Annotated in this window: 427 protein-coding genes, 7 tRNA genes, 11 pseudogenes, 2 riboswitches and 1 other annotated feature (1 of these 448 only partly in view); of the genes and pseudogenes, 298 read left to right on the plus strand and 147 right to left on the minus strand. The window is 53.6% G+C overall.

Going from position 1 to position 458,724, the window contains the following annotated elements:
* Positions 1-237 (plus strand): annotated as a pseudogene (locus CWM66_RS07900) (IS30 family transposase); the annotation flags it as partial.
* A gap of 118 nt (positions 238-355) precedes the next feature.
* Here the strand turns inward: CWM66_RS07900 and CWM66_RS07905 are convergent.
* Complete coding sequence (locus tag CWM66_RS07905; protein WP_146159925.1) at positions 356-868, minus strand: hypothetical protein; 513 nt, start codon at positions 866-868, stop codon at positions 356-358.
* A 615-nt stretch (positions 869-1,483) separates the two neighbouring features.
* Between CWM66_RS07905 and CWM66_RS07915 the strand changes: the two genes are divergently transcribed.
* Positions 1,484-2,938: a serine protease gene (locus CWM66_RS07915; RefSeq protein ID WP_107146474.1), complete on the plus strand. Its 1,455-nt coding sequence runs from the start codon at positions 1,484-1,486 to the stop codon at positions 2,936-2,938.
* A 275-nt stretch (positions 2,939-3,213) separates the two neighbouring features.
* Here the strand turns inward: CWM66_RS07915 and CWM66_RS07920 are convergent, their stop codons facing one another.
* The 3 genes from CWM66_RS07920 to CWM66_RS07930 form a co-directional block, all read right to left on the minus strand.
* Positions 3,214-4,401: an integrase arm-type DNA-binding domain-containing protein gene (locus tag CWM66_RS07920; RefSeq protein WP_107146475.1), complete on the minus strand. Its 1,188-nt coding sequence runs from the start codon at positions 4,399-4,401 to the stop codon at positions 3,214-3,216.
* Positions 4,402-4,577: 176 nt separating this feature from the next.
* Positions 4,578-4,652 (minus strand) — tRNA-Arg (locus CWM66_RS07925).
* Positions 4,653-4,727: 75 nt separating this feature from the next.
* Positions 4,728-5,654 carry a formate/nitrite transporter family protein gene (locus CWM66_RS07930; RefSeq protein ID WP_035889067.1) on the minus strand — a complete coding sequence of 309 codons (927 nt, stop codon included), beginning with the start codon at positions 5,652-5,654 and terminating at the stop codon, positions 4,728-4,730.
* 305 nt (positions 5,655-5,959) lie between these two features.
* On the opposite strand from CWM66_RS07930, the gene mlaA reads away from it, so the two are divergent.
* Positions 5,960-6,712 carry a phospholipid-binding lipoprotein MlaA gene (gene mlaA, locus CWM66_RS07935; RefSeq protein WP_007371029.1) on the plus strand — a complete coding sequence of 251 codons (753 nt, stop codon included), beginning with the start codon at positions 5,960-5,962 and terminating at the stop codon, positions 6,710-6,712.
* Between the two features lie 61 nt (positions 6,713-6,773).
* Here the strand turns inward: mlaA and fadL are convergent, their stop codons facing one another.
* Positions 6,774-8,135 carry a long-chain fatty acid transporter FadL gene (gene fadL / locus CWM66_RS07940; RefSeq protein WP_007371030.1) on the minus strand — a complete coding sequence of 454 codons (1,362 nt, stop codon included), beginning with the start codon at positions 8,133-8,135 and terminating at the stop codon, positions 6,774-6,776.
* 377 nt (positions 8,136-8,512) lie between these two features.
* Here fadL and CWM66_RS07950 point away from each other — a divergent pair, with 377 nt between their 5' ends.
* From CWM66_RS07950 to sixA, 4 genes are all read left to right on the plus strand, one after another.
* Positions 8,513-8,797: a YfcZ/YiiS family protein gene (locus CWM66_RS07950; RefSeq protein ID WP_007371032.1), complete on the plus strand. Its 285-nt coding sequence runs from the start codon at positions 8,513-8,515 to the stop codon at positions 8,795-8,797.
* A 160-nt stretch (positions 8,798-8,957) separates the two neighbouring features.
* On the plus strand, positions 8,958-10,265 hold the full coding sequence (gene fadI, locus CWM66_RS07955) for an acetyl-CoA C-acyltransferase FadI (protein ID WP_007371033.1): 1,308 nt from the start codon (positions 8,958-8,960) through the stop codon (positions 10,263-10,265).
* Positions 10,265-12,412: a fatty acid oxidation complex subunit alpha FadJ gene (fadJ, locus tag CWM66_RS07960; protein WP_107146476.1), complete on the plus strand. Its 2,148-nt coding sequence runs from the start codon at positions 10,265-10,267 to the stop codon at positions 12,410-12,412. Before fadI ends, fadJ begins: the two co-directional genes overlap by 1 nt.
* 210 nt (positions 12,413-12,622) lie before the next feature.
* The gene (sixA, locus tag CWM66_RS07965; RefSeq protein WP_035889074.1) at positions 12,623-13,108 is read left to right on the plus strand and encodes a phosphohistidine phosphatase SixA; all 486 of its coding nucleotides are present in this window, start codon (positions 12,623-12,625) and stop codon (positions 13,106-13,108) included.
* 58 nt (positions 13,109-13,166) lie between these two features.
* On the opposite strand, the gene smrB is transcribed toward sixA, so the two are convergent.
* Positions 13,167-13,718, minus strand: a complete 552-nt coding sequence (gene smrB / locus CWM66_RS07970; protein WP_007371037.1) for an endonuclease SmrB — start codon at positions 13,716-13,718, stop codon at positions 13,167-13,169.
* 165 nt (positions 13,719-13,883) lie between these two features.
* Between smrB and prmB the strand changes: the two genes are divergently transcribed.
* From prmB to CWM66_RS08000, 6 genes are read left to right on the plus strand one after another with little or no spacing between them, the layout of a single operon-like run.
* On the plus strand, positions 13,884-14,816 hold the full coding sequence (prmB, locus tag CWM66_RS07975) for a 50S ribosomal protein L3 N(5)-glutamine methyltransferase (protein WP_007371038.1): 933 nt from the start codon (positions 13,884-13,886) through the stop codon (positions 14,814-14,816).
* 37 nt (positions 14,817-14,853) lie between these two features.
* Positions 14,854-15,939 carry a chorismate synthase gene (aroC, locus tag CWM66_RS07980; RefSeq protein ID WP_007371039.1) on the plus strand — a complete coding sequence of 362 codons (1,086 nt, stop codon included), beginning with the start codon at positions 14,854-14,856 and terminating at the stop codon, positions 15,937-15,939.
* 3 nt (positions 15,940-15,942) lie between these two features.
* A complete protein-coding gene (gene mepA, locus CWM66_RS07985; protein WP_007371040.1) occupies positions 15,943-16,767 on the plus strand; it encodes a penicillin-insensitive murein endopeptidase in 825 nt (274 codons plus the stop codon).
* Positions 16,767-17,579, plus strand: coding sequence for a sulfite exporter TauE/SafE family protein (locus CWM66_RS07990; protein WP_007371041.1), 813 nt, complete (start codon positions 16,767-16,769; stop codon positions 17,577-17,579). The genes mepA and CWM66_RS07990 overlap by 1 nt, the downstream gene beginning before the upstream one ends.
* Positions 17,576-18,115, plus strand: a complete 540-nt coding sequence (locus CWM66_RS07995) for an elongation factor P hydroxylase (RefSeq protein WP_007371042.1) — start codon at positions 17,576-17,578, stop codon at positions 18,113-18,115. The genes CWM66_RS07990 and CWM66_RS07995 overlap by 4 nt, the downstream gene beginning before the upstream one ends.
* A 27-nt stretch (positions 18,116-18,142) precedes the next feature.
* Complete coding sequence (locus CWM66_RS08000) at positions 18,143-18,421, plus strand: YfcL family protein (protein WP_007371043.1); 279 nt, start codon at positions 18,143-18,145, stop codon at positions 18,419-18,421.
* Positions 18,422-18,529: 108 nt separating this feature from the next.
* Here the strand turns inward: CWM66_RS08000 and mnmC are convergent, their stop codons facing one another.
* Positions 18,530-20,530: a bifunctional tRNA (5-methylaminomethyl-2-thiouridine)(34)-methyltransferase MnmD/FAD-dependent 5-carboxymethylaminomethyl-2-thiouridine(34) oxidoreductase MnmC gene (gene mnmC, locus CWM66_RS08005; RefSeq protein ID WP_199200034.1), complete on the minus strand. Its 2,001-nt coding sequence runs from the start codon at positions 20,528-20,530 to the stop codon at positions 18,530-18,532.
* 155 nt (positions 20,531-20,685) lie between these two features.
* On the opposite strand from mnmC, the gene fabB reads away from it, so the two are divergent.
* From fabB to CWM66_RS08020, 3 genes are all read left to right on the plus strand, one after another.
* Positions 20,686-21,900, plus strand: a complete 1,215-nt coding sequence (fabB, locus tag CWM66_RS08010; RefSeq protein WP_007371045.1) for a beta-ketoacyl-ACP synthase I — start codon at positions 20,686-20,688, stop codon at positions 21,898-21,900.
* A gap of 211 nt (positions 21,901-22,111) precedes the next feature.
* Positions 22,112-23,293, plus strand: coding sequence for an MFS transporter (locus CWM66_RS08015; protein WP_007371046.1), 1,182 nt, complete (start codon positions 22,112-22,114; stop codon positions 23,291-23,293).
* A 111-nt stretch (positions 23,294-23,404) separates the two neighbouring features.
* Complete coding sequence (locus CWM66_RS08020; RefSeq protein WP_107146478.1) at positions 23,405-24,835, plus strand: 6-phospho-beta-glucosidase; 1,431 nt, start codon at positions 23,405-23,407, stop codon at positions 24,833-24,835.
* 33 nt (positions 24,836-24,868) lie between these two features.
* On the opposite strand, the gene flk is transcribed toward CWM66_RS08020, so the two are convergent.
* A complete protein-coding gene (gene flk, locus CWM66_RS08025; protein WP_071921112.1) occupies positions 24,869-25,876 on the minus strand; it encodes a flagella biosynthesis regulator Flk in 1,008 nt (335 codons plus the stop codon).
* Between the two features lie 113 nt (positions 25,877-25,989).
* Between flk and pdxB the strand changes: the two genes are divergently transcribed.
* From pdxB to hisP, 15 genes are all read left to right on the plus strand, one after another.
* Positions 25,990-27,126 (plus strand): 4-phosphoerythronate dehydrogenase PdxB, encoded by a 1,137-nt coding sequence (gene pdxB / locus CWM66_RS08030; RefSeq protein ID WP_072440088.1) that lies wholly within the window; start codon positions 25,990-25,992, stop codon positions 27,124-27,126.
* A gap of 65 nt (positions 27,127-27,191) precedes the next feature.
* On the plus strand, positions 27,192-28,205 hold the full coding sequence (locus CWM66_RS08035; protein WP_007371050.1) for an aspartate-semialdehyde dehydrogenase: 1,014 nt from the start codon (positions 27,192-27,194) through the stop codon (positions 28,203-28,205).
* Positions 28,205-29,017, plus strand: a complete 813-nt coding sequence (gene truA, locus CWM66_RS08040; protein WP_007371051.1) for a tRNA pseudouridine(38-40) synthase TruA — start codon at positions 28,205-28,207, stop codon at positions 29,015-29,017. Before CWM66_RS08035 ends, truA begins: the two co-directional genes overlap by 1 nt.
* A gap of 28 nt (positions 29,018-29,045) precedes the next feature.
* Complete coding sequence (locus CWM66_RS08045) at positions 29,046-29,705, plus strand: DedA family protein (RefSeq protein WP_107146479.1); 660 nt, start codon at positions 29,046-29,048, stop codon at positions 29,703-29,705.
* A gap of 103 nt (positions 29,706-29,808) precedes the next feature.
* Complete coding sequence (gene accD, locus CWM66_RS08050; RefSeq protein ID WP_071921111.1) at positions 29,809-30,723, plus strand: acetyl-CoA carboxylase, carboxyltransferase subunit beta; 915 nt, start codon at positions 29,809-29,811, stop codon at positions 30,721-30,723.
* A 70-nt stretch (positions 30,724-30,793) separates the two neighbouring features.
* Positions 30,794-32,062 (plus strand): bifunctional tetrahydrofolate synthase/dihydrofolate synthase, encoded by a 1,269-nt coding sequence (gene folC, locus CWM66_RS08055; RefSeq protein ID WP_072440070.1) that lies wholly within the window; start codon positions 30,794-30,796, stop codon positions 32,060-32,062.
* Positions 32,052-32,762: a cell division protein DedD gene (gene dedD, locus CWM66_RS08060; RefSeq protein WP_035889792.1), complete on the plus strand. Its 711-nt coding sequence runs from the start codon at positions 32,052-32,054 to the stop codon at positions 32,760-32,762. Before folC ends, dedD begins: the two co-directional genes overlap by 11 nt.
* Before the next feature lie 230 nt (positions 32,763-32,992).
* Positions 32,993-33,481: a colicin V production protein gene (gene cvpA, locus CWM66_RS08065; RefSeq protein ID WP_007371056.1), complete on the plus strand. Its 489-nt coding sequence runs from the start codon at positions 32,993-32,995 to the stop codon at positions 33,479-33,481.
* A 33-nt stretch (positions 33,482-33,514) separates the two neighbouring features.
* A complete protein-coding gene (gene purF / locus CWM66_RS08070) occupies positions 33,515-35,032 on the plus strand; it encodes an amidophosphoribosyltransferase (protein WP_007371057.1) in 1,518 nt (505 codons plus the stop codon).
* A gap of 93 nt (positions 35,033-35,125) precedes the next feature.
* The gene (locus CWM66_RS08075; protein ID WP_007371058.1) at positions 35,126-35,707 is read left to right on the plus strand and encodes a UbiX family flavin prenyltransferase; all 582 of its coding nucleotides are present in this window, start codon (positions 35,126-35,128) and stop codon (positions 35,705-35,707) included.
* 273 nt (positions 35,708-35,980) lie between these two features.
* Complete coding sequence (gene argT / locus CWM66_RS08080) at positions 35,981-36,763, plus strand: lysine/arginine/ornithine ABC transporter substrate-binding protein ArgT (RefSeq protein ID WP_007371059.1); 783 nt, start codon at positions 35,981-35,983, stop codon at positions 36,761-36,763.
* 264 nt (positions 36,764-37,027) lie between these two features.
* Complete coding sequence (hisJ, locus tag CWM66_RS08085; protein ID WP_071921109.1) at positions 37,028-37,810, plus strand: histidine ABC transporter substrate-binding protein HisJ; 783 nt, start codon at positions 37,028-37,030, stop codon at positions 37,808-37,810.
* An 85-nt stretch (positions 37,811-37,895) separates the two neighbouring features.
* Entirely contained in the window at positions 37,896-38,582 is a 687-nt protein-coding gene (locus CWM66_RS08090; RefSeq protein WP_007371061.1) for a histidine ABC transporter permease HisQ, read from the plus strand.
* Complete coding sequence (locus tag CWM66_RS08095) at positions 38,579-39,295, plus strand: ABC transporter permease (protein ID WP_007371062.1); 717 nt, start codon at positions 38,579-38,581, stop codon at positions 39,293-39,295. Before CWM66_RS08090 ends, CWM66_RS08095 begins: the two co-directional genes overlap by 4 nt.
* 7 nt (positions 39,296-39,302) lie before the next feature.
* On the plus strand, positions 39,303-40,076 hold the full coding sequence (gene hisP, locus CWM66_RS08100) for a histidine ABC transporter ATP-binding protein HisP (protein WP_007371063.1): 774 nt from the start codon (positions 39,303-39,305) through the stop codon (positions 40,074-40,076).
* Positions 40,077-40,105: 29 nt separating this feature from the next.
* On the opposite strand, the gene CWM66_RS08105 is transcribed toward hisP, so the two are convergent.
* From CWM66_RS08105 to yfcG, 3 genes are all read right to left on the minus strand, one after another.
* Positions 40,106-40,600: a GNAT family N-acetyltransferase gene (locus CWM66_RS08105; protein ID WP_107146480.1), complete on the minus strand. Its 495-nt coding sequence runs from the start codon at positions 40,598-40,600 to the stop codon at positions 40,106-40,108.
* A 68-nt stretch (positions 40,601-40,668) separates the two neighbouring features.
* Positions 40,669-41,565 (minus strand): TIGR01777 family oxidoreductase, encoded by an 897-nt coding sequence (locus tag CWM66_RS08110; RefSeq protein ID WP_007371065.1) that lies wholly within the window; start codon positions 41,563-41,565, stop codon positions 40,669-40,671.
* 113 nt (positions 41,566-41,678) lie between these two features.
* Positions 41,679-42,308: a GSH-dependent disulfide bond oxidoreductase gene (gene yfcG, locus CWM66_RS08115; protein ID WP_035889796.1), complete on the minus strand. Its 630-nt coding sequence runs from the start codon at positions 42,306-42,308 to the stop codon at positions 41,679-41,681.
* 135 nt (positions 42,309-42,443) lie between these two features.
* Here yfcG and yfcF point away from each other — a divergent pair, with 135 nt between their 5' ends.
* From yfcF to yfcD, 3 genes are read left to right on the plus strand one after another with little or no spacing between them, the layout of a single operon-like run.
* Positions 42,444-43,088, plus strand: coding sequence for a glutathione transferase (gene yfcF, locus CWM66_RS08120; RefSeq protein WP_007371067.1), 645 nt, complete (start codon positions 42,444-42,446; stop codon positions 43,086-43,088).
* Between the two features lie 55 nt (positions 43,089-43,143).
* Positions 43,144-43,695, plus strand: coding sequence for a phosphodiesterase (gene yfcE / locus CWM66_RS08125; protein ID WP_071921871.1), 552 nt, complete (start codon positions 43,144-43,146; stop codon positions 43,693-43,695).
* A gap of 54 nt (positions 43,696-43,749) precedes the next feature.
* On the plus strand, positions 43,750-44,295 hold the full coding sequence (gene yfcD, locus CWM66_RS08130) for an NUDIX hydrolase YfcD (protein WP_007371069.1): 546 nt from the start codon (positions 43,750-43,752) through the stop codon (positions 44,293-44,295).
* Here the strand turns inward: yfcD and CWM66_RS08135 are convergent.
* Positions 44,292-45,311 carry a LacI family DNA-binding transcriptional regulator gene (locus CWM66_RS08135; protein ID WP_007371070.1) on the minus strand — a complete coding sequence of 340 codons (1,020 nt, stop codon included), beginning with the start codon at positions 45,309-45,311 and terminating at the stop codon, positions 44,292-44,294. The genes yfcD and CWM66_RS08135 overlap by 4 nt on opposite strands.
* Positions 45,312-45,545: 234 nt before the next feature.
* On the opposite strand from CWM66_RS08135, the gene CWM66_RS08140 reads away from it, so the two are divergent.
* The 5 genes from CWM66_RS08140 to CWM66_RS08160 all read left to right on the plus strand — a co-directional run bounded on the left by CWM66_RS08140 (position 45,546) and on the right by CWM66_RS08160 (position 49,562).
* The gene (locus tag CWM66_RS08140) at positions 45,546-45,989 is read left to right on the plus strand and encodes a PTS sugar transporter subunit IIA (protein ID WP_007371071.1); all 444 of its coding nucleotides are present in this window, start codon (positions 45,546-45,548) and stop codon (positions 45,987-45,989) included.
* An 80-nt stretch (positions 45,990-46,069) separates the two neighbouring features.
* Positions 46,070-46,342, plus strand: coding sequence for a PTS sugar transporter subunit IIB (locus tag CWM66_RS08145; protein WP_007371072.1), 273 nt, complete (start codon positions 46,070-46,072; stop codon positions 46,340-46,342).
* Between the two features lie 52 nt (positions 46,343-46,394).
* The gene (locus CWM66_RS08150) at positions 46,395-47,786 is read left to right on the plus strand and encodes a PTS ascorbate transporter subunit IIC (protein WP_007371073.1); all 1,392 of its coding nucleotides are present in this window, start codon (positions 46,395-46,397) and stop codon (positions 47,784-47,786) included.
* Positions 47,783-48,616: a transketolase gene (locus CWM66_RS08155; RefSeq protein ID WP_107146482.1), complete on the plus strand. Its 834-nt coding sequence runs from the start codon at positions 47,783-47,785 to the stop codon at positions 48,614-48,616. Before CWM66_RS08150 ends, CWM66_RS08155 begins: the two co-directional genes overlap by 4 nt.
* Positions 48,609-49,562: a transketolase family protein gene (locus CWM66_RS08160; RefSeq protein ID WP_007371075.1), complete on the plus strand. Its 954-nt coding sequence runs from the start codon at positions 48,609-48,611 to the stop codon at positions 49,560-49,562. Before CWM66_RS08155 ends, CWM66_RS08160 begins: the two co-directional genes overlap by 8 nt.
* Before the next feature lie 67 nt (positions 49,563-49,629).
* On the opposite strand, the gene pta is transcribed toward CWM66_RS08160, so the two are convergent.
* Positions 49,630-51,771, minus strand: coding sequence for a phosphate acetyltransferase (gene pta / locus CWM66_RS08165; protein WP_007371076.1), 2,142 nt, complete (start codon positions 51,769-51,771; stop codon positions 49,630-49,632).
* Between the two features lie 78 nt (positions 51,772-51,849).
* The gene (gene ackA, locus CWM66_RS08170) at positions 51,850-53,052 is read right to left on the minus strand and encodes an acetate kinase (protein WP_007371077.1); all 1,203 of its coding nucleotides are present in this window, start codon (positions 53,050-53,052) and stop codon (positions 51,850-51,852) included.
* 337 nt (positions 53,053-53,389) lie between these two features.
* Here ackA and yfbV point away from each other — a divergent pair, with 337 nt between their 5' ends.
* The 4 genes from yfbV to CWM66_RS08190 all read left to right on the plus strand — a co-directional run bounded on the left by yfbV (position 53,390) and on the right by CWM66_RS08190 (position 57,090).
* Entirely contained in the window at positions 53,390-53,845 is a 456-nt protein-coding gene (gene yfbV / locus CWM66_RS08175; protein WP_035889798.1) for a terminus macrodomain insulation protein YfbV, read from the plus strand.
* A gap of 171 nt (positions 53,846-54,016) precedes the next feature.
* The gene (locus tag CWM66_RS08180; protein ID WP_043952895.1) at positions 54,017-54,511 is read left to right on the plus strand and encodes a YfbU family protein; all 495 of its coding nucleotides are present in this window, start codon (positions 54,017-54,019) and stop codon (positions 54,509-54,511) included.
* A gap of 10 nt (positions 54,512-54,521) precedes the next feature.
* The gene (locus CWM66_RS08185; RefSeq protein ID WP_107146483.1) at positions 54,522-55,181 is read left to right on the plus strand and encodes a sugar phosphatase; all 660 of its coding nucleotides are present in this window, start codon (positions 54,522-54,524) and stop codon (positions 55,179-55,181) included.
* Positions 55,182-55,257: 76 nt separating this feature from the next.
* Positions 55,258-57,090: an SLC13 family permease gene (locus CWM66_RS08190; RefSeq protein ID WP_007371082.1), complete on the plus strand. Its 1,833-nt coding sequence runs from the start codon at positions 55,258-55,260 to the stop codon at positions 57,088-57,090.
* 37 nt (positions 57,091-57,127) lie between these two features.
* Here the strand turns inward: CWM66_RS08190 and yfbR are convergent, their stop codons facing one another.
* Together yfbR and CWM66_RS08200 are read right to left on the minus strand one after the other, a co-directional pair.
* Positions 57,128-57,727 (minus strand): 5'-deoxynucleotidase, encoded by a 600-nt coding sequence (yfbR, locus tag CWM66_RS08195; RefSeq protein WP_007371083.1) that lies wholly within the window; start codon positions 57,725-57,727, stop codon positions 57,128-57,130.
* A gap of 80 nt (positions 57,728-57,807) precedes the next feature.
* The gene (locus CWM66_RS08200; protein WP_071921104.1) at positions 57,808-59,022 is read right to left on the minus strand and encodes a pyridoxal phosphate-dependent aminotransferase; all 1,215 of its coding nucleotides are present in this window, start codon (positions 59,020-59,022) and stop codon (positions 57,808-57,810) included.
* 951 nt (positions 59,023-59,973) lie between these two features.
* Between CWM66_RS08200 and lrhA the strand changes: the two genes are divergently transcribed.
* The 14 genes from lrhA (at position 59,974) to nuoN (ending at position 76,725) form a co-directional block, all read left to right on the plus strand.
* Complete coding sequence (gene lrhA, locus CWM66_RS08205; RefSeq protein WP_107146484.1) at positions 59,974-60,912, plus strand: transcriptional regulator LrhA; 939 nt, start codon at positions 59,974-59,976, stop codon at positions 60,910-60,912.
* Positions 60,913-61,535: 623 nt separating this feature from the next.
* Positions 61,536-61,979 (plus strand): NADH-quinone oxidoreductase subunit NuoA, encoded by a 444-nt coding sequence (nuoA, locus tag CWM66_RS08215; protein WP_035889801.1) that lies wholly within the window; start codon positions 61,536-61,538, stop codon positions 61,977-61,979.
* 15 nt (positions 61,980-61,994) lie between these two features.
* Positions 61,995-62,669: an NADH-quinone oxidoreductase subunit NuoB gene (gene nuoB, locus CWM66_RS08220; protein WP_007371088.1), complete on the plus strand. Its 675-nt coding sequence runs from the start codon at positions 61,995-61,997 to the stop codon at positions 62,667-62,669.
* An 89-nt stretch (positions 62,670-62,758) separates the two neighbouring features.
* Positions 62,759-64,561 (plus strand): NADH-quinone oxidoreductase subunit C/D, encoded by a 1,803-nt coding sequence (gene nuoC, locus CWM66_RS08225; protein WP_072439644.1) that lies wholly within the window; start codon positions 62,759-62,761, stop codon positions 64,559-64,561.
* Positions 64,562-64,563: 2 nt separating this feature from the next.
* A complete protein-coding gene (nuoE, locus tag CWM66_RS08230) occupies positions 64,564-65,064 on the plus strand; it encodes an NADH-quinone oxidoreductase subunit NuoE (RefSeq protein ID WP_007371090.1) in 501 nt (166 codons plus the stop codon).
* On the plus strand, positions 65,061-66,398 hold the full coding sequence (gene nuoF, locus CWM66_RS08235) for an NADH-quinone oxidoreductase subunit NuoF (RefSeq protein WP_107146485.1): 1,338 nt from the start codon (positions 65,061-65,063) through the stop codon (positions 66,396-66,398). Before nuoE ends, nuoF begins: the two co-directional genes overlap by 4 nt.
* Before the next feature lie 135 nt (positions 66,399-66,533).
* The gene (nuoG, locus tag CWM66_RS08240) at positions 66,534-69,260 is read left to right on the plus strand and encodes an NADH-quinone oxidoreductase subunit NuoG (RefSeq protein WP_007371092.1); all 2,727 of its coding nucleotides are present in this window, start codon (positions 66,534-66,536) and stop codon (positions 69,258-69,260) included.
* Entirely contained in the window at positions 69,257-70,234 is a 978-nt protein-coding gene (gene nuoH, locus CWM66_RS08245) for an NADH-quinone oxidoreductase subunit NuoH (protein WP_007371093.1), read from the plus strand. Before nuoG ends, nuoH begins: the two co-directional genes overlap by 4 nt.
* 14 nt (positions 70,235-70,248) lie before the next feature.
* Entirely contained in the window at positions 70,249-70,791 is a 543-nt protein-coding gene (nuoI, locus tag CWM66_RS08250; protein WP_035942165.1) for an NADH-quinone oxidoreductase subunit NuoI, read from the plus strand.
* Positions 70,792-70,802: 11 nt separating this feature from the next.
* Entirely contained in the window at positions 70,803-71,357 is a 555-nt protein-coding gene (gene nuoJ / locus CWM66_RS08255) for an NADH-quinone oxidoreductase subunit J (RefSeq protein WP_007371095.1), read from the plus strand.
* Positions 71,354-71,656 carry an NADH-quinone oxidoreductase subunit NuoK gene (gene nuoK, locus CWM66_RS08260; protein ID WP_002463445.1) on the plus strand — a complete coding sequence of 101 codons (303 nt, stop codon included), beginning with the start codon at positions 71,354-71,356 and terminating at the stop codon, positions 71,654-71,656. The genes nuoJ and nuoK overlap by 4 nt, the downstream gene beginning before the upstream one ends.
* On the plus strand, positions 71,653-73,494 hold the full coding sequence (nuoL, locus tag CWM66_RS08265) for an NADH-quinone oxidoreductase subunit L (RefSeq protein ID WP_035889803.1): 1,842 nt from the start codon (positions 71,653-71,655) through the stop codon (positions 73,492-73,494). Before nuoK ends, nuoL begins: the two co-directional genes overlap by 4 nt.
* 237 nt (positions 73,495-73,731) lie before the next feature.
* Complete coding sequence (gene nuoM, locus CWM66_RS08270) at positions 73,732-75,261, plus strand: NADH-quinone oxidoreductase subunit M (RefSeq protein ID WP_007371098.1); 1,530 nt, start codon at positions 73,732-73,734, stop codon at positions 75,259-75,261.
* Between the two features lie 6 nt (positions 75,262-75,267).
* On the plus strand, positions 75,268-76,725 hold the full coding sequence (nuoN, locus tag CWM66_RS08275; RefSeq protein ID WP_007371099.1) for an NADH-quinone oxidoreductase subunit NuoN: 1,458 nt from the start codon (positions 75,268-75,270) through the stop codon (positions 76,723-76,725).
* 66 nt (positions 76,726-76,791) lie between these two features.
* Here the strand turns inward: nuoN and CWM66_RS08280 are convergent, their stop codons facing one another.
* Together CWM66_RS08280 and rbn are read right to left on the minus strand one after the other, a co-directional pair.
* Entirely contained in the window at positions 76,792-77,817 is a 1,026-nt protein-coding gene (locus CWM66_RS08280) for a chemotaxis protein (protein WP_107146487.1), read from the minus strand.
* Between the two features lie 76 nt (positions 77,818-77,893).
* Positions 77,894-78,811 (minus strand): ribonuclease BN, encoded by a 918-nt coding sequence (gene rbn, locus CWM66_RS08285; RefSeq protein ID WP_107146488.1) that lies wholly within the window; start codon positions 78,809-78,811, stop codon positions 77,894-77,896.
* Positions 78,812-78,877: 66 nt separating this feature from the next.
* Here rbn and CWM66_RS08290 point away from each other — a divergent pair, with 66 nt between their 5' ends.
* The 8 genes from CWM66_RS08290 (at position 78,878) to menE (ending at position 86,797) form a co-directional block, all read left to right on the plus strand.
* Positions 78,878-79,339 carry a GNAT family N-acetyltransferase gene (locus tag CWM66_RS08290; protein WP_007371102.1) on the plus strand — a complete coding sequence of 154 codons (462 nt, stop codon included), beginning with the start codon at positions 78,878-78,880 and terminating at the stop codon, positions 79,337-79,339.
* Positions 79,340-79,392: 53 nt separating this feature from the next.
* A complete protein-coding gene (gene elaB, locus CWM66_RS08295; protein WP_007371103.1) occupies positions 79,393-79,698 on the plus strand; it encodes a stress response protein ElaB in 306 nt (101 codons plus the stop codon).
* Between the two features lie 87 nt (positions 79,699-79,785).
* Complete coding sequence (gene menF, locus CWM66_RS08300) at positions 79,786-81,084, plus strand: isochorismate synthase MenF (RefSeq protein ID WP_071921102.1); 1,299 nt, start codon at positions 79,786-79,788, stop codon at positions 81,082-81,084.
* Positions 81,085-81,155: 71 nt separating this feature from the next.
* Positions 81,156-82,826: a 2-succinyl-5-enolpyruvyl-6-hydroxy-3-cyclohexene-1-carboxylic-acid synthase gene (gene menD / locus CWM66_RS08305; protein WP_090396433.1), complete on the plus strand. Its 1,671-nt coding sequence runs from the start codon at positions 81,156-81,158 to the stop codon at positions 82,824-82,826.
* Positions 82,823-83,599 (plus strand): 2-succinyl-6-hydroxy-2,4-cyclohexadiene-1-carboxylate synthase, encoded by a 777-nt coding sequence (menH, locus tag CWM66_RS08310; RefSeq protein ID WP_107146489.1) that lies wholly within the window; start codon positions 82,823-82,825, stop codon positions 83,597-83,599. The genes menD and menH overlap by 4 nt, the downstream gene beginning before the upstream one ends.
* Entirely contained in the window at positions 83,596-84,453 is an 858-nt protein-coding gene (gene menB, locus CWM66_RS08315) for a 1,4-dihydroxy-2-naphthoyl-CoA synthase (protein ID WP_107146490.1), read from the plus strand. Before menH ends, menB begins: the two co-directional genes overlap by 4 nt.
* Entirely contained in the window at positions 84,453-85,418 is a 966-nt protein-coding gene (gene menC, locus CWM66_RS08320; RefSeq protein ID WP_090396442.1) for an o-succinylbenzoate synthase, read from the plus strand. The genes menB and menC overlap by 1 nt, the downstream gene beginning before the upstream one ends.
* Positions 85,415-86,797: an o-succinylbenzoate--CoA ligase gene (menE, locus tag CWM66_RS08325; protein WP_107146491.1), complete on the plus strand. Its 1,383-nt coding sequence runs from the start codon at positions 85,415-85,417 to the stop codon at positions 86,795-86,797. Before menC ends, menE begins: the two co-directional genes overlap by 4 nt.
* Positions 86,798-86,938: 141 nt before the next feature.
* Here the strand turns inward: menE and nudI are convergent, their stop codons facing one another.
* Positions 86,939-87,364 carry a nucleoside triphosphatase NudI gene (nudI, locus tag CWM66_RS08330; RefSeq protein WP_107146492.1) on the minus strand — a complete coding sequence of 142 codons (426 nt, stop codon included), beginning with the start codon at positions 87,362-87,364 and terminating at the stop codon, positions 86,939-86,941.
* Between the two features lie 170 nt (positions 87,365-87,534).
* On the opposite strand from nudI, the gene CWM66_RS08335 reads away from it, so the two are divergent.
* Both CWM66_RS08335 and CWM66_RS08340 read left to right on the plus strand, forming a co-directional pair.
* Complete coding sequence (locus CWM66_RS08335) at positions 87,535-88,077, plus strand: YfaZ family outer membrane protein (RefSeq protein ID WP_007371111.1); 543 nt, start codon at positions 87,535-87,537, stop codon at positions 88,075-88,077.
* A gap of 93 nt (positions 88,078-88,170) precedes the next feature.
* Positions 88,171-89,367 (plus strand): nicotinamide mononucleotide deamidase-related protein YfaY, encoded by a 1,197-nt coding sequence (locus tag CWM66_RS08340; protein WP_007371112.1) that lies wholly within the window; start codon positions 88,171-88,173, stop codon positions 89,365-89,367.
* Positions 89,368-89,395: 28 nt separating this feature from the next.
* Here the strand turns inward: CWM66_RS08340 and glpC are convergent, their stop codons facing one another.
* From glpC to glpA, 3 genes are read right to left on the minus strand one after another with little or no spacing between them, the layout of a single operon-like run.
* A complete protein-coding gene (gene glpC / locus CWM66_RS08345) occupies positions 89,396-90,586 on the minus strand; it encodes an anaerobic glycerol-3-phosphate dehydrogenase subunit GlpC (protein ID WP_071921098.1) in 1,191 nt (396 codons plus the stop codon).
* Positions 90,583-91,839: a glycerol-3-phosphate dehydrogenase subunit GlpB gene (glpB, locus tag CWM66_RS08350; RefSeq protein WP_007371114.1), complete on the minus strand. Its 1,257-nt coding sequence runs from the start codon at positions 91,837-91,839 to the stop codon at positions 90,583-90,585. Before glpB ends, glpC begins: the two co-directional genes overlap by 4 nt.
* On the minus strand, positions 91,829-93,451 hold the full coding sequence (gene glpA / locus CWM66_RS08355) for an anaerobic glycerol-3-phosphate dehydrogenase subunit A (protein WP_007371115.1): 1,623 nt from the start codon (positions 93,449-93,451) through the stop codon (positions 91,829-91,831). Before glpA ends, glpB begins: the two co-directional genes overlap by 11 nt.
* A 273-nt stretch (positions 93,452-93,724) precedes the next feature.
* Between glpA and glpT the strand changes: the two genes are divergently transcribed.
* Both glpT and glpQ read left to right on the plus strand, forming a co-directional pair.
* Positions 93,725-95,077: a glycerol-3-phosphate transporter gene (gene glpT / locus CWM66_RS08365; protein ID WP_035888801.1), complete on the plus strand. Its 1,353-nt coding sequence runs from the start codon at positions 93,725-93,727 to the stop codon at positions 95,075-95,077.
* A 12-nt stretch (positions 95,078-95,089) separates the two neighbouring features.
* Positions 95,090-96,160, plus strand: a complete 1,071-nt coding sequence (glpQ, locus tag CWM66_RS08370) for a glycerophosphodiester phosphodiesterase (protein ID WP_107146493.1) — start codon at positions 95,090-95,092, stop codon at positions 96,158-96,160.
* A gap of 63 nt (positions 96,161-96,223) precedes the next feature.
* Here glpQ and yfaE read toward each other — a convergent pair whose 3' ends face one another.
* From yfaE to ubiG, 4 genes are all read right to left on the minus strand, one after another.
* Positions 96,224-96,478 carry a class I ribonucleotide reductase maintenance protein YfaE gene (gene yfaE / locus CWM66_RS08375; RefSeq protein ID WP_007371119.1) on the minus strand — a complete coding sequence of 85 codons (255 nt, stop codon included), beginning with the start codon at positions 96,476-96,478 and terminating at the stop codon, positions 96,224-96,226.
* Positions 96,478-97,608: a class Ia ribonucleoside-diphosphate reductase subunit beta gene (nrdB, locus tag CWM66_RS08380; RefSeq protein ID WP_007371120.1), complete on the minus strand. Its 1,131-nt coding sequence runs from the start codon at positions 97,606-97,608 to the stop codon at positions 96,478-96,480. The genes yfaE and nrdB overlap by 1 nt, the downstream gene beginning before the upstream one ends.
* 50 nt (positions 97,609-97,658) lie before the next feature.
* Entirely contained in the window at positions 97,659-99,944 is a 2,286-nt protein-coding gene (nrdA, locus tag CWM66_RS08385; protein ID WP_035888806.1) for a class 1a ribonucleoside-diphosphate reductase subunit alpha, read from the minus strand.
* 342 nt (positions 99,945-100,286) lie between these two features.
* Positions 100,287-101,015, minus strand: coding sequence for a bifunctional 2-polyprenyl-6-hydroxyphenol methylase/3-demethylubiquinol 3-O-methyltransferase UbiG (gene ubiG, locus CWM66_RS08390; RefSeq protein WP_107146494.1), 729 nt, complete (start codon positions 101,013-101,015; stop codon positions 100,287-100,289).
* 158 nt (positions 101,016-101,173) lie between these two features.
* Between ubiG and gyrA the strand changes: the two genes are divergently transcribed.
* Together gyrA and rcsC are read left to right on the plus strand one after the other, a co-directional pair.
* On the plus strand, positions 101,174-103,810 hold the full coding sequence (gene gyrA, locus CWM66_RS08395; RefSeq protein WP_007371123.1) for a DNA topoisomerase (ATP-hydrolyzing) subunit A: 2,637 nt from the start codon (positions 101,174-101,176) through the stop codon (positions 103,808-103,810).
* Between the two features lie 115 nt (positions 103,811-103,925).
* Positions 103,926-106,772 carry a two-component system sensor histidine kinase RcsC gene (gene rcsC / locus CWM66_RS08400; protein ID WP_072439662.1) on the plus strand — a complete coding sequence of 949 codons (2,847 nt, stop codon included), beginning with the start codon at positions 103,926-103,928 and terminating at the stop codon, positions 106,770-106,772.
* Between the two features lie 35 nt (positions 106,773-106,807).
* Here rcsC and rcsB read toward each other — a convergent pair whose 3' ends face one another.
* Both rcsB and rcsD read right to left on the minus strand, forming a co-directional pair.
* Positions 106,808-107,458, minus strand: a complete 651-nt coding sequence (gene rcsB, locus CWM66_RS08405; protein WP_007371125.1) for a response regulator transcription factor RcsB — start codon at positions 107,456-107,458, stop codon at positions 106,808-106,810.
* Between the two features lie 16 nt (positions 107,459-107,474).
* Positions 107,475-110,144, minus strand: a complete 2,670-nt coding sequence (rcsD, locus tag CWM66_RS08410) for a phosphotransferase RcsD (protein ID WP_081120726.1) — start codon at positions 110,142-110,144, stop codon at positions 107,475-107,477.
* Positions 110,145-110,979: 835 nt separating this feature from the next.
* On the opposite strand from rcsD, the gene CWM66_RS08415 reads away from it, so the two are divergent.
* The 6 genes from CWM66_RS08415 to mgtE all read left to right on the plus strand — a co-directional run bounded on the left by CWM66_RS08415 (position 110,980) and on the right by mgtE (position 118,332).
* Positions 110,980-112,116: a porin OmpC gene (locus CWM66_RS08415; RefSeq protein ID WP_007371128.1), complete on the plus strand. Its 1,137-nt coding sequence runs from the start codon at positions 110,980-110,982 to the stop codon at positions 112,114-112,116.
* A gap of 93 nt (positions 112,117-112,209) precedes the next feature.
* Complete coding sequence (gene apbE, locus CWM66_RS08420; RefSeq protein ID WP_071921097.1) at positions 112,210-113,247, plus strand: FAD:protein FMN transferase ApbE; 1,038 nt, start codon at positions 112,210-112,212, stop codon at positions 113,245-113,247.
* A 72-nt stretch (positions 113,248-113,319) separates the two neighbouring features.
* Positions 113,320-114,381 (plus strand): bifunctional DNA-binding transcriptional regulator/O6-methylguanine-DNA methyltransferase Ada, encoded by a 1,062-nt coding sequence (gene ada / locus CWM66_RS08425; protein WP_007371130.1) that lies wholly within the window; start codon positions 113,320-113,322, stop codon positions 114,379-114,381.
* A complete protein-coding gene (gene alkB / locus CWM66_RS08430) occupies positions 114,381-115,031 on the plus strand; it encodes a DNA oxidative demethylase AlkB (protein WP_071921096.1) in 651 nt (216 codons plus the stop codon). Before ada ends, alkB begins: the two co-directional genes overlap by 1 nt.
* A gap of 74 nt (positions 115,032-115,105) precedes the next feature.
* Positions 115,106-116,749, plus strand: a complete 1,644-nt coding sequence (locus tag CWM66_RS08435) for a multidrug ABC transporter permease/ATP-binding protein (protein ID WP_072439664.1) — start codon at positions 115,106-115,108, stop codon at positions 116,747-116,749.
* Between the two features lie 146 nt (positions 116,750-116,895).
* Entirely contained in the window at positions 116,896-118,332 is a 1,437-nt protein-coding gene (gene mgtE / locus CWM66_RS08440) for a magnesium transporter (RefSeq protein ID WP_007371133.1), read from the plus strand.
* On the opposite strand, the gene CWM66_RS08445 is transcribed toward mgtE, so the two are convergent.
* Positions 118,295-119,530, minus strand: a complete 1,236-nt coding sequence (locus CWM66_RS08445; protein ID WP_107146495.1) for a SulP family inorganic anion transporter — start codon at positions 119,528-119,530, stop codon at positions 118,295-118,297. The two genes, mgtE and CWM66_RS08445, sit on opposite strands and share 38 nt — an antisense overlap.
* A 278-nt stretch (positions 119,531-119,808) precedes the next feature.
* Between CWM66_RS08445 and mqo the strand changes: the two genes are divergently transcribed.
* Positions 119,809-121,464, plus strand: coding sequence for a malate dehydrogenase (quinone) (mqo, locus tag CWM66_RS08450; protein WP_007371136.1), 1,656 nt, complete (start codon positions 119,809-119,811; stop codon positions 121,462-121,464).
* Between the two features lie 144 nt (positions 121,465-121,608).
* The gene (locus tag CWM66_RS08455) at positions 121,609-122,424 is read left to right on the plus strand and encodes a hypothetical protein (RefSeq protein WP_007371137.1); all 816 of its coding nucleotides are present in this window, start codon (positions 121,609-121,611) and stop codon (positions 122,422-122,424) included.
* 267 nt (positions 122,425-122,691) lie between these two features.
* Here CWM66_RS08455 and CWM66_RS08460 read toward each other — a convergent pair whose 3' ends face one another.
* The 12 genes and pseudogenes from CWM66_RS08460 to CWM66_RS08510 all read right to left on the minus strand — a co-directional run bounded on the left by CWM66_RS08460 (position 122,692) and on the right by CWM66_RS08510 (position 130,631).
* The gene (locus tag CWM66_RS08460) at positions 122,692-123,876 is read right to left on the minus strand and encodes a phage integrase Arm DNA-binding domain-containing protein (RefSeq protein WP_107146496.1); all 1,185 of its coding nucleotides are present in this window, start codon (positions 123,874-123,876) and stop codon (positions 122,692-122,694) included.
* A 1-nt stretch (position 123,877) separates the two neighbouring features.
* Positions 123,878-124,087 carry a hypothetical protein gene (locus CWM66_RS08465; protein ID WP_107146732.1) on the minus strand — a complete coding sequence of 70 codons (210 nt, stop codon included), beginning with the start codon at positions 124,085-124,087 and terminating at the stop codon, positions 123,878-123,880.
* Positions 124,088-124,117: 30 nt separating this feature from the next.
* The gene (locus CWM66_RS08470) at positions 124,118-124,387 is read right to left on the minus strand and encodes a hypothetical protein (RefSeq protein WP_107146497.1); all 270 of its coding nucleotides are present in this window, start codon (positions 124,385-124,387) and stop codon (positions 124,118-124,120) included.
* Positions 124,387-124,620, minus strand: a complete 234-nt coding sequence (locus tag CWM66_RS08475) for a hypothetical protein (protein ID WP_107146498.1) — start codon at positions 124,618-124,620, stop codon at positions 124,387-124,389. Before CWM66_RS08475 ends, CWM66_RS08470 begins: the two co-directional genes overlap by 1 nt.
* Positions 124,621-124,639: 19 nt before the next feature.
* Positions 124,640-124,924, minus strand: a pseudogene (locus tag CWM66_RS08480) (dATP/dGTP pyrophosphohydrolase domain-containing protein); the annotation flags it as partial.
* Positions 124,925-125,589: 665 nt separating this feature from the next.
* Positions 125,590-125,718 carry a hypothetical protein gene (locus CWM66_RS29425; RefSeq protein WP_255416460.1) on the minus strand — a complete coding sequence of 43 codons (129 nt, stop codon included), beginning with the start codon at positions 125,716-125,718 and terminating at the stop codon, positions 125,590-125,592.
* 2 nt (positions 125,719-125,720) lie between these two features.
* The gene (locus CWM66_RS29070) at positions 125,721-126,515 is read right to left on the minus strand and encodes a hypothetical protein (protein ID WP_107146499.1); all 795 of its coding nucleotides are present in this window, start codon (positions 126,513-126,515) and stop codon (positions 125,721-125,723) included.
* 201 nt (positions 126,516-126,716) lie between these two features.
* Positions 126,717-127,256 (minus strand): hypothetical protein, encoded by a 540-nt coding sequence (locus tag CWM66_RS08490; protein WP_199200035.1) that lies wholly within the window; start codon positions 127,254-127,256, stop codon positions 126,717-126,719.
* A gap of 68 nt (positions 127,257-127,324) precedes the next feature.
* Positions 127,325-127,867, minus strand: a complete 543-nt coding sequence (locus tag CWM66_RS08495) for a hypothetical protein (protein WP_107146500.1) — start codon at positions 127,865-127,867, stop codon at positions 127,325-127,327.
* A gap of 129 nt (positions 127,868-127,996) precedes the next feature.
* A complete protein-coding gene (locus CWM66_RS08500; RefSeq protein ID WP_107146501.1) occupies positions 127,997-128,821 on the minus strand; it encodes a YfdQ family protein in 825 nt (274 codons plus the stop codon).
* Between the two features lie 37 nt (positions 128,822-128,858).
* Positions 128,859-129,221 (minus strand): hypothetical protein, encoded by a 363-nt coding sequence (locus tag CWM66_RS08505; protein WP_107146502.1) that lies wholly within the window; start codon positions 129,219-129,221, stop codon positions 128,859-128,861.
* Between the two features lie 738 nt (positions 129,222-129,959).
* On the minus strand, positions 129,960-130,631 hold the full coding sequence (locus CWM66_RS08510) for a LexA family transcriptional regulator (RefSeq protein ID WP_233218374.1): 672 nt from the start codon (positions 130,629-130,631) through the stop codon (positions 129,960-129,962).
* A gap of 76 nt (positions 130,632-130,707) precedes the next feature.
* Here CWM66_RS08510 and CWM66_RS08515 point away from each other — a divergent pair, with 76 nt between their 5' ends.
* The 56 genes and pseudogenes from CWM66_RS08515 to CWM66_RS08780 all read left to right on the plus strand — a co-directional run bounded on the left by CWM66_RS08515 (position 130,708) and on the right by CWM66_RS08780 (position 167,170).
* On the plus strand, positions 130,708-130,905 hold the full coding sequence (locus CWM66_RS08515; protein WP_107146503.1) for a Cro/CI family transcriptional regulator: 198 nt from the start codon (positions 130,708-130,710) through the stop codon (positions 130,903-130,905).
* 25 nt (positions 130,906-130,930) lie between these two features.
* Positions 130,931-131,392: a YmfL family putative regulatory protein gene (locus CWM66_RS08520; protein WP_107146504.1), complete on the plus strand. Its 462-nt coding sequence runs from the start codon at positions 130,931-130,933 to the stop codon at positions 131,390-131,392.
* Between the two features lie 239 nt (positions 131,393-131,631).
* A complete protein-coding gene (locus tag CWM66_RS08525; RefSeq protein WP_107146505.1) occupies positions 131,632-131,811 on the plus strand; it encodes a DUF4222 domain-containing protein in 180 nt (59 codons plus the stop codon).
* Entirely contained in the window at positions 131,801-132,709 is a 909-nt protein-coding gene (locus tag CWM66_RS08530; protein ID WP_107146506.1) for a conserved phage C-terminal domain-containing protein, read from the plus strand. The genes CWM66_RS08525 and CWM66_RS08530 overlap by 11 nt, the downstream gene beginning before the upstream one ends.
* Positions 132,706-133,137 (plus strand): PerC family transcriptional regulator, encoded by a 432-nt coding sequence (locus tag CWM66_RS08535; protein ID WP_107146507.1) that lies wholly within the window; start codon positions 132,706-132,708, stop codon positions 133,135-133,137. The genes CWM66_RS08530 and CWM66_RS08535 overlap by 4 nt, the downstream gene beginning before the upstream one ends.
* Positions 133,134-134,000 carry a Dam family site-specific DNA-(adenine-N6)-methyltransferase gene (locus CWM66_RS08540; RefSeq protein WP_107146508.1) on the plus strand — a complete coding sequence of 289 codons (867 nt, stop codon included), beginning with the start codon at positions 133,134-133,136 and terminating at the stop codon, positions 133,998-134,000. The genes CWM66_RS08535 and CWM66_RS08540 overlap by 4 nt, the downstream gene beginning before the upstream one ends.
* Positions 134,001-134,009: 9 nt before the next feature.
* Positions 134,010-134,348: a LexA family transcriptional regulator gene (locus tag CWM66_RS08545; protein ID WP_107146509.1), complete on the plus strand. Its 339-nt coding sequence runs from the start codon at positions 134,010-134,012 to the stop codon at positions 134,346-134,348.
* Entirely contained in the window at positions 134,345-134,734 is a 390-nt protein-coding gene (locus CWM66_RS08550; RefSeq protein WP_107146510.1) for a RusA family crossover junction endodeoxyribonuclease, read from the plus strand. Before CWM66_RS08545 ends, CWM66_RS08550 begins: the two co-directional genes overlap by 4 nt.
* Before the next feature lie 11 nt (positions 134,735-134,745).
* Positions 134,746-135,447, plus strand: coding sequence for a phage antirepressor KilAC domain-containing protein (locus CWM66_RS08555; RefSeq protein WP_233218375.1), 702 nt, complete (start codon positions 134,746-134,748; stop codon positions 135,445-135,447).
* Positions 135,444-136,436, plus strand: a complete 993-nt coding sequence (locus tag CWM66_RS08560) for a DUF968 domain-containing protein (protein ID WP_107146511.1) — start codon at positions 135,444-135,446, stop codon at positions 136,434-136,436. The genes CWM66_RS08555 and CWM66_RS08560 overlap by 4 nt, the downstream gene beginning before the upstream one ends.
* A gap of 12 nt (positions 136,437-136,448) precedes the next feature.
* A pseudogene (locus tag CWM66_RS29495) lies at positions 136,449-136,815 on the plus strand (antitermination protein); the annotation flags it as partial.
* Positions 136,816-136,943: 128 nt separating this feature from the next.
* A pseudogene (locus CWM66_RS29500) lies at positions 136,944-137,258 on the plus strand (antitermination protein); the annotation flags it as partial.
* A 273-nt stretch (positions 137,259-137,531) separates the two neighbouring features.
* A complete protein-coding gene (locus tag CWM66_RS08570) occupies positions 137,532-138,368 on the plus strand; it encodes a TAXI family TRAP transporter solute-binding subunit (RefSeq protein WP_199200036.1) in 837 nt (278 codons plus the stop codon).
* Positions 138,368-138,517 (plus strand): hypothetical protein, encoded by a 150-nt coding sequence (locus CWM66_RS28885; RefSeq protein WP_158262939.1) that lies wholly within the window; start codon positions 138,368-138,370, stop codon positions 138,515-138,517. The genes CWM66_RS08570 and CWM66_RS28885 overlap by 1 nt, the downstream gene beginning before the upstream one ends.
* 108 nt (positions 138,518-138,625) lie before the next feature.
* Entirely contained in the window at positions 138,626-138,910 is a 285-nt protein-coding gene (locus tag CWM66_RS08575; protein WP_107146513.1) for a phage holin, read from the plus strand.
* A 2-nt stretch (positions 138,911-138,912) separates the two neighbouring features.
* Entirely contained in the window at positions 138,913-139,443 is a 531-nt protein-coding gene (locus tag CWM66_RS08580) for a lysozyme (RefSeq protein WP_107146514.1), read from the plus strand.
* Positions 139,440-139,973: a hypothetical protein gene (locus CWM66_RS08585; RefSeq protein ID WP_107146515.1), complete on the plus strand. Its 534-nt coding sequence runs from the start codon at positions 139,440-139,442 to the stop codon at positions 139,971-139,973. Before CWM66_RS08580 ends, CWM66_RS08585 begins: the two co-directional genes overlap by 4 nt.
* 2 nt (positions 139,974-139,975) lie before the next feature.
* Positions 139,976-140,200, plus strand: coding sequence for a hypothetical protein (locus tag CWM66_RS08590; protein ID WP_107146516.1), 225 nt, complete (start codon positions 139,976-139,978; stop codon positions 140,198-140,200).
* A 37-nt stretch (positions 140,201-140,237) separates the two neighbouring features.
* Positions 140,238-140,498, plus strand: coding sequence for a DUF1378 family protein (locus CWM66_RS08595; protein WP_107146517.1), 261 nt, complete (start codon positions 140,238-140,240; stop codon positions 140,496-140,498).
* 74 nt (positions 140,499-140,572) lie between these two features.
* Positions 140,573-141,073 (plus strand): prophage tail fiber N-terminal domain-containing protein, encoded by a 501-nt coding sequence (locus tag CWM66_RS08600; protein WP_107146518.1) that lies wholly within the window; start codon positions 140,573-140,575, stop codon positions 141,071-141,073.
* Positions 141,073-141,384, plus strand: coding sequence for a hypothetical protein (locus CWM66_RS08605; protein WP_107146519.1), 312 nt, complete (start codon positions 141,073-141,075; stop codon positions 141,382-141,384). The genes CWM66_RS08600 and CWM66_RS08605 overlap by 1 nt, the downstream gene beginning before the upstream one ends.
* A 2-nt stretch (positions 141,385-141,386) precedes the next feature.
* Positions 141,387-142,745: an SGNH/GDSL hydrolase family protein gene (locus tag CWM66_RS08610; protein ID WP_158262940.1), complete on the plus strand. Its 1,359-nt coding sequence runs from the start codon at positions 141,387-141,389 to the stop codon at positions 142,743-142,745.
* Positions 142,742-142,921, plus strand: coding sequence for a hypothetical protein (locus tag CWM66_RS08615; protein WP_107146521.1), 180 nt, complete (start codon positions 142,742-142,744; stop codon positions 142,919-142,921). The genes CWM66_RS08610 and CWM66_RS08615 overlap by 4 nt, the downstream gene beginning before the upstream one ends.
* 167 nt (positions 142,922-143,088) lie before the next feature.
* Complete coding sequence (locus CWM66_RS08620; RefSeq protein WP_107146737.1) at positions 143,089-143,370, plus strand: hypothetical protein; 282 nt, start codon at positions 143,089-143,091, stop codon at positions 143,368-143,370.
* 10 nt (positions 143,371-143,380) lie between these two features.
* Positions 143,381-143,611 carry a hypothetical protein gene (locus CWM66_RS08625; RefSeq protein ID WP_107146522.1) on the plus strand — a complete coding sequence of 77 codons (231 nt, stop codon included), beginning with the start codon at positions 143,381-143,383 and terminating at the stop codon, positions 143,609-143,611.
* A 116-nt stretch (positions 143,612-143,727) separates the two neighbouring features.
* A complete protein-coding gene (locus CWM66_RS08630) occupies positions 143,728-144,048 on the plus strand; it encodes a GrlR family regulatory protein (protein WP_107146523.1) in 321 nt (106 codons plus the stop codon).
* 74 nt (positions 144,049-144,122) lie between these two features.
* On the plus strand, positions 144,123-144,767 hold the full coding sequence (locus tag CWM66_RS08635; protein ID WP_107146524.1) for a hypothetical protein: 645 nt from the start codon (positions 144,123-144,125) through the stop codon (positions 144,765-144,767).
* A 237-nt stretch (positions 144,768-145,004) separates the two neighbouring features.
* Positions 145,005-145,568, plus strand: coding sequence for a hypothetical protein (locus CWM66_RS08640; RefSeq protein WP_107146525.1), 564 nt, complete (start codon positions 145,005-145,007; stop codon positions 145,566-145,568).
* Positions 145,510-147,633 (plus strand): phage terminase large subunit family protein, encoded by a 2,124-nt coding sequence (locus CWM66_RS08645; protein WP_107146526.1) that lies wholly within the window; start codon positions 145,510-145,512, stop codon positions 147,631-147,633. The genes CWM66_RS08640 and CWM66_RS08645 overlap by 59 nt, the downstream gene beginning before the upstream one ends.
* Positions 147,634-147,641: 8 nt before the next feature.
* Positions 147,642-147,905 carry a gpW family head-tail joining protein gene (gene gpW, locus CWM66_RS08650; protein ID WP_036102357.1) on the plus strand — a complete coding sequence of 88 codons (264 nt, stop codon included), beginning with the start codon at positions 147,642-147,644 and terminating at the stop codon, positions 147,903-147,905.
* Positions 147,905-149,542 carry a phage portal protein gene (locus tag CWM66_RS08655; RefSeq protein ID WP_107146527.1) on the plus strand — a complete coding sequence of 546 codons (1,638 nt, stop codon included), beginning with the start codon at positions 147,905-147,907 and terminating at the stop codon, positions 149,540-149,542. The genes gpW and CWM66_RS08655 overlap by 1 nt, the downstream gene beginning before the upstream one ends.
* A complete protein-coding gene (locus CWM66_RS08660) occupies positions 149,539-150,402 on the plus strand; it encodes a S49 family peptidase (RefSeq protein WP_107146528.1) in 864 nt (287 codons plus the stop codon). The genes CWM66_RS08655 and CWM66_RS08660 overlap by 4 nt, the downstream gene beginning before the upstream one ends.
* Before the next feature lies 1 nt (position 150,403).
* Positions 150,404-151,009 (plus strand): hypothetical protein, encoded by a 606-nt coding sequence (locus tag CWM66_RS28890; RefSeq protein ID WP_158262941.1) that lies wholly within the window; start codon positions 150,404-150,406, stop codon positions 151,007-151,009.
* A complete protein-coding gene (locus tag CWM66_RS08675; RefSeq protein ID WP_107146530.1) occupies positions 151,009-151,413 on the plus strand; it encodes a head decoration protein in 405 nt (134 codons plus the stop codon). The genes CWM66_RS28890 and CWM66_RS08675 overlap by 1 nt, the downstream gene beginning before the upstream one ends.
* A 104-nt stretch (positions 151,414-151,517) precedes the next feature.
* Positions 151,518-152,567 (plus strand): major capsid protein, encoded by a 1,050-nt coding sequence (locus CWM66_RS08680; RefSeq protein WP_107146531.1) that lies wholly within the window; start codon positions 151,518-151,520, stop codon positions 152,565-152,567.
* A 1-nt stretch (position 152,568) separates the two neighbouring features.
* The gene (locus tag CWM66_RS08685; protein ID WP_107146532.1) at positions 152,569-152,856 is read left to right on the plus strand and encodes a hypothetical protein; all 288 of its coding nucleotides are present in this window, start codon (positions 152,569-152,571) and stop codon (positions 152,854-152,856) included.
* Positions 152,857-152,859: 3 nt separating this feature from the next.
* Positions 152,860-153,213 (plus strand): hypothetical protein, encoded by a 354-nt coding sequence (locus tag CWM66_RS08690; RefSeq protein ID WP_107146533.1) that lies wholly within the window; start codon positions 152,860-152,862, stop codon positions 153,211-153,213.
* Entirely contained in the window at positions 153,210-153,755 is a 546-nt protein-coding gene (locus CWM66_RS08695) for an ATP-binding protein (protein WP_107146534.1), read from the plus strand. Before CWM66_RS08690 ends, CWM66_RS08695 begins: the two co-directional genes overlap by 4 nt.
* A 3-nt stretch (positions 153,756-153,758) precedes the next feature.
* Positions 153,759-153,965 carry a DUF2635 domain-containing protein gene (locus tag CWM66_RS08700; protein WP_107146535.1) on the plus strand — a complete coding sequence of 69 codons (207 nt, stop codon included), beginning with the start codon at positions 153,759-153,761 and terminating at the stop codon, positions 153,963-153,965.
* Positions 153,962-155,461, plus strand: coding sequence for a phage tail sheath subtilisin-like domain-containing protein (locus tag CWM66_RS08705; protein ID WP_107146536.1), 1,500 nt, complete (start codon positions 153,962-153,964; stop codon positions 155,459-155,461). Before CWM66_RS08700 ends, CWM66_RS08705 begins: the two co-directional genes overlap by 4 nt.
* Positions 155,462-155,463: 2 nt before the next feature.
* Positions 155,464-155,835, plus strand: coding sequence for a phage tail tube protein (locus CWM66_RS08710; RefSeq protein ID WP_107146537.1), 372 nt, complete (start codon positions 155,464-155,466; stop codon positions 155,833-155,835).
* Positions 155,836-155,837: 2 nt separating this feature from the next.
* Positions 155,838-156,149, plus strand: coding sequence for a phage tail assembly protein (locus tag CWM66_RS08715; protein ID WP_107146538.1), 312 nt, complete (start codon positions 155,838-155,840; stop codon positions 156,147-156,149).
* A gap of 111 nt (positions 156,150-156,260) precedes the next feature.
* On the plus strand, positions 156,261-158,072 hold the full coding sequence (locus tag CWM66_RS08725) for a hypothetical protein (protein WP_107146540.1): 1,812 nt from the start codon (positions 156,261-156,263) through the stop codon (positions 158,070-158,072).
* A gap of 46 nt (positions 158,073-158,118) precedes the next feature.
* A complete protein-coding gene (locus CWM66_RS08730) occupies positions 158,119-159,519 on the plus strand; it encodes a DNA circularization protein (protein ID WP_107146541.1) in 1,401 nt (466 codons plus the stop codon).
* On the plus strand, positions 159,516-160,586 hold the full coding sequence (locus CWM66_RS08735; protein ID WP_107146542.1) for a phage baseplate assembly protein: 1,071 nt from the start codon (positions 159,516-159,518) through the stop codon (positions 160,584-160,586). The genes CWM66_RS08730 and CWM66_RS08735 overlap by 4 nt, the downstream gene beginning before the upstream one ends.
* 7 nt (positions 160,587-160,593) lie before the next feature.
* Complete coding sequence (locus tag CWM66_RS08740) at positions 160,594-161,169, plus strand: phage baseplate assembly protein (protein WP_233218376.1); 576 nt, start codon at positions 160,594-160,596, stop codon at positions 161,167-161,169.
* Positions 161,162-161,614 (plus strand): phage GP46 family protein, encoded by a 453-nt coding sequence (locus tag CWM66_RS08745; RefSeq protein ID WP_107146543.1) that lies wholly within the window; start codon positions 161,162-161,164, stop codon positions 161,612-161,614. The genes CWM66_RS08740 and CWM66_RS08745 overlap by 8 nt, the downstream gene beginning before the upstream one ends.
* Entirely contained in the window at positions 161,604-162,746 is a 1,143-nt protein-coding gene (locus CWM66_RS08750; protein ID WP_107146544.1) for a baseplate J/gp47 family protein, read from the plus strand. The genes CWM66_RS08745 and CWM66_RS08750 overlap by 11 nt, the downstream gene beginning before the upstream one ends.
* The gene (locus CWM66_RS08755) at positions 162,743-163,336 is read left to right on the plus strand and encodes a YmfQ family protein (protein WP_107146545.1); all 594 of its coding nucleotides are present in this window, start codon (positions 162,743-162,745) and stop codon (positions 163,334-163,336) included. The genes CWM66_RS08750 and CWM66_RS08755 overlap by 4 nt, the downstream gene beginning before the upstream one ends.
* Positions 163,337-163,384: 48 nt before the next feature.
* A pseudogene (locus tag CWM66_RS29230) lies at positions 163,385-163,591 on the plus strand (hypothetical protein); the annotation flags it as partial.
* Positions 163,592-163,640: 49 nt separating this feature from the next.
* Entirely contained in the window at positions 163,641-163,787 is a 147-nt protein-coding gene (locus CWM66_RS29075; RefSeq protein ID WP_199200037.1) for a hypothetical protein, read from the plus strand.
* Positions 163,788-164,000: 213 nt separating this feature from the next.
* Positions 164,001-164,237 (plus strand): hypothetical protein, encoded by a 237-nt coding sequence (locus tag CWM66_RS28895; RefSeq protein ID WP_158262942.1) that lies wholly within the window; start codon positions 164,001-164,003, stop codon positions 164,235-164,237.
* A 22-nt stretch (positions 164,238-164,259) separates the two neighbouring features.
* Entirely contained in the window at positions 164,260-164,703 is a 444-nt protein-coding gene (locus tag CWM66_RS08765; protein WP_158262943.1) for a tail fiber assembly protein, read from the plus strand.
* Positions 164,704-164,778: 75 nt separating this feature from the next.
* On the plus strand, positions 164,779-166,341 hold the full coding sequence (locus CWM66_RS08770) for a phage tail protein (protein WP_233218377.1): 1,563 nt from the start codon (positions 164,779-164,781) through the stop codon (positions 166,339-166,341).
* Between the two features lie 203 nt (positions 166,342-166,544).
* Complete coding sequence (locus tag CWM66_RS08775) at positions 166,545-166,784, plus strand: DNA polymerase V (RefSeq protein WP_107146547.1); 240 nt, start codon at positions 166,545-166,547, stop codon at positions 166,782-166,784.
* Positions 166,785-166,786: 2 nt separating this feature from the next.
* On the plus strand, positions 166,787-167,170 hold the full coding sequence (locus tag CWM66_RS08780) for a S24 family peptidase (protein WP_107146548.1): 384 nt from the start codon (positions 166,787-166,789) through the stop codon (positions 167,168-167,170).
* Between the two features lie 101 nt (positions 167,171-167,271).
* On the opposite strand, the gene CWM66_RS08785 is transcribed toward CWM66_RS08780, so the two are convergent.
* The 3 genes from CWM66_RS08785 to CWM66_RS08795 form a co-directional block, all read right to left on the minus strand.
* Positions 167,272-167,348: transfer RNA gene (locus tag CWM66_RS08785), tRNA-Pro, on the minus strand.
* 76 nt (positions 167,349-167,424) lie between these two features.
* Entirely contained in the window at positions 167,425-169,185 is a 1,761-nt protein-coding gene (gene yejM, locus CWM66_RS08790; protein WP_007371138.1) for an LPS biosynthesis-modulating metalloenzyme YejM, read from the minus strand.
* An 18-nt stretch (positions 169,186-169,203) separates the two neighbouring features.
* The gene (locus CWM66_RS08795) at positions 169,204-169,431 is read right to left on the minus strand and encodes a YejL family protein (protein ID WP_007371139.1); all 228 of its coding nucleotides are present in this window, start codon (positions 169,429-169,431) and stop codon (positions 169,204-169,206) included.
* Between the two features lie 132 nt (positions 169,432-169,563).
* On the opposite strand from CWM66_RS08795, the gene yejK reads away from it, so the two are divergent.
* Positions 169,564-170,571, plus strand: a complete 1,008-nt coding sequence (gene yejK / locus CWM66_RS08800) for a nucleoid-associated protein YejK (RefSeq protein WP_007371140.1) — start codon at positions 169,564-169,566, stop codon at positions 170,569-170,571.
* 140 nt (positions 170,572-170,711) lie between these two features.
* Here yejK and rplY read toward each other — a convergent pair whose 3' ends face one another.
* Positions 170,712-170,996 carry a 50S ribosomal protein L25 gene (rplY, locus tag CWM66_RS08805; protein WP_007371141.1) on the minus strand — a complete coding sequence of 95 codons (285 nt, stop codon included), beginning with the start codon at positions 170,994-170,996 and terminating at the stop codon, positions 170,712-170,714.
* A 124-nt stretch (positions 170,997-171,120) separates the two neighbouring features.
* Positions 171,121-172,881 carry a DEAD/DEAH box helicase gene (locus CWM66_RS08810; RefSeq protein WP_107146549.1) on the minus strand — a complete coding sequence of 587 codons (1,761 nt, stop codon included), beginning with the start codon at positions 172,879-172,881 and terminating at the stop codon, positions 171,121-171,123.
* 148 nt (positions 172,882-173,029) lie between these two features.
* On the opposite strand from CWM66_RS08810, the gene rsuA reads away from it, so the two are divergent.
* The 3 genes from rsuA (at position 173,030) to CWM66_RS08830 (ending at position 175,629) form a co-directional block, all read left to right on the plus strand.
* Entirely contained in the window at positions 173,030-173,737 is a 708-nt protein-coding gene (gene rsuA / locus CWM66_RS08815) for a 16S rRNA pseudouridine(516) synthase RsuA (protein ID WP_007371143.1), read from the plus strand.
* 15 nt (positions 173,738-173,752) lie between these two features.
* Complete coding sequence (locus CWM66_RS08820) at positions 173,753-174,946, plus strand: Bcr/CflA family multidrug efflux MFS transporter (protein WP_035888835.1); 1,194 nt, start codon at positions 173,753-173,755, stop codon at positions 174,944-174,946.
* A gap of 338 nt (positions 174,947-175,284) precedes the next feature.
* Positions 175,285-175,629, plus strand: a complete 345-nt coding sequence (locus tag CWM66_RS08830) for a YejG family protein (RefSeq protein ID WP_007371145.1) — start codon at positions 175,285-175,287, stop codon at positions 175,627-175,629.
* Positions 175,630-175,632: 3 nt separating this feature from the next.
* On the opposite strand, the gene yejF is transcribed toward CWM66_RS08830, so the two are convergent.
* From yejF to CWM66_RS08875, 9 genes are all read right to left on the minus strand, one after another.
* Positions 175,633-177,222 carry a microcin C ABC transporter ATP-binding protein YejF gene (gene yejF, locus CWM66_RS08835; RefSeq protein WP_107146550.1) on the minus strand — a complete coding sequence of 530 codons (1,590 nt, stop codon included), beginning with the start codon at positions 177,220-177,222 and terminating at the stop codon, positions 175,633-175,635.
* Positions 177,223-177,224: 2 nt separating this feature from the next.
* On the minus strand, positions 177,225-178,250 hold the full coding sequence (locus tag CWM66_RS08840) for a microcin C ABC transporter permease (protein ID WP_107146551.1): 1,026 nt from the start codon (positions 178,248-178,250) through the stop codon (positions 177,225-177,227).
* Positions 178,250-179,350 carry a microcin C ABC transporter permease YejB gene (locus CWM66_RS08845; RefSeq protein WP_079517637.1) on the minus strand — a complete coding sequence of 367 codons (1,101 nt, stop codon included), beginning with the start codon at positions 179,348-179,350 and terminating at the stop codon, positions 178,250-178,252. Before CWM66_RS08845 ends, CWM66_RS08840 begins: the two co-directional genes overlap by 1 nt.
* 9 nt (positions 179,351-179,359) lie before the next feature.
* Positions 179,360-181,168, minus strand: a complete 1,809-nt coding sequence (locus CWM66_RS08850; protein WP_071921089.1) for an extracellular solute-binding protein — start codon at positions 181,166-181,168, stop codon at positions 179,360-179,362.
* A 95-nt stretch (positions 181,169-181,263) separates the two neighbouring features.
* Positions 181,264-182,820, minus strand: coding sequence for a cyclic di-GMP phosphodiesterase (locus tag CWM66_RS08855; RefSeq protein ID WP_107146552.1), 1,557 nt, complete (start codon positions 182,818-182,820; stop codon positions 181,264-181,266).
* Between the two features lie 160 nt (positions 182,821-182,980).
* Complete coding sequence (gene mepS, locus CWM66_RS08860) at positions 182,981-183,544, minus strand: bifunctional murein DD-endopeptidase/murein LD-carboxypeptidase (protein ID WP_007371151.1); 564 nt, start codon at positions 183,542-183,544, stop codon at positions 182,981-182,983.
* Between the two features lie 422 nt (positions 183,545-183,966).
* Complete coding sequence (locus CWM66_RS08865) at positions 183,967-184,668, minus strand: phosphatase PAP2 family protein (RefSeq protein WP_007371152.1); 702 nt, start codon at positions 184,666-184,668, stop codon at positions 183,967-183,969.
* Positions 184,669-184,702: 34 nt separating this feature from the next.
* Entirely contained in the window at positions 184,703-185,689 is a 987-nt protein-coding gene (locus CWM66_RS08870) for a GTP-binding protein (RefSeq protein WP_071921087.1), read from the minus strand.
* Between the two features lie 117 nt (positions 185,690-185,806).
* Positions 185,807-187,273, minus strand: a complete 1,467-nt coding sequence (locus tag CWM66_RS08875; protein WP_107146553.1) for a mannitol dehydrogenase family protein — start codon at positions 187,271-187,273, stop codon at positions 185,807-185,809.
* Between the two features lie 203 nt (positions 187,274-187,476).
* On the opposite strand from CWM66_RS08875, the gene uxuA reads away from it, so the two are divergent.
* Positions 187,477-188,667: a mannonate dehydratase gene (gene uxuA / locus CWM66_RS08880; RefSeq protein ID WP_007371155.1), complete on the plus strand. Its 1,191-nt coding sequence runs from the start codon at positions 187,477-187,479 to the stop codon at positions 188,665-188,667.
* An 82-nt stretch (positions 188,668-188,749) separates the two neighbouring features.
* Here the strand turns inward: uxuA and yeiP are convergent, their stop codons facing one another.
* On the minus strand, positions 188,750-189,322 hold the full coding sequence (yeiP, locus tag CWM66_RS08885) for an elongation factor P-like protein YeiP (protein WP_007371156.1): 573 nt from the start codon (positions 189,320-189,322) through the stop codon (positions 188,750-188,752).
* 163 nt (positions 189,323-189,485) lie between these two features.
* Here yeiP and CWM66_RS08890 point away from each other — a divergent pair, with 163 nt between their 5' ends.
* Entirely contained in the window at positions 189,486-189,740 is a 255-nt protein-coding gene (locus tag CWM66_RS08890) for a YkgJ family cysteine cluster protein (RefSeq protein ID WP_035888848.1), read from the plus strand.
* On the opposite strand, the gene setB is transcribed toward CWM66_RS08890, so the two are convergent.
* Positions 189,737-190,918, minus strand: coding sequence for a sugar efflux transporter SetB (gene setB / locus CWM66_RS08895; RefSeq protein WP_007371159.1), 1,182 nt, complete (start codon positions 190,916-190,918; stop codon positions 189,737-189,739). The two genes, CWM66_RS08890 and setB, sit on opposite strands and share 4 nt — an antisense overlap.
* Before the next feature lie 368 nt (positions 190,919-191,286).
* On the opposite strand from setB, the gene fruB reads away from it, so the two are divergent.
* The 3 genes from fruB to fruA are packed head-to-tail and all read left to right on the plus strand — an operon-like array spanning position 191,287 to position 195,067.
* Positions 191,287-192,417, plus strand: coding sequence for a fused PTS fructose transporter subunit IIA/HPr protein (fruB, locus tag CWM66_RS08900; protein ID WP_007371161.1), 1,131 nt, complete (start codon positions 191,287-191,289; stop codon positions 192,415-192,417).
* Positions 192,418-193,356 (plus strand): 1-phosphofructokinase, encoded by a 939-nt coding sequence (fruK, locus tag CWM66_RS08905; RefSeq protein WP_007371162.1) that lies wholly within the window; start codon positions 192,418-192,420, stop codon positions 193,354-193,356.
* Between the two features lie 16 nt (positions 193,357-193,372).
* The gene (gene fruA, locus CWM66_RS08910; RefSeq protein WP_007371163.1) at positions 193,373-195,067 is read left to right on the plus strand and encodes a PTS fructose transporter subunit IIBC; all 1,695 of its coding nucleotides are present in this window, start codon (positions 193,373-193,375) and stop codon (positions 195,065-195,067) included.
* A 119-nt stretch (positions 195,068-195,186) separates the two neighbouring features.
* Here fruA and nfo read toward each other — a convergent pair whose 3' ends face one another.
* Both nfo and CWM66_RS08920 read right to left on the minus strand, forming a co-directional pair.
* Positions 195,187-196,044 (minus strand): deoxyribonuclease IV, encoded by an 858-nt coding sequence (nfo, locus tag CWM66_RS08915; protein WP_007371164.1) that lies wholly within the window; start codon positions 196,042-196,044, stop codon positions 195,187-195,189.
* A 72-nt stretch (positions 196,045-196,116) separates the two neighbouring features.
* A complete protein-coding gene (locus CWM66_RS08920; protein ID WP_007371165.1) occupies positions 196,117-197,166 on the minus strand; it encodes a YeiH family putative sulfate export transporter in 1,050 nt (349 codons plus the stop codon).
* A gap of 101 nt (positions 197,167-197,267) precedes the next feature.
* Here CWM66_RS08920 and yieE point away from each other — a divergent pair, with 101 nt between their 5' ends.
* Positions 197,268-198,134 (plus strand): DNA-binding transcriptional regulator YeiE, encoded by an 867-nt coding sequence (gene yieE, locus CWM66_RS08925; RefSeq protein ID WP_007371166.1) that lies wholly within the window; start codon positions 197,268-197,270, stop codon positions 198,132-198,134.
* A 164-nt stretch (positions 198,135-198,298) separates the two neighbouring features.
* The gene (locus tag CWM66_RS08930) at positions 198,299-199,768 is read left to right on the plus strand and encodes an amino acid permease (protein ID WP_007371167.1); all 1,470 of its coding nucleotides are present in this window, start codon (positions 198,299-198,301) and stop codon (positions 199,766-199,768) included.
* A gap of 200 nt (positions 199,769-199,968) precedes the next feature.
* On the opposite strand, the gene fghA is transcribed toward CWM66_RS08930, so the two are convergent.
* Positions 199,969-200,805 (minus strand): S-formylglutathione hydrolase, encoded by an 837-nt coding sequence (fghA, locus tag CWM66_RS08935; RefSeq protein ID WP_007371168.1) that lies wholly within the window; start codon positions 200,803-200,805, stop codon positions 199,969-199,971.
* A gap of 146 nt (positions 200,806-200,951) precedes the next feature.
* Between fghA and CWM66_RS08940 the strand changes: the two genes are divergently transcribed.
* From CWM66_RS08940 to CWM66_RS08980, 9 genes are all read left to right on the plus strand, one after another.
* Positions 200,952-202,079: a YbfB/YjiJ family MFS transporter gene (locus tag CWM66_RS08940; RefSeq protein WP_007371169.1), complete on the plus strand. Its 1,128-nt coding sequence runs from the start codon at positions 200,952-200,954 to the stop codon at positions 202,077-202,079.
* A 125-nt stretch (positions 202,080-202,204) separates the two neighbouring features.
* The gene (folE, locus tag CWM66_RS08945) at positions 202,205-202,873 is read left to right on the plus strand and encodes a GTP cyclohydrolase I FolE (protein ID WP_007371170.1); all 669 of its coding nucleotides are present in this window, start codon (positions 202,205-202,207) and stop codon (positions 202,871-202,873) included.
* 17 nt (positions 202,874-202,890) lie between these two features.
* Positions 202,891-204,051, plus strand: coding sequence for a DUF418 domain-containing protein YeiB (gene yeiB, locus CWM66_RS08950; protein WP_107146554.1), 1,161 nt, complete (start codon positions 202,891-202,893; stop codon positions 204,049-204,051).
* 155 nt (positions 204,052-204,206) lie between these two features.
* On the plus strand, positions 204,207-205,232 hold the full coding sequence (galS, locus tag CWM66_RS08955) for an HTH-type transcriptional regulator GalS (RefSeq protein ID WP_007371172.1): 1,026 nt from the start codon (positions 204,207-204,209) through the stop codon (positions 205,230-205,232).
* Positions 205,233-205,528: 296 nt separating this feature from the next.
* Complete coding sequence (gene mglB / locus CWM66_RS08960) at positions 205,529-206,527, plus strand: galactose/glucose ABC transporter substrate-binding protein MglB (protein ID WP_007371173.1); 999 nt, start codon at positions 205,529-205,531, stop codon at positions 206,525-206,527.
* A gap of 84 nt (positions 206,528-206,611) precedes the next feature.
* On the plus strand, positions 206,612-208,132 hold the full coding sequence (gene mglA / locus CWM66_RS08965) for a galactose/methyl galactoside ABC transporter ATP-binding protein MglA (RefSeq protein ID WP_007371174.1): 1,521 nt from the start codon (positions 206,612-206,614) through the stop codon (positions 208,130-208,132).
* 15 nt (positions 208,133-208,147) lie between these two features.
* Positions 208,148-209,158 carry a galactose/methyl galactoside ABC transporter permease MglC gene (gene mglC / locus CWM66_RS08970; protein ID WP_007371175.1) on the plus strand — a complete coding sequence of 337 codons (1,011 nt, stop codon included), beginning with the start codon at positions 208,148-208,150 and terminating at the stop codon, positions 209,156-209,158.
* A 188-nt stretch (positions 209,159-209,346) separates the two neighbouring features.
* Positions 209,347-209,574 (plus strand): hypothetical protein, encoded by a 228-nt coding sequence (locus tag CWM66_RS08975; protein ID WP_007371177.1) that lies wholly within the window; start codon positions 209,347-209,349, stop codon positions 209,572-209,574.
* Between the two features lie 197 nt (positions 209,575-209,771).
* Positions 209,772-210,197, plus strand: a complete 426-nt coding sequence (locus tag CWM66_RS08980) for a hypothetical protein (RefSeq protein WP_007371178.1) — start codon at positions 209,772-209,774, stop codon at positions 210,195-210,197.
* Positions 210,198-210,203: 6 nt separating this feature from the next.
* Here the strand turns inward: CWM66_RS08980 and sanA are convergent, their stop codons facing one another.
* The 4 genes from sanA to CWM66_RS09000 all read right to left on the minus strand — a co-directional run bounded on the left by sanA (position 210,204) and on the right by CWM66_RS09000 (position 213,154).
* Positions 210,204-210,923 (minus strand): outer membrane permeability protein SanA, encoded by a 720-nt coding sequence (gene sanA, locus CWM66_RS08985; RefSeq protein ID WP_007371179.1) that lies wholly within the window; start codon positions 210,921-210,923, stop codon positions 210,204-210,206.
* Positions 210,924-211,048: 125 nt separating this feature from the next.
* Positions 211,049-211,933: a cytidine deaminase gene (cdd, locus tag CWM66_RS08990; RefSeq protein ID WP_072439682.1), complete on the minus strand. Its 885-nt coding sequence runs from the start codon at positions 211,931-211,933 to the stop codon at positions 211,049-211,051.
* A gap of 130 nt (positions 211,934-212,063) precedes the next feature.
* Positions 212,064-212,759 (minus strand): CidB/LrgB family autolysis modulator, encoded by a 696-nt coding sequence (locus tag CWM66_RS08995; RefSeq protein WP_007371181.1) that lies wholly within the window; start codon positions 212,757-212,759, stop codon positions 212,064-212,066.
* Positions 212,756-213,154 (minus strand): CidA/LrgA family protein, encoded by a 399-nt coding sequence (locus tag CWM66_RS09000; RefSeq protein WP_007371182.1) that lies wholly within the window; start codon positions 213,152-213,154, stop codon positions 212,756-212,758. The genes CWM66_RS08995 and CWM66_RS09000 overlap by 4 nt, the downstream gene beginning before the upstream one ends.
* 230 nt (positions 213,155-213,384) lie before the next feature.
* Here CWM66_RS09000 and dusC point away from each other — a divergent pair, with 230 nt between their 5' ends.
* The 6 genes from dusC to CWM66_RS09030 all read left to right on the plus strand — a co-directional run bounded on the left by dusC (position 213,385) and on the right by CWM66_RS09030 (position 221,224).
* Complete coding sequence (gene dusC / locus CWM66_RS09005; RefSeq protein WP_107146555.1) at positions 213,385-214,332, plus strand: tRNA dihydrouridine(16) synthase DusC; 948 nt, start codon at positions 213,385-213,387, stop codon at positions 214,330-214,332.
* A 320-nt stretch (positions 214,333-214,652) separates the two neighbouring features.
* Complete coding sequence (locus tag CWM66_RS09010) at positions 214,653-215,954, plus strand: OprD family outer membrane porin (protein ID WP_107146556.1); 1,302 nt, start codon at positions 214,653-214,655, stop codon at positions 215,952-215,954.
* 14 nt (positions 215,955-215,968) lie between these two features.
* Positions 215,969-216,841: a 5'/3'-nucleotidase SurE gene (surE, locus tag CWM66_RS09015; RefSeq protein WP_035888858.1), complete on the plus strand. Its 873-nt coding sequence runs from the start codon at positions 215,969-215,971 to the stop codon at positions 216,839-216,841.
* A gap of 158 nt (positions 216,842-216,999) precedes the next feature.
* Positions 217,000-217,833, plus strand: coding sequence for a transcriptional antiterminator BglG (gene bglG, locus CWM66_RS09020; protein ID WP_007371186.1), 834 nt, complete (start codon positions 217,000-217,002; stop codon positions 217,831-217,833).
* A 127-nt stretch (positions 217,834-217,960) separates the two neighbouring features.
* Positions 217,961-219,817 carry a PTS beta-glucoside transporter subunit IIABC gene (gene bglF, locus CWM66_RS09025; protein ID WP_107146557.1) on the plus strand — a complete coding sequence of 619 codons (1,857 nt, stop codon included), beginning with the start codon at positions 217,961-217,963 and terminating at the stop codon, positions 219,815-219,817.
* A 15-nt stretch (positions 219,818-219,832) separates the two neighbouring features.
* Positions 219,833-221,224, plus strand: coding sequence for a glycoside hydrolase family 1 protein (locus CWM66_RS09030; protein WP_107146558.1), 1,392 nt, complete (start codon positions 219,833-219,835; stop codon positions 221,222-221,224).
* A gap of 31 nt (positions 221,225-221,255) precedes the next feature.
* Here the strand turns inward: CWM66_RS09030 and CWM66_RS09035 are convergent, their stop codons facing one another.
* Complete coding sequence (locus CWM66_RS09035) at positions 221,256-222,170, minus strand: LysR substrate-binding domain-containing protein (RefSeq protein WP_081120728.1); 915 nt, start codon at positions 222,168-222,170, stop codon at positions 221,256-221,258.
* A 74-nt stretch (positions 222,171-222,244) separates the two neighbouring features.
* Here CWM66_RS09035 and CWM66_RS09040 point away from each other — a divergent pair, with 74 nt between their 5' ends.
* Together CWM66_RS09040 and CWM66_RS09045 are read left to right on the plus strand one after the other, a co-directional pair.
* Complete coding sequence (locus tag CWM66_RS09040) at positions 222,245-223,201, plus strand: MBL fold metallo-hydrolase (RefSeq protein WP_107146559.1); 957 nt, start codon at positions 222,245-222,247, stop codon at positions 223,199-223,201.
* A 245-nt stretch (positions 223,202-223,446) separates the two neighbouring features.
* Positions 223,447-224,220 (plus strand): SDR family oxidoreductase, encoded by a 774-nt coding sequence (locus tag CWM66_RS09045; RefSeq protein WP_369878874.1) that lies wholly within the window; start codon positions 223,447-223,449, stop codon positions 224,218-224,220.
* Here CWM66_RS09045 and CWM66_RS09050 read toward each other — a convergent pair.
* On the minus strand, positions 224,217-224,801 hold the full coding sequence (locus tag CWM66_RS09050) for a DedA family protein (protein WP_072439697.1): 585 nt from the start codon (positions 224,799-224,801) through the stop codon (positions 224,217-224,219). The two genes, CWM66_RS09045 and CWM66_RS09050, sit on opposite strands and share 4 nt — an antisense overlap.
* Before the next feature lie 169 nt (positions 224,802-224,970).
* On the opposite strand from CWM66_RS09050, the gene CWM66_RS09055 reads away from it, so the two are divergent.
* A complete protein-coding gene (locus CWM66_RS09055) occupies positions 224,971-225,558 on the plus strand; it encodes a Yip1 family protein (RefSeq protein WP_007371193.1) in 588 nt (195 codons plus the stop codon).
* Positions 225,559-225,727: 169 nt separating this feature from the next.
* Positions 225,728-226,675, plus strand: coding sequence for a D-alanyl-D-alanine endopeptidase (gene pbpG / locus CWM66_RS09060; protein ID WP_007371194.1), 948 nt, complete (start codon positions 225,728-225,730; stop codon positions 226,673-226,675).
* Here the strand turns inward: pbpG and CWM66_RS09065 are convergent, their stop codons facing one another.
* Positions 226,676-227,230: a GNAT family N-acetyltransferase gene (locus CWM66_RS09065; protein WP_035888864.1), complete on the minus strand. Its 555-nt coding sequence runs from the start codon at positions 227,228-227,230 to the stop codon at positions 226,676-226,678. It abuts the gene before it with no gap.
* Between the two features lie 102 nt (positions 227,231-227,332).
* The gene (gene dld, locus CWM66_RS09070; RefSeq protein ID WP_007371196.1) at positions 227,333-229,081 is read right to left on the minus strand and encodes a D-lactate dehydrogenase; all 1,749 of its coding nucleotides are present in this window, start codon (positions 229,079-229,081) and stop codon (positions 227,333-227,335) included.
* A 188-nt stretch (positions 229,082-229,269) separates the two neighbouring features.
* Between dld and bglX the strand changes: the two genes are divergently transcribed.
* The 5 genes from bglX to CWM66_RS09095 all read left to right on the plus strand — a co-directional run bounded on the left by bglX (position 229,270) and on the right by CWM66_RS09095 (position 235,458).
* The gene (bglX, locus tag CWM66_RS09075; protein WP_107146740.1) at positions 229,270-231,567 is read left to right on the plus strand and encodes a beta-glucosidase BglX; all 2,298 of its coding nucleotides are present in this window, start codon (positions 229,270-229,272) and stop codon (positions 231,565-231,567) included.
* Between the two features lie 149 nt (positions 231,568-231,716).
* Complete coding sequence (locus CWM66_RS09080; RefSeq protein ID WP_072439698.1) at positions 231,717-232,634, plus strand: ABC transporter substrate-binding protein; 918 nt, start codon at positions 231,717-231,719, stop codon at positions 232,632-232,634.
* An 8-nt stretch (positions 232,635-232,642) separates the two neighbouring features.
* Positions 232,643-233,797 carry an ABC transporter permease gene (locus CWM66_RS09085; RefSeq protein WP_035888868.1) on the plus strand — a complete coding sequence of 385 codons (1,155 nt, stop codon included), beginning with the start codon at positions 232,643-232,645 and terminating at the stop codon, positions 233,795-233,797.
* Positions 233,790-234,737, plus strand: coding sequence for an ABC transporter ATP-binding protein (locus CWM66_RS09090; protein WP_090396470.1), 948 nt, complete (start codon positions 233,790-233,792; stop codon positions 234,735-234,737). Before CWM66_RS09085 ends, CWM66_RS09090 begins: the two co-directional genes overlap by 8 nt.
* Positions 234,721-235,458, plus strand: coding sequence for an ABC transporter permease (locus CWM66_RS09095; RefSeq protein WP_007371201.1), 738 nt, complete (start codon positions 234,721-234,723; stop codon positions 235,456-235,458). Before CWM66_RS09090 ends, CWM66_RS09095 begins: the two co-directional genes overlap by 17 nt.
* On the opposite strand, the gene CWM66_RS09100 is transcribed toward CWM66_RS09095, so the two are convergent.
* Together CWM66_RS09100 and mlrA are read right to left on the minus strand one after the other, a co-directional pair.
* Positions 235,433-235,546 (minus strand): protein YohO, encoded by a 114-nt coding sequence (locus tag CWM66_RS09100; protein WP_007371202.1) that lies wholly within the window; start codon positions 235,544-235,546, stop codon positions 235,433-235,435. The genes CWM66_RS09095 and CWM66_RS09100 overlap by 26 nt on opposite strands.
* Positions 235,547-235,604: 58 nt before the next feature.
* Complete coding sequence (mlrA, locus tag CWM66_RS09105; RefSeq protein ID WP_035888870.1) at positions 235,605-236,336, minus strand: HTH-type transcriptional regulator MlrA; 732 nt, start codon at positions 236,334-236,336, stop codon at positions 235,605-235,607.
* 220 nt (positions 236,337-236,556) lie between these two features.
* Between mlrA and CWM66_RS09110 the strand changes: the two genes are divergently transcribed.
* The 3 genes from CWM66_RS09110 to CWM66_RS09120 are packed head-to-tail and all read left to right on the plus strand — an operon-like array spanning position 236,557 to position 239,487.
* Entirely contained in the window at positions 236,557-238,245 is a 1,689-nt protein-coding gene (locus CWM66_RS09110) for a sensor histidine kinase (RefSeq protein WP_007371204.1), read from the plus strand.
* A complete protein-coding gene (btsR, locus tag CWM66_RS09115; RefSeq protein ID WP_007371205.1) occupies positions 238,239-238,958 on the plus strand; it encodes a two-component system response regulator BtsR in 720 nt (239 codons plus the stop codon). The genes CWM66_RS09110 and btsR overlap by 7 nt, the downstream gene beginning before the upstream one ends.
* A gap of 52 nt (positions 238,959-239,010) precedes the next feature.
* Positions 239,011-239,487, plus strand: a complete 477-nt coding sequence (locus CWM66_RS09120; RefSeq protein WP_007371206.1) for a DUF1456 family protein — start codon at positions 239,011-239,013, stop codon at positions 239,485-239,487.
* Between the two features lie 127 nt (positions 239,488-239,614).
* Here CWM66_RS09120 and CWM66_RS09125 read toward each other — a convergent pair whose 3' ends face one another.
* Positions 239,615-240,070, minus strand: a complete 456-nt coding sequence (locus CWM66_RS09125) for a YehR family lipoprotein (RefSeq protein ID WP_007371207.1) — start codon at positions 240,068-240,070, stop codon at positions 239,615-239,617.
* 69 nt (positions 240,071-240,139) lie between these two features.
* Complete coding sequence (gene metG, locus CWM66_RS09130) at positions 240,140-242,173, minus strand: methionine--tRNA ligase (protein ID WP_107146560.1); 2,034 nt, start codon at positions 242,171-242,173, stop codon at positions 240,140-240,142.
* 272 nt (positions 242,174-242,445) lie between these two features.
* Between metG and apbC the strand changes: the two genes are divergently transcribed.
* Entirely contained in the window at positions 242,446-243,555 is a 1,110-nt protein-coding gene (apbC, locus tag CWM66_RS09135; protein WP_007371209.1) for an iron-sulfur cluster carrier protein ApbC, read from the plus strand.
* A gap of 115 nt (positions 243,556-243,670) precedes the next feature.
* Here apbC and CWM66_RS09140 read toward each other — a convergent pair whose 3' ends face one another.
* From CWM66_RS09140 to CWM66_RS09155, 4 genes are all read right to left on the minus strand, one after another.
* Entirely contained in the window at positions 243,671-244,096 is a 426-nt protein-coding gene (locus CWM66_RS09140; RefSeq protein ID WP_007371210.1) for a GNAT family N-acetyltransferase, read from the minus strand.
* A 10-nt stretch (positions 244,097-244,106) separates the two neighbouring features.
* On the minus strand, positions 244,107-244,442 hold the full coding sequence (locus tag CWM66_RS09145) for an RcnB family protein (protein WP_035888875.1): 336 nt from the start codon (positions 244,440-244,442) through the stop codon (positions 244,107-244,109).
* A 200-nt stretch (positions 244,443-244,642) separates the two neighbouring features.
* Positions 244,643-245,656, minus strand: a complete 1,014-nt coding sequence (locus tag CWM66_RS09150; protein WP_035888876.1) for a zinc-binding alcohol dehydrogenase family protein — start codon at positions 245,654-245,656, stop codon at positions 244,643-244,645.
* 251 nt (positions 245,657-245,907) lie between these two features.
* On the minus strand, positions 245,908-247,017 hold the full coding sequence (locus CWM66_RS09155; protein ID WP_035888878.1) for an ABC transporter ATP-binding protein: 1,110 nt from the start codon (positions 247,015-247,017) through the stop codon (positions 245,908-245,910).
* Positions 247,018-247,370: 353 nt separating this feature from the next.
* On the opposite strand from CWM66_RS09155, the gene CWM66_RS09160 reads away from it, so the two are divergent.
* From CWM66_RS09160 to CWM66_RS09185, 6 genes are all read left to right on the plus strand, one after another.
* Positions 247,371-248,606: an extracellular solute-binding protein gene (locus CWM66_RS09160; RefSeq protein ID WP_107146561.1), complete on the plus strand. Its 1,236-nt coding sequence runs from the start codon at positions 247,371-247,373 to the stop codon at positions 248,604-248,606.
* Positions 248,607-248,662: 56 nt separating this feature from the next.
* The gene (locus CWM66_RS09165) at positions 248,663-249,967 is read left to right on the plus strand and encodes a carbohydrate ABC transporter permease (protein ID WP_107146562.1); all 1,305 of its coding nucleotides are present in this window, start codon (positions 248,663-248,665) and stop codon (positions 249,965-249,967) included.
* Positions 249,968-249,977: 10 nt separating this feature from the next.
* Positions 249,978-250,829: a sugar ABC transporter permease gene (locus tag CWM66_RS09170; protein WP_007371217.1), complete on the plus strand. Its 852-nt coding sequence runs from the start codon at positions 249,978-249,980 to the stop codon at positions 250,827-250,829.
* A gap of 4 nt (positions 250,830-250,833) precedes the next feature.
* Positions 250,834-252,033: an arabinogalactan endo-beta-1,4-galactanase gene (locus tag CWM66_RS09175; protein ID WP_107146563.1), complete on the plus strand. Its 1,200-nt coding sequence runs from the start codon at positions 250,834-250,836 to the stop codon at positions 252,031-252,033.
* Between the two features lie 31 nt (positions 252,034-252,064).
* Positions 252,065-254,122: a beta-galactosidase gene (locus tag CWM66_RS09180; protein ID WP_007371219.1), complete on the plus strand. Its 2,058-nt coding sequence runs from the start codon at positions 252,065-252,067 to the stop codon at positions 254,120-254,122.
* A 66-nt stretch (positions 254,123-254,188) separates the two neighbouring features.
* Positions 254,189-254,509, plus strand: a complete 321-nt coding sequence (locus tag CWM66_RS09185) for a glucose PTS transporter subunit EIIB (protein ID WP_007371220.1) — start codon at positions 254,189-254,191, stop codon at positions 254,507-254,509.
* A 234-nt stretch (positions 254,510-254,743) separates the two neighbouring features.
* On the opposite strand, the gene CWM66_RS09190 is transcribed toward CWM66_RS09185, so the two are convergent.
* The gene (locus CWM66_RS09190; RefSeq protein ID WP_035888884.1) at positions 254,744-256,009 is read right to left on the minus strand and encodes a maltoporin; all 1,266 of its coding nucleotides are present in this window, start codon (positions 256,007-256,009) and stop codon (positions 254,744-254,746) included.
* Positions 256,010-256,277: 268 nt separating this feature from the next.
* Between CWM66_RS09190 and CWM66_RS09195 the strand changes: the two genes are divergently transcribed.
* Positions 256,278-257,351 (plus strand): LacI family DNA-binding transcriptional regulator, encoded by a 1,074-nt coding sequence (locus CWM66_RS09195; protein WP_007371222.1) that lies wholly within the window; start codon positions 256,278-256,280, stop codon positions 257,349-257,351.
* A gap of 54 nt (positions 257,352-257,405) precedes the next feature.
* Here CWM66_RS09195 and CWM66_RS09200 read toward each other — a convergent pair whose 3' ends face one another.
* Both CWM66_RS09200 and CWM66_RS09205 read right to left on the minus strand, forming a co-directional pair.
* Positions 257,406-258,239 carry an FkbM family methyltransferase gene (locus CWM66_RS09200; protein ID WP_107146741.1) on the minus strand — a complete coding sequence of 278 codons (834 nt, stop codon included), beginning with the start codon at positions 258,237-258,239 and terminating at the stop codon, positions 257,406-257,408.
* A gap of 34 nt (positions 258,240-258,273) precedes the next feature.
* Positions 258,274-259,257 carry a radical SAM/SPASM domain-containing protein gene (locus CWM66_RS09205; RefSeq protein ID WP_071921071.1) on the minus strand — a complete coding sequence of 328 codons (984 nt, stop codon included), beginning with the start codon at positions 259,255-259,257 and terminating at the stop codon, positions 258,274-258,276.
* Positions 259,258-259,826: 569 nt separating this feature from the next.
* On the opposite strand from CWM66_RS09205, the gene CWM66_RS09210 reads away from it, so the two are divergent.
* Positions 259,827-261,365: a methyl-accepting chemotaxis protein gene (locus CWM66_RS09210; RefSeq protein WP_107146564.1), complete on the plus strand. Its 1,539-nt coding sequence runs from the start codon at positions 259,827-259,829 to the stop codon at positions 261,363-261,365.
* 508 nt (positions 261,366-261,873) lie between these two features.
* Positions 261,874-261,963: pseudogene (locus CWM66_RS09215) on the plus strand (IS200/IS605 family transposase); the annotation flags it as partial.
* Positions 261,964-262,044: 81 nt separating this feature from the next.
* Here the strand turns inward: CWM66_RS09215 and CWM66_RS09220 are convergent.
* Both CWM66_RS09220 and CWM66_RS09225 read right to left on the minus strand, forming a co-directional pair.
* Complete coding sequence (locus CWM66_RS09220; protein ID WP_035888754.1) at positions 262,045-262,305, minus strand: hypothetical protein; 261 nt, start codon at positions 262,303-262,305, stop codon at positions 262,045-262,047.
* Positions 262,280-262,723: a DUF2778 domain-containing protein gene (locus CWM66_RS09225; protein ID WP_233218378.1), complete on the minus strand. Its 444-nt coding sequence runs from the start codon at positions 262,721-262,723 to the stop codon at positions 262,280-262,282. The genes CWM66_RS09220 and CWM66_RS09225 overlap by 26 nt, the downstream gene beginning before the upstream one ends.
* Before the next feature lie 282 nt (positions 262,724-263,005).
* Positions 263,006-263,102, plus strand: a riboswitch (TPP riboswitch).
* A 37-nt stretch (positions 263,103-263,139) separates the two neighbouring features.
* On the opposite strand from CWM66_RS09225, the gene thiM reads away from it, so the two are divergent.
* From thiM to fbaB, 3 genes are all read left to right on the plus strand, one after another.
* Positions 263,140-263,928: a hydroxyethylthiazole kinase gene (gene thiM, locus CWM66_RS09230; protein ID WP_107146566.1), complete on the plus strand. Its 789-nt coding sequence runs from the start codon at positions 263,140-263,142 to the stop codon at positions 263,926-263,928.
* Entirely contained in the window at positions 263,925-264,725 is an 801-nt protein-coding gene (gene thiD / locus CWM66_RS09235; protein WP_071921063.1) for a bifunctional hydroxymethylpyrimidine kinase/phosphomethylpyrimidine kinase, read from the plus strand. Before thiM ends, thiD begins: the two co-directional genes overlap by 4 nt.
* Positions 264,726-264,874: 149 nt before the next feature.
* Positions 264,875-265,927 carry a class I fructose-bisphosphate aldolase gene (fbaB, locus tag CWM66_RS09240; RefSeq protein ID WP_007371229.1) on the plus strand — a complete coding sequence of 351 codons (1,053 nt, stop codon included), beginning with the start codon at positions 264,875-264,877 and terminating at the stop codon, positions 265,925-265,927.
* 112 nt (positions 265,928-266,039) lie between these two features.
* Here fbaB and yegS read toward each other — a convergent pair whose 3' ends face one another.
* The 3 genes from yegS to CWM66_RS09255 all read right to left on the minus strand — a co-directional run bounded on the left by yegS (position 266,040) and on the right by CWM66_RS09255 (position 269,400).
* The gene (gene yegS, locus CWM66_RS09245) at positions 266,040-266,939 is read right to left on the minus strand and encodes a lipid kinase YegS (protein ID WP_007371230.1); all 900 of its coding nucleotides are present in this window, start codon (positions 266,937-266,939) and stop codon (positions 266,040-266,042) included.
* Positions 266,940-267,190: 251 nt separating this feature from the next.
* Positions 267,191-268,552, minus strand: coding sequence for a tRNA 5-hydroxyuridine modification protein YegQ (gene yegQ, locus CWM66_RS09250; protein WP_007371231.1), 1,362 nt, complete (start codon positions 268,550-268,552; stop codon positions 267,191-267,193).
* Between the two features lie 116 nt (positions 268,553-268,668).
* Positions 268,669-269,400 (minus strand): tetratricopeptide repeat protein, encoded by a 732-nt coding sequence (locus tag CWM66_RS09255; protein ID WP_172825173.1) that lies wholly within the window; start codon positions 269,398-269,400, stop codon positions 268,669-268,671.
* Between the two features lie 206 nt (positions 269,401-269,606).
* On the opposite strand from CWM66_RS09255, the gene CWM66_RS09265 reads away from it, so the two are divergent.
* Entirely contained in the window at positions 269,607-270,068 is a 462-nt protein-coding gene (locus CWM66_RS09265) for a helix-turn-helix domain-containing protein (RefSeq protein WP_007371233.1), read from the plus strand.
* A 29-nt stretch (positions 270,069-270,097) separates the two neighbouring features.
* Here the strand turns inward: CWM66_RS09265 and baeR are convergent, their stop codons facing one another.
* The 7 genes from baeR to yegD form a co-directional block, all read right to left on the minus strand.
* Positions 270,098-270,820 carry a two-component system response regulator BaeR gene (baeR, locus tag CWM66_RS09270; RefSeq protein WP_007371234.1) on the minus strand — a complete coding sequence of 241 codons (723 nt, stop codon included), beginning with the start codon at positions 270,818-270,820 and terminating at the stop codon, positions 270,098-270,100.
* The gene (baeS, locus tag CWM66_RS09275) at positions 270,817-272,394 is read right to left on the minus strand and encodes a two-component system sensor histidine kinase BaeS (RefSeq protein WP_035888745.1); all 1,578 of its coding nucleotides are present in this window, start codon (positions 272,392-272,394) and stop codon (positions 270,817-270,819) included. The genes baeR and baeS overlap by 4 nt, the downstream gene beginning before the upstream one ends.
* A complete protein-coding gene (locus CWM66_RS09280; protein WP_007371236.1) occupies positions 272,391-273,806 on the minus strand; it encodes an MFS transporter in 1,416 nt (471 codons plus the stop codon). The genes baeS and CWM66_RS09280 overlap by 4 nt, the downstream gene beginning before the upstream one ends.
* Positions 273,803-276,880, minus strand: coding sequence for a multidrug efflux RND transporter permease subunit MdtC (gene mdtC / locus CWM66_RS09285; RefSeq protein ID WP_107146567.1), 3,078 nt, complete (start codon positions 276,878-276,880; stop codon positions 273,803-273,805). The genes CWM66_RS09280 and mdtC overlap by 4 nt, the downstream gene beginning before the upstream one ends.
* Positions 276,881-280,003 carry an MdtB/MuxB family multidrug efflux RND transporter permease subunit gene (locus tag CWM66_RS09290; RefSeq protein WP_107146568.1) on the minus strand — a complete coding sequence of 1,041 codons (3,123 nt, stop codon included), beginning with the start codon at positions 280,001-280,003 and terminating at the stop codon, positions 276,881-276,883.
* Positions 280,003-281,235, minus strand: coding sequence for an MdtA/MuxA family multidrug efflux RND transporter periplasmic adaptor subunit (locus CWM66_RS09295; protein WP_035888742.1), 1,233 nt, complete (start codon positions 281,233-281,235; stop codon positions 280,003-280,005). Before CWM66_RS09295 ends, CWM66_RS09290 begins: the two co-directional genes overlap by 1 nt.
* A gap of 183 nt (positions 281,236-281,418) precedes the next feature.
* Positions 281,419-282,771 carry a molecular chaperone gene (gene yegD / locus CWM66_RS09300; protein WP_107146569.1) on the minus strand — a complete coding sequence of 451 codons (1,353 nt, stop codon included), beginning with the start codon at positions 282,769-282,771 and terminating at the stop codon, positions 281,419-281,421.
* Between the two features lie 131 nt (positions 282,772-282,902).
* On the opposite strand from yegD, the gene alkA reads away from it, so the two are divergent.
* Positions 282,903-283,745 (plus strand): DNA-3-methyladenine glycosylase 2, encoded by an 843-nt coding sequence (alkA, locus tag CWM66_RS09310; protein WP_107146570.1) that lies wholly within the window; start codon positions 282,903-282,905, stop codon positions 283,743-283,745.
* 52 nt (positions 283,746-283,797) lie between these two features.
* Here alkA and CWM66_RS09315 read toward each other — a convergent pair whose 3' ends face one another.
* The gene (locus tag CWM66_RS09315; protein WP_079517665.1) at positions 283,798-287,127 is read right to left on the minus strand and encodes a diguanylate cyclase; all 3,330 of its coding nucleotides are present in this window, start codon (positions 287,125-287,127) and stop codon (positions 283,798-283,800) included.
* Between the two features lie 353 nt (positions 287,128-287,480).
* On the opposite strand from CWM66_RS09315, the gene udk reads away from it, so the two are divergent.
* The 3 genes from udk (at position 287,481) to asmA (ending at position 290,656) form a co-directional block, all read left to right on the plus strand.
* Positions 287,481-288,122, plus strand: a complete 642-nt coding sequence (udk, locus tag CWM66_RS09320; RefSeq protein WP_007371245.1) for a uridine kinase — start codon at positions 287,481-287,483, stop codon at positions 288,120-288,122.
* A gap of 83 nt (positions 288,123-288,205) precedes the next feature.
* The gene (dcd, locus tag CWM66_RS09325; RefSeq protein WP_007371246.1) at positions 288,206-288,787 is read left to right on the plus strand and encodes a dCTP deaminase; all 582 of its coding nucleotides are present in this window, start codon (positions 288,206-288,208) and stop codon (positions 288,785-288,787) included.
* Between the two features lie 21 nt (positions 288,788-288,808).
* A complete protein-coding gene (gene asmA, locus CWM66_RS09330; protein WP_107146571.1) occupies positions 288,809-290,656 on the plus strand; it encodes an outer membrane assembly protein AsmA in 1,848 nt (615 codons plus the stop codon).
* A 42-nt stretch (positions 290,657-290,698) separates the two neighbouring features.
* On the opposite strand, the gene CWM66_RS09335 is transcribed toward asmA, so the two are convergent.
* On the minus strand, positions 290,699-291,283 hold the full coding sequence (locus CWM66_RS09335; RefSeq protein ID WP_007371248.1) for an NUDIX domain-containing protein: 585 nt from the start codon (positions 291,281-291,283) through the stop codon (positions 290,699-290,701).
* Positions 291,284-291,367: 84 nt separating this feature from the next.
* On the opposite strand from CWM66_RS09335, the gene CWM66_RS09340 reads away from it, so the two are divergent.
* On the plus strand, positions 291,368-292,123 hold the full coding sequence (locus CWM66_RS09340) for a DeoR/GlpR family DNA-binding transcription regulator (RefSeq protein ID WP_090396489.1): 756 nt from the start codon (positions 291,368-291,370) through the stop codon (positions 292,121-292,123).
* Between the two features lie 4 nt (positions 292,124-292,127).
* On the opposite strand, the gene CWM66_RS09345 is transcribed toward CWM66_RS09340, so the two are convergent.
* A complete protein-coding gene (locus CWM66_RS09345) occupies positions 292,128-293,711 on the minus strand; it encodes a TerC family protein (protein ID WP_107146572.1) in 1,584 nt (527 codons plus the stop codon).
* A gap of 689 nt (positions 293,712-294,400) precedes the next feature.
* On the opposite strand from CWM66_RS09345, the gene CWM66_RS09350 reads away from it, so the two are divergent.
* The 42 genes from CWM66_RS09350 to ugd all read left to right on the plus strand — a co-directional run bounded on the left by CWM66_RS09350 (position 294,401) and on the right by ugd (position 341,846).
* Positions 294,401-295,546 carry a polysaccharide export protein gene (locus CWM66_RS09350; protein ID WP_035888731.1) on the plus strand — a complete coding sequence of 382 codons (1,146 nt, stop codon included), beginning with the start codon at positions 294,401-294,403 and terminating at the stop codon, positions 295,544-295,546.
* A gap of 2 nt (positions 295,547-295,548) precedes the next feature.
* Positions 295,549-295,992 (plus strand): low molecular weight protein-tyrosine-phosphatase Wzb, encoded by a 444-nt coding sequence (gene wzb, locus CWM66_RS09355; protein ID WP_007371253.1) that lies wholly within the window; start codon positions 295,549-295,551, stop codon positions 295,990-295,992.
* Positions 295,993-295,994: 2 nt separating this feature from the next.
* The gene (gene wzc, locus CWM66_RS09360) at positions 295,995-298,163 is read left to right on the plus strand and encodes a tyrosine-protein kinase Wzc (RefSeq protein ID WP_007371254.1); all 2,169 of its coding nucleotides are present in this window, start codon (positions 295,995-295,997) and stop codon (positions 298,161-298,163) included.
* Between the two features lie 105 nt (positions 298,164-298,268).
* Positions 298,269-299,114 (plus strand): colanic acid biosynthesis glycosyltransferase WcaA, encoded by an 846-nt coding sequence (gene wcaA / locus CWM66_RS09365; protein WP_007371255.1) that lies wholly within the window; start codon positions 298,269-298,271, stop codon positions 299,112-299,114.
* Positions 299,114-299,605 carry a colanic acid biosynthesis acetyltransferase WcaB gene (gene wcaB / locus CWM66_RS09370; RefSeq protein WP_007371256.1) on the plus strand — a complete coding sequence of 164 codons (492 nt, stop codon included), beginning with the start codon at positions 299,114-299,116 and terminating at the stop codon, positions 299,603-299,605. Before wcaA ends, wcaB begins: the two co-directional genes overlap by 1 nt.
* Positions 299,602-300,819, plus strand: a complete 1,218-nt coding sequence (gene wcaC, locus CWM66_RS09375) for a colanic acid biosynthesis glycosyltransferase WcaC (RefSeq protein WP_007371257.1) — start codon at positions 299,602-299,604, stop codon at positions 300,817-300,819. Before wcaB ends, wcaC begins: the two co-directional genes overlap by 4 nt.
* Positions 300,794-302,014: a colanic acid polymerase WcaD gene (gene wcaD / locus CWM66_RS09380; protein ID WP_007371258.1), complete on the plus strand. Its 1,221-nt coding sequence runs from the start codon at positions 300,794-300,796 to the stop codon at positions 302,012-302,014. The genes wcaC and wcaD overlap by 26 nt, the downstream gene beginning before the upstream one ends.
* Before the next feature lie 13 nt (positions 302,015-302,027).
* Complete coding sequence (wcaE, locus tag CWM66_RS09385) at positions 302,028-302,774, plus strand: colanic acid biosynthesis glycosyltransferase WcaE (RefSeq protein WP_007371259.1); 747 nt, start codon at positions 302,028-302,030, stop codon at positions 302,772-302,774.
* A 22-nt stretch (positions 302,775-302,796) separates the two neighbouring features.
* On the plus strand, positions 302,797-303,351 hold the full coding sequence (gene wcaF, locus CWM66_RS09390) for a colanic acid biosynthesis acetyltransferase WcaF (protein WP_007371260.1): 555 nt from the start codon (positions 302,797-302,799) through the stop codon (positions 303,349-303,351).
* Positions 303,352-303,376: 25 nt separating this feature from the next.
* Positions 303,377-304,498: a GDP-mannose 4,6-dehydratase gene (gene gmd, locus CWM66_RS09395; protein ID WP_007371261.1), complete on the plus strand. Its 1,122-nt coding sequence runs from the start codon at positions 303,377-303,379 to the stop codon at positions 304,496-304,498.
* Between the two features lie 2 nt (positions 304,499-304,500).
* Entirely contained in the window at positions 304,501-305,466 is a 966-nt protein-coding gene (locus tag CWM66_RS09400; protein ID WP_007371262.1) for a GDP-L-fucose synthase, read from the plus strand.
* A gap of 2 nt (positions 305,467-305,468) precedes the next feature.
* Positions 305,469-305,942 carry a GDP-mannose mannosyl hydrolase gene (locus tag CWM66_RS09405; RefSeq protein WP_007371263.1) on the plus strand — a complete coding sequence of 158 codons (474 nt, stop codon included), beginning with the start codon at positions 305,469-305,471 and terminating at the stop codon, positions 305,940-305,942.
* Positions 305,939-307,246, plus strand: coding sequence for a colanic acid biosynthesis fucosyltransferase WcaI (gene wcaI, locus CWM66_RS09410; protein ID WP_007371264.1), 1,308 nt, complete (start codon positions 305,939-305,941; stop codon positions 307,244-307,246). The genes CWM66_RS09405 and wcaI overlap by 4 nt, the downstream gene beginning before the upstream one ends.
* The gene (gene cpsB / locus CWM66_RS09415; RefSeq protein WP_007371265.1) at positions 307,243-308,679 is read left to right on the plus strand and encodes a mannose-1-phosphate guanyltransferase; all 1,437 of its coding nucleotides are present in this window, start codon (positions 307,243-307,245) and stop codon (positions 308,677-308,679) included. The genes wcaI and cpsB overlap by 4 nt, the downstream gene beginning before the upstream one ends.
* 109 nt (positions 308,680-308,788) lie before the next feature.
* A complete protein-coding gene (cpsG, locus tag CWM66_RS09420; RefSeq protein WP_007371266.1) occupies positions 308,789-310,159 on the plus strand; it encodes a colanic acid biosynthesis phosphomannomutase CpsG in 1,371 nt (456 codons plus the stop codon).
* A gap of 58 nt (positions 310,160-310,217) precedes the next feature.
* Positions 310,218-311,612 carry an undecaprenyl-phosphate glucose phosphotransferase gene (wcaJ, locus tag CWM66_RS09425; protein ID WP_007371267.1) on the plus strand — a complete coding sequence of 465 codons (1,395 nt, stop codon included), beginning with the start codon at positions 310,218-310,220 and terminating at the stop codon, positions 311,610-311,612.
* A gap of 10 nt (positions 311,613-311,622) precedes the next feature.
* Positions 311,623-313,101, plus strand: a complete 1,479-nt coding sequence (gene wzxC / locus CWM66_RS09430) for a colanic acid undecaprenyl disphosphate flippase WzxC (RefSeq protein WP_007371268.1) — start codon at positions 311,623-311,625, stop codon at positions 313,099-313,101.
* 32 nt (positions 313,102-313,133) lie between these two features.
* Entirely contained in the window at positions 313,134-314,414 is a 1,281-nt protein-coding gene (wcaK, locus tag CWM66_RS09435; RefSeq protein WP_007371269.1) for a colanic acid biosynthesis pyruvyl transferase WcaK, read from the plus strand.
* A complete protein-coding gene (gene wcaL, locus CWM66_RS09440) occupies positions 314,411-315,631 on the plus strand; it encodes a colanic acid biosynthesis glycosyltransferase WcaL (protein WP_007371270.1) in 1,221 nt (406 codons plus the stop codon). Before wcaK ends, wcaL begins: the two co-directional genes overlap by 4 nt.
* An 11-nt stretch (positions 315,632-315,642) precedes the next feature.
* Complete coding sequence (gene wcaM / locus CWM66_RS09445) at positions 315,643-317,058, plus strand: colanic acid biosynthesis protein WcaM (RefSeq protein WP_007371271.1); 1,416 nt, start codon at positions 315,643-315,645, stop codon at positions 317,056-317,058.
* A gap of 186 nt (positions 317,059-317,244) precedes the next feature.
* A complete protein-coding gene (galF, locus tag CWM66_RS09450) occupies positions 317,245-318,138 on the plus strand; it encodes a GalU regulator GalF (protein ID WP_007371272.1) in 894 nt (297 codons plus the stop codon).
* Between the two features lie 399 nt (positions 318,139-318,537).
* Positions 318,538-319,620, plus strand: a complete 1,083-nt coding sequence (gene rfbB / locus CWM66_RS09455; RefSeq protein WP_071921053.1) for a dTDP-glucose 4,6-dehydratase — start codon at positions 318,538-318,540, stop codon at positions 319,618-319,620.
* A gap of 2 nt (positions 319,621-319,622) precedes the next feature.
* A complete protein-coding gene (rfbD, locus tag CWM66_RS09460) occupies positions 319,623-320,522 on the plus strand; it encodes a dTDP-4-dehydrorhamnose reductase (protein ID WP_079517671.1) in 900 nt (299 codons plus the stop codon).
* 48 nt (positions 320,523-320,570) lie between these two features.
* Positions 320,571-321,449, plus strand: coding sequence for a glucose-1-phosphate thymidylyltransferase RfbA (gene rfbA, locus CWM66_RS09465; RefSeq protein WP_007371275.1), 879 nt, complete (start codon positions 320,571-320,573; stop codon positions 321,447-321,449).
* Positions 321,450-321,451: 2 nt separating this feature from the next.
* Positions 321,452-322,000 (plus strand): dTDP-4-dehydrorhamnose 3,5-epimerase, encoded by a 549-nt coding sequence (gene rfbC / locus CWM66_RS09470; protein WP_007371276.1) that lies wholly within the window; start codon positions 321,452-321,454, stop codon positions 321,998-322,000.
* Positions 322,001-322,006: 6 nt separating this feature from the next.
* Positions 322,007-322,981 (plus strand): FAD-binding oxidoreductase, encoded by a 975-nt coding sequence (locus CWM66_RS09475; RefSeq protein ID WP_007371277.1) that lies wholly within the window; start codon positions 322,007-322,009, stop codon positions 322,979-322,981.
* 16 nt (positions 322,982-322,997) lie between these two features.
* A complete protein-coding gene (rfbF, locus tag CWM66_RS09480; protein WP_007371278.1) occupies positions 322,998-323,771 on the plus strand; it encodes a glucose-1-phosphate cytidylyltransferase in 774 nt (257 codons plus the stop codon).
* A gap of 3 nt (positions 323,772-323,774) precedes the next feature.
* The gene (rfbG, locus tag CWM66_RS09485; protein WP_071921051.1) at positions 323,775-324,854 is read left to right on the plus strand and encodes a CDP-glucose 4,6-dehydratase; all 1,080 of its coding nucleotides are present in this window, start codon (positions 323,775-323,777) and stop codon (positions 324,852-324,854) included.
* A gap of 21 nt (positions 324,855-324,875) precedes the next feature.
* Complete coding sequence (gene rfbH, locus CWM66_RS09490; protein WP_107146573.1) at positions 324,876-326,189, plus strand: lipopolysaccharide biosynthesis protein RfbH; 1,314 nt, start codon at positions 324,876-324,878, stop codon at positions 326,187-326,189.
* 21 nt (positions 326,190-326,210) lie between these two features.
* On the plus strand, positions 326,211-327,089 hold the full coding sequence (locus CWM66_RS09495; protein WP_107146574.1) for an NAD(P)-dependent oxidoreductase: 879 nt from the start codon (positions 326,211-326,213) through the stop codon (positions 327,087-327,089).
* Positions 327,086-328,471 (plus strand): hypothetical protein, encoded by a 1,386-nt coding sequence (locus tag CWM66_RS09500; protein WP_090396498.1) that lies wholly within the window; start codon positions 327,086-327,088, stop codon positions 328,469-328,471. Before CWM66_RS09495 ends, CWM66_RS09500 begins: the two co-directional genes overlap by 4 nt.
* On the plus strand, positions 328,428-329,384 hold the full coding sequence (locus CWM66_RS09505; RefSeq protein ID WP_007371283.1) for a glycosyltransferase family 2 protein: 957 nt from the start codon (positions 328,428-328,430) through the stop codon (positions 329,382-329,384). The genes CWM66_RS09500 and CWM66_RS09505 overlap by 44 nt, the downstream gene beginning before the upstream one ends.
* A gap of 57 nt (positions 329,385-329,441) precedes the next feature.
* Positions 329,442-330,038 carry a DapH/DapD/GlmU-related protein gene (locus CWM66_RS09510; RefSeq protein ID WP_007371284.1) on the plus strand — a complete coding sequence of 199 codons (597 nt, stop codon included), beginning with the start codon at positions 329,442-329,444 and terminating at the stop codon, positions 330,036-330,038.
* 8 nt (positions 330,039-330,046) lie between these two features.
* Positions 330,047-331,084, plus strand: a complete 1,038-nt coding sequence (locus CWM66_RS09515; protein ID WP_107146575.1) for a glycosyltransferase family 2 protein — start codon at positions 330,047-330,049, stop codon at positions 331,082-331,084.
* Between the two features lie 133 nt (positions 331,085-331,217).
* Positions 331,218-332,396 carry an O-antigen ligase gene (locus tag CWM66_RS09520; RefSeq protein ID WP_227136637.1) on the plus strand — a complete coding sequence of 393 codons (1,179 nt, stop codon included), beginning with the start codon at positions 331,218-331,220 and terminating at the stop codon, positions 332,394-332,396.
* Positions 332,374-333,363 carry a glycosyltransferase family 1 protein gene (locus CWM66_RS09525; protein WP_007371288.1) on the plus strand — a complete coding sequence of 330 codons (990 nt, stop codon included), beginning with the start codon at positions 332,374-332,376 and terminating at the stop codon, positions 333,361-333,363. Before CWM66_RS09520 ends, CWM66_RS09525 begins: the two co-directional genes overlap by 23 nt.
* Position 333,364: 1 nt before the next feature.
* On the plus strand, positions 333,365-334,522 hold the full coding sequence (locus tag CWM66_RS09530) for a glycosyltransferase family 4 protein (protein WP_007371289.1): 1,158 nt from the start codon (positions 333,365-333,367) through the stop codon (positions 334,520-334,522).
* 13 nt (positions 334,523-334,535) lie between these two features.
* Positions 334,536-335,960, plus strand: coding sequence for a mannose-1-phosphate guanylyltransferase/mannose-6-phosphate isomerase (locus CWM66_RS09535; protein ID WP_035888717.1), 1,425 nt, complete (start codon positions 334,536-334,538; stop codon positions 335,958-335,960).
* A 1-nt stretch (position 335,961) separates the two neighbouring features.
* The gene (locus tag CWM66_RS09540) at positions 335,962-337,389 is read left to right on the plus strand and encodes a phosphomannomutase (protein ID WP_107146576.1); all 1,428 of its coding nucleotides are present in this window, start codon (positions 335,962-335,964) and stop codon (positions 337,387-337,389) included.
* A 47-nt stretch (positions 337,390-337,436) separates the two neighbouring features.
* Positions 337,437-338,873 carry an undecaprenyl-phosphate galactose phosphotransferase gene (locus CWM66_RS09545; protein ID WP_035888715.1) on the plus strand — a complete coding sequence of 479 codons (1,437 nt, stop codon included), beginning with the start codon at positions 337,437-337,439 and terminating at the stop codon, positions 338,871-338,873.
* Between the two features lie 134 nt (positions 338,874-339,007).
* On the plus strand, positions 339,008-340,414 hold the full coding sequence (gndA, locus tag CWM66_RS09550) for an NADP-dependent phosphogluconate dehydrogenase (protein ID WP_107146577.1): 1,407 nt from the start codon (positions 339,008-339,010) through the stop codon (positions 340,412-340,414).
* A gap of 265 nt (positions 340,415-340,679) precedes the next feature.
* Positions 340,680-341,846: a UDP-glucose 6-dehydrogenase gene (ugd, locus tag CWM66_RS09555; protein ID WP_007371295.1), complete on the plus strand. Its 1,167-nt coding sequence runs from the start codon at positions 340,680-340,682 to the stop codon at positions 341,844-341,846.
* Positions 341,847-341,883: 37 nt separating this feature from the next.
* Here the strand turns inward: ugd and CWM66_RS09560 are convergent, their stop codons facing one another.
* The gene (locus CWM66_RS09560; RefSeq protein WP_007371296.1) at positions 341,884-342,888 is read right to left on the minus strand and encodes an NAD-dependent epimerase; all 1,005 of its coding nucleotides are present in this window, start codon (positions 342,886-342,888) and stop codon (positions 341,884-341,886) included.
* Between the two features lie 202 nt (positions 342,889-343,090).
* Here CWM66_RS09560 and wzzB point away from each other — a divergent pair, with 202 nt between their 5' ends.
* On the plus strand, positions 343,091-344,074 hold the full coding sequence (wzzB, locus tag CWM66_RS09565; protein WP_007371297.1) for an LPS O-antigen chain length determinant protein WzzB: 984 nt from the start codon (positions 343,091-343,093) through the stop codon (positions 344,072-344,074).
* 35 nt (positions 344,075-344,109) lie between these two features.
* Here wzzB and hisIE read toward each other — a convergent pair whose 3' ends face one another.
* The 9 genes from hisIE to hisL form a co-directional block, all read right to left on the minus strand.
* Positions 344,110-344,721 carry a bifunctional phosphoribosyl-AMP cyclohydrolase/phosphoribosyl-ATP diphosphatase HisIE gene (hisIE, locus tag CWM66_RS09570; RefSeq protein ID WP_007371298.1) on the minus strand — a complete coding sequence of 204 codons (612 nt, stop codon included), beginning with the start codon at positions 344,719-344,721 and terminating at the stop codon, positions 344,110-344,112.
* On the minus strand, positions 344,715-345,491 hold the full coding sequence (gene hisF / locus CWM66_RS09575; RefSeq protein WP_071921043.1) for an imidazole glycerol phosphate synthase subunit HisF: 777 nt from the start codon (positions 345,489-345,491) through the stop codon (positions 344,715-344,717). Before hisF ends, hisIE begins: the two co-directional genes overlap by 7 nt.
* Positions 345,473-346,210: a 1-(5-phosphoribosyl)-5-[(5-phosphoribosylamino)methylideneamino]imidazole-4-carboxamide isomerase gene (gene hisA, locus CWM66_RS09580; protein ID WP_071921042.1), complete on the minus strand. Its 738-nt coding sequence runs from the start codon at positions 346,208-346,210 to the stop codon at positions 345,473-345,475. The genes hisF and hisA overlap by 19 nt, the downstream gene beginning before the upstream one ends.
* Complete coding sequence (gene hisH / locus CWM66_RS09585) at positions 346,210-346,800, minus strand: imidazole glycerol phosphate synthase subunit HisH (RefSeq protein WP_007371301.1); 591 nt, start codon at positions 346,798-346,800, stop codon at positions 346,210-346,212. Before hisH ends, hisA begins: the two co-directional genes overlap by 1 nt.
* Positions 346,800-347,867, minus strand: a complete 1,068-nt coding sequence (hisB, locus tag CWM66_RS09590) for a bifunctional histidinol-phosphatase/imidazoleglycerol-phosphate dehydratase HisB (protein WP_079517688.1) — start codon at positions 347,865-347,867, stop codon at positions 346,800-346,802. The genes hisH and hisB overlap by 1 nt, the downstream gene beginning before the upstream one ends.
* Positions 347,864-348,925, minus strand: coding sequence for a histidinol-phosphate transaminase (gene hisC / locus CWM66_RS09595; RefSeq protein ID WP_072439759.1), 1,062 nt, complete (start codon positions 348,923-348,925; stop codon positions 347,864-347,866). The genes hisB and hisC overlap by 4 nt, the downstream gene beginning before the upstream one ends.
* A complete protein-coding gene (hisD, locus tag CWM66_RS09600) occupies positions 348,922-350,226 on the minus strand; it encodes a histidinol dehydrogenase (RefSeq protein WP_107146578.1) in 1,305 nt (434 codons plus the stop codon). Before hisD ends, hisC begins: the two co-directional genes overlap by 4 nt.
* Positions 350,227-350,230: 4 nt before the next feature.
* Positions 350,231-351,130 carry an ATP phosphoribosyltransferase gene (hisG, locus tag CWM66_RS09605; RefSeq protein ID WP_007371305.1) on the minus strand — a complete coding sequence of 300 codons (900 nt, stop codon included), beginning with the start codon at positions 351,128-351,130 and terminating at the stop codon, positions 350,231-350,233.
* Between the two features lie 34 nt (positions 351,131-351,164).
* Positions 351,165-351,287, minus strand: a sequence feature (His leader region).
* The gene (gene hisL, locus CWM66_RS09610) at positions 351,263-351,313 is read right to left on the minus strand and encodes a his operon leader peptide (protein WP_001364200.1); all 51 of its coding nucleotides are present in this window, start codon (positions 351,311-351,313) and stop codon (positions 351,263-351,265) included. Its footprint overlaps the feature before it by 25 nt.
* A 177-nt stretch (positions 351,314-351,490) precedes the next feature.
* On the opposite strand from hisL, the gene CWM66_RS09620 reads away from it, so the two are divergent.
* Positions 351,491-352,315 (plus strand): SDR family oxidoreductase, encoded by an 825-nt coding sequence (locus tag CWM66_RS09620; RefSeq protein WP_007371306.1) that lies wholly within the window; start codon positions 351,491-351,493, stop codon positions 352,313-352,315.
* 337 nt (positions 352,316-352,652) lie between these two features.
* The gene (locus CWM66_RS09625; protein ID WP_007371307.1) at positions 352,653-354,011 is read left to right on the plus strand and encodes an APC family permease; all 1,359 of its coding nucleotides are present in this window, start codon (positions 352,653-352,655) and stop codon (positions 354,009-354,011) included.
* 77 nt (positions 354,012-354,088) lie between these two features.
* On the opposite strand, the gene sbcB is transcribed toward CWM66_RS09625, so the two are convergent.
* Positions 354,089-355,513 (minus strand): exodeoxyribonuclease I, encoded by a 1,425-nt coding sequence (sbcB, locus tag CWM66_RS09630; RefSeq protein WP_079517690.1) that lies wholly within the window; start codon positions 355,511-355,513, stop codon positions 354,089-354,091.
* A gap of 210 nt (positions 355,514-355,723) precedes the next feature.
* Between sbcB and dacD the strand changes: the two genes are divergently transcribed.
* From dacD to CWM66_RS09650, 4 genes are all read left to right on the plus strand, one after another.
* Positions 355,724-356,884, plus strand: a complete 1,161-nt coding sequence (gene dacD / locus CWM66_RS09635; RefSeq protein WP_107146579.1) for a serine-type D-Ala-D-Ala carboxypeptidase DacD — start codon at positions 355,724-355,726, stop codon at positions 356,882-356,884.
* A 121-nt stretch (positions 356,885-357,005) separates the two neighbouring features.
* A complete protein-coding gene (gene sbmC / locus CWM66_RS09640) occupies positions 357,006-357,479 on the plus strand; it encodes a DNA gyrase inhibitor SbmC (protein ID WP_007371311.1) in 474 nt (157 codons plus the stop codon).
* 125 nt (positions 357,480-357,604) lie between these two features.
* Entirely contained in the window at positions 357,605-358,663 is a 1,059-nt protein-coding gene (locus CWM66_RS09645) for an FUSC family protein (protein WP_064565197.1), read from the plus strand.
* Between the two features lie 166 nt (positions 358,664-358,829).
* The gene (locus CWM66_RS09650; RefSeq protein ID WP_007371313.1) at positions 358,830-359,165 is read left to right on the plus strand and encodes a DUF496 family protein; all 336 of its coding nucleotides are present in this window, start codon (positions 358,830-358,832) and stop codon (positions 359,163-359,165) included.
* A 31-nt stretch (positions 359,166-359,196) separates the two neighbouring features.
* Here CWM66_RS09650 and CWM66_RS09655 read toward each other — a convergent pair whose 3' ends face one another.
* Positions 359,197-360,063: an L-threonine kinase gene (locus tag CWM66_RS09655; protein ID WP_107146580.1), complete on the minus strand. Its 867-nt coding sequence runs from the start codon at positions 360,061-360,063 to the stop codon at positions 359,197-359,199.
* 34 nt (positions 360,064-360,097) lie between these two features.
* Between CWM66_RS09655 and CWM66_RS29235 the strand changes: the two are divergent.
* From CWM66_RS29235 to cobT, 21 genes and pseudogenes are all read left to right on the plus strand, one after another.
* Positions 360,098-360,244 (plus strand): annotated as a pseudogene (locus tag CWM66_RS29235) (helix-turn-helix transcriptional regulator); the annotation flags it as partial.
* Between the two features lie 205 nt (positions 360,245-360,449).
* A riboswitch (cobalamin riboswitch) is annotated at positions 360,450-360,632 on the plus strand.
* Between the two features lie 99 nt (positions 360,633-360,731).
* Positions 360,732-362,111 (plus strand): cobyrinate a,c-diamide synthase, encoded by a 1,380-nt coding sequence (locus CWM66_RS09660; protein ID WP_007371315.1) that lies wholly within the window; start codon positions 360,732-360,734, stop codon positions 362,109-362,111.
* A complete protein-coding gene (cbiB, locus tag CWM66_RS09665) occupies positions 362,108-363,064 on the plus strand; it encodes an adenosylcobinamide-phosphate synthase CbiB (RefSeq protein WP_007371316.1) in 957 nt (318 codons plus the stop codon). Before CWM66_RS09660 ends, cbiB begins: the two co-directional genes overlap by 4 nt.
* 11 nt (positions 363,065-363,075) lie before the next feature.
* Positions 363,076-363,708 carry a cobalt-precorrin-8 methylmutase gene (locus CWM66_RS09670; protein WP_007371317.1) on the plus strand — a complete coding sequence of 211 codons (633 nt, stop codon included), beginning with the start codon at positions 363,076-363,078 and terminating at the stop codon, positions 363,706-363,708.
* Positions 363,705-364,841, plus strand: coding sequence for a cobalt-precorrin-5B (C(1))-methyltransferase CbiD (gene cbiD, locus CWM66_RS09675; protein WP_072439772.1), 1,137 nt, complete (start codon positions 363,705-363,707; stop codon positions 364,839-364,841). Before CWM66_RS09670 ends, cbiD begins: the two co-directional genes overlap by 4 nt.
* The gene (locus CWM66_RS09680) at positions 364,835-365,440 is read left to right on the plus strand and encodes a cobalt-precorrin-7 (C(5))-methyltransferase (RefSeq protein ID WP_007371319.1); all 606 of its coding nucleotides are present in this window, start codon (positions 364,835-364,837) and stop codon (positions 365,438-365,440) included. The genes cbiD and CWM66_RS09680 overlap by 7 nt, the downstream gene beginning before the upstream one ends.
* Positions 365,430-365,999, plus strand: coding sequence for a decarboxylating cobalt-precorrin-6B (C(15))-methyltransferase (locus tag CWM66_RS09685; RefSeq protein WP_107146581.1), 570 nt, complete (start codon positions 365,430-365,432; stop codon positions 365,997-365,999). Before CWM66_RS09680 ends, CWM66_RS09685 begins: the two co-directional genes overlap by 11 nt.
* Positions 365,992-366,765: a cobalt-precorrin-4 methyltransferase gene (locus CWM66_RS09690; RefSeq protein ID WP_035888698.1), complete on the plus strand. Its 774-nt coding sequence runs from the start codon at positions 365,992-365,994 to the stop codon at positions 366,763-366,765. The genes CWM66_RS09685 and CWM66_RS09690 overlap by 8 nt, the downstream gene beginning before the upstream one ends.
* A complete protein-coding gene (gene cbiG / locus CWM66_RS09695; protein ID WP_079517700.1) occupies positions 366,746-367,801 on the plus strand; it encodes a cobalt-precorrin 5A hydrolase in 1,056 nt (351 codons plus the stop codon). The genes CWM66_RS09690 and cbiG overlap by 20 nt, the downstream gene beginning before the upstream one ends.
* The gene (locus tag CWM66_RS09700; RefSeq protein WP_107146582.1) at positions 367,801-368,526 is read left to right on the plus strand and encodes a precorrin-3B C(17)-methyltransferase; all 726 of its coding nucleotides are present in this window, start codon (positions 367,801-367,803) and stop codon (positions 368,524-368,526) included. The genes cbiG and CWM66_RS09700 overlap by 1 nt, the downstream gene beginning before the upstream one ends.
* Complete coding sequence (locus CWM66_RS09705; RefSeq protein WP_369878885.1) at positions 368,526-369,308, plus strand: cobalt-precorrin-6A reductase; 783 nt, start codon at positions 368,526-368,528, stop codon at positions 369,306-369,308. Before CWM66_RS09700 ends, CWM66_RS09705 begins: the two co-directional genes overlap by 1 nt.
* Positions 369,309-369,318: 10 nt before the next feature.
* Entirely contained in the window at positions 369,319-370,113 is a 795-nt protein-coding gene (locus CWM66_RS09710) for a sirohydrochlorin cobaltochelatase (RefSeq protein WP_035888694.1), read from the plus strand.
* Positions 370,110-370,820 (plus strand): cobalt-factor II C(20)-methyltransferase, encoded by a 711-nt coding sequence (locus CWM66_RS09715; RefSeq protein WP_035888693.1) that lies wholly within the window; start codon positions 370,110-370,112, stop codon positions 370,818-370,820. Before CWM66_RS09710 ends, CWM66_RS09715 begins: the two co-directional genes overlap by 4 nt.
* Positions 370,817-371,551 carry a cobalt ECF transporter S component CbiM gene (gene cbiM, locus CWM66_RS09720; RefSeq protein WP_107146584.1) on the plus strand — a complete coding sequence of 245 codons (735 nt, stop codon included), beginning with the start codon at positions 370,817-370,819 and terminating at the stop codon, positions 371,549-371,551. The genes CWM66_RS09715 and cbiM overlap by 4 nt, the downstream gene beginning before the upstream one ends.
* A 1-nt stretch (position 371,552) precedes the next feature.
* Positions 371,553-371,834 carry an energy-coupling factor ABC transporter substrate-binding protein gene (locus CWM66_RS09725; protein WP_035888688.1) on the plus strand — a complete coding sequence of 94 codons (282 nt, stop codon included), beginning with the start codon at positions 371,553-371,555 and terminating at the stop codon, positions 371,832-371,834.
* Positions 371,818-372,498, plus strand: a complete 681-nt coding sequence (locus tag CWM66_RS09730; protein ID WP_071921864.1) for an energy-coupling factor ABC transporter transmembrane protein — start codon at positions 371,818-371,820, stop codon at positions 372,496-372,498. Before CWM66_RS09725 ends, CWM66_RS09730 begins: the two co-directional genes overlap by 17 nt.
* Positions 372,499-372,507: 9 nt before the next feature.
* Positions 372,508-373,323: an energy-coupling factor ABC transporter ATP-binding protein gene (locus CWM66_RS09735; RefSeq protein ID WP_107146585.1), complete on the plus strand. Its 816-nt coding sequence runs from the start codon at positions 372,508-372,510 to the stop codon at positions 373,321-373,323.
* Positions 373,320-374,843: a cobyric acid synthase gene (locus CWM66_RS09740; RefSeq protein ID WP_107146586.1), complete on the plus strand. Its 1,524-nt coding sequence runs from the start codon at positions 373,320-373,322 to the stop codon at positions 374,841-374,843. The genes CWM66_RS09735 and CWM66_RS09740 overlap by 4 nt, the downstream gene beginning before the upstream one ends.
* Positions 374,837-375,382, plus strand: coding sequence for a bifunctional adenosylcobinamide kinase/adenosylcobinamide-phosphate guanylyltransferase (gene cobU, locus CWM66_RS09745; protein WP_107146587.1), 546 nt, complete (start codon positions 374,837-374,839; stop codon positions 375,380-375,382). Before CWM66_RS09740 ends, cobU begins: the two co-directional genes overlap by 7 nt.
* Positions 375,379-376,116, plus strand: coding sequence for an adenosylcobinamide-GDP ribazoletransferase (gene cobS / locus CWM66_RS09750; protein ID WP_071921030.1), 738 nt, complete (start codon positions 375,379-375,381; stop codon positions 376,114-376,116). The genes cobU and cobS overlap by 4 nt, the downstream gene beginning before the upstream one ends.
* A gap of 27 nt (positions 376,117-376,143) precedes the next feature.
* Positions 376,144-377,202: a nicotinate-nucleotide--dimethylbenzimidazole phosphoribosyltransferase gene (cobT, locus tag CWM66_RS09755; protein ID WP_107146588.1), complete on the plus strand. Its 1,059-nt coding sequence runs from the start codon at positions 376,144-376,146 to the stop codon at positions 377,200-377,202.
* Between the two features lie 91 nt (positions 377,203-377,293).
* Here the strand turns inward: cobT and CWM66_RS09760 are convergent, their stop codons facing one another.
* Positions 377,294-377,605, minus strand: coding sequence for a helix-turn-helix transcriptional regulator (locus CWM66_RS09760; protein ID WP_007371335.1), 312 nt, complete (start codon positions 377,603-377,605; stop codon positions 377,294-377,296).
* 221 nt (positions 377,606-377,826) lie between these two features.
* Here CWM66_RS09760 and fusA point away from each other — a divergent pair, with 221 nt between their 5' ends.
* The 5 genes from fusA (at position 377,827) to CWM66_RS09785 (ending at position 386,030) form a co-directional block, all read left to right on the plus strand.
* Positions 377,827-379,929 carry an elongation factor G gene (gene fusA, locus CWM66_RS09765; protein WP_007371336.1) on the plus strand — a complete coding sequence of 701 codons (2,103 nt, stop codon included), beginning with the start codon at positions 377,827-377,829 and terminating at the stop codon, positions 379,927-379,929.
* Positions 379,930-380,112: 183 nt separating this feature from the next.
* On the plus strand, positions 380,113-381,057 hold the full coding sequence (ldtA, locus tag CWM66_RS09770) for a L,D-transpeptidase (protein ID WP_107146589.1): 945 nt from the start codon (positions 380,113-380,115) through the stop codon (positions 381,055-381,057).
* Positions 381,058-381,267: 210 nt separating this feature from the next.
* Positions 381,268-382,713 (plus strand): efflux transporter outer membrane subunit, encoded by a 1,446-nt coding sequence (locus CWM66_RS09775; RefSeq protein WP_107146590.1) that lies wholly within the window; start codon positions 381,268-381,270, stop codon positions 382,711-382,713.
* A 151-nt stretch (positions 382,714-382,864) separates the two neighbouring features.
* On the plus strand, positions 382,865-383,890 hold the full coding sequence (locus tag CWM66_RS09780) for an LLM class flavin-dependent oxidoreductase (protein ID WP_035888681.1): 1,026 nt from the start codon (positions 382,865-382,867) through the stop codon (positions 383,888-383,890).
* A gap of 517 nt (positions 383,891-384,407) precedes the next feature.
* Entirely contained in the window at positions 384,408-386,030 is a 1,623-nt protein-coding gene (locus tag CWM66_RS09785; protein ID WP_199200038.1) for a carbohydrate porin, read from the plus strand.
* Positions 386,031-386,250: 220 nt separating this feature from the next.
* Here the strand turns inward: CWM66_RS09785 and CWM66_RS09790 are convergent, their stop codons facing one another.
* Positions 386,251-387,153, minus strand: a complete 903-nt coding sequence (locus CWM66_RS09790) for a LysR family transcriptional regulator (RefSeq protein WP_107146591.1) — start codon at positions 387,151-387,153, stop codon at positions 386,251-386,253.
* Positions 387,154-387,243: 90 nt separating this feature from the next.
* Between CWM66_RS09790 and CWM66_RS09795 the strand changes: the two genes are divergently transcribed.
* Together CWM66_RS09795 and CWM66_RS09800 are read left to right on the plus strand one after the other, a co-directional pair.
* The gene (locus CWM66_RS09795) at positions 387,244-388,260 is read left to right on the plus strand and encodes an NADP-dependent oxidoreductase (RefSeq protein ID WP_107146592.1); all 1,017 of its coding nucleotides are present in this window, start codon (positions 387,244-387,246) and stop codon (positions 388,258-388,260) included.
* A gap of 58 nt (positions 388,261-388,318) precedes the next feature.
* A complete protein-coding gene (locus CWM66_RS09800; protein ID WP_090396559.1) occupies positions 388,319-388,621 on the plus strand; it encodes a putative quinol monooxygenase in 303 nt (100 codons plus the stop codon).
* Positions 388,622-388,693: 72 nt separating this feature from the next.
* Here the strand turns inward: CWM66_RS09800 and CWM66_RS09805 are convergent, their stop codons facing one another.
* Positions 388,694-389,488 (minus strand): helix-turn-helix transcriptional regulator, encoded by a 795-nt coding sequence (locus tag CWM66_RS09805; protein ID WP_007371347.1) that lies wholly within the window; start codon positions 389,486-389,488, stop codon positions 388,694-388,696.
* Between the two features lie 76 nt (positions 389,489-389,564).
* Here CWM66_RS09805 and CWM66_RS09810 point away from each other — a divergent pair, with 76 nt between their 5' ends.
* The 8 genes from CWM66_RS09810 (at position 389,565) to CWM66_RS09845 (ending at position 398,476) form a co-directional block, all read left to right on the plus strand.
* Positions 389,565-391,628, plus strand: coding sequence for an FUSC family protein (locus CWM66_RS09810; protein ID WP_107146593.1), 2,064 nt, complete (start codon positions 389,565-389,567; stop codon positions 391,626-391,628).
* On the plus strand, positions 391,618-391,836 hold the full coding sequence (locus CWM66_RS09815; protein WP_007371349.1) for a DUF1656 domain-containing protein: 219 nt from the start codon (positions 391,618-391,620) through the stop codon (positions 391,834-391,836). The genes CWM66_RS09810 and CWM66_RS09815 overlap by 11 nt, the downstream gene beginning before the upstream one ends.
* Positions 391,833-392,696, plus strand: a complete 864-nt coding sequence (locus CWM66_RS09820) for an HlyD family secretion protein (protein ID WP_007371350.1) — start codon at positions 391,833-391,835, stop codon at positions 392,694-392,696. The genes CWM66_RS09815 and CWM66_RS09820 overlap by 4 nt, the downstream gene beginning before the upstream one ends.
* A 40-nt stretch (positions 392,697-392,736) precedes the next feature.
* Positions 392,737-393,135 carry a helix-turn-helix domain-containing protein gene (locus tag CWM66_RS09825; protein WP_007371351.1) on the plus strand — a complete coding sequence of 133 codons (399 nt, stop codon included), beginning with the start codon at positions 392,737-392,739 and terminating at the stop codon, positions 393,133-393,135.
* Between the two features lie 335 nt (positions 393,136-393,470).
* Entirely contained in the window at positions 393,471-394,964 is a 1,494-nt protein-coding gene (locus CWM66_RS09830) for a cytosine permease (protein WP_007371353.1), read from the plus strand.
* Complete coding sequence (locus CWM66_RS09835) at positions 394,964-396,670, plus strand: nitrilase-related carbon-nitrogen hydrolase (RefSeq protein ID WP_072440366.1); 1,707 nt, start codon at positions 394,964-394,966, stop codon at positions 396,668-396,670. The genes CWM66_RS09830 and CWM66_RS09835 overlap by 1 nt, the downstream gene beginning before the upstream one ends.
* A 43-nt stretch (positions 396,671-396,713) precedes the next feature.
* On the plus strand, positions 396,714-397,871 hold the full coding sequence (locus CWM66_RS09840) for a transporter substrate-binding domain-containing protein (RefSeq protein ID WP_007371355.1): 1,158 nt from the start codon (positions 396,714-396,716) through the stop codon (positions 397,869-397,871).
* On the plus strand, positions 397,868-398,476 hold the full coding sequence (locus CWM66_RS09845) for an ANTAR domain-containing response regulator (protein WP_035888666.1): 609 nt from the start codon (positions 397,868-397,870) through the stop codon (positions 398,474-398,476). Before CWM66_RS09840 ends, CWM66_RS09845 begins: the two co-directional genes overlap by 4 nt.
* 78 nt (positions 398,477-398,554) lie before the next feature.
* Here CWM66_RS09845 and CWM66_RS09850 read toward each other — a convergent pair whose 3' ends face one another.
* Together CWM66_RS09850 and CWM66_RS09855 are read right to left on the minus strand one after the other, a co-directional pair.
* Positions 398,555-399,673, minus strand: coding sequence for a lysozyme inhibitor LprI family protein (locus CWM66_RS09850; protein ID WP_071921018.1), 1,119 nt, complete (start codon positions 399,671-399,673; stop codon positions 398,555-398,557).
* Between the two features lie 86 nt (positions 399,674-399,759).
* On the minus strand, positions 399,760-400,668 hold the full coding sequence (locus CWM66_RS09855; protein WP_007371358.1) for a LysR family transcriptional regulator: 909 nt from the start codon (positions 400,666-400,668) through the stop codon (positions 399,760-399,762).
* Positions 400,669-400,777: 109 nt separating this feature from the next.
* Here CWM66_RS09855 and CWM66_RS09860 point away from each other — a divergent pair, with 109 nt between their 5' ends.
* Positions 400,778-401,557 carry an alpha/beta fold hydrolase gene (locus CWM66_RS09860; RefSeq protein WP_072440349.1) on the plus strand — a complete coding sequence of 260 codons (780 nt, stop codon included), beginning with the start codon at positions 400,778-400,780 and terminating at the stop codon, positions 401,555-401,557.
* Between the two features lie 218 nt (positions 401,558-401,775).
* Here CWM66_RS09860 and CWM66_RS09865 read toward each other — a convergent pair whose 3' ends face one another.
* A complete protein-coding gene (locus CWM66_RS09865) occupies positions 401,776-402,108 on the minus strand; it encodes a gamma-glutamylcyclotransferase family protein (RefSeq protein WP_007371360.1) in 333 nt (110 codons plus the stop codon).
* 149 nt (positions 402,109-402,257) lie between these two features.
* A tRNA-Asn gene (locus CWM66_RS09870) sits at positions 402,258-402,333 on the minus strand.
* A gap of 5 nt (positions 402,334-402,338) precedes the next feature.
* On the opposite strand from CWM66_RS09870, the gene CWM66_RS29505 reads away from it, so the two are divergent.
* The 5 genes from CWM66_RS29505 (at position 402,339) to CWM66_RS29510 (ending at position 405,170) form a co-directional block, all read left to right on the plus strand.
* Positions 402,339-402,431 (plus strand): DUF5951 family protein, encoded by a 93-nt coding sequence (locus tag CWM66_RS29505; protein ID WP_222104920.1) that lies wholly within the window; start codon positions 402,339-402,341, stop codon positions 402,429-402,431.
* A 90-nt stretch (positions 402,432-402,521) separates the two neighbouring features.
* Positions 402,522-403,973, plus strand: a complete 1,452-nt coding sequence (locus CWM66_RS09875) for an EmmdR/YeeO family multidrug/toxin efflux MATE transporter (protein ID WP_233218388.1) — start codon at positions 402,522-402,524, stop codon at positions 403,971-403,973.
* Positions 403,974-404,054: 81 nt separating this feature from the next.
* A tRNA-Asn gene (locus CWM66_RS09880) sits at positions 404,055-404,130 on the plus strand.
* Between the two features lie 306 nt (positions 404,131-404,436).
* The gene (locus CWM66_RS09885; protein WP_051644088.1) at positions 404,437-404,862 is read left to right on the plus strand and encodes a hypothetical protein; all 426 of its coding nucleotides are present in this window, start codon (positions 404,437-404,439) and stop codon (positions 404,860-404,862) included.
* Between the two features lie 80 nt (positions 404,863-404,942).
* Positions 404,943-405,170: a transcriptional repressor gene (locus CWM66_RS29510; protein WP_227136855.1), complete on the plus strand. Its 228-nt coding sequence runs from the start codon at positions 404,943-404,945 to the stop codon at positions 405,168-405,170.
* Positions 405,171-405,264: 94 nt separating this feature from the next.
* Here the strand turns inward: CWM66_RS29510 and CWM66_RS09895 are convergent, their stop codons facing one another.
* A complete protein-coding gene (locus CWM66_RS09895; RefSeq protein WP_079517718.1) occupies positions 405,265-406,161 on the minus strand; it encodes a helix-turn-helix domain-containing protein in 897 nt (298 codons plus the stop codon).
* Between the two features lie 371 nt (positions 406,162-406,532).
* Here CWM66_RS09895 and CWM66_RS09900 point away from each other — a divergent pair, with 371 nt between their 5' ends.
* Positions 406,533-407,348 carry a helix-turn-helix domain-containing protein gene (locus CWM66_RS09900; protein ID WP_107146594.1) on the plus strand — a complete coding sequence of 272 codons (816 nt, stop codon included), beginning with the start codon at positions 406,533-406,535 and terminating at the stop codon, positions 407,346-407,348.
* Positions 407,349-407,380: 32 nt separating this feature from the next.
* Here the strand turns inward: CWM66_RS09900 and CWM66_RS09905 are convergent, their stop codons facing one another.
* The 5 genes from CWM66_RS09905 to CWM66_RS09925 form a co-directional block, all read right to left on the minus strand.
* Entirely contained in the window at positions 407,381-409,351 is a 1,971-nt protein-coding gene (locus CWM66_RS09905; RefSeq protein WP_071921015.1) for a TonB-dependent receptor domain-containing protein, read from the minus strand.
* Positions 409,352-409,815: 464 nt separating this feature from the next.
* Entirely contained in the window at positions 409,816-410,088 is a 273-nt protein-coding gene (locus CWM66_RS29515; RefSeq protein ID WP_369878875.1) for a hypothetical protein, read from the minus strand.
* A 101-nt stretch (positions 410,089-410,189) separates the two neighbouring features.
* Positions 410,190-411,644 carry a carotenoid oxygenase family protein gene (locus CWM66_RS09915; protein WP_233218379.1) on the minus strand — a complete coding sequence of 485 codons (1,455 nt, stop codon included), beginning with the start codon at positions 411,642-411,644 and terminating at the stop codon, positions 410,190-410,192.
* A gap of 119 nt (positions 411,645-411,763) precedes the next feature.
* Positions 411,764-413,236 carry an aldehyde dehydrogenase family protein gene (locus CWM66_RS09920; RefSeq protein ID WP_035942197.1) on the minus strand — a complete coding sequence of 491 codons (1,473 nt, stop codon included), beginning with the start codon at positions 413,234-413,236 and terminating at the stop codon, positions 411,764-411,766.
* Entirely contained in the window at positions 413,233-415,068 is a 1,836-nt protein-coding gene (locus CWM66_RS09925; RefSeq protein WP_107146596.1) for an FUSC family protein, read from the minus strand. Before CWM66_RS09925 ends, CWM66_RS09920 begins: the two co-directional genes overlap by 4 nt.
* Before the next feature lie 131 nt (positions 415,069-415,199).
* On the opposite strand from CWM66_RS09925, the gene CWM66_RS09930 reads away from it, so the two are divergent.
* The gene (locus CWM66_RS09930) at positions 415,200-415,820 is read left to right on the plus strand and encodes a TetR/AcrR family transcriptional regulator (protein WP_107146597.1); all 621 of its coding nucleotides are present in this window, start codon (positions 415,200-415,202) and stop codon (positions 415,818-415,820) included.
* A 155-nt stretch (positions 415,821-415,975) separates the two neighbouring features.
* Here CWM66_RS09930 and CWM66_RS09935 read toward each other — a convergent pair whose 3' ends face one another.
* The 5 genes and pseudogenes from CWM66_RS09935 to CWM66_RS09955 all read right to left on the minus strand — a co-directional run bounded on the left by CWM66_RS09935 (position 415,976) and on the right by CWM66_RS09955 (position 421,384).
* The gene (locus CWM66_RS09935) at positions 415,976-417,751 is read right to left on the minus strand and encodes an aminopeptidase P family protein (RefSeq protein ID WP_107146598.1); all 1,776 of its coding nucleotides are present in this window, start codon (positions 417,749-417,751) and stop codon (positions 415,976-415,978) included.
* A 16-nt stretch (positions 417,752-417,767) separates the two neighbouring features.
* Positions 417,768-419,222: an AMP nucleosidase gene (locus tag CWM66_RS09940; protein WP_035890079.1), complete on the minus strand. Its 1,455-nt coding sequence runs from the start codon at positions 419,220-419,222 to the stop codon at positions 417,768-417,770.
* A gap of 130 nt (positions 419,223-419,352) precedes the next feature.
* The gene (locus CWM66_RS09945; protein ID WP_107146599.1) at positions 419,353-420,330 is read right to left on the minus strand and encodes an MDR family oxidoreductase; all 978 of its coding nucleotides are present in this window, start codon (positions 420,328-420,330) and stop codon (positions 419,353-419,355) included.
* 30 nt (positions 420,331-420,360) lie between these two features.
* Positions 420,361-421,037, minus strand: a pseudogene (locus tag CWM66_RS09950) (TetR family transcriptional regulator C-terminal domain-containing protein).
* Positions 421,038-421,195: 158 nt separating this feature from the next.
* A complete protein-coding gene (locus CWM66_RS09955; protein ID WP_007371378.1) occupies positions 421,196-421,384 on the minus strand; it encodes a YjfB family protein in 189 nt (62 codons plus the stop codon).
* A 1,287-nt stretch (positions 421,385-422,671) separates the two neighbouring features.
* Between CWM66_RS09955 and CWM66_RS09960 the strand changes: the two genes are divergently transcribed.
* Entirely contained in the window at positions 422,672-423,496 is an 825-nt protein-coding gene (locus CWM66_RS09960) for a mannosyl-3-phosphoglycerate phosphatase-related protein (protein ID WP_107146600.1), read from the plus strand.
* On the plus strand, positions 423,493-424,713 hold the full coding sequence (locus CWM66_RS09965; protein WP_007371381.1) for a hypothetical protein: 1,221 nt from the start codon (positions 423,493-423,495) through the stop codon (positions 424,711-424,713). The genes CWM66_RS09960 and CWM66_RS09965 overlap by 4 nt, the downstream gene beginning before the upstream one ends.
* A gap of 249 nt (positions 424,714-424,962) precedes the next feature.
* On the opposite strand, the gene CWM66_RS09970 is transcribed toward CWM66_RS09965, so the two are convergent.
* From CWM66_RS09970 to CWM66_RS09995, 6 genes are read right to left on the minus strand one after another with little or no spacing between them, the layout of a single operon-like run.
* Complete coding sequence (locus CWM66_RS09970; protein WP_107146601.1) at positions 424,963-426,306, minus strand: cytosine permease; 1,344 nt, start codon at positions 426,304-426,306, stop codon at positions 424,963-424,965.
* A 58-nt stretch (positions 426,307-426,364) separates the two neighbouring features.
* Positions 426,365-427,345 carry a biotin-dependent carboxyltransferase family protein gene (locus tag CWM66_RS09975; protein WP_090396586.1) on the minus strand — a complete coding sequence of 327 codons (981 nt, stop codon included), beginning with the start codon at positions 427,343-427,345 and terminating at the stop codon, positions 426,365-426,367.
* Positions 427,326-428,216 carry an allophanate hydrolase subunit 1 gene (locus tag CWM66_RS09980; RefSeq protein ID WP_072440321.1) on the minus strand — a complete coding sequence of 297 codons (891 nt, stop codon included), beginning with the start codon at positions 428,214-428,216 and terminating at the stop codon, positions 427,326-427,328. The genes CWM66_RS09975 and CWM66_RS09980 overlap by 20 nt, the downstream gene beginning before the upstream one ends.
* On the minus strand, positions 428,206-429,606 hold the full coding sequence (locus CWM66_RS09985; protein WP_107146602.1) for an acetyl-CoA carboxylase biotin carboxylase subunit: 1,401 nt from the start codon (positions 429,604-429,606) through the stop codon (positions 428,206-428,208). The genes CWM66_RS09980 and CWM66_RS09985 overlap by 11 nt, the downstream gene beginning before the upstream one ends.
* A gap of 16 nt (positions 429,607-429,622) precedes the next feature.
* The gene (locus CWM66_RS09990) at positions 429,623-429,874 is read right to left on the minus strand and encodes an acetyl-CoA carboxylase (protein ID WP_064565354.1); all 252 of its coding nucleotides are present in this window, start codon (positions 429,872-429,874) and stop codon (positions 429,623-429,625) included.
* 29 nt (positions 429,875-429,903) lie between these two features.
* Positions 429,904-430,671 carry a 5-oxoprolinase subunit PxpA gene (locus tag CWM66_RS09995; RefSeq protein ID WP_199200039.1) on the minus strand — a complete coding sequence of 256 codons (768 nt, stop codon included), beginning with the start codon at positions 430,669-430,671 and terminating at the stop codon, positions 429,904-429,906.
* A gap of 141 nt (positions 430,672-430,812) precedes the next feature.
* On the opposite strand from CWM66_RS09995, the gene CWM66_RS10000 reads away from it, so the two are divergent.
* Positions 430,813-431,730 (plus strand): LysR family transcriptional regulator, encoded by a 918-nt coding sequence (locus CWM66_RS10000; protein WP_007371388.1) that lies wholly within the window; start codon positions 430,813-430,815, stop codon positions 431,728-431,730.
* 220 nt (positions 431,731-431,950) lie between these two features.
* Here the strand turns inward: CWM66_RS10000 and CWM66_RS29240 are convergent.
* Together CWM66_RS29240 and CWM66_RS10005 are read right to left on the minus strand one after the other, a co-directional pair.
* Positions 431,951-432,149, minus strand: a pseudogene (locus CWM66_RS29240) (Arm DNA-binding domain-containing protein); the annotation flags it as partial.
* A gap of 151 nt (positions 432,150-432,300) precedes the next feature.
* Positions 432,301-432,376, minus strand: a tRNA-Asn gene (locus CWM66_RS10005).
* A gap of 331 nt (positions 432,377-432,707) precedes the next feature.
* On the opposite strand from CWM66_RS10005, the gene nac reads away from it, so the two are divergent.
* Together nac and cbl are read left to right on the plus strand one after the other, a co-directional pair.
* Positions 432,708-433,625, plus strand: coding sequence for a nitrogen assimilation transcriptional regulator NAC (nac, locus tag CWM66_RS10010; protein WP_007371389.1), 918 nt, complete (start codon positions 432,708-432,710; stop codon positions 433,623-433,625).
* 101 nt (positions 433,626-433,726) lie between these two features.
* Complete coding sequence (gene cbl / locus CWM66_RS10015) at positions 433,727-434,677, plus strand: HTH-type transcriptional regulator Cbl (protein WP_007371390.1); 951 nt, start codon at positions 433,727-433,729, stop codon at positions 434,675-434,677.
* 40 nt (positions 434,678-434,717) lie between these two features.
* Here the strand turns inward: cbl and shiA are convergent, their stop codons facing one another.
* The 4 genes and pseudogenes from shiA to CWM66_RS10035 all read right to left on the minus strand — a co-directional run bounded on the left by shiA (position 434,718) and on the right by CWM66_RS10035 (position 437,520).
* Positions 434,718-436,043, minus strand: coding sequence for a shikimate transporter (gene shiA, locus CWM66_RS10020; protein ID WP_107146603.1), 1,326 nt, complete (start codon positions 436,041-436,043; stop codon positions 434,718-434,720).
* A gap of 64 nt (positions 436,044-436,107) precedes the next feature.
* Positions 436,108-436,359 carry a hypothetical protein gene (locus CWM66_RS10025; RefSeq protein WP_107146604.1) on the minus strand — a complete coding sequence of 84 codons (252 nt, stop codon included), beginning with the start codon at positions 436,357-436,359 and terminating at the stop codon, positions 436,108-436,110.
* Positions 436,360-436,460: 101 nt separating this feature from the next.
* Positions 436,461-436,608, minus strand: a pseudogene (locus CWM66_RS10030) (P-type DNA transfer ATPase VirB11); the annotation flags it as partial.
* 285 nt (positions 436,609-436,893) lie between these two features.
* Entirely contained in the window at positions 436,894-437,520 is a 627-nt protein-coding gene (locus tag CWM66_RS10035) for a TetR/AcrR family transcriptional regulator (RefSeq protein WP_007371396.1), read from the minus strand.
* Between the two features lie 55 nt (positions 437,521-437,575).
* On the opposite strand from CWM66_RS10035, the gene CWM66_RS10040 reads away from it, so the two are divergent.
* The 5 genes from CWM66_RS10040 (at position 437,576) to CWM66_RS10060 (ending at position 445,004) form a co-directional block, all read left to right on the plus strand.
* Complete coding sequence (locus tag CWM66_RS10040) at positions 437,576-438,733, plus strand: efflux RND transporter periplasmic adaptor subunit (RefSeq protein WP_007371397.1); 1,158 nt, start codon at positions 437,576-437,578, stop codon at positions 438,731-438,733.
* Between the two features lie 9 nt (positions 438,734-438,742).
* Complete coding sequence (locus CWM66_RS10045; protein ID WP_007371398.1) at positions 438,743-441,877, plus strand: efflux RND transporter permease subunit; 3,135 nt, start codon at positions 438,743-438,745, stop codon at positions 441,875-441,877.
* A 105-nt stretch (positions 441,878-441,982) separates the two neighbouring features.
* The gene (locus tag CWM66_RS10050; RefSeq protein WP_035890072.1) at positions 441,983-442,615 is read left to right on the plus strand and encodes a TetR family transcriptional regulator; all 633 of its coding nucleotides are present in this window, start codon (positions 441,983-441,985) and stop codon (positions 442,613-442,615) included.
* Positions 442,605-443,504, plus strand: a complete 900-nt coding sequence (locus CWM66_RS10055) for a helix-turn-helix domain-containing protein (protein WP_051644087.1) — start codon at positions 442,605-442,607, stop codon at positions 443,502-443,504. The genes CWM66_RS10050 and CWM66_RS10055 overlap by 11 nt, the downstream gene beginning before the upstream one ends.
* Positions 443,505-443,609: 105 nt before the next feature.
* Positions 443,610-445,004 (plus strand): efflux transporter outer membrane subunit, encoded by a 1,395-nt coding sequence (locus CWM66_RS10060; protein WP_007371401.1) that lies wholly within the window; start codon positions 443,610-443,612, stop codon positions 445,002-445,004.
* 1,032 nt (positions 445,005-446,036) lie between these two features.
* Here CWM66_RS10060 and CWM66_RS29245 read toward each other — a convergent pair.
* The 3 genes and pseudogenes from CWM66_RS29245 to mtfA all read right to left on the minus strand — a co-directional run.
* Positions 446,037-446,143: pseudogene (locus tag CWM66_RS29245) on the minus strand (DUF4102 domain-containing protein); the annotation flags it as partial.
* A 154-nt stretch (positions 446,144-446,297) separates the two neighbouring features.
* Positions 446,298-446,373: transfer RNA gene (locus CWM66_RS10065), tRNA-Asn, on the minus strand.
* 100 nt (positions 446,374-446,473) lie between these two features.
* Complete coding sequence (gene mtfA / locus CWM66_RS10070; RefSeq protein ID WP_007371403.1) at positions 446,474-447,271, minus strand: DgsA anti-repressor MtfA; 798 nt, start codon at positions 447,269-447,271, stop codon at positions 446,474-446,476.
* Positions 447,272-447,364: 93 nt separating this feature from the next.
* Between mtfA and CWM66_RS10075 the strand changes: the two genes are divergently transcribed.
* Together CWM66_RS10075 and CWM66_RS10080 are read left to right on the plus strand one after the other, a co-directional pair.
* A tRNA-Ser gene (locus CWM66_RS10075) sits at positions 447,365-447,454 on the plus strand.
* Positions 447,455-448,078: 624 nt separating this feature from the next.
* Complete coding sequence (locus CWM66_RS10080) at positions 448,079-448,690, plus strand: hypothetical protein (protein ID WP_035890070.1); 612 nt, start codon at positions 448,079-448,081, stop codon at positions 448,688-448,690.
* A 194-nt stretch (positions 448,691-448,884) separates the two neighbouring features.
* Here the strand turns inward: CWM66_RS10080 and fadK are convergent, their stop codons facing one another.
* From fadK to CWM66_RS10105, 5 genes are all read right to left on the minus strand, one after another.
* Positions 448,885-450,552 (minus strand): medium-chain fatty-acid--CoA ligase, encoded by a 1,668-nt coding sequence (gene fadK / locus CWM66_RS10085; protein WP_107146605.1) that lies wholly within the window; start codon positions 450,550-450,552, stop codon positions 448,885-448,887.
* Between the two features lie 70 nt (positions 450,553-450,622).
* Positions 450,623-450,916 carry a ferredoxin family protein gene (locus tag CWM66_RS10090; protein WP_007371457.1) on the minus strand — a complete coding sequence of 98 codons (294 nt, stop codon included), beginning with the start codon at positions 450,914-450,916 and terminating at the stop codon, positions 450,623-450,625.
* Positions 450,913-452,202, minus strand: a complete 1,290-nt coding sequence (locus CWM66_RS10095; protein ID WP_079517735.1) for an FAD-dependent oxidoreductase — start codon at positions 452,200-452,202, stop codon at positions 450,913-450,915. The genes CWM66_RS10090 and CWM66_RS10095 overlap by 4 nt, the downstream gene beginning before the upstream one ends.
* Before the next feature lie 41 nt (positions 452,203-452,243).
* Positions 452,244-453,191, minus strand: coding sequence for an electron transfer flavoprotein subunit alpha (locus tag CWM66_RS10100; RefSeq protein ID WP_007371459.1), 948 nt, complete (start codon positions 453,189-453,191; stop codon positions 452,244-452,246).
* Between the two features lie 20 nt (positions 453,192-453,211).
* The gene (locus tag CWM66_RS10105; RefSeq protein ID WP_107146606.1) at positions 453,212-453,976 is read right to left on the minus strand and encodes an electron transfer flavoprotein; all 765 of its coding nucleotides are present in this window, start codon (positions 453,974-453,976) and stop codon (positions 453,212-453,214) included.
* Between the two features lie 327 nt (positions 453,977-454,303).
* Here CWM66_RS10105 and CWM66_RS10110 point away from each other — a divergent pair, with 327 nt between their 5' ends.
* Positions 454,304-455,215 carry an AraC family transcriptional regulator gene (locus CWM66_RS10110; protein ID WP_035890059.1) on the plus strand — a complete coding sequence of 304 codons (912 nt, stop codon included), beginning with the start codon at positions 454,304-454,306 and terminating at the stop codon, positions 455,213-455,215.
* 42 nt (positions 455,216-455,257) lie between these two features.
* Here CWM66_RS10110 and CWM66_RS10115 read toward each other — a convergent pair whose 3' ends face one another.
* The 3 genes from CWM66_RS10115 to aroD all read right to left on the minus strand — a co-directional run.
* Positions 455,258-456,406, minus strand: coding sequence for an acyl-CoA dehydrogenase (locus tag CWM66_RS10115; protein WP_007371463.1), 1,149 nt, complete (start codon positions 456,404-456,406; stop codon positions 455,258-455,260).
* 13 nt (positions 456,407-456,419) lie between these two features.
* A complete protein-coding gene (locus tag CWM66_RS10120) occupies positions 456,420-458,015 on the minus strand; it encodes an acyl CoA:acetate/3-ketoacid CoA transferase (RefSeq protein ID WP_035890260.1) in 1,596 nt (531 codons plus the stop codon).
* Between the two features lie 163 nt (positions 458,016-458,178).
* Positions 458,179-458,724 carry the 3' portion of a type I 3-dehydroquinate dehydratase gene (gene aroD, locus CWM66_RS10125; protein WP_035890259.1) on the minus strand. The gene runs 213 nt beyond the window's last position, so the window shows 546 of its 759 coding nt (coding positions 214-759); its start codon lies beyond the right edge, outside the window; it ends in the stop codon at positions 458,179-458,181.

Consider the following 458,724-nt stretch of genomic DNA (forward strand, 5'->3'; position numbering starts at 1 on the left):
ACCCTCGTAGAACGTCATTCCCGTTTTGTTATGCTGGCCAAAGTCAGGGACAACAAGACCATAACGGTTATATCTGCACTCATCAGACAAGCCCGGGAATTACCTGCTGAGCTTTATAAAACATTAATATGGGACCGGGGTGCTGAAATGACCAGCCATACCCGGTTTACCGTAGCCACAGATATTCAGGTTTACTTCTGCGATCCTCAATCCCCCTGGCAACGCGGCTCAGAGGACAGAATTTGTCTACGGGCGTGGGGTCAGTCCATAAATGACTCCGGGGTGTCTGTTAAACCCGTGGCGATTCATATAGCGTTCCAATTCACTGCTCTAAAATTCACAAAGAAAAAATATTTTAGCAGCATGACATAAGCTCATTTAGAAGGTACATATGACGTTCAAGTTCTTCTGCCTCCTCAATAGAAATTGAGGTTTGCAGTCTTAGATTGTTAAATAGAAAGTCTGTATTGTGATTTGAAAGATAATGTGAAAGTGCAGTTTTAAACAAAGCAGAACACATCATATCAGTCTCACATTCAAATTTCTTTTTATCTTCAATGAGTGAGATAAAGGCAGACGAGTAGGCCTCTGTACAAATAACCCTTGTAATACTCAAAGCAGAAGGAATACAGTCCACACCAAATAATGACGATGCAACAAAGCCCCCATTTAGTGCTACAGTTCTATAAATTTCAAGGCACCCGAATGCATACAAATATATGGATAACAGTTCCCTGCGTCCAATAGATCGTGAGTCTAGGATTTCATTCACCATTCTAATCGCAGTTTCTGCAATTTCAATTTCTTTCTTTTCATATTTCACTGACATCTCTGCCATTGCTTTCAACATTAATTCCTTTTCGTTCATTCTTCTCACCCATTTATGCGGTACGTGACATGAGTGAACTGAGTACAAAAGTCGCCCAATCAGTCTTCATGTCCAGCAAAGGCACTAATCTGCTTAAAGGCATGTTCTGTAATTTTTTCAGGATGGTAACAAGGAGTAAAATTGTTAATACCGATCGAAAAAGGGAAACTGATCTGTTTTATCTATTGATAATGACGATCAATTTTTATATATTAATAGCTAATGACTATTGATAATTAAGCTACCGATCGGCTATGCAGATCAACCCATTCGCATTGGTGACCGACTGTCAGCATCTCTTGCCAATGCAGGCAGCTCTTCAGTAGGCCTCCTGCTAAAGTCAGCTGAGAACATGCCACTATGATTCCACCAGATCTGCAGGGAAGAAAAGAATGCTCTTAGCATGGCGGAACAGAACGAAAGCAGTATCATGGCAGTTGGAACTGGAGTCGGAGTAAAACAGGGCTGAAAGCGATATGCTGCTACGAGGTAACAAACGCTGGTCAATTGCAATACAAGTTTCCTTACGTGCATTTCGGCAGTAGGTTAATAATTTTCCTTCTTGCTCTATCAATTACTTAATTCAAATATTTATTGAGATAGATAGAATTATACATGAACGAACAGCATTCATTTATGGTGACTGAAGCCAATCCTTTATTGGCAGATTTGAAGTTGTCGTGGACTTCTATGGTTTTTAGTTCTGATGATGGAATTGGCTCCATGCGTTCCTTGCATGAAGCCGGTGATTCATTGGTTGCAGTTGCCTACTTAGATGATGACGGTCCATCATTTCTAGGAAGCGGTGTGATGGTTGCGCCGGGATTGCTGTTGACTGCTACCCATGTACTTGATGAACTACGGACTTCGGGAAAGTCTCCGATGTTCCTGACATTCTTACCTACAGGAGTAAGGGGGTGGCTTGCTAAAGAAAGCCGGAATTCAATGCGCGAGAGTAAGTTTGAGGAAGGTGAAGCAAATCCATCAGATTTAACCTTGGTAAGCTGCACACTAAATTCGGACGCATTGGTTGATTACCCGCTTAACCTTGGGATTTTAAGGGTTGGATTGCCACTCGTTGGCGAGCGTTTATGGGCATTTGGATTTAGGCATGGCCTTGTTGAAGATGGTGTGGCCTCCGTTAGTCCGATGGTCTCGTCTGGGCTAGTAACTGCCGCGTTTCCTCAAGGACGTGGTGAGCGAATGCCTGCGCCATGTATCGAGGTAGCAATGGACACTATGGGAGGGATGAGCGGAGGCCCGGTTGTTGACTCGGATGGGAACGTCATTGGTGTGGTGTCATCTTCATTTGATGGTGGGCCGTCTTACGTTACGCTTATTTGGGATGCTCTAAATTATCGAATTGGAGGGACAGTTCCAGCGCTAATGAAATATCAAGATGTGAGCCTTTTAACTGCAAAGGCTATGGGACTTTCAAGAATTAAAGGAAGTATCGAGCGGAAGCCTTGGGGGGATATCGTCTTCACGATGTCTGAAGATGAGATGGAATTCTTGAAAATATCCTCGGAACCATCGGCCATTACAATATCCAATAAATTTTTAAAAGGTGATCAATTAGAAGAATTCATTGATAAATGGGGCTACGATCTAGAACATGCAGTATCTGAAGCTGCAATTGAATATCTTGAAAGCGCATCTGACTCTCCTATTCAAGGATTTTTGGGGGCAATTGGAGTTTCTCTGGAATGTCTTAAAACTATCCAGAATTTTTCTGCTACCGACTTTGAAGGGGTTGAGGACCCGGAGGTATACTCAAGCGAGCAATTAAATGATGAAAATATCAAGCTCGGCTATTATTTTGAGCTACTGACCGTAGTGTGGGAGATCCAGGTCTTAGAAGAAGACTACCATGCTCACAAAATGGACTTCGATAGCCACTTTTATGATCAAGAGCTGAAAGATGGAATAGTACGTATGGAGACTTTTCAACGGTGCCTTTTTAAAGCTGATGTGATTTTCAACCCGCAAATAGAAGAATTTACTGATATAAAATTTGTTTGGATGGGTATTCGGATACCAAAAAAGAGATTGCAAAATAATGTTGAATGAATGATTGAATACCCGAATATCTCTGAGTCTAAGCGGGTTTTCAGCAAGCGGCTTTATTTTCTCAAAAGCTGATATGTGATGGCGGAGCAATGGTCTACAAATGTTTCCTGCAGAATATTAGCGGCAAGGAGCTAGTGACTGGCACTAAGCGGACAAGTCATTAGGTTTTACATTGACAATGAGCAGGGGTAGTTCTGAACTAAACCTGATCGAAAACCTGCGCTACATGCAAAAAAAAACGCCGCAACATGTTGCAGCGGCTTTTCATTTATACGCTAACTTGATTTTTTACTCTCGCAACCATCCACATAATCCCCATACCACTGCATCATCTCTTTCCTCCCTTCCAGATACTGCGCATGGTTATACGTTCCACGAATCGCATTCTTGTCCACATGAGCAAGCTGCGTTTCAATCCAGGCAGTATTGAATCCTTCCTCATGTAAGATTGTGCTCATGGTATGACGAAAACCATGTCCGGTCGCTCTCTTGTCGTATCCCACCCTTTTCAACACCATATTGATGCTGGCTTCACTCATCGGTTTGTTAACATCGTTTCGACCGGCAAAGATAAACTGGTAAGTTCCGGTCAATTGCTCCAGTTGCAGAAGTGCACCCAGTGATTGTGTCGAAAGGGGGACTATGTGAGGCCGCTTCATCTTCATTCTACTTTTCGGTATTTCCCAGATTTGGTTATCGAAGTCGATTTCACTCCATTCTGCCATACGTAGCTCGACGGTACGCAAGCCTGTAAGCATGAGCAGTCGGGTCGCCAGAAGTGTTATTAAACTGCCAGTGTATTGTGAAAGCTTGTGTAAAAACTCGGGCAACTCTGCAGCGGTAAGAAAGGGGTAATGTTGTTTCTCGTAACCCTGTAAAGCACTGCCGAGATCAGCTGCAGGGTTGTATTCGGCGCGGCCAGTAACAATGGCATATCGGAACACTTCGCTGCAACGTTGGCGCACTTTACTGGCAAGCTCCGGCGCTCCTCGTTTCTCCATACGCTGTAATACAGAGAGAAGCTCCAGTGGCTTTATCTCATTAACCGGCTGCGATCCAACAAAGGGAAAGACATTGTTTTTGAAAGCCCGGTTAACATAGTCAGCGTAGTTTTTTGACCAGCCCGAAACCTTCGCGTTGTACCACTCGAGAGCTATCGCTTCAAAAGTGTTCGTAACTGAAAGTTTTTGGGCAAGCAGTTCTGCTTTTTTAACTTCACCGGGATCTTTGTCATTCGCCAGTGTTTTTCTTGCTTCATCACGCTTAGTGCGAGCTTCCGCAAGTGAAATGTCAGGGTAGGTTCCAAATGAGAGCTTTTTCTCCTTTCCGGCAAATCTATACTTCATGCGCCAGTACTTTGAACCGTTAGTATTGACCATGAGATAGAGACCTCCGCCGTCAGCGAGCTTATAGGCTTTGTCTCTGGGCTTTGCAGTCTCGACCTGACGCGCATTCAGCGGCATTTTGGGGGCCTCATTTTTCATTGAACAGGATAAGCCCCCACATCGGCCCCCACACGTTTATTGATTCACGTTGAAATGGGTAGACATCTGTTGACATCGCGTAGCCGGAATGGAAGGTTTATCGCTTATTATAAGGGAGGTTTATTGAATTCGGTAGATGTCAGGAGAGGTGTATATGGTGTCCCCTGCAGGAATCGAACCTGCAATTAGCCCTTAGGAGGGGCTCGTTATATCCATTTAACTAAGGGGACAAGGCGGCAGGAGTATAACGTCATTTATCTGCTGCGTTAAGCGTGTTTGCCGCCAAGTGGTTAAACCGTCACCGTTTATGCTTTTTTTTCTGCACCTTCGTCGGCGCTTGCCTGTGCTTCTGCCCGGGCTTTTGCTTCAGCCTTGCGTTTGTTGATCATGTCGTTACGGATTTGCGCATGGCTGAGCAGGGCGAAAATAAAGGTACCGCCGCAGATATTTCCGGCGAGCGTTGGCAGGGCAAATGGCCAAATAAATTCGCTCCAGTGCACGGTACCGTTAAATACCAGATAAAAAATCTCTACCGCGCCGACCACAATGTGCGTGGTGTCTGCCAGCGCAATTAGCCACGTCATCAACACGATCACCACAATTTTCGCGGAGCCCGCAGACGGAAACATCCACACCATTGTCGCAATGATCCAGCCGGAAAGAATCGCATTAGAAAACATCTCCAGCGGCGTATTCTTCATCACATCCATGCCGATTTTGACAAAGGCATCGCGGGTCTCTTCGTCAAACACCGGCATATATTCAAACGCCCAGGCCGCAATAGCGGTACCGAGCAGATTTCCCAGCAGCACCACGCCCCATAACCGCACCATCAGGGCAAAATTTCCCCAGCCAGGGTTTTGCATCACCGGCAGCACGGCCGTTACGGTGTTTTCGGTAAAGAGTTGCTGGCGGGCCATGATGACAATAATGAAACCGAAGGTGTACCCCAGATTCTCCAACAGAAAACCGCCCGGAACGCCCTCCAGTTGCACATGGAAAATCCCTTTTGCCAGCAATGATGAACCCATCGACAGCCCGGCGGCGATAGCCGACCAGAATAGCGCCATGGCGTCTCTTTCCAGCTCTTTTTCACCATCCTGGCGAATATGTTCATGAATAGCCATGGCCCGGGAGGGGAGGCGCTCTTCATCAAGTTCGATTTTTTCGCCGCGCTTTTTTTCGTCGCTCTCAACCTCGATTTCATCGCTGTGTTTATCGATTTTCTCCATACTTACCTCGCTTCTGCTGCTCTGATGTCTAAAGCGTAGCGGTTTTACGCTGCTTTCCATGGCGGCATCGTCTTAAAGTGCCGGGAAAAGCAACAATGGCGATACGGCACAGGCAAAGTTTGTATAGAATTGTTAATGAGCCGTATAGATAATGTGGGCTATGCTGGTTTGAGTCTCGTTCACTGCGTGGACATCATAATATGCGCTGATACAATGCGTTGCATAACTTCGACGCAAACCCGGCGTCGCGTTCGCGTTATTATGGATGACCTTCAGCACTGGTCATTTTCTTCAGGGAGACACCTATGAAACACCGCCTGTCGGCGCTTGCGTTGGCAACCACTGTACTGGTCGGCTGCGCCAGTTCTCAGCAGACGCAGGGACGTTCGGACCCGCTGGAAGGGTTCAACCGGACTATGTACAACTTCAACTTCAACGTGCTGGATCCGTACGTTGTTCGTCCTGTGGCGGTAGCATGGCGTGATTATGTGCCACAACCTGCGCGCAATGGTCTGAGCAACTTCACCAGCAACCTTGAAGAGCCTGCACAGATGGTGAACTACTTCCTGCAGGGCGATCCCTATCAGGGCATGGTGCATTTTACGCGTTTTTTCCTGAACACCTTGCTGGGGATGGGCGGCTTTATGGACGTCGCCGGTATGTCGAACAGCAAATTGCAGCGTGAAGATCCGCACCGTTTCGGCAGTACGCTGGGGCACTATGGCATTGGTTACGGTCCGTATATGCAGTTACCGTTCTACGGCAGTTTCACACTGCGTGAAGATGGCGGCGATATGGCGGATACGCTCTATCCGGTGCTCTCGTGGCTGACATGGCCGCTTTCTGTCGGTAAATGGACCATTGAAGGTGTCGAATCCCGTGCGCAACTGCTCGATTCCGACGGCTTGCTGCGCCAGTCTTCCGATCCTTATATCCTTGTGCGGGAAGCCTATTTCCAGCGTCACGATTTTATCGCCAATGGCGGCAAGCTGAAGCCGCAGGAAAATCCGAACGCGCAGGCGATTCAGGGCGATTTAAAAGATATCGATTCGGAATAAATCCGGTCGCAGCCAATAAAAAAGGTGAGCCAGGCTCACCTTTTTTATTATTGACGCGTTATCAGAAGGCGTAGTTGAAGTTAGCGCCGTAGAGGAACGCGCGGCCTTCAGACTGGAACGTATACGGGCCTTCGGTGAACTTCACTTTCTGACCATGCATATAAGAGAAGCCAACATCGACGGAAGCATCCTTATTAAAGGCATAGGTCGCCCCCGTGCTCAGCCACAGACGGTCCTGATCAGGAATGGAGATCGTGCGTTTGTTAGCCGGAACCGGGCTGTCATCAAAGGCGATACCGGCGCGGAAGGTCCAGTTATCATCCATATAATAAGTGGTACCCAGCGCGATGCGATAGGCATCTTTAAAGCCTTCATCTTTATAGAACAGCGTTTGACCACTGTCACCGGTCGCTTTCAGCTCCTGGAACTGGCTCCAACTGGTATAGGTCAGACTGTAGTGAATGGCCCACTGTGGAGCTACGCGGTTATAACCCGAAACTTCCCACATCTCTGGCAGATGGAGCGACAGCGAGCCATTGGTGGTCGAGCCGCCAGTACCATACGGCAAGCCAAGACCCAGTGCTGTGTTGATCGGGTTAAGCGTTGTCGGCAGGCTGCTCTTATAATCGCCGTCGAAGTCGACCTTCACTTCGGAGCGGTAAGTTAAGGAGTAACGGTTGTTTTTATCCAGCTCGTAAAGGATACCGGCGTTCCAGCCAAAGCCCCATTCATCGCCTTTCAGATGCGCGATTTGCGTATCACGGCTGATACCGCCCGCCTGTGCGCCAATAGCGGCAGCCTGCTGGGCGCTAAGCTGGCCAGATTGCACCATGCCTGGCAGGCTGGCGCCGATGATCTGCGGCAGATCGCCAGCGTAACGCTCAACCTTCGCGCGAGCATAAACGGCGTCAAAACCCAGACCGAAGCTCCAGTGGGTATCCAGACGATACGCGCCGCTAAGGTTCAGGTTCAGTGTTTCGAGATCGGTTTTACCGCCCATCGACCCGGCTGCGTAGTCATTATTAAACTCTGTTGCCAGCCCAAAGTTGGAAGTCAGCGAAGCCCCCCAGCCGAACTGATCGTTAATCGGCGCGACAAAGTGCAGGTTTGGTATCCACGCTGTCGGCGCAATGTTTTTCTGGCTCGCATCATTACCAATCGCGGAACGGCCGGAGACATCGACATCCGGATCAACAAACACCGCGCCGCCGGAGAACGTCGGGCGGTCAAACATGGTAATCAATGCAGGGTTGCGGCTGACGTTACCTGCATCATCCGCAATTGCACCTTCACCGGAATAAGCACGGCCAAGACCAGAAGCCGAAAATTCATTGAGTTGAAAGCCTGCGGACCAGGCCTGGGTAGAGACAATTGCCACTGCGACTGCCAGAGCAGACTTGGTAAAACGGGTTTTCTGGCTCATGACCATAACCTCATTCGAAATCGATTTATTTTTATTCAAACTATGTTACGTGTTGTAACAGGAGCGCGAAGTGTAGGGTCTGTGTTACAGCAGAGAAATCAGACCAGTGGCGGAAGTATAGGTCCGACCAGAGGGAATGTTGCAAGTTTGTATATAAGTTTTTTCAATTGTGATCTTCGAAACGGGATCTGCGTGGCAAAATCGCCGGGGTTGGTAATCAGTCAATTGGGCGATTTTTGTTTTAGATCATTTTTAAGTGTGATTTCGGTCACTTATCCACTTTCGGAAGATTATCAACTGGAGACGCCATGAACGGCGGCGTAAAATATGTCCATCGTTTATCTGGCACCCAGGGTGCTAATTCAGAGGAATCAACAATGAGCAAATGCAGTGCTGATGAAACCCCGGTTTGCTGCTGTATGGATGTTGGCACCATTATGGACAACTCCGACTGCACCGCCTCTTACAGTCGTGTATTCACCAATCGTGCTGAAGCCGATGAAACGCTGGCCGCGCTGAGCGCAAGAGCCCGCAGCGTGGAATCCGAGCCTTGCCAAATTACCTCCACCTTCACCGAAGTGGCGGATGGCGTGCGTCTCGATATCGATTTTGTTTTCGCCTGCGAAGCGGAAACCCTGATTTTCCAGCTTGGCCTGCGTTAATCTTCTTGCCAACGCCTCCTTTCACGGAGGCGTTTTGCTAAGCATCTCTGTGCCTTAGCTCGCATTTTTCTCTCGCTCCCATTGGCTATATGTAAAAAAGTGGTTAAGACTGTTATCAGGTCAGACCACTTTAAGCATACGCTGTTAACAGGGGAGTGTTATGAAGGCATTACCGCTTGTCACCCGCCAGGGCGACCGCATTGCCATTGTCAGTGGGTTACGTACCCCGTTTGCCCGCCAGGCCACCGCTTTTCACGGCATTCCGGCGATCGATCTTGGCAAAATGGTGGTGGGAGAGATGCTGGCGCGCAGCGAAATTCCCCCCGAAGTGATTGAACAACTGGTGTTTGGCCAGGTCGTGCAGATGCCGGAAGCGCCTAATATTGCGCGCGAAATCGTGCTCGGCACCGGCATGAGCGTCCATACCGATGCTTACAGCGTCAGCCGCGCCTGCGCAACCAGTTTCCAGGCCGTGGCCAACGTCGCAGAAAGTCTGCTGGCGGGCACTATTCGCGCCGGTATTGCTGGCGGGGCGGATTCTTCCTCTGTTTTACCGATTGGCGTCAGTAAAAAGTTGGCGCGTGCGCTGGTGGATGCCAACAAAGCCCGCACTGTGGGGCAAAAACTGAAGCTTTTCTCCCGCTTGCGCTTGCGCGACCTGTTGCCGGTTCCTCCCGCCGTCGCGGAGTATTCCACCGGGCTGAGAATGGGCGATACAGCTGAGCAGATGGCGAAAACATACGGTATCAGCCGTGAACAGCAGGATGCGCTGGCCCACCGCTCACACCAGCTAGCCGCACAGGCCTGGGCTGAAGGCAAACTGCGTGATGAAGTGATGACCGCCTATGCGCCGCCGTTTCGCGATCCGGTTGAACAGGATAATAACGTTCGTCATAACTCCAGCCTGGCCGATTACGCGAAGCTGCGTCCCGCCTTCGATCGTCAGCATGGCACGGTGACGGCGGCGAACAGTACGCCGCTGACCGACGGAGCTGCGGCTGTAATTTTAATGACCGAATCCCGCGCCCGGGAACTGGGATTATCACCGCTGGGTTATTTGCGCAGCTACGCTTTCACCGCCATTGATGTGCAACAGGACATGCTGCTTGGCCCAGCCTGGGCAACGCCGCTGGCACTGGAAAGAGCCGGGTTGACGATGGCTGATCTGACGCTTCTCGATATGCACGAAGCCTTTGCCGCGCAAACCTTAACCAACCTGAAATTGATGGCCAGCGAGCGTTTTGCTCGTGAGGTACTTGGGCGCTCGCAGGCAACAGGTGAGGTGGATGACAGTAAGTTTAACGTGTTGGGCGGTTCCATCGCTTACGGTCATCCGTTTGCCGCCACCGGCGCGCGCATGATCACCCAAACGTTACACGAACTGCACCGCCGGGGAGGCGGTTTTGGTCTGGTCACTGCCTGTGCCGCGGGCGGTCTGGGCGCGGCAATGGTTCTGGAGGCTGAATAATGACAATGATGTCCGCATTTACCTTTAATGTGCGTCCCGACAATATCGCGGTCGTCACCATTGATGTGCCGAATGAAAAAATGAACACCCTGAAAGCGGAGTTTGCAGGTGAAGTGCGCGCCATGCTGAAACAGATCCGCGACAATAAGGCGCTGCGTGGCGTGGTGTTTATCTCGGCCAAGGCAGACAATTTCATCGCTGGCGCGGATATCAATATGATCGCCCGTTGCCAGACGGCAAAAGAGGCCGAGGATCTGGCTCGTCAGGGGCAGCAAGTGATGGCGGAGATCCATGCGCTGTCGATTCCGGTGGTTGCCGCAATTCATGGCGCTTGCCTGGGCGGCGGGCTGGAACTGGCACTGGCGTGCCATCGCCGGATTTGTACTGACGACGCGAAAACAATGCTGGGATTGCCTGAAGTTCAGTTAGGTCTGCTGCCCGGTTCCGGCGGGACACAGCGATTGCCGCGTCTGATTGGCGTCAGTACGGCGCTGGAAATGATCCTCACCGGAAAACAGCTTCGTCCGCGCCAGGCATTAAAAGTTGGTCTGGTGGACGATGTCGTACCGCAGTCAATTCTCCTTGAGGCCGCTGTTGATTTGGCCAAACAGGGGCGGCCGGTTGCCCGTCATCTGCCGGTTCGTGAACGGGTTCTGGCCGGGCCGCTTGGCCGCGCGTTGCTGTTCCGTATGGTGAGTAAGAAAACCGAACAAAAAACCCAGGGGAATTATCCTGCGGCCACGCGCATTTTATCCGTTATTGAAACCGGGTTGACGCAGGGGCGCAGCAGCGGTTACGACGCGGAAGCGCGCGCGTTTGGTCAACTGGCGATGACGCCGCAATCACAGGCGTTACGCCACCTGTTCTTCGCCAGTACCGGCGTTAAAAAAGATCCTGGCAGCGAGGTGCAGGCTGGCCCGTTGAACACGATCGGTGTGCTGGGCGGCGGATTAATGGGCGGCGGGATCGCTTTCGTCACGGCAAGCAAAGCAGGATTGCCGGTTCGCATAAAAGATATTAATGCGAAAGGGATCAACCACGCGCTGAAATACAGTTGGGAAGAGCTGGATAAAAAAGTGCGGCGCCGCTACCTGAAAGCGGGCGAGCGCGATAAGCAGTTGGCGAAAATATCCGGCACCCTGGATTTTAGCGGCTTTGCTCAGCGTGACCTGGTCATTGAGGCGGTGTTTGAAGATCTGGCGTTGAAACAGAAAATGGTGGCTGAAGTGGAAGCCCATTGTTCCGCTCATACTATTTTTGCCTCCAATACCTCTTCTTTACCGATCGGCGATATTGCAGCGCATGCCGCGCGACCAGAAAAGATCATCGGATTACATTTTTTCAGCCCGGTGGAAAAAATGCCATTGGTGGAGGTGATCCCACACGCCGGAACGGATGAGCAGACCATCGCTACCACGGTAAAGCTGGCGAAAAAACAGGGCAAAACGCCGATTGTGGTCGCGGATAAAGCCGGATTTTACGTGAACCGCATTCTTGCTCCCTATATTAATGAAGCCATCCGGCTGCTGAGTGAAGGCGAGCGCATCGAGGATATTGATCGCGCGCTGGTGAAATTTGGCTTCCCGGTCGGGCCGATCCAGTTACTGGATGAAGTGGGCATCGATACCGGTACAAAAATTATTCCGGTGCTGGAAAGCGCTTATGGTGAACGGTTTAGCGCCCCTGCAAGTATTGTGAGCGCAATTCTGAACGACGATCGCAAAGGGCGAAAAAATGGTCGTGGTTTCTATCTTTACCCTGCGAAAGGGCGTAAAAGCAAAAAGCAGCCCGATCCGGCGATTTATCCCCTGATTGGTGCCTCCGGCGGTGGGAGGTTATCGGCAGAGCAGATGGCGGAACGCTGTGTGCTGCTGATGCTGAACGAGGCGGTGCGTTGCTTTGATGAGCAGGTTATTCGCAGCGCGCGAGACGGCGATATTGGCGCCGTATTCGGCATCGGTTTTCCGCCGTTTTTAGGCGGGCCGTTCCACTATATAGCGACATCAGGAGCGGGCGACGTCGTGGCGAGGTTGCAGCGGCTGGAGGCGCAATACGGTGCGCGTTTTGCGCCTTGTGAACCGCTGTTGCGTATGGCGGAGCAGGGTGTAACTTTTTGGTCGGAAAAAGAAACTGAAGATGTGAATTAAGGTCTAAAAATTTAATTCTGTTATTCCTCATGGCGTTCGCGGTTATTTTGTAAACAGTGATTGACTATACTTACACCATTGAGGTAAAAAACAGCGTTTCATTCATGGAATGGATCAGGCACAATGCCCGGCCATCGATACTTTTCCGTCGTCGCGAAATGATTTCGCAGTGAAAGTGTTGATGATTCTGGTTAACAAAAGCGGTGCAATATGCAAGTTTTTATCATGCGTCACGGCGACGCTGCCCTCGATGCAGCCAGTGACTCGGTTCGTCCCTTAACCCCTTGTGGCTGTGACGAATCCCGTCAAATGGCAACATGGTTGAAAGGCCAAAAAGTGGATATTGAACGTGTTCTGATCAGCCCTTTTTTACGTGCTGAACAGACGCTGGAAAAGGTAGGGGAGTGTATGAACCTGCCTGACAACGTGGAGGTCCTGCCGGAACTGACGCCTTGCGGCGATATCGGCCTTGTCAGTGCCTATTTACAGGCGCTGGCGAATGAAGGAATCTCCTCTGTGCTGGTGATCTCTCACCTGCCGCTGGTGGGTTACCTGGTGTCCGAGCTTTGCCCGGGTGAAGCACCGCCGATGTTTACCACTTCCGCCATTGCCAGCGTTACGCTGGGTGAAGACGGTAAAGGGGTTTTTGACTGGCAAATGAGTCCCTGCAACCTGAAGATGCGAAAAGCCATCTGAATTCGCCGGACACTGAAAAACGCAGAGCCGCTTTATGCGGCTCTTGACGTTTCTGGCATCAGGGCAGCTCCGGCGGCTGCCACTCTTCCACTTCAATCAGCACCAGAATTGCTGCGTCGCCGCCATACTCTTTCGGCGCCTGGTGAAACGCCATCACATGCGGGTGCTGCGCCAGCCACAGCGGTGTCTGTTGCTTCAGAATGTGTTTACCGTGGCCGTGCATCACGCAGGCGCAGAACACATGTTCACGGCGACAGGCGGCGATCAGCGCGCCCAGTTCTTGCTTCGCCTGCTGCTGTGTTAAACCGTGCAGATCGAGAAACAACTCCGGCGAGTAGTCGCCCCGACGCATCTTTTTTAGCTCAAAATGGCTGACATCTTCACGCACATATTTGACCGGACCTTCGGTATTGAGCAGCGGCTGAAACTCGTCGGAAAAGTAGTGACTGTTGTCGGCTTGTTCCTGTAATAACCGTTTCACCGGAACTTCGCTGATTTTTTTCCGCGCCGGGCGATGTACCACGGTATCCTGCTTAAGCTGGCGCGTACCGGTCATCAGTTGCCGGAACAACACCTGTTCCTCCTCGCTAAGCGATGATTTCTTTTTCATTTGTGCGTCTCATCTTTTCTTTTCTTCAGTGTACCCGACTCACTGCGGCTCCGGCGAAGCAAAATGCATTTTTCCCTCTGGCAGGCGCGTGAGATGCTGATTTATCGCCGTCTTCATGGCAAACTAGCCGCCGAATTTAATGCGAGCATGTACCTGGGGGATACTATGGATAAAATTTTTGTCGATGAAGCAGTGAATGAGCTGCACACCATTCAGGACATGCTGCGCTGGGCGGTCAGCCGCTTCAGCGCCGCGAATATCTGGTACGGTCACGGCACGGATAACCCGTGGGACGAAGCGGTGCAACTGGTGTTGCCGACGCTCTATCTGCCGCTCGATATCCCGGAGGATATGCGCACCGCGCGTCTGACTTCCAGCGAGCGTCACCGCATTGTTGAGCGCGTGATCCGTCGCGTTAACGAGCGTATTCCGGTCGCTTACCTGACCAACAAAGCGTGGTTCTGCGGCCACGAATTTTATGTCGATGAGCGCGTGCTGGTGCCGCGTTCCCCGATTGGTGAGCTTATCAACAACCGCTTTGCCGGGCTGATTGATCAACAGCCGCAGCATATTCTGGATATGTGTACCGGCAGCGGCTGTATCGCTATTGCGACGGCGTACGCCTTCCCGGAAGCGGAAGTGGATGCGGTCGATATCTCCGCGGATGCGCTGGCGGTAACTGAGCACAATATTGAAGAGCACGGCCTGATTCACCACGTTACGCCGATCCGTTCCGACCTGTTCCGCGATCTGCCGAAAGTGCAGTACGACCTGATTGTCACCAACCCGCCGTACGTTGATGAAGAAGATATGTCCGATCTGCCATCGGAATACCGTCACGAGCCGGAGCTGGGCCTGGCATCGGGCAGCGACGGCCTGAAACTGACGCGCCGCATTCTGGCCTGCGCCCCGGATTACCTTGCTGACCACGGCATCCTGATTTGTGAAGTCGGCAACAGCATGGTACATCTGATGGAACAATATCCGGACGTTCCGTTCACCTGGCTGGAGTTTGATAATGGCGGGGACGGCGTCTTTATGCTGACCAAAGCGCAGCTGATTGCCGCTCGCGAACACTTCAGCATCTATAAAGATTAAAACGACGCTCAACACCAACAACGACAACGGAGCCGTTATGGCAGGTAACACAATTGGACAACTTTTCCGCGTAACCACGTTTGGTGAATCGCACGGCCTGGCGCTGGGTTGCATCGTTGACGGCGTACCTCCGGGTATTCCGCTGACCGAAGCCGATTTACAACACGATCTCGACAGACGACGCCCGGGAACATCGCGCTATACCACCCAACGCCGCGAACCGGATCAGGTGAAGATTCTGTCCGGCGTCTTTGAAGGCGTCACCACTGGTACCAGCATTGGTCTGCTGATCGAAAACACCGACCAGCGCTCGCAGGATTATGGCGCGATTAAAGATCTGTTCCGCCCGGGCCATGCGGATTACACCTACGAACAAAAATACGGTCTGCGCGACTATCGCGGTGGTGGTCGTTCTTCTGCGCGCGAAACCGCAATGCGCGTCGCCGCTGGCGCTATCGCCAAGAAATATCTGGCGCAGAAATTTGGCATTGTTATTCGCGGCTGCCTGACTCAGATGGGCGAGATCCCGCTGGAGATCAAAGACTGGGCGCAGGTTGAACAGAACCCGTTTTTCTGCCCGGATCCGGACAAAATCGAGGCGCTGGATGAACTGATGCGCGGCCTGAAAAAAGAGGGCGACTCCATCGGGGCGAAAGTGACCGTAGTGGCCGATGGCGTTCCGGCAGGTTTTGGCGAGCCGGTGTTTGACCGTCTTGATGCTGATATCGCGCACGCGCTGATGAGCATCAACGCGGTGAAAGGCGTGGAAATTGGCGATGGCTTTGAAGTCGTGAAGCTGCGCGGCAGCGAAAACCGCGACGAAATCACGCAGCAGGGTTTCCAGAGCAACCACGCGGGCGGCATTCTTGGCGGCATCAGCAGCGGGCAGCAAATTATTGCCAATATCGCGCTGAAACCCACGTCGAGCATTACCGTACCGGGTCGCACCATTAATCGTTTCGGCGAAGAAGTGGATATGGTAACCAAAGGCCGTCACGATCCGTGTGTCGGTATTCGCGCCGTGCCGATCGCCGAAGCGATGCTGGCGATCGTGCTGATGGATCACTTCCTGCGTCAGCGTGCGCAAAACGCTGATGTCACTACTGATATTCCACGCTGGTAAATAATGAAAAGAACGGCAATTGCGCTGTTTACTCTGCTGGTGTGCGCCGCCGCGACGGCGGCGACACCGTGGCAAAAACTGACGCATCCGGTCGCCGGTAGCCCGCAGTCCATTGGCGCGTTCGCTAATGGTTGTATCGTTGGTGCGCATGCGCTGCCGCTGCAATCGGACAACTATCAGGTGATGCGCACTGACCAGCGGCGTTACTTCGGTCATCCCGATCTGGTGCTGTTTATTCAGCGTCTGAGCAATCAGGTGCACAATCTGGGGCTGGGTACGGTGCTGGTGGGAGACATGGGGATGCCCGCAGGTGGACGTTTCAACGGCGGCCACGCCAGCCATCAATCCGGGCTGGATGTTGATATCTTCCTGCAACTACCGAAAACGCGCTGGAGCGCCGCGCAGTTGCTGAAACCACAGGCGCTGGATCTCGTCTCAAGCGATGGTAAGCAAGTCGTGCCCGCGCTGTGGAAGCCGGAAATCAGTAGCATGATCAAGCTGGCGGCACAAGATAACGACGTGACGCGCATTTTCGTTAACCCGGCAATCAAACAGCAGCTTTGCCTCGATGCCGGAACCGATCGCGACTGGCTGCGTAAAGTGCGTCCATGGTTCCAGCATCGTGCGCATATGCACGTGCGTTTGCGCTGTCCGGCTGATAGCCTGGAGTGCCAGGATCAACCTCTGCCGCCGCCTGGCGACGGTTGCGGCGCAGAACTGCAAAGCTGGTTTGAACCGGCGAAACCTGGCAGCACAATCCCTGAGAAAAAGACGCCGCCGCCATTGCCGCGGTCTTGTCAGGCTTTACTGGATGAACACGCACTCTGATGGAACTCTTTCAACAACTGTTTATGGTATCGCCGTTACTGCTGGTGGTGCTTTTTTTTGTCGCGTTGCTGGCCGGTTTTATTGACGCGCTGGCGGGCGGCGGCGGGCTGTTAACGGTGCCAGCGTTACTGGCGGCAGGTATGACGCCAGCCCAGGCGTTGGCAACGAATAAATTACAAGCCTGTGGCGGTTCGATTTCTGCGTCGCTGTACTTTATCCGTCGCAAAGTGGTGAATCTTGCCGATCAGAAACTCAATATCCTGATGACCTTTATCGGCTCAACCACCGGCGCGCTGCTGGTGCAGCATGTGCAATCGGATGTACTGCGCCAAATCCTGCCGATTCTGGTGATCTGTATCGGTCTCTACTTCCTGTTGATGCCGAAGCTGGGTGAGGAGGATCGTCAGCGTCGTTTGTACGGGCTGCCGTTTGCGCTGGTCTCCGGTGGCTGTGTCGGTTTTTACGACGGTTTCTTCGGCCCCGGCGCCGGTTCCTTTTACGCGCTGGCTTTTGTGACGCTCGCAGGGTACAACCTGGCGAAATCCACCGCGCATGCCAAAGTGCTGAATGCCACCTCGAATGTCGGCGGTCTGCTGCTGTTTATTATTGGCGGCAAAGTTGTGTGGGGCACGGGTTTCATCATGCTGGCCGGGCAGTTTCTCGGCGCGCGAATGGGCTCGCGTCTGGTGCTCAGCAAAGGGCAAAAACTCATTCGTCCGATGATTGTGATTGTCTCGGCGGTGATGAGTGCAAAACTTCTTTATGACAGTCACGGCCAGGAGATCCTCCATTTTCTGGGGGTGAACGTATGACACATCACTACCAACAATTGATTGATATTTTTGACGGCTGTTTTGCCGACGATTTTAATACCCGTCTGATTAAAGGCGACGACGAACCGATCTATCTTCCTGCTGATGCGGATGCGCCGTATAACCGCATTGTTTTTGCTCACGGTTTTTATGCCAGCGCGTTACATGAGATTTCGCACTGGTGCATCGCCGGTGCCGAGCGTCGCAAGCAGGTGGATTTTGGCTACTGGTATTGCCCTGATGGCCGCGATGCGGTAACGCAGGGGCAGTTCGAGGATGTTGAAGTAAAACCGCAGGCGTTTGACTGGTTGTTTTGCGTGGCGGCGGGTTTCCCGTTTAATGTCAGTTGCGACAATCTGGAAGGCGATGTCGAGCCGGATCGTATTGTGTTCCAGCGCCGCGTTCACGCGCAGGTGATGGCTTATCTGGAGCAGGGCATTCCCCCGCGCCCGGCGCGTTTTATCAAGGCATTACAGGATTATTATCAAACGCCGCCTTTAGCGGCAGAACAGTTCCCATGGCCGGAAGATCTTTGAAGCCATGTTGTCAAAAGAGGAAGAGAGATGATCGCGGAGTTTGAATCACGCATTCTGGCGTTAATCGATAATATGGTGGATCACGCCAGTGATGATGAGTTGTTTGCGGGCGGTTATCTGCGCGGCCACCTGACGCTGGCGGTGGCTGAACTGGAAGGCGAGGATAACTATTCGCCGGAAAATCTGTACCAGAAAGTCACCGGTAGCGTGGAAACTGCTATTCAGGCCGGAGAACTGTCGCCGCGCGATCAGGCGCTGGTGATGGGGATGTGGGAAAACCTATACCAGCAGGCGAAGTCGCATTAAGGGGCGTCGTAGTGCCGGGTAATGCTGACGCGTATCCGGCCAATATCCGTGCCTACAGGTTTGTAGGCCGGATAAAACAACGCCGCCATCCGGCGAATATTCCCACCTTCACTTCACCGCTCTGCCTTTCAATAACTTCCTGACCCACAAACGATTCGGATTGAGGGCTGCCAGCGTTTCGCCATCCAGCGGAATCGGCTCGTCACTCATCTGCGAAGCCAGAATCTCCGCCGCCAGCGGCGCGCTGCACAAACCGCGCGAACCGAGAGCGCCGAGCATAAATAAACCTTCGTAGATCGGCGCACTGACCGCTTCTTCCGGCCGTTCTGCCAGTTGGGCGTAAGCTGCCAGCGTGGCGTCAAAGTCGGCGACATTCCCGACCATCGGCAGATGATCCCGCGTTGCGCAGCGTACGCCGCAGCGCGCGTCGCCGTCGCTGACATCCACCTCTTTTGCCCAGGCCGCATACGGGAAACAGTCGATAAGCCGCTGGCGATTCTGCTGCTGATCCGCCTCGCTGTAACCTGCCTCCTGCTGCCCGCGATGATAGCTGGCGCCGATGCAGTGCTGCTGGTTATGCGGGTTCTGCGGCGTCAGATAACCGTCGTAGCACAGCACCTGGCGAAGCGCAGAGAGCATATTGCTGGTCGGAATATGGCTGACCTGACCGGCAACAGGATAGACGGGCAGTTTCTCTGTTTGCGAGAAATGATGAATGCGATGCCCGTTCGCCAGTACGACTGCTGCATGCGCCCGCTGGTTGCCATGGCGGAAATGAAGTTGCCAGCGCTGATCTTCACGGCTCAGGCGTTCAACATCATGTCCATAATGCACTTGCAGGCCTTGCTCGCAAGCCAGCTTAATCGCGGCGGTCGTTAACTGCGCCGGGCAGAGCCAGCCGCCGAGCGGGTAATTCACGCCGCCGCATTCCGTTTCCACGCCGGTTTCGGCTTTCACCGCCTGTGCATCAACCGCACGGGCAATCTCTGGCGGCAGATCCAGCGTCAACATTTGTGCGATTTTTTGTTGGCTTTTTTCATCCCAGCCAAGTTGTGTGACGCCGCACCACTGATGGTCAAACGTCACGGGTAACGCATCATACAGACGGCGGGCAAAGGTAAACGCCGCGGGGAAGAAGCGGGCCAGTGCCGGATCGTGAGTGCTGAGCAGCGGATAAAGCGCCCCCTGACGGTTGCCGGATGCGCCTTCGGCGGGCGCGTCGTCGGCGCAGTAAAGCGTCACCCGCCAGCCGCGTCGCAGCAAGGCCAGCGATAACAGCGCGCTGGCGACACCGCCGCCAATCAGCGCCACATCGCGTACCTCAGTGCCGCTGCGGACAAACCACGGCGTACGCGGCGCAGATGCGACGGTGTTTTCCATTACGCCGGTCAACATTTCGCGTTTGCGGCCAAAACCTTTGCTTTTGCGCATGGTAAAGCCCGCTTCCTGCAAACCACGACGGACAAAACCTGCCGAGGTAAAGGTCGCCAGCGTGCCGCCCGGCCTTGCCAGTCGAGCCATCGCGGCAAACAGGTTTGGCGTCCACATATCCGGGTTTTTCGCCGGGGCAAAGCCATCCAGGAACCAGGCGTCGACGCGCTGGTTTAAGGAATCATCAAGCGTATCGGTGAGTTGATTGATATCGCCAAACCATAAATCCAGCGTCACACGACCTTCATCGAGCAGCAGTCGGTGGCAGCCGCCAAAGGGCAGCGGCCACTGCGCCTGTAACTGTTCCGCCCATGGTGCCAGTTCCGGCCAGTGCGCGTGGGCTTTGCGCAGATCGTCCTGGGTGAGAGGAAATTTTTCAAAACTGATGAAATGTAATCTTTCCAGGGTAGCGTCAGGATTGGCTGCGCGAAAGGCCGCGAATGCCTGCCACAACGTGAGGAAATTCAGACCGGTGCCAAACCCGCTCTCCGCAACCACAAACAGCGGGCGCGGGTGTTCAGGAAAACGCTGTTCCAGTTGGTTGCCGCCGAGAAAAACATAACGCGTCTCTTCCAGTCCGTTATCATTAGAGAAATAGACGTCGTCGAAATCTCGGGAAACAGGTGTACCCTCAGCGTTGAATTCAAGGTTGGCAGATTGTATAGCGGTTTGTTTCACGTAAGTTACTCGTCCATCAGGCAGTGTCACGATCTTAACGAGGGACAAAGAAAGGCGCAAATTTCCACAGAAAATGTCTGATCGGACTTGTTCGGCGTACAAGTGTACGCTATCTTGCGACACGAAACTTAATTAGTGCGACTTAGGGGTATTGAATGAAACGTGCAGTGATTACTGGCCTGGGCATCGTTTCCAGCATTGGTAATAACCAGCAGGAAGTCCTGGCATCTCTGCGTGAAGGACGCTCAGGGATCACATTCTCTCAGGAATTTAAAGATTCCGGCATGCGCAGCCACGTATGGGGTAACGTTAAACTGGACACCACTGGTTTGATCGACCGTAAAGTGGTTCGTTTCATGAACGATGCCTCTATCTATTCCTATCTTTCCATGCAGCAGGCGATCGAAGACGCTGGCCTGAAAGACGAGGTTTACCAGAACAACCCGCGCGTGGGCCTGATTGCAGGTTCTGGCGGTTCTTCTAAATCTCAGGTTTTCGGCGCTGATGCGATGCGTAGCCCGCGTGGTCTGAAAGCTGTGGGTCCTTATGTGGTGACCAAAGCGATGGCATCTGCGGTGTCCGCTTGCCTCGCAACACCATTTAAAATCCACGGTGTTAACTACTCTATCAGTTCTGCTTGCGCTACTTCCGCGCACTGCATCGGTAACGCGGTAGAACAGATTCAACTGGGTAAACAGGACATCGTTTTTGCTGGCGGCGGCGAAGAACTGTGCTGGGAAATGGCTTGCGAATTTGACGCGATGGGCGCGCTGTCCACCAAGTACAACGAAACGCCAGAAAAAGCTTCCCGTACCTATGACAAACACCGTGACGGTTTCGTTATCGCGGGCGGCGGCGGTATGGTTGTTGTTGAAGAACTGGAACATGCACTGGCGCGTGGCGCGCACATCTATGCAGAGATCGTTGGCTACGGCGCGACCTCTGATGGTGCGGACATGGTAGCGCCGTCAGGCGAAGGCGCAGTGCGTTGCATGAAGATGGCAATGCAAGACGTTGATACACCGATCGACTACCTGAACTCCCACGGTACTTCCACGCCGGTTGGCGACGTGAAAGAACTGGGCGCTATTCGCGAAGTGTTCGGCGACAATAGCCCGGCTATCTCCGCAACCAAAGCGATGACCGGTCACTCTCTGGGCGCTGCGGGCGTACAGGAAGCGATCTACTCGCTGCTGATGCTGGAACACGGCTTTATCGCGCCGAGCATTAACGTGGAAGAGCTGGACGAGCAGGCTGCTGGCCTGAATATTGTGACAAAACCGATGGAAGCCTCGCTGACAACGGTCATGTCCAACAGCTTCGGTTTTGGCGGTACTAACGCCACGCTGGTGATGCGCAAACTGAAATAAGTTTGTCGGCAAGCAGAAAAAGAGAGCCACTGGCTCTCTTTTTTATGCATTGACAAGCTTCCGTTGCGGCAGGCAAACTCCTCGCCGCAACATTATCAACATGATAATGCGTAAGCGTTTAACGTTAACCAACGCACCTTAATCCTGGCACTCAGGTGGAGGGGGCGTGGTACTTCCAAATCCCGCCTTACTCTGCGTTATGGAGTAATGCATGTCTGTAGATGTTCAATCTGTTAAAACCTCGTCAGCGAATATGTCGCTGTTTCGTATCGCCTTTGCGGTGTTTCTGACCTATCTGACCGTTGGCCTGCCGCTACCGGTGATCCCGCTGTTTGTCCACAATGAGTTGGGCTACGGTAATACCATGGTGGGAATTGCCGTTGGTATTCAGTTTCTGGCTACCGTCTTAACACGCGGCTATGCCGGCCGTCTTGCCGATCAATATGGCGCGAAACGTTCGGTGATACAGGGCATGATCGCCTGTGCTCTGGCCGGAGCAGCATGGCTGCTGGCGGCGCTGTTGCCGGTTGCGCCCGCTGCCAAATTTGCGCTGCTGATTCTGGGGCGCCTGATCCTCGGTTTCGGTGAAAGCCAGCTTCTTACCGGCACGCTCACCTGGGGAATGGGGCTGGTTGGCCCCGCGCGTTCCGGCAAAGTGATGTCATGGAACGGAATGGCGATTTACGGTGCGCTGGCCGCCGGCGCGCCGCTTGGGTTGCTGGTCCACAGCCACTTTGGTTTCGCCGCCCTGGCAGCGATCACCACGGTATTGCCGCTACTGGCCTTCGCATTTAACGGCGGCGTGCCCAAAACGCCTGCGCATCCGGGCGATCGTCCTTCACTGTGGAGCGTGGTCGGGCTTATCTGGCAACCGGGGCTGGGGCTGGCGCTTCAGGGCGTTGGCTTTGCGGTGATCGGCACCTTTGTTTCGCTCTACTTTGCCAGCCAGGGCTGGTCAATGGCGGGTTTTACCCTGACGGCTTTCGGCGGCGCATTTGTGCTGATGCGCATTTTGTTTGGCTGGATGCCGGACCGTTTTGGTGGTGTGCGGGTGGCGATTGTTTCGCTGGTCATTGAAACCATTGGCCTGCTGCTGTTATGGCAGGCGCATGGCGCGTGGATGGCATTGCTGGGCGCGGCTCTGACCGGTAGTGGCTGCTCGCTTATCTTTCCGTCGCTGGGCGTTGAAGTCGTCAAGCGCGCGCCACCGCAGGTGCGTGGTACGGCGCTTGGCGGCTATGCGGCATTTCAGGATATCTCTTACGCGTTTAGCGGCCCGTTAACCGGGCTGCTGGCAACGTCTGCGGGATACCCGTCGGTTTTTCTCGCGGGAGCAATTGCCGCCATTACCGGTATTGTGATCACCCTGGTTGCCTTCGGCGCGCGGAAATGATCGCACTATAAAATCTCTTTGCAACCGGTTTCACAGAATGAGCCCGTGGTGATGTCATCTCACTGCGGGCTTGTTTATTCTTTTGCCATCACTACGCGAAAGGAGAAAACAATGGCTGGGTTTAAAGCGGATTTCTTATGGGGCGGCGCGGTGGCGGCGCATCAACTGGAAGGCGGATGGCAGGAAGGAGGCAAGGGGATCAGCGTTGCCGATGTCATGACCGCCGGGGCGCATGGTGTACCGCGTGAAATTACCGACGGCGTGCTGCCTGGCAAAAATTACCCTAACCATGAAGCCATCGATTTTTATCACCGTTATAAAGACGATATCAAACTGTTTGCCGAAATGGGGTTTAAATGTTTTCGCACCTCCATTGCCTGGACGCGTATTTTTCCTCAGGGTGATGAACTGGAGCCGAATGAAGCCGGGTTACAATTCTACGATGATCTTTTTGATGAATGCCTGAAATACAATATTGAACCCGTTATTACCCTTTCCCATTTCGAAATGCCTTATCACCTTGTCACCGAATATGGCGGCTGGCGTAATCGCAAACTGATCGAATTTTTTGTCCGTTTTGCCAGTGCCGTTTTCACCCGCTACCGCAGCAAGGTGAAATACTGGATGACCTTCAACGAAATTAACAACCAGGCCAACTATCACGAAGATTTTGCGCCCTTCACCAACTCTGGCGTGAAATATAAAGCGGGTGAAGATCGCGAAGTGATCATGTATCAGGCTGCCCACTATGAATTAGTAGCCAGCGCGCTGGCGGTGGAAGCCGGGCATAAAATTAACCCGGATTTTAAAATCGGCTGCATGATCGCCATGTGCCCGATTTATCCGCTCACCTGCGCGCCGGATGATATGATGATGTCGGTCGCTGCGATGCACCGGCGCTACTGGTTTACCGATGTTCACGTACGCGGTTATTACCCGCAGCATCTGCTCAATTATTTTGCTCGCCGCCAGTTCAAACTCGATATCACCGAAGAGGATTTGCAGATCCTGACGCGCGGACGCGTTGACTATATTGGCTTTAGTTATTACATGTCGTTTGTCACCAAAGCCCAGGAAAACAATCCGCACCTCGATTACGACGAGACGAAAAGCCTGGTGAAAAACCCGTACGTGAAAGCCTCCGACTGGGGCTGGCAAATAGATCCGGTTGGCCTGCGCTACTCTCTGAACTATTTCTACGATCTCTACCAGTTGCCGCTGTTTGTTGTGGAAAACGGTTTTGGGGCGATTGATCAGCCTGAAAGCGACGGCGTAGTGAACGATCAGTACCGCATTGAATATATGCACAACCATATCCGCGAAATGAAAAAAGCGGTGGTGGAAGATGGCGTCGATTTAATGGGTTATACGCCGTGGGGCTGTATTGATCTGGTCTCTGCGGGCACTGGCGAAATGAAAAAACGCTACGGCTTAATCTACGTTGATAAAGATAACGAGGGTAATGGCACGCTGGCGCGCAGCCGTAAAAAATCGTTCTGGTGGTATCAGGACGTTATCAAACACAACGGCGAGAATATTTGACGATAAATTCCCCTCCAGATGGAGGGGAATTTTTTAACTCACCAGCCAGAAAAGCGCTAATGCGATAAGCAGGGCGATAAAAAAGAATCCCGGGCGCGTGGAAATCGATTTTATTGTTTCGACAATGGGGGCGACAAACGGGCTGTAAATGGGCTGAATATCGCGAACCTCAAAGGTGCCCGTCGCACGTTCTGTGCGGCGTAAAAAGACATGATTAAGAATGTCCTGAACCTGCGCCGTCGTCAGGATCGTCTGCGGCGTGGCTTGCCATGTTTGCTGGGCATACTCGGTAATCGTGCGCATTTCCATATCATCCAGCGGCTGTTTCAGGGCGGTCTGGATAGTGTGCAGAGTGGGCGCGCTGTGCGTGCTTAACGTCTGGCGCGCCTGTAGCCATGTCATCAGCGGCGCGAAATGTTTCGCCGGGATCAGCTCACCGGTTTTGACGCCGGAAAGCTCCATCATTGACTGCCAGATCAATTTACCTGATTCGCCTGTTGCAGCCGCCAGTTTCGTGACCGCCTGGTTCAGCGAGTTGTGCTCGGCAGGCAGCAGCGGACGCTCAGTGGCCGGGCGTTGCTGCGGCTGTGGGATAGTGATCTGGTTATTCTGCAACATGGTCAGCACGGTTTTTAACTGCTGAGGCGTCAACTGGCTGAGCGCTGTCTGACCAAACTGCTGGCGAATAAAATCGCTCACCGCCTGGCGATTATTCCCCTGGCCTAACAGTTCCGTCAGTTGTGAAACCACCTGGCGGGTGGTGTGGTTCTGCGTTGCAGTTTCCACGCGCTGGTTGAGGTTCTGCTCAGCAGCCGGAAAGTGACGTGAGAGCAGCGGGGCGTCATTCTTCAGCCCTAAATCGTGTTTCATGCCAGCCCATACTTCCGCACTTTGCTGCTGCGTTAACGCGATCAAGCGAATAACCAGTCGCTCCAGCACGGTACGTTGCAGGGTGGATAAAGGCTGTTCGCCAGCATTATTCGCGGCTTGTGTCGGCTCTTGCCCGGGAGGGCGCGCGGGCGTCCCCTGAATGGGTTGCATCATGGATTTCCTCTCACTCTCGCATGGCGGTGGTCGGCATTGCAGGTATGCCTGGCGGCGAGATTATGGCACACTTGCGCGCTCAACTCCCGTTCTCAAACAGGTACTGTAGCGTGAAAATCCTTGTTGATGAAAATATGCCTTATGCCCGCGATCTTTTTAGCCGTCTGGGTGAAGTGAAAGCGGTTCCCGGTCGTCCAATCCCGCTTGCGGAACTGGCCGATGCTGATGCGTTAATGGTACGCTCCGTGACGAAAGTCAACGAGGCATTATTACAGGGGACGGGGATCAAATTTGTCGGTACGGCAACCGCGGGAACTGACCATGTTGATGAAGGGTATTTGCAGCAAGCGGGGATTGGCTTTTCCGCAGCGCCAGGCTGCAACGCCATTGCGGTCGTAGAGTATGTTTTCTCTTCGCTGTTAATGCTGGCAGAGCGCGAAGGTTTTGCTCTCAAAGATCGTACCGTCGGGATTGTCGGTGTGGGCAATGTGGGCGGGCGCTTACAGAAGCGCCTCGAAGCGCTGGGGATCCGCACGCTGCTATGCGATCCGCCGCGCGCCGATCGTGGTGATGACGGTGATTTCCGCTCGCTTGATGAGCTGGTGCGTGAAGCGGATGTGCTGACCTTCCATACGCCGCTGTTTAAAGACGGACCGTATAAAACGCTGCACCTGGCGGATGATGCTCTGCTGGCGCGTCTGAAGCCTGGCACTATTCTGATTAATGCCTGCCGGGGCCCGGTGGTGGATAATGCAGCGCTGCTGCAGCGTTTGCAGGCGGGACAGGCGCTACATGTGGTGCTGGACGTCTGGGAGCCGGAACCTGATCTCAACGTGGAGTTGCTGCAACGCATTGACATTGGCACCGCGCATATCGCTGGATATACCCTTGAAGGTAAAGCGCGCGGCACAACACAAGTATTTGAAGCTTATAGTGAATTCATCGGTAAACGTACACAAATAGCGCTCGATACGCTGCTGCCTGCGCCGGAATTTGGCCGCATAACACTGCACGGCCCTCTCGATCAGTCAACGCTAAAAAGGCTGGTTCATTTGGTGTATGATGTGCGCCGTGACGATGCGTTGCTGCGAAAAGTGGCAGGCACGCCGGGTGAATTTGATAAGTTACGTAAAAACTATCTTGAGCGTCGCGAATGGTCATCACTGTATGTGCAGTGCGATGATGCCAGTGCTGCCGCACTGTTGCAGCAACTGGGTTTTAACGCCACGCACACCCCGGCCCGTTAATGTCTTCTTAATGCTCCCTGCGGAAAAATGCCGCAGGGACGCTTTATTTCCTGGAGTAAATCACCATGTCTGAAGGCTGGAATATTGCCGTTCTTGGCGCAACTGGCGCTGTCGGAGAAGCCTTGCTTGAAACGCTGGAGGAACGTCAGTTCCCGGTAGGCGAATTGTACGCTCTGGCCAGAGAAGAGAGCGCGGGCGAAAACTTGCGCTTCGCGGGTAAAACCGTGCGCGTTGAAGACGTTGCCAGTTTTGACTGGACGCAGGCGCAACTGGCGTTTTTCGTCGCCGGTGCGCAGGCATCTGCGACCTGGATTGAAGAGGCCACCAACGCGGGTTGCCTGGTGATCGATACCAGCGGTCTGTTTGCGCTGGAGCCGGATGTGCCGCTGGTCATGCCGGACGTTAATCCCTTTGTGCTCGCGGATTACCGCAACCGCAATATTATTGCCGTGCCAGACAGCCTGACCAGTCAACTGCTGGCCAGTATTAAACCGCTGATCGATGAAGGCGGTTTTTCGCGCGTCGCTGTCACCAGCATGTTGTCTGTTTCACGCAGCGGTAAACAGGCGGTTGATGCGTTGGCAGGGCAGAGTGCCAAGTTGCTGAATGGCATCCCGATTGATGAAGATGACTATTTTGGCCGCCAGCTTGCGTTCAACATGCTGCCACTGCTGCCGGATAGCGAAGGTAGCGTGCGTGAAGAGCGGGTGATTATCGATCAGATGCGCAAAATTTTGCAGGATGACGGTCTGATGATCTCCGCGAACTGCGTACAGTCGCCGGTATTTTACGGCCATGCGCAAATGGTCAGTTTTGAAGCGCTGCGTCCGCTGGCTGCCGAAGAAGCGCGCGATGCGTTTGCCCGTTTCGACGAAATTGTGCTGTCTGAAGAAAATGAATTTCCTACCCAGGTGGGCGATGCTTCCGGTCAGACGCATCTTTCTGTGGGCTGCATCCGTAATGATTACGGCATGCCGGAGCAGATCCAGTTCTGGTCGGTGGCCGACAACGTTCGCTTCGGTGGCGCGCTGATGGCGGTTAAAACAGCCGAGAAACTGGTGCAGGAGTATCTGTACTGATGCAGGACGAAGTCAAAGCGCCAGTCTACAAAATTGCGCTGGGTATTGAGTATGACGGCAGCAAGTATTACGGCTGGCAGCGTCAGCAAGAAGTGCGCAGTGTGCAGGAGAAGCTGGAAAAAGCCCTCTCGCAGGTTGCCAATGAGCCAATTAATGTGTTCTGCGCCGGGAGAACTGACGCTGGTGTTCATGCGACAGGGCAGGTAGTGCATTTCGAAACGACTGCGCTGCGCAAAGATGCCGCCTGGACGTTAGGGGTAAATGCGAATTTGCCTGGTGACATCGCGGTGCGCTGGGTAAAAACTGTTGCCGATGATTTTCATGCTCGTTTCAGCGCTACGGCTCGCCGCTACCGCTACATTATTTACAACCATCGTTTACGGCCAGCGGTGTTAGGCCACGGTGTTACGCACTATCACCAGCCGCTGGATGCCGGGCGGATGCATCGCGCCGCGCAGTGCCTGCTAGGCGAAAATGATTTTACCTCGTTTCGCGCGGTGCAGTGCCAGTCGCGCACGCCGTGGCGCAATGTGATGCATATCAACGTCAGTCGCTATGGCAATTACATTGTGGTCGATATCAAAGCCAATGCCTTTGTACATCATATGGTCAGGAATATTGTCGGCAGCCTGATGGAAGTAGGCGCCCACAACCAGCCGGAGAGCTGGATAGCAGAGTTGCTGGCGGTCAAGGATCGCACGCTGGCGGCAGCAACGGCGAAAGCGGAAGGGCTATATCTGGTGGCGGTGGATTATCCAGCGCGCTTCGACCTTCCGGCTGCGCCAATGGGCCCGCTGTTCCTGGCGGACTAGTCGCAATTCATAAAAGGCATAAGTAAATATGGACTTAATACGCTTCCTTATTGATTTCATCCTGCATATCGATGTGCATCTGGCGGAGCTGGTGGCACAGTATGGCATCTGGGTTTATGCGATTCTGTTTGTGATCCTTTTTTGCGAAACCGGGCTGGTGGTCACGCCTTTCCTGCCGGGGGATTCGCTGCTGTTTGTCGCCGGTGCGCTGGCCTCTCTCGGCACGAACGATCTGAATGTACATCTGATGGTTGTACTGATGCTTATTGCCGCAATTGCCGGTGATGCGGTGAACTACACCATCGGACGACTCTTTGGCGATCGATTATTCAGTAATCCGGATTCAAAGATTTTCCGTCGCAGCTATCTTGATAAAACCCATCAGTTTTATGAACGGCATGGCGGCAAAACGATCATTCTGGCGCGCTTTGTACCGATTGTGCGGACATTTGCACCGTTTGTCGCCGGGATGGGGCATATGTCTTATCGCCACTTCGCCCTTTTCAACGTAGCGGGCGCGCTGTCATGGGTACTGCTGTTTACTTACGCCGGGTATTTCTTTGGCACCCTGCCGATGGTTCAGGAAAATCTTAAGCTGTTGATTGTGGCAATCATCGTGGTGTCTATACTTCCCGGTGTGATTGAGATTATTCGTCACCGACGCGCTGCGGCAAAGCAGATAAAATAAGGGCGCAATGGCGGTTCGACCACTTTTTTATCCCAAGTTGCGAACTGTTATGTTTTAATGTGCACCATTTATGGGCTACCAGGTTCATGTATAAAGGTTATCAATGAGCTGGATTGAAAGAATTAAGAGCAACATCACCCCCACCCGCAAGGCAAGTATCCCTGAAGGGGTGTGGACAAAATGCGATAGCTGCGGCCAGGTGCTGTACCGCGCCGAGCTGGAGCGTAACCTTGAGGTCTGCCCGAAATGCGATCACCACATGCGGATGTCAGCGCGTAATCGCCTGCATAGCCTGCTGGATGAAGGGTCGCTGGTAGAACTGGGTAGCGAGCTTGAGCCAAAAGATGTGCTCAAGTTCCGCGATTCAAAAAAATACAAAGACCGTCTGGCGACAGCCCAGAAAGAGACCGGCGAGAAAGACGCGCTGGTGGTAATGAAAGGCACGCTGCACGGTATGCCAGTTGTGGCAGCGGCATTTGAGTTCGCCTTTATGGGCGGCTCTATGGGTTCCGTTGTTGGCGCGCGTTTTGTGCGTGCCGTCGAGCAGGCGCTGGAAGACAACTGCCCGCTGATTTGCTTCTCCGCTTCCGGCGGCGCGCGTATGCAGGAAGCGCTGATGTCGCTGATGCAGATGGCGAAAACTTCCGCTGCGCTGGCGAAAATGCAGGAGCGCGGTCTGCCGTATATCTCCGTGCTGACCGATCCGACCATGGGCGGTGTTTCCGCAAGCTTTGCGATGCTGGGCGATCTGAACATCGCCGAACCGAAAGCGCTGATCGGCTTTGCCGGCCCGCGCGTTATCGAGCAGACCGTGCGTGAGAAACTGCCGCCGGGCTTCCAGCGCAGTGAGTTCCTGATCGAAAAAGGCGCGATTGACATGATTATCCGCCGTCCGGAATTGCGTTTGAAGCTGGCGCGTATTCTGGCGAAACTGATGAATCTACCGGCGCCGGATCCGGATGAATCGCATGTTGGCTCGGCGGCTCCGTCACCGGCCGGTCAGGAAGGCGAAGCCTGATAATACCGAAGGGCAGGGCCACCAGGCGCTGCCCTTTTGCTTTTCAAACCGTACATTATCAACGGGCATCATGGACATTAAACGCATTCCGCAAGCCACGTCGCCCCTGGCCGCGTGGCTTTCTTATCTGGAAAACCTGCACAGTAAAACCATCGATCTGGGTCTTGAGCGCGTAAGCCAGGTGGCGGCGCGCCTTGATGTGCTCCGCCCCGCACCGTTTGTCTTTACCGTCGCCGGAACCAATGGCAAAGGCACCACTTGCCGTACGCTGGAGTCGATTCTGCTGGCGGCGGGCTATCGGGTTGGCGTCTACAGTTCACCGCACCTGGTGCGCTATACCGAACGCGTACGCATCCAGGGCGAAGAGTTGGCTGAAAGCGAACATACCCGCTCTTTTGCAGAGATTGAAGCCGTTCGTGGCGATATTTCACTGAGCTATTTTGAGTATGGCACTTTGTCGGCGCTGTGGTTGTTTAAGCAGGCGCAACTCGACGTAGTGATCCTTGAAGTGGGGCTGGGCGGCCGCCTGGATGCCACTAATATGGTGGATGCGGATGTCGCTGTGGTCACCAGCATTGCGCTGGATCACACCGACTGGCTCGGCCCGGATCGTGAAAGCATTGGCCGCGAAAAAGCGGGCGTCTTCCGCGGTGGTAAACCGGCTGTGGTCGGCGAACCGGATATGCCGCAGTCTATTGCCGAGGTGGCGCAGGAGAAGGGGGCGCATCTGCTGCGCCGGGACGTTGACTGGGATTATGACGTTAACGCGCAGGGCTGGCGTTTTCGCGATGCTCAGGGCGAGCTTACCAATCTGCCGTTGCCGCAGGTACCGCAGCCAAATGCGGCAACCGCGCTGGCTGCGCTGCGCGCCAGTAAGCTTACGGTCAGCGAGCAGGCGATCCGCGACGGCATTGCCGGTGCTATTTTGCCGGGACGTTTCCAGATTGTCAGCGAGTCGCCGCGTCTGATCCTCGATGTTGCCCACAATCCTCACGCTGCTGGTTACCTTGCCAGCCGTCTTGCCACGTTACCGAAGAAGGGGCGCGTACTGGCGGTGATTGGCATGTTGCATGACAAAGACATCGCCGGGACGCTTGCCTGTCTGGAGCCGGTGGTCGATAGCTGGTATTGTGCCCCACTGGAAGGGCCGCGCGGTGCAACTGCAGAACAACTGCTGGAGCATCTGAATTCTGGCCGCGCGTGGCCGGATGTTGCGCAGGCCTGGCAGGCGGCGATGGCCGATGCCGACGCCAACGATACTGTTCTGGTGTGTGGATCGTTCCACACGGTGGCTCATGTCATGGAAGCGATGGACGCGGGGAGAACCGGTGGCAAGTAAGTTTCAGAACCGTTTGATGGGTACCATTGTGCTGGTTGCGCTCGGGGTGATTATTCTTCCCGGGCTGCTCGACGGGCAGAAAAAACATTATCAGGATGAGTTTGCCGCGATCCCGCTGGTGCCGAAACCTGGCGATCGCGATGAGCCGGACATGATGCCAGCTGCAACGCAGGCGCTTCCGGCGCAGCCGCCGGAAGGCGCAGCGGAAGAGGTGCGCGCTGGCGATGCAGAAGCACCGTCGCTGGATGCTTCAAGGCTGGCGGCGAACGGCGCTCCGCAACCGGAAGTCACCAGCACGCCGGTTGAACAACCGAAACCTAAACCGCAGCCAAAACCGCAGGCGCAGCAACAAACCGCGCCGCCCGTAACGCGTGATAAAGCCAGCGAGCAGCTTGCTGTGGCAAATGAAACGTCAGCGCCGCCTGCGAAAGCGCAGGACGACAAAACGGTGCCAACCGGTAAAGCATATGTGGTGCAGCTTGGCGCGCTGAAGAATGCGGATAAAGTGAATGAAATCGTTGGTAAATTACGTGGCGCAGGTTATCGCGTTTACACGTCGCCGACGACGCCGGTTCAGGGTAAAATCACTCGTATTCTGGTGGGGCCGGATGCGTCGCGCGATAAGCTGAAAGGCTCGCTGGAGGAGTTGAAACAGCTCTCCGGGCTGAGCGGCGTGGTGATGGGTTATACGCCGAACTAACGGCTGAAGAGAAAAAACGGCGCCACTTCTCATCCCTCTCTGCACGGCAAAGCGGGCAGGGATGAGGGGAAATAAAGCCCTGACTACAGGCAACCGGAACCGTGGCGTTGAATATTTTTTCAGCGCCATTTTTATTTCCGCGCGGGAAGGAAATCCCTACGCAAACGTTTTCTTTTTCTGTTAGAATGCGCCCCGAACTGGACGACAGGGCGTAAAATCGTGGGACACATATGGTCTGGATTGATTACGCCATCATTGCGGTGATTGGTTTTTCTTGTCTGGTAAGCCTGATCCGCGGCTTTGTTCGTGAAGCGTTATCGCTGGTGACATGGGGCTGTGCTTTCTTTGTCGCCAGTCATTACTACACTTATCTGTCTGTCTGGTTCACGGGCTTTGAAGACGAACTGGTGCGCAATGGGATAGCCATCGCAGTACTGTTCATCGCGACGCTGATTGTCGGTGCTATCGTTAACTATGTGATCGGTGCGCTGGTCGAGAAGACTGGCCTGTCGGGTACAGACAGAGTACTGGGGATCTGTTTTGGCGCGCTACGCGGCGTACTGATCGTCGCCGCCATTCTGTTCTTTCTCGATACCTTTACCGGGCTGTCGAAAAGTGAAGACTGGCAGAAGTCGCAGCTTATCCCACAATTCAGCTTCATCATCAGATGGTTCTTTGACTATCTGCAAAGTTCGTCGAGTTTCTTGCCCAGGGCATAGGCCCTGAGATGTGGCTTAACGAGGAAAAGACGTATGTGCGGTATTGTCGGTATCGCCGGTTTTATGCCGGTAAACCAGTCGATTTATGACGCGTTGTCGGTGCTTCAGCACCGTGGGCAGGATGCCGCAGGCATCATCACCATCGACGAAAACAACTGTTTCCGTCTGCGTAAGGCGAACGGTCTGGTGAATGATGTATTCGAGGCCCGCCATATGCAGCGCCTGCAAGGCAATATGGGGATTGGTCACGTACGTTATCCTACCGCTGGTAGTTCCAGCGCATCTGAAGCGCAGCCGTTTTACGTTAACTCCCCTTACGGCATCACGCTGGCGCACAACGGCAATCTGACCAATGCGCATGAGCTGCGTAAAAAGCTGTTCGAAGAGAAGCGCCGCCACATTAACACCACTTCTGATTCTGAAATCCTGCTCAATGTGTTTGCCAGCGAGCTGGATAACTTCCGCCACTATCCGCTGGAAGCGGATAACATTTTTGCCGCTATTGCCGGAACTAACCGCCAGATCCGCGGTGCTTATGCCTGCGTGGCGATGATTATCGGCCACGGTATGGTTGCTTTCCGCGATCCGAATGGCATCCGTCCGCTGGTGCTGGGTAAACGCGAAATCGGCGATGGCCGCACTGAATATATGGTGGCGTCTGAAAGCGTGGCGCTGGATACGCTGGGCTTCGAATTCCTGCGTGATGTCGCGCCGGGTGAAGCGGTGTATATCACCGAAAAAGGCCAGTTGTTCAGCCGTCAGTGTGCGGATAACCCGGTCAGCAACCCGTGCCTGTTCGAATACGTTTATTTCGCGCGCCCGGACTCCTTCATCGACAAAATTTCCGTCTACAGCGCCCGCGTCAATATGGGCACTAAGCTTGGCGAGAAAATCGCGCGCGAGTGGGAAGATCTGGATATCGACGTGGTCATTCCTATCCCGGAAACGTCCTGCGATATCGCGCTGGAAATTGCGCGTATCCTTGGTAAACCGTACCGCCAGGGCTTTGTGAAAAACCGCTATGTCGGTCGTACCTTTATCATGCCGGGCCAGCAACTGCGTCGTAAATCCGTACGGCGTAAGCTGAACGCAAACCGTGCCGAGTTCCGCGATAAAAACGTGCTGCTGGTGGATGACTCCATTGTGCGCGGCACCACTTCCGAGCAGATTATCGAGATGGCTCGCGAAGCCGGGGCGAAAAAAGTGTACCTCGTTTCTGCTGCGCCGGAGATTCGCTTCCCGAACGTTTACGGTATCGATATGCCGACGGCCAATGAGCTGATCGCTCACGGGCGCGAAGTGGATGAAATCCGCCAGATCATCGGCGCTGACGGCCTGATTTTCCAGGATCTCAACGATCTTATCGAGGCGGTACGCTCTGAAAACCCGGATATCCAGCAGTTTGAATGCTCGGTATTCAACGGTGTGTATGTCACCAGGGATGTTGATCAGCAGTACCTTGATTATCTCGACTCGCTGCGCAATGACGATGCCAAAGCGGTGCAGCGTCAGAACGAAGTGGAAAGCTTAGAGATGCATAACGAAGGTTAATCCTGCCGCGCCCCTCCATCGTGAGGGGCGCAATCTGTTGCAACGCCCTCTATAATCAGGCAAAGTTCGTCCGATAAAAAAGGGGCAACAATCATGAAACGACTCATTGTGGGGATCTCTGGTGCCAGTGGCGCAATTTACGGCGTTCGCCTGTTGCAGGTGCTACGCGACGTGGCAGAGGTTGAAACCCATCTGGTGATGAGTCAGGCGGCCCGCCAGACGCTGACGCTGGAAACTGATTTTTCTCTGCGCGATGTACAGGCGCTGGCGAATGTGGTGCACGATGCGCGCGATATCGCCGCCAGCATCTCGTCTGGTTCGTTTAAAACCGCAGGCATGGTAATTCTTCCTTGCTCGATCAAAACCCTCTCCGGCATTGTGCACAGCTACACCGACAGCCTGCTGACGCGGGCGGCAGATGTGGTGCTGAAAGAGCGCAGGCCGCTGGTGCTGTGCGTACGTGAAACGCCGCTGCACCTTGGGCATTTGCGTTTGATGACCCAGGCGGCGGAACTGGGCGCGGTAATTATGCCGCCGGTACCGGCGTTTTATCACCGCCCGCAAAGCCTGGATGCGGTGATTGATCAGACCGTTAACCGCGTTCTTGATCAGTTTGACATTGAGTTGCCGGAAGATCTGTTTACCCGCTGGCAAGGGAGCGATGCCGCAAAATAGTGCGCTGCTACCCGGCGTGCGCTTTTTTGGGGCAATTCTGCAAGCGCGATCATATCCTCAACATTTAATCCTCTTTTCCCCGTGCTAACACTCCGGTTCGTTCAGCAGACCTGCTATCTTTCATCATTAAGTAAGTTTGCAACGTTTTATTAACAAATTTAACGCGGTCTTTTTCCGGCTGCGGGAAACTGGCATAAGACGTGCAAGGTAACTGTCAGCAACACACAACACAACGTAATACAGAATAAAAAACAGAACACTTGAGGGTAATGTATGAAGAAGACGGTTCTCGCTCTGTCTTTACTGTTGGGCCTGTCAGCGACAGCCAGCGTTTATGCAGCGCTTCCCCACACGGTGCGCATCGGTACTGATGCAACCTATGCGCCGTTCTCATCGAAAGATGCGAAAGGGGACTTCGTGGGTTTTGATATCGATCTCGGCAACGAAATGTGCAAACGCATTCATGTGAAATGCACCTGGGTCGGCAGTGATTTTGATTCGCTGATCCCGTCGCTGAAAGCGAAAAAAATCGACGCCATCATCTCTTCTCTGTCGATTACGGAAAAACGTCAGCAGGAAATTGCATTCTCTGACAAACTCTACGCTGCCGATTCCCGCCTGATTGCCGCCAAAGGTTCATCGATTCAGCCGACGCTGGATTCGCTGAAAGGCAAGCACGTTGGCGTGCTGCAGGGTTCTACCCAGGAAGGCTATGCCAATGACAACTGGCGCACCAAGGGCATCGATGTGGTGGCCTACCAGAACCAGGATCTGATCTACTCTGACCTCGCTGCGGGTCGTCTGGATGCAGCATTCCAGGATGAGGTTGCTGCCAGCGAAGGCTTCCTGAAACAGCCTGCCGGGAAAGACTTCGCTTTTGCTGGCCCGTCAGTGAAAGATAAGAAATACTTCGGCGACGGCACCGGTATCGGTCTGCGCAAAGATGATACTGAGCTGAAAGCCGCGTTCGACAAAGCATTTGCCGAACTGCGTAAAGATGGTACCTACGACAAACTCGCCAAAAAGTACTTCGACTTTAACGTCTACGGCGATTAAGGCTGCATAACCCGGCTTATCCGGGATGAGGGAAATATGCACCACGTTAAATAACTGGCGTGGTGCATTTATACGGTAAATGTCTCGTTGTGGTGCACGCTATGCACCATGGTGGTGCATGAATGCATAGTTAAGCATTCATACTGCAAAAAAAGCCAGCGCTCGGGCATAATTTTTTGCCTTGCCGGGGCATATGATGGCACGATAACGGCACCGTATTGTTATGAGAATTCCCTTAGGAAAGACAGTCTGTTGAGGATAATGATGAAAAAACTGGTGCTCTCCCTTTCGCTGGTGCTTGCGTTTTCCAGCGTTTCTACTGTGTTCGCAGCCATTCCGCAAAAATTACGTATTGGTACCGATCCTACTTATGCGCCTTTCGAATCGAAGAATGCGCAGGGGGAATTGATCGGTTTTGACATCGATTTGGCGAAAGAACTGTGCAAACGCATCAAAACCCAGTGTGTGTTTATTGAGAACCCGCTGGATGCACTGATTCCCTCGCTGAAAGCGAAAAAAATCGATGCCATCATGTCATCACTCTCCATTACCGAAAAACGTCAGCAGGAAATCGATTTCACCGACAAGCTTTACGCGGCGGATTCCCGACTGGTGGTGGCGAAAAATTCTGACGTTCAGCCGGATCTGGACAAGCTGAAAGGTAAACGCATTGGCGTGTTGCAGGGCACCACGCAGGAAACTTACGGCAACGTAAACTGGGCGCCAAAAGGGGTGGAAATCGTCTCCTATCAGGGCCAGGACAACATCTACTCTGACCTGACTGCAGGCCGCATTGATGCCGCGTTCCAGGACGAAGTGGCGGCCAGCGAAGGTTTCCTGAAAACGCCGGTCGGTAAAGATTACAAATTTGGTGGTCCGTCCATCAAAGATGAGAAATTGTTTGGCGTCGGTACGGGCATGGGCGTGCGCAAAGGCGATACCGAACTGCGCGATGCGCTGAACAAAGCGTTTGCTGAAATGCGCGCGGACGGCACTTACGAAAAGCTGGCGAAGAAATACTTTGATTTTGATGTTTATGGTGGCTAATCCCACCCGTGCTTAACGTGCAGCCCCTCCCACACCGGGAGGGGAAGAGACACGGCAAAACACCACATACGACAGGACAGGCTGCATGCTGTACGGGTTTTCTCAAGTTATATTACACGGTGCGTTAGTCACCCTGGAGCTGGCCATCAGTTCGGTGGTGCTGGCGGTACTTATTGGTCTGGTAGGCGCAGGGGCGAAACTGTCGAAAAACCGGGCGTTGGCGCTGATCTTTGAAGGCTATACCACGCTCATTCGTGGTGTTCCGGATCTGGTGTTGATGCTGCTGATTTTTTACGGCCTGCAAATCGCCCTCAACAGCATCACGGATGCGCTGGGCATGGACCAACTGGATATAGATCCGATGGTCGCCGGTATTATTACCCTCGGTTTTATTTACGGCGCCTATTTTACGGAAACCTTCCGCGGCGCCTTTATGGCGGTACCGAAAGGGCATATTGAAGCGGCAACAGCGTTTGGTTTTACCGGTCGGCAAATCTTTCGCCGCATCCTGTTCCCGGCGATGATGCGTTACGCGCTGCCGGGTATTGGCAACAACTGGCAGGTGATCCTGAAAGCAACAGCACTGGTTTCGCTGTTGGGGCTGGAAGATGTGGTCAAAGCCACTCAGCTCGCCGGGAAAAGTACCTGGGAGCCCTTCTATTTTGCTATCGTCTGCGGGGTGATTTACCTCGTTTTTACAACGGTTTCCAATGGTGTGCTGCTTCTTCTCGAACGTCGCTACTCCGTGGGTGTGAAGAGGGCTGACCTGTGATCGAGATCATTCAGGAGTACTGGCAATCGCTGCTGTGGAGCGACGGTTATCGCCTGACGGGCGTGGCAATTACCCTGTGGCTGTTGATTTCATCGGTGGCGATGGGCGGCGTGCTGGCGGTGTTTCTGGCCATCGGACGTGTTTCCAGCAATAAATTTGTCTGCTTCCCGATTTGGTTATTCACCTACGTGTTTCGCGGTACGCCGCTCTATGTTCAACTGCTGGTGTTCTACTCCGGCATGTACACGCTGGAGATCGTCAAGGGCACCGAGCTGCTGAATGCCTTCTTCCGTAGCGGCCTGAACTGCACGGTGCTGGCGCTGACGCTCAATACCTGTGCCTATACCACTGAGATTTTCGCCGGTGCGATCCGTTCGGTGCCGCACGGCGAAATTGAGGCGGCGCGGGCCTATGGTTTCTCGTCGTTCAAAATGTACCGCAGCATTATCCTGCCGGCGGCGCTGCGCATTGCGCTGCCTGCGTACAGCAACGAAGTCATTTTGATGCTGCACTCAACGGCGCTGGCCTTTACCGCCACGGTGCCGGACCTGCTGAAAATTGCCCGTGATATCAACTCCGCAACTTACCAGCCGTTTACCGCGTTTGGTATTGCTGCGGTGCTGTATCTGATTATCTCTTATGTGCTGATTAGCTTATTCCGCAAGGCGGAAAAGCGCTGGTTGCAGCATATGAAACCTTCTTCGACGCACTGAGAACACGATGTCTGAGAATAAATTAAACGTTATCGATCTGCACAAACGCTACGGCGAACATGAAGTGCTGAAGGGCGTCTCGTTGCAGGCCAACGCGGGCGATGTGATTAGTATCATCGGTTCCTCCGGCTCCGGTAAAAGTACCTTTTTGCGCTGTATTAACTTCCTCGAAAAACCGAGCGAAGGCACCATCGTGGTTAACGGCCAGAATATCAATCTGGTCCGCGATAAAGATGGCCAGTTGCGCGTTGCGGATAAACACCAGTTGCGTCTGCTGCGTACGCGTCTGACGATGGTGTTTCAGCATTTCAACTTGTGGAGCCATATGACGGTGCTGGAGAACGTCATGGAAGCGCCGATTCAGGTGCTGGGCTTGAGCAAGCAGGAAGCCCGCGAACGCGCGGTGAAATATCTGGCGAAAGTCGGCATTGATGAGATGCAGCAGCAAAAGTACCCGGTGCATTTGTCCGGCGGTCAGCAGCAGCGTGTTTCCATTGCCCGCGCGCTGGCGATGGAGCCGGAAGTATTACTGTTTGATGAGCCGACTTCGGCGCTCGATCCTGAACTGGTGGGCGAAGTGCTGCGCATTATGCAGCAGCTGGCGGAAGAGGGGAAAACCATGGTGGTGGTAACGCATGAAATGGGCTTTGCCCGCCATGTTTCCACCCACGTTATTTTCCTGCACCAGGGCAAGATTGAAGAAGAGGGCGCGCCGGATGAGTTGTTCGGCAACCCGAAAAGCACGCGTTTGCAGCAGTTCCTCAAAGGTTCGCTGAAGTGATATAAGGCCGCCGTACAGGCGGCCTCAATCTATGCTTTTTCCCGCCGGTAAATCCAGTCGTCATGATATTCGCCGCGCAGCAGGTAGGCTTTTTCCAGCACCTGTACACGTTGAAAACCACTTTTTTCCAGCACCCTCACCGACCCCTGATTCTCTGCCAGCACCCAGGCGTTCAATGCCTGCACTTCGCTATCAAACGCGTATTCGCACAGCGCCTGTAGTGCTTCTGATGCAACGCCTTGCCCCTGCGCGGCGGGCACAATCGAGTAGCCGACATCGGCTTCCTGTGGATTGTGCTGGCTGATACGCAGACCGATATCGCCCACCGAAGTATGCTGGGCGTTGCGAATAATAAAGGCGTGGCGATCGGCAAGACGATCGTCGAACAGGGTGCGAATCTGTTCTTCAGAGGCGATCTCGCCCATATAGCGCATCACGCTGCCATTCCTGCGCAGATGCAGGAAAAATGGCCAGTCGGAGGGTTCAAACGGGGAGAGAGTCAAGCGGGAAGTGTACAACGTCATGCCAGCGCCCTTACGGTGGTAAAGCGTCTTAGCTTACCACTGCAAACGCGCTGGCGGAGCCACGAAAATTAAGAGGTAACCACATCCTCCAGCGCCTCTTCCAGATCGTACCAGCGGAAAGCGAAACCAGCGGCTTCGAGGCGTTTCGGCAATGCGCGCTGGCCGCCAAGCACCAGAACAGAGGATTCGCCCATCATCAGGCGCACGGCGAAAGCGGGCGCGCGCATAATGGTCGGGCGGTGCAGCACATGGCCGAGCGTGTGAGCAAACTGCTCGTTACGCACCGGGTAGGGCGAAACCATATTGAACGGCCCGCGCAGATCGTTATCCAGCAGCCAGAGAATGCCGTTCAGCATATCGTCGATATGGATCCACGCCAGATACTGACGGCCATTGCCAATTGGGCCGCCGAGTCCGAGACGGAACAGCGGCAGCAGCTTGCCGAGGATCCCGCCCTGCGGCGCGAACACCACGCCAGTACGCAGCAGACAAACGCGGGTGCGATCGCTTTGCGCTTCGCAGGCAATTTGCTCCCAGCGGGCGCAAAGTTTATGCGTGAACTCGTTGTGCGGCGGCTCCTCTTCGGTGACCACTACTTCACCGAGATCGCCGTAGTAGCCCGCCGCCGATCCGGAAATCAGCACGCGCGGCGGCGTGTCGCTGGCCTTAATTAAATCCGCCAGCTGTTGCGTTATCTGCCAGCGGCTGTTGCACAGACGCTGCTTCTGCTCTTCGCTCCAGCGTTTATCGGCGATCGGCTCGCCTGCCAGGTTGATCACCGCATCAAACTCATTGAGGTGAGTGTGATCGTTTAGCCCTTTCCACAGCGTCACGCGGGCATCAAGTAGCTGTTGCGCTTTGGCCGGGCTGCGCGTCACAACGGTAACGGCATGCCCAAGCTCCAGCAGCCGAGGGATGAGATGACGACCAATCAGGCCAGTCCCGCCGGTAATCAGTATCTTCATGTTTCCCTCCTTTGGTGATGTTCCATTTCAGCATAAGTGAGCGGCTCAAATCCGCGTGCGATACCGAACACATTTCACGGATTTTTTAATTATCAGAATAGGTTATCCGGCTTTTATACCTGCTGTGCTTTTTGCAAAGCCCGCTCGGTGGCCGGACGGGTACGGATGCGCTCATACCAGTTAAATACCGCGGGATAATCCTCAAGGTTCACGCGCTGACGCTGGTGGGCATGGATCCACGGCCAGGCGGCGATATCCGCAATGCTGTAATGCTCACCTGCCAGCCACGGCACCCGTTCCAGACGCTTATTCAATACCTGATACAGACGCTGGGTTTCGACCTGATAGCGTTCAATAGCATATGGCACTGGCTGTGGCGCAAAGTGGTTAAAGTGATGATTTTGCCCGAGCATCGGCCCCAAACCGGCAACCTGCCAGAAAAGCCACTGCAACGTGACATGGCGTTCACGCAATTCGCCGCTGAGCAATTTTCCCGTTTTTTCCGCCAGATAGAGCAGAATCGCACCCGATTCAAAGAGACTCAGCGGCGCGCCGCCATCGGCGGGCAGGTGATCGACAATGGCCGGGATTTTATTGTTCGGAGAGATAATCAGAAAATCCGGACGAAACTGGTCGCCTTTGCTGATATCGACGCGGATCAGGCGGTATTCCAGCCCGCTCTCTTCCAGAAATAGCGTTACTTTATGACCGTTTGGTGTGGGCGCGAAATAGAGGTCTATCATCAATACTCCAGATATAAGAATAATCGTTACTCTCAGAGTATAGGTGTTCCCTCTGGCTGCTGAGTTTTCATTAAGTGACAGCCTGGTCAGGACGTTATATTTTGAAGGAAAAACTCACCGTTAAACGAGGATGTTATGAACGAACCGGCTATCACGTTATGGTCCGATGCTAATTATTTCTCCCCGTATGTCCTGTCGGCCTATGTCGCGCTGCATGAAAAAGGTTTGCCTTTCTCGCTTAAAACCGTCGATCTGTCCAGCGGCGCTCAGCATATGCCTGGCTGGCCGGGTTACCATCTGACGTATCGCGTGCCTGTTCTGGCGATTGAGGGTTTCGAACTCAGCGAATCGACGGCGATAGCGGAATATCTCGAAGAGCGTTTCGCGCCGCCGGAATGGGAGCGTATCTACCCACACGATTTGCAAAAACGCGCCCGCGCCCGGCAAATCCAGGCCTGGCTGCGCAGCGATTTAATGCCCATCCGCGAAGAGCGCCCGACAGAGGTCGTTTTTGCTGGCGAGAAAAAAGCGCCGCTCAGCGCTGCCGGGCAGGAGAGTGCGGAAAAACTGTTTGCTATCGCCGGTGATTTGCTGGCGCACGGTAAGCCGAATCTGTTTGGCGAGTGGTGTATTGCGGATATCGATCTGGCATTGATGCTCAACCGACTGGTGATGAATGGCGATACGGTGCCGGAGCGGCTGGCGGAGTATGCTGCGTTCCAGTGGCAGCGCTCGTCCGTTCAGCGCTATGTTGCACTTTCCGCTAAGCGTGCAGGCTGATAAGCCCGCTGACTTCCGTTATCATGGGCTGTTTTCTTCCACATGAGGTGTAATGATGAAACTGATGTTTGCATCGGACATTCATGGGTCGTTGCCCGCGACGGAGCGCGTACTGGAACTGTTTGCCCAAAGCGATGCGCGCTGGCTGGTGATCCTCGGCGATGTGCTGAATCACGGGCCGCGCAACGCGCTGCCGCAGGGTTATGCACCGGCGCAGGTGGCGGAGCGGCTGAACGAGCAGGCCAACCGCATCATTGCCGTGCACGGCAACTGTGACAGCGAAGTGGATCAAATGTTGCTGCATTTCCCGATTACCGCGCCCTGGCAGCAAGTGCTGTTGGCAAAACGCCGCCTGTTTCTGACGCATGGACATCTGTTTGGCCCGGATGATGTACCGCCGCTGGCGGCAGGCGATGTGCTGGTTTATGGCCATACGCACATTCCGGTAGCGGAGCAGCGGGGCGACATTTTCCACTTCAACCCCGGCTCGGTGAGTATTCCCAAAGGTGGGTTTGCCGCCAGTTACGGCATGCTGGAAGAGGATGTGTTGCGCGTTATCGCACTTAATGATCAGCGGGTTATTGCGCAGGTCGCGATTAATCCGTAATTTACCTTTCAACCGAAACGCGCCAAAAGAGCGCCACAAAGAGAAGATTTCCCGATGGTGGAACAGAGTCATTTTGCAGGCATGGAGTGGGTGGACATTGTCAACGAAGACAATGAGGTGATCGCGCAATCAAGCCGGCAACAGATGCGGGCGCAGTGTTTGCGTCATCGCGCAACCTACATTGTGGTGCATGATGGGATGGGCAAAATTCTGGTGCAGCGCCGTACCGAAATCAAAGATTTTATGCCTGGTATGCTGGATGCCACCGCCGGTGGCGTGGTACAGGCCGGTGAAATTTTGCTGGATTCCGCACGCCGTGAAGCCGAAGAAGAACTGGGGATTGCCGGTGTTCCCTTCGCCGAACATGGCCAGTTCTACTTTGAAGATGAACATTGCCGCGTCTGGGGCGGTTTGTTCAGCTGCGTTTCCCACGGGCCTTTCGCTTTGCAGGAAGAAGAGGTGAGCGAGGTCTTCTGGATGACGCCGGAAGAGATTACCGCCCGCTGTGATGAATTCACCCCTGATTCCCTGAAAGCGCTTGCGTTGTGGATGAGCCGTAATGCCAGCAATGATGCGGAAAAAGCCCCGGAAGCCGACTAGCAGCTATCCCGCAGGCAAAACGTCGGTGCTATCGGCGTTTTGTTCTCCCAGGTTTCATCATTCAGGCGCGCCAGCAGCGCGCGTCCTGCTTCAATACCAATCTTGCGGTGCGGTACGGAAATGGTGGTCAACGGCGGCTGGCATACCCGGCTGACGTCGCTGTCGCCAAAGCCGACTATCGCTAAATCATCCGGTACCTTAATACGTCGTCTCTGGCATTCATACAGCGCGCCACAGGCCAGTTCATCCGAGACACACACCAGCGCATCCAGTTCCGGCCACGCCAGCAAAAACTCCGGCAGTTGTGCCGCACCCGTGGAGAAAACCGGCGGCGCGGCGGCGTTAATCACCCGGTTCGGCGACATATGGTGACGCAGCATTGCTTTGTACCAGCCCTGTAAATGCTGCTGGAAAATCCACTGCTCCTGGTTGGCGCACAGCAGGCCGATATTCTGGTAGCCGCGCTGCACCAGCATTTGTGTCAGCTCGAACATCGCAGCAACGTTATCGATCCCGATATTCATATCAATCGGATCGGCACGCACCGCGCCAATTTCCATCACCGGAATAGAGGCGTTTTTCAGCCAGTGGCGTACCATATCGCTATGTTCGACGCTGAGCAGAATGGCGGCGGCCAGATTGGACGCAAGCAGCGTTTCCAGTAATTTTTCTTCCTGCTCCAGCCGGTGCTGCGACTCGGCGAGCATGATCTGGTAACCGGCAGGCTGCAACACCTGCTGCAAACCGGCGAACATCTCCGAGCAGCCGGATTCGGCAAGGCTCGGCACCACCATCGCGATAGTCCAGGATGACGCCGAAGCCAGCGCGCTGGCCGCCAGATTGGGCATATACCCCAACTCCTGCACGGCAGCCTCTATCTTCTCACGCAATTTATCTGAAACCTGTTCCGGGGTACGTAACGCCCGCGAGACGGTCATGGTGCCAACGCCAGCGAGCTGCGCGACATCGGCAAGGGTGACTTTTCCTGTGCTCCGACGTTTTCGGGTAATTGCCATTCCGTTTCCTGACAGCCCTGATATCTCAGGTACTGAGTTATGAGTCATCTCAAGGCAGTATACGCCGGAAAGCCCTGCCTTTTCTGCGAATTCCCCTGCGTTTTCATATCTGATAGCGCTATCACATTTTTCGATCATTCCTGTTGGTAGCGCTATCTTTGCGACTATCATCACGGATAAGCGCCGCTGACTTGCATAAAGTTTGCCCATCTTATCCCTGATAAGGAGTGTGAAGTGTTAGACCAATGGCTTAACGACAAGACGATTCAGGTGCTTGATGGCGTAGAGAATTGGCCGCAGGCGCTGGAAATTTGTGCCAGACCGCTGCTCGCATCCGGCACGATTGCGCCGGATTATGTGACAGCCATTGTCGCCCAGCACCAGAAACTGGGGCCGTACTATGTGCTGGCGCCGGGGCTGGCAATGCCACATGCCAGGCCGGAAGAGGGGGCAAAAGGGTTAGGATTATCGTTGTTAAAATTGTCTCGCGGAGTTGATTTTGGCGCAGAGGATGCGGATCCGGTTGATACCATTATTATGTTGGCCGCGCCGGATAAACACAGCCATATTGAAATGATTGCCGCGCTGGCGGAACTATTTTCCAGCGATGAAGATATGGCGCAATTACATCGTGCAAACAGCCTGGAGGAAATTAAAAACATTATTCAGCGTTTCTGATTTTTTATTTTGTCACCAGTGATTACACATTGCCTGCTATGGGCGATGAGGTCGTACTCTACTCAAAAAAGGTAAATACAATGAAAATAATGGCAATTTGCGGATCCGGCCTGGGCAGTAGTTTTATGGTCGAAATGAATATTAAGAAAGTCCTCAAAAAATTGAATATCGAAGCTGAGGTCGAGCATTCCGACCTCTCTTCCGCCACGCCTGGTGCCGCCGATGTGTTTGTCATGGCAAAAGATATTGCCGCCAGCGCCAGCGTGCCGGAAAACCAGTTAGTTGTTCTCAGCAACATCATTGATATCAATGAACTGGAAGCGAAAATCAGCGCTTTCTTCGCCAACCGTTAACATCAACCGGATGCGCTGCACAATGGTGCGGCATGCATAAAGCGAGGTGGATATGTTTATCCTTGAAACGCTAAACTTTGTTGTTGATATATTGAAAGTCCCTTCTGTACTGGTGGGTTTAATTGCGCTGATTGGATTAGTGGCGCAGAAAAAATCCTTTTCCGATGTCGTGAAAGGGACAGTCAAAACGATTCTCGGTTTTATCGTATTGGGCGGCGGTGCGACAGTATTGGTCGGCTCGTTAAATCCGCTGGGTGGCATGTTTGAACATGCTTTTAATATTCAGGGGATCATTCCAAATAACGAGGCGATTGTTTCAATTGCGCTGGAGAAATATGGTGCATCAACGGCGCTGATCATGGCATTCGGCATGGTGGCGAATATTATTGTCGCGCGCTTTACGCGTCTGAAATACATTTTTCTGACCGGTCATCACACCTTTTATATGGCCTGCATGATTGGGGTGATCCTCACTGTCGCTGGTTTTGAAGGCGTTGGGCTGGTGTTTACCGGTTCGCTGATCCTCGGCCTGGTGATGGCGTTCTTCCCGGCGATTGCGCAGCGTTATATGAAACGGATCACCGGCAACGATGACATCGCGTTCGGCCATTTCGGTACGCTTGGCTACGTGTTGTCAGGCTGGATCGGCAGTAAATGCGGTAAGGGTTCACGCTCAACAGAAGAGATGAACCTGCCGAAAAACCTGAGCTTCCTGCGTGACAGCTCGATCTCCATTTCGCTGACGATGATCATTATTTACATGATCTTAGCTGTTTGCGCCGGGCGTGAGTACGTTGAGAGCCAACTCAGCGCCGGGCAGAACTTCCTCGTCTACGCGATTATTCAGGCCATCACTTTTGCTGCCGGCGTATTCATTATCCTGCAAGGCGTACGCCTGATTCTGGCGGAAATTGTTCCTGCCTTTACCGGCTTTTCCGAAAAACTGGTGCCTAATGCCAGACCGGCGCTGGATTGCCCGGTGGTTTATCCCTATGCGCCAAATGCGGTGCTGGTCGGCTTCCTGTTCAGTTTCCTCGGCGGGCTGGTGGGGCTATTCCTGCTCGGGCAGATGAAACTGGTGCTGATCCTGCCAGGCGTGGTGCCACACTTCTTTACCGGTGCGACGGCGGGTGTTTTTGGTAACGCTACCGGCGGACGACGCGGTGCGATGATCGGCGCGTTCGCCAACGGATTACTCATCACTTTCCTGCCCGTCTTGCTGTTGCCAGTGCTCGGCGCACTGGGCTTTGCCAATACCACCTTCTCGGACGCGGACTTTGGCTTTATCGGCATTGTGCTGGGCAATCTGGCGCGTTACCTGTCGCCGCTGGCAATTACCGGGCTGGTGGTGGCGCTGTTCGTCGCATTGGTCATCTGGAATCTGATGTCGAAGGGCAAACCTGCTGCCAATGACACAGAAGAAAAGAGTGGAGCGAAGTCATGAGCACGATTGCAGAAGTGAAACAGTTTGCGCGGGATATTCGCATAGCAACCCTGAAAGCATTGACGCACCTGGGCTTTGGACACTATGGCGGCAGCATGTCGGTGGTGGAAACGCTTGCCGTACTGTATGGCGACGTTATGCGAATTGATCCTGCCGATCCGGACTGGCCGGATCGCGACTACTTTGTGCTCTCGAAAGGCCACGCAGGCCCGGCGCTCTACAGCACGCTGGCGCTGAAAGGTTATTTCCCGCAGGAGATGCTGCAAACGCTCAATGAGAACGGCACCCGTCTGCCGAGTCATCCGGATCGATTAAAAACCCGCGGCGTGGATGCGACCACCGGATCGCTTGGCCAGGGCATTTCTATTGCCGGAGGGATGGCGCTGGGACATAAACTGGCGGGCAGGCCTAACCGTGTGTTTTGCATCGTTGGTGATGGCGAGTTGAATGAAGGGCAGTGCTGGGAAGCGTTCCAGTTTATTGCTCACCACAAGCTCAACAACCTGACGGTGTTTGTGGACTGGAATAAGCAGCAACTGGACGGCGAGCTGGATGAGATTATTTGCGCTTTCGATCTGGAGGGGAAATTCCGCGCCTTCGGTTTCGATGTCTGTACGGTGAAGGGCGATGACATCGCTGCACTTCTGGAAGTGGTGAAGCCGGTTCCGGCTGCCGATGCCCGGCCACGGCTGGTGATCCTCGACAGTATTAAAGGGCAGGGGGTGCCGTATCTCGAAAAGCTGAGCAACTCGCACCATTTACGCCTGACCGAAGAGATGAAACAGGCGCTTAACGAAACCATCGAACAACTGGAGGCGGCGCATGATTAAGGTGGCTGAAGTCGGCGGCAAAGACAGCATCGAGATGCGCAAAGTTTATGCCGGTTTTATCAGCGATCAGATTGCGGCGGGCAGCGACATTATCGCGCTGGAAGCCGATCTGATGAGTTCGATGGCAATGGATGGGGTGCAGAAAAAGTATCCGCAGCAGGTGATCAACTGCGGCATCATGGAGGCTAACGTCATTGGTACAGCAGCGGGGCTGTCGTTGACCGGGCGCAAACCCTTTGTGCATACCTTTACGGCGTTTGCCAGCCGCCGCTGTTTCGACCAGTTGTTTATGTCACTCGATTATCAGCGCAACAATGTCAAAGTCATCGCCTCCGATGCTGGTGTGACCGCCTGCCACAACGGCGGGACACACATGTCATTTGAGGATATGGGGATTGTGCGCGGTCTGGCTCATTCGGTGGTGCTGGAGGTGACGGATGCGGTGATGTTTGCCGATATCCTGAACCAACTTGCTCACCTGGAAGGGTTCTACTGGGTGCGCACCATTCGTAAACAGGCGCCAACCATTTATCAACCGGGTTCACATTTCACCATCGGCAAAGGCAATGTTCTGCGTGACGGTACAGATATTACGCTGATTGCCAACGGCATTATGGTGGCTGAAGCGCTGGCTGCGGCGCAGCAACTGGCGCAGGAAGGCGTGAGTGCGGCGGTAATCGATATGTTTACCTTAAAACCTATCGACCGCATGCTGGTGAAGAACTACGCCGAGAAGACCGGGCGGATTGTCACCTGCGAGAATCACAGCATTCATAACGGGCTGGGTTCGGCCGTGGCGGAAGTGTTAGTGGAAAGCTGTCCGGTGCCGATGCGGCGCGTGGGCGTGAAGGAGCGCTATGGTCAGGTGGGAACGCAGGATTTTCTGCAAAAAGAGTATGGGCTGACGGCGCAGGATATTGTGTCCGCCGCGCGGGAACTGCTGTAAATAAAAAAGGCGACCGGATGGTCGCCTTTTGATTTTTGCCGAATGGCGCTAACGCCATCCGACACAATTACTGCTGCTGAGACGCCTGAATGGCGGTCAGTGCGATGGTGTAAACGATATCGTCAACCAGCGCGCCACGGGACAGGTCGTTAACCGGTTTGCGCATACCCTGCAGCATCGGCCCGATGGAGATCAGGTCGGCAGAACGCTGTACCGCTTTGTAGGTGGTGTTACCGGTGTTCAGATCCGGGAAGATGAACACGGTAGCGCGACCGGCAACCGGAGAGTTCGGCGCTTTGGATTTCGCAACGTCAGCCATTACTGCGGCGTCGTACTGCAACGGACCATCGATAACCAGGTCAGGACGTTTTTCCTGCGCCAGACGGGTTGCTTCACGCACTTTCTCTACATCGCTGCCTGCACCGGAGTTACCGGTGGAGTAGGAGAGCATTGCCACACGCGGCTCAATACCGAAAGCGATAGCAGAATCAGCAGACTGAATCGCGATTTCAGCCAGTTGTTCAGCGGTCGGATCCGGGTTGATCGCGCAGTCGCCATAAACGTAAACCTGTTCCGGCAGCAGCATGAAGAACACGGAAGAAACCAGAGAGCTGCCCGGCGCGGTTTTGATCAACTGCAGCGGCGGACGAATGGTGTTTGCGGTGGTGTGAACAGCACCGGAAACCAGACCATCAACTTCATCCTGTTCCAGCATCAGTGTGCCGAGAACTACGTTATCTTCCAGCTGTTCGCGGGCAACGGCTTCGGTCATACCCTTGCTCTTACGCAGCTCAACCAGACGAGCAACGTAGCTTTCGCGAACCACTTCAGGGTCAACGATTTCGATACCAGTACCCAGTTCAACGCCCTGAGCCGCCGCAACGCGGTTGATCTCGTCCGGGTTACCCAGCAGGATACAAGTCGCGATGCCGCGTTCAGCACAAATCGCTGCGGCTTTAACTGTACGCGGCTCGTCACCTTCCGGCAGAACAACACGTTTGCCTGCTTTGCGCGCCAGCTCGGTAAGCTGGTAACGGAAGGCTGGCGGAGAAAGACGACGGCTGCGCTCGGAAGTCGCGGTCAGGGAATCAATCCACTGTGCGTTGATGTAGCTGGCAACGTATTCCTGAACATTTTCAACACGTTCGCTATCGTCAGCCGGAACTTCCAGGTTGAAGCTTTGCAGGCTCAGGGAGGTCTGCCAGGTGTTGGTGTTCACCATAAATACCGGCAGGCCAGTAGCAAATGCACGTTCACACAGTTTGCGAACGCTGGCTTCCATTTCGTAGCCGCCAGTCAGCAGCAGGGCACCGATTTCTACGCCGTTCATTGCGGCCAGGCAGGCAGCAACCAGCACGTCCGGACGATCTGCGGAAGTCACCAGCAGAGAACCCGGGCGGAAGTGTTCCAGCATGTGCGGAATGCTGCGCGCACAGAAAGTCACGGATTTCACGCGGCGGGTTTTGATATCGCCTTCGTTGACGATAGTTGCATTCAGGTGACGCGCCATATCGATTGCACGCGTGGCAATCAGATCAAAACTCCATGGAATCGCGCCGAGTACCGGCAGCGGGCTGGTTTCCTGCAGTTTTGTCGCATCAACATGCACGACTTTCGCTTTGGAAGAGTCATCAAAAATTTCTGACAGATCCGGGCGAGTACGGCCCTGATCGTCAACCGGTGCGTTTAGTTTGTTAACGATAACGCCGGTGATATTGGTATTTTTTGCGCCGCCGAAGCTGTTGCGGGTCAGTTCGATACGCTCTTTCAGCTGTTCCTGAGTATCAGTGCCCTGAGACATAACAAACACGATTTCTGCGTTCAGCGTTTTCGCGATTTCAAAGTTCAGCGAATCGGCAAACTGGTGTTTGCGGGTCGGCACCAGACCTTCTACCAGCACGACTTCAGCATCTTTGCTGCTTTCGTGGTAGCGCGCGATGATCTCTTCCATCAGCACGTCTTTCTGGTTGCTGGAGAGCAGCGACTCAACATGGCTCATTTTCAGCGGTTCAGCCGCTGGCAGGCCAGAAGTCGCACGCACGATGGTGGTGGTCTGGTCCGGAGCATCGCCGCCGGCGCGCGGCTGGGCGATCGGTTTAAAGACGCTCAGACGAACGCCTTTGCGTTCCATAGCACGGATAACGCCAAGGCTGACACTGGTCAGGCCGACGCTGGTTCCGGTAGGGATCAGCATAATAATACGGGACACGGTTAATCCTCTTTCGTTACCGTCATTGCAGACGGGTTACAAAACAGCACCGCCAGCGTTGGCTGGCGGTGTGGGTAATCAGGCAGTCAGGCGGCTCGCGTCTTGCGCGATAACCAGTTCTTCGTTGGTCGGGATAACAACGGCAGGACGGGTGCCTTCTTTGTTGATAAAGCCAGACTTGCCGAAACGGGCAGCCAGGTTACGTTCGTGGTCAACTTCAAAGCCCAGTACGCCCAGACGGCCCAGGGAGAGTTCACGTACCATTGCGGCATTTTCACCGATACCACCAGTGAAGACAACGGCGTCCAGACGGCCATCCATCAGCGCAGTGTAAGAACCGATGTATTTTGCCAGGCGGTGGCAGTAAACATCCATCGCACGTTTGGCGTCTTCTTTCTCTTTGTAGTTATCTTCTACATAACGGCAGTCGCTGGTGACTTCAGTCAGACCCAGCAGGCCGGACTCTTTGGTCAGCATTTTGTTGATCGCTTCAACACTCATGCCCAGGGTGTCATGCAGATGGAACACGATAGCCGGATCGATATCACCGGAACGGGTGCCCATTACCAGACCTTCCAGCGGGGTCAGACCCATGGAGGTATCAACACATTTACCGTTGCGAATGGCGGAAACAGAACCACCGTTGCCGAGGTGGCAAGTGATGATGTTCAGCTCTTCAACCGGTTTGTTCAGTACTTTGGCAGCTTCCTGAGTAACATAGAAGTGGCTGGTACCGTGCGCGCCGTAACGACGTACGCCGTGCTCTTTATACAGTTTGTACGGCAGAGCGTACAGGTAGGACTCTTCCGGCATCGTGGTGTGGAACGCGGTGTCGAAGACAGCAACGTTTTTGTCCTTCAGTTTCGGGAAGGATTTCAGCGCTTCAGCGATACCGATCAGGTGAGCCGGGTTATGCAGCGGTGCGAAAGAAGCTGCATCTTTGATGCCCTGAATAACAGATTCATCGATCACAACAGAGCTGGTGTATTTTTCGCCACCGTGCACGATACGGTGACCGATAGCAGTCAACTGTGCAGACAGTTCTGGTTTTTGTGCCAGAATAGTGTTAACGATAAAGTTCAGCGCTTCACTGTGAGCGGCACCTGCACCTAAAGCCGCTTCTTGTTTACCGCCATCGATTTTCCACTTGATGCGTGCTTCAGGGAGATGGAAACATTCGGCTAAACCAGAAAGGTATTCGTCACCGTTAGATGCATCGATGATGGCAAATTTCAGCGAGGAACTACCGCAGTTCAGAACCAGTACTAACTTACTCGACATGGAAGTACCTATTTATGATACGTGGCTAAAAAAGGTCAGTGAGTCGCACAGCGTAGCGCAGGTTGACGCTGACATTTATGATTAACATCATGCTGAATATATTTTTTGGCATGATGGAAGAATACATAAGATTTTAAGCTATTTTGCGCAAATTTCAGACAGTGGCATAATGAGCTTTAAATTTGACGATTTAACAATAGTCGTCTATAGGCCCTGGTCAGGCTGCCACAGGATACCTGATACCAGGTGGGATTGACAAAAAATTTTAACGTTGTCATCCGTAGTTGTTGTTTTGCACAAATTTTTTAATTTTTATATGTGAAGTTGAGGTAAGACCATGTCCACTTCTGAGAATCGACCCGTTAGTTTCTTCAGTTTGTTTCGTCGAGGTCAGCGCTATGCGAAGACCTGGCCCATGGAAAAACGCCTCGCTCCGGTGTTTGTTGAGAATCGCGTGATCCGCGCAACGCGTCACGCTATCCGCTTTATGCCGCCGCTGGCGGTCTTCACTCTGTGCTGGCAAATCGCGCTTGGCGGTCAGCTTGGCCCGGCAGTGGCAACCGCGCTGTTTGCCCTGAGCCTGCCAATGCAGGGGCTATGGTGGCTGGGTAAACGCTCCGTCACGCCGCTACCGCCTTCCATTTTGCACTGGTTTTATGAAGTGCGGGGCAAGCTCCAGGAAGCAGGGCAGGCGCTGGCGCCGTTCGAAGGCAAACCTGATTACCAGGCGCTGGCAGATACTCTTAAACGTGCTTTCAAGCAGCTGGATAAAACATTTCTTGATGATCTGTGACGCCATCAGGAATCGCAGTCTATATAAAAGAAGACATCTTTGCGGTGGCTTCTTTTTTTATTTTCATTTTGATCTGCGCAACACCCCCGGCAAATCAAGAAAGCCATCGTTTTCAGCATGTAAACTCGAAACATCTTATTTAAAGCGCCGATGAGCCACAGGAGTCGAAAGATGGAAATGACTAACGCCCAACGTCTGATCTTATCCAATCAGTATAAAATGATGACCATGATGGATCCGGCGAATGCAGAACGCTACCGCCGTTTACAGACCATTATTGAGCGTGGCTATGGTCTGCAAATGCGCGAGCTGGATCGCGAGTTCGGCGAGCTGAAAGAAGAAACCTGCCGCATTGTTATCGATATCATGGAGATGTATCACGCGCTCCATGTCTCCTGGACCAACCTGAAAGACGCCAACACCATCGATGAACGGCGCGTGACTTTCCTTGGCTTCGACGCGGCAACGGAAGCGCGTTACCTAGGCTATGTGCGTTTTATGGTGAATATTGAAGGCCGCTACACCCATTTCGATGCCGGTACGCACGGCTTTAATGCGCAAACGCCTATGTGGGAAAAATATCAGCGCATGCTGAGCGTATGGCACTCCTGCCCGCGCCAGTATCATCTGAGCAGCAACGAAATTAATCAGATTATCAACGCCTGAGGAGGTGAGTGTGCAGTGCAAAGGATTTCTGTTTGATCTGGATGGCACGTTGGTTAATTCTCTGCCCGTTGTTGAACGGGCATGGTGTAGCTGGGCTGACAGGTTTGGCATCGCGCATGATGAAGTGCTGAATTTCATCCATGGCAAACAGGCGATTACCTCGCTGCGTCACTTTATGCCGGGAAAATCGGAAGAGGATATTGCCGCCGAGTTTACCTGGCTGGAAGCCATCGAAGCGGCGGATACCGACGGGATCGCTCCGTTGCCCGGTGCTATCGCATTACTGCAGCACCTCGATTTGGCAGGGATTCCGTGGGCGATTGTTACTTCCGGTTCCGTGCCGGTTGCTCACGCCCGTCACCGCGCAGCCGGTCTGCCTGCGCCGGAAGTGTTTATCACCGCCGAGCAGGTTAAACATGGTAAACCTGCTCCGGATGCTTATCTGCTTGGCGCAGAGCGGCTGGGGCTGGCGCCACAGGATTGTGTGGTGGTTGAAGATGCCGCCGCGGGCGTTTTATCCGGGCTGGCGGCAGGATGCCACGTCATTGCGGTAAATGTTCCGGCCGATTCTCCCCGGCTTGATGAAGCCGATTTCGTACTTACCAGCCTCGAAGCGCTGAATGTTGCGAAGCAGTCAGACGGAACGGCGATTGTCACGCTGAATGCCTGAACCCATGATTTAACCCCACATTTGTGGGGTTTTTTTATGGCACTATTTCCCCTCCATCAACTGACAAGGATATGTTGTGAACGGTGAACTGATTTGGGTGCTGTGTCTGCTGGCTATTACCGTTGTGCTTTTCGCAACGGGGAAAGTACGCATGGATGCGGTGGCGCTGTTTGTGATTGTCGCCTTTGTCTTAAGTGGCATACTCACTCTGCCCGAGGCCTTTTCAGGTTTTAGCGATCCCAATGTGATCCTGATTGCCGCACTGTTTATTATCGGCGATGGCCTGGTGCGCACCGGCGTGGCAACGAATATGGGCGCCTGGCTGGTTGAGATGGCTGGCAGCAGCGAAGTGAAAATGTTGGTGCTGCTCATGTTTACCGTTGCCGGTCTGGGCGCGTTTATGAGTTCGACTGGTGTGGTGGCGATTTTTATACCGGTGGTCATGAGCGTTTCGCTACGCATGCAGATTTCGCCTTCGCGACTGATGATGCCGCTCAGTTTCGCCGGGCTTATCAGCGGCATGATGACGCTGGTGGCAACGCCGCCTAACCTGGTGGTGAACAGCGAACTGTTGCGAGAAGGCATGAAAGGATTTGGCTTTTTTAGCGTGACGCCGCTGGGCCTGGTGATTCTGCTGCTGGGGATCATCTATATGCTGCTGATGCGTTTTATGTTGAAAGGGGATGATGAGCAAGCGCAGCGTGACGGCTGGAAGCGTCGCTCGTTTCGTGAGTTGATTAAAGAGTACCGCCTTACCGGGCGCGCGCGCCGCCTTGCTATTCGTCCCGGTTCCCCTTTGATCGGCCAGCGCCTTGATGATTTGCGGCTTCGCGAACGTTATGGCGCGAATGTTATCGGCGTCGAACGCTGGAGGCGTTTTCGGCGGGTAATTGTCAACGTTAATGGTGTCTCCGAGTTTCGTGCCCGCGACGTTCTGCTGATTGACATGTCTGCTGCTGAAGTGAATTTGCGTGAATTCTGTGCCGAACAGTTGCTGGAACCCATGGTGCTACGTGGTGAATATTTTTCCGATCAAGCGCTGGATGTGGGGATGGCGGAAGTGTCGTTAATTCCGGATTCTGAACTGATAGGTAAGACGGTCCGCGAAATCGGTTTTCGTACCCGTTACGGCTTAAACGTGGTCGGCCTGAAGCGCAACGGCGAGGCGGTTGACGGTGTGATTACGGATATCACGCTGGAACTGGGCGATATTTTCCTGGTCGTCGGTAACTGGAAACTGATCCGTCAGTTGGGCTCTCACGGCCGCGATTTTGTGGTGCTCAATTTACCGGTTGAAGAGAGCGCTGCTTCGCCTGCCCATAGCCAGGCGCCGCATGCAATTTTTTGCCTGGTGCTGATGGTTGCCCTGATGCTCACCGATGAAATCCCCAACCCGATCGCTGCGATTATCGCTTGCATGTTAATGGGGAAATTCCGCTGTATTGATGCTGAAAGCGCCTATAAGGCCATTCATTGGCCGAGCATTATTCTGATCGTCGGGATGATGCCTTTTGCGCTGGCGCTGCAAAAAACCGGCGGCGTGGATCTGGTGGTTAAGGGGTTGATGGATATCGGCGGCGGTTACGGGCCGCACGTTATGCTGATCTGCCTGTTTATCATGTGTGCGGTCATCGGGCTGTTTATCTCGAACACCGCCACTGCGGTGCTGATGGCACCGATTGCGCTAGCGGCGGCAAAATCGATGGGCGTTTCGCCGTATCCGTTTGTCATGATGGTGGCAATGGCGGCATCAGCCGCATTTATGACGCCAGTTTCATCACCGGTCAATACGCTGGTGCTCGGGCCAGGCAATTACCAGTTTAGTGATTTTGTTAAGATCGGTGTGCCGTTTACGCTGCTGGTGATGGTGGTTTGTGCGGTGCTGATCCCGATACTGTTTCCGTTTTGACGCGTTTGCCGGGTGGCATTCACCCGGCAAAGAATACTTACAGCGGTGAGTCCTGGCTGATTTCATCCAGCGATAAATGGAAACTCGGCACAAAAACCTGCATGAAGTAATCCATTTCCGGGCTGCGCCGGGCATCAAGGGTTTTTTCGAGGCGAGATTTTGCCAGCCCGAATTCATTGTTGCCGGCGGAAAGCTCTTCCAGACATTTCAGATAGGCGCATAGTGCATCTGCCTGTTTCACGATCGCTTTTTCTTCCGCGCTATAGTGATGTTCATCAATCAGCGGCGCAAAAATATCCTGCAACTCTTCCGGTACCATTTCGACCAGCTTTTGCTGGGCAATCTTTTCAATCGCCTTATATTCCTGCGCAATTTGTGAATTGAAATACTTTACCGGGGTGGGCAGATCGCCGGTCAGAACTTCCGATGCGTCGTGGTACATAGCCAGTAACGCAATACGTTCGGCATTCAGTTGACCATTGAATTTACGGTTTTTTATCGCCGCCAGCGCATGGGCGACCATCGCCACTTGCAGGCTGTGCTCGGACACATTTTCGGTGCGTACGTTGCGCATCAGCGGCCAACGATTGATCAGTTTAAGGCGGGAAAGGTGGGCGAAGAAATGACTCTGACTCATAGTTAACCTTGTCTGTGACTGCGACCTGAGTCATTGTGCGCAGAGTGTGGGGGAAGATGCAAATCCTCCCCCGATGAAGATCACTGATGATAACCAGAGAGGAAACGGCCAAAACGACTGATCGCCATCTCCAGATCGTCTTCGCGCGGCAGCGTCACGATACGTACGTGATCCGGCCACGGCCAGTTGAATGCGGAACCCTGCACCAACAGCACTTTTTCCTGTAGCAGGAAGTCGAGCACCATCTTTTGATCGTCGTGAATATTAAAGCGTTTCGCGTCAATTTTCGGGAACATGTAGAGTGCGCCGCTGGGCTTCACGCAGGAAACCCCGGGGATTTCATTAATCAGTTCCCATGCACGGTTGCGCTGTTCATACAGACGACCGCCCGGCACAATAAATTCACTGATACTCTGGTAACCGCCGAGCGCAGTCTGAATTGCGTGCTGTGCCGGAACGTTGGCGCAAAGGCGCATCGAGGCCAGCATTTCCAGCCCTTCGATATAGCCTTTCGCGTGTTTTTTCGGCCCACTCAGCACCATCCAGCCCTGGCGGAAGCCTGCCACGCGGTAGGTTTTTGACAGACCATTAAAGGTAATAGTGAACAGATCCGGCGCCAGTGCGGCGATAGAGTGGTGCTCGGCCGCGTCGTAAAGAATTTTGTCGTAGATCTCATCGGCGAAGATGATCAGGTTGTTCTGACGCGCAATCTCAACCACCTCCATCAACAGTTCTTTTGAATAAACCGCACCGGTAGGGTTATTCGGGTTGATAATCACAATACCACGGGTGCGCGGTGTGATTTTGGCGCGAATATCGTCAAGATCCGGGAACCAGCCAGCAGATTCATCACACAGATAATGTACGGCTTTACCACCGGAAAGTGACACGGCCGCTGTCCACAGCGGGTAATCCGGGGCGGGAACCAGCATTTCGTCACCGCTGTTAAGCAGCGCCTGCATCGACTGAACGATCAGTTCAGAAACACCGTTACCAATATAGATATCTTCAACGGTGACTTCGCGCATACCGCGCGCCTGATAGTGCTGCATGATCGCTTTACGGGCTGAATAAAGCCCTTTGGAATCGCAATAGCCTTGCGCGCCTGGCAGGTTACGAATCACATCAACCAGAATTTCATCCGGCGCTTCGAAGCCGAATGGAGCAGGGTTGCCGATGTTAAGTTTAAGAACTTTATTGCCTTCTTCTTCCAGACGCTTTGCTTCTTTCAGAACCGGGCCACGGATGTCGTAACAGACATTATCTAATTTGCTGGATTTTTCGATGGAGGACATGAACCTTTGACCTTTTAGCTATGGGAGCCACTGCCTGCCGTGGAAGTGAGCACGGAACAATGTACTCCCACGCCCGCCAGTTTTGAAGGGTTAGCAGAAGAAGATTTCGCGGTAACTTTCTCATTGATTAACGTTTTTTTAACTGTTTTCTTTTATTTTTCCCTTGTTCTTAAACTGCCTTTACGCTAATTTTCAGTTTTAAATATCAAAAATACATAAGAAGTTGTAATTTATCGCTAATAAAAGGCCCTTGCTTAGTGCGGGTTTAAAAAAGAAGTACGCAAACCGACAGAGAATTCTTCGCAAAATCTGGATGATGGCAAGATGGAGTCATGCATTTTGTCAGAGGGGAATGTTTGCGCTGTAAACGCAATGTTAAGCATTATTAATAGTTAGAACGGTTGTCAATTAATAGCGAATTAATATTGAGAATGGGAACTATGTTCGTCTCTAATATTATAACCAGAGGTCGGACATCATGACAATTGCGGTTTAAGATTATTCGCAATAATGCTTATAAATATAAAGGTTTTAGGTTAAACTCGGAGGGCAAGAAATGGTGCTGATGTGAAAAAGCCATGCTTTAGTTAAGGACTATTTCTTGATTTTAGTTGGTTGTTATTATTCGCTTTTACTCCAGTCCGCTTATATAGCCTTATGGTATATGATACATATGCTATGTATAGCCAGTGATGTGCATAAACAGGTTCTTTTTTTAAAAGCATTCGCAAGGTTTATCACGGTTTATATATCCAGAAGGAATGGAGCATGCGAAATAAAGCCAATGGGTTCAGCTTGCATTAGACAGCGAACTATAAACACGAGAACTTACAGTCAGGCTTTGATGAGTCATGACGTTGCTGGATGCACTTTTTAAATGGAATTACTTAATCTTACGAGCACAGCATAAACCCGGGTCACTCTGCGCGAGCAACCCGTAAGTGAAAAAATATGATAAATGCAAATCGTCCGATACTGAATCTCGACCTCGATCTGCTGAGAACTTTCGTTGCGGTCGCTGATCTGAACACCTTTGCTGCGGCTGCTGCTGCGGTATGTCGCACCCAGTCTGCCGTAAGCCAGCAAATGCAGCGGCTGGAACAGTTAGTGGGAAAGGAACTTTTTGCCCGTCATGGGCGTAATAAACTTTTAACCGAGCACGGTATTCAATTACTGGGTTATGCGCGAAAGATCTTACGTTTCAATGATGAAGCTTGTACATCGCTGATGTTTAGCAACTTGCAGGGCGTATTAACTATTGGCGCTTCTGACGAATCAGCCGATACCATTTTGCCTTTCTTGCTTAATCGTATTAGCTCGGTATATCCGAAACTGGCGCTGGATGTGCGCGTGAAGCGCAACCCGTTATCCGACGATCGTCTTCAGGATCATGACCTCGATCTGGTGGTGACAACGCATCGCTACGGGCAGTTTGATTGCCTGACGTTACGTACATCCCCAACGCACTGGTACTGTTCGGCGGAATATGTCCTGCAGAAAGGTGAGGCTATCCCACTTGTGTTGCTGGATGAACCCAGTTCGTTTCGCGACATGGTGATTAATGCCCTCAATAGTGCCAATATTCCATGGCGCATGGCTTATGTGGCTTCAACGCTTTCGGCCGTGAAAGCGGCAGTGAAAGCCGGGCTTGGTGTCACCGCCCGCCCTGTTGAAATGATGAGTCCGGATTTGCGGGTATTAGGCCGCGCTGATGGCCTGCCGCTGTTGCCTGATACGGAATATCTGCTGGGCTATAATCCCAATAGCCAGAATGAACTGGCGCAGGTTATTTTTCAGGCGATGGAACATTACCAGAACCCGTGGCATTACGGGAATTCTGGGTCTGAAGAAGGTGGGGATCCGCTTATCGTTGAAGGGGATTTTGGCTAACATTTTGCGCCAAAACTGGTAACAAAATGTAAGTGCAAAAATGAACCGCTGGCAGTGAAATCGCTGCCACTGGTTCGTTTTATATCGGAACATTTCCCTGGTGAATTATTGACCCTCTAAATAATATTTCCTTTCAAGAAGTTAATACTCCTCACAGCAAAATATCCCTTTATCAACTATAGTCTTTCATGCCTTAAGCTCATGTTAAAAATCAAGCTGGATTGTTGCCGTTTTTTGCGATGAATTAACAAAAGCGTGTCTCAGATCAAGAAAATACTCCCAATGAGGGGGAGGAATCCGGACAAAATCCTGTCAAAATAAGCGGGTAATATTAGGAAAAGCTCACAACGGACACGATTCAACACCTGATTTTTTCGCGGGTATGTTTGAGGCCGATCAAGAAAACGGCACTAAATGTTAATGAATTGCTGCCGATGTAAACTAATGTGAGGAAACTTTTGTTAAAGTTGACAAAAGGTTATAGAAAGGAGTAAAACCCACATCGTTTAGCTGTTTTCGCCTTTTTTCACAGTTAATGTGTGGTTTTATTCCTCCCCGTGAATCGATGTGGCGTCATCTGCCAGCAAGAGCAGAGGTATTAACGCTACCTTTTGAGTTAAGCAATGCGTATGTCAACATCCACTGAAATCATCGCTCATCACTGGGCATTCGCTATCTTTCTTATTGTCGCCATAGGGCTTTGTTGCCTGATGCTGGTCGGCGGTCGTTTTTTAGGCGGCCGCGCACGCGCAAGGCACAAAAACGTTCCTTTCGAATCCGGTATCGATTCTGTCGGTTCCGCGCGCTTACGTCTCTCCGCCAAGTTCTACCTGGTGGCCATGTTCTTCGTCATCTTCGATGTGGAAGCGCTTTACCTCTATGCATGGTCAACCTCCATTCGCGAGAGTGGTTGGGTCGGTTTTGTCGAAGCTGCAATTTTTATTTTAGTGCTGTTAGCTGGTCTGGTTTATCTGGTGCGTATTGGCGCGCTGGATTGGACGCCCGTGCGTTCGCGCCGTGAGCATATCAACCCAGAGACTGGCAGCTACACTGATCGTCAACGCTAACCGCGAGGCAATAAGATGGATTATACGCTCACCCGCATAGATCCTAACGGTGAGAACGACCGTTACCCCCTGCAAAAACAGGAGATCGTAACCGACCCCCTGGAACAAGAAATCAACCGTAGCGTTTATATGGGTAAACTCGAAAATGCCCTGCACGATATGGTGAACTGGGGCCGTAAAAACTCAATTTGGCCATATAACTTTGGTCTGTCGTGCTGCTATGTAGAGATGGTGACCTCCTTTACGGCCGTTCACGACGTCGCGCGTTTTGGTGCGGAAGTACTGCGTGCTTCTCCTCGTCAGGCGGACCTGATGGTCGTCGCCGGTACTTGCTTTACCAAAATGGCGCCTGTCATTCAGCGTCTTTATGACCAGATGCTGGAACCAAAGTGGGTTATCTCAATGGGAGCCTGCGCGAACTCTGGTGGTATGTACGATATCTACTCCGTCGTGCAGGGCGTCGATAAATTTATCCCGGTGGATGTTTACATCCCTGGCTGTCCGCCGCGTCCTGAAGCGTACATGCAGGCGCTGATGTTGTTACAGGAATCGATTGGTAAAGAACGTCGTCCGCTCTCCTGGGTGGTTGGCGATCAGGGCGTTTACCGCGCCAATATGCAGTCGGAACGCGACCGTAAGCGTGGCGAACGCATTGCCGTTACCAATCTGCGTACGCCGGACGAGATTTAATGTGCGCCTGTGGGTAATGGAAAAAACTTCGCATTTCAATAATCCAATAACGCGAAGCCATACCCGACAGTCACCACGGACCCTTTGCAATGGTGAACAATATGACCGATTTAACCGCGCAAGAAGCCGCATGGCAGACTCGGGATCATCTGGATGATCCGGTCATTGGCGAATTGCGCAACCGTTTTGGGCCGGATGCCTTTACTGTTCAGGCGACCCGCACCGGGGTACCCGTAGTTTGGGTGAAGCGTGAGCAATTGCTGGAAGTTGGCGATTTCCTGAAGAAGCTGCCGAAACCTTACGTCATGCTGTTCGATCTGCACGGCATGGACGAGCGTCTACGTACACACCGCGCCGGTTTACCCGCCGCGGATTTTTCCGTTTTCTATCACCTGATTTCGATCGATCGTAACCGCGACATCATGCTCAAGGTGGCGCTTTCTGAAAACGATCTGAATGTGCCGACGTTTACCAAACTCTTCCCCAACGCCAACTGGTACGAGCGTGAAACGTGGGAAATGTTTGGCATTACCTTTAACGGTCATCCGCACCTGACGCGCATCATGATGCCGCAGACCTGGACGGGACATCCGCTGCGTAAAGATTACCCGGCGCGCGCCACCGAATTCGATCCGTTTGAGCTGACCAAAGCCAAGCAGGATTTAGAAATGGAAGCGCTGACCTTTAAGCCGGAAGACTGGGGTATGAAGCGCGGCACCGACAATGAGGACTTTATGTTCCTCAACCTCGGTCCGAACCACCCGTCTGCGCACGGTGCCTTCCGCATTATCCTGCAACTCGACGGCGAAGAGATTGTCGACTGCGTACCGGATATCGGTTACCACCACCGCGGCGCGGAAAAAATGGGCGAGCGTCAATCCTGGCACAGCTACATTCCTTATACCGACCGTATTGAGTACCTCGGTGGTTGCGTTAACGAAATGCCGTATGTGCTGGCGGTAGAGAAACTGGCGGGGATCACCGTACCGGATCGCGTCAACGTGATCCGCGTGATGCTCTCTGAACTGTTCCGCATCAACAGCCACCTGCTTTATATCTCCACCTTTATTCAGGACGTGGGCGCAATGACCCCGGTGTTCTTCGCCTTTACCGATCGGCAGAAAATCTACGATCTGGTGGAAGCGATCACTGGTTTCCGTATGCACCCGGCGTGGTTCCGTATTGGCGGCGTAGCGCACGATCTGCCGCGTGGCTGGGATCGTTTGCTGCGTGAATTCCTCGACTGGATGCCGAAACGTCTGGCCTCTTATGAGAAGGCGGCGCTGCGTAACACCATTCTGAAAGGTCGCTCGCAGGGTGTTGCCGCTTACGGCGCGAAAGAAGCGCTGGAGTGGGGCACTACCGGCGCGGGTCTGCGTGCTACCGGCATCAACTTTGACGTGCGTAAAGCGCGTCCATACTCCGGCTATGAAAACTTCGACTTTGAAATCCCGGTGGGCGGTGGCGTCAGCGACTGCTATACCCGCGTGATGCTGAAAGTGGAAGAGCTGCGCCAGAGCCTGCGTATTCTTGAGCAGTGTCTTAACAATATGCCGGAAGGCCCGTTCAAAGCGGATCATCCGCTGACGACGCCGCCACCGAAAGAGCGCACGCTGCAACATATCGAAACCCTGATTACTCACTTCCTGCAGGTTTCGTGGGGCCCGGTAATGCCGGCCAACGAATCCTTCCAGATGATTGAAGCAACCAAGGGTATTAACAGTTACTACCTGACCAGCGATGGCAGCACCATGAGCTACCGCACGCGCGTTCGCACACCGAGCTTTGCGCATTTGCAGCAAATCCCGTCGGCGATCCGCGGCAGCCTGGTATCCGACCTGATCGTCTATCTGGGTAGTATCGATTTTGTTATGTCAGATGTGGACCGCTAATTATGCACGAGAATCAACAACCACAAACCGAGGCTTTTGAGCTGAGTGCGGCAGAGCGTGAGGCAATTGAGCACGAAAAGCACCACTACGAAGACCCGCGTGCGGCGTCCATTGAAGCGCTGAAGATTGTTCAGAAGCAGCGTGGCTGGGTGCCGGACGGCGCGATTTACGCCATTGCTGATGTTCTGGGGATCCCGGCGAGCGATGTCGAAGGCGTGGCAACGTTCTACAGCCAGATCTTCCGTCAGCCAGTCGGCCGCCATGTGATCCGCTATTGCGACAGCGTGGTTTGCCATATCACCGGTTATCAGGGCATTCAGTCGGCGATTGAAAGCCACCTGAAGATCAAACCGGGCCAGACCACTTTCGACGGCCGCTTTACGCTGCTGCCGACCTGCTGTCTGGGCAACTGCGATAAAGGGCCGAACATGATGATCGATGAGGACACTCACGCGCATCTGACTCCGGAAGGCATCCCCGAACTGCTGGAGCGGTATAAATGAAAACAGTTATCCGTACTCCTGAAACACATCCGCTGACCTGGCGGCTGCGTGACGACAAGCAGCCGGTCTGGCTGGATGAATACCAGAGCAAAAATGGTTATGCCGGTGCGCGTAAAGCGCTCTGCGGTATGGCACCGGACGAAATCGTCAACGCGGTAAAAGATTCCGGCCTGAAAGGTCGTGGCGGCGCGGGCTTCTCCACCGGTCTGAAGTGGAGCCTGATGCCGAAAGACGAATCCATGAACATCCGTTACCTGCTGTGTAACGCCGATGAAATGGAGCCGGGCACCTACAAAGACCGCCTGTTGATGGAGCAGTTGCCGCACCTGCTGGTGGAAGGCATGCTGATTTCCGCCTTTGCGCTGAAAGCTTACCGTGGCTACATCTTCCTGCGTGGCGAATATATAGAAGCAGCGGTACATCTGCGTCGCGCCATTGCGGAAGCGACCGAAGCGGGCTTGCTGGGTAAAAATATCCTCGGCAGCGGCTTTGATTTCGAACTCTTTGTTCACACCGGGGCCGGGCGTTATATCTGCGGTGAAGAGACCGCGCTGATTAACTCGCTGGAAGGCCGCCGCGCGAACCCGCGCTCCAAGCCGCCGTTCCCGGCAAGCTCTGGCGTATGGGGTAAACCGACCTGCGTCAACAACGTCGAAACCCTGTGCAACGTGCCAGCTATTCTGGCTAACGGTGTTGAATGGTATCAGAACATTTCGACCAGCAAAGATGCCGGTACCAAGCTGATGGGCTTCTCCGGCCGCGTGAAAAATCCGGGCCTGTGGGAACTGCCGTTCGGTACGACCGCGCGTGAAATCCTCGAAGATTATGCTGGTGGTATGCGCGATGGCCTGAAATTCAAAGCCTGGCAGCCAGGCGGCGCAGGTACAGACTTCCTGACCGAAGCGCACCTTGATCTGCCAATGGAATTCGAAAGCATCGGGAAAGCGGGTAGCCGTCTGGGAACGGCGCTGGCGATGGCCGTCGATCATGAGATTGGCATGGTGCCGCTGGTGCGCAACCTGGAAGAGTTTTTCGCCCGTGAATCCTGCGGTTGGTGTACGCCATGCCGTGATGGTCTGCCGTGGAGCGTAAAAATTTTGCGCGCGCTGGAACGTGGTGAAGGCCAGCCAGGGGACATCGAGACACTTGAGCAACTGTGTCGACAACTTGGGCCGGGTAAAACCTTCTGCGCGCATGCACCGGGTGCGGTTGAACCCTTACAGAGCGCGATTAAATATTTCCGCGAAGAATTCGAAGCGGGCATTAAACAGCAATTCAGCAATACCCATGCGATTGGCGGTATACAGCCAAACTTGCTGAAAGCGCGCTGGTAATTGGGGTTACTCGCCTGGGCGAGGCCGGAAACAAATTTTGATTAATACCTGAGAAAGACCCGCAACTTTCGCGATGTAACAACGCTGCTACGGCGCGAAGGACAAAGGTTATTCAGGCCAACTGGAAGCATGCTAATGGCTACTATTCATGTAGACGGCAAAGAATACGAGGTAAATGGAGCAGATAACCTTCTTGAGGCTTGTCTCTCCTTAGGCCTTGATATTCCTTATTTTTGCTGGCATCCGGCGCTGGGGAGCGTGGGTGCGTGCCGCCAGTGTGCGGTGAAGCAATATCAAAACGCGGAAGACACGCGTGGCCGCCTGGTGATGTCCTGTATGACACCGGCATCCGACGGTACCTTTATTTCTATTGATGACGATGAAGCGAAGCAGTTCCGTGAAAGCGTAGTGGAGTGGTTAATGACCAACCACCCGCACGATTGCCCGGTCTGCGAAGAGGGCGGTAACTGCCACTTGCAGGATATGACCGTCATGACCGGCCACAGCTTCCGTCGCTATCGCTTTACCAAACGTACTCACCGTAATCAGGATCTTGGCCCGTTCATCTCACACGAAATGAACCGCTGTATCGCCTGCTATCGCTGCGTACGTTATTACAAAGACTACGCAGACGGCACGGATCTTGGCGTGTATGGCGCGCACGATAACGTCTACTTCGGCCGCCCGGAAGATGGCACGCTGGAAAGCGAGTTCTCCGGCAACCTGGTGGAAATCTGCCCAACCGGCGTCTTCACCGACAAAACGCACTCCGAGCGTTACAACCGTAAGTGGGATATGCAGTTTGCGCCGAGCATCTGCCAGCAGTGCTCGCTGGGTTGCAACACCAGCCCGGGTGAACGTTATGGCGAGCTGCGCCGCATCGAAAACCGTTACAACGGTACCGTTAACCACTACTTCCTTTGCGACCGTGGCCGTTTCGGTTATGGCTATGTCAACCTGAAAGACAGACCGCGTCAGCCGGTACAACGCCGTGGCGACGATCTGATCACTCTGAACGCCGAGCAAGCAATGCAGGGCGCGGCGGATATTCTGCGTCAGTCGAAGAAAGTAATTGGCATCGGTTCTCCGCGCGCCAGCGTGGAGAGCAACTTTGCCCTGCGCGCGCTTGTCGGTGCGGATAACTTCTACACTGGCATCGCCAAAGGCGAGCAGGAACGTCTGGAACTGGCGCTGAAAGTGCTGCGTGAAGGTGGTATCCGTACCCCGGCGCTGCGCGAAATCGAATCTTACGATGCGGTGCTGATCCTCGGCGAAGACATCACGCAGACAGGCGCGCGCGTTGCGCTGGCGGTGCGTCAGGCCGTGAAAGGCAAAGCCCGCGAAATGGCGGCGGCACAGAAAGTTGCCGACTGGCAGATTGCGGCGATCATGAACATTGGCCAGCGCGCCAAACATCCGCTGTTTGTTACCAACGTCGACAGTACTCGTCTGGACGATATCGCCGCGTGGACCTATTGCGCACCGGTTGAAGATCAGGCGCGTTTAGGTTTCGCCATCGCCCACGCGCTGGATGAGACGGCGCCAGCGGTTGACGGTCTGAGCAGCGATCTGAAAAACAAAATCGATGTGATTGTCCAGGCGCTGGCTGGCGCGAAGAAACCGCTGATTATCTCCGGGACGAACGCCGGTAGCGCGGAAGTGATTCAGGCGGCTGCCAACGTGGCAAAAGCGCTGAAAGGGCGCGGTGCCGATGTCGGCATCACCATGATTGCCCGTTCGGTGAACAGTATGGGCCTCGGCCTGATTGGCGGCGGCAGTCTTGATGATGCGCTGGCAGAACTGGAAGCGGGCCACGCTGATGCCGTTGTGGTGCTGGAAAATGACCTGCACCGCCATGCTTCTGCTGCACGCGTTGATGCCGCGCTGGCGAAAGCGCCGCTGGTGCTGGTAATTGATCATCAGCGTACGGCAATCATGGAGCAGGCTCATCTGGTGCTCTCCGCTGCCAGCTTTGCAGAAAGCGACGGTACGGTAATCAACAACGAAGGCCGCGCGCAGCGTTTCTTCCAGGTTTACGATCCGGCGTACTACGACAGCAAAACCATTATGCTGGAGAGCTGGCGCTGGCTGCATTCGCTGCACAGCACCGTTGAAAACCGCGAAGTGGACTGGACGCAGCTTGACCATGTGATTGACGCTGCCGTTGAAGCGTTGCCGCAACTGGCTGGCATTAAAGAGGCGGCGCCGGACGCCAGCTTCCGCATCCGCGGTCAGAAACTGGCCCGTGAACCGCATCGCTACAGTGGGCGTACCGCCATGCGCGCCAACATCAGCGTGCACGAACCGCGTCAGCCGCAGGATAAAGACACCATGTTCGCCTTCTCGATGGAAGGGAACAACCAGCCGTCCGCTCCGCGTTCGCAAATTCCGTTTGCGTGGGCGCCGGGCTGGAACTCCCCGCAGGCATGGAACAAATTCCAGGCTGAAGTGGGTGGTCACCTGCGCTACGGCGATCCGGGCGTTCGTCTGATTGAGGCCAGCGAAAGTGGGCTGGAATACTTCACTTCCATTCCGGGAACCTTCGAAGCGCAGGAGGGTAAATGGCGTATCGCGCCGTACTACCACCTGTTCGGCAGCGATGAAATGTCGCAGCGTTCTCCGGTATTCCAGAGCCGTATGCCGCAACCGTACATCAAGCTGAACCCGGCCGACGCTGCGAAGCTTGGTGTTAACGCGGGCGCGCATATCTCCTTCACCTGGGAAGGTCAGACCATCAGCCTGCCATTGCAGGTTTCCGAAGGTCTGGCAGCAGGGCAGGTTGGTCTGCCGATGGGGATGCCTGGCATCGCGCCGGTACTGGCCGGAGCACGTCTTGAAAATCTGCGGGAGGCGCAAGCATGAGCTGGTTAACACCGGATGTTATCGACATTCTGCTGAGCATCCTGAAAGCAGTGGTCATTCTGCTGGTGGTGGTCACCTGCGGTGCGTTCATGAGCTTTGGCGAACGTCGCCTGCTCGGTCTGTTCCAGAACCGTTACGGACCGAACCGCGTTGGCTGGGGTGGCTCACTCCAGCTGGTCGCGGACATGATCAAAATGTTCTTTAAAGAGGACTGGATCCCACGCTTTTCCGATCGCGTGATCTTCACCCTCGCGCCGATGATCGCCTTCACCTCGCTGCTGTTAGCGTTCGCCATTGTGCCGGTCAGCCCGAGCTGGGTCGTGGCGGATCTGAACATCGGCATCCTGTTCTTCTTAATGATGGCAGGGCTGGCGGTTTACGCGGTGCTGTTCGCGGGCTGGTCAAGTAACAACAAATACTCACTGCTCGGTGCGATGCGTGCTTCTGCGCAAACCCTGAGCTATGAAGTGTTCCTTGGGCTTTCCCTGATGGGCGTAGTGGCGCAGGCCGGTTCATTCAACATGACCGACATCGTCAACAACCAGGCGGGTTTGTGGAACGTCATTCCGCAGTTCTTCGGCTTTGTGACCTTCGCTATCGCTGGCGTGGCGGTGTGTCACCGTCACCCGTTTGACCAGCCGGAAGCCGAGCAGGAACTGGCGGATGGTTACCACATTGAATATTCCGGGATGAAATTCGGTCTGTTCTTCGTCGGCGAATATATCGGTATCGTCACCATTTCCGCGTTGATGGTCACGCTGTTCTTCGGGGGCTGGCAGGGGCCGTTGTTACCGCCTTTCATCTGGTTCGCGCTGAAAACCGCGTTCTTTATGATGATGTTCATTTTGATTCGCGCCGCACTGCCGCGTCCTCGTTATGATCAGGTGATGTCGTTCGGCTGGAAAATCTGTCTGCCGCTGACGCTACTCAACTTGCTGGGAACGGCGGCTGTCATTCTCTGGCAGGCGCAATAAGGGGTGAAAAGACCATGACTTTAAAAGAATTACTCGTGGGCTTCGGCACCCAGGTCCGTAGTATCTGGATGATTGGCCTGCATGCTTTCGCGAAACGCGAAACCCGTATGTACCCGGAAGAGCCGGTTTATCTGCCGCCGCGTTACCGTGGCCGTATTGTGCTGACGCGCGACCCGGACGGTTCCGAGCGTTGCGTTGCCTGTAACCTTTGTGCGGTAGCGTGCCCGGTAGGCTGTATCTCGCTACAAAAAGCGGAGATGCAGGACGGTCGCTGGTATCCGGAATTTTTCCGTATCAACTTCTCACGCTGCATTTTCTGCGGTCTGTGCGAAGAGGCGTGCCCGACAACGGCGATTCAGCTCACCCCGGATTTCGAAATGGGTGAATACAAACGTCAGGACCTGGTGTACGAAAAAGAGGATCTGCTGATCTCCGGTCCGGGCAAATACCCGGAATATAACTTCTACCGGATGGCAGGTATGGCAATCGACGGCAAAGATAAAGGTGAAGCGGAAAACGAAGCCAAACCTATCGACGTCAAGAGCCTGTTACCGTAAGGAGAGGGGCAATGGAGTTCGCTTTTTATATCTGTGGCCTGGTCGCCATCCTGACGACGGTACGCGTAATAACGCATACCAACCCGGTGCACGCTTTGCTGTATCTGATTGTGTCGCTGCTGGCCATTGCCGGGGTCTTCTTTTCACTCGGCGCTTACTTCGCCGGTGCGCTGGAGATCATCGTTTATGCCGGGGCCATCATGGTGCTGTTCGTGTTTGTGGTGATGATGCTGAACCTTGGCAATACCGTAGTCGAGCAGGAGCGCAACTGGCTGTCGCCGCAAATCTGGATCGGCCCGGCGCTGCTCTCTGCGGTGCTGCTGGTGGTGATGGTTTACGCCATTCTGGGCGTCAACGATCAGGGTATCGACGGGACGGCGATTAGCGCGAAAGCGGTCGGTATTACGCTGTTTGGTCCTTACGTTCTGGCCGTGGAGCTGGCCTCCATGCTGCTGCTGGCTGGCCTGGTTGTGGCCTTCCATCTGGGGCGCGAAGACAGGGCCGGTGAAGTGCTGAGCAATCGCACCGATGACCGCGCAAAAAGAAAAACGGAGGAGCAAGCATGATCCCCTTACAACATGGACTGATCCTCGCGGCGATTTTGTTTGTTTTGGGTCTGACCGGTCTGGTTATCCGCCGCAACCTGCTGTTTATGCTGATTGGGCTGGAAATCATGATTAACGCTGCTGCGCTGGCCTTCGTGGTTGCCGGCAGCTACTGGGGACAGACCGACGGGCAGGTGATGTATATCCTCGCCATTAGCCTCGCGGCTGCGGAAGCGAGTATTGGCCTGGCGTTGCTGCTGCAACTCCATCGTCGCCGCCAGAATCTGAATATCGATTCAGTAAGTGAGATGCGTGGATGAACATGCTCGCCTTAACCATTATTCTGCCTTTTATTGGCTTTGTCTTACTGGCCTTTTCCCGCGGGCGCTGGTCAGAGAATCTTTCTGCGACCGTTGGCGTTGGCTCGATTGGCCTTGCGGCGCTGGTGACCGCTTTTGTCGGCGTTGATTTCTTCAACAACGGTCAGCAGGCGTTTTCGCAACCGTTATGGACGTGGATGGCGGTCGGTGATTTCAACATCGGTTTCAACCTGGTGCTGGACGGCCTGTCGCTGACCATGCTTTCGGTCGTTACCGGCGTGGGTTTCCTGATTCACATGTTCGCGTCCTGGTATATGCGCGGAGAAGAGGGCTACTCCCGTTTCTTCGCCTACACCAACCTGTTTATCGCCAGTATGGTGGTACTGGTGCTGGCAGATAACCTGCTGCTGATGTACCTCGGCTGGGAAGGCGTGGGCCTGTGTTCCTATCTGCTGATCGGTTTCTACTACACCGATCCGAAGAATGGCGCAGCGGCGATGAAAGCGTTCGTGGTTACCCGTGTGGGTGACGTCTTCCTCGCTTTCGCGCTGTTCATCCTTTACAACGAACTGGGTACGCTGAACTTCCGCGAAATGGTTGAGCTGGCGCCGCAGCACTTCGCCAACGGCAATAACATGCTGATGTGGGCGACGCTGATGCTGCTGGGCGGTGCGGTCGGTAAATCCGCGCAACTGCCGTTGCAGACATGGCTGGCGGACGCGATGGCTGGCCCGACGCCGGTTTCTGCGCTGATCCACGCCGCCACCATGGTGACCGCCGGTGTTTACCTGATTGCCCGTACGCATGGGCTGTTCCTGATGACGCCGGAAGTGCTGCATCTGGTTGGTATCGTCGGTGCGGTAACGCTGCTGATGGCGGGTTTCGCCGCGCTGGTGCAGACGGATATCAAACGCGTACTTGCCTACTCAACCATGAGCCAGATTGGTTACATGTTCCTGGCGCTGGGTGTGCAGGCCTGGGACGCGGCGATTTTCCACCTGATGACGCATGCGTTCTTTAAAGCGCTGCTGTTCCTGTCGTCCGGTTCGGTGATCCTCGCCTGCCATCACGAGCAGAACATCTTCAAAATGGGTGGCCTGCGTAAGTCGATTCCGCTGGTCTATGCCTGCTTCCTGGTCGGTGGCGCGGCGCTGTCGGCGTTGCCATTGCTGACCGCAGGCTTCTTCAGTAAAGACGAAATCCTTGCCGGTGCGGTAGCAAACGGCCATGTCAATCTGATGATTGCCGGTCTGGTGGGCGCGTTTATGACATCGCTGTACACCTTCCGCCTGATTTTCATAGTCTTCCACGGGAAAGAACAGATTCACGCTCATGCAGGGAAGGGGATCACCCATCATCTGCCGCTGATTGTGCTGCTGGTACTTTCCACCTTTATTGGCGCGATGATTGTGCCACCGCTGAGAGGCGTTCTGCCAGAAACCACCGAGCTGGCGCACAGCAGTGTGGTCATGCTGGAAGTGGCGTCCGGTGCGGTTGCTGTCATCGGTATTCTGCTGGCGGCCTGGCTGTGGCTGGGTAAACGTACGCTGGTGCACTCGATCGCCAACAGCGCGACAGGTCGCTTCTTCGGGACCTGGTGGTTCAATGCCTGGGGCTTCGATGCGCTGTACGACCGCATCTTTGTGAAGCCGTATCTTGGCATTGCCTGGCTGCTGAAGAGCGATCCGCTGAATGCGCTAATGAACATTCCGGCGATCCTGTCGCGCTTTGCAGGCAAAGGGCTGCTGTTTAGCGAGAACGGGTATCTGCGCTGGTATGTCGCGTCGATGAGCATTGGCGCTGTCGTGGTGTTGGCGTTGCTGATGGTATTGCGCTGAGTTTGTGGGCCGGATGGCGCTGCGCTTATCCGGCTTACAAACTGAAAGAGAATTTTTAGAAAATTCGTTGAAAATCAGGTCCGAATGGACAGGCGTTATCGGCAAAGTCCGAGTGGACACCGCCTGCGCAGAGCAACCGGAGCGTACTAAAGTACGTGCGGATTGCGAGCACAGCCGGGGTTCGCGATGATGAGCAAGATAGCCTGAGGCGGACTTAAACAAGGAACAAATATCGCCATGTTATTACCCTGGCTAATACTGATTCCCTTTATCGGCGGCTTTCTCTGCTGGCAGACCGAACGCTTCGGCGTGAAGGTGCCGCGCTGGATAGCCCTGATCACCATGGGACTGACGCTGGCGCTTTCTCTGCAACTCTGGATGCAGGGCGGCTACTCTTTGACGCAATCCACCGGTCTGCCTGCCTGGCAGGAAGAGTTTAAACTGGCGTGGATCCCACGTTTCGGCATCAATATTCATCTGGCGATGGACGGTTTGTCGTTGCTGATGGTGGTGCTGACCGGTTTCCTCGGCGTGCTGGCGGTACTCTGCTCCTGGCGTGAAATCGAGAAATATCAGGGCTTCTTCCATCTCAACCTGATGTGGATTTTGGGCGGCGTTATCGGCGTGTTCCTTGCCATCGACATGTTCCTGTTCTTCTTCTTCTGGGAAATGATGCTGGTGCCGATGTACTTCCTGATTGCACTGTGGGGCCACAAAGCCTCCGACGGGAAGACGCGTATTACGGCTGCGACCAAGTTCTTCATCTATACCCAGGCCAGTGGTCTGGTGATGTTGATTGCCATCCTGGCGCTGGTAGTGGTGCACTATAACGCGACCGGCGTCTGGACATTCGACTATGAAGACCTGCTGAAAACGCCGATGTCTGACCACGTCGAATATCTGCTGATGCTTGGTTTCTTCATCGCCTTCGCGGTGAAAATGCCGGTGGTGCCGCTGCACGGTTGGTTACCGGATGCGCACTCGCAGGCACCGACAGCAGGTTCCGTTGACCTGGCGGGGATCCTGCTGAAAACCGCAGCCTACGGTTTGCTGCGCTTCTCGCTGCCGCTGTTCCCGAATGCTTCCGCAGAGTTTGCCCCCATCGCCATGTGGCTGGGCGTCATCGGTATTTTCTACGGTGCGTGGATGGCGTTCACCCAGACGGATATCAAACGCCTGATCGCTTACACCTCGGTGTCCCACATGGGCTTCGTGCTGATTGCTATCTACACCGGCAGCCAGCTGGCCTATCAGGGCGCGGTTATCCAGATGATTGCGCACGGTCTTTCTGCGGCGGGTCTGTTTATCCTGTGCGGTCAGTTGTACGAACGTCTGCATACCCGCGACATGCGTATGATGGGCGGGCTGTGGAGCAAGATTAAATGGTTGCCGGCGCTGTCGATGTTCTTCGCTGTCGCCACGTTGGGTATGCCGGGTACCGGTAACTTCGTCGGTGAATTCATGATCCTCTTCGGCAGCTACCAGGTTGTGCCGATGATCACGGTGATTTCTACCTTCGGTCTGGTTTTCGCATCGGTTTACTCACTGGCAATGCTGCATCGCGCCTACTTCGGTAAAGCGAAAAGCGAACTGGCCAGCAAGGAACTGCCGGGGCTGTCACTGCGCGAGCTGTTTATGATCCTGATCCTGGTTGTACTTCTGGTACTGCTTGGCTTCTATCCGCAGCCGATTCTGGATACCTCGCATGCCGCGATGGGTAATATCCAGCAGTGGTTTGTTAATTCTATTACTACTACAAGGCCGTAAATCGCCATGACAATTACTCCACAACACCTGATTGCGCTGCTGCCGCTGCTGATCGTCGGATTGACGGTGGTGGTTGTGATGCTCTCCATTGCGTGGCGACGCAACCATTTCCTCAATGCCACGCTGTCGGTCATCGGCCTGAACGTCGCGCTGCTCTCCCTGTGGTTTGTCGGGCAGGCGGGAGCAATGGATGTGACGCCGCTGATGCGCGTCGATGGTTACGCCATGCTCTACACCGGGCTGGTGCTACTGGCGAGCCTTGCCACCTGCACCTTCGCTTATCCGTGGCTGGAAGGGTATAACGACAACAAAGAAGAGTTTTATCTGCTGGTACTGATTGCCGCAATGGGCGGCATTCTGTTGGCTAACGCCAACCATATGGCGGCGTTGTTCCTTGGTATTGAACTGATCTCCCTGCCGCTGTTCGGGCTGGTGGGTTATGCCTTCCGCCAGAAACGTTCGCTGGAAGCCAGTATCAAGTACACCATTCTGTCTGCCGCAGCGTCTTCTTTCCTGCTGTTCGGTATCGCACTGGTGTATGCGCAAACCGGGAATCTGGCATTTGTTGCTATCGGTAAGAGCCTCGGTGAAGGCATGCTGCACGAGCCGCTGCTGCTGGCGGGTCTGGGCCTGATGATTGTCGGTCTCGGTTTCAAACTCTCACTGGTGCCGTTCCACCTGTGGACGCCGGACGTTTATCAGGGCGCGCCTGCGCCGGTCTCCACCTTCCTGGCGACCGCCAGCAAAATCGCCATCTTTGGCGTGCTGATGCGTTTGTTCCTCTATGCGCCGGTCAGCGACAGTGAAGCCGTTCGTGTGGTGCTGGGTCTTATCGCCTTTGTTTCCATTATCTTCGGTAACCTGATGGCGCTGAGCCAGACCAACATCAAACGTCTGCTCGGTTTCTCCTCCATCTCGCACCTCGGCTATTTGCTGGTGGCGCTGATTGCGTTGCAGAGCGGCCAGATGTCGATGGAAACCGTTGGTGTCTATCTGGCCGGTTACCTGTTCAGCAGCCTCGGCGCGTTTGGTGTGGTGAGTCTGATGTCCAGCCCGTATCGCGGCCCGGATGCAGAATCACTTTACTCCTATCGTGGTCTGTTCTGGCACCGTCCGATTCTCTCGGCGGTTCTGACGGTGATGATGCTGTCGCTGGCAGGTATTCCAATGACCTTAGGCTTTATCGGTAAGTTCTACATCCTTGCCGTTGGCGTCGAAGCGCACCTGTGGTGGTTGACGGGCGCTGTGGTGGTCGGTTCGGCGATTGGTTTGTATTACTACCTGCGCGTGGCGGTGAGCCTCTATCTGAGTGCGCCGCAGCAGCTGAACCGCGATGCGCCATCCGACTGGGCCTACAGCGCCGGCGGGATTGTGGTGCTGATCTCTGCGTTGCTGGTACTGCTGTTGGGTATTTACCCGCAGCCGCTGATCAGTATCGTACAGTTAGCGCTGCCGATGATGTAATGGCGTACAGCGCATAAAGAAAAACCGCCGGGCTGCAAACCCGGCGGTTTTTTTATGGCGCAGAAATTACTTCGCCAGTAACGGCTGTGAAGCAACCTGGTGGTGGCTAATCAGCGGGCCGCGTACGTTATTAGCGGCGCGGTCGAGCACTTCCTGAATCACTGATGAAAGCTCGTTGATTTCGAACTTCGCAACATAGCCATCGGCCTGCACTTTACGTACGTGATCTTCGTTTGCGCTACCGGAGAGTGACGAGTGGATCACCACTGGAATGTTTTTCAGGCGCGGATCGGTTTTGATCAGACGCGTCAAAGTAAATCCGTCCATTTCCGGCATTTCAAGATCGGTCAGTACCATGGCGATCTTATCGCTAACCGGTACACCTTCACTGTCGGCCTGCTGCGCCAGACGCTGGATTTTCTCCCATGCATCTTTGCCGGTGATATGCATGTCGGTCGGAATTTCCATCGCGTTGAGGCCTTTTTCCAGCATGGCGCGCGCCACTTTGGAGTCTTCCGCCACAATCGCCACCGAGCCCGGTTTCAGATGGAATTTCTTGTCCGGCACATGATCGCCATGAACGTCGTGATCCGCAGGCACAATGTCATACAGGATCTGCTCAACATCCAGCACCATCGCCAGATTGTTGGTGTCCTTATCGTCATCTAGGCAGGCAATACTGGTGATGTAACGACCGTTGATCGCTTTCTCCGCCGTATGCACTTGTTTCCAGTCCAGGCGAGTGATGTTATCTACCGACTCCACCGCAAAGGCCTGCACGCTACGGGCATATTCTGTGATCAACAAAATATTGAGGCCGGTCGTGGGCTTGCAGCCCGCCACCGCCGCCAGGTCAATCACCGGGATCACCTGGTCGCGGATATTGACCATCCCCAGTAAGGGCGGCTTCATTCCGGCAGGGCGAGTGAAGGTGGGCATCGGTACTATTTCGCGCAATTTAAACACGTTGATGCCAAACAGCTCTGATTTCGTGGAATCTAACGACTTGCCGAGACGAAACAGCAACAGCTCAAACCGGTTCGACAGAGTAAGATTCGCCCTGTCATCGATGTCTTTCTGGAAATTATCCATCATGCCCTCAATAGAAGATGCCTGCGTATATCTATTATCGGCATGCGGTGAAAAAAATAGAGTGCCTAAATTAAAATCAAATGTGAACCAACGCAAAATCCTCAGCCAGAGTTGTTTGCGCAAAGATCGCCTGGCATTCGGCCAGCAATGCCTGGCTACCTTTATCGTCATAGCGTGAACTGAGGTGAGTAATCACCAGCCTGCCTGCGCCCGCGTTCAGCGCCAGTTGCGCGGCCTGTCGCGTTGAACTGTGACCGCGGCTATTCGCTTTCTCCTCCATTGCGCTTTCCAGCGTGGCTTCATGCACCAGCAGATCCACACCGCGCGCCAGTTCAAGCGATGCAGGGCAGGGAGATGTATCGCCAAAAATCGCCAGCTTTTTACCTGGCTCTGCCGGGGCAAGGTAATCCGCACCGCACAGCGTGCGGCCATCTTCCAGCGTTACCGTTTCACCCGCTTTTAATTTCTGAAACAGCGGCCCTGGCGTTACGCCTGCGGCGATTAGCGCGGCCGCGTCCAGTGCGCCGGGCTTATCATGCTCTTCAATACGATAACCGTAGCACTCCACCGGGTGCGCCAGCGGGTAAGCCGTCACTTTGCGCAGACCGTCATCCACCACCAGCCCGGCTGTCACTTCATGGATGGTCAGCGGATAGTCGGTCCATGAACCGCTCAGCCTTAAAGTTGTTTCCACAAACTCGCGAATGCCTTGCGGGCCATAGATATCCAGTGGCTGAATATTCCCGGCCATCGAGCGGCTGCACAGCAACCCAGGCAAACCAAACAGGTGATCGCCATGCAGATGAGTGATAAAAATTTTGTCCAGCTTGCCTGGGTGGAACGCCGTACGCAGCATCTGGTGCTGCGTGCCTTCACCACAATCAAACAACCAAAGCCCTGCGCGGGTTGGGTGCTGTAAATTCAACAGCATCGCCGTTACGTTACGCGTGCGCGTCGGGACTCCGGCGGAGGTGCCCAGGAAAATCAGTTCCACAGTTTTGCTCTGCCCAAATCACAAAAAATTGAGTATAACGGGATGATAACAAATAAGGAGCAAGAGATGATCCGCTGGCAAGACCTGCACCATTCTGAACTCACCGTTGCTGAACTCTACGCTGCACTGAAGCTGCGCTGTGAAGTGTTTGTTGTCGAGCAAACCTGCCCTTATCTGGACGTGGATGGCGATGACCTGACAGGAGAAAACCGGCATATTCTTGGCTGGAAAGAGAATCAGCTGGTGGCGTATGCGAGGATTCTGAAAAGTGATGATGATCTGTCGCCCGTGGTGATTGGCCGGGTGATTGTCAGCGCTCAGGTCAGAGGGGAAAAACTGGGCTACCAGTTGATGGAGCGCGCCGTGAACTCCTGTGAGCAACATTGGCCGCAGCAGGCGCTGTACCTGGGTGCGCAGGCACATCTGCAATCTTTTTATGCGCACTTTGGCTTTCAGCCAGTGACGGATGTCTATGATGAAGATGGCATTGCGCACATCGGAATGGCGCGGGAGATCCACCAGGCGTAACCCGCAGTGTTTGTCTATAGTTAGCGGACAGGTGCATAACATGGAGACAAACGATGTCATATCACTCTTATGATTCAAATATTGATGACGACCTGACCCTGCTGAGCGAAACGCTGGAAGAAGTCCTCCGCTCCTCGGGCGACCCTGCAGACCAGAAGTACATCGAACTCAAAGCCCGCGCCGAGAAGGCGCTGCATGACGTGAAGAACCGCGTCAGCAGCGCGTCGGATACCTACTACTATCGGGCGAAAAAAGCGGTGTATCGCGCCGACGATTATGTTCATGAAAAACCGTGGCAGGGCATTGGCGCTGGTGCTGCTGTCGGTCTGGTGCTCGGCCTGCTACTGGCCCGCCGCTAACGCTTCACTTCCCCTCCCTGGAAGGGGGTACTGTTATTACGTTTAGTACCCCGTATACTATGTGGTTTTTAACAGGGAGGGGCTCGCGTGCTTTCCATTTCCTCTGCGCTTGGCGACCTGTATCGCCGCCTGACCGATCGTTTTCCCCGGTCGCCTGGTTTTTGCTTTTTTGATGCGCCTTTCCCGTTAAACGACGCTTTCGATCCGCTGGCATGGCTCGCCAGTCAGCCTGTCTGGCCGCAATTTTACTGGCAGCAGCGTAGCGGGGACGAGGAGACGGCCGCGCTTGGCGCGCTCTGCCACTTCTCGTCGTTACCTCTTGCCCAACAATTTTTACACGCCTTGCCAGAGGATGTTCGTATCTGGGGGCTGAATGCCTTTGATCCTTCGCAGGGATCGCTGTTTTTGCCACGCCTTGAGTGGCGTCGTGAAGGTGGCCGAGCGATGTTACGGCTTTACCTCTACAGCGAGACCTCACTGCATGACGACGCTGAGCGCGCAGCTGAGTTTTTGCAGGCACTTTCGCCTTTCACTCCACTTGCCAACCTGAAACAGCAGCCATGTCTTGCGCAGCGCCATTACCCGGAGCGTGAGGCCTGGAAAAGCTTGATTGCGCAGGCGTTGGGTACGCTGGAAAGCGCTGAGCTGGATAAAGTGGTGCTCGCCAGGGCGACCGATTACTCCTATGCAAATGCCGTGAATGCGGCTTCGCTGATGGCTGCCAGCCGCCGCGTTAATTACCACTGTTTCCACTTTATGATGGCCTTTGACGCGCAGAACGCCTTTTTAGGATCTTCGCCGGAGCGCCTGTGGCGGCGACGCGGTCATGCACTGCGTACCGAAGCGCTGGCCGGAACGGTGGCCGGTCATGATGACGATCTGCAGGCGCAGCGCCTGGCCGACTGGCTGATGGGCGACGATAAAAATCAGCGGGAAAATATGCTGGTGGTGGAAGATATCTGCCAGCGTTTGCAGCAGCAGACGGCGGCGCTCGATGTGCTGCCGCCGCAGATCGTCAGGCTGCGCAATGTTCAGCACCTCCGCCGTTGTATCTGGAGCGATTTACAAACGCCCGACGACGCATTATGCCTGCAACTGTTACAGCCGACAGCCGCCGTCGCCGGGTTACCGCGCCGTTCAGCGTGGGACTTTATTCAGCGCAACGAACCGTTCACCCGTGAATGGTATGCCGGATCGGCGGGATATTTATCCCGTCAGCAGAGTGAATTCTGCGTCGCGCTACGCTCAGCAAAAGTCAGTGGCAGTACCGTTCGGCTGTACGCCGGAGCTGGCATTGTGCCTGGCTCCGACGCCGAGCAAGAGTGGCAGGAAATCGACAATAAAGCGGCGGGCCTGCGATCTTTATTAGAACTTACGCACGCATAACCGATTCATATCAAAATTCGATTTTTTCTGATTATTTATACTGAACAGCAATATTGATACCGGACAAACTCATGTCAATCAGTTCATTTAACCGACGCTGGGCGACGGTGATCCTTGAGGCCCTTACCCGTCATGGCGTCAGGCATGTTTGTATTGCCCCCGGATCGCGTTCCACCCCCTTAACGCTGGCGGCAGCGGAAAATAGCGCTTTTATCCACCATACGCACTTTGATGAGCGGGGTTTAGGCCATCTTGCGCTGGGGCTGGCGAAAGCGAGCAAAGAGCCCGTCGCGGTTATCGTGACGTCCGGTACGGCGGTGGCAAATCTCTATCCCGCGCTGATCGAAGCCGGTCTGACCGGCGAAAAGCTGGTGCTGCTCACCGCCGATCGTCCGCCTGAGCTGATTGATTGTGGGGCAAACCAGGCTATCCGCCAGCCGGGGATGTTCGCCTCGCATCCCACTGAATCTCTCGCGTTGCCGCGCCCGTCGCAGGATATCCCGGCCCGCTGGCTGGTATCGGCTATTGATAACGTGCTCGGCTCGTTGCATGGCGGTGCGGTACACATTAACTGTCCGTTCGCTGAACCTCTGTATGGCGAAATGGATGAAAGCGGTCTTGCCTGGCAACTGGCACTGGGCGACTGGTGGCAGGATGATAAACCGTGGCTGCAAACACCGAACAAAGTTAGTAGCGAAAAGCAGCATGACTGGTTTTTCTGGCGGCAAAAACGCGGCGTTATTGTGGCCGGTCGCATGAGTGCGAGCGAAGGCAAGCTGCTGGCTGAATGGGCGAAAACGCTCGGTTGGCCATTAATGGGCGATGTTTTATCCCAGACCGGCCAGCCGTTGCCGTGCGCCGATCTGTGGCTCGGCAACAGCCGTGCGACAGAAGAATTGGCCCAGGCACAAATTGTGTTGCAGTTTGGCAGCAGCCTGACCGGTAAACGGCTACTCCAGTGGCAGGCAACCTGCGAACCGCAAGAATACTGGCTGATTGATAATCTACCGGGACGGCTGGATCCGGCGCACCATCGCGGACGTCGGCTGGTTTCGGACGTCGCCGGTTGGCTGGCGTTACATCCGGCGGAGCCGCGCGCGCCCTGGAGTGTGGAGCTACCGCAGCTCTCCGCGCAGGCGTGGGACAGGGTCGCGTCGCAGCGTGAAACCTTTGGCGAAGCGCAGCTTGCGCACCGCATTGCTGATTATTTACCGGAACAGGGGCAGCTTTTTCTCGGCAATAGCCTGGTGGTACGGCTGGTGGATGCGCTCGGGCAGATCCCGGCGGGTTATCCGGTCTTCAGCAACCGCGGCGCCAGCGGCATCGACGGTTTGATATCGACTTCAGCAGGCGTGCAGCGCGCCAGCGCCCGCCCGACGCTGGCAATGGTCGGCGATCTTTCTGCCCTCTACGATCTGAATGCGCTGGCGTTGCTGCGCCAGGTTTCTGCGCCTTTTGTCCTGCTGGTGGTGAATAACAACGGCGGGCAAATCTTTTCTCTGCTGCCGACGCCACCCGCCGAGCGCGAGCAGTTCTATCTGATGCCGCAGAACGTGCATTTTGACCATGCGGCAGCAATGTTCGGTCTTGATTACCATCGTCCGGAAAGCTGGGAGGCGCTGGAATTGGCGTTATCCGGCGCCTGGTGCAAACCGGGTGCTACGCTGATTGAACTGGTGGTCAACGACACGGATGGTGCGCAGACGTTGCAAACGCTGCTGGCGCAGGTGAGCCAGTTGTGACGCTACACGGGCGCGCTATCTCCGCCGACAGGCCGCAGCCGTGGCTGGTCTTTTTGCACGGTTTTTCCGGCGATAACCGCGAGTGGCAAGCGGTCAGTGAAACGCTGACTGCGTTCCCCCGGCTTTTGCTCGATCTGCCCGGGCATGGCGGTTCCGCCGACCTTTCTGTGGCCTCGTTCGATAAGATGGACGCACTACTGCGGGCAACGCTTATTCGTTACAACATACAAAACTACTGGCTGATAGGTTATTCGCTGGGCGGGCGGATTTCGATGTACCACGCTTGCCAGCATCCTGCCGGTTTATGCGGTGTTGTCATTGAAGGCGGGCACCCGGGGCTGACTGATGCAACCAGCCGCCGCGAACGTCTGGCATCGGACAGACAATGGGCGGCGCGTTTTCGTCAGCAGCCGCTTGAGGCCGTCTTTGATGCCTGGTACCGGCAGCCGGTTTTTGCCTCGCTCAGCGAGCCGCAGCGCGCGGCGCTGGTCGCATTGCGCAGCCAGAACAATGGCGCAATGCTTGCCGACATGCTGGAAGCAACCTCGCTGGCGCAGCAGCCCGATCTTCGTAGCACATTGCGGGCGCTTTCCATTCCTGTTCATTATTTATACGGTGAATACGACAGTAAGTTTCAGGCGCTGGCGACGCAAGTCACCGGTCACTGTCACGCCATTCCTGCCGCCGGGCACAACGCGCACCGGGAAAATCCCGCGGCCGTTGCTGACACCCTGGCGCGAATTCTGCGTCTTGAGATAAAGGACACACTATGATCTATCCAGATGAAGCCATGCTTTACGCGCCGGTTGAGTGGCGTGACTGTTCCGAAGGCTACACCGACATTCGTTACCAGAAGTCTGCCGACGGGATTGCCAAAATCACCATCAACCGTCCGCAGGTGCGCAATGCATTCCGTCCGCTGACGGTGAAAGAGATGATCCAGGCGCTGGCCGATGCGCGTTATGACGACAGCGTTGGCGTTATCATTCTGACCGGCGAAGGCGACAAAGCATTTTGCTCGGGCGGCGATCAGAAAGTGCGCGGTGATTACGGCGGCTACCAGGATGACTCCGGCGTGCACCATCTCAACGTGCTCGATTTCCAGCGCCAGATCCGCACCTGCCCGAAACCGGTAGTGGCGATGGTGGCTGGCTATTCCATTGGCGGCGGCCATGTGTTGCACATGATGTGCGATCTGACCATTGCGGCAGAGAACGCCATTTTCGGTCAGACTGGCCCGAAAGTCGGCTCCTTTGATGGCGGCTGGGGCGCGTCTTATATGGCGCGCATCGTCGGGCAGAAAAAAGCCCGCGAGATCTGGTTCCTCTGCCGTCAGTACGACGCACAACAGGCGCTGGATATGGGGCTGGTGAACACGGTGGTGCCGGTGGCGGATCTGGAGAAAGAGACCGTGCGCTGGTGCCGTGAAATGCTGCAAAACAGCCCGATGGCGCTGCGCTGCCTGAAAGCGGCGCTGAATGCTGACTGCGACGGCCAGGCGGGTCTGCAAGAGCTGGCGGGTAATGCCACCATGTTGTTCTACATGACCGAAGAGGGTCAGGAAGGGCGCAACGCCTTTAACCAGAAACGTCAGCCCGATTTCAGCAAATTCAAACGGAACCCATAATGCGACAGGCGCAACTTTACCGCTGGCAAATTCCGCTCGATGCGGGTGTCGTGCTGCGTGAGCGGCGCCTGAAAACCCGCGACGGCTTGTTTGTCCATTTACAGGCCGACGGGCGCGAAGGATGGGGAGAGATCTCCCCGCTGCCGGGCTTTAGCCATGAAACGCTGGACGAGGCGCAACAGGCGGCAATCAGCTGGTTGCGCGGCTGGCGTGAAGATAAAACATTATCGTTGCCCGAGCAGCCGTCAGTGGCATTTGGTCTGAGCTGCGCGCTGGCGGAACTGCACGGCGAGTTACCACAACAGGCGGACTATCGCGCCGCCATGCTATGCAGTGGCGATCCGGACGAGCTGTTTGCTGCGCTGGCTGCTTTGCCGGGTGAGAAAGTGGCGAAAGTGAAGGTCGGGTTATACGAAGCGGTGCGCGATGGCATGGTGGTTAACCTGCTGCTGGAGTCGATCCCCGATTTACGCCTGCGTCTGGACGCCAATCGCGCCTGGACACCGCTGAAAGCGCAGCAGTTTGCCAAATATGTAAACCCGGAATACCGCTCACGCATTGCCTTTCTCGAAGAGCCGTGCAAAACCCCCGCAGAGTCGCTGGCCTTTGCCCGCGAAAGCGGAATAACCATCGCCTGGGATGAAAGCCTGCGCGATGATGGCTTTCAGCTTACGCCGCAGCAAGGATTGGGCGCGGTAGTGATCAAACCCACGCTGACCGGCAGTTTGCAGCGGGTGCAGCAGCAGGTTGCGGCAGCAAAAGCGCTCGGGCTGACGGTGGTGATCAGTTCGTCTATTGAATCCAGTCTTGGCCTGATGCAGCTTGCGCGTATTGCCGCCTGGCTGACGCCTGGCACCATTCCCGGGCTGGATACTTTACAACTGATGCAGTGCCAGCTCCTGCGCCGCTGGCCAGAGAGCGATTTACCCTGTTTACAGACAGAGGTACTGGAACCACTACTATGACCTTTACGGACTGGCCCTGGCGGCACTGGCGGCAGGTACGTGGCGATCAGATTGCGGCCCGCCTTGAACAACAGACCCTGAACTGGCGTGAACTGTGCGCACGTATCGATGGGCTGGCCAGCGGTTTTGCGCGGCAGGGGGTGAACGCCGGTGATGGCGTTATGTTGCGGGCGCGTAATCATCCGGACACGCTGCTGGCGTGGCTGGCACTGTTGCAGTGTGGCGCGCGGGTGCTGCCGGTTAACCCGCAACTGCCCGCCGTGTTGCTGGATGCACTCTTACCGCAACTGACGTTGCGCTTCGCGTTGGATTTAGATACTGGCGGCGACTGGCCTGCTCTGGAGGCGCTGGCGCTTGATGAACTGGCTGGCGAGCATGCCGTGGTGTGGCACCCGCAGCGTCTGGCGTCGATGACCTTGACTTCCGGTTCCACCGGCCTGCCGAAAGCGGCCGTTCACACGTTTCATGCTCACCTCGCCAGCGCCGGGGGCGTGCTGGCGTTGATTCCCTATGCTGAGAATGATGACTGGCTGCTGTCGCTGCCGCTGTTTCACGTCTCCGGGCAGGGGATTTTGTGGCGCTGGCTGCTGGCCGGGGCGCGGATCGCCGTACAGCCTGCATTACCTTTGGCACAGGCGCTGGTCGGTTGCACGCATGCTTCGCTGGTGCCGACGCAGTTGTGGCGCTTACTCAACGACAACGCGTTGGTATCGTTGAAAGCGGTCCTGCTCGGCGGCGCAGCGATTCCGGTGGCGCTGACGCAGCAGGCGCATGAACGCGGTATTCGCTGTTTTTGCGGCTATGGTCTGACGGAGTTTGCCTCGACGGTATGCGCCAAAGAAGCCGACGGCGCGCCAGATGTCGGTTACGCCCTGCCCGGGCGCGAAGTGAAAATTGTTGATGAAGAGGTCTGGCTGCGGGCGGAGAGCATGGCGTCAGGGTACTGGCGCAACGGCGAGCTTCTGCCGCTGGTGAACAGTGAAGGCTGGTTTGCCACTCGCGATCGCGGGATGCTTCACGACGGTTGTCTCACTATCCGTGGCCGGCTGGATAATCTTTTCTTCAGCGGCGGGGAAGGGATTCAACCGGAAGAGGTGGAACGCGTGATCGCGCGTCATCCACAGGTTCAGCAGGTTATGGTTGTACCGGTTGATGATGCCGAGTTCGGCCAGCGCCCGGTGGCGGTGGTGGAGTGTGAAGGCAGCGTTGATGTGGCTGCGCTGTCAGCGTGGGTGAGCGATAAACTGGCTCGTTTTCAGCAGCCGCTGCGCTGGCTGGCGATGCCTGCTGAGCTGAAAAATGGCGGGATCAAAATCTCGCGGCACGCAGTGCTTCAGTGGGCGAATGCCGCCGTTAATGGCACGGTGCGATCAGCATAATCAACATTGCACAGTTTCTCAGGGACCAGGGCATACGGCAGGAAGTGTTACGTATTGCCGGGAAAGGGCTCAGGCCCGACGATGTGGTAAAACTGATCGGGCTTTCGGCTGACGTGGCTGAGCAGGCCAGCCATTGAGGGTTTACAGCAATCCTTTCAGGGTTAATGTCCTGCGGGTGGCGTCGTTGAGATCGTAACGGTGCAGGTCCGCAGGCATCACCCACGCAAAATCCTGAAACTCGTCATTGATGCTGACTTCACGGTTGGCGCTGATGCAGTCGAAGATCAGGTAAATCATGTAGATCGGCTCTTTCGTGCCGTCGGGGTAGGTTTTCATCCGCGTATCATCGCGAAAGGTCCACGGCGTTATCTGGCTTAATACCAGTTTATCGCCCAGCTCTTCGCGGATTTCTCTGCGCAGCGCTTCTTCGATCCGCTCGCCCGGTTCCACACCGCCGCCTGACAAAGCCCACTGGCCAGGAAAGACGCCACGGTCATCGGCCATTTTGCATAACAGGTACGCGCCATCATTTTGAATCAGCGGGCAGACAATTGTCCGTTGTCGCATTGGTCCCTCCTTGATGATGAGAAAAGTCTGCGCAACGTTATAGCACACTACTGCACAGAGAAAGTGCGCGGCTTAGCGCATCATCCCTTTTTTATTCATTATGCGAAAAGAAAAATAGGCATATAATCAGCAGCTTTGGGAAATTGGCTTGAAATGTGCGGATATCAAAAATGAAAAAAGTGGCTTTGTTAGGGTTAGCCAGTCTGCTGCTGGCATCTGCCGGCGCGCAGGCTGTGAGTTTGAATGGTCAGCTTGGTAAAGATTACAGCAACTTAGGTTTTGGGTTCGGCACTGAAACCAGCGGTATTGCCGTAACCGGCAACTGGGCGCACAGCGAAGATGATGGTGAAGTCGCCGGTCTGGGTCTGGGCTATAACCTTCCGCTGGGGCCGTTCCTGGCAACGGTCGGCGGTAAAGGCCTTTATATCAGCCCGGATTCCGGCAGCGATGGTTACGCCATCGCGGTCGGCGGCGGCCTGCAATGGAAAATCGCCAGCAGCTTCAGCCTGTTCGGCGAATATTACTACTCGCCGGATTCGCTCTCCAGCGGCGTGAAAGAGTATCAGGAAGCGAACGCCGGTGCGCGTTACACCATTATGCGCCCGCTGACCGTTGAAGCCGGTTATCGCTATATCGATATGACCGGTAAAGAAGGTCATCGTGATAACGCCGTGGCCGATGGCCCGTACGTCGGCGTAAGTGCCAGCTTCTGATTCCCCGGCGCGGCGTTCGTCCGCGCCAGTTTATTGCCTTTTTTACCCCGCACATGCGTTATAGTGTTTCAACCTCGATTGCTGGAGATAACAATGTTGAACGTGGAGATGCTGTCCACCGGCGATGAAGTGCTGCATGGTCAGATTGTAGATACCAACGCGGCATGGCTGGCGGACTTTTTCTTTAATCAGGGACTGCCGTTAACGCGCCGCAACACCGTCGGCGATAATCTCAATGATCTGGTTGCCATTCTGCGTGAACGCAGCGAACACGCGGATGTGCTGATTGTAAACGGCGGTCTTGGGCCAACCAGCGACGATCTGAGCGCTCTGGCGGCAGCGACAGCCAAAGGTGAAGGGCTGGTGTTGCACGAAGCCTGGCTGGCGCAAATGGAGCGTTTTTTCAGTGAACGTGGTCGCGTGATGGCGCCCAGCAACCGCAAACAGGCGGAAATCCCGGCCAGCGCGGAACTGGTCGATAACCCGGTCGGCACCGCGTGCGGCTTTGCCATACAGCTCAACCGCTGTCTGATGTTCTTTACCCCCGGCGTGCCGTCTGAGTTCAGGGTGATGGTCGAGCACGAAATCCTGCCGCGTCTGCGCGCGCGTTTTACGCTGCCGGAGCCGCCGATTTGTCTGCGTCTGACCACCTTTGGCCGCTCGGAAAGCGATCTGGCGCAAAGCCTGGCGCACCTCGAATTGCCTGAAGGCGTGGTGATGGGCTACCGCTCATCAATGCCGATTATTGAACTGAAACTGACCGGTCCGGCGGAGCATCGCGCGGCGATGGAAGCCGTATGGCCGCAAGTGAAACGTGTCGCCGGTGAGAGCCTGATTTTTGAAGGCACCGTCGGCTTACCGGCGCTGCTTGCCGCGCGGCTGCGCGAGCGTCAGCTCAGCCTGACCCTGAGCGAGCAGTTCACCGGTGGTCTGGTCGCACTGCAACTTTCCCGGGCCGGTGCGCCGCTGCTGGCCAGCGAAGTGTTGCCGTCGCAGGCGGAAGAACTGGCACAAAGCGCGCGCTGGACGACCGAACTGCGCAACCGGCATCTCGCCGGGCTGGCGCTGACCGTCACTGGCCTGGAAGAGGATCACCTCAACTTTGCGCTTGCCACGCCGGAAGGGACGCAGGCGCTGCGGGTGAAATTCAATACCAATCGCCATGGTCTGGTCGTGCGTCAGGAAGTGTGTGCGATGATGGCGCTCAATATCCTGCGCCGCTGGCTTGAAGGTAAAGATCTGGCCAGCGATCACGGCTGGATCAATGTTGTCGAAACTCTGTCGGTGTAATTCCGAAAGAAAGGGTAACGGCTTGCCGTTACCCTAATGCTTGCGCCAGCAGAGTGATGGGGTGTTCGCAGCGCTTGCTGGTGGACATCTCAATCTGCCACTTGCAGGTTTCGCAATCCGTCACCACCAGGTCGGCGCCGCTGGCCTCAATCTGGGCAAACAGCGGCGCGCCGATGGCCTGCGAAGTTGTGTAGTTCTCGCTTTTAAAACCGTACGTGCCAGCGATACCGCAGCAGCGGGAGTCCAGCACTGTCAGTTCCAGCCCCGGAATGCGTCGTAGCAGTTCCAGCGTGTAGTGCGTCCAGCCCATTTTTTCCAGATGACACGGGGTGTGATAGACCACCTTCAGCGGTGTCTCACGCAGCGTCAGCTTTTTCCCTTCATCCAGCATGCGCCAGATCCAGCGCGTCGCCAGATCGATGTGTGAGCGCACATGGCTGTTATCCACATCCAGCAGATGCGGATACTCATCGCGCAGGGTGAAAGCGCAGGTGGAAGAGGTGGCGATCACCGGTAAGCCTTGCTCGCCAACGGCTTGCGTCAGCGACTGCACATTGAATTGCGCCTGTTTTTTCGCTTTTGCGAAGAAGCCATTGGCAATCAGCGGCACGCCGCAACACTTCTCCCGCTGTAATAACTGCACGCCAATGCCCATGTCGTTCAGCAGACGGATCAGATCCTTGCCCAACTGTGGATGGTTGTAATTGACATAGCAGCCGTGAAAAAACGCTACCTGTTGAGGAAATGCCCGCTGTTGTGCGGCGATGCTACGATACCAGCGGCGAAACGTGCCGTGAGAGTATTTCGGCAGCGCGCGATGGTGATCAATTTTCAGCGTTTTATCAAGCAACTGGCGTACCGGCTTTAACGCCGTAGCGGTGTTGACGAGTGGAGCAACGGGCGTTGATAGCGAGCCCATCAAATCCGTATGACTGAGGATGACATTACGCAGCGAGAACGGTTTTGCCGCGTACTGGACGCGGGCGCGCTGAATAATGTCGCCAATCTTCACCCCGGAAGGGCAGGCGGTTTCACAGCGTTTACAGTTGGTGCAATACTTCAGCGCATCGTCATACAGCGCGGCATCTTTCAGACGCAGCCGTTCGCCATCGGGACCGGCCTGTTTCGGGCCGGGATAATTGGGGTTAACCCGGCTAACCGGGCATGCGGTGGTGCATGCGGTGCATTTAATGCAGCTTTCGAACTGCGTGCTGTTCATTGTTCGCCTCCTTGTGCAATGATCTGCTGCGCGGCATGCAGCGCCGTCACGGCGCAAACGCCGCCGCCGCATCCCTGAGCGACCGCATCGAACCCGCCCAGCACCGAACCAATAACATAAAGATTCTCCACGACAGCGCCCTGACACAGGCCGCGCAGTTGCGCGTCGGTCCGGACGCCAAATTGCTGCCACGGCTGGCTGTCAAACACATCGTCGCGATACCAGTCGCTGCGCTTGTCGCTCTGCATGACATCGAGATCGAAAACCGCCTCCCGCACGCGATCGCGCCCGGCGATCAGGCCATTGCTGAAGAAACTGCCGCTGGCCAGCACGACGTGGCGCGCACGCAGCGGAATGTCTTCATGCTTACGGGTCCAGAGCTGCGTGACATGGTTGTGGCTGATGTCGGCACGCAGCACGTCGTCGCCTGGCATCCAGCTCCCGCCTTGTTGAATAAAACGCTGCTGCAACAATAACTGCATGCGCATTCCCGGTACAGATGGCGGCAGCGTTGGCAGCAGGCGCAGCGGGCAGGCTAATTGTTTATTCAGTTGGGTAAAGACATGGTTGTCCGTCAGGCCGAAGCAGGCGGGCAGCCAGAGCATTCCGTATTGCTGGCTGAGCGGAAGCAGTGCGTTATACAGTTCGCTATAGTGCTCCGGTGCATCCAGCAGGCGGGCAATATTCACCGCGCGGAACTCGCTGGGGTTATCGCGCAGCCTGTCCAGAGCTGGCAGTTCAATCTCTTCGGCATGGGCATCGATGCCGCGTTTACGCAGCGCGCTTGCGGCCAGTTGCGGCTGAAAATCAAGAAACCCACTAATGCCGACCACCGCAGTTCGCTGTTGCGCCTCTGTTTTGCGCGGTACTTCCTGCGGGCTAAGCCAGGCGCGGCGAAACGTGCCCAGCGGCGTCACGCGGTGATGCGGTGTATCAATCTCCCCCTGTAACGCCAGCTTACAGTCGGCGAGCAGGGTTTGCGCCTGCTGCGCGTAGTGACGCACCGCTTTCGCGCCCAGCAGCGCGTAAGGATGCGCGCCGTAGTGTTGCTCAAGCACAGCAATGGCGCTGTCGATGTCGGTAACCGGTTGCCCGTCCGGAAGAAAGGAGAGCAGATCCAGCGAACCGGAAGAGAAACTCAGCGCGCTCTGGCCCCGGCTGATAATCGCGCAGCGCTGCCCGCTTTCGCTCAGGCGAATTCCGCACAACAGTCCTGCCAGACCGCCGCCGATGATGACCGTGTCAAATCTCATCTTCTGCCTCCTTTTCCAGACCACATAATCCCTGGTAAACCCAACGAGTGAACTCGCTTTCGCGCAGGGCATCGCCCCAGGCCACCGGCTTCACGCCTTTCCAGCGTTCATTAAGGAAATCACGCAACTGGCTGAGCGACTCGGTTTCGCTGGTAACATGCAGACGGTTTAACAGCCCGGCGGCGCGACAGGCGCATAATTCCCCCTGGCAGGTGCCCATGCCGACGCGCGTGCGGCGGCGCAAATCGAGCAGCGAATGGACATTCAGGTTTTCCACCGCGTACTGCACTTCGCCCGCCGTCACGGCTTCACATTCGCAGACCAGGCTGCGGTTGTGGCGATCGCTGCCAAGCCAGTTGGGTGTGCGATCGCCGTGACGATAAACCGCAGAACCGCGCAGCGGCGTTGGCAGTGAGATGATTTTTTTCAGTGTTTGCTCGGTTGACTCCCGGGAACCAGGCAGCGGAGTGGAAGCGGTGGTGCAGGCCGCGCCGTGGTTCAGTTTTTGGCAGACCGCATCCGTTGCCCATTCGGCCATCAAACGGTAGGTCATCAGTTTGCCGCCGGTAATGGTGATAAACCCTTCCAGCCCGTCGCGCTGCGCGTGATCCAGCAGCACAATGCCCCGGCTGACATTGCGGCCGCTCGGATCGTCATCGCTGGCTACCAGCGGACGAACGCCCGCATAGGCGCGCAGAATACGCGTTTGCGCCATTACCGGTGCCAGTTTTTCCCCTTCCCGCAGCAGGATATCCACCTCTTCCGGCGTCACGCGGACGTTATCGATATCGGCGTAATCAATGTGCGTGGAGGTGGTGCCGATCAGTGAAATGGTGTCGCCAGGCACCAGAATATCGGCATCGGCAGGTTTGCGGCAGCGGTTAATAACCCGCTGATTGATTCGGTGATCGAGGATTAACAGCGCGCCTTTGGCCGGGAACATGCGAATGCGCAGATCGGCATATTCCGCGATGCGCTGGCCCCAGATCCCGGCAGCGTTCACCACCACTGGCGCGTAAAGTTGCAGATTTTCGCCGCTGGCAGGATGCCAGAGATTCACGCCGCTCACGCGATCGCCATGGCGAATCAACCCGCACACTTCGTGGCCGGTAAGGATTTTTGCTCCGTGCTCACGCGCATCCAGCATATTGCTGGCGGTCAGGCGGAAAGGATCCACTGTCCCATCCGGCACCCGCACAGCGCCGAGCAGCGTCGGGTTAACGCTCGGTTCTAACCGCAGCGCTTCTTGCGGCGAAATCGCCTGTGCCGGAATACCTGCCTGCCGGCAGCAATTGATAAACTGGCTTTGATAGACCAAATCATCTTCCGGCAACGTAATGAACAGACCATCGGTGGGTTCAACGCAGTGACGGGCAATGCGTTTGAGGATTTGGTTCTCTGCAATGCATTCGCGCGCAGATTCGTTATCAGTGACCGCATAGCGCGCCCCGCTGTGCAGCAGGCCGTGGTTGCGGCCAGTTGCGCCGGTGGCGATGTCGTGACGTTCGATCAGCACCGCGCGCAGTCCGCGCAGAGCGCAGTCACGGGCTATCCCGGCACCGGTGGCTCCGCCGCCAATAATAATCACATCGTAATCAGGAGAGTTATGCATCTTCGCGTCCCTGTGGCCGACTTTCAGATGCAACCATTTAGCCACACTATGAGTGTGGTTTGTTTGATATCGCGCATATTCGAGCAAATAACGAAAGTCGAACGCGCTTTCATGCGTGAAATTAGACTCTTGTCATATTTCTGTAACATTTATTGCGACAACCCGTTCTCTCTACGTAAAACTTTCTCTACAATCCGCCGCGAATAACTTTCGTAATGTTCGTTTTCACTCATTCTTGCCCGAAATGAGTCTTACCGCGCCACGGAGGCCGCTATGTTGAGTATTTTTAAACCTGCCCCCCATCTTTCGCGTCTGCCGGACGCGCAAATCGACCCGCTTTATCGGCGGCTGCGCTGGCAAATTTTCCTCGGCATTTTTTTTGGTTACGCTGCCTATTATCTGGTGCGTAAAAACTTTGCCTTGGCCATGCCGTACCTCGTTGAACAGGGGTTCTCCCGTGGCGATCTGGGGTTTGCGCTTTCAGGTATCTCGATTGCCTACGGCTTTTCGAAATTCATCATGGGCTCGGTATCGGATCGTTCGAATCCGCGCGTGTTTCTGCCCGCCGGGCTGATTCTTGCTGCTGCCGTGATGCTGTTTATGGGCTTTGTGCCCTGGGCCACCTCCAGCATTATGATCATGTTTGTACTGCTCTTTTTATGCGGTTGGTTCCAGGGGATGGGCTGGCCGCCGTGTGGACGTACGATGGTGCACTGGTGGTCGCAGAAGGAGCGCGGCGGCGTTGTTTCTGTGTGGAACTGCGCGCATAACGTTGGCGGCGGTATTCCGCCACTGCTGTTTTTGTTAGGGATGGCCTGGTTTAACGACTGGCATGCAGCGCTGTATATGCCAGCCTTTGGCGCGATTCTGGTGGCGATTATCGCCTTTGCTCTGATGCGTGATACGCCGCAATCCTGCGGTTTGCCGCCGATCGAAGAGTACAAAAACGACTACCCGGATGATTACAGTGACAAGCACGAAGAAGAGCTGTCGGCGAAGCAGATTTTTATGCAGTACATCCTGCCGAACAAGCTGTTGTGGTACATCGCCGTGGCTAACGTGTTCGTATATCTGCTGCGTTACGGCATTCTCGACTGGTCGCCAACTTACCTGAAAGAAGTGAAGCACTTCGCGCTGGATAAATCCTCGTGGGCCTATTTTTTGTATGAGTACGCGGGTATTCCCGGCACGCTGCTCTGCGGCTGGATGTCGGACAAAGTGTTCCGTGGCAATCGCGGCGCGACCGGCGTGTTCTTTATGACGCTGGTGACAATCGCGACTATTGTTTACTGGCTGAACCCGGCGGGCAATCCGACGGTAGATATGGTCTGTATGATCGTCATTGGCTTCCTGATTTATGGCCCGGTGATGCTGATTGGTCTGCATGCACTGGAGCTGGCACCGAAAAAAGCGGCAGGTACGGCAGCCGGGTTTACCGGATTGTTTGGCTACCTCGGCGGTTCTGTCGCCGCCAGTGCCATTGTCGGTTATACCGTTGATTTCTTCGGCTGGGATGGCGGTTTTATGGTGATGATCGGCGGCAGCATTCTCGCCGTTTTGTTGCTGATTATCGTGATGCTGGGCGAAAAACGTCACCATGCTGAGATGCTGGCGCGCCGTCAGTAAAAGGGAGTGCAGATGAAAACCACCTTTACCCGTATCACAACCGGCCTGTTACTAGCCGGTTTATTTGCCAGCCAGGCGCTGGCGGCGGAGAAAATCGTGATTGCCCATCGCGGTGCAAGCGGCTATCTGCCGGAGCACACATTACCGGCAAAAGCGATGGCTTATGCGCAGGGCGCCGATTATCTCGAGCAGGATCTGGTGATGACCAAAGACGACCAGTTGGTTGTCCTGCACGATCACTATCTGGATCGCGTGACCGATGCGGCGGAGCGTTTTCCGCAGCGCGCCCGTAAAGATGGCCGCTTTTACGCCATCGACTTTACGCTGGACGAAATTCGTTCGCTGAAGTTTACCGAAGGCTTTGATGTGGAAAACGGCAAGAAAGTGCAGCTCTTTCCGGGGCGCTTTCCGATGGGCAAATCGGAATTCCGCATTCATACCTTTGCCGAAGAGATTGAGTTTGTGCAGGGGTTGAACCACTCCACGGGCAAAAATATCGGTATCTACCCGGAAATCAAAGCGCCGTGGTTCCATCATCAGGAAGGCAAGGACATTGCCGCGAAGACGCTGGAAGTGCTGAAAAAGTACGGTTACACCAGCAAAAAAGACAAAGTCTACCTGCAATGTTTTGATGCCGACGAGCTAAAGCGCATTAAACATGAGCTGGAGCCGAAGATGGGGATGGATCTCAATCTGGTGCAACTGATTGCCTACACCAAATGGCATGAAACTCAGCAAAAACAACCGGATGGTAAATGGGTGAATTACAACTATGACTGGATGCTGCAACCCGGCGCGATGCAGCAGATTGCGCAGTATGCTGACGGGATTGGCCCGGATTACCATATGCTGGTGGCCGACGGTTCCACGCCGGGCAACGTGAAGCTAACGCAGATGGTCAAAGAGGCGCATGAACACCATTTGCAGGTGCATCCGTTTACCGTGCGGGCCGATCAGCTTCCGCCGTATGCCAGTGATGTCAATCAGCTGTATGAGGTGCTGTACCGGCAGGCGGATGTCGATGGCTTGTTTACCGACTTCCCGGATAAAGCAGTGCAGTTTTTAAAAGATAAGCGGCAGTAGGGAAAGCTGTTTCGCCAGATGGTGCTGAAGCTGTCAACAAAAAAGGGCCGTATGGCCCTTTTTTTACATCTCAATCTCAATATCGCCTTTCGCCCGGCAGCAGCAGGGCAAAATTTCCCCTTCGTTAACGAAGGCCAGCGGCTCGGCAATCCAGTCAACCTGGCCTGCTACCAGACGACAACGGCAGGAACCGCAGTAGCCTGCGCGGCACTGGTACTCCACTTCCACCTGCTGTGACTCCAGCGCCACCAGCAGGGAAGGGTGCTCATCCCGGCACAGCACCTCGGTGCCGGAAAGGCGCAGCGTTACGCGACTCATCAGAGCTGGAAGCTGCTCAGATCGTCGGTATCGACTTCAGAATCGATCTGACCGACCAGGTAGGAACTGACTTCCACTTCCTGCGGCGCCACCTGCACGTTATCGGAAACCAGCCAGGTGTTGATCCACGGAATTGGGTTTGAACGCGTCTGGAACGGCAGATCGAGGCCAACCGCCTGCATGCGGATGTTGGTGATGTATTCGACGTACTGGCAGAGAATGTCTTTGTTCAGGCCGATCATTGAACCGCCCTGGAACAAATATTCCGCCCACTCTTTCTCCTGCAAAGCCGCCTGCACGAACAGGTCATAGGATGCCTGTTTGCACTCTTCGGCAATCTCTGCCATTTCCGGATCGTCAGCGCCAGAGCGCAGCAGGTTCAGCATATGCTGAGTGCCGGTCAGGTGCAGCGCTTCATCGCGGGCAATCAGGCGGATGATTTTGGCGTTGCCTTCCATCAGTTCGCGCTCGGCAAAGGCAAAGGAGCAGGCGAAGCTGACATAGAAGCGAATCGCTTCCAGCGCATTAACGCTCATCAGGCACAGGTAGAGTTTCTTTTTCAGCTCGCGCAGGTTCACGGTAACGGTTTTGCCGTTCACGGTGTGTGTGCCTTCGCCCAGCAGATGCCAGTAGCTGGTCGTCTCAATCAGGTCATCATAGAAATGCGAGATGCCTTCCGCACGTTTGAGGATCTGCTCGTTGGTGACGATATCGTCAAACACCACCGCTGGATCGTTAACGATGTTGCGGATGATGTGGGTGTAAGAGCGCGAGTGGATGGTTTCGGAAAACGCCCACGTCTCGACCCAGGTCTCCAGTTCCGGAATGGAGATCAGCGGCAGCAGTGCGACGTTCGGGCTGCGGCCCTGGATGGAATCCAGCAGCGTCTGGTATTTCAGGTTGCTGATAAAAATATGTTTTTCGTGTTCCGGCAGCGCCTGGAAATCGATACGGTCGCGGGAAACATCAACTTCTTCCGGACGCCAGAAGAAGGAGAGTTGTTTTTCAATCAGCTTTTCAAAGATGTCATATTTTTGCTGATCGTAGCGCGCCACGTTAACCGGCTGGCCAAAGAACATCGGCTCCAGTAGCTGATTGTTTTTCGTCTGTGAAAAAGTGGTGTAAGCCATGAAAGTGTCCTGTCTTGCGAAAGAAAAGGGCGGGTTTCCCCGCCCCTTCGTTAGATCTTACATGCGCCGCTTTCGCAGCCATCGTCCTGGATGGAAGGTACCAGGTCATCCTGGGCATCTTCCGCTCCATCGCGGGTGTTTTGATAGTACAGCGTTTTCACGCCAAATTTGTACGCGGTGAGCAAGTCTTTCAGTAATTGTTGCATCGGCACTTTGCCCGACGGGAAACGGCTCGGATCGTAGTTGGTGTTAGCAGAAATCGACTGATCGATAAACTTCTGCATAATGCCGACCAGTTGCAGGTAGCCGTCATTGTTTGGCATTTCCCACAGCAGCTCGTAAGCGGTGCTCAGTTTTTCGTAGTCCGGCACCACCTGGCGCAGAATACCATCTTTCGACGCTTTGATGCTCACGTGGCCGCGCGGCGGTTCGATACCGTTGGTGGCGTTGGAGATCTGCGATGACGTTTCAGACGGCATCAGCGCGGAGAGCGTGGAGTTACGCAGGCCGTGCGTTTTGATGGATTCGCGCAGTGCTTCCCAGTCGTAATGCAGCGGCTCGTTGGTAATACCGTCGAGATCTTTCTTGTAGGTGTCGATCGGCAAAATGCCCTGCGAATAGGTGGTTTCATTGAACCACGGGCATGCACCTTGCTCTTTCGCCAGCTCGTTAGACGCTTTCAGCAGCCAGTACTGAATGGCTTCGAAGGTCTGATGCGTCAGGTTATTGGCGCTGCCGTCGGAGTAACGCTTGCCGTTCTTCGCCAGCCAGTAAGCAAAGTTGATCACGCCGATACCCAGCGTACGGCGGCCCATGGCGCCACGTTTTGCCGCCGGGATTGGGTAATCCTGGTAATCCAGCAGCGCGTCGAGAGCACGTACCGCAAGCGTTGCCAGCTCTTCCAGTTCGTCAAGGTTTTTGATGGCGCCGAGGTTGAAAGCAGACAGCGTACAGAGTGCGATTTCACCGCTGTCGTCATTAACGTCATCCAGCGGCTTGGTCGGCAGCGCGATTTCCAGGCACAGGTTGGACTGACGTACCGGTGCGACCTGCGGGTCGAACGGGCTGTGCGTGTTGCAGTGGTCGACGTTCTGGATGTAGATACGGCCCGTTGAAGCACGTTCCTGCATCATCAGTGAGAACAGCTCAACCGCTTTGATGCGCTGCTTACGGATGCTGTCGTCTTTCTCATATTGGGTGTACAGACGCTCGAACTCGTCCTGATCGGCGAAGAACGCGTCATACAAACCCGGGACGTCGGACGGGCTGAACAGGGTGATCTCTTCACCTTTCAGCAGACGGGTGTACATCAGTTTGTTGATCTGTACGCCGTAGTCCATGTGACGCACGCGGTTACCTTCCACGCCGCGGTTGTTTTTCAGTACCAGCAGGCTTTCTACTTCCAGGTGCCACATCGGGTAGAACAGGGTGGCCGCACCACCGCGTACGCCGCCCTGCGAGCAGGATTTCACCGCCGTCTGGAAATGTTTGTAGAACGGAATACAGCCAGTGTGGAACGCTTCACCACCACGGATCGGGCTGCCCAGCGCACGGATGCGGCCGGCGTTGATGCCGATACCGGCACGCTGGGAAACGTATTTCACAATCGCGCTGGAAGTGGCGTTGATGGAATCCAGGCTGTCGCCGCACTCAATCAGTACGCAGGAGCTGAACTGACGCGTCGGAGTACGCACGCCGGACATGATCGGCGTCGGCAGCGAAATTTTGAACGTGGATACCGCATCATAGAAACGCTTCACGTAGTCCAGACGCGTTTCACGTGGGTAGTTCGAGAACAGGCAGGCAGCAACCAGAATATAGAGGAACTGCGCGCTCTCGTAGATTTCGCCGGTCACGCGGTTCTGTACCAGGTATTTCCCTTCCAGCTGCTTCACGGCGGCATAGGAGAAGTTCATATCACGCCAGTGATCGATAAAACCGTCCATCTGCTTGAACTCTTCTTCCGTGTAGTCTTCCAGCAGATGATGATCGTATTTACCCAGTTCGATCATTTTTTTCACGTGGTCGTACAGCGCTGGCGGTTCAAACTGACCGTAAGCTTTTTTACGCAGGTGGAAAATCGCCAGGCGCGCGGCCAGGTACTGGTAGTCCGGCGCATCGCGGGAGATTAAATCCGCGGCGGCCTTGATGATGGTCTCATGGATGTCGGAGGTTTTGATCCCGTCGTAAAACTGAATATGTGAACGCAGTTCAACCTGAGAGATAGAGACGTTACTCAGCCCCTCTGCCGCCCAATCCAGCACTCGATGGATTTTGTCGAGATTGATGCGCTCAGTGCCACCATCACGTTTTGTCACCAGCAGACTCTGATTCATGTGATTACCTGTCCGTGAAATAAAAGTATCCCCCAATTATCCACAGTTCGTCGCTGTGACTAACTCTGTGGATAAATACTATATGTAGGGGGTTTGCGATAAGGAAAACGCTATATGGTGATTATTCTAGTAAGGATTCTTTTCAGTACAAGAGTTGATTTTGAGGTTAAATTGAGGTTGCGAAAGCGTAATAAACGCTAAGTCCTCATGCTGTAAGGCCTGGCGGGGATGTCAACATTTTGCAAAAAAAAATGAATTTTTGATCGAGTGCTGATTTCTTCATCGGGAAAGGCAAATGCGCAGCTTGATACTGCGCAACATTTATAACTTTAACTAATGACCTTAGTTGTTTTTTGCCGTTGTGTGTAACATGTAATTAACATCAACGCCCGGCCCTAAGGTAAATTTATTCAGCAGCGGATTATAATGCAGCCCGGTGATATGACATTCCTGAAGCACCGTCTCATCGATCCAGGTTAATAATTCAGCAGGTTTAATGAATTTCTTCACGTCGTGCGTGCCTTTCGGCACCATGCGCAGCACATATTCTGCGCCGACGACAGCCATCAGCCAGGATTTGCCATTGCGGTTAATTGTCGAGAAGAAGACGTGACCGCCCGGTTTAACCAGCTGCGCACACGCTTTTACCACCGATTGCGGATCGGGGACGTGCTCCAGCATCTCCATACAGGTCACCACGTCGTACTGCTGCGCGTGTTTCGCGGCATGTTCTTCGACGGTTTCCTGAACATAATCGACCTGCACGCCGGATTCCAGCGCATGCAGACGCGCGACCTGCAACGGTTCAAAGCCCATATCCAGACCGGTCACCGTTGCGCCTTCCTGCGCCATGCTTTCCGCCAGGATGCCGCCGCCGCAGCCAACATCGAGCACCTTTTTACCGAACAGACCGCCAGCATGTTCGCTAATGTAGCCCAGACGCAGCGGGTTAATACGGTGCAGGGGCTTAAACTCACCCTCTTTATCCCACCAGCGTGAAGCGACAGCTTCGAATTTGGCGATTTCAGCGTGGTCAACATTCTGAGCGGCCAGTGTTTTTTCGGCATTCATGGGCGCATTTACTCCTCTCTCAATAAGACGTGTGAGTATATCAGGCCGACGGGATGAATAAACCTTTGCGCGGGAGTTATAGATTTACCTGTCTCACAGCGGTTGTGTTATAATTTGCGACCTTTGAATCCGGGATACAGTAGAGGGATAGCGGTTAGATGAGCGACCTTGCGAGAGAAATTACACCGGTTAACATCGAGGAAGAGCTGAAAAGCTCCTATCTGGACTATGCGATGTCGGTCATTGTTGGCCGTGCGCTGCCGGATGTCCGAGATGGCCTGAAACCGGTTCACCGTCGCGTACTTTACGCCATGAACGTATTGGGCAATGACTGGAATAAAGCCTACAAAAAATCTGCCCGTGTCGTTGGTGACGTAATCGGTAAGTACCATCCCCATGGTGATTCCGCGGTGTATGACACCATTGTCCGTATGGCGCAGCCGTTCTCGCTGCGTTACATGCTGGTTGATGGTCAGGGCAACTTCGGTTCCATCGATGGCGACTCCGCGGCGGCGATGCGTTATACGGAAATTCGCCTGGCGAAGATCGCCCATGAATTGATGGCCGATCTGGAAAAAGAGACGGTTGACTACGTCGATAACTACGACGGCACCGAAAGAATCCCAGATGTAATGCCCACCAAGATCCCGAACCTGCTGGTGAACGGCTCTTCCGGGATTGCGGTCGGTATGGCAACCAACATTCCGCCACACAACCTGACGGAAGTGATCAACGGTTGCCTGGCCTATATCGACAATGAAGACATCAGCGTTGAAGGGCTGATGGAGTACATTCCGGGGCCGGATTTTCCGACTGCCGCCATCATTAACGGTCGCCGTGGGATTGAAGAAGCCTACCGCACCGGTCGTGGCAAGATCTACATTCGCGCCCGCGCAGAGGTAGAAACCGATGCGAAAAACGGCCGTGAAACCATTATCGTGCATGAAATTCCGTATCAGGTGAACAAAGCGCGCCTGATCGAGAAGATTGCCGAACTGGTGAAAGACAAACGCGTTGAAGGCATCAGCGCGCTGCGCGACGAGTCTGATAAAGACGGTATGCGCATCGTCATCGAAGTGAAACGCGATGCTGTGGGCGAAGTGGTGCTGAACAACCTCTACTCCCAGACGCAATTGCAGGTCTCCTTCGGTATCAACATGGTGGCGTTGCACCATGGTCAGCCGAAGATCATGACGCTGAAAGAGATTCTGGCCGCGTTCGTGCGTCACCGCCGTGAAGTGGTGACCCGTCGTACCATTTTCGAACTGCGTAAAGCCCGTGACCGTGCGCATATCCTTGAAGCGCTGGCCGTGGCGCTGGCGAATATCGATCCGATCATCGAACTGATCCGTCGTGCGCCGACCCCGGCCGAAGCGAAAGCGGGCCTGATCGCGCAGCCGTGGGATCTGGGCAATGTCTCCTCGATGCTGGAACGTGCGGGCGATGACGCAGCACGTCCGGAGTGGCTGGAGCCGGAGTTCGGTATCCGTGACGGTAAGTACTACCTGACCGAGCAACAGGCACAGGCGATTCTGGATCTGCGTTTGCAGAAACTGACGGGCCTTGAGCATGAAAAACTGCTCGATGAATACAAAGAGCTGCTGGAGCAGATCGCTGAACTGCTGCACATCCTCGGCAGCGCTGAGCGCCTGATGGAAGTGATTCGCGAAGAGCTCGAACTGATTCGCGAACAGTTCGGTGATGAGCGCCGTACCGAAATTACCGCGAACACCGCCGATATCAATATCGAAGACCTGATCAATCAGGAAGACGTTGTGGTTACGCTGTCGCATCAGGGCTATGTGAAGTATCAGCCGCTGACCGACTACGAAGCCCAGCGCCGTGGTGGTAAAGGTAAATCGGCTGCGCGTATTAAAGAAGAAGACTTTATCGACCGCCTGCTGGTGGCCAACACCCACGATACGATCCTCTGCTTCTCCAGCCGTGGCCGTCTCTACTGGATGAAGGTTTACCAGCTGCCGGAAGCGAGCCGTGGCGCGCGTGGTCGTCCGATCGTCAACCTGTTGCCGCTGGAGCAGGACGAACGTATCACGGCGATCCTGCCGGTACGTGAATACGAAGAGGGCGTTAACGTCTTTATGGCGACTGCCAGCGGTACCGTGAAGAAAACCGCGCTTACCGAATTCAGCCGTCCGCGTTCTGCCGGGATCATTGCCGTTAACCTGAACGAAGGCGACGAACTGATTGGCGTCGATCTGACTTCCGGGAACGACGAAGTGATGTTGTTCTCTGCTGCCGGTAAAGTGGTGCGCTTTAAAGAGGGTGCGGTGCGCGCGATGGGTCGTACGGCGACCGGTGTACGCGGCATCAAGCTGGCGGAAAAAGACAGCGTGGTATCGCTGATTGTTCCGCGCGGCGAAGGCGCCATCCTGACGGTCACGCAGAACGGTTACGGTAAACGTACTGCTGAAACCGAGTACCCGACCAAATCTCGTGGTACACAGGGCGTTATCTCCATCAAGGTCACCGAGCGTAATGGCTCCGTGGTCGGCGCGGTGCAGGTCGATGATTGCGACCAGATCATGATGATCACTGATGCCGGTACGCTGGTGCGTACACGCGTGTCGGAAATCAGCGTGGTGGGCCGTAACACCCAGGGTGTGATCCTCATCCGTACCGCGGAAGATGAAAACGTTGTGGGTCTGCAACGTGTCGCCGAACCGGTGGATGACGAAGAGCTGGACTCCATCGATGGCAGTGTGGCGGAAGGCGATGACGACATCGCGCCGGAAGTTGACACTGACGACGATACGGCGGATGACGCCGACGAGTAATGCGTCACAGAGGGCCGGTTTTCCGGCCCTTTTTCATTGCCATTGCGGCATTCGCGATTTATCGCTACCTTAACGACACTCTTTTTTAACTTCCTTGTGGCGGAGTTTCCCCAGGTTGAAATACCTCGTCTCTTTTCGCAGTACCCTGAAAGTTTCCCGCTATTTATTCAGAGCGCTGGCGCTATTGCTGTGGCTGTTAATTGCTTTTTTTTCAGTGTTTTACATCGTCAATGCGTTGCACGACAAAGAGTCAGAGATTCGTCAGGAATTCAACCTCAGTTCCGATCAGGCGCAGCGTTATATTCAGCGCACTTCGGATGTGATGAAAGAGCTGAAGTACATTGCCGAAAACCGTCTGACGGCGGAAAACGGCATCCTTACCTCGCGCAGTCGCGATGATAAAACCGACGTGCCGGCGTTTTTACCGCTGTTCCCCGATTCTGACTGCTCTGCAATGAGTAGTTCATGGCGTGGTTCGCTGGAGTCGCTGGCGTGGTTTATGCGCTACTGGCGTGACAATTTCTCAGCCGCCTACGATCTCAACCGCGTATTTCTGATTGGCAGTGACAATCTGTGTATGGCGGATTTCGGCCTGCGCGACCTGCCGGTCGAGCGTGACGATACCTTAAAAAGCTTGCATGAGCGGATTGTGAAATACCGCAATGCGCCGCAGGATGAGCGCAGCAATAACCTCTACTGGATGAGCCAGGGGCCGCGCCCTGGAATTGGTTACTTTTACGCGCTGACGCCGGTTTATCTTGGTAATCGTCTTCAGGCGTTGCTGGGCACCGAACAGTCAATCCGCATGGAGAATTTCTTTACGCCGGGCAGCCTGCCGATGGGCGTCACCATTCTGGATGAAAGCGGGCACTCGCTGATTTCGCTGACCGGCCAGGACAGCGGCATTGTTGCCGATCCGCGCTGGATGCAGGAACGTTCGTGGTTCGGTTATACCTCTGGTTTCCGCGAGCTGATCCTGAAAAAGAGCTTACCACCATCCTCATTAAGCGTGGTCTATTCCGTTCCTGTCGATATGGTACTGGAACGTATCCGCATGCTGATCCTCAATGCCGTGCTCCTGAACGTGCTGGTTGGCGTGGCGCTGTTTACCCTGGCGCGCATGTATGAGCGGCGCATCTTTATTCCCGCGGAAAATGATGCGCAGCGGCTGGAAGAGCATGAGCAGTTCAACCGTAAAATCGTCGCTTCTGCGCCGGTGGGGATCTGTATTCTGCGCACCCAGGACGGGACGAATATTCTCAGTAACGAACTGGCGCATAATTACCTGAACATGCTTACGCATGAAGATCGGCAGCGGCTGACGCAGATCATCTGCGGCCAGCAGGTCAATTTTGTTGATGTGTTGACCAGCAACAACACTAATCTGCAAATCAGCTTTGTTCATTCGCGCTATCGCAATGAAAACGTGGCGATTTGTGTGCTGGTGGATGTCTCCGCGCGCGTCAAAATGGAAGAGTCGTTACAGGAAATGGCGCAGGCGGCAGAACAGGCCAGCCAGTCGAAATCGATGTTCCTGGCGACCGTCAGCCATGAACTGCGCACGCCGCTGTATGGCATTATCGGTAACCTCGATCTGCTGCAGACCAAAGAGCTGCCGAAGGGTGTTGACCGCCTGGTGACGGCGATGAATAACTCTTCCAGCCTGCTGCTGAAAATTATCAGCGATATTCTCGACTTCTCGAAAATTGAGTCTGAGCAGTTAAAAATCGAGCCGCGGGAGTTTTCCCCGCGCGAGGTGATGAGCCATATCACCGCCAACTATCTGCCGCTGGTGGTGCGTAAACAACTGGGGCTCTACTGTTTTATCGAGCCTGATGTGCCCGTGGTTCTCAACGGCGATCCAATGCGTTTGCAACAGGTGATCTCAAACCTGCTGAGCAATGCGATTAAGTTCACCGACATCGGTTGCATTGTGCTGCATGTACAGCGTGATGCGGATTATCTCAGCATACGCGTGCGCGATACCGGTGTGGGGATCCCCGGTAAAGAAGTGGTGCGGCTGTTTGATCCTTTCTTCCAGGTCGGAACCGGGGTGCAGCGTAATTTCCAGGGCACAGGCCTGGGGCTGGCGATTTGCGAGAAGCTGATTAGCATGATGGATGGCGATATCGCGGTGGATACCGAACCGGGTATGGGCAGCCAGTTCACTATTCGTATTCCGCTTTACAATGCGGTCGCGCCGGAGCGCGCTGATGTCGATGGGCTGGCGGAGACCTGCTGCTGGTTGGCGGTGCGTAACGCCTCACTATCGGCCTATTTGCAGAGCTTGCTGAACTGGAATGGCATCCATACGAAGCAGTACGACGGGCGAGAACTCGGCCTTCAGGATACGTTGATTACCGATGATGATCTGGAACATCCTTCGGGCGCGCGGGCGGTGATTGTTTTCTGCCGTCGCCATATCGGTATTCCAGTTGAACGTGCGCCGGGCGAATGGTTACACAGCGTCGCCGCGCCGCACGATTTGCTGGCGTTGCTGGGACGCATTTACCGCGTACAGGTGGTGGAACCGCAGGCGACCGCGACGCAGGCCATAGAGGACAATGAGGTATCGCGCAACGACGATATGATGATCCTGGTGGTTGACGATCATCCGATTAACCGGCGATTACTTGCCGATCAGCTGGGATCGCTGGGCTATCAATGCAAAACAGCCAACGATGGGGTGGATGCATTGAACGTGCTAAGCAAGAACCACATTGATATTGTGCTCAGCGACGTCAACATGCCGAATATGGACGGTTATCGTCTGACGCAGCGGATTCGCCAGTTGGGCCTGACGTTGCCGGTGATTGGCGTAACGGCTAACGCGCTGGCGGAAGAGAAACAGCGCTGCCTTGAATCCGGTATGGATAGCTGCCTGTCGAAACCGGTGACGCTGGATGTGCTGAAGCAAACACTGGCCGCTTATGTCGCGCGGGTCAGAAACAGCAGGGGATAAAAAGGAACCCCGGCGAAAGCCGGGGTTGTGTGGGATTACTCTTTTTCTGTCTGGGTCAGCGTGACCGAGGAGAGGTAGTTCAGCAGGGCAATGTCGTTATCGACGCCCAGTTTCATCATCGCAGATTTCTTCTGGCTACTGATGGTCTTGATACTGCGATTCAGCTTTTTAGCGATTTCCGTTACCAGGAAACCTTCTGCAAACAGACGCAGTACTTCGCTCTCTTTCGGTGACAGGCGTTTGTCGCCATAGCCGCCAGCGCTGATTTTTTCCAGCAGGCGAGAAACGCTTTCTGGGGTAAATTTCTTACCTTTCTGCAGCGCGGCCAGTGCCTTCGGCAGGTCGGTCGGCGCGCCTTGTTTCAGTACGATACCTTCGATATCCAGATCCAGCACCGCACTCAGAATTGCCGGGTTATTGTTCATGGTAAGAACAATAATCGACAGCGCAGGGAAATGGCGTTTAATGTATTTGATCAGCGTAATACCATCGCCGTATTTATCGCCCGGCATTGACAGGTCGGTGATCAGAACATTTGCCTCGAGTTTCGGCAGATTATTAATGAGCGCTGTAGAGTCTTCAAATTCACCGACTACGTTAACCCATTCGATTTGTTCCAGTGACTTGCGAATACCGAACAGTACAATCGGATGGTCATCGGCAATAATTACGTTCATATTGTTCATGTATTAGGCTACCTTGCTACAGCAAGCTCTTGACGTAAGCGTCAATGTCGCTGATGTAATTTTCTATGCCTGGAGCATCGCTCTCACGAATTAATTGCTCCAGCGTTTCGCACAACTGCTTACCAGGTACCAGATTTAGCATAGCAAACACACCTTTCAGGCGGTGTGCTGTCTGCGCCAGCGCAGCGAAATCGCGTAACGCTGATTCAGTATACAACCTCTTAACATCATCGGGTACTGTGTCAACAAACAGTGCATAATAGCCGCTGGCATGGAGTTCCGCGTTTTCATCGCCTCCCAATGGCGATTCCGGTACATCTTCCTGCGCCAGTTGCTCTTCTATAAGCTGCAATATTGCTCCCTGCATTGCATTGCTCATATTAAAGTTAACGCGCAATTGGCCTGGGCCAATTTTCCGCACACCGGCCTCATCATCGCTTAAAAGCAAGCCTGAGGCTGTAAGATTAGACGGATTATCTGTCAAAAAGAGATCATATTCTTGACTTGAAAGACGTTCATCCGGGGAAATACAGCTTGCACCCCAATTTTCCAACTGGCGAACTACGATATTGCGGATTTCATTCGAGGTGATGTCAATCATCGCGACAACATCATCGAGCAATTTCTCTTCGCTTTCAACCTGCGGTGAGCGGGCCGCCATTCTAACATGCAAAGAGTAGCGGGTGCCCAGATCTTCCCTGGCCTTAATATTCAAATGCCCACCGAGCTTTCTGGCTAACTGATCGCACAGCCAGAAGGTGAGGGCGTTTGCTTTTCCGTACTGATCGCTCTGTGTATCGTTAAGGAACGGGAAGTGCAGATTGTCAATTTCACTGGTATTTACGCCTGTGCCAGTGTCAAGAATACGGAAGGTCAGGCGATCTTCTGCCGATTCATCCATATTCACTTCAAGGGTGATTTTACCCATTTGCGTGGTCGTCACCGCGTACTGGATCAAAAGCAGTAGGATTCGGCGTAACGCATCGCGATCGCCGTGGCGCTCCTCGTTAGCCGGCAGCGGGTTGTTGATCAACAATTGCAGGCCCTTACGCTTGATCACTGGCAGAACTTCCGGCACCACTTCATCAATCAGATCCTGAATCGAGAACACGGAAGGCGAACCTTTCCAGCTATCGCTTTCCAGCATATTTGCCAGCTGAATTTCATCCACCAGTTGTACCAGCCTGTCGGCGTGATCGGCGACGTGATTGCCCTCTTTGTTTTCAAGGGCGGCCGCTTCAGCAGCGAGAGCCTTTACCGGCTGTTTCAGCGAGTCAGCCAGATTATTCATAAAGGCGGCGCGACCCTGCTGGTTCTTCTCATACAGACGCTGCGCTTGCTTTAGCTTCTTGTTGACCAGCACTTCGCGGTCCTGGTCGCGAATAATAAAGATCTGCGTACGTGAAGCCACCTGGCTGCGGAACTGGCGGATTTCATACAGCTCATTATTTATGGTGGCCTGGATGACGCCCTGGTGTTGATCCGCCATGGCGGTGATATTTTGCAGATTCAGGTGCGGCAGCAGATGGTCGGCTATTTTGTTGCTCAGCACCGTGCGGTTAGCTTCCTGATCGTGTACCAGCAAGCCAAGCGGCAGTAATGAGACAATCTCTTCGTTGAAAGCTCGTAGCACGCGCAGCTCGTTGTTTGCTCCCGGCGCCGCCAGGCTATCCGTCTTACGGCCCGGTTGCTGACGGAAGGTGGTGTAGCCAAATAGCGCCAGCGCCAGCAGCCCAATATTCAGCAACAGCGGTAAAAGAATGTTTTGCAGGGTGTCGAGCAGCAGCGTACCGAAAGGAACCTGCCACACCAGACGCAGCCCGGTGCCGTTCAATGCAGAAGCAATCTCAATACGCGAGCTATTAAAGTTGACGGTCACATTATCTGTGGTCTCTTTATCCTGCCCGCGTGTGGTATTTTGCGTGCTATCAGGGTCGAGGCGGAAGCTGTCCAGTGACATGCCCGGCGGGATCAGATCGTTAATCGGCAAGTCAAACGCAACCACCGTCGCCAGGTGACCCGGCTGGTTAAAGGTGGTGCGCAGCGTAAAATAGTGGCCATTTTGCCAGGCCAGACGGCGCAGGGAGGAAAAACTTTCGCGCTCATCGAGGGCGTTAGCCTGCTGCAACATTTCTGCGCGTCGGGAATCGACGATATTGCTGATGGTGGAATCTTTAAAACCCGAGGTCAGATCTTTTAGAGGCAACGTTGAAACCAGGATCATGCTGTTATCCTGGCCGTTCAGATAGTACATCGACCATGGAACGGTTTCTGCGCCCCACAGTGTATCGAGATACGTTGAGATGCGCTGTGTCATCTCCAGCGTGGAGCTGTCGTGCGAACCAAAAATCAGCGCTTCTGTCTTGCGGCGCGGTTTTTCGAGGTAATAGACATCCTGTTTCAGACGCGTTTCCTGTAAACCTTCGCTCGGTGTGGTCGCCGGAGCCGCAGCGATATTGTCGTAGATCTGCCAGGTAGCATACCGCCAGGTGTCGATACGCTTATGGATGGCATGCGTAACATCGACGATTTGATAGCTTTTATCTTTCAGCCAGGCGTTGACCGCGCTCTGGATCATCACCCCCATCGTTACCAGCAGGACAATAATCAATAAGAGGAAGAAACGGGTAATGTTGCCCGGTATCAGGGAAAATTTGCCAGGAATCATTGTGTCAGATTGACTCATTCTTGTGTGTAACCCGTTATGACAACACTGCAGGTGACGCTCAGCATCCGCTGAAACAATGTTGCTGCCATGCCGTAACTACCGCCTGTCGTGCGCGGACTACAAATAGATGTGTTGCAGAGCAGTGTACAGCAGGCAGTATATCGGTTAATGAGTGAATTTCCAGACTCTCTTTTCAGCCATTATCCGCAGAATGTGGCTTTTTGTCTCTCATTTAAACGAAGCGGCAAAAATGTACAAAACGTGGAGATTGTACAAATATTTCTCAGTGCTGAATAAGAAGAACGCAATAAATAACAAGAAATTAATTAAATTCCTAAGTCAATAAGATAAATCTGGCACGTTTGTTGATTAATTAATAGTCGTTACAAATAGTTATTATATGTAGATTATTATTCAAGTTAAGTAAAGAAAGGTAAAAAAAAACCGAATGCAGGGCATTCGGTCATAAGAGGGGTAAACAGACATTCAGATTCGAATGACGGTAATAAATAAAGTTAATGATGATAGCGTGTTGTATTTTAGTGACGATTAGAGATTTCGTTTTTGCATTCAGTGCTATCATTTATTTTTATTTATGTGATTGTTTTTTATGGTGTTTTTAATTTTATTTGATTATTTGTGCGATATCAATTAGCTATTCGTGCTATAAAAAGTTCCCTGGATTTTACAAATTGTAACATCTATCATTAAATATGAAACATCTTCAAAGTTTTCGTATCATATTCCCGATGGATTATTTTCCTATTTTAAGCACAATGAATTTGCCAGCTGATTAGAGGGTTAGTCAGCAAGCAGTGGCAAATAAAAATGCATATAACAGAGGGTTAATAAAATGAAAGTTAAAGTACTGTCCCTTCTGGTACCAGCTCTGCTGGTAGCAGGCGCAGCAAATGCGGCTGAAGTTTATAACAAAGATGGCAACAAATTAGATCTGTACGGCAAAGTAGATGGTCTGCACTATTTCTCTGACGACAAAGGTTCTGATGGCGATCAGACATACGTGCGTTTCGGCTTCAAAGGCGAAACTCAGGTAAACGATCAGGTTACTGGCTACGGCCAGTGGGAATATAACGTTCAGGCTAACGACACTGAATCTGCAAGCGATCAGGCATGGACTCGTGTGGCTTTCGCCGGTATCCGCGTGACTGATGCAGGCTCTTTCGACTACGGTCGTAACTACGGCGTAATTTACGATGTAACGTCCTGGACCGACGTTCTGCCGGAATTCGGCGGCGACACTTACGGTTCAGATAACTTCATGCAACAACGTGCAAACGGCCTTGCCACCTACCGTAACACCGACTTCTTCGGTCTGGTTGATGGCCTGAACTTTGCTCTGCAGTATCAGGGTAAAAACGGCAGCGTCAGCGGTGAAAACGACACAGGTCGTAGCACGCTGAAACAGAATGGCGATGGCTACGGTGCATCTCTGACCTACGATCTGGGCGCAGGCTTCAGCGTCGGTGGTGCAATGTCTTCTTCTCGTCGTACTGCTGACCAGAACGTGACTACCAATGCTGCTTTGTTCGGTGAAGGCGACCGCGCTGAAGTGTACAGCGGCGGTCTGAAATACGATGCCAACAATATTTACCTGGCGGCACAGTACTCTCAGACCTATAACGCAACTCGTTTCGGTAACTCTCAGAGCACCAGCGATATCTACGGTTTTGCTAACAAAGCACAGAACTTCGAAGTGGTTGCTCAGTACCAGTTCGACTTCGGTCTGCGTCCGTCCATCGCTTACCTGCAATCTAAAGGTAAGGACATCACCAACAACACCGGTACCGTTAACTACGGCGATCAGGATATCCTGAAATACATCGATGTTGGCGCGACCTACTACTTCAACAAAAACATGTCCACCTATGTTGATTACAAAATCAACCTGCTGGACGACAACGACTTTACCCGTTCTGCCGGTATCTCTACCGACAACATCGTTGCACTGGGCCTGGTTTACCAGTTCTAAGTTCGCCACAACGATTGCTAAGGCGCCGCAAGGCGCCTTTTTTATTGTCCGGTTTTTGATGTACGCTTGCCGCCAGCAAGGAGATAACAAGCAATGACAATGACTATTTTCCGCAGCTTCGTGGCCGCCTCGCTGCTGTTATTGGCTGGCTGCGATCGCAGCGAACAGGCGCAACCAACCGTGCTGGAAGGCAAAACAATGGGGACTTTCTGGCGCGTTAGTCTGGTGGATATTGATGCGCAGCGCGCTCAGGCGCTACAGCAAAAAATTCAGGCTCAGCTGGATGCTGACGATCGTTTAATGTCAACGTGGAAGAGCGATTCTGCGCTAATGCGCTTTAATCACGCGACCAGTACCGCGCCCTGGCCGGTCAGCGCCGCAATGGCGGATATTGTGACCATCGCTTTGCGGGTCGGGGAAAAAACGGACGGTGCAATGGATATTACCGTTGGGCCGCTGGTGAATCTGTGGGGATTTGGTCCGGATAAACAACCGATAGTCAGCCCAACGCAGGCGCAAATTGATGCGGCAAAAGCCCGTACCGGCTTGCAGCATCTGACGGTGATTAACCGCGCGGGGGAACAATTCCTGCAAAAAGATCTGCCGGATCTGTTCGTCGATTTATCGACAGTCGGTGAAGGCTATGCGGCGGATCATCTGGCGCGGCTTATGGAGCATGAAGGGATTGCCCGCTATCTGGTTTCCGTCGGCGGCGCGCTTGCCAGCCGGGGCATGAATGCGCAGGGCCAGCCGTGGCGGGTAGCGATTCAGAAACCGACCGATCGTGAAAATGTCGCGCAAGCCGTGGTCGATATTAACGGTCATGGGATCAGCACCTCCGGAAGTTATCGCAACTATTACGAGCTGGATGGCAAACGTATTTCGCATATTATCGATCCGCGCACCGGGCGTCCCATCGATCACCGCCTGGTTTCGGTCACTGTGATTGCACCTACGGCGCTGGAAGCGGATGCGTGGGACACCGGCTTAATGGTACTGGGTACCGATAAAGCCAAAAAAGTGGTGACGCGAGAAGGGTTGGCGGTATTTATGATCATGAAAGAGGGTGACGGTTTTAGCACCTGGATGTCGCCGCAATTTTCTTCCTTCCTGGTCAGCGAAAAAAATTAAAACGCAAGATTGCGGGTGTCGGGTTCTTCGCGAGCGTGCACAGTGGGGCTAAGCTTAAATAAGGAGCCTGACATGAACGAGACGACTTTACTTGATGAACAGCGCTGGCAGGCGGTGCTGGCGCGCAACCCACAGGCGGATGGTCAGTTTGTTTTTGCGGTGCTGACCACCGGTATCTTCTGCCGCCCGTCTTGTCGCGCGCGCCACGCCCTGCGCCAGAATGTGCGTTTCTTCCCGGATGCCGATAGCGCTGTTGCCGCGGGTTTTCGCCCATGCAAACGTTGCCAGCCCGATAAAGCGCATCCGCAACAGCAGCGGCTGGATAAAGTGGCCACCGCTTGTCGATTGCTGGAGCAGGATACGCCTGTCACCCTCGATCAACTGGCAACTGAGGTGGGCATCAGTCCGTACCATTTTCATCGCCTGTTTAAATCGGTGACCGGGATGACACCGAAAGCCTGGCAGCAAGCCTTCCGCGCCCGGCGTCTGCGCAACACGCTGGCAGAGAGCGACACGGTGACCGATGCCGTGCTGGCGGCGGGGTTCCCCGACAGTAGCAGCTACTATCGCCAGGCGGATGCCGCGCTGGGAATGACGGCGCGTCAGTTTCGCCGTGGCGGTGACGATGCTGATATTCGTTACGCCCTGAGTGACTGTGCGCTGGGGCGCTGTCTGGTGGCGGAAAGTGAACGGGGCATCTGTGCCATTTTACTGGCCGACAGTGATGAACAACTGTTGGCAGAACTGCATACGATTTTTCCTCATGCCCGAAACGTGCAGGGCGATGAGGCGATGCTTGAACGCGTCGCGCAGGTGATCCGCCGTCTTGATCGTGCGGATGCGCCATTTACATTGCCGCTGGATTTGCGCGGCACGGCTTTCCAGCTCCAGGTATGGCAGGCGCTGCGCGAACTCCCTGCTGGCACAACGATCAGCTATCAGCGCCTTGCGCAGCAAATAGGCAAACCCGGTGCGGTGAGGGCGGTGGCCAGCGCCTGCGCAGCGAATAAGCTGGCGATTGTTATCCCTTGTCATCGTGTGGTACGTGGCGATGGCGCGCTCTCCGGTTATCGCTGGGGAATCGCACGCAAAGCGCAACTACTGCAACGGGAAGCGAAAAAAGAGGAGAGTTAATGCTCGATTTGTTTGCCGATGAAGAACCCTGGCAGGAGCCGCTGGCGCCCGGCGCGGTGGTGCTGCGCCGTTTTGCGCTGCCGCATGTGGAAGCGCTGATGCGCGGCATTGCGCAAGTGGTTGGCCAGTCGCCGCTGCGCCATATGGTCACGCCGGGCGGGTATACCATGTCCGTGGCGATGACCAATTGCGGCAGGCTTGGCTGGACGACTAATCAGCACGGTTATCTCTACGCGCCTGTCGATCCGCAAACGGCGCAGCCGTGGCCGGAAATGCCGGCGGCGTTCACGGCGCTATGTCATAAAGCCAGCATTGCGGCGGGTTACCTTGAGTTTCGCCCGGATGCCTGCCTGATCAACCGTTACGCGGCTGGTGCGAAGTTATCGCTGCATCAGGATAAGGACGAACCTGATTTGCGCGCGCCGATTGTCTCTGTCTCGCTGGGCTTACCGGCTATTTTCCAGTTTGGTGGGCTGAAGCGTAACGATCCGCTGCAACGATTGATGCTGGAACATGGCGATATTGTGGTGTGGGGCGGTGAATCGCGGCTCTTTTATCATGGCATCGCGCCGCTTAAAGCGGGTTATCACCCGGTGACTGGCGAGTGTCGTTACAACCTGACGTTCCGCCAGGCTGGCAACAGCGAATAAAAATAAGAATTATTCTTGATGTAAAACAGTGTCCGTTTAAACTGCTGGCTGTTTTTGTTGACCGGGCCGTTGTTATGGAACTCCTTCTTCTTGTCTGGCGGCAGTACCGCTGGCCATTCGTAACGGTACTGGCGCTTACCCTTGCCAGCGCCGCATTGGGTATCGGGCTGATCGCTTTTATTAACCAGCGTCTGATCGAAACCGTCGATATATCATTGGCCGTGCTACCGGAATTTCTCGGCTTGCTGCTGCTGTTAATGGCGGTGACACTCGGCTCGCAACTGGCGCTGACCACGCTCGGCCACCATTTCGTTTACCGTCTGCGTAGTGAATTTATCAAACGGATCCTCGATACGCCGGTGGAGCGCATTGAACAACTGGGCAGCGCGTCGCTACTGGCCGGGTTGACCAGCGATGTGCGCAACATCACCATCGCTTTTGTGCGCCTGCCGGAACTGGTGCAGGGCATTATCCTGACTATAGGTTCGTGCATTTATCTGGCCATGCTATCCGGCAAAATGCTGGTGATCACTGCACTGTGGATGGCGCTGACCATCTGGGGCGGCTTTATTCTGGTTTCCCGCGTGTATAAACATATGGCGACGCTGCGCGAGACGGAAGACAAGCTCTATAACGATTTCCAGACGGTGCTGGAAGGGCGCAAAGAGCTGAATCTGAATCGGGAACGCGCCGAACATATTTTCGAGAAGATGTACCTGCCGGATGCGCGCGAGTACCGCCACCATATTATTCGTGCCGACACTTTCCATCTCAGCGCCGTCAACTGGTCGAACATTATGATGCTCGGCGCGATTGGCCTCGTGTTCTGGATGGCAAATAGTCTGGGCTGGGCGGATACCAACGTTGCGGCAACCTATTCGCTGACGCTGCTATTTTTACGTACGCCGTTGTTGTCGGCGGTCGGCGCATTGCCGACACTGTTGAGCGCCCAGGTTGCTTTCAACAAACTGAAGCATTTTGCTCTGGCGCCGTATCAGCCAGCATTTCCGCGTCCGCAGGCTTTCCCCGGCTGGAAAACGCTGGAGCTGCGCAACGTGACCTTTAAATATCAGGAGAATGATTTCTCTGTCGGCCCGATCAACATGACGCTGAACCGGGGCGAACTGGTGTTTCTGATTGGGGGCAACGGCAGCGGTAAATCAACGCTGGCGATGCTGCTGACCGGGCTGTATCAGCCAGTTTCCGGCGAGATCCTGCTGGATGGTAAACCGATGGCGCAGGATCGCCCGGAAGATTATCGCAAACTGTTCTCGGCGGTGTTTACCGATGTCTGGTTGTTTGACGATCTGCTCGGGCCGGAAGGTAAACCGGCGGATCCGGCGCTGGTCGATAAGTGGCTGGATCAGTTGAAGATGGCGCATAAACTGGAACTGAACAACGGCAAGATCCTCAATCTGAAGCTCTCGAAAGGGCAGAAAAAGCGCGTGGCGCTGCTGCTGGCGCTGGCGGAAGAGCGCGATATTTTGTTGCTTGACGAATGGGCGGCCGATCAGGATCCCCATTTCCGCCGCGACTTCTACCAGGTGTTGCTGCCGCTGATGCAACAGATGGGGAAAACCATTTTTGCCATCAGCCACGACGATCACTATTTTACCCACGCCGACCGCCTGCTGGAGATGCGCAATGGTCGGTTGACTGAGCTGGTCGGTGAAGAGCGCGCGCAAGCTTCCCGCGACGCCGTCTCCCGCACTGCCTGAGCAATGCGCCCCCTTCGAGCGAAGGGGGCATTCGCTCCTTTTTTCACCAAACGCCCCCGCTGTTTATTATTTTTTACAAAAGCTGCCGCTATGCTTAAGTCTATTCGGCCCCGGCTTCAGGGCGCTTTGCATTCAGGGAACGGCTAATGTCATTGAGCAAAAAAAACAGCGTCAAACTGCGCGACGAGGAGCGTGCGCGCCTGATTTGGTTACTGATCACCCATAAACCGCTTACCGCCTCACTGCTCGGACAACTCACCCTCGCCGAACAAGTGGATAGCGCTGCGCTGGAGCGGGATCTGGCAGAGGTTAACGCGCTGGTCTCCCACTTGCCGCCTCCGGATCTCGCCGATACGCTGGAGGCCTTGCCGGTGGATGAACGCCACGCATTATGGCGGCTGGTGAGCGATGATAAACGCGGTAAAGTGCTGCTTGAGGCATCGGAAAATGTCTGGGATGACCTGATTGATGAGATGAGCGACCGCGCGCTGCTCGATGCACTGCAAACGCTGGATATCGACGACCAAATCTGGCTGGTGCAGCATCTGCCGCGTAACCTGACCGGCCGCTTAATGGCGACATTACCGCGCGCAGAGCGTAACCGCATGCGGGAAGTGATGCGCTACGGCAAAAACTGTGTCGGCGCGATCATGGAGTTCGAGGTGATCACCGTGCGCTCTGAAGTAACGCTGGCGGCGGTTCAGCGCTATCTGCGACGACTCGGCAAAATGCCGGACAACACCGACAAACTGTTTGTTATCGGCCGTGATAACCGGTTGATGGGGGAACTGGCGTTGCAAACCATTTTGCTCAATGCCGCCGGGAGGCGGGTCAGCGAAGTGATGGATGCGGATCCGGTGGCCTTTTCTCCGGAAGAGGACGCGGAAAAAGTGGCGCGTACTTTCGAGCGTGACAACCTGCTTAGCGCGGCAGTGGTCGATGATAACGGAATGTTGATGGGCCGTCTGACCATCGATGAGATCGTCAATGTGGTCTATGAAGAGACTGATAACGATTTGCGCCAGATGGGCGGTCTGAGCGCCGAAGAAGACGTGTTTGCCCCGGTAAGCAAAGCGGTGAAAACCCGCTGGGCGTGGCTGGCTATCAACTTGTGTACGGCATTTATCGCCTCGCGCGTGATCGACGGTTTTGAACACACCATTTCGCAACTGGTGGCGCTGGCGTCGCTGATGCCGATTGTCGCCGGGATTGGCGGCAACACCGGCAACCAAACCATTACCATGATTGTGCGCGCGCTGGCGTTACAAAACATTCAGCCGGGCAACTTTGCTTTCCTGATTATGCGTGAACTTGGCGTCGCGTTGATTAACGGTCTGGTGTGGGGCGGCATTATGGGCTGCATCACATGGTGGCTGTACGACGATGCGGCGCTGGGCGGCGTCATGACGCTGGCGATGGTGCTGAACTTATTGATGGCGGCGTTGATGGGAGTGTTGATCCCGATGATCATGACCCGGCTGGGGCGCGACCCGGCGGTTGGCTCCAGCGTGATGATCACCGCGATCACGGATACCGGTGGCTTCTTTATTTTTCTTGGGCTGGCGACGCTGTTTTTGCTGTAACGTTTGCTGACTTACGCCACTTTGGCGGCGTGAGCGCCAGCGTGACCAGCCCGCCCAGCACACCAATCGCCAGGTTACCGGTACTGACGGTAGCGACCACCGTGACCAGCATCACCACCGTTTCCATGACCGGCGCCTGCCTGAGCGTTGCCGGTTGCAGGCTGCCCCAGTTAAAGGTTTTAAAGGCAACGATGGCCATAATACCCGCCAGCACAACCATCGGAATTTTCGCCATCACGCTGCTGAGTGCTGTCACCAGCAGCAACAGCACCAGCGCGGCGGCCAGCGTTGAGATGCGCGTGCGGCCTTTGCCCATCTCCACATTCACAATGGTCTGACCGATCATCGCACAGCCAGCGATCCCACCATAGAACCCCGCCAGAATATTGGCGATGCCAAGCCCGGCGCTCTCGCGGCCTTTGTGCGAAGGCGTATGGGTTAAATCGTCCACCAGTTTGGCGGTCAGCAGGGATTCCATCAAACCAACAAAGGCGATACTCAGCGCGCAGGGCCAGACGATATTCAATGTCTGCCAGTTGAGCGGAACCAGAAATGAGCTTATCCCCGGTAATCCGCCCTGCATTGGGCCTTCATCGCCCACGGTCGGCAGAATCTGCCCGCTGAAGAGAGTAAACGCGGTGAGTAACACAATGGCAACCAGCGGCGCAGGGATGCTTTTTACCCAGCGCGGCAGCCACAGTACAATCAGCAGCGTCAGTACGAAAAGCCCCACAATCAGCGGGTCTTTGCTCCAGAAATGGGGGATTTGTGCAAAGAAGATCAGAATGCCAAGTGCGTTGACGAAACCGGTCATCACCGCATGAGGAATAAAGCGCATCAGTCGCGCCATACCGCTCAGACCGAAGAGAATTTGAATCACCCCCGCCAGTAAAACCGCCGGGAGGATGTATTCCATACCGTGTTGGTTAACCATAGGACTGATAACCAGAGCGACTGACCCCGCTGCCGCCGTCACCATCGCCGGGCGTCCGCCCAAAAAAGACATGCTGAGGCACAGTACGACCGAGGCAATCAGGCTCACTTTCGGGTCGACACCGGCAATCACCGAGAAAGAGATCACTTCCGGGATCAGCGCCAGCGCAGTGATCACGCCAGCCAGACATTCACGGGTCAATAATGACGGGGAACGCAGGACATCAACGCTACGGTTTGCCGGGGAGTGTAATTTTTCAGTCATAAGGTTCGCAGGTCGGTGTGGCGTTCAACAACAGGCGCGCAAACAGCATCGGTGCGTTTGGCAAAGCGCAAAATAATAGCAGATTTTAACCGCGGCGGGTCAACAATAAGTGTTAAATCTAATCTGGAAAATAAACTTATTAGTAACATTTATACAATGAATATTTAATGTTTAAACATTATTTAAATCTCACTTCTTAAGTGCTACGTTAGGAGGGTTAACTACTTTACCCTCAATAAATGCGAATAAAACAGCACTAAAAGTAAGGCATTAATACCATGAAAAGAATGACTGCCAGGCTGTTTTCGATGGCTGTCGGGCTAAATGCTGTCTCAAAGGCAGCGAAAGCGTCCGCATCGAAAGAGCAGGAAACAGATGTGCTTTTAATCGGTGGTGGGATCATGAGTGCCACATTGGGTACCTGGCTTCAGGATCTCGAACCCGACTGGTCGATTACGATGGTGGAACGGCTGGATGCCCTGGCAGAGGAGAGCTCGAACGGCTGGAACAACGCCGGTACGGGCCATGCTGCTTTAATGGAGCTGAACTACACCCCGCGCGCGGCTGACGGCACGGTCAGCATTAAAAAAGCGATTGAAATCAACGAAGCGTTCCGTATTTCTCGCCAGTTCTGGGCGCATCAGGTCAAAACCGGTGTGCTGCGCGAACCGCGCTCATTTATTAACACCGTACCGCATATGAGCCTTGTCTGGGGCGATGACAATGTGAACTTCCTGCGTGCCCGTTACAAAGCGTTGCAGCAGTGTTCGCTGTTCCGCGGTATGCGCTATTCCGAAGATCCCGAGCAGATCAAACAGTGGGCGCCGCTGGTGATGGAAGGGCGTGATGCGAAGCAAAAAATCGCCGCTACCCGCACCGAGATTGGTACTGACGTTAACTTCGGTGAACTGACGCGCCAGATGATTGGCTCATTGCAGAAAAAAGAGAACTTCTCTTTGCAGCTGAGCACGGAGGTTCGCAGCCTCAAACGCAATGCCGATAACAGCTGGAGCGTGACGCTCAGCAACCTGAAAGGTGGCGGCGAGCGCGTGGTAAAAGCGAAGTTTATCTTTATTGGCGCGGGCGGCGCGGCGCTGAAATTGTTGCAGGAATCCGGTATTCCGGAAGCGGCAGACTATGCCGGTTTCCCGGTTGGCGGCCAGTTCCTGGTGGCGGAGAACCCGGATGTGGTCAACCACCATCTGGCAAAAGTCTATGGTCAGGCGACCGTTGGCGCACCGCCGATGTCGGTTCCGCATATTGATACCCGCATTATTGATGGTAAACGTGTGCTGTTGTTCGGACCGTTCGCGACCTTCTCAACACGTTTCCTTAAAAACGGTTCGCTGTGGGATCTGCTGCGTTCGACCAACTCATCCAATATTTTACCGATGCTGACGGTGGGAATGACCAACTTCAGCCTGGTAAAATATCTGGTCAGCCAGGTACTGCAAAACGAAGATGACCGCTTCGACGCACTGCGGGAATACTACCCGCTGGCGATGAAAGAGGACTGGCGTCTGTGGCAGGCGGGTCAGCGTGTACAGATCATCAAACGTGAAGCCGGGAAGGGCGGCGTACTGCGCCTCGGCACCGAAGTGGTGAGCGATAAAGAAGGTACTATTGCTGCGCTTCTGGGCGCCTCGCCGGGGGCATCTACCGCGGCGCCGATTATGCTTGAGCTGATGGAGAAAGTGTTTACTGAACGCTTTGCTTCCGCAGCCTGGCAAGCGAAGCTGAAAGAGATCATCCCCTCTTTTGGTACGCAACTTAACGGCAATATTGAAGCTGCCGATGCAGAGCTGCGCTACACCAGCGAGATCCTTGGGTTGAAATGCGACGAGTCTCTGGTAGCAGATGCCACACCACCGGTGCAGAAGCCAACGACCCAGCCGCACAATGATGGCGAAACGGTTGCGGATATCGCGTTGTAATTGCCTTTCCGAAAAAATAAAACCGTAACGGATGCGTTGCGGTTTTTTTTTACCTGTTAGTTGATGGATATCCGATATTTGGCAAGCCTGCACTTTTAGATACAATGAGTTACGGTAATGTGCGGCCTGTAACAGGGAAACAGGATGACGGAAAAAATAAAAAAGATGATCGGTAGCGCACTGAATAATTCCAGCGCGTATGAGGCTGCGCAGGCGCTTAGAACGGCCGCCGCTGCGATGCAAAAAGAAGGGCTCAATCCCAAAGCGTTTCTGGTCCGTAAGGAGGAGGCACAGCACGGTGCCGAGTTGGCAGCGCTCAGAGCGGAATATGCGGCGCTGCAACGTTCATTTGATGATGAGCGGCGCAGGGTTTTACATCTTGAAAATGCTTTAGCTGCCGCCAGAGGTAACCCTGCCGATTTGCGCGAAGCAAAAGAACTGGCAATCAAGTGGCACCGTACTTCACAGGAACAAGATGAAAAGTTGGGTATTCTGCGCGGCTGGATTAAAAAGCTGTTCGTATTCAGTATTGTCCTGGGCGTTGGCGGTTATGTTACGGGTGGTGCTGTGGCTAATCATTCGTCCTCTGATTATGTGGACTCACTGCGATCGCAGATGAACACGAAAGATAAGCAGATCGGAGCCCTGCAAAACCAGTTACAGACGGCATCTGTAAAGCCCGGCAATAAGCGTAAAGCGGAATTGCTGCCAAAGTCTGCCACTTCGCGAAATGGGGTCTACACCTTAAAAGCAGATTGCATTAATGCCCGAGGTAACAAATTTAGCCCTGCATGGACGGTGAATACCAACACATATGAAGTGGATGAATCGACAAAAATGTTAGCGGATGGCTATTCACTCTCTTTGTCTGATAAAGCCATTCCGGCTAACGGACAGCGGTTTAAACTGAGTTATCCGGGCGGTAGCGTGATCAACTGTACCGTGGTCGATGCCAGGTAAGCGTGTTTGTCTGACGCCGCGTATTACCTTCAGTAAATTACAGGCATAAAAAAAACCAACCGCATGGGTTGGTTTTTTTGGAGAATTTTGGTCGGCACGAGAGGATTTGAACCTCCGACCCCTGACACCCCATGACAACGAGGTATAGCTCATTAAACCCTTGTAGTGCCTAGCTTTTTTCTGCGTTTGTATGGATATACAAACAGTGCATTTTTTACAAAATCCGCTCTATATACTTCAATAACTTAACCCCCGGTTTTACCTTCGCTAAGAGGCCGTTTTTATTTCACCGTGCGGCACGTAAACCCAGTCGATATGGTTCTCGGTGTATATCTTCGTTGACTTAGCATCGCTGTGCGCCATGCGGCCCTGCGGATCAATCCCCTGCTTATTGAACAGAAAGGCTGAAAGAGCCCTGATCTCGTGAAAAGTAGGCCGCTGTTCCTCCGGCAGCGCAGCGGCAACACCAACTTGATCACGCAATGCAGAGAACGATCGGCTGAGATAGTCCGGTGCAACCTGTGTTGGATGGCGTACTTCTTTGCTGGTAGGGTTGCTGCGCTTTAAAGGCAGTCGGTGGACAACATAGGGACTGGCCACATTATCCCGGCTTCCCTCGATGATATCTTTCAGCACCGTGCCGATAGGGATCGCAACATGCGAAGCCTCTTTATGCTGTACCTTCTGGCGATGGATGTAGAGCGTGCCAAAGATGTTATCTTTTGGTTCAGCGAACCATACGCAGCCGCACACGCCTTCACCAGGCTGTTTGATTGAATACCGGATCCGCGAAACCTCCAGGCGCGCATGCGTTGTTTGCAGGGCGAGATCCATCGCAGTCTGTAACCACCGCGGCGCGGACTGGTGAATTTTAAGGTAATCCTTAAGCGACAGACGGCGGCGTACCTTCGATTCAACCCGGCGCATTTTTTTACGTTCTGCCGGGTTATCCATCATTAACGATTCATCTACCGCATAGCTGAATAATTTTTTTAAGAAGCTGACTTTTCTATTTTGAACATTGGCCGATGCCTCAGAATGATATTTCCTGATATAGCCATTAACATGCTCAAGCTCAATATCACAGGCATAAATGTCGCTGAAATATTCTTTCACTCGCTCAATATCATTAAGCCAAACCGAATGAGTTTCGCGGCCCGGCTTTTCATCGTTTATAGCGCGATCCAGTAACTGCTGCGCATATTCAGCGAAAGGGCGAGCTTCTCCATTTATCCCGCCGGATTCCCTGACCAGGCTTTCAATTGATGGCACCGACTCCGGCCGGAGTCGGTTGTTATATTCTCTGGCGATCGCTATAGCCATAACGCGATCTGTGCCGAGGTGCTTTCTCTTTCCAGTGATCAGGGTGAAGCGATATTGCCCGGAAGATTTTTCAAAATAGAGGTGATCCGGAAGGTTCCGGTTTTCCCTTTTACGAGGTCTGGCGGCCATGTTAATCCTCTTGCATTAACGTGCGAACGCGCTCACTGATCATCGAATCAACGCCCCATTGTTCGGAAGAACACACCCAGACCATTCCGTCCACGACACGTCCCTTCAACAGGCCATTTTCAACCCAGCGTTTGATCGTTCTGTTATCTGGTACCGAACCGGCAACAAACTCACGTTTGCCCCACTGGCTCGCTTTCATCAACTTGGCCACGGTCATATCTCCACTACCGGCTGCAACCGGCTAACTGACTTTATACGCGCAAGACGAGCAGCCATCGCGGGCGCCGTCGTTGCATTTGACACAAATCTTTGGTTCGCTGGTGGCCGTAGCCAACTGCTTAATGATTCTGGCGGGCACCAGTACCGGCATCGCTATGCGCTGATGCCTGGCCTGATACAGTTCTTCAGCCAGTTCCAGCAGTCTGGCTTTACAGTCCATAGCTTCGGCGCGCCACCAGTTCAGATCCTCGCGCATCCGGCGCTGGCGCCTCTGTTTGAGTTTGCTGGGCATCAGTCGTCATCCTCGTCCCAATCATCATCGTCATCATCCCGGGTAAACGATAGTAGGGGGTTTGTGGCCGCCAGCATTTCACTCGCGGCGCCACGCCGCTGAAGCCTGCGCAGTGCTTCGTAAAGCTCGAACGCTTCCGTACGTTCATTGCCGATATCAAGAGAACATGCAAAGCGGTGCGCAGCGGTGACGAGGGCTTCTAACTGGTTATGGATATCCTGGATAGTTTCCACCTCACATCTCCTGCTCAGGCTTGATATGCAGGCGCGGTTCGCCGTCTTTCGGCTCCGGCCACTGGCGTGCCATGTTCACTTTCAGCTTCTCTTCCATCGCCGCAGTAATTTCATCGTCGGTGATACCGGCACGGCGCTGAGCATCCCAAAGCAGGAATTGCATATCAGCCCACTCGCTTAAATCATCCGGCGCTTCAGCGGCTTCGATCGCTTCTTTTGCCAGGTGTTTCAGCGGGCCTATCGGGCCGACATTGCCGAAGGTTACATGTGACCACCTTGCGTGCGCACGCCTTACAGCTTCGCGAGGACTTACATAACCGACAGTGGTATCAGACTGATGCTCAGGCGCTGCCGGGGCTGCGGCGAGCAACCGCTCAATTTCTTCATGAGCGTCATAGCACTTGATAGCGCTGTAACATCCACGGCTGCCATCGTTATCGAGCAGGCGATTTACTGCCTCGATGAGGCCGCCTGGAATATTTTCAGGAATATTTTGTTGTCGGTTTTGTTGTTCAGGCGCAGCCGGGGTAATCACAGTGCAAAGCGTTTTGCAAATCGCCGCCCTGAGTTGCTGACTGCCCTGATATTTCACTGCGGTATCACGCAGATGGTTAACGAGTTCGCGGAAAACATGAGGCGGCAACGTGTTAGCCGCCGTTACAGGTTCGGCTTGCATGGCGGCGCGCTTGACTGGGAAATATTGGCTGCTATATGCCTTACCCATATCCGGCTTGACGCTTCCGCACAGGAATAATGGATCGCGGCTATCGCCATTTTCATCGCGAACCCAGCCAACAATTTCATCAGGCACAGCCACCGGCTCGCTGTCCAATGCCGTCATAGCAAATTTCAGTGCAGCAAGGGTATTATCGCCTTCCTCACCCAGACCGAACGGAATTTCGTCGCGAGCTTCTTCCCAGTGAGCGATGGTTTTCTCAAGCAACTCCAGGCTGATCGTTTGTGTTGTGGTCATAATTTACCCTCCAGAGCTTTTATCCATCCGGTGAACTGTTGCTTTTTATCTGAACCGGGAAGTGGGCGAGTTGCGTACCACCTTTCAAAAGCCGGGCGCTCTTTCTTTGTCAGTTTGTCAGACATACCTACTCCCCCACTTCCAGTTTGATGCCAGCGGCGGCGAGTGCATCAATAACTTGTTGCTTATCGAGCACTGCCACTTCTCGACAGTAATCGTCATTATCGAATTCGGTGTACATCGTTTTAGGCAGCTTCACGCTCACCGTGCGCTTGCTTACCAGCACACTACGCAGAAGTTCGAGCAACGCCTCTTGTGTGAAAGTCACGTCAGGTTCAAGGTGGCCACTGAGAATCAGAGACGTGGTAACGTATGTCTCAAAATCTGCGGTTGTATCAATGTAGGCTTCCAGGTCCGCCACACGCTGATTGAGCAATTTGATAGCGCGAGTGCCATCATCCAGTTGATCACGCAGAACCCAATCCCCCATAGCAATAAGCTCTTCATTGGTTGCTGGGGTTTCTACCGGGAGATAGGCAAACAACAGGCGACGCTTAACAAGGTCAGTAAGGCGTTCATCGTTGCTTTCGCTGAGCACATCAAGCAAACCTTCTGCATACGCGGCATTAATGCAGCCTGCTGCATTCTCAACACTATTTTTTAGCGTGCCATTTTCTGACAAAAGTTCCGCCACACGCTGCCGCAGGCTGGCATTCTCCGCCTTGTCTGCGGTGCGCTCTGCCAGCAGGGAGATAAGCGTATCAGCTATAGCAACCTCATCCGGGAAACGCTTCTTCCAGTCTTCGTTGATAATTTTGCAGCTTACCGGGTTCATGCTGAAACGCTCTGTCATGAACTCGGAAAGTTGTTTAAGATACGCCAGTTGTTTTTCCTTCAGCGCCAGATCGTCGTTGTTAGTCATGCTGTGCTCCTTCTCCTGCGTTGCCTTTCAGTAAGTCAATTCCGGCTTTCGTTGGAATCCACCCGCGTGTAGCGAATGAGTAGTTAACAAAACCACGGCGTGATAGAGCATTACCGGTCGCATTAGTTGGGCTGCGTGGCGTATGTCTTCCGGAAACTGCGGATTCAAGAAATTGGCGCTGCGCATAAGTTAGTTGGCCGCTCATGATTGCACCCCCTTCACCTGCACGGACTGGCGGAGATGGGCGGCGAAATCCTGCAATACAAACTTCACAGCACCAGTTGAAGCCACCGTATCAACGCTCAAAGCCTCCTTAATTGCCATCTCCACCCCTTCGGCGCGCAGGGCTGCGATTGCTGCGTCGGTGGCGGGGGCGCGCTGGCGCAGTTTTTCCAACGCCTCTTCTTGAGTGAGGAATCCATTACCGCCGTCATTGCTGGTCATGTTGCTGTCGAACCAGGCCTGTAAACCGGCAGGTGTCATATCGTCAGGCATTTCGATAAACGCCTCATCGGTCGTACCTTCCAGCCAGTCGCGGGCGCTGCGGATATCACCCTGAGAAAGGCAGAGCAGCGCAGCCTGTGAGCCCATCATGGTTTTATGCATCATCCACGACGTATTCAATTCACGGGCCGCGCCGTGCAGATTAAAGTCGCTTTCTGCTGCAAGTTTCTGTACCTGCTCGCGCGATTCACGGATCACGGCATACTGCACATCAAGGCGATCAGCCATATCTGACATTAACTTCGCTGCTGCTGGTGGCAGGGTAGGCGCTGTAACGCGGGCCTCAGCGATTAATTCTTTGGCGTTCATGCGCATTTGCGGATCTCCATCAGTTCGTTAAAGCGGTTCATGAACAGGGCATAGGCCTGTCCCGGGCGAAGCGGACAAATATCGATGACGTCTGACGCCGGGATTCCGTCGAGCACTGACCAGCGTGTACCGTCGTCGATTTCCAGATCGCGGCGTTCGGTGGCCAGCATGATGAGGTCTGCACGCTTGACTGCTGGTGAATGCTCACGAGGCAGCCCGTACTTAGCGCGGATCAGGTCATCTACCATTTGTTCCATACGGCGATAGTCATGAAGGAGCGCTTTAAGCGGCGCGGGCAGGTCCTGCACATAGGCTTCGGCCGCGTCGTGCATCAGGGCTTCAAAAGCGAATTCAGCGGGAACCAGTTGACTGCACAGAACCGAGTGCTGAGCCACGCTGTAGAACTCTGGCAGTTGACCGCAATACCGGCAGATATTGGAGAGAGAAGTCGCAATATCTTCGATATCAATGACGTCAACGGTGGCGGTCAGATAGTCAAATTTCTTGCCGCTGTAGGTCTGAATAAAGGTTTCTTTCATTGCGTTGCATCTCCTTTGCGCGCTGCAACGCGCGATTTTTGGATGCACGAATCCCTCGCCAGGTGGCGATAATTAAATTGATTTCGCTTCCAGAAATGCCCCGCACCGGGGGCATTTGCAGCAGAGAAATTAAGCGCTGAATGTGCCGATAAATGTTTCCACGCCGCTATCTTTAAATTTTTCGACGAGCAGATCGCGGAATTCGGCGGCCATTTCTTCTTCGTAGGTTTCGAGTTGCGTGATACGAAGAACCAGCACCGGGCTGTCGCTGGCAAGAATGCTCATGCGAAGATTGATGCGGTACTCGGCAAGCCCTTCATAAGGGATGCACTTAAATTCGAACGCCACCGGCATAATGTCTTTGCTCTTGGCTTCGACACTCTCCATAACAGAGCGCTTGCCGCTGAAGTCCTGATCTTCATATTCAGCGCTGCGGATCGCGTCGATCGTGATTTTGCGAACAGCGGCAGCGGCGCGCTTGGCTTCGATAACCTGTCCATCAGCGTCAAAGCCAGTGACATATTCCGACCAGTCTTCCAGCCACTCGGCCAGTTGCTTCTGGCTGTTGCGATCGCCGTTAATTTTCAGCAGCGCGGTATAAGGTGAGGTGCGTTTCAGTGCCAGAACAGCTTTGTTATCTGCATGACCGGGATTTTCCAGCGTTCCCAGGTTGAATACGGATACCGCCGCCATGTTGTCGGCATTGATAAAACAGCGGGTGCCTTCAGCAGCGTAGGCGCTGGAGTAACGGACAAAATCATCAATACTCTGGGTTTCCATTTTCCCGCGGAACCGAAAACGGCTGGCGTAAAGCCTTTCCAGACTTTCCACGCCGACATCTTTCGGCAGGGCGACCGCCGGGCAGTCAGCTAAATCAATTTGTTCTTTTGCTAACTGGCTCAGAACCATATCGCGGATCTGAGTGATGGCGGTTGAATCGACTTGTTGAGACATGGTTTTTCCTTGCGTAAATGGTTAATGACGGGGCCGGTTAGCGCTGGGCCTCGTTTGGCTGACCCTTAAGGGTGAACAGTTGCCCCTGGTCTTCCTGCAATACGGTGAGCTTCCCGCCGCGGTTGACGTACATCGGGGTTTTGGTGGTGTCCTCTTCGGAGGACTTGCCGCGCGGCGTTGGCTTCACGAATGCCAGCTTGTGAACGATCTCAACGCGCTTTTCTTCCATTGAGTTGCTGAGGCGGGATAAGTCAAAGGTCAGGGTGACTTTCCCTTTGTTGCCATTGTTCAGCACGCCCAGGGCAACTTCATTCAATGCTGCTGCCACTTTGTTTTCGAACACGCCGCCGTCGAGTTCCCCGAAGAAGTCGGGGATATTGGTCAAACGCTCATTATCCATCGGTCTTACCCTCTTAATGGCGGCAGACACCGCCGGTTAGTATCTCCACACAACACAGGAGAGCACCTGCGGTCTCAGGCCGCCCGACGGGATTGGGGAATGAGCCGTCCCGGCGGTGATGCTCTCTTGTGTTGCGTAAAAAATTGCGGCGCCCTCACGGGAGAGATCAGACGCCGCCAAAGTATTACCAGTTGGCATTATTGGTTTGCTGTAGCGCCAGGCGCTTATCTTCTGGTTGCCGTCGAAGCGGCTGCAATTCACCACAACTGGAAGCGCACTCCCGTTTATTCACACCTGCCATCCACAACCGATGAGAAGGAGTGCGCTTTCATGTTGTGTGCCGGGCTTCCACCGGCCCCCATCTGTTTTTTAAGCCACTCAGATATCGTCTGGGCTGCGCCGTCTCTTCAGGCTGTCATCCGGGTTGAACTCGCCCGGAACGAGATTGAAGGATTAAAGCTCCCTACGGCTTTACTCGTCTCTTCCGAGATGTCACACCGAATCGCCACGATGGTGAGTCGCTTTGTGCATGCCTGGCTTGCACATTCCGGCTACCCGCTTGGGTCAGGGATACTGTCAAGGAAACCCACCGGACCGCTGCGACGCATGTGCCATACGACGTGATTTAGAGTTTAATTATTCAAACTAAAATGTCAATGCAGTTGTTCGTAAAATTAAACAAATTTTGTTTGGACATAAAAAAACCAGCCGTAGCTGGTTGTTTTATAGGTTTATTTATTATGGGAGATTCATCTCAAGCCGAACACATACACCTACTATCTCGCATGAACCATCAATGGGGATGGGTCTATATGCCGGATTCAATGGCATCAGATACATATTAGGGCCATCGACAACTAATTTTTTAATTGTTGACTCGCTTGAGCCGTTAAGGCGGGCAACCACAATTTTTCCGCTGGCTGGTTCAATATCTGGATCAACTATTACCAGTGATCCGTCAGGAAGAGATAAGCCAGCACCTGGGGGACTTGACATCGAGTCGCCAGTTACTCGTAATGAAAATGCATAAGGAGATACCTTTGCAGTTGTTTCGATCCATTCGGTCACTTCGTCTAAATTTCCCTCGACCATTTCTTTCCAATGACCAGCCTGAACTGATGACAATAGAGGGACACGCCGCCGGATATCTGGGCCGGGATGCGAATTTCCACTGGATTCCTCGACTAGTCCACCTTCCGTCAGCCAGCGTTCAGTCACGCCAAGAACATCTGCCAGCTTACTTAAATATTTAGCAGACGGTTCTGTCCCACCGTTAACCCATTGGCTAACAGTGCCTCTTGAAGCGCCCGTTGCTTTGATTAAGTTGCTGCTCCGCAATTTCAACGCCTTAAGGCGCTGGCTGATACGGTCACTCATATTTTCATTTTTCATGTTTAAAAATTTAAACATTCTCGTGTTTAATTTCTTGACTATTTTTTGTTTGAAACATTAAACTTCATGAGTGGAATTAAACCCTGGAGGAGAGATGTTTAAACAAAAACTAATTAATCATTTCGGTACAGCTACAGCTGCTGCTAAGGCGCTTGGTGTATCGAAATCAACGGTCAGCCTATGGAAGGAAAGTGTTCCTTGGAAATACGCCTTGCTGGCTGAAAAGCTGACCAACGGTGCCATTAAGTATGATCCGGCGGCATATCAGAAGCCTAACGAAACGGCTGCTTAATCGTAACTACCAAAGGAAAAACAACATGGTAGAGCAAAGTTTAAAAGCGGTGGTTAAGGCGATGTGTAAAGCCTATCCCGGCGGGCGTGAAGCGATGGCAGGTGCGCTGGGCATGACGGCCACACAGTTCAATAACAACCTCTATGAGAAAAACGGTTGCCGTTTTTTCGAAGTAACAGAGCTGGAGGCGATGGAGGACTTATCAAACACCTCATTCCTGGCCGACTACTTCGCGAAGCGCCGCGGTTGTCTGCTGGTGGAAGTTCCGACGTATGAAGACCTTGATCGCGTTGACCTCTTCAGCAGGGCTATGCGTACCGCCGCTGCGCGCGGGCAAGTGGATCAGATTATTCAACAGGCTCTGGAAGATGGGGTGATTGAACATCATGAAGCGGAAGAAATCCTTGAGCATCACCGTCGTCACATGGCTGCGCGTGAAGAAGAAGTCACGGCAATCATCGCGTTATTCAGTCGCAAAAAGAAGTGACGCCAGCGAGTTGCAGCCCCTGGCGTCGTGGCGTGTCGATCGTAGTGGAGATACCAACGCATGAACAGTTTAACAACACAATACCGCAGGTCGCAACTGGTAGTGCTTCCTGTCACCGGCGGTAAATGCCCGGTTCGTTTTGTGTATGGGGTAAGAGTACAGGGGGCGATTGAGCCTGTCAGCTACCCGTTTGCCGAGTGGGTTGTAGGTGATTTCAACAGCCAGGCGGAGAAGAACGAATGCGCGAACTTAACCGCAGATTCCGGGACCAGTATGGCATCCCCGTCCGCGTCATCCGCTGGGAGCCAGAAACGCAGCGCGTTATCTATCTGCGTGAAGGCTACCCGCATGAGTGCTTCAGCCCGCTTGAGCAGTTCCAGCGTAAATTCAGAGAAATAGAGGGCGATCATGAGCAGTAAATTACATGGGCTGGTATGGGAATGTGACATCCAGCCGATATCACGGAAGGCAGTGATCGCCCGTCTGGCTGATTTCAGCAGTGACGAGGGATACAGCTGGCCATCTGTTGACACAATTCGCCGTCAGGTTGGTGCAAAGAGCAAAAATACTGTTGCAGCAGCGATCAAGGAACTGGAGAAGGATGGCTGGCTTACGGTTGTTCCACGTAAATCCGGTGGTCGTGATATTTCCAACGGATACCAGCTCAACGTTGAAAAAATAGAGGCGGCGGCTGATGAGTCACGTCAGTCAGTCAAACAGGCCAGGACGAAAGTTAACTCAAAATTTAACCCCTCAAATATTGACCCCTCAGATTCTGACCACTCAAAAACTGAGGGGTCAAAAAAAGTTAAATTAAGGGGTCAAAATTTGGAGGGGGAGGGGTCAACGGTTGACCCCGATCCGTTATTAGATCCAACTACTGATCCGTCAAATAAAAAACCTTCTTGTCAGGTTGCTGCGCAACCCGACCCGGCAGTGGTGATAACCGATCAGGCTAAACGTGTTTTAACTCACCTGAACCAGAAGACTGGATCACGCTATCAGGTAGGCAAAACCTCGATGGAGCATATCCGGGCACGGCTGGGGGAAGGCTTCTCGACTGAAGACCTGATCCTGGTTGTGGACTACGCCACAGCGAAGTGGGGGCAGGATCTGCAGATGGCTGAATACCTTCGCCCGACAACGCTTTTCCTGCCGACAAAATTACCCGGCTATCTCCAGGGCGCAACCAAATGGACCGAGGCTGGCCGTCCGGAACGTATTAACGGTCGCTGGGTAAACATCGGCACCGGGCCGGGCGCAAGTTTTCAGAATGTTGATTACTCGCTGCCAGAAAACGCGGGGTTCCGGTCATGAGCGCTTTTTCAGAAGTCCTTGAATATATCCGCGCAAATGGCGAATGCACCTCCATCGAAGTCTGTTGCGGCCTGAACCATCTTGATATCCGGACCGTGCAGCGAGCGCTGGAGAGACTGGTAACCATCGGGCAACTGAAGCGTAAGCCTTATGGTCGCATGTTCCTGTATTTCACTGACGCCGAGATGACGCCAGGCGAAACTGGCCGCCCGGTAGCGCTGGCACAACAAGCGCTTGATCTGGAGGCCAGGGGGTTAATGCGCCGCGCCGCGACAGTATGGCTCGAAGCCTTCGACTGCGCGCAAACGCCGCAGGCCAGAGCCTGCTACGCACAGCGCCGGGCAAAATGTCTTTCCGGTATGACGCGTGGCGTCGCTGACGGTGCCGGAAGCCGCTGGGATGAAACTTCTGCCGGAGGTGCGTTATGAGTGAAACCATTATTGCCTTGCCACAATCATCTGAGCAATCCGCGGCGCGCGCCTGGCAAAGACCGATGCTTAAATGGGCTGGCGGGAAATATTCCCTGCTGCCTCAACTGGATCGCATCATCCCTGCCGGTAAGCGCCTCATAGAGCCATTCGTCGGCGGCGGTTCGGTGTTCCTCAACTCCGATAAGCATGCCTCCTTCCTGCTGGCGGACGTTAACAGCGACCTGATCAACCTCTATCAGATGCTTGCCGTTGTGCCTGAACTGGTTACTGAGCTGGCGCAGCGGATGTTTTCCGAGATGAACAGCGAAGAGGATTTTTACTCTGTGCGCCTGGAGTTCAACACGCAACTGCTGACCGGCCCGCAGCGCGCCGCCGCATTCCTGTACCTCAACCGCCACTGCTTCAACGGCCTGATCCGCTATAACCGCGATGGCCTGTTTAATGTCGGCTTCGGCAAATACCGCGCGCCGTACTTCCCGGCAGAAGAGATAAAAGCGTTTGCCAGCATGGCGCACAACTGCGTATTCATGAACGCGGGTTTTCGTCGCACGCTGGCGCTGGCCGGTGATGGCGATGTCGTTTACTGCGATCCGCCCTATGAGCCGCTGCCGGGGAAAGATGGTTTTACAAACTATGCCGCTGGCGGCTTCACGTGGGATGACCAGATCGCACTGGCGGAATGCTGCGTGGCGGCGCACCAGCGCGGCGCCAGAGTGGTGATCACCAACTCATCAGCGCCAAGGGTAATCGATTTGCACGAGCAGCACAGATTCACGCTGCACCATGTAAGCGCCCGCCGGTCGATATCCAGCAAAGGCAGCACGCGCGAAACCGCTGCTGACATCGTGGCAACTCTCTGAGGGGGAATCGTGGAAGAACGTAAACCACTGACTGATCGCCAGCAACAGGTTCTGAATGCGCTGGTGGATTTTCACAATATGCACGGTTACCCGCCGACATATACCGAGCTTGCGGCGCTGATTGGCGCCGCCTCTGGAAATTCAGTTTTTGAACACCTTCGCGCCCTGAAGAAAAAGGGCTACATCACGATCGCCAGCGGAAAGGCGCGCGGGATTAAGGTGCTTGGGGTTAACGATACGCTGGCGCTTGATGAAGCCGCTGAAGTGATCCGGGCGCTGCTGGCGGGGGAAGAAAGCTCGACTGATCTGGCTCTTGAATGGCTGAAACGCAGAGGGTCCGTGGCATGAAGCTGATTTTACCTTTTCCGCCCAGCGTCAATACCTACTGGCGCGCCCCGAATAAGGGGCCGCTTAAAGGTCGCCATCTCATCAGCGTCGCCGGGCGTAAGTTCAAAAGCGCCGTTTGCGCGGCAATCTTCGATCAGTTGCGCTGTCTGCCTAAACCTTCAACCCAACTCGCAGCGGTAGAAATCACCCTTTACCCGCCGGACGCGCGCCCCCGTGATATCGACAATTACAACAAAGCGCTATTTGACGCCCTGACACATGCCGGAGTGTGGGAGGACGACAGGCAGGTTAAGCGCATGCTGGTGGAATGGGGGCCAGTAGTGAAGGGCGGTAGGGTGGAAATCACGATCACTAAGTATGAACCAACAGCGGTTGCAGCCGCTTAAAGGAGATACGCATGCAGCAGTTAATCAACGTTAAAAACGACCCGGGATTCCCGGCGATGAGCAGCCTTGAGATAGCCGGATTGTGCGACAAACGTCACGATCACGTTTGCCGTGACATTAAAGTGATGCTGGAACAGCTTGATATTCAATCTCCCCAGATTTGGGGAGATTACCGGGATGATAAAGGGCGCAGTTACCCGATGTTTCATCTGCCAAAAGATTTGTGCCTGACGCTGGTTTCAGGTTACAGCGTTGTTTTGCGTAAGCGAATTATTGATCGCTGGATTGAACTGGAGAGCCAACAAGCTATGCCGGTGCCAACGTCATTGCCTGAAGCGCTGCGCCTCGCTGCCGATCTGGCTGAACAGCAGCAACAGCTTAAGCAGGAACTGGCCGCCGCAGCGCCGAAGGTTGAATTTGTTGATCGCTACTGCTCGGCGAATGGTTCCATGTCGTTCCGTCAGGTAGCAAAACTGCTTAACGCCAAAGAGCCTGAATTTCGTATGTTCCTCATCGATCGCGGGATAATGTACCGCCTCGGCGGCGCGCTTACGCCACACCACCAGCACATCGAGGCGAAGCGCTTTGAGGTGAAGACCGGCACCACCAATACCTCTAATTACGCTTTCAGCCAGGCGCGCTTTACGGCGAAGGGCGTTCAATGGATCGGCGGTCTCTGGACAGCTTACAAAGCTCAGGGGGATGCCGAGTGAGGGCGCTTTTGAATCCGATCGTAGTGCCAGATCTTGGCCTGGTAATTTTCCGGCCTGGTGCCAGCCTGCTGGTGCATTTCCGCCGCGGGCGCATGCTGCTGGAGAACGAGCCGGAGCGGCTGGCGGGCATGCCGTCCGGCGTACTGCCACCAGCAGAGCAACCGCTGTCCGAAGATCCTGCGCTGGTTGGCGTATTTTATAACGAAGCGGTGCTGGTCCGCGCTGGCGGCCTTAACGGTCTGGAAAGCTGGCTCCGCGACGGTAGCGGCTGCCAGTGGCCGCATGAGTCCTGGCATGACGAGAACATGACCATACTGCGCCATGCGCCGGGCGCGATCCGGTTGTGCTGGCACTGCGATAACCTGCTTCGCGAGCAAAGCAGCGAGCCACTGGCGACCATCGCCAGAGCGAACGCCGCTACCTACATCCTGCGCGCCGCGCGACACGAACTCGGTTTTGATGAGGCCCACACGCTGACGCTGCCGGAGTTCTGCTGGTGGCTGGCGCGCGAAGGCCTGGCCGATGTACTGCCTGATAGCGCCGCCCGGCGTGTGCTGCGCCTGCCAGCACCGGAGATAAAGCACGTTTACCGCGAATCAGAACTGGTACCGGGTTTGCCGTCACCCCGCGAGATTGTGCAGGAAGCCGCAAAGCAGGTGCTGGCGCTACGCATCGATCCGGAGACGCCGGAATCATTCATGCTGCGCCCGAAGCGCCGCCGCTGGGTAAACGAGAAGTACACCCGCTGGGTTAAAGCGCAGCAATGTATGTGCTGCAACAACCCGGCAGACGACCCCCACCACCTGATCGGCCACGGTTTCGGGGGGATGGGTACCAAAGCGCATGACCTGTTTGTGATCCCGCTTTGCAGAGCGCATCACGACGAGTTGCACGCTGACACCGTGGCATTTGAAGAAAGATATGGCAGCCAGCTTGTGCTGGTATTTCGGGTATTAGATCGCGCGCTGGCCATCGGCGTGCTGGCGTAAAGTGGAGACGCTATGAACCTTGAATCATTACCAAAATTCTATTCACCTAAGTCACCTAAGTTAAACGACGAGACACCCGCTACCGGCGGATCCGCGCTGACGATTACCGATGTGATGGCGGCGCAGGGTATGGTGCAGTCAAAAGCACCGCTCGGCTTTAACCTGTTCCTGGCGAAGATGGGAATTCAGGATCCGGCCCCGGCGCTTGACGGGCTGATGAACTATGCGCTGGCGCTAAAAAATCCGGTGCTGATGAAGCTCAGTGAGAAAGCGCGCCTCGAAATACTGCCGGTGCTGGTGCAGTTCGCTTACGCCGACTATTCACGATCTGCCGCCAGCAAGGGACGTTGCCCTCATTGCGCCGGGACCGGTTTTGTTGACGCAGAAACCACAACAAAAAAAGTGCAGTACCCGGATGGCAAGCCACCCAAGTGGGCAGCCACAACCAAAGGTATCTGCCCGTCGTACTGGGAAGAATGGACAGAGGTAACCAGCACCGAAAAGGTTAAATGTACTCATTGTGGTGGCAAAGGTGAGATCAGTACAGCGTGCCGCGGCTGCAAAGGTAAGGGCACGGTACTTGATGAGAAACGCACAAAGCTGATCGGCGCGCCGACATATAAGACTTGCGGTCGCTGTAATGGCAATCGCTACAGCCGCGTACCGACAACACTCGCCCGCGCCCTGGTGGAAAGAGTGATCCCGGATCTGACCAGTTACCAGTGGTATAGCGGTTATGCCGACGTGATCAGCCTGCTGGTCACCAAGTGCTGGCAGGAAGAGGCATTTGCTGAAACGCAATTGCGTAAGGTCACACGTTAGCTACAAACTTCTGAATTATCGCGGCACGATGCTTGCAATATTCGAAAAAAGTGGTTAGGATTTTTCCAACGATGGGCGTTGTATGTCTACCGTTACCACCAATATTTCAAAACCTCGCTTCGGCGGGGTTTTTTCATATGTAGTCCTCAATATCCCGCGTCTGTGCCGACGCATACATCAAACCGCAGAGCCTTTACAGAGGTGAGCCACAGGGAGTTTTGACTCTCTGCGTACTCTCCCTGGGCACTGGCTCACCCCTTAAAGGAAAGTCACATGAAAAAGCTATTCACCGCTATTGCGGCGGTTCTCCTGTGCGCAAGTTTCAGCGCCGTATCAGCAGATATCACCATCACCACCGGGCAGCAGGGACTGACGTATAACGCTGTGTATGGGGTGAATCTTGCCAGCGCGCTAAGCGAATACGGCTACAAATCAACGGTCATCCCGAGCAAAGGCTCGCTGGACAACCTTGATAAAGTCGCCAGCGGCGAAGCGCAGATCGGCTTCACTCAGGCGGACGCGTTCCAGTTCTGGCGCAGCCGCCACGGCAATGAAGCGCAGAAAGTGGACATCATCGGCGAGCTGGCTGATGAATGCGTGTTTGTCGCCGTTAAAGATGGCGGCAAGATCAGCAGCGAAAGCGATCTGAAAGAAGGCATAAAAATCGCGGTGGGTGAGCCTGCCAGCGGCTCTTATGCGTCCTGGCAGTATTTGCAATCGCTCGAAAAGGACTACGCGAAGGTTGAGACCTACGCAAAAGGCGGCGTGCGTTCGCTGGCAAAGGTGACTACCGGGGAATATGACGCGTTTCTGTGGGTATCAGCGCCGGATCGGTCGAACAAGTTTCTGGAGGCAGTCAACCAGAAGGGCAGCGGCCTGACGATGATCAGCATGAACGGCTGGCATGTGGATGACAAACTGCCAAACGGCAAGCCGGTCTATGAACTGAAAAAAGCGGTCACAGAATCCGGCTGGCTCAGCGATTCAAAGGTGAAAGTGCCGTGCACTAAAACGCTGGTGGTCGCCAACACTGAAGCCGGTGATGACATGCTGGAAACCGCTTCAACCGTTCTGCTGAAAAATATCAGCCGTGTGCTGGGCAGCAAATAATGAAGCGCATCGGCGTGTGTTTGCTGTTTGCGCTGGTACTTATCGCCGCCTGGCGGATCACCGGTGTGCTGATGGATCTCACCCTGCTGGTGATCTTTATCATCCTGCTGGTATCCGGTCGGTGTTTCCCCCGTAAAACAAAAAAATAACATTGTGCAAAAGGCATCTGCAGGTGCCTTTGACACAGTGATCTTTTCGCCTCCAGTTGGAGGTATTTATTCCATCACACAGCACCCGCATACAGCGAGGTGAGAGAGATGCACAGAATCATGCCTGAGAAAATTATCACTGGAGCCTCTTACTGCACCTCAGGCGGCCTGATTTGTACCGGCCTGACTGGCGTCTATAACTGGTTTCACGGACTGGACTGGAATTTTATTGCGATCGTCAGTGGTGTGTTGTTTGGTGCTGCGACCTATTTCACGAGCCTTTATTTTCAAAGGCGAATGCAAAAGTCATACGACGAGGCTTTGAAAACGTATAGCGAAGCCTTGCAGGCTGGCTTTATCACACCTCCACCCACTCCGCCAAAAGAGAAATAATTATGGCCGCCGCAAAATCGAAACTCAGCGCTGCGGTGCTGGGACTGATCCTTGCTGGCGCATCCGCCCCGGCAATCCTCGATCAGTTTCTGACTGAGAAAGAGGGCAACAGCCTCACAGCCTATAAAGACGGTGCTGGCATCTGGACAATTTGCCGTGGCGCCACGCGGGTGGACGGTAAGCTGGTAACTCAGGGTATGAAGCTGACGCAGGCCAAATGCGATCAGGTGAATGCTAAAGAGCGAGATGCGGCGCTGGCGTGGGTTGCCAGAAACATTCACGTTCCGCTTACGGAACCGCAAAAGGCCGGGATCGCCTCTTTCTGCCCGTACAACATCGGGCCGGGAAAATGCTTTCCTTCCACCTTCTACAGCCGGATCAATGCTGGCGACCGTAAAGGCGCCTGCGAAGCTATTCGCTGGTGGATTAAAGACGGCGGAAAAGATTGCCGCATTCGCTCGAACGGCTGTTACGGGCAGGTATCACGCCGCGATCAGGAAAGTGCGCTGGCGTGCTGGGGGATAGATCAGTGAGTGCCGAAACGCGCGCCAGCGTCCTCGTATTTATCATTCTGCTGGTGGCCGGTCTTTGCCTGTTCTTAGGTTATCGCTACGAGAGCAACAGCAGCCGTGCCGATACAGCAGAGGCTAACGTTCTCGTTCAGGCCAAAGTCATACAGATGCAGGCCGACCAGCAGCAGGCATTTAACAGCATCGCCAGCGCCACCGCGAACACGAATACCAGTGTTGATGCAAAAGCAGAGGAAACCGTCATTGAATACCGAACAATCCTCCGTCGCGAGAAAACTTGCGATCTGCCTGTTCCTGCTGACATCGCTGACGGGCTGCTCGACTACACGTACCGTCTACGTGCCAGCGCAATGCACACCACTTCAGGCGGGACTGACACAGCAGGTGCTGGTGCCACTGCCACCGGACAACTGACTTATTGCCAGGCCGTTCTGTGGATACAGCCACTGCTGGCAGCGATAGAGAAAGCAAACAACCAACTGGCCGCCATCCGGCAGGCTGAAAATCTGCGGCAAACCCCAACCAAGGAATAACCATGACCGTTCGCGCCAAGTTCCGCTGTCATTTCATTCAGAAGGCTGACGACAATTCTCATTGCACAGTCCACATGAGTCCTGTCACCAACGATACGCCAGAAAATAAAACCTGGTCGAAATACACGCCGGGCGGCTTGCTACAGATGCACATTTCCAACCCTGACGCGTTTAATCAGTTTGAACAGGGTAAAGAGTACTTCATCGATATCCAGGCGGCTGAATAATCCGGCAGGCTGAACAACTCAGGCAGGTAAAAACAAAATGACATTCACAGAAAGTTTGATGCTGTACTTTTCCACCGCCGTATCGGCGTTACTGCTGATCGCTGGTGGCTGGGTAAAAATCCGCGACTGGTTTAAAGCGCATGCCGAGGCGAAAGCGCAGGAAGCCGAAGCAGCGGCGAAAGCAGCAGAAGATAAGATTGAAGCAGCCGTTCAAGAGCGCCTGAAAAAACTCCAGGCAGAAGCAGCACAAGCGCCGGATTCTACGGCAACGAGCACATCCGGTCCGGTCGCGGCGTAGGCATTACAAAAGCCCTTCACTGAGGGGCTTTGATACTGACTGAGTTATTTTTTCCAGACCATAAGCAGGCCAGCATGACAATTTTATCAGGCATTTTCAGGCGCCCTGACGGGGTTGCAGTTGCTGGCGTATTGATACGCTTCACTTTGAAGGGAAACACCACAAGCTCATTTATCCGGCGGCAGGTCGATATTACAACCGAACAGGATGGCGCATACTCCGTTGAATTATCCACCGGAAGCTATACCGTAGAGACTATTGATAAGTCTGTTCGCGTTTATCTTGGGACGATATTTATTTTTTCAGATTCTGCAAACGGCACGCTGAATGAATTTTTATTAGCGTCTGGTGCCGCAGAATTTAACCCTGTTGTTGATTTGGTGCAGAGCGCACTTGCTGAGATGGTCGCATTGCAGCAGACACCGGCAAAATCGGCGGCGGTCTATGCGGATATTCCTCCTGATGCTTCCGGCTGGTATCTCGTTGCCAGCGATGAGACGAAGGGCGGCGCTCCCGTGGTTTATCTCTTTGCTGGTGGTAAGCGCTACTGGTTTGCAATGGTGGAGGATGCTTGATGAGCACGATTTTCCCTGTTCAAAATACGCCAGCGCCTGTACCTGCAAACAGCCAGGAAGACCACTCAGGTAATACTGTCGCGGCAACCAGCGTTCAGATAATGGCTGCAAAACAGGACGCCCTTAAGTACCGCATCCAGAACCTGTCTACAACGGTTAATCTCTGGATCAACGACATGGGCGGAACAGCAGCGCCTTACACGCCTGGCTGCTACATGCTGCCGCCAATGGCGTATTACGAATGGTCAGGCACGCTGGCTGTCTCTGTTTATGCGGATTCTGTCATCCCGTTCAGCGCTTCGAGGTACTGATTATGCCGATGACTATTCCGGCCACATCAGCGGCAGCGCGCGGTTCATCGGTGAGCAGAGAACTTGCTGACTGGCTTTCTCAGTTGCGCCGTAACCAGCGGCTGGACTTCAGCCCCGTACCGGTGATGAGTTCACCGCCGGTGTATACGCTGACAAAAGGCACCGGCCTGTCCGCCGTAGGTATTTCCTCAGGTGGCACCGGCTACACCGTCGGCAATGTTCTGACTGTGGTCGGTGGAACATCTGCCGCAGCAGCCTCGATCACTGTGGTTTCCGTGTCTTCCGAGGGTGCGATTACAGCGGCAGCGGTTGGCAAGCCTGGCGTATACACAGCCACTCCCGCAAACCCGGCATCGGTTACAGGCGGCTCCGGCACTGGTGCCACGTTCAACCTTACCTGGAATGCTGGCGTCGCATCTTCAATCTACAATGGCGCGACCTGGTCACGCAGCGGGGCATGGTTTAGCTATCTTGGCAGCAATATTGCTAACTTACCTGATGCATCCGGCTATATGGGGAACGGCAACGGTAACGGCACGCAGTGTGCGATCAGTTTTTGCAGTGATGCCCCAGCCCTTGATTTCAGGCTCATTGGATTTAACTGCCAGTACGATCTGTATGTTGACGGGCAGAGAATTTCATCAGCAGCGGTAACGACTGACACATCAGGCGCGCCTTACATTTACACGATTGACTGGGGCGGCGTGGTTAAAACCCGTACCTATACACTTCGTGGCGTGAATACCGCGTTCGGCGGCGTGATTGTCGGGCAGAGTTACACTCTGTGGGCACCCACGCGCTGGCGGCCAACAGTCTGGCAGCTTGGCGATTCGTACACATTTGGCACGATGGCTTCGCAGTCAAGTTTCAATGATTTCCGTATCATCTGTGACACGCTTGGCTTTGACGGGCTCGCTGATGGTGTTGGTGGCAGTGGCTGGGTATCAACCGGCTCTGTTCAGCCGCAGCAGCGCATTATGTCCAAGCTGTGGACGTTAACCCGTAAACCTGAATATGTTTTTCTGTCCCTCGGGTACAACGACTGGGCCACGACAAACTTCACTCTGCTCCAGACGAACTTCACCGAGTCGGTGGCGCTCATTCGCCAGTTTTGTCCGATGGCTAAAATCATCGTCATGGGCCCGGCCACGCCGATTGGCTCAAACGCTCAGCTTAACGCCATCCGCAGTGCAATCATGGCGCTGTGCTCAACGCTCGGGCTTCCTTTTATTGATGTGTCTGACTGGGTAAACGCCAGGAATAAGACGCTCTACACCGCCTACGACAATGTTCACCCGAACGATGCCGGTTACGCTTTCCGCGCCGCGCGGTTCAGTCAGGCGCTATTGGGGGTTTTATGAAAACGAGCGAACTGCAGGAAGGGCAGCAGGTTGTCATCACGCTTGATAAAGATAACGGGCCATGCCCGTTTACCGTACTGACGGTGGAAGAGTCCGGCGGCCACTACCGGGCATCGGTTCAGAACGATCTCTACGGCATCGTATGGATTGATGACAATATCGGGGCTATCGAATAATAAAAGGAGGGACAATGTTCTATTACATCTGGAATGGTTTTCTTCTCATTATCTGCATCGCCCTCCCGATTATTTTAATGGCTGCTTCAAATGGTGCTCTGCCAACATCCTTGTCCTGTCGGGAAATGCGTTCCCGATATGGAACACCTAATAAAAAGGTTCAAACAATGAATGAAGCAAAACCACAAGACGGCAGCACCGTTAAGGGCTACCGCACTTTAACTCCTGGCGATATTGAGCGCATGAACCGCCTGAAGGGTGTAAGCCGCCATTTTTGTAGCCTTCTCGATACCGAGCGCGAAGGGGTAAGTGCTGAGCTTTCCGAGACTGGCAACCACTCCGTGGAGGCGCAAGAGGCATCACGCTGCCTGTCCATCGCTCGTACCAAGATGCAGGAAGCCTGCATGTGGACATGCCGCGCTGTTGCCCGCCCTGACGCTGACTGCTGAGGACTTCATAATGCAGGTGAAACATCTAAGTGAGGCATATAGCATTTCGAAGCAGGTTGCTGAATTGCAGCGTGCACGGAGCATTATTGCTGGTGGTACAGGTCTTGGCATAACTATCCAGTCAACCTATCAGGATGATACTTTCATCGAGAATATCCGCCCATATGTCATTGATGAGCTTGATCGCCGCATAGCGGAAAAAAATGAACTGCTCGAATCGTTGGGCGTTTCCCTTGAATAGCAGGCATTACAGCAGGCATTCACTGAGTGCCTGTGATAATGATCTGTATGTTTTATGTGCTAACAAAATAGGTATATAATCTGAAAGCCATAAGGCCAAACAATCAAGGACGCAAAATGAACAACGGCATTTATTATGTTGTATTCAGCAGCAATCAGAATGATGTTGGGCAAGGAACAGTAGTTGTCAAAGACAATTCAGTAAATGGTGGCGATTTTGGATTTACTTATCAAGGACATGTGAACGGAAATAGATTGGATTTGCACGTCTTCCAACATAACCCTCAGGCGGTGAATGTTTTTCAAGGGGTTAACGACTACACCATTGAATTAAGTGTTCAACAAAACGCCAATGGTTATGCTCTCGAAGGTGCTGTGAGGGGTATCCCGCAAGCTCATTTAAGAGTACAGGCTAAGTTCATTGGTGACTTAGTCTAGTAATATAAGAGTTGAAACAAGCCGCCTCCGGGCGGTTTTTTATTGCGCCCAGCATGAAGTCAACGGGTGGGTATATGGCAGACCTGAACGATCTTTCCGCACAATTACGCCAGCTTCAAAAGCAAATTCCATTTGCTATGGCTCAGGCATTAACAAAAGTTGCGCGCCAGATAGAGGCAGCAGAACGCACAGCGCTCCAGCGGCATCTTGATAATCCGACACCATTCACTGTCAAATCCGTTGGGTCGCAGGGCGCGCGCAAGGATAACCTGCGTGCAAAAGTGTTTGTCCGTGATACCGCTGCTGCTTACCTGGAGCCGTTCGAATTCGGCGGCCAGCATAAGCTGAACGGTCAGGCGTTGCTTAACCCCAAGAACATCAAACTGAATAAGTTTGGCAACCTGCCGCGTACCAAAATGGCTCAGCTCAAAGCCAAGCCCGATGTGTTCATTGGTACGGTTGGGGATGTCAATGCTGTATGGCAGCGACGAAAGCCAAAGAAAAGCAAAAAAGCGGTAAAGCGTGCGAAGCGGTCACCGAACGGCACGCGTCGCGATCGCCAGAAAATGCCAGCACCGAAGCTGCTCATTCGTTTTGGTAATGCTTTGCCGGTAACCCCGACGCTGGGATATATGGACCGCGCTGAAAAGATGGCGGCTGCGCTCATGCCTGCGGCCCTGAGTCGGGCGATCAGCGAGGCATTGAGCAGCGCGCGGTGACCCTGCACCATTTTGGGTCCTTCCTGAGGCCCTTCTATTGCACGGGCATTGCGCGCCGCGTTGTTTTCCTAGCTACAGGTTTCGGATTTGTGTCCCATGTCCCACCTGTGATGATCGCCACGAACGCCGCACCAGTGCTGATTATTCCTGTTTATTCCGGTGGGACATTTAGGTGGGACATTGCAAAAATGTCCCAGGTGAATGTCCCACCCCTGAAAATGTCCCAGGTGATGTCCCATGACCACGATGAACCAGAGCCAGTACGCACAGCATTCCGGCGTTGATCGCAAAACCATTGGACGCTGGATCAAAGCGGGCAGGTTCATTGTGATGGACGGTGACCTGATTGATGTCGAAGCCAGCGATGCAGCACTCAAAAAAAATCGCGACGGAAAGGATCCCCGAGTCTCGAACGCGAAGAAAAACAAAGTGCCGGTCATCGGAGAAGATGGCGGGGACGACATTGATAAAATCGTACAGCAGATAATGATCACGGAAGGTGCCAATCTTCCGAGAGAAGAAGCGGCGCGGATACGTGAGAACTATCTTGCGTTGCTCACAAAACTAGAGTTTCAGCAAAAAGATGGTCAGCTTATTGAAATGACTGTCGCCGAGGAGGTTCTTTTCAACGCCTTTCGCCAACAGCGTGATGCCTGGCTTAACTGGCCGTCCAGGGTGGCTCCGCTCATGGCTGCTGATCTGGATGTACCGGCGGACAGGATGACAGAGGTGCTGATTGAACATGTCCACAAACATATCTCAGTCCTCGGAGAGCCAGAGTTTAAGCCAGCAGAAGATTGATCGCCTGCAACTGAGTGCGCGGAAAGGCTGGACGCCACCACCCAGGATCAGCGTGCCGCAATGGGCCGATGATTACCGCAAACTGGCAAAAGAGGCGGGAAGCACCTCGGGGAACTGGGAAACATCTACTGTTGAGATCGCCAGGGGGCCGATGCTGGCGGCGACTGAATCCGGTGTTCACATCATCACGGTGATGTGCTGCACCCAGTTAATGAAAACCGCATTGCTGGAAAACCTCTTCGGGTATTTCGCGCATCTCGATCCGTGTCCGATATTGCTGCTGCAACCGAAAGAGGAAGCGGCAGAGCAGTTTTCAAAAGAGCGTATCAGCCCGCTGGTGCGCGTAACGCCCGTTCTGCGCAACATCATTGGCGACTCAAAACAGAAAAGCTCCAAGGAAACCATTCTTTATAAATCCTTCACTGGCGGATTTCTTGCGCTGGCAGGTGCCGGTAGTCCGGACAACCTTGCGCGGCGGCCAATTCGAATTCTGCTGGCGGATGAGGTGGACAAATACCCGATAACGCGCGAGGGCGATCCTATTGCGCTGGCAGAAGAACGAACGGCAACGTTTGGTCTGACCTGGTTATCTGTCCGCGCCTGCTCACCGACGGTGGAAGATGAAAGCCGGATTGCGGACAGCTACGCCGACTCTGATCAGCGCCGGGCATCCGTGGTGTGTCCGCACTGCGGGCACCGGCAGTTCCTGGATTTTTTTAAACACGTTCAGTGGCCAAAAGAGGGTGATAAGCACCTCACCAAATCAGCCATGATCCACTGCGAGTGTTGCGGGGCTGGCTGGTCAGAAGGACAGCGGCTGCGCGCGTTACATACCATCCGCTGGCATCAGACAAAGGCGTTTGAATGTTGCGGAGAGCGGCATTCCCCGCTGATGGATTATGACAACGCCTGGCGGGCAGAGGATGAGGGCAGTGTTGATACCGTCTGGCGCTGGTCCGAATCTGATCGGCATGCCGTTTACCGGGCCATCTGCCCGGTCTGCGGTCGCGAAGCCGTTGAAAATACCCATGCCGGTTATCAGGCATCAAAGCTGTTCAGCCCGTGGCAGAAAGATAAACCATCCGACATCGCGGAGAAGTACATCAAAGCGAAGGGGGATCCGGACAAGGAACAGGCCTGGTGGAACACCCAGATGGGGCTGCCTCACCGGCCAAACCACGGCAAGCAGCTTCCTGTCGATATCTTACTGGCGCGCCGTGAAGTCTTTCCTGCGCCGGTGCATGACAGGGTGGCTGTGCTCACCGCCGGGATTGATACCCAGGACGATCGTTTCGAAATCGAGGTGATTGGCTGGGGGAAAAACGAAGAATCCTGGTCGGTGGCGCACGATGTTATTTACGGGGATCTGGAGACCGATGAACCGTGGAAACGGCTTGACGCGTATCTGAAACAGGTCTGGCGCCGGAACGATGGCAGGGGACTCACCATCATGGCGGCCTGTCATGACTCCGGTGGTCACCATACCCAGAAAGTTTACGAGTTCGCGAAAGAACGCCTTGCCCGTCGCATCTGGGCCGTAAAGGGGGAATCTGCCCAGGGCGGCAAACGTAATCCTGTCTGGCCGACCAAACGACCCTCATCAAAAAGCAAGGCGCAGTACCGGCCAATCATCATCGGCGTCAACGCCGCCAAGGATGTTGTGCGCGGCAGATTGCATCTTGAACCACCCAAACAGGATGAACCAGCGCCGGGATATATGCATTTCCCTGACGATCGTGATGTTGGCTATTTCAACCAGCTTCTCGCGGAGCGTCTCGTCTACAAGGTCGTTGCCGGGCAGCGGTTCAGTGTGTGGGAACAGATCCCAGGCCGCGCGAATGAGGCGCTGGACTGCCGGGTCTATGGATATGCCGCGCTGTGCGGACTCATGCACATGGGTCTGAAACTTAACGTCCGTGCCGCCAATCTCGAAGCGAACCCGGACAGATTGCAGCCACCTCCGGCTGCACCTGAAGAAAAAATCAGCTACGAGCTTCCTGGTGTTGTCATTGAGGAAACAACGACGCCGAAGCGGAAAAGACTGTCAAACCTCCTGCCGAAATAAGGATCACCATGTTTAACCGGAACACCAGTTTACTTGCGGGCGCGATGACGGATGAGCAACTCAGGGATGCGCTGGCGAAAGCCCAGCAGGCGTATATCGATTTAACGACCGGCAGCCGCGGTGTTTCGTTTTCCTACTCACAGGGAGACGGCACCCGCTCGGTCTCTTATCAGCAAAGTTCCCTTGCCGACCTGCTGGCGCTGATACAGTTGCTCCAGGCGCAGCTTGGCATTGTGGCCCGTCCGAGAAAACCTGTGAGGTTCAGATTCTGATGAACAAAGTGCAAATTCTCGGGCCGGACGGGACACCTTTCCGGCAGAGCCGCCCCTCCATGCTCACCAGTGGTGGCCGTGTTCCGTATGACGCCGCCGATTCGTTCAGCGATCAGCTGGCAAACTGGCAGCCTGCGTTGTGGTCGCCTGACAACGAAATCAATATTTACCGGGATCGCATCGTTGCCCGCGCGCGCGACCTGGTGCGCAACGATGGCTGGGCCAGCGGCGCAGTAACCCGCCTGCTCGATAATGCCGTCGGGGCCAATTTTCGCCCGATCATGAAGCCCGATTATCGCGTGCTCAGAATGATGACCGGGAAAAAAACCTTCGATTCAACCTGGGCGGAAGAATACGGCAAGGCGCTGGAGGCGCACTGGCGAACCTGGGCTTATGACACGGGGCGTTATTGCGATGTGGAGCGCAAGCTCACTGTTCCGCAGATGTTGCGCCTGGCGTTTCGCCACAAGCTCATCGATGGCGATGCTTTGCTGGTGTTGCAGTACCGCACCGACAGGCTTGGACGCGGCCGGGGCAGATATGCCACTACCGTACAGGTGGTTGATCCTGACAGGCTCAGTAACCCGCAGCAGAATTTTGACCTGCCGAATATTCGTGGTGGCGTTGAGATTGACGCTGACGGCGCGCCGATCGCCTATCACATCCGCGAGGCCCATATTGGTGACTGGTGGAGTGGTGCAAAAACGCTGACGTGGCGCCGTATTCCGCGCGAAACCGCCTGGGGTCGCCCACACGTTGTGCATGATTTTGACCATGAACGTGGTGCGCAACACAGGGGAAACGGCATTCTGACGCCTGTGGTTCAGCGCCTGAAAATGCTGGTCAAATATGACCAGAGCGAGCTGGAAGCGGCGATCCTTAATGCCATTTTCGCCGCCTATATCGAGTCGCCTTACGACTCTGAAATGGTGCAGGCTGCCATGGGGGAAAGCTTCGATGACAGCAGCCTGGGGGCCTACCAGGACGGGCGCATAGAATTTCACAATGATCGGCGGCTGACACTTCAGAACGGTGCCCGTATGCCCATTCTGTACCCCGGTGAAAAAATTACGACGGTCAATGCCGCGCGCCCTTACAGCAATTTTGAAGTGTTTGAATCTGCGGTCCTGCGTAATTTCTCATCTGGAACCGGGTTATCGCCACAGCAGGTGACGCAGGACTGGTCTGATGTTAACTACAGTTCCGCACGTTCTTCCCTGCTTGAAGCCTGGAAAACACTGACGCGTCGCCGTGATGATTTTTCCATGGGGACGGCGCAGCCGGTGCTTACCGCTTTCGTTGAAGAGGTTCACGATAACGAAGATCTGCCGCTGCCTGCTGGCGCACCTGATTTCGTTGATGCGCGTGCAGCCTACTCCCGCGCCCGCTGGATGGGGCCGGGTCGAGGGTGGGTGGATCCGGTTGCAGAGAAAAAAGGGGCCATTCTTGGTCTGGATGCCGGGCTTTCCACGCTTGAAATTGAGGTCGGGGAAAACGTCGGGGAAGACTGGGAAGAAGTCCTTGATCAGCGCCAGCGCGAAATCGAATCATGCCTCAAACGTGGGCTTCCACTCCCAAGCTGGGCGCAGGCGGACAAGTTCGCCAGCCAGACAATTACTGATCCGGAGGAAAAATGAATCTGCCGTATTTAGCGCAGCGGCTGTTTAACACGCCGCTGGCCATCCATCCCAAAAAGGCCGAAGTCGTGATGGCAGCGCTGGCCGACCGGCTGGGCATCACCCGGATTGAGTCAAATTTTGTGATGGAGGATGACGACGGCTACGACTGGAGCAGCCAGCGGGAAACCCGTTCTGATCCCGGTTATGACAATGTCTCAGGGGTGGCCGTTATCACCATTCAGGGGACGCTGGTGCAGAAACTGGGGAGCCTGCGACCGTACAGCGGCATGACGGGCTATAACGGGATCCGCCAGGCGTTTTTAACCGCGTTAAATGATCCTGAAGTGGAAGCCATCTGCCTGGATATCGATTCGCCCGGCGGAGAGGTGGCCGGGTGTTTTGATCTGGTGGATGTGATTTACAACTCCCGCGGGAAGAAACCCATTCACGCCATTCTCACGGAAAGCGCCTATTCCGCGGCGTATGCCATTGCGAGCGCCGCCGACTGTATTTGCGTTCCGCGAACCGGTGGGGTGGGTTCGGTTGGGGTGATCACGATGCACGTTGACTGGTCACAACAGATTAAAAATGCCGGTGTGGCTGTCACGATCATCACGTTCGGTGACCGTAAAGCCGAGTCTAATCCCTATCAGCCGCTGTCAGATACCGCGTTTGCCGCTATTCAGCACGATATCAATGCGATGGGGGAATTATTTGTCAGTACGGTCGCCCGCAACCGGGGGATGAAAGAAAAGGTGGTGCGTGACACCGAAGCGGCCTGCTTTATGGCTGCGGATGGCGTCGCGCTGGGGCTGGCAGATATGGTCATGACGCCTGATGCGGCGTTTCGAAATTTACTGAAATTAACAGGAGCCTGATATGGCTAAAAATAAACCGTTTAATTTTGCTCACTTCTTTGGCGGCCCGCGCGCGGCTGAAGAGGATGAGGAAAAATCCAGAAAAGCCGGTAAGGCAAAAGGTCGTGCCGAAGACGACGATCGCAAGGACGACGCTGAAGACGACGATGATGACATTGATGCCGAAGACGACGATCGCAAGGACGACGCCGAAGACGACGATGACGACGTTGATGCCGAAGACGATGACGACACTGATCCGGAAGACGACGACGGCGATAATCGCAAAGACGACAAAGCCAGCCGCCAGGCGCGTCAGGCTGAGCGCCGTCGTTGCGCCCGTATTTTCGCCAGCAAATATGCCGTAAGCAATGTCTCTTTGGCCGCATCGCTGGCATTCAATACCGGCATGAGTTCCGCCGCTGCCGTTGATGTGCTGCGGAGCAATCGCCCTCAACAGCCGCAGGGCAACGGTCGCCGTTCTCTTGATGAGCGCATGCAGGATGCCGAACAGGTCCGCCTGGGCAAAGATGGCACTCAGAAAACCGGCAGTAACGCAGGCCTGGCAACACAGATGATGGGCCTTTATGACAGTGCAACCGGCCGTGGTGCCGCAGGGGGTAAATAATGGATCAGTTTGGAACAAACCCGTTTGTGCCGGGCATGAACAGTTCGTTGTTCGTGCCGGATCAGCTTATCGCCGGCACACTTCAGTTAGTGACTGACAGCGTGACAATTACCGGCGGCCCGTACAAGCGTGGAACCGTCCTGGGGGCGATCACCGCCAGTGGTAAATATACGCATTGTGTTAAAACGGCGACCGATGGCAGCCAAACACCAGTAGCCATTCTGGTGGATGACGTTGACGCATCAACATCTGACCAGACCGGCGGCGTGTATCTGATGGGCGAATTCAACCAGAATTACGTTACCATCGATAATTCCTGGACGATCGCACAAATGAAAGTGGCCTTACGTCCTCTGGCTATTTTCCTGCGTGGCAGTATCCCGGCCCCCGTGGCCACCTCCTGATTTTTCCACACTGACTCACCGCTTACCTTTTGCCGCATGCGGCAGGGCTGCGCTCATTTTAAATCTATGCCGGTGTGATAACCGGCATCATCAAGAGATCGCATATGAATAACATTTTCGATACCAGCGTGCTGGTACAGGTGGTTCCTAACCTGAAACTCAGCCAGAACTGGTTGCTGGACCGCTTTTTCCCCAACGTAGTGACCTACGAAACGGAAGAAGTTGCGATTGATGTGGATGTGGGTGTCCGCCGTATGGCGCCATTCGTGTCTCCGCTGGTGGAAGGTAAACTGGTTGAATCACGCAAATACCAGACCAATACCTTCAAACCGGCTTACATCAAAGATAAGCGTGCGCCTGATCTTCGTAAACCCATTCGCCGCCAGATTGGTGAACGTATTGGTGGCGAATATACCGCTGCCGAACGCGAGATGCTGAATCTCCAGTTCGAGATGGCGGACCAGATCGACATGATTAACCGCCGACTGGAATGGATGGCAGCCAGCGCACTGGTATCGGGTACGGTCACTGTTTCCGGTGAAGGGTATGAAACCAAGGTGGTGGATTTTGGTCGATCTGCAGATCTGACTATTACCCTCAGTGGGTCTGATAAATGGCCGTTGACGGTTGCCACTGGTGCTACCAACACTCAGCCATCTGATGACATTGAAGTCTGGCAAACGCAGTTTCTGAAAGAATCCGGTGCAGTTCCGACAGATCTGGTATTCACCAATTCGGCCTGGCGTGCATTCCGGCTGGATACCACGATCAAGGACAACGCCATCACCTTTCCGGCCCTGAGTCCGTTTGGCAACCAGATCAATGCTGGCGCGCAAATTCAGAAAGGTGCCGTCTATAAGGGGCGCTGGGGTAACTTTGACCTCTGGCTGTATAACGACTGGGCAGTTGACCCCGCTGATGGCGTTGAAAAGCCGCTGATCCCGGATGGTGCCGTTCTCATGAGCTGTGCAGATTTGATGGGGACGCGCGCCTTTGGCGTCATTCTCGATCCTGCATTCAATTACGGCCCTCTCGCTTTCGCTCCTAAAACCTGGGTGAAAGAAGATCCGGCCCAGCGCTTACTGATGATGCAGTCTGCGCCGCTGGTTATCCCGAGCCGGGTAAACGCTTCTCTCTGCGCAACGGTGGTGTGACATGGCAAAACAAGTTAATGAAGATTTGAATGCTGGTGGTGAAGGTAATGAGGATCTGAACGCCGCTGGCGAAAACAGTCAACCTGATGCGGAAATGGAAACGGAATACGTGGTGCTAAAAGGCAACCATGTTCGTCATGACGGTGAAATTTATCGTGAAAACATGACTATTCCGGTAACAGGTGCGGATGCTGCGCGGCTGCTCAAAGCCGGTGTTATCGGTGATATTGAGCAGCTTCGCCAGCGCGTACTCTCCGCCCAGCCTTCGGTCAGTGTGACATCGGAGTAAGGTATGGGCGTTAACTGGGATGAGCACCTTCTTGCTCCCCTGCATCATGTTTTCGGCGATGAACATGAATACCGGCCAAAAAATGGAACCCCGTTCCCTGTGAACGGGGTTTTTGATCGCGGCTACGTTCAGGCGTCTGAAAACCTTGATGGCAGTGCGGAAATCAACACCACAAATCCGGTGCTCGGTGTGCGTGATGCTGAGTTTTCCGGGCATTCCATGCCGGTACAGGGGGATCGCGTGCTTATTCAGATTGTCGGCGGCGTGGCGGTGAATCAGCTCTTTAATATTGCTGATGTACAGCCGGACAGCCACGGCGGCATGAAACTGGTTCTGAAGATAGTGAAGGCAAAATGAATGCAGCCCATGTTCGCCAGCTGGTGGTGGATGCGCTGAAGGGAAAGACCAGCGCCGGAGAAAATGTGTTTTCCCCCCGCGACTTTCCCACTAACCGCGATTTATACCCGTGCCTGCTGGTGCAGACTCCTTTTGATAACAAACATTCGCAGGGGCGTAATACCCCTGCTTTTACCACTATAACCACGGTTCGTATTTCCGGCCGCCTTCAGGAATATGACGGTGAAACTGCTGACGATGGCGCGCTGGAAGCCGAACTGGCGCTTGAAGCCCTGCGCGAGCAAATCGATCGGGCTGTCGTTAACAGTTATGAACTGACACGGGTTATTCAGCAGTTCCGCGAAATCCGTTCAACCATCAATGTCGGTGCCGGTGGAGAAGCGCACCTCGGCCAGCTTCTTTATGAAATCGACATCGAATATTACCAGGGGCCAGAGGATTTTTATCCGGTTGAATCCGTGCCGCTTGAGGGCATCGATATTCGGGTTCAGATGCCCGACGGCACACCCGTGCCCGGCGCAAATATTAACCTTCAGGAGTAACCCATGTTTGTAAAACCGAAAGACGGGCTCAGCGTTCGCGATCCCGTCAAGGGCTCCCCTTTGCCCGCAGAGGGCACGGAAGTCCCGGACACTATTTTCTGGCGCCGCCGGGTGCGTGATGGTGATGTTTCCATCACTGAAAAACCTGTAACCACCTCTGTGGTCACGGCAAAGTCAACGACAGCTAAAAATGAGGGAGACACAGAATGACAGTCCCGTTTGCACGTGTACCCAATAACCTGCGCGCCCCTTTGTTTTACGTCGAGTTTGATAATTCAATGGCAAACACGGCGACCGCGACGCAGCGGACGTTACTTATCGGCGGCATGTTGTCCGCCGGTACGGCGACCGCAGGCATTCCTGAGCGTGTGTCATCGCCCAATACCGTCGGCGAACTGGCCGGGAAGGGCAGCCTCCTGCATGCCATGATGACGGGGTATCAGGCCAATGACTCAGCCGCCGAAATCTGGATCCTGCCGCTGGAGGAAGATTCCGGGTCAATGGTTGCGGCGCATGGCACGATTAAAGTTGCCAGCGCGCCAACGGATACCGGGGTTATTTCGCTCTATATTGCAGGCATTCGTGTTCAGTTGACCGTTGTGGCGACAGACACGGTCGCAGGCATTGCCACTTCGCTGGCGGCGGCGATCAATGCCAAAACATCGCTGCCCGTTACTGCCACAGCGGCGACCGACACCATTACGCTGCTGGCGAAAAACCTTGGTTCACAGGGCAACAGCATTGATATCCGCCTGAATTTTGAAGGCACTCCGGGTGGTGAAGCCACTCCGGCTGGTCTCGTTCTGACGATCACCCCGATGGCCGGTGGTGCCGGTGCGCCGGATATTACCGGTGCGCTGGCTAACCTTCAGGACCGGGCGTTTGACTTCATCGTCAGCGCCTACGATGACACCACCTCCCTTGATGCACTGAAAGCGTTTCTGTCCGACAGCGGCGGTCGCTGGTCATGGGAGAAGCAACTCTATGGACACACGTTTACCACAACAACCGGCACCTATGCGACGCTGGGGACGAAGGGGGAATCGCGTAATAACCAGCATGAAACCATGATGGGCGTGAACAAGTCGCCTTCTCCCCCGTGGGTCTGGTCGGCAGGTTACACCGGCGCGGCAGCCGTCAGCCTGCGTAATGATCCAGGTCGCCCCCTGCAAAGCCTGGCGATTTCCGGTGTGCTGGCTCCGGCGCTGGAAGACCGGTTTGAACTTACTGAGCGTAATAATCTGCTGTACAGCGGTATTTCAACGTTCACGGTGGATGACGATGGTACGGTCCGCATTGAAAACCTGATCACCACGTATCAGAAAAACAGCTATGGCGACGAGGACGACAGCTATCTGCAGGTTGAAACGCTGTTTACTCTGGTTTTCGTGGTTCGTTTCCTGCGCACACAGGTAACCAGCCGTTTTGGTCGTATGAAACTGGCCGCCAACGGTACGCGGTTTGCGCCGGGCGCCGCGATCGTCACGCCCAATATCATCCGCGCGGATCAGATTGCCCAGTACCAGACGCTGGAGTACCAGGGTTACGTCCAGGATTCGGCCGGGTTTGCCGCCGGGCTTATCGTGGAACAAAACGCCAGTAACCCGAACCGCGTCGATGTCCTGTGGACCGGGACACTCATCAATCAGTTGCGCATCTTCGCGCTGCTTAACCAGTTCCGCCTCCAGGCGAGCACAGGAGCATAACCATGGCCGGAGATACTTCAAACCGCCTTGCCGGGACAGCCTATGTCACTGTCGATGGGGTGACAATTATGGTTGTCGGACAATTTAAATACAGCCCATCGAAGGTCAATCGTTCCTCTCTGACGGGCATGGATGGTCCGCATGGATATAAAGAAAAACCCGTTGTCGGATATATATCGTGTCAGGTCCGTGACAGCGGTGGAACGTCGGTTTCCGGCTTTAACGGGCAGACTAACGTCAACGTGGTGGCGGAACTGGCCAACGGCAAGACGATCATTGGCAGGTCACTCTGGACGGTCAATGTCCAGGAAGTTGAAAGCGAAGAAGCAACCTTTGATGTGCGCTGGGAAGGCGCAGATGTGACGGAGAGCTGATCATGGCCGAGATTGAACGACTTAAAGAAATCCCCCTGGATGTTCCCTTCGAAGACACTGTTCAGAATATTCGTTATGAATCGCTGACGTTGCGGGCGCCCACGCTTTTCCAGGCTGAACAGTTCTACGAAAAGCAGGCGGCAAAATCCTCTCTTGCCGCCATGCGCTTACTGATCGCGCTGACTTCCGGCGGCATTCCTGAAACTGTGTTGCAAAGAATGGATTTTATTGATTACCGGAAGTGCGAGGACTATCTCCTGGGTTTTTTGACCTGGAGATCCTCACCCTCTGGCAAGAACGAGCCGCAGACATAACGGCTTATTTTGGCTGGTCAGATGAACGGGCGTGGGGGATGACGCTCGATCGTCTGATGTGGTGGGTGAATCAGGCGAAGCGTATTAACCAGATAAGACGGAAACCTGCTGATGAGTAACGCGTTTGATTTTGAACTGACTGCCGGGGATAAGGCCACAGCGACCATCATCCGTATTGATGAAGCGCTAAAGAAGCTGAATCCTCAGATTGAGCAAACCCGGCAGGGGCTCAAATTCGGCGGCCAGGAATCCGATGATAAGCTGGATGGGCTGACCAGCCGCCTGTCGAACATGTCCCGCGCCGCGCGGGACAATGTTCAGTTTATTGGCGATATAGTTCCCCCGCTGAAAATGGTAGGGGAGCTTGGTCTTAAATTTGGTGGCACGGCAGGCCGGTTTGGGCTGGCCGGTGCTGCCGCCTATGGCCTGGCGAAAGGCGGTATGGCCGCCGCCGATGCGCTGAAGCAGGCAGCACGCAGTGCCTACGATCTGGATATTTCCGCTAAAAATGCCGGGATGCGCGTCGATGATTTTTCACGCCTTTCCGGTGCCATGCAGATACTCGGCGCTGACAGCCAGGCGGCACATGCGTCGGTTGAGGGACTGTTTAAAACCTTCAACGATGCCGCCGCCGGGAATAACTCGGGTGTGCTGGCGGTCATGTCCCAGATTGGTGCGCAGATCGTTAAAAACAAAAATGGCACCGTTGATGTACTGAAAACCATCGAGTCCATCGCCCGAATTTTTCCCGGTTTGCGTCCGGAGATGCAAAAAACCGTGGCGGATGCGCTGGGGCTTACCCCTGAAACACTGTCACTGATGCGGGAAGGAAACCGCCTGAAAGAGCTGCTGGCCAAATCCGATAAATTTGGCCTGACCGTTGATCCGGCTATCAATAACCAGCTTACCGAACTCAACCAGACCATTAATGAGCTGGGCGCCGCCTGGGACGGTCTGAAAAATCGTACCAGCCAGAAAATTTCCGGCGCTGTTTTGTCGGACGGATCAGTAAAAGACGGTCTGGAAGGGGTTGAAGATATCCTGACAAACGGGCTCGACAGTATCTCCCTGTCACATTTTCTCGGCGCCACGCGGGGTAAAGAAGCCGATCAGTTGCGCTGGGGCTATAACAACCCTGAGTTTTATAAGTCGCTGGGGACGATGGATAAGGTTGGTCTCGATTTCGGGGTGATGACCGACGGGTTCCGCCAGCGTTATAACGAATGGATGCGGCCGGTTAATGCGGCAGAGCAATTACAGTCGGATCTCAATGGGGCTTTAATGCCGGTTCCCGGCGTTTCAACGGTTCCTTACGGTCAGCAGCCCAATAATGCCCGTGGGCTGCGCAACCACAATCCCGGTAACGTCCGCGCCGCACCGAATGCAGTCGGGAATGACGGCAGTTTTCCGCAGTTTGGCTCAGACGCCGATGGCCTGGCGGCAATGGCTCGCCAGCTTATGCTGTATGGCGACCGCGGGAATAATTCCATCAGCGGCATTCTTCATACCTACGCGCCAACCAAAGAAAATATCACCAGCGCTTACATTGATGATGTTTCAAGAGCGACGGGGTATCAGGCTCAGGATCGCGTGAACCTTCATGATCCCGCCGTACTGCGAAATCTGATGTCGGCAATGATTAAGCATGAAAACGGGACGCAGCCATTTAGTCGTGATCAGCTTGATGCGGGTGTCAGTAGCGCTATTTTTGATGACCGCTGGAGTGGGCTCAGGGACAGCAACATCCTCGCGCAACAGCGCAGCGCTGGTGCTGGTGGGGATATCAGCCAGGCCATTAAAACGGCCTTTGACGATAACCCGCTGAAACTGGATGTGACCATTACAAACGACCAGACGGGCGCGCGTAAAAGTGCAACGGTCAATAATGGCGGTCGCGTTGTTTTCCCCATGAATACTAACTGACTTCATGCCCACCTTTTCTGGCGGGTTTTTTCTTTCCGGAGAACCGATGGCAATTGTTACCGACGCACTTTCATCGCTGCTGGGTATGGATTCGGGTTCCTCCCCCTGGTATCAGTCCCTGCGGCAGGCCAGTTTTCGCGGCGTTTCTTTCGCGGTACTTGCCGGGGAAACAAGCCACGGCAGGCGTGTGGCTGTGCATGAATATCCTTACCGTGATACCGCATGGATTGAAGATATGGGCCGCGGTGTCCGTAAAATCACCGTTCGTGGCTTTATCATCCAGGACAGTGTGGTCTACGGCGGCGGTGATGTTATTCAGCAGCGCCTGGCGTTAATCGCCGCCTGCGAAACAAAAGATGCCGGTACGCTAATTCACCCCACGCTCGGGGAAATGACGGTATCCATTCCTGAAAATGGCCTTCGCATCGGCGAAAGCCTGAACAGCGGCAGATCCTTCGAGTTTACCCTGACCTGTATCGAGTCCGGGCTGAAGGTGTTTGCCGTCACGACAACGGCAGCCGCCGTAACGGGGGTGAAAACAAACTATCTGAAGCTGGCCAGCACAACCGTCCTCAGTGCCATAGCCAGAATAAAAAGCGAAATCCGGGGCGTCACCCAGGGCATTAAAACCATCAAAAACACGATCGCTTTCTGGACGAATACTGTTGAAAGTACCATCAGCGAGGTGACCAATATCGGCAACACGCTGAAATCGACATTCGGCAATACCCGCTATGGCCGCTACAGCCAGGGATCAACAGGGGGGGCATCGGGAGCAAACGGGCAAACTGACTCGGATGACACCAGTGATCCCGCTGCGCTTGTAAAACAGACTATGGCCCAGGCGATTACGGATCGGAAGAACATTTCTGATGGCGTTTCTTCCCTTAATAATTCAGCCACCATCGATGAGTTTGTGCAGCGTGTCAGTGATGTGGTCGGCTCAGTTCTGGACGCCACCGGCGGCGTAAATGAGCGCCTGCGCGCGCTGGAAACGCTGGCAAACTCGCTGAGCACGCAATACCAGCAGGCCAGTGCGGATCAGGCTGTCGCCGACAGCGTAAACACGGTCATTCTGGTGCTGTGTTCCGGCGCGATGGTGGCTGCGGCGGTTTCTGCCAGTCCGGGCAGCCGCGATGAGGCCGACGCACTCACAGAGCGAGTCTCTGCTCAGCTTGATCTGGCGCTGGTGAAAGCGGCGGATCGTGGTGATGATGACATTTATCAGGCGCTGCTCGATCTGCGTGAGTCGTTTATCACGACAATGGGCACCACATCCCAGGGGCTTGTTGACCTGGTTGAATTCAGTTCCGGGGCGTCCCTTCCTGCACTCACGCTGGCTAACCGCCTGTATCAGGATGCCGGGCGCGCCGGTGAATTGATCGCCGCCACATCTGTTCCGCATCCTGCCTTTATGCCCACAAAAATGAAGGTGCTTCGTAAATGACGGATGAAGTGACGCTGGAAGTTAACGGAAAAATCATTTCCGGGTGGGACTCAGTCCGCGTCACGCGGGGAATTGAGCGTTTCCCCTCCGACTTTGATCTCGGGCTGATGGACTATTACCCGGCAAGCGGCGAAAAGCAGCTCGTAAAAGAGGGAAATACCTGTGATGTAAAAATTGGCGGCGACCTGGTGATAACCGGGTATGTGGACGACTGGTCGCCTTCCATAAACCGGGCAAGGCATGAGGTACGGGCGACAGGAAGAGGGAAGTGCGAGGATCTTGTTGACTGCTCAGCAGAGTGGCCGAACAACGTTATCAGCAACTGCACCGTGATGGACATCGCCACGCGCCTGGCGTCGTTTTACGGGATTAAAGTGAATTGCGATGTCGGCGATCTTCAGACGGTTCCGCAGTTCACGATTAACTGGGGAGAGTCGCCGCAGGAGATCATTGATCGGGTCTGCCGCTGGGCGGCGCTTCTTTATTACGACAAACCGGACGGCAGCCTGTTGCTTACCCGTGTCGGGACGAAGAAAGCCGCGAGCGGGGTGGCAGAGGGGGTTAACGTTGAGGATGCGTATTACCGCAAATCAATGGCCGACCGTTTCTCCGATTATGTCGGTGTTTCTCTCGGTGTGTCTCCCATCTCCGGCTGGGCGCCCGGCTCGGCGTATGATTCGGTCACGCTGGCGACGGCGCGCGATCCTGACGCGGCGAGTATGCGTTACCGCAAACGCATTATTCTGGTCGAATCCACCATGCTGGCGAAAGACCGGGCGCAAAACTGTATCGACTGGGAGATGAACCGGCGCTACGGGAGGTCGCAGCAACTGAATGTCACCATCGACAGCTGGCGCGACAGCGCCGGGAAGTTGTGGGAGCCTAACACCCTGATCCCGGTAAACCTCCCGACACTGCAACTGGAAAACACGGAATTGCTTATCGCTGAGGTGACATTTTTACGGGATGAGCGCGGTACCCATGCCCAGCTTTCACTGATGCCGCCTGCGGCGTTCTCCGTCCAGCCCTATGAGTTTTACCAGGTCATTCCGGGGCTTAACCAGTGAGGAAGACATGGCAAATTTAATGACGCGCATTGCGAATATGTTCGGCATCGGCCGGGTGACCGGGCAGGATGATGCCGGTGCAGCGCAGCAAATTCAGTACCAGACACCGCTGGAAGTCGCCAGCGCGCATCGCCTGCTCGATTTTGGTTTTTCTTCCGGCCTGCCTGTCGGCAGCGATGTGGTGATCGCCTTTGTCGGCGGTGATCGCTCAAGCCCGGTGGTTATTGCCTCCGGCCATCAGGGTTATCGCCATACCGGGTTAAATCCCGGCGAAACGGTCGTCTATAACCAGTGGGCGCTGTCGATACTGCTCACCGAAGACGGAATAACCATTGAGGCGGCCGGGCAGGATGTGACGATTAATAACGCCAGAAACCTGACCGCAACAGCAACCGAAACGGCTAAATTTATCACCCCGAAACTCCTGTGTACCGGGGACATCATCGATAACTGCGACACCAATTCCGTCACCCTTAAACAGTTGCGTGATGCCTATAACCAGCATGATCACGACGTTAAAGAAGTGCAGTCGGGAAGCAGTACTGTCACGTCGGAAAAAACCGGGAGCCCTGTTGATGGCTGATATTAAAAGTCTCTGGAATGTCGATGATCTGCATGCGGACTGGCTGGCAAACCCCGGCGCGCTTGCCAGCGGCGACGATTTTCAGACCGCCGTCATCATCAGTCTGTTCACCGATCGTGTGGCCCGTGCTGATGATCCGTATGAAGATAACGACCGCCGCGGCTGGTGGGGGGATTCGACAGAAGACAGCCAACTGGGATCCCGTCTGTGGTTAATCCGGCGTGAAAAGCTCACCCGCGAGGTGGCATTGCGTAGCGAGGAATATGCGCGTGAAGCCCTGAAATGGCTCGTCGATGACGGTGTGGTAATACAGATTGAACCAGTTGCCCGGATTGTTTACCCGAACCGCCTCAATCTTTTTATCCGCTACCTGATCCCGCAAAACAACGCGTGGGAAACATTACAATTTTACTGGGTGTGGGAGTCACAGATAAATGCCGTTTAAACGAGCCACATTATCGGAACTGCGTGATCAGAACCGCGCCTTTATGCAGTCTGAGCTGGAAGCTGTCGGCCAGTTACTGCGTTTTTCCAACCTGAAGGTGCTGGCCGACATGGATGCCGGTATGGCGCATCTGCACTATGCTTATCTGGATTACATCGCAAAACAGTCCACGCCATTCAATGCAACGGATGAAAATCTGGCGGGCTGGATGGCGATGAAAAGCGTTTACCGTAAACCGGCCAGCGCCGCGCAGTCGCCTTCTGCGCAGGCGAAAGGAACGGCTGGTGCCACCCTGTCCGCCGGTACTGTTCTCAACCGATCAGACGGCTATCAGTACACAACGGATACCGAACTGATCATCGCCTCAACAGGCTATGGCACAGCCTCAGTAACGGCGGTGCTCCCGGACATCAGCGATGATGTGACGGGTGGCGGGGCCAGTGGAAATGCCGACGCCGGAACCATTCTCACCCTCGATTCAAACGCGCCGGGAATCGAAAACCAGGTAACCCTGCTGGTGGCCGCGACCGGCGGCGCAGATATCGAAGACGAAGAGGATTTTCGCAGCAGAGGGTTGCTGGCATTTCAGAATCCCCCGCAGGGTGGCAGCGATGCGGATTATAAATCCTGGGCGCTGGCAGTTTCCGGCGTCACGCGCGCATGGGTAAAGCGCCGCCTTAACGGTGCGGGCACTGTTGGCGTGTACATCATGTGCGACAACAACAGCAACGGTGGTTTTCCTGTGGGTACAGATGGTGTTTCTCAGCTTGAGGACTGGGGCGCGGTAAAAGCCACCGGCGATCAGCTTGCGGTCGCCGATTACATCTACCCCCGCCAGACCGACACGGCGATCGTTTTCGTCTGTTCGCCGATCCAGAAGACCATCAATCTGGTCATCGCAGGATTGAACGATGCAGACAGTACCACCGTCGCAGCCATCAAAACAGCGCTGACAGATTTGTTTTTTGATGCTGCTCAGCCGGACGGTACAGGGATTGTGTACCTGTCTGATATCAATCTGGCGATCGGCAGTGTCAGCGGAACGACGGGCTATATTCTCAATTCGCCGTCGGCAAATATCACCTTTAACGTTGGTGAAATCCCGGTTCTGGGTACAGTGAGCTTTGTATGAGCCTTTTTTCTGTTGAGAATTACACCTCAGCACTTCAGGCGCTTATGCCGCCGGGCAGAGCGTGGCCCCGTGTCTCCTCTTCTGTACAGGCGGCCGTATTGCGCGCGCTGGCCAGTTCATTCCAGCGCTCAGATAATGATGCTCAGCGCCTGATTGCCGGGGCATTTCCTCCAACGGCAACGATCATGTTATCGGAGTGGGAGAGCTCGCTGGGCCTGCCCGATGACTGTGCCATCAGTGAAATCGGTGGTATCAGCGACAGGCAGCGTGCTGTCGTATCAAAGCTTATCAGCACCGGCGGCCTGAACCGCGCTTATTACATACAGGTCGCCGCCGCACTGGGCTACACGATCACCATCACGCAGTTCCGCCCGGCGATGGCGGGGATGTCTGTCTGTGGTGATGCCCTGAATGGTGATGAGTGGCCGTTTACCTGGCGAATAAATGCACCAGAAACGACAATCAACTATGCCGTCGCGGGTGGTGCCTATTGTGGTGATCCGCTTGCCTCCTGGGGTAATAAACAGCTTGAGTGTTCAATCAGCAAAATAGCCCCATCGCATCTGAATATTCTTTTCAGTTATTTGTAATAAAACCCTTATTTCACTCCTTATCGCTTAATAAAGTGAGGATCATCTATGCTCCGAATCGGGCAAGTAGAGGTAACCGCAACCTCTGACGGTAAGTATACCGATGGCAGTGTTGCAGCGGGCGTTGCGGCAACACGATTGCGCGCCGCTGCATTTAATGCCATACAGGAAGAACTGGCATATTTAGTTGAGTCGGCCGGACTCATTCTTAACGTTAATGATAATACTCAAGTCCTTCAGGCTTTATATAAGCTGAGAGGATTTAAGAGGATTATTTCGTCAACCAGCTTCATAGTTCCTCCTGATGTCTACACCCTCTTTTTCTCTGGCTGTGCAGGTGGTGGTGGTGGCGGAGCTGGTGGTGGTGGTGCTAGCGCAAGCAGTACATTCGGTACAGGTGGTGGCGGTGGCGGGGCAGGACAGTCGATCATTCGGCAGCCATACGCCGTGACACCAGGTCAGGTTATTCCCATTACGATAGGCACTGGCGGTACGGGTGGTATTGCTGTTTCTGGTGGTAATGGTGGTAACGGAACAGGTGGTGGTAATACGGTTATTGGCAGCCTTATTACACTCATAGGCGCAGGAAACATACAAGCGGCAGTCGGTGGAACGGTCAGCACGACCTCAACCGGAGGGGCCGCTGGCAGCTCTGGTTATCCATATGGTGGCTGGGGCTGCGACGGAAATGCCACCGCTGGTATTGCTATGGGCGGGATGGGAGCATCCTGCCCGTTCGGTGGTGGTGGTATTCCGGGGCGCACTGGTACAGGAAATGGCGTTCCCGGTGCAGATGGGTATGGTTACGGTAGTGGCGGCGGCGGTGGTGGTGGTCATTATTCATCTGCGCCCGGCACTTTTTCTGGTGGTAATGGTGGCAACGGCATGCCTGGCATCGTGATTATTGAATGGTGATATCTCTTATGAGCAAATTTGCACTGATTAAAGGCGGCCTTGTCGTGAATATGGTCGAATGGGACGGATCTGGAGACCTGTTCTCTGATTTTGAAACAATGGAAGTTACCAGCAATGACGCGGTAAAAATTGGAGATGCAGTCCTTCAGGGGAAATTATATTCAAAGCCATGTGATGGGTATGAATATATCTTTGAAAACCTGTCGTGGTCATTGACTGATGCGGGGCAAAAAGCCAAAGCTGAACAGGATCTTTCTAATGCTGAGGTCATGAAAGCATCACTGATTAGTTCCGCAGAAAGCACTATCAGTCTGTGGCAATCTGAATTACTTCTCGGCACCATCAGCGATCAGGATAAAGTGTCACTGACAGAATGGATCGCTTATATCAAGCAATTACAGGCTGTCGATACCTCTTCATTGCCGGTCACATGGCCTTCCGCGCCGCAATGATTGACACCATCTTAAGTTTAAGGTGATGATCTTAATATCCTTCATACTAAGTGATGTTACATGAACAGAAGAGATATGTTCAAATATTCAGCTCTTGCGGCTACCGGTCTTTTTGGTGCAAGTATGGCAATAGCTGATGATATCGTGGCCGCATCTTCCTTCACGATAGTGGATAACCCACCTTATAATGGGAATCTACGTCACGCGTTGCAGTCTGCCACGCCAGGGAGCGTCCTCTGGTGTGGCACATCGCAACCTTACGACATTACTGGACTTTATGTTTCGCCTACCCATACTGATGGGGATCCTATAACAAATACAATAGAGAATTTGACTATTGTAGGGATGGGAATGCCAAGACTGGCTGATGATAAATCTCGGTTCATAACAGGCTCTGGAACAATAATTCAGGGTCTTATTATGAATAAGGCCAAAGGTTTTCATATCGAAAACCTTGGCATTGATTGTGGTAATTATGTCTCACAGAATGTATTTCCCTCGGTTACCTATGAAGATTGTCTTCATATCTATGACGCTGGCGATAATGCAAATATCTACATAAATAACATTAAAACACTCAACTCTGTTGGTATTTCATCAAAGCCAGGAACCCATAGCATTTTAATAGAAAGAACCGGCGGGGTTTACAAGGGATATGTTGAATGTATCGGCGGTTATCATGGGCTTACCCTAAAAGGTTGGAACATTACTGGCGGTTGGTCTCACTGCTATGCTCAATATGGTGACGGTTTTATCCTGAAATCAGACTCGGGCACGAAATGCAGGGACATCCATCTTGACGGCATCAGGGTTGGCCTTATAGATAATACCGGCTGGCCGGATGTTTCTATTGGCGGTATTTATGATCCACATGATGGACAGACCATTGACAGGGTAACGATAGGTGAACTCGCAGTTCAGGGCGCTGCCTGGGGCCTTGGCCCAGCAGGATCTAGCGATGGATACACAACTAACATTAATATCGGGATATTCTCTGCCGTAGAGGTATATGGCAATTACTACGCACTTGAGATTAATGAAAGATGTGTGGGATGGACCATTGGTCAACATGCTATTTCTGCTGCATCAGGAGGCATACGGGTTCATAAAAATTCAGCCTATATCGATATCGGGCACGGTTATTCAAAAAACAATACAAGAAGCGGTTATTCTCTTGGTGGTAATACCTTGAGTCATGGGCGACTTGTTGCTAATGAGAATGGTGAATATGGCGTTGAATATACCGGGGGCTATGGTTTCAATAAAGATGATGTGACGGCCTACGGTAACACTTTGGGTAACTTTAGCGACCTACCTTCAGCCATTCAGGGAAATTTTTTAAATGGATGGACAGCAGGTAAAAACTTCCGTGCTGTGGTTTGTGGTCATCGTGTTTTTATAAGTGGGAAGCTGATAAAAGGTACCGCCGGGCCAGCTTTTGTAATTCCCAATGCATTGCTGCCAAAAGAGGATGTTCCGGTGCATGGCACGGGTGTAAATCCTGGCGCCAATGCTATTCCTGTTCAGGCCTGGGTTAGATCTGCAAAATCGGACACTAATCCCTGCATGTTTGATGTTTATGGCTTTGCATCAACGGCATCTTACATCGACTTCAACTGCTCATACGATATTGCTTAATCCACAAATTAAGCCCGGTCAGCACCGGGCTTTGCTCGCATTTCATCCAGTCAAACCCTCCTCTGAAAATTTACAATCAAGCCAACCCATTCACTGATAAGAATAATTACCACAGCTAAGCCGATGGTGGCCCATTCTACCTCTTGATCATTTTTCTGCGTAAAACTACTGTATATAAAAACAGTATATGGGAGGTAAAGATCATGCCGCGACGCCAGGACATTCCTTTCGCTTTTCGTCAGGCCATACATTATGAGCCCTCAGGCCGTCGTGTTGTCACGACAGGCGAGTTTGTACGCCAGCTTGCCGCCGTTAATTTTGACTGGACGCTTGCGCAGGCGAACGACTGGATCAAGTCGTATACCCGTAATTTTCGTGACATCACTCCGCATCACGGCGAGGACCGACTCTGGTTTATGTTCAACCCGAACGGGGGGATCTAATTATGGGATTCCCTTCACCTGCCCAGGACTACATCGAAGACCGGATTTCTCTCGATAAGCAGTTTATCGCGCATCCGCACGCCACCTATTTTATGCGTGCTGGTAACACATACTGGCGCGCCGGTATTACACAGGGGGCGTTGCTCATTATCGATTGTTCTCTGACACCGTGTGATGGATCAGTGGTGGTGTGCAGCCTGGCAGGTGAATTCCACCTGCGCAGATTCCGGCTGCATCCTTACCGGTATTTTGAACGGCTGGATGACGGCCGCGCGGAGAGAATAGATCCGGAAACTGTCGATGAGAACGACGGGGTTTTTGGTGTGGTCACGCACGCGGTAAACGACATGCGAACGCTGGAATTTGATGACTGCCCGGTGATGTAAAACGTCAGGGGTTTTACCTTCATTTTACCTTTGTTTTACCTTGAGCAAATCGCAGGAATAAAAAAACCAGCCGTAAGAGGCTGGTTTAGTTGGGGATAATTTGGTCGGCACGAGAGGATTTGAACCTCCGACCCCTGACACCCCATGACAGTGCGCTACCAGGCTGCGCTACGTGCCGACATGTGGCGCTAATAGTACCCTTTTCGTTGCTGATTGCAAGCAGAGGGGCACCTGAGTGATTCATAATTAATCAATCAGTTAGCGATAAAACGTTTTTCATTCGTTAACACTTGCAGCAACAAACTGAGCTGCGGTTTTTGATCGCGGATCTTCTCACCCTGCGCATTCCAGGTATGGTAATTGCCGTTAGGACTCAGCACCAGCGTCATCTCCGGCGTGGTTATCGCCAGCGTGCCGCCGCCCGCCGCGGTGACCCAATTGTGGCGGCGCGGTACGTTAAACAGATCCTGCCCCTGTGACCAGGCGTTGGCTGGCGTGCTGACATGCAGCAGCCGCTGCATCAGCGTGGTCATCACATCTTTATGATCCGTCAGCGTATTGATACGCTGCGCCGGCGTTCCCGGCCAGTGGATGACCAGTGGAACGTGCAGCCGGCTACGCGACCATTCGAAACTATCGTCCGCTTTGCTTTCAGGAACGCCATGGCCAGCGGTAATAATCACCACCGTATCGTCCAGCTTGCCCGTCGCGCGCAGCGCATCCAGCACGCGCCCGATTTGCGCATCGACATCTGCCGCCGCGCGGCTGTATTTACGCGCGAAGTTTGGCTGCGAACTGTCCAGAGACGCCGTGCCGTTCAGCGAAATCCACGAGAACCAGCGGTTATCATCCTGCGCATAATGCTCCAGCCAGTTGATCCACTGCGAGGCGGTTTTCTCGTCACTCTGCGTTTGCGCGGCTGGCAATGAGAAATCGGAGAGCAGTGCCTGGCGGTAGAGCGGGCTGCTGAAGCCGTCCGAAGAGAACAAGCCAAGCTGGTAACCCTGCTGGTTAAAGGCAGTGATCAGCGCCGCCGGAATACGCGCCGACAGCACGCCGTCCATGTAACCCGGCGAGATGCCGTAGAACAGGCCGAAATAGCCATTGTCAGCAGTGTTGCCGGAACTCATATGCTGCGTAAAGTTGACGTTCTGCTGTGCAAAGCTGGCCAGTTGCGGCATCTGTTTTTCATAACGTGAATAGTTGAGGCCATCAACGGTAATCAGCAGTACATTCTGACCGGAACCCATATCAGCGTAGCGCAGATCGCTTAAGGGGTACTGTACGGAGACGGCTTCAGGGCTGCCTTGTTCCACCAGTCGGCGCTGATAATCCTGCGCATCCAGCAAACCGTGTTTTTCCAGAAAACGTCGCGCGGTCATAGGATAAGAGAGCGGCAGGTTAGCGCGCTGCATGGTAATCGGGCGATAGAAATTGGCGTCGGCCCAAATATACATCACATGCGTGGCAATAAAGGCGACGAAGAAAAAGGCGGCCAGCGGCTTGGCATAGTGGCGACGGCGCGTCAGGCTGCGCAGCTTCTGCCAGCTCCAGGTGGCGAATAACATCTCAATTAGCAAGATCACCGGCACGCTGATAAACATGAGCTGCCAGTCCCGCGCCATTTCGTTCTGGTCCGGGTTAATCACCAGTTCCCAGACAACAGGATTAAGATGCAGGTGGAAACGGGTAAATACTTCGCTGTCGATCAGCAGCAGCGTCATGCCCGCCGTCGCAAGGATGGCGGACAGCACGCGCATCAGGCGCTGCGACATTACAATAAACGTCAGCGGGAAGAGCACAAGCAAGTAGGTGGCGAACACCAGAAAGCTGAAATGCCCAACCACGCTGAGATAAGAATAGATACGCCCGGAGAGGGTAGTCGGCCAGTCGGCGACAAACAGATAACGGCTACCGAGAACGATGGACAACAAAATGTTGAACAACGCAAACCAGTGCCCCCAGCTTACCATCTGGGAGACTTTTTCACGGTAGCGCTGACGATTGGTCACCATAGACTGTCGATATTTCCCTTAATGCGCTTTGTCGTCGCCAATTGACGATTGTAAAGCCTGAGCGAACGATTTCGCGATCGCCTGACGTTGTGCAGGGGCGACGCTGGTGTTGATCAGGTTCGTCACCATATTGCCCAGCACCATCAGGGAGAGATCGGTCGGGGCTTTGTGTTTTTCCAGCACGTTTGCCAGCTCACTGAGCAGCTGTTCAACGTGTTCATCACTGTAGCGGGAGATTTGTGGCATAAATCGGAATCTGTTTACTCATGAAAGGGCAACATATTACCGTAGCAATCGCTTTTTTTCTGCTTTTTTATCAGCAGTTGCACAGTTGCGTTGGTGGTGGTTGAATACCGCCGTCTAAAAGGAGAGTTTATCATGAGTCTGGACATCAACCAGATTGCCCTGCACCAGCTTATCAAGCGCGATGAGCAAACCCTTGAACTGGTGCTGCGCGATTCTTTGCTGGAACCGACCGCACCTGTCGAAGAGATGATGGCGGAACTGCATCGGGTATACAGCGCCAAAAATAAAGCCTACGGTCTGTTTAACGAAGAGAGCGAACTGGCGCAGGCGCTGCGTCTTCAGCGTCAGGGCGAGGAAGAGTTCCTTGCTTTCAGCCGCGCGGCAACCGGGCGCTTACGTGATGAACTGGCGAAATATCCGTTTGCTGATGGCGGTATTGTGCTGTTTTGCCACTACCGCTACCTGGCGGTGGAGTATCTGCTGGTGGCGGTGCTGAACAACTTAAGCAGCATGCGCGTCAATGAAAATCTCGACATCAGCTCGACGCATTATCTCGATATTAATCATGCCGATATTGTGGCGCGCATTGATTTAACCGAGTGGGAAACTAATCCGGAATCAACCCGCTATCTGACCTTCCTGAAAGGGCGAGTAGGGCGCAAAGTCGCAGACTTCTTTATGGATTTCCTCGGCGCCAGCGAAGGGTTGAACGCGAAAGCGCAAAACCGCGGTCTGTTGCAGGCGGTAGACGACTTCACCGCGCAGGCCGAACTGGATAAATCAGAACGCCAGACCGTGCGCCAGCAGGTTTATACCTACTGCAATGAGCAGTTGCAGGCGGGCGAAGAGATTGAACTGGCATCGCTCTCTAAAGAGCTGGCGGGCGTCAGCGAAGTAAGCTTCGAAGAGTTTACCGCAGGCCAGGGCTACGAGCTGGAAGAGAGTTTCCCGGCGGATCGCAGTACCCTGCGACAGCTGACCAAATTTGCGGGCAGCGGCGGTGGTCTGACGATCAACTTTGATGCTTTGCTGCTGGGCGAACGTATTTTCTGGGATCCGGCTACGGATACGCTGACCATCAAAGGCACGCCGCCGAATCTGCGCGATCAACTGCAACGCCGATTCACGGGTGGGAAGTAATCCTCTGAAACCTGCTCATTTGGGCAGGTTTTCTTTTACGCACGACGTGAGCCGCCATATGACTCAGCGAGCCGCGTATCGACGTTGATAAGGCATAAAAAAACCCCGCCGGAGCGGGGTTTTCTTCAACTTGTCGGCGATTAAGCGCGAACGAAGTCGATGTGAGTCAGGCGTACTTTGAACGCGTGACGCTGTACAGCCTGAACTTTTACTTTTACTTCTTTGCCATCAACTGCAATGGTCAGAACGTCGCTGTAGAATTCAGCTTTCGCCTGCATGTTCCACAGTTTGTCGTGATCCAGTTCGATAGCGATCGGCGCTTCAGTTCCACCGTAGATGATTGCCGGGAACTTGTTCGCTGCGCGCAGGCGGCGGCTCGCACCCTTACCCTGCTCTTTACGTACTTCTGCGTTAATAGTAAACATTTAAATCTCTCTTAAATAAATCCTGTTACAGGCGACCCAGCAACAGGCAGATGATCGGCTTTGCGGATGCAAAAGCGGGCGGTATTCTATCCTCGAACGTTCGATACATCAATCAAAAGTACGTTTACCCGCGCAATTCATGCGCCCGCCGGAAGCGACCCTCATAATCAAACACCTTTTCCCGCACCTGCCAGTACTGCCCTTTCATGCGGGCGACCACAAAATCGGGATGACGCAACAGCGCCTGTTGCGTCACGATATCGGCGGCGACAATCCAGCGCAGTGGCACGCCGGGCGTGCGCGTATGCGGGCGGATAAACAGCTGTTCGAAAGCGGTTCGCTGGGCAGGTGTCTGCAGACGGAAGCGCTCGCTGACATCGGCGCCATCTTCATCGTAATAGGTGATTTTTAGCCATTCGCCTTTCTCATCGGCACCGTGTTGCAACGTCATGCCGCTACAGCGCAGCACCAGCGCATCTTTTAACTTCAGCGCTGCTTTCAGCATATCGTCCGGATCGACAAGCACGGTATCGCAGGCGCGGCAGCGGCGGGCCGCGATATCGTTTTCCGCATTGCACTGCGGGCAGTTTTTAAAGCGAAAACGGTAATCACATTGCTCGCGGTTACCTTCATCATCTTCCAGCCAGCCCTGGCAGCGGCGACCAAAGTGTTCAATCAGCGTGCCGTCGGCGGTGGTTTTTCCCCAGAAGGTATTGGCAAAGCCGCAGCCGGGGCAGAAAACCTGCACCGGGACATTATCGCTTTTGCCTTTCGGCGCACCAATTTCCGGCGCATAGAGATCGTGAGGGTTCCCGGCATAATCAAGGATCAGACAGTCGGTTTTACCGGGTGCAAGTCGCAGGCCGCGTCCGACAATTTGCTGATACAGGCTGACGGATTCCGTTGGTCGTAAAATGGCAATTAAATCAACATGCGGCGCATCGAAACCGGTGGTCAGCACCGCCACGTTAACCAGGTAACGGAACTGCTGATTTTTGAATGCCTCAATCAGCGCATCGCGTTGCGGGCCTGGCGTTTCACCAGTGATGAGCGCCGCATCGTTTGCGGGTAACAGGCCGGTAATCTCCCGCGCATGCTCGACGGTCGCCGCAAAAATCATCACCCCTTTGCGCGTTTGCGCGAATTCAATAATCTGGCTGATGATATGCGGGGTAATGCGCTGCTGCTTTTTCAGTTCGCGGTTAAGATCGGTCTCGCTGAACAGCCCATTACTTTTCGCCTGTAAGCGGCTGAAATCGTACTGCACGACCGGCATATCCAGCCGTTCCGGCGGTGTTAAATAGCCGTGCTTGATCATATAACGCAGCGGCAGCTCATAAATGCAGTCGCGGAACAGCGCTTTTTCGTCGCCGCGCACCATGCCGTGATAGTGAAAGCGGTAAATCCAGCCTTTTCCCAGCCGAAAAGGCGTGGCGGTAAGGCCAAGCAAACGCACGTGAGGGTTCACTTCGCGCAAATGGCTGAGGATTTGCTGGTACTGGCTGTCGTCATCGTCGCTGATACGATGACACTCGTCGACCACCAGCAGGGAAAACTCGCTCTGAAACTGCTCCAGGTTGCGCGCCACCGACTGTACGCTGCCGAACACCACTTTTCCGTGGCTCTGCTTACGCTTCAACCCGGCGGCGAAAATATCGGCTTCCAGCCCCAGCGCCACATATTTCGCATGATTCTGCGCCACCAGTTCTTTGACGTGTGCCAGCACCAGTACACGGCCACGAGCGAGCCGTGCCAGTTCAGCGATCACCAGGCTTTTTCCTGCGCCGGTAGGCAGCACAATCACGGCGGGTTCAGCATGTTTGCGAAAATGGGCGAGGGTGGCATCCACCGCTTCACGTTGATAAGGGCGTAGCGTAAAAGTCATGGTCTCGATGGGTTGCAGGGTGACACTGCACAGTATGCCACGAATCTTTCCTTTGAGCGGTTTGTGATGCTCGTTATACTGTCAGGGTACTCATTTCTTCTTGTGGGCGTTTTGCCCGCACCCAGCACCATACAGGCCAGAAAAATTCATGCGACTTGATAAGTTTATCGCTCAGCAGCTTAGCGTCAGCCGGGCGATTGCCGGGCGTGAAATCCGCGCCAGCCGTGTTACCGTCGATGGCGACATCGTCAGAGATACAGCCTTTAAACTGCAACCTGAGCACGAGGTTGAATACGAGGGCAACACCTTGGTTCAGCAGAATGGCCCGCGCTATTTTATGCTGCATAAACCGGAAGGTTACGTCTGTTCTACCGACGATCCGGATCATCCCACCGTGCTCTATTTTCTTGATGAACCGGTTGCCCACAAGCTGCATGCCGCGGGGCGTCTGGATATCGACACTACCGGGTTGGTGCTGATGACCGATGATGGTCAATGGTCGCACCGCATTACTTCGCCGCGCCATCACTGCGAAAAAACCTATCTGGTGACGCTCGAGTCTCCGGTCAGCGAAGATACCGCCGCGCAGTTTGCTCATGGCATCCAGTTGCATAACGAGAAAGATCTCACCAAACCCGCAGAGCTGGAAGTGATCACCCCGACGCAGGTGCGCCTGACCATCAGCGAAGGCCGCTATCATCAGGTGAAACGCATGTTTGCGGCTGTCGGTAACCATGTCGTCGCGCTGCACCGCGAGCGGATCGGCGCGATTGCGCTGGATGAGGATCTGGCTCCCGGCGAGTATCGGCCGCTGACAGAAGATGAAATCGCCAGCGTTGGCATGCCTTTTCGTTAATTTCAGGAGATCTCCGTGACCAGCAGGCCACACTCTTCACTGAGTATAGTGTTCATTCTTGGCCTGTTGGCCATGCTGATGCCGTTATCCATTGATATGTATCTGCCGGCACTGCCGGTGATCGCCGAGCAGTTTGGCGTCCCGGCGGGCAGCGCGCAGATGACCCTCAGCACCTATATTCTGGGGTTTGCGGTGGGGCAGTTGCTGTACGGGCCGATGGCCGACAGCATCGGGCGTAAGCCGGTTATTCTTGGCGGTACGCTGATCTTTGCCGCCGCGGCTGTCGCTTGCGCGCTGGCGCAGAGCATCGATCAACTGATCACCATGCGCTTTTTCCACGGTCTGGCGGCAGCGGCATCGAGCGTGGTGATCAACGCCCTGATGCGCGATATCTACCCGCGTGAGGAGTTCTCGCGCATGATGTCGTTTGTCATGCTGGTCACCACTATTGCGCCATTGCTGGCACCAATGGTCGGCGGCGCGGTGCTGGTCTGGTTTAGCTGGCATGCTATTTTCTGGATCCTGGCGATTGCCGCGCTGCTGGCGTCGGTGATGATTATGCTCTTTATCCCCGAAACGCTGCCCGTTGAGAAACGGCATAAGTTTCACCTGCGCACCACCATCGTCAACTTTGCTTCGCTGTTTCGCCACAAACGTGTGCTGAGCTATATGCTGGCGAGCGGCTTCAGCTTTGCCGGAATGTTCTCCTTTCTCAGCGCCGGGCCGTTCGTCTATATCCAAATCAACCACGTTTCACCGCAGAATTTTGGTTATTACTTTGCGCTGAATATTGTGTTCCTGTTTATCATGACGATTATCAACGGCCGTTTTGTGCGTCGTGTCGGCGCGCTGAACATGTTCCGTAGTGGGTTGTGGATCCAGTTCGCGATGGCTATCTGGATGGTAATGACAGCCTTGTTGGGTGTGGGCTTCTGGTCGCTGGTGCTCGGCGTGGCGGCATTTGTCGGCTGCGTATCGCTGGTGGCATCCAATGCGATGGCCGTAATTCTTGATGAATTCCCGCATATGGCAGGAACGGCCTCGTCGCTGGCGGGCACGTTCCGTTTCGGCATCGGCGCGATTGTCGGCGCGTTGTTGTCGATGGCGACCTTTAACACCGCCTGGCCAATGATCTGGTCGATCACCTTTTGTGCGACCAGCTCAATCCTCTTTTACCTCTACGCCAGCCGTTCAAAGAAACCTGCCTGAATCCTCACCAAAGGGAGCGTGAAAACGTTCCCTTTTTTGATGCATGTCAACCAGAAACGACATACATTCGCCCGCATTTGTTTATTTTATGTAAAATCAATTAGTGTAAAAAGTCACATCATTGTAGTGAAAAAGGTTGAGTTAGATCGCAGAAACGGGTACATATAGCGCGAAACACGGTCCGTTGCTTACCCATTAAAACCCAGATAAATGAGCAGCCAGCCCATACGCTGCGCGGGATGTGACCTTTTCTGCGTAGTTGACAAGATGAATTGTCAATATTGTGTTAATCTAGATGTGAAATATTTGTGAAGTGTAAGTACTTCTGGGGAAAGAAAGTGAATACATTACAGCTCTCCATCATCCATCGTCTGCCCCAGTCTTATCGCTGGCTGGATGGTTTTGCAGGCGCAAAAGTTGAACCGATTCCGCAAAATGGTCAGTCTGCGGAAGACAGCCTTGTCGCCTTAAAACTGCTCAGTCCGGATGGTGATAATGCCTGGCCGGTGATGCACAAGCTCAGCCAGGCGTTGAGTGATATTGAAGTGGATTGTTCCGTTCTGGAGTGCGAAGGGGAGCCGTGCCTGTTCGTCAACTGCCAGGATGAGTTCGCCGCGACCTGCCGCCTGAAAAACTTTGGCGTTGCCATCGCCGAGCCATTCTCCCGCCAAAACCCGTTCTGAACGTCAGCGTAATGACAACAGCTGACGTGTATATGCCTGTTCCGGCGCGCTAAAAATACGCTGACATTCACCCTGCTCAACGACTTCACCCTGTTTCAGCACAATGACCTGATGACATAACGCGCGGATCACCTGCAAATCGTGGCTGATGAAGATATACGCCAGCCGGTGCGTTTGCTGTAAAGACTTAAGCAATGTAAGAATCTGCGCCTGCACGGTGCGATCCAGCGATGAGGTGGGTTCATCCAGAATGATCAGTTCCGGCTTCAGGATCAGCGCACGGGCAATCGCAATGCGCTGGCGCTGGCCGCCGGAAAACTCGCCGGGAAAACGCCGCCGTGTTTCGGGATCCAGGCCCACTTCCTGCATCACTTCAATCACCCGCTGCTCGCGGGCACTGCGCGTTAACGCGGGGTGATGCACCCGCAAGCCCTCTTCGATAATTTGCTGTGCGTTGAGACGAGGATTGAGCGCGGAATTGGGATCCTGAAACACCACCTGGATGCGATGACGCACCGGCAGCATCTGCTGACGATTCCAGAGATGCAACGGCTTCCCATCAAAAAAAATCGTGCCCTGCGAAGCCACCAGACGCAGCAGCGCAAGCCCGGTTGTGCTTTTACCGGACCCCGATTCGCCTACCAGCCCCAGCGTTTCACCCGCCCGCAGAGAAAAGTTGATATTACGCACCACCTGATTATGCGCGATCACACGCTTAAAAATCCCTTTATGCACCGGGAAGCTGACACCGAGATTTTGTACTTCCAGTAACGGCGGCGCATCGTCAGGGAGCGGAACGGGATCGCCTGATGGCTCGCTGTTGAGCAACCGCTGGGTGTAGGGATGCGCTGGCGCGCTGAACAACGCCTGAGCGCTGTTTTGCTCGACGCAGCGACCGTTTTGCATCACAGAAACGTTGTCTGCCAGCTTGCGCACGATGCCTAAATCATGGGTGATAAATAGCAGCCCCATATTCAACTCATCGCGCAGTTCGCGCAGCAGTTTCAGAATTTGCGCCTGCACGGTAACATCCAGCGCGGTGGTGGGTTCGTCAGCAATCAGCAGCTCCGGGCGCGTCAACAGCGCCATGGCGATCATCACGCGCTGGCGTTCGCCGCCGGAAAATTGATGTGGGAAATCCCCTAAACGCTGGCGTGCGTTTCGTATTCCTACTCGATCCAGACAATCAAGGATCTCCGCGCGCGCGGCTTCACGACGCATTCCTCTGTGCAGCGATAACACCTCATAAAGCTGTTTTTCCAGCGTGTGTAGCGGGTTAAGCGACACCATGGGTTCCTGGAAAATCATGGCGATGGTGTTGCCGCGCACACCGCGTAGCGTGCGTTCACTGGCATGCAGCAGCGACTCGCCGTGGAACAAAATTTCGCCAGCAGGATAAACCACCGGCGGCGAGGGCAGCAGGCGCAGGATCGACAGTGCACTGACGCTTTTGCCGGAACCGGATTCACCCACCAGCGCCAGCGTTTCACCGGCTTCGATACGCAAGGAGAGATCGCTGACGACGGTGCGTAACGTCTGCTGCTGACGAAAAGCAATAGAGAGGGAATCGATAGAGAGCAGGGGAGTGGCCATGATTACACCGCCTTATTCGGATCAAATGCGTCGCGCACCGCTTCGCCGATAAAAATCAGCAGCGAAAGTAGCAGGGCGGTGGAGACGAACGCGGCAATCCCCAGCCACGGCGCCTGTAAGTTATTTTTCCCCTGTAACAGCAACTCACCCAGCGACGGCGAGCCAAGCGGCAAACCAAAGCCGAGGAAATCCAGCGAAGTCAGCGTTCCCACTGAGCCGCAAAGCACGAACGGCAGCAGCGTCAGGGTGGCGACCATCGCATTAGGCAACATATGGCGCAGCATAATCGCGCGATCGCTAACCCCCAGCGCCTGAGCGGCACGGATATAGTCAAAGTTACGTGTGCGCAGGAATTCAGCGCGAACCACGCTGACCAGCGTCATCCAGCCGAACAGCACAGTGATACCCAACAGCCACCAGAAGCCTGGCTGGATCACGCTGGAGAGCAAAATAATTAAAAATAGCGTTGGCAGACCTGACCAGACTTCAATAAAACGTTGTCCAAGCAGGTCGATTTTACCGCCGTAATAGCCTTGTAATGCGCCAGCCATGATGCCAATCACACTGGTACAAAAGGTCAACATCAGGCCGAACAGCAGCGAAATTCGCGTACCGTAGAGGATCCGCGCCAGAACGTCGCCGCCATTTGCATCGGTGCCAAGCCAGTTCTGTGCTGAAGGCGGTGAGGGAAAGGGCGTAGCGGTGTCGTAGTTAATGCTGCGCGCGCCGAATCGCACCGGCGCCCACAACGCCCAGCCGTGCTCTTCAAGCTGCTTTTTCAGCCACGGATCCTGATAATCTGCTGCCGTGGCCAGCGGGCCGCCAAAATCGCTTTCACTGTAATTTTTAACCAGTGGGACATACCAGTGCCCTTCATAACGCACCAGCAGTGGTCGGTCATTCGCCACCAACTCGGCAAACAGGCTGAGAATAAAAATGGTTAAAAAGATCCATAGCGACCAGTAGCCGCGCCGGTTATAGCGAAAGCGCTCCCAGCGCATCTGGTTGACATAGCTAAGTTGAAACATCAGCGTCCCTCGAAATCGATTCGCGGATCCACCAGCGTATAAGTGATATCACTGAGGATATTCAGCAGCAGGCCGATCAGAGAGAAAATATAGAGTGTGCCAAACATAACCGGGTAATCCCGCGAGAGCGTGGCTTCATAGCCCAGCAGGCCAAGACCGTTAAGCGAAAAAATCACTTCAATCAATAGTGAACCGGTAAAAAACATGCTGATAAAGGTGGCAGGAAAACCGGCAATCACCAGCAGCATGGCGTTGCGGAACACATGTTTGCGCATGATATTGCGCTCGCTGACGCCTTTGGCGCGAGCAGTAACCACATACTGTTTGCGGATCTCATCCAGAAAGGAGTTCTTGGTCAGCATCGTCAGCGCGGCTAATCCGCCAATCACCGAAGCCAGTACCGGCAGAGTGATATGCCACAGGTAGTCGGTGATTTTTTGATACCAGGGCAGCGTGTCGAAATTTGTCGAGACCAGTCCGCGAAGCGGGAAAATGTCGTAATAGCTGCCGCCGGAAAAAAAGATAATCAGCAGGATCGCGAACAGGAAAGAGGGGATTGAGTAGCCAACGATAATGACCGCGCTGCTCCAGATGTCGAAACGACTGCCGTTGTAGACCGCTTTGCGAATGCCGAGCGGTATCGACACCAGATAGACGATAAGCATTGCCCACAGGCTGACAGAGATAGAAACCGGCAGGCTATCTTTGATCAATTGCAGCACTGAGGCGCTGCGAAACAGGCTGTCACCGAAGTCGAAGCGTATATAGTCCCACAGCATTTTGAAATAGCGCTGGTACAGCGGCTTATCAAAACCATAGCGCTTTTTGATCTCTTCGATGACTTGCGGATCGAGGCCGCGCCCGCCGCGATAGTGGCTGTTGTTACTGAGAACATCGCCCACGCCGGTTCGCGCATGGGTTGCGCCCATACCGCCTGCGCCGCTACCGGGCAATGCGCTATGATCGCCAAACTCAATGGCGGCAATAGCCTGATCGACAGGGCCGCCGGGGGCAATCTGCACGATGAAAAAGTTAATGGTGATAATGGCCCAGAGAGTGGGAATTATCAGCAATAAGCGGCGAATGATATAGGTGCCCATCCGATCTCCTTAACGTCTGGCTGCGGGCAATTTTGCCGCTTTATTTACGTCATACCACCAGGTGTCAAAACCCAGTGAGTAGAGCGGGCGAACGCCAGGCATTGAGAATTTATCCCACCAGGCGATGCGATCGGCCGACATATACCACATTGGCAGCATGTAGTAATTCCAGGTCAGCACGCGATCCAGTGCGCGACCAAGCGGCAACAGTTTCTCCTTATTGCCCTGCCAGTGCGCGATCTGCGCGATCAGATTATCCACCGCCGGGTTTTTGACGCCGGGCGCGTTATATGAAGAGTCAATGTATTGCGAGCTCCAGGCAATCTGCAGATCCTCACTCGGCCACAATTGCGCCCGCCACAGGCGCGGCATCATATCGTAATCGCGGCTGCGCAGGCGGCTGGTGGCCTGCGAGTTATCAACCTGGCGCACCTCCATATCGATGCCCAGGCGTGCAAGGCTGTGCTGGAACGGGAGAACCCACAAGGTATCGCCGCCGGAAGGCAGCAGCAGCTCAAAGGTGAAAGGCTGGCCGGTTTGCGCATTCACTCGCCGCTGATTTTTCAGCACCCAGCCCGCTTCCGTCAGCAGTTTATCGGCTTTGAGCAGATTAGCCCTGTCATAACCGCTGCCATCGGATTTTGCCGGTGTGTAAACGGAAGTGAAAACTTCCGGCGGTACTTGTGATTTCAGCGGCGCCAGCAGGACTAATTCGTCCGCATCGGGATAAGCGCGCGCGGCGTATTCAGTGTTCTGGAAATAGCTGTTAGCGCGGCTGTAGGCGCCGTAAAACAGCGCCTTGTTCATCCATTCAAAATCAAAAGCCAGCGAGATGGCTTCGCGGACGCGGCGATCGCTGAAAATCGGCCGCTGAATATTAAACGCCAGCCAGCGAGTATCCTGCGCTGATGCGTTCGGTTGTTCATCTTTAACAATATAACCATGGCTGAAGTTGCTGCCGGTATAGCGCGTGGCCCAGTTTTTGGCATCACTTTCGCTGCGCATATCGAATGCGCCCGCCTTAAAGGCTTCGAACGCGACATTATCGTCGAGGTAGTAATCGTAACGGATCGCGTCGAAATTCCAGCGTCCGCGGTTAACCGGCAGATTCGCGCCCCAGTAGTCTTTGACCCGACTATAAGTAATGTACTGCCCCATGCGCCAGGCGCTGATGCGATAAGGACCGCTGCCCAGCGGAGGGCGCGAGAGTGGTTCATCCAGCCGGTGATCTTTCCAGAATTTTTCCGGCATTACTGGCAGCGTCAGCAGGCTAAGCATGCTCTCTTTACTCGGTTTCGCCAGCACAATGCGTACGGTCAACGGCGAAATCGCTTTCACCGTCGTTCCCTTGTAGACCAGGCGAAATTGCGGCACGCCTTCCGTCATAAATTTTTGAAAGGTAAAAGCCACATCGCTGGCGCGGATGGGAGAACCGTCGTGAAATGTTGCGCGGGGGTTCAGCGAAACCTCCATCCAGGAGAAATCGTCCGCATAGCGGGCCATTTCTGCGACCAGCGGGTAGTAACTGCCGGGTTCATCATCGGAGGTGGTAAACAGGGCATCGTACAGTGATTCAGTTCGGACTGCGGCGTTGCCCCGCATGGCAAAACGGTTGAAGTTATCGAAGGTGCCAATCACCGACAGCGTTGCATTACCGCCTTTCGGTGCGGCAGGATTCACGTAGTCAAAATGGGTAAAGTTGATGGCGTATTTAGGCTCGCCGATCACGGCAAATGAGTCGCTCTCTTTAATGGTCTGGGCCTGACAAGCCAGAGCGGCAAACGCCAGCACGAAAGCTGAAATACGCAAAAACTTCATTCGCTGTGTTCCTGTGAACGGCGGCGCAGCAGGCGCCTTAACCTCTAATCATTGAATAATAAGGGAGGCCCGGCAGGTTGTGAAATAATTCGCGCCTATAGCAGGGCGGAAAATGGCGGCGGCTGCCATTCGGTAAACTGTTGCAGCGTCATCGGACGGCTAAAATAGTAGCCCTGCATATAATGAACGCCATGTTCGCGCAGCCATCGGGCTTGCTCTGGCGTTTCAACACCTTCGGCGACGGTCAGCATATTCAGCTTTTTTGCCAGCGTCAGCACGGCATCAAGCACGGGCGACGTCACGGTTTCTGTGCCAATGGCATTGACGAAGCCACGGTCGATTTTCAGGTAGTCCAGCGTGAAACGTTCCAGATAAATCAGCGCGCTGTGGCCGGTGCCGAAATCATCAATAGCGGTTTCGTAGCCCTCTTCCCGAAGCTGCTCAAACCGCGCAGTCACTTCGTTAAAACGCAACATATCCCGCTCGGTGATCTCCAGTACGATACTGAAATGGTGGGCGGGGAGTGAACGTGATAGCTGGCGGATATCCTGCATAAAGGTTTCATCTTGCAGGTGACCTGGGGCAATGTTAATGCCCAGTTTTGCGCCTTCGGGCAGCAATGTCTTTAATCGCGGCGCATCGTGGGCGATTAAACGGAACAGATGCTGCGTTAACGGCACAATCAGTTGCTGGGCTTCAGCAAAATGAATAAATGCATCCGGCGGTATTTCACCTGCCGTTGGATGCTTCCAGCGCATCAGAACTTCAACGCCGGTGACCTGCAAATTTTTCGCTTCCACCACTGGCTGGTAAACAATATAGAACTGATCGCGCTTGATACCGGTCAGGATCTCGCGGCCAGGGGTGAGATTGTTTTGCAGGATATAGGCTGTCAGCAGGCCAAAAAGTATGCCAAAAGTGGCACCAAGCAGCACGGCGAATTGAATATCCTCTGATCGCCACTTTTCTGCATAGAGATAAAACGTGATTGGCGACCCTTCAATGTGCGTAGCTCGTATCGGCGGCGGGGTTATCGTACTCAGATCAACTAAACCGGGTGAAAAGGTAGAAACGGCACGATTGCCGATGCCCAGCGCCACGCCGGTCAGATCGGGGCGTTGCGAGGTATAGAGCATATAAGGTGTCAGATTGATATTCAGCGTGGTGAACACCCCGCGGTTCTCCCGGAGCGGGCTGCGAAACCAGACGGCGATGGCGGGTTTGTTCGGCATCATCGGTGTGCCGGGCAGTAACACCATATCCATGTTTTTCGTCAGGTCGATATCCGGTACCAGATCTTTCATTGCCATACTCATCTCGCCGGTGGCCGATGAGCAAAAGGCTCGTTGATCTTTTACCAGCAGAAACGCTCGCACGTTAATCGTGAATGCGGCTCTGGAGGTCAGCTCGCTGACGACGACATGACACTCATTCAGCGTGAACGGTTGCAGCGATTCTGCTGTTGTTCGTATTTCACGGAGATAGCCTGAGAGCCAGTGCTGGATATTGTTCACTAATGCGGTATAGCGATCTTCGCGTTTATGCTGCTCCAGCCCCAATTGCAGTCCACCGACAATCAATGCAGAGAGTACTCCCGCGATTAGGCTTATCAGTATAATTTTGCGATTCAGGGAAAAATAACGGCTGAACATAGTGTCAGGTCCATTCCAGGCGTTCAGAGATGCGGGAGCAACAGTTGCTGGACTATAACTTGAAAAGAAGGGGATGGCATACAACAGGCATAAAAAAACACCGCCGGAGCAGTGTTTTTAGACTTAATCGCCAGCTCAAGGGTAAACCGGCATTAAGCAATTAGCTGCGTGTCAGGATGCGTCGCGCTTCGTTGTAGCGCTTCTTCCAGTAAGGCTCATCCATGCTGGAAATCATCACACCGTTACTGGTGGAAGCATGAACAAACTGGTTATTGCCAATGTAGATGCCAACGTGTCGACCCGTTGAACCCGCCCTGAACAGAACCAGATCGCCCGTACGCAAACTGGTGCGCGAGATGGACTTACCGGTTTCCTGCTGTTCCCATGTGGAACGCGGCAGTTCTAACCCAAACTGTTCACGGAAGGTGCGCTGCACGAAACCAGAACAGTCGATGCCTTTTTTGGTGTCGCCGCCGAGACGGTAGCGAACGCCTTTCCAGTCAGCATATTGATCCATAATGCGGCTTTTTACGTCCAGATTACGAACCATATTTTCAAATTCATCCTGAGAGGTTTGCAGTGAAGAACTGTCTTCACCCACAGCAAGCGTCTCAGAATGCATGTTCTTTGCGGTATTTGTAGAACAAGCAGAGAGCAGTACCGCTACTGCAATTGCAGGGATCGCCCGCAAGATATATCTCAAAATCGGCTGAGATTTGACCATGTTACTTATTTTCCCTTGAAGTCCTTAACGATAAATATCGTTATAAAAATGCCAACGCAGCGAGATTAATTATCTGAAGGCATCGAGACAATTACTCCGGCATAGATTTGTGGAAGAACGCACAAAAAAACGCACAACGAGAATAACAGCACTCTTTGCGACAAGACGAACCGAGGTTACCTGAACATCCTGGGCATGGCGAGCGCTTTTCTGCATTTTTTTATAAGAAATTATGATACAGAAAGTGAATTTCCTGAAATGCTCAAATATTAACCCGTGCAGTGTAAAAAGCACGCAATGTGCTAATTCATATGCAGTTTACCATGACAGGAAAATGACAATAGTGGGAAAAGGCGGCAGATTTGAATTAGGGATCGAAAACGATCCCTAATGGATGACATTTATTGATGTTGGGTGATTGTTTAAAGTTTGTTATTTCCAGGCAAATAACGATCGAACAAAGCGATAATTTTATCGCTTAACGGCGTTAACAGGCACCACGGCAGACCAATCAGCACGGCGGATAACGAACCAACAGCAATATCTGTAAACCAGTGTGCACCGATCATGACGCGTGGGAAGGCAAAAACCACAAAAATAATCAGGGCAATGCCAAATGCTTTTTTGCCGAAATAACGCCACATCACCGCAGCGAAAATAAGCAACATCATTCCGTGGTCACCGGGGAAACTATCCTTCGAGGCATCTTTGGTCGGGAAATCGAGCAGCTCGCTGACGCGGTGAATATCGGTAAAGTAGAGGGACGGGCTTGCGCGTTGTACCGGCATCAGATGCTGCGCCAGCTGGTTTACCACTACAGCAATCAATAACATGGTCAAACCAATGATTACCACACGGCGACGGCCGGTGCGATCGGCTGGCAGCCAGAACGAGAGCATCAGGCAGCCCATGGCGACCAGCGAACAGGCATCGAACGCGCGGTTATTGGTTAGCGCCACCAGCCAAAGCCAGGCACGATTTTCTACCAGCCCACGGTTGAAGAAGTGGAAAATGGCCGAGTCTAGCGGAAACCAAAAACCATGATTTACAGGCAGATACCAGCACATAAACAACGCCAGCCCGATGGCGTTCAGCAAAATAATCAAGGGTAAACGAGTTTTCATTACTTAAGGATTCTTAATAAACACAGGGGGAACGTTAGTGCTCCTGACTTAAACGAAGCTTCAACAAAGCGGACTGAAGCGTGTTCCAGTCCGCTTCTGAGGCGGTAATTAGCTCGATTCGACTATCCGGCGGCGCAACATTCTGCGTTTCGAGATGAAAATCCTCTCCCTGACGATTCACCCGCAGCAGGCCTTCCGGTATGCGCATAACGCCTTTGACGCGCTCAACTGGGGCATGGCGCACCCACTCAAGCAGGCCAATGGTGTCAAACACCGTGTCTTCATCAAAAATCCAGCCACATGCCTGATGGCCCTGGCCGCTGTTCAGACTGCGACGCCAGCGTTGATGCGCTGGCAGGCTCAGCGCCGCAAGACCTTTCCGCTCACCGTGCGTATGCTCATGCGCAGCACTGGAAGGGAGTTCCCGCAGATTACGGCGCGGGCGATCGAGCAACGCGCCATCAATCGCGCCCTGTGTGACGCTGATCCGCTGACGATCGCCGCCGAAGCGGGACCACCATGCTTCCAGTGCTTGCTGGCTCTCTATGGTCGCGCGATCCTGTTTATTGGCGACAATGATGTCGGCAGCCGCCAGTTGATCGCGGAAGTTATCATTAGTAAGTGCTTTCTCATCCAGCAACTGGCGTGGATCAAGCAAACAGAGGGTGGCGCGCAGGTCAATCCACGGTTCATAGACCGGGTCCGTCAGCATATTGAGGATCTGTTTCGGGTGGCCGAGCCCGGTTGGTTCAATTAACAGACGGTCGGGCTTGCCCTGACGCAGCAAGGTGTTCAGCCCCACCTGCATCGGCAAACCATTTACGCAGCACATGCAACCACCGGGGATCTCTTTAAGCAGTGCGCCGCTGTCGGCAAGCAATGCGCCGTCGATACCGACTTCGCCAAATTCATTCACCAGCACTGCCCATTTCTCCTGCGGATCTTTATTCGCCAGCAGATGCAAAATAGAGGTGGTTTTGCCGCTTCCGAGAAAGCCGGTAATGAGATTGGTCTTGGTCACAAAAGCTCCAGTCGTCAATAAAACGTAGGTAATTTGTGATCCTGGAGAAAAAAATGAAAAAAGAGAAGGGCGCGGACGGTGTAAAGCACGAACCATCCGCGTAAATCGCAATAATTGTTAAGCGCTGAGCACGCGTTTTACCGCGCCGTGAGCGCCATGGGCGGCAATGCTTTGCCATGCATCGCCAACGGCATCGACAAACAACGGATTAAGCGGCAGATCGTTACCGAATATCTCCTTCAGCGCCAGCAGCGAAGCCACGCGCTCAGTTTCGTTACTGGTTTCGACAATGGCGTGAATTTTATCCGCCAGCGGATCGCGAATATCAATAGGCTGCCCGGCATCATCTACGCCGCTGACATAACGCATCCAGCCAGCAATGCCCAGTGCCAGCAGCGGCCAGCGACTTTCCCGCTGTAAATGGACGCGAACGCTGTCCAGTATGCGCTGCGGCAGTTTTTGGCTACCGTCCATGGCGATTTGCCAGGTGCGGTGTTTCAGCGCCGGGTTAGCGAAGCGTTCAAGCAGGCTGTCAGCATAAGCTGTCAGATCGACACCGGTGATACGCAAGGTTGGCGCTTGCTCATCCAGCATCAGACGACGCGCTGCTTCGCGGAATGCTTCATCGTGCATGCAGTCATTAATATGCGCAAAACCGGCCAGGTACCCCAGATAAGCAAGGAAAGAGTGGCTGCCGTTGAGCATACGAAGTTTCATCTGTTCCCACGGCTGCACATCCTGCACCAGTTGTACGCCTGCGACTTCCCACTGCGGACGCCCGGCGACGAAATTATCTTCAATCACCCACTGAATAAACGGCTCGCAGCTGATAGCGCAGGGGTCGAAAACGCCCAGTACATCGCTGATTTCCGCCAGCGATTCGTCTGTTGCTGCCGGTACAATGCGATCGACCATTGTCGCCGGGAAACTGACATTCTCCGCGATCCAGTGCGCCAGTTCCGGTGAGCGGGTGTTTGCCATGCCCAACACCGCATTTTTCACAATATGCCCGTTGTCGGGAATGTTATCGCAGGGGAGTACAGTAAATGGCGGCAACCCGCGCTCACGACGACGATACAACGCTTCAACCAGAATGCCCGGCGCCGAATGCGGCTCGTGCGGGTGTTGAAGGTCATGTTCAATACGTGGCTGGTGCAGATCCAGCTGGCCGCTGGCCGGGTCGATACAGTAGCCTTTTTCGGTAATCGTCAGCGAAACAATCGCCACCTGAGGCTCACAAAATTTCTCAATGATGGCAGGCAGGGAATCGAGCTTTGCGTTCAGACACTCATTGACTGCGCCGACAATAATCGGCTGGTTGCTGGTTGCGCCTTTCTCCAGCACGGTATACAGATGATCCTGCTCGCGCAGTTGCGACATCAGTACATCACCGCTGAATAAGCTGATTTCACAAATCCCCCAGTCACCGCCCTGCGTATTCAGCACCCGGTCGGTTAACAGCGCCTGATGCGCGCGATGAAATGCGCCAAAACCGAAGTGCACAATTCGCGAGCGCAGCTGTGTGCGATCATGCTGAGGTTGCTGTACCGTGGCGGGAAGCAATGCGGAAGCAATAGTCTTCATCTGTATACACCTGATTAACCAATAATTAACAACAGCAGTGTAAAGTTATATGACAGCAAAAAGAATTGGTATGCCTTAAATATCCGGGGAATGTGAGCTGGATCAATCATTGCTGTGGGAGGAATTGACCCTTCCAGCTAAACATGTATGGTAGTCGTCATGCAATGATGTGTATTGGTATAACAACTTTAGAGGGTAAGGCGATGGAACAAACCTGGCGTTGGTATGGACCGAACGATCCGGTATCTCTTGACGATGTGCGGCAGGCAGGTGCAACCGGCGTGGTCACTGCGCTGCACCATATCCCAAATGGTCAGGTGTGGCCGGTTGAGGAGATCAAGGCGCGTCAGGCGCTACTGGCAGAAAAAGGGCTGACCTGGTCGGTAGTGGAGAGTATCCCGGTACATGAAGATATCAAAACCCATTCCGGCCAGTATGAAACCTGGATCGCCAATTACCAGCAGAGCATCCGTAACCTGGCGACCTGCGGTATCGATACTGTCTGCTACAACTTTATGCCGATCCTCGACTGGACGCGTACCGATCTTGAATATCAATTGCCGGACGGTTCCAAAGCGCTGCGTTTCGACCAGATCGCCTTCGCCGCTTTCGAGCTGCATATCCTGAAACGCCCAGGCGCGGAAGCGGACTACAGCGAAGAAGAGCAGCGCCAGGCGCAGGCTTACTTCAACGCGATGAGCGATGCGGAAGTCGAAAAGCTGACACGCAATATCATCGCCGGTCTGCCGGGCGCCGAAGAGGGTTATACGCTGGATCAGTTCCGTGCGCGTCTGGCGGAATATGATGGTATCGATAAAGCGCAACTGCGTGAAAACATGGCTTATTTCCTGCGCGCTATTGTGCCGGTTGCTCAGGAAGTGGGCGTACGTCTGGCGGTTCACCCGGACGATCCGCCGCGTCCAATCCTCGGCCTGCCGCGTATCGTTTCGACTATTGAAGATATGCAGTGGCTGAAAGAAGCTGTCGACAGCATCAATAACGGCTTCACCATGTGTACCGGTTCATACGGTGTGCGTGCTGATAACGATCTGGTGCGGATGATTGAAACCTTCGGCGATCGCATTCACTTTACGCACCTGCGTTCAACGTGCCGTGAAGATAACCCGAAAACCTTCCACGAGGCTGCGCATTTGCAGGGCGATGTGGATATGGTCTCTGTTGTGGCAGCGATTCTGACTGAAGAGCAGCGCCGCAAGAAAGCAGGCGATCTGCGCCCGATCCCGTTCCGCCCGGATCATGGTCACCAGATGCTGGACGATCTGCGCAAGAAAACTAACCCGGGTTACTCGGCGATTGGTCGTCTGAAAGGGATGGCGGAAGTGCGCGGCGTTGAGCTGGCGCTGAAGAAAACCCTGTTCCGCGATTTGCTGTAATGTCGTTCTGATGTAAAGCAAAGCGCCATCAGGCAAAAAAAAGCCACTTCATTGAAGTGGCTTTTTTCATGGCAACACGAGATCAGTCAGCGCGGCCCATGTAGCGGCGCTCTTCGATATGGATGCGGATCTTCTCACCGGTGGTCAGATATTCCGGCACCTGCACAACCAGGCCAGTATTCAGGGTGGCGGGTTTGGTACGGGAGCTGGCAGAAGCACCTTTAATGCCCGGAGCCGTTTCCACGATTTCAAGATCGACAGTCTGCGGCAGTTCGAGCGCCAGCAGCTGGCCATCCCACAGCAGAACCTGCATATCCGGCATGCCGCCTTCCGGAATAAACTGCAGCTCTTCTTCAATCTGATCTTTCGTGAAGGTATACGGCGTGTAATCTTCTTTATCCATGAACACGTATTCGTTGCCATCAATGTAAGAGAAGTCAACAAAGCGGCGGTTCAGGGTAACGGTATCGAGGATATCATCGCCTTTAAAACGCTCTTCCACTTTCAACCCGGTACGGACATCGGAAAAACGCATCTTGTACAGCGTCGCTGCGCCACGGGCGCTCGGTGCCTGGATATCAATATCTTTCACAATCAGCAGTTTGCCGTTGTAATTCAGCACCATACCTTTTTTAATTTCGTTCGCTCTTGGCATTGCAAGGGTCCTGTGAGATTAAAATAACAAAAATATCGCGACAAACTACTCGCGCGGCGGATTCCAGGCAAGCGGAATCTGAGTTTTGCCTTTGGGCTGCAAAAGATGGTAGTTTGCGCCCTGTACGCGCCAGCCCGGCGCGCCGTCAAAAAAGAGAGCCACTATGCAATGCCGCCCGGACTGTGGAGCGTGTTGTACCGCACCGTCCATCTCCAGCCCAATCCCCGGCATGCCCAATGGTAAACCGGCCAACACTCCCTGCGTCCAGCTGGATGAACAGCAGCGTTGCAAAATCTTCGCTTCGCCGCTGCGCCCAAAAGTGTGCGCCGGGTTGCAGCCGGGCCGCGATATGTGCGGCTCGAATCGCGCTGATGCGATGGTTTACCTGCTCGATTTAGAACGCCAGACGGCGCCCTAAATATCTTTAATACGCGTCAGACAGAGCTGGGTTATCAGCGTCATCGCCAGCGCAATCCAGAACACCGTGTGATAGTCCCAGATTTCTGCCACCACGCCTGCCAGAGAGCCGGCAATAATCCAGCCGACACGCGTGGTATTAGTATAAAGGGTGGTGGCTGAACCCGCCTGACCAGGCATCAGATCCTGGAAATAGAGCATGCCAATCCCGGCGAGAATGCCGATATAAATAGCGTTCAGCACTTGTAAAGCTAACAGGAGGGCTGGCGTATGCACCGTCAGCATCCCGACATAGAAAAAGATCCCGGCAACCGCGCTGACGCGCATTAAAAAACGTTTACCAAAACGCTTCGCATAGTAACCCGCAATCAGCATGGTCGGGATTTCCAGCCCGGCGGCAGTGCCCATCATCACCCCTGCCAGTTTCTCCGACAGATGCAATTCATCAATAATAAACAGCGGCATATTAATGATATACAGGCTATTAGTGCCCCACATCAGCGTGCAAATTACGAACAACAAAAGTGTATCGCGGCGATGCGTGCGCGGTGCTTCCAGCACGGCCGAATTCAGTTTGGGTTCTTTGCGCATCGTGGGCAAAAACAGCCACACCATGGCGCCACAGACAATAAACGCAGCGCCAGCGCAGAGATACATCACCGTAAAACCAAAGCCCATTGCCAGCGCGTAAGCGATCGGCGGACCAATCACCCATGCCAGCGAGACCTGCGCACGCAGGATGGAGCTGAACATCACAGCCTCGCGACCAGTATGATCCGCATGTTCACGCGCCAGAGCAAAAAGCTGCGGGTTGGAGGTGGAACCAAAACTGCTGAGGAACACGCCGACAAACAGCAGAACAAAGTAGTTGCGGTTCCAGGCGAAAAGCACGCAGGCCAACATGCCCAGCAGGCAGCAGAACACAATCAGCGACTTCCGATCGCCCTTGCGATCGGAACGTCCGGCAAGAAACTGGCTGACCAGAATGCCAATCACCGCGCTGCCGGTAAAAAAGAAACCAACCATCGCCGGGCGGACTTGCACTTCGTTGGTTAAAAACAGGCTGAGCGTGGGGGTTTGCAGGGCACCGGCAATGCCGGTCAGGAACGCGACAATCAGGAACGCCGTCGATGTAAAATCAAACGTGCCGGGTCTGGCGGCGGCGGGAGAGTTTTGCATTTTTCATGAGATCCAATAGTGAGACGCGGAGTTTACGCCGTTGCGCTAAAAAAGCACAGCCTGCTAAGCAACATTTGCCACGAAAAATCAAAACGCCATTTCAAATCATTCTCATCAAAGCTGAATGAAGCTGAAACTTCGGTGCTGAAATTCAAATCCACTTCAGCAAATTCGCTTAACGCGATGATGAAATGTGCAGTAGCTCTAAATTCTGCAACGCAAATTCAGAGATTTCTTGATTGCTGGAGTAAAAAGGTGAAGATTCCATGAAACGTTTCAGCGTCATCGCGTAATATCTGAACCAGAGTGATGGCGCCTTATTTCTCAAGTTAGCTGAAACGATTCAATATCAGCGAGAGAGGGGTTACATGTTCCAGTTATCCGTTCAGGACATCCATCCGGGCCAGCAGGCCGGTAATAAAGAAGAGGCTATCCGCCAGATCGCAGCAGCGCTGGCAGCAGCAGGCAATGTAGCTGATGGCTACGTCAATGGCATGCTGGCGCGCGAGCTGCAAACCTCCACCTATCTTGGCAATGGTATTGCCATTCCGCACGGCACGACCGACACGCGCGACCAGGTGCTGAAAACCGGCGTCAAAGTGTTCCAGTTCCCGCAGGGCATTCTGTGGAGCGAGGGCCAGGTTGCCTACGTTGCTATCGGGATTGCTGCAAGTTCCGATGAGCACCTCGGCCTGCTGCGTCAGCTGACGCATGTGTTGAGCGATGATGACGTCGCTGCGCAACTGCAATCCGCCACCACGGCTGAAGAGCTGCGTGCTCTGCTGATGGGCGAGAAACAGAGCGAGGCGCTGAAGCTGGATAACGACACCTTAACCCTTGATGTTGCAGCAAGCGATCTGCTGACACTGCAGGCGCTGAATGCGGCGCGTCTGAAAGAAGCCGGTGCGGTTGACGCGGCTTATGTTACGCGTGCGATTAATGAGAAACCGCTGAACCTTGGTCAGGGCATCTGGCTGAACGATAGCGCAGAAGGCAATTTGCTGAGCGCCGTGGCGATAAGCCGCGCGGAAACCCCGTTCGACGTCGAAGGTGAGCAAGCTGCGCTGCTGGTCAGCGTTGCAATGGCTGATGAGCAGCCTGTTGCCGTGCTGAAGCGCCTGAGCGATCTGCTGTTAGAAAACAAAGCTGACAGCTTGCTGAATGCTGATGCGGCCACGCTGCTGGCGCTGCTGACCAGCGATGATGCGCTGGTTGGCGATGTGCTGAGCGATGAGTTTGTGGTGCGTAACGAGCACGGCCTGCACGCCCGTCCGGGCACCATGCTGGTCAACACCATCAAGCAATTTACCAGCGAAATCACCGTGACGAACCTCGACGGCACCGGTAAACCGGCAAACGGCCGTAGCCTGATGAAAGTTGTCGCGCTGGGCGTGAAAAAAGGGCATCGCCTGCGTTTCACGGCGCAGGGCAGTGATGCTGAACAGGCGCTGAAAGCGATAGGCGAAGCCATCGCTGCCGGTCTTGGGGAGGGCGCGTAAATGAGCAGACGTGTTGCCACTATTACCCTGAACCCGGCCTATGATCTGGTGGGGTTCACCCCGGAAATTGAACGCGGCGAAGTGAACCTGGTCCGCACTACCGGCCTGCATGCGGCGGGTAAAGGGATCAACGTTGCGAAGGTACTGAAAGATCTTGGCATTGACGTGACCGTTGGCGGGTTCCTTGGTAAGGATAACCAGGATGGTTTTCAGCAACTGTTCAGCGAGTTGGGTATTGCCAACCGTTTCCAGGTGGTTGCCGGACGTACCCGCATTAACGTGAAGCTGACGGAAAAAGACGGTGAAGTGACCGATTTCAATTTCTCCGGCTTTGAAGTGACTCCGGCTGACTGGGAGCGTTTTGTCAACGACTCACTGACCTGGCTGGGTCAGTTCGACATGGTCTGCGTCAGCGGCAGCCTGCCATCCGGCGTTAGCCCGGAAGCCTTTACCGACTGGATGACGCGCCTGCGCAGCCAGTGCCCGTGCATTATTTTCGATAGCAGCCGTGATGCGCTGGTGGCTGGCCTGAAAGCCGCGCCGTGGTTGGTAAAACCAAACCGCCGCGAGCTGGAAATCTGGGCGGGCCGCAAATTACCTGAATTGAAGGATGTTATTGAAGCCGCTCACGCGCTTCGCGAACAGGGGATCGCCCACGTGGTGATCTCGCTGGGCGCAGAAGGGGCTCTGTGGGTTAACGCTTCAGGGGAATGGATTGCCAAACCGCCGTCAATGGAAGTGGTAAGCACCGTTGGCGCAGGGGATTCAATGGTTGGCGGCCTGATTTATGGCTTGCTGATGCGTGAGTCCAGTGAACATACATTACGCCTGGCTACCGCTGTTGCTGCACTGGCGGTTAGTCAGAGTAACGTAGGTATTACCGACCGTACCCAGTTAGCCGCGATGATGGCGCGAGTTGACTTAAAACCCTTTAACTAACAGCAGGAGAGGCATAATGAAAACGCTGCTGATTATTGACTCCGAACTCGGACAGGCCCGCGCCTATATGGCGAAGACCTTACTGGGTGCGGCGGCGCAGAAAGCAAATCTGCAATTCATCGAAAACCCTGGCGAAGCGGAACTGGCGATTGTGCTGGGTAGTCAACTGCCAAACGACAGTGCGCTCAGCGGGAAAAAAGTGTGGCTGGGCGATATCAATCGTGCAGTGGCACACCCGGATCTGTTCCTCAGCGAAGCGAAAAACCATGCCGCGCTTTACACTGCGCCGACAGCGGTAGCGGCTGCGCCAGTTGCCAGCAATGGCCCGAAACGCATCGTTGCGGTTACCGCATGCCCGACCGGCGTGGCGCACACCTTTATGGCCGCAGAAGCCATTGAAACCGAAGCAAAAAAACGCGGCTGGTGGGTGAAAGTGGAAACGCGTGGTTCCGTGGGTGCAGGCAATGCCATCACGCCGGAAGAGGTGGCACAAGCCGATCTGGTCGTGGTTGCCGCCGATATTGAAGTTGACCTGGCAAAATTTGCGGGTAAACCGATGTACCGCACCACAACGGGTCTGGCGCTGAAGAAAACGGCTCAGGAGCTAGATAAAGCCGTCGCGGAAGCGAAGCCTTATCAACCGTCAGGTCAGGCTCAGTCCGAAAGTTCGGAAGGGAAAAAAGAGGGCGCGGGCGCTTATCGTCACCTGCTGACCGGCGTCTCTTATATGCTGCCGATGGTGGTCGCGGGTGGCTTGCTGATCGCACTCTCCTTCGCTTTCGGTATCACCGCGTTTAAAGAAGAAGGCACGCTGGCGGCTGCGCTGATGAAAATCGGTGGTGGTTCGGCATTCGCGCTGATGGTGCCAGTACTGGCGGGTTTCATCGCCTTTTCTATCGCTGACCGTCCGGGCCTGACGCCGGGTCTGATTGGCGGGATGCTGGCGGTAAGCACCGGTTCCGGTTTTATCGGTGGTATTATCGCCGGTTTCCTCGCCGGTTATCTGGCAAAAGCCATCAGTAAAGGTCTGAAGCTGCCACCGAGTATGGAAGCGCTGAAACCGATTCTGATCATTCCGTTGTTCTCCAGCCTGATTGTCGGTCTGGCGATGATTTACCTGATCGGTACGCCGGTTGCGAAAATCCTGGCCGGTCTGACTTCCTGGCTGCAAACCATGGGCACGGCAAACGCTGTTCTGCTGGGCGCAATCCTCGGCGGTATGATGTGTACCGACATGGGCGGCCCGGTGAACAAAGCGGCTTATGCGTTTGGGGTGGGTCTGTTGAGTACTCAGACTTACGCGCCGATGGCAGCCATTATGGCGGCCGGTATGGTTCCGCCGCTGGCAATGGGCTTAGCAACGCTGGTTGCGCGTAACAAGTTCGATAAAGGTCAACGTGAAGGTGGTAAAGCGGCGCTGGTTCTCGGCCTGTGCTTTATCTCTGAAGGGGCTATCCCGTTCGCGGCTCGTGATCCGATGCGTGTGATCCCGTGCTGTATCGCCGGTGGTGCGCTGACAGGTGCTATCTCAATGGCGATTGGTGCAAAACTGATGGCACCGCACGGTGGTCTGTTTGTACTGCTGATCCCGGGTGCGATTACGCCGGTTCTCGGTTACCTGCTCTCCATCGTTGCCGGTACGCTGCTGACAGGTCTGGTGTATGCCTTCCTGAAACGTCCGGAAACGGAAGTGGTTGCGAAAGTTGCATAAAACGTAATGAGTAAAAAAGGCCGCTAAGCGGCCTTTTTTTATGGCGTAATTTGCTGTCGCCAACTGGCAACGCTGATAAGCGAAACGCCATCAGACAATGGGGCGTCCCGCAGCACGATTTATGCCGCGGCGTCAGCGTCTTGTTGCGCTTTCAGCCAGGCAATCTCTTCCGCCCAGATATCCGGGTTGACGGTTTCGAGGATCAGCGGAATGCCATCGAAACGCTCATCGCGCATAATCCAGCGAAACGCATCGTGGCCGATATTACCTTCACCAAGGCTGTGGTGGCGGTCAACGCGGCTGCCAAATGCGCTTTTCGCATCGTTCAGGTGCATACCGCGCAGATATTTGAAGCCAACCACACGCTCAAATTCAGCAAATGTTTCTGCCGTTGCCTGCTCCGTACGCAGATCGTAACCTGCGGCAAAAGCGTGGCAGGTATCAATGCAGACGCCGACGCGGGATTTATCTTCCACGCCATCAATAATCGCCGCCAGATGTTCAAACTTAAACCCAAGATTACTGCCCTGGCCCGCAGTGTTCTCAATCACCGCAGTTACCCCTTCGGTTTGCGCCAGCGCGATATTGATGGATTCGGCGATACGCGCCAGGCACTCGTCCTCCGGGATCTGCATCAGATGGCTGCCAGGATGGAAGTTCAGCAACGTCAGTCCCAGTTGCTGACAACGCGTCAGCTCGTCCACAAAGGCCTCGCGGGATTTTTCCAGCGCGTCGGCCACCGGATGTCCGAGGTTAATCAGGTAACTGTCATGCGGCAGGATCTGTGCGGGCGTGTAGTGATATTTTTCGCAGGCGGCTTTGAATTCGTCGATGGCCTCCGTGCTCAGCGGCGCGGCACGCCACTGGCGCTGGTTCTTGGTAAACAGCGCAAAAGCCGTTGCCTCGATTTCAGCGGCGCGGACGGCGGCATTCGCTACGCCGCCCGAGGCGCTCACATGCGCACCAATGTATTTCATAAAAACTCCTGTTAAAACCCGCCAGGGGAAAACGTCAATAATAGCGGGTCTCCAGGGCTGGCATGTAGTGGTTTATGCCATCAGGTGATGAACGGCCAGATTAATCGCGCCGCCGCCGACAATCAGCCAGACAAACAGCAGTAATCCCATTACCAGCGGTTTCGCACCGGCATTCTTCAGCGCGCTGATGTGCGTGGTCAGCCCCAGCGCCGCCATTGCCATCGCCAGCAGCAGAGTATCCAGCGTGTTCAACGCATTCACTGCGGAAGAGGGCAGCAGGTGGAACGAGTTAAACACCGCTACCGCGATAAAGCCAAGTGCAAACCACGGGATCGTCAGCTTACTTTTTTCTGCGCCTGCCTGCGGGCTGAGTTGTTTGATGCGTGCCGCCAGCAGTAATAAGAAGGGAGCCAGCATCATGACGCGCAGCATTTTGGCAATCACTGCCGCGTTTTCAGCATCGGGGCTGATGGCATGCCCGGCGGCAACCACTTGCGCCACTTCATGCACGGTAGAGCCAATCCAGATGCCATAGGTTTCCGGGCTGAACCACTGACCCAGCAGCGGATAAAGTGCAGGGTAAATAAAGATCGCCAGCGTACCGAAGATCACCACGGTCGCTACGGCAACGGTGACTTTACTGGCCTCGGCCTTGACCACCGGCTCTGTTGCCAGCACGGCGGCGGCCCCGCAAATACTGCTACCAGCGCCAATCAACCAACTGGTTTTTTTATCCAGCCCAAAGACTTTTTGCCCAAGGAAGCAGGCCAGCAAAAAGGTGCTGGAGAGGGTCAACGTATCAATGGCAATCCCGCTTACGCCGACATCAGCAATTTGCGAAAACGTCAGGCGAAAACCATACAGAATAATGCCAAGCCGCAGCAGATGCTGTTTGGCAAACAGTACACCGCTGTCGCATTGCGTATGCAGGGCAGGGTAGAGCGTGTTGCCGATAACCATACCGATAAGGATCGCCAGCGTCAGGGCGCTTAATCCCATACCTGCTACCGACGGGATAGCGCCAAGCCACAGGGCGAGCCCCGTAATGAAACCGCTGAGTAACAGGCCGGGGATAAAACGCCAGGCCGGATGACGGTGAGTCTGTAGTGTGATTTCAGTCATAACCTTCTCCTTTTGCTGAATAAAAGGGTAAGGCTCGCTGGCTTAAAGGTAAAATTGATTATATATTTATAATCAATCTTTATAAGTGGTAAGTAACCTCTATGCATATAACGTTGCGTCAGTTGGAAGTCTTCGCCGAAGTGCTGAAAAGCGGCTCCACCACACAGGCTTCGCAGATGCTGGCGCTCTCCCAGTCGGCGGTGAGTGCTGCGCTTACCGATCTGGAAGGGCAGCTTGGCGTGCAACTGTTTGACCGCGTCGGTAAGCGGCTGGTGGTGAACGAACACGGGCGACTGCTCTATCCGCGTGCGCTGGCAGCGCTGGAGCAGGCAACGGAAATTGAGCAGTTGTTTCGCGAAGATAACGGTGCCATCCGCGTTTTTGCCAGCAGTACCATCGGTAACTACATTCTGCCGGAAGTGATTGCCCGCTACCGTCGCGATTTCCCCGATTTACCGCTGGAGCTGAGCGTCGGCAATAGCCAGGATGTGATCAATGCGGTAGCCGATTTCCGTGTGGATATTGGTCTGATTGAAGGCCCGTGCCACACCGCGGAGATTATTGCCGAACCGTGGCTGGAGGATGAACTGGTGGTCTTCGCGCCGCCTTCCTCGCCGTTATTGCAGGGGCCGGTTACGCTGGAGCAACTGGCTGCCGCGCCGTGGATCCTGCGTGAACGTGGTTCGGGTACGCGGGAACTTGTGGATTATTTACTGCTGTCGCACCTGCCGCAGTTTCATCTCGGCATGGAGTTGGGCAACTCGGAAGCCATCAAACATGCGGTACGTCACGGGCTGGGCATTAGTTGCCTGTCGCGCCGCGTGATTGCCGAACAACTGGAAAGCGGTTCGCTGGTGGAGGTGCCCATTCCGTTGCCGCGCCTGGTACGCACGCTGTGGCGCATCCATCATCGCCAGAAACACCTCTCCAGCGCATTACAGCGCTTTATTAGCTATTGCTCTCTCTGATGACAGCGAGCCTGCCGACAGGCTCGCAACATCAACCATTCACTGCTTTACTTATAATTCGCCGCCTATCATGAAGCTCTCTAATATGACGTGTTTTATACCGGAAGGGGGGCGTTTCGTTTGCTACAATCGCGCCTCATTTTTTGGATGGATAGCATTTTCTTATGGTTTCCGAAATTAAAACCACAGAAGCGCCCACGCTTCGTCGTGAACTTAAGGCGCGTCATTTGACGATGATCGCCATTGGCGGTTCCATTGGTACGGGTTTGTTTGTCGCATCAGGGGCGACCATTTCTTCAGCTGGTCCTGGCGGGGCGCTGTTCTCCTATATTCTGATCGGCCTGATGGTCTATTTCCTGATGACCAGCCTCGGCGAACTCGCCGCTTATATGCCAGTTTCGGGTTCATTCTCCACTTATGGTCAAAAATACGTTGAAGAAGGCTTTGGCTTCGCGCTGGGCTGGAACTACTGGTACAACTGGGCGGTCACCATTGCCGTTGACCTTGTGGCCTCGCAACTGGTGATGACCTGGTGGTTCCCGGATACGCCAGGCTGGATCTGGAGCGCGCTGTTCCTGGCGGTGATCTTCCTGCTTAACTACATCTCAGTAAAAGGCTTTGGTGAAGCGGAATACTGGTTCTCGCTGATCAAAGTCGCCACGGTCATTATCTTTATCGTGGTTGGCGTGATGATGATCGTCGGTATCTTCCAGGGCGATAAACCGGCGGGCTGGAGCAACTGGACGATTGGCGATGCGCCATTTGCCGGTGGTTTTTCGGCGATGATTGGCGTGGCGATGATTGTCGGCTTCTCCTTCCAGGGCACCGAACTGATTGGTATTGCGGCGGGCGAATCTGAAAATCCTGAGAAAAACATTCCGCGCGCGGTGCGCCAGGTGTTCTGGCGTATTCTGCTGTTCTATGTATTTGCCATCCTGATTATCAGCCTGATCATTCCATATACCGATCCCAGCCTGCTGCGTAATGATGTAAAAGACATCAGCGTCAGCCCGTTCACGCTGGTGTTCGAACATGCTGGTTTGCTCTCTGCGGCGGCGGTAATGAATGCGGTGATCCTGACGGCGGTGCTTTCTGCGGGTAACTCCGGTATGTACGCTTCTACGCGTATGCTTTATACCCTGGCTTGCGACGGCAAAGCGCCGCGTATTTTCGCCAAACTGTCGAAGGGCGGCGTGCCGCGTAACGCGCTGTATGCCACTACGGTGATCGCCGGGCTGTGCTTCCTGACCTCGATGTTCGGCAATCAGACCGTTTACCTGTGGCTGCTGAACACCTCCGGGATGACCGGCTTTATCGCCTGGCTCGGTATCGCGATCAGCCATTACCGCTTCCGTCGCGGTTACGTAGCGCAGGGGCACTCGCTGAATGATCTGCCATACCGTTCCGGCTTCTTCCCACTTGGGCCGATCTTTGCCTTCGTGCTCTGTCTGATCATCACCCTCGGGCAGAATTATCAGGCGTTTCTCGCCGACTCCATCGACTGGGGCGCGGTTGCGGCTACTTATATTGGTATCCCGCTGTTCCTGGTGATTTGGCTTGGTTACAAATGGACCAAAGGCACCCGTTTCGTACGCTATAGTGAAATGGAGTTCCCGGAACGCCTTAGCAAATAAATTCACTCTTTTAGCCCTCGTTATGAGGGCTTTTTTTTGCCTGTCAAAAGTTCTCGCCCGCCAGTGTCAGCGTGGTTAAGCAAGAAGATCTGCAACACAAGCTGGTACAAAATCTCAAAGATGGTCTCCGCGACTTTATTGCCGTCGATTACCGTTTCTGACAGGAAAAGCCCCGACAGCAGTTAGCGCCGGGGTTGCCGTTATTTCAGCAAATGCTGGGCATGGAAGCGCAGATGATCTTCAATAAAGGAGGCAATAAAGAAGTAGCTGTGATCGTAACCGGACTGGATACGCAGCGTCAGCGGCCAGCTTTTCTGCCGCGCCACTTCCGCCAGCCGTGCCGGTTGCAGTTGATCGGCAAGGAACTGATCGTTATCGCCCTGATCGATAAGCGTCGGGATCGCATCGGCCTCTGTGCTTTCCAGCATCAGCGCGCAGCTATCCCACTCACGCCACAACGCGGCATCATCGCCCAGATACGCCGTGAACGCTTTCTGTCCCCACGGTACCTGCAACGGATTAACAATCGGCGCAAACGCTGACACGCTGGTATAACGCCCCGGATTTTTCAGCGCCATTATCAATGCGCCATGGCCGCCCATTGAATGGCCGCTAATGGCGCAACGCGGGCCGACGTTAAATTCCGCCTGGATCAGCGCCGGTAACTCGTCACGCAGATAATCATACATCCGGTAGTGCGCTGCCCACGGTTGTTGCGTGGCATTGAGGTAGAAGCCTGCGCCTTTGCCCAGATCGTAGCCGTCAACGTCGGGCACTGCATCGCCGCGCGGGCTGGTATCCGGCATCACCAGCACAATTCCCAGTTCTGCCGCGACACGCTGTGCGCCCGCTTTGGTGGTGAAGTTTTCATCATTACAGGTCAGGCCGGAGAGCCAGAACAGCACCGGCGGCGGCGTTACACTGCGCGGCGGTGGTAAAAAGATGCTAAAGGTCATTGAACAGTTGAGTACGGCGGAGTCGTGACGCCAGCGCTGTTGCCAGCCTTCGAAACAGCGGTGCTCTTCGAGCATTTCCATGCGGGGCTCCTCAGGTATTCACGGTTAAAAATAAGTAACATCCTGGTATCATACAGATTATTCCCTTAGCTGAGTAACTTTCACTTTCGCCTCCATTTAACCTGTTGCATCATAAATACAACTTATTATTAACATTCGGAGAGGCGATGGCGCAGCGAGTAGCGTTCTGCGGCTTTATTGTGCTGGTGGTGGCGATGGGGATTGGCCGCTTTGCGTTTACCCCGCAGGTGCCGTTGATGATCCGCGACGGGCAGCTCACGCTGACCAGCGCCGGGCTGGTTGCCGCCATTAACTACCTTGGTTATCTGCTTGGCGCCTGGGATGCGATGCGCGCCCAGCGGCATATCGAGCTGCGCCTGTGGCTTGGTATCTGCGGCGCGGTTGCGCTGACGTTTCTCTCTGCTATAGCGGATAACGTGCTGGTTCACGGTGTGTTACGGCTGGTGATTGGCGCGATGAGCGGCTGGGCGATGGTGTTGATCGCTGCCTGGAGTAATGAGCGGCTGGCGCATGCCGGTAAGCCGGGATTGAGCGCGGCAGTGTTTGCCGGCCCCGGCGCGGGGATTGCCATCAGCGGCCTGCTGGCGGTGGCGATTCAGGCGAAAGGCTTAAGTGCGGCTTCCGCCTGGCAGGTGTATGGCGTACTGGCATTGCTGCTGGTGGCGCTGATCGCCCGCTATCTGCCGCGCCCTGGCGAGTGGCACCGCGTCGGAACACAACCGCAGCCGTTGCAACTGACGGCAAATCTGAAAAGGCTGGTGTGGAGCTACAGCCTTGCCGGATTCGGTTATATTCTTCCCGCGACGTTTCTGTCGCAAATGGCTGCGTTGCGTTTTCCCGGCAGCCTTTTCGCGCAGTTTGTCTGGCCGGTATTCGGTGCTGCAGCGGTGGTGGGGATTGCGCTCGGTATCCTGCTGCGTCATGTGGGACACAGCCACCAACGGCTGGCGATCGTGTTGTGGTTGCAGGGCGCTGGCGTGCTGGCCGCCTGGTTGCTGCCTGGCATGAGCGGGCTGGTGTGCGGTGCGTTACTGGTCGGCGGCGGGTTTCTCTGCGCGGTACAGCTTTCGTTATTGTATGGGCGAGAGCTTGCACCCGATCACACACGTTATATGGCCGGACTGCTGACCACCGGCTATGCCGTGGGGCAACTGGTTGGCCCGATGACGTCGGCGCTCTCCACCTGGCTGACGCATCGCCTTGAACCAGCGCTCGGTGTGGCGGCGATTGCGCTGCTGATCGGCGGCGTACTGGTATGGAAACGTAGCGCCTGAAAGGCAATAACGATTTCTATAATTATCACGACCAGGGCTGGATTATGTGCGCGACCTCACGCACAATGTTCGCTCACTTCGCCGTAACTGGCGAAGCATGCCACACCTGCAGGAGAAAAAATAATATGTCATCACTCAGTAAAGAAGCGGCGCTCGTTCACGAGGCTCTGGTCGCCCGCGGCCTGGAAACACCGCTGCGCCCCCCGGTGCGCGAAATGGATAACGAAACCCGTAAGCGTCTTATTTCCGGGCATATGACCGAGATTATGCAACTACTCAACCTCGATCTGAATGATGACAGCCTGATGGAAACGCCGCATCGCATCGCCAAAATGTATGTCGATGAAATTTTCTCCGGCCTCGATTACGCCAATTTCCCGAAAATCACTGTCATTGAGAACAAAATGAAGGTGGATGAAATGGTGACGGTGCGTGATATCACGCTGACCAGCACCTGCGAGCACCATTTTGTGACTATCGATGGCAAAGCGACGGTGGCCTACATTCCGAAAGAGTCGGTCATTGGTCTGTCGAAAATCAACCGTATCGTGCAGTTTTTCGCCCAGCGCCCGCAGGTGCAGGAGCGTTTAACGCAGCAGATCCTGACGGCGCTGCAAACGCTGCTGGGTACCAACAATGTCGCAGTATCCATTGATGCCGTGCATTATTGCGTTAAAGCACGCGGCATTCGTGACGCCACCAGTGCCACTACCACCACCTCGCTCGGCGGGCTGTTTAAGTCCAGCCAGAATACCCGCCAGGAGTTCCTGCGCGCCGTACGCCACAGCAACTGATTCGCCGGGAGCCAGACATGGAGAGAAATGTCACGCTGGATTTCGTTCGTGGCATCGCGATTCTTGGTATTCTGCTGCTGAATATTACCGCCTTCGGTTTGCCGAAGGCGGCCTACCTGAATCCCGCCTGGTATGGCGACATCACGCAGCGCGATGCCTGGACATGGGCGCTGCTCGATCTGTTTGCTCAGGTGAAATTTCTCTCGCTGTTCGCCATTCTGTTCGGCGCAGGGCTGCAAATGCTGCTGCCGCGCGGTAAACGCTGGATCCACTCGCGCCTGACGCTTCTGGTTATTCTCGGGTTTATACATGGCCTCTTTTTCTGGGATGGCGATATTCTGCTGGCCTACGGGCTGGTAGGGCTGATTGCCTGGCGGATGATCCGCGACGCGCACAGCGTGAAGACGATGTTCAATACCGGCGTGGTGCTGTATCTGATTGGTATCGCCGTACTGCTGTTGCTGGGTGCCATTTCGGGCAGTACGCCTAACCGCTCCTGGCTGCCGGATGCCGCCAATGTGCAGTATGAAATGTGGTGGAAAACCAGCGGCAGCTTTACGGAGGCGCTCAGTAACCGCGCGGATATGCTGTCGAATACGCTGCTGGCGCTGGGGGCGCAATACGGCTGGCAACTGGCCGGCATGATGCTGCTGGGGGCGGCTCTGATGCGTAGCGGCTGGCTGAGAGGGCAGTTCACTCTTCGTCACTACCGGCGCGTTGGCGCACTGCTGATTGGGCTTGGTATGTTGATCAACATTCCGTCCATTGTTGCACAGTGGCAGCTTGGCTGGTCCTACCGTTGGTGCGCTTTCTTTTTACAGGCGCCGCGAGAACTTGGCGGCCCGATGCAGGCGATTGGCTATGCCGCGCTGGCGTGGGGGTTCTGGCCGCAAATCTGCGGCAGTAAACTGGTGAGCGCGATTGCCTGCGTTGGCAGAATGGCGCTGAGTAACTATCTGCTGCAAACCCTGATCTGCACCACGCTGTTTAATCATCTTGGTCTGTTTATGAAGTTTAACCGTTTGCAACTGCTGGCGTTTGTGCCGGTGGTATGGGCGGTCAACATCCTCTTCTCCGTATTCTGGCTTAAACATTTCCGCCAGGGGCCCCTGGAGTGGTTGTGGCGGCAATTAACCGCTCGTGCTTCAGGGACATCATTAGAACGCACATCCAGATAACGATCCCGATCACAATCATTAACAAAATGGATGTAACCGTTTCCATTCATGTGAAGTCACTCACGTAGCGTTCCCGCACCGACTGCCAGAATAGCCTCCTTACTTAACCCAGGGGGTGAGTGTGAACAGCCGCAATCCAGAAAAGGTGGGTGAAAATGATCACCATTCGTGACGTTGCCCGTCATGCGGGCGTCTCCGTCGCGACGGTTTCCCGCGTGCTGAATAATAGCGCGCTGGTAAGCCAGGATACGCGTGAGACGGTGATGAAAACGGTCGCCCAGCTTGGTTACCGCCCGAATGCCAACGCGCAGGCGCTGGCCACGCAGGTGAGCGATACCATCGGCGTGGTGGTGATGGATGTCTCGGATGCCTTCTTCGGCGCGCTGGTCAAAGCGGTGGATACCGTCGCGCAGCAGCACGATAAATATGTGCTGATCGGCAACAGTTACCATGAAGCCGAAAAGGAGCGCCACTCTATCGAAGTGCTGATCCGCCAGCGCTGTAACGCCCTGATTGTTCACTCGAAAGCGTTGAGCGATGAGGAGCTGGCAGGCTTTATGGAGCAGGTTCCGGGCATGGTGCTGATCAACCGGTTAGTACCAGGATATGCCCACCGCTGCGTCTGCCTTGATAACGTCAGCGGGGCGGTAATGGCAACCCGCATGTTGCTGAATAATGGTCATCAGCGCATCGGCTATCTGGCGTCCAGCCACCATATTGAAGACAACGATCTGCGCCGTGACGGCTGGTTCCGCGCGCTGGAAGAGCAGGGGATTGTGGCGCCGGATAGCTGGGTTGGCACTGGTTCGCCGGATATGCAGGGCGGGGAAGCGGCAATGGTTGAGCTGCTTGGTCGCAATCTGCAACTCACCGCTGTCTTCGCCTACAACGACAGCATGGCAGCAGGGGCATTGACGGCGCTGAAAGATAACGGCATTGCGGTGCCGCAGCATTTATCATTGATTGGCTTCGATGATATTCCCATCGCCCGTTACACCGATCCGCAACTGACGACTGTGCGCTATCCGGTGGCGTCAATGGCGCGCCTTGCTACTGAGCTGGCTCTGCTGGGAGCCGCAGGGAAGCTGGATCTGCAGGCGTCGCACTGCTTTATGCCCACGCTGGTGCGCCGCCACTCTGTTGCCGCCCGGCAAACTGTGGCTCCGATCACTAACTTATAACATCGGGTGATGTAACCGTTTTCAATCTGTGAGTAAATTCACAGTATCTTAACAACGCGCTGACTATGATGTCAGCGTCTTAGAAGCTGAAACACGATGTAACGGTGATTATTCACTTTAACTACGGGTAATTGCTTTGATACATCGAAGAAATCGAACTTCTGGAGCGTTACCGAACACGGACGAGTGGAATTTTTTAGAGTGAACTTCGGTCGACCGTAACGTTTTAGTAACATTCCGGCCTGCCGAGCATTATTCATAAGAACTACCCTGCATATAAAAAAACCGGAGATACCATGAATAAGAAGGTGTTGACCCTTTCTGCTGTTATGGCAAGCATGCTTTTTGGCGCAGCCGCACACGCAGCCGATACCCGCATTGGTGTGACCATTTATAAGTATGACGACAACTTCATGTCTGTTGTGCGTAAAGCAATTGAGAAAGATGCCAAAGCAGCGCCGGATGTTCAGTTGCTGATGAACGACTCCCAGAACGACCAGTCAAAACAGAATGATCAGATCGACGTTCTGCTGGCGAAGGGCGTGAAAGCGCTGGCCATCAACCTGGTTGACCCGGCGGCAGCGGGCACGGTAATTGAAAAAGCGCGCGGCCAGAACGTTCCGGTTGTTTTCTTCAACAAAGAGCCTTCCCGTAAAGCGCTGGATAGCTACGACAAAGCCTACTATGTGGGGACTGACTCTAAAGAATCCGGCGTGATTCAGGGCGACCTGATTGCGAAACATTGGGCCGCTAACCCGGCATGGGACCTGAACAAAGACGGTCAAATCCAGTACGTACTGCTGAAAGGCGAACCGGGCCATCCGGATGCGGAAGCGCGTACCACGTACGTTATCAAAGAGCTGAACGACAAAGGTATCAAAACGCAGCAGCTGGCGCTGGATACCGCAATGTGGGATACCGCTCAGGCGAAAGATAAAATGGACGCCTGGCTCTCCGGCCCGAATGCAAACAAAATTGAAGTGGTTATCGCTAACAACGATGCGATGGCAATGGGCGCAGTTGAAGCACTGAAAGCACACAACAAGTCCTCCATCCCGGTCTTCGGCGTCGATGCGCTGCCAGAAGCACTGGCGCTGGTGAAATCCGGTGCGATGGCCGGTACGGTGCTGAACGATGCCAACAACCAGGCGAAAGCAAGCTTTGATCTGGCGAAAAACCTCGCTGAAGGTAAAGGCGCCGCTGATGGCACCAACTGGAAAATCGACAATAAAATTGTTCGTATCCCTTACGTTGGTGTAGATAAAGACAACCTGGCTGAAATTGCCGGTAAATAATATTTAAGTAAGCATGTTCTCACTGGGCGTATTAATTAATACGCCCATTAATAATACGATATGCCAGGCCAACAAGGTATAATTATGGTCAGCAATAATACTCAGTCGTCAGGTGAATTCTTGTTGGAAATGAGCAATATCAACAAGTCTTTTCCAGGCGTAAAGGCACTCGATAATGTCAATTTAAAAGTCCGTCCACATTCCATTCATGCATTAATGGGTGAAAACGGCGCAGGTAAATCAACATTATTAAAATGTCTTTTTGGGATCTATCAAAAAGATTCCGGTAGCATTCTTTTTCAGGGACAAGAGATCGATTTCCATTCCGCGAAAGAAGCGCTGGAAAATGGTATTTCGATGGTTCACCAGGAACTTAACCTGGTGCTGCAACGTTCCGTGATGGACAATATGTGGCTGGGTCGTTACCCGACCAAAGGTATGTTTGTCGATCAGGAAAAAATGTACCGCGATACCAAAGCCATTTTTGATGAGCTGGATATTGATATTGATCCACGGGCGCGTGTGGGAACATTGTCTGTTTCACAAATGCAGATGATTGAAATTGCGAAAGCATTCTCCTATAACGCCAAAATCGTTATTATGGATGAACCAACTTCGTCTCTGACTGAAAAAGAAGTCAATCATCTTTTTAAAATTATCCGCAAGCTGAAAGAACGCGGCTGCGGTATTGTTTATATCTCCCATAAAATGGAAGAGATATTTCAGTTGTGTGATGAAATAACCGTCCTGCGCGATGGCCAGTGGATTGCCACTCAGCCGCTGGAAGGGCTGGATATGGATAAGATCATCGCCATGATGGTCGGACGTTCTCTGAACCAGCGCTTCCCGGATAAACAGAACACACCAGGGGAAACCATTCTTGAAGTGCGTAATCTGACCTCGTTGCGCCAGCCCTCCATTCGCGATATCAGCTTTGATTTGCGCAAAGGGGAAATTCTCGGCATTGCCGGGCTGGTAGGGGCGAAACGTACCGACATTGTTGAAACCCTATTCGGCATTCGCGAGAAATCATCCGGGACCATTAAGCTGCATGGCAAACCGATTAATAATCACAACGCCAATGAAGCGATTAATAATGGCTTCGCGCTGGTGACCGAAGAGCGACGTTCTACCGGTATTTATGCTTACCTTGATATCGGTTTTAACTCATTGATTTCTAATATTCAAAACTATAAAAACAAAGTTGGCTTACTGGATAATAGCCGCATGAAGAGTGATACTCAGTGGGTTATCGACTCGATGCGTGTGAAAACGCCAGGACACCGCACACAAATTGGTTCGTTATCCGGTGGTAACCAGCAGAAGGTTATTATTGGCCGCTGGTTATTAACTCAGCCGGAAATTTTAATGCTCGATGAGCCGACCCGCGGTATTGATGTTGGTGCGAAATTTGAAATCTACCAACTGATTGCCGAACTGGCCAAGAAAAATAAGGGGATTATTATTATTTCCTCTGAAATGCCTGAGTTGTTAGGCATCACTGACCGTATTCTGGTAATGAGCAATGGCCTCGTCTCCGGGATTGTTGATACTAAAACGACAACGCAAAACGAAATTCTCCGTCTTGCGTCTTTGCACCTTTAAGATCAGGGGCTCCTCATGAGTGCGTTAAATAAGAAAACTTTTCTCACTTATCTGAAAGACGGCGGTATTTACGTTGTTCTTTTAGTGTTACTGGCCATTATCATTTTTCAGGATCCCACTTTCTTAAGTCTGCTGAACTTAAGTAATATTCTGACCCAATCTTCAGTGCGTATTATTATTGCGCTGGGTGTGGCGGGCTTAATCGTTACTCAGGGTACTGACCTTTCCGCAGGGCGCCAGGTCGGGCTTGCCGCGGTGGTGGCGGCAACCTTGTTGCAGTCGATGGAAAACGTCAACAAAGTCTTCCCGGATATGGCGACCATGCCGATTCCGGTGGTGATTCTGATTGTCTGCGCAATCGGCGCGGTGATTGGTCTGGTGAACGGTATCGTGATTGCGTACCTTAACGTGACGCCGTTTATTACCACGCTCGGTACGATGATCATCGTTTACGGTATCAACTCCCTGTACTACGACTTCGTTGGCGCGTCGCCCATTTCTGGCTTCGACAGCGGCTTCTCGACCTTTACGCAGGGCTTTGTCGCGCTGGGCAGCTTCCGTCTGTCGTACATCACCTTCTATGCGTTGATTGCTGTCGCCTTTGTCTGGGTTCTGTGGAATAAAACCCGCTTTGGCAAAAATATTTTCGCCATCGGCGGTAACCCGGAAGCGGCGAAAGTCTCGGGCGTTAACGTTGCGCTGAACCTGCTGATGATTTATGCCCTTTCCGGTGTGTTCTACGCGTTCGGTGGGATGCTGGAAGCCGGTCGTATCGGTTCCGCGACCAACAACCTCGGCTTCATGTATGAGCTGGATGCGATCGCCGCGTGCGTGGTGGGCGGCGTCTCCTTCAGCGGCGGCGTGGGTACGGTTATCGGTGTGGTAACGGGTGTTATTATCTTCACCGTTATCAACTACGGCCTGACCTATATCGGTATCAACCCGTACTGGCAGTATATTATCAAGGGCGGAATCATCATTTTCGCCGTAGCGCTGGACTCATTAAAATACGCACGTAAGAAATAATTCAGATATGCTTATCAAGCCCGCTTCCCGTAGCGGGCTTTTTTTTGCCTTTTTTCACCGTGTTATAGATTTTTCTTACTGAAAATAGCGCCTGATGACCACAAAAAAACTTCATGACAACTGACTTGTTAAATTTTTCATTTCAATGCTACGCTGAATTAAGACACAGCGTTTATAAGGAGATTGAGATGAACAGCGCAGGTGTATTTCCCGCATTCCCCGTCACTGGCTGGCAGGTTGGGGCAGTAGATAACGCGCACGGCGTGGTGATGAAGTTTGGCTACAGCACATCGCCAGCCGGGCCGGGCGCATCGGTGTTTGATTCGCAGTTCTTTGATTTATCCCCCGAGCAGGTCAGAAGCCTGATTTACGACCTGGAACGTTGTTTACATCAGTGCGAGGACAAAGTGGCCTGATAGTGTTATTCAACTGCCATCTGCGGTGTCTTACTAAATAAATCATCGGGATGGCAGATCATTATTTCCCAAATTACACAACCGCTTATTCCCCTCCGTATAATAATTAAGTCAATTCTGAATGCCTTCATCTGCATGGCTATTTACGCTTAAAGGAATGAATCTGTGAAAGTTGTATACGCAGCTCAGGGGTGCTTATGAATTTTGTGTATTTTAAAGTTGATAGTTTACCGTACGAAAAAAATCACCAGACCAGTTTCTATTTAAAAGGCGTAGAGTTATTGCGCGATGGCGATATTATTGCCACCCCTGGTGATATTAAAATTACCGCGTTACCGTTCTTCTATTTTTGTATTGTGCCAACGGGGTTTCGCAAAATAGAATTCCGTTTAAAAAATAGTCCACCGGCGCGAATCGTATGCAGTGTGGGTTATCTGAAGACCGGTGAATATCTGGTTGATACGCCTGAAGGGGAGGTGATTTTACCATTCAACGCTCTGAACGGATTATGGACGCTGGATCGCATGGCGCAGACCACTATTGACCACCGCGATTTTCTCGCGCGTCGTTTTACACTGATCCGTCCGGTGAAAAATACGACCCGCAACACATCAGTGAATTAAACGCGCTCAGTTTTTCGCTTTCTTCTGCAATTCCATCAACTGCCCGGCGGTGACTGCCGGATAGCCCTGCGCATCGTCGGGAACCTCCTGCATTGATGGAATCGGCACCAGCGGGCCGAGGAAGCGCGGCTCGCGTTTGAAGAGATAGAGATCGGCGATGGTGCCCAGCCGGGCGCCAAACTCGCGTACCCGCACGCTCCACATATCTTTTGGTGAAGGCACGGCATAACACTGCGCCTGAATCCCCATATGCTGCGCGATAAACAGTGCGCGCTCGCAGTGGAAGCGCTGCGTAATAATGATGAAATCGTTAGTGTCGAAGACCTTACGCGTGCGGACAATGGAGTCCAGCGTGCGGAAACCGGCATAGTCGAGCACGATGTCTGCCGGATCGACGCCTGCGGCAATCAAATCTTTACGCATAGTGACCGGTTCATTGTAGCTTTGCAGCGCATTGTCGCCGCTTAGCAGCAGGTAGTTGACCTTGCCGCTGTTGTAGGCGTTCAATGCGCCCTGAATCCGGTAGCGATAATACTGATTGATGACGCCGGTGCGGTAATATTTTGCCGTTCCGAGCACCACGCCAACCTGACGCCAGGGGAGATCCTGCAAATCGTCATAAATATAGGGGGCGGTTTTCCAGCTCATCCAGCGATCGAGGCCAAGCGCAGTTAACAGCAGTAAGCCGATCAGGACTAACAGGCTGTAGAAAAAACGCTTTAGCATGCAGCAGACTCAGTACAGGAGTGAAATTTAACTCAGGCTACTTTACCCGTCTGGCAAGCGCAAGAAACAGAAGCTCAACTGCGGGCTTTTTCATCACTGCGGGTTTTGCCCGCAGTGTGAGGAGATCAGGCGAGTTGCAGGCGTTCTATCTGATGACAGCCAATGGTGCGCAGCGTGGCGGCGGTGGCATCCCACTGGGTGAGTGGCGCATCAGCACGTTCTGCCAGCACGGCCCGTTCAATATCGGCGTAATCATAACCGTTAAGGCTCAGCAGGTTCAGCGCGCTTTGTAACGGCGGCAGCGACGGGTTGAAGGCAGCATTTTCGGCATAACGACCGCTGAAAATCTGACCGCCACGACACAAAATGGCCACACCGGCAGGGGAGTTGGTATACGGCGCGTGGCTCTGATTCGCTGCGTTAATTGCCGCCTGCGCCAGTTCATCGCCGTCCGGCAGGAAACCGTGATCGGCGTTATCCATCAGCAGCGTTTTGATCTCCAGATCTTTCGGACCAAACGCATCCGGCAGGTAATGACCCAGCGTATGCGGCGCGCGACCCGGCAGATGAATATGCAGATCCAGCCCGCTGTTGAGCTCATTCATAAACTGACGACAGTGACCACACGGCGTGTAGTTCACCGTCACGGCGGAGAGGGATTTTTCACCGCGTAGCCAAGCATGGCTGATGGCGCTTTGCTCGGCGTGCACAGATTGTTGCAGGGTGCTGCCGGCAAACTCCATATTCGCGCCGAAATACCACGTACCGCTGATACCGCGCGCGATTGCACCAACATTGAAATGAGAGAGATCGGTACGGGCGCATGCTGCGGCCAGCGGCAGCAGCGCAAACGCCAGCGCGTCTTCATCCAGACCGCTGGCACGTTGCAATGTTGCCACCTGCTCTGCGCTCAACATCGCGGGGAAGTGCGCATCAGCCAGCAGCGGTGCCAGCGCGGTTTGCAGGTTCTCCGTAAGCCCGGAAAAAGCAGTGTGAAAACGTGGATGCATAGCAGTGCCTCATAGCAGTGTATTGGAATCGTAGTTTACGGGGCGGAATTACCCTTATGTGTGATTCAAATCACACTGCAATTGCAACTTATGTAACCACTAGCAATAAATGCGCGAAGTATCGCAAATTTTAACCGACGACAGCCAGAATGATTGGGAACAAAAATGGCGCGACCAGGGAGGTAATGATCCCGCAAATAACCAGCGCCAGCGAGCTGAACGCTCCTTCCTGGTAATCCAGCTCTGCGCAGCGCGCGGTGCCCAGCGCATGTGACGCGGTTCCCATCGCCAGCCCACGGGCGGATTTGGTATGAATATGCATTGCATTCAGCAGGGTATGACCGAATACCGCGCCCAGCACACCGACAAAAATCACGCAAACGGCGCTGATTGCCGGAATACCGCCAATGCTGCCGCCTACGGCCATCGCAATAGGAGTGGTGACCGATTTCGGTAATACCGATGCAGCGATTTGCGGTGTCGCGCCCATCAATAAAGCAATAACGGCGCCGCTGGTCATTGCAACCACGCTGCCGACAAAACAGATGGTGATGATCGATTTCCAGCGCGCGCGGATCTGGTGTAGCTGTTCATAGAGCGGAAAAGCCAGCGCGACTACTGCCGGTTGCAGCAGATCGTTCAGAACTTTGCTGCCCTGAAAATAGTGATCGTAGGGGATGCCGGTGATTAAGAGAATGGGGATAATCACGATCATTGCCACCAGCAGTGGATTCAGCAACGGCATTTTGAAACGTGCGGCCAGCTTACGCGCGGCAAAAAAGACCACCAGCGTCAGGGGCAACGACCACCAGATATACGTCATCATTCTTTGCTACCTTTTTGTCCTGCTACTTTGCGTTCGCCGTGTACCAGATGCGTACTCCAGCTCACCACCAAAAAGACAATTACCGTGCTGACGGCACAGGAAACAATAATCGGCCCGAACTGCGCCCGCAGCAGGTCGTAATACTGCATCACCCCCACGCCAATCGGGACGAACAGCAGCGCCATATAGCGGATTAGCAGGAAGCAGCCAGGATTGACCCACTTCGCCGGAAGGATTTGCAGCGCCAGCAGCACAAACATAATCAGCATGCCAATAATGCTGCCAGGAATCGTGATTGGCAGTAGCGAAGAGAGCCAGATACCTGCATAAAGACAGGCATAGATAAGCACGAAAGCACGAAGATATTGCCAGATAATATTCAATGATTTACTCATGGTGAAAGCCCTTGCTGAAACGTATTCATCATACAATTAAAGCTTAAAACGTGCTACTGATCACATCATGAATTATGAGCATACCAAACATTCCATTTGTGAACGTCAGGCATTCTTACAAGATTTGCCGTGTGAACCTCGCTCAGTGTAGTTTTCCCGCGTAATAAAGGCACTTTCCTCGCTGCAACGGAGGCGCTACTATGTCGCCTCATTTTTTCCCGGGGTGGTCTATGCGTGTATTACTGGCGCCGATGGAAGGTGTGCTCGATTCGCTGGTGCGCGAGCTGCTGACCGAGGTTAACGATTACGATCTGTGCATTACCGAGTTTTTGCGCGTGGTCGATCAACTGCTGCCGGTAAAATCATTCCATAAAATCTGCCCGGAGTTGCAGCGGCAAAGCCGCACCGCTTCCGGCACGCTGGTACGTGTTCAACTGCTGGGGCAATACCCGCAATGGCTGGCGGAAAATGCCGCGCGGGCGGTGGAACTCGGTTCATGGGGCGTTGATCTGAATTGCGGCTGTCCATCTAAACTGGTCAATGGCAGCGGCGGCGGCGCAACGTTACTGAAAGATCCTGAGCTGATTTATCGCGGCGCGAAAGCGATGCGCGAGGCAGTGCCGTCGCATTTACCCGTTACTGTTAAAGTGCGTCTCGGCTGGGATAGCTCCGCCCGGCAGTTTGAGATTGCCGATGCGGTACAGCAGGCGGGCGCGACGGAACTGGCGGTACACGGGCGCACCAAAGAAGACGGTTATAAAGCAGAGTGTATTAACTGGCAGGCCATTGGGGAGATCCGGCAGCGGTTATCGATCCCGGTGATTGCCAACGGCGAGATCTGGGACTGGCAAAGCGCCCAGGATTGTATGGCAGCCACCGGCTGCGATGCGGTGATGATCGGTCGCGGCGCGCTGAATGTGCCAAATCTGAGCCGGGTGGTGAAATACAACGAACCGCGTATGCCGTGGCCTGATGTGGTGGCGCTGCTGGCGAAATATTCGCGGCTGGAAAAGCAGGGCAATACTGGTTTGTATCACGTGGCGCGTATTAAACAGTGGCTGGGTTATTTGCGCAAAGAATATAATGAAGCCAGTGATTTATTCGCTGAAATTCGTACCTATAAAACGTCGGAAGAGATAGCGGCGGCAATTTCACGTGTTAAGCTGAATCCAGAATAATGTAATAATTACGCCAGCACGCGATTTCTGCGTTAGCTGAATCACGTTTTTTCTTTATTCATAAAATAGCCTCTGGATTATTTAAAAGCAGAGTGCTATTTCTGTTTGCACAACGTCAGGATTGTTACTGTTATACAGGCAAAACCTAAATTTACAGGGTTCGTTATGGCGAATTCCGAATTTAGGTTTTTTGTTTTTATCTGACGTGTTAATTGAACGACTAAATTACTCTTTTTAATTAATCTATTCATTTGTCACCGATATCGACACCGGTTCGATAGCTATTCAGTGGCCAGTAATATAATAATGGAATGCATATTATGGCACCTTTTAAATTACCACTCCCTCTGGTTTTTATTTCCGTCTGCACAGCGCCTGTTGGTGCCACGCCTTTTCTTACCGATAGCCAGCTCGATCTCACGCTAAAAAACATCTGGATGTTTAACACCGGCGATCAGATGGCGTTGCTCGGCGTGGGCGATCAGAGTGCCTGGGCGCAGGCGGCGCATCTGGATTATCAAAGCGGCTGGTATGGCGATCTGCTGGGCATTGACGCCTCCTGGTACAGCGTGGCGAAACTCTCGGCGAACGCGTCATTTGCCGGGCGCGACCTGCTGCGAGACAATAACGGTCATGCGGAAGGTTTCAATAAAATCGGGCAGCTCTACGCAAAACTTAAGTGGGGCGATGAAGCAGCGTACGCCCGGCTGTACGCGGGCTGGCGGCAGCTTTATAAATTTGGCGTGCTGAACGTAACGCGCAGCCGCGCGGCACCGAGCAGCTGGCAGGGCATCAGCATGGAAAGCGGCTGGGGATCAGTTTCGGCGCGCGGCGCCTGGGTGACGCGTTTTTCGGAACGCGATGAGCCGGAAAAGCGCCGTTTCTATACCCTCGCCAGTAATAAACCGATCGATCATATTGCAACGGGAGAAATCATCTGGAGCCCGTCGAAAAATACACGAATAAGCTGGATGACGGGCGAAAGTGATAATTACCTTTTACGCCATGGCATAGAAGCGCAATTTTCAATACCGGTTGCCGAACGGCAAAATCTCTTATTACGCGGCACCTGGTATTATAATCGCGGGCTTGATAATTGGGAGGGTACACGAGGTTTTAGCCATAGCGCCCGGCATCTTTTTACGCTGGTGGGTTATCAATATCACAATATGGAATCAGGTATCGGCTGGTCAAAAACCAAAGCGCCGCTGAATAATGGCTTAGGTAGTTTTTACTGGCATCTGGGGAAAAATACCCGAGGCGCATTTAATAGTCCGGCGGACGGTGAAGGAAATGATTATGTCAACGATGGTGAACAAATGTTTTATCTCTACGGCAAATATGCCTTCTCGCCAGAATTTACCGTCGGCCTGTATGGTAATTACGGTTACAACATCAATTATCAAAATACCGCATTAACTGAATGGGAGTACGGCGGATATTTCGCCTGGACGCCGAAACGCCTCGAAGGTTTTTCGCTGTTTGCCGGAATAGGTCCCAGCTACGGCTGGAAACTGAACAATGGAAAACCATGGCTCACCGAAGATAAACGCACTTTTCATCGCTCGAAGGGCATCGGTGGCGCGGTTTCCGTGGAATACAAATTTGGTCTGTTTAATTAAAAAGGAGTTTAGCCATGAAAAAAACAGTGATGGTGTTGTTGGTAACGGCGCTGGCAGCGCCCGGCGTCCAGGCGGCGGAACGCGCCATGCGTATTTTGCTGGTCAATGATGATGGTTGTGATTCTGTGGGTACGCTTTCGCTGCAGCAGAAGCTGGCGGCGAAAGGGTATGACGTCTGGATGGTGGCGCCGGCGACGAATCAGAGCGGCATCGGTTCGGCGATCACCTTCAAACCGAACAAGATCTTCGACGTTAAAAAGGTGGCGGAGAAGCGTTACTGCTTCCCCGGAACCCCGGCGGATGCCGTGGATTTTGGCCTGCTCGGCGTGCTGAAGGATAACCCGCCGGATCTGGTAATTTCCGGCGTTAATGACGGGCCGAATACCGGTGTTGCGCAGCTCAATTCCGGCACCGTCGGCGCAGCGGCGCGCGCGGTACGCTATGGCTACCCGGGCATTGCCGCCAGCATTGGCTATTTACTGACTGCTGAAGAGATGAGGTCGGGCTGGCCAAGCACGCATAAATACTGGCCGGACGCTGTTGATGATGTGGTGTCGCGGGTCGATAAACTCCACGCTAAATGGCAGCCTGGCAAGCCGCTGTTGCCCGCTGGCACCGGGGTGAGCATTAACTACCCGCCGCTGGCGAAAAGTGCCGTGAAAGGTGAAAAGTATATTGGCAATGAGCGTTTTCCTCTGCCGCAACACAACTATGTGTTACTTGAGGACGGGCGGGCAAAACAGGTAATGAGTGAGAAAGTGCTGACGCCGAGCGAAGCGGATACGGATACCGGCTGGTTAAATCGCGGTTACATCACGCTGACGATTTTTGATGGTGAATGGAACGCGCCGCAGTATGAATCATCGTATCAGGCGATTTTCCGTTAAGGCATCGCGCGAGCAAGATCACAATTTTAATCTCCCGGCGTGTTTTTCATCGTCGGGAAACTGGTAGAGTCGGCACCTGGATTGTTACTGCTTAGGCAGGCGAAACCTGATTGTCCGGCAACTGCCGGAGGTCAGGTTTTTTTGTTTCCGGGGCCGGAATGAAAATCGCCAAAATATTAAACAATAATGTTGTGGTAGTGCTGGATGAGCAGCAGCGCGAACAGGTTGTCATGGGCCGGGGGCTGGCGTTCCAGAAACGCCCCGGCGATGAACTGGATGAGCGCTGCATTGAGAAGGTGTTTGCTCTGCAAAGCGATGAGCTGGTGCGCCGTCTCAGCGAACTGCTCAGCCAGATCCCGCTGGAAGTGATGACCGCCTGCGATCGCATCATCGAACTGGCCCGCAGCCAGCTCGGCAAGTTGCAGGACAGTCTCTACATTACGCTGACCGACCACTGTTATTTTGCACTTGAGCGGCAAAAAAAGGGCGCAGTGGTGCGCAACGTATTGTTGTGGGAGATCAAGCATCTCTATCCGAAAGAGTTTGCGCTGGGCCAGCAGGCGCGGGCGATACTTGCTAAACGCCTCAATGTTGAGTTGCCGGAAGATGAGGCCGGGTTTATCGCCCTGCATCTGGTGACGGCGCAACTGAACAGCGAAATGCCGGAAGTGATGCATATCACCCAGGTGATGCAGGAAATTTTGCACATCGTGAAGTATCAGTTAACGCTGGAATACGATGAAGAGTCGCTGAGCTATCATCGCTTTGTGACGCATCTGAAATTTTTCTCACAGCGCTTGCTGAACCGTACGGTGGTAGCAGATGACGATCTTTCTCTGCATCAGGCGGTGAAAGAGAATTATCAACTGGCATGGCAGTGCGCGGAAAAAATCGCTCGCCATCTGGTAAACCGCTATCAGCGTCAGCTAACGAACGAAGAAATTATGTTCCTCGCCATTCATATTGAACGGGTGAGAAAAGAAAAGCGTTAAAACAAGACGCAAAAGGATTGTTACTGCATTGCGCAGGCAAAACCTGAGACTGGCTCCGTGAGGCGCTGGCTCAGGTTTTTTTTTACTCAGTCACCGCCTTCGGGCGACAGATGCAAGGGAATTCAACATGGAATATCAAGAGTTGGCGAAAGCGATCCTCAGCCACGTCGGTGGGAAGGAGAACATCAGCAGCCTGGTACACTGTGCTACCCGGTTGCGCTTCAAACTCAAAGACATCCAGAAAGCGGACGCCGAAGGTTTAAAAACCAACCCCGGTGTGATTATGGTGGTGGAGAGCGGCGGCCAGTTTCAGGTTGTGATTGGCAACCATGTGAACGCAGTGTGGCATGCCGTGCGCCAGGAGGCAGGATTAACGGATGAAACGCCAGCGGCGGCGCCAGAAGATAAAGGCAATCTTCTGGGGCGATTGATTGATATTGTTTCCGGCATTTTTACCCCGTTTATCGGCATTCTTGCCGCATCCGGGATCCTCAAAGGACTGTTGGCGCTGGCGATTGTCTGTGGCTGGCTCACCACCGACAGCGGCACCTATAAAATCTGGTTTGCCGCCAGCGACGCGCTCTTTTTCTTCTTACCGCTGGTGCTGGGCTACACCGCCGGGAAAAAATTCGGCGGCAGTCCTTTTGTCACCATGGTGATTGGCGGCGCGCTGACGCACCCGCTGATGATCGCGGCCTTCAATGCCAGCCAGGCGGCCGGTGCGGCCAGCGAATCTTTCCTCGGCATCCCGGTGACGTTCCTCAATTACAGCGGTTCCGTGATCCCAATTATTCTTGCCGCCTGGGTCAGTTGCTGGCTGGAAAAACAGGGCAATCGCTTCCTGCATGCGTCGGTAAAAAATTTCTTTGCGCCGCTGATCTGCATCGCCGTCACCGTCCCGTTAACGTTCCTGATTATTGGTCCGGTCGCAACCTGGCTGAGCCAGATGCTGGCACATGGCTATCAGACAATCTATACGCTGGCACCCTGGCTGGCCGGAGCGTCGCTGGGCGCGCTGTGGCAGGTCTGCGTGATTTTTGGTCTGCACTGGGGGCTCGTACCGTTGATGATCAACAACATTGCTGTCCTGGGGCAGGACACCATGCTGCCGATCCTGCTGCCTGCGGTGTTCGGTCAGGTTGGCGCAACAATGGGTATCTTTCTGCGTACCCGCGATGCGCGTCAGAAGATGCTGGCGGGTTCATCCATCGCCGCCGGGATTTTCGGCATCACGGAACCGGCCGTGTACGGTTTAACGCTACCGCTGCGCCGTCCGTTTATTTTTGGTTGTGTGGCGGGAGCTATCGGCGGTGGCATTGTCGGCTTTAGCGGTAGCCATGCCTATTCCTTTGGTTTCGCCAACATCTTTACGCTGGCGCAGATGATCCCGCCGGGTGGTGTCGATGCAACGCTGTGGGGCGGCATTATCGGTAGCGTCGTAGCGCTGCTCTTATCCGGCGTGCTGACTTTTTTTGCCGGATTGCCAAAAGCTCCGCTCGCCGCAGAGCCAGACGGTGCGGCAATGTCTGCGGAGAATACGGTTCTGGCGCCAATGAGCGGTACAGTTCTGGCGCTGGAACAGGTGCCGGATGCCACGTTCGCCAGCGGTTTACTGGGGCAGGGCGTGGCGATCATTCCGCAGGACGGACGCGTGGTGGCGCCGTTTGCCGGAGAAGTGGCATCGCTGTTTGCTACCAAACATGCGATCGGGCTGCTCAGCGATAGCGGCGTTGAAGTGTTGATCCACGTCGGTATCGACACCGTCAAGCTGGGAAGCGGGCCTTTCACTGCGCATGTTCAGGTGGGTGACAGAGTGAACGTGGGCGATCTGCTGCTGGAGTTCGATCGCGCAGCGATCCTCGCCGCCGGCTACGATCTCGCCACGCCGATTATTATCAGTAACAGCGACAGCACCGGTGGTGTGCGTACCGTGGCTGCAACCTCAGTACAGGCCGGAATGCCGCTGCTTGCGGTCGCTGGTTAATCAAAGGAGAAAGTGATGAAAGCATTTCCGAAATCGTTCTTATGGGGCGGCGCGATTGCTGCGAATCAGGTTGAAGGTGCGTATCTGGAAGGTGGAAAAGGCCTTTCAACATCGGATGTCCAGCCAAAAGGCGTGTTTGGCGACGTGGTTGAACGCGTGGCGGGAGATAGTGCGCTGAAAGATGTCGCCATCGATTTTTACCACCGCTATCCGGAGGATATCGCGCTGTTTGCGGAGATGGGGTTTAGCTGTCTGCGCGTGTCGATTGCCTGGACGCGTATTTTCCCGAACGGTGACGAAACCACGCCGAATGAAGCGGGCCTTGCCTACTACGACAAGCTGTTTGATGAACTGGCGAAATACGACATTACGCCGCTGGTCACCTTATCCCACTATGAGATGCCGTGGGGGCTGGTGAAACAGTATGGCGGCTGGGGCAGCCGACAGACCATTGGCTTCTTCGAGCGTTATGCACGCACCGTGTTCAGCCGCTACAAGGAGAAGGTGAAATTGTGGCTGACTTTCAATGAGATCAACATGTCATTGCACGCGCCAATGACCGGTGTCGGGCTGCCAGAGAACAGCAGTAAGGAGGCGGTTTATCAGGCAATTCACCATCAACTGGCGGCGAGCGCGCTGGCCGTGAAGGCCTGCCATGAGATTATCCCGGACGGCAAGATCGGCAATATGCTGCTGGGTGGGCTAATGTATCCGCTAACCTGCAAGCCGGACGACGTGTTCGAAGCGTTGCAAGAGAATCGTAGCTGGCAGTTCTTTGGCGATGTGCAGTGCCGTGGCGCGTATCCGGGCTATATGCTGCGTTATTTCCGTGATAACGGTATCCACGTTGAGATCACTGATGCCGATCGCGAAGCGCTGAAATCCACCGTCGATTTTATCTCATTCAGCTACTACATGACCGGCTGCGTAACCACCGACGACGCGCTGAATCAGCAGGCGCGCGGCAATATTCTCAGCATGGTGCAAAATCCGCATCTGGCCAGCTCAGAGTGGGGCTGGCAGATCGATCCGGTTGGCCTGCGTACGCTGCTGAATATGCTGTGGGATCGCTGGCAAAAGCCGCTGTTTATCGTCGAGAACGGTCTGGGCGCGAAGGATAAGGTGGAAGCCGATGGCAGTATCAACGACGACTACCGCATTACCTATCTGAACGACCATCTGGTGCAGGTGCGCGAAGCGATTGACGACGGCGTCGAGGTGATGGGTTACACAAGCTGGGGGCCGATTGACTTAGTCAGCGCATCGAAAGCCGAGATTTCCAAGCGTTACGGTTTTATCTATGTGGATCGCGATGATAACGGCAACGGCACGCTGGCACGCAGCCGCAAGAAGAGTTTTTACTGGTATCGCGATGTGATTGCCAGCAACGGCGCAAGCCTGAAGTAATGCAAACGGGCCCGCTGAAGGGCCCGTTTTTTTACCCAATCAGATGACGGATAAACTCTTTCAGCCACATTACCGCCGGGTCGCTGCTGTGGCGCTGGTGCCACAGTAACGCCACTTCGACCGGTTCTGCATCCAGCGGCAGCGGGCTTGCCAGCAAACCGCGCGTTCTCTGCCACTCCGTTGCCAGCCCGGCGGGTACGGTCGCCAGCGCTGGCATTGTTTCCAGCAGACCGGGCAGGGCGGCAAAATGCGGCGTGGTGTAATGCACGCGGCGTTGGCGTCCGGTTTTTGCCAGCAACGTATCGAAATGACTGCTGGTTGCCTCGCGGTAGCTGACCATCAAATGGGGCTGAGCGGCAAACGTATCGATATCCAGCGGCGCGCTGAGCGTCAGTTGTTGCGGGTGCCAGAGCGTGACATATGACATGGTGGTCAGCACTTCACGTTCAAGCCAGCGCGGCCCGGCGGTGGCAACGCTGATCGCCATATCCATCTCGCCGCCTTCGAGCCGCGTGGCATCGCTGAAAGGATCGCTGGCCACCACGTTCAGGCGCATGCCAGGAGCCGCCTGTTGAAGCGCCGGGATCAGACGTGGCATCAGCCACATTTCTACCCAGTCAGCCATACCGAGCGTCAGCGTGACATTCACGGTTTTCGCATCAAACGCCGCCTGCTGAAACAGCGCGCTTTGCAACTGCTCCAGCAGCGGTAGCAGCTCGCTGTGCAGCTCTTCCGCGCGGGCGGTGGGCTGCATGCGATGGCCACTGCGAATAAACAGCGGATCGTCAAACAGCGTGCGCAGACGCGACAGCACGCCGCTCACTGCGGGCTGGCCCAGATGCAGCTTATCCGCCGCAGCAGAGACGCTCTGTTCGCGAAACAGGACGGCAAAGGCGATCAGCAGGTTCAGATCGATTTTACGGAAATCATTCTCTTTGATAGTCATTATCGCTCCAATCAATTGGAGTGATAGTATCGCTGGCGGGATACTGTTGCAACGAAAACAACAGGAGAAAAGTGATGAAACATTATCCTTTGCTGATGGCGCTGGTGGGCGCAACGATGATCTTCAGCACTCATGCAGCGCAGCCGCCCAGTACGCATCAGGCGCAGGCGCCGGGATATTACCGGATGGCGATGGGTGACTGGCAAATCACCGCCGTTTCCGATGGCACGGTCGCCGTGCCGTTTGACAAGCTGCTCACGCATATTTCCCCCGCAACGCTGCAATCGCAGATGGCGAAAGCCAACCTGACGGTTCACGCCGAAACGTCGATCAACGCCTTTGTCATTAATACCGGTAAGCAGTTGATTCTGGTCGATACGGGGGCCGGGCCGCTGTTTGGCGATGCGGGCGGTCATCTCCTGGATAACCTGCGGGCGGCGGGCATCGATCCGGATGCAATTGATATGGTGTTGCTGACTCACATTCATGCCGATCACTCTGGCGGTGTGCAGCGCGACGGCAAGCTGGTGTTTCGCAATGCCACGGTGCGGGTCGATCAGCGCGACGTGGATTTCTGGCTCAACCCGGCGCATCTGAAAGAGGTTGAAGAGAGCCAACGCCACACCTTTGCTGAGTCCGAACGCTCGCTGCGTCCGGTGATTGATGCCGGTAAACTCAGTACCTTCCGCGCACCGACGGAAATCATTCCCGGTATTGATGCGGTGCCTGCGCCGGGGCATACGCCGGGCAGCGTGATCTATCGTGTCACTCACGGCGGTAAGACGCTGATGTTGTGGGGAGACATTATCCATGCGCATCCGGTGCAGCTACCGAACCCTGACGTGGCGATTCATTTTGATGTCAACCAGCAGCAGGCCGTTGCCACGCGCCAGAAAGTGCTGGCGCAGGTGGCCCGTGAGGGGGACTGGATAGCCGCCGCGCATATTGCGTTTCCTGGCATTGGCAAAGTGATAAAAGCCGATAAAGGCTACCGCTGGGTGCCGATTAACTACAGCGCGCAGGGGAACTAACCTGACGGATGGCGCTGCACTTCAGGTTGGGTGAAGTGCAGCCGCCACGCGCTCAGCATTAAAAAATCATCTTAAACACACCTGTCACCACCAGCAGACCAATCAGAAAGATAATCAGGATCACCCAAAGTAAAATCTTCAACATTTTTAACGTCCTTCATGCATACGGAAGTACAAAGCTTAGATAATCTGCTGCATTTTTGCCTTTTTTCTATACTTAATGGTTTGCAATCACCGGAGGGCGAATGATGTCTGTTACCAACGTTGCTGTGGTCACTGCAGCAGATTCCGGTATCGGCAAGCAATGCGCGCTGATGCTGGCAGAGCAGGGCTTCGATATTGGTATTACCTGGCATTCGGATGAAAAGGGTGCGCAAGAGACGGCACGGCAGGTGGAGGCTTTCGGGCGAAGGGCCGAAACCATCCAGCTTGATCTTAGCCAGTTGCCGGAAGGCGCACAGGCGATACAAACGCTGATTTCCCGTTTCGGACGTATCGATGCGCTGGTCAATAATGCCGGCGCAATGAGCAAAGCGCCTTTCCTGGAGGTGACGTTCGAAGACTGGCGCAGCATTTTTACCGTCGATGTTGACGGCGCGTTTCTCTGCGCGCAAATTGCGGCGCGGCAAATGGTGGCACAGGGTCAGGGCGGACGCATCATTAACATCACCTCGGTACATGAACATACGCCGCTGCCGGAAGCGAGCGCCTATACCGCGGCGAAACATGCGCTGGGCGGATTAACCCAGTCGATGGCGCTGGAACTGGTTGAACACAACATTCTCGTCAATGCGGTCGCGCCCGGCGCGATAGCCACGCCGATGAATAACATGAGCGATGATGATGCTAAACCCGGTTCGATGCCGAATATTCCGCTGGCCCGGCCCGGTACCACCAAAGAGATAGCCAGCATGGTTGCCTGGCTCTGTTCAGCGCACGCCAGTTATACCACCGGGCAGTCGTTTATTATCGACGGCGGATTTATGCTCGCTAACCCGCAGTTCAAACCTAAAGCTTAATCGTGCTCTGTGCTGTTCTGGCGCTTTTTACGACGGCGCCGGAACCACCAGCGCAGACAAACCACCAGCGCGATAGCGATGACCAGCCAAATCCAGCGTTTTACATGCTGATCGAACTGATGCAGCCACGGGCCAATCACTTCCCCGCCAACATAGCCCAGCGTGGTGAACAGTAACGCCCAGACGATCGCGCCAAGAATATTCAGCGGCAGAAAGATTTTCGGACGCAGATGGCTGGTGCCAATCAGCAATGGGCCAACGATGCGAAAGCCGTACATAAAGCGCGAACCAATCACAAACAGATATGGATGGCGGCGGATCAGCGTTTGCGCCTGATGGATTTTGTCGCGATGGCGTGAGAAACGGCGCAGTATTTTCATGCCGTAGCGGCGACCGAGCAGATAAAGCAACTGGTCGCCAATCATGCCGCCCAGCGCCACGGAGATAACCACCAGCGGGAAGCGTAATAACCCCTGATGCGCTGCAACTCCGCCAAGCAGCGTAATGGTCTCACCTTCAGCAATACTGCCAATAACCAGCGCGGCGTAGCCATACTGGCTAATCAGATTATTGATATCCATTAAAAAGAAGCCCTCCCGGTAAAACGCTTATAAGCATACACCCGACTGAGGGTTCTTGTCGGAAGGATACGTTGTGCGGCAGCGCTATTTTTACGGCTGTGCAAAAAATAATCGCAAGAGTGAATTATACTTACAGTGTCGTTATTCGGGCTGTCAGCAAGGGGGCGTTATGAACCATGTCTGGGGACTGTTTTCCCATCCCGATCGTGAAATGAAGGTGATCAAAAGCGAAGACGAAACGGTTTCGCATCACTACACTCACCACGTGCTGGTTATGGCGGCGGTACCGGTTATTTGTGCGTTTATCGGTACCACGCAAATTGGCTGGAACTTCGGTGAGGAGAATGTCGTCAGGCTGTCGTTGTTTACCGGCTTCTACATGGCGGTACTGTTTTATGCGCTGATGCTGGCAGGGGTTGCCGTGATGGGCCGCGTCATCTGGTGGATGGCGCGAAGCTATCCGAATCGTCCCGGGCTGGCGCGCTGTATGGTATTTGCCGGATATGTTGCGACGCCGCTGTTCCTGAGCGGTATTGTGGCGCTCTATCCGCTGGTATGGCTGTGCGCGCTGGTGGGTACCGTCGCACTGTTCTATACCGGTTATCTGCTCTATGTCGGTATTCCAACCTTCCTGAATATCAATAAAGAAGAGGGGCTGAGTTTCTCCAGTTCCACGCTGGCGATTGGCGTGCTGGTGCTGGAAGTGCTGCTGGCGCTGACGGTGATCCTCTGGGGCTACGGCTACCGCCTGTTCTGATAAAATGCATTGCTGGCGTAAATGCCAGCAATGCAATCTTCAGCAATGATTCTTCTGTGGCGACAACCCTGCATGGCGGCTATTATGCGCAGGCCAGCCTCATTATTTTCCTGATTAATGAAAGCGGTGTGCGTAACAACGTGCGTGAATAATTTTCAGAAGTCTCACCATGCAGAAATTTCGAGTCTCTTTATTAAGCCTGGCTTTATTGCTGGCTGCGCCCGTGGCGCCGTTTGCTGTCGCGAAAACCACTGCCGCGACCACTGCCGCACAACCTGAAATTGCCTCAGGTAGCGCGATGATTGTCGATCTGCAAACCAATCAGGTGATCTACTCCAGTCACCCGGATCTGGTGCGTCCTATCGCCTCCATCACCAAGTTGATGACCGCGATGGTAGTGCTGGATGCCCATTTGCCGCTGGATGAGAAACTCAACGTCGATATCAGCCAGACGCCGGAAATGAAAGGGATCTACTCCCGCGTGCGCCTGAACAGCGAAATCAGCCGTAAAAACATGCTGCTGCTGGCGCTGATGTCGTCGGAAAACCGCGCGGCCGCAAGCCTTGCGCATCACTATCCGGGCGGTTACAACGCGTTTATCGCCGCGATGAATGCCAAAGCCAAAGCGCTGGGCATGACCAATACGCATTATGTTGAACCGACCGGGCTGTCGATTCACAACGTTTCTACCGCACGCGATCTGACCAAGCTGCTGATTGCCACCAAACAGTATCCATTGATTGGGCAATTGAGCACCACGCGCGAAGAGATGGCGACCTTCAGCAATCCGGCCTATACGCTGCCGTTTCGCAATACCAACCATCTGGTCTACCGCGATAACTGGAATATCCAGTTGACCAAAACCGGCTTTACCAATGCGGCAGGGCACTGCCTGGTGATGCGCACGGTGATTAATAACAAGCCGGTGGCGCTGGTGGTGATGGATGCATTCGGCAAATTTACGCACTTTGCCGATGCCAGCCGTTTACGTACCTGGATTGAAACCGGGAAAGTGCAGCCGGTTCCGGCGGCGGCGCTGAGTTATAAGCGCCAGAAAGCGGCGCAGATGACGCAGAATAACAGCGCAGCAGGCGAGCAAACCGCGCAGAACGATTAATTACTCCGGCAGCGTCCAGTCACCGTCGTTGAGTGGACGCTGCATAATCAGCGTATCCCGCCAGTCCCCTTTCTTGTAGCCGACGCTACGTAGTTGCCCGACAATCTCAAAGCCGTGCTTTTTATGCAGCCGCAGGGAGCCGGAATTATTATTGCCATCGCCAACCACCGCAATCAGTTGCCGCCACGGCCCCTCTTCACAGCGTGCAATCAGGGCGCTCATCAGCGTTGAACCGATACCGCGACCGGTCATGCTGGCATCGACGTAAATCGACTCTTCCAGCGTATAGCGATAAGCCTGACGCGGGCGATAGAAACCGGCGTAGCAGTAACCAACGATAATGCCGTGATACAGCGCAACCATCCACGGCAGGCCATCGCTGGTGATTTTGCTCATGCGAGCACGCATTTCGTCAATCGTCGGGGGAACTTCTTCGAAGGAGGCGCGACCATGCAGCACGTGCCAGGCGTACAGCGAGGCAATGGCGTGCACATCGTCAGGTGTGGCGTCGCGCACCACGACAGCAGGGCCGGAGAGAATATCGACAGCAGACATGGAAAGGTGTGCTCCTTCAAAGCGGGGAGCCAGAGAAACGTTTCTCTGGCGTTTTTCGCTACTCTATTACGAAAGGAGCACACAATACAGCCTGTATTGTGGCTATTTTATCACCACATCAGCGTGATTATCTGTCGTTAATTCCTCTTGCCAGAATTTACGCTTAGTGGTTTTTCCGATACCGGGATTCATGCTGTTTGTCGGATCATTTTCCCGATAAAACTGTTTTAGCGTTTCTGCGGCTTCATACAGGTGACCCACGTTATGTTCGGCAGGGTATTGCGCGCCGCGCTGGCGCAGCAGTTCAAGCATTTGCTCTTTCAGCGCATGGGCGTCGACGCCTTTCTTGACGATATAATCCTGGTGGAAAACGTGGCACATAAAGTGGCCGTAGTAGAGTTTGTGCACCAGTTGGTTGTCGATTTCTGGCGGCAGATGCTCAAACCATTCGGTATCGTTGCGCCTCAGGGCGATGTCGAGCGCCAGAATATCTTCCACTTCATCAGCATGTACCGCCTGATAGCGGATCGCCGCACCGGCGGCGGCAAAGCGATGTAAAAAGGCTTTGCTCCCTTCCTCCGGCGTACAGACGAAAAAGTCGCCTTCGGCGCTGGCAAAATAGTCCGTCAGCCAGTTTTGCGCTTCTGCGATCCCATCGCCTGACATTTTCAACAGCAGATGATGCTCATACTTATCACGCCACGTTTTCATGCGCGGCGGCAGATGAGACGGGAAGACGGCGCTGATTTTTTGCAGTGAACGGTCAATAAAGTGCGGCTTGAACAGCGGCGCTTTATCCAGCACCGCTTCGGTGCGTCCCTTCAGGGTAAAGAACAGCGGCATTTTGTCGGTGCCGAGCTTGTCGATCATCAGGAAGGTGTCTTTACCGTAGCGTTCGGCGATGTCGTAAATATCGCGGTGCATATATTCGCCCGCCACCGGCAGATGGGCGAAGTTCGCCAGAATGTGGCGGCGGATCTCCGTTAATACGGCGGTCTGGTTGGTGCCGATATAGAATACTTGTTGCTGTTTTTCCGCCGGGAAAGTATCCAGACGTACAGCAAAAACCGCGAGTTTGCCCGCACAGCCGGAAGATTCAAACAGCCGATCCGGATCGGCGTTGTAGCGCGCCGGAGTATCGGCTTCGACGTCGCGCACGCGGGTGATGTAATCATGATCGTGACCGTGACGCTGATCGTGGCGCACGTTATCCGCTTTGATGCGCTCGTCATCCAGCGCGCTGAGGATCTGCTCCGGCGTTTCGCCCAAATCAATGCCCAGATGGTTAACTAACTGCAATTTGCCCTGCTCATCGATACGGGCGAACAGCGACATCTCGGTATAGGCCGGGCCGCGCTGCACCAGTGAACCACCGGAGTTATTGCAGATCCCGCCAATCACCGAGGCGCCAATGCAGGAGGAGCCAATCACCGAGTGCGGCTCGCGGCCCAGCGGTTTAAGCGCCTTTTCCAGCGAGTAGAGCGTGGTGCCAGGATACGCCAGCACCTGCTCGCCGTTATCCAGCAGGTGCAGCTTGTCGAGCCGCAGGGTACTGATAATCACGATATCGCGATCATAATCATTGCCGCTGGGCGTTGAGCCTTCGGTCAGGCCAGTATTCGCCGCCTGCATCAGGATGATTTTGTCGGCGTTGACGCAGGCATGCAGCACGCGCCATAGCTCCACTAACGTTCCGGGAAACACCACCGCCAGCGCATCGCCGTGGCCGGAGCGAAAGCCTTTACGGTAGCGGGCGGTTTTAGCGGGATCGGTCAACAGGTGAGATGCGCCGACCAGCCGTTTCAGTTCGTGTAAAAAAGTGCGGTTCTCGTTTGAAGTTGCGAATGACATATTCCACTCCTTGTGGTGAGTCAGCATTTTTGTGCCTGTAATAGTAGTCCTGCTAAACCTGACGGGGGAGTGAATTCGCAGAAAAATCAGAGCCCAACTCTGCAAGACATGCCAGGATTATGGCACACTGCGTTTTTTTCGCGGTCCGTTCCGCGGTTATGGGTGAAATACAAGAGAGTAAATACGACATGAAATGGCTATGTTCTGTAGGTGTCGCTGTGAGCCTCGCGCTGCAACCCGCGCTGGCTGAGGAGTTGATTGGCAACCATCCGCTGACGCCTGAAGCAAGGGATGCATTTGTCACTGAGTTGCTCAAAAAGATGACAGTTGATGAAAAAATTGGCCAGTTGCGTCTTATCAGTGTTGGCCCGGATAACCCGAAGGAAGCTATCCGCGAGATGATTAAAAAGAGCCAGGTGGGGGCGATTTTTAACACCGTTACCCGCCCGGATATCCGCGCGATGCAGGATCAGGCGATGCAGCTTAGCCGCCTGAAAATTCCTCTCTTTTTCGCTTATGATGTGGTTCACGGCCAGCGTACCGTCTTCCCGATTAGCCTTGGCCTGGCCTCCAGTTTTAACCTTGACGCGGTGCGCACTGTAGGGCGCATTTCTGCTTATGAAGCCGCCGATGACGGCCTGAATATGACCTGGGCACCCATGGTGGATGTTTCCCGCGATCCGCGCTGGGGCCGCGTGTCGGAAGGGTTTGGCGAAGACACCTTCCTGACCTCTGAAATGGGGCGCACGATGGTCGAAGCGATGCAGGGCAAAAGCCCGGCGGATCGCTACTCAGTGATGACCAGCGTTAAACACTTTGCTGCGTATGGCGCGGTGGAAGGCGGTAAAGAGTACAACACCGTCGATATGAGCCCGCAGCGTCTGTTTAACGACTATATGCCGCCGTATAAAGCGGCGCTCGATGCCGGTAGCGGCGGCGTGATGGTGGCGCTTAACTCGCTGAACGGCACGCCCGCTTCGTCGGATTCCTGGCTGTTAAAAGATCTGCTGCGCGATCAGTGGCACTTCAAAGGCATCACCATTTCCGATCACGGTGCGATCAAGGAACTTATCAAACACGGCACGGCTGCCGATCCGGAAGATGCGGTGCGTGTGGCGCTGAAGTCCGGCATCAACATGAGCATGAGCGACGAGTACTACAGCAAGTATCTGCCGGGTCTGGTGAAATCCGGCAAGGTGACGATGGAGGAGCTGAACGATGCCACGCGTCATGTGCTGAACGTGAAGTACGACATGGGCTTGTTTAACGATCCGTACAGCCATCTCGGCCCGAAAGAGAGCGATCCGCAAGATACCAATGCGGAAAGCCGTCTGCATCGCAAAGAAGCGCGTCAAGTGGCGCGCGAAAGTATGGTGCTGCTGAAAAACCGCCTTGAAACCCTGCCGCTGAAAAAAACCGACACCGTGGCGGTGGTTGGGCCGCTGGCCGACAGCAAGCGTGACTCAATGGGAAGCTGGTCTGCGGCGGGTGTGGCCGATCAGTCTGTTACCGTGCTGACCGGCATCCGCAATGCGCTGGCCGGTAAAGGCAACGTGCTGTACGCCAAAGGGGCGAACATCACTAACGACAAAGACATCGTTAACTTCCTCAATCTGTATGAACCGGCGGTGGTGGTCGATCCGCGTTCGCCGCAAGAGATGATTAATGAAGCGGTGGCGGCGGCGAAGAAATCCGACGTGGTGGTAGCTGTGGTGGGTGAAGCGCAGGGGATGGCGCACGAAGCGTCCAGCCGTACTGACATCACTATTCCGCAAAGCCAGCGCGATCTGATTGCCGCGCTGAAAGCGACCGGTAAACCGCTGGTGCTGGTGCTGATGAATGGTCGCCCGCTGGCGCTGGTGAAAGAGGATCAGCAGGCTGATGCGATCCTCGAAACCTGGTTCGCCGGGACGGAAGGCGGTAACGCCATCGCCGATATTCTGTTTGGCGATTACAACCCGTCCGGCAAGTTGCCGATGTCCTTCCCGCGCTCGGTGGGGCAGATCCCGGTTTACTACAGCCATTTGAATACCGGCCGTCCGTACAATGCCGACAAGCCGAACAAATACACTTCCCGTTACTTTGATGAAGCGAACGGGCCGCTCTATCCGTTCGGTTACGGCCTTAGCTACACCACTTTCAAAGTCTCTGAGGTGAAAATGTCCGCGCCGTCGATGACGAACACTGGCAAAGTGACCGCCAGCGTGGAGGTGACCAACACCGGTAAGCGCGCGGGTGAAACGGTGATCCAGATGTATTTGCAGGATGTCACCGCGTCGATGAGCCGTCCGGTGAAACAGCTGCGCGGCTTTGACAAGGTGAACCTGCAACCGGGCGAAACCAAAACCGTCAGCTTCCCGATCGATGTGAATGCGCTGAAATTCTGGAACCAGCAGATGAAATATGCTGCGGAGCCGGGCAAATTCAACGTCTTTATCGGTGTTGATTCCGCACGCGTCAATCAGGGCGAGTTCGAACTGCGCTAATCCTTCCCAGGCCGGGCAACCGGCCTGATTTTTTCCGCTATACCTTATTCCTTTATCGTTTAGGGCTTTCACGCGACAAAGCCGCTATTTTTCGGCTACGCTTTTTTCTCAAGCTGCTGAAAAAGGCGGTAAAAAATGAGGGAAGTACAATGACAATCACCCATAAGATTGCGTGCTCACTGCTGCTGGTGGCTGCCACGAGCCTGCCGTTGCAGGCAGCGGAACCGGTAAAAGTGGGATCCAAAATTGATACCGAAGGGGCGCTGCTGGGCAATATCATCTTGCAGGTTCTGGAAAGCCATGGCGTAAAAACAGTCAATAAAGTGCAGCTTGGCACCACGCCGGTGGTGCGCGGGGCGATTACCTCCGGCGAGCTGGATATCTACCCCGAATACACCGGTAACGGCGCATTTTTCTTTAAAGATGAAAGCGATCCCGCATGGAAAAACGCGCAGCAGGGCTACGAGAAAGTGAAAAAACTCGATGCCGAACAGAATAAGCTGGTCTGGCTGACGCCCGCTCCGGCGAATAACACATGGACGATTGCCGTGCGTCAGGATCTGGCGCAGAAAAATAAGCTCACATCCTTAGCCGATCTGAGCCGTTACCTGAAAGAGGGCGGTGAATTCAAACTGGCGGCATCGGCGGAGTTTATCGAACGCACCGATGCGTTACCGGCCTTTGAGAAAGCGTACGACTTTACACTGAAACAGGATCAACTGCTGTCGCTGGCTGGCGGCGATACGGCAGTAACCATCAAAGCTGCCGCGCAGCAAACCTCCGGTGTGAATGCGGCGATGGCCTACGGCACGGATGGTCCGGTTGCGGCGCTGGGGCTGCAAACGCTGAGCGATCCGAAAGGCGTGCAACCGATCTATGCGCCCACGCCGGTGGTGCGTGAAGCGGTGTTAAAAGCGTATCCGCAGTTGGGTGCGTGGCTGAAACCGGTCTTCGCCAGCCTGGATGAAAAAACGCTGCAAAAACTGAACGCCAGCATTGCCGTTGAAGGGCTGGATGCGAAAAAAGTGGCAGCCGATTACCTGAAAGAAAAAGGGCTGGTGAAATAAGCGCTGTTATGGAGGATTCGCGACGTTGCCATAATCGTGTGCTGCTGCTGTTAATGGTCGTCGGGCTGCTGGCAGCCTGGCTACCGTTTGTTAACTATGCGCCAAACCGGCTGGTCTCAGGCGAAAGTCGCGCGTTGTGGCAGCTGTTTCCGGCGTTCTGGCTACTGGTGCCCTGTCTGTTGCTGATACTCAGTTTTGTGCCAGGGCGCGGGGCGCAAATCGGTACGCTGCTGCTGGCCGAAGCGCTGTTCTGCCTTTTGGTATGGAGCGCGGGCAGGGCGGCGACGGAACTGGCGCAGTCGGGCAGCGCGTTGGCGCGAACCTCGCCGGGAAGCGGGTTGTGGCTGTGGCTGGCGTTGGCGCTGCTGGCCTGTAGCGACGCCATTCGCCGCCTTGCCAGCCATCCGGTCTGGCGCTGGCTGCTCAATGCGCAAATCTGGTGTCTGCCGCTGTTCTTACTGCTCAGCGGCGAGCTGGACGATCTCTCATTGCTGCATGAATACCGCAACCGCCAGGAAGTGTTTAATGATGCGCTGGCGCAGCATCTGACGCTGCTTTTCGGTACGCTCATCCCCGCGCTGGGGGTGGGATTTGCCATCGGTTTATGGTGCTACCGCCATCCGACACGCCAGGGGCCGGTTTTCACGGTGCTCAATATCATCCAGACCATTCCTTCTGTCGGGCTGTTCGGCCTGCTGATTGCGCCGTTGGCCGGGCTGGTGCTGCACTTCCCGGTTCTGAGCCGTTTCGGCATTGCCGGAACCGGCATGACGCCCGCGCTGATTGCCCTTATTTTGTATGCCTTGTTGCCGCTGGTGCGCGGCGTGGTCGCCGGGCTTAACCAGGTGCCGCAGGAGGTGCTGGAGAGTGCCGAGGCGATGGGCATGAGCGCGCGCCAGCGTTTCTGGCAGGTACGCATTCCGCTGGCGCTGCCGCTGCTGCTACGCAGTTTGCGCGTTGTGGCGGTGCAGACGGTCGGCATGGCGGTGATCGCGGCGCTGATCGGGGCAGGCGGCTTCGGTTCGTTGGTCTTCCAGGGGCTACTGAGCAGCGCGCTGGATTTAGTGTTGCTTGGTGTGATCCCGGTTATTGCGCTGGCCGTTGTCGTGGATGCGCTGTTTGGTTTAAGCCTCGCGCTGCTGAAGGTAAAACAACATGATTGAATTTAAAAATGTCAGCAAAACCTTTGCCGGACAGCAGGCCGTCAGCCATCTCGATCTGCATGTCAAAACGGGCGCTTTTTCGGTACTGATTGGCACCTCAGGTTCCGGAAAATCGACCACGCTGAAGATGATCAACCGGCTGATCGAGCATGATGAAGGCGCGATTTATTTTGCCGGTGAGGATATTCGCCTGCTTCCGGTGCTGGAGCTGCGCCGCCGCATGGGGTATGCCATCCAGTCGATTGGGTTGTTCCCGCACTGGACGGTGGCGCAGAACATCGCCACCGTGCTGCAACTGCAAAAGTGGTCGCGCGGCCAGCGCGAGGCACGGGTGGATGAACTGATGGCGCTGCTGGGGCTGGATGTTTCCCTGCGCGACCGTTTCCCGCATCAGCTTTCCGGCGGGCAACAGCAGCGGGTCGGAGTGGCTCGCGCGCTGGCGGCCGATCCGGAAGTGCTGTTGATGGATGAACCTTTCGGTGCGCTGGATCCGGTCACCCGCGCGGCATTGCAGCAGGAGATGGTGCGCATTCACCGCCTGCTTGGGCGCACCATTGTACTGGTGACGCACGATATTGATGAGGCGCTACAGCTGGCAGATCATCTGGTGTTGATGGATAAGGGCAAAGTGGTGCAGCAGGGGACACCGCTGGCGCTGCTGACCGCGCCGCACAACGATTTTGTCCGTGAATTTTTCGGTCGTAGCGAGCTGGGCGTGCGTCTGTTGTCGCTGCGCCAGGTGAAAGGCTATCTGCGCCGTGAACCGGTTTATGAGGGAGAACCGCTGCGGGCGGAGATGACGCTGCGCGAAGCGTTGTCGGCGTTTGTCGCCCAACAGTGCGAGATCCTGCCGGTGCATGATGACAGCGGCCAGCCCTGCGGCAGTCTGCATTTCCGTGATTTATTGCGCGTGGAGGCCAGTGGTGAGGCTTCTGCGTGATCCCCTGTTATGGTTGATCGCGCTGTTTGTGGCGCTATTGCTGTGGCTGCCGCACAGCGCTGCGTTATTCAGCACACTGTTTCCGCAACTGCCGCGCCCGGTCTATCTGCAGGAGAGCTTTGTGTCGCTGGCCGCAGCGCATTTTGCGCTGGTGGGCATTTCCAGCGCGATTGCCATTGTGCTGGGTATCGGTGTTGGCATTGTGGTGACCCGCCCGGCCGGGCGTGAGTTTCGTCCGCTGGCGGAAACCATCGCCGCCGTCGGGCAAACTTTTCCGCCGGTGGCGGTGCTGGCGATTGCCGTGCCGGTCATGGGGTTTGGTAAAGAGCCGGCGGTGATTGCGCTGGTATTGTACGGTATTTTGCCGATTTTACAGGGAACGCTGGCCGGGATCGCCGCCGTGCCAGAGAGCGTACAAAGCGTGGCGCAGGGCATGGGAATGAGCGCGTGGCAGCGGTTGGTGAAAGTGGAGCTGCCGCTGGCGGCGCCGGTGATCATTGCCGGTGTGCGCACCTCGGTGATCATCAATATCGGCACGGCGGCGATTGCCTCAACGGTGGGCGCGAGCACGCTCGGTACGCCGATTATCATCGGGCTGAGCGGTTTTAATACGGCTTATGTTATTCAGGGAGCAATTCTGGTGGCGCTGGCCGCGATTATTGTCGACCAGGCATTTGAGCGGTTGACGCGCTGGCTTAGCCAGCACCGCCACGCACAATAAACGAATAACCTGCGAGCATCACGCCGCTGATGCCGCCGATGGCCATCAGCAGAAAAACCGCGATGACGATAATTTTACCAGCCTTCATATGTCGTTCCTTTTGTTAAGGCAAGTAGTATAAAGGGAGCCGGGTTGTTGATAAAACATTAAATACCGAGAAGCGCAACGCGGTGGCCGTTTTCCTGCCATGTCAGCAACTGATGCAGTTGCGCTGTTGTCGGGCTTTCTCCGCACCACACCAGCAGCGTCTGGCCGTCGAACATCTCCGGGCGCAGATGGGTTAACGAATGTGCCAGCACATCTACCCGCCATCCTTGCTGGCTTGCTATCCAGCCTTCCAGCCATAAACGGGGGGTGTCGTGAATATTCCAGCCGATCACCAGCGCGTCCTGGCCGCTCTTTTTGCGCGCCAGCGCCAGAGAGCCGGAAATATGAGTAATCAATATGCCATCGAGCAGGCTGAGCATCGCTTGCAGAGCGGGCTGCGGGTTTTGCAGGCGGTGGCGTAAAGGCATGATCAAATTGCTGGTCAGCGTACTGGCCGGGTAGTCGCGTTCGTGCTCTTTGATCCACTGGTGCAACTGCTGCTGATTGCCCTGTTGCAGGTAGCGCAGCGCGGTCTCTTGCTGCTCCCGCCAGCCGTCGCGAACCTCGTCAGGTTCGCTGGAAAGCAGGGTCTGCACTTTGCTGACCTGAACACCATTACTTATCCAGCTTTTAATTTCCCGAATGCGATCAATGTCCGATTCGGTAAAGAGTCGATGGCCGCCATCCGTGCGTTGAGGTTTCAATAACCCGTAACGTCGCTGCCAGGCTCGCAGCGTGACGGGATTGACATCGCATAACAACGCCACTTCACCAATTGTGTAAAGCGCCATAGTTTCACCTTTGCTTACTGGCTCCCACTTTAACTGTAGCCTCTGGCGGTCGTATGAAGAGAAATTGGCGAAAAATTGCCCGGACGGCAGGTGAAAGGTGAATCATCTGGCAAGACTTTGTGATACAGAGCACGATTTAGCGTTTTTTTGCAGCGCTTCAAAGAAACGTACGGCGACTCCATGTATGTTACGCGCTTTAGTTGATGTGGTATTTGCCGGTATGTACGAATTCAATCTGGTGCTGTTGCTGCTACAACAGATGTGCGTGTTTCTGGTTATCGCCTGGTTGATGAGTAAGACGCGCCTGTTTATCCCGCTAATGCAGGTTACCGTCCGTCTGCCGCATAAATTATTGTGCTATGTCACCTTCTCTATTTTCTGCATTCTTGGCACTTATTTCGGGCTGCACATCGAAGACTCTATTGCGAATACCCGGGCGATTGGCGCGGTCATGGGCGGCCTGCTCGGCGGCCCGCTGGTGGGCGGTCTGGTCGGATTAACCGGCGGCCTGCACCGTTACTCGATGGGCGGCATGACGGCGCTGAGCTGTATGATCTCCACCATTGTCGAAGGGCTGCTTGGCGGCCTGGTTCACAGTGCGTTGATTAAGCGCGGGCGTACCGATCGGGTCTTTAGCCCGCTCACCGCCGGGGCAATCACTTGTGTGGCGGAGCTGACGCAGATGCTGATTATTCTGCTGATTGCCCGGCCGTTCGACAGTGCCCTGCATCTGGTGCAGAGCATTGCCGCGCCGATGATGGTCACCAATACCGTCGGCGCCGCGCTGTTTATGCGTATCCTGCTCGATAAACGCGCCATGTTCGAGAAGTACACCTCGGCGTTTTCCGCCACCGCGCTGAAAGTGGCCGCCTCCACCGAAGGGATTTTGCGCCAGGGTTTTAACGAAGAAAACAGCATGAAGGTGGCGCAGGTGCTCTATAAAGAGCTGGAGATTGGTGCGGTGGCCATTACCGATCGCGACAAGCTGCTGGCGTTTACCGGCATTGGCGACGATCACCACTTACCGGGGCGGCCGATCTCTTCGGTCTGGACGCAGCGCGCCATCGAAACCGGCGAAGTGGTGTACGCTGACGGTAACGAAGTGCCGTATCGCTGCTCGTTGCATCCGCAGTGCAAATTAGGTTCGACATTAGTTATTCCGCTACGCGGCGAAAACCAGCGCGTGGTGGGCACCATTAAGTTATACGAGGCGAAAAACCGCCTGTTCAGCTCCATCAACCGCACGCTGGGCGAAGGGATCGCGCAACTGCTGTCGGCGCAAATTCTCGCCGGGCAGTACGAACGGCAGAAGGCGCTGCTGACTCAGTCGGAAATTAAACTCCTGCATGCGCAGGTGAACCCACATTTCCTGTTCAATGCGCTGAATACGTTGAAAGCGGTGATCCGCCGCGACAGCGACCAGGCCGGGTTGCTGGTGCAATACCTCTCGACCTTCTTTCGCAAAAACTTAAAGCGTCCGTCAGAGATCGTTACGCTGGCGGATGAAATTGAACATGTGAATGCCTACCTGCAAATCGAAAAAGCGCGCTTCCAGTCGCGGTTGCATGTGCAGTTACACGTGCCGGAGGCGCTGTCGCATTTGCAGTTGCCGGCATTTACGCTGCAACCGATTGTCGAAAATGCCATCAAGCATGGTACATCGCAGCTGCTCGGCGTCGGCGAGATTTCCATCAACGCCAGCCAGGACGGGGAACATCTGGTGCTGGCGGTTGAGGATAATGCGGGTCTGTATCAACCGAAAAACGATGCCAGCGGGCTGGGGATGAGCCTGGTGGATAAGCGGTTGCGCGCCCGCTTCGGTAACGACTGCGGTATCAGCATTGCCTGCGAACCGGATCTGTTTACCCGCATTACCTTAAGACTCCCGCTGGAGGAACAGGCATGTTAAAAGTGCTGATTGTTGATGATGAACCGCTGGCCCGGGAAAACCTGCGTATTCTGCTTCAGGAAGAGAGCGACATCGAGATTGTTGGCGAGTGCGGCAATGCCGTGGAAGCGATTGGCGCGGTGCACAAGCTGCACCCCGACGTGCTGTTTCTTGATATTCAGATGCCGCGCATCAGCGGGCTTGAGATGGTCGGCATGCTTGATCCCGGCAATCGCCCTTATGTGGTGTTTCTTACCGCTTTTGATGAGTATGCGGTGCAGGCGTTTGAGGAACATGCGTTCGACTACCTGCTTAAACCTATTGAGGCACGTCGTCTGGAGAAAACGTTGACGCGCCTGCGCCAGGAGCGCGGTGTGCAGGATGTGTCGGTGCTGCCGGAGAATCAGGAAGCGCTGAAATTTATTCCCTGTACCGGGCACAGCCGTATCTGGCTGTTGCAGATGGATGAGGTGGCGTTTGTCAGCAGCCGGATGAGCGGCGTTTATGTCACCAGCCAGGAGGGCAAAGAGGGCTTTACTGAGCTGACGTTGCGTACGCTGGAGAGCCGCACGCCGCTGGTTCGCTGCCATCGTCAGTATCTGGTGAATATGGCGCACCTGAAAGAGATTCGCCTTGAAGATAACGGCCAGGCGGAGCTATTGCTGCGTGACGGGCTGACGGTGCCGGTCAGCCGCCGCTATCTGAAGAATTTAAAAGAGGCGCTGGGGTTGTAAATTCCTGTGCGATGCCTACACTGCGCGCTGGTTTATCATTTTGGGGAAAGAGATGCTTAATAACGATATCCTGCGCAGCCTGCGTTACACACTGCAAGTGGACAATAACGCGCTGGTGCGCATTCTTGCACTGGCGGATACGGTGGTCACCGCCGAACAGATTGCTCCGTGGCTGCGTAAAGAGGATGAGGCAGGGTATAAGCCGTGTCCGGATATTGTGTTATCCGCTTTTCTCAATGGGCTGATTTACGAAAAACGCGGCAAAGATGACAGCGCGCCGCCGCTGGTGGTCGAGCGCAAACTGAATAACAACATTGTGCTGAAAAAATTGCGTATCGCCTTTTCGTTAAAGACCGACGATATTCTGGCGATCCTCACCGCGCAGCAGTTCCGTGTGTCGATGCCGGAAATCACCGCCATGATGCGCGCGCCGGAACATAAAAACTTCCGCGAGTGCGGCGACCAGTTTCTGCGCTATTTCCTGCGTGGCTTAGCCAGCAAGGTGCAAAAGCCGAAAGCGCAGGCCTGATAAGCGAAGCGCCATCAGGCTATGTCGCCTGAGCGTTGTGAAAAACTGCCCGATGACGGCGTTGCGTTATCCGGCTTACGACCTTCACTGGCCCGGTAAGCGTAGCGCCACCGGGCAAGATGACGAATTACTGAACCTCTTTAAAGCCCTTCGCTTTCAACAGCGCTTCCGACTTCTGCATACTGATACCATCCTGCACCGTGCCGGTAAACGCCGTGCCCTGTAATGCGTTCAGATCGGCGAAATTCACCGCGCTGTAATCTACATCCAGCGTCTCCTGCGCATAGGTTTGCTGGTAATCAACGCTCTCTTTGATCCCTTTGACGCTCTGGTATTTCTGGCTGATCGGCCCGAGGACTTTCATCGCTTCCTCTTTGTTGCTCGCGCCAATGGCGCTGTAGTCGATCTTATTTTTCGCCGTCTGGCGCAGCACTTTGTCGTCTTTGTAGTAATAGGTCAGCGTCAGTTCGGTTCCTGGTGCCGACCAGCTAAAGGTTTTACTCTGCTCTTTCTCCCCGCAGCCGCTCAGGCTGAAGAGCAGGGTAAAGGCGAAAAGGGCGGCAAAAAGATGACGGATATTCACGGTGATTCCCCTGTTTCCATAAACTGGTATCAGTATAGAAAAAAGGCGCTGATATCAGCGCCTTTATTGTTATTTGACCTGTTGGCCTGCTTTCGCACCGCTGTCCGGGCTGAGCAGGAAGATGTCCTTGCCGCCAGGGCCTGCGGCCATCACCATCCCTTCGGAGATGCCGAAGCGCATTTTACGCGGCGCAAGGTTTGCCACCATCACCGTCAGGCGGCCAATCAGCGCGCTCGGGTCCGGGTAGGCAGAACGAATGCCGGAGAAGACATTGCGTTTCTCGCCGTCCAGATCCAGCGTCAGGCGCAGCAGCTTGTCAGAGCCCTCAACGAATTCCGCGTTCTCAATCAGCGCCACGCGCAGATCGACTTTGGCGAAATCATCAAAGCTGATGGTTTCCTGAATCGGATTGTCGGCCAGTTCGCCGGTCACCGGTGCGGCAGCCGCTTTCACTTCTTCTTTCGACGCTTCAACCAGCGCTTCGACCTGTTTCATCTCAATGCGGTTGTACAACGCTTTGAAGGTATTCACTTTATGGCCGAGCAGCGGCTGGTTAATGGCACCCCACTCCAGCGTGGTGTTGAGGAACGCTTCCGCGCGCTCAGAGAGCGATGGCAGAACCGGTTTCAGGTATGTCAGCAGAACGCGGAACAGATTGATGCCCATTGAGCAGATGGCCTGCAGATCGGTATCGCGGCCTTCCTGTTTTGCCACCACCCACGGCGCCTGCTCATCAACATAGCGGTTAGCCACATCGGCCAGTGCCATGATTTCGCGTACCGCTTTGCTGAATTCGCGGTTTTCCCACGCTTCACCAATGCTGGCTGCCGCGTCGATAAAGGTCTGGTACAGCGCCGGATCCGCCAGCTCTGCCGCCAGCACGCCGTCAAAGCGTTTGGCGATAAAGCCCGCGTTACGGGAGGCCAGATTCACCACTTTGTTGACGATGTCGGCGTTCACGCGCTGGATAAAGTCTTCCAGGTTAAGGTCGATATCATCAATGCGCGAAGAGAGCTTCGCCGCGTAGTAGTAGCGCAGGCTGTCGGCATCAAAATGGTTCAGCCAGGTGCTGGCTTTAATGAAGGTGCCACGCGATTTGGACATCTTCGCGCCGTTCACCGTCACATAGCCGTGAACAAACAGGTTGGTCGGCTTACGGAAATTGCTGCCTTCCAGCATCGCAGGCCAGAACAGGCTGTGGAAGTAGACGATATCTTTACCGATAAAGTGATACAGCTCGGCGTCGGAATCTTTCTTCCAGTATGCGTCGAAGCTGGTGGTATCGCCGCGTTTGTCGCACAGGTTTTTGAACGAGCCCATGTAGCCGATCGGCGCATCCAGCCAGACATAGAAATATTTGCCCGGCGCGCCCGGGATTTCGAAGCCGAAGTACGGCGCATCGCGGGAGATATCCCACTGTTGCAGCCCGGATTCGAACCACTCCTGCATTTTGTTGGCCACCTGCTCCTGCAGCGCGCCGCTGCGGGTCCATGCCTGTAACATTTCGCTGAAGGAAGGCAGATCGAAGAAGAAGTGTTCGGAATCACGCATTACCGGCGTCGCGCCGGATACCACTGATTTCGGCTCGATCAGCTCGGTCGGGCTGTAGGTCGCGCCGCACACTTCGCAGTTATCACCGTACTGATCCGGCGATTTACATTTCGGGCAGGTGCCTTTCACAAAACGGTCCGGCAGGAACATGCCTTTTTCCGGATCGTAGAGCTGAGAGATAGTGCGGTTCTTAATAAAACCGTTCTCTTTCAGGCGCGTGTAAATAAGCTCCGACAGCTCGCGGTTCTCGTCGCTGTGCGTGGAGTGGTAGTTGTCGTAGCTGATGTTAAAGCCAGCAAAATCAGTCTGATGTTCCTGACTCATTTCGGTGATCATCTGCTCCGGGGTGATCCCCAGCTGCTGCGCTTTCAGCATGATCGGCGTGCCGTGGGCATCGTCCGCGCAAATGAAGTTCACCTCGTGGCCGCGCATTCGCTGGTAACGGACCCAGACATCAGCCTGGATGTGCTCCAGCATATGGCCGAGGTGGATAGAGCCGTTGGCGTACGGCAGTGCGCACGTTACCAGAATTTTCTTCGCGACTTGAGTCATAGTAGGCATTACATCTTCTTGAGAAAAAGGGGTATCGATAGTACCAAAAGGGGAATTAGCGCGCTACGCGATCGAGGCGTTTTAGACCATATATGCAGATATGGGAATAATTGAACGACGCTATCAGGAGCGTTTTAAACCACATGCGCCAATATGCGCAATAATTACGCTATGTGTTAACGGCATGAATCCGTAAATGGATAATTATTACCTGTGCGGTAAACTTGGCCGCTACAATGTCGTTTCTTCAGAACAACTACAAAGGAGTCGGGATGAGTTCGCAATCCCCGGCCAAATCCCCGGAAGCTTTGCGCGCCATAGTTTCGGGAACATTGGCCAATTTTCAGCACCCAACCCTGAAGCATAACCTCACGGCGTTAAAAGCCGTGCACCATGTTGCGTGGCTGGATGGCACCCTGCATATCGAACTGGTGATGCCGTTCGTCTGGCGTACCGCGTTTGAAGAGTTAAAAGCGCAGTGCAGCGCGGAGCTGCTGCGCATTACCGAAGCGCGCGCCATCGACTGGAAGCTGTCGCACAACATCGCCACCCTGAAACGCGTGAAGAATCAGCCTGGCGTCAACGGCGTGAAAAATATCATTGCGGTCAGCTCCGGCAAAGGCGGGGTAGGGAAGTCCTCCACGGCGGTAAACCTGGCGCTGGCGCTGGCGGCGGAAGGGGCAAAAGTCGGTATTCTGGATGCGGACATCTACGGCCCGTCTATTCCGCTGATGCTGGGCGCAGAACATGAGCGCCCAACCTCGCCGGACGGAACGCATATGGCGCCGATCATGGCGCATGGCCTGGCGACCAACTCCATCGGTTATCTGGTCACCGACGATAACGCCATGGTGTGGCGCGGCCCGATGGCCAGCAAAGCGTTGCTGCAACTGTTGCAGGAATCGATGTGGCCGGATCTTGATTATCTGGTGCTGGATATGCCGCCAGGCACCGGGGATATCCAGTTAACGCTGGCGCAGAACATTCCGGTTACCGGCGCAGTGGTGGTTACCACGCCGCAGGACATTGCGCTGATCGACGCCAAAAAAGGCATCGTGATGTTTGAGAAAGTGGAAGTGCCGGTTCTGGGGATCGTCGAGAACATGAGCATGCACATTTGCAGCAACTGCGGTCACCACGAGCCGATTTTCGGCACCGGCGGCGCAGAGAAACTGGCGGAACAGTATCACACCCAACTGCTTGGTCAGTTACCGCTGCACATTACACTGCGTGAAGATCTGGATAAGGGCACACCGACGGTGGTCAGCCGCCCGGACAGTGAATTTACGGCTATCTACCGCAATCTTGCGGATCGTGTTGCCGCGCAGCTTTACTGGCAGGGTGAAGTTATTCCTGGCGATATCGCTTTCCGCGCGGTGTAAAACCCGCATGGTGGCGATGCGGATCTGAAGATGGCGACGTCGCAGGTTCGAAGAGAGAGCAGGCCGGATGGGGTAATCCCGCATTCCGGCCTGCAATTTTACTGCTTCACCAATTTTACTGTTTCACATAGTGCATCAGCACGTAATCCCCTTCCGGTGACACGCCCTGCGCTTCTGGCCGCCAGCCGTGGCGCTCATAAAACGCCAGCGCGGCCTTATTCTGCAACAAGCATTTCAGCGCACCGGTGCCGGTAAACGTGGTCTGTACATGTTTGAGAAGTGCGCTGCCGACTCCTTTGCCCTGAAAGGCCGGGTCAACAAACAAGTTATGCAGGAAGTTGTCGTTTTCGTACACCGAGGCGAAACCGAGCCGGTGACCCTCCTCTTCAGCGACCCAAATCACTTCATCGAGGGTGGCGGCATCAAAGTCTTCCAGTTGCCAGTCACGCCCATCGAGCCAGCTCCAGCCAGCTCTGCGGGCGTGTAAAAACAGCGTACGCAGAAACGGCCTGTCACTCTCCTGCCAGCGGCGGATAATCACAGGCGCTCCCTTAACGATGGTAGAAAATGTCGCCGTTATAGGCTTTGAGAATTTTGCCTTCAGCGTCGGTGATCAGCACGTAGTTGCCGCCCATGTAGGTCCAGTGGCTACCGGCTTCTGGTGCAGGCAGGTTACGCAACTGCCACTGTTTGATGTTGTACTCTTCGCTACGGTACATCTCTGGCACGGTATCGCCGATATTAAATTTAGTAAAGTCGGCAACAAAGTCCTTAATTTCATACGATTGCGTGCCGGTCGCCCCCGGTGTGGCCGTCTGCGGAGCCGCAAACGCCGAGGAGGCGGTGACCAACAGCGCGCCCAGAAGCATCATTTTCGTTTTACTCATTGTTTCTCCAGGTTGTTCTTTTTACATTTCACGCAGTTGCTTATGTAGCACGCCATCATTGCCGTTAATGCGGTGCTGAGCAACCGGGAAAAAATAACGCTTTGGTAAAAAGTGTAAGCAAACCCAGGTCATAGCTGTACAGGCGGAGAGCGATTTTCGCTATCCGCTTGTAACGTTTGGGAATAATCCTGGCTGGCCGATCAGCCAGCAAACCCTTCCAGCACAATCTTGCCGACGGCGCGCTGGCTTTCCAGCAGTGCATGCGCTTTACGTAAATTCGCGGCATTAATGGTGCCGAAGTGCTCGCCGAGCGTGGTTTTCAGCACGCCCTGATCAATCAACTGCGCCACGCGGGTGAGCAGATTGTGTTGCTCGATAATATCGCGGGTGGTGAACATCGAACGGGTAAACATAAATTCCCAGTGCAGAGAGATGCTTTTCACCTTCAGCGGCAACGCATCCAGGCTTTCCGGATCGTCAATCAGTGCCAGCTTACCCTGCGGTTGCAGCGCATTAATCAGCTGCTGATAGTGCTCCTGGGTATTGTTCAGGCTGGCGACGTGCGTCACCTGCGCAATGCCAATTCGCGCCAGCTCTTCGGTCAACGGTTTGCTGTGATCAATCACATGATGCGCACCCAGTTCTTTCACCCACTGCTGGCTGGCAGGGCGCGATGCGGTGCCGATAACCGTCAGGCGGGTCAGTTTACGCGCCAGCTGCGTCATGATGGAACCTACGCCGCCCGCCGCGCCAACGATCAGCAACACGTCGCCTTCGTTGCCGTTCTCGTTGATGCCAAGCCGGTCAAACAGCATTTCCCATGCGGTGATGGCGGTCAGCGGCAGCGCCGCTGCCTGGGCGTTATCCAGCGTTTTCGGTTTGTGCGCCACAATGCGCTCATCGACCAGTTGATATTCGCTATTGCTGCCCGGACGGGTCAACGCGCCCGCATACCACACTTCATCACCTGGCTGAAACAGCGTTACTGCTTGACCAACAGCTTTGACCACGCCAACGGCGTCCCAGCCCAGTACGCGCGGGGTATCGGCATTAAATCCGGCACGAACTTTGGTATCAACCGGGTTGACGGATATGGCTTTCACTTCGACCAGCAGATCGTGGCCGCTGGCCTGCGGTTGCGGCAGCTCAATATCACTGAGGAAATCCAGGTTACTGTTACCCTGAGCAGCGCGGGTAATGGCGATTGCTTTCATATGTGCTCCGTTAAGTAAGGGATGGGAGTGGGTGTGTGATTAATGGTAGTCAGGCTGATTGATATGAGAAACCATCAGAATCGGGAAGCACTTATCCTCGGGCAGTGAAAATCCTCCGACGGAGAGTTCTCACCCACTCAACGGGCAGCATTGTGCAGGCGGCAAAAGGGTTGGGCTGGGGGGAATTGATATTGCAGGTGATGAGATCCCGTAGGCCGGATAAGGCGTTAGCCGCTATCCGGCGATAGACCTTAATCGACGTCCGGCACCGGAATATCGGCGCTGACGCGCAGATCCTGGTCATTGAAAATCATGCAGTGCGGGCTATCAAAGGCGAGGGTGATTTTCTGCCACGGGCGGAAATGCACATCGCCGGGCAGCAGGATTTTAATGTTGTCGTGGCCATAGCACTGGCCGAAAAGATAAGTATTGTTGCCGAGCCGCTCTACCACTTCGCACTGAAACTCCAGCTGCGTACCGCGTGTGACATCGGTGGAGAGGTGCTCCGGGCGGATCCCCAGCGTCACCGCAGCCCCCGGCTCAAGGCGCGAAGTCGTGATCGCCAGCGTTAACGGATGCCCCTGCGCAAGGGTGACGGTAAGCTCGCCTGGCTGCCACGCTTTCACCGTCGCCGGCAGGAAGTTCATCTTCGGTGAGCCGATAAATCCGGCGACAAACTTATTTTTCGGGTTGTAATAGAGCTCCATCGGCGAGCCCATCTGCTCGACATTGCCGTAATTCATCACCACGATTTTATCGGCCAGCGTCATCGCTTCCACCTGGTCATGCGTGACATACACCATGGTGGTTTTCAGCTCCTGATGCAGACGAGCAATATGCAGGCGCATCTCAACGCGCAGTTCGGCATCAAGGTTGGAGAGCGGTTCATCAAACATAAACACACGCGGGTTACGCACAATAGCGCGACCAATCGCCACGCGCTGGCGCTGACCGCCGGAGAGCTGTTTCGGTTTTCTGTCCAGCAGGTGGCTGAGCTGTAAGGTTTTGGCGACCATCTCCACCTGGCGGCGGATCTCCTCCTTCGGCACTTTGTTCACTTTCAGGCCGTAGCCCATATTTTCCGCCACGGTCATATGCGGATAGAGCGCATAAGACTGGAACACCATCGAGACGCCGCGATGTGCGGGCGCGACATCATTCATCACCTCATCGCCAATCAATACTTCCCCTTCGCTGACCTCTTCCAGTCCCGCAATCATGCGCAGCATGGTCGATTTCCCGCAGCCGGAGGGGCCGACAAATACGGCAAACTCGCCGTCTTCAATCGACAGATTCACATTGTTCAGCGTCACCGTGTCGCCAAACCGTTTGGTGACATTCCTCAGTCGTATATTGGACATCAACGTTCCCCGAAATTAGTAGCCGTTATGTGCTGCGATAAGCGCGTTGTCGGATGTTTTTGTTTTACGTATAACAATCAGGCGACAGGTCTGCTCAACCGCGAAAATTCATGCTCAGACTATAACTTCCAGTGATTTCGCGCCCTATATCGAATTTCCATTTCTGTTGCATCTGTCACACAACTGACAGTTAATTCTCGTTTTATTCATCGCTCAAGCGTAGCGTATAACAAATTCGATAAGGCGCGTGAATGCGTTTTAAGCCCAGTGATATCAGGTGATTTTTAAGCTGTCTCATCGGATGTTGCACCATAAAAACCACTAAAATGTTATACCTTGACATGAGGGTGATAATGAAAAAGAGAACACTTACCGCACTGATCCTCTCTGCACTGGCTGCCGGCCAGCTTATTAGCCTGTCGGCGCACGCGGCGACAAAGCAGCTTAACGTCTGGGAAGACATCAAAAAGTCCGTCGGTATCCAGGATGCCGTCAAAGATTTTGAGCAAAAGTACGACGTTAAAGTGAACGTGCAGGAGATGCCCTACGCACAGCAACTGGAAAAATTACGCCTTGATGGCCCGGCTGGCATCGGGCCGGATGTGCTGGTTATCCCCAATGATCAGTTGGGTGGCGCGGTTGTGCAAGGGCTGCTGACCCCCCTGAATCTGGACAAAGAAAAGGTTGACGCCTTTACCCCGGCCTCCATCAACGCTTTTCGTCTGGATAACACTCTGTATGGCGTACCGAAAGCGGTAGAAACGCTGGTGCTGATTTACAACAAAGATCTGCTCGACAAGCCGCTGCAAAGCCTGCCGGAGTGGCTTGAGTACTCGAAAAAACAGCGCGAGCAGAACAAATACGGTCTGCTCGCGAAATTTGACCAAATCTATTACAGCTGGGGCGCTATCGGCCCAATGGGCGGCTACCTGTTCGGCAAAAACGACAAAGGCGGCTACAACCCGCAGGATATCGGCCTGAATAAACCGGGCGCGGTAGAAGCGGTCACCTTCCTGAAAAAATTCTACAGCGAAGGGGTGTTTCCGTCGGGGATCCTCGGCGATAACGGGCTGAACGCCATCGATTCACTGTTTACCGAGAAAAAAGCTGTGGCGGTGATTAACGGCCCGTGGGCTTTCCAGCCCTATGAAGCCGCTGGCATTAATTACGGCGTGGTGCCGCTGCCAAACTTGCCGGACGGCAAACCGATGAGCTCCTTCCTCGGCGTGAAAGGTTATGTCGTCTCCACCTGGAGTAAAGACAAGCAACTGGCGCAGCAATTTATCGAATTTATCAACCAGCCGCAGTACGTGAAAACGCGCTATATCGCCACCCGCGAGATCCCGGCGCAGAAAGCAATGATTGACGATCCGGTCATTAAAAATGACGAAAAGGCCAGCGCAGTGGCGGTACAGGCTGCGCGCGCGACGGCAATGCCGGGCATTCCTGAGATGGGCGAAGTCTGGGGACCGGCAAATGCCGCACTGGAACTGAGCCTGACCGGCAAGCAGGAACCGCAGGCCGCGCTCGATGCCGCGACCAAACAGATCCACATGCAAGTTGAAGCCATGCAGGCCAGTAACCAGTAACCGCTTGTTGTAGCAGAACGGGAGGGCAACCTCCCGTTGTCGAAAAGGAGTCGTACGTGATTATCAGTCCCAGCGAGAATTTTGCCAAAACGCAAGCAGGGCGTCATGCGTGGTGCGGGCTGCTGCTGGCCATTGTGCCGGGCTTTGGTCAGTTTTATCATCGCCAGTGGCTAAAAGGCCTTATCTTCCTTGTCCTGCTGAGCAGTTTTACCGGCATTTTTTATGATTTTTTGCGCGAGGGGATCTGGGGGTTATATACCCTCGGCGAAGAAGTACCGCGCGATAACTCGATCTTTTTGCTGGCAGAAGGGATCATCAGCCTGCTGATCATCGCCTTTGGCCTGATGGTCTGGTATCTGTCGCTACGCGATGCATGGATCAACGGCAAAAAGCGCGACGAAGGTAAGCCGCTGAACAGCGTGCGCAAGCAGTATCAACTGCTGCTCAGCGACGGTTTTCCTTATCTGATGATCACGCCCGGCTTCATCCTGCTGGTGTTTGTGGTGATTTTCCCGATCCTGTTCGGCTTCTCTATTGCTTTCACCAACTACAACCTCTATCACACGCCGCCCGCCAAACTGGTGGACTGGGTGGGATTAAAGAATTTCGTCAATATCTTTACCCTGTCGATCTGGCGTTCGACCTTCCTCGATGTGTTGCAGTGGACGGTGGTCTGGACGCTGCTGGCGACCACGTTGCAATGCACCGTTGGTGTGCTGCTGGCGATCCTGGTGAACCAGAAAGATCTGCGCTTCAAGCCGCTGGTACGCACCATTTTTATTTTGCCGTGGGCGGTGCCGGGCTTTGCCACCATTCTGGTCTTCGCCGGAATGTTTAACGACTCATTTGGCGTGATTAACAACGCCATTCTGGCTTTCTTCGGTATTGCGCCGAAAGCGTGGCTGACCGATCCGTTCTGGACGAAAACCGCGCTGATCATGATGCAAACCTGGCTCGGCTTCCCGTTTGTCTTTGCCATGACCACCGGGGTGTTGCAGGCGATTCCGGACGATCTGTACGAAGCGGCGAAGATGGATGGCGCCAGCACCTGGACCCGGCTGCGCACTATTACGCTGCCGCTGGTGCTCTACTCAATCGCGCCGATCATCATCACTCAGTACACCTTCAATTTTAATAACTTCAACATCATCTACCTGTTTAACAACGGCGGTCCGGCGGTGGCGGGCGCGAACGCTGGCGGCACCGATATCCTGGTGTCGTGGATTTACAAACTGACGATGTCCTCTTCGCAGTACGCGATTGCGGCGACCATCACCATTTTGCTGTCGATTTTTGTCGTCGGGCTGGCGTTGTGGCAGTTCCGCGCGACCAAATCTTTTAAAAACGACGACATGGCATAAGGGAAGAAAAATGGCTAAATCACAAAGTATCCGCCGCGAGAAGTGGATCCGCCTGTCGCTCTCCTGGCTGGTTATCGCGCTGGTATCGTTGATCATTATCTACCCGCTGGTCTGGACGGTCGGCGCGTCGCTGAACGCCGGTAACAGCCTGCTCAGCACCTCGATCATCCCGGAGAACCTCTCATTCCAGCACTATGCCGATCTGTTTAACGGTCAGGTGAACTACCTGACCTGGTACTGGAATTCAATGAAGATCAGCCTGCTGACGATGGTGCTGACCTTAATCAGCGTCAGCTTTACCGCCTACGCCTTTTCGCGCTTCCGTTTTAAGGGGCGGCAGAATGGCCTGATGCTGTTTTTGCTGTTGCAGATGATCCCGCAGTTTTCCGCGCTGATCGCCATCTTCGTGCTGTCGCAGCTGCTGGGTTTGATCAACAGCCATATGGCGCTGGTGCTAATCTACGTGGCCGGGATGATCCCGATGAACACTTACCTGATGAAAGGCTACCTCGATGCCATCCCGCGCGATCTGGATGAATCTGCGCGCATGGACGGCGCCAGCAACTTCCGCATCTTTATCGAGATCATCATGCCGCTGTCGAAGCCGATTGTGGCGGTAGTGGCGTTGTTCTCCTTCACCGGGCCGCTGGGGGATTTCATCCTCTCCAGCACCATTTTGCGCACCCCGGACAAATACACGCTGCCGATTGGCCTCTACAACCTGGTAGCGCAAAAAATGGGTGCCAGTTACACCACCTATGCGGCGGGCGCGGTATTGATCGCCGTGCCGGTGGCCATTCTCTACCTTGCCTTACAAAAATACTTCGTCTCCGGCCTGACCTCCGGCAGCACCAAAGGATAACCACATGAAAAGATTTACACCCGCTCTGCTTGCTGTTTGTCTCTGTAGTTTGTCCGCCAGCACGTTTGCCGCCGACGCGTTAAAGACGCGCCCGTTCAGCGGCATGCCCGCCGACTTTATTAAAGGGGCTGATATCTCCACGCTGTTGGATGCCGAAAAGCACGGGGCGAAATTTTATAACGACAAAAATCAGCAACAGGATGCGCTCGCCATCCTGAAAGCTAACGGCGTTAACTATGTGCGCCTGCGTTTGTGGGTCGATCCGAAAGACGCGCAGGGCCAGGCTTACGGCGGCGGCGATAACGATCTGGCGACCACGCTGGCGCTGGCAAAACGGGCGAAAGCGCAGGGCATGAAGCTGCTGCTCGATTTTCACTACAGCGATTTCTGGACCGATCCCGGCAAACAGTTCAAACCGAAAGCCTGGGAAAAAATGGATTATGCGCAGCTAAAAACGGCGATCCACGACTATACCCGCGACACCATCGCCCGCTTTAAGCAGGAGGGCGTGCTGCCGGATATGGTGCAAATCGGCAATGAAATTAACTCCGGCATACTGTGGCCGGAAGGCAAAAGCTGGGGGCAGGGCGGCGGAGAATTCGACCGGCTGGCGGGGCTGCTCACCTCAGCGATTGACGGGCTGAAGGAGAACCTGAAAAACGGCGAACAGGTGGAGATCATGCTGCACCTGGCGGAGGGCACCAAAAACGATACCTTCCGCTGGTGGTTTGATGAAATCACCAAACGCAATGTGCCGTTCGATGTGATTGGCCTGTCGATGTATACCTACTGGAACGGGCCGATAAGCGCGTTGCAGGCCAATATGGACGACATCAGCAAGCGCTACAACAAAGATGTGATTGTGGTGGAAGCGGCTTACGGCTATACGCTGGCTAACTGCGATAACGCGGAAAACAGCTTCCAGGAGAAAGAAGAGAAAGCGGGCGGCTACCCTGGCACCGTGCAGGGGCAATATGACTATATCCACGATTTAATGCAGTCCGTGATTAATGTTCAGGGCCATCGCGGTAAAGGTATTTTTTATTGGGAGCCAACCTGGATTGCCGTGCCGGGAAATACCTGGGCGACGCAGGCGGGAATGAATTATATCAACGATAAGTGGAAAGAAGGCAACGCGCGGGAAAATCAAGCGCTGTTTGATTGTCAGGGGAAAGTGCTGCCCTCAGTGAAAGTCTTTAATTAACTCTGGTGTTGTAAATTTCAGGACGTTTAATATGAATAAATTTGCGCCTTTAAGCCCGAAGGTTGTCTCGCTATTGCATGGCGCGGACTATAACCCGGAACAATGGGAGAATTATCCCGGTATTATTGATGACGATATTGCCATGATGAAGCAGGCAAATTGCAATGTCATGTCGATCGGGATATTTAGCTGGTCGAAACTGGAGCCGCGGGAAGGTGAGTTTAATTTCGCCTGGCTCGATTCGGTGATTGAAAAATTATATGCAGCGGGAATTCATATTTTCCTCGCTACGCCGAGCGGCGCACGGCCCGCCTGGATGTCGCAGAAATATCCGCAAGTGCTGCGCGTCGGGCGCGATCGCGTGCCGGCGCTGCACGGCGGGCGGCACAATCACTGCATGACATCGCCGATCTACCGGGAAAAAACGCTGAAAATCAATACGCTGCTGGCTGAGCGCTATGCGCAGCATCCGGCGGTACTCGGCTGGCATATTTCCAACGAGTACGGCGGAGAATGCCACTGCGATTTGTGTCAGCAAAAATTCCGCGACTGGCTGCAAGCCCGTTACCAGACGCTGGAAAACCTCAATCACGCCTGGTGGAGCGATTTCTGGAGCCACACTTACAGCGACTGGTCGCAAATTCAGTCGCCGTCGCCGCAGGGCGAAGTGTCGATCCACGGTCTGAATCTCGACTGGCGGCGCTTTAATACCGCGCAGGTCGCCGATTTCTGCCGCCATGAAATCGCGCCATTGAAAGCCGCGAATGCGCAGCTTCCGGTGACTACCAACTTTATGGAGTATTTCTACGATTACGACTACTGGCAACTCGCGCCAGCGCTCGACTTTATCTCCTGGGACAGCTATCCGATGTGGCACCGGGACAAAGACGAAACGCAGCTCGCCTGCTACACCGCGATGTATCACGACATGATGCGCACGCTGAAAGGCGGCAAGCCGTTTGTGCTGATGGAATCCACACCGAGCGTCACTAACTGGCAGCCGACCAGCAAAGTGAAAAAGCCGGGAATGCATATTCTGTCGTCATTACAGGCGGTGGCGCACGGCGCGGATTCGGTGCAGTACTTCCAGTGGCGGAAAAGTCGCGGCTCGGTTGAGAAGTTCCATGGCGCGGTAATCGACCATGTTGGCCACCTGGATACCCGCGTCGGGCGCGAAGTGTGTACGCTGGGCGAGATGCTGGCAAAACTCACGCCGGTAATGGGCTGTCGCACTGACGCGCGCGTGGCGATCATTTTCGACCAGCAAAACCGCTGGGCGCTGGATGATGCCGAAGGCCCGCGCAATAAGGGGATGGAGTACGAAAAAACGGTTAATGAACACTATCGCCCGTTCTGGGAAAAGGGCATCGCGGTGGATGTCATTAACGCCGACGCGGATCTGAGCCGTTATCAACTGGTGATCGCGCCCATGCTCTATATGGTACGTGAGGGCTTTGCCGAACGCGCCGAAGCGTTTGTCGCGGCGGGCGGGCATCTGGTCACCTCTTACTGGACCGGTGTGGTGAACGAAAGCGATCTCTGCTATCTCGGCGGCTTCCCTGGTCCGCTGCGCAAACTGGTGGGTATCTGGGCGGAGGAGATCGACTGCCTGGATGACAATGAACGCAATCTGGTGCAGGGGCTGGCGGGCAACGAGGCCGGGTTACAGGGGCCTTATCAGGCGCGTCATTTGTGCGAACTGATCCATGCCGAGAGCGCCAAACCACTGGCCACTTACCGGGATGATTTCTACGCCGGGCGCCCGGCGGTAACGGTCAATCAGTTCGGCAAAGGTAAGGCGTGGCACGTCGCTTCGCGCAACGATCTGGCCTTCCAGCGCGATTTCTTTGCCAGCATTATTGACGAACTGGCGCTGCCGCGTGCCGTTGAGCAGGATTTTCCGCCGGGCGTGGTGGCTACCGCGCGTACCGACGGCGAAACCACATTTGTCTTTATCCAGAACTTCAGCGCTCAGCAACAGACGATTACGCTGCCGCCAGGCTACCAGGATTGTCTGTCGGCCGCGACCGTCAGCGGCTCGCTGGTGCTGACACCGTGGGATTGTCGCGTTGTTAGCCGCCAGGCATAAGCCGACGTAATGTGCCTGCCCATTCGGGCAGGCTTTTTTTTATCTGTCGAAAATCAGGAGCCGATGATGGTGAGTCTTAAATCCTTCCTGCACTACTTCTCCGAACCGAAAAATACCGCGGCAGCGCCCATCAGCGATGCTGAGCTGCAACTGATCCAGCGGCTGGCGCAGGCATTTGGCGGTGCGGAGAACATTGAAAATGTTGATGCCTGTCTGACCCGTTTGCGTGTGACGGTGAAAGATCTGGCCATTGTGGATTCGCAGGCGTTGCAAAATGAAGGCGCGTTGGGGGTGATTATTCTCGGTCAGCAGGTGCATGCCATATTTGGTAAACAGTCAGATGCGCTGCGTAAATTACTCGATGAACATTTCTCCTCCCGCGCATAAATAAAAAAGGGATACCCGTGAGGGTATCCCGAAATAACTAACAGAAAAGCAATGGCAATATAAATTCTGTCAAGCAATGGCCTGGCAGTTCTTGGAGATAAATAACGAGGGCAATAAATTAATATACAAAATCATTCGCGTTATATCGTGGCGACAAACCTGTTCCTGCTCAAATAAGTGAGCGGAGTAAACAGATGCTGCCAATAAAGTGATAACGTGAAGGATAAAGTTTATTTACCACCAGGCTTCCACCTGTACGCCAAAGTTCCACGTATTATTTTTAGTGCCGTCTTCAAATGATTTTCCATCTTCCGAATCATTTAAATACGAAGCGAATACGCGCAATTCAGGCCGTGACATAAATTCCGGGCCATCCGCCAGACCTACAGCGAAGGTGTATTTTTCGCCGCTCTGTTTGTAGTGGGTGCCGTTTTTATAGTCGTCTTTCTGGTAGAAACCGCCGACTTCACCAATCAGACGTACATAATTGGTGAGCTGATACTGTGCGCGGCCAACCAGTGAAACCAGGCGGGTTTTGTCGGTATATTCCGTAATGTCGTTGGCTGAACCGTAGGTCAGCACGTGGTTCAGTGAGAACTTCTCGGTAAGCGGAATCAGGCCGGTGTTAATCACGCGGTAACCGCTGGCGTCGTTCACATAGTGCCACATGTCGTACCAGCCGCCGCCCTGCGACACCATGTTCTGCGCCAGCCCTTTGTTGGCGTATTGCAGCACCAGTTTGTTATAGCCGCCAAACATATCCTGGCTGATTTCGCCGGTCACCATCACGCCGTCATCCGCTTCGTATAATCCGCCGTACTCTTTCTGTTTTTTGGTCGGATTTGGCATAGCGTAGTCGATGCCGAACTCTGTCCACGCGCCTGACCACGGTTTCCAGCCCGCATAGCGAACGTCGATATAGTTGATGTTGACGTCGTTATCGTTATCGACGCGGTAATCAACATCGTTAGCGTCGCCACGGATCCAGGCTACCGAGACCGCCCCAGGGCCGAAGGTGTAGTTTTCAATCCCGGCACCGGAACCGGAGATGTTCCAGTATTTGGTATCAATAATGTGCAGATCGTGGCGCTGGTAGTAACGTTTACCGCCCCAGATTACGGCGTTGGGATCGTTGGGAATAAGCCCTTTGATTTGCAGATTCAACTGACGCAGGCCGAACTGAGCGTCGTCGCCAATAGTGGTTTCGTTGTCGTTAGAGCCGTCGGAAACCATGCTCACCATGCTGTCGAGGTAAAAACTCACCTCGTCTTTTTTATACACTTCCGAGCCCAGTTCCAGTTCGCCGTAGGTATCGGATTCGTTACCCAGGCGGCCCAGCTTGTTCTTTTGCCACTCAACCTGCCCGCCATCGCCGGACACGCCTACGCCGCCGCGCAGGTAGCCGTGAAAGTCGATCGGTACAGATGTCGCAGCCAGCAGTGAAGGTGAAGTCAGCGCAGCGGCTAACGCAAGAGTGAGAGTGCGTAGCGTAGTGTTCATATCATTCCTCTTATTGTTTTGTATTACGTTCACATAAACGATGTCATAAAATGCCTAAATGTAAAAACAGGCAAACTAACGATTGCGAATGTGTGATTAACTGCAAATAAATCAGCCTTTTTTGTTACCAATAGCGAATTTCTTCACAATGTTGGGTATTGTGAGCGTGATACTTATTTTGCGAAATTGAAGCGGGAGAATGTGTGGTGAGCGTTTTTTTAGGAAGCCCCTGTTACACTTGGCGCATAACAACATAAGGAACCGGACCATGAAGTCTAAAAGTGCAACGCTGGAAGACGTAGCCCGCCATGCGGGTGTCTCCTACCAGACCGTGTCCAGGGTACTCAACAAATCTGCCAATGTATCCGAAGCCACGCGTTTAAAAGTGGAGAAATCCATAGAGTTATTGCGTTACGTACCGAACCGGCTGGCGCAGCAATTAGTGGGAAAGCAGAGTCAGACTATCGGCCTGGTGACCACTTCGCTGGCGCTGCATGCCCCTTCGCAGGTGGCGGCGGCGGTGAAACGCTACGCCAACCTTGATGGCTACCAGGTCTTGATTTCGATGATCGATGAGAACGTCAATCAAGATATCCAGTCCGCCATCAATGAACTGAAGTCACAGCTGGTCGATAAAGTGATCATTAACGTGCCGCTGGAAACCGAAGAGGCCCAGCATATCGCCTCTGACAACGATGACATCGTCTGCTTGTTTCTCGATGTCGATCCGTACAGTTCCGTGTTTAACGTTTCGTTTAACCCGGCGGACGGTACCCGCGCCAGTGTTAAGCATCTGTATGAACTGGGCCACCGCGAGATCGCGCTGCTGGCCGGGCCGGAATCGTCGGTGTCGGCGAATCTACGGCTGAAAAGCTGGATCGATACGCTCAGCGGCTATGGGTTGAAACCGGTAACGGTGTTTCATGGTAACTGGGATGCACAGAGCGGTTACGCTGGCGCATTACAGATGCTGCGCGAAACGCCGAATTTCACCGCCGTGCTGGTAGGCAACGATCAGATGGCGCTGGGCGTATTGAGCGCCTTCCATCAACATCAGATTGCCATTCCCGGCGAGAAATCGGTGGTGGGTTACGACGGCACTTATGAAAGTTCGTTTTTCCATCCGTCGCTGACCACCGTTTCGCTGGATCTCGATTTGCAGGGCAAAGAAGCGGTGCGTCGTCTGCTCGACAGCGGTCATGGCGATGCGGCGCGCAGCTCGTCGGTGCTGCCTGCAAAACTTATCGTGCGCCATTCAACCGGCGCGTTGCAGGAGCAGGGGACCAATTTGCAGGAGATCTCCCAGCAGTTGCAGGCTATTGCGCATAAGCTGTGGAAGTAAGAGATATACGAAGCGCCATCGGCATTGTGCCGGTAGCGCTTCGGTTTACAGCGATTACTGCGCTTTTGGCGTCAGTTTCAGAAAACGCATCATGCCAGGGCGGCGTTCAGAAGTGAGCAACAGGCGGTTGTCATCGGTAAAGTCGCGCAGTTCAGGCAGATTGCTGGTTTCGCGTTCAACGCGTTGCACGGTTTCAATGTCGAAATAGTGCGCGGCGTTGCGCAGAAAAGCATTGTATTTGGCAAGGAAATCGTCCATCCAGTGGTGAATCTCGATGATCACCGTGCAGGATTTCAGCAGGTTTAATACCTCATCGGTCAGCAGTTCAAACTCGAAGCCTTCGATGTCGATCAGCACCAGCGCGTTATCCAGATCTTGCGCGCGCAGGCTGGCAAAACTGGCAGCATTGGCTTCACCGAGGATGGTCAGCTCGCCGACCGAGTGGTTCTTTTTCCAGTTTTCCGCAATGACGGCGCGGCCTTTTTCCGTTTGCTCAAAGCAGATGGTCTTGCCAATCTTGCCGGAAACCAGCATACCGATGGCGTAGTAGCCATCCGCAGCACCAATGTCGATAAAAGTTGAGAAGCGGCCAGCTTCTGTTGCCTCGATCAGATTCAGGATCTCTTTTTCGTACAGCCCCAGGCACTGGGAGCCGAGATCGAGTTTTCCCCACCAGGTGTCGCGATCGAGATGTAATCCTTTGAACGGGCCGTATTTCACGGTGCCCTGCAACAGGTCGAAGACCTCTAATGACATACGTTCCTGACGCTCACGAATGGTTTCGCGACGCCAGTTTTCTCTCTGCTCCAGCGTGGACTGCTGTGCGCGTTCCAGCATCGGATGGAAATAATCTGCTTCCGCTAAAATAAATTGTTCTACGTTGTTCATTTTCATTATCACCTGAGTGCGGTTAGGCGCTTATTCACAATGACTGCAAAATACGTTTACGCTCGGCGTCGTCTTGCTGGGGCGTGTAATCCGCAACCGCGCAGGAGGCGCAAATACCTTGCTTCAGCCCAAAATCAAACAGCCCGCGGCGGAAACCGCTGAGGGTTTTTGACGCGTAAATATCAAAGATGGATGATGTCGCCACGTTGCCCGCCGGTGCGAGGTTGGTCTTGTCATCTAAAAAGCTCTCACAGCACGGCTGCACTGTACCATCGTAAAAGATGGTGAATTCGCGAAACGGTTTGACGCAGGGGCTGGTGCGAATGGTTGCCGACGCGGCATGCTCGGTCAGCACGCCCGCGCGGTTGGTGCCATATTTGCGCCAGTCCGGCCACTGGATCTTGATTTGCACGCCGCGATGACGGAATAAAATCGATGTCGAGTTGACCACATCATTGATGCTGAAATCCGGGTACTTATCGCCGCACTCCAGCTTATCCAGCAGTTTGGTTACCCGGCGGCGGATCGCAGCAGGGGTTTGTGTAACATTTGAAGAAGGATGCAGCGTGACGCAGATATTGTTTAATCCGCTGTCAGAGAGCGTACTCAAACGCTCGATATCGAGGAAATCACCGTTGCTGTTAAAGGCGATGTGGCTATAGGGCAGCGCCTCTTTGATGAGGGTGATTTTGCGCTCCAGATCTAAATCCAGCAGCGGCTCGTTATAGAGGTTCAGCGAGATGCGGTTTTCGTAGCGGATCGATGCCAGTTCGGCGCAGATCTTCTCCAGTGTAGTCGTATCCATATAACGCTGAAGCGCCTGGCGGTTAGAGAAGCTCACCGGGCAGTAATCGCACTTACGGTTGCAGTTATACGACAGCTCCAGATTGATGATTTCCACGTGGCGCTTAAACATGATCTGTTTCTGCTCCGCGGTCAGCGTCGCGCTGCGTCGGCTGTCCAGCAGGTTCTTGATGCTCTCATCTGATGCAAAGCTGATCTGCTCAAAATAATTCATGTACATTCTCCTGCCGCAACCGCATGTGGGTAGAACCCGTGCTTTGAGTTTTGTAATGCATTGATATTCATGGATCTATTGCCACATCATGCCGATGAGCTACCAGACGCCGTGTAATGATATCGGCCAGCTGACTGAAAACCTGAGCCCGCAGCCTGATAATTAATTTCCTTTAAGGGACGCGCGGGCGTGATTCGCTTATATTAGGCTGCAGACAGTTTAGCGTTGGGGCTGCAGAGGCTAAGGATGTAACAAACGTGTGTTCATAAGCCTTTTCTGCGCTTAGTGACAAGGGGCGACGCCCGTTAAATCAGGGAAGTCAGGAATGGAACCGGCGGGCTTCAGGTTGAGCGGTTTTGGCGTGATGCCTCTTTTTTGAATACCAGCAAGGCGTTACTTAAGAGATCTCTTCTCCTCGCTCACGACAATAGTTTTGCGTCAGCGTTATTCGTAATTATCTTCTTAACCTTAACCTAAATATTCACGCTCTTGTGCCGATAATTGTCGCAGGCCGCACCGCTTTTTGTGGGGCCGATGGTTGTGTCGTTATCTTATACAAGGGTAAAAATATGTCATTACGACGGTTTTCTTTTCTTATTTTCAGTCTCTTACTCTGTATCTTCCTCATCAGTTCTACCTCTAACCTTTGGTCACTTACGCGCAGCAACCAGTCACTGGATAGCGTGAACAAAGAAATTCGCGTGGTGTTATCCGTGATCGATCCGATCAACCACAGCCGTACATTGCGGGTCAGGCTGATGGAAGCGATGATTAACTCCAGCCTTGGCGATAGCGAGAAAGCCCGGGCATCACTTGAGAAAGCGCAAGAAGTGATGCAGAAAGCTTCTGCTGCTTTTGACGCCTATCAGGCGGCTTCACATATTGCCGGTGAAGAACAGTTTTCCGTTCCCTATAACAATGCCTGGCATGTTTATGTCAATGATGGTCTGAAACCGTTGATGGATGCCGCGAACCGTAATGACAGCGCGCGCTTTAATCAACTGGTCAGCGATACAATTCCGGTACTCGATCGTCAGTTCGAAATCACGCTGGATAATTTGCTGGCGTTTCGCGAGAAAAACGCGCAGCGCCTTAACAATGATGCGCAGAGCCGCTTTACCAACAGTGTGGTCACTATCGTTATCTTCGCTCTGCTGTTTACGCTGATTATCATCGCCATGTTTATCCTGATACGGCGGCGCGTTCTTTCTCCTCTTGACGCTGCGCGGCTTCACTGTCAGCAGATGGCTGCCGGAGAACTGCATAGCCCGGTGATCTCGCGCTCGAAAGATGAAATCGGGACGTTGCTCAGCTCGCTGGAGCAGATGCGTCTTTCGCTGGTGGACATCATTGCGCAGGTTCGTCATTCAAGCGAAAGCGTGGCTCATGCCGCCGAAGAAATTGCCGCAGGAAATACGGATCTCTCGGCGCGAACAGAGTCGCAGGCCACTTCCCTTGGCGAAACGGCTGCCAGTATGGAACAACTGACTTCCACGGTGAAACACACCTCAGAAAACACGCACCAGGCTAACCAACTTGCCAGCAACATGCGCAACTCTGCGCAAGAGGGCAACACCATCGTTGAAGAAGCGGTGCTTTCAATGAAGGAAATCGAAAGCAGCTCAGGCAAAATCGATACAATTATCGGCCTGATTGAAGACATTGCTTTCCAGACTAATATCCTGGCGCTTAACGCGGCCGTTGAGGCAGCCCGCGCCGGAGAGCAGGGACGCGGTTTTGCCGTTGTCGCCAGCGAAGTCCGTAATCTGGCACAACGCTCGTCGGTTGCTGCGAAAGAGATTAAGGAGTTGATTGAGCAGTCCGGCACTCAGGTTCAGCTTGGCAGCGAAAGGGTGGAGCGAGCGGGCGAAAGCATGAAGCGCATTATCGCTTCCGTTAAACAGGTGTCCGAACTGATGTCGGAGATTGATCTCTCCACCAATGAGCAAAGCCGCGGTATTGAGCAGATCAATATTGCTGTCGCGCAAATGGATTCCGTTACCCAGCAGAACGCCGCACTTGTTGAGGAAGCCTCTGCCGCGGCACATTCGCTGAAAGAGCAGTCGCAATTACTTAAACAGGCTGTGGCTGTCTTCAAACTTAACTGATGACAAACGGTGACAGGCAGGCTTCGGCCTGCCTCTCTTTTTGTGGCAGGGTGATTTCTTCAGCAACCGGCCGGATAACGATCAAACAATCCGGATTTGTACTTGCAGGCTTGTTATATGCTTTAAACTTTCTCGGTCCACATGGCCGTATTCGCTGCCCGAAACCGGCATTGATTAACGTGACGCCCGGGATTTGCCCTGGGGAATTCGTCCGGGGGTTGTGTCTTTGATCTCCGCTGGCATTATCGCTGAGTGGCGATTAACGGCTGCTAATCGCAATCAGTTGAATCAGATTCAACTGATTCGGGGTGCCCTTCCTTGTGAAGGCTGAGAAATACCTGTATTACCCAATCTGTAAGATACCCACGTCAGTAACGACGGGATTTTCCGCCGTTGTGTACCCGAATAATGTTCAAAAATGAAAAAAGCCCCGCCTTTTTAGGTTCGGGGCCAGTCTGGCGCGCTTAAATTTACCGTAGGCTGTACGTTAAAAAGTAGCGGCCTGCGTGTGAACGAGGAAATTATCAGACGATATGTGAGGCATCAGGAGAAAACGGAACAAATACATGAACAGCAAATGGAATTGCTAGAGCAATAAGCGGAAAGTGACAATAGCCCCCTTACAGGGGGCATTCTCAAAAGCCACCTTCTAAGAAGGTGGTCTTTTACTTATGTTTGGCTACTGATATTTTCGCCGTACTTTCTGAATAATGAACATCAACAGTGCAGTAACAACGAGCATGAGTAGGAACAGCACCCATAGAAACGATGGATCAGCTTCGCCATCAGCAAATCCCAACCCGGTGCGGTTCAGAAAATCATTACTGATTTGAGACAAATACTCGACCAGCCCGCCCAGAGGGAACAGCACGATAAAGAATGAAGCCACAAGGCAGAGAAGACCGATCAGTGTGTTAATTATTAAATTTGCATGACGCATAATCAGTCCGCCCTGTTACGTCTATACGTCCATATGCCATTAATCCTTTTCCCCCCGGCACTCGAACTTTTTTACGTGCAAGTAACGAGGTTCTGACTAACTGGAAATCAGGAATGTTATAGAAAGTTATACATCCCCACGACTCCCCCTCGCCATTTGGGCGCAACGGGTGAAGCCGGAAAGATCCTCTGTCAACGCCATTAACGAAAACGTGATCACTCATTGTGGAGGCATTGAACAATCCAAACCACTCCTCGTGATTTGTTCCATTCCTGAAATCCTTAACAAATCGCTCTACCTGGTTGGCAATACTCCCGGACGGGGCATCAACGATCCAGTAAGTGCCTACAGGCAAAGCCGCATTTCGTATAAATGCACACTCTGCGATGTTGGTTACTGGTGCTATCCCCGAAAACACTGGAAACGTTCCGACACCGTAAACATGAAGTTTAAGCCGTCTCCCGATACGTCGTTGTAGTCCATCCTGCAAATCTGCATAACATAAAACTCCCTGTAGATTTGCGGGTTATGTTACCGCCGATTTAACCAACCAGCCAGCCTTACCCTCTGAATTTGGGACACATTTGGGGACACAAGTTGGGACACAGCGCATTTTTAAGGGTTGTGTCTTTGTCTTCCCGCTGGCATGATCCTGAACAGGGATTAATGAGAGCATTAATCGCAAGTAGTTGAATTTGTTTTAAATGACTCGGGGTGCCCTTCTTTGTGAAGGCTGAGAAATACCCGTAATACCTGATCTGGATAATGCCAGCGTAGGGAAGTCAGATGCCTGTCGGGCTATCACTTCTTCCACGGCCTGGCAGGAGCGAAACCATGCAACCTGACCTGCTCGATCGTGCGCAAACCGCACATGCCTTACAGCAATTCCGCCGCCATTCCCCGCTTGTTCACTGTATGACCAACGATGTTGTACAAACCTTTACCGCCAATGTGCTACTGGCGCTTGGCGCGTCACCGGCCATGGTGATTGATCGTGACGAGGCGCAGCAATTCAGTGCGATTGCCGATGCGCTGTTGATTAACGTTGGTACCTTAACCCGCGAGCGGGCCGATGCGATGCTGGCGGCTGCCGAAAGCGCAAATGCGGCAGGTAAACCCTGGACGCTCGATCCTGTGGCCGTCGGCGCACTCACTTTCCGTACGCAATTTTGCCAGCAACTGCTTGCCCTGCATCCGGCGGCGATCCGCGGCAATGCCTCCGAAATTCTGGCACTCGCGGGAGTGAGCGCAGGCGGGCGCGGCGTGGATACCACCGATACCACCAGCAATGCGTTGCCCGCAGCGCAGGCGCTGGCGCGGCAAACCGGCGCTGTGGTGGCCGTTACCGGCGAAGTGGACTATGTCACTGATGGCCGTCGTACACTGATGGTCACCGGGGGCGATGTGCTGATGACGCGGGTTGTCGGCACAGGTTGCGCGTTATCCGCCGTGGTGGCCGCCAGTTGTGCGCTGCAAGGCGATCGCCTGGTGAATGTGGCCGCCGCCAGCGCCTGGTTCGGGCTGGCGGGTAGCCTGGCGGTCGCGAACAGCAACGGGCCGGGCAGCTTTACGCCCGCGTTTCTGGACGCGCTCTACGCGCTCGGCGGGGAGGGGTCGTTATGAGGCGAATCAATGCATTGACCATCGCCGGTACCGATCCCAGCGGTGGCGCGGGAATTCAGGCAGATTTAAAAACCTTCTCGGCGCTTGGCGCTTACGGCTGCTCGGTGATCACCGCGCTGGTGGCGCAAAACACCCGCGGCGTGCAGTCGGTGTACCGTATCGAACCGGATTTTGTCGCCGCGCAACTCGACTCGGTACTCAGCGATGTGCGTATCGACACCACCAAAATCGGCATGCTGGCGGAAACCGATATTGTTGAAGCGGTGGCGGAGCGCCTGCGCCGCTATCAGGTGCGCAATGTGGTGCTGGATACGGTAATGCTCGCCAAGAGCGGCGATCCGCTGCTGTCACCCTCCGCCGTGTCGGCGCTGCGTCAGCATTTACTGCCGCAGGTTTCACTTATTACGCCCAATCTGCCTGAGGCCGCGGCGCTGCTTGACGCGCCACATGCCCGCACCGAGCAGGAGATGCATGCGCAGGGAGAAGCGCTGCTGGCACTCGGCTGCGAGGCGGTGCTGATGAAAGGCGGTCATCTGGATGACGCCGAAAGCCCGGACTGGCTCTTCACTCGTGATGGCGCGCTACGCTTTACCGCACCGCGAGTGGCGACGAAAAATACCCACGGCACAGGCTGCACGCTCTCCGCCGCGCTGGCTGCGCTGCGCCCGCGCCACAACGACTGGGCGTCGACGGTCGCGGAAGCCAAACAGTGGCTGACGGCCGCGCTGATGCAGGCGGATTCGCTGGAAGTCGGTAGCGGAAACGGGCCGGTTCACCATTTCCATCAGTGGTGGTAAACCAGGAACCGAAACGTGCCAGCAGATAATGCTGAAAAAAAGGCAGCGGTGGAAAATCTCGCCCATGAGTACCAGGCTTATTTCTGCCTGCCGTAAGGCAGGTCGGGATAATCCAATTCGCTTTGCGCGAAGCTTACGGGAGCATAGCTATGACTGATATTGTGCAGTTACTCGGCAAAGACGCCGACAGCCTTCTGCAACACCGCTGTATGACCATCCCCGCTGACCAACTCTATTTGCCGGGCGGCGATTATGTGGATCGCGTGATGGTCGATAACAACCGTCCGCCTGCGGTACTACGTAACATGCAGACGCTGTATAACCACGGGCGGCTGGCGGGAACCGGGTATCTGTCCATTCTGCCGGTTGACCAGGGGATTGAGCACTCGGCGGGCGCATCCTTTGCAGCGAATCCGCTCTATTTTGATCCGAAGAATATCGTGGAGCTGGCGATTGAAGCCGGGTGTAACTGCGTTGCCTCCACCTACGGTGTGCTGGCCTCTGTTTCCCGCCGCTACGCGCACCGCATTCCCTTCCTCGTCAAACTCAACCACAATGAAACCCTCAGCTACCCGACGGAATATGACCAGACGCTGTATGCCAGCGTTGAGCAGGCATTCAATATGGGCGCAGTGGCCGTTGGCGCGACCATCTATTTTGGATCGCTGGAATCCCGCCGCCAGATTGAAGAGATCTCTGCCGCCTTTGAACGCGCGCATGAGCTGGGGCTGGTGACCGTGCTGTGGGCCTACCTGCGCAACTCTGCTTTCAAGAAAGATGGCGTGGATTACCATGTTTCGGCGGATTTGACCGGCCAGGCGAATCACATTGCCGCCACTATCGGCGCGGACATCGTGAAGCAGAAAATGGCGGAAAATAACGGCGGCTATAAGGCGGTTAACTTCGGTTATACCGATGAACGCGTCTACAGCAAACTGACCAGCGATAACCCGATCGATCTGGTGCGTTACCAACTGGCGAACTGCTACATGGGGCGCGCGGGGCTTATTAACTCCGGTGGCGCTGCTGGTGGGGACACCGATCTGGCCGATGCTGTCCGTACGGCGGTTATCAATAAACGCGCGGGTGGCATGGGGTTGATCCTTGGCCGTAAAGCGTTCAAGAAAACCATGGCTGACGGCGTGAAACTGATTAACGCCGTGCAGGATGTTTATCTTGATCAGAAAGTGACCATCGCATAACTTTTCCGTTATCTCCTCTCCATTTCGGGGAGGAGATTTTCTTATGAATCAGTCAATTATTTCGATTAAACCCTCCCGCTGACGAGGGCATGGAAAGGCATTTTTAAGTGGGTCAGCGTAATAATGGGCAATCAGGCGGTAACCGGCACTGCAACGCGTTGGGCAGCACTTCAATGCGGAAATGCTCGCCGCTCAGCGGTTCACCGTCGAGGTTAAAGGTAATTTCATGCGGAGCGCTGATCTCAAACCACGCCGATTTTCCGTCAATAATATGCGGATTATCGTCCGGCTGCGTCAGGGTGGTTAACAGCGCCGGTAACAACTCTTCGCCGGTAAAAATACGCAGATGCAATAGGCCATCGTTAATCAGCGCCTGCGGGCAAAGCTGTTGTCCGCCGCCCGCCTGGCGGCCGTTACCAATGCCAATCACCAGCGCATCACCCTGCCACTGGAAATCCTCACCGCGAATTTCGCAGCGGTCGGCTTTCAGCTTATCCAGCCGCAGCAGCCCGTGGATCAGATAAGAAACCCCGCCCAGCGCGGCCTTTAGTTTTTCCGGTGTTTCCGTGGTGATGCGGGTACCAAAACCACCGGTTGCCATATTGATAAAACAGGTTTTATCGTTGACGCGGGCGATATCGATAGCCACCGCTTTACCCACGATGGCCAGCTGTAACGCTTTCTCCAGCGTCTCGGGGATCCCCGCGCTGGTGGCAAAATCATTGGCGGTGCCGAGCGGCAAAATACCGAGCGCCGGAATATTATCACCCGTGCAGTTCACCAGCGCTGTCGCCACTTCGTTGATGGTGCCATCGCCACCGCCAGCGATCACCGTATCCACGCCAAGCTGCTGCGCTTCCTTAACGTAGCGCCCGGCATCGCCTTTTTCCCAGGTGACGCGCACCTGAATATCCATGCCTTCGTCACGCAGCAACGCGATAGCTGTGCGCAGCGTTTCGTCGCCAGCGCTTTTACCGTTGAGGATCAATAAGCTTCCAGGAATTTTGCCCATATTTCTCGTCCTTATTGCATGCAATGAGGAAAGTGTATCTCACGAGCGGGGAGGGGGTAAAAAAAGCGGAAAAAAGAGTTAAAAAAAATCAGCCTGCGTAAGGGAGATTACGCAGGCTAAGGAGGTGGTTCCTGGTACAGCTAGCATTTATGGGTTATGTTTTTCAGCGAGATGGATAATACCCATAACGACCGGGGAGGTATGTGATCCGATTCTAAGATTTTTCCAGCCGTAAAAATAACCCTGCTAAATTACTTCGCGTGAGGATTACGCGTCGACTGTCCGGTGAAATTGCGCATCAGAAGCGCATATTCCAGCGCCATATCCTGCGGAACCGGCAACCAGACAGTATAACCATCGCCTGGTGCTACCGGCATCGCTTCGCCTTTGGCGTTTTCCATCTGCTCAAGCGTAAAGTTGACGTTGCCCTGCGGCGTCATCAGCTCCAGGCTGTCGCCGACCGAAAACTTATTTTTCACCGCGACGGCTGCCAGATTGCCTTTACGCTCGCCGGTGAATTCGCCGACAAACTGCTGGCGCTCGGAAACCGAGTAGCCATAGTCATAGTTCTGGTAATCATCGTGCGTGTGGCGGCGCAGGAAACCTTCGGTGTAACCGCGATGCGCCAGCCCTTCCAGCGTTTCCAGCAGCGAAGTGTCGAACGGTTTACCCGCGGCGGCATCGTCGATCGCTTTGCGGTAAACCTGCGCGGTACGGGCGCAGTAGTAGAACGATTTGGTACGGCCTTCAATTTTCAGCGAGTGCACGCCCATCTGCGTCAGGCGCTCAACGTGGGCAATTGCGCGCAGATCTTTCGAGTTCATGATGTAGGTGCCGTGCTCGTCCTCGAAGGCGGTCATGTACTCGCCTGGACGCTGCGCTTCCTCAATCATAAAGACTTTATCGGTCGGCGCGCCGACGCCCAGCGTGGGTTCGATGTTCTGCACCGGAATCGGTTCGTGAACATGTACGATATTGCCGATAGCGTCTTCTTTGCCTTCCTGCACGTTATATTCCCAGCGGCAGGCGTTAGTGCAGGTGCCCTGGTTCGGATCGCGCTTGTTGATATAGCCTGAAAGCAGGCAACGGCCGGAATAAGCCATGCACAGTGCGCCGTGCACGAAGATTTCGATCTCCATTTCCGGCACCTGGCTGCGAATTTCGGCGATCTCTTCCAGCGACAGCTCGCGGGAGAGGATCACACGCGTCAGCCCCATCTGCTGCCAGAATTTCACCGTTGCCCAGTTGACCGCGTTCGCCTGCACGGAGAGGTGAATCGGCATCTGCGGGAAGTTTTCGCGCACCATCATGATAAGCCCCGGATCGGACATAATCAGCGCATCCGGCCCCATCTCCACCACTGGTTTCAGATCGCGGATGAACGTTTTCAGCTTGGCGTTATGCGGCGCGATATTTACCACCACGTAGAATTTTTTGCCCTGCGCGTGGGCTTCATTGATGCCGATTTGCAGGTTTTCGTGGTTGAATTCGTTATTGCGTACGCGCAGCGAGTAGCGCGGCTGGCCAGCGTAAACGGCGTCCGCGCCGTAAGCGAAGGCGTAACGCATATTTTTCAGCGTTCCCGCCGGGGACAGGAGTTCCGGTTTAAACATGATTTTCTCGTTCTGATGACAGGTCAGATCGCCTCACCAGGTGAGGCGGCGGGGGAGTTCCCCTAAATTTAGGGCGGGAATTGTAGCGCCGCGCGCCAGGGGAGTAAACCTGCGCGTTAGTTCACGCGCAGATAAGTGCCGTCGGCGCTGACGTTATGGCCGAAACCGCAGTTTTCAGCATTGTCGGTGCGGGCATCGAGCTTCAGACCATCCGGTGAAAGCGCCAGGGAGATAGTGCATTGCATGCCAAAATCTTTAATCACCACCGCGCCTTTGCCCTCTTTCAGCGTCACTTTTTCTGAGAACTCGCCTAAATTGGGGCCCGAGTACATCGCCATCAACCCAAAATAAGCGCCTTCCCAGTCCGCCTGCCAGCTATCGCCGCCCCGCGGCTTGAGAATAAAGGTTTGAAAGTTGCCTCGCCCGGCGTACTGCCAGTATTCACCGGAGGGAGAGGTGGGTTTTGGCAGCGCGTCGAGTTTGTCCTTAATCAGCGACAGGTTATAGGCCGATTTTTTATTGTCCGGATAGATAGCCAGCCAGGCCTGCGCTTTACGATATTTACCTTCGCGAATCCAGGTGAGCGCCACGTTGTTATACGCAGTCGCCAGCTTGTCTTCATCAAACTGCTGAACGTTGGCGTCGCACTGCTCCTGCCATGCCACTTGTTGTTCGAACGCTTCCCGGGCTTTGGGATAGTTTTTCGCTTTGTAAAACTGCTCGCCCTGTTTTGCATAACCAGAGATCTTCGCGCAATCGGCGGCCATTTCTTCGTCGGTTATTTCCGCCTGGCAACTGAACGCAGCCAACAGCAGCATCAGTACGCCATAGTCATATTTCCTCACCATCCTTCTCCTTTATTATTGTTTTGATACGTCTGAAGCCGCCCGCCATGATACAGAGGATTACAGCATTGTTCACGACCGGTTTATACTCGGCGCTGGGCCTTGTCAGGGCGCTGTCGGGGCGGTGTCGTGTTGCTGTCGGGTAACGATCGTGTTGCTGTCCGCGTGGTTCAGCGACACTGCAAGCCGGTTTCCTGTGGAGAAATATCATGAGCAATAAAGTGAAAGCGTTCCGTCTGGCCCGCGCCTGGTCGCAGGAGCAGCTTGCAGAGATGGCCGCGTTGAGCGTCAGAACGGTGCAGCGAATTGAAAGTGGCGATCAACCTTCGCTGGAGACGCTGAGTGCGTTAGCGGCGGTGTTTGGCGTCAGTGTCACTGAGTTATCCGGGCAGGCGGAAGCGGGGGAAGAGGCGCTGGATCAGCGCATTACTGCTGCGCGGGAAAAGCTCGATGCCGAAAGCCGCTTCTGGCGATCGCTTATCACCGCCGTCATTGTCTGCGCGCTGCTCTATTTCCTTAATCGCAGTACCGCGCCAGAACCGCTGTGGTCACTGTGGGTGGTAGCGATTTGGGGCGGATTGCTGCTGGTGCGGGGATTGCGGCTCTTTGTCTTCGCTGAGCCGATCGCCCGCTGGCGCAAACAGCGTTTACAGCGGCTGTTGCGTAAATAAAACACCGTCGGGCGTGAAGCCCGACAGCGTTACGCCAGTTTGCAGGCGTCGGCTTCCCAGCGGTAGCCGACGCCATAAACTGCGCGGATAAAGGATTGTTCCTCATCCAGCGCTTCCAGTTTACGGCGCAGGTTTTTGATATGGCTATCGATAGTGCGGTCGGTCACCACGCGATAGTCATCATAAAGATGGTTGAGCAGTTGTTCGCGGGAGAAGACCTTACCCGGCTCGCTGGAGAGGGTTTTCAGCAGGCGGAACTCAGCCGGGGTGAGATCCAGCAGTTTGTTGTGCCAGCTTGCCTGGAAACGCCCTTCATCAACAATCAGCGGGCTTTCCGCATCCAGCGCCTGCAATTCGCGTTGCGGCTTGCAGCGGCGCAGAATGGTTTTGACTCGCGCTACCACTTCGCGCGGGCTGTAGGGTTTGCAGATGTAGTCGTCGGCGCCAATTTCCAGCCCCAGCAGACGATCGATCTCCTCAATTTTTGCCGTCACCATAATGACCGGCACATTGGAGAAGCGACGGATCTCCCGGCACAGGGTCAGACCATCGGTGCCGGGCAGCATCAGATCGAGCAGGATCAAATCCGGCGGCGTCTGGCGGACATATCCCAGCACCTGATCGCCGTGGTTAATCAGCGTCGGCGCGTAGCTGGCCGCCCGCAGATAATCGATCAGCAACTGTCCCAGCTTCGGCTCATCTTCCACGATCAGAATACGCGGCGTGTTTTCATCAATGGGTAGCTCAGTCATACTTCTCTCGATTGTTCGCCTTCAAGCGGTAATTCAACTGTAATGGTAACCCCGCCAAATGGCGAGTGCCCGGCGTGGATAGCGCCACCGTGGGCCTCCACAATATTCAAACAGATTGCCAGCCCCAGGCCGGAGCCGCCGCTGGCGCGGTTGCGCGATCCTTCCGTGCGGTAGAAACGCTCAAACAAGCGCGTCAGCTGCTCGTCGGTAACGCCCGGCGCGCTGTCGGCAAAGCGCAGGATCAGTTTGCCGTCGCGGGTGGTGGACTGAATTTGCGTTTGTCCGCCGCCATCCGTATAGCGCAGGCTGTTTTCCAGCAGATTATTAAACAGCTGCATCAGGCGATCGGGATCGCCAAATACTCTGCCACTGGTGGACTGCAAATCCAGCGACAAGTTCAGGTTTCGGCTGATAAAACGTTCATGAAACGCGCCAGCCGCAATCTCCAGCAACGTCACCACATCCACCGGCGTGCGCTGGTAGGCCAGCGCGCCCTCGTCGGACATCGACAACTGATGTAAATCGTTCACCAGCTTGGTGAGCGTGCCGACCTCTGCCTGTAACGACAGTACCGACTCCGGCGTAAATTTGCGTACGCCGTCCTGAATCGCCTCCAGCTCGCCGCGCAGTACCGCCAGCGGCGTGCGCAGTTCGTGGGAGATATCAGCCATAAAATCGCGACGCATTTGCTGGTTTTTCTCCAGCGTACTGGCCAGCAGGTTAAAGTCGCGTGCCAGCCTGCCCAGTTCATCCTGGCTGTCCGTCGTGACGCGCGTCGAGAAATCCCCGGAGGCCAGTTTGTGCGTCCCCTCGACCAGCCGTTTCACCGGTGCCAGCAGGCCGCGCGCCAGCGGGAAGGTGGCCAGCGCCGCCAGCAGCGTAGCAAGGCAGACAATCAACCAACTGGTACGGCGCTGTTGACGGTCAAAATTGATGTCGGTATTGCGCGTTAACCGTTCAACCGGGGAGGCAATCACCCAGCCCACCGTTTTCTGGTTCACCACAATCGCCCGGCGGTTGCCTTCGTCCGGCACCGTGCCGCGCGGGCCGACCAGCACATTGTTGTTCTGATCGACAACCCAGAACACCGTGCGCCAGCCGCGCGGTGGCGGCGGACCAGGTGGACCAGGAGGTGGATCATCGTTTTCCATCCCGCGATCGGATTCGGCGTTATTGTCTGGCCCCATGCCCCGAGCCGCTCCCTGGTTGTCCGCTGCCATTCCACGATCTGCGCTACCATTGTTGCTCATTGCGCGATCCTGCCGCATGCCGCGTTCCGGCATACCAGCGTGATCATCTTCATGGTCGTTATCGCGTTCGAAAGATCGCAGGATTTGGAAAATCATCCGGTCGTTATTGCGCAGAAATTGCCAGTCGCCGTGCTGGGCGTACTGCTCGGCCAGCGTGTCGCTCAACAGTTGCAGGCGCTGCTCGTTGCCGCGCTTAATATAGTCGATAAACCCGCGCTCAAAGCTGATTCGCACCGCCCAGTGCATGATGATCAGCAGTACGATGCAGGTAGTCAAAATGGCCAGAAAAAGTTTGGCCGTGATACCCGGCCGCCAGAATTTCATGATTCTCTCCTGTTGCGACGGGCAATCACGACGTTCTGGCTGGCGTCATGCGGGACGCGGGCGAAGATCAACGCCGGTAATGAAATAATCACCGCCATACTGAGATAAGCGTAAAGGAAAACATGGTGCGCCACGCCGCTATCTGCTGAAAGATGTTGCTGGCCGAACAGGCCAAGCAGCAAACCGGCGACGGTAACGCCGATACTCATCGACAACTGCATGATCATCGACAGCAGGCTGTTGCCTCCGCTGGCCAGTTCATCGGGCAGATCTTTCAGCGTCAGGGTGTTCATTGAAGAGAAGCGCATCGAGTTAATCATTCCCTGACAGAACAGCACCACCGGCAGCAGATAGTACCAGCCGAGCAGGGCGGTGGTCATAAACAGCAGGCTTACCAGCGCCAGGCCAAGGGTGGAACAGACCAGCGCGCGGCGATAACCAAAACGGTTAACCAGCTGCACGACAATCCGCTTCATGCCCATACTGCCCAGCACCATCGGGATCATCATCAGCCCGGCGTGGAACGGTGAAAAGCCAAGGCCAATCTGCAAAAACACCGGCGTCATAAACGGAAGCATGCCACTGCCGATACGCCCGGCGAAGCTCCCGGCCAGCCCCAATGAAAACGAAGGCGTGCGGAACAGCCGCAGGTTGAACAACGCGCTGTCGTTGCCTCTGGCGTGCAGCAGATAAAATAGCGTCGCCGCTGCGCCCACCGTCACCAGCGCGCCAAGCTGGACGGTCGAAAGCCCCAGCCCGCGGCTACCGTCGAGCGCCAGCGTCAGCGTCGCCATACCGCAGGCCAGCAACGCAAAACCCGCCATGTCAAAACGACGGGTTTGCAGTTTATAGTTCGGCATCAGGCTCAGTGTGGCGATCGCGCCGATAATGCCGACCGGCAGGTTAATCAGGAAGATCCAGTGCCACGACGCATATTCCACCAGAACCCCGCCGAGCGCCGGGCCGAGCAGCGGGCCGATTTGCCCCGGCAGAGTGACGAAGGTCATCGCCGCCATATATTGGTCACGCGGGACAATTTTCATCACCGTCAGCCTGCCTACTGGCACCATCATTGCCCCGCCGACACCCTGTAAAACCCGCGCCATCACCAGTTGGTCAAGGGTTGAGGCCTGCGCGCAAAATAGCGAACCGGTGGTGAACAGCACAATGGCGATGAAAAAGATATTGCGCACGCCGACCCGATCCGCCAGCCAGCCGCTGGCTGGCAGCATCACCGCCACGGTCAATACATAGGAGACCACCACCATGTGCATATGCAGCGGGCTCTCCCCCAGGCTTCGCGCCATCGAGGGGAGGGCGGTATTCACAATAGTGGTATCCAGCGACTGCATAAAAAAGCCAAAGGCGACAATCCATAGTTGCCAGCGGATGTTTTTGGGGAGTTCATTCATTCACTAACAGGCTCTCTCTCTTTCTGGCTAAAACGCATACGCAGGCGGTCAAAGAAGAGATAGACCACCGGCGTTGTATACAGGGTAAGAAGCTGGCTCATCACCAGGCCGCCGACGATAGTGATCCCCAGCGGCTGGCGCAGTTCGGAGCCATCGCCGCCGGAAATGACCAGCGGCAGCGCGCCAAACAGCGCCGCCAGGGTGGTCATCATGATCGGACGAAAACGCAGCAAACAGGCCTGGAAAATGGCCTCTTCTGCGCTCAGACTGCCCTTGCGCTGGGCTTCGAGGGCGAAGTCGACCATCATTATGGCATTCTTCTTCACTATCCCGATCAGCAACATGATGCCAATCAGTGCGATCAGGCTAAAGGGCGCGCCAAACAGTTCCAGCGCCAGCAGTGCGCCGACGCCCGCCGAGGGCAGCGTGGAGAGAATGGTCAGCGGGTGGACGTAGCTCTCGTAGAGGATCCCCAGCACGATATAGACCGTGGCAATCGCTGCCAGGATCAGGATCACCTGTGAATTCATCGTCTCCTGGAATACTTGTGCTGTACCGGCGAAGCTGCCGCGCACGCTCGAAGGGACGCCAAGTTGCGTCATCGCACGATCGATGGCGTCGCTGGCTTCCGACAGCGACGTGCCTGTCGGCAGGTTAAAGGCGATGGTCGACGCCGCCGACAGCCCCTGATGGTTCACCGACAGCGGCGCATTCGCCGGTTGCCAGTGGGCAAAGTAAGAGAGCGGAATCGACTGGCCTTCGCTGTTGATCACATACATCTTGTCCAGCGCGCTCACGTCCTGGGTATAGCGGGGATCAACTTCCATCACCACTTTGTACTGGTTAAGCGGTTGATAAATAGTGGAGATCTGCCGCTGACCAAAGGCGTTATTCAGCAGGCTGTTGGCCGCTTCAACGCTGATGCCCAGCCGCGACATCGTTTCGCGATCGTAAACCAGGTTCATCTCCGCGCCGTTGTCCTGCTGGTCTGAGTTGACGTCCGCCAGCTGCGGCAGCGCCGCCAGCGCTTTACGGATCTTCGGCTCCCATTCGCGCAGGGCGCTGAGATCGTCCGACAGCAGGGCGAACTGGTAGCTGGCATTGGCCTGCCGCCCGCCGACGCGAATATCCTGTACGGCCATCAAAAACAGGCTTGCACCAGGCTCTTTCGCCAGTTTAATGCGTAACCGGTCAATCACCTGCTGCGCCGTTTCATTACGAATATGTCGGGATTTGAGGGTGATAAACATCATGCCGCTGTTCACGCGCGAGCCGCCGGTAAAACCGGTGACATTATCCACCGCCGGGTCGTCACGGATGATTTTCATAAAATCCTGCAACTTACCGCGCATCGCCTGGAAGGAGATACTCTGATCCGCCTGAATGCCGCCCATCAGCACGCCGGTGTCCTGCTCCGGGAAGAAGGTTTTCGGAATGGAGATATAGAGCCAGACATTCAATGCGATGGTGCCAAGTAGCACCAGACCCACCAGCCGGGCGTGGTTAAGCACCCATTTCAACGAACGGGCGTACTGCTGCTGGAGCGCAATCAGCAGACGACCAACGCCTCTTTCCCGAGTGCGTTCGCGCGGTTTATGGCGCTTCAGCAGCCAGCCGCACATCATCGGCGTCAGCGTCAGTGAAATGACCAGCGAGATGCCAATCGCCACCGACAACGTGACGGCAAACTCGCGCAATAGCCTGCCCGGCAGACCGGCCATCAGCAGCAGCGGCAGGAACACCGCTACCAGCGACAGGCTCATCGACAGCACGGTAAAACCGACTTCCCGCGTCCCCTGCAATGCCGCCTGTAACGGTTTTACGCCCGCTTCAAGATGGCGGGAGATGTTTTCCAGCACCACAATGGCATCGTCAACGACAAAGCCGGTGGCGATGGTCAGCGCCATCAGCGACAGGTTATTCAGGCTGAAACCGCACAGGTACATAGCGGCAAAGGTGCCAATCAGCGAAACCGGTACGGCGACAGCCGGAATAAGCGTCGCGCGGCCGGAACGCAAAAACAGGAACACCACCAGGATCACCAGCGCCACCGAGATCACCAGTGTCTGCTCCACTTCCGCCAGCGAGGCGCGAATGGTTGGCGAACGATCCTGGGCGATTTGCAGATCGATAGCGGCAGGAATGGTTTTCTGTAATTCCGGCAGGCGGGCGCGGATGCTGTCCACCGTCTGAATAATATTGGCTTCCGGTAGTTTGCGGATCATCAGCAAAATCGCCGGCTTTGCGTTGGTCATCCCGGCGTTGCGCACATCCTGCACCGAGTCGCTGACCGTGGCGACATCGCTTAAACGTACTGCCGCGCCGTTGTTGTAATGAATGATCAACGGCTGGTATTCGGCCGCCGTTTTCAGCTCATCATTCGTTTGTATTTGCCAGCGTTGAGCGCCGTCATCCACAGCGCCCTGCGGACGACGGACGTTGGCGCTGCTGATGGCGGTACGCACGGCATCGAGTGACACGCCCTGATTAAACAGCGCCTGCGGATTGAGATCGACGCGCACCGCGGGCAGCGAACTTCCGCCGACATCCACATCGCCGACGCCGTCGATCTGTGAGATGGTTTGTGCCAGCTGCGTCGAGGCAAAATCGTATAACTGGCCCTGCGAATAGGTATCCGAGGTCAGCGTCAGGATCATGATCGGCGCGTCCGACGGGTTCGCTTTGCGGTAGGTCGGACGGCTCGGCATACCGCTTGGCAGCAGGCTTTGCGCCGCGTTGATCGCCGCCTGCACATCGCGCGCGGCACCGTTGATATTGCGGTCAAAATTAAACTCTAAAATGATGCGCGTACTGCCCAGCGAGCTGGAGGAGGTCATCTCGCTGACCCCGGCAATCCGCCCCAGCGAGCGTTCCAGCGGCGTAGCGACCGACGACGCCATCGTCTCCGGCGAGGCGCCAGGTAGCGAGGCGCTGACCATGATCACCGGAAAATCGACCTGCGGCAGCGGGGCCACCGGCAACAGCCGGAAGCCGAGGATGCCGCACAGCGTTATCGCCAGCGAAATCAAAATCGTCGCCACCGGGCGGTAAATGAAGAGGGCGAAAAACTTCACTTACGCCTCCTCTTCACGGCGCGGGAAGCGCTGTTTTACGGCCAGCGACAGGCGGTCGAACAGCAGATAAATCACCGGTGTGGTAAACAGCGTCAGCACCTGGCTGACCAGCAAGCCTCCCACCATGCCGATACCCAGCGGGCGGCGCAGCTCTGCGCCCACGCCAGTGCTGAGCATCAGCGGCAGCGCACCGAGCAGGGCCGCCAGCGTGGTCATCAGGATCGGGCGAAAACGCAGCAGGCAGGCCTGGAAAATCGCGTCGCGCGGCGCCATCCCCTCTTCGCGTTCGGCGGCGAGAGCGAAGTCGATCATCATGATGGCATTTTTCTTGACGATACCAATCAGCAGAATGATGCCGATAATGGCAATCACATCCAGCTCACTGCCGGAAATCATCAGCGCCAGCAGCGCGCCAACGCCCGCGGTCGGCAACGTCGAGAGAATAGTGACCGGGTGAATAAAACTCTCATATAGCACGCCGAGCACGATATACATTGCCACCACCGCTGCGACGATCAGCCAGACCGTGCTGCCAAGTGCAGACTGGAACGCCAGCGTGCTGCCCTGGAACTGGGTGCGGATATCCGTCGGGAAATTGAGGGTTTTTTCGCTGTCGGTGATCGCCTGAACCGCATCGCCCAGTGAATAGCCGCTCGCCACGTTAAAAGAGATGGTGGTGGAGGGGAATTGATCGAGGTGGTTAATACTCAGCGGCGCAAAGCGTTGTTCCACTTTGGCAATCGAGGATAACGGCACCACGCCGCCGCTGCTGCTGGCCAGGCGGATGTTCTCCAGCGCTGCCAGCCCTGGCGTTTGCGTGGTGTCGTGTTCCAGCACCACACGATACTGGTTTGACTGGGTATAGATGGTGGAGATCAGCCGCTGGCCGAAGGCGTTATACAGCGCGTTATCAACATCCGACATGGTGATACCAAGACGGCTGGCGGTGTTGCGGTCAACGTTGATCCTGGCCACCAGCCCTTTGTCCTGCCAGTCGCTGCTGACATCAGCAAGTTGCGGCAGCGCTTCCAGTTTAGCGATCAGTTGCGGCACCCAGGTGCTCAGCGCCTCCAGCGAGTTTGCCTGCAAGGTAAACTGGTACTGGGTGCGGCTGACCGTGGTGTCGATGGTCAGATCCTGCGTCGGTTGCAGATAGAGCGCCACGCCGGGCACTTTTGCCGCCGCCTGTTGCAGGCGCGCAATCACTGTCTGTACGCGGTCGTCGCGCTCATCCAGCGGCTTAAGGTTGATTTGCAGACGCGCGCTGTTCAGCGACGGGTTGGTACCATCGACGCCAACAAACGAGGTCAGGCTTTCAACCGCCGGATCCTGCAGGATAACGTCGGCCACCTGCCGCTGGCGCTGCGCCATGCTGGCAAACGACGCCGACTGAGGCGCCTGGAGCGTGCCCTGAATGATGCCGTTGTCCTGTACCGGGAAGAAGCCTTTCGGGATGAAAACCCACAGCGCCACCGACAGCAACAGCGTGCCTATCGCCACGCTGAGCGTCAGCCACGGGTGGTTGAGCACTTTCGCCAGCAGGTGGCCATACCCGGCAATCACGCGCTCAAAAAAACGCTCCGAGGCGCGGGAAAAACGGTTCTGCTTGCGCAGGGATTCAGCGCTCAGCATGCGCGCGCACATCATCGGCGTCAGTGTCAGTGAAACGATAGCCGAGATAAGAATGGCCACCGCCAGCGTGACGGCGAACTCGCGGAACAGGCGCCCGACAATATCGCCCATAAACAGCAGCGGGATCAGCACGGCAATCAGCGAGAAGGTGAGGGAGATAATGGTAAAGCCGATCTCGCCTGCGCCTTTCAGCGCCGCCGCCAGCGGTTTTTCCCCTTTTTCGATATAGCGCGAGATGTTCTCAATCACCACAATCGCGTCATCCACCACAAAGCCGGTGGCGATGGTCAGCGCCATCAGCGTCAGGTTATTGATAGAGAAATCGAGAAACACCATCACCGCAAAGGTGCCGATAAGCGACAGCGGCACGGCCACGCCAGGGATGATAGTGGCCGGAATATTGCGCAGAAACAGATAGATAATCATCACCACCAGCGCGATAGCCAGCATCAGTTCGAACTGGGTGTCGCTGACCGAGGCGCGGATGTTGTTGGTGCGATCGGAGAGCACTTTCACCGTGACCGATTTCGGCAGGCTCTCCGTTAACTGCGGCAGCAGAGTACGAATGCTGTCGGCGGTATCAATAATGTTGGCGCCCGGCTGACGCTGGACGTTCATCACAATAGCCTGTTGCTTATTCGCCCATGCGCCAAGCCAGCTATTTTCTGCGCCCTGTTCCACGGTTGCCACATCGCCCAGGCGAATGGGCGCACCGTTCTGGTAAGCGACAATCAACTGGCGGTACTCTTCGGCGGACTGCATCTGATCGTTGGCCGAGAGCGTGACGGCGCGCGTTGGGCCATCGAGGCTCCCTTTTGCCGAGTTAACGTTGGCATTGTCGATGGCGGTACGAATGGTTTCGCTGGTCAACCCCAGCGCGGCGATGGCCTGTGCGTTAAGTTTGACGCGCACTGCCGGGCGCTGGCCGCCGGAAAGCGTGACCAGACCAACGCCGGAAACCTGCGAAATTTTCTGCGCGACGCGCGTTTCGACCATATCTTCCACCTGCGTCATCGGCATGGCGGAAGAGGTGACTGCCAGCGTCATGATCGGCGGATCGGCCGGGTTAACTTTGCTGTAAACCGGCGGGTTAGGCAGATCGGAAGGGAGCAAGCTGTTGGCCGCGTTCATTGCCGCCTGCACTTCCTGCTCGGCAACATCCAACGGCAGCGTGAGCTGGAACTGCAACGTCACCACCGATGCGCCGCCGGAGCTTTGCGACGACATCTGTTTTAAGCCCGACATCTGGCCAAATTGCCGTTCGAGCGGCGCGGTTATCGCCGACGTCACCACATCCGGGCTGGCTCCGGGGTAAAGGGTGACTACTTGAATGGTGGGGTAATCCACTTCCGGCAGCGCAGAGACGGGAAGAAAACGGTAGCCGATGACCCCGGCAAGCAGAATCGCCACCATCAATAAGGTGGTGGCGACCGGGCGTAAGATAAACAGACGGGAAGGACCTCCCGTCCGGCCTGGCGGTAGCAACTGCATCAGGAGTGCGCTCCTTTCGCCGGATGCTCACGTTTTGTGGGCATCTGCTGGGCGCTTTGCGCATCCACCACTTCCACTTTGGCCCCTTCGGTCAGACGGTCGATACCGTCCGTCACTACGCGATCGCCCGCCGACAGCCCGGCGGCAATCACCACTTTCTGGCTGTCCTGAATACCCGGCGTAACGATATGTTTGCTGACCTGGTTATTCTCATTCACCACCCAGACAAAGTTGCCTTCATTACCCATTTGCAGCGCAGCGGCAGGGATCACAACGGCATCTTGTTGCGTGGCGACCAGCATGCGCGCATTGACGAACTGGTTGGGGAACAGCGCGTCGTCCTGGTTATTAAAGCGTGCTTTCAGTTTGATGGTGCCGGTGGTGGCATCGATCTGGTTATCAAGACTGAGCAGCGAACCGCTGCTCAGTTTCTGTTTGTTCGTGCGATCCCAGGCTTCCACTACCAGCGGTTGGCCTGCTTTTTGCGCCTGCACCACGGTGGCGATTTCGCTTTCCGGCAGGGTAAAAACGAGGTCAATCGGGTGGGTTTGCGTCAGCACCACAATACCGGTGGTGTCGCTGCTGCTGATTTGGTTACCAATATCCACCTGCTTTAAGCCAACGCGCCCGGAGATGGGTGCCGTGATGCGGCTCCAGTCCAGCTGCAACTGGGCGCTGGCGACCGAAGCTTCATCGGCTTTGACGGTGCCTTCAGATTCCGTTACCAGCGCCTGCTGGGTATCGAGATCCTGACGGGAGACGAGACTGGTTTTCGCCAGTTGCTGATAGCGGGCCAGATCGCGGCGCGCATTCGCCAGCGTGGCTTTATCTTTTGCCAGTTGCCCCTGTGCCTGCGCCAGTGCCACTTTAAATTCGCTGGGGTCGATTTCAGCCAGCAGATCGCCGGCCTTAACCTGTTGCCCTTCCTGGAAGTGGAGCGCCATCAGTTGGCCGGAAACACGGCTGCGGACGGTCACGGTATTGGTTGCCGTAATCGTACCGAGACCTGAGAGATAACGTGGAACGGATTCGCGGGTCGCTGTGGCAGCCTGTACCGGCGGTAACGCGCCGCCGCGCATGCCGTGGCGACCGCTGCCAGCCTGACGTTGCGTGTGCCCGGTGGCGGAAGAAGAAGTAGCCTCTTGATGGCTAAAGTGGTACCACGCGGCACCTGCCGCTGCGATAACCACGACCGCAACAAGCGTGCGGCGAAAAGTGAAACTGCGTTTCATCGTTATATGTATCTCGTCCTGAAAAAACCATGACCAAAATAATACTAGTTTAGTGAGGCCTTAACGCAGAAAAATGGAGGAAATATGAAACACTGTTTAGAAACGTCGAGCGGGGATGGAAATTTGCGTTAGGGGTAATATGGAGAAGAAAATCATGCCGGATGGCGATCATCCGGCAAAATATTAGCGAAACAGAACCTGCGCCCAGCGGGCAAGCCCGGCGGTGACAGAGCCAAAATCATCGCCGCCCGCAATCGGAATCCCCGGCAGCGTTTCCGCCAGCGCTTTCTTGATGATGGGCGAGCGGGCGCTCCCGCCGGTCAGGTAGATTACTTCCGGCGTTTCGTTGCTGTTTTCCAGCGCCAACTGCACCTGCTCAATAATGCGCTGTAACGGCTGATTGAGCGCCGCTTCCAGACCCTCCTGGGTGATGGCAGTGGCAAGATCGTCGCTGATAAACGGCAGCGGCGCGGTGACATGCGCTTCTTCCGAGAGCGCTATTTTGCTCTCTTCGGCGCTGCGCACCAGCCGGTAGCTCAGACGCTGCCGCCACACTTTCAGCAGCAGGGCCACTTTTTCCGCGTCGCGGGCGTCGCGCAGCAGATCGTTGAGCAGACGGCCATTGGCGGCGCTGTAAAATTCGGTTTGCGCCGGCACATCGTTGATCGCCACCGCGTTCCACCACGGCAGAATTGGCAGGGCGATGCCTTTTTCCGTCTGGCCGCCCATACCAAGCAGAGGCATCAGGCTTTTAAACGCCAGTGCGATATCCAGATCGTTACCGCCAACGCGGCAACCGCTGTGGCCGAGTAGGCTGGCTGCACGATCCTGTCTGGCGCGCCACTGTGGGCCCATCAGCAGAATGGAGCAGTCTGTTGTTCCGCCGCCAATATCCACCACCAGCACGCGTTTCTCTTCGCTTAGTGTGGCTTCAAAATCGAGCCCTGCTGCTACCGGTTCATACTGGAACACCACATCACGGAAACCGGCGCGTTTCGCCGCGCGCTCAAGGATCCCCTGTGCCTGGGCGTTAGCATCATCGCCGCCGAGCCCCTGGAAGTTGATCGGTCGGCCAATGACCGCCTGGTTGATGCTTTCCGGCAGTTGCGTTTCGGCCTGCTGGCGAATGTGCAGCATCATGGCGCAGACCAGATCCTCAAACAGGGCGATCTGCTGCGGTTTCAGGCCGCTGGCGCCGAGGAAGGATTTCGGCGATTTAACGAAGTAAACCTCTTCCGGATCGCTCACATACTGACGCAGCGAGGCGAGGCCAAATTGTACGCTGGCGGCGTTGACCTCAATATCTTCCTCACGGTTAAAGCTCACTGCCCGGCGCAGTAGCGCCTGGGTTTCGCTCCCCGTAGCCGGAACCTGATGGTGACGATAGAGCCATTCGCTGACGGCTTCGCGCGTTGGCGCGCAGAGCATAGATGGCAGCAGCGTACTGTTATTTTCCATGGTCAGCAGGTGTGGCGCGCCATCGCGCATTACTGCAATCGAGCAGTTTGCTGTCCCGTAGTCAAAGCCTACAAACACGTGTTTATCCCCATGCCAGTGAAGAAGGGGGGCGACTTTAGCCGAATGCGGCGCGGGCGACAACCGGAATATGAAAGCAAGGCGGAAAATTCCGATGCCGTTTATGCTGTTAGCAGAAAAGAGGAGCAACTATGTACGAACTGCGCTGGCAGCCGCCCTATGACTGGGCCTGGATGTTGGGATTTTTAGGCGATCGCGCCGTGGCGGGTGTTGAAGAGATTGATGCGACACGCTATGTGCGCTCCTTTGCCGCTGGCGAGCATCGCGGGTTGATTATTGCCGAACCGGATGAGGCGAGCGCGACATTGAGGGTCACGCTCAGCGAAGGTTTGCAGCCGATTGCAGAACTGTGCCTGCAACGGATTCGCTGCTTGTTTGATCTTGACTGCAATCCGCAGGAGGTGACCGCGGCGCTGGGGACATTGGGCGCTGCGCGACCGGGGTTGCGCCTGCCGGGATGTGTTGATCCATTTGAGCAGGGCGTGCGGGCGATTTTAGGCCAGTTAGTCAGCGTGGCGATGGCGGCAAAGCTGACGGCAAAGGTTGCGCAGCGTTATGGCGATGTGCTGGATGAGCGCGGTTTTATCTGTTTTCCCACTCCGCAGCAGCTCTCTGCGGCGCAAGTCGGGGATTTACAAACGCTCGGCATGCCGCGCAAACGCGCTGAGTCGCTGATATATCTGGCACAGGCGGCCTGCGACGGTTTGCTGCCGCTGACGGCACCGGTGGATGTGGAACAGGGAGTGAAAGCCTTGCAAACCTTTCCTGGTATCGGCCGCTGGACTGCCAGCTACTTTGCCCTGCGCGGCTGGCAGGCGAAAGATATTTTTCTACCCGACGATTATCTGATCAAGCAGCGTTTTGCCGGGATGACACCCGCGCAGACGAGGCGCTATGCCGAACGCTGGCAGCCGTGGCGCTCCTATGCACTGTTGCATATCTGGTATACGGAGGGGTGGGAGCCTGAAGTGTGATGCCTTGTGGTTTTAATGCATTTTCCGTCCGGATAAGGCGCCACCCTGTTTGTCAGTTGATAGCGAAATAACTGGTATTCAGCATCAAATCCAGCGGCTGAGCCTGCGAAATAATATCGCCATAAATCATATCGATGCCGACGCCGGAAAGGGTATCCATCATCAGCGGCTGATTGGTCGGCCCGGCAATGCTCTTCATGCCCAGACGCTGGGCGTGGCCCTGAATAATGGTCACCATCATCTCGTCCATCAGATTACCGTGAACGTTGGTAACCAGTTCCGGATCGAGCATCAGGTAATCGACCATATTCGGACTCAGGCGGTTAAAAATATCCAGATCGTGCCCGATACGGCTGAGAATAATGCGGCAACCCGCCTGGCGCAGCCGCTTCAGATTGTCGAGCAGGGTGTTATCTTCACGCATCAGCGCATCGGCATGTACCACCAGATGCAACAGCCGGGCGGATAGCGGGCCGCTTTCCAGCAGTTCGAGCAGTTCATTCACCAGCGTTGTGCTGGAGAGCCCGGCCACGGAAAGCGGCAGGGCAACGCCGAGCCCTTTACCCGCAACGGCAGTAGCGTGGTTACGGAAAAACTCATGGAATACGCGGCGGTCGAGCGCGCGGATCAGCTCTGGTTCGCTAAGGCCGGAACGGAAAGCGTGCTCCTCCATCACTTCGCCTTCGCTGGTCCACAAGCGCAGGGAGAGTAGCCAGAAGTTGCAGGCCTCCGGTACGCGCGGCGACGCTACGCCGCGGGCAATCAGCAGCAGATGATTGTCTTTGATCATATGCCACTGTTCATCCAGCGACATGATGCTGCGATCATGCTGCATCTGGCCTTGCTGCGGTTCGTACACGGTCACGATCCCGCGCCCATTATTTTTGGAGGCATAACAGGCGATATCCGCCTGCGACATCACTTCTGAAGCCTGATAGTTAGTTTCATCAATCAGCGAAATTCCGGCGCTGGCGCCGATGCGGTGCAAACGGCCTTCCCACATAAAGTGGTAGTCATTGATGGCTTCAACAATACGCCCGGAAATATACCGCGCGCTCTCGACATTACAGTCCGGCAGCAGTAAACCGAATTCATCGCCGCCAAGGCGGGCAAGAATATCGGTCGAACGCAACATGCTGAGCATCAGCGACGCGATCTCGCGCAGCAGGGCATCCCCCGCCGCGTGCCCGGCTGTATCGTTGACGGCTTTAAAGCGGTCAAGATCGATAAACACCAGCGCATGACGCTGGTGGAATTCCTGTACTGTCAGCAGCAGGCGTTTGAGATGGTTTTCAAAACTGACCCGGTTCGCCAGATGGGTCAGCGCATCGTGGGAAGCGCTGTAGCTCAGTTGCCGCAGCATTTTGCGGGATTCCGTTACGTCCTGGATCACCAGCACAGAGCCGATATGTTGCCCATCCAGCGTGCTGAGCGGCGTTACGCTGTAGTGAATGTCGAAGCTGCCGCCGGTGCGGCAGTGCAGTACCACATCCTGTTCAATGGCCGAACGTGACATATCACCACTGTGGATGTTTTCCATCACCGGACCATTATCACCAAACGTAATGCGCAGCACTGTCAGCAACGGCTGGCCGATAGCCTGTTCCTGCGCCCAGCCGCTCATTTTTTCCGCCACCGGATTCATAAAAGTGACGTTCATATCCACATCGGTACAAAGCACCGCTTCGCCGATGGAATCCAGCGTAATGTGCAGGCGCTCTTTTTCCTGGAACAGCGCGTCGTTCAACTGCTTAACTTCCGTCATATCCATATTGACGCCGAGCAGGCGTTCGACTTCGCCATGCTTGTTCAGCACGCGGTTTGCCAGCGCGCGAATATGGCGAATACCGCCTTTGACGCTAATGCGGAACTCCAGTTTGAAGGCCATGCGCGCCGCCAGCCCGTCGCGGATAATGCGTTCGGTTTCCGGCCTGTCTTCCGGCAGCACGCGCTCGTACCACAATTGCCATGTCGGTTTCGTGTGGGGCGGCACTTCGTACATCTCGAACATGCGCTTATCCCAACTGATAATGTCCGGCTCAAGCTCCCACTCCCAGATGCCAATCCCGCCCGCTTCGTTCGCCAGCGTGATACGCTCCATCAGGCGCTTGTTAACCCACTCGGTCTGCTTCAGATCGTTAATGTCTTCGACCTGGGCGATAAAGTAGAGCGGGGTGCCATCCGTATGGCGCACAACGGAAACTGCCATCAGCGCCCACACCAGCTCACCGCTGCGCGTGTAATAGCGCTTTTCCATGGAGTAAGTGGAGATGTCGCCGCGCACCAGTTGCTCAAGCTGTTCCAGATCGCTGTTTAAATCTTCCGGGCAGGTGAGCTGCTGGAAGGTCATCTGCTGCAGCTCCTCCTGGCTGTAGCCCAGAAACTGACATAACGCTTTGTTGGCCTGTAACCACTGTCCGTCGGTGCTCACCAGCGCCATCCCGATAGCAGAATACTCCATCGCATTTCGAAAGCGCTCTTCGCTTTCGATGATGTGTTTGCGCTCGGCGCGAAAGGCGTACATCACCATTGTCATGACGTTCACCGGCAGCAGGATCATCAGAAACGGCAGCCACGGTGCGTTCATCATCACGTTGTTTTTCGGCATGGTGATGAGAGAGGGATCATCTGCAATCATCAGCGAGACCATCATGATGGTAATCAGAAAGACGAGAAAGGCTTCAACCCGCGGCAGACGCACGGCGCTCCACATCAGCAGTACAATGACCGCAGTAAACGGCCACGGCAGGTAGTGCAGCGCCAGCCAGCTTAGCCCGAGCGTGGCAGCGAGCGTAACGAGTGTTTCCAGCAGCAGCTGAGGTCTACGGTGACGCAGCAGGTAATGCGGTTTAAACAGCAGGCCGAGCGGCACCAGCGCCAGCGCGCCGATGGATTCCGACAGCACCCAGACCAGAAAAGTACGCAGAATATTGTCGCCGGGCACCAGCAGACAAACCAGCACGCCGCCGACCAGCGGCGGGATAATCGCGCTGCCGACCGCCAGACGCAGCCAGTCGCCGAGGTTTTGCAGCGGGTTATACCAGGGCAACAGTTTGCGCAGTAGCACCGCGCCTATCGCGGCCTCAATAACATTGACGGCGGTATAGCGTAGATCGACTGCGTTGGCCGATAAGAGCATGATTGTCGCCGCGACATTGCCCAGCACGCAGACCAGCGCGATGCCCGGCCACATCCGCCCGGCGTGGCGGTAAAATCCCACCATAATGATGGCGGTGGGAAACCACAGCGGTGCGATAACAGTGCCAAAACGGATAAGCTCCAGCGAGAAGAGCGTAAAGATGAAAGAGAGCAGCCCTAAACTGACAAGCCGCAACCCAGGATGTGGGGTGGTAACCAAAACGCGCTGGTGTTGTTTCTTCATTACCGCTTTATCCGCAACCCTGTGACGTCCGGAACCGCGTCCGGAGAGTGAAATTTGAATTTTGGATTATGCTAGTACAAACAATTTACAATTCCTATGCCGGGCGCTCATAATTTGACACCATAATGTTATTAATTACTTAGTCAGTAATAAAAACACATCTGCCGGGTTAATTTTGAGCGTTTTAATTTATGGCTGGTCAGCCAGACGGGCAAAAGCGAGCGGCTTTTTACCGTCCCTGTTTCCGCTAAGGATTCGGCTGGTATCACGACGGTGAAATCCCTATAATTGCCGTGTTTGACGCTTCGGCGTCGTCCTTCCTTTACATCCAGGTTAATCAGGTCGCTAAATTTATGACTGATCAGTCTCATCAGTGCGTCATCATCGGCATCGCCGGCGCATCTGCTTCAGGTAAAAGTCTTATCGCCAGCACGCTGTATCGTGAACTGCGCGAGCAGGTGGGTGATGAACACATTGGCGTTATTCCAGAAGATAGCTACTACAAAGATCAAAGCCATCTATCGATGGAAGAGCGTGTAAAAACCAACTATGACCACCCCAGTGCAATGGATCATAGTCTGTTATTCCAGCATTTGCAGTCTCTCAAGCGCGGCGAAGCTATTGAGTTACCGGTGTACAGCTATGTGGAACATACTCGCACCAAAGAAACTATCCGCATTGAAGCGAAAAAAGTGATCATCCTGGAAGGGATCCTGTTACTGACTGATTCACGCCTGCGCGATGAGATGAATTTCTCCATTTTTGTTGATACGCCGCTGGATATCTGCCTGATGCGCCGCATCAAGCGCGACGTTAACGAGCGTGGCCGTTCAATGGACTCGGTCATGGCGCAATATCAGAAAACCGTGCGTCCGATGTTCCTGCAATTTATTGAACCCTCCAAGCAATACGCCGACATCATCGTGCCGCGCGGCGGTAAAAACCGCATCGCCATCGATATCCTGAAAGCCAAAATCAGCCAGTTTTTTGAATAATACATGTTAGGCTATAGCACTGAGTGTTAAGTCCGGCCCCTGATCTTCTCAGGGGCGTGTCGCACTATTAAGGAGAATGCGCCATGCGTCTTTGTGACCGCGATATTGAAGCCTGGCTGAATGACGGTCGGCTTGCTATTAACCCGCGTCCGCCGGTAGAACGGATTAACGGGGCGACGGTGGATGTCCGCCTCGGCAATAAATTCCGCACTTTCAGCGGACATACGGCGGCATTTATCGATCTCAGCGGCCCGAAGCATGAAGTCAGCGCGGCGCTTGACCGGGTAATGAGCGACGAGATTGTGCTTGATGAAGGCGAGGCGTTTTTCCTGCATCCGGGTGAACTGGCGCTGGCGGTGACTTATGAATCCGTTACCTTGCCTGCCGATCTGGTCGGCTGGCTGGACGGGCGCTCTTCACTTGCGCGTCTGGGTTTGATGGTGCACGTAACCGCGCACCGCATCGATCCCGGCTGGTCGGGCTGTATCGTGCTGGAGTTCTATAATTCAGGCAAGCTGCCGCTGGCGCTGCGACCGGGCATGCTGATTGGCGCCCTGAGCTTTGAGCCGCTCTCCGGGCCGGCCGATCGTCCTTATAACCGACGTGAAGATGCGAAGTATCGCGATCAGCAAGGCGCGGTCGCCAGCCGCATTGATAAAGACTGACTGATCTCCATTGAGGATGTGATGAGAAGAGCGTTAACAACACTGATGATTTTGCTGGTCGTGCTGGTTGCCGGCCTTTCGGCATTAGTGTTACTGGTCAATCCGAACGATTTCCGCGCTTACATGGTGCGTCAGGTCGAGGCGCGAAGCGGCTATCAGCTACAGCTTGATGGCCCGCTGCGCTGGCACGTCTGGCCGCAGCTTAGCATCCTCTCTGGCCGCGTCACGTTGACGGCCCCCGGCGCGGAAATGCCGGTGGTGAAAGCCGATAATATGCGTCTTGATGTCAACCTGTTGCCGTTGCTGTCGCACCAGTTACAGGTGAAACAAGTGATGCTGAAGGGCGCGGTGATTCAGCTCACTCCGCAAAGTGAAGCGGCACCGGAAAAAAATGCGCCAGTGGCGCCTCATGGCAACTCACTGCCGCAGGTGGAATCGGATCGCGGCTGGTCATGGGATATTGCCCGCTTACAGGTTGCGGATAGCCTGCTGGTTTTCCAGCGCGCCAACGATGAACCGGTGACGGTACGCGATATTCGTCTGCAAATGGAGCAGGATGCGCAATATCAGGCGACGCTGGATTTCTCCGGGCGGGTTAACCGCAATCAGCGCGACCTGACGCTTTCATTCAGCGCTAAAATAGATGCACGCGATTATCCGCGTAATGTCAGCGCCGCTATTGATAAATTGCAGTGGCAACTTCAGGGGGGCGATACGCCGCCGAAGGGCATCAGCGGGGCGGGCACATTGCAAGCGCAGTGGCAAAGCGCGGCACAGCGGCTGACGCTGAATGATGTCACCCTGAGCGCGAATGACAGCGCCTTTACCGGTAAGGGGAGCGTAACGTTTGGTACGCAGCCAGTCTGGGCAGTCGATGTGCAGTTCGACAATCTCAATCTGGATAACTTGCTGCCGCCGGAAGGGACGCTGAACGGCGACGGCGTGATGCCACAGGGACAGGAACAAAATCGCCTGCCGCGCCCGGTGATTTCCAGCGGGGCGGATACGCCGCAGTACAACGAACTGCGCGATTTTACGGCGCAAATCGGCATCACTGCGAAAAACGTACGCTGGCGCGGTATGCAGTTTGCCGATGTCAGCGGTCAGCTCAACAATAATGCCGGTTTGCTGGCTATCCCGACGTTGCAGGGCAAAATGGGGGACGGGCAAATCTCATTGCCCGGCACGCTGGACGTGCGCGGCAAGCAACCTCGCGCCGAGTTCCAGCCACGGCTGGAGAGCATTGAGATTGGTAATATCCTGAAAGCGTTTAACTACCCGATTGCGCTGACCGGCAGCCTGACCATGGCGGGCGATTTCAGCGGCCCGGATATCGATGCAGAATCTTTCCGCCGCGACTGGCAGGGGAATGCACACGTCGATCTGAAAAACAGCCGCATGGAAGGGCTTAACTTCCAGCAACTGGTACAACAGGCGGTGGCTCGCAGCAGCGATGTGCATGCGAAAGATAATTTCGACAGTGCCACCCGGCTGGATAATTTCAGCGCAGAGTTGTCGCTGGATAACGGGCAGATGACCTTCAGCGATATGCAGGGTAGCTCCGCGCTGCTGGCGCTCACCGGGGAAGGCAAGATGGATCTGGTGCAGGAGCAGACCGATACGCGCTTCAATGTCCGGGTTCTGGAAGGATGGGAAGGTGATAGCGCGCTGATCGACTTCCTGAAAGCGACGCCGATCCCACTGCGCGTTTACGGTAAATGGCAGGCGCTCAACTATAGCCTGCAAGTGGACCAGGTGTTGCGTAAACATTTGCAGGATGAAGCCAAACGTCGTCTCAACGACTGGGCTGAGCGTAATAAAGATTCGCAAAACAGCAAAGACCTGAAAAAGCTGCTTGATAAGATGTAACTATCCGGCCAGTTCGGCCGGATAAGCAACGGCGCTGCAGGGCTATAAAATGCCTTCCAGCGCCAGATGTTGCAGTAGCATAATGGTTTTGCCGTCGGCAATATCGCCCGTACGGATTGCCGCCAGCGCGGTGGCAAAATCCATCTCCACCACTTCAATATCCTCTCCCTCTTCGATTACGCCGCCACCGCTTCCGGTGCGTTTGCTGTCATCGTATTCAGCAATAAAAAAGTGCAGTTTTTCGCTGACGGAGCCGGGGCTCATCCACGCCACAAACACTTTCTGTACCTGTTCCAGCCGGTAGCCGGTCTCTTCTTCCGCTTCGTGACGAATGCGCTCCTCAGGCTCAAGCTCATCCAGCAGGCCAGCAGCCGCTTCCAGCAAAAAACCGTGATGCTGGTTGACGAAAAGCGGTAAACGAAACTGTCGGGTGAGGATCACGCTCCGCTTGCGGCGGTTATACAGCAGGATCACCGCGCCGTTGCCCCGGTCATACACCTCGCGGGTCTGGCGCTGCCATTCACCGTCATGACGGCGATAATCAAAGGTGTATTTGGTCAGTTTTCCCCAGTCTTCAGCGAGGGGCATCGACGCAATAATGCGTATTTGTGCATTTTCAGATGACATATCAGCTCCTGTGCAGGTAAGATAGCAGCATAACGTGCACATTCGTGCATTATCAAGGTTTTTCGTGCAAACAGGAGCAACGCGATGCTAACCCCACAACGTAAGCAATTGATCCTCAACCAGCTTGCTGAAGAAGGGCAGGTGCTGTCGAAGGAACTCAGCGAACGATTTGGCGTCTCGGAAGATACCGTGCGGCGGGATCTGCGTGAGCTGGCGGCTGAGGGTTTGTTACAGCGTGTGCACGGCGGCGCACTGCCATCTTCCGCCGCTACGGTGACATTTGCCGAGCGGCAACATTTGCAGTCTGACGCCAAGCGGCGTATCGCGCAGAAAGGCGCGCAGCTCGTCTCAGCAGGGCAGGTTGTTATGATTGATGGCGGTACGACGACCTCTGAACTGATTACGTATTTCCCACAGGATTTACGCATTACCGTGGTAACACACAGCCCCAGTATCGCCGTTGGGCTGGCACAGCATCCGCTGATTGAAGTGGTGATGATCGGTGGCCATCTCTACAAACATTCGATCGTCAACGTTGGCGCAGGCGCGCTGGAATCTATCAGCCGGATACGCGGCGACCTCTTTTTTATGGGCGTGACCGGCGTACATGTGGACGCCGGTCTCAGCACCGGGGATTTTGAGGAGTCGCGTATCAAGCGCGCGCTGGCCGACAGGGCGGCAGAGACTGTAGTTCTGGCCTCGCCGGAGAAACTGAACAGCGCATCGCCATGGGTGATTGGCGATATCTCGCTTATCAACACGCTGGTGGTGGACGCGCAGACGGACGATCGCCTGCTGGCCCCGTTTAACCACCGTGGGGTGACGGTGGTTAAAGCGTAGCCCTTTACACTTCGTAGTCCGGATCTTCGTCACGCGTCAGCGGAATAATTTGCACTTTCTGCACGCGGTGGCTCTCAACTTCCAGGGTTTTCAGCAGAACATCGCCTACCTGCACCTCTTCACCGGGTTTGGGGATCCGCTGCAGGTACTCCATCAGCAGGCCGGCAATGGTGTGGTAGTCACGCTTCTCATCCAGCGGTATTGCGATGTACTGCACCAGATCCTCCAGCGGCATATGACCATTGGCCGTCCAGCTGCCATCGCTGTTTTTCTGAATATCATGGCGGGCATCGATCTCTTCCACTTCGTTTGGCAGATTCCCGGCGATGGTTTCCATCACATCGCTGAGAGTGACAATGCCTTCCACGGAACCAAACTCATCGACCACGAAAGCGAAGTGGGTGCGGGCATTGCGGAACTGCTCCAGCGCCTGCAACAGCGGCAGCGCTTCCGGGAACACCAGCGGCTGACGGATTAGCGCCTTGAGATCCAGCGGTTCGCCGCGCAGAGATTGTTGCAGCAGATCGAGCACATGAACAACGCCAAGCAAATCCTCTTCAGTATCGCCGCCCGTAACCACCACGCGCGTATGCTGGTTTTTATCCAGCAGGGCGCGGATCTCTGCTTCCGGCGCGCTGAGATCGATATGCTCAATATCGTGGCGCGACGTCATGATGCTGCTGACCGAGCGCTGATTGAGGTTCAGCACCCGCTCAATCATGCGCCGCTCCTGCGGATTAAAGATCTGGTTGTCGTCACTGTCGTGCAGCATCGAGGCGGTATCGGCATCCAGTTCAGCATCCTCTTTCCGCCCGCTGAGCAGGCGCATCACCGTTTCTGTCGTGCGCTGGCGTAGCGTCTGGTTGGCGAACAGAAAACGGCGGCGATTAAAGATAGCCAACTGGTTCAGCGCTTCAATCATCACCGAGAAGCCAATTGCGGCGTACAGATAACCTTTCGGAATATGGAAACCAAAACCATCCGCCACCAGGCTAAAACCGATCATCAGCAGGAAACTGAGACAGAGAATAACAATTGTCGGGTGGCTGTTGACGAAGCGCGTCAGCGATTTACTGGCCAGCAGCATCAGGGAAATGGCAATCACCACGGCGGCCATCATGACGGCCAGGTGGTCAACCATGCCGACGGCAGTGATCACCGAGTCGAGCGAGAAGACTGCATCCAGCACCACGATCTGGATGACCACAGCCCAGAATTTCGCGCCACGTCGCTGCGTTGGATTGTCGCTGTCTTTGCCTTCAAGGCGCTCATTAAGTTCCACCGTCGCTTTAAACAGCAGGAACAGGCCGCCGAGCAGCATAATCAGATCGCGCGCGCTGAAGCTTAAGCTGCGCACCGTAAACAGAGGATTAGTGAGTGTCACCAGCCAGGAGATTGAGGCCAGTAAAAGCAATCGCATCAACATCGCCAGCAGCAGCCCGGTAATACGGGCGCGATCGCGCTGCGCCGCCGGCAATTTTTCCGCAAGAATCGCAATAAAAACCAGGTTATCAATACCGAGTACCAGCTCGATCACGACCAGCGTGACCAACCCGGCCCAGATTGATGGATCGGCAATCCATTCCATCGTAAACGTAACACCTTCTGTGATATGACAATTGTCACAGTGCGATCATGGATAAAGCTGGATGAAATTGCAATGCCAGCCTGCGATTATTCTTAATTTATTGGTTATGAGCAATACGTATAAATTCAATTTCCTTATTGTTACTGTGATTAATTATAAGGGAAAAATTAGCAAATTAGGATATTTCGCATAAGTAATTCCATATACAAAGTTTGTCAATATACGGTTAGTCTTAAAATTCGAAAAGTTTGTTCTTAAACTTATTCTTAAAAATATGTTTATCAGGGCTGGTGCCTTGCCTGCTATTCGCTTAGCTGCAACAATTCTTCCTGCATCACTCAAATATACTAACGATGTTATTTTCGTCATCGTTATTCGTTACAAATTCGATTCCTGCCGTATTTTTTCTGGTCTGCGGTACATTGCAACCTTAAGGCCTGTAAGGGATAACTATCAATGAGTTAGAGATGTTCAGTGAATTGGTAACTGAAAGCCAGGGGCGGTAGCGTGCCTGTGGGTATGTCAATCAGCCTGGATTATTCTGTAACCGCATGTGGTTGAATAAACGCTTTTTAGGATTGATGCCAGTTATATTCTTTCGTAATTAACTGCATTCTGATTCTGTGTACAACTTGAGCGCTTATATAAATCGCACAGGATAATTACTCTGCCAAAGTGATAATTAATCAATGATGAAATCTAAAATGAAATTGATGCCATTATTGGTGTCCATAAGCATGATGAGTGGCTGCACTGTTTTCCCCGGTAGCAATATGACTACGATGGGAAAGGATGTGATTAAACAGCAGGATGCAGACTTTGATTTAGACCGCATGGTGAATGTTTATCCTTTAACACCACGTCTGATTGAACAATTGCGCCCGCGCGTTAATGTCGCTCAACCAAATATGTCGCTTGACAATGAAATTGCGGCTTACCAGTATCGTGTAGGGCCAGGGGATGTATTGAATGTCACCGTCTGGGATCACCCGGAATTAACCACGCCAGCGGGCCAATATCGTAGTTCCAGCGACACAGGCAACTGGGTACAGCCTGATGGCACCATGTTTTATCCCTATGTCGGGAAAGTACAGGTGGTGGGGAAAACCCTCGCCGAGATCCGCAGTGATATTACCAGCCGTTTAGCGACGTACATTGCTGACCCGCAGGTGGACGTTAATATCGCCGCATTCCGCTCACAAAAAGCCTACATCTCCGGCCAGGTCGCCAAGTCCGGCCAGCAGGCGATCACCAACGTGCCGCTTACCGTGCTGGACGCTATCAACGCGGCGGGCGGGCTGACCGACAACGCCGACTGGCGCAACGTAGTGCTGACGCATCAGGGAAAAGAGCAGCGCATTTCGCTCCAGGCGCTGATGCAGAATGGCGACCTCAGCCAGAACCGCCTGCTTTATCCAGGCGATATCCTCTTTGTACCGCGTAATGACGATCTGAAAGTGTTCGTGATGGGCGAAGTGAAAAAACAGAGCACGCTCAAAATGGACTTCAGCGGCATGACGCTGACGGAAGCGCTTGGCCAGGCCGAAGGTATCGACCTGACGACCTCCAACGCCAGCGGCATCTTCGTTATCCGTCCGTTGAAAGGCGGCGAGAGCGATCGCAGCGGCAAGATTGCCAATATCTACCAGCTTGATATGTCGGACGCCACCTCTCTGGTGATGGCGACGAATTTCCGACTCCAGCCGTATGACGTGGTGTACGTCACGACTGCGCCGGTGGCGCGCTGGAATCGTCTTATCAACCAGTTGCTGCCGACAATCAGTGGCGTTCGCTACATGACCAACACGGCCAACGATATCCAAAACTTGCAATGACTATGTTCAACAAAATTCTGGTGGTTTGTGTGGGGAACATTTGTCGTTCCCCAACAGCAGAACGACTGCTGAAAAAATACCAGCCCGGATTAACAGTGGCATCGGCAGGGCTGGGCGCGCTGGTCGGACGTGGCGCGGATGCTAACGCAGTGAGCGTAGCGGCAGACAATCAACTTTCTCTGGAGGGACATCGCGCGCGGCAGGTTTCCGGTGCCATGTGTCGTGAATATGACCTGATTCTGGTCATGGAAAAACGCCACATCGCCAGCCTGTGTGAGATTGCCCCGGAGATGCGCGGCAAGGTCATGTTATTTGGCCACTGGGATAACGAACGAGAAATTCCCGACCCGTATCGTAAAAGTCGTGAAGCTTTTGAAGCCGTTTACACCTTACTTGACCAGTCTGCCCGCCAGTGGGCGCAGGCATTGCAAGCTCAGCAGGGATAATAATGACAGAGAAAACACACCATTCGCATTCTGCTGCCCCGGTGGTGGGCAATGACGAAATCGATATTGGCCGTTTGCTCGGCACTATCATTGAAGCTCGCTGGTGGGTACTGGGCATCACCTCGGTGTTTGCACTGATCGCGGTTGTCTATTGCCTGTTTGCGACACCCATTTACAGCGCCGATTCACTGGTGCAAATCGAACAAAACACCGGCAGTTCACTGGTGCAGGATATCAGCAGCGCCCTGGCGAATAAGCCACCGGCGTCAGATGCGGAAATCCAGCTTATCCAGTCGCGTATGGTGCTGGGCAAAACCGTTGAGGATCTGGATCTCGACATCTCCGTAGTGAAAAACACCTTTCCGCTGTTCGGTACCGGCTGGGAGCGGCTGATGGGGAGGCAGAACGAGACGGTGAAAGTCACCACCTTTACGTTGCCTGCCGGGATGAATCAGCAGACCTTTACGCTGAAAGTGCTGAGCCCAAAACAGTATCAGTTAACCAGCGATGGCGGTTTTGAGGCGCGTGGCGAAGTTGGCAAGTTGTTGAGCAAGCAGGGCGTGACCATGATGGTGAGCGATATTCTTGCCTCGAATGACTCCGAGTTTACCGTCACTAAATTCTCCACGCTGGGGATGATTAACAACCTGCAAAATAACCTGACGGTAGTGGAAAACGGTAAAGATACCGGTGTGCTCAGCCTGACGTATACCGGTGAAGATCGCGATCAGATCCGCGCTATTTTGAACAGCATTACCCGTAATTACCTTGAGCAAAATATCGAGCGTAAATCCGAGGAAGCAGCGAAGAGCCTGGTATTCCTCGATAAACAGCTGCCGGAAGTGCGCCACAATCTGGATATCGCAGAAGATAAGCTCAACACCTATCGCCAGACCAAAGACTCTGTCGATCTGCCGCTGGAAGCCAAATCGGTGCTCGATTCGATGGTCAACATCGACTCGCAGTTGAACGAACTGACTTTCCGTGAAGCGGAAATCTCCAAGTTGTATACCAAAGTTCACCCGGCATACCGCACGCTGCTGGAAAAACGTAAAGCGTTGGAAGATGAAAAAGCGAAGCTGAACAACCGCATTACCGCGATGCCGCAAACGCAACAGGAAATTGTTCGCCTGACGCGTGATGTGGAATCCGGCCAGCAGGTCTATATGCAACTGCTGAATAAACAGCAGGAACTGCGTATTACCCAGGCCAGTACCGTGGGCGATGTGCGTATTGTTGACCCGGCGATCACTCAGCCTGGCGTGCTGAAGCCGAAGAAAGCGTTGATCATTCTCGGCAGCATTATTCTTGGCCTGATTGTCTCTGTGGTTGGCGTTCTGCTGCGCTCGTTGTTCAATCGCGGTGTGGAAAGCCCGCAGATCCTTGAAGAGCACGGCATCAGCGTGTATGCCAGCATCCCGCTTTCCGAATGGCAGAAAGCGCGTGATAGCGTCAAAACCGTTAAGGGCGTGAAGCGCTACAAGCAGAGCCAGTTGCTGGCGGTGGGTAACCCGACGGATCTGGCGATTGAAGCCGTGCGCAGTCTGCGTACCAGCCTGCACTTCGCCATGATGCAGTCCACTAATAATGTGTTGATGATGACCGGGGTCAGCCCCTCCATCGGTAAAACCTTTGTCTGCGCCAACCTCGCAGCGGTGATCAGCCAGACGAACAAACGTGTGCTGCTCATCGACTGTGACATGCGCAAAGGCTACACCCACGAACTGCTGGGCACCGACAACATTAACGGTTTGTCCGATGTGCTGGCCGGAAAAGGTTCGGTTGAGAATTGCGCCAAACCAACCTCCATCAGCAATTTCGATCTGGTTCCGCGCGGACAGGTGCCGCCGAATCCGTCCGAACTGTTGATGAGCGAACGTTTTACGCAACTGGTGAAATGGGCCAGCAGTCACTATGACCTGGTGCTGATCGACACCCCGCCAATTCTGGCGGTTACGGATGCGGCGATTGTCGGTCGTCATGCCGGCACTACGCTGATGGTGGCTCGCTACGCCGTGAATACGCTGAAAGAGATCCAGACCAGCCTGAGCCGCTTCGAACAGAACGGTATTGAGGTTAAAGGCGTGATCCTGAACTCGATTTTCCGCCGCGCGACGGGCTATCAGGATTACGGCTACTACGAATACGAATACAAGTCCGATTCGAAATAACCAGTCCCTCACTTCAATCTTTAGCACGAACTGCTCTCCCTCCGCCCGGGGGGAGAGCAGACGTGGGGGCGAACGTGGCATGTTGAACGCATTAGGGATCGCATCATGAGCACAACAGCAAACCCATTAATTTCTATCTATATGCCAACCTGGAACCGGCAACAGCTGGCGATCCGCGCCATTAAATCGGTGCTGCGCCAGGATTACCCGCACTGGGAAATGATCGTTGTGGACGACTGTTCCGACGCGTATGAACAACTGCAACAGTTTGTTGAGGAACTGGGTGATTCGCGCGTGAGCTATACGCGCAACCCCTATAACTCGGGTGCCTGCGCGGTACGTAACCAGGCGATTTTACAGGCGCAGGGGCAGTACATTACCGGGATTGATGACGACGATGAATGGACGCCGAACCGACTGTCAGTTTTTCTGGCGCACAAACATCTGCTCAACACCCGCGCGTTTCTCTATGCCAATGATTATCTCTGCCAGGGCGAGGTTTATGCGCAGCCCACCAGTCTGCCGCTGTATCCGAAATCGCCGTTCTCGCGCAAGCTGTTCTGGAAGCGCAACATCGTCGGCAACCAGGTCTTTACCTGGGCCTGGCGCTTCAAAGAGAGCTTGTTCGATACGCAACTGAAAGCGGCTCAGGATTACGATATTTTCCTGCGCATGGTGGATGAGTATGGCGAACCGTGGAAGATTGAAGAAGCCACGCAGATTCTGCACGTTAATCACGGCGAAATGCAAATCACCTCGTCGCCGAAGAAATTCTCTGGCTACTTCCACTTTTATCGGAAGCATAAAAACAAGTTCGATCGCGCCAGTAAAAAATATCAGTTATTTACGTTGTATCAGATCCGCAATAAGCGCATGACCTGGCGCACGCTGCTGACGTTATTCTCGCTGCGTAACGGTAAACGACTGGCTGACGGGCTGCGGGGGAAATAATGCGACTGGAAGATTTTCGCGCAAACCACTGGAGCTTGCGCCCTTGCTGCATGGTTGCGGCTTACCGTATTGCCCACTTTTGCTCCGTGTGGCGCAAAAAACACGTCATCAATAACCTGTGGGCTGCGCCCGCGATCCTGCTCTATCGCTTTGTCACCGAGTGTCTGTTTGGCTACGAAATCCAGGCTGCTGCGACCATCGGGCGCCGTTTTACTATCCATCACGGTTATGCGGTGGTGATCAATAAAAATGTGGTCGCGGGTGATGATTTCACGATTCGCCACGCCGTTACCATCGGTAATCGCGGTGCCGATAATCTGGCCTGCCCGGTGATTGGCAACAATGTCGAGCTGGGCGCGAATGTGGTGATCATTGGCGACATTACGATTGGCAACAATGTCACTATCGGCGCGGGAAGCGTCGTACTCGACAGCATCCCCGATAACGCGCTGGTGGTGGGCGAGAAAGCGCGCGTGAAGGTGATCAAATGAATATTTTACAGTTCAATGTCCGCCTTGCCGAAGGCGGCGCTGCGGGCGTGGCGCTGGATTTACACCAGCGCGCGCTGCAAAAGGGTATGCAATCACGTTTTATTTATGGCTACGGCAAAGGCGGGAAAAAAAGTGTCAGTCACGATAACTATCCGCAGGTTTACAAGCAGACGCCGCGTCTGACTTCCGTTGCTAATCTCGCGCTGTTCCGCCTGTTTAACCGCGACGTTTTTGGCAATTTGAATAACCTTTATCGCACCGTCACCCGCACGCAAGGACCGGTGGTGCTGCACTTTCATGTAATGCACAGCTACTGGCTGAACCTTGATGATTTGGTGGCGTTCTGCCAGAAAGTTAAAGCGCACAAACCTGACGTCACGCTGGTCTGGACGCTGCACGATCACTGGAGCGTAACCGGGCGCTGCGCCTTTACCGATGGCTGCGAAGGCTGGAAAGAGAATTGCCGCAAATGCCCGACATTGAGCAACTATCCGCCGGTGAAGGTGGATCGTGCGCATCAACTGGTCAACCGCAAGCGCCAGTTGTTTAACAATATGCTGGCGCTGGGCTGCCAGTTTATCTCCCCCAGCCAGCATGTGGCGGACGCTTTTAACAGCCTCTATGGCGCAGGGCGCTGCAATATTATTAATAACGGTATTGATGTTGCGACCGAGGCGATTCTGGCTGAACTTGCGCCGGTAAAAGCCACCGAAGGAAAACCGAAAATCGCCGTGGTTGCCCATGACCTGCGCTACGACGGTAAAACCAATCAGCAACTGGTGCGCGACATCATGGCGCTGGGTGACCGAGTGGAGTTGCACACCTTTGGCAAGTTTTCTCCGTTTGAGGGGCAAAACGTTGTCAACCACGGCTTTCTTACAGATAAGCGCCAATTGATGAGTGAACTCAATCAGATGGATGCACTGGTCTTCTCTTCCCGGGTGGATAACTACCCGCTGATCCTCTGCGAAGCGCTCTCCATTGGCGTGCCGGTGATCGCCACGCACAGCGATGCGGCGCGGGAAGTGTTGCAGAAATCCGGCGGTAAAACTTTTGCCGAACAGGAGGTGCTGCCGCTGGTGCAGTGCCGTAAAGCAGAAATTGCCCAGGCGGTGTTTGGCGAAAGCCTCGACGCATTTCGCGCGCGCAGCCGCCAGGCCTACAGTGGACAACAGATGCTGGAGGAATATGTCTCGTTCTATCAGAGTCTGTAGTTACCTGCTGCTGCCGGTGATTTACTTGCTGGTTAACGTGAAAATCATGCAGCTCGGTGAAAGTTTCCCGATCACGATCGTGACGTTTTTGCCGCTACTGTTGCTGCTCTACCTCGACAAAATCAATCTGAAAAAGTTGATGATTGCACTGGGGGCCGGAGCCGGGTTAACGCTGTTTAACTTTATTTTTGGTAAATCGCTGGATGCCAGCAAATATGTCACTTCAACCATGCTGTTTGTTTACATTGTGATCATTGTTGGCATGGTGTGGAGCATCCGCTTTAAAACCATATCACCGCATAATTACCGCAAGATTTTGCGATTCTTCTATGTGGTTGTGGCAATGGTGGTGATGCTTGCGGCGATGGAGATGGCTCAGATTATTCTCACCGGTGGGAGTAGTTTGATGGAGGGTATTTCTAAATACCTCATCTACAGCAACAGTTACGTGCTGAATTTTATCAAGTTCGGCGGTAAGCGTACTACCGCGTTATATTTCGAACCGGCATTCTTCGCTCTGGCATTAATCTCAATTTGGCTCAGTATCAAACAGTTTGGTATCAAAACGCCGAAGACCGATGCTATGATTTTGGCAGGGATAGTACTTTCGGGATCGTTCTCTGGGGTAATGACTTTTATCCTGTTTTATTTGCTGGAGTGGGCATTCCAGTATCTGAACAAAGAGGCGATTCGTAAAAAGTTACCACTGGCAATTATTTCTCTTGCAGTGTTTATTGTCGGTGTGGTTTTCGCTTTCCCCTATATTGCAGAACGACTCGGCGATTTAGGTACGGAAGGTTCTTCTTCTTATTATCGTATTATCGGTCCGCTGGTGATGGTGGGATATTCACTGACCAATATTGATGGGGTAGTAAGATTTGGCTCACTTTATGAATATGTCGCATCATTCGGAATCTTTAACGGTGCAGATGTCGGGAAAACAATAGACAATGGGTTGTATCTGCTGATCATTTATTTCTCGTGGTTCGCAGTGTTGTTGACAGGCTGGTATTTGTTCAAAGTCGGGAAAATGATGGTAAATGCCTTTGGCAATAATCAGAATTTTCGCGTACAGCTTTACCTGTTTACGCCTATATCGTTGTTTTTTACGGGGTCAATTTTTAGCCCGGAATATGCGTTTTTAATTGTTTGTCCGTTTATTCTGCGTAAAGCGCTGAATATCGTGAATTCATGAAAAGGTGGGTCATATGCTGCTAAGTGTTATTACTGTCGCGTTTCGCAATTATGAAGGTGTGATGAAGACCTGGCAGTCTCTGGCTCACCTGGCGAAAGCGCAGAATATCGAATTCGAATGGATTGTCGTTGACGGCGGCTCGCAGGATGGTACTGCGGAATTTCTGAAAAATCTCAACGGACAATACAATTTACGTTTTATCAGCGAGCGTGACAAAGGCATCTATGATGCCATGAATAAAGGCATTGACATGGCGACGGGACGCTATGCATTGTTTTTGAATTCCGGCGATATTTTCCATGAGGAAATTGTGGATGTTGTTCGCCAGTTAGATGAAGAAAACGAGAACGCCATGTATATTGGCGATGCGCTGCTGGATTTTGGCGACGGCAACAAATTACGCCGTAGCGCCAAACATGGCTGGTATATTTACCACAGCTTACCGGCCAGCCATCAGGCTATATTTTTCCCGGTAAATGGTCTGAAAACATACCCCTACGATCTGCAATTTAAAGTCTCTTCCGATTACGCATTAGCGGCCAGAATGTTTAAAGCCGGTTTTCCTTTCAAACGTTTGAAAGGGCTGGTATCTGAATTTTCAATGGGCGGCGTATCTACCTCTAATAACGTTGAATTGTGCCAGGATGCCCGCAAAGTTCAGCGCACGATATTACGAGTCCCGGGTTTTTGGGCGCAATTGTCATATATATTGCGCTTGCGGACGACTGGCAAAGCAAAGGCCTTATATAACAAAGCATAACGCTCAAATATAGGGAAAAAAGATGCAGGATTTACAAGGATTCTCCGTGCCGAAAGGCTTTCGGGGCGGCAATGCTATTAAGGTTCAACTGTGGTGGGCGGTACAGGCGACATTATTTGCCTGGTCTCCACAGGTGCTGTATCGCTGGCGTGCATTCCTCTTGCGTTTATTTGGCGCAAAGGTTGGTAAGGGCGTGGTTATTCGCCCATCGGTAAAGATTACCTACCCGTGGAAATTAACCTTAGGCGATTACAGTTGGGTTGGCGATGACGCGGTGTTGTACACCCTTGGCGATATCACCATCGGCGCAAATTCCGTGGTTTCACAGAAATGTTATTTGTGCACCGGCAGTCACGATTATCAGAGCGCGCATTTCGATATTAACGCGACGCCAATCGTGATTGGTGAGAAGTGCTGGCTAGCGACGGATGTCTTTGTCGCGCCAGGCGTCTCCATCGGCGACGGGACGGTAGTCGGTGCGCGCAGCAGTGTTTTTAAATCGCTTCCGGCAAATGCAATTTGCCGTGGCAATCCCGCAGTGGTGACGCGCGAACGCGTTGAAAAGGTAACTCCCTAACAGGGACTATTGAGGAAAATAAATTATGTCTAAAGTCGCTCTCATCACCGGCGTAACCGGGCAAGATGGCTCTTATCTGGCAGAACTGCTTCTGGAAAAAGGCTATGAAGTTCATGGTATTAAACGCCGTGCTTCCTCATTCAATACCGAGCGTGTGGATCACATCTATCAGGATCCGCACACCTGCAATCCGAAGTTCCATCTGCACTACGGCGACCTGACGGATACGTCCAACCTGACCCGTATCCTGCAGGAAGTTCAACCGGATGAAGTCTACAACCTGGGCGCAATGAGCCATGTGGCCGTTTCGTTTGAATCCCCGGAATACACCGCCGACGTGGATGCGATGGGTACGCTGCGTCTGCTGGAAGCGATTCGCTTCCTCGGCCTTGAGAAGAAAACCCGTTTCTACCAGGCATCAACCTCTGAACTGTATGGTCTGGTGCAGGAAATTCCGCAGAAAGAGACCACGCCGTTCTACCCGCGTTCTCCGTATGCAGTTGCCAAACTTTATGCCTACTGGATCACCGTGAACTACCGTGAATCTTATGGCATGTATGCCTGCAACGGCATTCTGTTCAACCACGAATCTCCGCGTCGCGGCGAAACTTTCGTAACCCGTAAAATTACCCGTGCGATCGCCAACATTGCTCAGGGTCTGGAATCCTGCCTGTACCTCGGCAACATGGACTCCCTGCGTGACTGGGGCCATGCGAAAGACTACGTGAGAATGCAGTGGATGATGCTGCAACAGGAAAAACCGGAAGACTTCGTTATCGCCACCGGCGTGCAGTACTCCGTGCGTCAGTTCGTGGAAATGGCCGCGGCACAACTGGGTATCAAACTGCGCTTTGAAGGCACCGGCGTAGAAGAGAAGGGTATTGTGGTTTCCGTGACCGGTCATGATGCTCCGGGCGTGAAACCGGGTGATGTAATCGTCGCCGTTGACCCGCGCTATTTCCGTCCTGCGGAAGTGGAAACCCTGCTGGGCGATCCGACCAAAGCACACGAAAAACTGGGCTGGAAACCGGAAACCACGCTGCAGGAGATGGTCTCCGAGATGGTGGCGAAAGATCTGGAAGCAGCGAAAAAACACTCACTGCTTAAAGCCCACGGTTACGAGGTTGCCATCGCGCTGGAGTCTTAAGCATGACCAAACAACGTATTTTCGTGGCTGGCCATCGCGGGATGGTGGGATCAGCCATTGTTCGCCAGCTCGAACAACGTGCGGATGTTGAACTGGTACTGCGCTCCCGTGAAGAGCTGAACCTGCTGGATTCCGCTGCTGTCGATGCTTTTTTCGCCAGCAACCGTATCGACCAGGTTTACCTGGCGGCGGCAAAAGTGGGCGGTATTGTGGCGAACAATACCTACCCGGCGGACTTCATCTACGAAAACATGATGATTGAGAGCAACATCATTCACTCAGCGCATAAGCATGACGTGAACAAGCTGTTGTTCCTCGGTTCGTCCTGTATCTACCCGAAACTGGCACACCAACCGATCGCGGAAAGTGAGCTGTTGCAGGGGACGCTGGAGCCGACCAACGAGCCGTACGCGATTGCCAAGATCGCCGGTATCAAACTGTGCGAGTCCTACAATCGCCAGTATGACCGCGACTACCGCTCGGTAATGCCGACGAACCTGTATGGTCCGCACGATAACTTCCACCCGAGCAATTCGCACGTGATCCCGGCGCTGCTGCGCCGCTTCCACGAGGCGACGCAGGAGAACACGCCGGACGTGGTGGTGTGGGGAAGCGGCACGCCGATGCGTGAATTCCTGCACGTGGACGATATGGCGGCAGCCAGCATCCATGTTCAGGAGCTGGCGCGCGAAGTGTGGCAAGAGAACACCGAACCGATGCTGTCGCATATCAACGTTGGTACTGGTGTGGATTGCACGATTCGCGAACTGGCGCAGACAGTTGCCAGCGTTGTCGGCTACAAAGGCCGCGTGGTGTTTGACGCCACCAAGCCGGACGGTACGCCGCGTAAATTGCTGGATGTGACGCGTCTGCATCAGCTTGGCTGGTATCACGAGATCTCACTGGAAGCAGGGCTTGCAAGCACCTACCAGTGGTTCCTTGAAAACCAGCACCGGTTCCGGGGGTAGGCATGTTTTTAAGTCAGGAAGATTTTGCCACGGTGGTGCGCTCCACCCCGCTGATTTCCATCGATTTGATCGTGGAAAACTCACGCGGCGAGTTTTTGCTCGGCAAGCGCACTAACCGTCCGGCCCAGGGATACTGGTTTGTGCCGGGCGGACGCGTGCAAAAGGACGAACCGCTGGCGGCCGCTTTCGAGCGGCTGACCCTGGCGGAACTGGGGCTGCGCCTGCCGATGTCTGCAGGCGAGTTTTACGGCGTCTGGCAGCACTTCTATGACGATAATTTCTCCGGTAGCGATTTTTCCACCCACTACATTGTGCTGGGTTTCCGCCTGCGCGTGGACGAGCAAACGCTCGCACTGCCGCCGGATCAGCACAATGACTATCGCTGGGGGACGCCGGAGTCGCTGATTGCCGACCCGCTGGTGCATGACAACAGCCGCGCCTATTTCCTCGACGCACAGGGAGTACCGGGCTTATGAAGATCCTGGTCTATGGCATCAACTATTCGCCGGAGCTTACCGGGATCGGTAAGTACACCGGCGAAATGGTGGAATGGATGGCCCGTCAGGGCCATGAAGTGCGCGTGATCACAGCGCCGCCTTACTATCCGGAATGGAAAGTCGGCGAGCACTACAGCGCCTGGCGCTGGCGTAAAGAGCAGGGTGCCGCCACGGTGTGGCGCTGCCCGCTGTATGTGCCAAAACAGCCATCGACCCTGAAGCGTTTACTGCATCTGGGCAGCTTTGCCCTCAGCAGCTTTTTCCCGCTGATGGCGCAGCGTAGCTGGAAACCGGACCGCATTATCGGCGTGGTGCCAACGTTGTTTTGCACGCCGGGGATGCGCCTGCTGGCCAAACTGAGCGGCGCAAAAACCGTGCTGCATATTCAGGATTATGAAGTGGACGCCATGCTCGGTCTGGGAATGGCGGGTAAAGGTAAAAGCGGCCGCGTGGCGAAGCTGGCGACCGCGTTTGAACGCAGCAATCTGCATAACGTCGATAACGTCTCCACCATCTCTCGCTCAATGATGAACAAAGCGCGCGAGAAAGGGGTGGAGGCCGACAAAATCATCTTCTTCCCGAACTGGTCGGAAGTGGCGCGGTTTCGCGATGTCAGCGATGCCGATGTCACGGAACTGCGCCGCAATCTCGGTCTGCCGGATGACAAAAAAATCATTCTTTACTCCGGCAACATCGGCGAGAAGCAGGGGCTGGAAAACGTCATTGAAGCCGCTGCGCAGTTACACACCCATCCATGGCTGTTTGTCATTGTCGGTCAGGGCGGGGGGAAGGCGCGGCTGGAAAAACAGGTTAGTGAACGCGGCCTGAACAACGTCATCTTCTTCCCGTTGCAGCCGTACGATGCGCTGCCGGCGCTGCTGAAAATGGGCGATTGCCATCTGGTTATTCAGAAACGTGGTGCGGCCGATGCGGTATTGCCGTCCAAGCTGACCAACATTCTGGCGGTGGGCGGTAATGCGGTAATCACTGCTGAAGAGAGCACTGAGCTCGGGCAACTCTGTCTGGCAGAGCCAGGCATTGCGGTCTGCGTGGAGCCGGAATCGGTCGAGGCGCTGACTTGGGGCATTGAGCGCGCGCTGGCGCTGCCCAAAAACAACACGGTGGCACGTGAATATGCCGAACGCACGCTCGAAAAAGAGAGCGTATTAAACCAGTTTATTGCTGATATCAGCCCGGAAAGTTCCGTGAAGCCCGTACGCGCCCGCGAAAGCGCGCAGCACGAAGGCCGCCTGAATTTTGACGGGAATGGGGATAAATCATGAGTCAAACACAACTCTATCCGGTAGTGATGGCCGGAGGCTCCGGAAGCCGTCTGTGGCCGTTGTCCCGCGTGCTTTACCCTAAACAGTTTCTCTGCCTGAAGGGCGATCTCACCATGTTGCAGACCACCGTCTGTCGCCTGAATGGTGTCGAGTGTGAAAGCCCGGTGGTGATTTGTAATGAACAACATCGCTTTATTGTCGCCGAGCAACTGCGTCAACTGCACAAGCTGACCGAGAACATCATTCTCGAACCGGCTGGCCGTAATACCGCTCCGGCGATTGCGCTGGCGGCGCTGGCGATAAAACGCCACAACCCGGACAGCGATCCGCTGATGCTGGTGCTGGCGGCCGACCATGTCATTCAGAACGAAGAGGCGTTTCGCGCCTCGGTTCGCGACGCTATTCCTTATGCGCAGAGTGGCAAACTGGTGACCTTCGGCATCGTGCCGGATCTGCCGGAAACGGGCTATGGCTATATCCGCCGCGGCGGTGTCAGTGCCGGGCAGGCCGATTCCGTCGCCTTTGAGGTGGCGCAGTTCGTTGAAAAACCGAACCTGGAAACTGCACAGGGTTACGTTGCCAGCGGCGAATATTACTGGAACAGCGGTATGTTCCTGTTCCGTGCCGGTCGTTTCCTTGAAGAGCTGAATAAATATCGTCCGGACATTTTGCGTGCCTGCGAACAGGCGATGCAGGCCGCCGATCCGGATATGGATTTTGTCCGCGTTGACGAAGAAGCGTTCCTCGCCTGCCCGGAAGAGTCGATTGACTATGCGGTAATGGAACGCACGGCGGATGCGGTGGTCGTGCCGATGGATGCTGGCTGGAGCGATGTCGGTTCCTGGTCTTCGCTGTGGGAAATCAGCCAGCACACACCGGAGGGAAACGTCCATCACGGCGACGTCATCAGCCATAACACCCAAAACAGCTACGTATATGCGGAGTCCGGGCTGGTCACGACCGTCGGCGTGAAAGATCTGGTGGTGGTTCAGACCAAAGATGCGGTGCTGATTGCCGATCGCAATCAGGTACAGGATGTGAAAAAAGTGGTAGAGAAAATCAAAGCCGACGGGCGTCACGAGCATCATATCCACCGTGAAGTTTACCGCCCATGGGGCAAATATGACTCCATCGATACCGGCGATCGCTATCAAGTGAAACGCATTACCGTGAAGCCGGGCGAGGGGCTCTCCGTACAGATGCATCATCACCGTGCGGAGCACTGGGTAGTGGTGGCGGGAACGGCGAAAGTGACCATCAATGATGAAGTGAAATTACTCGGTGAGAATGAATCGATCTATATCCCGCTTGGCGCGCATCACTGTCTGGAAAACCCGGGGAAAATTCCGCTCGATCTGATTGAAGTTCGTTCGGGTTCGTACCTGGAAGAAGACGACATCGTGCGCTTTGCGGATCGCTACGGGCGAGTTTAAAAGCCAGTGCCGGACGCGGTGTTGCCCGTCCGGCAGAAAAAACAAACGAATCAATAACAAATGGCCATTTTACGGTCAAGGCTGACTGTTGCCTTAAGAAGAGGTAATGATGGAAAAATTAACCTGTTTTAAAGCTTACGATATCCGTGGAAAGCTGGGCGAAGAACTGAATGAAGATATCGCATGGCGTATCGGCCGCGCCTACGGTGAATACCTGAAGCCGCAAACGATTGTGCTGGGCGGCGATGTGCGTCAGACCAGCGAATCGTTGAAACTGGCGTTGGCGAAAGGGCTGCAGGATGCGGGCGTCAACGTGCTGGATATCGGTCTTTCCGGTACCGAAGAGATCTATTTTGCCACGTTCCATCTCGGCGTGGATGGCGGCATCGAAGTGACTGCCAGCCACAACCCGATGGACTATAACGGCATGAAGCTGGTGCGCAAAGGCGCACGTCCAATCAGCGGCGATACCGGGCTGCGCGATGTGCAGCGTCTGGCGGAAGCCAACGACTTTCCGCCGGTGGATGCGGAAAAACGCGGCAGCTATGAGCAGATTAACCTGCGCGATGCCTATATCGATCATCTGCTGGGCTATATCAATCCGGCTAACCTTAAGCCATTGAAACTGGTGATCAACTCCGGTAACGGCGCGGCAGGTCCGGTAGTGGATGCCATTGAAGCCCGCTTCAAAGCGCTGAACGTGCCGGTGACCTTTATCAAAGTGCATAACGAACCGGACGGCACTTTCCCGCACGGTATTCCTAACCCGCTGCTGCCGGAGTGTCGCGCGGATACCCGCAATGCGGTGCTGGAACATCACGCCGACATGGGGATCGCCTTTGACGGCGATTTCGACCGCTGCTTCTTGTTCGATGGTGAAGGGCGCTTTATTGAAGGCTACTACATCGTTGGTTTGCTGGCGGAAGCGTTCCTCGAAAAACACCCTGGCGCCAAAATCATCCACGACCCCCGCCTCTCCTGGAACACGGTGGATGTGGTGACGCGCGCGGGCGGCACGCCGGTGATGTCAAAAACCGGGCACGCATTTATTAAAGAACGTATGCGTAACGAAGATGCCATCTATGGCGGCGAGATGAGCGCGCACCACTACTTCCGCGATTTCGCCTATTGCGACAGCGGCATGATCCCGTGGCTGCTGGTCACTGAGCTGCTGTGCCTGAAAGGTAAAACCCTCGCCGAGCTGGTCAGCGATCGAATGCTGGCGTTCCCGGCGAGTGGTGAAATCAACAGCAAGCTTGCCGATCCGGTCACGGCTATCCAGCGTGTTGAGCAGCATTTTACGCCCGGCGCGCTGGAGATCGATCGCACCGACGGCATCAGCATCGCCTTCCCTGAGTGGCGCTTTAACCTCCGTTCATCCAATACCGAGCCGGTAGTGCGACTGAACGTTGAGTCGCGTCGCGATGTGTCACTGATGGAGGCACGAACGCAGGAAATTCTGGCGCTGTTGAATCAGTAAATCTCGGCGTTGCTCTCCCCCGGACGTGGGGAGAGTCAACATACAGGCAGGTAAAACGATGACTCATCTAAAAAAGCGCGACCGGGCCAAAACGAATGCATCGTTAATCTCAATCGTGCAGCGATTCTCTGACATCACCATTATGTTCGGTGGGCTGTGGCTGGTGTGCAAATTGAATGCGTTGCCCTTTTTCTACATGCATCTGCTGATGGCTCTGCTCTCCCTGGTTGTCTTCCAGATGATTGGCGGAATGACCGATTTTTATCGCTCCTGGCGAGGGGTAAAAATTACGACTGAACTGACCCTACTGTTGCAGAACTGGACGCTCAGCCTGATTTTCAGCGCGGGGCTGCTCTCGTTCAACAACGATTTCGATAACACTTTCATGATTTATCTCCCCTGGTATTTGTTAACCAGTATGGGGCTGATGCTGAGCCGCGCGGTAATCCGCTTTGGCGCAGGCTGGCTGCGGAACCTGGGCTATAACACGCGCCGCGTTGCGGTGGCGGGGGATATGCCGATGGGCCAGGCGTTGCTGGAAGGTTTTCGCAATGAACCCTGGTTGGGATTCGATGTGGTGGGGGTGTACCACGATCCGCAACCGGGCGGCATCACCACCGGCTGGGCGGGTAATCTCGACCAGCTGGTTGACGATGCGAAAGCGGGGAAAATTCACAACGTCTATATCGCGATGTCGATGAATGATGCGGCCAGCATCAAAAAGCTGGTGCGTCAGTTGGCAGACACCACCTGTTCAGTGATCCTGATCCCGGATGTCTTCACCTTCAATATTCTGCATTCGCGGATTGAAGAGATGAATGGCGTGCCGGTAGTTCCGCTGTACGAAACACCGCTTTCCGGCGTGAACCGCATTCTGAAACGCCTTGAAGACATTGTACTCTCGTCAATGATTTTACTGCTGATCTCTCCGGTTCTGCTGGCGATTGCGGTGGCGGTAAAACTCAGCTCTCCCGGCCCGATTATCTTCCGTCAGACCCGTTATGGCATGGACGGTAAGCCAATCAAAGTCTGGAAATTCCGTTCCATGAGGGTGATGGAAAACGACAAAGTGGTGACCCAGGCAACGCAGAACGATCCGCGTGTAACCAAAGTGGGGAGCTTCCTGCGCCGTACCTCGCTCGACGAACTGCCGCAGTTCATTAATGTGCTGCTCGGCGGCATGTCTATCGTTGGCCCACGCCCGCATGCGGTGGCGCACAACGAGCAGTACCGTTCGCTGATTGAGGGTTACATGCTGCGTCATAAAGTGAAACCAGGCATTACCGGCTGGGCGCAGATTAACGGCTGGCGCGGCGAAACCGACACGCTGGAAAAAATGGAAAAACGCGTTGAGTTCGACCTGGAGTACATCCGCGAGTGGAGTCTGTGGTTCGATATCAAAATCGTTTTTCTGACCATCTTTAAAGGCTTTATTAATAAAGCGGCGTATTAAAGGAAAGGTCATGAGCCTGAGAGAAAAAACCATCAGCGGTGCAAAGTGGTCAGCGATGGCCACTTTAACCATCATCGGCCTGGGGCTGGTGCAGATGACGGTGCTGGCGCGCATTATCGATAATCACCAGTTCGGTCTGTTGACCGTCTCACTGGTGATTATCGCGCTGGCGGATACGCTGTCGGATTTTGGTATTGCTAACTCCATTATTCAGCGCAAAGAGATAAGCCATCTGGAACTCACCACCCTGTACTGGCTGAACGTTGGGCTGGGGATTGTGGTTTGTCTGCTGGTTTTCTCGCTGAGCAACGTCATTGCCAGCGTCTTGCACAACCCGGATCTGGCGCCGCTGATCAAAACCCTGTCGTTCGCCTTTGTGGTGATCCCGCACGGTCAGCAGTTCCGCGCGCTGATGCAGAAAGAGCTGGAGTTCAATAAGATTGGCGCGATTGAAACCGTGTCGGTACTGGCGGGCTTCTGCTTTACGGTGATCAGCGCCTTTTACTGGCCGCTGGCGATGACAGCCATCCTCGGTTATCTGGTCAACAGCGCCGTTCGTACGCTGCTGTTCGGCTATTTTGGCCGCAAGATCTATCGCCCTGGCTTGCATTTCTCCCTTGCGTCGGTCAGTTCAAATCTGCGCTTTGGCGCATGGCTGACGGCTGACAGCATCATTAACTATGTCAACACCAACCTCTCCACGTTAGTGCTGGCGCGTATCCTCGGCGCCAGCGTCGCCGGGGGATACAACCTGGCGTACAACGTGGCGGTGGTGCCGCCGATGAAGCTCAACCCGATTATTACCCGCGTACTGTTCCCGGCGTTCGCCAAAATTCAGGACGACACGGAGAAGCTGCGTGTTAACTTCTACAAGCTGCTGTCGGTGGTGGGGATCATCAACTTCCCCATCCTGCTGGGGCTGATGGTGGTGTCGAACAACTTTGTGCCGCTGGTCTTTGGCGACAAGTGGAACAGCATTATCCCGATCCTGCAATTGCTCTGTATTGTTGGCCTGTTGCGCGCGGTCGGTAACCCTATCGGTTCGCTGCTGATGGCGAAAGCTCGGGTGGATATCAGTTTTAAATTCAATGTTTTCAAAACGTTTCTCTTTATTCCCGCCATTATTATCGGCGGCCATCTGGCCGGTGCGCTGGGCGTAACGCTGGGTTTCCTGCTGGTACAAATCATCAACACCGTATTGAGCTACTTCGTGATGATCAAACCGGTGCTCGGTTCCAGCTATCGTCAGTACATCCTCAGCCTGTGGCTGCCGTTCTACTTATCTCTGCCGACGCTGGTCGTGAGCTATGGCCTTGGGCTGGCGCTGAACGGGCATATGCCGCTCGCCGCCATGCTGGCAGTACAGGTCGCGGCAGGCGTACTGGCTTTCGCGGTGATGCTGATTGTCTCGCGCAACGCGCTGGTGGTGGAGATGAAGCGCCAGTTTTGCCGCAACGAGAAACTTAAAACGCTGCTTCGCGCAGGATAAGAAACGTTATTGAACCCCTTCATGAGGTCGTTATGAAATTATTGATCCTTGGCAATCATACCTGCGGAAACCGTGGTGACAGCGCAATTTTACGCGGATTGCTGGATGCGATTGCCCTGATTAATCCTGATGCAGACGTTGACGTGATGAGTCGCTATCCGGTGAGTTCATCATGGTTATTAAACCGTCCGGTGATGGGCGATCCGCTCTACAGCCAGATGAAAGAGCACAATAACGCCGCCGGTCTGATGGGGCGGGTGAAGAAAGTGCTACGCCGTCGCTATCAGCACCAGGTTCTGCTTTCACGCGTGACGGACACCGGCAAGCTGCGCAATATCGCCATCGCCCAGGGCTTTACCGATTTTGTCCGCAGGCTTAACGATTATGACGCGATTATTCAGGTCGGCGGTTCGTTCTTTGTCGATCTCTATGGCGTGCCGCAATTTGAACATGCGCTCTGCACCTTCATGGCGAAAAAGCCGCTTTATATGATTGGTCACAGCGTTGGCCCGTTCCAGAATGAAGCTTTCAACCAACTGGCGAATTATGTTTTCGGTCACTGTGATGCGCTGATCTTACGTGAAACCGTCAGCCTGAATCTGATGAAGCAGAGCAATATCACTACAGCGAAAGTGGAGCAGGGCGTGGATACCGCCTGGCTGGTGGATCACCATCAGCACGATTTTGTTGCCAGCTATGCGGTGCAGCACTGGCTGAACCTGGCAGCAAAACAGAAAACCGTCGCCATTACCCTGCGCGAACTGGCACCGTTCGACAAGCGATTGAATACCACGCAGCAGGCCTACGAACAGGCATTTGCCGGAGTGGTCAACCGCATTATCGATGCGGGCTACCAGGTGATTGCGCTTTCCACCTGTACCGGTATCGACAGCTACAACAAAGATGACCGCATGGTGGCGCTCAACCTGGGCCAGTACGTTAACGATCCGTCGCAATACCATGTGGTGATGGATGAACTCAACGATCTGGAGATGGGAAAATTGCTGGCCGCCTGCGATTTGACTGTCGGCACGCGTCTGCACTCGGCGATCATCTCAATGAACTTTGGTACCCCGGCGATTGCCATCAACTACGAACACAAATCGGCGGGCATCATGCAGCAACTGGGCATGCCGGAAATGGCGGTCGATATTCGTCACTTGCTGGACGGTTCGCTGGCGGCGATGGTCGCCGATTCGCTGGGTCAGTTACCTGCAATTAACCAGCGTCTGGCAACAGCGGTTGCGGCTGAACGCGAACAGGGCATGAAGATGGTGAAATCGGTGCTTGATCGCGTACAGGAGGTGAAATGAAAGTCAGCTTCTTTTTGCTGAAGTTTCCATTATCTTCCGAAACCTTTGTCCTCAACCAGATTGTTGCGTTTATCAATATGGGGTTTGAGGTGGAAATCATCGCTCTGCAAAAGGGCGATATGAACAATACCCATGCGGCGTACACTGAATACCGACTGGCGGAGAAAACCCGCTGGTTGCTGTCGGAACCGGAAGGACGTATGGCGAAGCTGGGTTACCGTGCGCAGGCAATGGCGCGCGGGATGTGGAAATCAGCAACCTGGAAAGCGCTGAATATCAGCCGCTATGGTAACGAGGCGCGTAACCTGATCCTGCCGGCGATTTGCGCCCTCGCGCCACGTACCTTCAAGGCGGATATTTTTATTGCTCACTTTGGCCCGGCAGGCGTTACGGCGGCAAAACTGCGTGAACTTGGGGTGCTGAAGGGCAAAATTGCCACGGTTTTCCATGGCATCGATATTTCCCATCGCGATGTGCTGAACCACTACACGCCGGAGTATCAGCAACTGTTCCAGCGCGGGGATTTGATGCTGCCGATCAGCGAACTGTGGGCGGGAAGACTGAAAAAGATGGGATGCCCGGAGAAAAAAATCGCGGTTTCGCGTATGGGCGTCGATATGGCGCGCTTTAGCCTGCGCCCGGTTAGAACGCCGGGCACTCCGCTGCAAATTATCTCAGTGGCGCGTCTTACCGAGAAAAAAGGGCTGCATGTGGCGATTGAAGCCTGCCGCCTGCTGAAGGAACGCGGCGTCGATTTCAAATATCGCATTCTGGGTATCGGTCCGTGGGAACGCCGTTTGCGTACGTTGATCGAACAGTTCCAACTGGAAGATGTGATCGAGATGCCGGGCTTCAAACCGAGCCATGAAGTCAAGGCCATGCTCGATGAAGCGGATGTTTTCCTGTTACCTTCGGTGACGGGCGCGGATGGCGATATGGAAGGGATACCCGTTGCCCTGATGGAAGCGATGGCCGTGGGCATTCCGGTGGTTTCGACGGTGCACAGCGGCATTCCGGAGCTGATTGAAGCCGGGAAATCTGGCTGGCTGGTGCCGGAAAACGATGCTCAGGCGCTGGCGCAGCGGCTTGCCGCGTTTGGCTCGATGCAGGGCCAGGATTTAGCGCCGGTGGTGACGCGTGCGCGGGAAAAAGTCGAAGCCGACTTTAATCAAAAGATCATCAATCAGCAGCTTGCCAGCCTGTTGCAGGCGCTTTGAATCGAGGTTTTATGACCGCAAAAAAAGCATCAACACCGCTCTCACGCCGCACTTTTCTCGCTGCCAGCTCTGCACTGGCAGCGCTTCCGTTACTGCATTCGCCAGCCGCGCGTGCGCTGGGGGGCAAGGGTTCCGTCAATATCAGTGATTATGATCACAACGACTGGCCCGCTGCGTTAAATAAAGCCTTTAACGAGGGGCAAACGGTAGAAATTCCCGCCGGCCTGGTGTGTGAAAATATCAATACCGGGATCTTTATCCCGCCGGGTAAAACGCTTTTGATACGCGGTACGCTAAAGAGCAGTGGGCGCGGACGATTTGTGTTGCAGGATGGTAGCCGCGTTATCGGCGAGAAAGGCGGAAGCTTGTATAACATTACGCTGGATGTGCGCGGTTCCAACTGTGTCATCCAGGGCGTCAGCATGAGTGGCTACGGCCCGATCATGCAGATTTATATTGGTGGCAAAAATACCGGCACGATGCGTAACTTACTGATAGATAACATCACTGTCAGCAAGGCTAACTACGGTATCCTGCGCCAGGGTTACCATAATCAACTGGATGGCGCGCGCATCACGAATAGCCGTTTCAGCGATTTGCAGGGCGATGCCATCGAATGGAACGTGGCAATTAACGATCGCAATATCCTGATTTCCGACCATGTCATCAAAAATATCGATTGCACCAACGGCCAGATTAACTGGGGAATCGGTATCGGGCTGGCGGGCAGTACCTACGACAATAATTACCCGGAAGATCAGGCGGTTAAAAATTTCGTCGTGGCCAATATTACCGGCAGTAATTGCCGCCAACTGGTACACGTCGAGAACGGCAAACATTTCATTATCCGCAACGTTAAAGCCGAAAATATCACTCCCGATTTCAGCAAAAAGGCGGGCCTGGATAATGCCACGATCGCTATTTACGGCTGCGATAATTTTGTTATTGATAATGTCAGTATGGTCAATAGTGCCGGAATGTTGATTGGTTATGGCGTGATCAAGGGGAATTATTTATCCATTCCGCAGAACTTTAAACTGAACGATATTCAGCAGGATAACAGCGGTAGCAAATATAAACTGCGTGGTATCCAGATATCGTCCGGTAATGCCACGTCGTTTGTGGCGATCACTAATCTAAAAATGCAGCATGCGACACTCGAGTTGCATAACAAGCCGCAACATCTTTTCTTACGCAATATCAATGTAATGCAAGATGCAGCTAATGGCCCGGCGTTGAAACTCAATTTTGACATGCGTAAAGATGTGCGCGGACGCTTTATGGCCAGGCAGGACACGCTGTTGTCCCTGGCGAATATTCACGCAGTTAACGAAAACGGGCAAAGCTCGGTGGATATCGACAGGGTCGATCAGCATGTGGTGAATGTTGATAATTTGAACTTCCGACTACCGGCGAAGCGGTTATAACCCGTTATTACGGGCTTTTGCGATAAATCCTGGTGATTTAACCGGGGGGTTAGGATTACATCGTTGGCCTGATCTGGACAGTCATAACACAACATAAGACTTTTTACCGATCCTCATCGCTAACTTGCTGGCGAAACCAGGTTAAAGGTTTATACTTCGTCCAATTATTATAGGTGGATAGAAATAATGGTTAATTTGAAAGCAGTTATTCCGGTAGCAGGGCTGGGAATGCATATGCTTCCTGCCACGAAGGCCATTCCAAAAGAGATGCTGCCGATTGTCGACAAGCCGATGATTCAGTATATCGTCGATGAAGTTGTTGCTGCAGGGATCAAAGAAATCGTTCTGGTTACTCACTCGTCTAAAAACGCAGTGGAGAACCACTTCGACACCTCATATGAGCTGGAAGCGCTGCTGGAGCAGCGTGTTAAGCGCCAGCTGCTGGCGGAAGTACAGTCTATTTGTCCGCCGGGCGTAACGATCATGAACGTGCGTCAGGCGCAGCCGCTGGGTCTGGGTCACTCTATCCTCTGTGCGCATCCGATTATTGGCGACAACCCGTTCGTGGTGGTCCTGCCGGATATCGTTCTGGACAACGCCACTGCGGATCCGCTGCGCTACAACCTTGCCGCCATGGTGGCGCGTTTCACGGAAACGGGTCGCAGCCAGGTACTGGCAAAACGCATGAAAGGCGATCTCTCTGAATACTCCGTGATTCAGACTAAAGAGCCGCTGGATACTGAAGGCAAGATTAGCCGTATCGTTCAGTTCATCGAAAAACCGGATCAGCCGCAAACGCTGGATTCTGACCTGATGGCCGTAGGGCGCTATGTGCTTTCTGCGGATATCTGGCCTGAGCTGGAGAAAACCGAACCGGGCGCCTGGGGCCGTATCCAGTTGACCGATGCGATTGCCAAACTGGCGGAAAAACAGTCTGTTGATGCAATGCTGATGACCGGCGAGAGCTACGACTGCGGTAAGAAAATGGGCTATATGCAGGCTTTTGTGCAGTATGGCTTACGCAACCTGAAAGAAGGTCAGAAGTTCCGCGATAGTATTAAGAAATTACTTACACAATAAGCAATTAAAACGTTGCAGTTGCAACGCTAGTTTATAAGGCAGTAAAGAGTCGCTATGAGGTGTTTCATTCTCAGGTTATTCTTACTGCCTTTATTTATTTTACTATTAAATCAATAAGTAAAAGCGTGTTTTTGCGGGATTATTGTACGACCAGAACTAAGATTTTCCCTTGTTTCAGTGCCTGTTTCGGTAGAGAATAGCCGCTTAGCATTTTGTGCCTGATGGCAAAACAGAAATTACGTTAACGAAACATGTTAACGACAGAAATAGAAGATAGTTTCAATCAGTTAACAGGTAGCTGAAGAGCCTGGGGCGGTAGCGTGCCTGAAATTATTTGGCTTCTCTCTTTCGCCCGTTCATATAGTTCAAAATATTGCATAGCAAGTACGGATAATTCTCGTGAAAATATTGGTTACCGGTGGCGCAGGCTTTATTGGCTCTGCAGTGGTTCGTCATATCATTAATAACACGCAAGATTCTGTGGTTAATGTCGATAAATTGACCTATGCAGGAAATCTTCAATCACTTACAGACGTCTCGGATAGCGAGCGTTATTTTTTTGAGCATGCGGATATTTGCAATGCAGCAGAAATGGCGCGTATCCTGGATGAGCACAAGCCGGATGCAGTAATGCACCTGGCTGCGGAAAGCCATGTTGACCGTTCTATCACCGGGCCTGCGGCCTTCATTGAAACCAATATTGTAGGCACCTACGTATTGCTGGAAGCTGTTCGTGCGTATTGGTCCTCGCTGGCAGATGCGGCAAAAGAAGCATTCCGTTTTCATCATATCTCGACAGATGAAGTTTACGGTGATTTGCCACATCCTGATGAGCAGCCGCAAGGTCAGCCGTTACCGCTGTTTACTGAAAAAACGGCCTATGCGCCGAGCAGCCCTTACTCCGCGTCAAAAGCCTCCAGCGATCATCTGGTTCGCGCCTGGTTACGTACCTATGGTATGCCTACCATTGTCACCAACTGTTCCAATAACTACGGTCCTTACCACTTCCCGGAAAAATTGATCCCGCTGGTTATTCTCAATGCGCTTGAAGGCAAACCGTTGCCAATCTATGGCAAAGGCGATCAAATCCGCGACTGGTTGTACGTTGAAGATCACGCCCGTGCCCTCTATACCGTGGTTACTCAGGGTGTTGCCGGTGAAACTTACAACATTGGCGGCCATAACGAAAAACAGAACCTCGATGTTGTCTATACAATCTGTGATTTGCTTGATGAGATCGTGCCGAAAACCGGTTCTTACCGCGATCAAATCACCTATGTTACCGATCGTCCTGGCCACGACAGGCGGTACGCCATCGACGCTGAGAAAATCAGTCGCGAACTGGGCTGGAAACCGCAGGAAACCTTTGAGTCGGGCATCCGTAAGACAGTGCAGTGGTACCTCGATAATCAGAATTGGGTTGAGAACGTTAAAAGCGGCGCGTACAAAAGCTGGATCGAACAGAACTACGAGAAGCGTTAATCATGAATATTTTGTTATTCGGTAAAACGGGGCAGGTAGGTTGGGAGCTGCAACGTGCGCTGGCGCCCCTTGGCAAGGTGGTTGCTGTTGACGTTCACTCTACTGAGTATTGTGGTGATTTCAGTAAACCGAACGAGGTGGCTGAAACCGTTCGCCGTATTCGCCCTGATGTGGTGGTGAATGCCGCTGCGCACACTGCCGTGGATAAAGCTGAATCAGAGCGTGAGTTTGCGCAACTGCTGAATGCAACCAGTGTCGAGGCCATTGCGCGTGAAGTTGGCGCGATTGGCGGCTGGCTGGTGCACTATTCGACAGATTATGTTTTTCCTGGCACCGGTGACAAACCCTGGTGTGAAACGGATGCTCCCGCGCCGCTGAATGTCTATGGTGAGACTAAGCTGGCAGGGGAAAAGGCCGTCCAGCAACATTGCCCTCATCATCTTATTTTCCGTACCAGTTGGGTCTACGCCAGCAAAGGAAATAACTTTGCCAAAACAATGCTTAAACTGGCGAAAGACCGCGAAGAGCTCTCCATTATCGATGATCAGTATGGGGCACCAACCGGTGCTGAATTACTGGCCGACTGTACGGCGCATGCGATTCGTACTGCAATGAGTAAACCGGAGGTCGCCGGGCTTTACCATCTGGTTGCTGCGGGAACCACAACCTGGTACGCCTTTGCGCAAATGGTGTTTGACGAGGCGAGGAAAGCGGGTTTAACACTGGCGCTTAATAAAGCTAACCCGATTGCTACAGAAGCTTATCCGACTCCAGCGAAGCGCCCTGGTAATTCGCGCCTCAACACAGAAAAATTCCAGCGTGAATTCGGTCTTGTTCTGCCTCCATGGGAGAACGGCGTAAAACGTATGCTTGCTGAGCTCTTTGCTGCAACGTCAAATTAACTTCTTGAAAATGCCTCTGGGCAGGTATTTTTTGCGCGGGAATACGAAATGAAAACACGTAAAGGAATCATACTGGCGGGCGGTTCGGGAACCCGCTTGTATCCGGTAACAATGGCAGTGAGCAAACAACTGTTGCCGATTTACGATAAGCCAATGATTTATTATCCCCTGTCCACACTGATGCTGGCCGGGATTCGCGATATTCTGATCATCAGCACGCCGCAGGATCTCCCCCGTTTTGAACAGTTGCTTGGTGATGGAAGCCAGTGGGGATTAACCCTGCATTATAAAGTTCAGCCAAGCCCGGACGGGTTGGCGCAGGCATTTATCCTCGGTGAAGAATTTATTGGTAACGATCCTTGCGCACTGGTGCTGGGCGACAATATTTTCTATGGCCATGATTTGCCGAAACTGATGGATACAGCGGTCAACCAGGAAAGCGGTGCGACTGTTTTTGCCTATCATGTTACCGATCCTGAACGCTACGGTGTCGTCGAGTTTGATAGCGAAGGTACTGCTGTCAGCCTGGAAGAGAAGCCGCTGGAACCGAAAAGTAATTATGCGGTGACCGGTCTCTATTTTTACGATAATGATGTGGTTGCGCTGGCGAAAAGTCTGAAGCCTTCGGCTCGCGGTGAATTAGAGATTACCGATATCAATCGCCTTTACATGGAGCAGGGACGTTTGTCCGTGGCGATGATGGGGCGTGGTTATGCGTGGCTGGATACCGGTACCCACCAGAGTTTGATTGAAGCCAGTAATTTTATTCAGACCATTGAAGCACGGCAGGGGCTTAAAGTTTCTTGTCCTGAAGAGATTGCTTACCGCAAGAATTTCATTGATGCAGAGCAGGTTAAAAAATTGGCTGAGCCGCTGAAAAAAAATGCTTACGGTCAATATCTGTTAAGAATGGTTAAAGGTCACTAAAAATGAAAATCGTTGAGACTGCGATCCCTGATGTATTAATTTTTGAGCCAAAGGTTTTTGGCGATGATCGCGGCTTTTTCTTTGAAAGCTTCAGCCAGCGTCAGTTTGAAGAGGCGGTTGGGCGTAAAGTACAATTCGTGCAGGACAATCACTCCAAATCCAAAAAAGGGGTTTTACGTGGTCTGCATTATCAGTTAGATCCCCATGCTCAGGGAAAACTGGTGCGTGCTGTAGCAGGGGAAGTTTTTGATGTTGCGGTAGATGTTCGCAAAAGCTCACCGACATTTGGGCAGTGGGTCGGCGTACATTTATCCGCGGAAAATAAGCGTCAGTTGTGGATCCCTGAAGGTTTTGCACATGGATTTGTCGTGTTAAGCGATAGCGCTGAATTTGTTTATAAAGCCACCAATTATTACTGCCCGCAGTCGGAAAGTAGTATCATCTGGAACGATCCGGAATTGAATATCGCGTGGCCGCTAGCCGTAGAGCCTGAGCTCTCCGGCAAAGATGCGGTGGCGCCTTCATTTACCTCAGCGAAATTTTTCGAGTAACTGTCCGTGTCACATGTAATTAAAATATTCCCTGCTGATATTGCCTTTGAAGGCGACAGCGGGAAAACGCTGCTTGATTCTGCCCTTGATTCAGGTATCCACCTTGAACACAGCTGTAAAAACGGCAGTTGTGGTATTTGCGAAGCCGGACTGATGGCCGGGGAAGTGATCGATGCCGAGGGCCAGGTTATTACTGCAGGAAATAATATCCTGACATGTAGTTGCCGTCCCCAGGGTGATATATCGCTACAGGCAACGTATTATCCTGAGCTTGCCGGGCAGGTTAAAAAAATTACCCCATGTAAAGTGGTTAGCGCTGAAAATGTTTCTGCGGACGTAATCAAGTTGCTGCTGCGTTTCCCGCCGACGGCGCAGATTAACTACTTACCGGGTCAGTATATTAATTTGCAGTATCAAGGTGTAACGCGCAGTTACTCAATTGCTAATGCCAATGAAAAAGAAGGCATTGAATTGCATATTCGCAATGTGCCTGATGGACAAATGAGCCAGTTAATTTTCGGCGGGCTTGCGGCAAATACATTGATGCGAATTGAAGGGCCGTGCGGAACATTCTTCATCCGTAACAATGAGCGCCCGGTAATATTTATCGCCGGAGGGACGGGGTTCGCTCCGGTAAAAGCGATGGTTGAATCGCTGATTGCCGAAAATACGCAACGGAAGATCTATATCTATTGGGGAATGCAGCATTCAACGCATTTCTATTCGTCTTTACCTCAGCAATGGGCTGATGCGAATCCTGATATCCATTTTATTCCTGTGGTCTCAGGTGAAGAAAGCAACTGGCAAGGACGTAAGGGTTTTGTTCACAATGCGGTCGTGGAAGACTTCGAAAACTTAGCGGATTTCGATGTTTATGCTTGTGGTTCACCTGTGATGATCGACGCGAGCCGAAAAGATCTGATGACATTGGGATTACCGGCTAAACACTTTTATGCGGACGCGTTTACCGTATCAAAATAAGACAGAGGATAAAGAGATGAAAGCCGTTATTTTAGCCGGTGGGTTGGGTACACGTTTAAGTGAAGAGACCGTATTAAAACCAAAACCCATGGTTGAAATCGGTGGTAAACCGATTTTATGGCATATCATGAAAATGTATTCCGCTCACGGTATCCGTGATTTTGTTATTTGCTGCGGGTACAAGGGATATGTCATTAAAGAGTATTTCGCCAACTATTTTCTGCATATGTCTGATGTGACTTTTCATATGGCTGAAAATCGTATGGAAGTTCATCAGAAGCGTGTAGAACCCTGGAACGTTACACTCGTTGATACGGGCGAAGCCTCAATGACTGGCGGACGCCTGAAACGCGTACGTGAGTATGTGAAAGATGACGAGGCTTTTCTGTTTACTTACGGTGATGGCGTATCTGATTTGGATATTAGCGCGACGATCGATTTCCATCGTAAACATGGCAAAAAAGCCACGCTGACCGCTACTTTTCCGCCAGGCCGTTTTGGTGCGCTGGATATTCAGAATCGCCAGGTTCGCTCGTTCAAAGAAAAACCGAAAGGCGATGGTGCGATGATCAATGGTGGGTTCTTTGTCCTGCACCCGTCAGTTATCGATCTGATCGAAAACGATGCGACGACGTGGGAACAGGAACCGCTGATGCGTTTGGCTGAACAGGGCGAGTTAATGGCGTTTGAGCATCCTGGTTTCTGGCAGCCGATGGATACCCTTCGTGATAAAACTTATCTGGAAGGCCTTTGGGAAAAAGGGAATGCTCCCTGGAAAACGTGGGAGTAAAAGATGATTGACGCATCATTCTGGAAAGGTAAACGAGTCTTTATCACCGGTCATACAGGTTTTAAAGGCTCATGGTTGACGCTCTGGCTGCAATCGATGGGTGCGGTGCTGAAGGGGTATTCGCTGAATCCTCCTACCGAGCCTTCTTTATATGAAAGCGCGGCTGTCGACGATCTGATTGATTCCACGATTGGCGATATTCGTAACTTCGATCAGTTACATGCGGCAATCAGCGCGTTCAGGCCTGAAATCGTCTTTCATATGGCCGCGCAGCCGCTGGTCAGACTCTCCTACGATGAGCCTATCGAGACCTATTCGACCAATGTAATGGGCACAGTCCATTTACTGGAAGCGGTTAAACGCGTGGGTGGCGTAAAGGCGATCGTCAACATTACCAGTGACAAATGCTACGAAAACCGCGAATGGGTCTGGGGATATCGTGAGCATGAGGCAATGGGGGGTTACGATCCTTACTCAAACAGTAAAGGATGCGCTGAGCTAGTAGCCTCTGCCTACAGAAACTCATTTTTTAATGAAAAAGACTATGCAAAACACGGAGTAGCTCTCGCTTCCGTGCGTGCAGGTAACGTGATTGGCGGTGGTGACTGGGCGAAAGATCGTTTGATTCCGGATATCCTGCGTTCCTTTGAGAACAACCAAACTGTTATTATCCGCAACCCACACGCTATTCGCCCGTGGCAGCATGTGCTTGAACCTCTCTCTGGTTACATCACTATCGCTCAGCGATTGTATGAGGAAGGCCCTGCTTTCGCTGAGGGCTGGAACTTTGGACCACGCGAAGATGATGCAATGCCCGTGCAGTTTATCGTCGAAACCATGGTGAAAATTTGGGGAGACGATGCAGCGTGGCTGTTAGACGGTAATGAGCATCCACATGAAGCTCACTATTTGAAACTCGATTGCTCCAAAGCGCGTATGCGTCTGGGGTGGCAGCCGCGCTGGAATTTAGTTGAAACGCTGGAGCGTATTGTGAAATGGCATAAAGCATGGATTGCTGGTGAAGATATGCTTGCTCGTTCACGGAATGAAATCAGCGAATACATGAACACCTCTTTGAAATAATTGACTAACAGGAAAAAAGCAATGAGCGCAAATAACCTGCGTGAGCAAATCTCTCAACTAGTTGCCCAATATGCTGACGAAGCGTTAAGTCCAAAGCCGTTTGTTGCTGGCAGCAGTGTCGTACCGCCTTCTGGCAAAGTGATTGGCGCAAAAGAGCTTCAATTGATGGTAGAAGCATCGCTGGATGGCTGGTTAACTACAGGCCGTTTTAACGATGCTTTTGAAAAAAAACTGGGTGAGTTTATTGGTGTCCCGCATGTTCTGACCACCACTTCAGGCTCTTCAGCAAACCTGCTGGCATTAACTGCATTGACGTCGCCAAAACTGGGTGACCGCGCCCTCAAACCAGGTGATGAAGTGATTACAGTTGCTGCGGGGTTCCCGACTACCGTTAACCCGACGATCCAGAATGGTTTAATTCCGGTATTTATCGATGTTGATATTCCGACTTATAACGTCGATTCGAAACTGATTGAAGCTGCAGTATCAGATAAAACCAAAGCTATTATGATTGCCCATACGCTGGGTAATGCCTTCGATCTGACGGAAGTTCGCCGTATTGCCGATAAATATAATCTGTGGCTGATTGAAGACTGCTGCGATGCTCTTGGTACGACTTATGACGGCAAAATGGTCGGTACTTTTGGTGATATCGGTACCGTAAGTTTCTATCCTGCTCACCATATTACGATGGGTGAGGGCGGCGCAGTATTTACCAAATCTGCTGAACTGAAAAAGCTGATTGAGTCTTTCCGCGACTGGGGCCGCGATTGCTACTGTGCGCCGGGCTGTGATAACACCTGCGGCAAGCGTTTCGGTCATCAGCTGGGTTCGCTGCCGTTCGGCTACGATCATAAATATACCTATTCTCATCTGGGTTATAACCTCAAAATTACCGATATGCAGGCAGCGTGTGGCCTGGCGCAGTTGGAGCGTATTGATGAATTCGTTCGTCTGCGTAAAGAGAACTTTGCATATCTCAAGCAAGGTCTTCAGTCTTGTGCTGAGTTCCTGGAATTACCGGAAGCTACTGAAAAATCGGATCCATCGTGGTTTGGTTTCCCGATTACACTCAAAGAAACCAGCGGCGTTACGCGCGTTGACCTGGTGAAATTCCTTGATGACGCAAAAATCGGTACCCGCTTATTGTTTGCCGGTAACCTTACCCGCCAGCCATATTTTGCAAATGTGAAATATCGTGTTGTTGGTCAGTTAACCAATACTGACCGCATTATGAATCAGACTTTCTGGATCGGTATTTATCCAGGCCTGACAAAAGAACATTTGGATTATGTCGTTTCCAAATTTGAAGAGTTCTTTGGTCTGAATTTCTAATCGTTAAGTTACGGGCGTTTTATGCAAAATAGAAAGATCATATTAACCGGTGCCAGTGGTTTCATTGGTGCAAAACTTTTAGAGCGTTTACTGGCCATTGGTTATGAGGTTTTTGCAATAAAACGCCCGAATAGCGACAGAACAACATGTGGCAAGGTCACATGGCTAACATATGATGAATTAAAAATGAGATCAGCAGAGTTAGATACTGTTGATGCAATTATTCATCTTGCCACTGAATATGGTCGAAATGTTCAGGATGGGCTATCTCCTGTGCTGGCTTGTAATGTTTTACTTCCTCTTCAGTTAATGGAGTTAGCCGCAGTTGTCGGTATTAAAAAATTTATTTCAACAGATTCATTTTTTGGTAAGTATGAAAAAACATATAACTATATGAAGTCGTATATTATTTCTAAGCGACAATTAAATGAATTGGCTAAAATATTCTGTGCGGAAAATGAACTTTCTTTTTTCAATATGCGACTTGAGCATGTCTATGGTGAAGGGGATGGTGAAAATAAATTCATTCCTTTCATTATAAGGTCACTGCAACAGAATGATCATGCAATTAAGTGTACAACTGGGTTGCAGAAAAGAGATTTTGTTTATATTGATGATGTCGTTGATGCCTATATTGCTGTAATTAAATGTGAAGCAAAAAGAAAATATACTGAATTTGAGGTTGGGACTGGGGTGTCAAGCCCGTTAAAAGAAATTATCGAAGAAATAAAAAGACAGCTACCCAGTAATACCAGTATTGACTACGGTGCGATCCCGCTTCGACATGATGAAATAATGGATTCGAAGGCTAATACAAGCGCGTTGATGGATATTGGTTGGACAGCAACATACGATTTGAGACGTGGCGTCGAAAAGATGCTGGGCAGTATTAAGCGATGATAAAAAAAATTCTTCAAAAAATTGGTATTGATGACGCAATTTTCTATGTGTTACTTGGTAAGGTTTCATCAATTCTTTCCGGTTTAGCAATAATATTGCTTATACCTTATTTCATGAGTGAACAAGTCCAGGGCTATTACTATACTTTTAGTTCTGTGGTTGCTTTGCAAATTATATTTGAGTTGGGGTTGTCAACTGTCATTACTCAATTTGCCAGCCATGAAATGGTAGGTTTGAAGTATGATATAGGTAGTCATTCTCTTTCCGGTGAAGAAAAGAACAGACAGCGGTATTTATCCCTGGTCAGATTATCAATAAAGTGGTACTGCGCAGTTTCTTTACTCATTGTTTGTCTTATTGGACCACTAGGGCTCAAATTTTTCTTGTCAGAAGCTAATCAAGGCGTTGACTGGATATCGGCATGGGTCGTCCTTGTTATAGCCACTGCTTTAAACCTTCTTTTTATATCTATTACCTCTATTGCTGAAGGAAGTGGTCTGGTTGCACATGTCAATAAGATGCGTGCAATTCAGTCCCTCATTACTGCTACTTTTGCTGTTGTGTTTATTGTTTCAGGCATTGGATTATACGCGACAGCAGCATCCGCTCTTTCAGGCTGTATTGTGTTTTTTGCATTCAGCAGGAAATATTTCAAAAACATCATTAAAGATGCATTGTTATCTGGACGTGATAAAAATAATAATGTGCACAGGATCTCTTGGGTAAAAGAGATTTTGCCGATGCAATGGCGTATAGCGTTAAGTTGGATGGCTGGATACTTTATTTTTTTTACAATGACACCTATCTCGTTTAAATTTCTTGGAGCAGTCTATGCCGGAAAATTAGGGATGTCATTGACGCTGTGTAACATGATTATGGCAACCGGTCTGGCATGGATATCAACAAAATATGCGCGATGGGGCGGATATATTGCCGGTGGTAAAAGAAATGAATTAAATCACTCATATAAAACATCGCTCATCCAGTCAACATTATTCATTGGTATATGTTTAATCGGTGCTCTGATCTGTTTAATTATTTTCGGTCACTTAGGACTGAAATTTACACAACGCTTTTTTGAACCATCACAATTCTGTTTTCTTGCTTTAGCTATAATTGGCAATCATATCGTCGCATGTATGGCAACATATATTCGTGTGCATAAAACTGAAAAAATGACATGGGCCTCGGTAGTAATGGCTATATTAACGACGACAGGTATGTTGATCATAGCTTATTTTAAGTTGGAAAGTTTCTATATAATAAGTTATTGCATCCTCATCTGGGTATATTTTGTGCCACAGTCATTCTATATTTATATAAAGTTTAAAGAAAACTATGAAAAACAGTTCATTGCTGACAATAGCAATTCCAACTTATAATCGGGCCACCTATCTTGATAAGTTGCTATCAAGCCTTCTATTACAGGCAGGTGAGTTTTCAAATAGCATTGAGATTGTTATTTGTGATAATCACTCTACTGATAATACTGAAGAAATATGCAATAAATATTTAGCCATCAATAACGATATTCGGTATGTTAGAAATGACGAGAATATTGGCATGGATGGTAACTTTGAAAAATGCTTTAGCCTTGCTAATGGCCGATATTTTTGGATGATTGGTGATGACGATGTGTTACGACCAAACGCATTAAGCGTAGTCTTAACAATATTGGGAAAAGAAAATAGTTACGATCTGATTTATGTTAATTCAAGTGATGAGATAATCAGTGATAAACAAGATGTCATCAGTTTTGATGAATATAACAATGGCGCTGAGTTTATCAATCGCGTTGGTGTAATGTTTACTTTTATTTCAGGAATGATTTGCAATAAACATAATTACTCCAGACTTGCTGAACAAAGTCGTGTTTCCTTTGTTTCTGGTACCTATTTGTTGCATTTGTTCTGGCAGCTTCCTCTGGTAAAATCAGGGAAATGTTTTGGTTATATTAATAATAATTTAATCCAATCTACGTCTGATAATTCTGGCGGATACGGGCTCTTTACTGTTTTTGGCAAAAATCTGGCATCGATTGTCGATTTGTTTTATCCCCGAAAGCACTTAATTAGCCAGAGTTTGAGAAAGTCAGCAGCCAAGTTTTTGCTTAACTTCCTTCATAATGATAAAAAAACTAGCGCGTTTACAGTTTCAAATTACCTGGCAGATGCGGATGCAGCCTTCTATGATCTGACGATATATAAGGTTGTTTTGCGATTTTTGTACCGCAATCCGGGATTTTCATTCTGGGTTATTAACTTTAGAAAATCTTTAAAAAAGACTCTTCATTAAGTAGTAATATCATACTGACTTTCCGGTGTGGAAATTTATAAAGTGAGTAGATAGATCATGTTGCGAAGTATAATCGTTAGTTGTTTTCTTAAACAGCAAAGAGTCAGAAAAAAAATCAAAGCGTTAATTTTTACTCTGATCTATGGTCATTCATTTTCTTCTATAGGTAAAAATTTTAAGTTATATATTAAACCGTATGGCGTTCCCACGATCAAAAAAATTAATAATATCCGTGTGGGGGATAATTGTTGGGTGGAAACAGTATATCGTTATGGTAATAACGATTTTAGCCCCGTTTTGCTTATTGGTGAAAATGTTGCAATGAGTGATTTTGTGCATATTTCTTGCGCATATAAAATTAAAATAGGCAAAGGCGTGCTGATTGGCAGTAAGGTTTATATTGGTGATCATAGTCACGGTGAATATAAAGGGAAAAGCTATCAGAATGACGCGCCAGCAAACCGACCCCTTGGTGATTTCGGTGAGATTATAATAAGTGATAATTGCTGGATCGGTGATAATGCAGTAATTCTGGGGGGGAGCGAGATTGGCGAGGGCTGTATTATTGCGGCAAACTCTGTTGTGAGAAACCTCAAAGTAACACAGCCATCTCTAATTGGTGGTATTCCTGCAAAAATTATCAAAACCTTATGAAGGATAATATGTTTATTAGTATATGTATTCCCTCTTATAATCGCGCTGAATTTTTAGAACCGTTATTAGATAGCATCTATAATCAGAGTTATGTCAAAGACCACGATGATTTTGAGGTGATTATATGTGAGGATGTGTCGCCACAACGTGAGGAAATTAATGCAATCGCAGTTGCATATCGCGATAAGCATAACCTGACAAACCTCAAAGTTGTATTGAATGAAGAAAATCTAGGGTATGATCGCAACTTAAGACATTGCTTTGAAGTGACTACCGGCAAGTATTGTCTGATCATGGGCAACGATGATCTCCTCAACGTTAATGCCCTGGAAAAAATTGTTACGACGTTAAAAGCTAACCCTGATGTTGTTCTTGCAACTCGCGCTTATGGCTGGTTTAAGGAAGATCCTAATGAATTATGCGATGTTGTTAAGCATCTGGGGCACGACCAATTATTTGAACCAGGATTAGATGCAATTAAATTCTTCTTCCGTAGAGTAGGTGTAATTTCTGGTTTTGTGGTTGATGCTGCCAAAGCCAGATCTGTCGCTTGTGATAAATTTGATGGCCGTTTGTACTATCAGATGTATTTGGCTGGCATGTTGTTGACGCAGGGAAAAGGTTATTATTTTAGCGATATTATGACACTTTCCCGTGATACCGAAGCACCAGATTTTGGTAACGCAGGGACCGAAAAGGGAGTATTTGTACCTGGCGGTTACAAACCGGAAGGGCGAATTCATATGGTCGAGGGGCTTTTATTGATTGCCAGACATATTGAAGAAGTCAGCAAAATTTCGGGCGTATACAATGCTATCAAACATGACATTGCGAATTATTTTTATCCCTATATCCGCGACCAATTGTCACTTCCTTTCTCATCTTATTTGAAGATGATTAATAAATTCCGAAGTATTGGCTTCAATAATGAGCCTCTTTTTTATGCTCATTCTCTGCTGGGATATGTTTTGAAACGTGATGGATATGATACCCTGATCAAATTCATTAGGAAGCGAAACGGCGGAACGCCAAGGCTTGGCATTTGATTTTATGATGGGAATAGACAACTTTTGGTAGATTATGTACACAAATCTCATATCGTTACTGCTTGCAGTTAACCTGATATCGCCATACCTGAGTTCCTGGTTTAATAATATTTTACCTTTCCCTCCAGGGGCTATGTTAAGGGATATTATTAGCTTTGTGTTGATAGCAATAATATTGAGTCGCGTTTTTTTGGTAAGGGAAAAACTGGATATGTTCAAGGTTTTTCTCTTATTTACCTGGCTTTCACTTGCTGCGCTGGTCTTAGTTTTAATTGTTTATTCACCAGACAAAATACAAGCAATAATGGGGGCTCGAAGCTATATTCTATTCCCTTCAATATTTATCTGTGTAGCGATGCTGACGCGAAGAGAGAAAAGTGATGTCAATGTCTATAAACTTAGCCGGTTTAGTGTATATACGCTGACAATCTGTGCTCTGATAGCCATCATCGATGTATTCATGCATGGTGAATTCATTAAGCTGTTAGGATATGACTCTCACTATGCGGGAGAACAATTCAGACTCATAGATAGTTACGATGATACAATCCGAGCGACCGGAGGATTTAGTGATGCCTTAAATTTTGGCTATACGCTGGCAATAGGCATTTTTCTGTGTATGGAGTGTTACGCCCAAAGAATCATGCGCAAGAGAATGCTGATTTTGAGCATCATAATGTCAGTTGCCGTGTGCATGACGTTAACGAGGGGGGCAATACTTATTGTATTTTTGATCTATTTCGCCTATTTCGTAACAAACCGCACATTGATAAAAACGGCTTTTGTGCTGTGTATCTTAATGATTCCGGTTATTGCCCTTCAAACTGATTATCTGGATAAATATACTGATCTCCTTGTCGGCAGGTTTACGGATTCATCTGCTACGTCGAAAGGATCTACTCAGGGGCGTTTTGATATGGCAGCAAAATCGATGGCATATCTGGCAGATAATCCGATGGGGGTTGGTCTGGGTACTCAAGGATCAGGTAATTTGATCGCGCAGGATGATAAGCGTATTAATACGGACAATTATTTTTTTTGGATGGCCTTAGAGACGGGTATCCTGGGATTGATACTAAACCTGATATATATTAGCACTCAATTTATTTATGGATTCTCTCGGCAATTGGTTAGTGAAAAAATCCATCCGCTGCGTCCTTATATGGTTATGGCAATGGCGTATTTTATTGCTTCAGCACTGAGTTCGGCGCCATCTTCATCCACGTTCTCGCTGTTCTTTTGGTGTGTTCTGGCTTTATTGCCTGGGTTAAAATTACATAAAGGATATTATGAAAAAAATCATAATGGATAGTAGTTGGCTGGGTAAAGGGGGGATTGGCCGTTTTACCTTTGAGTTGACACACTATTTAAAAAAAATAGATAGCCGGGAGTTCTATAAAAATTGTGCATCGCCATTAGCAACAATTGTTACGGCATTTAAATCATTATCAGTAAATAAAAAAGATGTGATTTTCTTTCCCGGATATATTCCACCCTTGTTTTGTGCCTGTAACTATATTTTTACCATTCATGATTTAAATCATATTGACATTGATGATAATGCATCGCGAACAAAAGATTTTTTTTATGAATATGTCATAAAACATGGCTGTCGTCGCGCTGAATACATATTTACCGTTTCTGATTTCTCCCGCAATCGTATCGCTGAATGGTCTGGTGTTGCTAAAGATAAAATAATTAATGTTGGGAACGGGGTTTCCAAAAATTTTAACGCCAGTGTCACTCCCTATAAACCGGGTTATGAATATTTGTTGTGCGTTAGTAACCGTAAAACACATAAAAATGAAAAAAGAATTATTCATTCGTTTGCCCGGTCTGATATCGATCCGACAATTAAATTAGTTCTAACCGGTAAACCCACTAACGAACTTTTAGCACTTATTGACGAAGTCGGATGTAAGGAACGGGTTATTTTTACAGGTTTTATATTGGAAGATGACTTGCCTGGTTTATACCGCGGTTCACTTGCGCTTATTTTCCCATCGCTGTATGAGGGGTTTGGCTTGCCAGTGATTGAGGCGATGGCTTGCGGTGTGCCTGTTGTAACATCAACTGTTACCTCTTTACCTGAAGTTGCAGGTGATGCAGCACTGTTAGTGGATCCTGAATCCGTCGAACAAATTACGGCTGCAATAAATGAAATCGTGAATAACACAGAAACTCGAGCCATGATGATTGATAAAGGTTTTGCGCAGGCTAAATTGTTCAGTTGGGAAGAAGTGGCCAGAAAAATTTCTAAAGTCTTTGAAGAGATATAAGATGAATATTACGGAAACGAAGATTTCACTTGTTCATGAGTGGCTACTTTCATACGCTGGTTCAGAACAAGTTTCTGCCGCGATTCTTAACGTTTATCCAGATGCTGAGCTATTCTCTGTGGTTGATTTTTTAACCGATGAACAGCGCTCTTTTTTCCATGGGAAAATAGCAACAACCACATTTATTCAAAAGCTGCCGAAAGCTAAAAGGCTTTATCAAAAATACTTGCCATTGATGCCCTTGGCTATTGAGCAACTCGATGTTTCCGCTGCTGATATCGTTATTTCAAGTGCGCATGCGGTAGCGAAAGGCGTGATTACAGGTCCGGATCAGTTACATATAAGTTATGTCCATTCACCGATACGCTATGCCTGGGATTTACAGCATCAATATCTACGTGAATCAGGATTGAATAATGGGCTGAAGGGGTGGCTGGCAAAATGGGTTTTGCACAAAATGCGTATCTGGGATTGCCGTACTGCAAATGGTGTCGATCATTTTGTGGCAAACTCTCAGTACATTGCCCGCAGAATTAAAAAGGTGTATGGGCGAGACGCAGATGTCATATATCCACCTGTCGCGGTTGAAAAATTTAAAGTCGGAACTGAAAAGTCAGATTTTTACTTAACTGCTTCACGGATGGTGCCGTATAAGCGTATTGGCCTGATTGTTGAAGCTTTCAATGCAATGCCTGATAAAAAGCTTATTGTTATTGGTGATGGTCCTGAGTTTGAAAAAATTAAAAAAAGTGCAGCTTCGAATGTGACAATTATGGGATATCAACCCTTCGACGTTCTTAAGCAACATATGGAAAAAGCCAAAGCCTTCGTTTTCGCAGCAGAAGAAGATTTCGGCATCATTCCGGTAGAAGCGCAGGCATGTGGAACTCCTGTTATTGCTTTCGGTAAAGGTGGTGCGCTGGAGACGGTGATTCCCATGGGTTGCAACGAGCCAACAGGCGTATTTTTTTCGCAACAAACTTCGAAATCTATTATTGATGCCATTCAAGTCTTCGAAAATAACATAGGCCTGTTCACCCCTGAATCGTGCCGAAAGAACGCTGAACGATTTTCGCAAGAAAGATTCGAGCGTGAATTTAATATTTATGTCGACTCAAAATGGACCGAGTTTTGCAATTCTCGACAGATAATTCGTTAATATTGGTAATGATATGAACAAGATAATGCCTGTGATCATGGCTGGTGGCAGTGGTAGTCGTTTATGGCCGCTTTCACGAGAAATGTATCCAAAACAATTCCTGGAAGTTGAGGGCAACATGACCATGTTGCAGCATACTGTGCAACGGCTGAAAGAATTAAAGACTTATTCGCCGGTTGTCATATGCAATAATGAACACAGGTTTTTGGTCGCAGAGCAGTTACGCACTATTGATAAACTTGCAGACAATATTATTCTGGAACCAGTAGGTCGGAATACCGCACCTGCGATAGCATTAGCTGCATTCACTATTTTAAAGAATATTGATAAAGATGTTGAGCCGATAATGCTTGTGCTTGCCGCTGATCATATTATCCAGAATGAGGGCGCTTTTGTCTCTTCAGTGATGCACGCGGTCCCTCACGCTGAGCAAGATAAATTAGTGACATTTGGTATTGTTCCTTCTCATCCTGAAACGGGCTATGGCTATATTCGCCGTGGTCAGGCTCAGGGTAATGATGCTTTTGTTGTGGCCGAGTTTGTGGAAAAACCTGACTATGATGTCGCTTGCAACTATATTTCCAGCGGTGAGTATTACTGGAATAGCGGCATGTTTATGTTTAAAGCAAAAAGCTATCTTGATGAGTTAAAACGATATAGACCAGATATTTATGCATGCTGTGAAGCTGCCGTGAAGCATACCGATCGCGACCTGGATTTTGTTCGTATCGATGAGCAAGCCTTTTCGCAATGCCCTGCTGAATCGATTGACTATGCTGTCATGGAGCATACTGAACACGCTATCGTCGTTCCAATGGATGCAGGTTGGTCAGATGTCGGTTCGTGGTCATCACTCTGGGATATCTCGCAAAAAGATGAGGATGGAAACGTTCAACGCGGTGATGTCGTTCAGTTTGATTGTCGTGACACCTATGTGCATGCCGAAGATGCTTTAGTCGCTACCCTCGGTTTACAAAATACTGTGGTAGTACAGACCTGCGATGCCATCTTGATTGCTGATAAAAACCACGTACAGAACGTCAAAAAAGTCGTAGAGCATTTGAAATCGGCGCGTCGTACGGAGCATCGCGATCATCGTGAAATCTTTCGTCCATGGGGAAGCGTCCGTACTCTTGTACAGGGACAGGAATATTTGGTCCGCAAAGTCGTAGTTCGTCCTGAGAAACAGCTGACCGCGCAGATCCACCATCACAGGGCTGAGCACTGGACTGTCGTTTCCGGACGGGCAAAAGTCATCCTTAACGATCGCGAATACTATGTTGAAGAAAATCAGTCAACATTTATTCCAGCAGGTGTAACCCATGTACTGGCAAATCCTGGCTTAATTCCCCTGGAAATAATAGAAATTCAGTCAGGAAAGAATTTAAGCGAAGACGATATTATTCGTGTTGGAAATTTTGTTTCAGAGAAGAAATAGAATGTCAGATTATTTAAGCAATGTCGTAATTAAAAATTCAAATATCAATTTTGGTACCAGTGGTGCCAGAGGTTTGGTAACAGATTTCTGTCCAGAAGTTTGTGGTGCTTTTACTGCTAATTTTCTGAAGGTTAGTGCTGTTAATTACTCTTTCAACACTGTTGCCATCGGAATTGACAATCGCCCCAGTAGCTATGATATGGCAAGGGCGTGTGCAGCGGTTATTGCATTTATGGGATTTAAGCCGTTGTATTGTGGGGTCATACCCACACCGGGCCTGGCTTACTACGCCCTTGAAGAGAAAATTCCGGCAATAATGATCACGGGGAGTCACATTCCTTTCGATCGGAATGGTTTAAAATTCTATCATCCAAACGGCGAAATCACTAAAGCTGACGAAGTGGCGATACTGGCGGAAGAGATACCATTCAGCATGCCCGTAATGCTTCCGGCATTGAATGTTTGCCCGGTCGCCAGCGAAAAATATGTCGAACGCTATACTTCCTTTTTCCCAAAAAATGCATTAACCGGTTTGCGAATTGGCATCTATGAGCACTCAAGTGCTGGCAGAGATATTTATCCCCAGATTTTCTCTACACTTGGAGCCGATGTTGTCAGTTTAGGACGCAGTGATTCGTTTGTTCCTATCGATACAGAAGCGGTTTCGGCGGAAGATCGGCAGCGCGCAAAGGAATGGTTGCGTGAGTTTGATCTTGACGCTGTCTTTTCAACGGATGGTGATGGGGATCGTCCTTTGCTAAGTGACGAAAACGGACAATGGCTGCGAGGCGATATCCTTGGGCTGCTATGTTCTGCTCACCTTGGTGTCACTGCTGCCGCTGTACCAGTAAGCTGTAATAGCATTATCGCGGCAAGTGGATTAATTCCTGAGGTAGTTCTAACGAAAATTGGTTCGCCGTATGTTATTGCTGCGTTGGAATCGTTGCTTAATAAATTCGAAAATGTCGCTGGTTTCGAAGCGAATGGCGGTTATATGCTGGCCAGTAATATTCATAAGTATGGGCGTACGCTCAAAGCACTACCTACGCGTGATGCCTTACTATCAGCGGTGACGCTGCTGGTTTCCAGCCAGCAGAAAAAAATCAGTGCACAAGTACAAGCACTGCCTGCACGTTACACTTCTTCAGACCGGCTTCAGGAGTTTGCTGCAAGCCGCAGCACAGCTCTGCTGGCAAAAGTAGTTGCAGATGCGAATTCCGTTATTAAAGATTTCGGGTTCCATAACATGAGCGTGGCAGGAATGGATATGACGGACGGTGTGAGATTGCGACTGGATAATCTTGATATTATTCATCTGCGTCCGTCCGGCAACGCACCAGAGCTTCGCTGCTATGCTGAGTCCACAACTTCAGATAAAGCTGATGAATTGGTCAGAATGACACTTACTGCAATTAAGGAAAAGTTCTGATGATGAATATATACCAATTTTTCATTCAAAGAGCATGGTGAGAAAACATGGAGCTTAAGGATGTGCGGAATAATTACAAGCCTTTCTTGTGCCAGTTTTTTCTTGCGCTGTCAGACTTTATATTTTTCAATCTTTCATTAGTTTTTTCTCTCGCTCTGGTTTATTTTCTTTTTGATGACCTACAGCGCTTTATTCCAAAGGAGCAATTTCAGTTCCGTATTGTTTCGCACTTTATTTTATCGTTAACCTGCGTTGCCTGGTTTTTGATCAGGCTCCGACATTACTCTTACCGGAAGCCTTTCTGGTATGAATTAAAAGAAATATTGCGCACTATCGTGATATTCGCCATTTTTGATCTGGCATTAATCGCGTTTACGAAATGGCAATTCTCTCGTTTTGTTTGGGTTTTTTGCTGGAGTCTGGCGCTTTTTCTTGTCCCGTTTTTCCGCTTTTCTACAAAATTTCTGCTCAATAAATTTGGCATCTGGAGAAAGAAAACCATCATTTTGGGCAGCGGCAAAAATGCCCGTGAAGCCTATTACGCTCTGCAGAGTGAGGAAATGTTGGGCTTTGAGGTGTGCGCTTTTTTTGACGAGGAAAGCTCCGAAACTCATCTTTTGGATTGCCCAATAATAAAAGATGCGAATGATATCTGGCAGAGCGCCGATATTAAGCATATTCATTTTATTATTGCTTTTGATGTGGATGAAATCGACAAAACACTGGGTTGGTTAAGGGAACTATCCAAACACCAATGTCGCTCTGTTACTGTTATTCCTTCACTGAGAGGGCTACCGCTTTACAATACGGATATGTCTTTTATTTTCAGCCACGAAGTGATGTTGCTGCGTATCAATAATAACCTTGCAAAACGTACATCGCGTTTCCTGAAACGTACTTTTGACATTGTCTGTACATTGATCATCCTTATTGTCGCATCGCCGCTCCTTTTATATCTGTGGTACAAAGTTACGCGTGATGGGGGGCCTGCAATCTATGGGCACCAGCGTGTTGGGCGTCACGGTAAGTTATTCCCATGCTATAAATTCCGCTCTATGGTAATGAATTCACAAGAAGTCTTACAGAATTTGCTGGATTCGGACCCGCAAGCGCGTGAGGAATGGGAAAAAGATTTTAAACTTAAAAACGATCCGCGAATCACCCGTGTTGGTCATTTTATCCGTAAAACCAGCCTTGATGAGCTACCACAGCTCTTTAATGTCCTGAAAGGAGAAATGAGCCTGGTCGGACCGCGGCCGATTGTAACTGAGGAATTAGAACGTTACGAACTGGACGTTGACTACTATCTGATGGCAAAACCTGGAATGACCGGTTTATGGCAAGTCAGCGGTCGTAACGACGTTGATTACGAAACACGTGTTTATTTTGATTCATGGTATGTAAAAAACTGGTCCTTGTGGAATGATATCGCCATTCTTTTTAAGACAGTAAAGGTCGTTCTTCGTCGGGATGGTGCTTATTAGCGCTTTCAGACCATCCAAATGTTTGTGGTGGCATCTATTGCTACCAGCTCGATGAGTTCCTGAGTTAACATTGTTTTTACTTATCCCGGTCGAAGACAGACCGGCCGGGTGCTCTAACCTGACAGGAGTATGTAATGTCCAAGCAACAAATCGGCGTTGTGGGTATGGCAGTGATGGGGCGCAACCTTGCGCTCAACATTGAGAGCCGTGGCTACACCGTTTCCGTGTTCAACCGCTCCCGCGAAAAAACCGAAGAAGTGATTGCCGAAAACCCGGGCAAAAAGCTGGTTCCTTACTACACCGTGCAAGAATTTGTCGAATCCCTGGAAACCCCGCGCCGCATCCTGCTGATGGTGAAAGCCGGCGAGGGTACTGACAAGGCGATTGAATCCCTGAAACCGTACCTGGACAAAGGCGACATCATCATTGATGGCGGTAACACCTTCTTCCAGGACACCATCCGTCGTAACCGCGAACTTTCTGCCGAAGGTTTTAACTTCATCGGTACCGGTGTTTCCGGCGGTGAAGAGGGCGCGCTGAAAGGCCCGTCAATCATGCCTGGCGGTCAGAAAGAAGCGTATGAACTGGTTGCGCCGATCCTGACGAAAATCGCTGCTGTGGCTGAAGATGGCGAGCCGTGCGTTACTTACATCGGTCCGGATGGTGCGGGTCACTACGTGAAAATGGTGCACAACGGCATCGAATACGGTGACATGCAGTTGATCGCGGAAGCTTACGCGCTGCTGAAAGGTGGTCTGAACCTCTCTAACGAAGAGCTGGCGAAAACCTTCAGCGAGTGGAATGCCGGCGAGCTGAGCAGCTACCTGATCGACATCACCAAAGATATCTTCACCAAGAAAGATGAAGAGGGTAAATACCTGGTTGATGTGATCCTGGATGAAGCGGCAAACAAAGGTACCGGTAAATGGACCAGCCAGAGCTCCCTGGATCTCGGCGAGCCGCTGTCGCTGATCACCGAATCCGTTTTCGCGCGCTACATCTCCTCGCTGAAAGAGCAACGCGTTGCGGCGTCTAAAGTGCTTTCCGGCCCGCAAGCCAAACCGGCTGGCGATAAAGCGGAATTTATCGAGAAAGTGCGCCGCGCGCTCTATCTGGGTAAAATCGTCTCTTATGCTCAGGGCTTCTCGCAGCTGCGTGCCGCTTCTGACGAGCACAACTGGGATCTGAACTACGGCGAAATCGCGAAGATTTTCCGCGCGGGCTGCATCATTCGTGCGCAGTTCCTGCAGAAAATCACTGACGCTTACGCAGAAACACCGGCAATCGCTAACCTGTTGCTGGCACCGTATTTCAAGAAAATTGCTGATGATTACCAGCTGGCGCTGCGTGATGTCGTGGCTTACGCTGTGCAGAACGGTATTCCGGTACCGACTTTCTCTGCCGCCGTGGCCTATTACGACAGCTACCGTTCAGCCGTGCTGCCAGCGAACCTGATCCAGGCCCAGCGCGACTACTTCGGTGCGCACACCTATAAACGTACTGACAAAGATGGCGTCTTCCACACCGAGTGGCTGGATTAATCTGAAATCATTCGTTTGATGAATGTAAGCCCGGTTAGTGTAACCGGGCTTTTTTTCGGCCGTAGCGCGGTTTTTCAGGGTACTCGTCTTTAATTTGTTGACATTTCGACATTAAACTTCGCATCAACGCCGCTGTTGCAGGCTGGTTGTCGCCTTGACAGTCCCTCAACAGAAGAGGTAAAAACCCCAACAGTTATTGATATTAAGTGGGTGGCGACAGGCTCGTCATCTCCGGTTTCATACACTCACAAAAGTTGCTTATCGAATGAAAATAACAATCTCCGGAACAGGTTACGTTGGGCTATCAAACGGGATTCTGATCGCGCAGAACCATGAGGTCGTCGCGCTGGATATCGTGCAATCCAAAGTTGATATGCTTAACCAGAAGATTTCTCCCATCGTTGATAAGGAAATCCAGGAGTATTTGCAGAATAAGCCACTGAATTTCCGTGCCACCACGGACAAGCAGGAAGCCTATCGCGGCGCCGACTTTGTGATTATCGCCACCCCAACGGATTACGACCCGAAAACCAACTACTTCAATACCAGCAGCGTGGAATCGGTGATCCGCGATGTGCTGGAAATTAACCCGCAGGCGGTGATGATTATCAAATCCACCATTCCGGTGGGCTTTACCCAGTCGATCCGCGAAAAATTCGGCGTGGATAACATCATTTTCTCACCAGAATTCCTGCGTGAAGGGAAAGCGCTGTACGATAACCTGCATCCGTCACGTATCGTCATCGGCGAGCGTTCTGAACGTGCTGAGCGTTTTGCCGCGCTGTTGCAGGAAGGGGCGATTAAAAAAGATATTCGCGTGCTGTTTACCGACTCTACGGAAGCCGAAGCGATCAAACTGTTCGCCAACACCTATCTGGCGATGCGTGTTGCTTACTTCAACGAGCTGGACAGCTACGCGGAAAGCCTGGGGCTGAACAGCCGCCAGATTATTGAAGGCGTTTGTCTCGATCCGCGCATCGGCAACCACTACAACAACCCGTCATTTGGTTACGGCGGCTACTGTCTGCCGAAAGACACCAAACAGCTGCTGGCAAATTACCAGTCAGTGCCGAACAACATTATTTCGGCCATCGTTGATGCTAACCGCACGCGTAAAGACTTTATCGCCGATTCCATTCTTTCGCGTAAACCGAAAGTGGTCGGCGTTTACCGCCTGATCATGAAGAGCGGTTCCGATAACTTCCGCGCGTCGTCCATTCAGGGCATCATGAAACGCATTAAAGCGAAGGGCGTGCAGGTTATCATTTATGAACCGGTGATGCAGGAGGATGAATTCTTCCATTCCCGCGTAGTGCGCGACCTGGAGGCGTTTAAGCAGGAAGCTGACGTGATTATCTCCAACCGTATGGCGGAAGAACTGTCTGATGTTGCGGATAAAGTCTATACCCGTGATTTATTCGGTAACGACTAAAGACGAAAAATGAAAACGGCCCATAAGGGCCGTTTTTTTATACCTTATAAAAGTCTCTGTACCACTCAACAAAGCGTTTCACCCCTTCTTTAACCGAGGTTTGCGGTTTGAAACCGATCGTTTCGTACAGTGGTTGAGTATCTGCGCTGGTCTCCAGCACATCGCCCGGTTGAATCGGCAGCATGTTTTTCTGTGCTTCAATGCCCAGCGCCTCTTCCAGCGCCGTAATGTAATCCATCAACTCCACCGGTGAGCTATTGCCGATGTTATAGACGTGGTAAGGCGCAGAGCTGCTGGCTGGCGTGCCGGTTTCAACCGTCCAGGCCGGATTGGCCTGCGGAATGACCTCCTGCATACGGACAATCGCTTCAACGATATCGTCGATATAGGTGAAGTCGCGCTTCATCTTGCCGTAGTTATAAACGTCGATGCTTTTGCCTTCCAGCATCGCTTTGGTGAATTTAAACAGCGCCATGTCCGGGCGGCCCCACGGGCCATAAACGGTGAAGAAACGCAAACCGGTAGTCGGTAATCCGTACAGGTGAGAGTAGGTGTGGGACATCAACTCGTTAGCTTTTTTGGTTGCCGCATACAGCGAAACCGGATGATCAACGGAATCATCTGTGGAGAACGGCATTTTACGGTTCAGGCCATAAACAGAACTGGAGGAGGCATAGAGCAAGTGCTGTACTTTATTGTGGCGGCAACCTTCCAGTACGTTCAGATGCCCAATGAGATTTGATTCGGCATAAACATGCGGATTTTCCAGCGAATAGCGTACGCCAGCCTGCGCCGCCAGATGGATCACCCGGTCGAATTTCTCCGTCGCAAACAACTGCGCCATATTCTCACGGTCGGCGAGGTCAATCTTGTGGAAGCTGAAGCCGGGCGAGGCCAGCAGATCCAGGCGCGCCTGTTTCAGACTCACATCGTAATAATCATTGAGATTATCAATCCCTACAACCTGGTGGCCTGCCTGCAAAAGGCGCTCGCTGACGTGGAAGCCGATAAAGCCGGCCGCGCCGGTAACCAGAAATTTCATCTCTCATCCTTTATGACATCTAATACAATTCGCATATTGTATGATGCTGACAGGCTAATCGCTATAAGTTATAGACATCAGAATAAGGTGAAATAATAAACAGCAAAACACATTTACATGTAATCCTATAGAAAAAAAAGCATGAATGGTTAAACTCGCGCTCTATACTATTTCTCTTATGCGCTTCTCATTTAAGGTTGCTATGACGTACGAAAAAAATGGCTTCCCAGCCAGCCGAGGCAATAATCAGGAAAATGTTGATTTAATTGACCTTTTCTTGCAAATCTGGCGTGGAAAATGGCTCGTTGGATTATTTGTTCTGTTGTGTCTGGTTATTGCTGTCGCTTATTTAAGCGTTGCCAAGGAGAAATGGACTTCCGTCGCTGTTATCAGTTCGCCTGATGCCGGGCAGATTGCCAGCTATACAAACGCAATGAGTGTGCTGAACAATGATGGCAAGTACGAGATTGCTGACATTCAGCAGCTTGTAATTGGGCGTTTTAATTCTGCTTTTTCTGCTTTAGCTGAAACACTGTATAACCAGGAAAAACCCGAGAAACTGACCATTGACCCTGCGGTGCAGGGGCAACCGCTACCTCTCAAACTTACCTATCAGGGCCCGACGGCCAGAGAAGCTCAGCAAAAACTGGCGCAATATATTGAAAAAGTAGATCAACAGATCGCCAAAGAGCTGATCGATGATTTAAACACCAGCATCAAATCCCGTTCAGCCGATTTGGTTGAAACACTCGCAGCGCAGGAAAAAGTGGCGCAGGAACAAAAAGATCTGCGCATTAAACAGATTGCGCAGGCGCTTTCTGTTGCAAAAGAGGCAGAAGTGCAGTCTCCGCAGGTGCGGCAGGCGCAAAACGTGTCGCAGGATACGTTGTTCTTGCTTGGGAGCTCAGCGCTGGAATCAATGATCAAAAATGAATCATCCCGCCCTTTGCTATTCTCCGATGATTATTACAAGGTTCGTCAAAACCTTTTGAATATTCAGACAATTAAGGTGAAACCGGAAAGTGTTCACGGTTATCGCTATGTTATGAAACCCACGCTATCGATCCATCGTGACAGCCCTAAGCGCGCCTTGACACTGATACTGGCGGTTTTACTGGGAGTTATTATTGGTTCAGGCTACGTACTGGTGCGTAACGCCTTCAGGAATCATCAGTCAAACGCGTAAATAAAAAACCGGGCGTTGCCCGGTTTTTTTACGCCTTACTGATGCCGCTTGCGCAGGTTCTCAATCACGGTGGTCAGATCCAGTTGCTGATCCTGCAACAGCACCAGCAGGTGATACATCAGGTCAGAGGCTTCATTCGTCAGCTCTTCGCGGTCGTGTACGGTCGCGGCCAGCGCTGTTTCCACACCTTCTTCGCCGACTTTTTGCGCGATACGCTTGGTGCCGCTGGCATACAGTCTGGCCGTATAGGAACTGGCCGGATCGGCGGTTTTACGCGATGCCAGCAGCTCTTCAAGTTGATACAGGAACAACCACTGATGGCTATTATCGCCAAAGCAGCTTGAGGTGCCGGTGTGGCAGGTTGGCCCGATCGGGTTCACCAGCACCAGCAGGGTATCGTTGTCACAGTCCGGGGCAATATTAACCAGATTAAGGAAGTGGCCAGAGGTTTCCCCTTTGGTCCACAAACGCCCTTTGGTGCGGGAGAAAAAGGTCACTTTACCGCTTTCCAGCGTCTTCGCCAGCGCCTCTTTATTCATATAACCCAGCATCAGCACTTCGCCGGAAACCGCATGTTGCACCACGGCGGGCAGCAGTCCGTCGGTTTTTTCCCAGTCCAGTTGGGCCAGTTGTTGCTCTGTTAACATACCCTAATCTCCACGCCCTGGCCTGCCAGGTACGTTTTTAATTCACCAATATTAATAATCTGTTTGTGGAAGACAGAAGCGGCCAGCGCACCGTCAACATCCGCATCGCGGAACGCTTCCAGAAAGTGTTCCATGGTGCCTGCACCGCCGGAAGCAATCAGCGGAACATGGCACACCGCACGCACTTTTTTCAACTGCTCAAGATCGTAACCGTTGCGCACGCCATCCTGGTTCATCATATTCAGCACGATTTCCCCGGCGCCACGCTTCTGCACTTCCTGCACCCAGTCCAGCGTTTCCCATTTTGTCACACGGGTACGGCTTTCATCGCCGGTATACTGGTTTACGTGGTATTTACCGGTAGCGGCATCAAACCAGGTATCAATACCTACCACAATACACTGCACGCCAAAGCGGTCAGCCAGTCGGGTGATCAACTCAGGATCGGCCAGCGCCGGAGAGTTGATGGAGATTTTATCCGCACCGAATGAGAGAATTTTTGCGGCATCATCGGCAGATTTAATACCGCCTGCCACGCAGAAGGGGATATCAATCACTTCCGCGACGCGCGCAACCCAACTTTTATCCACAACACGACCATCGCTGGAGGCGGTGATGTCATAAAACACCAGCTCGTCTGCACCTTCTTCGGCATAGCGTTTCGCCAGCGGAACAATATCGCCAATAATTTCGTGATTGCGAAACTGCACGCCTTTCACCACCTGGCCATCACGCACGTCGAGACAAGGGATTATCCGTTTTGCCAGCATTGAATGGCCTCCTTCACAGTGAATTTACCTTCCAGCAGCGCACGTCCGACAATCACGCCGCGTACACCGGTACCGCGCAGGGCGGCAATATCATTTATATCGCCAATACCGCCTGAAGACTGGAACGCCACCTGCGGCCAGCGCGCGCAAATCTCTTCGTACAGCGAAACATTGGAACCGGCCAGCGTACCGTCGCGGGAAATATCCGTGCACAGCACATGTTTCAGGCCCACAGCGAGGTAGGTTTCCACCAGCGTCTCCAGCGTAACGCCGGAGTTCTCCTGCCAGCCGCTGACTGCCACCTGTTTCGTACCTTGTTTATCAATACGCACATCCAGCGCCAGCACCAGTCGGTCCGCACCAAACCGGGTGAACCAGCCTTTTACCACTTCCGGGGATTTGACGGCGGTAGAACCAATCACCACCCGCGCCACGCCCGCGTCAAGCAGGGCCGCAACATCTTCTTCGCTGCGCACACCACCGCCGACCTGCACCGGAACATTCACTCCGGCGACCAGCGTTTTCAGCAGCGGGATCTGGCGTTTAGCCGGATCTTTCGCCCCGGTTAAATCCACCAGGTGCAGAACTTCGGCACCTTGTGCAGCATAATCCTGCAAACGCGGTAGCGGATCGTTGCCGTAGTCACGCTGTTGCGCATAATCGCCCTGATGGAGACGCACCACCGTGCCGTCGATTAAATCTAAAGCGGGAATAATCATCACATCTCCAGGAAGTTTTTCAACAGTTGCGCACCCGCGCGCCCCGAGCGTTCCGGGTGAAACTGCACACCATAAAAGTTATCTTTTTGTACGGCGGCGGTGAACGCTTCACCGTACTGGCACTGAGCAATGGTGTTCTCATTGACCGGCATCGCATAGCTGTGAACAAAGTAGAAGTACGCGCCATCGTCAATGCCCTGGAACAGGCGGTTGCCCGCTTTCGGATAGACCTGGTTCCAGCCCATATGCGGCAGCGGCAGGCCGACATCTTTCATTTTCGGCACATCCTGGTCGATGATACCCAATAAATCGACGCCCTTATTCTCCTCGCTGAAACGGCCCAGCAACTGCATGCCAAGACAGATGCCGAGCACCGGTTGGGTACAGGCTTTCACCAGATCGATAAGTTCGCGTTCGCGCAATTGGTCCATCGCCGCCTGCGCGGTACCAACGCCGGGAAGAAACAGTTTGTCGGCGCGCAGCACCACATCCGGGTCGCGGCTCACCAGCGGTTCATAACCGTGACGGGCGATGGCGGATTTCACCGAATTCAGGTTGGCGCAGCCGGTATCAAGGATCACCACATTCATTACAGCACTCCTTTTGAGGAGGGAAGGGTATCGCCTTCCACGCGAATTGCCTGACGCAACGTGCGGCCGAAGGCTTTAAACAGGCTTTCCACACGGTGATGGTCGTTTTTGCCTTTGGTCTTCAGATGCAGAGTCAGCGCCATGGTGTAGGAGAGCGAACGGAAGAAGTGCTCGACCATTTCGGTGCTCAAATCACCCACGCGCTGATAGGTGAACTCGGCTTTATATTCCAGGTGCGGACGGCCAGAGATATCCATGGCGCAGCGTGCCAGACACTCATCCATTGGCAGTACAAAGCCAAAACGGTTGATGCCGCGCTTGTCGCCCAGCGCCAGTTTCAGCGCTTCGCCCAGCGCCAGGCCGGTATCTTCCACCGTGTGGTGATCGTCAATATAGAGATCGCCTTTAACGGTGATCTCCATGCGGAAACCGCCGTGGGTGGCGATCTGATCCAGCATGTGATCGAAGAAACCGACGCCGGTGTGAATTTTGCTGCCGCCTTCGCGATCCAGCCACACTTTGACATCAATCTGCGTCTCTTTAGTGGTGCGTTCGACGTGAGCATAACGATCGCGGCGCGTCAATTGCTCACCGATCATCGCCCAGTTCAGCGTCTCGCGGTGATAGCGCAGACCGCCGATCCCCATGTTGTCCGCCAGTTCGATATCGGTTGCGCGGTCGCCAATCACATAGCTGTTGGCGCGATCCAGCGCCTGTTCTGCCAGCCAGCGCTCCACCATTTTCACCTTCGGTTTGCGGCAGTCGCAGCCATCGTCAGGGAAATGCGGGCAGATCAACACCTCTTCAAAATTCACCCCTTGCGAGGTGAAGATCTGCATCATCAGGTTATGCGGACCATCGAAATCGGCCTGCGGGAAGCTGCTGGTGCCCAGACCATCCTGATTGGTGATCATCACCAGCTGGTAGCCCGCTTTTTGCAGCTTCAGTAGCACGGGGATCACCTCTGGCTCAAAGGCCAGTTTGTCGAATTTGTCGACCTGAAAGTCACTTGGCGGCTCGGAAATCAATGTTCCGTCACGGTCAATAAACAGGTACTTCTGGCTCATACTTGCTCCGCACGTAAGGCGTCGATGACGCGCTGGCTCTCTGCGCGGGTGCCGATGGTGATACGCAGGCAGCCGCTTAAAGAAGGTTGTTTGTTCTGGTCTCTCAGGATAATGCCCTGATCCCACAAAGATTTAAACACCGCACTGGAGGCTGTCAGGCGCACGAGAATATAGTTCGTTTCCGAGTCGAACACCTGCTCAACGCACGGAATATCCTTTAATGCGCTAACCAGATACTGGCGCTCCGCGAGGATCTGTGCCACACGTTCACGCATGGCCACAATGCCCAGCGGGCTGAGCGCCTGCGCGGCGATGTCGGCCACCGGCGTAGAGAGCGGGTAAGGGGCGATCACTTTCAGCAGCAGGGCGATCACCTCTTCATTGGCAAGCGTGAAACCACAGCGCAGACCCGCCAGCGCAAAGGCTTTCGACAGCGTGCGCAGCACCACCAGATGCGGATATTCTGCCAGCCAACCGGCCAGCGTCGCCTGCGGGCAGAATTCAATATAGGCTTCATCGGCTACCACAAGGGCTTTACCGCGCGTCATTTCCAGCAAGACGCGCATATCTTGCGGCTTAATAATCTGTCCGGTCGGGTTGTTCGGGCTGCAAACATAGACCACTTTCACGCCGTCCAGTTTGTCGGCGATAGCCGGTAAATCGAGCTGCCAGTCTGCCAGCGCCTGCACGGTTCGGTACTCGACACCCAGCGTTTCGGCGCTGACGCTGTACATGCCGTAAGTCGGCGGGCAGAACAGAACCGCATCCTGGCCTGGTTCGCAGAAGGCGCGGATCAGCAGTTCGATGCCTTCATCTGCGCCACGGCTGACCAGCACCTGCTCCGGTTTCACCCCGGCATACTGCGCATAATTTTCGATAACCGCTTTCGGCTGGCACTCCGGATAGCGGTTCAGCGTCTGTTGCGTAAGTTCATATTGCACCGCTGTCGGGAACTCGTTGGCGTTCAGCCAGACATCCCCTTTGCCGCCCAGGCGGCGGGCAGACTGGTAAGGCGTCAGTTCGCGTACGTTTTTACGCGCCAGTTCTTCAATGCTCATGCTTGCTCCTTCAGCGCCTTGACGCGCAGGGTGACGGCGTTTTTGTGGGCGGTCAGACGTTCAGCCGCCGCCAGCGTTTCGATGGTGCCGGCAAGCCGCGCAAAACCGTCGCGCGAAAGTTCCTGCACTGTCATGCGTTTCTGGAAATCTGCCAGCCCCAGGCTGGAGCAGGTTGCGGTATAGCCATAGGTCGGCAGAACGTGGTTGGTGCCGGAAGCATAATCGCCAGCCGATTCTGGCGACCAGTCGCCGAGGAACACCGAACCGGCGCTGGTGATGCCATCGACAAGCGAACGGGCGTCGCGGGTCTGAATAATCAGGTGCTCCGGGCCGTAGAGATTGGAAATCGCCACGCACTGCGCCAGATCGCGCGCCACAATCAGGCGGCTGGCAGAGAGCGCCTGGCGAGCGGTTTCCGCGCGCGGCAGATCCGCCAGTTGACGCGCAACGGCGTCGGCAACGCGGGAAGCCATGCTGCTGTCCGGCGTCAGCAGGATCACCTGAGAATCGGGGCCGTGTTCCGCCTGCGACAGCAGATCGGAGGCCACGAAATCCGGCGTTGCGCCGCTGTCGGCAATCACCAGCACTTCGGAAGGGCCTGCCGGCATATCAATGGCCGCGCCATCGAGACGCTGGCTCACCTGGCGTTTGGCTTCGGTAACAAAGGCGTTGCCCGGCCCAAAGATCTTGTCAACTTTCGGTACGGATTCAGTGCCGAAAGCCAGCGCCGCAATGGCCTGCGCGCCGCCGACTTTAAAGATCTCCTGCACGCCGCACAGCTGCGCGGCATAGAGAATTTCATCGGCAATCGGCGGCGGCGAGCAGAGCACCACTTTCTGGCATCCAGCGATACGTGCTGGCGTCGCCAGCATCAGCACCGTGGAGAACAGCGGAGCCGAACCGCCGGGAATATAGAGGCCGACGGAGGCGATAGGGCGGGTCACCTGCTGGCAGCGCACCCCAGGCAGCGTTTCCACATCCACGGTCGACAATTTTTGTGCATTGTGGAAGGTGTCGATATTTTTCACCGCCACGGCCATCGCTTGCTTGAGTTCGTCACTCAGTCGGGCGCTGGCCTCGCGGATTTCGTCAGCGGTGACTTTCAGCGCATCAACCTGCGTTTTGTCGAATTTGGCACTGTATTCGCGCAGCGCGTTATCGCCGCGCGCGCGGACATTATCAAGGATTTCCACTACCGTGCGGGTAATGCTCTCCGAGGCTGAGATAGCCGGGCGCATCAGCAGGTCGCGTTGCTGTTGTTCGCTACAACTGTTCCAGTCAATTACGGTATTGAAACTCATGGCCTTACTCCATCATCTTCTCAATCGGCAGAACCAGGATGGAGCTGGCGCCCAGCGCTTTCAGTTTTTCCATCGTTTCCCAGAACAGGGTTTCGCTGCTCACCATGTGCATCGCCACGCGCTGCTGGTCACCCGCCAGCGGCAGAATGGTCGGGCGTTCAGCGCCCGGCAGCAGAGCGACAACTTCTTCCAGACGCTCGCTTGGCGCGTGCATCATGATGTATTTCGATTCGCGGGCCTGAATAACGCCCTGAATACGGGTCAGCAATTTATCGATCAGTTGCTGTTTGGCGTCGCTCATCTCGCCGTCGCGCTGGATAAGGCACGCCTTCGAGCGGTAAATCACTTCAACTTCGCGCAGACCGTTAGCTTCCAGCGTGGCGCCGGTTGATACCAGGTCGCAAATCGCGTCGGCCAGACCGGCGCGCGGTGCAACTTCAACAGAACCGTTCAGCAGACAGGATTTGAAAGAGACGCCTTTCTGATCCAGATAGCGTTTCAGCAGGTGCGGGTAAGAGGTGGCGATGCGTTTACCATCCAGCGCTGCCGGGCCATCCCAGGACTCATCCACCGGCGTGGCCAGCGACAGGCGGCAACCGCCGAAATCAAGACGGCGCAGGGTGAAGTAACGCGGATCTTCGCCCTGCGCGCGGCGAGTCAGCAACTCTTCTTCCAGCACGTTCTCGCCAATGATGCCCAGGTCGACGACGCCGTCCATGATAAGCCCCGGAATGTCGTCATCGCGTACGCGCAGAATATCGATCGGCATATTTTCCGCCAGTGCGATCAGACGCTGCGTGTGCAGGTTGATCTTAATGCCGCAACGGGCCAGAAGTTCGCGAGAGTCATCGCTCAGGCGGCCGGATTTCTGAATAGCTATGCGTAAACGCGTATTATCTAACATTCTGTTGTCCTCTTTATCCTGCTGAATTTGGTTCAAAAAAAAGCCCCCGGAAGAAGATCTTCCGGGGGCTTTCTCTGCGTTCATGCACCACTGGAAGATCCAAACGTCTTCCAGCACACATCGCCTGAAAGACTAGTCAGGATGATGGTGATGATGGTGGTGTTTAAATTGAACGCGGGTCATAAAATTCTCAATGAATGCTTATTCACATAATGTTGATTAACCTAAACCACTTTAGCTGACAAACGCAAGGGCTTTTTTTAATCATTCATTCATTTCATATACATTGTATGAATTGTCAGTTGTCGCTGGCTGGCGTAGCCTTGAAGAGTCAGGTGCCGGAAAGGAAGGGGAGGAAGCATGAAAAAGGTCGCAATTGTCGGGTTAGGATGGCTGGGCATGCCGCTGGCATTATCGTTAATGGCGCGGGGCTGGCAGGTGACCGGCAGCAAAACCCGCCCCGATGGCGTGGAAGCCGCGCGCATGTGCGGTATCGAAAGTTATTTGCTGAATCTCGAACCGGAACTGGTATGTGATACGGACGATCTCGACGCGCTGATGAATGTCGATGCACTGGTGATCACGCTTCCCGCGCGGCGCAGTGGGCCTGGCGAAGAGTTCTATTTGCAGGCGACACAGGAAATTGTCGACAGCGCGCTGGCGTATCGTATTCCTCGCATCATCTTTACCAGTTCGACATCTGTCTATGGCGATGCAACGGGCATCGTGAAAGAGAGCACGCCGCGCGAGCCGGTGACGCCCAGCGGGCGGGTACTGAAAGAACTGGAAGACTGGCTGCACAATTTGCCGGGGACTTCCGTTGATATTCTGCGCCTGGCGGGGCTTGTCGGGCCTGCGCGTCACCCGGGGCGATTCCTCGCCGGAAAAACCGCGCCTGACGGCCAGCATGGCGTTAATCTGGTGCATCTGGAAGATGTTATTGCGGCTATTACGCTGCTGTTACAGGCACCCAAAGGTGGGCACATCTACAATCTCTGCGCGCCGTCTCATCCCTCTCGGGAAAGCTTTTATCCGCAGATGGCACGTCAGCTTGGACTGGCGCCGCCGCATTTCCTCGAATCAACGTCTCAGGATAAGGGCAAAGTGATTGATGGCAGCCGGATTTGTAATGAGCTGGGCTTCGAATATCTCTACCCCGATCCGTTTAATATGCCGTTGTCGTGACGATTTTTGTGCAAAAAATGCTATTCGTATGATTAATAGTTCGCCAAACGCTTGAAAATCAGTCGTTTGATTGCACCAATGCAGTGAGTTGGCTTGCACTGTATTGTCATCGCGCCTCAATCTGGTGCAAAATGTGCCGCTGCAAAAATAGAGAGTAACCGACCTTAATCCGTCGGTTATTTTTTTTGCGGGCAAAAACGTCATTCAATAAAAGAGGCCGGGCTTCGTACCGGATAGATACACATTTAAAAACCGACAGTCGTTGTCGCTGAGGAAAGAACACAAATGGGGCAATTTTTTGCTTTTGCGGCGGTATACACCGTTCTGGGGGATAGCCATGTCGCATAACGTTACTCCAAAAACCTCTCGCGTGGAATTACGTAAGACGCTTACGTTAATTCCGGTTGTAATGATGGGCCTTGCCTATATGCAGCCGATGACGCTGTTCGATACATTTGGTATCGTCTCCGGCCTGACCGATGGTCATGTCGCAACCGCTTATGCGTTTGCGCTGGTCGCCATCCTCTTTACTGCGTTGAGCTACGGTAAGCTGGTGCGCCGCTTCCCGTCCGCAGGCTCTGCGTACACTTACGCACAGAAATCTATTTCTCCGGCTGTCGGCTTTATGGTCGGCTGGTCATCGCTGCTGGACTATCTGTTCATGCCGATGATCAACATCCTGCTGGCGAAAATTTACTTCGAAGCGCTGGTGCCGTCCGTACCGTCGTGGCTCTTCGTGGTCGCTCTGGTGGCTTTTATGACCATCTCTAACCTGCGCAGCATCAAGACCGTGGCGAACTTCAACACCCTGATCGTGATCCTGCAAATGGGCATCGTCGCGGTCATCGTCGGTCTGATCATTTACGGCGTTTCACATGGTGAAGGCGCGGGCACGCTGGTCAGTTCCCGTCCATTCTGGTCTGAAGGTGCGCACGTTGTGCCGATGATCACTGGCGCAACCATCCTGTGTTTCTCGTTCCTTGGTTTTGACGGTATCTCCTCGCTGTCTGAAGAGACCAAAGATGCTGAACGCGTGATCCCGCGTGCTATCTTCCTCACCGCGCTGATTGGCGGCGTAGTGTTTATTGCGGCATCTTACTTCCTGCAACTCTACTTCCCGGATATCTCCCGCTTTAAAGATCCGGATGCTTCACAGCCGGAAATCATGCTGTACGTAGCCGGTAAAACCTTCCAGTGGGGCGTGCTGATCTTCTCCAGCGTTACCGTTCTGGCTTCCGGTATGGCCGCGCATGCGGGCGTCTCCCGTCTGATGTACGTAATGGGCCGCGACGGCGTGTTCCCGTCCCGTTTCTTCGGCTATGTACATCCGAAATGGCGTACCCCAGCGTGGAACGTTCTGCTGGTCGGCGCGATTGCACTGCTGGCGATTAAATTCGATCTGGTCACGGCAACGGCGCTGATTAACTTTGGTGCGCTGGTGGCATTCACTTTTGTGAATCTGTCGGTGATCTCGCAGTTCTGGATCCGTGAAAAACGCAATAAAACGCTGAAAGATCACTTCAACTACCTGGTTCTGCCGGTGTGTGGTGCGCTGACGGTGGGCGCGCTGTGGATCAACCTTGAGCAGAGCTCAATGATTCTGGGTCTCATCTGGGGCGCAATAGGCCTGGTTTACCTGGCCTGTGTCACCCGCAGCTTCCGCAACCCGGTGCCACAGTACGAAGACATCGCGTAAATCGCTTTACGCAGAGACAAAAAACCGGAGGTCAAAGCCTCCGGTTTTTTTATGCTTCAAGGTCAGGCTACTCGCGCTCAGACAATCTCTTCCGCGTACTGCCACAGCGCTTTCAGTAGAGCCTGTTTTTCACTGTTACCGTCGTATTGCTGGAACAGCGCCTGGATCTGTTCGGCGTACTGTTGCAAATACTCCGGCGTAAAGACGTTACGGCGATGCTGCAACCAGCGCTGCTGCTCGTTTTCATCCAGCGTGCCGGGGAAGTTGCGCGCCCGGTAGTTAAACAGCAGCTTTTCAATGCGCCCGTCGGCAAAGGTAATATCGAGAGCGGGCAGGTTACGCGGCTCGGTTTCGAGCAGGATTTTCATTGCTGCGCGGTCGGCATCGCTGAAAAAGCCGTTGTAGATCTGCGCATCAACATTCTCTGACGGCACGAAGGGTTCGGCTTCGGCAAAAATGGCCAGCACTTTTTCCCGCACCTGCGGGTTATCGCGCAGAATTTGCAGGTTATCAAGACACTGCTGGCGGTTAATGCCCAGCCGCTCTGCATCCTGCGGGCGCAGCGTATTGGCCTGCGCCAGTACCGGGCATTTATTCAGATGCACCAGCTTTACCGGCACCGCCGCGCTTTCACCGAGATCCGCTTTTGGCGTGTACAGACGCTCGCGCAGCGCATCGGCATCCAGCTCCAGCAGCGGTGACATATCGCCCGCGAGATCCACCATAATCACCGCGTTGCGGTTCTCCGGGTGCCAGGCCAGCGGCGCAACCCAACTGGTATTGCCACGCCACGCGCCGAACATGCCGGAAACGTGCACCAGCGGCTTCATTTGCGGAACATCGATCAGCGCCGCCAGTTTCTGCTTGTTGCGATGGCTATAGAGATAGTCAAACAGCTTTGGCTGTTTTGCTTTAACCAGTTGCGCCATTGCAATGGTGGCGTACACATCGGCCATCGCATCGTGGGCATTACTGTGTTCGATACCGTTGGCTTTCGTCAGATGTTCAAGGCGAAAACTCGGCAGGCCATCGTCGTTCTCCGGCCAGTTGATACCGTCCGGGCGCAGGGCGTAGCAGGCGCGCATCACATCCAGCAGATCCCAGCGCGAATTGTTGTTCTGCCAGCTCCAGGCGTACGGATCGTAAAAGTTGCGATAAAAGATATTGCGCGTGACTTCGTCGTCAAAACGCACATTGTTGTAACCGAGTACGCAGGTTTTCGGTACGGTAAAGAGATCGTGAATACGCCGGGCGAACGCGGCCTCGTTCTCGCCTTTGGCGCGCGCAATCTGCGGCGTGATACCGGTGATCAGCACTGCTTCGGGCTGCGGCAGGTAATCATCTGCCGGTTTACAGTAGAAAACTTCCGGCTCGCCGATGACATTAAAATCGGCATCAGTACGCAGCGCGGCGAACTGCGCCGGGCGATCCAGCGCCGGGCTGGTACCGAAAGTCTCATAATCGTGAAAGAGAAAAGTGGGCGTTGCGGCGGAATCAGACACCAGTTGCTCATCCTGTCAGTAAATATGTCGCTTATGGTAAACCATCCCACCCTGTGTGCCGAAGGAAAACCCGTCACTGTTCCGCAGAACCTCGCAAAAACAGCGCGTTAAAACTGATCTGTGTCACACTTTTTTGCAATTTAACCAGGTAACGACACGCGAAGTTCCGTAAAAAGGACAGCGATTTTAGATGCTATTGAGGATATTTCATTGAAACGCCGTTTGTTTGCTGCTTCTTTGCTGGCGATTTGCGTACATAACGCGCAGGCCGACGACTTACCTTTTGCCCCACAGCCGCCAGCTATTCAGGCTGGCTCCTGGGTATTGATGGATTACACCACCGGGCAAATCTTAACTGCGGGCAACGAGCATCAGCAGCGTAATCCGGCGAGTTTAACCAAACTGATGACCGGCTATGTAGTGGATCGGGCGATCGACAGCCATCGTATCAGCGCGGATGATGTGGTGACGGTAGGGAAGGATGCGTGGGCGAAAGGAAACCCGGTTTTTGACGGTTCATCGCTGATGTTCCTGAAACCAGGCGACCGCTTGACCGTGCGCGATCTGAGCCGTGGTCTGATTGTCGATTCCGGTAATGATGCCTGCGTGGCGCTGGCCGATCATGTTGCGGGCGGCCAGGCGCAGTTTGTCGCCATGATGAATGATTATGTGCAGAAGCTGAATCTGCGCGACACCCACTTCGAAACTGTCCACGGGCTGGATGCGCCAGGGCAGCACAGTTCGGCCTACGATCTGGCGGTGCTGTCCCGCGCCATCATTCACGGCGAGCCGGATTTCTACCACATGTACAGCGAAAAAAGCCTGACGTGGAACGGCATCACCCAGCAAAACCGTAACGGGCTATTGTGGGACAAAACCCTCAACGTCGACGGGCTGAAAACCGGTCACACTTCAGGTGCGGGTTTTAACCTGATCGCCTCCAGCGTCGATGGTCAGCGCCGACTGATTGCGGTGGTTATGGGTGCGGACAGTCCGAAAGGCCGTGAAGATCAGGCGCGCAAATTACTGCACTGGGGACAACAAAACTTCGATACCGTCGAAATTTTGCGTAACGGCAAAAAAGTCGGCAGCGAGCGCGTGTGGTATGGCGATAAAGAGCAGATTGCGGTTGGTACGGATCAGGATCACTGGCTGGTGCTGCCAAAAGCAGAAGTGCAGAACGTCAAAGCGAAGTATGTGCTGAGCAGTAAAGAGCTGGATGCGCCGCTGGCTGCGCATCAGCAAGTAGGGGAGATTCAACTCTACGATCGCGACCAACTGATCGCTCACTGGCCGCTGGTCACGCTGGAAAGTGTCGGCAAAGGCGGCTTGTTCTCGCGTCTGAGCGACTGGTTGCATCACAAAGGGTAACGCGCGTGCGGGCAGAGTGGCGGTGATGCGAGTCTGCTCGCATAATTGATGACTCCGACATGCCAGGCGATCGTCGGAACGCTATACTGTATAAACAAACAGTAACGGTAAGGGAGTCAACATGAGCTACAACGTGAGGCAACTGGAAAAACGTCGTATCGCCGGGTTCCATCTGGTCGGGCCCTGGAATGTGACGGTGAAGCAGGGTTTTAAACAGCTAATGATGTGGGTCGACAGCAATAAGATCGCACCGCTGGAGTGGGTGTGCGCTTATTACGATAACCCTGACGAAGTGCCGCCGGAAAAGCTGCGCGCTGACGTTGCCATCACCGTCGATCCTGATTTTCAAATCCCGGCAAATAGCGAAGGGGTGATCCTCACCGACATTCCCGGCGGCCAGTATGCCGTGGCGCAGGCGAGGGTGTACAACGAAGAGTTCGAAGCGTGCTGGGATCTCTTTTTTGATGAACTGCTTAGCGACCAATCTGTGCAAATTGCTGCGGGTCCCTGCTTTGAAGTCTACCTGAACGATGCACAGCAGGATGGTTACTGGGAAATCGACATGCATATCCCGGTTGAGCCGAAAAATCTGTAAGCGATAAATTAACCGGAAGAGGTAACAGGAAGCGCTGTCGCCTCTTTTTTTATCGCAGAGGGTGCTATCTGAGTCCGAAAAATCCTACAATTGCGCCTTTGTCGGTTCAATCGGGAGAAGCGACTGTGCGTCGCGACAAATCACTCAGTCCTTTCGAGATTCGTCTTTACCGCCATTATCGTGTCGTACACGGTGTGCGTATTGCGCTGGCTTTTATTCTGACCTTTTTGCTGATCCGTCTGCTGGAGGTGCCGGAGGGAACCTGGCCACTGATCACGCTGGTGGTTCTGATGGGGCCGATCTCCTTTTGGGGAAACGTGGTTCCGCGCGCATTTGAACGCATTGGCGGCACAATTTTGGGTGCGGCGCTGGGTCTGGTGGCATTAAAACTGGAGCTGCTCTCGCTGCCCGTGATGCTGTTGTGGTGCGCGGTGGCGATGTTTCTCTGTGGCTGGCTGGCGCTGGGCAAAAAGCCTTACCAGGCGCTGCTCATTGGTATTACGCTATCTGTGGTGGTTGGCGCGCCGCCAGGTGATATGCATACCGCGCTGTGGCGCAGCGGCGATGTGATTATCGGTTCGCTGCTGGCGATGCTGTTTACCGGGATCTGGCCGCAGCGGGCATTTTTGCACTGGCGTATTCAGATGGCCAACTACGTCACTGCCTTCAATCGCGTTTATCAGGCGGGTTTCTCCCGTAACCTGGTCGAACGGCCGCGGCTGGAAAAACATCTGCAAAAAATCCTCAACGATGTGGTGAAGATGCGCGGTCTGATCGCGCCAGCCTGCAAAGAGACACATCTGCAAAAGGCGATTTTCGAAGCCATCCAGACCGTCAGCCGCAATATGGTCTGCATGCTGGAGCTGCAAATCAATGCTCACTGGAGCTCACGTACCAGCCATTTTGTGATGATCAATGCGCATACGCTGCGTGATACGCAGCAGATGACTCAGCAAACACTGCTGACCATTGCGCATGCGCTGTATGAAGGCAACCCGCAGCCAATTCTGGCCAACACTGAAAAGCTCAATGAGATTGTGGCGGAATTGCGCCAATTGAGCAGTGAACATAAAGGTGATGCGCTGGCTGAAACCTCGATTCACGGTTACGTCTGGCTAAGCATGGAGTTGGCCCGTCAACTGGAGCTGCTGTCACATTTGATTTGCCGGGCGTTGCGCAAATAACGGCCAGATAACCCGATGGCGTTGTTGGGTTGTTTCGATTCAGCTACATTTGCGGTTATGATAGCCACCAGGAAAAATCATTGTCTTATGCGACCACATTGGGTAGGTTTGCCTCTAAGGTGGTTGCTTTAACGAATCCGAATCTCACATTATCAGGGGTGTAAAAATGGAAACAAGTAAGCCTTCATTCCAGGATGTTCTGGAGTTTGTGCGTCTGTTCCGCCGCAAAAATAAATTGCAGCGTGAAATCCAGGACGTGGAGAAGAAGATCCGTGATAACCAGAAGCGCGTGCTGCTGCTGGACAACCTGAGCGACTACATTAAACCGGGTATGAGCGTGGAAGCGATCCAGGGCATTATCGCCAGCATGAAGACCGACTACGAAGATCGCGTGGATGATTACATCATCAAAAACGCTGAACTGTCGAAAGAGCGCCGCGAAATCTCTAAAAAACTCAAAACTATGGGCGAACTGAAGCCGATTGAGCCAAAAGCGGAATAACGCCTCCAGCGAGCGGTGAGAGGTGCGCCTCTCACCCTTCCAGCACGCCTCCTGCCACCATTTTCAGCAGATAGTTTTGCGGCCAGTGCGCCGTCAACCCGGTCTCTTTCAACTCCCGACGAACGCTTTCCACATCATGGCGCTGACTATCAAGCAGCAGCCCGACCACACTTCCGCTGTGGGCAACATTCAGTCCATACAGATCGCAACGTTCCACCAGATCGAGCAGGGCGGGAAACGCCGGTTTCGGCAGCAGCGTCTGGCTGGCAATTGCGCTTAACGTCGCAGCTTCTCCCAGCCGCGCGGCATCATTTTCCCCGCAGGCTTGCTGCAACAGGCGCCATGCATTATCCAGAGTATGGGCATTTTCCAGCAGTGCCTGCTGGCGTGGCAGACGATGATAAGCGGCAGTGGTCAGGGTTAGCGGACTTTCAAGCAGCAGCACGTCGCACTCCGGCAAACCGCCGCAGGTAATCTGCGTTGCAGCGGTATTGTGATCGAACAGCGTCAGGCGCGAAAAGATCGTGCTGTCGGTCGGCTCCAGCGCCACGCACAGTTGCGCCAGTGTTTTCTCATCCAGCGGTTGCTCAAGATGACGGGCCGTTGCCACGGCGGCGGCGGCAATATCCGCGGTGCTGCTGGCCATGCCTTTGGCCAGTGGAATGGTAGAGCGGCACTCAATGCGCAGCGTGTGCGTCAGTGTGGCAGGTAGCTGCCAGTGCGACAAAAGCTGGTTAACCATACGACGCGCCAGCGGCCGTTCATCCACCCGAGGTTTGCCGTATGTGACTTCGACACTGCTGTACCAGTCAACCGGGCAGGAGACCAGTTTTTCACCTCCCAGGATCCAGCCCTGGATTATTTCGCCGCACGATGCGGGACAGTGTGCCAACGCCACGCTGTAACTCCCTTCACAATCAAAGCCAGGATAGTGTCACTTCGACCCGGCGAACGCCAGAATTTCGCGCAATGTAGATTTCTCGCAGACCCGCTATTTCTGCAAAGTTTTTCGCCAGATCTGTCAACTGACTCCGCAGGCATTTCGTCTGCGAAATAATGCAAATTATAAGGGCGATTAAATTTCCGTTAGCAATATTTTGTTATTCCGTATGTGCTTGAGAATTTTCTGAAGCCTTAATATGCCGGGGGGGGATGAAAAGGGTGAGCAATAAATTGTCATAGCGCAACAAATTATTATTTGCTCAAAGATAAACTGAATCCGTTTTTATTTCCCTGCTGCAATATAGTACGTTCAGGGAAAAATCAGGGTAATAATGACGTGCCGTGATTAAAAAGCTATCAGGTTTGCCGCAACTGTATTTTGCGGCTGGGAAGGGGGTGTAAATCCCCCGCAGCCCCCGCTGCTGTGATGCTGACGACCCCGTAATCGCCACTGATCGTAAGATCGGGAAGGGCGGGTGAGGATGACGCTAAGCCAGAAGACCGGCCTGATGGACATTATCAACAACTTCGGTGGGAAGTGGGTTGCTCAGTAGCGTGCGGTCGAAAGACCGGGTCAACACGCGTCCTGGCTCCGTTCTTCCTGCCCGCTACGGGGTTACAGGAATGTCAGACAGACGCAGCGCCTTTATTCTTGCCGGAACCGGCAGCGGCTGTGGGAAAACCACCGTCACGCTCGGGCTGCTTACCGTGCTGCAACGTCGTGGTTTACTCGTGCAACCCTTCAAAGTGGGGCCGGACTACCTCGACACCGCCTGGCATAGCGCCGTTACCGGCGTGGCTTCCCGCAATCTCGACAGCTTTATGCTGCCGCCGTCTGCGTTAAATGCGCTGTTTCGCCAACATTTCACCGCTGCCGATGTCGCCGTCATTGAGGGCGTAATGGGGCTTTACGATGGCTACGGCACCGACCCTAACTATTGCAGCAGTGCGGCGCTGGCAAAACAGCTTGCGCTTCCGGTGATCCTGCTGGTTGATGGCAAAGCCGTATCCACCTCCATTGCCGCCACGGTGATGGGTTTTCAGCACTTTGACCCGCAGTTGCGCATTGCCGGAGCGATCGTCAATCGGGTAAACAGCGACAGCCATTTTCAACTGTTGAAACACGCCATTGAGCATTACTGTGACTTGCCGGTGCTGGGATATGTTCCTGTTGATCCCGGCGTGGCGCTGCCGGAACGTCATCTTGGTCTGGTCACTTCCCGCGAGTCGGTCGTCGACGCGCAGCCATGGCAGGAGTTTGCCGCACGCCTGGAACAGACCCTTGATATTGACCGCTTACTTGCTCTGAGCAAGACCACCACGCTGCCGCAGGGTGAGCTTCCTGCCATGCCCGCGCCAGAGGCGGGCGCAGGGCTGACGCTGGCGCTGGCCGACGACGAAGCCTTCAACTTTTACTACGCCGATAATCTGCAACTGCTTGAACACACCGGCGTACGCATCGTGCGTTTTAGCCCGCTGCATGACCATGAGTTGCCCGCATGCCAGATGCTGTGGCTGGGCGGCGGCTACCCGGAGCTACACGCGCGCGTGCTGTCGGCAAACCAGCCGATGCGGGATGCCATTCTCGCTGCGCACCGGCGTGGTGTGGCGATCTATGCCGAGTGCGGCGGCCTGATGTATCTCGGCGATACGTTGCTGGATGCCGCAGGTGATGAGTGGCCGATGGTCGGTGCCATCCCCGGTTACAGCCGGATGGGCAGTAAGCTCACCCGCTTTGGTTACTGCGAAGCCCGCGCAACGCAGCAGACCTTACTTGCTGCCGAAGGGGAAACCCTGCGCGGCCACGAGTTTCACTATTCCGATTTCACCCCGCGCGGCGATGCCGTGCTGGCGTGCCATAAAACGCGCGATGGCGAAGTGCTGAAGCGCTGGCAGGGCGGCTGGCAGGTGGGCAACACCTTTGCCAGCTATTTACATCTGCATTTCGCCCAGCGTCCAACGATACTGGAACACTGGTTTGCTGCCGCAAGGAGCGCGTCATGACGTTGCTGGCCTGGTGTGTCGCATTTCTGCTCGATCGCTTACTTGGCGACCCGCCGCACTGGCCGCATCCGGTACGCTGGATCGGCGCGTTGATTAACCTGGTACAAAGCGCCGTCCGCCGAGTGTGCCGCAGCGATACCGCGCTGCGCATCGGCGGCGGGGTGATGTGGCTGTTGGTAGTGGGCATCACCTGGAGCGTTGCCTGGGGCGTGCTCGCGCTAGCGCAGGCAATCCATCCGTGGTTCGGCTGGTGCGTGGAGGTGTGGATGATTTACACCCTGCTTGCCACGCGTTGTCTTGCGGATATGGCGCGGGAAGTGGAGCAGGCGCTGCGCTTCTGTTCGCTTGCCGAAAGCCGCGAAAAGCTGTCGTGGATTGTCGGTCGTGATACCGCGCAGCTCCAGCCGCCGCAAATCACCCGCGCGGTAGTGGAAACCGTCGCGGAAAACACTGTCGATGGTGTTATCGCGCCGCTGTTCTTTTTACTGCTCGGTGGCGCGCCGCTGGCAATGGCCTACAAAGCGGTCAATACCCTGGATTCGATGGTGGGCTACAAGCATGAAAAATACCGCGCGATCGGCATGGTCAGCGCGCGGCTGGATGATGTCGCCAACTTTATCCCGGCGCGTCTGAGTTGGCCGTTACTCAGTATGGCGGCATGGCTCGCAGGTAATGATGCGGGCAATGCGCTGCGTATCGGTTTTCGCGATCGGCGCAACCACAGCAGCCCCAACTGCGCCTGGCCGGAAGGTACCGTGGCCGGGGCGCTTGGCGTGCGGCTTGGCGGGCCAAATGACTATTTCGGCCAGCGAGTCGAAAAACCGTGGATTGGCGATGAGCTCCGCGCCATCACGCCGGATGACATTCCCCGTACCATTCGCATGATGTGGCTTGCCGCCACGCTGGCGCTGGCACTGTTTGCGCTGATACACCTTGCCCTCGTGGGCGCATAAGGATGAAGACGATGGATTATTTGCAGCAACCGCAGGCTATTGAAGCCAAAAGTTTTGTCATTATCGGCGAGATTATCCAGCAAACCCGCCCCGATTTTCGTTTTGCCAGCCCGCTGCATGAAGCGGTAATCAAACGGGTCATCCACACCACCGCTGATTTCGACTGGCTCGATATTCTGTGGTTTTCCAGTGATGCGCTGCAACGTCTGTGCGGGGCGATAACGCAAGGCTGCACCCTTTATACCGACACCACAATGGCGCTTTCCGGCATTAATAAGCGGCTGCTGGCGGAGTTCGGCGGCGAAGTGCGTTGCTACATCTCCGATCCGCGCGTGGTGCGTAAAGCCAAAGAGGAGGGGATCACCCGTTCGATGGCGGCGGTCGATCTGGCGCTGACGGAAGCAGAAGAGAAAATCTTTGTTTTCGGCAATGCGCCCACGGCGTTGTTCCGCCTGCTGGAACACAAGGTGCCGGTCAGCGGCGTGGTCGGTGTGCCAGTCGGTTTTGTTGGCGCTGCGGAATCGAAAGAGGCGCTGGTAGAGAGCGGTTTGCCCGCCATTGCCGCGCAGGGTCGCAAGGGCGGCAGCAATGTGGCGGCGGCGATTATTAATGCGCTGCTCTATCACTTGCAGGCGGCGCAATGAGCCAGGCCTTCGACGACCCGGTGTGGCACAACGGTAAAGCCCTGCGCAAAGGCTATACCACCGGTTCCTGCGCCACCGCAGCGGCAAAAGTCGCGGCGTTGATGGTGCTGCGCCAGCACATTATTCACCAGGTCTCGATTGTCACCCCCTCCGGCGTCACCCTGCATCTGAATGTGGAATCGCCGCACATTGAAGGCCAGCAGGCGATTGCCGCCATTCGCAAAGATGGCGGCGACGATGTGGATGTCACCCACGGCATGCTGATCTTTGCCCGCGTCACGCTCACCGAGGATGACCAGATTGTTCTGCGCGGCGGTGAAGGTGTGGGTACCGTCACCCGCAAAGGTATTGGCCTGGCGGTGGGGGAAGCGGCGATCAACCGCACGCCGCGCCAGACCATCGAAGCCGCTGTCCGCGAAGTGATTGGCCCCACGCGCGGCGCGCAGGTGGAAATTTTCGCCCCGGAAGGCGAAGAGCGGGCGAAGAAAACCTACAACGGCAGGCTCGGCATTCTTGGCGGTATTTCGATTATTGGTACCACCGGCATCGTGACGCCGATGTCAGAAGAGAGCTGGAAACGCTCGCTGTCGCTGGAGCTGGAGCTAAAACGCGCGGGCGGAATGGAACGGGTGATCCTCGTGCCGGGCAACCACGGCGAACGCTTCGTGCGTGAGCAGCTTGGCGTCTCCGGCGAGCTGGTCGTGACGATGAGCAACTTCGTTGGCTACATGATTGAAGAGGCGGTGCGTCTGGGCTACCGGCAGATCGTGCTGGTCGGCCATCCCGGCAAGCTGGTGAAAATCGCCGCCGGTATTTTTCATACCCACAGCCATATCGCGGATGCGCGGATGGAGACGCTGGTCGCACACCTGGCGCTGCTCGGCGCGCCACATGATCTGCTGCTGAAGGTCAGCGACTGCGACACCACCGAAGCGGCAATGGAGTACATCGATGCTGCCGGGTTCAGCCATCTTTACACGCATCTGGCGCAGCGGATCTGCCTGCGCATCGCGCAGATGCTGCGTTTCACGCAAAACCCGCCGCAGTGTGATGCGGTGCTGTTCTCTTTTGATAACAAAGTGCTGGGCGCGAATCGCCCGGTTGAAGAGATTGCCGGAGATCTGAAATGTTGACCATTGCCGGCATGGGGCCGGGTAACCTCGCGCTGATGACGCCGCAGGCGCTGGAGGCCGTGGCGCAGGCCGACGTGCTGGTCGGCGGCAAACGCCACCTGGCGCAGTTTGCCGATTTTCGCGGTGAAGTTCGCGTACTGGATGCTGACATCCCCGGCCTGCTGACGTGGCTTGAGCAGCAACAGCAGCGGCGCGTGGTGGTGCTGGCTTCCGGCGATCCGCTGTTTTACGGCATCGGCACCCGGCTGGTGGCGCATTTCGGTATCGGGCAGTTGCGCATTATTCCCGGCATCAGCGCCGTGCAATATCTCTGCGCGCGCACGGGTATCGATATGAATGACATCTGGCTCACCAGCAGCCACGGGCGGGCAGTGGATTTCGACGCGTTAGCCCGCGCCCACAAAGTGGCGATGGTCACTGACGCAAAGTGCGGACCAAAAGCGATTGCAGAGGCATTGCTGGCGCGCGGCGCAGAAAAGTGCTGGCTGGTGATCGGGGAAAACTTAGGGCTGGACGATGAGCGCATCCACCGGCTGCGTCCGGCGGAAGTACAGGCCGAATATGCAATGAATGTGGTGGTGATCCTCAATGAAAGATGAGCTGTTTATCCGTAGTGAAAAGGTGCCGATGACCAAAGAGGCGGTGCGTGCGCTGGCGCTGTCGAAGCTGGAGTTGCATCGCGCGCAGCACCTGATCGATATCGGCGCGGGTACCGGCAGCGTCAGCATTGAAGCGGCGCTGGCGCACCCGGGCTTGCAGGTCACCGCCATCGAGCGTAACCCGGCGGCGCTGGGACTGCTGGAAGATAACTGCCTGCACTTTGGCTGTCGCAACATTGCCATCGTCACCGGCGCAGCGCCGCTGTTTGTCGATCGGCTTGCCGATGCGGTGTTTATGGGCGGCAGCGGCGGCAACCTGGCGCAACTGATTGACTGGTCGCTGGCGCAGCTTCACCCCGGAGGACGGCTGGTGATGACCTTTATTTTGCAGGAGAACCTTAACAGCGCGCTCTCACACCTGCGCACCCGCCGGGTTGCCGGGCTGGATTGCCAGCAAATCCAGGTCTCCCTGCTCACCGGGCTGGGCAGCGGTCATTACTTCAAAGCGAATAACCCTGTCTTTTTGATTTCCTGCGAAAAGGAGAAGCAGCATGCCTGATAACGCTGATGCACAAACGGTCTGGTTTGTCGGCGCCGGGCCGGGCGATCGTGAACTGATCACCCTGAAAGGCTACCGGCTGTTGCAACAGGCTCAGGTGGTGATTTACGCCGGATCGCTCATCAACACCGAGCTGTTGGAATATTGCCCGGCTGGCGCGGCATGTCATGACAGCGCCGAACTGCATCTTGAGCAAATTATCGACCTGATGGAAGCCGGAGTGAAAGCCGGGAAAGTCGTGGTGCGTCTGCAAACCGGCGATGTTTCGCTTTACGGCTCGGTGCGCGAGCAGGGTGAAGAACTGACCCGGCGCGGCATCCGCTGGCAGGTCGTGCCGGGCGTCAGCGCGTTTCTCGGCGCGGCGGCAGAATTGGGCGTTGAGTACACCGTACCGGAAGTGTCGCAGAGCCTGATCATTACCCGCCTGGAAGGGCGTACGCCGGTGCCGGAGCGCGAGCAGCTTGAATCCTTCGCCAGCCATCAGACGTCGATGGCTATCTACCTTTCCGTGCAGCGCATCCATCGCGTGGCGGAGCGCTTAATCGAAGGCGGCTACCCGCAGACCACGCCGGTGGCGGTGATTTACAAAGCCACATGGCCACAGAGCCAGACGGTACGCGGCACGCTGTCGGATATCGGCGACAAAGTGCGTGAAGCTGGCATCCGTAAAACCGCGCTGATCCTCGTTGGCGCATTTCTTGGCGAGGAGTACCACTACTCGCGGCTGTATGCGGCGGATTTCAGCCATGAATACCGTAAAGCCTGAATCGATTGCGCTGTTCTGCCTGACGCCGGGCGGCGTGGCGCTAGCGAACCGTCTGAAAGCGGTGCTGCCGATGACCTGTTTTACCAGCGAGAAGCTGCTCACCGACGGCTTTCAGCCTTTTGCAGGCAGCTTTGCGCAGACCTTGCGCGAGGCCTTTTGCCACTACCCGGCGGTGGTGTTTATCGGCGCAACGGGCATTGCCGTTCGGGCGATTGCTCCGCTGGTCAACGACAAATTTCTCGATCCGGCGGTGATCGTCATTGATGAACGCGGCCAGCATGCGATCAGTCTGCTTTCCGGCCACTACGGCGGCGGAAACGCGCTGACGCGTTATCTGGCGGGCGTACTGGATGCCGATCCGGTGATCACCACGGCGACCGATGTAAACGAACTGGCGGCGCTGGACACGCTGGCCTGTCAGCTTGATGCGCGGATGGAGAATTTTCGCGCGGCGGTAAAGACCATCAACCACATGCTGGTCAGCGGTAAACGCATCGGCCTGTGGTGTGAAGAGGCGCTGCGTGAGGAAGTGGCAAGCTGTGATACGCGAGGTTTTATCCCCGTCACGTGCCTTGACGCTCTGCCGGAACTGGACGGGCTGGTCTGCGTCTCCATTCGGGCGCAACTGCCTGCGCTGCCCGTGCCGGTGTTTAAACTGGTGCCAAAGCGCGTGGTCGCGGGGATCGGCTGTCGGCGCGATACGCCGTTTGCCTTGCTGTCGGCGTTACTGCAACGCCAGTTGCAGGCGCAGGCCTTCGATCCGCTGGCGCTGCGGGCGATTGGCAGCATCAGCTTAAAGCAGGATGAGAAAGGGCTACTGCAACTGGTGGAGAGCCTGCGGGTGCCGTTTGAAATTTTTACCGCGCAGGCGCTGCGTGAGCACGAGCATCGCTTTCCGGCCTCGGACTTTGTCCGGCAGACCGCAGGCGTGGGTAGCGTTTCCGGCCCGGCAGCCTGGCTGATGAGCCAGGGGCAACTGGTTGGTGAGACCCTGCGGGAGCAGGGCGTGACAATTACTTTGGGAGTTTCGCACTGATGTTAACGGTAATCGGGATTGGCCCCGGATCACAGGCAATGATGACCACGGAGGCCATCGATGCGCTACAGGCAGCGGAAATTGTGGTGGGTTACAAAACCTACACGCACCTTGTCAAAGCCTTCACCGGCGATAAGCAGGTGATCAAAACCGGCATGTGCAAAGAGATTGAACGCTGCCAGGCGGCGATTGAGCTGGCGCAGGCCGGGCATAACGTGGCGCTGGTCAGCAGCGGTGACGCCGGGATCTATGGCATGGCCGGGCTGGTACTCGAACTGGTCAACAAGCAACAGCTGGATGTGGAAGTGCGGCTGGTGCCGGGGATGACCGCCAGTATCGCCGCCGCTGCACTGCTGGGCGCGCCGTTGATGCACGACTTCTGCCATATCAGCCTGAGCGACCTGATGACGCCGTGGCCGGTTATCGAAAAACGCATTATCGCAGCCGGCGAGGCGGATTTCGTTATCTGCTTCTACAACCCGCGAAGCCGGGGCCGCGAAGGGCATCTGGCGCGGGCATTCGAACTGCTGGCGGCCAGCAAAAGCGCCAACACGCCGGTGGGCGTGGTGAAATCTGCCGGGCGCAAAAAAGAGGAAAAATGGCTGACCACGCTCGGCGAGATGGATTTTGCACCTGTTGATATGACCAGCCTGGTGATTGTCGGTAACCGCGCCACCTATGTGCAAAACGGTCTGATGATCACTCCGCGAGGCTACACCCTGTGATGGCAGGCGAGGTGCTGGTGATTGGCGGTACCAGCGATGCGCGGCTGATTTGCCAGCAACTGGATGAAGCCGGAGTGCGTTACACGCTGTCGGTTGCCACGCCGACCGGTGCGCAACTGGCAGGCAACATTCGCGGTCAGGTGCGCTGCGGACGGCTGGAGCTGGGCGAGATGGTTAGCTGGCTCAAACAGAACGATACGCGCTGGGTGATCGATGCTTCGCACCCCTACGCCGACGTGGTCAGCCGCAATATTGCCTACGCCTGCAACGCGGCGCAGGTGTTGCTGAGCCGTTATCAGCGCCCGGAGCAACTGCCGGAGCTGCAACATCCGCTGCTGTTCAACGTCGCCACACTGGAGGAAGCCTGCGACAAAGCCCGTAATCTGGGTGAGCGTATCTTGCTGACCACCGGCAGCAAAGATCTGGCGCGCTGGCGCGACGGATTGCCGGGGAAAACGCTGCTGGCACGGGTGCTGCCCGTGGCGGATGTGCTGGCGCAGTGCGCAGAACTGGGTTTTGGCGTGGGGGAGATCTTCGCGCTGTGCGGCCCGTTTAACGCTGAATTTAACGCCGCGTTTTATCGCCAGTACCGCGTTGAAGTGATGATCACCAAAGCCTCCGGCGCGGAAGGCGGTTATCTGGAAAAAGTACAGCCTGCGCTGGATGCTGGCATCCCGTGCATTGTGATTGCCCGGCCGCAACCGCAGGTCGTGGGCGATGAGTTACTCAACAGTCAGGATGACTTTGCCGGACGCTTGCAACGCTGGCTGGCGGCACAGTGAGGAGAACAGAATGAAGAAAGCCCTTCTGGTGGTGAGCTTTGGCACCAGCTATCGCGACACCTGTGAAAAGAACATCGTCGCCTGCGAGCGCGATCTGGCGGCAAGCTGCCCGGATCGTGCGCTGTTTCGCGCTTTTACCTCCGGGATGATCATTCGCAAGCTCAAACAGCGCGACAACCTGCATATCGACACGCCGCTGGAGGCGCTGCAAAAGCTGGCGGAGCAGGGGTATCAGGACGTGGCGATCCAGTCGCTGCACATTATCAACGGCGACGAATACGAAAAAATCGTTCGTGAAGTCCAGACACTGCGCCCGCTGTTCAAACGGCTGGTGATTGGCGCGCCGCTGCTCAGCAGCCACGACGATTATCTGCATCTGATGCAGGCGCTCTCCCGGCAGATGCCGCAGGTCGCGGCCGATGAGCGCGTGGTGTTTATGGGTCACGGCGCCAGCCATCACGCTTTTGCCGCTTACGCCTGCCTCGACCATATGATGGCGGCGTACCGTTTTCCGGCGCGTGTTGGCGCGGTGGAGAGTTACCCGGAAATCGATCTGCTGATCGACGGCCTGCGTCATGAAGGGGTGAAAGCGGTGCACCTGATGCCGCTGATGCTGGTGGCGGGCGACCATGCGATCAACGACATGGCGTCCGATGACGATGATTCGTGGAAGACGCAGTTTGAGCGCGTCGGTATTGCCGCGACGCCGTGGTTACAGGGCTTAGGCGAGAATGCCGATGTGCGTGCGATGTTTGTCCAGCATCTGCATCAGGCGCTGGCGCAAGTGATGGAGGCCGCAGCATGAGCGGTAAACTTTACGCGCTGAGCACCGGTCCAGGTGCTACCGATCTGATCACCGTGCGCGGCGCGCGCATTCTTGGAAAGCTCGATGTGCTGTATGCCCCGGCCGGGCGCAAAGGCGGCGACAGCCTGGCGCTTTCCATTGTGCGCGAGTACCTCGGCGCGCAGACCGAAGTACGCTGCTGCCACTTTCCAATGAGCGCTGACAGCGCAGAAAAAGAAGCGGTGTGGGACGAGGTCGCCGCCGCGCTGGCAGCGGAAGTGCGGGCCGGTAAACAGGTGGGGTTTATTACCCTCGGCGATGCGATGCTGTTCAGCACCTGGGTATTCCTGCTGCAACGGCTTGGCCAGCCGCAGTGGCTGGAGATTGTACCAGGCGTCACGTCGTTTGCCGCCATTGCCGCGCGTGCGCAGGTGCCACTGGCGATGGAGCAACAGTCGCTGGGCGTGGTGTCCTGCACCGCGCCGGAAGATGAAATCCGCCAGGCGTTACAGCAACACGACAGCCTGGTACTGATGAAAGTCTATGGCCGTTTTGCCCGTATCAAAGCGTTGCTGGCGCAAGCGGGGCTGCTGGAGCACGCCCTGATGATGGCGGAAGCCACCCTGCCCGGCGAGCAGTGCTGGCGGCAGCTTAGCGAGGTTCGCGATGACCAGCCGCTGCCCTATTTTTCGACCATTCTGGTGAATAAACAGTGGGAGAGAAGATGAAAACGCAACAACTGAAACAGTTGTCCTGCAGCGGGCTTGCCGCGGCGCTGCTGCTGATGGTGGTGCCGCAGGAGGCCTTCGCCATGCACATTATGGAGGGGTTTCTGCCGCCGATGTGGTCGCTGGCGTGGTGGGTGCTGTTCCTGCCGTGCCTGTGGTACGGGCTGGTGTGTCTGCGCCGCATTGTGGCAGACGATACCAACCAGAAGGTACTGCTGGCGCTGTGCGGTGCGTTTATTTTTGTCCTGTCGGCGCTGAAGATCCCGTCGGTGACCGGCAGCTGCTCGCACCCGACCGGCGTCGGGCTGGCGGTAATTTTGTTTGGCCCCGGCGTGGTGGCGATTCTTGGCGCGATTGTGCTGCTGTTTCAGGCGCTGTTGCTGGCGCACGGCGGGCTGACCACGCTTGGCGCCAACGGCATGTCGATGGCGGTCATTGGCCCTGTTGTCGGCTATGTGGTGTGGAAACTGGCCTACCGGGCGGGTTTCCGCCGCGATGTGGCGGTGTTTCTCTGCGCCATGCTGGCAGATCTGGCGACCTACTTCATTACCTCGCTGCAACTGGGCGTGGCATTCCCGGATCCACAAACTGGGGCAACTGGCTCGATCGTGAAATTTATGGGCATCTTTTGCCTGACGCAAATTCCGATTGCCATCGCGGAAGGGTTGTTGACGGTGATGATTTACGATCAGCTCACCAAACGACAGTTGATCTCCGTAAGGGGGCATTAAGATGAAAAAGACCCTGATTCTGCTGGCGATGGTGATCGCCCTGATGGTGCTGCCGTTCTTTATCAATCACGGCGGTGAATATAATGGTTCCGACAACCAGGCGGAAAGCCAGATCCTGGCGATTGCGCCCCATTACCAGCCGTGGTTCCAGCCGCTGTATGCGCCAGCAAGCGGCGAAATTGAAAGCCTGCTTTTTACCCTGCAAGGCTCGATTGGCACAGCGGTCATTTTCTATATCCTCGGTTATATGAAAGGCAGGCAGCGTGATCGCGAACGGTCTTGATCGGCTGAGCTACCAGAGCCGCTGGTTTCACGTTGCGCCGGAGCGTAAATTTATGTTCTGGTTGCTGATGATGGTGCTGGCCTTTTCTCTGCCGCCATTCGGGCAGGGGGTGTTGCTGGTGGCGCTGGCGATTTTTACCTGCTGGCTGCTGCGCGTCTCACTCTGGCGCTGGCTGCGCTGGATGGCTCTGCCGATGGGCTTTTTGCTGGTTGGCGTGGTGACGATTCTGTTCAGCGTGACGCGCGAGCCGCAGCAGCTGTTGTACGGCGTGCATCTGGGCAGCATCTGGATCGGCGTAACGCTGCAGGGGCTGGCATCAGCCAACAGCACGTTATGGCGCAGCCTCGCCGCGCTGGCGGCAACCTTCTGGCTTGTGCTCAATCTGACCTTTCCGCAACTGATTGTCTTGCTTAAACGCGGGCGCGTGCCGCGATTGCTGACCGAACAGATCCTGCTCACCTGGCGCTTTATCTTTATCCTGCTCGAAGAGGCGGCGGCGCTTCACCGTGCGCAGACGCTGCGCTTTGGTTATCGCACCTTACCGCTGAGCTACCGCTCACTGGCGATGCTGGTGAGCCTGTTATTTACCCGCGTGCTGCTGCGCTACAAAGCGATGGCGACCACGCTGGATATCAAACTTTATCAGGGTGATTTTCACCTGTAGGGACGAGGCATGCTGGCATGTGAAAATCTGTGGTTCAGCTACCAGGATGCGCCGACGCTGAAAGGGCTGACGCTCGATTTTTCCCGCCAGCCGGTGACCGGGCTGGTCGGCGCGAACGGCTGTGGGAAATCGACGCTGTTTATGAACCTGAGCGGTATCCTGCGCCCACAAAAAGGGGCTGTGCTGTGGCAGGGAAAACCGCTCGATTACAGCAAGCGCGGGTTGCTGGCGCTGCGCCAGCAGGTGACTACTGTATTTCAGGACCCCGATCAGCAGATTTTCTATACCGATATCGACAGCGACATCGCTTTCAGCCTGCGCAACATCGGCGTGGCGGAAGCGGAGATCGCGCGCCGCGTTGATGATGCCCTGACGCTTGTGGATGCGCACTCCTTCCGTCAGCAGCCAATCCAGTGCCTGAGCCACGGGCAGAAAAAGCGCGTTGCCATCGCTGGCGCGCTGGTGATGCAGGCAAAATATCTGCTGCTGGATGAGCCCACAGCGGGTCTTGATCCCGCCGGGCGCGCGCAGATGATCGCGATCATCCGCCGTATTGTCGCGCAGGGGAATCATGTGGTGATCTCCAGCCACGATATTGATTTGATTTATGAAATTTGTGATGCAGTCTATGTGCTGCATCACGGCGAATGCCTGACGCAGGGAACGCCCGGCGAGGTGTTTGCCCGCTGCGCGCTGGTTGAGAAAGCCGGTCTGACGCAGCCGTGGCTGGTAAAACTGCACAGCGAGCTGGGTTTGCCGCTGTGTAAAAGTGAAGATGAATTTTATGCCCGCATGCGGGCGATGCGGGTTAAGGAGGCGTCATGACGCTGGCAATTATGTTGCAGGGCACCGCCTCAGATGTAGGTAAAAGCGTGCTGGTGGCCGGGCTGTGCCGCATTTTTTATCAGGATGGGCTGAAAACCGCCCCCTTTAAATCGCAGAATATGGCGCTCAATTCCGGTATCACGCCGGATGGCCAGGAGATGGGGCGCGCGCAAATATTCCAGGCGGAAGCGGCGGGTATCGTGCCGGATGTGCGTATGAACCCGGTGTTGCTTAAACCCACCAGCGACCGTAAAGCGCAGGTGGTGTTGATGGGCAAGGTGGCGACCGACATGGATGCCGTCAGCTATCACGACTACAAACCCCATCTGCGTGCTCAAATTATGCGCGTCTGGCAAAGCCTGGCGCAGGAATACGAGGCGCTGGTGCTGGAAGGGGCAGGCAGCCCGGCGGAGATCAACCTGCGCGATCGGGATATCGTCAATATGGGCATGGCGGAGATGGCAGCCTGCCCGGTTATCCTGGTGGCGGATATCGATCGCGGCGGCGTTTTTGCGGCCATTTACGGCACGCTGGCGCTGCTCCAGCCGCATGAACGCTGGCGAGTAAAAGGGGTGATCATCAATAAATTCCGCGGCGACGTCGCGCTATTGACGCCGGGCATAAAACAGATTGAAGAACTGACGGGCGTTCCGGTTATCGGTGTGATGCCGTGGCTGGAGGTTGATCTCGAAGATGAAGACGGCGTGGCGCTGCAACGTGGCAAATACCTGAGCACTGGCGAGCGGGCGCTGGATATCGCAGTAGTGCAGCTTCCGCATATTTCCAACTTCACCGATTTTAACGCGCTGGCCGCGCAGCCGGATGTGCGCGTGCACTACGTGCGCTCGCCCGATGCCTTGCAGGACGCGGATCTGGTGATTTTACCGGGCAGTAAAAATACCCTCGGCGATCTCCAATGGCTACGCGAAAGCGGGCTGGCGAAGGCGCTGCTTGCCAGGCATCGCGCGGGCGTACCGACGATCGGCGTTTGCGGTGGTTACCAGATGCTCGGCGAGACGATCGTCGACGAGGTGGAATCCGGACTGGGTACGCAGCCGGGGCTGGGGTTGCTCAATACCGTGACCCATTTCGCACAGGATAAAACCACCACGCTTGTTGAGGCCCGTTTGCAGGAGACGCTGCCCGGCTGGCTGGCGAACTGCGCCGGGCTGGCGCTGCGCGGATATGAGATTCATATGGGCGAAACAACGTTGCAAAGCGGTTGTCGTCCGGCGCTGTGGTTAGAGAAAAACGGTCAGCGCGTGGCGGATGGTGCGGTCAGCGATGACGGTCTGGTGTTTGGCACTTATCTGCACGGCCTGTTCGACAGCGATGCGTTTACCCGCGCGTTGCTGAATGGCCTGCGCGAGCGTAAAGGATTGGGGCCGCTCGATATAGCCGTAAATTATGCCGATTATAAAGCGCAGCAGTTTGATATCCTCGCCGACGCCATGCGCAAGCATGTCGATATCGATCGTATCTACCAGATTATGCAGCAACATCAGGAGCCAACATGTTAACCCTTGTTACCGGCGGGGCGCGCAGCGGCAAGAGCCGCCACGCCGAGTCGCTGGTTGCAGACGCCAGCCGCGTACTCTATATCGCCACTTCGCAGATCTTTGATCAGGAGATGGCGGCACGTATTGCGCACCACCGGGCGAGCCGTCCGGCCCACTGGCGTACCGAAGAGCGCTGGCTGCAGCTGGCGGAAATCATTACTCCCGACAACGATAGGCGCGAAGCCGTGTTGCTGGAGTGCATCACTACGCTGACGACCAATCTGCTGTTTGCCTTTGGTGGCGAGAGTGACCCGGAACAGTGGGATTACGCCGCGCTGGAAACGCAGGTGCAGCAGGAAATTGACGCGCTGATAGCCGCCTGCGCGGCCTGCCCGTCGCCGGTGGTGCTGGTCACCAATGAAGTGGGGATGGGGATTGTGCCGGAAAACCGCCTCGCGCGGCATTTCCGCGATATTGCCGGGCGTGTCAATCAGCGGCTGGCACAGGCGGCGGATCACGTCTGGCTGGTGGTGTCCGGGATAGGAGTCAAAATCAAATGAAACTGTTCTTCGCCACGCTGTCATTTATCAGCCGTCTGCCGGTGCCGGAGCGCTGGGTGCAGGGGCTGGATGTCGCCGATTATGTGCGCGGGATTGTCACTTTTCCCCTCGTCGGCGTACTGCTGGGCGCTATTAGCGGCGGCGTACTGGTGATATTGCAGCCGTGGTGCGGCGCACCGCTGGCGGCGCTGTTCTGCGTGCTGGCGCTGGCGTTGCTGACCGGCGGGTTTCATCTTGATGGCCTTGCCGATACCTGCGACGGCGTTTTTTCCGCCCGGCGGCGCGAGCGGATGCTGGAGATCATGCGCGACAGCCGTCTCGGCACGCATGGCGGTCTGGCGCTGGTGTTTGTGCTGGCAGCGAAAATCCTCACTCTTAGCGAACTGCAACTGCGTGACGCGCCGATGATCGCGGCGCTGGCGGCGGCCTGTGCCGCCGGGCGCGGCTGCGCGGTGCTACTGATGTTCGGTCATCGCTACGCCCGCGAAGAGGGGCTCGGCAATCTGTTTATCGGCAAAGTGTCGGGGCGCGATACGTCAGTCACGCTCATCATTACCGCGCTGGTCACGCTAGGGTTGCTGGGCGCGAAAGGGATCGTGGCGCTGCTGGTGACTCTGGCGGCGGTATTTCTGCTCGGGCAGATGTTGAAGCGCACGCTTGGCGGGCAGACCGGCGATACGCTCGGCGCCGCCATTGAGCTTGGCGAACTGATTTTTCTTCTGGCGCTGTTATAAACAGCCCACAACATAATGAGAAACAGCATGCAGACATTAACGACATTACTGGCAAGCATTCCGGTACCCGATGACGTGGCGATGGCGCAGGCCCGGGTTCATCTGGATGGTTTACTGAAGCCGCCAGGCAGCCTGGGGCGACTGGAAGTATTAGCGGTACAACTGGCCGGTATGCCGGGGCTGAATGGTACGCCGCAGATCGCTGAAAAAGCGATTGTGGTGATGTGCGCCGATCACGGTGTCTGGCATGAAGGCGTGGCGATTTCACCGCAGGTGGTGACCGCAATTCAGGCGGCGAACATGACGCAAGGCACCACGGGTGTTTGTGTGCTGGCGGCGCAAGCTGGAGCAAAAGTGCACGTACTGGACGTCGGTATTGATGCCGATCCGATCCCGGGCCTCGTCAATATGAAGGTAGCGCGCGGCAGCGGGAATATCGCCAGCGGCCCGGCGATGAGCCGCAGTCAGGCGCAGGAACTGCTGCTGGAAACGATGCGCTATACCCGCGAGCTGGCAGCGCAGGGCGTGACGCTGTTTGGCGTCGGCGAACTGGGGATGGCCAACACCACGCCAGCCGCAGCGATTGTCAGCGTGCTGACCTGTGAAGCGCCGGAATCGGTGGTGGGTATTGGCGCCAATCTGCCGGAAACGCTGCTCGGGCATAAAGCGCAGGTGGTGCGCAGAGCCATTGCGGTGAACCAACCGGATGTTGCCGATGGCCTTGATGTGCTGGCGAAAGTGGGCGGTTATGATCTGCTCGGCATGACCGGGGTGATCCTCGGCGCGGCAACCTGCGGTTTGCCGGTGGTGCTCGATGGTTTCCTCTCTTACGCCTCGGCGCTGGCCGCCTGCCGTATCGCGCCGCAGGTGAAGCCGTATCTGATCCCGTCGCATCTCTCAGCCGAAAAAGGTGCGCGCATTGCGCTCGAACATTTAGGCCTGGAGCCCTATTTCAATATGGGCATGCGACTGGGGGAAGGCAGCGGTGCGGCGCTGGCGATGCAGCTGGTAGATGCAGCCTGCGCGATTTACAACAAGATGGGCACGCTGGCGGCGAGCAATATTGTGTTACCGGAAACGAAATAGAATTTTGCCGGATGGCGCGAAGCGCTTATCCGTCCTGTGAAGCGGGTTCGCTTACCGTAGGCCGGATAAGGCGAAGCCGCTATCCGGCAACTCACCCTTCCTGTTGCATCACCTGCAACAGCGTATCCAGCAGCCCCGGGAAGCAGGCGTCCAGATCTTCCCGGCGCAGCGAAATCATATTTTCCCGCCCCTGCGGGCGCTGCCAGACCACGCCGCTGTCGCGCAGTACGCGCCAGTGATGCGTCATGGTCGATTTCGCCACATCCTGCGGCCGCAACGTATTACAGCTCAGTTCAGCCCCATCGGCGAGCCGTTTGATCATCGCCAGGCGCAGCGGGTTGCCGAGGGCGAAGAGCACATTTTCCAGGCGGAATTGCTCACGTTCTGGGTGGTTAGCGATCATAATATTCCTGTGTGGCGATGGCCTGGTGTAAGAACGTCACGGCCGGGCCGGTACTATACGCAAACTCGATTTTTAAAGCCACGACAGCAATCGTGGCCCAACCAATCGTAATAATAGCAAAAATAGTTCGAATATACTCGTACAGTTGTACTATGATACATGCCAATGAATTGCGGCCAATTCCGGCCGTGAACTGATAGTCAAATGACTAAGGACGCATCATGCCCCGACCCATCCCCCTCGAACGTTATCGCAACATCGGTATCTCCGCGCATATCGATGCCGGTAAAACCACTACCACCGAGCGCATCCTGTTTTACACCGGGATGAGCCACAAGCTGGGGGAAGTACACGATGGCGCGGCAACAACCGACTGGATGGCGCAGGAGCAGGAACGCGGGATCACCATTACTTCCGCTGCAGTGAGCTGCTTCTGGCCCGGTATGGACAGAAGTTATGAGCCGCACCGCATCAACATTATCGACACCCCCGGGCACGTGGATTTCACCATTGAAGTGGAACGTTCCATGCGTGTGCTCGACGGCGCAGTGATGGTGTATGACTCGGTAGGCGGTGTGCAGCCGCAATCGGAAACCGTCTGGCGCCAGGCCAACAAATATCACGTGCCGCGTCTGGCTTTCGTCAACAAGATGGACCGCCCCGGTGCGGATTTCTTCCGCGTGGTGCAGATGATGATCGATCGTCTGAAAGCCAATCCGGTGCCGATCGTCATCCCGATTGGCGCTGAAGAGCATTTCACCGGCGTAGTGGATTTGATCAAAATGCGTGAAATCATCTGGGATGACGCGACGCAGGGTATGGTCTTTAGCTACGCGCCAGTACCGGAAGAATTACAGGCAACCGCGCTGGAGTGGCGGGAAAAAATGGTCTCTGCGGCGGCGGAAGCCAGCGAAGAGCTGATGGATAAATATCTGGAAACCGGTTCGCTGGACGAAGCCGACATTATTGCCGGTCTGCGCAAACGTACGATCGCCGGTGAGATCCAGCCGATGCTGTGCGGCAGCGCCTTTAAAAACAAAGGCGTGCAGCGCATGCTTGATGCGGTTGTCGAACTGATGCCGTCGCCGCTGGATATTCCTGCCATTCAGGGCGTGGATGAAAAAGGCCAACCGGCGGAACGTCACCCGAGCGATGACGAACCGTTCTCGGCGCTGGCGTTTAAACTGATGACTGACCCGTATGTCGGCCAGCTCACTTTTATCCGCGTCTATTCCGGCGTGCTGAAAAAAGGCGATGCGGTCTACAACCCGGTGAAGGGTAAGAAAGAGCGTATCGGGCGTATCGTGCAGATGCATGCCAACGATCGTCATGAAGTGGATGAACTGCGCGCGGGCGATATCGCAGCCTGTGTCGGGCTGAAAGATGTCACCACTGGCGATACCTTAAGTGACCCGGATGCGGTGATCACGTTGGAACGTATGGAATTCCCGGAGCCGGTGATTTCGCTGGCTATCGAGCCGAAAACCAAAGCGGACCAGGAAAAAATGGGTATCGCGCTGCAACGGCTGGCCTCTGAAGACCCGTCATTCCGTCTGCACACGGATGAAGAGTCCGGCCAGACGATCATTTCCGGTATGGGCGAACTGCATCTGGAGATTATCGTCGACCGTATGAAACGCGAATTCGGCGTGGAAGCGAACATCGGTCGCCCGCAGGTGACTTACCGTGAAACGCTGCGTAAAACGGTGAAAGACATTGAAGGCAAGTTTGTTCGCCAGTCCGGTGGTAAAGGGCAGTATGGCCACGTGGTGCTGACGCTCGAACCGCTGGAGCCGGGTAGCGGCTTTGTCTTTGAAGACGCCACCAAAGGCGGCGTGGTGCCGCGCGAGTATATTCCATCCGTGGAGAAAGGGCTGCGCGAAGCCATGAACAGCGGTGTGCTGGCCGGTTATCCGGTGGTGGATGTGAAAGCGACGCTGACCTTCGGTTCCTACCACGATGTCGACTCGTCGGAAATGGCGTTCCGCATGGCGGCCATCTTTGGTTTCAAAGAGGGCGCGCGCAAAGCGGATCCGGCTATTCTGGAGCCGGTGATGCATGTGGAAGTGGAAACGCCGGAAGAGTACGCCGGTAACATTATGGGCGATCTCTCTTCCCGTCGCGGTATGGTGCAGGGCATGGAAGAGCGCTTCGGCAGCCAGATTATCCGCGCTGACGTGCCGCTGGCCGAGATGTTCGGTTACTCCACCACGCTGCGATCCATGTCGCAGGGGCGTGCAACCTACAGCATGGAGTTCCACCACTACGCGGAAGCGCCGCGCAATGTGGCGGATGAGATCATCGCCAGCCGCGCCAAAGCCTGACATGATATTCTGACCCCAAACCCCGCTGCGGCGGGGTTTTTTATTGCCCGTACAGTATTCGCTACGCACGATAAACCGGTCGCGCTCGTTTTATCGCTGCGTCATAACGTGCTGTAAAAAAGCAGAAAATGCACAAAGCGGGCTATGCTTATCCTGTCTTCGCCGTTTTTAAGGAATGCTGCCATGCGCCGTGTAAAACTGCTTTGCTGCCTGCTTGCCCTGATCTCCACCCGCGCTGCGCTGGCGGTCAGCTACCCTTTGCCGCCCGAGGGCAGCCGGCTGGTGGGAAGCCCGCAAACCATCACTATCGAGCAGGGCAATACGTTGCCGCTGGAAGCCTTTGCCGCGAAATACGGGCAAGGGTTGAGCAATTTGCTGGAAGCGAACCCCGATGCTGATCCGTTCTTGCCGAAAGCGGGTTCGCAGCTGATTATTCCGCAGCAGATCATCTTGCCCGATACGGTACGTGAAGGCATTGTTGTCAACGTCGCGGAGATGCGCCTCTACTATTACCCGAAAGAGAGCAACACGGTGGAGATCATACCGATTGGCATTGGTCAGGCGGGGCGCGAAACGCCGCGCAACTGGGTTACCGCAGTGGAACGTAAACAAGAAGGGCCGACCTGGACGCCGACGCCAAACACCCGTAAAGCCTATGCTGCAGAGGGGAAAACCTTGCCCGCTTTTGTGCCCGCCGGGCCGGATAACCCGATGGGGCTGTATGCCATCTATATCGGCAAGCTGTATGCCATTCACGGTACTAATGCCAACTTCGGTATTGGTTTACGCGTCAGCCAGGGCTGTATTCGCCTGCGTAATGCAGATATCAAATATCTGTTTGATAACGTTCCGGTCGGGACGCGCGTGCAGGTTATCGATCAACCGGTGAAAATGACCACCGAGCCAGACGGCAGCCGCTGGCTGGAGGTTCACGAACCGCTCTCGCGCAATCGCACGGAATTTGAATCCAGCAATAAAGTTCCGCTCCCGGCCACGCCGGTACTGCATGCGCTGATGAAAGGCGATGAGGTTAATGCCAGCCGGGCATCAGCCGAGCTTGAACGCCGTTCAGGGATGCCGGTGAATATCAGTATTCAGACCGGGCAGATTGATAAACAGCGCCTGTAGCGGCGCGATTTTAGTATTGAAATATCCTGAAAAATAAAATCCACAAAGTGAAGTAATTGTGGGTTATTTATGTTTTTATTTTTGTTGAATAATGATTTTGTTATTTCGTTTTATTTCAACGCACGGAATGTCAATATAAAACGCTGCGGCCGGACGGTAGGATACTCCTTCCTGTCCTGTATTCGTGTTCCGGCCCAAGGCAATAAAGTAATGAGAATTCCGGCAGTAAATAAACAAGCCATGACCTTACTGGCTTCTCTGGTATTAACCAGTTGCGCCACATCTGAGGGGCTTCACACTCACAACAAAATGTTAAACCCGGATTCGCTGGCGGCGAAAAATACCCTGTCGCAGGTCACGTTAAGCCCGGCAAACTGGCCCAAAGGCAACTGGTGGCAGCGTTTTAACGATCCGCAACTTGATGTGCTGATCCGCGACGGACTCGCGTCCAGCCCCAGCTTGCAGGAAGCGAACGCCCGTGCGGATCAGGCCAATGCCACGGTAGTCAGCGCCAGAGCAGAGCAACTACCTGATATTAATATGGATACCAGCATTACCCGTTCCCGCGTCGCGCGCGTCGATGATCCTTTGCTGGTGGGGAAAACTTACAGCACGCTGCGCACCGCCTCGCTCAGCACCAGCTACACGCTGGATTTATGGGGCGGTAAGAAAGCGGCCTGGCAGGCGGCGTTAGGCAATGCCAAAGCGGCGGAGCTGGATAAACAAGCTGCCGCGCTCAGTTTATCGGCCAATATTGCCCGCGCATGGAATAATTTAAATGTCGACTGGAAATTAGAAAAAATAGCAGCCGCCAATGCCGAACGTCTGGCAAAAATAAGCGATATCCAGCGTCAGTTTTATCACGGTGGTATTTCACCGGAATATCAATATAAACAGGCAATGGCTAACGATAAAGATGCGCAGACCGCATTATTACAGGCGCAGGAAAATGTCACCGCAGCGGGAATTAAGTTATCCACGCTGGTCGGTAAGGGACCGGATTATTGGCACCATCTGAAACCGTCAGAGAGCAATCCGGCAATGCAAACGACGCTGCCGTCGACGATTCCGGCTGAGTTAGTCGGGCGCAGGCCGGATGTGGTTGCCGCGCGCTGGCGCGTTGAAGCGGCGGAAAAACAGATAAAAGCCACGAAAACCGAGTTCTACCCCAATATCAACCTCGTTGCCGAAGCCGGGACGCGCAATCTTCTCGGCGATGCGTTTGTCGGCGCGCCGAGTCGGTTTTTCAATGTCGGGCCGACGCTTTCGCTGCCGATCTTCGACGGCGGGAAACGGCGGGCGGATTTGGCGGGCAGCAACGCAGAGTGGGATCTGGCGGTCGCTCACTATAATAGCCTGCTGATTTCATCACTGGGCGATATCAGCACTTCTATTGTGAATCTGAAATCGTTGGAGCAGCAGATTGTACAAACGGAAGATGCCGATAAACTCGCGCACAGTGCGTGGGATGACGTTTCCGCCCAATTTAAAGCCGGATTGCGTCCGTGGCTGGACGTCCTCTCATTACAGGATCAACTGCTGGCGTCAGATCGCAGCGTTGCACAGTTGCAAGCCGACATGATGGACCAGAATATTTTACTGATTGAACAGCTTGGCGGTGGGTTAATTACCCAGCCCGTAAAGGCCATCAATTAATTTGATGCTTAATGTTAAATAAATGATATTTATTTGTATCGGATAGTGCGTAGAGTAGGGGAGTCAAAGGCAGGATAAGCGGGGTATATATTGGTATGCGACCTAAATATATTCCGCCTGCCGCGTTTTTCCTAAAAGGACCCCCGAAGCCATGAAAAAGATCGGATTTTTGACCTTTGGTCACTGGACGCCTTCAGCACAATCCGCCACTCGCTCAGCCGCTGATGCGCTGTTGCAATCCATTGATCTGGCGGTTGCCGCTGAAGAGCTGGGTGCGGACGGCGCCTATTTCCGTGTCCACCATTTCGCCCGTCAGCTCAGTTCTCCTTTCCCGCTGCTGGCAGCCATCGGTGCCAAAACCCGCAATATCGAGATCGGCACCGGTGTCATTGATATGCGCTATGAAAACCCGCTCTATATGGCCGAAGACGCAGGCGCGGCGGATCTCATTTCCGGCGGTCGCCTGCAACTGGGGATCAGCCGGGGTTCACCGGAGCAGGTGATTGATGGCTGGCGCTATTTCGGTTATCAACCTGCCGAAGGCGAAAGCGAGGCCGACATGGCGCGTCATCGCACCGAAACGCTGCTGGAGATCCTGAAGGGAGAAGAGTTCGCTACGCCAAATCCGCAGCCGATGTTTCCGAATCCGCCAGGGCTTTTACGTCTGGAACCCTATTCTGCAGGCTTGCGCGAGCGTATCTGGTGGGGGGCAGGTTCAAATGCAACCGCTGCCTGGGCTGCAAAACTGGGGATGAATTTGCAAAGCTCGACGCTGAAAAATGATGAAACCGGCGAGCCGTTCCACATTCAGCAGGCGCAGCAGATCCGCGCGTATCGTGCGGCCTGGGCGGAAGCGGGGCACCAGCGTACGCCGCGCGTTTCCGTTAGCCGCAGCATTTTTGCGTTGATGGACGATCGCGACCGCGCTTATTTCGGCAGCAGCCGCAACGATCAGGACCAGGTGGGTTTCCTTGATGAGAAAACCCGCGCGATCTTTGGCCGTAGCTACGCGGCAGAGCCGGAAAAACTGGTTGAAATGCTGAAACAGGACGAGGCGATTGCCGAAGCCGATACCCTATTGTTGACCGTGCCGAATCAGTTGGGCGTTGATTACAACGTGCATGTTATCGAATCAATTCTTAAACATGTGGCCCCGGCTATGGGCTGGCGCGATTAATATGAAAAAACAGGCGTGAAATATTGCGTGAGTTCACAAAATAACGCGACGGAGTGATTCGTCGCTTGTCAGTGAATTAAAAGCCAGTATCCTGTCGCAGGACAAACTGGATTGCTACCGTATTATTCTCTGACCAATACGGGCAAAACCTGAATCGTTTTTCTGAGCATTGACTGCCTGGAAAAGTGATTCAGGTTTTTTTTTGAGTTTTGAAATGATATCGGATTTTCCTCAGGAGGGATGAACACGTAAAAATACCGATGGCCTGTCAGTTCAGGTGAAGCATGAAATACCCAGATAGTCGTTGCGGGATATTTCATGGGCGGCTCTTGTTTCCGCAATGAATGATTCCAGCCATACACTATTTGCGGCAAATAACCAGTCGTTCATTTTACTGGTACAGATAATTAATTACCTGATGTCGATTCAGTTCATCAGGCGGAGTTGTATTGCCTGAATATCTATCCAGCTCATGTTAATCAGCCCATTTATTACCAGGGATAACAGGAACAAAAAGATGATAAATAAAAAGCATCAACTGAAATGGATTGCTCTATTAATATCCTCTGCGCTGGTTTCCGCCAGCGCCGACGCTGCAAAACTCTCTGTTGAACAGCGTCTGGAATTACTGGAAAAAGCACTGGCGGAAAACCAACAGGAATTACAGGCCACGAAGCAAGAGCTGCGGCAATATAAAATCCGGTTCGACAGGCAGCCGGATCCTGCCCGTGGAGCGAACGCTGTCGCCAGTAATAAACCCGCCGATAAAACGCATGCGGCAACATCTGCGCCTGGCGACGCTACGCCAGTGCATTCTGCAGCGGTCACCGGCGCGACTCCGGTACAAGAGGTGACGCTGGCGGACATCAGTAAATATGTGAAAAACGATCTCGGCTTCAGTTATACCGGCTACTTCCGCTCCGGCTGGTCGACCGGAACGCGCGGCGCGCCGAAGTCTTACGCCATTGGTTCCCTGGGGCGGTTCGGCCAGGAAAACAGCGCCTGGTTCGACCTGCAATTGTCGCAGAAAGTCTACGATGCCGGCGGCAAGGTGGCGAAAGCCGTGGTCATGCTGGATGGCAACGTTGGCCAGCAATATAGCGCGGGCTGGTTTGACAGCACTTCGGAAAATCTCCTGCAATTCTCGGATATCTATCTGACGACCAAAGGGTTCCTGCCGTTTGCGCCGGAAGCGGATTTTTGGGTCGGTAAACATAACCTGCCGGTGTATGAAATTCAGATGCTGGACTGGAAAAGCCATCGCACGAACGCCGGTTCTGGTCTCGGCATCGAGAACTGGCAGCTTGGCCCCGGCAAGCTGAATGTGGCCGTCACACGCGAAGATGTTAATGCCCACGCGGTCGATTATGCGACCTCGGGCAATACGCAGCAGGTTAACGCCAACAGCGCAGAGGTGCGCTATAAAGATATTCCGCTGTGGGAGAAAGCCACGCTGGAAGTATTTGCGCGTTATGCGATGCCGAATGAAACCGACAGCAACCATAAAAATGAAGATAACGGCAGCTATTACAGCGTCAAAGATGCCTGGCATGGCGGTTTAATTCTGCGGCATAAGTTTAACAACGGCGGGTTTAACGAATTAACGCTCCAGGGAGCGGATAATTCCATCGCCAGCGGCTTTGCGTTAATTTCGGATTCTAACCCAACGTACGGTTATAACGATCAGTATTATGGCGAGCATAGTTACGGCAAAGCCTTCCGCGTGATTTCTCAGGGCGAGAACTATTTACGTCCGGATGTGATTATGGCGCATGCACTGGTCTATGCGCACGGTAATGATATTTACGACTACAACACCGGTGCGCATACTGATTTTAATTCCGTTCGTGCGGTGGTTCGCCCGGCGTATATCTGGGATAACTTTAATCAAACTGGCGTGGAACTTGCCTGGTTCGATCAGAAAAATAAAACCGGCGGCAATGAGTATCATGAATCCGGTTATAAAACTACGCTCTATCATGCGCTGAAAGTGGATACCAGCCTGTTGACCTCACGCCCGGAAATTCGTTTCTATGGGACGTATCTGAAGGTGAACGATAATGGCATCAGCCAGTTTGAATTTGCCGATGCGAAAAGCGATCAGTTCACCGTCGGCGTCCAGGCGGAAGTGTGGTGGTAATAACTTAAAAATTCAGAGCCTGCGTACAGCAGGCTCTTTTATTATCGGCCGCGCGATATATGGGCTCGGCGGGTATGGTATTCCAACTCATCTTTTACGGCGTGCAGAAATACGTTTCGGTATTTCCCGGAGCGAACGGGAGCCAGACTATTCCGCCTGGTCTGTTTGCGGGCTTAAAACATGCGCCAGCCATAATCAGTAATAACCGGCTTGCGGACATTTAAACATGTTTAAGCATATGATCGAGAAAGGCGCGTACCGCAGGATTAGAACGACGGCTTTCATGCCAGACAGCCGAAATATTGCCTCGCTCTACCGCAAAATCTGCCAGTACGGGCACTAACTTTTTATCCCTCACCAGGGAAGCCACCATAAAGTTCGCGGCCATGCCTATTCCAGCCCCGGCGGCAATTGCGGCAATGACGGCTTCGCTCGCATCAACAATGACCGCTGACGAAGGCACCATCTCAATTTCCCGCTCTCCGATACGGAACGGCCAGCGAAAAAGTTGCCCCGTATTCTGGTAACGCAGATTAATCGTTTGATGCCCGATTAATCCATTGGGATGTTCCGGAGGAGCGCAACGGGCTAAATATTCAGGCGAGGCATAACAACCTATCTGATAGGCCGGGAGGTGACGCGACAGGAGGCTGGAATCCGCAAGCTCACCCATTCGAATGGCAATATCAATATGCTCATCAACAAGGTTTACCATGTGGTCGCTTAAGCGCAGGTCAATCTTCACTTTGGGGTAAAGCGCGCAAAATTGTGGAAGAACAGGGGCAATTAAATGAATACCAATGGGTAACGACGCCGCGATGCGCAATGTACCAGCGGGTTCTGCGCGCGTGCGTTTGGCTACCTGTTCGATCTCCTCCGCATCCCGTAACAACCGCAACGCCCGTTCGTGCAGTTCGCGGCCTTCGGCAGTCAAAACCAGCGAACGCGTCGTTCGGGTGAACAGCGTGATGCCAAGGTGTTTCTCCAGCCGCTGAATACTCTTACTGATGGCGGAAGGCGAAACAGAAAGCGACCTGGCAGCCGCAGTATAGCTGCCCAGCGCGCCAGCACGAGCGAATGCAATAAGACCGGTGAGTCTTTCAAAAGCCATTTGTTCCTTCATGGCATAAGTAAAGCGAAATTCAGCCTCATTATCAATCCCTGATATTCGTCATATGCTCTGACACCTGAGCACTTTTAGAGCGAGATTGTGATGAGTGAAATGATGAAAGCAGTACAACTCCATGCGTTTGGCGGGCCGGAAAACCTGCTGTATGAAGAGACCCCCAGGCCGCTAGTGGGCAGCGATGAGGTTCTTGTGCATGTGCAGGCGGCCAGCCTTAACCCGCCAGACTGGTATCTGCGTGACGGTTATCGCGCGCTTCCGCCTGAATGGTGGCCGGAGCCCGAATTTCCGCTCATTTTGGGGACTGACGTATCAGGCGTCGTTGCTGCGGTCGGTAAAAATGTGACCGGGTTCAGCACGGGTGATGAGGTCTATTCAATGGTGCGCTTTCCGCAAAAGTTAATGGAAGGCAGTGGCGGCTATGCGCAATATGTCAGCGTTCCTTCATCCGAACTGGCATTAAAACCACGGGGAATTGACCATATTCAGGCGGCGGGAGCGCCGATGTCACTCCTCACGGCCTGGCAGTTTCTTGTCGAAACGGGGCATGACGCACCGAATCCTTTCCAGGCTTTTCCTCATAAAGCCGTTCCATTAAAAGACCGGACCGTGCTGGTCAATGGTGCAGGGGGAGGCGTGGGGCACCTTGCGGTGCAGATTGCCCACTGGAAAGGAGCGCGGGTTATTGCTGTGGCCTCTTCCCGCAATGAGGCGCTGTTACGCGATCTGGGGGCGGATGAGTTTATCGATTACACCAAAACAGCACCAGAGAGCGTAGTAAGCAATGTTGATCTGGTACTTGATGCGGTTGGCGGTGCAAATATGGAGCGCTTTCTGCGCTGTATAAAGCCAGGCGGTGCGTTATTTCTGGTAAACCCTCTGGGTTTTTCCGCATGGAGTGAGGCCGCCAAAAAAGATATTACGGTGTCATCAACACAAGTTCGCTCCAGTGGCGCGCAATTATCAGAAGCAGGCCGTCTGCTGGAAGAAGGCGTGATCCGGGTGGTCATTGATAGTACCTGGCCGTTAGCCATGGCATCGGCTGCTCATCAGCGTGCTGCGAAGGGAAGTATTCAGGGCAAAATTGTGCTGACAAACGCTTAATCACTTCCCCGATTTGTTCTGCATGGCGATCGGGGGAAGACAGAAAAAGGAAAGCGTTATGCTCATTGTCTCCGGCTATATCCATATTGAGCCTGCGTGCTTACAGCACTTTATGGCCGATATAAAATTACTGGCTCAACGCGTGCGAAAAGGTGAAGGCAACCTCTCGTATGATGCTGCAGTAGATGACCCTGTGACCGGCAGCGTGCTGATATCTGAACGCTGGCAAGACCAGGAGGCGCTCACGGCGCATCTTGCGGCAACCCACACCCGGGCATTTATCACCAAATGGGAAGGGCGAATGACGGGGGAGGTTTTGAAATATGATGCCTTTAACGAAAGGGGGCTGTTGGACGTGTAATACCGGTTGCGTTTATTATGATCGGCGCGTCAGCCACCGTTTTTACCGGCAGCTTCGAGCACGAAATCTGCATTAGCGTGAGCTTAGTTTCCGTTCGGCAAAATAGTGGGCAGGCGTGCTGCCCATCGTTTTCCTGAACATAGTGATGAACGCATTCACGGACTCGTACCCCAATTTAGCCGCCACGTTTTGCACGGATACGCCGCTGGCTAACTCCTGTAGCGCAATAATCAAATGGAGTTGCTGGCGCCATCGCCCAAAGGTCAGCCCCGTCTCGCGCAGCATCAAGCGCGCCAGCGAACGTTCGCTTATCGCCAGCCGTTTCGCCCACTCTTTAAATGTGCTGCGATCTTCCGGCTGGCTTACCAGCGTATCGGCCATGGTACGTATTTTGGGATTCGAAGAGACAGGCAGGCTCAGTTTCTGCTGCGGCATGGTGGCTAATTCGTCGAGTGTCACCCGGGTGAGCCTGGCAACGTGGCTATCTGCCGGGTAATCAACGCCCTCGTGGGTTAAACGGTCAACTAATTCTTTAATCAACTGCGAAATCGCCAGCGTGCAACACTTCTCCGGGAGTGCTACGGCTCCGGGTTCAATGAACAAATAATTAAGATGTGCGTTCCAGGTCGCTTTGGCACTGTGCGGGACCCCGCCCGGGATCCAGACAGCGCAGTGCGGCGGCACGATCCAGATATCATTTTCCGCGCGACAGATAACAGCGCCATACAGCGCAATAATCAGTTGCCCCTTGCGGTGCGTATGCACGGGCACTTCGGCGGCGTAATCAACGAACTCGAGATGACGCGCAACGGCCGGGCACGGTGTGGCGTCAGGATCAAACACTTGCGTGGCATCACTGGTCTTCATAGCATTGGCAACATTTAGGGATTTTTTGACAGAATAGAGTATTTAAGCGAGTGTGCAAGTCGGTAATAATCCCGGCATGAACAAAATAAACTTCTGTCACTGCCGCTTTTGGCGGGCTATCTCCAACGTGTTCCACCGTGCAGGTGTCGTAATGGCTTCATTGACGCTGCAAAATGACGCCAATGCGTTGCTGTATGCCATCAAGAGCTTTGCAGCAGCCATGCTCGCTTATTACATCGCCTTATCGATCGGTCTTGAAAGACCTTCCTGGGCAATCATTACCGTTTATATTGTTTCGCAGACCTCGGTTGGCGCTTCACTCAGCCGATCACTTTATCGCCTGGCCGGAACAGTCATCGGTGCCGCAGCGACCGTGTTGATTGTGCCCACGTTCGTGAATATGCCGATCGTGTGCAGCGTGGTGCTTACCGGCTGGATCACCTTCTGCCTTTACTTATCGCTGCTTGAACGCACACCCCGCGCTTACGCTTTTGTTTTAGCCGGTTACACCGCGAGCCTGATTGGTTTTCCTGCGGTAATGCAACCCGGCGCGATTTTTGACACCGCCATCGTTCGGGTGCAGGAGATCATGATTGGCATCCTCTGCGCGGCGCTTCTTCACCGCTATGTGCTGCCAAAACGGATATCCGGGCTGTTCAACAGCAAATTATCGGAAACGCTGCGCTCGGCGCGACAAATGCTTGCCGACGCGTTAGCAGGCAAATCCGATAAGGCTGCAAATAGCCTGCATCTGGCGCTGGCGTTGCAGTATCTTCAGGGCGTCAGCCACCACATTCCCTATGACTTTGCCCTCTCCGTACCGATCCGGCACGCCAGAAATGCCCTGCATGACAAGCTGGCCCGATTGTTAATCGTGATCTGCGAATTACGCGATCGCCTGCAGATGATTGAGGCGATGCCGGAGGATCTGCACAAACTGCTGGGCGATGTTCAGCACTGGCTTGCCTGTCAGGATGAGCGGGAACGAAAAATTACGGCAGAAGCGCTAAGAATACGCAGCGAGCAGTTAACGGCGCAGCAGGATCAGCTCGCGCTGACATTGCAGGATGCCGTGCAAGCGAGCTTTGCCCGTCATCTGACAGAAGCGATCCTCCTCATACAGCAATGCGAGCGTCTTGCCGGGGCCATCCATCACGCGAAACCCGCGCCAGGGCTGGCGCAAGACCAGCCGGTGAAAGGTTATGTTTTTCATCGCGATCATCTTGCCGCTGCACGCACTGCGCTGGGGGCGTTTGTGATAATCATGAGCGGCTGCCTGGTATGGATTTTCTCGGCCTGGCCTGATGGCGGCACGGCAGTGTCTATCCTTGGCGTCTGCTGCACGTTGTTTGGCAGTTTCGACGCGCCGGCTCCGCATATTGTGAAATACATTATTGGCTCCTTCTGGGGCGTATTGATAAGCCTGATCTACAGCTTTGCCCTTCTTCCACACGTCACTGAATTCAGTGTGCTGGTCGCGGTGTTTGCACCAGCCTATCTGCTGGCCGGATCGCTCCAGGCACGGCCGCCCACCACGTTTATGGCCATGGGGATCACCCTCACACTGCCTGTTTTGTGCGAGTTGGGTCCCCGCTACAGCGGCGACTTCGCCGTGGCTGTTAACACCGCCATCGCCTTATTTGCCGCGACCGGTTTTGCCGTGATCGGTATGAGCTTGCTGCAAACCGTGCAGGCAGATGCGGCGATAAACCGTCTGCTGAAGCGTTGCCGTCGCGATATACGACGCAGCGTGAAAGGGGCGTTTAAATCCGACGAGACACACTGGACCAATTTAATGATCGACAGGACTGCCTTGTTACTTCCGCGCTTGCAGCGTAGCAGGCAATCGCCCGCGCAGACGCTTAACCAGATGCTGCACTATCTGCGGATTGGCCTCGGCGTGATGCATTTGCGGCGTGGTTATTCGCCAGCGGGAGGCGATACGGGTAAAGCGCTCAATGAGCTGTTTTACCTGCCTGGCAACGCGACAGATGCCGCTATTTTGCGCCAGCGTATTGCCGCAATGATTGGCCGCTGTTTGCCTGCCGGGCAGCAACAATCTCAGCAATTCGTTGGCAGGCTGGTTGATTTGTACTGCGCATTGCAGGAGCAGAACAGGGAGCAGGCCGATGATCAATGACATGAATATTGGCGGTGTCTTTTTCCCCGGCCTGTTGATCGTCGCGATTCTGGCCCTGGTCTTTACTTTGCTGTGTGTGCCGCTTTTCTCTTTCAGCAGGCTTTACCGGCGTTTGCCTTATCGCCCGCTGATGGGTTTCTCAATCTATATCGTTACCTTTTCCCTGCTTATCCAGGGGCTGAATGCGCTGGGGTGGTTATTCGCATGAAATCGTTTCTCTCTCTGTTTGGACGCTATGCGCTGACATTAAGCGCAGTGGCGGTGGCAACACTTCTGGCTTTTATGATGTGGAAACATTATGCGCAGATACCCTGGACCCGCGATGGCCGGGTGCGTGCGGATGTGGTGCAGATTGCGCCGGAGGTTTCCGGGCCGGTGAGCAGTGTGCAAGTCAAAGATAATCAGTGGGTTAATCGTGGCGATGTGCTCTATACGATCGATCCGCGCTGGTTAAAGCTGGCGGTGGCCAGCGCGCAGGCTGACGTCGAGGCTAAACGCCATGAGATGTTAATGCGCCAGGATGCGGCGACAAGGCGTTCCCGCCTCAAGGGCGTGATCGCCAGCGAGGATTTGCAGCAAACCGACAGTGCGGCGAGCGTCGCGGTGGCGAACTACCATGGCGCGCTGGCCGCGCTGGAACTGGCTCAGCTTAATTTATCCCATGCCACCGTGCGCTCGCCGGTTGCGGGCTATGTTACGCATCTGCGGCTTCGCGCTGGCGACTACGCTGCCGCTGGCGAAACAAAAGTGGCCATCGTCGATGCGAACAGTTTCTGGGTTGTGGGTTATTTCGAGGAGACCAAACTGCGCCATATTCGTGTGGGAAACAGTGCGCAGATAGCGTTGATGGGGTTTGAGCCTGCCATTACCGGCCATGTTGAAAGTATCGGGCACGGGATCGGTGACAGTAATGACGAGACGGGCGGGCTTGGTCTGCCGGAGGTGGAACCGACATTTAGCTGGGTGCGGCTCGCGCAGCGTATTCCGGTGCGCATTCATATCGACACCTTACCGGCGGGAATTGATCTGGTGGCTGGTTTGTCCGCGAGCGTGTTGATTACGCCATAACGTTTCTGGTCACTATTGTGCACACGTTGGGTTTAACGCTATGAATCACAGAAAAGAACTTATCATCAACTTAATTGCGTGGATCAATCGCAATATTCAGTCGCCAATGAAAATTGATGATGTCGCAGCCAAGTCCGGCTATTCAAAATGGCACTTACAGCGACTGTTTTTTGCGGAAACGGGCCAGAATCTGGGCCAGTTTATCCGCGATCGAAAGCTAAGTTTAATTGCCGAACAACTGATTACATCCAATGAATCATTAATCAGTCTGGCCATGAAATACGGCTTTGATTCTCAGCAATCATTAACCCGGGCATTTCACAAAAAATATCAACTGCCGCCGCATAAATACCGAAAGACATTTTTTCGTCAGCATTTCGATGATTTTCATACCGACGTAAAACCACGGAAATCATCACCCGCGTCATCGTCGAGGTGAGTCGTCTGTTGCCGTTCCGGCTGGCGATTAGGGGACATCTATTTAAAAAGCGGGACGCCTTGCCGGAATGACGCGCCTTTGTACCAGAATGGTGCGCGCTGCACTGACACAATGCGTGTTCGCCTCGCTATTCTGCCGGTTTACCTGCACCTTCTGCGGTTTTTAAAAGCTGGCACATCAATTGCTTTCTTAACGATACCGCATCCTGCATGGCAGGAACAGGCACCGTAGCCTGGCAAGCGGCTTGTGGCGATTAGCCACTCCAGTACATCGATTTCAGGCGAAGAAGCCCTGCCGGCAATGCTGTCGGCGGGGCTTTTTTTTGGAGTAAATCTATGAGCAAGTTAAAAGCATGGTTTCAGGGTCCACAAGATATCACTGAAGCAGAAGCCGTTGAGGATTACGCAGTCGGCCGCGTGCCGTCGCACTATCGCTGGCCTATTCCGGCCATTATTCTGGTACTGCTCGGCAACTCTACCGCCATGTTCTGGTTCAGCCTTGGCGCGGACATGAGCTATCAGGTCGGCTGGCCCATGTTGCTGCTGCCGATTGGTTATATGGTGGTGTTCGCCACCTTAATTGGCTCCTGCATTATGAAGATGGCGAGTAAAGAGGGACTTTCACTCAATCTGATGACGCGCGGGCTGGGATTCGGCTATATGGGGTCGGCCTTCACATCGCTGATTTACGCCGTGAATTTCATCTTCTATTTCCTGTTCGAAGGCACCATCGTGTCTCACGCTATCGCCAACTATGCGGGCGTGCCGGTCAACTCGTTTACCGGCATCGCCATCTTTGCGCTGATGGGGCTGGCCGCCATCTGGTTTGTCTGGAAAGGCATGTCATCCATGCAGTTTCTGCAAACCTGGGGCGTTCCCATTTTCATTGTGCTGTTTGGCTTTTGTATCTGGCAATTAACCCACCACTATCCGGCGGTCAGCTTCAGCGGCTGGCAGCCAAAAGGGGAGATCGACAGTAACGCGCTGTGGCTGGTGATGAATATGGCCAACGGGCAAATTGTCTTTCAGGGATTGATGGCTACTGATTACGGTCGTTTTGCCCGTCCGGGTATCAGCCATAAAGGCACTGCCACCATCATGCTGGGGATGCTGATCCCGATTGTGGTGGTCATGCTGTTTGGCGCGTTTATGGCCTACACCCTGATGCCGCATATTCAGGGCGAAGATGTCTGGTCGCTGGCGCTCGATCCGGGCTTTGTCTTCCCGCTGATTATTGGTCTGACCGGCGTGTTATTTGCGGTGATTACCCAGATCCGCATTAACGTGCTCAATCTCTACTCGGGGTCGATTGCACTGTCGAATACCATGGATATGGCGTTTAACTATCGCCCGGGACGTCAGTGGTGGATGTTGCTGGTCTGGTTGCTCGGTGTGGTGTTCTACATCTGCAATATCTTGCAATATACCGGCACTTTCCTCTCCATTACCGGCATTCTCACCAACACCTGGGTGTTTATTATCCTTGCGGATTACTTTATCTGCCGCAAAGTGCTGCACCTTGCGCCATCCGATTTTGTGGAGTTCCGCAAAGAGTATCTGCGTATGTGGAACCCGTCCGGCGTGATTGCGCTGTGCGTTGCGGTTGCCATAGGCGCGGCTGGCGTGCTGGGCCTGTATCCGATGGTGTATGCCTCGTTTATCGCCATGCTGGTTGGCCCGGTGCTGCACGTTGCTATCAGCGTTGCCACTCGCGGCAGCTATTACTTCAAAACCTTCCCTGAGGACATGCAAACCAACTGGAAACCTTCTGATGCTTATCAGGGGCCGAAACCGGTATTTAATCCGTTACTGAGCAAGGAGGCAGAATAATGCGCATCAACGTTGCAACCATCCAGTTTGAACCAACGCAGTTCAGAAAAGAGGAGAACGTCACGCGTCTGCTGGCATTAGCAACTCAGGCCGCGCGTGATGGCGCGCGCTTAATCGTTATGCCGGAAATGGCGACCACCGGCTATTGTTGGCTGGATCGCGCGGAAGTCGCCCCTTATGTAGAAACGGCGGACGGAGCCACCAGCCAGGCATTTGCTGCCGTTGCGCGCGAGTTTAACTGCTTTTTGGTCTTTGGCATGCCGGAGCGGGATCCGGTGACTGACCTTTACTATAACAGCGCCGTTCTGGTCGGGCCGCAGGGGGTGATTGGCGTCCACCGTAAAACGCACCCTTATATCTCGGAACCGAAATGGGCGGCTAACGGCGATGGCGGACATCAGGTCTTTCACACGGAGATCGGCAATATCGCGCTGTTGATCTGTATGGATATTCACTTTATTGAAACCGCCCGGCTGGTTGCGCTGGGCGGCGCGCAAATTATCTGCCACATCAGCAACTGGCTGGCTGAACGCACACCTGCGCCTTACTGGCTTACGCGCGGTTGGGAGAACGGCTGCGCGCTGATCGAAAGTAATCGCTGGGGCTGGGAGCGGGGCGTGCAGTTCAGCGGCGGCAGCTGCATTGTGGATAGCCACGGGAATCTGCTGGCCAGTTGTGACAGCGGCGATCGGGTACTCAGCGCTGAATTACCCCTGCCTGAGGAGAATCCACAACTGAATAAGCGTCGGCCTGAGCTGTATCAGCGTTTGATGACCAACACTTTCCAGTGGAATCCAAAGGACTTTTTTGGCTTATATGGGCGTAATCCACTGCCCGACGGCAAAGATTCACGTATTGCGGTGGCGCAGTTTCGTCCGCAAAACGATGTTGATGCCAATCTGTCGCAGATTCGCCACTGGGCCGAACAGGCGAAATCGGGCGGCGCAGAACTGCTGGTATTGCCGGAACGCGCGCTGACCGGCGGTGACGGTAGCCGCTACGCGCTGACGCTGGATGATGCGCCTGTACAGGCGCTGATCGCGCTGGCGATGGAACTGGATATCGCGCTGCTTGCGGGGTTCGCCGAGCGGGAAGGGGAGCAGTGCTATAACAGCGCGGTGCTGGTGAGCAGTGGCGGATTGAGTGCGCATTATCGGCAGATTCATGTAAGCGAACAGGATCGGCAATGGGCCTGCGCAGGTAATCAGTGGGTGACCTGCGATCTGCCCTGCGGGCGGGTTGGTATTTTGCTGGGCGAAGATCTGCTGGTGCCGGAAGCCGCACGGATTCTGGCGCTGGAAGGCTGCGACATCATTGCGTGCCCGGCGCAGCTTCATACACCTGCGCCAATGGCGCACGTGGGCACGGCGATCCCCCATGTCTGGCCGATTCCGCGCGGTGCCGATCCTTACCACTGGCTGCTGCCGCGCGTTCGCGCGGGTGAGAATAATGTCTGGCTGGCTTTTGCCAACTGGCCAGCCGCTGAAGGAGAAAGCATTGGCCTGAGCGGAGTATTCGGCCCGGATACGTTTGCCTTTCCGCGTAAAGAAGCGAAAGCCACAGGCGCGAAAGGGCTGGTGGTGCTGGATATCTCCACGGGTTCAGCCGGTACCACCTACCCCGATCATGTGGTAAGACGTAAAGACCTGGTGCTGATGCGTCAGCCGCATTACTACACTGCGCTGGTTGCTCAACCACCGCGATGAACCACAGACGCGGCCTGCGGGCCGCGTTGATTCAGGAGCCATTATGTCTGCCACTCAGCCGCTGCCTAAACGCGTTATTCCGGTCGGTATTCTCTATTCTGTTTCAGGCGATTATGCGGTTATCGGGCGCGAGATGCTCAACGGCATTCTGCTGGCGATTGAGGAGATAAATGCCAATCCCGCCCATGAATTTACCCTTGCTCCCATAATCCGCGATCCGCAGGGTTCGCTGGATCTCTACTACGACTATTGCCACGACTTGCTCTATCGCCACGGCGTGCGTCATGTGATCGGCTGCTACACGTCCGCGGCGCGTAAAACCATTCTGCCGTTGATCGAAGGTGCAAATGCGCTGCTGTGGCACTCCGCGCGCTATGAAGGGTTTGAGAGCAGCAACAGCGTGATTTATCTTGGCGCCACGCCCAATCAGCATATCTTGCCGATGCTGAGCTGGCTGTTACAGCAGCAGGCGGCGGAGATCTATCACATCGGCTCTAACTATGTCTGGTCCTGGGAGATGGATCGCATCACCCGTGAGGCCGTGATCCCTGCGGGCGGCTGCGTGGTGCAGAGTAAATTACTGCCGCTGGGCGACGAAAATGTGGATGCGTTAATCGCTGATATTATCGCCTGCCGCCCGAAAGTGCTCCTGAATACCATGGTCGGCAAAAGCGCCTACAGTTTTTACCGCGCCTGGCACCAGGCCTGTCAGCAGCACCCGTGGTTAAACGAGGTGCTGAAGCTGAGCCTGACGCTGTGTGAGCCGGAAGTGCAGTTAATAGGCGCAGAGGCATTAGAGGGGTATCTGGTCTCTGCAAGCTGGTTTCAGTCGATTGACAGCGCCGCCAACCGGCGTTTTCTGAGCAGCTACCGCCAGCGCTTTGGTGAGCATGTTTCGCCGTCAGTGGACAGTGAAAGTGCCTGGCTGGCCGGACATTTACTGGCAAGAGCCATTGCGCGCCACGGCAATGCCGACGTTGAAGGCGTGCGCAATGCGGTATTGCAGGATGAAATGGATTCGCCAGCCGGGCGAATTCGCCTCGACGCCGACAATAATCACTGCTGGTTGACCCCGCATCTGGCGCGCTGTCACAACGGCAGGCTGGAGAGTTTCTGGCAGGCTGATGCCGCGGTGAAACCCGATCCCTGGCTGGCCTGGGTGGATCTCGCGAGCCTCACGCATCGCGGAGGCAGCGCATGAGCCGAAAAAACGTGCAGATGCGCGGATTAAAAGTGTGTGTGATCGGCTGTTCCGATCGTGATAACCACCATCTGGCGCAACAGTTTAGCCGCATAGGGATAGAGGGCCTGTTCTGTGCGGCGTTTCCTGATGAGAGCCAACTGGCTGACCAACAGCTGCTGGTGTTCGACGGCGATAACTCCACCCTGTTTCATCCCACGAACCTGCTCCCCTGGCCCGCGCTGCCAAAGATTGCGCTTACCGCCATTGAAACGCCATCGCGTTTACAGTGGATTGCCGAGCAGAAGATCGACAGCTATATGCGTAAACCGGTACGTTTTGATGGTGTGATGACCGCCTTTACGCTGGCGCTTAATCATGCCGCGCACATCAACCAGCTCGAAGCGCAACTCAGGCGGCAGGAGGAGCGGCTGCGAGCGCGTAAGTTTTTGTTTTCCGCGCAACTGCGGGTTATGCACGCGCTACGGCTGGAGGAAGACGATGCTTACAGCTTGCTGCGCCGCGCCTCGATGGCGCAACACATGACCATTGAAAACCTCAGCTGTGAGTTGCTGAACGACACGGAATTCTGGCTCAACCGGTTGAAATCACTGCTGGCGGAATAGTGTGCTCTGTTTTGCAGGATGCTGTGCAAAAAAACGGCCTCAAGAAGAGGCCGGAGTGTCGGGTTTTCACCATTCCGCTTAATTTCTGACGTTAATCACGCCGTATTTTGACGCTTGATCCTGAAACACCACTTTACCGCTGTCATTTTTGACAATCTTCACCATTAATACATCGTTATCCATGCTGTTTTGCGCATAGACGCTAAAGTTTTCCGGCAGTTTGATATGTAATCCGTCAGAAAATGCCTCGCCGGCAGCGCTGGGGTAGTTTCCGCTGCTCATGTTATAAAGCGTGGTGATATTGTCTTTGGTGATTTTCAGGTCGCTGTCGTTAAAGCAGTTATCAACGTATCCCGGCGAGGTAACCGGGCCGCACGTCACGATTGCGGTATAGCCATTGCGGTATTTGGCCTCTTCTTCCATATTGGATTTTATCGCCGCGATATTTCTCTCCGCTAAAGGGCTGCCATTGGCTTTTGCCTTTTCATACCACGCCAGCGCTTGCTGATAATCCTTTTCGACGCCAATCCCGTTGGCATAGTTGTAACCCAAATCAATTTGCGCATTCGCATCATTGGCTTCGGCTGCTGCGCGGGTTAACGCCACGCCTTTATCAACATCCCGGGCAACGCTTTTCCCGTAGGTATAGAGAAAACCCAACCGCTGCATGGCCGCCGGATTTTTTTGCGCCGCTGCGGATTCCAGCCAGTGAATGGCTTCGCTTTTTTGCTGCGCCGTGCCTTTGCTGAGCGCGATTCCCCACTCGGCCTGTGCAGCGATATCGCCCGCTTCAGCTTTCAATTCAAGTTCTGATTTGGCGGCAACCGGTGCGGGCTGCGGGGTAACTGGCGCAGGATCGGGTTTCGCCTGAACGGGTTCAGTTTTGTTACCCAGCAGCGTTTGCAGATCCTGAATGCGCGACTGATACGCAGTTTGCAGAGACTCAATGGTCGTCGCCTTATTGCGAATATCTTTCAGCCATGACAACTGTGATTTGCGCAGCAGGGCTTTATTTTCCGGCTGTTGCTGAAGTAGCTGGTTATAGAGCGCGTTAAGCTGGCTGTCCATCCCGGAGAGCGCGGGCGTGGAGCAAATAGTAAGTTCAACAAAACCTGCGGCTTTCTCACAATTAAACGAAGCACTGTGGCCCATTTGCGAAATGCAGTACAGCAGGCCCGCCAGAATGACTTTCTTCATAATCTCACCCTTTTTGAGTTTGAATATCTCTATCGGGCTGAAAGACAAAAGCTTTAGGGGAAATATACCTGCTGTTAATAGGGGGATCAGGCGCGATCCCAGGGGGGATTGTCGCCAAAAGCCTGCGCCAGGTAATCGACAAAATGGCGGACTTTCACTGGAATGCGCAGCGCGCTCGGATAAACCGCCTGAATAACTAAATCACTGGCAGTGTAATCCGGCAGCAACGGGATCAAGGCCTTGCGGCGGATATAATCGCCAAACATAAAGGTTGGCCCATAGACAATCCCCGTTCCGGCCAGCGCAGACGCCACCAGTAACTGCAGATTATTTGCCGTCAGCCTGCATGGCCCATCAATCACGTGCGCGTGTTTTTGCTTATCAAACAGCGTCCAGTTTCCTTCTGAGACGGCTTTACTAAAAGCCAGCCGTGAAGCATTACGCAAATCCTCCGGCGTTTGCGGAGTGCCGTGTCGCAAAAGCCAGCCAGGTGAAGCGCAGATAACCATGCGACAGGGCGCCAGTTGCCGCGTGACAAGCTGTGTCGATTTCAGTCTGCCAATGCGGATGGCAACATCCACCCGCGCATCCAGCAGATCGACATAACGATCTTCCAGCAGCACCTCCACATTCACCTCAGGGTGATCTTCCAGATAGCGAGCCACTACGCTTGCGACATGAAGCTCACCGAAAGTGACCGGGACGGTAACGCGCAAGGTGCCACGTGCGGTGGCCTGGGTATCGCCCGCTTCGCGGTTTGCCTCCTCAAACGCTTCGAGGATCTGTTTGCCGCGCTCGTAATAGATTTGACCGGCATCGGTCAAACTTAATCGCCGTGTTGAACGTTGCAGAAGCCGGGCATTCACTTCGGTTTCGAGCGCGCTGACGTGTTTGCCCGCCATAGCCGGAGACACGCCAAAACGTCTCGCAGCGGCAGCAAAACTGCCTTCTTCAACGGCAGCAACAAAAACAGCAAGGCTGGTTAACCGATCCATTTCTTTACCATTCAATACTCAGATTATCGACTCTCGCTACTTTACAGGGAATTATCAAATACTGTGATGGAGTTTACGCTGCTGACTCGTTAAACAGAGGAGCTATGCAATGAAACTTGACGTTAATGGCACACACATTCAGGTCACGCAGCAAGGGAACGGGGAGCTGGCGCTGGTCTTTTTGCACTATTACGGCGGTTCGTCGCGAACCTGGGAGGCGGTTGCCGGAGCGCTGTCGGATCGCTACCGGACGATAGCCATCGACCATCGCGGCTGGGGCGAATCGGCAAAACCGGAAAGCGGCTATGAGCTGGCGACACTGGCGGCGGATGCGCAGGCGGTCATCGATGCGCTTAACCTGCAACGCTATATTCTGGTGGGGCATTCGATGGGCGGAAAGGTTGCGCAGCTTATCGCCTCGCACCAACCGACTGGTCTTGCAGGGATGATCCTGGTCGCGCCGTCTCCCCCTTCGCCGATGCGCCTTTCACCGCAAGAACGCACGCTTTTAACCAGCGCTTATTCGTCCCGTGAATCGGTCGGATACGTGATTGATAATGTACTGACAGCGAAAGAACTGAGCGCCGCACAGCGGGAGCAGGTGATTGAAGACAGCCTGAAAGGCAGCCCGCAGGCGAAAAAAGCCTGGCCGGACGTGATGATGGCGGAAGATATTACGGCAGATGTCGCTGCAATTAAGGTGCCCGCGATGGTTATTTTGGGCGAGCGGGATAAGGTGGAACGCCGCCCGGTGCTGGAAGCCGAGCTTTTGCCGCGCATCCCGCAGGCGACGTTGCATATCATCCCTGACGCCGGGCATCTGCTGCCGCTCGAAGCGCCGCAAGCGCTTACAGAGAGGATCGCGCATTTTATAACGCATGCACTCTGAAGCCTTAACGCAGGCAGGCGAGATATCTTTCCCCTGAGCGGCGTTTTCGGTTATCTCTTTGCCCGCAAACGCGCCGTAGAGTTGCGTATATTTGACGGCACTCTGGCGGCGCGTCAAATCCGGCTGCCCATTCCTGCATAGCGGTGTAAAAATGGGAGATGTCTTTCAGCCCGCCGGATAGTTCAGAGCCGCTGATACGGCTCTGTGCGGGTACCAGGCTATTCGGCTCGTGGCAGTAGCTGGTAAATCCACGCGCTGACGCGTTTGCCCTCAGCGGTAGTGACCTCGACTAAAACGCGGTCGTAGCCCTCTTCAAATTCATCCAGCATCGGCCAGTGCGCAGCAAGGTTGTCGGACAGAAACAGGTAACCGTGCACCTGTGCGCCGTTTTCATCCAGTACGATGCCTGGAAAATCGGCAGCGGCTCCCCAGCCACGCGCGTAAAACGTACCGGTGACGTGGCCCGGCAGCCATTCACCGCCGATGTTTTCCAGGATATGCGCATTAGAACAGCCGGGACGCAGCGTGCCGTAGACAAATAACGATTCCATTTTCCCTCAACAATCAAGGCGATAAATACCCAGCGGGCGAAGAGTATTCAAAATACGGTTTTGTGATGAGGTTCGCAACTGTCTGCACGCGCGGTGCGCGGTAAACGCCAAAAAGCAAAAAGCCTGCTCGAAAGCAGGCTTCTTAAATATGGCTCCTCTGACTGGACTCGAACCAGTGACATACGGATTAACAGTCCGCCGTTCTACCGACTGAACTACAGAGGAATCGTGTGGAGGCTTATCTTAGCGGCGAAAAATCTTTTGTCAAACCTCATTTTAGCGATGGCAACCTGACTGCTGAATCCATCGACAATTTGATCTAATAAACACCGATTTCGGTGTAAATACTTTGCAGGATCAGGGTTTCTCCCTCATCATTTGAAATGTGATTTCACCTTTCGCGGCTAAGGACCATTTTGAACCTCGTCACTCCCTTACGCCAGGCCGTCATGCGTACGCCCTGGTACAGAAAACGTAAAAGTTACCGTGTATTATTCTGGCGAGAAATTACCCCCCTTGCCGTACCGATCTTCCTGGAAAACACCTGTGTTTTGATGATGGGTGTGCTCAGCACGTTTCTGGTGAGCTGGCTGGGTAAAGAAGCGATGGCGGGCGTCGGCCTGGCGGACAGCTTCAATATGGTGGTGATGTCTTTTTTTGCCGCCATTGATTTAGGGACGACGGTGGTCGTGGCCTTCAGCCTCGGCAAACTGGATGGTGAGCGGGCGAGGGCGGCAACGCGGCAGTCGCTGGTGATCATGACGTTGTTTGCCATTGTACTGGCGGCGGTGATCCACTACTTTGGCACGCAAATCATCGACTTTATCGCCGGTGCGGCGACGGCGGAAGTTAAAGCGCTGGCGCTGACCTACCTTGAACTCACCGTCATCAGCTACCCGGCGGCGGCCATTGCCCTGATTGGCAGCGGCGCGCTGCGCGGCGCGGGCAATACCAAAATCCCGCTGTTGATTAATGGCGGGATGAATATCCTCAACATCATTATCAGCAGCATCCTGATTTATGGCCTTTGGGGCTGGAAAGGCATGGGTTTTGCCGGTGCAGGGCTGGGGTTGACTATTTCCCGCTATATTGGCGCGGTGGCGATTATCTGGGTGCTGATGATTGGTTTTAATCCGGCGCTGCGGATCTCGCTGAAAAGCTACTTCGAAAAACTCAACTTCTCTATTATCTGGGAAGTGATGGGGATCGGCATTCCGGCCAGTATCGAGTCGGTGCTGTTTAACGGCGGCAAGCTGTTAACGCAAATGTTTGTCGCGGGTATGGGTACCAACGTCATCGCCGGTAATTTTATTGCCTTCTCCGTGGCTGCACTGATTAACCTGCCGGGGAACGCGCTGGGCTCTGCGTCTACCATTATTACCGGTAAGCGCCTCGGTAAAGGTCAGATCGGCCAGGCAGAACGCCAGCTACGCCATGTCTTCTGGCTTTCGACGCTGTTGCTGACAGCAATTGCCTGGGGTACTGCGCCTTTTGCCGGGCTGTTTGCTTCCTTTTATACCCAGGAAGAGGACGTAAAAGAGGTGGTTAAGGTACTTCTGTGGCTTAATGCGGCGTTTATGCCGATTTGGGCGGCATCATGGGTGCTGCCTGCGGGTCTGAAAGGCGCGCGCGACGCCCGTTTCGCCATGTGGGTTTCCATGCTTGGAATGTGGGGTTGCCGGGTGGTGGCAGGGTATACGCTGGGGGTCATGCTCGGTATGGGCGTGATTGGCGTCTGGCTCGGGATGTTCCTCGACTGGGCGGTACGCGGCGTTTTCTTCTACTGGCGCATGGCGAGCGGCAGGTGGTTGTGGAAGTATCCAAAGCCGCAGAAAAGAGCCATTTCTGCACAACCTGGAGAATAATTCGGCAAACGCGCCGAAAAAGGCAAATCAGGCTTTGACAAGGGTCAGGGGCGTCGTTAATATTCGCCCCGTTCACACGATTCCTCTGTAGTTCAGTCGGTAGAACGGCGGACTGTTAATCCGTATGTCACTGGTTCGAGTCCAGTCAGAGGAGCCATATTTAAGAAGCCTGCTTTCGAGCAGGCTTTTTGCTTTTTGGCGTTTACCGCGCGCCGCGCGTGCAGACAGTTGCTCCGTAATTTCAAACCTTCTCGTAAGCCTTTTAAAGCCTCTGATTCACACGGTCTGTATCAGTAATCACTAAATACTCATAATGAAATCAGTGCAGTACCCACAAGAACGTGTACTGTCTTTTTCAATTGATAAGGCCGGATCATGTAACATGATGGCTGGAATTTATAATATTACAAATAAAGGAAATGATAATCTATCTCATTAGGTTTACTTCTAAAGGGCAAGAAAAATGTTACGTATTGATGAATCGGAGTTCCCTCTCGTATGGCTGATACAAGTCGACCAAATGGAGAACCGCAGTTCTCAAAGCGAAGCTTACGATAACAGTTTTATTCAGCTAGAAAAAATTTTAGGCAAGAAAATACCTTTTGTCATAATAAGTGCGACAGAATTTGAGGATGAAGAACAACACGAACATTCGAAAGAAGAAAAAATGAAATTGGCATTATGGCTTAAGAAAAACAAAGCCAATGTGAAAAAATATATAATCGCGCAAATTCAAATAGTACCAGAAAACAAACAAAGCATTATATTAAAAGGCTTTGCGAAAGCATTTTCAAAGTTTTGGGGATATCCTATGCTAATCGTTTCTGATAAGGAAAATGCAATAGTCAAAGCCAATAATTTACTTAACAATATAAAACAACAAGATTAATGCATTTTCACCTTAGCTAAATTCGCCCCTTATGTGAAAGAACAAGAACAGGAAAATTAATGATGTTAACCAGAAAACGCATGCGGCAAACAGTACCAAGGCAATATGTTATTAATGTCATGGAAAATAACAAGAATAAATTTCTCCAGGTTACCGAAATATATTCCCTCATGAAAGAAAGTCATAAAATTGCGCTGAGTGTAATTTATCGAGTCACAAGAGATCTCTATACTGCAGGAATTCTTGAACGACGCTGGAATGAATATAATGGACGTCTAACATATAGATTAATTGACACGATGAAATAAAAATATTTGGCTTACTTCTGGCCTGCCTTTGTAGGTTACAATCATTATCACTTTCATATAAAAACGAGCAAGTCGTAGAAGAAAAGAATAATATTTATTTATCATCATCTGAATGACACGTATCTGGTAAAGGGATATAATAATATCCTTTTAAAATACCTTTATTATCTTTCTCAAAAAAACAACCAGAAAAAAGATCAGGATCAGAGTCTCTTCTTTTTATTTTGTTCTCTATCATATAATTAAAATATACATAATTTATAAATTTTTCTAAATCAGATATGTACCCCTCATAATAAAATCTTATAAATTCATTATATGTAACAACCGAAGAGAGCGTAGCATCTCTGGCAGTAAAAAAAATTACAGGGTCTTTTATTGACAACGTTTTCTTGAACTCAGCAGTTATAGTCAAATGGTTGGATTCACTGCAGGAAGAAATTACGAATTTTTTTTCGTATAAATCTAAAATGAAACGAGTTAGTCTTTTATAGAAAAGAGACTCAATGCTTTCATTTCTTTGTGAAAGGACAAACTCTTGCTTTTCTTCTTTATAATTATTTCTTCTATCATGAATAGAAGAAACAATATTATGCTCAAATATAATATTCTCATGTTTAACTGTTAAGTTCCAGGACATGGCGAGGTTTCTCTGAAAAAAAGAGCTGGATATAAATCGAGTCTTACGGTAGTAACCAGGGGTTACGCCATAGTACTTCTTAAAAAAACGAGCGAATGTTTGCTGGGAACTAAAACCACTTTCAACACAAATTTCTACCATCGGGAGCTGACTCATTTTTATAAGGAGGGCTGCATTCGTAATTTTCCTGTTTCGAATGTATCTTCCAAGACTTATTCCAAAATATTTATGAAACATTCTCTGGAGATGCCATTTACTGTAACCTGATTTAATTGAAATGTTTTCTATTTTAAGATTGGTGTGTAGATTATTTTCAATCCAGATAAGCAGATCATAGAAGAAATCAGTCATAAATATTCACCCTAAAAAGAAATGTATACCGACAAGACTAACGCTTGAGTTACATAACGACTAAAAAATCACACATCATATATTAGAGGTAGTAATAATAACTTTATAATCAAGCCAGGTCTTTATCTTTCTCGGCCAAATATAAGTAAGAATGCACAGCGTGCACAGATTTTAAAAATCATCTCCATAATAAAAATACAAAATGATACTGATGCATCTGACATGAATAACAAGAGACTTTCCAGTGATTAAGTACTATCTCATTTAGTTAAGATTTAAAATATAAAAACACCTTTTTTACTGGCCCGATATTAAAACAAATGGCATAATATCTGTATTCCAGACAGTGCCCATTGGTGGAGACAATTCCATTGAGAACGTTAGACCATACACCCTCAGAATTCATAAATCCTTTATTACCTGTCTTCTCAATGAAATCAGAGAGTATCTCTGATGACTGGGAATTGAAACCACACAAACATCCCGAAGCACAGCTTATTTTTTCAGTCAAAGGTACGATGATTTGCGAAGTGAAAAACTGTATCAGATTGATCCCGCCTCAATGTGCAATATGGATACCTACTAATGTCCTCCATTCGACAAGAGGGAGTGGTAATACAGATTGTTATTGTATTTTTATAGATACCAGCTTAATTAAGGGATTACCTTCCGAATGTAGCACATTATCTGTCTCTCCACTTTTACGTGAGTTAATAATATATGCATCCGGGTTTAATCACGAACTAATAAAACCGTCAGAGCAAAAAATTATTGATATTTTGGTTGATCAGATAAAAATATCATCAAAAATGGATGTGAGCCTTCCTATGCCTTCTGAATCTCGCCTCTATTCTTTAGCCAATATGTTAATAAAAAATCCAGGGGATAACTTAAAACTCAAAGATTGGGCAAATAAAATTAATATGAGCGAAAGAAGTTTTACCCGACTTGTCCATCAGGAACTGGGAATGAGCTTTGGCAGATGGAAACAGCAACTCCACATTGTCATTGCGCTCCAAAGGATTTCACAGGGCGATAGTATAACCACAATTGCTCTTGATTTAGGATATGAAAATACCAGTGGTTTTGTAACTATGTTCAAAAAAGTTTTGGGTAAACCACCATTAAGCTACTATAAGGAATTCCAGGATGCTAACATTAGAAATAATAATTCTTTCAGAATTTAATTTAAAAGAGGGTTATTAACCCTCTTTCACCATCAGAAGGCGTAGTTTACTGCAACCCAGAAGCGTCTTCCATCCTCAGTATATCCGTAATTATCATATCTGATTTTCTTATCCAACAGGTTCGAGATGCCAGCTTTGACATCTATATTTTTATTCACACTATAATCTGTACCAAAATCGAATAATGCAAAAGATGGGGCTCTGATTGGTAATATTGCCTGCTCAGTTCCACCCACATTATCACTATCTTTTCCGCGGAAGTTCACTGTAAGCCAGGTTTTAAATGATTCATTTAACTCATAATTTATCGTGCTGGTAAACTGATGTTTGGGAAGTTTCGTCAGCGGTTTTCCTTTATACTCACCTGATTTTTGTTGTGAATATGTATATGTATAATTATTTTCAACGGTTACTTTATCATTTACAGGAAAATTAAGATCAGCCTCAACCCCTCTCGTAACCGCTTTCCCTACATTATCATATGTTAGCGGATATGCCCCATATGGGTTGGGAACAGGATCGCATTGGGTAGACGGGCACGCAGTTGTTGTTATTTTATCTTTAAATTGATTATTAAATAATGTCACACCACCAGATAATCCCTCATCGTTGTTGTATAAGAGACCAAGTTCCTGCGTGATTGATTTTTCAGGTTTAAGGTTAGGATTACCATAAACATCACCTGCATAGGAAACTGAACCAAAATGTGGATCTGTTTCAGTGATTCCTGGGGCTTTAAAACCACTGCTTACCCCTCCTTTTACTGTCCAGTCCGAAGCTACATTCCACACGCCATACATACGTGGGCTCCAGTGATCACCAAATTGATTATCGTGATCCAGTCTTACCCCGGTTGTCAGAGTAAAGTCTTCGGTTGTCATCCATGAATCTTCGAGAAAGAGAGATTTTTCTGTCCGTTTTAGATTCGTTAAATCAGAAATCTGGTTTGAATAACCGTCATGTAATTTCTTAATGCTTAGCTCACCACCAAACGTAAGAATATGACTCCCTATATTTGAGGAGAGTGAAGAACGCATATTAATATTCTTCAAATCAATATCTTGTGAGTTAATAGAGTAATCTTCACTCTGAATGTAAGAGTCAGTCTTACCAATAGCCCAGTAGCCCACATGATTGACAGAGAACCGATTTACCTCTGCTTTTTTACGAAAATCAGAAGGGCAGCCAGAGTAATATGTACACTCCGGACTGATGGATTTTCCAACCATCTGACTAATATCCTGCTGTGTATGGTTAGCAGTGAGCGAAATCTCTTGTTCATCGGTAGGAGTATAGGTAACTTTCCCTGTCACGTTTTCTCTTTTGCTGCCACGATATCCATTATAAATTTCGTCTTCATCACGCTTTGAATAACTACCATAGGCTTGCATTGAAAGGATATTATCTACCAATGGTCCTGTAACAAAAAAATCATTCTGAAAAATATCACCGGAATCACTATGTTCCTGCACAGTCAAATTACTTCCGATGCTACCCTGCCATTTTTTTGCATTTTTCTTTGTAATAATATTAATTACGCCACCAATGGCATCAGAACCATAAAGCGATGACATCGGCCCCCTAATAACCTCTATATGATCAATAGCAGAAACAGGAGGAATCCAGGCATTCATCTGACCAGAACCATCAAATAATCGACTGCTATCTCTGGAGTCAATTCTCATTCCGTCGATCAGATAGAGCGTATATGCAGAACCCATACCTCGTATATTTATTTCTTTATGGTCTCCACCGACGGTTGTCGTAACACCCGGAATCCCCTGGAGCATATCCGCAATATCACGATACGGTTTCTTTTCTAATTGATTTTGGGAAATTGAGGTAACTGATGCCGGTGCTTGTTCTGTACTACTGGCTTGTCCATTGGCATTTGCTGAGACAATAATTGTATTATCATTATCTGTAGCGTTAACGAAAAAAGAAAGCGGTGTAACCAGACATATCAAACTTATACTAATAGGTGAAATTCTGTATTTCCTCATACTATCTCCCCAATTTTTTTATTTTTTCAAACCCAAGAGCCCTTGAAAAATCACCACATGTGATAATGATAATCATAAGCATTTAAGAGATAGTAATTTAAAGGGCCAGAAGACCGTCCGCATTATTAATTTCAGCCATATTATTCGTTATTCCAGCCATGCAGAGGGTGAAGTTTTATCTTCACTTGAGATTAATTAATAAATTTATATATTTATCATGATGTTATGTGGGAAGGCCGGATGTGAGCGCTCATTTCTGCACGCCATTATGGCTGAATGGAAAACTATCATGACTGAAACAAACTACGTTCCATATGTAAAAACCAATGATAATTATTTGTTAATAAACATTGATGGTGAGGCTATGACGAGAAATATCATGGAATTTATTGGTTATTTTTTTACTCATCCCATGACCAGATCCCAGTATCAGATACAACGATCAATTAGTAATATCTGCTCTATTACTGCCTAATTTCCCGTTTCGCCACTGTACCGCAAACTCTGACGGCGTCTGATAATTCAGTGCTGAATGTGGGCGAGTCATTAATGATATTCCTGGCGTGAACAATATCGCTGAACCAATGCTCATTCAGGCTTTCATCGTGAAAGCGGCGGTGATATCCAGCATGGCTTCGGCGAGCAGCTTCTGAGGCGGGCGTTTTCCTCTTCAAGTCAACGGGGAGCCGGTCACCGACCCGCAGGCCGATTGCGAGTGAAGCCTGGTATGCAATCATGGGCACGCTCCTTTTCATCTGATGGCCCTGAGTTTGATGAAGCATGATTCTCACGAAGCACAAAGGGACAGCGATTTTGCTGCCCCTTCGTTGCCAGCCAGTTATCGGTCGGCGATCCAGTTTCCGTGGAATCCCTGCGGGACATGGTGGTCCAGCTTGATGCGGGCCACCGGTTTACCGGAAAAGTCCGTCGCATCGAGGATGACCAACTCGCTGGCATTCCTGAGCGGGTGATACCACACGGCGAGAATCCATCCGTGGTCTTCCTCCTTCGCCTCCGGATGCGGCACGAAGATCGGTTCTCCTACAACCAGGTCGAGCTCGCGGGTGACGTGCTGGAACTCGGTCGTCCCGGTCTGATAGTCGTGCTTGATCAGACAGTTGAACCCGCGCGATTCAGGCTTCGGGTCATGGACGCCAGCCATATAACCGTAGCGGTGGGGGGAGCCCAGGATGGTCTCGTTAGGGCGTACGAATTCGGCAGAGAAATCACCGATCCGGTGGTGCCTTACCGTGCCCTGCCTGAGGTTGATCACAAAGCGCCACAGCTGCGGTTGCTCGAATGCCGATGGGCCGTCTACCAGAGGGAACGGATAGTAGTCCGAAGGATTGAACTGCAGAATCGCGTTAGACACCGGCGTGGTGCTGGCGTCGATAATCGTATCTCCCTCATCCTGATAAGCATTGAGGAAGTGGCCGATCATGTATTCCGAGTTTTCCGGATGCAGCCAGATTGCTTCGCCGGTCTTGCGATCGACGAACAGGATACGTGCATTGCGATCCTGGTCAGGGGCGACGAACCACGAACTCTTCCCCTTCTGGATCAGCTCGCCCGACCATGGCCGCCAACTGATCAGACCGAAGAAGAAGATGTAGTGCTGCCTGGTGAAAATGACGTCGTGATTCCACGGCGTGAACGACAAGGGGACACGGTGTCTGGCCGTGATAGTGCCATCCACGTCGGTCGAGAAGCACTCTACAAAGTGATTTTCGTTATCCAGGGCATAGAAGATCCATTCCTTCGTCACCGAATCGAAATGCGGATGGGCAGTGAGCATGCCTTCGACTTGTCCATTGAAATTGAACGTGCCAAGCGTTTCGAGCGTCACCGGGTCTAATTCCCAATAGTGATGCTCGACCTCGTGCATGGCGAGAAGTTTGTCGCCCAGCCGAATCACGTTGATATTTGCCGTGGCTTTGATCCTGGGAGCACCTTCTGGCAGCAGTGGCTGTGGTGTATTGCTATAACCCATGATCCCGTTGTAGAGCGCCTTGCCCGCTCCGCGCTCGACCTTGAGGCCTTCAGTTTCGACAAACCGGTTGCTGTAGCTGGCTTTACCATCCTCCAACCGGAACGCATGAACCATGCCGTCGCCATCGAACCAATGGAATTTGTCGGGATTGAGAGGCTCGAATTGTTGGTTGCTGGCAACCCGGTACAACGTGCCTTTTAGTTCCCTGGGGATACTTCCCTCGACATGCAGTTCGTTGACCTTATACTCGGTGTAGAGCGGCTCGTACGGACCTCGCAGGAAAGGGTTATTTTTAGTCCACATGGCAAATACCTCTGTTGTTTTCTTGCCTACAAAACTGCGCTCGCAAGCGCCACATTGATGGGTTGTCTTCCTCGGTGCTATCCATGGTGCAGAGGAAGACAACTGCGCCATGGAACCATTCAGAACGGATAGGTACGTGGTTCTTGCTGCACGCTGACCCAGTGGTCGGTGGTGAGTTCTGCGATGATCCAGTCGCTGTTGAAGCGGCCGATTCCGCTGTTCTTTTCTCCGCCGAACATCACGTTGGCCTCGTCATTGGGGGTAATGTCGTTAATGTGGGTCATGCCAGCGTCGATCCCCTGCGCGAAGCGCACGCCACGGGCTTCGTTGCTGGTGAACACCGCGCTCGAAAGCCCGAACTCGGTGGCATTGGCAATACGCAGCGCGTCCTCCTCGTGCACGGCACGGATCAGCGGCGCGATGGGCGCGAACTGTTCGGTCTGCGCCAGATCCGAATCGTTGGGTACGTCGGCGAAGACCTGAGGCGGTAGTAACAACCCTTCATGGGGCGCACCCAGCAGCTGACGGATGCCAGCGTCTTTTGCTGCTTTCAGGCGCGCAAGGGCGCCATCGAGCTGCTTTTGGTTAATCAAGGGGCCGATCACCGTATCAGCCTGCCTCGGATCGCCGACCTTCAAGTTGCGGGCTCGCTCAACGAAGGCGTCCACGAATCGCGGGTAGATTCCAGCTTCAACGATGATGCGATTGCTGCTCATGCAGATTTGGCCCTGGTGCAGGAAACGGCCAACGATTGCAGCGTCCACCGCACGTTCCAGATTCGCGTCATCGAGCACCACGAACGGCGCATTACCACCCAGTTCCAGACCGACGCGCTTGAGCGTTGGGCCTGTAACAGCCAACTCCCCGATGCGACGGCCCACGCGGGTCGAGCCGGTAAAGGAGATGAATTTCGGGATTGGATGGAGAGTGAAGGCGTCGCCTATCTCGCTGATTTCACCAATGACAACATTGAGCACCCCCGGCGGCAGACCCGCCTCCTCGTAGATGCTTGCCAGCAGCAGACCGCCGGTGATCGGGGTATCCTCCGCAGGTTTGAGCACGACGCTGTTGCCCAGGGCCAGCGCTGGCGCCACCGAGCGATTGGACAGGTGCAACGGCCAGTTCCAGGGGCTAATCACGCCGACAACACCCAGCGGACGGCGGTACACCCGGCTCTCCTTGCCTGGCACATCCACAGGAAGAATGCTGCCTGCTATCCGATAGGGCATGGCAGCTGCGGCCAGGGTCGCGGCCCGAACCGAGCTCCACTCCATTTCCGCCTTCAACCGGGTACTGCCCGACTCGGCGATCAGCCAATCGACGATCTCGGCGTGACGTGCGTCGATGATTTCGACGGCCCGGTAAAACACGGCGGCACGCTCTGAGGGCAGTGTCCTTGCCCATTCATATTGCATATTCGCGGCAGCGACATAGGCACTGTCCAGGTCCGCCCGCGTCGCCAGGACGATCTCGGTCAGGATCGACTGGTCGTAGGGATTGCGGTCTTGCAGGACAGTCCCGGCACTGCCAGAGCGCCATTGGCCCGCAATGTATTGGCCGGTGAATGCGGTAGGGGTGAGGGTCTGATTCATAGGGAGTTCCTGTCTGCGGTTGATGGGAAGGCAACACATGCGTTCAACTCGGCGCTCGCATGGCGAAGGGCTTCACCTGCGGTCACGGTTGGGGAAACAATGGACGAATTTGCATCGGTGCCGCGCGTGCGCTGGACGAGCAAGAGGCGCGACTTGACCAGGCACTCCTGGGCCAGGGTAAACATCCTTTCCGACGGATTGCAGAAGTAGAGCAATCGCGTAAGCGCAACGCGCTGAGCACGATGAGTTTTTATCAACGCCGATGCGGTCGGTGCCCGGCTCGCCACTTCGGCCAATGCCGCGATGCGCTGGGCGAGCTTGCGACGATGTACCTCCGGCGTGGAGGGTAAGAACAACCAATATGTAGCTGCGGCTGCCAGCACGCCAAGGACGATGGCGGCCAACTGGTTCAGTGCTTCGGCGACACCCAGGTAATGGCTCCCCGGCTGGGCAGTCAGCAGGAACGTCATATTCATGTCGATCGCCATCCTGGCTGTGGACGGACGACGCATCAGCCAGGCACCCAGCGCCAGGAAAGGCGCTAAGCAGATCAGGACGCCCCGGAAATCCTCAACCTGTGGCAACAGGAACAAATGGACCAGGGTGCCGACAGGCGCACCGATCGTTGAACCGATCAGGACATGAACCAGAGCTTCATTCCCTCGCTCATGCGCCGAAAACAGCGATGCAAAGAGGGTCGCCGTCATTACCATCATGGCACCAGCCTGCCAGCCGGAGAACCGCCAGAACGCAGCGGTAAGCATCAACGCTATGACGGGGCGTGCGGCGGACCGTAACGCTGAGCGCAGATCGAAACCGCGAAATGCCGCCTGCGACCATCCTGTACCGGGCTGGTGCAAGACCTCCGACAGTTCATCGAGCACCGATGCCAGAGGCACAACACTTGACTGTGTAGCCGATAGCTGCGAGCCAGTCAGAAGTTGGCAAAACCTGGAAAGATGAGTGACCCGTTCTTCGACGGATGCATTGCCGGATGCCGGAATGTTCCGTGTGTTCCCGTCTTCGGGCGTCAGCGCGATCAATTCCAGCAACAGGCCAGAGATTTGCCGTACTTCAGACGCCTTCCAGCGTCCGCGCAGCGATCCTGCGGCGTCGTTGTCCACGCTGCGCTCCAGGGCCGCGATGTTGGCAATGAGAGTCTGTGCCGAAGGGAAAGAGCTGCCATACCGCAGGTACTGTTCCACCCGATCCAGGCACCGCTGCATCAATCCATCCACACACTCGGCTACATATTCGCTGCGCCCTTTCGGGACGCCATAGATCGACGCCAGTGCAGAGCAAACGATGCCAAGCATCGTGCATATGACGCGATCCCTCGCCATATGCCCATCGTGTATGCCATCGCCCAGGCCGAACAGCACAACGATCGCGGCGGTGTAGCCAGCCAGCACGAAGCCATAGTTGCGGAAGTGGCGAAACAAGCTGCCAGGTCCCGCACACAGCATCAGCCAGAGCGCGAGCGCGAACAACGAAGGGATGGGCTGCCCGCCCAGCTCAAGCAAGATCACAGCGCCGGTTGCTGCCCCGACAGCAGAGCCGACCATACGTGCAAAGGCCCGTTCGAGCAGAAGGCCGCGTGTCGGCTGGGCGACCAGCCAGACCGTCATCGCAGCCCACCAGGGATGATCTATCCCCAGGGCGTTGGCGACGGTTAGTGCCAGCAGCGCGGCAAGGGTGGTTCGCAACGAGAAGAGTGCTGGCTTCTCCCCTGGACGCTCCTTTCCATTGATCCTTTTTTCAATAGGAGGCTCAAGCAAAGCGATGGGAGCCTTTTCTTGAGGTGAGGGGAGATGGAGGGCGGATTTGACCACGATCGCAACACCTATAATTGAACGACTTCGTTCAATTTAAGCGCAAGGCGTCGTGCGGTCAATATATTTGTACGATGTCGTTCATTTTTGGGCTACCATTACCTAAAAATCCACTGAGACAGGATCTGCAAATGCGTAGGAAAACTGAGGCCCGCCGCCTGAGCTTCGTGCAGGCGGCGGGCAAACTGTTCATCGAACATGGGTTTGGTACAGTAACGATGGAAGCGATTGCCGCCGAGGCTGGCGCGTCCAAAGTCACGCTTTACAGCTACTTCCCGAACAAGGATGAATTGTTCGGAGCTTTCGCTGCGGAGGCAGGGAAAGGTGTTATCGAGACGTTGGAAACATCCAGGGAGGATGGACTACAAGCGACCTTGCAGCGCCTGGGCATGGCCTATCTGGACCTTGTCACTCGGCCAGAAGTCATCAACCTGAACCGCTTAGTCATCGGTGAGGCTGGACGTTACCCGCAGTTGAGCCGCATTTTCTACGAGAATGGCCCACGCCAGACACTGATCTCGATCTGCAACGTGCTCGACAACCTGATGCAACGCGGGTTGTTACGCCAGGCCGAGTTGCGTCGAACCGGACTGTATTTCAAGGCATTGTGCGAGGCAGGCCTGGTCGAACGCCAGTTGTGGGGATTGGATCAGCAGCCTGCCGAAGAAACCCGCCGGGAAGCGGTTGACGCCGCAATCGAGGCGTTCCTGCCTGCGTATGATGCGACACAGACACACCGCCATAAGGGGTAGGGCCAGACGGAAAGCCCGATCTCCCATGACACGCCGCGACGATCAACTGCCCGAGCCGCTGTGCGTGCGGTAATTTAAAAAGCCTGCTTACGCGCTGGCTTTTTGCTTTTCAGCGTTCAGCAACCATCAGCACCGGGTTGCCCCGGCGCCATGAGTTAGCTTGCCTGCACGCGCAGCGGCGCGGTGGCGGCAATCAGCCACTCGCGGGCGTTGCTGCTGACCCGCGGCAACAGTATTTCACGCACCTGCTGGTGATAATCATCCAGCCACTGTTTCTCCTGTTCGCTCAGCAGGCTCCACTCCACCTGGCTTAAATCGATGGGGATCAGCGTCAGGGACGAGAAGCGGCAGAAACCGGGCTGGCTTTCCACCACTTCCACCTGATTTTCGATACGAATACCGTAGCGATCCGCCAGATAGTAACCCGGTTCGATGGTCATAATATTACCGGCACTGAGCGGCCACGGGTTGACCTTTTTGGCAATGCGCTGCGGCTGTTCGTGGATCAGCAACTGGTGACCGACGCCGTGTCCGGTGCCGTGATCGAAATCCAGCCCCAGATCCCAGAGCGCGCGGCGGGCAAAGGCATCAAGCTGATGGCCGTGCGTTCCGGCAGGGAATTGCAGAGTAAACATCGACAAAAAGCCTTTCAGCACGGCGGTGTAGTGCAGGCGCTGCTGCGCGTCCAACGGGCCAAACGACAGGGTACGCGTGGCGTCAGTGGTGCCGTTCTGGTACTGACCGCCGGAGTCGTTCAGGTAAAAATTCGCGCGGGTGATGGCTTTGTTGGTTTTTTCGCTGCTGTGATAGTGGCACATGGCGGCGTTGCTGGCAGAGGCCGAAATGGTACTGAAACTCTGCTCGATAAACCCGGCCTGTTGCTGGCGAAATTCCAGTTGCTTCTGCTGAGCTTCCAGTTCGGTGACCGGGTTACCCGCAGCTTCACGCGCCGGAACTTCCTGCGCCAGCCACGCCAGAAAATTCACCCACGCCGCGCCATCCTGCTGGTGGCTTTCACGGTAGCCCGCCAGCTCCACCGGATTTTTATGCGCTTTGATAAAGGTGATCGGATCCGCGCTCCACAGCACTTCACCACCCTGTTGTTCGATAGCAAAACGCAGAGCGACGGGGGCAAAATCACCGTCGAGCAGGATGCGTTTGCCCGGCGCAATCTGCTGGCAGCGCGGCAGAAAGGCATCGAAATCGTTCAGCGTCAGCGTGGCCTTCAGTTCAGCAGACAGAGCCGCTGTTTTGCGCGGATCGACAAACCACTCCACCGCGCCATCACGGCTCAGCAGAGCAAAAGAGTGCGCCACCGGGTTCATCGCAATGTCGGAGCCGCGGATATTCAGCAGCCAGGCAATATTATCCGGCAGGGTGATGGCGAGATAATCCGCCCCTTTCGCCGCCAGCACTTGCGCAATACGCGCGCGTTTATCGGCACTGCTTTCTCCACTGATGGCGACGGGCATTTCACGGATCACGCCGCAGGGTGCTGCCGGGCGATCGCGCCAGATGGCAGCGAACGGATCGTGCGTCAGCGCCACCAGTTCACAATGCGTGGCGTCAAGAGCGGTGAACTGGCTGTTGACCATCAGCAGCGGTTCGAAACCGATGCGACTTCCTGCAGGCAACGAAGCAAGAACCTGATCGAGCGGCTCGTTGTGCAGGTGATGGATTTCAAAGGCATGCAGATCCACTTCGCTGCGTACCTGCACCTGGTAGCGACCATCGACAAACATTAACGCGCGATCGCGCAGTACCAGCGCCAGCCCGGCCGAGCCGGTAAAACCGGTGAGCCACTGTAATTTATTATCGTGCGGGGCGCAGTCTTCGCTTTGATGCGCATCGGCGCGCGGCACAATGATACCGTCAAGCTCCAGCGCGACAAGCTGGTCGCGTAACGCCTGTAACGGTGTTGGGGTTTGCATAGTGAGTCCTTTTTTCTTATCTGAACGGCGGTTCGTTGAAGGTGCGCAGCTTACGGGAGTGCAGGCGATCGCCCTCCGCCCGCAGCAGGTCAATCGCGCGAATACCAATTTGCAGGTGCTCGGAAATTGCCCCTTCATAAAAACGGTTTGCCTGGCCGGGCAGTTTGATCTCGCCGTGCAGCGGTTTATCCGACACGCACAGCAGCGTGCCATAAGGCACACGGAAGCGGTAACCCTGTGCGGCAATGGTGGCGCTTTCCATATCAATCGCCACGGCGCGGCTCAGGTTAAAACGCAGCGCCGAGGCGGAATAGCGCAGCTCCCAGTTACGATCGTCGGTGGTCACTACAGTACCGGTACGCAGGCGTTGTTTGACCTCTTCGCCTGGCATATCGCTCACTGCTTTGGTGGCGTCGTACAATGCGCGCTGTACTTCGGCGATGCTCGGGATCGGGATATCCGGCGGCAGTACCGCATCCAACACATGGTCGTCGCGCAGATAAGCGTGCGCCAGCACGTAATCGCCAATCTCCTGGCTTTCACGCAATCCGCCACAGTGGCCAATCATCAGCCAGACATCCGGGCGCAGCACGGCGAGGTGATCGCAGATGGTTTTGGCGTTTGACGGCCCGACGCCAATATTCACCAGCGTGATCCCCTGGCCGTCTGCGGTCACCAGGTGCCAGGCTGGCATCTGATGTTTTTTCCATGCCAGATCGGAAATCGCCTGCTCCGGCGCTTCGGTATCGGCAGTGATCCAGTGCCCGCCCGCGCAGGAGAGCGCAACATAGGGGCTTTCTGGATCGAGGATTTGGTTGCAACCCCAGCGCACAAACTCATCCACATAGCGGGTGTAGTTGGTGAACAGCACAAACGGCTGGAAATGCTCGACCGGCGTGCCGGTGTAGTGGCGCAGGCGCGCCAGCGAAAAATCCACGCGGCGGGCATCAAAATGCGACAGCGGATACAGCTCGGTCGGGTGGAACAGGCCATCAGCAGTTTCATCGCCAATCTGCGCCAGCTCGGTGGTCGGGAAGTGGCGCGTCAGACCGGCGCTCATCGAGCGATCCAGCGTCAGCTCGGAACCATCAATCACATACGGGTAGGGGATCTCATGGGCTGAAAGGCCCACTTCGATCTGCGCGCCGTAGTCCTGGCACAGTAACGTTAATTGTTCGAGTAAATAGGCGCGAAACAGTGCAGGGCGGGTGACGGTGGTGGTGTAGCAGCCGGAGTGGGTGAAGCGGGCATAAGCGCGGGTTTTTGGCGGTTTTGTTGCGCTGCCATTCCAGCTTACCGACAGCGATGGGTAGACGAACAACCCTTGTGCGCGGGCTTCAGCCGCCGGGAGTTCACCGTTTTCAATATAGCGGCCAATGGCGTGGCGCAGTGCGTTGACCGAGCGGTCGTACAGCGCCTCCAGTTGATCCAGCGCCTGCTCAGGTGTCAGGTGTGCACCTTTATTCATCATTATCTCCTTGTCTGCTTCTGCGGCGGTTCCCGATAGTATGTCACAGGAATGTGAAACAAAAGCCGTGCGGACAGGGATTCAGAGGAAACGGGGGAAGCGCCCGGCGCAACAGTGCGCGCCGGGAAAGGGGTTAGCCGCTGATTTTCACCAGCGTGCGGCCCTGGATTTTGTTTTGCAGGAAATCGGCGGCGGTTGCCGGGGCTTGTTCCAGCGCGATTTCAGTCGCCGCCTGCTGGTAGTAGCTCTGCGGCAGGATGCGGGCGAGATTTTCCCATACTGCCGGACGTTGCGCCGTCGGCACCATGACTGAATCCACGCCTTGCAGACGTACGTTGCGCAGGATAAACGGCATCACAGTCGTCGGTAGATCGAAACCGCCCGCCAGGCCGCAGGCCGCCACGCAACCGCCATAGTTGGTCTGCGCCAGTACTTTTGCCAGCACATGGCTGCCGACGGTATCGATCGCACCGGCCCACAGTTGTTTCTCCAGCGGACGTGTCTGTTCGAAATCGCTGCGTGGCAGGATCTCGTCAGCACCCAACTGGCGCAGGAAATCGTGGGTCGATTCGCGGCCAGTAACGGCGGCCACGGTGTAACCCAGCGCTTTCAGCAGTACCACGGCGGTGCTGCCCACGCCGCCGCTCGCGCCGGTGACGAGCACCGTGCCATCCTGCGGTTTCACCCCGGCTTCCTGCAATGCCATGACGCACAGCATGGCGGTAAAACCAGCGGTACCGATGATCATCGCCTGACGCGCGCTTAAACTTTCCGGCAGAGGCACCAGCCAGTCGCCTTTCACGCAGGCCTGCGCCGCAAGGCCGCCCCAGTGGTTTTCACCCACGCCCCAGCCGGTGAGAATGACCGCCTGGCTCGGTACAAAACGCGGGTCGCGGCTTTCGCTGACGCGGCCGGAAAAATCGATGCCTGGCACCATCGGGAACTGGCGAATGATTTTGCCTTTACCGGTGATGGCCAGCGCGTCTTTGTAGTTGAGACTGGACCAGTCAATATCGACCCGGACATCGCCCTCGGCCAGCGCAGGCAGCGCCACGTCTTTGACTTCCGCCAGGGTTTTATTCTCAAGCTGTTCCAGAACTAATGCTTTCATGACTGCGTTTTCCTCGTCGGATAACGTTGATTATTCGGCAGTTTTGCCGTCCTGTGCAGGTGTTATTTAGCTGTAATACTGTGCCGGAAGAACGTCCAGAACTGGTTGAGGGGCTCCACAGAGCGGAACAGTTTGGCGCGCATTACTGCGCCTTCCCAGCCGGACCAGAACTGACGCGCCAGTTCGCTGGGCGGTGCATCTGTCGCCAGCTCGTCGCGCAGTTTTGCCTCGTCCAGGCAGCGTGCGACGCGGCTTTCCCATTCCTGGAGGATCGCCTGCAGGCGTTCGGGGAAGGCTTCCGGTAAAAGCGGTGTTTCCTGTAGCAGGTTGCCGACCAGGCAGCCGCGACGGAAATCGTATTTCGCCATCCCCTGACCGGCATGCAGCACGAAGGCCTCTATCCGTTGCAGCGGGGCGAGTTGCGTATCGAGTAAAAATTTGTCGAGTTTATGTGCGAAAAAGCGGCCATAGGCGTCGATCACCGCCATACCGAATTCCTGCTTGCTCTTAAAGCAGTGGTAGAACGAGCCCTTTGGCACGGCGATGTTTTTGATCACCGCATCAATGCCGGCCGACAAATAGCCGGTTTCGGTGATCACTTCGAGGCCAGAACGAATCAGCTCCTGGCGGGTATCCGTGAAGTCGCGTTCTACCTTTGGCGGCCGTCCGCGACGGGGTTTTGCCCGCGCTGCCGTTTCGCTACTCATAATTTAGACCGATTGGTTTTAATTCGCTGTAGGCTACGCCGTTTGTGAAGGCTAAGCAAGCGAAGAGCAGGAAAAAGGCCCGCACAATGACGGGCCTTGCAGAGGTATTTTACCGACTGGCGCAGTGGCTTCCCTTTCGCGCCTGCGGGTAGACCGGATTAGGCCGTGGTATTGATATTACGACCAATTGCCGGGTTGGATGGTAACTGCGGGATCTGCTGAATGATATCGGAAGCCATTGACTGCTGAGCATCCAGCGCCTTTTTGAGTACCAGCGTACTGACCTGGCTATCAAGCTGATAGGAGTCCAGGCTGCTGGCCAGAGAGGCAATTTGTATCGGGTCCATGTCGATCATCCTGTGTTGTGGAAAAAACAACCAAAGAACAGTTGTGAATATAACTGCACAGAATTTATCGGCAGCAGGTGGTGAATCTTTAGGCGGAGCGCGGATAACGCAGGCCAAACCCCCCCTTTTTCTCCGTAAACAATTGGGGAAACAGTGAAAAGAAGCATTTTTATAAACAGACGTGGGTCGTCTGAATACGGGTTTTTTCGTTGAGGCAGGAAATCCGGATGGTTATTTTTTCGGGCAGATCGTAATGAAACAGAGACAACTGGCCGAACGTTTCGCCTTCATCGCTCGCTGTGATCTGTTCCGCTACGGCACAGCATCTTTCCGGCTGTGCAGAAGGTGCTGCTGGCCATAAGGCGAATACTCAGCGCGCCATTTTCTTTGCACAAAAAACGAGGAATCACTGTTATGTCTCCAATTCCCACCCCATCTGATAGCGGTAGAGTATTTACCAGGAAACAGAAGCTGGTGGTAAAGGAAAACATCGCTGCAATTTGGCTTCACTGGCTGGGAGCGGTTTTACCAGTAAGTAGCTAAGAAATTAAATATTCTAAAATTCTTTATTAGAATCACATTTTTCGATGTAGACCATGATACAAATAAAAAACTCTCACGGTGGCGTAACTACCGCGTATATGCGTTATCCATGACAACAAATCTACACCCTGACAGGTCGCCCTGGTGCAGGCGGAAAAGTTTTTATTATATTAAAAATAGTGTTTCAGCTAATACGCATACTATACTTTCGTTTAATAAAGAACCGCCTTCGTATAAAATGAGTTATATTAATTAATGCCATACCATAGCAACGGCAAAATCTTATCATCTGAGAGTTAAATAAAAAAGTTCCATAAGATTTCAGAGCAAGCATAATAATAGGATTTATCCTAACTGGCGGCGTGATTTTACATTTTATGCAGCGCGCACTTTACAGGATAAATCACACTAGATTTGCTTGCTGGATGAAATTTTATTCCGCAATATCTATTCGGGATGTAATTATTGAGCTTGTCGTTGTTGATATTCACATTATCCTCCCGCCCGTATTGTAAAACTGACCAGCACCGCCGGGAGTCAGCTCACCGGAATATAAGAAGACCACACAGTCATAAGAGAGCGTCGCGGACTAAATTATGTCGGAAAACGATGGCAGCGATTGTAACTGAATATTTATTTTCATGATTCGATGATAATAATCGGTCTAAGATTTAAAACTCATTTATTGGTGATTTTTATTGCACCGTTAACTCGTTTTCTCTGGGTATGCCAGAAGGAGTAATGATGCTCTCTCTTGATTCTTCCTTGCTGATTGTAAGCGACCTTGATGGCTCATTACTGGATCATCATGACTACAACTGGAATGCTGCCCGCCAGTGGCTTGCACGCCTGAAACAATTTCGTATCCCGGTAATCATCTGTTCCAGCAAAACCGCAGCAGAAATCGTTCCGCTACAGGAACAGCTCGGTATTGCGGGTTCGCCGTTTATTGCTGAAAACGGTGCCCGTATCGTGATGACGGGGGAGGCGACAGGAGCCGATACCCCAGGCGAGGAGTACCGTGTGCTATGCCGGAATCTGGAAGCGCTCAGGCACCGGTTCTGTTTTACCGGTTTTCATGAGCTAAGCGATGCGGATGTCGCTGACGCTACAGGCCTGACGCTGGCGGAGGCACATCTGAGCCGTCTGCGCGATGCATCGGAAGTGCTGCTATGGCGAGATGATGAACAACGGCTTGAGGATTTCCGTATTGCGCTGGCAGGGTATGGGCTTGCCTTAACCCGCGGTGGACGTTTCTGGCATGTTATGCCTGAAGGTTGTGACAAAGGCCATGCGCTGGTCTGGTTGCAGCAACAGCTTGAACAGCAGGAGGGCAAACCACGGATCACGATGGGGTTAGGCGATGGCCCGAACGATATCCCCCTGCTGACGCGCGTCGATTATGCGGTAGTGATTAAGGGAACAGGCACAAAATCTGTGGTTTTGCCGCGTGCTGACGAAGAACACGTTTATTACACCACCCTTGCTGGCCCGGAAGGCTGGCGTGAGGGGCTGGATTATTTTTTATTAAACCCTGCAATGGGTGCCAGACCGGAGGATAAACAATGAGTGATTTTTACCAGAATGGTGTACTGACTAACTTTCACAATCTTACCCGCCGGAGTGTCGAATCCCTCGAAGAGGAGATGGTTCGCTTTGCCCAAAAACGAAAAATGGGGTTGATTCTGCCTGCGTTATTCTCAGAGCTGGAGGGTCCGGCTATGGATAATATCGTCAGTGAGCTGGCGAAAGTCCCCTGGCTGGAAGAAATTGTGGTTGGCCTTGATCGCGCCGATCGCCAGCAGTTCCTCTTTGCGCGCGAGTTTTTCTCCCGGCTACCGCAGCGGCATCGCATTCTGTGGAATGACGGTCCCCGCCTTAAGAGCCTGGCTGACGAACTGGGCAAAGAAGGCCTGGCGCCAGAACAGCCAGGCAAAGGGCGCAACGTCTGGTTCTGTGCGGGTTATACGCTGGCTTCCGATCGCACCCACTGTGTGGCATTGCATGATTGCGACATCACCACCTACGAGCGCGGAATGCTGGCGCGCCTGCTGTATCCGCTGGCCAACCCGGCGTTTCAGTATGAGTTTTGCAAGGGGTTTTATGCCCGGGCTGAGGGCGGCAAACTGAATGGGCGCGTCGGTCGTTTGCTCGTTGGTCCACTTTTGCGTTCACTGCAAAAAGTGTATGGCCATTCTGAATACCTGGACTATCTCACCAGTTTCCGTTATCCGCTGTCAGGTGAGTTCGCCATGCGTACACGCGTGCTGAATGGCATCAGGATCCCCGGCGACTGGGGATTAGAGATTGGCGTGTTATCAGAGATCTACAGGAACTACACCACGCGTCAGACTTGTCAGGTCGAAATCACCGATAATTACGATCACAAACATCAGCCGTTGGCGGAGGAAGATGGCACCGGCGGGCTAAAGCGCATGAGTAATGACATTGTGCAGTCGCTGCTGCGCAAGCTGGCAACCATGGGAGTACCCCTTACCGGTGATTCATTTCGCGTGCTGAAAGCGACCTACTATCGCAATGCGCTGGATATGATGGAGATCTACAACCACGAAGCCATAATGAATGGCCTCAGTTTTGACCGGCATGTTGAAGAGGCAGCGGTGGAAATGTTCACCCAGGCAATCCTTGATGCAGGGGAGGCATTTATTAAACGGCCGAACGAGAAACCCTTCATACCCAGCTGGAGCCGTGTTCAGTCCGCTTTTCCGGATATCCTGCAACGTATCAGTCAGGCAGTGGAAGAGGATAATAGAGGGAATGTCTAATCTTCCACATGAGCGATAGCCCATCCCAGTGCAGCAGGTTTTGCTGTTTCGCTGGATGGTGCAAGAACAAAAAACTGGCGTTATTTGTGGGGCTATTGATATGGCAAGCGTCTGGAATATAGACCTGAGGCTGTCGTGATGAAGTGCTGGCCAGACCGGAAGGCTGTTCTGAGATATTACTGATAAATGCAGAAAAGCAAAAAGCCCGCTTTTTAGCGAGCTTTTTGCTTTTCTGCTTTCCGGTGCTTGTCAGCGGCGGACGCTGGCTGAGCGCCGGGGCTTGAGCAGTTTATTTTCACTTATCCGCGCCCACTGGCTGAACAGCGTGTACAAACCGCAGGCTGAGACAAAGGTTACCACCGCCGAGAACGAGGCCAGTGACGCAGGCCCTTGCATCAGCACAATCCCCAGCGCCACGCTGATAAACCACGCGCCCACGCCTACCGGATTAATTGCCTCATGCTCATGGTCGTGCGGTACATTGTGGGCAATCCCGGCCAGCGCCACGCCTACCCATGCCACGACAAATACCCCCTGATAAGCCAGCGCCTGCAATAGCCAGGCGAACACATCCGCCAGCATCAGAATGTACACCACCACACCGACCACACAGGCCCAGACCAGCTTCGGTAATTTGAGGTTAAACAAGCTGTGGAAGAAGACCTGCATATTGACGGTAGCCAGGTAATAGTTGGCAGTGTTGATCCGTGTCTGTGTCACCCAGACAAACCCCAGCCCGGCAATGCCCAGTAGATTTAATATCGCCACTACAACGGCGGTTTCGCTGAGCGCCCCACCGTCGTGCAGACTGCTGGCGAGGTAAATTCCCGCTACGCCATTCAGGAAAAAGGTGACCAGATAAAATGGCATACCAAAGTTAAAGCGCGCGTGATACTGGCTGTCTTCCTCACGGCCAAAGCGGGCGTAGTCGAAGGTGTACATCATCAATACCCATACGCCCATGTAATAGGTGAAGCAGTTCCACCAACCCCACCGTGAAGGGTTGGCCGGGCCATACTCAAGCCAGTTTGCCTGGTAGCCGTAATGCATCACGGAAACAACGATCGTCGCCAGCAACCCCACCAGGTAAAACGGCAGCAGTACACCGTTGAATTTATCCAGCCAGTGCTGAACGCTACCAAAAATAAGCGGCACGCTGTATATCACCACCAGTGCCGCCGCTGCCCAGTAGACCATACCCGGGAACAGGTGGTTGAGGGCGAAGGCGATCACCGAGCCTTCGAACACGGCGTAATAAATCGCCGTGGAGAAGAAGATCAGCGTCGCCAGCGATGCCCCCACCCGCCCGAACAGGCGGCGTGAGAACTGGGCGACAGACAAGCCGCTGCGAATGGCAAAACGACTGATCACGCCATTAATCAAACCATAGGAAATAACGGATAACGCCATACCGATAATGGCGTTAATCGCCCCGTAGGCCAGTGCCAAAGACGCGCCAACCACAATATAAAACACGGCACTGCACACCGCCCACCACGCCATGGTGAGGGAGAATTTCCCCATGCGCGCCGGCTCCGGCAGCGCTGACTGACCAACATTTTCCGCCGAGCGGGATTGTGGAGCTGAAGCCATAGCAACCTCCTGAAACACGCAATCAAATTGATGCCATGGGGCGAAGCCCCGGGCAGGGTTAACGCAACACGTTCGCCAGTTGCGCCAGTCGCTGTTGAGACTGGCGGCGGGCAACCAGCGCCTCTTCCAGCGTCACAGGCATAAAGCGGACGTGTTGATTCGGTTGTAACTGACCAAGAATGGCCAGATCGGGGCTGATAACGGTCCCCAGCGTCATATAGCCGCCGCCCGATACCGCATCGCGCAGCAGGACAATTGGCTCAAGCCCACCCGGTGCCTGAACGGAACCAATGGGGTAGCAGGCATCGACAATATTGGAGGGATCAGAGCCTGCGCCAAACGGTGGCGTCCGTGGGTTAAACGCCAGCGGCTGCCCGCCTTTCAGACGGTAGCCCGTGCGGTCGGCTTCGGTACTGACATACCAGTCGTCGGCAAAGAAGGTATCGACCGCGGCATCCGTCAGTCGGTGGATATAGAGGCCCGGCACCAGGCGCAGAGTGACGGATTTCTCCAGCACCGGCAGTAATGCCTCAGGAACAGTGTTCCCTTCGCGGCGGAAGCGATCTGCATTCACTGGATGCACGTTCAACACATCACTCGCTGCCAGTCGCCGCCCCTGAAAGCCCCCCAGCGCCCCCAGGGTATAGGTCGAGCGGCTTCCCAGGACGCGCGGCACATCAAGGCCGCCAGCAATCGCCAGATAGCCACGGCATCCCTGGCGGGCCGGGGCAAAGCGCAGATGTTGCCCGGCGCGGATATACAGCGCGCTGTGCGTAGCAGCAGGTTGATTGTCAACGATCGGCGTCATCGCCGCGCCGCACACCGCGATCAGCGCATCGGTGGAAAAATGTAACTCCGGGCCGAGCAGCGTCATCTCCAGCACCGCATCATCGGCTGCGTTACCCACCAGCAGGTTCGCCATCTGCATTGAATACGGATCCAATGCGCCGGAGGGGGGAATGCCCAGGTGGTAATAGCCTTCACGCCCTGCATCCTGTACCGTGGTGGCAAGGCCAGGCTTAATCACATTGATGGTCATACAACCCCCTTTTCAACAACTGAGGATAGCCCTGCGGATCGGCGACAAAGTCTGCAAGCACAAATGTCACATCGCGAATGCGCGGGGAAAATAGGCCTTTTTTCACCTGTTCGCTGATGTCGTCATAAGTCTGATGATCGATGGCGCGGAACTGCACAATGTCGCCCGCTTTGAAGAACACCATTTCGCTTTGCAGATACGGCAGACGTTGCGCCGGGTCATAGATCGGCATTGGCGTGATACCAAACAGCTGATAACCGCCAGCGCCACGCACCGAGTAGATACAGCCGAAGCAGCCGCCATGACCGAGGGATAACCCGGGCGTATCGGTACGCGGGCGCAGGTATTTTGGTACCTGGAGCTGTTTGTCATGCCCGACCATCTGGTACATAAACGGCAATCCGGCGACAAAACCCACCATCGACACGAACCACGGCGTACCGCTGTGCGCGGCAATAAAGTCGTCTTTATCCGCATAACCATTGATGTGTGCGGCATAGTCGAGGTCGCTGCCTTCCGGTGCCTGATGGCGATCGCGAAAACGCATTAACGTCTCGTGTGTCCACGGATCGTTGTACAGCACCGGCACCTCAATAATGCGTGTCGCCAGTGTTGTGTCGCCTTCGCTATCGGCTTCCAGCGCCTGCAGCTTGTCGAGCAGCGTTTGCGGTGCCAGCACGTCCGGGTTAAAGCGTACCTGGAAAGAGGCGTTCGCCAGGCAAATATCCAGCACTCCGGGGAGCTGGCATGCCTCCAGTGCCCGCGTCAGCGTCAGGCCGTGAAAAAAAGCATTTAACGACATTGACTGGTCAATTTCGGCAAAAAGATGCTCATCTCCGCCAAACGAGTAGCGAATCGGATTATTGGCCATAGCGACGGCTCTCCTGTAGCGGCGGCGTGGCTGCACTGTCGCGCTCCGCCAGCCACTGCTCAAGGGTGGTGGTGGTAAATTCTCCCGCCTGCAATTGCGGGTGTTGCAGCAGCCATTGATGCAGCGGGGCGGTGGTTTTGATGCCACGCAGTTCAAGCCCGCCGAGTGCCTGGCGGGCGCGGGCCAGCGCGTCGGCGCGATCGGGGCCCCAGGCAATTACCTTCGCCAGCAAGGAGTCATACCACGGGGGAACGCTGTAACCGCTGAAGACATGGCTGTCGACACGGATCCCTTCGCCACCCGGCCACACCACTGCGTCTATCCGGCCAGGGCAAGGGAAGAAGTTCTTGTCGGGGTCTTCGGCGTTAATGCGCATTTCGCAAGCGCAGCCGCTCAGGTGCACATCCGACTGCGCCAACGTTAGCGGTTCACCGTTGGCAATGCGTAACATCCACTGCACCAGATCGATGCCCGTTACCATCTCGGTTACTGGGTGTTCCACCTGGATACGGGTATTCATTTCAATGAACCAGAACTCGCCGCGCGTTTCATCAAACAGGTATTCCAGCGTGCCTGCCCCGCGGTAGCGTAGGTGCCGCGCCAGTTGCACAGCGCTGTCGCAGAGCGCGGCCCGCTGGGCAGGACTCAGGGCAGGCGAGGGCGCTTCCTCAAAGATTTTCTGCCGACGGCGCTGTAACGAGCACTCGCGGTCGAACAGGTGGATCACCCGCTCGCCATCGCCGAGGATCTGCACTTCAACATGACGGGCGCGGGCGATAAAACGCTCGAGATAGACTGCGCTTGAGCCAAAAGCGGCTTTCGATTCGCTCTGGGCAACGGGGAATTCCCGCGCCAGCGCCTCATCATTTTCTACCACGCGAATACCACGACCACCGCCACCGGCTGCGGCTTTAATCAGGCAGGGATAACCGATCTGGCTGGCGCGAACTTGCGCTGCCTGTACCGTTTCCAGCACCCGGGAGCCGGGAACGACTGGCACACCGGCTTCTGCTGCTGTGCGGCGGGCTGCGGCTTTATCGCCCATCACGCGAATGGTTTGCGCGTCGGGGCCGACGAAAATATACCCGGCCTGTTCAACCCGCTCGGCGAACTGGGCATTTTCCGACAGAAAACCGTAACCAGGGTGGATCGCATTTGCACCGGTTCGCGCGGCGGCATCCAGTAAGGCATTAATGTTGAGATAACTGCGCGCGGCTGGTGCCGGGCCGATAATGCACACCTCATCGGCCAGTTTTGCCGCGAGGCTTTCACTGTCCGCCTCGCTGCATGCCGCCACCGTTGGGATCCCCAGTGTTTGCGCAGCACGAATAATACGCACCGCTATTTCCCCACGGTTAGCGACCAATAATTTTTTTATTTTCCCCGTCATAAATCCTCCGCAGTGATTATTCGTTATCGGTTTTTATTATGGCGATCACTTGTCCGGGTTCGACGGCATCACCATTTTGTATGGTGATGGCGCTTATTATGCCGCGAGTCTCGGCGAATATTTCGCTGAACTGCTTCATCACTTCAATTAAACCAATAATGGTATCGGGTTCGACTTTATCGCCATCCTTAACAAAAGGTGCAGCCTCCGGTGAGGGTTGCCGGTAAAAAATACCTGGCAATGGCGAAATAATTTCAACATCAGACATCGTATTTCTCTCCAGATAAGCGGGAATGATTAAACCATACCCGGTGAGCAGACGTTTATACCTGCATTAATGAGCGCCATTTTTACCGAGCTGATAATTTCCAGTGCGCCGGGCGTATCACTGTGGATACAAATAGAATCGAAACGAATCGGGATGGTATTGCCGGTAACGGTTTTGACTTTCCCCTCCAGACAGGCCATTAACACTTTCTCGGTGATCGCCTGCACATTAAGACGCCCGGTAGTGCGGGTGAAGACAATAAGCCCTTGATCGTCATACTCTCTGTCGGCGTAAAACTCGGTGACGACCGGATGCTCCAGCCGCTGCGCTGCCTGCCAGACGGCGGAACCCGCCATACAGTAAAGATAGAGGCTGGCGTCGAGTTGATGCAGGGTGGCAACAAAACATTGCGCTGCCGTTTCATCCCGCGCCAGGTGCATATATAACGCGCCGTGCGGTTTAATATGCTGCAATGGCAAGGAGTATAAACGTGCGAATTCCCGCAATGCACCCAGTTGGTAAATAATGTCGTTAACCAGTTCGTCCATCGGAATAGATAAATGGCGGCGACCAAATCCTTGTAAATCATTAAATCCCGGATGTGCGCCAATGGCCACGCCATTTTTTCTGGCCGACTCGACGGTTTTTCGCATAATATTTGGATCACCAGCGTGAAACCCGGTGGCAATATTGGCGGAGCTTATTAACGTCATAAGCTCATTATCAACATTATCGCCAATTATCCATGAGCCAAAACTTTCTCCTATATCGGAGTTGATATCGACCGTTTTCATCATAATAATTTCTTATTTACGCTTGGGGGTGTTAATTCACTATATGAAGATTTATTTGTATCCGAAAAGTATTATTTTTAGATAGTCTGATATCAGAAAAACAGAACGCTCATCGGCAAACCTTAAATAAAAAGAGAGACAGAGATGCTGACATTACGCCAGGTTCGTTATTTTGTTGCCACCGCTGAAATGGGGCAGATCTCGCTGGCGGCCGTGCATCTTAATATTTCGCAGTCGGCGGTCACCGGGGCGATTCAGGAACTGGAGCAGCTATTGGGCAAAAAGCTGTTTACCCGCTCGGTGCACGGCATGATGCTGACCGACTACGGGAACCATTTTCTTAACCATGCTTACACCGTGTTACAGACCGTGGATAATGCCGTGCGTAGTATGCCGGTTAATGACACGGGTGTGCGAGGCACGCTACGCCTGGCGGCAAGTTACACGGTGATAGGCTATTTTCTGCCGTTCCATCTGCAACGGCTGGCGCAGGATTACCCGCACATTGATATCCAGTTGTTTGAGTATGAGCGGCAGGATATTGAACAAGGATTGGTTGACCAGACGCTGGATATGGCACTGGTGCTGACTGGCAATTTACGCCATCAGTCGATTTATGCCGAAACCCTGTTTAATTCTACGCGCCGCTTGTGGCTGCCATCGCGGCATCCGTTATGTGAAAAATCGCACGTGACGCTGGAGGATGTGGCCGGGGAACCTTTCATTATGCTCACGGTGGATGAAGCTGCAGACAGTGCCATGCGCTACTGGGAAGAAGCCGGAGCCAGCCCGAGCGTTATCCTGCGCACCAGTTCGGTCGAGGCGGTGCGCAGCATGGTGGCTAATGGTTCGGGGATTGCTATCTTATCGGACCTGGTTTATCGCCCGTGGTCGCTGGAAGGGCGGCGCATTGAGACCCGTTCGCTGGTGAACCATGTGCACCCGATGAGCGTCGGCCTGGCATGGCGTCATGACGCCCACTTCACCCCGGCGATGGCGGCGCTGCGCGAGTATTTCCGCAGCGCATTCGTGACGCAGCAAATCAATATGGTGCGACGTTAACACCTCTCTGCGCCCGACGTGAGTAAACCTTTCCCTATTTAATAACCAAAAATTTTGGCATTTGAGAAACGGACAAGACTGGAGCGCCCCGAGCCCGTAGACCAATCTGCCCTGTAGTTTGAGCACTGAAGAAGTCTATGGGCACACCGCGTTTTACTCCTGAATTAAGGAAGAGGCTGTCCGCCAGATAATCGAACGTAGTTATTCCGTGGCCGAAAATGCGTTGCTGTCGGGCATCAGCCAGCGACATAACAGGGTAAGTACCTAAAGCCAGGACGGGATGCTTTACTGTTGATATGGAAAGACGTGAACCGTCTGGATGGACACGCAGATACAGACCAGTCAGAAGCTTTACAAGGTTTACGAGAAGGTTTGAGGGTGCGGATTTTCGTGTCGTTAAGGGGGCATTTGGCGGTCACTTCATAATCGAACTGAAATGACCCAGAACAGACCACCAAATTTTTTCGATGCAGAGGGTAAAATCAAAATGCATCGGGGAGAGTTTTCACGCTGGCTTTTTGAATCTGCATTTAAGATAGCGATTCGCGAAGATGCATGAGAACTGAAAGATGGCTCCTCTGACTGGACTCGAACCAGTGACATACGGATTAACAGTCCGCCGTTCTACCGACTGAACTACAGAGGAATCGTGTGAACGGGGCGCATATTATCGGTCACGCCCGGGCTTGTCAAAGGGTGGATCGCCTGAGCGCGATCGTTTGCTGACAATTTCGGCAACCTGCGCGTGCGCCAGCTCAATAAGCCAGCATTTGCACTATAATGGTGCAAAATACCCCTAATGGGGCAGATCTCAAACTGTTGTTTCAGTGATAATACCCTGCGTTGTAATTAGAAACTCTTATTATCCAGCCTGTTAAGCGTTAATTAATTCCTTAACTAAAACTGGCAAGCATATTGCAACTCCTCCGACATCATAACAACCGGCGTTGGCATTGGTATCCCTTACAGGAGGCAAAATGAACTTAAGACGACTGAAATACTTCGTAAAAATCGTCGATATTGGAAGCCTGACTCAGGCAGCCGAAGTATTGCATATTGCGCAGCCCGCGCTGAGTCAGCAAGTCGCCACTCTGGAAGGTGAGCTGGATCAGCAGTTGTTGATCCGTACTAAACGAGGCGTAACGCCGACGGAAGCAGGCAAGATTCTCTATACCCATGCGCGCATGATTTTGCGTCAGTGCGAACAGGCTCAACTGGCGGTGAACAACGTCGGCCAGTGTTTGCGCGGCCAGGTGTCTATCGGTCTTGCGCCGGGCACGGCAGCGTCTTCAGTCACCATGCCATTATTACAGGCGGTGCGTACCGAGCTGCCTGAAGTGGCGGTCTATCTGCATGAAAATAGCGGCGCGGTGCTGAATGATAAACTACTGAGTGGTCAACTGGATATGGCGGTGCTGTATGAGCGCGCACCGGGTGCGGGAATCAATAGCCTGCCGCTGCTGAAAGAAGACCTCTATCTGGTTGGTACTCGTGATTGCCCGGGGCAGAGCGTGGATTTAACCGCGGTCGCTGAAATGAATCTGTTCCTCCCGCGTGACTATAGCGCTGTACGTCTGCGTGTGGACGAAGCGTTCTCTCTGCGTCGCCTGACGGCAAAAATCATTGGCGAAATCGAATCCATTGCCACGCTGACCGCAGCAATCGCCAGCGGAATGGGTGTTACTGTATTGCCGGAATCAGCCGCGCGTTCGCTGTGCAGCGCAACTAACGGCTGGATGGCGCGTATTACCACACCATCTATGAACCTGCCGCTGTCGCTGAATGTTTCAGCTCGCGGCTCGCTGTCACCACAAGCACAGGCGGTAAAAGATATTTTAATGTCTTTAGTCAGTCGTCCGGCCATGGAAAGCCATGAGTTGCAGTTGGTGAGCTAATGATTATTCCTTAATGGAATAAGATGCTGGTTTTTATTATTTGTTCTGCCAGGCCACAGACTTTAACAATAGCATCATGTCTGATTGGCCTGGAGGAAAGGGTGAATTTCCAGCAATTAAAAATAATCCGCGAGGCGGCGCGGCGGGATTACAACCTGACCGAAGTCGCCAACATGCTTTACACGTCGCAGTCAGGCGTCAGCCGTCATATCCGCGAGCTTGAAGAAGAGCTGGGGATTGAGATTTTCATCCGCCGTGGCAAACGGCTGCTGGGAATGACTGAACCGGGTAAAGCACTGCTGGTGATTGCCGAGCGCATCCTCAATGAGGCGAGCAACGTTCGTCGGCTCGCCGATCTCTTCACCAATGACACTTCCGGCGTGTTAACTATCGCCACCACGCATACGCAGGCGCGTTACAGCTTGCCGTCGGTGATCAAAGCGTTCCGCGCGCTGTTCCCGGAAGTCCGCCTGGAGTTGATTCAGGGAACGCCGCAGGAAATCGAGTCGCTGCTGCATAACGGCGGAGCGGATATCGGTATCGCCAGTGAACGCTTAAGCAACGACAGTTCGCTGGCGGCTTTCCCGTGGTTCCGCTGGCATCACAGCTTACTGGTTCCGCAGGATCACCCGCTGGTGCAGTGCTCACCGCTGACGCTGGAAGATATCAGCCGCTGGCCGTTGATTACCTACCGGCAGGGGATCACCGGGCGTTCACGTATCGATGAAGCGTTTGGCCGCAAGGGGTTAATCCCTGATGTGGTGCTCAGCGCGCAGGACTCGGACGTGATTAAAACCTATGTTGAACTGGGGCTGGGTGTCGGGCTGGTGGCAGAACAATCGAGCGGCGAGAACGAAGAGGGCAAGCTGGTGCGGCTGGATACGCAGCATCTGTTTGACGCCAACACCGTGTGGCTGGGGCTGAAACGCGGTCAGCTACAGCGCAATTACGTGTGGCGGTTTATCGAACTGTGTAATGCCGGGTTATCCGTAGACGATATTAAACGTCAGGTAATGGAGCCGGATGAAGCGGTGATTGATTACCAGATTTAAAAAAAAGACGCAGCGCATAAACGGCTGCGTCTTTTCTTCCTTACTGTTTATGCCGTTGCGGTGTTTTCATTAACATCGCGGTTAGCGCCGAAAGCAGGCAACCTGCCGTCAGATACATCGCCACCGAATGCCACTCGCCGCCGGAGAACGTCACCAGCATGGCTGCTATAAATGGCGTAAAGCCGCCGCCCACCACGCTCGCCACCTGATAGCCCACTCCCGCGCCGCTGTAGCGGTATCCTGCACCGAACATTTCAGTGAACATTGGCTGCTGTACGCAAACCACCATATCGTGGGCGATATTCGCCAGCATCAGTGAAAAGAACACTACGCCGAAAATCGAACGCGCTTCCAGCGCCATAAAGAACGGGAACGCGCTCAGTGCGCCGAGTATCGCGCCGGTAATATAGATGCGGCGACGCCCGTAACGATCCGCCAGCAACGCGAACAGTGGGATTGTCAGACAACTGATTCCGCCGACCAGCAGGCCAATATTTAAAAACAGCTCGCGCGGCAGACCGAGGTTTTGCGTGGAGTAGTTCAGTGCGAAAGCGGTCACGATGTACATGGTCAGCAGCTCGCACAGGCGCAGGGCGATAATCTTCAAAAACGCGCCCGGATGACGAACCAGCGCTTCAAATACCGGCAGCCGTTTTTTCTGTTGTTTTGCGGATTGAGCCTGAGCCTGTTCAAATTCTCTGGACTCCTCCATGCCGTTACGCACCCACAATGCGCCGAGCACCAGCACAATGCTGAACAGGAAAGGCAGACGCCAGCCCCAACTGAGGAATTGTGCATTGCTGGTCATGCTGCTGATCAGCGACACCAGCCCGGTGGAGAGCAGTAAACCAACGCCATATCCCACCTGCACGCCACTGCTGTAAAACGCTTTTTTGCCTGCGGGTGCACTCTCAACGGCGAGCAACGCCGCGCCGCCCCATTCGCCGCCAACAGCAAAGCCCTGGAGTGCGCGCAGGGTAACCAGTAAAGCGGGCGCCCACCAGCCAATGGTGGCGAACGAAGGCAAAATACCAATGCACGCAGTGGCGATGCCCATCATCCAGACGGTCATCATCAGCATGCGTTTACGGCCCAGACGATCGCCAAAATGGCCGAAAATGATGCCACCCAGCGGGCGGAATAAAAAGCCGACGCCGAAGGTCGCGAAGGCGGCAAGCGTACCCATTGCCGGATCGATCTGGGGGAAAAACTCTTTGTTAAACACCAGCGCCGCAGTAATGCCATAAAGTAAAAAGTCATACCAGTCGACGACCGCACCGGCAAAGCTACCCCAGGCAGCACGACGGGCACGGTTGAGAGAAGGGGCTTCCTCATCGGGGCGGGTTGTAATGAGCGTGGAATCCATAATTGTCCTGTCCGTTCCTCAAGTTTCCAAATTTTTCTAGTTTTTTGTATAGGGAAAAGGTTACTCACATCGCATGCAGCAAAGTAAAAGCCGCTAATGAGACTACAGCGCCCATCGCCAGGTGAAAACCTTTTTGGAAAGCAGGATGCAGGAAAGGGGAATTTAACTCAGGGAAGCTGACGGCGCAGAAGATTATCCGGCGATGAAGGAAAAAAAAGGCAGGGCCAACGCCTGACCAGTGGGATGCAGTAGCTTTGCTGACCGTGTTTTCGAACATCGGTTTAGATCGGTAATGATCGCCGGGGAAGACCAGCATTTGATGCCCGGAATTGTAAGTGTTATTCGTAATTATTACTGGAATCCACTTGCCGGTAACGTGTCATCTGGCCAGCGGAGTGAATAATGAATCCTGTTACCATAATCACGCGGAGCGGTGTGTTGTCCCCACAGGACGTTAATTTTGCTGAACAGCTCGCCCGAACGATTAACGGCTATTTCCGTCAGGCCAGGGAGTGTCAGAAAATCGCCGCTTATAGCGGCTGAGAGAAATATATTTAGCGGCCATTCGTTAACGCTTTAATTCTCTGAAATGGTGTTCCCTGACTCATAACTTATTACTCGCATTGCGAGAGCACAAAATATTCATCAGCATAATTCGCAACTGCGTTATGCTGATGGCGAGCAAATTCTTCATTCTCTCACTGATCATCCCGCCATTGTTATTTTTTAATGGCGGGGTTTTTTTATGGTTTGGTTGGGGTATTCTTGAATAGTATTAAGGAGTTACGCTTTGCCCTCTGAAGCGAGGGCAGGGTATTTTATTTAATAGCGCTGGATGGATGAGTAAGGGCTAATATTCTTTAAAAAAAAGATCGATAACGTTATTTATCATTTCAATAAGCATTTCTTTATCTCCTTCCGCATCAATAGATTGTAATGCAGTGCGCTGCGATAATCCCGCAAAGATGGATGCAATGATATCCATCTTTGCGTGCAGTTGCTTAATTTCATTCTCATCATTTTTTTTAGTTCTTTTAAGTAATTGCGCATTGAACCTGTTGCTAATGGCGTTATGCGACACCTGGAGTACTTGTGAAACGTTAGGGTTTCGCACCGCTTCGGCAGCAATTTCAAGCCATAAACTAATAAACTCTGGAGAGGTATGAAGCTCAACCATACGTGCCGTTTGCCTTTTAAGTGTCACGGCTAATTTCTCATCGGCTGGAGATGTCGCAATATCATTGATCAGTTCAAAAATAGTGCTTTCCTGCTGCGCGACCAGGGCTTCCACGATGGCTTCTTTGTTAGCAAAATGATAATAAATGTGCCCGGGGCTCATGCCGGCCTCTTTCGAAATTTTAGCAATACTGCATCCATGAAACCCCAGGTCACGGAAACATTTGGCCGCCGCATCGAGTACTTGCTTTCTCCTGTCTTTGCTTTTCACGCCAATTTCTTCGTCCTGTACGTTGCTCATTTATTAGCCTCTTTAATATCTCTTGCAAGTCATATTTTAGTATGAATATACTAGAATGAATATTCAAACTACAGAGAGATCGCTCATGATGTCTGTGCTTTTTCGTCCTGCATATCCGGCGCTGTCAGTTCTCTTGTCACTTACACTTCTCGGATGTGATCAGCCACAGCGGCCAGTTCAAAATTCGATTCCTGAAGTGGGAGTTGTGACGGTAAACGCAGCAAATGTGACGTTGACGACGGAACTCCCTGGCCGAACCTCGTCTTTCAGGACTGCTGAAGTGCGTCCTCAGGTTGGCGGCATACTTCAAAAAAGATTATTCGATGAAGGTGCCCTCGTGAAAGCCGGACAGGCATTGTATCAGATTGATCCTGCTCCTTATCGGGCGACACTTGCTAAAGCGGAAGCGAGCCTGGAATCATCGAAACTTTTAGCCCACCGGTATGAACGACTGGTAAAAACAGGAGCGGTAAGCCAGCAGGATCGGGATGATGCACGTTCAACCTGGCTACAGGCGCAGGCTGATGTTGACTCTGCTCGCATTGATTTAGGTTATACAACGATCACCGCGCCAATATCGGGACGCATCGGGCGATCTTCCGTTACTCAGGGAGCGTTGCTGACCGCTAATCAGACCACTGATCTTGCAACCATCCAGCAGCTTGATCCTATCTATGTCGATATTCCGCAATCTTCAACGGCTCTTCTTAAATTGCAGGATGAATTTGCCGCAGGCCGCCTGAAACGAAATGGCGACCAACAGGCTGAAGTCAAACTGATCCTCGACAATGGCACTGAATATTCGCATCCGGGCCGAATAAAACTTTCAGAAGTAACAGTAGATGAAAGTACGGACTCTGTAATTATACGCGCCGAGTTTCCTAATCCCGATGGACGGTTGCTGCCAGGTATGTTCGTCCGCGCCAAATTACAGGAAGGGGTGAACGAGAATGCCCTGCTTGTTCCACAAAGAGCAATCACCCGTGATCCGACTGGACAGGCCTCGGCTCTTGTCGTTGGCAAAGATAGCAAAGTGATCCGGAAAGCGGTGGTAACCGATCGCGTTGTAGGCAATCAGTGGCTAATACGGGACGGATTGCAAAGTGGCGATCGGGTCGTTGTGGATGGGACACAAAAAGCCCAGCCCGGCAGTGAAGTCAGGATTGCCCAGGCTACTCCCCCTTCGCCTGAAGTCGCTAATCAGCCTGAGTAAGGAGCCGTAATGTCACGTTTTTTTATTGACCGCCCCGTACTTGCATGGGTTGTAGCCATCATTATTATGCTGGCTGGCGTGCTTTCTATAATCAAGTTACCCATCAACCAGTATCCTAATATTGCTGCTCCTGCGATTGCTGTGACTGGATCTTATCCTGGAGCATCGGCAGATACCGTTCAGGATACTGTGGTGCAGGTTATCGAACAGCAACTGAATGGCCTTGATAATTTGCGCTATCTAAAGTCTGAGAGTAATTCGGATGGCTCATTCACAATTACCGTCACCTTTAATCAAGGGACAGATCCGGATATTGCTCAGGTTCAGGTACAAAATAAGCTATCGCTGGCAACGCCTTTAATACCGGATGAAGTTCAGAATCAGGGGATCCGGGTTGCTAAATATCAGATTAACTTTTTAATTCTTGCCGGACTTGTTTCCACTGATGGTCGTATGAGCAGCTTTGACCTCGGTGATTATCTGGTTTCTCACATACAGGATCCTTTAACTCGTATTACCGGTGTGGGTGATTTCACTATGCTGGGATCCCAGTATGCGATGCGTATCTGGATGGATCCGAATAAGCTGAATGGATATAAACTTACCCCGTTGGATGTCAGCTCTGCTATTCAGGCGCAAAACGTACAGGTATCTGCGGGCCAGTTAGGCGGTTTACCAACCAATGAAAATATTGAACTGAGTGCAACTGTCATTGGCAAGACCAGATTCACAACACCTGAACAATTTGAAAATATACTCCTGAAGGTTCAGCCCGATGGATCCCGCGTGTTACTTAAGGATGTGGCCAAAGTAAAACTGGGATCCGAGAGTTTCTCAATACAATCAAAATATGGCAAAGATCTTCCTAGTACAGCTATTGCGTTACGCCTGGCTACCGGTGCTAATGCGCTGGACACCATTAAAGCTGTCAAAGCAAAGCTGGACGAGCTTAAGCCTGGTTTACCGGAAGGCGTGGAGATTATTTATCCTTACGATACGTCTCCTGTCATAAGTGCCTCAATAGAAGGAGTGGTGCATACCCTTATTGAAGCGATAGTCCTCGTTTTTGTCGTGATGCTGCTTTTTTTGCAAAACTGGAGAGCAACACTTATTCCTACACTCGCTATTCCGGTCGTTTTGCTGGGCACATTCGGCATTATGGCCGCATTTGGCTTTACAATTAATATATTAACCATGTTTGGCCTGGTACTGGCTATCGGGCTTCTCGTCGACGATGCCATTGTTGTTGTGGAGAACGTCGAGCGACTGATGGAAGAAGAAAAGCTTCCGCCGCTTGAAGCGACCCGAAAATCGATGGAGCAGATTTCGGGCGCTCTGGTTGGTATTGGTCTGGTTCTTTCCGCTGTATTTCTTCCGATGGCGTTTTTCGGCGGTTCAACAGGTGTAATTTATCGCCAGTTCTCTATCACTATTGTTTCTGCAATGGCGTTGTCGGTGCTCGTTGCGCTAATTTTTACTCCGGCATTATGCGCAACGATCCTGAAACAAACGCATCATGACGCACAGGCTAAAAAGGGATTTTTCGGCTGGTTTAACCGTAAATTTGAACGCGGCACTTCGCTTTATCGCAATGGCGTCGAACGTACTTTGAGGGCCAGAAAACGAGCGATGCTTTTCTTTCTGGCAATCATCGCTTTACTTATTGCGCTATTCCCACGGATACCAACGTCATTCCTGCCTGATGAAGATCAGGGAAATCTCTTTGTGCAAGTACAACTGCCACCAAACAGTAGTGCGGAGCAGACCCAGAAAGTATTAACCAAAATATCGGCGTATTTTCTGACCCAGGAAAAAGACATGGTTGCCACGACAATGCTGGTCAATGGATTTAACTTTGCAGGGCGTGGTCAGAGTTCCGCTATGGTGTTTGTGGGACTTAAACCATGGAATGAAAGGAAAGGTTCGGTATTTGAACTGGCTGCCAGGTCAATGGGATATTTCAGCACAATAAAAGAGGGAACGGTTATTTCTTTCGCTCCACCGGCGGTGATGGAATTGGGGAATGCCACTGGTTTTAACCTGTTTATTCAGGATACAACTGGCGGCGGCCATGAAAAACTCATGCAGGCACGGAATATGTTTCTTGGGATGGCTGCCCGAAACCCCGCACTGCAAATGGTTCGACCCAACGGTATGAATGATGAGCCACAATATCAAATTCTGATTGATGACGAGAAAGTGCAGGCTCTGAAACTCAGTCTCTCTGATGTAAATAACACGATGTCCGCCGCCTGGGGGTCAACGTATGTTAATGACTTCAATGATCGTGGGCGTGTTAAAAAGGTTTATATCCAGGGGGAAGCCAGTTCACGTATTTCTCCGGAGGATTTCGATAAATGGTACGTACGTAATAGTGACGGAGAGATGGTCTCATTCTCATCGTTCGCCAGTGGGAAATGGACTTATGGTTCCCCGAAACTGGAGCGTTATAACGGTTTACCGGCAGTTGAACTTCTTGGCGAACCTGCTCCGGGTTATAGCTCCGGGGATGCCATGAAGGCGGTAGAGGAGATCGCGGCAAAATTGCCACCAGGTTTAAATGTTGCCTGGACAGGTCTTTCATTTGAAGAGCGTCTTTCAGGTTCGCAAGCGCCGGCGCTTTATGCTCTGTCGCTAATAATCGTCTTCCTCTGTCTGGCAGGGCTTTATGAAAGCTGGAGTATTCCTTTCTCAGTAATGTTAGTCATACCGCTGGGTGTTATTGGCGCTGTCAGTGCGACGCTTTTACGTGGATTGGGGAACGATGTTTTCTTCCAGGTTGGCTTATTAACGACGATTGGTCTCTCTGCAAAGAATGCGATATTAATTGTTGAATTTGCGCGCGATCTTCATGAAAAAAGTGGAATGTCATTTTCGCAGGCAGCCATTGAGGCAGCCAGAGTCCGTTTACGACCCATTATTATGACATCACTGGCATTTATTGTTGGTGTTATTCCTCTCGCTATTGCTTCAGGAGCAAGTTCCGGAAGCAAGCATGCCATTGGTACTGGCGTTGTTGGTGGGATGCTTACCGCGACCGTATTAGCTATTTTTTATATCCCGCTGTTTTATGTTCTTGTCGCTGGTTTTTTTACCAGGAACAAAAACAAAAAAGAAGCATTAACCATAGCTGAAGAAAAATAGCTGTATGTGAGGTATTTGTATCCATCAGGGATACCAATACTAAAATCCTCAATCTGAGCAGTAATGTAGATACGATAAATTTTAATTTATTCTGGAGGCTTGAAAATGGCCAGACGAACCAAGCAAGATGCTGAAGAAACCCGCGAGCATATTCTGGATGCGGCTGAGCAATGCTTTCGGGATTCAGGTATTTATCGCACAACGTTACAGATGATAGCAATAAAAGCGGGCTGTACGCGAGGCGCTATTTATTGGCATTTCAGGGAAAAGAACGATCTTTTTAAACAGGTTATTGAGCGCACACCTCTCTTACTTTTTACGGAAGTTGAAGATCTTGTAATGCGTGCCGAATCTGTTATGGCGTTACGCCACTGTTTGTTAAGGGAAATTGAATGCGTTAAGAGAAACAAACATCTTCAAAATGTTATCGAGATGACTGTCTTCCGCTATGAATATCCTGACGAAGTAAATAACCATGATATTCTGGTGGGGAATAAGATGGATAAATTATTCGTCATGATAGATTCTGTTTTATCCGAAGCCCAAAAAAATGGAAGGATTCATGCTGATATTTCGACAACAATACTCAGCTCGATGATTTTCTATGTTTTTATGGGAGCGCTCAGGTCGATAGTTATGATGCCAAACGATACTTTGCTTTATCGTTACTCTCAATCAGCGCTGGATTTTGCTTTTGATATGGCTATTGGGAATAAGGCGGTGTGTAATGAAAAATGATTTTATTTATGATCTTACAGAATGGATAGAATCTCAACTCGCATCAAAATTATCCCTGGATATTGTGGCGGCTAAGTCAGGATATTCGAAATGGTATTTACAGCGGGTTTATCATGCGTTAACGGGAGTTACTCTAAGCAGGTATATCCGGCTAAGAAAATTATCCGCCGCGGCTGCTGAATTACAGATAACTAAAACACATATTCTCGATATCTCTTTGAAATATGGTTTTACTACGCAGCAGGCTTTCACCCGTTCATTCAAAAGTTACTTTCATCAGACTCCTGCAAGGTACAGAAATAACACTGAATGGGATTGTTCACAGCTCTACCCGCCATATCAGAGGATAATTCATCCGGTACCCAAACCGGACATTATTTCATTACCAGAACAAATTTTTCTCGGCATAGAACACTCTTTCCCTTGTGCTTTTGAAGATCTCTGTAAGTTCAATATAGATGTGCGGATGAATTTTTTTAACAGGTATCTCAGGGACTACCAGGAGCTACCTTCTTACGTCTATGGTATCAGCCATTTTGAACCCAATATCGCAGTAAATTCAGGCGTTGTTATCAAGTACTTTACAGCAACAGATTATCAGAATTTATATTCTATGAAGAGTAAAGTACAAAAAATAATAATACCTGAAGGTCATTATGCACAATTTAATTATTCGGGTACAAAAGCCGGGTTTCAGCAATTTATCATGGACGTGAACCGTTATCATTTGCCCAGATTAGATATCACAAGAAGAAAGGGTAATGATATAGAGCGTTATTTTCTTCCTGGGTCGAAGAAACATTCATTACATTCAAGTTTTATAACTTGTAGCTATTTAGTGCCATGTGCTGATGTATTACATAAATCTGTTTCAGGCAGATTTATGTAATGCGTGTATAAAGCGACCGTTTCAAACAGTCAGGTGCACTTCTAAGATAGTCACCGGGCTTAGAATTCAGACATTGCAATATGATTATCCTCAGAAGGATAGGTTATGAAGAAACATCTATTTATTGTTATACCGGTACTCTTAACTCTGACGGCCTGCAACTTACAGCCGAAGTATGAACGCCCATCGGTACCTGTTTCCGGGAAATGGGAGAGTAATGCGTACAGGAATAAAACTTCAGATCTTGCATGGCAAAAGTTTTTCGATGATGACACGTTGAAACTCCTGATAGGATTATCCCTTAAAAATAATAGAGATCTCAGAGTTGCTGCTTTAAATATAGAGTCAGCCAGAGCACAGTACAGGATTGAAAGAGCCGCTTTATTACCAACCATCGAGGCTAATGGTAGCCAGACTTCGGCTCATCTGCCTGGCAATCTCTATTCTACCCAGACTTCCGGGCCTGTGTCATACCAGCAATATGAAGCGAATCTTGGTGTAACATCCTGGGAAATTGACTTCTTTGGCAGGCTTAGAAGTTTGAAAGCACAGGCGCTTGAAAATTATCTTTCGACTGAGGCTACTGCTCACGCCACACAAATTAGTCTTGTATCAGAGGTCGTATCGGGCTATTTGACCCTTTGCGCGGATAAGGATTTACTTAATGTGGCGACAGATACCGCTAAAAGTCAGCGTAAAACGTATGATCTGACTAAACAACGGTATGCGATGGACATCGCAAACGAACAGGATGTTGTTCAGGCGGAAACGTCATTAAGAAGCGCTGAGGCCGAAGTTTACCAATACACCCGTCAGGTTAAACAGGATACAAATGCTTTACAGCTATTACTGGGTACGAACATACCGGCCAATATTGTAGAAAATGCGACTTTACTTAAAGCATGGAATTTCCCGGCGTTGCCTGACGGAATATCATCAGAAGTCCTGACAAACAGGCCGGATATTATTGCTGCCGAACATACTCTTAAGGCAGCTAATGCGAATATTGGCGCGGCCAGAGCCGCTTTCTTTCCTACCATCAGCCTTACTGCTTCCGGAGGATCGGCTTCAGATAGTCTTGGACATTTGCTTGAAGGGGGCACGGCTGCCTGGTCATTCGTTCCCAGCATAAGCGTACCAATATTTGATGGGGGAAAAAACAAAGCCAATCTTGACGTTGCGGAAATTTCCAAAAGAATTGAAATAGCAAATTATGAAAAAGCTATACAGCAGGCATTTAAGGAGGTTTCGGATGCTCTGGCGGGTCAAGCGACCTATAAACATGAACTGGCTGCTCGGGTACAAGACACCGCGGCAAATCAACGTTACTACACTCTTGCGAATAGCCGATATCAGGAAGGTGTGGATGGGTATCTCAATGTGCTTGTCGCTGAACGATCTTTATTTCAGGCAAGGAAAACTGAAATTTCGACTCGTTTAAGTGAAATAACACAGCAGGTTACTCTTTATAAAGTTCTCGGTGGCGGCTGGAAAGCATAGCACCTGAATCAAGAAATGACGGCCAATTGCCGTCATTTAACTTTTATCTATTCAGCTTGAGGTGACAGATGAAATCAGAGAACAATCTGAATTCTTCACCTCAGGTGAAAAAGATTTTTTAACTAAGACGAATACTGGCTGTATTAGGGGAAAGGAAATCAGAGGTACTTCTATGTTAGATACGTCGTATAATCGTTCGAATATTGGCTCTGGGGATATTAGATATAACAACTTTTTTACGCAGGAATAACAGGGCTTTTTACTTCTTTTTGTGACTATTACTTAAAAATAAATCTTATTTAAAATGCGACTGCCTGAATTTTTACTTTCTAAATAAAAGGTAAATAAGATAACCTGTGAGCAATATGCATGTAATGTGTATGATAGCCAATCCTATAACTACACCAACAATACTGTATCTAAACAAGTAATTGAATAACACATACTCGGTCAGACGTGAAAAATAGAACGAAGATAACATTATTAACATGCTAAAAAAGAGAATTGAGAAGCATATTAATAAACAATTTTTAGCTTTTGATTTTTTCATTGTTATTATTAATCATTTTGAGGGTGAAAGGTGTGTTAATCTTTTATTTTTCCGGTCTTAGCCATTTTATTTTATAAAATCTTCAACGGAAAGCTTATTGACGGATGAATTAGTATGATCATACTAATTCATCTGCACTTGTCAACCTTCTTATGGGGAGAGTGGGGCGGTTTTGTGAAAATATAGTGAATTTACTTATTGTTTTTGCATAATTACTGCCATTTTCCCTCGTTATAATGAAAAGATTACGCGTTATGATTTTATTCAAATGATTAGGGCTTAACGATTGCCTGCGTATCTATTCGCAGCGGTAGTTCACGGACGAAGGAAATGAATTGATATAGGGGAAGTGCTGCTTATTGAGTCCAGGAGTCCCGCAGATTAGTGCATTCAGTTTTCAATCGCTGATCGGCTGAACCCTGATAATGTGACTCAGTCCCTCAATGAAACCAGCGGACAAGAATATGATATTTGAGATGTCAAAGATGTGAGCCGCCTGGATTGGCACACTGGTACAGACCGTGTGAATCAGAGACTTTATAAGGTTGCGGGAAGGTTTAAGACTGTGGATTCTGGTGCCGTTACGCAGTGTTGCTGGTCACTCTATAGTCGGGTCTGAAGCAGACCACTAACATTTCCCGATGCGGAGGAAAAACAGAAAAGACATCGGGAAGGGGGTTTCACGCTAACCTGTTGAATCAACATCAGATAAAGATTCGCAAGGATGCATGAAAGCAGGAAATTGGCTCCTCTGACTGGACTCGAACCAGTGACATACGGATTAACAGTCCGCCGTTCTACCGACTGAACTACAGAGGAATCGTGTGAACGGGGCGCATAGTACTGGCCCCGTACTGGTGTGTCAATACTAAATTTAACCCGCTGATTCAATTGGCTAATTAAAGCACAACGTGCTGTTTTAATGTACCTGGTTTATCCCTTCGTGGTAACCGCCGGTCTGGCCGCGCAGGCGGTTGAGCGGATCCTGCTGGTAGAAGTGGCAGAAGCGCTGCCACAATGCCGGGAAACGCGGGGCGAAGAGTTCGGGAGCGCTGAAGAAATACTCCGACAGCACGGCGAAACACTCTGCGGGATCGGTTGCCGCATAGGCATCAATGCTGGCTGCGCTTTCTCCCACCAGATCGATTTCATCCTGAATATTATCCATGGCGGCGCGCAAATCATGCTCCCAGCCAGCCACTTCACGCAGTGGGATCAGCGGGATGCCGCTGGCTCTGTCGCCATTACGCGTATCCAGCTTATGCGCAACTTCGTGGATAATCAGATTGAAGCCGGAAGCATCAAACGAATCCTGAATGTCGAGCCAGTTAAGGATAATCGGCCCCTGTTGCCAGCTCTGACCGGATTGCACCATGCGCTGGTTATGCACGAGGCCGATATCATCTTCCCACTCATCGTCCACCACGAACGGAGCCGGGTAAATCAACACTTCGTGAAAACCATCCAGCCATTCGAGGCCCAGCTCCAGCACGGGCAGACAAAAGAGCAGACTGATGCGCGCGCTCTTTAAGGCGTCTAAATCGAATCCTTGTAATGGAACCAGCCGCTTTTGTTGTAAAAAGCGATCCGCAAGCTGAACAAGTTTAACCTGCTCATCAGGCGATAAATTTGCTAATACCGGGGCGTTTAGTGCTTCTTCCCACGGGAACGTCGCCTCATCAGCGGAGTCTTTTGTTTTCCAGGGCCACTTAATCATCGTTTTGCTCGCAAACTCGCCACTTGAACCAAATTAACGGGACAGGGTCTGTTAAAATGCCAAATTACCTGGCATCATGGCAACCATCTGAACGGAGAGATGCCGGAGCGGCTGAACGGACCGGTCTCGAAAACCGGAGTAGGGGCAACTCTACCGGGGGTTCAAATCCCCCTCTCTCCGCCACTTCACCCAATCGGTTGTTTCTTACTGATTTTATTCCGGAAATGCCTCGCTTGTACTTCATGAATGTTACACATCATGGATAAATCTGTCATGTGCACATATCTCATAAAACGTAATGCGATTTATTATTTTTACCCTCAGATTCCTCTCGCTCTGGTTTGACCATTTTGATCGTCGCAAGTGCGCGCGTTCCTTTTGATGTCTTTGCGTTGCGAAGCCGCACATTTGACCTGCCGGGCACAATGATTATGCGCTGGCTCTGCGTTACTTAACAGCGATCTGCATTCGCTCTTTTTCCTGTCAGCAGTGAGTGTTCCGTGCTGTTTATCTCTTCTTTATATTGACCTGAGAAATACTGTTTTAAATAAGATGTTAATTGTAGCAATCAGTAATATTGCTTCTTACAATTATTATTAACTATCGTTTTCATTATTACTGGAAGTTGCCATGGCTGAAGGTAATAACTGAAGTATGTAAATGTTTCTGAGCTTATTATCTCTGTGCTTATAAGCTCAAATAAAAATATCTTTAAATATTAATTTGATTGTTTTATTGACCTGGGTTTTTCTCGCGTTCAACTTATTTTTACCAGTTTCGCTCATTTTATTATTAATCGGAGAGGCTATGTTTGATTTTTTAAGGCGTTATGGGACGACAAGTATCCCGGCTGTGTGGAAATATGGAAAGGTTAGATGCATTATTCTTGATGATCTCAAGTACACCGAGCCGGATACCTATGCTTTCATAAAAAAAAGATATCCAGATTACAGGGATATTTTGTTCGGTGGCTTCGTAAGGGATTTCTGCGCCGATATGGGTGAGAATGATAAATTAATTATCGTCAGTCATTCGACTGAGTTTGGATTGCGCTATGCAAAAATGACAGACGATTTTATTTATTATCTCAAACTATGGGGTTTGAAACGCATTGGGGTATTAAAATTCCATTGTTGCCATATTGGCGAGCGAGAATGGTTGCGGGTGCTTGGTGAAAAAATGCTCAGGGATGGGATTTCATTTTCTTATATTAGCGGCCCGTCTTCTTCCGGTGATAAAGGGCAATATATTTACGATCTGAAATATGGCACCTCTTATACGCCTGGAAAATACAAGATAATAAAAGGGGATATTAAAAGAGATTTTAAAGGGACACGATATGTAATGAAAAACGGCATTCAAGTCGCACCCCGTGCCAAAAATCAACCGAATCAATATCGTACGGTTATTACCGGATAGAATACAGGTGGCAAGACGGAACATTTCTCCGCTCTCTGATACTGATAGCGCCAATCCCGTGCCATTTACTTGTCAGTAAATCCTGTGGCAACGTAACCGGCAGGTCGCGTTGCCGCAGGGGCGGAAACGACGCTCATCATCTGTTTACCAGGCGTCATTTACGGATGCGTTTATTACCATCATCTTATGCAACGCTACGAGTGCGAGTAGCGCCTTTGCGGGCTGGTGCAGTCGCTCTCTTTGCTCATCCGCTGGATGATGTCCTGGCGCAGCAGGAACTTTTTGATCTTACCGGATGATGTTCTGGGCAGCTTATCGACGATGACGATGCGCTCTGGGTATTTATACTTCGCCATCCGCTTACGGCTGAAAAAAGCCACCACATCCTCCAGGCGTAGCGGTGGCTCCCGCGTTTTTAGCACCAGATAAGCGCATGACCGTTCCCCCAGACGCTCGTCGGGCATCGCTACCACGCAGGCATCCTCAATGGCCGGATGCTGTAACAGCACATCTTCCACTTCGCGGCTGCTGATGTTCTCGCCGCCGCGCACGATAATATCTTTTTTACGCCCGGTAATGCTGATATAGCCCGCGTCGTCCATCCGGCAGAGATCGCCACTGTAGTACCAGCCCTCGTCATCCAGCGCCCTGGCAGTCAGTTCCGGCTCATCCAGATAGCCCATAAACACATTCGGGCCGCGCGAGGCCTCTTCTCCTTCCATACCGCGCAGCAGCGTTTTGCGAGACTCATCCACCACCTTAATTTCCACACCGGCAGCGGCATAGCCATCGGTATTCATCATGCGCGGCAGCGGATCATCGAGATTCACCAACGCGTGGGGCGAACTCTCCGTCGAACCGTAAATGCTTAACAGCTTGATCCCAAGCTGCTGACAACCCTGCGCCACTTTTTTGGGGATAGTGGTTCCACCGCAAAGAAAGAAACGCAGCGATGAAAGATCGGCCGGCTGTTTGCCGAGGGCGCACAAGATGTCATACACAAAAGGCGTGGCGCCGAGCATACAGGTGCAACGCTGTTGCTCCAGCAGTGCGAGACAGGCCTCCGGGGTGAAAATATCCAGCAATACGCTGCGAGCACCGATCAGAAAGGGCGCGGTGACGCCGTGCAAAAAGCCGGTTGCGTGACCGAGCGGTGCAGGCATCAGAAACACATCCTGCCAGGTGAGATTCAACCGCGCGCAGTAGGCTCGTTCACTGGCGAGAATATTGTTATGGGTTAACATCACGCCTTTCGGCATTCCCTCGGTGCCGGAGGTAAACAGCACGGCGGCCAGTTCATCACCGTGAACTTCTCGCGGTGCAAGTAGTGGGACGTTCTCCTGCACCAGTTGCCGGAAGCTAAGCGACGTGGTTGCCGGTGCCAGCTTATCCACGCCGACAATGCGTTGTAGCCAGGGTAACTGGTTTTGCAGTGGCAGGATCAAATCGACCGGACGCGTCTGCTTAAACAGCGTTGGGGCAAAGAAGATTTTTGCCTGGCATTTATTTAATACCCACACCAGTTCCGCTTCACGCCAGGCGGGCAGCAGCGGCACAGACACCGCGCCGGTTTTCAGGCAGGCCAGGTAAATCACCGTGAATTCACACCAGCCCGGTAGCTGAAATGCGACGCGATCGCCCGGTTGAATACCGCTGTTAAGCAACCATGTTGCCAGGCAACTTGCGGCGTGATCAAGCGCCGCATAGGTGTATGAATCACCATGATTATCCACCACGGCGAGTTTGTCCGGCATCGCGCGCAGGGTCTGGTGCCAGTAATCGCCCAGCGATGCATTGCCCCAATATCCTTGCCGTCGGTACGCTTCCCGACGTTCAGCATTAAACGTTATCGTGACACCCATGGACTCTTCCTGGTCAATAAACCGTTAAACGTAGTGGATGTTTTTGCATGAATTTCAGGCGGATTTGGGCTCAACCGTAGCGGAAGTCAACACCGAAGGTCCCTGCCGGGTAGTTCCAGTGTTCGAGAATGGTTTCCCCGCACAACACACGGCAGGTGCCGCATTCAAGGCAACCGGCGCAGTCGAAATGGATATTGCCCTGCGCATCCTGCTTGTAGAGATTGGCAGGGCAGGCGTTGAGCAGTTTGCGAAACTCATCAATGTTGGGGTTATCGGCCAGAATAATGTGCGGATGGCCTTCATCAACATGGAATTTATTGACGCCCAGTTTGACGTCAACGTTAACGTTATTCTCCTGGCTCATAGCGCGGTCGCCCCTTTGATGCCGTCTTTCAGTAAATTCAGCAGGCCGATTTTCTTCATGTGAGACATCATCATTTTGCGTACTGGCTGATTCGGGCTACCGTCAACCGTGAACATATCATTCATGATGCCTGCCACCATTTGCGGATACTGGGTAAACAGACGCGGGTTTTCCATCAGGGCAGGGAGCTTGCGGAAATGCTGCATATCGCGCATCACGAAGCTCTGCTCCAGCGCGCGTTTATAGGCCGAAAGTGCGTGAGCCGAAAAATCTTGCTGCGCTCTGGCGGCAATCGCGGTATTGGCCGCGGCTTCCGCCGAAGCGATGGCTAAGTCCATACCGCGTACCGTATAGCCCAGATTGAGGCACAACCCGGCAGCATCACCCACGATCATCACCCCGTCGCTGACCAGTTGCGGGATCATCGCGAGACCACCTTCCGGCACCATATGCGCCGAGTATTCCAGCAATTTCCCGCCCTGAATCAGCGGGCGAATAGCTGGATGCTGTTTAAAGTCCTCCAGCATTTGCGGCACGCTTTTCCGGGCCTGACCCATCTCTCCCAGCCCGCAAACCAGACCAATCGATACCGACTCCCGGTTGGTATAGAGAAAACCGCCGCCCATCAGGCCATTCGATGGAGAGCCAGCAAACAGCCAGGCGGCACCTTCGTTCCCGCAGAGATTAAAGCGATCGTCGATTTGCGTGGTCGACAGGCTAATCAGTTCCTTCACGCCCACGGCATAATGGTGCGGCGAGGGCACCGGCACCATCCCCAGCGAACGTCCCAGCAGCGAATTGACACCGTCAGCGAGGATCACCACATTGGCCTCAAGAATGTCATCACCTGCCTGCACGCCGGTGACCTGATTGCCTTCACGGATCAACGCATCCACCCGGACACCCGGAATAAATTGCGCGCCCGCTTCTTCGGCTTGCTCCATCAGCCACGGATCGAGTCGGCTACGCAGCACGGTATAGGAGGCCTGCTCCGCGAGCTCAGATTTCTCGCGTTGAAAATCGAGGGTGACGGCGTTGTCATCGGTTAAAAAGGAGATTTTCTCCCGCGTGACCGTGCGCTCAATGGGCGCGCGCTGCGCGAAACCGGGCATGATGCGCTCAATACTGTGCGCGTAGAGTCGGCCGCCGGTCATATTCTTACTGCCCGCGTTGTTGCCGCGTTCAATAACCAGTACATCCAGTCCGGCTTTGGCCATCACATAAGCCGCCACCGTTCCCGCCACGCCCGCGCCCACTACGATGGCGTCAAATTTTTCATCCGACATGCGTTATGCTCCCTTCCCGCAGCGCCTGCGGGATACGTATCTTAGTGGCTCAATTCACCGATCAGGGCCGGGACGACTTTGTAGATATCGCCCACCAGGCCGTAATCGGCATAATTGAAAATCGGCGCGTTTTTATCTTTGTTGATGGCGACGATCACTTTGGCGCCATTGCCGCCGACCATATGCTGGATCTGCCCGGAAATCCCCAGCGTCAGGTAGAGATCGGATTTCAGCAGTACGCCGGAGACGCCCACATAACGTTCGCGTTCCATCCAGTTTTCGCCTTCGGCAATCGGGCGCGAGCAACCCACTTCCGCACCCAGCACGCTGGCCAGTTCTCGCACCATCGCAAGGTCATCTTTCGCCGCCAGGCCACGGCCAACACCCACCACGCGTTTCGCTTTACTCAGATCCACACTGCTCAGCGTTTTCGCGCGGCGTTCCAGACAACGGATCTCGTGGCGCGGCGCAATATAGTCCGCAGTGACAACCGGGCAGGTGCGCGACGAATCTGCGGCCGCAGGCTCCAGTACGCCGGATGCGAGGGTAATGATGGCGAGCGAGCCGTTGAGTTTCTCTTTCCCAAACGCCAGACCACCGTACATACGGTGTTCCGCACAGACGCTGCCGTCGGCAATGGTGACAGCCGTGGCGTCATTAACCATCGCCACGTTCAATTGCACGCTCAACCGCGCGCCCAGCGCTTTGCACCGTTTTGTCGCGGCCATCAGCAGTAATGATGGCTGGCCGGCAGCGTCCTGCCCGATCCGCGCCGCAAGAGTCTCAGCGAAATTTTCAATGCGTTGCAGTTCAGAGTGGGGTTCAAGCACTATCACACTGTCGGCGCCCAGAGACTGGACTCGCTTGACCTGTTCTGCGCCATAGACGATGGCATGTACCTGCTGGCCCCAAAGGCGTGCGCCGGACAGTAATTCGGCATAGCGTTCTGCGTTATCGCTCAGTACCCAGACATGGGTTAATTGACTCATGGTGTTCTTCTCCGTTGGGCTTAATTGAGGGCTTTTTTCACGAGTTCAGCCAGTTGGGCAATCGCTTCGGGTGAATCATTGTCGAGGATGATGTGTTTGCGCGTGGTGGCTGGTGGTACGGTGATTTCCATCAGTTCCGCCAGCGGTGAGGACGGGCTCCAGCCAATGTCGCTGGCCTGCCACTGGTTGACCGGTTTTTTACCCGCACCAAGGATGGCTTTCATCGAAGGAATGCGCGGGACGTTTATATCGGAAGTGACACAGAGAACGGCGGGTGGCGTCAGTTCGATCACTTCGACCTCTTCTTCCAGCGTGCGCTCAATGCTGAGTTTGTCGCCGTTACGTTGGATGTTGCTGACGGCGTTAATCACCGGCAGTTGCAGGATCTCACCAACCAGCAAGCCCACCTGTTGGGCGTAGAGATCCCCGGAACCTTCGCCAAACAGCATCAGATCGAAGCCCATCTTCTCTGCCGCCGCCGCCAGCGCCTGGGCGATTTCTTTCGGCAGGGCATGTTCCAGTTGCGCATCCTGCAACATAAACAGGCTGTCCGGGCCGCGAGAAAGTACGTCTTTACGCACTTTTGAATTTTGCAGCAGCGAACCGCCAACGGTCAGGGCGGCAATCTCATCATCATCGCTGGCGAGCTGCGTCGCCGCTTCGATAGCATTGAGATCGAACTGGCTGATCTTCGCTGCCACATTGTCAAAGCTGAGCGCGTGGTCGGGCGTGACCACGATGTCCTGTTCCTCAGGTACCAGTTTGAAGCAGGCTATTATTTTCATGGCATCTCCTGTGAGTCGCGGGCGAATATTGGACGTAGCGCCAATATCGACGGAAAGTAAAAAGTGACTGGAAACAGTGTGCGATAGCGGGATGCGCTTTTCGACGGGACAATTTGTTTTCGTTGCTAACAATCTTGCAAAAAAAGTGAGATCGCCCAGGCAAAATAAAAGTGAGGGAAATTAATTTTCAGGCGTAAACATATTATCTTGCATGCCGGGCAAATAATCTTGTTCTGCAACAGCGAAGGAGTGTTGAATAACCGCAGTAGTCGCTCTATTTTACCCTTATTATTTTGTTCAGGCTTATTCTTAACATGTGAGGTTGTCATGTATCAGCGATGCTTTGATAATGCCGTGGAACCCCTTTTCGTGCATGGGGAAACGCCCCGATTTTCGCGCTTTGTCATCAGCGATGACCCAACCTGGGAATCCGGGCATCATGTTCACGATAATGAAACTGAGCTTATTTTTGTCAAAAAAGGGATTGCACGATTAATCATTGATTCGTCGCTGTATGTCGCGCACGAGAACGATATTGTGGTGATTGAGCGGGGGCGGTTACACGCCGTCACTTCCGATGCGAACGCGCCTGCCACTACCTATACCTGCGCGCTGTATGGCTTTCGTTTTCGCGGCTGGGAAGAGAACCAACTGTTGCAACCGCATTCGTGTCCGGTCATTTCTGCCGGGCAGGCAAAAGAGGTGATTACCAGCATCTTTCATGAATTGAGCGTAATGTTGCCGCAAAGTAAAAATACATTAACATCTTCGGTCTATGATGCGTTTGCTTATGCGCTGACGGTGTTGTACTTCGAAAACTTTAAAAACGCTTACCGATCGGAGCAGGGGTATATTAAAAAAGATGCGTTAATTAAAGATATTCTGGTTTATCTGAATAACAACTACCGTAAAAAAATAACGCTCGAACAGTTGTCAAAACAATTTCACGCCAGTGTCAGTTATATCTGTCACGAATTTACTAAAGAATACCGTATTTCTCCCATCAACTATGTGATTCAGCGGCGGATGACGGAAGCCAAATTTGCGCTGACCAATACCGATAATTCGCTGGCCGAAATCTCCTGGCGCGTGGGATACGAAAACGTCGATCATTTTGCCAAGCTCTTTCTGCGTCATGGTGGTTGCTCACCCAGCGACTACCGTCGGCAATTTAAAAATAACGTGGTTGAATCAGAGTATCTGTCCGATTTTTACGTGCCGGAAAAAGTGCTGTATTAATTTTCCTGTAGCTCCCGGCGCGCCGGGAGCTACAGCGCAGTTTTAATCCTGGTAATCCTTCAGAATCTGGCGTCCGGCGATGTAAATCATGATCTCGTCAGTGCCGCCACCGATGCGTTCACAACGTACATCCCGCCAGAAACGAGAGACGCGCGCTTCATCGGTATAACCCAGCCCACCCATAATCTGGATGGCATCATCAATCACCTCCTGTGCGGTACGGGCGCAGTGCAGCTTCGCCAGTGCAGCGCTGGTGCGCAGGGACTGCTGCTGATCGGCCTGCCAGGCCACTTTCAGTACCATATTGCGCATGTTCTCAACTTTTACCGCCATTAACGCCAGTTTTTCCTGGATCATCTGGTTATGGCCAATTGGTTTACCGAAAGCAATGCGCTGATTGGCATAGCGGGCAGCATCTTCAAACGCGCATTCGGCAAAGCCGGTACTGCGGGCGGCGTTGATCAGGCGTTCCATTTCAAAGTTGTACATCACATTGAGAAAGCCCATGCCTTCTTCGCCGACCATATCGCTCTCTTCGACTTCGACATTGTCGAGATACACTTCGCAGGTGCTGAGCATATGCCAGCCGATTTTGTGCAGCGGGTTAACTTTGATCCCCGGTTTTTTCGCGTCCACCCACCACAGCGTAAAGGCTCTTTTCGGATCTTTAGGCTGCGGATCGCGCGCCAGCACCAGCATATAAGGGTATTCCTTCGCCCCGGTAATGAAGGTTTTCTGCCCGTTCAGGTAGACCTTGCCGTTTTTGCGCGTGTAGCTGGTGGTGGCACTGTTGTTATCGGAACCCGCTCCCGGTTCGGTTAATGCCAGCGCATACGCCGGATCGCCGGTTTCCATCGTACTTTCCGCCGTTTTCCGTAGCTGCTCAGCGGAGCCGAAACGACGCATGCTGTGGATGCACTGGCCGTTGGTGATCAGGAATGCCGGTGCGCCGCATTTTGATACTTCCATCAGCGCCAGCATCTGCGTGACATAATCTGCCGGGATGCCGCCGAACTCTTCTGGCACGCCGAGCATAGAGATGCCGTTATCGGCGAGTGCACGCATAAATTCGCGTGGGTAAGTTGCTGTCTGATCGCAGGTACGGAAATACTCTTCCGGGAAGTTGCTGGTAATGAGTTCCCGGATGCTGGCAAGCAGCAGTTCCTGCTCTTCGGTTAAAGAGAAATCCATTATCGTACTCCTGTTAATTGGCCGCTTCGGGTAACACAAACCCCATGGTGGCATCGATAAATAAGCGTGGATCCATCAGTTTCAGGTCGGGAGAAATCACCGGCGTGAACGCCATTTTGTCCAGAATGTCTTTTTGCAGATCGACGCCCGGCGCAATCTCCATTAAATGGAGACCGTCCTCTTTCAGGGTAAATACTGCGCGTTCGGTGATGTAGCGGACGTCCAGCCCGCGTTCGAGGGCGATTTTTCCGCTGAAGGTAATTTCTGGCAGCGTGCTAATGAATTTTTTCACCCGGCCTTCCTGCACAATGCGCAACTGGCCGTCGGTAATCTCGGTCTTCAGCCCGGCGGCAGTCAGCGTGCCGCAGAACACAATTTTTCGTGAGGTGGCGCTAATATCAATAAACCCGCCGGTGCCCATAATTTTGCCATTGAATTTATGCACGCCGACGTTGCCGTGTTGATCCACTTCGGCAAAGCTCAGGTAACACACATCAAGGCCGCCGCCGTGGTAGAAATCAAACTGCGAGGTCATATCGAGAATGGCGCGAGTATTGACGTTGGCGCCGAACGCCACACCTTGCGAGGTGATGCCACCGACCGGCCCGGTTTCCACCGTCAGCACGAAATCATCGGCACAGCCTTCTTCACGCGCTACCAGCCCGATGCCGTCGGCAATACCGACCCCCACATTTCCCACCGCGCCTTTGCGCATCTCAAATAAGGCGCGGCGCGCCACCAGCTTGCGCTGATTGAGGGGCAGGGTGAGTTGCGTACTGTCGTCGAGCGTGAAATCACCAGAGATAAAGCGGTTCACCGGTGCGCCGCCGTACAACTGCGTCTGGTTGGGATCCACTACCACGATATCCACCAGGTAACCCGGAATGCGCACTGATTTCGGGTGCAGCGTGGCTTTTTTCACCATTTTCTGCACCTGCATCATCACAATCCCGCCGTTGTTATGCACCGCCTGCGCCAGTACCAGTGCATCCAGATACATCACTTCATCTTCAAACGAGGCATATCCTTCGCTGTCACAGGTGGTGGCGCGGATAAACGCGATGTCCGGGGCAATGGCTTTGTAGTAGAGGTACTCTTTGTTATCGATCTCGACCAGTTTGATCAGATCTTCCTGGGTGACTTCATTCAGCTTGCCGCCTTGCTGGCGGGGGTCAACGAAGGTGCCCAGTCCGATATCGCTAAGGATGCCGGGCTGGTGGGCCGCAGCGGCGCGAAGCGTCTGTGTTAATACGCCTTGCGGGTAGTTGTAGGCGGCAATTTTACCTTGTTCTGCCAGATCGGAGATGCGCGGCGATTGTCCCCAGTGTCCGCACAGTGCCCATTTCACCAGGCCTTCCTGTGCCAGCGGGCTGATCCCGCGATCGGCACGGTCGCCAAGTCCGGTTGGGCTGATAATGGAAAGGTTTCGCGGTGTTTGCGTCTGTTTATATTTATCGGCTAACGCGGTGATCAATGTGGTGGCTTCGAGAATGCCGCCACCTGCGCCTAAAATGCACAGCGTGGCTTCGTCGGGAATATATTCCACCGCTTCCTGCGCTGACAGTACAGTCACGCGTCCATTGAGGCGTGAGGGTCTTTCAGGTTTCATAATGACTCCTGGGATGTCCGTGCGGTGCGGATATCTGGCTTTATTCGCCGCTATTCAACCGTGAATTAAAGCCGAGCGCGTCCGCTGAATATTTGAAAATATTCATGTCCGGGCATTATTTAATGTAGGGCGAAAACGTTTAGTTCCGCCTGAATATACTCTCTCAGGCCTGATGCAATATCGTTAAGGCAATACGCAGGTCGCTAACGGATATTTGTCCTGGTGCCGAGGCCTTTTTCACCGCGCCAAACGTTGCGGCCGAGCCGAACACCTCACCTGCCAGCCGTGAAATGACCCCGGCTTTTGCCATCGACATGGTAATAAGCGGGCGGTCGGCATAGTGTTCGTGCATCTCAAGCGTCGCGGTAAGCAGGGTCAGCACATCGGTTTTGTTCTTCGGCATCAGCGCGATTTTGGGTATATCGGCACCCAGTTGCTGCATTTTGCGCAGGCGCTGCACAATCTCTTCTGCTGGTGGCGTGTTATGGAAATCGTGGCTGGACATGATAACTTTCACGCTTTTCGCGTGCGCATGTTCCACCATGGCTTTGACCAGCGCCTCGCCGGTAAACAGCTCCAGATCGATGATATCGACCAGACCGCTATCCACTGCCGCGCGGTTGAGCGCAATATACTGCTCCGCCGATAGCGCCTGTTCACCGCCTTCTTTCGCGCTGCGGAAGGTAAACAGTAGCGGTTTATCCGCTAT

Origin of the sequence: Kosakonia sp. H7A (genome assembly GCF_003028445.1) — a bacterium.
Taxonomy (GTDB): Bacteria; Pseudomonadota; Gammaproteobacteria; order Enterobacterales; family Enterobacteriaceae; genus Kosakonia; species Kosakonia radicincitans.

What these genes read in the sequence shown, in the direction of transcription:
- fusA (WP_007371336.1), top strand. Translation starts at nt 377,827, where the DNA reads ATGCCCCGACCCATCCCCCTCGAACGTTATCGCAACATCGGTATCTCC.
- CWM66_RS08690 (WP_107146533.1), top strand. Translation starts at nt 152,860, where the DNA reads ATGGGCGTTAACTGGGATGAGCACCTTCTTGCTCCCCTGCATCATGTT.
- CWM66_RS09340 (WP_090396489.1), top strand. Translation starts at nt 291,368, where the DNA reads ATGCTAACCCCACAACGTAAGCAATTGATCCTCAACCAGCTTGCTGAA.
- CWM66_RS08680 (WP_107146531.1), top strand. Translation starts at nt 151,518, where the DNA reads ATGAATAACATTTTCGATACCAGCGTGCTGGTACAGGTGGTTCCTAAC.
- CWM66_RS08520 (WP_107146504.1), top strand. Translation starts at nt 130,931, where the DNA reads ATGGTAGAGCAAAGTTTAAAAGCGGTGGTTAAGGCGATGTGTAAAGCC.
- wzb (WP_007371253.1), top strand. Translation starts at nt 295,549, where the DNA reads ATGTTCAACAAAATTCTGGTGGTTTGTGTGGGGAACATTTGTCGTTCC.
- CWM66_RS09170 (WP_007371217.1), top strand. Translation starts at nt 249,978, where the DNA reads ATGGCTAAATCACAAAGTATCCGCCGCGAGAAGTGGATCCGCCTGTCG.
- CWM66_RS09290 (WP_107146568.1), bottom strand. Translation starts at nt 280,003, where the DNA reads ATGCAGTTGCTACCGCCAGGCCGGACGGGAGGTCCTTCCCGTCTGTTT.
- wzxC (WP_007371268.1), top strand. Translation starts at nt 311,623, where the DNA reads ATGAGCCTGAGAGAAAAAACCATCAGCGGTGCAAAGTGGTCAGCGATG.
- nuoC (WP_072439644.1), top strand. Translation starts at nt 62,759, where the DNA reads ATGGTGAACAATATGACCGATTTAACCGCGCAAGAAGCCGCATGGCAG.
- yejF (WP_107146550.1), bottom strand. Translation starts at nt 177,222, where the DNA reads ATGGCCACTCCCCTGCTCTCTATCGATTCCCTCTCTATTGCTTTTCGT.
- CWM66_RS08530 (WP_107146506.1), top strand. Translation starts at nt 131,801, where the DNA reads ATGAGCAGTAAATTACATGGGCTGGTATGGGAATGTGACATCCAGCCG.
- CWM66_RS08075 (WP_007371058.1), top strand. Translation starts at nt 35,126, where the DNA reads ATGAAACGACTCATTGTGGGGATCTCTGGTGCCAGTGGCGCAATTTAC.
- CWM66_RS10050 (WP_035890072.1), top strand. Translation starts at nt 441,983, where the DNA reads ATGGCCAGACGAACCAAGCAAGATGCTGAAGAAACCCGCGAGCATATT.
- gmd (WP_007371261.1), top strand. Translation starts at nt 303,377, where the DNA reads ATGTCTAAAGTCGCTCTCATCACCGGCGTAACCGGGCAAGATGGCTCT.
- prmB (WP_007371038.1), top strand. Translation starts at nt 13,884, where the DNA reads ATGGATAAAATTTTTGTCGATGAAGCAGTGAATGAGCTGCACACCATT.
- CWM66_RS09935 (WP_107146598.1), bottom strand. Translation starts at nt 417,751, where the DNA reads ATGCAAACCCCAACACCGTTACAGGCGTTACGCGACCAGCTTGTCGCG.
- CWM66_RS10045 (WP_007371398.1), top strand. Translation starts at nt 438,743, where the DNA reads ATGTCACGTTTTTTTATTGACCGCCCCGTACTTGCATGGGTTGTAGCC.
- purF (WP_007371057.1), top strand. Translation starts at nt 33,515, where the DNA reads ATGTGCGGTATTGTCGGTATCGCCGGTTTTATGCCGGTAAACCAGTCG.
- CWM66_RS08615 (WP_107146521.1), top strand. Translation starts at nt 142,742, where the DNA reads ATGAAAACGAGCGAACTGCAGGAAGGGCAGCAGGTTGTCATCACGCTT.
- CWM66_RS09670 (WP_007371317.1), top strand. Translation starts at nt 363,076, where the DNA reads ATGGATTATTTGCAGCAACCGCAGGCTATTGAAGCCAAAAGTTTTGTC.
- CWM66_RS09120 (WP_007371206.1), top strand. Translation starts at nt 239,011, where the DNA reads ATGCTTAATAACGATATCCTGCGCAGCCTGCGTTACACACTGCAAGTG.
- CWM66_RS08840 (WP_107146551.1), bottom strand. Translation starts at nt 178,250, where the DNA reads ATGTTTCAACTTAGCTATGTCAACCAGATGCGCTGGGAGCGCTTTCGC.
- menD (WP_090396433.1), top strand. Translation starts at nt 81,156, where the DNA reads ATGTCAATCAGTTCATTTAACCGACGCTGGGCGACGGTGATCCTTGAG.
- CWM66_RS09700 (WP_107146582.1), top strand. Translation starts at nt 367,801, where the DNA reads ATGTTAACGGTAATCGGGATTGGCCCCGGATCACAGGCAATGATGACC.
- wcaE (WP_007371259.1), top strand. Translation starts at nt 302,028, where the DNA reads ATGCTGCTAAGTGTTATTACTGTCGCGTTTCGCAATTATGAAGGTGTG.
- CWM66_RS08550 (WP_107146510.1), top strand. Translation starts at nt 134,345, where the DNA reads ATGAAGCTGATTTTACCTTTTCCGCCCAGCGTCAATACCTACTGGCGC.
- wcaM (WP_007371271.1), top strand. Translation starts at nt 315,643, where the DNA reads ATGACCGCAAAAAAAGCATCAACACCGCTCTCACGCCGCACTTTTCTC.
- yfaE (WP_007371119.1), bottom strand. Translation starts at nt 96,478, where the DNA reads ATGAGTCGCGTAACGCTGCGCCTTTCCGGCACCGAGGTGCTGTGCCGG.
- CWM66_RS10025 (WP_107146604.1), bottom strand. Translation starts at nt 436,359, where the DNA reads ATGCTGGTCTTCCCCGGCGATCATTACCGATCTAAACCGATGTTCGAA.
- CWM66_RS09740 (WP_107146586.1), top strand. Translation starts at nt 373,320, where the DNA reads ATGACGCTGGCAATTATGTTGCAGGGCACCGCCTCAGATGTAGGTAAA.
- nuoB (WP_007371088.1), top strand. Translation starts at nt 61,995, where the DNA reads ATGGATTATACGCTCACCCGCATAGATCCTAACGGTGAGAACGACCGT.
- ugd (WP_007371295.1), top strand. Translation starts at nt 340,680, where the DNA reads ATGAAAATAACAATCTCCGGAACAGGTTACGTTGGGCTATCAAACGGG.
- CWM66_RS08780 (WP_107146548.1), top strand. Translation starts at nt 166,787, where the DNA reads ATGGGATTCCCTTCACCTGCCCAGGACTACATCGAAGACCGGATTTCT.
- lrhA (WP_107146484.1), top strand. Translation starts at nt 59,974, where the DNA reads ATGATAAATGCAAATCGTCCGATACTGAATCTCGACCTCGATCTGCTG.
- CWM66_RS09350 (WP_035888731.1), top strand. Translation starts at nt 294,401, where the DNA reads ATGATGAAATCTAAAATGAAATTGATGCCATTATTGGTGTCCATAAGC.
- CWM66_RS09150 (WP_035888876.1), bottom strand. Translation starts at nt 245,656, where the DNA reads ATGAAAGCAATCGCCATTACCCGCGCTGCTCAGGGTAACAGTAACCTG.
- thiM (WP_107146566.1), top strand. Translation starts at nt 263,140, where the DNA reads ATGCAACCTGACCTGCTCGATCGTGCGCAAACCGCACATGCCTTACAG.
- CWM66_RS09710 (WP_035888694.1), top strand. Translation starts at nt 369,319, where the DNA reads ATGAAGAAAGCCCTTCTGGTGGTGAGCTTTGGCACCAGCTATCGCGAC.
- CWM66_RS09705 (WP_369878885.1), top strand. Translation starts at nt 368,526, where the DNA reads ATGGCAGGCGAGGTGCTGGTGATTGGCGGTACCAGCGATGCGCGGCTG.
- CWM66_RS08510 (WP_233218374.1), bottom strand. Translation starts at nt 130,631, where the DNA reads ATGTTTAAATTTTTAAACATGAAAAATGAAAATATGAGTGACCGTATC.
- CWM66_RS09085 (WP_035888868.1), top strand. Translation starts at nt 232,643, where the DNA reads ATGGAGGATTCGCGACGTTGCCATAATCGTGTGCTGCTGCTGTTAATG.
- fruA (WP_007371163.1), top strand. Translation starts at nt 193,373, where the DNA reads ATGAAAACGCTGCTGATTATTGACTCCGAACTCGGACAGGCCCGCGCC.
- CWM66_RS08865 (WP_007371152.1), bottom strand. Translation starts at nt 184,668, where the DNA reads ATGAAAACTCGTTTACCCTTGATTATTTTGCTGAACGCCATCGGGCTG.
- CWM66_RS09505 (WP_007371283.1), top strand. Translation starts at nt 328,428, where the DNA reads ATGAAAAACAGTTCATTGCTGACAATAGCAATTCCAACTTATAATCGG.
- CWM66_RS09315 (WP_079517665.1), bottom strand. Translation starts at nt 287,127, where the DNA reads ATGAAGAAACAACACCAGCGCGTTTTGGTTACCACCCCACATCCTGGG.
- mglA (WP_007371174.1), top strand. Translation starts at nt 206,612, where the DNA reads ATGGTCAGCAATAATACTCAGTCGTCAGGTGAATTCTTGTTGGAAATG.
- CWM66_RS09545 (WP_035888715.1), top strand. Translation starts at nt 337,437, where the DNA reads ATGGAGCTTAAGGATGTGCGGAATAATTACAAGCCTTTCTTGTGCCAG.
- CWM66_RS08090 (WP_007371061.1), top strand. Translation starts at nt 37,896, where the DNA reads ATGCTGTACGGGTTTTCTCAAGTTATATTACACGGTGCGTTAGTCACC.
- cbiB (WP_007371316.1), top strand. Translation starts at nt 362,108, where the DNA reads ATGACGTTGCTGGCCTGGTGTGTCGCATTTCTGCTCGATCGCTTACTT.
- CWM66_RS09760 (WP_007371335.1), bottom strand. Translation starts at nt 377,605, where the DNA reads ATGATCGCTAACCACCCAGAACGTGAGCAATTCCGCCTGGAAAATGTG.
- wzc (WP_007371254.1), top strand. Translation starts at nt 295,995, where the DNA reads ATGACAGAGAAAACACACCATTCGCATTCTGCTGCCCCGGTGGTGGGC.
- CWM66_RS09835 (WP_072440366.1), top strand. Translation starts at nt 394,964, where the DNA reads ATGCGCATCAACGTTGCAACCATCCAGTTTGAACCAACGCAGTTCAGA.
- pbpG (WP_007371194.1), top strand. Translation starts at nt 225,728, where the DNA reads ATGCAGAAATTTCGAGTCTCTTTATTAAGCCTGGCTTTATTGCTGGCT.
- CWM66_RS09540 (WP_107146576.1), top strand. Translation starts at nt 335,962, where the DNA reads ATGTCAGATTATTTAAGCAATGTCGTAATTAAAAATTCAAATATCAAT.
- CWM66_RS08625 (WP_107146522.1), top strand. Translation starts at nt 143,381, where the DNA reads ATGCAGGTGAAACATCTAAGTGAGGCATATAGCATTTCGAAGCAGGTT.
- CWM66_RS08020 (WP_107146478.1), top strand. Translation starts at nt 23,405, where the DNA reads ATGGCTGGGTTTAAAGCGGATTTCTTATGGGGCGGCGCGGTGGCGGCG.
- CWM66_RS08750 (WP_107146544.1), top strand. Translation starts at nt 161,604, where the DNA reads ATGCCGTTTAAACGAGCCACATTATCGGAACTGCGTGATCAGAACCGC.
- CWM66_RS08715 (WP_107146538.1), top strand. Translation starts at nt 155,838, where the DNA reads ATGGCCGAGATTGAACGACTTAAAGAAATCCCCCTGGATGTTCCCTTC.
- CWM66_RS08745 (WP_107146543.1), top strand. Translation starts at nt 161,162, where the DNA reads ATGGCTGATATTAAAAGTCTCTGGAATGTCGATGATCTGCATGCGGAC.
- CWM66_RS09825 (WP_007371351.1), top strand. Translation starts at nt 392,737, where the DNA reads ATGAATCACAGAAAAGAACTTATCATCAACTTAATTGCGTGGATCAAT.
- CWM66_RS09860 (WP_072440349.1), top strand. Translation starts at nt 400,778, where the DNA reads ATGAAACTTGACGTTAATGGCACACACATTCAGGTCACGCAGCAAGGG.
- CWM66_RS09110 (WP_007371204.1), top strand. Translation starts at nt 236,557, where the DNA reads ATGTACGAATTCAATCTGGTGCTGTTGCTGCTACAACAGATGTGCGTG.
- CWM66_RS09100 (WP_007371202.1), bottom strand. Translation starts at nt 235,546, where the DNA reads ATGAAGGCTGGTAAAATTATCGTCATCGCGGTTTTTCTGCTGATGGCC.
- CWM66_RS09520 (WP_227136637.1), top strand. Translation starts at nt 331,218, where the DNA reads ATGTTAAGGGATATTATTAGCTTTGTGTTGATAGCAATAATATTGAGT.
- CWM66_RS08570 (WP_199200036.1), top strand. Translation starts at nt 137,532, where the DNA reads ATGAAAAAGCTATTCACCGCTATTGCGGCGGTTCTCCTGTGCGCAAGT.
- CWM66_RS08575 (WP_107146513.1), top strand. Translation starts at nt 138,626, where the DNA reads ATGCACAGAATCATGCCTGAGAAAATTATCACTGGAGCCTCTTACTGC.
- CWM66_RS09265 (WP_007371233.1), top strand. Translation starts at nt 269,607, where the DNA reads ATGAGCAATAAAGTGAAAGCGTTCCGTCTGGCCCGCGCCTGGTCGCAG.
- folC (WP_072440070.1), top strand. Translation starts at nt 30,794, where the DNA reads ATGGACATTAAACGCATTCCGCAAGCCACGTCGCCCCTGGCCGCGTGG.
- rfbC (WP_007371276.1), top strand. Translation starts at nt 321,452, where the DNA reads ATGAAAATCGTTGAGACTGCGATCCCTGATGTATTAATTTTTGAGCCA.
- mlaA (WP_007371029.1), top strand. Translation starts at nt 5,960, where the DNA reads ATGAAACACCGCCTGTCGGCGCTTGCGTTGGCAACCACTGTACTGGTC.
- CWM66_RS09850 (WP_071921018.1), bottom strand. Translation starts at nt 399,673, where the DNA reads ATGAAGAAAGTCATTCTGGCGGGCCTGCTGTACTGCATTTCGCAAATG.
- CWM66_RS10095 (WP_079517735.1), bottom strand. Translation starts at nt 452,202, where the DNA reads ATGTCGGATGAAAAATTTGACGCCATCGTAGTGGGCGCGGGCGTGGCG.
- CWM66_RS08135 (WP_007371070.1), bottom strand. Translation starts at nt 45,311, where the DNA reads ATGGCAATTACCCGAAAACGTCGGAGCACAGGAAAAGTCACCCTTGCC.
- CWM66_RS08540 (WP_107146508.1), top strand. Translation starts at nt 133,134, where the DNA reads ATGAGTGAAACCATTATTGCCTTGCCACAATCATCTGAGCAATCCGCG.
- btsR (WP_007371205.1), top strand. Translation starts at nt 238,239, where the DNA reads ATGTTAAAAGTGCTGATTGTTGATGATGAACCGCTGGCCCGGGAAAAC.
- dld (WP_007371196.1), bottom strand. Translation starts at nt 229,081, where the DNA reads ATGTCATTCGCAACTTCAAACGAGAACCGCACTTTTTTACACGAACTG.
- CWM66_RS08605 (WP_107146519.1), top strand. Translation starts at nt 141,073, where the DNA reads ATGAGCACGATTTTCCCTGTTCAAAATACGCCAGCGCCTGTACCTGCA.
- CWM66_RS08740 (WP_233218376.1), top strand. Translation starts at nt 160,594, where the DNA reads ATGGCAAATTTAATGACGCGCATTGCGAATATGTTCGGCATCGGCCGG.
- apbC (WP_007371209.1), top strand. Translation starts at nt 242,446, where the DNA reads ATGAGTTCGCAATCCCCGGCCAAATCCCCGGAAGCTTTGCGCGCCATA.
- CWM66_RS09210 (WP_107146564.1), top strand. Translation starts at nt 259,827, where the DNA reads ATGTCATTACGACGGTTTTCTTTTCTTATTTTCAGTCTCTTACTCTGT.
- sanA (WP_007371179.1), bottom strand. Translation starts at nt 210,923, where the DNA reads ATGCTAAAGCGTTTTTTCTACAGCCTGTTAGTCCTGATCGGCTTACTG.
- CWM66_RS08765 (WP_158262943.1), top strand. Translation starts at nt 164,260, where the DNA reads ATGAGCAAATTTGCACTGATTAAAGGCGGCCTTGTCGTGAATATGGTC.
- CWM66_RS08290 (WP_007371102.1), top strand. Translation starts at nt 78,878, where the DNA reads ATGATCCGCTGGCAAGACCTGCACCATTCTGAACTCACCGTTGCTGAA.
- CWM66_RS09920 (WP_035942197.1), bottom strand. Translation starts at nt 413,236, where the DNA reads ATGAATCAGACCCTCACCCCTACCGCATTCACCGGCCAATACATTGCG.
- CWM66_RS09815 (WP_007371349.1), top strand. Translation starts at nt 391,618, where the DNA reads ATGATCAATGACATGAATATTGGCGGTGTCTTTTTCCCCGGCCTGTTG.
- CWM66_RS09985 (WP_107146602.1), bottom strand. Translation starts at nt 429,606, where the DNA reads ATGACGGGGAAAATAAAAAAATTATTGGTCGCTAACCGTGGGGAAATA.
- CWM66_RS28895 (WP_158262942.1), top strand. Translation starts at nt 164,001, where the DNA reads ATGGTGGCTGGGGCTGCGACGGAAATGCCACCGCTGGTATTGCTATGG.
- CWM66_RS09065 (WP_035888864.1), bottom strand. Translation starts at nt 227,230, where the DNA reads ATGTCTGCTGTCGATATTCTCTCCGGCCCTGCTGTCGTGGTGCGCGAC.
- yfbV (WP_035889798.1), top strand. Translation starts at nt 53,390, where the DNA reads ATGTCCACTTCTGAGAATCGACCCGTTAGTTTCTTCAGTTTGTTTCGT.
- CWM66_RS10090 (WP_007371457.1), bottom strand. Translation starts at nt 450,916, where the DNA reads ATGAGCCAGGAGAATAACGTTAACGTTGACGTCAAACTGGGCGTCAAT.
- CWM66_RS09010 (WP_107146556.1), top strand. Translation starts at nt 214,653, where the DNA reads ATGGCACCTTTTAAATTACCACTCCCTCTGGTTTTTATTTCCGTCTGC.
- CWM66_RS08635 (WP_107146524.1), top strand. Translation starts at nt 144,123, where the DNA reads ATGGCAGACCTGAACGATCTTTCCGCACAATTACGCCAGCTTCAAAAG.
- CWM66_RS08110 (WP_007371065.1), bottom strand. Translation starts at nt 41,565, where the DNA reads ATGAAGATACTGATTACCGGCGGGACTGGCCTGATTGGTCGTCATCTC.
- yfcD (WP_007371069.1), top strand. Translation starts at nt 43,750, where the DNA reads ATGGTGGAACAGAGTCATTTTGCAGGCATGGAGTGGGTGGACATTGTC.
- nuoI (WP_035942165.1), top strand. Translation starts at nt 70,249, where the DNA reads ATGACTTTAAAAGAATTACTCGTGGGCTTCGGCACCCAGGTCCGTAGT.
- alkA (WP_107146570.1), top strand. Translation starts at nt 282,903, where the DNA reads ATGTACGAACTGCGCTGGCAGCCGCCCTATGACTGGGCCTGGATGTTG.
- CWM66_RS08775 (WP_107146547.1), top strand. Translation starts at nt 166,545, where the DNA reads ATGCCGCGACGCCAGGACATTCCTTTCGCTTTTCGTCAGGCCATACAT.
- CWM66_RS09845 (WP_035888666.1), top strand. Translation starts at nt 397,868, where the DNA reads ATGAGCCGAAAAAACGTGCAGATGCGCGGATTAAAAGTGTGTGTGATC.
- CWM66_RS09680 (WP_007371319.1), top strand. Translation starts at nt 364,835, where the DNA reads ATGTTGACCATTGCCGGCATGGGGCCGGGTAACCTCGCGCTGATGACG.
- wcaA (WP_007371255.1), top strand. Translation starts at nt 298,269, where the DNA reads ATGAGCACAACAGCAAACCCATTAATTTCTATCTATATGCCAACCTGG.
- flk (WP_071921112.1), bottom strand. Translation starts at nt 25,876, where the DNA reads ATGCAACCCATTCAGGGGACGCCCGCGCGCCCTCCCGGGCAAGAGCCG.
- CWM66_RS09160 (WP_107146561.1), top strand. Translation starts at nt 247,371, where the DNA reads ATGAAAAAGAGAACACTTACCGCACTGATCCTCTCTGCACTGGCTGCC.
- CWM66_RS09975 (WP_090396586.1), bottom strand. Translation starts at nt 427,345, where the DNA reads ATGACCATCAATGTGATTAAGCCTGGCCTTGCCACCACGGTACAGGAT.
- CWM66_RS09625 (WP_007371307.1), top strand. Translation starts at nt 352,653, where the DNA reads ATGTCGCATAACGTTACTCCAAAAACCTCTCGCGTGGAATTACGTAAG.
- CWM66_RS10105 (WP_107146606.1), bottom strand. Translation starts at nt 453,976, where the DNA reads ATGAAAATAATAGCCTGCTTCAAACTGGTACCTGAGGAACAGGACATC.
- mtfA (WP_007371403.1), bottom strand. Translation starts at nt 447,271, where the DNA reads ATGATTAAGTGGCCCTGGAAAACAAAAGACTCCGCTGATGAGGCGACG.
- CWM66_RS09660 (WP_007371315.1), top strand. Translation starts at nt 360,732, where the DNA reads ATGTCAGACAGACGCAGCGCCTTTATTCTTGCCGGAACCGGCAGCGGC.
- CWM66_RS08730 (WP_107146541.1), top strand. Translation starts at nt 158,119, where the DNA reads ATGGCAATTGTTACCGACGCACTTTCATCGCTGCTGGGTATGGATTCG.
- CWM66_RS08710 (WP_107146537.1), top strand. Translation starts at nt 155,464, where the DNA reads ATGGCCGGAGATACTTCAAACCGCCTTGCCGGGACAGCCTATGTCACT.
- CWM66_RS09980 (WP_072440321.1), bottom strand. Translation starts at nt 428,216, where the DNA reads ATGGCCAATAATCCGATTCGCTACTCGTTTGGCGGAGATGAGCATCTT.
- CWM66_RS08610 (WP_158262940.1), top strand. Translation starts at nt 141,387, where the DNA reads ATGCCGATGACTATTCCGGCCACATCAGCGGCAGCGCGCGGTTCATCG.
- aroC (WP_007371039.1), top strand. Translation starts at nt 14,854, where the DNA reads ATGGCAGGTAACACAATTGGACAACTTTTCCGCGTAACCACGTTTGGT.
- CWM66_RS10040 (WP_007371397.1), top strand. Translation starts at nt 437,576, where the DNA reads ATGAATATTCAAACTACAGAGAGATCGCTCATGATGTCTGTGCTTTTT.
- CWM66_RS08590 (WP_107146516.1), top strand. Translation starts at nt 139,976, where the DNA reads ATGACCGTTCGCGCCAAGTTCCGCTGTCATTTCATTCAGAAGGCTGAC.
- CWM66_RS08015 (WP_007371046.1), top strand. Translation starts at nt 22,112, where the DNA reads ATGTCTGTAGATGTTCAATCTGTTAAAACCTCGTCAGCGAATATGTCG.
- CWM66_RS08180 (WP_043952895.1), top strand. Translation starts at nt 54,017, where the DNA reads ATGGAAATGACTAACGCCCAACGTCTGATCTTATCCAATCAGTATAAA.
- CWM66_RS08145 (WP_007371072.1), top strand. Translation starts at nt 46,070, where the DNA reads ATGAAAATAATGGCAATTTGCGGATCCGGCCTGGGCAGTAGTTTTATG.
- CWM66_RS09400 (WP_007371262.1), top strand. Translation starts at nt 304,501, where the DNA reads ATGACCAAACAACGTATTTTCGTGGCTGGCCATCGCGGGATGGTGGGA.
- CWM66_RS09820 (WP_007371350.1), top strand. Translation starts at nt 391,833, where the DNA reads ATGAAATCGTTTCTCTCTCTGTTTGGACGCTATGCGCTGACATTAAGC.
- CWM66_RS09685 (WP_107146581.1), top strand. Translation starts at nt 365,430, where the DNA reads ATGAAAGATGAGCTGTTTATCCGTAGTGAAAAGGTGCCGATGACCAAA.
- CWM66_RS09620 (WP_007371306.1), top strand. Translation starts at nt 351,491, where the DNA reads ATGAAAAAGGTCGCAATTGTCGGGTTAGGATGGCTGGGCATGCCGCTG.
- rfbA (WP_007371275.1), top strand. Translation starts at nt 320,571, where the DNA reads ATGAAAACACGTAAAGGAATCATACTGGCGGGCGGTTCGGGAACCCGC.
- CWM66_RS08810 (WP_107146549.1), bottom strand. Translation starts at nt 172,881, where the DNA reads ATGACTTTTACGCTACGCCCTTATCAACGTGAAGCGGTGGATGCCACC.
- CWM66_RS09500 (WP_090396498.1), top strand. Translation starts at nt 327,086, where the DNA reads ATGATAAAAAAAATTCTTCAAAAAATTGGTATTGATGACGCAATTTTC.
- hisC (WP_072439759.1), bottom strand. Translation starts at nt 348,925, where the DNA reads ATGAGCATTGAAGAACTGGCGCGTAAAAACGTACGCGAACTGACGCCT.
- CWM66_RS08850 (WP_071921089.1), bottom strand. Translation starts at nt 181,168, where the DNA reads ATGAAGTTTTTGCGTATTTCAGCTTTCGTGCTGGCGTTTGCCGCTCTG.
- CWM66_RS08150 (WP_007371073.1), top strand. Translation starts at nt 46,395, where the DNA reads ATGTTTATCCTTGAAACGCTAAACTTTGTTGTTGATATATTGAAAGTC.
- CWM66_RS09780 (WP_035888681.1), top strand. Translation starts at nt 382,865, where the DNA reads ATGAAAAAGATCGGATTTTTGACCTTTGGTCACTGGACGCCTTCAGCA.
- folE (WP_007371170.1), top strand. Translation starts at nt 202,205, where the DNA reads ATGTCATCACTCAGTAAAGAAGCGGCGCTCGTTCACGAGGCTCTGGTC.
- cobU (WP_107146587.1), top strand. Translation starts at nt 374,837, where the DNA reads ATGTTAACCCTTGTTACCGGCGGGGCGCGCAGCGGCAAGAGCCGCCAC.
- CWM66_RS09690 (WP_035888698.1), top strand. Translation starts at nt 365,992, where the DNA reads ATGCCTGATAACGCTGATGCACAAACGGTCTGGTTTGTCGGCGCCGGG.
- cobT (WP_107146588.1), top strand. Translation starts at nt 376,144, where the DNA reads ATGCAGACATTAACGACATTACTGGCAAGCATTCCGGTACCCGATGAC.
- fbaB (WP_007371229.1), top strand. Translation starts at nt 264,875, where the DNA reads ATGACTGATATTGTGCAGTTACTCGGCAAAGACGCCGACAGCCTTCTG.
- fruK (WP_007371162.1), top strand. Translation starts at nt 192,418, where the DNA reads ATGAGCAGACGTGTTGCCACTATTACCCTGAACCCGGCCTATGATCTG.
- CWM66_RS10080 (WP_035890070.1), top strand. Translation starts at nt 448,079, where the DNA reads ATGTTTGATTTTTTAAGGCGTTATGGGACGACAAGTATCCCGGCTGTG.
- CWM66_RS09945 (WP_107146599.1), bottom strand. Translation starts at nt 420,330, where the DNA reads ATGAAAGCATTAGTTCTGGAACAGCTTGAGAATAAAACCCTGGCGGAA.
- CWM66_RS08045 (WP_107146479.1), top strand. Translation starts at nt 29,046, where the DNA reads ATGGACTTAATACGCTTCCTTATTGATTTCATCCTGCATATCGATGTG.
- setB (WP_007371159.1), bottom strand. Translation starts at nt 190,918, where the DNA reads ATGCAAAACTCTCCCGCCGCCGCCAGACCCGGCACGTTTGATTTTACA.
- yfcG (WP_035889796.1), bottom strand. Translation starts at nt 42,308, where the DNA reads ATGATAGACCTCTATTTCGCGCCCACACCAAACGGTCATAAAGTAACG.
- nudI (WP_107146492.1), bottom strand. Translation starts at nt 87,364, where the DNA reads ATGCGACAACGGACAATTGTCTGCCCGCTGATTCAAAATGATGGCGCG.
- mglC (WP_007371175.1), top strand. Translation starts at nt 208,148, where the DNA reads ATGAGTGCGTTAAATAAGAAAACTTTTCTCACTTATCTGAAAGACGGC.
- CWM66_RS09205 (WP_071921071.1), bottom strand. Translation starts at nt 259,257, where the DNA reads ATGAATTATTTTGAGCAGATCAGCTTTGCATCAGATGAGAGCATCAAG.
- CWM66_RS07920 (WP_107146475.1), bottom strand. Translation starts at nt 4,401, where the DNA reads ATGCCGCTGAATGCGCGTCAGGTCGAGACTGCAAAGCCCAGAGACAAA.
- CWM66_RS09715 (WP_035888693.1), top strand. Translation starts at nt 370,110, where the DNA reads ATGAGCGGTAAACTTTACGCGCTGAGCACCGGTCCAGGTGCTACCGAT.
- fadJ (WP_107146476.1), top strand. Translation starts at nt 10,265, where the DNA reads ATGACAATGATGTCCGCATTTACCTTTAATGTGCGTCCCGACAATATC.
- asmA (WP_107146571.1), top strand. Translation starts at nt 288,809, where the DNA reads ATGAGAAGAGCGTTAACAACACTGATGATTTTGCTGGTCGTGCTGGTT.
- menC (WP_090396442.1), top strand. Translation starts at nt 84,453, where the DNA reads ATGCGACAGGCGCAACTTTACCGCTGGCAAATTCCGCTCGATGCGGGT.
- elaB (WP_007371103.1), top strand. Translation starts at nt 79,393, where the DNA reads ATGTCATATCACTCTTATGATTCAAATATTGATGACGACCTGACCCTG.
- CWM66_RS08600 (WP_107146518.1), top strand. Translation starts at nt 140,573, where the DNA reads ATGACAATTTTATCAGGCATTTTCAGGCGCCCTGACGGGGTTGCAGTT.
- CWM66_RS09905 (WP_071921015.1), bottom strand. Translation starts at nt 409,351, where the DNA reads ATGAGGAAATACAGAATTTCACCTATTAGTATAAGTTTGATATGTCTG.
- mgtE (WP_007371133.1), top strand. Translation starts at nt 116,896, where the DNA reads ATGTCATTGAGCAAAAAAAACAGCGTCAAACTGCGCGACGAGGAGCGT.
- surE (WP_035888858.1), top strand. Translation starts at nt 215,969, where the DNA reads ATGAAAAAAACAGTGATGGTGTTGTTGGTAACGGCGCTGGCAGCGCCC.
- CWM66_RS09035 (WP_081120728.1), bottom strand. Translation starts at nt 222,170, where the DNA reads ATGACTATCAAAGAGAATGATTTCCGTAAAATCGATCTGAACCTGCTG.
- fruB (WP_007371161.1), top strand. Translation starts at nt 191,287, where the DNA reads ATGTTCCAGTTATCCGTTCAGGACATCCATCCGGGCCAGCAGGCCGGT.
- CWM66_RS09930 (WP_107146597.1), top strand. Translation starts at nt 415,200, where the DNA reads ATGCGTAGGAAAACTGAGGCCCGCCGCCTGAGCTTCGTGCAGGCGGCG.
- mlrA (WP_035888870.1), bottom strand. Translation starts at nt 236,336, where the DNA reads ATGGCGCTTTACACAATTGGTGAAGTGGCGTTGTTATGCGATGTCAAT.
- metG (WP_107146560.1), bottom strand. Translation starts at nt 242,173, where the DNA reads ATGACTCAAGTCGCGAAGAAAATTCTGGTAACGTGCGCACTGCCGTAC.
- wcaJ (WP_007371267.1), top strand. Translation starts at nt 310,218, where the DNA reads ATGACTCATCTAAAAAAGCGCGACCGGGCCAAAACGAATGCATCGTTA.
- CWM66_RS08505 (WP_107146502.1), bottom strand. Translation starts at nt 129,221, where the DNA reads ATGGATAATGAGCGTTTGACCAATATCCCCGACTTCTTCGGGGAACTC.
- shiA (WP_107146603.1), bottom strand. Translation starts at nt 436,043, where the DNA reads ATGGATTCCACGCTCATTACAACCCGCCCCGATGAGGAAGCCCCTTCT.
- menB (WP_107146490.1), top strand. Translation starts at nt 83,596, where the DNA reads ATGATCTATCCAGATGAAGCCATGCTTTACGCGCCGGTTGAGTGGCGT.
- CWM66_RS09220 (WP_035888754.1), bottom strand. Translation starts at nt 262,305, where the DNA reads ATGCGTCATGCAAATTTAATAATTAACACACTGATCGGTCTTCTCTGC.
- rcsB (WP_007371125.1), bottom strand. Translation starts at nt 107,458, where the DNA reads ATGAACAATATGAACGTAATTATTGCCGATGACCATCCGATTGTACTG.
- CWM66_RS09990 (WP_064565354.1), bottom strand. Translation starts at nt 429,874, where the DNA reads ATGTCTGATGTTGAAATTATTTCGCCATTGCCAGGTATTTTTTACCGG.
- ubiG (WP_107146494.1), bottom strand. Translation starts at nt 101,015, where the DNA reads ATGAATGCCGAAAAAACACTGGCCGCTCAGAATGTTGACCACGCTGAA.
- CWM66_RS08645 (WP_107146526.1), top strand. Translation starts at nt 145,510, where the DNA reads ATGTCCACAAACATATCTCAGTCCTCGGAGAGCCAGAGTTTAAGCCAG.
- udk (WP_007371245.1), top strand. Translation starts at nt 287,481, where the DNA reads ATGACTGATCAGTCTCATCAGTGCGTCATCATCGGCATCGCCGGCGCA.
- CWM66_RS10100 (WP_007371459.1), bottom strand. Translation starts at nt 453,191, where the DNA reads ATGAGTCAATTAACCCATGTCTGGGTACTGAGCGATAACGCAGAACGC.
- CWM66_RS09295 (WP_035888742.1), bottom strand. Translation starts at nt 281,235, where the DNA reads ATGAAACGCAGTTTCACTTTTCGCCGCACGCTTGTTGCGGTCGTGGTT.
- yegQ (WP_007371231.1), bottom strand. Translation starts at nt 268,552, where the DNA reads ATGTTTAAACCGGAACTCCTGTCCCCGGCGGGAACGCTGAAAAATATG.
- CWM66_RS08515 (WP_107146503.1), top strand. Translation starts at nt 130,708, where the DNA reads ATGTTTAAACAAAAACTAATTAATCATTTCGGTACAGCTACAGCTGCT.
- glpB (WP_007371114.1), bottom strand. Translation starts at nt 91,839, where the DNA reads ATGAGATTTGACACGGTCATCATCGGCGGCGGTCTGGCAGGACTGTTG.
- CWM66_RS09155 (WP_035888878.1), bottom strand. Translation starts at nt 247,017, where the DNA reads ATGTCCAATATACGACTGAGGAATGTCACCAAACGGTTTGGCGACACG.
- CWM66_RS09525 (WP_007371288.1), top strand. Translation starts at nt 332,374, where the DNA reads ATGAAAAAAATCATAATGGATAGTAGTTGGCTGGGTAAAGGGGGGATT.
- CWM66_RS10035 (WP_007371396.1), bottom strand. Translation starts at nt 437,520, where the DNA reads ATGAGCAACGTACAGGACGAAGAAATTGGCGTGAAAAGCAAAGACAGG.
- CWM66_RS08280 (WP_107146487.1), bottom strand. Translation starts at nt 77,817, where the DNA reads ATGGATAATTTCCAGAAAGACATCGATGACAGGGCGAATCTTACTCTG.
- CWM66_RS08500 (WP_107146501.1), bottom strand. Translation starts at nt 128,821, where the DNA reads ATGTCTCAACAAGTCGATTCAACCGCCATCACTCAGATCCGCGATATG.
- CWM66_RS08595 (WP_107146517.1), top strand. Translation starts at nt 140,238, where the DNA reads ATGACATTCACAGAAAGTTTGATGCTGTACTTTTCCACCGCCGTATCG.
- yeiP (WP_007371156.1), bottom strand. Translation starts at nt 189,322, where the DNA reads ATGCCAAGAGCGAACGAAATTAAAAAAGGTATGGTGCTGAATTACAAC.
- CWM66_RS08770 (WP_233218377.1), top strand. Translation starts at nt 164,779, where the DNA reads ATGTTCAAATATTCAGCTCTTGCGGCTACCGGTCTTTTTGGTGCAAGT.
- CWM66_RS10110 (WP_035890059.1), top strand. Translation starts at nt 454,304, where the DNA reads ATGTATCAGCGATGCTTTGATAATGCCGTGGAACCCCTTTTCGTGCAT.
- fadL (WP_007371030.1), bottom strand. Translation starts at nt 8,135, where the DNA reads ATGAGCCAGAAAACCCGTTTTACCAAGTCTGCTCTGGCAGTCGCAGTG.
- CWM66_RS08490 (WP_199200035.1), bottom strand. Translation starts at nt 127,256, where the DNA reads ATGTCAGATATGGCTGATCGCCTTGATGTGCAGTATGCCGTGATCCGT.
- fabB (WP_007371045.1), top strand. Translation starts at nt 20,686, where the DNA reads ATGAAACGTGCAGTGATTACTGGCCTGGGCATCGTTTCCAGCATTGGT.
- CWM66_RS09960 (WP_107146600.1), top strand. Translation starts at nt 422,672, where the DNA reads ATGCTCTCTCTTGATTCTTCCTTGCTGATTGTAAGCGACCTTGATGGC.
- CWM66_RS09855 (WP_007371358.1), bottom strand. Translation starts at nt 400,668, where the DNA reads ATGGATCGGTTAACCAGCCTTGCTGTTTTTGTTGCTGCCGTTGAAGAA.
- yeiB (WP_107146554.1), top strand. Translation starts at nt 202,891, where the DNA reads ATGGAGAGAAATGTCACGCTGGATTTCGTTCGTGGCATCGCGATTCTT.
- CWM66_RS09530 (WP_007371289.1), top strand. Translation starts at nt 333,365, where the DNA reads ATGAATATTACGGAAACGAAGATTTCACTTGTTCATGAGTGGCTACTT.
- CWM66_RS08890 (WP_035888848.1), top strand. Translation starts at nt 189,486, where the DNA reads ATGCAATGCCGCCCGGACTGTGGAGCGTGTTGTACCGCACCGTCCATC.
- CWM66_RS08875 (WP_107146553.1), bottom strand. Translation starts at nt 187,273, where the DNA reads ATGAAGACTATTGCTTCCGCATTGCTTCCCGCCACGGTACAGCAACCT.
- CWM66_RS29075 (WP_199200037.1), top strand. Translation starts at nt 163,641, where the DNA reads ATGTCTACACCCTCTTTTTCTCTGGCTGTGCAGGTGGTGGTGGTGGCG.
- cbiM (WP_107146584.1), top strand. Translation starts at nt 370,817, where the DNA reads ATGAAAACGCAACAACTGAAACAGTTGTCCTGCAGCGGGCTTGCCGCG.
- CWM66_RS09515 (WP_107146575.1), top strand. Translation starts at nt 330,047, where the DNA reads ATGTTTATTAGTATATGTATTCCCTCTTATAATCGCGCTGAATTTTTA.
- CWM66_RS08675 (WP_107146530.1), top strand. Translation starts at nt 151,009, where the DNA reads ATGGATCAGTTTGGAACAAACCCGTTTGTGCCGGGCATGAACAGTTCG.
- cobS (WP_071921030.1), top strand. Translation starts at nt 375,379, where the DNA reads ATGAAACTGTTCTTCGCCACGCTGTCATTTATCAGCCGTCTGCCGGTG.
- CWM66_RS09495 (WP_107146574.1), top strand. Translation starts at nt 326,211, where the DNA reads ATGCAAAATAGAAAGATCATATTAACCGGTGCCAGTGGTTTCATTGGT.
- CWM66_RS09810 (WP_107146593.1), top strand. Translation starts at nt 389,565, where the DNA reads ATGAACAAAATAAACTTCTGTCACTGCCGCTTTTGGCGGGCTATCTCC.
- cbiG (WP_079517700.1), top strand. Translation starts at nt 366,746, where the DNA reads ATGAATACCGTAAAGCCTGAATCGATTGCGCTGTTCTGCCTGACGCCG.
- cbiD (WP_072439772.1), top strand. Translation starts at nt 363,705, where the DNA reads ATGAGCCAGGCCTTCGACGACCCGGTGTGGCACAACGGTAAAGCCCTG.
- CWM66_RS07905 (WP_146159925.1), bottom strand. Translation starts at nt 868, where the DNA reads ATGAACGAAAAGGAATTAATGTTGAAAGCAATGGCAGAGATGTCAGTG.
- cvpA (WP_007371056.1), top strand. Translation starts at nt 32,993, where the DNA reads ATGGTCTGGATTGATTACGCCATCATTGCGGTGATTGGTTTTTCTTGT.
- CWM66_RS09510 (WP_007371284.1), top strand. Translation starts at nt 329,442, where the DNA reads ATGTTGCGAAGTATAATCGTTAGTTGTTTTCTTAAACAGCAAAGAGTC.
- CWM66_RS09535 (WP_035888717.1), top strand. Translation starts at nt 334,536, where the DNA reads ATGAACAAGATAATGCCTGTGATCATGGCTGGTGGCAGTGGTAGTCGT.
- CWM66_RS09190 (WP_035888884.1), bottom strand. Translation starts at nt 256,009, where the DNA reads ATGAACACTACGCTACGCACTCTCACTCTTGCGTTAGCCGCTGCGCTG.
- CWM66_RS09940 (WP_035890079.1), bottom strand. Translation starts at nt 419,222, where the DNA reads ATGATGAATAAAGGTGCACACCTGACACCTGAGCAGGCGCTGGATCAA.
- menE (WP_107146491.1), top strand. Translation starts at nt 85,415, where the DNA reads ATGACCTTTACGGACTGGCCCTGGCGGCACTGGCGGCAGGTACGTGGC.
- CWM66_RS08640 (WP_107146525.1), top strand. Translation starts at nt 145,005, where the DNA reads ATGACCACGATGAACCAGAGCCAGTACGCACAGCATTCCGGCGTTGAT.
- CWM66_RS08000 (WP_007371043.1), top strand. Translation starts at nt 18,143, where the DNA reads ATGATCGCGGAGTTTGAATCACGCATTCTGGCGTTAATCGATAATATG.
- nuoJ (WP_007371095.1), top strand. Translation starts at nt 70,803, where the DNA reads ATGGAGTTCGCTTTTTATATCTGTGGCCTGGTCGCCATCCTGACGACG.
- nuoK (WP_002463445.1), top strand. Translation starts at nt 71,354, where the DNA reads ATGATCCCCTTACAACATGGACTGATCCTCGCGGCGATTTTGTTTGTT.
- rcsD (WP_081120726.1), bottom strand. Translation starts at nt 110,144, where the DNA reads ATGAGTCAATCTGACACAATGATTCCTGGCAAATTTTCCCTGATACCG.
- wcaI (WP_007371264.1), top strand. Translation starts at nt 305,939, where the DNA reads ATGAAGATCCTGGTCTATGGCATCAACTATTCGCCGGAGCTTACCGGG.
- fadI (WP_007371033.1), top strand. Translation starts at nt 8,958, where the DNA reads ATGAAGGCATTACCGCTTGTCACCCGCCAGGGCGACCGCATTGCCATT.
- CWM66_RS08995 (WP_007371181.1), bottom strand. Translation starts at nt 212,759, where the DNA reads ATGATGACGTATATCTGGTGGTCGTTGCCCCTGACGCTGGTGGTCTTT.
- hisD (WP_107146578.1), bottom strand. Translation starts at nt 350,226, where the DNA reads ATGAGTTTCAATACCGTAATTGACTGGAACAGTTGTAGCGAACAACAG.
- CWM66_RS07990 (WP_007371041.1), top strand. Translation starts at nt 16,767, where the DNA reads ATGGAACTCTTTCAACAACTGTTTATGGTATCGCCGTTACTGCTGGTG.
- CWM66_RS09650 (WP_007371313.1), top strand. Translation starts at nt 358,830, where the DNA reads ATGGAAACAAGTAAGCCTTCATTCCAGGATGTTCTGGAGTTTGTGCGT.
- dcd (WP_007371246.1), top strand. Translation starts at nt 288,206, where the DNA reads ATGCGTCTTTGTGACCGCGATATTGAAGCCTGGCTGAATGACGGTCGG.
- baeR (WP_007371234.1), bottom strand. Translation starts at nt 270,820, where the DNA reads ATGACTGAGCTACCCATTGATGAAAACACGCCGCGTATTCTGATCGTG.
- wcaK (WP_007371269.1), top strand. Translation starts at nt 313,134, where the DNA reads ATGAAATTATTGATCCTTGGCAATCATACCTGCGGAAACCGTGGTGAC.
- CWM66_RS09840 (WP_007371355.1), top strand. Translation starts at nt 396,714, where the DNA reads ATGTCTGCCACTCAGCCGCTGCCTAAACGCGTTATTCCGGTCGGTATT.
- rfbF (WP_007371278.1), top strand. Translation starts at nt 322,998, where the DNA reads ATGAAAGCCGTTATTTTAGCCGGTGGGTTGGGTACACGTTTAAGTGAA.
- galF (WP_007371272.1), top strand. Translation starts at nt 317,245, where the DNA reads ATGGTTAATTTGAAAGCAGTTATTCCGGTAGCAGGGCTGGGAATGCAT.
- cdd (WP_072439682.1), bottom strand. Translation starts at nt 211,933, where the DNA reads ATGCATCCACGTTTTCACACTGCTTTTTCCGGGCTTACGGAGAACCTG.
- CWM66_RS07995 (WP_007371042.1), top strand. Translation starts at nt 17,576, where the DNA reads ATGACACATCACTACCAACAATTGATTGATATTTTTGACGGCTGTTTT.
- CWM66_RS08725 (WP_107146540.1), top strand. Translation starts at nt 156,261, where the DNA reads ATGAGTAACGCGTTTGATTTTGAACTGACTGCCGGGGATAAGGCCACA.
- CWM66_RS09830 (WP_007371353.1), top strand. Translation starts at nt 393,471, where the DNA reads ATGAGCAAGTTAAAAGCATGGTTTCAGGGTCCACAAGATATCACTGAA.
- CWM66_RS09895 (WP_079517718.1), bottom strand. Translation starts at nt 406,161, where the DNA reads ATGACTGATTTCTTCTATGATCTGCTTATCTGGATTGAAAATAATCTA.
- ada (WP_007371130.1), top strand. Translation starts at nt 113,320, where the DNA reads ATGAACGAGACGACTTTACTTGATGAACAGCGCTGGCAGGCGGTGCTG.
- CWM66_RS07950 (WP_007371032.1), top strand. Translation starts at nt 8,513, where the DNA reads ATGAGCAAATGCAGTGCTGATGAAACCCCGGTTTGCTGCTGTATGGAT.
- nuoA (WP_035889801.1), top strand. Translation starts at nt 61,536, where the DNA reads ATGCGTATGTCAACATCCACTGAAATCATCGCTCATCACTGGGCATTC.
- nuoL (WP_035889803.1), top strand. Translation starts at nt 71,653, where the DNA reads ATGAACATGCTCGCCTTAACCATTATTCTGCCTTTTATTGGCTTTGTC.
- bglF (WP_107146557.1), top strand. Translation starts at nt 217,961, where the DNA reads ATGGAATATCAAGAGTTGGCGAAAGCGATCCTCAGCCACGTCGGTGGG.
- CWM66_RS08975 (WP_007371177.1), top strand. Translation starts at nt 209,347, where the DNA reads ATGAACAGCGCAGGTGTATTTCCCGCATTCCCCGTCACTGGCTGGCAG.
- CWM66_RS29425 (WP_255416460.1), bottom strand. Translation starts at nt 125,718, where the DNA reads ATGTCTGACAAACTGACAAAGAAAGAGCGCCCGGCTTTTGAAAGGTGG.
- ldtA (WP_107146589.1), top strand. Translation starts at nt 380,113, where the DNA reads ATGCGCCGTGTAAAACTGCTTTGCTGCCTGCTTGCCCTGATCTCCACC.
- CWM66_RS08535 (WP_107146507.1), top strand. Translation starts at nt 132,706, where the DNA reads ATGAGCGCTTTTTCAGAAGTCCTTGAATATATCCGCGCAAATGGCGAA.
- nac (WP_007371389.1), top strand. Translation starts at nt 432,708, where the DNA reads ATGAACTTAAGACGACTGAAATACTTCGTAAAAATCGTCGATATTGGA.
- CWM66_RS07930 (WP_035889067.1), bottom strand. Translation starts at nt 5,654, where the DNA reads ATGGAGAAAATCGATAAACACAGCGATGAAATCGAGGTTGAGAGCGAC.
- apbE (WP_071921097.1), top strand. Translation starts at nt 112,210, where the DNA reads ATGACAATGACTATTTTCCGCAGCTTCGTGGCCGCCTCGCTGCTGTTA.
- CWM66_RS10120 (WP_035890260.1), bottom strand. Translation starts at nt 458,015, where the DNA reads ATGAAACCTGAAAGACCCTCACGCCTCAATGGACGCGTGACTGTACTG.
- CWM66_RS09090 (WP_090396470.1), top strand. Translation starts at nt 233,790, where the DNA reads ATGATTGAATTTAAAAATGTCAGCAAAACCTTTGCCGGACAGCAGGCC.
- CWM66_RS29515 (WP_369878875.1), bottom strand. Translation starts at nt 410,088, where the DNA reads ATGATTGCATACCAGGCTTCACTCGCAATCGGCCTGCGGGTCGGTGAC.
- CWM66_RS09785 (WP_199200038.1), top strand. Translation starts at nt 384,408, where the DNA reads ATGATAAATAAAAAGCATCAACTGAAATGGATTGCTCTATTAATATCC.
- yfcF (WP_007371067.1), top strand. Translation starts at nt 42,444, where the DNA reads ATGAACGAACCGGCTATCACGTTATGGTCCGATGCTAATTATTTCTCC.
- CWM66_RS09180 (WP_007371219.1), top strand. Translation starts at nt 252,065, where the DNA reads ATGAATAAATTTGCGCCTTTAAGCCCGAAGGTTGTCTCGCTATTGCAT.
- CWM66_RS09560 (WP_007371296.1), bottom strand. Translation starts at nt 342,888, where the DNA reads ATGAAATTTCTGGTTACCGGCGCGGCCGGCTTTATCGGCTTCCACGTC.
- hisF (WP_071921043.1), bottom strand. Translation starts at nt 345,491, where the DNA reads ATGCTGGCAAAACGGATAATCCCTTGTCTCGACGTGCGTGATGGCCAG.
- yejM (WP_007371138.1), bottom strand. Translation starts at nt 169,185, where the DNA reads ATGGTGACCAATCGTCAGCGCTACCGTGAAAAAGTCTCCCAGATGGTA.
- nuoN (WP_007371099.1), top strand. Translation starts at nt 75,268, where the DNA reads ATGACAATTACTCCACAACACCTGATTGCGCTGCTGCCGCTGCTGATC.
- CWM66_RS09185 (WP_007371220.1), top strand. Translation starts at nt 254,189, where the DNA reads ATGGTGAGTCTTAAATCCTTCCTGCACTACTTCTCCGAACCGAAAAAT.
- argT (WP_007371059.1), top strand. Translation starts at nt 35,981, where the DNA reads ATGAAGAAGACGGTTCTCGCTCTGTCTTTACTGTTGGGCCTGTCAGCG.
- CWM66_RS08735 (WP_107146542.1), top strand. Translation starts at nt 159,516, where the DNA reads ATGACGGATGAAGTGACGCTGGAAGTTAACGGAAAAATCATTTCCGGG.
- CWM66_RS10055 (WP_051644087.1), top strand. Translation starts at nt 442,605, where the DNA reads ATGAAAAATGATTTTATTTATGATCTTACAGAATGGATAGAATCTCAA.
- CWM66_RS08445 (WP_107146495.1), bottom strand. Translation starts at nt 119,530, where the DNA reads ATGACTGAAAAATTACACTCCCCGGCAAACCGTAGCGTTGATGTCCTG.
- CWM66_RS08705 (WP_107146536.1), top strand. Translation starts at nt 153,962, where the DNA reads ATGACAGTCCCGTTTGCACGTGTACCCAATAACCTGCGCGCCCCTTTG.
- accD (WP_071921111.1), top strand. Translation starts at nt 29,809, where the DNA reads ATGAGCTGGATTGAAAGAATTAAGAGCAACATCACCCCCACCCGCAAG.
- yegS (WP_007371230.1), bottom strand. Translation starts at nt 266,939, where the DNA reads ATGGGCAAAATTCCTGGAAGCTTATTGATCCTCAACGGTAAAAGCGCT.
- mqo (WP_007371136.1), top strand. Translation starts at nt 119,809, where the DNA reads ATGAAAAGAATGACTGCCAGGCTGTTTTCGATGGCTGTCGGGCTAAAT.
- CWM66_RS29510 (WP_227136855.1), top strand. Translation starts at nt 404,943, where the DNA reads ATGCGGCAAACAGTACCAAGGCAATATGTTATTAATGTCATGGAAAAT.
- CWM66_RS09885 (WP_051644088.1), top strand. Translation starts at nt 404,437, where the DNA reads ATGTTACGTATTGATGAATCGGAGTTCCCTCTCGTATGGCTGATACAA.
- CWM66_RS08580 (WP_107146514.1), top strand. Translation starts at nt 138,913, where the DNA reads ATGGCCGCCGCAAAATCGAAACTCAGCGCTGCGGTGCTGGGACTGATC.
- CWM66_RS09335 (WP_007371248.1), bottom strand. Translation starts at nt 291,283, where the DNA reads ATGTCATCTGAAAATGCACAAATACGCATTATTGCGTCGATGCCCCTC.
- hisIE (WP_007371298.1), bottom strand. Translation starts at nt 344,721, where the DNA reads ATGTTAACAGAGCAACAACTGGCCCAACTGGACTGGGAAAAAACCGAC.
- CWM66_RS08795 (WP_007371139.1), bottom strand. Translation starts at nt 169,431, where the DNA reads ATGCCACAAATCTCCCGCTACAGTGATGAACACGTTGAACAGCTGCTC.
- nuoH (WP_007371093.1), top strand. Translation starts at nt 69,257, where the DNA reads ATGAGCTGGTTAACACCGGATGTTATCGACATTCTGCTGAGCATCCTG.
- CWM66_RS09800 (WP_090396559.1), top strand. Translation starts at nt 388,319, where the DNA reads ATGCTCATTGTCTCCGGCTATATCCATATTGAGCCTGCGTGCTTACAG.
- CWM66_RS09865 (WP_007371360.1), bottom strand. Translation starts at nt 402,108, where the DNA reads ATGGAATCGTTATTTGTCTACGGCACGCTGCGTCCCGGCTGTTCTAAT.
- rfbG (WP_071921051.1), top strand. Translation starts at nt 323,775, where the DNA reads ATGATTGACGCATCATTCTGGAAAGGTAAACGAGTCTTTATCACCGGT.
- mepA (WP_007371040.1), top strand. Translation starts at nt 15,943, where the DNA reads ATGAAAAGAACGGCAATTGCGCTGTTTACTCTGCTGGTGTGCGCCGCC.
- CWM66_RS29070 (WP_107146499.1), bottom strand. Translation starts at nt 126,515, where the DNA reads ATGACTAACAACGACGATCTGGCGCTGAAGGAAAAACAACTGGCGTAT.
- cpsG (WP_007371266.1), top strand. Translation starts at nt 308,789, where the DNA reads ATGGAAAAATTAACCTGTTTTAAAGCTTACGATATCCGTGGAAAGCTG.
- hisB (WP_079517688.1), bottom strand. Translation starts at nt 347,867, where the DNA reads ATGAGCCAGAAGTACCTGTTTATTGACCGTGACGGAACATTGATTTCC.
- CWM66_RS08920 (WP_007371165.1), bottom strand. Translation starts at nt 197,166, where the DNA reads ATGACTGAAATCACACTACAGACTCACCGTCATCCGGCCTGGCGTTTT.
- CWM66_RS08980 (WP_007371178.1), top strand. Translation starts at nt 209,772, where the DNA reads ATGAATTTTGTGTATTTTAAAGTTGATAGTTTACCGTACGAAAAAAAT.
- ackA (WP_007371077.1), bottom strand. Translation starts at nt 53,052, where the DNA reads ATGTCGAGTAAGTTAGTACTGGTTCTGAACTGCGGTAGTTCCTCGCTG.
- CWM66_RS09915 (WP_233218379.1), bottom strand. Translation starts at nt 411,644, where the DNA reads ATGTGGACTAAAAATAACCCTTTCCTGCGAGGTCCGTACGAGCCGCTC.
- wcaF (WP_007371260.1), top strand. Translation starts at nt 302,797, where the DNA reads ATGCAGGATTTACAAGGATTCTCCGTGCCGAAAGGCTTTCGGGGCGGC.
- CWM66_RS08695 (WP_107146534.1), top strand. Translation starts at nt 153,210, where the DNA reads ATGAATGCAGCCCATGTTCGCCAGCTGGTGGTGGATGCGCTGAAGGGA.
- CWM66_RS10060 (WP_007371401.1), top strand. Translation starts at nt 443,610, where the DNA reads ATGAAGAAACATCTATTTATTGTTATACCGGTACTCTTAACTCTGACG.
- CWM66_RS09280 (WP_007371236.1), bottom strand. Translation starts at nt 273,806, where the DNA reads ATGAATGAACTCCCCAAAAACATCCGCTGGCAACTATGGATTGTCGCC.
- glpC (WP_071921098.1), bottom strand. Translation starts at nt 90,586, where the DNA reads ATGAACAGCACGCAGTTCGAAAGCTGCATTAAATGCACCGCATGCACC.
- nuoG (WP_007371092.1), top strand. Translation starts at nt 66,534, where the DNA reads ATGGCTACTATTCATGTAGACGGCAAAGAATACGAGGTAAATGGAGCA.
- CWM66_RS09040 (WP_107146559.1), top strand. Translation starts at nt 222,245, where the DNA reads ATGAAACATTATCCTTTGCTGATGGCGCTGGTGGGCGCAACGATGATC.
- smrB (WP_007371037.1), bottom strand. Translation starts at nt 13,718, where the DNA reads ATGAAAAAGAAATCATCGCTTAGCGAGGAGGAACAGGTGTTGTTCCGG.
- wzzB (WP_007371297.1), top strand. Translation starts at nt 343,091, where the DNA reads ATGACGTACGAAAAAAATGGCTTCCCAGCCAGCCGAGGCAATAATCAG.
- CWM66_RS09345 (WP_107146572.1), bottom strand. Translation starts at nt 293,711, where the DNA reads ATGGAATGGATTGCCGATCCATCAATCTGGGCCGGGTTGGTCACGCTG.
- dusC (WP_107146555.1), top strand. Translation starts at nt 213,385, where the DNA reads ATGCGTGTATTACTGGCGCCGATGGAAGGTGTGCTCGATTCGCTGGTG.
- CWM66_RS09735 (WP_107146585.1), top strand. Translation starts at nt 372,508, where the DNA reads ATGCTGGCATGTGAAAATCTGTGGTTCAGCTACCAGGATGCGCCGACG.
- CWM66_RS08155 (WP_107146482.1), top strand. Translation starts at nt 47,783, where the DNA reads ATGAGCACGATTGCAGAAGTGAAACAGTTTGCGCGGGATATTCGCATA.
- CWM66_RS09790 (WP_107146591.1), bottom strand. Translation starts at nt 387,153, where the DNA reads ATGAAGGAACAAATGGCTTTTGAAAGACTCACCGGTCTTATTGCATTC.
- fadK (WP_107146605.1), bottom strand. Translation starts at nt 450,552, where the DNA reads ATGGGTGTCACGATAACGTTTAATGCTGAACGTCGGGAAGCGTACCGA.
- wcaB (WP_007371256.1), top strand. Translation starts at nt 299,114, where the DNA reads ATGCGACTGGAAGATTTTCGCGCAAACCACTGGAGCTTGCGCCCTTGC.
- hisH (WP_007371301.1), bottom strand. Translation starts at nt 346,800, where the DNA reads ATGAATGTGGTGATCCTTGATACCGGCTGCGCCAACCTGAATTCGGTG.
- CWM66_RS28890 (WP_158262941.1), top strand. Translation starts at nt 150,404, where the DNA reads ATGGCTAAAAATAAACCGTTTAATTTTGCTCACTTCTTTGGCGGCCCG.
- thiD (WP_071921063.1), top strand. Translation starts at nt 263,925, where the DNA reads ATGAGGCGAATCAATGCATTGACCATCGCCGGTACCGATCCCAGCGGT.
- CWM66_RS09080 (WP_072439698.1), top strand. Translation starts at nt 231,717, where the DNA reads ATGACAATCACCCATAAGATTGCGTGCTCACTGCTGCTGGTGGCTGCC.
- CWM66_RS09055 (WP_007371193.1), top strand. Translation starts at nt 224,971, where the DNA reads ATGAACCATGTCTGGGGACTGTTTTCCCATCCCGATCGTGAAATGAAG.
- CWM66_RS08525 (WP_107146505.1), top strand. Translation starts at nt 131,632, where the DNA reads ATGCGCGAACTTAACCGCAGATTCCGGGACCAGTATGGCATCCCCGTC.
- yfbR (WP_007371083.1), bottom strand. Translation starts at nt 57,727, where the DNA reads ATGAGTCAGAGTCATTTCTTCGCCCACCTTTCCCGCCTTAAACTGATC.
- CWM66_RS08335 (WP_007371111.1), top strand. Translation starts at nt 87,535, where the DNA reads ATGAAAAAAGTGGCTTTGTTAGGGTTAGCCAGTCTGCTGCTGGCATCT.
- glpA (WP_007371115.1), bottom strand. Translation starts at nt 93,451, where the DNA reads ATGCATAACTCTCCTGATTACGATGTGATTATTATTGGCGGCGGAGCC.
- CWM66_RS09175 (WP_107146563.1), top strand. Translation starts at nt 250,834, where the DNA reads ATGAAAAGATTTACACCCGCTCTGCTTGCTGTTTGTCTCTGTAGTTTG.
- nfo (WP_007371164.1), bottom strand. Translation starts at nt 196,044, where the DNA reads ATGAAATACATTGGTGCGCATGTGAGCGCCTCGGGCGGCGTAGCGAAT.
- rfbH (WP_107146573.1), top strand. Translation starts at nt 324,876, where the DNA reads ATGAGCGCAAATAACCTGCGTGAGCAAATCTCTCAACTAGTTGCCCAA.
- cpsB (WP_007371265.1), top strand. Translation starts at nt 307,243, where the DNA reads ATGAGTCAAACACAACTCTATCCGGTAGTGATGGCCGGAGGCTCCGGA.
- galS (WP_007371172.1), top strand. Translation starts at nt 204,207, where the DNA reads ATGATCACCATTCGTGACGTTGCCCGTCATGCGGGCGTCTCCGTCGCG.
- CWM66_RS08940 (WP_007371169.1), top strand. Translation starts at nt 200,952, where the DNA reads ATGGCGCAGCGAGTAGCGTTCTGCGGCTTTATTGTGCTGGTGGTGGCG.
- glpT (WP_035888801.1), top strand. Translation starts at nt 93,725, where the DNA reads ATGTTGAGTATTTTTAAACCTGCCCCCCATCTTTCGCGTCTGCCGGAC.
- CWM66_RS09255 (WP_172825173.1), bottom strand. Translation starts at nt 269,400, where the DNA reads ATGGTGAGGAAATATGACTATGGCGTACTGATGCTGCTGTTGGCTGCG.
- CWM66_RS08555 (WP_233218375.1), top strand. Translation starts at nt 134,746, where the DNA reads ATGCAGCAGTTAATCAACGTTAAAAACGACCCGGGATTCCCGGCGATG.
- nrdA (WP_035888806.1), bottom strand. Translation starts at nt 99,944, where the DNA reads ATGAATCAGAGTCTGCTGGTGACAAAACGTGATGGTGGCACTGAGCGC.
- CWM66_RS08655 (WP_107146527.1), top strand. Translation starts at nt 147,905, where the DNA reads ATGAACAAAGTGCAAATTCTCGGGCCGGACGGGACACCTTTCCGGCAG.
- CWM66_RS28885 (WP_158262939.1), top strand. Translation starts at nt 138,368, where the DNA reads ATGAAGCGCATCGGCGTGTGTTTGCTGTTTGCGCTGGTACTTATCGCC.
- CWM66_RS09405 (WP_007371263.1), top strand. Translation starts at nt 305,469, where the DNA reads ATGTTTTTAAGTCAGGAAGATTTTGCCACGGTGGTGCGCTCCACCCCG.
- bglG (WP_007371186.1), top strand. Translation starts at nt 217,000, where the DNA reads ATGAAAATCGCCAAAATATTAAACAATAATGTTGTGGTAGTGCTGGAT.
- CWM66_RS10000 (WP_007371388.1), top strand. Translation starts at nt 430,813, where the DNA reads ATGCTGACATTACGCCAGGTTCGTTATTTTGTTGCCACCGCTGAAATG.
- uxuA (WP_007371155.1), top strand. Translation starts at nt 187,477, where the DNA reads ATGGAACAAACCTGGCGTTGGTATGGACCGAACGATCCGGTATCTCTT.
- CWM66_RS09050 (WP_072439697.1), bottom strand. Translation starts at nt 224,801, where the DNA reads ATGGATATCAATAATCTGATTAGCCAGTATGGCTACGCCGCGCTGGTT.
- CWM66_RS09995 (WP_199200039.1), bottom strand. Translation starts at nt 430,671, where the DNA reads ATGATGAAAACGGTCGATATCAACTCCGATATAGGAGAAAGTTTTGGC.
- CWM66_RS09045 (WP_369878874.1), top strand. Translation starts at nt 223,447, where the DNA reads ATGATGTCTGTTACCAACGTTGCTGTGGTCACTGCAGCAGATTCCGGT.
- yieE (WP_007371166.1), top strand. Translation starts at nt 197,268, where the DNA reads ATGCATATAACGTTGCGTCAGTTGGAAGTCTTCGCCGAAGTGCTGAAA.
- hisP (WP_007371063.1), top strand. Translation starts at nt 39,303, where the DNA reads ATGTCTGAGAATAAATTAAACGTTATCGATCTGCACAAACGCTACGGC.
- CWM66_RS08455 (WP_007371137.1), top strand. Translation starts at nt 121,609, where the DNA reads ATGACGGAAAAAATAAAAAAGATGATCGGTAGCGCACTGAATAATTCC.
- CWM66_RS08630 (WP_107146523.1), top strand. Translation starts at nt 143,728, where the DNA reads ATGAACAACGGCATTTATTATGTTGTATTCAGCAGCAATCAGAATGAT.
- sbmC (WP_007371311.1), top strand. Translation starts at nt 357,006, where the DNA reads ATGAGCTACAACGTGAGGCAACTGGAAAAACGTCGTATCGCCGGGTTC.
- CWM66_RS08660 (WP_107146528.1), top strand. Translation starts at nt 149,539, where the DNA reads ATGAATCTGCCGTATTTAGCGCAGCGGCTGTTTAACACGCCGCTGGCC.
- baeS (WP_035888745.1), bottom strand. Translation starts at nt 272,394, where the DNA reads ATGAAATTCTGGCGGCCGGGTATCACGGCCAAACTTTTTCTGGCCATT.
- CWM66_RS08340 (WP_007371112.1), top strand. Translation starts at nt 88,171, where the DNA reads ATGTTGAACGTGGAGATGCTGTCCACCGGCGATGAAGTGCTGCATGGT.
- wcaD (WP_007371258.1), top strand. Translation starts at nt 300,794, where the DNA reads ATGTCTCGTTCTATCAGAGTCTGTAGTTACCTGCTGCTGCCGGTGATT.
- nuoE (WP_007371090.1), top strand. Translation starts at nt 64,564, where the DNA reads ATGCACGAGAATCAACAACCACAAACCGAGGCTTTTGAGCTGAGTGCG.
- CWM66_RS09030 (WP_107146558.1), top strand. Translation starts at nt 219,833, where the DNA reads ATGAAAGCATTTCCGAAATCGTTCTTATGGGGCGGCGCGATTGCTGCG.
- CWM66_RS10115 (WP_007371463.1), bottom strand. Translation starts at nt 456,406, where the DNA reads ATGGATTTCTCTTTAACCGAAGAGCAGGAACTGCTGCTTGCCAGCATC.
- CWM66_RS08435 (WP_072439664.1), top strand. Translation starts at nt 115,106, where the DNA reads ATGGAACTCCTTCTTCTTGTCTGGCGGCAGTACCGCTGGCCATTCGTA.
- CWM66_RS09970 (WP_107146601.1), bottom strand. Translation starts at nt 426,306, where the DNA reads ATGGCTTCAGCTCCACAATCCCGCTCGGCGGAAAATGTTGGTCAGTCA.
- nuoM (WP_007371098.1), top strand. Translation starts at nt 73,732, where the DNA reads ATGTTATTACCCTGGCTAATACTGATTCCCTTTATCGGCGGCTTTCTC.
- nrdB (WP_007371120.1), bottom strand. Translation starts at nt 97,608, where the DNA reads ATGGCTTACACCACTTTTTCACAGACGAAAAACAATCAGCTACTGGAG.
- yejK (WP_007371140.1), top strand. Translation starts at nt 169,564, where the DNA reads ATGAGTCTGGACATCAACCAGATTGCCCTGCACCAGCTTATCAAGCGC.
- CWM66_RS08470 (WP_107146497.1), bottom strand. Translation starts at nt 124,387, where the DNA reads ATGCCCAGCAAACTCAAACAGAGGCGCCAGCGCCGGATGCGCGAGGAT.
- gyrA (WP_007371123.1), top strand. Translation starts at nt 101,174, where the DNA reads ATGAGCGACCTTGCGAGAGAAATTACACCGGTTAACATCGAGGAAGAG.
- CWM66_RS09965 (WP_007371381.1), top strand. Translation starts at nt 423,493, where the DNA reads ATGAGTGATTTTTACCAGAATGGTGTACTGACTAACTTTCACAATCTT.
- CWM66_RS08105 (WP_107146480.1), bottom strand. Translation starts at nt 40,600, where the DNA reads ATGACGTTGTACACTTCCCGCTTGACTCTCTCCCCGTTTGAACCCTCC.
- CWM66_RS08620 (WP_107146737.1), top strand. Translation starts at nt 143,089, where the DNA reads ATGAATGAAGCAAAACCACAAGACGGCAGCACCGTTAAGGGCTACCGC.
- hisJ (WP_071921109.1), top strand. Translation starts at nt 37,028, where the DNA reads ATGAAAAAACTGGTGCTCTCCCTTTCGCTGGTGCTTGCGTTTTCCAGC.
- CWM66_RS08035 (WP_007371050.1), top strand. Translation starts at nt 27,192, where the DNA reads ATGTCTGAAGGCTGGAATATTGCCGTTCTTGGCGCAACTGGCGCTGTC.
- CWM66_RS08495 (WP_107146500.1), bottom strand. Translation starts at nt 127,867, where the DNA reads ATGAAAGAAACCTTTATTCAGACCTACAGCGGCAAGAAATTTGACTAT.
- CWM66_RS08855 (WP_107146552.1), bottom strand. Translation starts at nt 182,820, where the DNA reads ATGTTCAGCCGTTATTTTTCCCTGAATCGCAAAATTATACTGATAAGC.
- wcaC (WP_007371257.1), top strand. Translation starts at nt 299,602, where the DNA reads ATGAATATTTTACAGTTCAATGTCCGCCTTGCCGAAGGCGGCGCTGCG.
- CWM66_RS08460 (WP_107146496.1), bottom strand. Translation starts at nt 123,876, where the DNA reads ATGGCCGCCAGACCTCGTAAAAGGGAAAACCGGAACCTTCCGGATCAC.
- fghA (WP_007371168.1), bottom strand. Translation starts at nt 200,805, where the DNA reads ATGGAAATGCTCGAAGAGCACCGCTGTTTCGAAGGCTGGCAACAGCGC.
- rplY (WP_007371141.1), bottom strand. Translation starts at nt 170,996, where the DNA reads ATGTTTACTATTAACGCAGAAGTACGTAAAGAGCAGGGTAAGGGTGCG.
- CWM66_RS09805 (WP_007371347.1), bottom strand. Translation starts at nt 389,488, where the DNA reads ATGAAGACCAGTGATGCCACGCAAGTGTTTGATCCTGACGCCACACCG.
- CWM66_RS07915 (WP_107146474.1), top strand. Translation starts at nt 1,484, where the DNA reads ATGAACGAACAGCATTCATTTATGGTGACTGAAGCCAATCCTTTATTG.
- CWM66_RS08845 (WP_079517637.1), bottom strand. Translation starts at nt 179,350, where the DNA reads ATGGGCACCTATATCATTCGCCGCTTATTGCTGATAATTCCCACTCTC.
- CWM66_RS08160 (WP_007371075.1), top strand. Translation starts at nt 48,609, where the DNA reads ATGATTAAGGTGGCTGAAGTCGGCGGCAAAGACAGCATCGAGATGCGC.
- CWM66_RS08415 (WP_007371128.1), top strand. Translation starts at nt 110,980, where the DNA reads ATGAAAGTTAAAGTACTGTCCCTTCTGGTACCAGCTCTGCTGGTAGCA.
- mglB (WP_007371173.1), top strand. Translation starts at nt 205,529, where the DNA reads ATGAATAAGAAGGTGTTGACCCTTTCTGCTGTTATGGCAAGCATGCTT.
- CWM66_RS09955 (WP_007371378.1), bottom strand. Translation starts at nt 421,384, where the DNA reads ATGGACCCGATACAAATTGCCTCTCTGGCCAGCAGCCTGGACTCCTAT.
- glpQ (WP_107146493.1), top strand. Translation starts at nt 95,090, where the DNA reads ATGAAAACCACCTTTACCCGTATCACAACCGGCCTGTTACTAGCCGGT.
- bglX (WP_107146740.1), top strand. Translation starts at nt 229,270, where the DNA reads ATGAAATGGCTATGTTCTGTAGGTGTCGCTGTGAGCCTCGCGCTGCAA.
- gndA (WP_107146577.1), top strand. Translation starts at nt 339,008, where the DNA reads ATGTCCAAGCAACAAATCGGCGTTGTGGGTATGGCAGTGATGGGGCGC.
- CWM66_RS08755 (WP_107146545.1), top strand. Translation starts at nt 162,743, where the DNA reads ATGAGCCTTTTTTCTGTTGAGAATTACACCTCAGCACTTCAGGCGCTT.
- gpW (WP_036102357.1), top strand. Translation starts at nt 147,642, where the DNA reads ATGTTTAACCGGAACACCAGTTTACTTGCGGGCGCGATGACGGATGAG.
- CWM66_RS09795 (WP_107146592.1), top strand. Translation starts at nt 387,244, where the DNA reads ATGAGTGAAATGATGAAAGCAGTACAACTCCATGCGTTTGGCGGGCCG.
- CWM66_RS08685 (WP_107146532.1), top strand. Translation starts at nt 152,569, where the DNA reads ATGGCAAAACAAGTTAATGAAGATTTGAATGCTGGTGGTGAAGGTAAT.
- CWM66_RS09145 (WP_035888875.1), bottom strand. Translation starts at nt 244,442, where the DNA reads ATGAGTAAAACGAAAATGATGCTTCTGGGCGCGCTGTTGGTCACCGCC.
- CWM66_RS08200 (WP_071921104.1), bottom strand. Translation starts at nt 59,022, where the DNA reads ATGTCCTCCATCGAAAAATCCAGCAAATTAGATAATGTCTGTTACGAC.
- nuoF (WP_107146485.1), top strand. Translation starts at nt 65,061, where the DNA reads ATGAAAACAGTTATCCGTACTCCTGAAACACATCCGCTGACCTGGCGG.
- CWM66_RS09200 (WP_107146741.1), bottom strand. Translation starts at nt 258,239, where the DNA reads ATGAACAACGTAGAACAATTTATTTTAGCGGAAGCAGATTATTTCCAT.
- hisG (WP_007371305.1), bottom strand. Translation starts at nt 351,130, where the DNA reads ATGTTAGATAATACGCGTTTACGCATAGCTATTCAGAAATCCGGCCGC.
- yfcE (WP_071921871.1), top strand. Translation starts at nt 43,144, where the DNA reads ATGAAACTGATGTTTGCATCGGACATTCATGGGTCGTTGCCCGCGACG.
- wcaL (WP_007371270.1), top strand. Translation starts at nt 314,411, where the DNA reads ATGAAAGTCAGCTTCTTTTTGCTGAAGTTTCCATTATCTTCCGAAACC.
- CWM66_RS09775 (WP_107146590.1), top strand. Translation starts at nt 381,268, where the DNA reads ATGAGAATTCCGGCAGTAAATAAACAAGCCATGACCTTACTGGCTTCT.
- rfbD (WP_079517671.1), top strand. Translation starts at nt 319,623, where the DNA reads ATGAATATTTTGTTATTCGGTAAAACGGGGCAGGTAGGTTGGGAGCTG.
- CWM66_RS09195 (WP_007371222.1), top strand. Translation starts at nt 256,278, where the DNA reads ATGAAGTCTAAAAGTGCAACGCTGGAAGACGTAGCCCGCCATGCGGGT.
- CWM66_RS08930 (WP_007371167.1), top strand. Translation starts at nt 198,299, where the DNA reads ATGGTTTCCGAAATTAAAACCACAGAAGCGCCCACGCTTCGTCGTGAA.
- hisA (WP_071921042.1), bottom strand. Translation starts at nt 346,210, where the DNA reads ATGATTATTCCCGCTTTAGATTTAATCGACGGCACGGTGGTGCGTCTC.
- sixA (WP_035889074.1), top strand. Translation starts at nt 12,623, where the DNA reads ATGCAAGTTTTTATCATGCGTCACGGCGACGCTGCCCTCGATGCAGCC.
- rsuA (WP_007371143.1), top strand. Translation starts at nt 173,030, where the DNA reads ATGCGACTTGATAAGTTTATCGCTCAGCAGCTTAGCGTCAGCCGGGCG.
- CWM66_RS09000 (WP_007371182.1), bottom strand. Translation starts at nt 213,154, where the DNA reads ATGAGTAAATCATTGAATATTATCTGGCAATATCTTCGTGCTTTCGTG.
- CWM66_RS08700 (WP_107146535.1), top strand. Translation starts at nt 153,759, where the DNA reads ATGTTTGTAAAACCGAAAGACGGGCTCAGCGTTCGCGATCCCGTCAAG.
- CWM66_RS09725 (WP_035888688.1), top strand. Translation starts at nt 371,553, where the DNA reads ATGAAAAAGACCCTGATTCTGCTGGCGATGGTGATCGCCCTGATGGTG.
- alkB (WP_071921096.1), top strand. Translation starts at nt 114,381, where the DNA reads ATGCTCGATTTGTTTGCCGATGAAGAACCCTGGCAGGAGCCGCTGGCG.
- truA (WP_007371051.1), top strand. Translation starts at nt 28,205, where the DNA reads ATGCAGGACGAAGTCAAAGCGCCAGTCTACAAAATTGCGCTGGGTATT.
- mepS (WP_007371151.1), bottom strand. Translation starts at nt 183,544, where the DNA reads ATGGTCAAATCTCAGCCGATTTTGAGATATATCTTGCGGGCGATCCCT.